Below are 461373 nucleotides of genomic sequence, written 5' to 3'. Positions count from 1 at the left end.
GCACGTATTGGTTATTACGCTCAGGATCACGCGGATGATTTTGCCAATGACCTGACCGTATTTGACTGGATGAGTCAGTGGAAACAGCCTGGCGATGATGAGCAGACCATTCGCGGTATTCTGGGTCGTCTGCTGTTTTCTCAGGATGATATTAAGAAGCCGGCGAAAGTGCTTTCGGGTGGTGAGAAGGGCCGTATGTTGTTCGGTAAGCTGATGATGGAAAAACCGAACATCCTGATTATGGATGAGCCGACCAACCATCTTGATATGGAGTCGATTGAATCACTCAATATGGCGCTGGAGATGTATGAAGGCACGCTGGTGTTTGTTTCACACGACCGTGAATTTGTCAGCTCGCTGGCAACCCGCGTCATTGAGTTGAAAGCAGACAAGGTGGTGGACTTCACCGGTAATTACGAAGATTACCTGCGGAGTCAGGGTATCGTCTGATAAAAACGGGGTGGCGCAGGCCACCCCGTTTTTTTTGTGCCGATGACTGGCTTATTATTTTTGAGGCGGGTGGTTCGGCTTGTTCTGTTGTTCAGCATAAGCTCAGGGAGCATACGCCTTTCACAAAAACGTAAACCCCGCCATCTCTGTCCCGTGATGCTTTGCTACAGGCGTATGCTTACTTCACTTTGAGTTTTGAGCTGTTTGCAAAATGATTCCCGCAGAGGGTTAAGCTCCACGACCACACACTTCACAATGCGCGTCCTGCGCGACTTTCATGCTGCGGAACTCCGCGCTCATCGCATCGTACATCAGCAACCGGCTGGTGGCGGGTGTGCCAAAGGCAGTCAGTACTTTAATCGCTTCCATCGCCTGCATCGCACCAATGACGCCGACCAGTGGGGCCATGACGCCAGCTTCCACGCAACTCAGCGTCTGTGCGCCAAACAGGCGGCTGATACAGCGATAGCAGGGTGTGCCAGATTGCCAGGTGAATACGCTGATCTGGCCTTCCATCCGAATTGCGGCGCCTGAGACCAGCGGCACGCGCTGCTGCCGACAGAGGCGGTTGAGCTGCTCACGCACCGAAACGTTGTCGGTGCAGTCCAGCACGACCTGCTGCCGGGCAATCAGCGCCAGCAGCGCTGTATCGTCCAGCTGTCCGTTGATCGGATGCAACTGGCAGCGCGGATTGATGGCGGCCAGGCTTTGTGCGGCGGAGTCCACTTTGGCGCGGCCAATATCCGCGTCATGGTGAAGAATCTGCCGTTGCAGGTTAGAGTGCGACACGGTATCGAAATCGAGCAGCGTCATGTTACCGACGCCGGCAGACGCCAGGTAGGGCGCAGCCGCGCAGCCGAGTCCGCCCAGTCCCACGACCAGCGCATGGCTCGCTTTGAGCCGCTCCTGACCGTCGAAATCAAAGCCGCGCAGGACAATCTGCCGGTTGTAGCGCAGCATCTCCTCATCGCTTAATTCAGGCAGCATTTATGCCTCCAGCAGGGTGTTGAACGGTTCTACCTCAACCCATTCGCCCGGCTCAACGTTACCGCGATCCCGCTCCAGTACAATGAAGCAGTTTGCCTGGGCAAAAGAGCTGAAGACGTGTGAACCCTGCATTCCGGTCGTCTCTACCTCAAGATCACCCTGGGCGTTCTGACGCAGGATGCCGCGCTGGAAGTCGAGACGCCCCGGCGATTTTTTCAGTCGCGAGGCGCAGCGCACTTTCTGACGGGGTGGCAAGGCGGATTTTTGCTGGCCAGTGAGGGTGGCAAGCAGAGGCTGAACAAGCTGATAGAAGGTGACGACGGCGGAGACCGGATTACCTGGCAGACCACAGAACCAGCTACTGTTGAGGCGGCCAAAAGCAAACGGCTTGCCGGGCTTCATCGCCAGCTTCCAGAAGCTGATGACGCCAAGCTCTTCCAGCATATTTTTGGTGAAGTCCGCTTCGCCCACCGAGACGCCGCCGGTGCTGATCACCACATCGGCCTGCCGATCGGCTTCCTCAAAGGCAGCGCGAAGAGCAGCAGGATCATCTTTGATGATGCCAAGGTCGATGACCTCACAGCCGAGCTTATGAAGCATCAGCGACACGGCAAAACGGTTGGTGTCGTAAATCTGGCCCTCTGCCAGCGGCTCACCGACCGGCTGGAGTTCATCACCGGTGGAGAAGATAGCGACCCGCAGTTTTCGCAGCACGCTGACCTGCGCGATACCCAGCGAAGCCAGCAGTGGCAGCTCGGCGGCACCCAGACGCGTTCCCGCTTCCAGCACCACATGACCCGGCTGAATATCGTCGCCGGTCAGGCGAATGTTTTGTCCGGGACGCACGGGCGCGGTAATCACAATTGCCTCGCCCTGAGACTCGGTCTGCTCCTGCATCACCACCGCTTCACAACCTGTGGGCACCGGCGCACCGGTCATGATGCGGATCACGCTGCCCTGCGGCCACTCACCGCTGAACGGCGCGCCCGCAAAGGCTTTGCCCGCCACGGGTAACGGCTGGCCGCTGCTGACATCGGCCAGCCTGACGGCGTAGCCATCCATCGCGGAGTTATCAAAGGGCGGCACCGCAATCGGCGAGGTCACTGCTTTTGCCGTGATGCGACCGACTGCATCGGCCAGCGGCACGCTCAGTGAATCGGTCACGGGCGTCAGCTGTGACAGCATTTTTTGTTGCGCCTCCTCAAGGGAGATCAAACCTGCAGTAAAACTTTCCATAAATAGTCCAGCCTGGTTAACTCAGATGCTGCCTATTATGGGTCGGATTAGCTGCTGAGTCACATCGGTGTCGGCATAGCGCGCCAGTTGCTATGGCAAAAAGGAAATAGAGTGGTAAGAAAAGGTTATAACCACAGGAACAGTTTCCGCTTTACAACACTTAGCAGGCTTTCTATAGTCAAAAATCACCCAAAATGGGTGAAAACCATTTTAAATCAGTGTTTTTCGTCCTGATGCAACTACAGGGTAGAGCGTTATGGTCAATGCAGTGATCGCCATTCACGGCGGCGCAGGTGCGATTTCGCGCGCAGCAATGAGCGCCGAAAAGGAACAATGCTATCGCCAGGCGCTACACGATATTCTCACTCAGGGTCAGCAGATACTGGCTCAGGGTGGCAGTGCACTGGATGCGGTGACCGAGGCCGTGCGACTGCTGGAGGAGTGTCCGCTGTTCAACGCCGGTAAAGGTGCAGTGTTCACCCATCAGGGCACCCATGAACTCGATGCCTGCATTATGGATGGCCGTACGCTGGATGTGGGTGCGGTCGCGGGCGTGACGCAGGTTCGCAATCCGGTGCTGGCGGCACGTGCCGTGCTGGAAAAGAGCGAACATGTGCTGTTTATCGGCGAGGGCGCAGAGCAGTTTGCCGTAGCGAACGGACTGGAAACGGTCGCGCCTGATTACTTCTCAACGCCGGAACGCTGGGAGCAGTTGCAGCGCGCGCTCAACAGCGATACAGCGGTTCTGGACCATGATGGCGCTGCGCATAGCGACGATCCACTGGACCCGGACCGTAAGTTCGGCACGGTAGGCGCTGTCGCGCTGGATCTGGCGGGCAACCTGGCTGCTGCCACCTCAACGGGCGGTATGACCAACAAGCAGGCCGGGCGTGTCGGCGACTCGCCGCTGCCGGGTGCGGGCTGCTACGCCAGTAACGACAGCGTGGCAGTCTCCTGCACCGGCACCGGGGAAGTCTTTATGCGCACGCTGGCGGCCTACGATGTGGCTGCGCAGATGCGCTACGCCGGACGTTCGCTGCAGCAGGCTACAGTTAACGTCATTCATGACAGCGTGCTGGAACTGGGCGGCAGCGGCGGGCTGATTGCGGTCGATCGCGCGGGCAACGTGGCGCTGCCGTTTAACAGCGAAGGTATGTACCGGGGCGTCGCGCGCGTCGGTGAGGCGGCGGAAGTCGCTATCTATCGCGAAAGTTAAGGAGCAGAGATGAGCGACAGGCAAACGTTACCACCTCTTGCCCCTGAGCAGGTACTGGCGGTGCGCGATCTCAATGTGCGTTTTCAGCACGAAGACACCGTCACCGACGCCGTGCGTCATTTGTCACTCGATCTGTTTCGCGGCGAAACGCTGGCGCTGGTGGGCGAGTCAGGTTCCGGGAAATCGGTCACCTCACTGGCACTGATGCGGCTGATTGAGCAGACGGGCGGAATCGTCAGCGGCGAGGTGCAGTTGCGCCGTCGCAATGGCGACGTGCTGGATCTGATGCGCGCTTCAAAAGGTCAGATGCGCCGGGTGCGCGGTGCGGATATGGCGATGATTTTTCAGGAGCCGATGACCTCGCTGAATCCGGTCTTCTCCGTCGGCGAGCAGATTGCCGAATCCATTCGTCTGCACCAGGGCCTGGGCCACGCCGGTGCGCTGGCCGAGGCACGCCGGATGCTGGACCTGGTGCGGATTCCCGATGCGCACAATGTCTTGTCCCGCTTTCCGCACCAGTTGTCGGGCGGGATGCGTCAGCGCGTGATGATCGCGATGGCGCTCTGCTGCAAACCGGCGTTACTGATTGCCGATGAGCCGACCACCGCGCTCGACGTCACTATTCAGGCACAGATTCTGCAGCTCATCCGCGTGCTACAAAAAGAGATGCAGATGGGGGTGATTTTTATCACTCACGATATGGGCGTGGTCGCCGAAATGGCCGATCGGGTTCAGGTGATGTATCGCGGCGAAGTGGTGGAAAATGCCCCGGTCGCCGAACTGTTCAGCGCACCTCAGCAGCCCTATACCCAGGCGCTGCTGGCGGCGGTGCCAAAACTCGGCGCGATGCAGGGCCAGCCTTTACCCGCCAAATTTCCCTTGCTGCACAGTGATGCCGTTGATGATGTGCCGCAGGATACGGTACGCCGCCTGCAGCCGCCGATTCTTCAGGTGCGCGATCTGGTCACCCGCTTTGATATTCGCGGTGGTCTGCTGAATCGGGTTAAAAGCCGGGTTCATGCCGTCGAAAAAGTCAGTTTTGATCTCTATGCCGGTGAGACGCTGGCGCTGGTGGGCGAGTCTGGCTGTGGTAAATCGACCACCGGCCGCTCGCTGCTGAAGCTGGTGGCCAGTCAGGGCGGCACATTGACATTTGACGGCCAGCGAATAGACCACCTTTCGGGTGCCGCACTGGCCCATCTGCGCCGCGACATTCAGTTTATCTTCCAGGATCCCTATGCCTCGCTCGATCCCCGGCTGACGGTCGGCTTCTCTATTATGGAGCCGCTGCTGGTCCACAAGGCAATGCCGCGTCGCGAGGCAGAGCAGCGGGTTGCCTGGTTGCTGGATAAAGTGGGGCTGCTGCCGGAGCATGCTCAGCGTTATCCGCATGAGTTTTCTGGCGGGCAGCGTCAGCGTATCTGCATTGCCCGCGCGCTGGCGCTGAACCCTAAAGTGGTGATTGCCGATGAGTCCGTCTCGGCGCTGGATGTGTCGGTTCAGGCGCAGATTATCAATCTGATGCTCGACCTGCAGCGCGAGTTTGGCATCGCCTTTCTGTTTATTTCTCACGATATGGCGGTGGTGGAGCGTATCAGCCACCGCGTGGCAGTGATGTATCTCGGTCAGATTGTCGAGATGGGGCCGCGTCAGGCGGTGTTTGAACAGCCTCAACATCCCTATACCCGAAAACTCATGGCAGCAGTGCCGGTCGCCGATCCGGCTCACCGGCGTCGCGAACGTGCTTTACTGGTCGATGAGATCCCCAGCCCGATTCATGCGTTAGGGGATGAACCTGAAGTGGCGCCGCTGATGGAGGTGGCCCCGGGCCATTTCGTCGCCCGCCACGTGATCAGTGCGACCTGAACAGTGACAATGTCGCCCCGGCGACCACCCCGACAGGGATTACAGGAGAACAAGATGCAGATGACGATGCGTAAAGGGTTACTGGCAGCTGGCGTGTTAAGCAGCGCAATAACATTGCCCGCGTGGGCAGCACAGGATGCGGTGATTGCTGTCGCGTCCAACTTCACCACGCTCGATCCTTATGATGCCAATGACACGCTGTCTCAGGCGGTCGCAAAATCCTTCTATCAGGGCCTGTTTGGCTTCGATAAGGACATGAAACTCACCAACGTGCTGGCGGAGAGCTACCAGGCCAGCGCCGACGGCCTGACGTATACCATCAAGCTGCGTCCCGGGGTTAAATTTCAGGATGGCACAGACTTCAATGCGGAAGCGGTCAAGGTCAACCTCGATCGCGCCAGCAACCCGGATAACCATCTCAAGCGCTACAACCTGTTTAAACGCATCGCCAGCACCGAAGTGGTGGATCCAGCCACCGTGAAAGTGACGCTGAAAGAGCCGTTCTCGGCCTTTATCAACAATCTGGCCCATCCGGCGGCGGCGATGATTTCACCCACCGCGCTGAAAAAATATGGCAAAGAGATCGGTTTCCATCCGGTGGGAACGGGCCCGTTTGTGTTTGAAACCTGGAACCAGACTGATTTTGTGAAGGTGAAGAAGTGGGACGGCTACTGGAAGCCGGGTTATCCGAAGCTGGACAGCATCACCTGGCGCCCGGTGGTGGACAACAACACCCGAGCGGCGATGCTGCAGACCGGCGAAGCGAACTTTGCGTTCCCGGTGCCTTATGAGCAGGTAAAGTTGCTGGAAAAAAACAGCAAGCTGGACGTGGTGACCTCGCCTTCCATTATGCAGCGTTACATCAGCCTCAACGTCACGCAGAAGCCGTTCGACAACCCGAAGGTACGTGAGGCACTGGAATATGCCATCAACCGTCAGGCGCTGGCGAAAGTGGCCTTCTCCGGTTACGCCACGCCCGCTACCGGCATTGTGCCTTCCGCGGTCGACTTTGCGCAGACCTATCCGGCCATCAGCTACGATCCAGCCAAAGCCCGGGCGCTGCTGAAAGAGGCGGGTTACCCGAACGGATTTGAAACCACGCTCTGGTCGTCACATAACCACAGCACCGCGCAGAAAGTGTTGCAGTTCACTCAGCAGCAGCTGGCGCAGGTTGGCGTGAAGGTCAAAGTCACGGCAATGGATGCGGGCCAGCGTGCTGCAGAAGTAGAAGGCAAAGGCCAGAAGGAAAGCGGCGTACGGATGTTCTACACCGGCTGGTCCGCCTCAACGGGTGAAGCAGACTGGGCGCTGACGCCACTGTTTGCTACCGCAGCCTGGCCACCGGCGATCTTCAATACAGCGTTTTACAGCAACCCTAAGGTCGATAAAGATCTGGCCGATGCGCTGAAAACCACTGACCGTGCAGAGAAAGCGCGTCTCTATAAAGATGCACAGGACACCATCTGGCAGGACCATCCGTGGATCCCGCTGGTGGTTGAGCAGCTGGTTTCTGCCCATAGCAAAAACCTCAGCGGTTTTTATGTGATGCCCGATACCTCATTCAATTTTGATGAGGCCACTCTGAAGTAACGGAGCCGGCCAGCCCGCGTGGCTGGCCGCAGCTGCAGGATGTTGCATGTTTAACTATTTTCTCAAAAGACTCTTTGGGCTGATCCCGACGCTGCTGATAGTGGCGGTGCTGGTGTTCCTGTTTGTTCATATGCTGCCGGGCGATCCCGCACGCCTGATTGCCGGGCCGGAAGCCGATGCCTCCGTGGTGGCGCTGGTGCGTCAGGAACTGGGGCTGGATCAGCCGCTGCCGCAACAGTTCTGGCACTTTATGCTGAATGCGCTGCAGGGCGATTTTGGTCAGTCGATGGTCTCAAAGCGGCCGGTCGCGGATGAGATCGCCTCGCGCTTTATGCCGACCCTGTGGCTGACGCTGGTCAGCATGATCTGGGCGGTGATTTTTGGCATGACCATTGGCATTGTTTCGGCTGTCTGGCGCAACCGCTGGCCTGACAGGCTGGGGATGACGCTGGCGGTGTCGGGCATTTCGTTTCCCGCCTTTGCGCTGGGCATGCTGCTGATGCAGGTCTTCTCGGTAGAGCTGGGCTGGCTGCCAACCGTCGGTGCCGACAGCTGGAAACATTATATTCTGCCCTCGATCACGTTAGGTGCAGCAGTGGCGGCGGTAATGGCGCGCTTTACCCGGGCCTCGTTCGTGGAGGTGATGCAGGAAGATTACATGCGCACCGCCCGGGCCAAAGGCGTGCGCGAGTCGCTGGTGGTGGTGAAACATGGCCTGCGCAACGCGATGATCCCGGTGGTCACGATGATGGGGCTGCAGTTTGGCTTTCTGCTGGGGGGATCGATCGTCGTCGAGGTGGTGTTTAACTGGCCGGGACTGGGCCGTCTGCTGGTCGACTCGGTGGCGATGCGCGACTATCCGGTTATTCAGGCAGAAGTACTGCTGTTTTCACTGGAGTTTATTCTGATCAATCTGTTTGTCGACATGCTCTATGCGGTGATCAATCCCGCTATTCGCTTTAAGGAGTCGCGATGAAAAACTGGCGACGTGAGGCGGCACTGAAAACGATGCCGTTGATTACGGAGAATCGGGTTCGTACGCCTTGGCGAGAGTTCTGGCGGCGTTTCCGGCATCAGCCGGTGGCGTTGATGGCCGGGGCTTTTGTGCTGCTGCTGATTGTGCTGGCGGTGATTGCTCCGTGGATTGCGCCGTTCGACGCAGAGAACTACTTCGATTATGACCGGCTCAACGAAGGCCCCTCGCTGCTGCACTTCTTTGGCGTCGATTCGCTGGGGCGCGACATCTTCAGCCGGGTGCTGGTCGGCACGCGTATATCCCTGATTGCCGGTTTCTTCTCGGTGGTGATCGGCGCACTGATTGGTACTTTCTTTGGTCTGTTAGCGGGTTATTACGAAGGCTGGTGGGATCGCATCACGATGCGCATCTGTGACGTGCTGTTTGCCTTCCCTGGCATTCTGCTGGCGATTGCGGTCGTGGCGATCATGGGCAGCGGCATGAGCAACGTGATAGTGGCGGTGGCGATCTTCAGTATTCCGGCTTTTGCCCGCCTGGTGCGCGGTAATACGCTGGTGCTGAAGCATCAGACTTTTATAGAGTCGGCACGCAGTATCGGAGCCTCTGACTGGACGATCCTGATGCGGCATATCCTGCCGGGCACGGTCTCGCCGATTGTGGTCTATTTCACCATGCGGGTCGGTACCTCCATCATCACCGCCGCCAGCCTGTCGTTTCTGGGGCTGGGCGCACAGCCGCCTACACCGGAGTGGGGCGCGATGCTGAATGAGGCGCGGGCCGACATGGTGATTGCGCCTCACGTGGCCATTTTCCCCAGTCTGGCCATTTTTCTCACTGTTCTGGCATTTAATTTGCTCGGGGACGGGCTACGTGACGCGCTTGATCCTAAACTAAAGAGATGAAACCTTTCGATTATGATCAGGACTTCAGCACTATCAACTTCCGCCAGCATCCCGAGCTTTATCAGGTCGGGCGAGGCGAGCAGGGTGTGCTGATGGTCGAGCCGTATAAGAGCGAAATTCTGCCGCACTGGCGTTTTCGTACCGTTCCCATTGCCGAAGAGTCTGCTGAGAAAATCATGGCGCTGTTTGAGGATTACCGGCGTCAGGACGATTTTGTCGGCATGGATATGGCGCGCAAGTTTATCCAGATGGGATATACCCGCGCGCGCCGTTACAGCAACCACAAAGGTGGCCGCAAGTATGATGCTGACGGCAAAGAGTTTCCGCGCGGCGTCAACGAGGAAAAGGCCGCGGCGGCGGCCATCTTCAAGGGCTACTGGGACAAGCTGCGTGAAGATGAGGACTATCTGCGACGCAAAAAGGCGCATCAGCAGCAGTATGGTTAAAGATTAAATCCTTTTCGCCCGGCAGCAGATCAGTCTGCTGCCGTTAATACATCAATCAGCCTCTCCCGCCACACCACCCCTTCCATTCACAGACTGCAAAATCCGCATCGCTGATGGCCAGGCGGCGTAAAGTAGTGAAAAAACGCGTAAAAGCCGTTGTACGGCACCAGCGAAAAAACGCGCTATTTACAGCCTGCATTTTCCAGTAACTCACCGTCCTGTAAAAAGAAATGGTTTTTCCAGTAAGCGAGGGGGCAGATAAGCGAAACGCTGACAGTGGCCCTTGTTTACAACATCCAATAAAACGCGGGTTGATATTCACTTGTTTTCATTAATAATAAACCAGCAAACCCCACTGAGGGGGCTATGCCCCTCAGGTAATGAAATGGATAATGTGAGAGCTAAATAATGAAAGAGATCATCAACGGATTTCTGAATTTCCAGCAGAATGTGTTTCCTGAAAGGAAGGATCTTTTCAAAAGCCTGGCGTCAAATCAAAATCCGAAAGCGCTGTTCATCTCCTGTTCAGACAGCCGTCTGGTGCCTGAGCTGGTAACGCAGCAGGAGCCAGGAGAGCTGTTCGTTATCCGCAATGCGGGCAATATCGTTCCTTCATTCGGCCCCGAGCCAGGCGGTGTCTCAGCCACGATCGAATATGCGGTCGTTGCGCTGGGTGTCTCCGACATCATCATCTGTGGTCACTCCAACTGTGGTGCGATGAACGCCATCGCTTCCTGCGCCTGCATGGACACTATGCCTGCGGTTGAGCACTGGCTGCGCTATGCCGATGCGGCAAAAGCAGTGGTCGAGCAGCGTGAGTATGACTCACCCGAGAAGAAGCTTAACGAGATGGTCAAAGAGAACGTCATCGCTCAGCTTAACAACATGAAGACTCATCCGTCTGTCTCCGTTGCCCTGCGTAATGGCAAGCTACGCCTGCACGGCTGGGTTTACGATATCGAAAGCGGCACCATCATGGCGCTGACCCAGGGTGGCAAGCAGTTTATTACCCTGTCGGATAATCCGGATACCTGCTTCGAGTAATACTTTTCACCCGCTGCGTCCTGCGGCGGGTTTTCCTGTTTAATCTTTTGTAAATCCTCAGGTTCACCCCGCGACGGATGACTACGCTTAAGGTCACGCTATCCCGTCAGGAGAACCCTATGTCCCGTTTATCGACTGCCTTACTGCTGAGCAGCGCACTATTTTGTGCCTCGCCGCTGTTTGCCGCCGACGTAAAGGTTGAGGTGTTGCAGGATAAGTTACAACATCCATGGTCCATCGCCTTCCTGCCCGACAACGAAACGTTGCTGATTACCGAACGCAGCGGACAGCTGCGCAGCTGGAGCCCGGAAAGCGGTCTGTCGCAGCCAATCAAAGGGGTGCCGAAAGTCTGGGCAGAACGGCAGAGTGGCTTGCTGGACGTGGTGCTGGCACCCGATTTCGCGACCAGTCGTCGCGTCTGGCTCAGCTATACCGAGGCGAACAGCAGTGGCAAAGCGGGGGCAGTCGTGGGCGTTGGCACGCTGAGCCAGGATAACCGGCAGCTCAGCGATTTCCGCGAGGTGATTCAGCAGACGCCGATGCTCTCCAGTGGCAACAATATTGGCACCCGGCTGGCGTTTGATACCCAGGGTTATCTCTGGATTGCATTCGGCGATAATTTTGTCAGCAGCGCGGCGCAGGACCTCGATAAGCTGCAGGGCAAACTGCTGCGACTCAACGCTGATGGCAGCGTGCCGGACGATAATCCGTTTGTGAAAAAGCCCGGCGCCCGGCCAGAAATCTGGGCCTATGGTCTGCGTAACCCGCAGGGTCTGGCACTTAACCCCTGGACCGGCATGATATGGGAAAATGAGCATGGCCCGCGCGGCGGCGATGAAGTGAATATTATGGCACGGGGCAGGAACTACGGCTGGCCGCTGGCGACGTACGGCATTGACTACAGCGGCGATAAAGTGCCGGAGTCAAAGGGCACCCATGTCGCGGGCACCGAACAACCGCTTTACCACTGGACGGTTTCCCCGGCCATCAGCGGTATGGCGTTTTATAACAGCGCCCGTTTTCCCCAGTGGAAAAACTCGCTGTTTATCGGTGCACTGAAAGAAAAAAACCTGATTCGTCTGAGTATCAACGGCGAAAAAGTGGTGGAGGAGCAGCGCCTGCTGGGGGATCAGAATGCGCGGATTCGCGATGTCCGGCAGGGCCCGGATGGTTATCTCTATGTGCTGACCGATGAGGCTAATGGCAAGCTGCTGAAAGTGGGGTTAGCGCAGGACGCTGGTGCGTCCCGCGGCTAATAGCCTGTCCCACAGCCTGTTTTATTCGTCAGATTGGACCCGGGCAGTGCTCACCCTCTTCAGGTAAGACGCGCACGTTCCGGTTGTTTCGCGCTGCCCCTGTCCAGGCTGCCTGTAATCATTACGCCTGATTGACCCGACTCTGAATCAGCGAGCCCAGTGATAAACCTGCCAGCCGCGGTTTAACGCTTCCTGGTGCAGTTGTTCATCCGGATTGATGACATGAGCATGATCGGCCTGTTCCAGCAGGGGCAGGTCGTTCATTGAGTCACTGTAGGCCCAGGTGCGGTCAAAGCTCTCCGCCTGCTGCAGCGCTTTCCAGTCGCCCAGTCGGGTCACTTTGCCCTCTTTGTAAGTCATGGTGCCGTAAGTGTTGCCGCTGTAGCGCTCGTCCACGATTTCAACGCCAATCGCCAGCGCGCCGCAGGCTCCCAGCTTCTCGGCAATCGGCACCACCAGATGCTCGCCGCTGGCAGAAATGATCATCACTCTGTCGCCACGCGCCCGATGCCACTCAATTCGCTCGCGGGCGGCCGGGTAGACGCGAGGCAGGATGTCGCGCTGGATGAAACGACGCACCCAGCCTTCAACGGTCAGTGTCGCCATACCCGCCAGTGGGGAGAGCGTTTTATTCATATATTCTTCAATCGACAGCGTACCGGCATAGTACTGATTCATTAATGCCTGTTCCTGATCAATCAGTTCACTGGGAGCGAATCCCTGGGATACCAGCCAGCGCAGCCACAGGCTGGTGCTGTCTTCACAAATGAGGGTTTCATCAAGATCAAAAAGGGCTAAGTCCATGGTCGGTCTCCTCGGCTGACTGGCTTTCAGGTTAACTGATATTTGTGACGGGCTTAACTCTTCTGCAAAAAATCGGAATTTAACTCGGTTTTTATCGCGACAGAATTCCGGAAAACCGGCACGCGCGCGGCGCTTATGCCAGGGTTACTCTACTAAAATCTAAAAATCTTTACGATTCGGCGGTTTTTTTCGCTGCCATCAACGGTTAGCGTTTGAGTGAGAATTTTCTGCCCCTGGAATTTCGATTTAACAAGGACAATCCGGCCAAGCCCATGACAAACACTCGCTTCTCATCTCACCTGCGGCACCTTGCTGCTACCTCATTACTGATTCTTGCCCCCATCAGCGTTTTTGCTGAGCAGGCTCCCGCCGCGCCCGGCATTGATGCTAAAGCGTGGATCCTGATCGACTACGCCAGCGGTAAAGTGCTAACCGAGTCCAGTGCCGATCAGCGTCTCGATCCTGCCAGTCTGACGAAAATGATGACCAGTTACGTGGTTGGCCAGGCGATCAAAGCGGGCAAAATAAAACCGGATGACCTGGTGACCGTCGGACAGGATGCCTGGGCGACCGGCAACCCTAAACTGCGCGGTTCTTCTCTGATGTTCCTCAAGCCGGGCGATCGCATTCCGGTGCATGAGCTGAACAAAGGTATCGTGATCCAGTCCGGTAATGACGCCTGTATCGCGCTGGCAGATTATGTGGCGGGCAGTCAGGACTCGTTTATTGGCCTGATGAACAACTACGTAAAAGCGCTGGGACTGCAGAACACCCACTTTATGACGGTGCATGGTCTGGATGCAGAAGGGCAGTACAGCACGGCGCGGGATATGGCCCTGATTGCTCAGGCGCTGATCCGCGATGTGCCAGAAGAGTACGCGCTGAATAAAGAGAAAGAGTTTACCTTTAACAATATTCGTCAGATCAACCGCAACCGTCTGCTGTGGAGCACCAACCTCAAGGTGGATGGCGTCAAAACCGGCCACACCTCCGGCGCGGGCAATAACCTGGTGGCTTCCGCGACCGAAGGCGATATGCGCCTGATCTCGGTGGTGCTTGGCACCGCCAGCGATGCGATTCGTTTCCGCGAAAGTGAAAAGCTGCTGACGTGGGGCTTCCGTTTCTATGAAACGGTAACGCCGATAAAAGCGGATGCACCGTTTGCGCAGCAGCGGGTCTGGTTTGGTGACAAGAGTCAGGTAAATCTGGGCGTGGCGAAAGATGCCGCGCTGACCATCCCGAAAGGGCAGATGAAGAACCTGAAGGCGAGTTTCAAGCTCACTGCACCGCAGCTGGAAGCCCCGCTGAAGAAGAATCAGGTGGTCGGCACCATTGATTTCCAGCTGGACGGCAAAATGATTGAGCAGCGTCCGCTGGTGGTGTTGCAGGATGTGCCGGAAGGCGGCTTCTTCAGCCGGATGATTGATTTTGTGATGATGAAGTTCAACGGCTGGTTCGGGAAATGGCTGTCGTAAGCGCCCAGGGCCGCTGAGACGTCTCTGAGACGAGTGCTGTTTCCCGATAATAATCTGGCAGCAATGCGTTCGCTCAGCACGCAGGGAACGGGGTCAACGGGGTCAGAAGAGGAAAGCCCCGCGCCTGGGACAAAAACGCCGGGAGCGTTTTAGAACAACGCAACGCGTTGGCCCGTCAACGGGTGCACCTCATGGAGGAGGTGCGTAATCGCGCGGGCCGGGCGTGCCGTGGATGGCGGTTTTTACGTCTTTCCGATCTGACTCTGTTCTCTGAGCAGGCTCGATCTCACCGCCAGATGAAGCACAATTCCGACAATCCAGGGCGCGCAATCGCGGCCCTTCCTTAATTCTGCGTCCAGCCCTTACGAATCGGTACGGCAAACAGCGCCCGATAGAGCGGATTGATCACCGCCAGCATCCGCTCACCATAGAACTGCCACGCCAGATGCGACGCCAGACAACTCAGCAGACCCACCAGGAACCCACCCAGCATATCCATCGGCCAGTGAACGCCCAGGTAAACCCGCGACCAGGCGATAGCGCAACCCGCCACCATCAGCACCACACCCGACCAGAGGCGATGCCAGAAGATAAAGGCCAGTGCAAAGGTGAATATCGTCGTGCCGTGATCGCTGGGATAGGAGTCATCGGCGGCGTGATGCAGGAACTGATAACCGTAACCAATGGCGAAAGGGCGGGGATGCGGTAACAGATGGCCCACACACCAGGAGATCGCCAGGGCATAAATCAGCGCCATGCCGGTTTTCAGTACCAGCGCCCGCTGTGAAGAAACCTGATCGCGCGGTCCCCAGAGCCACATCGCCACAATTAAAAGCGGCACGATGGCGATCAGATCTTTGGCAATAAAGGTCGCCATGTGCAGTAACCAGACGGGAGAAGCCGGTGTGGCATTGATGGCAGTAAACAGTAAATGGTTCAGCTCTTCCATTTCGGGATAAATTCCTCAGCAGACAACCCGGTTAACGGCAGCGGGCGACATTCTGCCAGCCCGGCCCGATAACAGCGGTAATAAACAGGGTTAGCGACAGCGCGCCCACCCAAATAGGTCAGCACAAATTGCTAACTTAACAGCCATCTATCCTGCTTTTAAGAGGACAATTCGTCTACGGAAAGGCTCTGAATTTGATAAGGAGTTGCACAACTGTTTAAGTTTTATGACCGTTTCAGGCGTGGTTCTGGCGGTGGGAGTTTGGCTGCGGGAAAAAAGGCATAAAAAAACCCACCGGGAAAAAGACCAGCGGGCTCCACAATTTGGGGATTTCAAAGAAAAGCAGTGGCACTTATTATGACTGCCGCTTAACTATAAAGTTCTGGACGCAGGCAAAATAATTTTATAAGGGCAATATTGGCCAGATGATGACGATCAGCGTTCCCGCCAGCGTCAGCAAAACGTTAGCAATGGCATAGGTTCCGGCATAGCCCAGTGCAGGAATATTGCTGCGTGCGGTATCACTGATAATCTCCATGGCCGGTGCGCAGGTACGCGCGCCCATGATGGCACCAAACAGCAGGGCGCGGTTCATCCGCAACACATAGGCCCCAAACAAATAGCAGATGATGACCGGAATCAGACTCACCAGGAGGCCGCACAGTAGCATCATGGCACCGTCACTGCTCAGACCGTGATTGATGCCGCTACCCGCACTTAATCCCACGCCCGCCATAAATACCATCAGCCCAAACTCTTTCACCATGGTGAGCGCGCCCTGTGGAATATAACCAAAAGTTGGGTGGTTGGCGCGGAGGAAGCCGAGCATGATACCGGCGAACAGCAGACCCGCCGCGTTGCCGATACCAAAACTGAAATTGCTGAACTGAAAGGTGATCAGACCAATCATCAGACCCACGATAAAGAAGGCGCAGAAAGCTAAGAGATCGGTCATCTGGCTGTGAATCGCGATAAAACCAATGCGATCCGCCACGCTTTTAACCCGTCGTGCTTCGCCGCTGACCTGCAGCACATCGCCTTTATTCAGCATGATGCTGTCGTCGATCGGCATCTCAATCTGGCTGCGTATTACCCGGTTCAGGAAGCAGCCGTGATCGGTGAGGTTTAACTTGCTCAGGCGTTTGTTCACCGCGTTGTGGTTCTTCACCACAATTTCTTCAGTGACAATGCGCATATCCAGCAGATCGCGGTCAAACACCTCTTTGCCGTTGCGGAAGCTGGGATCAAGCCGGGCGTGTGCGTCGGGATAGCCGACCAGCGAGATATCATCACCGAGTTGCAGCACCGCATCCCCATCGGGACTGGCGAGGATACCGTTGCGGCGAATGCGTTCAATATAGCAACCGGTCTGACGATAGATGCCCAGTTCGCGCAGGTTTTTGCCGCCGCTCCATGCCACCAGTTCCGCACCCACGCGATAGGCGCGGATCACCGGCAGGAAGACTTTGCGCTGGCTGTCGGCATCAAGGCCGCGTTCACGGGCGATTTGCTGGGCGCAGGTGGGCAGATCCTGGTGTTGCAGACGGGGCAGGTAGCGTGCGCCAAAAATCAGGCTGACCAGGCCAATCAGATAGGTCACGGCATAACCGAGACTCAGCTGGTCCTGCATCAGTGCGAGCTGCTTTGGATCGGTGATGCTTTGCCGCAGGGTATCACCTGCACCGACCAGCACTGGCGTTGAAGTCATCGATCCAGCCAGCATGCCAGCGGTAAGACCAATATCCCAGCCAAAGAGTTTGCCCAGCCCCAGCGCCAGCAGTAGCGCGCTGACCACCATGACGATGGCGAGCATGAAATAGTTTTTACCGTCGCGAAAGAATATGGAAAAGAAGTTGGGACCCGCTTCGACACCGACACAAAAAATAAACAGCATAAAGCCCAGGCTCAATGCATCGGTATTGATGGTGAAATGTTGCTGGCCTAATAAGAGCGAAACAACTAATACGCCAATTGAATTTCCCAGCTGAACTGAGCCAAGACGCAACTTACCCAGACAGAGGCCGAGCGCTAAAACAACAAATAATAACAAAATGTCATTTCCGCTTAACAATCCTGCGACGTTAATATTCAATGTTTAACTTCTTGTTTACATGTAAGCTATTGAAGAGTGGCCTGTTTTTCGCTATCGTGAGCAAGCCGTTGAGGATCTGTTGTATCAACACTGCAAATAGAACCTTTACCGCGGCGCTATTCTAATCAGAAAATTCTTTCACAGCCATTGGCTGTTTTCATTCGTTGCCACAGCGAACTGTTTCTTTTTATTTCCACCTGAACGCATCAGGGATATCAGCAGGTTATTGTCGGGGTTACTTTTAATCAGTGGGGTGGTATGCCGCAGCGTTCTTATCTCTGGACGACCCGCCTGTGCGGCGTGGTGTTGTATAGTCTGGTGTTTGTTTTTACCTGTCGTTTCTGGCAGGTCGGTCCCGGCCCGCTTCGTGGTCAGCCTGAATTACTGCTCTTTATGTTGCCCGGTGTTGTGATGGCATTAATGCAGGTGGAAAGCCCGTTAAAAAGTACGCTGCTAATGGGGCTCTGGGGAACGTTACTGGCAGCACTGCTGTTAAATAACAGCCTGTTTATCCACAGCAATGGCTTCTTTTTAGTCGCCTGGAGCCTCAGTGCGCTGTTCTGGGCAGGCTGCGGAGCATTGCTGGTGCGTTTGATGCAGATTGTGATGGCATCAATTCATTAAATGGTGTCGGATAACTGTCGTCAGGCAGAGAGCAAAAAGGCGAGGCAGGGAATCCTGTCTCGCCTTTTTCATTCCGGCTATCCGCGCTTACGCAACAAATCCCAGATTCTCTTTAGTCCAGGCAGCAAACTCGGTGTAGCCACCAATATGTTTTTCGTCCACGAAAATCTGTGGCACGGTGCTGACAGGTTTACCGGCGCTTGCTTCCAGATCAGCTTTAGTAATGCCTTCTGCATTAATATCGACGTACTGGTAGCTAAAATCATCGCGCTCAGTGGTCAGTTTGTCGGCCAGCTCATGGGCACGGACACAGTAGGGACAGCCCGGACGACCAAAAATTACAGCAATCATTGAGAACTCCTTGCAGCGACTATTGTGTGATGTATATCACACAATGAAACAGAGAATGGCAACCATGATGCCCGCTCGTATCGCTTAAGGAAAGCAGGATTTGCCTGTTAGTCTGATGCACGCACGCTATTGCTGCCCATTCAGGAAGCGTCTGAAATAAGGGCTTTTTCGCGACAGCGGCTCATGTATCCCGCGCAATTTTGGGGTTGTTGACCATAATTGACGCTCAGTAAGCTGCTAAGGCAGGAGGATGTGATGCAGAGTGTGGCCAGATTACCCCGGTTTGTGGTGGTGCTGGAGGCGGCGGGTGGCCTGTTGATTTTAGGCGCGCTGCTGCTGATCAACCACTGGCTTCCGCTGCCAGGCCTGGCTGACGTGAAAACGCTGGCCACTGTGCTGTTCATCGCTGGCGTGGTGCTGATGCTGCCTGCTGCCTGGCTATTAATGTGGCGCACCGCGAAAGCGATCGCGCCACAGCTCTTCAATCAGATTGATAAAAAAAGATAATGTTGCTGGAGACTTTATGACACCGACCATTGATTTACTGTGCAGCCACCGTTCGATCCGCGCCTTTACTGACCAGCCGGTCAGCGAAGCCCAGCGTGAAGCGATTATTAATGCGGCCCAATCGGCGTCCACATCCAGCTTTTTACAGTGTTCTTCTATTATCCGTATCACCGACAAGGCGCTGCGTGACAAGCTGGTGACGCTGACAGGTGGACAGACGTGGGTCGCGGATGCGCCTGAGTTCTGGGTTTTCTGCGCTGACTTTAATCGCCACCTGCAGATTTGCCCGGATGCGCAACTGGGCCGTGCCGAGCAGTTGCTGCTGGGTTGCGTCGACACCGCGCTAATGGGACAGAATGCCATGGTCGCAGCGGAATCGCTGGATCTGGGCGGCGTCTTTATCGGCGGGATTCGTAACAGCATTGCGGAAGTAACTGAACTGCTGGGCCTGCCGAAATTTGTTCTGCCCCTGTTTGGCTTCTGCCTGGGCCATCCGGAGTCAAAGCCAGACGTCAAACCGCGTATGCCACATGCGATGCTGGTGCATGAGAATCGCTATCAGCCGCTGGATCCTGCGGTATTGGCAGAATACGATAGCCGCACGGAACTCTATTATCAGCACCGTGACAGCAACCAGCGTAGCGAAAACTGGAGCGACCTGATTCAGCGGCTGATTATTAAAGAGACGCGTCCGTTTATGCTTGACTATCTGCATCAGCAGGGCTGGGCCACGCGTTAATTTCAGCAAACGAGAGCAGCGATGAAGATAGCTATCCTGTCACGTGATGAGACGCTTTACTCCAGCCGACGATTGCGTGACGAGGCTGCCGCACGCGGCCATGTGATACAAATCATCGATCCGCTCTCCTGCTATATGAACATCAATTCCGCTTCACCGGCGGTTCACTATTGTGGTGAACCGCTGGGCCATTTCGATGCTGTTATTCCCCGCATCGGCAACGCCATAACCTTCTATGGCACGGCAGTGCTGCGGCAGTTTGAGATGTGCGGCAGCTATCCCCTGAATGAATCGGCCGCCATTACCCGCACGCGGGACAAATTGCGCTCGCTGCAACTGCTGGCACGTGAGGGCATTGACATGCCGGTCACCGGTTTTGCCTCCTCGCCCGATGACACCGATGATCTGATCGCGATGGTGGGCGGCGCGCCGCTGGTGGTTAAGCTGGTAGAAGGCACTCAGGGTATTGGTGTGGTGCTGGCGGAAACGCGGCAGGCGGCGGAAAGCGTCATCGATGCCTTTCGCGGGCTGAATGCCCATATTCTGGTGCAGGAATTTATTAAAGAAGCGCAGGGGCGTGATATTCGCTGTCTGGTAATCGGTAATCAGGTGGTGGCCGCAATTGAGCGGGTAGCGAAAGAGGGCGATTTCCGCTCCAACCTGCATCGCGGCGGCAAAGCTTATCCGGTAGAGATCACGCCACAGGAGCGGCAGATCGCCGTGAAAGCAGCCGCGACTCTGGGGCTGGAAGTGGCGGGTGTCGATATTTTGCGCGCCCATCGCGGTCCACTGGTAATGGAAGTAAACGCCTCACCCGGCCTGGAAGGCATCGAAACCATTAGTGACCTTAACATCGCCGCGCTTATGATTGAGCGGATTGAGCAGCAGGCCATCCCCGGGCTCCGTCCTAAAACCGCTGGCTGACACGCGCTTTTCAGCGGTTTTCATGGCATCGTCGCCCATTTTTCCGTAAGCTAAGTCGCCTGTTTATCACCCTACTGGGATTTTACGATGGATTCTCTTGTCGTTCCGGATATCGACCTGCTGCGTCGCTGGCTGGATCAGCAAAATATCACCTGGTTCGAATGCGATGCCTGTCAGGCACTTCATCTGCCGCACATGCAAAACTTCGATGGGGTGTTTGACGCCAAAATCGATCTGGTCGACAACGTCATTCTGTTTTCGGCGCTGGCTGAAGTGAAGCCAACGGCGCTGATTCCACTGGTTGGCGATTTGTCGCAAATCAATGCCAGTTCACTGACGGTGAAAGCATTTATCGACATTCAGGATGATAATCTGCCGAAGCTTATTGTCTGTCAGTCACTGATCACGACCGCCGGATTAACCTTTGGTCAGTTCTCCCACTTTATGAAACAGAGTGAAGAGCAGATCTCCATGGTGATCCTGGAAGCCTTTGCTAACAATCTGCTGATTGTGGGCGAAGAAGAAGAGCACGTTCCGGTGACCAGCGTCCATTCTGTGCTGCACTAAGCCCGACATGGTCGCCCACTAAGCCGTCCCCGCGACGGCTTTTTTATGCCCGCCATCCACAGCCGCGATAATTTTTTATTCTGCACTTTGCCCTTTAACGCCAGATATTTGTCGTGGTTTATGCCATCAAAGCCGAACCTCATAGCTTAAACATGCATAAAATATCGGTTTCAGGCGTTTTTTACGCTGGGGTCTGGTGCAGTCTGACCAGGGGGGCTATGCTTGCGGAGCTGTAACAGGCGCGTAACTGTGCTTCAGCTATAGGTTTTTACTATTAAACTCCCGCTGAATAATGATTCATTGTGTCACGGACGTTTTGTCCGGAACGCAATGCAGGGATCTCTGGTTTGCAGCGTTGTAATGACCCGCTCATGAGGATGGAAAAATATGTTCAACTCACGTCAGAAATGGCTGTCAGCTGTGGTAGCTGCTGCGCTGATGGCCGCGTCGGCCAGCAGCATGGCGGAAGATAAAACGCTGCACGTCTACAACTGGTCCGATTATATTTCGCCAGATACCGTGCCGAACTTTGAAAAGCAGTCCGGCATCAAAGTGGTCTACGATGTGTTTGACTCCAACGAAGTACTGGAAGGCAAATTGATGGCGGGCAGCACTGGCTACGATGTCGTGGTGCCATCCTCCAGCTTCCTGGCGCGTCAGCTGCAGTCAGGTGTCTTCCAGCCGCTGGATAAAAGCAAACTGCCAAACTACAAAAACCTCGATCCGGCGCTGATGGAAAAAGTGGCGCAGCACGATCCGGGTAACAAATATGCCATTCCTTATCTATGGGGCACCACCGGTATCGGCTACAACATCGACAAAGTCAAAGCCGCACTGGGCGCCGATGCACCGGTTAACAGCTGGGATCTGGTGCTGAAGCCAGAAAACCTGGAGAAGCTGAAAAGCTGTGGCGTCTCCTTCCTGGATGCGCCGGAAGAGATTTTCGCGACGGTCCTCAACTATCTGGGCAAAGATCCGAATACCTCTGATGCCAAAGAGTATTCCGGCGCGGCCACTGACCTGCTGCTGAAACTGCGTCCGAATATCCGTTACTTCCATTCGTCGCAGTACATCAACGATCTGGCCAACGGCAACATTTGCGTCGCCATCGGCTGGTCAGGCGATATTCTGCAGGCGAAAAACCGTGCCGATGCCGCGAAAAACGGCGTGCATCTGGGCTACAGCGTACCGAAAGAGGGCGCACTGGCCTTCTTCGATATGATGGCGATCCCGAAAGATGCGAAAAACCTCGACGGTGCTTACGCCTGGCTGAACTACATCATGGATCCGAAAGTGATCGCCGATGTCTCCAACAAAATGAACTACGCCAACGGCAACAAAGCGTCGCTGCCGCTGATCAATGCCGACGTTCGCAACAACCCGGGTATCTTCCCGACGCCAGAAGCGATGTCGAAATTGTTCGTGCTGAAAGTCCAGGATCCGAAACTGGATCGTGTGCGTACGCGCGCATGGACTAAAGTAAAAAGTGGTAAGTAGTTCGTCCTTAACGGATTGACCTGTCACGCATCAGCAACAGAGGCGCAATCCTGGCCTCTGTTGTGCCATTTTTAGCGGCAAATTTTGTCGCCATGTTCCGCCTGGCTCCGGAGAGAACCCTTTGTGAACGATGCTATTCCCCGTCCTCAAAATAAAACCGCAAAGGCATTAACGCCGCTGCTGGAAATTCGCAATCTGACCAAATCGTTTGACGGCCAGCATGCCGTGGATGATGTCAGTCTGACTATTTATAAAGGTGAAATCTTTGCCCTGCTGGGTGCCTCGGGCTGTGGAAAGTCCACGCTGCTGCGCATGCTGGCCGGTTTTGAGCCGCCAACCAGCGGCCAGATTGTGCTGGACGGACAGGATCTGTCGCACGTTGCTCCCTATCAGCGCCCGATTAACATGATGTTCCAGTCCTACGCGCTGTTTCCGCACATGACGGTGGAGCAGAATATCGCCTTTGGTCTGAAGCAGGACCGGCTGCCAAAAGGGGAGATCAACAGTCGGGTCGCCGAAATGCTGGCGCTGGTGCACATGCAGGAATTCGCGAAACGTAAACCGCATCAGCTCTCCGGTGGTCAGCGTCAGCGCGTGGCGCTGGCTCGCAGCCTGGCGAAACGGCCAAAACTGCTGCTGCTCGATGAGCCGATGGGCGCTCTGGACAAGAAACTGCGCGACAGGATGCAGCTGGAAGTGGTCGATATTCTGGAGCGCGTTGGCGCGACCTGCGTGATGGTGACGCACGACCAGGAAGAGGCGATGACCATGGCGGGCCGCATTGCGATTATGAATCGCGGCAAGTTCGTGCAGATTGGCGAACCGGAGGAGATCTACGAGCATCCGACCAGCCGCTACAGCGCGGAGTTTATCGGATCGGTTAACGTCTTCGAAGGCTTACTCCGTGAACGTCAGGCAGATGGCCTTGTGATCGACAGTCCTGGCCTGATGCATCCGCTTAAAGTCGATTCCGATGTCTCGGTTGTCGATAACGTGCCGGTACATGTTGCGCTGCGCCCGGAAAAAGTGATGCTGTGTGATGATGTGCCCGCCGACGGCTATAACTTTGCGGTGGGTGAAGTGGTTCACATCGCCTATCTCGGCGACCTCTCTATCTTCCATGTCCGTCTGCACAGCGGACAGATGATCAGCGCACAGTTGCAAAACGCGCATCGCTACCGCAAAGGGTTGCCGACCTGGGGTGATGAAGTTCGCCTCTGCTGGGAAAGCGACAGCTGCGTGGTGTTGACGGTTTAAGGAGCGGCTATGAGCCAGATTTTCCAACGCGCCAAAGCGCCCGCCCGACTGGTCGGCACGCCGCTGCAACGCTGGGCCACGCGGATAAAAATGCAGCATGGCCGCAAGCTGGTCATCGCACTGCCTTATGTCTGGCTGGTGCTGTTATTCCTGCTGCCGTTTCTGACGGTGCTGAAGATAAGCTTCGCGGACATTGCGCGGGCGATTCCCCCTTACACCGAGCTGGTAAGCTGGGCGGATGACCAGTTCAGTATTGTGCTCAATTTCGGCAACTACCTGACGCTGACCGACGATCCGCTCTACATCGACGCCTATCTGCAGTCGCTGAAAGTGGCCGCGATCTCGACAGTAATCTGTCTGCTGATTGGTTATCCGCTCGCCTGGGCCGTGGCGCACAGCAAGCCGTCGATGCGCACCATTCTGCTGCTGCTGGTGATCCTGCCGTCGTGGACCTCGTTCCTGGTGCGCGTCTACGCCTGGATGGGATTGCTGAACAACAACGGCATTCTGAACCGCTTTCTGCTGTGGCTGGGTGTGATCGATCATCCGCTGGTGATTCTCTACACCAACACCGCCGTGTATATCGGTATCGTCTACTGTTATCTGCCGTTTATGGTGCTGCCGATCTACACCGCGCTGACCCGAATCGACTACTCGCTGGTGGAAGCCTCACTGGATCTGGGTGCGCGTCCGCTGAAGACCTTTTTCAGTGTGATTGTGCCGCTTACTAAAGGCGGTATTATCGCCGGTTCAATGCTGGTGTTTATCCCGGCGGTAGGGGAGTACGTGATTCCTGAACTGCTGGGTGGCCCGGACAGCATTATGATTGGCCGTATCCTGTGGCAGGAGTTCTTCAACAACCGCGACTGGCCGGTGGCCTCCGCGCTGGCGGTGATTATTCTGCTGATTCTGATTCTGCCGATCATCTGGTTCCATAAGCATCAAAACCGTGAAATGGGAGAGAAGGCATGAATAATTTGCCAACCATCCGCTCGCCCTGGCGTACCGGCATTCTGGTCTGCTGCTTCCTGTTCCTCTATGCGCCGATGCTGCTGCTGGTGGTTTACTCCTTCAACCGCTCCCCGCTGGTGACGGTGTGGGAGAGCTTCTCGTTCCACTGGTACAGGGTGCTATTCCAGGACAGCGCGATGATCGACGCGGTGCTGCTGAGTCTGAGCATTGCCGGGCTGTCGGCCACCATGGCGGTGGTGCTGGGCACGCTGGCGGCGGTGATCGTTGTGCGCTTTGGTCGCTTCCGCGGACAAAACGGTTTTGCTTTTATGCTGACCGCGCCGCTGGTGATGCCCGATGTCATCACCGGGCTGTCGCTGCTGCTGCTGTTCGTCGCGATGGGCAACGCCTTTGGCTGGCCGAGCGAACGCGGCATGCTGACCATCTGGCTGGCACACGTCACCTTCTGTACCGCCTATGTGGCGGTGGTGATTAACTCGCGTCTGCGTGAGCTGGACCGCTCAATCGAAGAGGCCGCGATGGACTTAGGCGCTACGCCGCTGAAGGTCTTTTTCGTGATTACCGTGCCAATGATTGCGCCGGCTATTATCACCGGCTGGCTGCTGGCGTTTACCCTGTCGCTCGACGATCTGGTGATCGCCAGCTTTGTGACCGGGCCTGGGGCCACCACGTTGCCGATGGCGATCTTCGCCACCGTGCGACGGGGTGTTAACCCGGAAATCAATGCGCTGGCTTCGTTGATCCTGTTTGTGGTCGGTATCGTCGGTTTTATCGCCTGGCGATTCATGGCGCACGAAGAAAAACAGCGTTTAAGCGATATTCAGAAAGCTAAACGTGGCTGAAATCCCTAACCTTTGCCACTATATGAGCGGGCCGGTTTAACCGGCCCGTTTTTCGATCAGGTGGAGTCACGGACTATGTCAGAAATCTTCAAAAGCAGCGCTACGCTCTCAGGCGCACCGGTTCCGGTGACGGTTGCGGGCATTGCTATTATCGCCACCCGCTGCCTGAGCGTTCTGATGCTGGCAAACGAACTGGGTTACAGTGAACTCGCCAACTTTGTTCATCGCAGCGCGCAGTCCTGGGACGCGACACTCATCTTTATCGCCAGCCAGCTGATCTTTCTGTTCGAACTACGCTGCGCCTTTACCCTGATGCGCGGCAGTAATCGTGGACGCTGGGGCTATGTGGCGACGCAGGGGGTTGTGCTGATCTATATGCTGTTCGCCTCGCTGGGCGGGATCTACCCGGAAATTTTCAGCATTGATGGCGACAATAACGTCCAGATTATCCACCATACGCTGTCGCAGAAAATCCCCGATCTGCTGGTGCTGATGCTGCTGTTTCTGCCTGCCAGCAGCCGCGCTTTTTTCAGAAAGCGATGATACAATCGCGCTCCGCCCGACCCGATCGTTAAGGCTTTACCATGCACTGCGCGCTTTATGACGCTAACCGTTGCCGCTCCTGTCAGTGGCTGGAAAAACCCTATCCCACTCAGCTGAGCGACAAACAGTCGATGCTGGAACAGTTACTGTCTGAGCAGCCGGTTGCGTCCTGGTTGCCGCCGGTTACCTCACCCCAGCAGGCATTCCGTAACAAAGCCAAAATGGTAGTCAGCGGCAGTGTGGAGCGTCCGGTGCTGGGGTTAATTCATCGTGATGGCGAGGCTGTCGATCTGTGCGACTGCCCGCTCTATCCCGCCAGCTTCCAGCCGGTGTTTACGGCGCTTAAGCCCTTTATCGCCCGTGCCGGGCTGACCCCCTATAACGTGGCACGCAAACGCGGTGAGCTTAAATTCCTGCTGATCACCGAAAGTCAGCAGGGCGGCATTATGCTCCGTTTTGTCCTGCGCTCAACTGCCAAGCTGGAACAGCTGCGTGCCGCATTGCCGTGGCTGCAACAACAGCTGCCGCAGCTGGCGGTCATCTCTGCCAATATTCAGCCGGTGCATATGGCGATTCTGGAGGGGGAAGAGGAGATTGCGCTGACGCCCGCGCAGTCGCTGGCAGAGAACTTCAACGGCGTGCCGCTGTGGATCCGTCCGCAGAGTTTCTTCCAGACCAACCCGCAGGTTGCCAGCGCGCTCTATGCCACCGCGCGCGACTGGGTACGTGCGCTGCCGGTGAACAGCATGTGGGATCTCTTCTGTGGCGTGGGCGGTTTTGGCCTGCACTGCGCGACACCGGAGATGGAACTGACGGGTATTGAGATTAGCGCCGAGGCGATTAAATGCGCCCGACGTTCTGCTGAGATGCTGGGGCTGGAAAAAGTGCAGTTTGCGGCGCTGGATTCCACGGCATTTGCGTCCGGGCGCGACGCGGTGCCACAGCTGGTGCTGGTGAATCCGCCGCGTCGGGGGATAGGTGAAGCGTTGTGTGATTATCTCAGCCAGATGGCCCCGGATTATCTGCTCTATTCAAGCTGTAATCCGCAGACCATGGCGCAGGATATTGCCCGACTGAGCGCGTATGAGGTCACGAAGGTACAGCTGTTCGATATGTTCCCGCACACCGCCCATTTTGAAGTGCTGACGCTGTTAACCCGCCGTCACCACTGAGTCCGGTGACGTGACCGGAATTATTCCGGGAACCATTTCTGATTAAGCTGCTGCCAGCTGCCGTTGGCTTTCAGTTCGGTCAGCGCCTGATTGAACCGATCGCGCAGCGCGGTATTGCCTTTCCGCACCGCAATGCCCAGGCCGGTGCCAAAGTAGTCTGTATCTGTCACATGTTCACCGACCGTGGCGAGATCCGGATTAGTCTTCAGCCACTGATTTACCACTGCACTGTCGCCGAACACGCCATCCAGCCGGCCATTCTTCATATCCAGAATCGCATTCTGATAGCTGTCATACGCCACCGCTTTCACTTCCGGATGCTTATCCTGAAGGTACTTCTGGTGAGTGGTGCCGTTTTCAACACCGATGCGTTTGTCTTTCAAATCACTGACGCTGCTGAACTTGCCTTTCTGCGCGATGACAATGGCGGAGTTAGCGTAATAGGGCTGGGTAAAGTCGACCTGCTTGCTACGCTCAGCGGTGATATCCATGCCGGAAATGACCGCATCATAGCGGCGGAATTTCAGTGACGGAATCAGGCTGTCGAAGGCATTGTTGGTAAAGGTGCATTCCGCTTTCATCTGCTGACACAGCGCTTTGGCCAGGTCGATATCAAACCCCACCAGATTATTTTCCCGATCCAGCGTTTCAAACGGCGGATAGGTCGCTGAGGCGGCGAAGCGAATCTTTTCTGCTGCCTGGGCTGTCATCGTGAGTGACGCCAGCGCAGCGGCAATAATCCATTTTTTCATTTTATAATTCCTGTGATGTGGTCAGTCAGAGAAGGCGATACCCTGCCATAAAATGAATTTTTATGCAATTTTTGTGGTTTTTCAGGCGAGAAGGGCGAGGAGCCTCGCCCTGAATTCAGTTACGTCGTTCAAAGGCCAGAGCGCGTTTTTCGATCAGTCGCATCATCAGCGTCAGTAAACCATTAACGCAGAGATAAATCAGACCTGCCGCGGCATAGACCGTGATGTCGTAGGTGCGTCCATAAAGCAACTGGCCGTGACCCATGACTTCCATCAGAGTGATGGTGTAGGCCAGCGAGGTGCCTTTAAACACCAGCACCACTTCATTCGAGTAGGAGGAGAGGGCGCGTTTAAATGCATACGGCAGCAGAATACGCAGGGTGTCTTTACGGCTCATGCCAAGCGCCGCGCACGATTGCCACTGTCCGGAAGGAATCGCCCGGACCGCACCGTAAAACAGCTGCGTGGTATAAGCCGCGCTGTTCAGCGACAGTGCCAGCATCGCGCATAACCACGGCTGCGACAGGAGATGCCACAGCCAGGGGATCTGCTGGATCGACGGAAACTGTCCCGGACCGTAGTAGATCAGAAAGATCTGCACCAGCAGCGGCGTACCGGTAAACAGCGTAATAAAACCTTTCACCAGCGGATTAAACACCGGTGTTTTCAGCGACAGTACCACGGTGAAGAGCAGCGCAAGCAGTAGCGCCACCACCAGCGAGGCCGCCGTCAGCGTCAGACTGGTGTGCAGCCCTTTCAGGAGTTCAGGCAGATAGGCCAGCATTAGCTGTTCCCCCGTTCAAAGCGGGTCGTGCGCAGTTCGATGCGGCGTAACACCGCCTGGCTGAACAGCGTAATCACTAAGTAGATCGCGGCCGCCACCAGGAACCAGGTAAACGGCTCCTGCGTTCGGGTGGCAATACTTTTGGTCTGCAGCATCAGATCGTTAACGCTGATCAGCGAGACCAGCGCGGTATCTTTCAGGAGCACCAGCCACTGATTGCCCAGACCGGGCAGAGCGTGACGCCACATCTGCGGCATAATCAGCCGGAGAAAAATAGCCGACTTTTTCATGCCCAGCGCCTGTCCCGATTCCCACTGACCGACAGGCACCGCTTTGAGCGCGCCGCGCAGCGTCTGTGAGGCGTAGGCGGCATAGAGCATCGCCAGCGCAATGACGCCACACAGGAAAGGACTGACATCAAAGTTCTCAATCTGCATCTGAACCGGCAGCGTAAACAGCCCGAAGTTCAGCGTGAAACCATCAGAGAGGGTGAGCAGCAGCTGTGAGGCACCAAAATAGATAAACAGCACCACCAGAATTTCCGGCAGGCCACGGATCAGCGTCACCATGCCGGTGCCAATCCACGCCAGCGGTCTCAGACGCAGTGACTCCCAGCCAGCGAAAATCATCGCCAGCACCAGGCCAGCGATGAGAGCACAAACAGCAAGGCCGACGGTCATACCGGCGGCGCTTGCGAGGGTCATCATTTCATTCATCAGAGATTACTGCTGGAACCATTTGCTGTAGATGGTTTTATAGGTGCCATCCGCTTTGATCTTATCCAGCGCGCCATTGAATCTGGTCTGCAGATCGGTGTTACCGGTACGTACCGCAATGCCCAGGCCAGTACCAAAGTAGGCTTTGTCCGTGACTTTGTCGCCGACGGCAGCCAGTGCAGCATTCTGCTTCAGCCACTCGTTGACCACGGCGGTGTCACCAAATACGGCATCAATACGGCCATTTTTCAGGTCCAGCACTGCGTTCTGATAGCTGTCGTAAGGAACGATGGTGATGTCGCTGTGTTTATCTGTCAGGTATTTCTGATGAGTGGTGCCGTTCTGGACACCAACACGCTTGCCTTTCAGCGCGTCAACGCTGGCAACTTTGCCTTTCTGGGCTACAAACAGCGCCGAGTTATCGTAGTAAGGTTTGGTGAACAGGACCTGTTTTTCACGATCCGGCGTGATATCCATGCCCGCCATCACCGCATCAAAGCGACGGAATTTCAGGCTCGGGATCAGGCTGTCGAACGCCTGATTGGTGAAAGTGCAGGTCGCGTCAATCTCTTTACACAGCGCGTTAGCCAGATCGACGTCAAAGCCCTGAATTTTGTTGTCCGCATCCACAAACTCAAAAGGAGGATAAGAGGCTTCGGTCGCAAAACGAATTGTCTGTGCCGCGGTAGCGCTCAGGCTAAAACCGGCAAGCAGTGCAGCAAGTACCATTTTTTTCATTTTTAAGCATCCTGACTTAGTGCGAAAGATAGTGAGCAAACGCCTCGGTTTGCGGCTGTGTAAAGCGGCTGGCATCACCCTGTTCCACAATGCGACCGTTCTCCATGTACACAACGCGGCTGGCTGTTTTACGTGCCACTTCCACTTCATGGGTCACAATCACCTGGGTAATGCGGGTCTGCGCCAGTTCGCGAATAATACTGACAATCTGTGCGGTAATTTCAGGGTCCAGCGCGGCCGTCGGCTCATCGAACAGCAGGACCTGCGGTTCCATCATCAGTGCGCGGGCAATCGCCACACGCTGCTGCTGACCACCGGAGAGGTGCAGCGGGAAGCGATCGCTGTAAGGCGTGAGGCGCAGCCGGTCAAGCAACTTATCGGCACGGGCACGCGCATCGCTTTTGCTGAGGCCCAGAACCCGGCAGGGCGCTTCAATCAGATTCTGCAACACGGTCAGATGCGGCCAGAGATTATATTGCTGGAACACCATACCGACGTTCTGACGCAGTTCGCGAATCGCGGCATCAGACGGTTTCTGAGTGAAGTCGAACTGATTGCCGGCAATCTGCAACTGACCTGAACGAGGCTGCTCCAGCAGGTTAAGCACCCGCAGCAGTGAACTCTTGCCTGCACCGCTGGGACCCAGCAGTACCAGGGTCTCGCCTTGCGGACACTCAAGGTTGATGTCGAACAGCGCCTGATGAGCACCGTAGAAGCAGTTTATTGCGTTTAGTTGAATACTCATGCGCCAGATTTGAATAGCTATTAGTGTCGCGGATTTTAACGTCACCAGAATAGTTATGCAAATAAGGTGGGTTAAAATTTGTAAAACAACAGGTAAACGGCCAAAGCTTAGCAGAATATCATGCGGTGTCTTGCGTCATTCGGAAGCCGTGGGCATGCTGCGGCAATAAAAAAAGCGCAGTCACCTGAGGTGGCTGCGCTTCTCATAACCGTTAAAATTTCAGGTTATTTTTTTGACTTTTCAAGCATCTGGCTCAGGCTTCCACCCTCGGCATGCATCGGGTTAGCCATGTAGCGCACGTCGTCGACGACCCAGCAGGTGCCCTGATGAATCATCAGCACTTCATCCTGCCATTGCTTACCGTCACGGCTGAGTTCGACCCGCAGCGGGATATTGCGTGCATCACGGTTTGGAATCGAGGAGGCATCGGCCACGCTGGCGGCCGTTGGGCCCTGTGAGAGGCTGGAGAAGAGATCGCCGTTGCGCCACTGTGCACCGGCATTGCTGCCGCTGGCCGCCAGCAGTGAGTGGTAAAGCGCATCACTCAGGTAAGGGCGATATTTTGCCAGTGTGTTACTGTCAGGCAGACCCTGCGTGGGCTTTTCGACACGCAGGTCGTAAAACTTCTGGGCTACCTGGTCAGGACCGCCTTCGATGCACGGGGCAGTACGCGGGCCATTATCCTTAATAACTGGCTCAACGGTGGTACAGGCGCTGAGCAGCAGGGCCGCCGGGATCATTAGCGCAAACGCGTTGTTTCTCATCTCGATTTCCTTATGGTTCTCTGGCAAGGTGCCCTTTTTAGCATAGAGTATAGCCGTGCTTTTTAGTCGAAAGAGCCTTAGTCCGGTTTTCACCAGGGAGAATGCAATGAAATTTTCAACAACCCCAACGCTGGAAGGTTACAGCATCAGCAACTATTGCGGCGTCGTCACCGGTGAGGCGATTCTGGGTGCCAACATCTTCCGTGATTTTTTCGCGGGCATTCGTGATGTGGTCGGTGGCCGTTCCGGCGCGTATGAGAAAGAGCTGCGCAAAGCGCGTGAGATCGCGTTTGAAGAGCTGGAGGAGCAGGCAAAAGCGCTGGGTGCCAATGCGGTGGTCGGTATCGACATTGATTATGAAACGGTCGGCAAAGATGGCAGCATGCTGATGGTCAGCGTCAGCGGCACGGCGGTGATCATTCGTTGAAACGCGGGCTACTGATGCTGATGGCGCTGCTGCTGGCGGGTTGCCACTCTGGAATGGAATCCCGTGACGGCTACTGGGCCGATTTACGGCATCCGGCGCAGGGTGCGCGACCGCGGGTTAAAGTGATTGTGATTCACTACACCGCCGAAGATTTTTCTTCGTCGCTGGCAACACTCACCGATCGGGAGGTCAGCGCCCACTATCTGATCCCCCGCCAGCCGCCAGAGCGCGCCGGTAAAGGCGTTATCTGGCAGCTGGTGCCGGAGCAGCAGCTCGCCTGGCATGCCGGACCCAGTTTCTGGCGTGGAGCCAGCCGCATCAATGACACCTCTATTGGCATCGAGCTGGTGAACCGGGGTTACCGGCGCACCCAGAACGGTCTTGAATGGCAGCCCTTTACCGCCGCGCAGATCATTACGCTGGAGGCACTGGTACGAGATATTGCCCGGCGTTACGGCATCCCACCCGAAAATATTGTCGGTCACAGCGATATCGCACCGCAGCGCAAGCAGGATCCAGGGCCGCTATTTCCGTGGCAACAGCTGGCGCAGCACGGACTCGGTGCATGGCCTGATGCCGGACGGGTGCAGTTTTATTTAGCGGGTCAGGATCCATACGCACGGGTACCCGTGCAGCCACTCATGGAAAGTCTGCAACGCTTCGGCTATGCGGTAACTGCGGGGATGAGTGCGCGTGAGCAGCAGAAAGTGATTGCCGCGTTTCAGATGCATTTCCGGCCTGCGGATTATCGCGGTCAGCCCGATGCCGAAACTGCCGCGATAGCTGCCGCGCTACTGGAGAAGTATGGCGCGGCGGAATAGCGGATTACTGCTGCAGAAACGCTTTCCAGTGGGCGACAACCTGCTCCAGTGCCGCACGATCAGCATCCAGATGGGTGACCAGTCGGGTACGTGTCCCCACGCTGATTAATACGTCGCGCGCTTTCATCCATTCACCTAATGGTTTGACCTGAGCGTCCGGCACCGCCACAAAGAGCATGTTGGTCTTTTGATCGATAACGCTGACGCCCAGCTCATGCAGCTGCTGTCCGAGCCAGGCCGCATTGTCATGATCCTCCTGCAGTCGCGTCACGTTGTGTTCTAGCGCATAGAGACCTGCCGCCGCCAGAATACCGGCCTGACGCATGCCGCCACCGGTCATTTTACGCCAGCGACGGGCACGCTCAATCAGCGCGGCATCGCCACACAGCAGCGAACCAACGGGTGTTCCAAGCCCCTTAGAAAGACAAATGGTCAGGGTGTCGCAGTAGCGGGCAATCGCCGCCAGAGTGGTCTTCTGCGCCACCACCGCATTGAAAATACGAGCGCCATCGATGTGCAGCGCCAGCTTATGCTCACGGGTAAAAGTCCACGCCTGTTCCAGATAGCCTGTCGGCAGCACCTTGCCGTGATGGGTATTCTCCAGACTCAGCAAACGAGTGCGGGCAAAGTGAATGTCGTCCGGCTTGATGGCGGCGGCTACCACATCCAGCGGCAGGGTGCCATCGTCGGCGGCCAGCACCGGCTGCGGCTGAATACTGCCCAGCACCGCCGCGCCACCCGCCTCATACTTGTAGTTGTGCGCCTGCTGACCGACGATATATTCATCGCCGCGTTCGCAGTGGCTGAGCAACGCCACCAGGTTCGCCTGGGTGCCGGTAGGGAAAAACAGGGCAGCTGCTTTGCCGCTCAGTCGTGCCGCTTCCGCCTCCAGTGCATTCACGGTGGGATCGTCACGGTAGACGTCATCACCGGTTTCGGCAGACATCATCGCGTTTAACATGGCGGCGCTGGGTCGGGTCACGGTATCACTGCGTAAATCGATCACCTTATGCTCCTGAACGTGGCGGAAGAGAAAAAAAAGGCGGGCATCGCGCCCGCCTGGATGGAACCTCTGTTTTACCGCAGCCAGTTGGTTTTCGCCAGTTCTACTACCTCATCACCCCGACCATTCATGATGGCGCGCAGCATGTAGAGACTGAAGCCCTTGGCCTGCTCCATTTTGATCTGCGGCGGCATTGCCAGCTCCTCTTTGGCAGTAATGACATCCACCAGTACCGGACCATCATGGGCAAACGCCTGCTCCAGCGCGCCATTAAGGTCCGATGCCTTTTCCACCCGGATGCCACGAATGCCGCAGGCCTGGGCGATAGCGGCAAAGTCAGGATTCTCCAGCTCGGTGCCATCGGTGAGATAGCCACCCGCTTTCATCTCCATCGCCACAAAGCCGAGTACGCTGTTATTGAAGATCACCAGTTTCACCGGCATTTTCAGCTGCGCCAGCGAGATAAAATCACCCATCAGCATGCTGAAACCGCCGTCGCCGCACAGCGCGACAACCTGACGATTGCGATCGATCGACTGCGCGCCCAGCGCCTGTGGCATCGCGTTCGCCATTGAGCCGTGGTTAAACGAACCCAGCAGGCGACGTCGGCCGTTCATCTTCAGATAGCGCGCGGCCCACACGGTCGGGGTTCCGACATCGCAGGTGAAAATAGCGTCATCACTGGCGTAGTGGCTGATCTGCTGTGCCAGATATTGCGGATGAATCGGCTGCCTGTCATTGGGCTGCGCCAGTTCGTCGAGACTTTTACGCGCCTCGCCATAGTGTTTAACCGCACTGTCGAGATGCCGGCGATCGCTTTTGGGCGTCAGTTGCGGCAACAGCGCCTGCAGCGTGCTTTTCACATCGCCGACATAGGCCTGATCGACGTGGCAGTGTGAGCCGAGGCTGCCCGGATTGATGTCGATCTGAATGATCTTAGCGTTTTCCGGATAGAAGGCGCGATAGGGGAACTGGGTGCCAAGTAACACCAGCGTCCCGGCATTCATCATGGCGTGGAAACCGGATGAGAACCCAATCAGGCCGGTCATGCCGACGTCATAAGGGTTGTCATATTCGATATGTTCTTTGCCGCGCAGCGCATGAACGATAGGCGCTTTCAGCGCTTCTGCCAGCGCCACCACTTCCTGATGCGCACCTGCACAGCCACTGCCGCACAACAGTGTAATGTCAGTGGCTTCGTTCAGCGTCTGTGCCAGCCGGGCCAGTTCGTCGGGCTGTGGCACGACCTGCGGTAACTGCGGCGGATACCACTCCGCGCTGGCGCTTTCTGGCGCAAGTTGCAGCGCGACATCTCCCGGCAGTACCACTACTGAGACGCCACGATTCAGAATCGCTTTGCGCATTGCGATGCCCAGCACCTGCGGTAACTGCTCAGGATTCGAGACCAGCTCACAGTAGTGACTGCATTCGCGGAACAGCTCCTGCGGATGGGTTTCCTGGAAATATCCGCTGCCGATTTCACTGGAGGGAATATGCGCTGCAATCGCCAGAACCGGGACGCGGTTGCGATGGCAATCGAACAAACCGTTGATGAGATGTAAATTGCCTGGTCCGCAGGAGCCGGCGCAGACCGCCAGTTCGCCGCTAATATGGGCTTCAGCACCCGCTGCGAAGGCGGCGACTTCTTCGTGGCGCGTCGGCATCCATTCGATAGTGCCCATGCGATTAAGGCTATCGCTCAGGCCATTAAGGGAATCCCCGGTGACGCCCCAGATGCGTTTAACGCCCGCGCTTTCCAGCGTTTTGGCGACCAGCGCCGCCACGGTTTGTTTCATGCTCTTCTCCTATGTCGGCCCGCCCTGAAGAGTGACGTGACCAGAACCGAAAAAAGAAGCGTAGACGAAACGGCAGAAAAGCAGGCGTGAAAAAATGCGCTGGCAGAGCTCAGCGCATCTCAGACCGGATTCAGGCAGAGAAGAGGGCAATCAGAATCGGGGCCAGCAGGCTCATGACAAAGCCATGCACAATAGCGGCCGGGACAATCTCGTTGCCGCCCGCCCGCTGCAGCACCGGCAGGGTGAAGTCCATTGAGGTGGCACCGCACAGCCCCAGAGCGCTGGAGCGATGGCGGCCAATCAGCGCCGGGATCAGCATGATTGCGACCAGTTCACGCACCAGATCGTTGAAGAAGGCGGCGCTGCCGATGACCGGACCAAAAGCTTCGGTCATCAGAATGCCGGAGAGCGAGTACCAGCCAAAGCCACTTGCCAGCGCCAGACCGGTTTTCAGCGGTACGCCCAGCAGTAACGCCGCTATCATGCCGCCGATCAGCGCGCTGACCAGCACGACGCTGGCGACCAGCATGCCGCGTCGGTTCAGGATAATCTGCCGCAGCGTCATGCCACTGCCGCGCAGCTGAATGCCCACCAGAAACAGCAGAAAGATCAGCGCATATTCGCTGGCCGTCGAAGCGTGGTGCAGCAGGGGCCACTGAGTCAGGCCAAGCACAAAACCGATGACAACCACGCCACACAGCTTCAGTGAGTCCAGCGCCATATGCAGCCGCGACGGCAGTTTCTCCTGTCGATGCGCATGCTGCCAGGGTGCATATTTTTCCAGCCCGCGCAGCGCCAGCAGGTTGCACAGCAGAATGCAGAACGCCGCCACCAGCGCGGTGTGAAAGACCGCCAGTAGATTGCTGCTCAGATTGTCGAGAAACGCCAGGCTGATGCCCATAAAGAACAGAATGACGTAAACCATCCAGCCCAGCAGCTGATTCACGCGTCGCAGAGTGGCACTTTTACGGAACGGTAACAGCCAGCCAGCAATCAGCGGCAGCAAAATAATCAGGAGTCCGGAGTACATGTCATTGCCATCCATGGGATAAAGAGGCCACACGCTAGCGAAAAAGCGTAACGGAGTAAACCCTGAGAAAGCGGCTTGACCGGCTGGCTGGCGGCAACCATGCTGTTTATAAACTGAGGATGGACGCCTATGATTCTGGAACATATCGACATTCGCGGTTTCCGCGGCATCAATAAGCTCTCACTGCCTTTAACCCAGACCAATCTGCTGATTGGTGAAAATGCCTGGGGCAAATCCAGCTTGCTGGATGCCCTGAGCCTGCTGCTTTCGCCCTGTGAGCCGGTCTATGTTTTTAACCAGGCTGATTTCCATTTCACACCGGGCGATGTGACCGATTCAATGCGGCGTCTTTCGGTGGTGTTCCACTTTCGTGATGACGGCAGCGACCCGGATGCGGTGCTCTCCACCTTCTGGCAGCGTGATGCGCAGGGCCAGCGTCGGCTCTATTACAGTGTCAGTGCCACCTGGCGTGACAGCGGTATCGAAACCCGTCGCCGTTTTATTGACGTGAATGCTCAACTGTTACCTGAGCAGAACTGTGTGGCGGCAATAGACCTGTTGCTGAAACGCTATCCGGTATTGCGGTTGCGCGATGCGCGTTTTAGTAAACGGACGCGGAACAGCGTGCCGGTGGCACCCCCGCATCCTGAACTGCTGGTTAGTATGGAGACGCTGGCACGCGATCTGGAGCGACATCCGCAGCAGCTCAGCGATGAGGTACTGCGACAGGGGCTGAAAACTATGCAGCAACTGATGCAGCACTACTTTCTGGTGCAGCCGCCCAGCGCGGGTGGCGAGGCCCGGTCGCGGGAACCGCAGACGCGCGATGGGGGGCAGGGATGGCGGGCGCTGGATCACCTGAATCAATTGATTGCCGGAACCGACTCACGCAGCCGTCAGCTTATCCTGCTGCAGATGTTTACTCTGCTGATTGAGGCACGAGGCGAGGTTCCGCTGGCCGCGGTTGCCCGGCCACTGCTGCTGATTGAAGATCCGGAAACCCGCCTGCATCCGATTATGCTGTCAGTGGCCTGGAACCTGCTGAAGCTGTTGCCGCTGCAAAAAATCGCCACCACAAACTCTTCTGAGCTGCTGTCACAGGTGCCGGTGGAAAACGTCTGTCGGCTGGTGCGGGAACCCTCGCGTGTGGCGGCCTGGCGCATCGGTCCGGAGGGGCTGAGTGCCGAAGAGAGTCGTCGCATTGGCTTCCATATTCGCGTCAACCGGCCTGCGGCCCTGTTCGCCCGTTGCTGGCTGCTGGTGGAGGGAGAAACCGAAGTCTGGATTATGAATGAGCTGGCGCAGCAGTGCGGTTATAACTTCGCGGCGGAAGGGGTGAAGGTGATTGAATTTGCGCAATCGGGTTTAAAGCCGCTGTTGAAGTTTGCCCGACGCATGGGCATCGCCTGGCACGTGCTGACTGACGGCGATCAGGCGGGTAATAAATATGCCAGCACGGCACGTACACAGTTACAGCCGGGTGATCCTGAGCCGCGTTTTCTGACGCAGTTACCGGCGCTGGATATGGAGAATTTTCTCTATCAGCACGGTTTTCAGGATGTCTATCATCAGATGGCGCACCTGCCGTTAAACGTTCCGATGAGTTCCAGGCGTATTATTACCAAAGCGATTCACCAGAGCTCTAAGCCAGAACTGGCGATCGCAGTGGCTACGTCGGCGGCGGAACGCGGGCCGGAGGCTATTCCGCCGTTAATGCGGCAGATGTTTGCGCGGGTGATTGGACTGGCACAGGGCCAGGCGGACTAAGGTCTGTTGGATAGGAAAATGCCAGCGGCACTGGCTGGCATTTTTGGGTCACTGTTCAGAGGTGGGTTCCGTGTCAGGCTACAGCCTGCACCTCAACCGGTACGATGAGGCTGGCATGGTTGCCTTTCGGACCTTCATGCACATCGAACTGAACCTGCTGGCCTGCCTTCAGCGTTCGGTAGCCTTCCATCTGAATAGTGGAGTAATGTGCAAAAATATCTTCGCCACCGCCAACCGGACAGATAAAGCCAAAGCCTTTGGAATTATTGAACCATTTTACTGTGCCCGTCTCCATGCTTTTACTTCCCTCGCAAGACATTTTATAAGTAGGTGAGGTCTTTTAAGCTGTGAGTCGGATTGATTAAAACTCAATCAGCCTGTGCAGGTAGAATGTAGAGAAAGCGCCGCTGGCGTCAAGCAAACCACCGGGTCAGATGGGGAAAAAATCATCAAAATTTGAAGCAGTTAACGCTATTGCAAATTTTGTGATACAGGTCGCGCAAGGAAATTGGTGAATAAATTTTCAGCAGCGGCCAGCAGCTTGACAGGCATGTTAAACTCTCAACATGTAGCCACCAAAAGGCTAAAAGCAAAATCTCAACGGAACACTATGGCAAACACAAACGACTGGCTTAACTTTGAACATCTGGCCGAAGATAAAGTACGTGAAGGGTTAAAGCCGCCTTCTATGTATAAAGTCATTCTGAATAATGACGATTATACACCTATGGAATTTGTTATTGACGTTGTACAAAAGTTCTTTTCTTATGATGTTGAACGTGCAACGCAGCTGATGTTGAAAGTTCACTATCACGGCAAGGCGATCTGTGGTGTATTTACTGCAGAAGTCGCCGAAACGAAAGCGGCCCAGGTGAACAATTATGCGCGGGAAAACCATCATCCGTTGCTGTGTACGCTGGAAAAAGCCTGAACCCGTCTCCATATAGGAAACAGGTCAGGGCGATAATTGGGGGAGGTGCCTAATGCTCAATCAAGAACTGGAACTCAGTTTAAATATGGCTTTCGCCAGAGCGCGTGAGCACCGTCATGAGTTTATGACCGTCGAGCATCTGTTACTGGCGTTGCTCAGTAACCCGTCGGCCAGAGAGGCACTGGAAGCCTGTACGGTGGACATGGTGGCTCTACGGCAGGAACTCGAAGCCTTCATAGAACAAACCACGCCGGTGCTGCCCGCCAGCGAAGAGGAGCGTGATACACAACCGACGCTCAGCTTCCAGCGCGTCCTGCAGCGTGCGGTTTTCCATGTCCAGTCATCCGGTCGCAGTGAAGTCACCGGCGCGAATGTGCTGGTCGCCATCTTCAGCGAGCAGGAGTCTCAGGCGGCTTATCTGTTACGCAAACATGAAGTCAGCCGCCTTGATGTGGTGAATTTCATCTCTCACGGTACGCGCAAAGACGAGCCGGGCCAGGCGCCAGGCGCTGAAAATCCGGTTAACGAAGAGCAAGCAGGCGGGGAGGAGCGTATGGAAAACTTCACCACCAATCTAAATCAGCTTGCTCGCGTCGGTGGTATCGATCCACTGATTGGTCGCGATAAAGAGCTGGAACGAACCATTCAGGTACTGTGCCGACGCCGTAAAAACAACCCGCTGCTGGTGGGTGAATCGGGTGTAGGTAAAACCGCCATTGCTGAAGGTCTCGCCTGGCGTATCGAGCAGGGCGACGTACCGGAAGTGATGAAAGATTGCACGATTTACTCACTGGATATCGGTTCACTGCTGGCGGGCACCAAATACCGTGGTGACTTTGAAAAACGTTTCAAAGCGCTGCTGAAGCAGCTGGAGTCAGACGAACACAGCATTCTGTTTATCGATGAAATCCATACTATCATCGGTGCGGGTGCCGCGTCGGGTGGCCAGGTTGATGCGGCTAACCTGATTAAACCCCTGCTCTCTGGTGGCAGGATCCGCGTCATGGGTTCAACGACCTATCAGGAATTCAGCAACATCTTCGAAAAAGATCGTGCTCTGGCGCGTCGCTTCCAGAAGATCGATATCACGGAGCCTTCTGTTGAAGAGACCGTGCAGATCCTGGCTGGCCTGAAAACCAAGTACGAAGCGCATCACGATGTGCGTTATACCGCGAAGGCGGTGCGCGCAGCCGTGGAACTGGCGGTGAAATATATCAACGACCGTCATCTGCCTGACAAGGCAATTGATGTGATTGACGAAGCGGGTGCGCGTGCGCGCCTGATGCCAGCCAGTAAGCGCAAGAAAACCATCAATGTCTCTGACATTGAAACCGTCGTGGCCCGTATTGCTCGTATTCCTGAGCAAAGCGTGTCAGCAACCGACCGCGATACGTTGCGAAATCTCGGCGATCGTCTGAAGATGCTGGTATTTGGGCAGGATAAGGCCATTGAGGTGCTGACTGAGGCGATCAAAATGAGTCGCGCCGGTCTGGGCCAGGATCGCAAGCCGGTAGGTTCCTTCCTGTTTGCAGGACCAACGGGTGTCGGTAAAACAGAAGTGACTGTGCAGCTGGCGAAAGCCCTGGGAATTGAGCTGCTGCGCTTTGATATGTCCGAGTATATGGAGCGTCATACGGTCAGTCGTTTGATTGGTGCGCCTCCAGGTTACGTCGGCTTTGATCAGGGCGGCCTGCTGACGGATGCGGTGATTAAGCATCCTCATGCGGTGGTGTTGCTGGATGAGATTGAGAAAGCGCATCCGGATGTCTTTAACCTGCTGCTGCAGGTGATGGACAACGGCATGCTGACTGACAACAACGGTCGTAAAGCGGACTTCCGCAACGTGGTGCTGGTGATGACCACCAACGCCGGTGTGCGCGAGACAGAACGTAAGTCGATTGGCCTGATTCATCAGGATAACAGCACCGATGCGATGGAAGAGATCAAAAAGATCTTTACGCCAGAGTTTCGTAACCGTCTCGACAACATCATCTGGTTCAGTCACCTGTCACCAGAGGTCATTCATCAGGTGGTCGACAAGTTTATTGTCGAGTTGCAGGCGCAGCTGGATGCTAAAGGTGTGTCACTGGAAGTCAGTGATGAAGCGCGCGACTGGCTGGCTGAGAAGGGCTATGACAAAGCGATGGGCGCTCGTCCGATGGCGCGCACCGTGCAGGACAGCCTGAAGAAACCGTTAGCCAATGAACTGCTGTTTGGTTCGCTGGTGGATGGCGGTTCGGTGTCAGTGGCGCTGGATCGTGAAAAAGGTGAACTGACCTATCACTTCCTGAGTGCCGAAAAACGCAAGACTGAAGGCACTGTGCATTAACAGCTCGTTGCAGATGTGAAAAAGGCCGGATATAAATATCCGGCCTTTTTTTCGCTTTAAAATGCAGAGCGATAAGATTACTGCAAATTAGCGACTACGGAAGACAATGCGGCCTTTGCTCAGGTCGTACGGGGTCAACTCAACGGTCACTTTGTCACCCGTCAGGATGCGGATGTAGTTTTTGCGCATTTTACCGGAGATGTGAGCAGTAACCACGTGTCCGTTCTCAAGTTCTACGCGGAACATGGTGTTAGGTAACGTATCCAGTACGGTACCTTGCATTTCAATATTGTCTTCTTTGGCCATCGAATCCTCTGGGTGTACTACCTTTCAGTTGAACCGGCAAGATAATGCCCAATTCAACGATTTATGTAAAGAACCGTCGGCGATTTTGCCAACGCTTTGCCGGGGTGCACGTCACTCGCGCGCATCCGGTAAAATTAGGGTGTTTATGGTGGCGTCTGCGGGGGATTAGCGGGCTAAGAATCTGTATCAACCGGTTACACGCGCACGATTGAAAACAGTTCCGAGAGTGCGTTGAGATTCCCAGCCTGGCAATTCCGGCTCGTTATTGCGAAGCGCGGACGACATACCAAACTCGACTATTATACCACTTATACGCCTTTATGTGTGCAAAACATCTTTGTACCGCTAAAAAAGCGTTTGTGTCTGCCAGCAGCCATCGCTGACTGGCTGGCTCGCAAGGCTTTGTACATATTGCAGATAGTCCGTGCGCGGGATCTCCTGCGCGCCTAAAGACGCTGTATGGGGGTTAAGTACCTGACAATCTAGCAGACGGCCCTGATGTCGGATGAAATGCTGACAAAATACCCAAAGTGCGGTTTTGGAGGCATTCTGCTGACGGCTGAACATTGATTCACCGCAAAAGATTTGCCCCATCGCCAGCCCATACATCCCACCCACCAGCTGATGCTCGTCCCACACCTCAATGGAGTGAGCGTGGCCCAGCTCATACAAACGCAACCAGGCACGTTTCATCTCAAAAGTGATCCAGGTGCCTTCCTCGCGACCTGTGGCACAGCCCTCAATCACCTCATCAAACGATTCATTCATTGTTACCCGATAGGGCGAACGGCTGTGGAAACGTTTCATGCTGCGGCTGAGGTGAAACTGCTCGGGCAACAGAACTGCACGGGGATCGGGCGACCACCAGAGAATCGGATCGCCAGGTGAAAACCACGGAAAGATGCCGCGCTGATAGGCGTTAAGCAGCCGGGCAGGGGAGAGATCCCCACCCATGGCCAGCAGGCCGTTTGGCTCACGCAGCGCCATCTCAGGTGGGGGAAATTGCAGAGATTCCCGTGACAGTTGTACCAGTCTCATCGCGTTAAGTTACTCATCAGCATTTCGCTAAGACTATAACGCAATACGTTGCCGGAAACGCCAGTAGCGACCCGCTTTTGAGATTAATTCCGCATGGCTACCCTGTTCAACAATGGCACCATTATCCATCACGCAGATGCGATCCATCTGCTCCAGGCCGCTGAGGCGATGAGTGACCATGATGACGGTCTTTCCGGCGATCAGCCGCTGCAGCAGGGCAAGGATATGTTGCTCGGTGGTGGCATCCAGCCCTTCGGTAGGTTCATCCAGCAGCCAGAGATCGCCGTTATGCAGTAACGCACGCGCCAGCGCCAGACGACGCAGTTCGCCACCCGATAACGGGCGACCCCCTTCTCCCATCCAGGCGTTTAAACCTTCCTGGTTTTCAAGCAGGCGCTGCAGGCCGACGTCGTTCAGCACGCGGCATAACTGCTCATCGCTGGCACCGGGGCAAGCCAGCAGTAAGTTATCGCGCAGACTCTGACTGAAGAGGTGAACACGCTGAGTCACTACGCTGATGCGCTGGCGCAATGCGGGCTCTGACCATGTGATGACTGGCAGAGCATTCAGGCTGATAACGCCGCGCTGGCTCTCCCAGCCACGCGTTAACAGTGCCAGCAGTGTTGATTTCCCGCAGCCGGTCGGTCCCAGCAGCGCAATGTGTTCACCGGCCGCTACCTTAAGCGTACAGCCGTTCAGCACCTTATCCGAACGGTCAGGGTAGCTGAAGTCGAGCTGATCGATATCGACCGAGAGAGGTCCTGGCCGGGCATCTGACTGTGCCGGGAAAGCGATCGCGGGAGACTGATCGATAATGTCATTGACCCGCTGAGCGGCGTTTATCACCTGTGACATGGGCAGGAAGGCTCCTGCTACCGGTGCCAGTGCCTCGAAGGCAGCCAGGGCGCAAAACACCACCAGGGCAATCAGCGAACCGGGCAACTGCTGTTCACTAATGGTTGCGGCACTGAGCCAGAGCAGAAGTGTGACCGTTGCACCGCTGACCAACAGTAGCAGGCTTTGTGCCGTGGCCTGCAAACGCTGTTGCTGGTTCTGTGCCTGTTGCCAGCGCTGTTCATCTTCATCAAGTTGCTGACGCCAGCCCTGTGAGGCACCGTATAAAGTCAGTTCAGCCTGAGCCGCCAGCCACAGCATCAGCTGTAAGCGCCAGCGGGCGCGGCTCTGAGCAATAGCGACACCTGCCGGTGAACCGAGACGATAAAAAAGGGCGGGCATCAGGACCAGTGTACACAGCATGATGCCACCCAGCGTCAGTGCCAGCTGAAGATCAATAAAACTCATCCCGATGGTGACCACGATAATCACGACCAATGCGCCCATCAGCGGCGAGATAACGCGCAGATAGAGATGATCCAGCGTGTCGACATCAGCCACGAAGCGGTTGAGCAGGTCCGCCTGTCGGAACCGCGAAAGCTGGCCCGGTGAAAGAGCCATCAGGCGGCTGAACGTGTGGACCCGCAGATGCTGAAGCACCCTGAACGTCGCATCGTGGCTGACCAGCCGTTCAGCATAGCGTGCGGCGGTGCGGATAATGGCTGCCCCCCGAACGCCTGCCGCAGGCAACATGTAGTTAAAGGTATAGAGACCAGCAACACCTGCCACTGACGAGGCGGCCAGAAACCAGCCTGATAGCGTCAGCAGGCCGATGCTGGCCAGCAGGGTGACAATCGCCAGCAGGATGCCCAGCGCCAGGCGAAAAGGGTGGCGCAGCCAGAGACGAAGAAAAGGACGCAAGGCGGACATCAGCGGATCTCCTGTTGACGATGCTTCAGCATCTCACTAAAGGCACCTGGCTGTTGTGACAGCTGCTGCCAGTTACCCTGTTGCACCAGCTTACCCGCTTCCATCACCCAAAGGGTCTGCCAGCGACTCAGCGTATCGATCTGATGAGTAATCATCAGCGTGGTCTGCCGCGCTGCCGCCTCATTCAGCGCCAGCATCACATGACGTTCGCTGAGTGCATCCAGGCTGGCTGCCGGTTCATCGAGCAGCAAAAAATGTGAGGGTTTATAGAGGGCACGTGCGACCGCGATCCGCTGCGCCTGGCCCACCGACAGCTTATTACCGCCATCGCCAGGCTGGGTCTCAATGCCCTGAGGCAGACGCGGCAGGAACTCGTTGATGCCACATGATTCCAGCAGCGCTGCAAAGCGATCGCCATCCCAGGCGGCATTCATCACGATGTTGTCGCGCAATGTGTTGGCCGGTAACTGAGGATTCTGTCCTACCCAACTCAGTTGCTGATGCCAGTCGCTCCGGTGTATATCGCGCAGTTCAACGCCATTGGCTTTCAGCGAGCCCTGATAAGGCAGAAACCCGAGCAGAGCATTCATCAGGGCCGTTTTACCCGCCCCGCTTTGACCGACCAGTGCAATCTGCTCACCCGCGGCAACAGTAAAAGTGAGCGGGCCGCACAGCACCTGTCCATCGGGTGCGCAGACACACAGATCATCAGCGATTAGCGCGATTGCGCGATCCGTAGTGAAAGGGCGCTGGCCTTTCTGCGGTGCAGCGTCGGGCGTCGCCTGCATAAAGGCTTCAAGCGCATCGGCACCGCCCACCGCCTGAGCTTTGGCGTGATAAAACGCACCGAGATCGCGCAGTGGCTGGAAAAATTCCGGGGCGAGGATCAGCACCAGGAAGCCGGCAAACAGCGTTACGCCCCGGCCATAATCGCCGAAATGTAATTCGCCCAGATAGGAGAAGCCAAAATAGACTGCCACCACGGCGATCGCTAACGAGGCAAAAAACTCAAGTACGGCGGAGGAGAGAAAGGCTAAGCGCAGCACTTCCATGGTGCGCTGGCGAAAATCGGTGGTGGCAGCGGCAACGGCCTGCTGCTCTGCTTCACCACGATGAAACAGCCTCAACGTCTCTCTGCCGCGCAGACGGTCAAGAAAGTTACCGCTCAGACGGGCCAGCACCAGGAAGTTTCTGCGGTTGGCCTCGGCCGCACCCATTCCGACGAGCGCCATAAACAGCGGAATTAACGGTGCGGTGGCAAAGAGGATCAGACCTGCCGTCCAGTTCAGCGGAAAAATAGTCAGCAGAATGCAGCAGGGGATCAGTGCCGCCAGCGTCATCTGTGGCAGATAGCGGGCGTAATACTCCTGCATCTCTTCAATCTGCTCCAGCAGCAGGGTTGCCCAGCTACCGGCTGGCTTTCCCTGAATCCACGCCGGGCCCAGATCAGATAAACGGTCCAGAACTCGCTGACGTAAAGCCTGGCGAATCGCCTGCCCGGCTCGATAGCCGGTGAGTTCCCGGGCGTAGTTAATCAGGGCACGGAACACAAAACAGAGCAGTAATAGCAGAATGCTGATCGTCAGGGTTTCACGTGGTTGCTGCTCAATAATCAGCGCCTGGAGCAGCGAGGCCAGTAAACCGGCCTGGGCAATGATCAGCAGTGCACTCGCCATGCCCAGCAGCGTGTTGAGTCGCAACCAGCGACCGGCGAAATGACGTTGCTGACGAAGCCAGCGGGTAAGATGCTGCTGCCGCGATTTGTCCATGCGAGACCATGATAAATGTCGATGATGGGGGAAAATGGAAAGACATTTCCATCTCTTCAGGCGCAAGAATCTAGCATGACAGCAATAAAAAAGGCGACGGAAAAACCGTCGCCTGGAACATTTAAGATCAGAGGGTTAACAACTTACTGATCGTTTTTAACTAACCCGTCAAGAAAACGCTCAGCATCTAACGCGGCCATGCAACCGGTGCCCGCAGAGGTGATTGCCTGACGATAGATATGGTCCATCACATCACCCGCTGCAAAGACGCCAGGGATGCTGGTCTGCGTAGCGTTGCCATGCAAGCCGGACTGAACTTTGATGTATCCGTTCTCCAGCGCCAGCTGACCTTCAAAGATGGCCGTGTTCGGGCTATGTCCGATAGCAACAAACAATCCTGCCACTTCCAGCGCTTCTGTCTCATCACTGTTCTGTGTTGAACGCAGCGTCAGACCGGTCACGCCCATCTGATCGCCCACCACTTCTTCCAGCGTGCGATGGGTGTGCAGCACGATATTGCCGTTACGCACTTTTTCCATCAGGCGGTCGATCAGGATTTTTTCAGCGCGGAAGCTGTCACGACGGTGAATCAGATGCACTTCAGCCGCAATGTTGGCCAGATAGAGCGCTTCTTCAACGGCCGTGTTGCCACCGCCAATCACCGCGACTTTCTGATTACGATAGAAGAAGCCGTCACAGGTTGCGCAGGCAGAGACGCCTTTACCTTTAAATGCCTCTTCAGAAGGCAGGCCCAGGTAACGCGCTGATGCACCTGTAGCAATGATCAGCGCATCCGCAGTGTATTCGCCGCTGTCGCCCGTGAGGCGGAACGGACGGTTCTGCAGATCGACGGTGTGAATATGGTCGAAAATGATCTCAGTATTAAATTTTTCGGCATGCTCATGCATGCGCTCCATCAGCGATGGACCTGTCAGATCATGCGGGTCGCCCGGCCAGTTCTCTACTTCAGTAGTGGTGGTCAGCTGTCCGCCTTTTTCCAGACCGGTGATTAGCACCGGGTTCAGGTTGGCGCGTGCAGCATAAACGGCTGCGGTATAACCCGCTGGGCCGGAGCCCAGAATGAGTAACTTACTGTGTTTGCCCGTACTCATGCGTTCCTCAGTTTCATTCGGCTGACATAACCTGCGATTGTAGGGAATATCCGGCGACAATGACAAGGCTTAGCCAATTTTGTTAACGATAGCTGCAAACGGCGTAGACGATGAGCGGCGGTTTTGCCTGGTCAATGCGCCAAAAGGGGGCAAAACTCGGGTTGAAGCAGTGCAATAGTGGAAAAATACTCATTTAAAAACAGATACCCAGCGGTCTGTCTGGCATCTTGTCCTGAATTTGGTGATTTTACTTTGACAATCGCCTGCGCTTTTGCGAAAACATTATCAGAAGCGAATAACATTTATCGGAACAAAACAGATTTTCCTCGCCTGTTTTGCACTTAACGCCGAATAAAAGCAGCCTGATATGGATAATGACGCATGATGTGGACAGACACCATACGTCATATCGATAGGTGTCAGATCACAGGCTCTGTTAGCTCACTTCAGAAATGCCCCGAACAATGAGCGTTTTCAGGGCGTGGCAGGTAAAGGGAAGGAATTAAGAGAGACAATAATAATGGTAGACAATAAGAAACGCCCCGGGAAAGACCTCGACAGAATTGACAGGAACATTCTGAATGAACTTCAGAAAGATGGTCGCATTTCAAACGTAGAGCTTTCCAAACGCGTAGGCTTATCGCCTACGCCATGTCTTGAGCGCGTGCGTCGTCTCGAACGTCAGGGATTTATTCTTGGCTATACCGCGCAGTTGAACCCGCACTATCTGGATGCGTCTCTGCTGGTATTTGTTGAGATTACTCTGAATCGTGGTGCGCCGGATGTGTTTGAGCAATTTAACGCCGCTGTGCAAAAACTTGAGGAAACTCAAGAGTGTCACCTCGTTTCCGGCGATTTCGACTACCTGCTGAAAACGCGCGTACCTGATATGTCTGCCTATCGTAAGCTCCTGGGTGAAACCCTGTTGCGCCTGCCGGGCGTAAACGACACGCGAACTTATGTGGTGATGGAAGAGGTCAAACAGAGCAATCGACTGGTGATCAAAACTCGCTGATGCGGGGCAGGTGCAAAACCTGTGAGATTTCGGTACACTCCTGTGAATTCATACAGGATCAGCGTCGGGCTTGCCCGACGCTGTTGCTTCTTACTTTACAGGCACCTGGAGAGTCCTCTTGAGCCAGGAATATACAGAAGATAAAGACGTTTCGTTACAATCGCTGAGCAGTGGACGTCGTCTGCTTGAAGCGTTGCTTATTCTGGTGGCGCTGTTTGCCATCTACCTGATGGTTTCACTGGTCAGTTTTAACCCTTCCGACCCAAGCTGGTCGCAAACGGCCTGGCATGAACCTATCCATAATATCGGCGGCAGCGTTGGTGCCTGGCTGGCTGACACCTTACTCTTCATCTTTGGTGTGATGGCGTACGCCATTCCTCCCGTCATCCTGGGTCTGTGCTGGATTGCTTTCCGTCAGCGCGACAGCCAGGACTACTTTGACTACTTTGCCGTTGGGCTACGCTTAATTGGCGTCCTTGCGCTGGTGGTGACGACCTGTGGTATGGCGGCGCTGAACGCCGATGATATCTGGTACTTCGCGTCGGGTGGCGTGATTGGCAGCCTGGTGAGTAATGCAATTGCCCCCTGGTTCAGTCCGGCTGGCGGCACGCTGATGCTGCTTTGCGTCTGGGCGGCGGGCATTACCCTTTACACGGGCTGGTCATGGCTCACCATCGCAGAAAGAATTGGTGGCGTGGTGATGGGTGTGCTGACGTTTGCCAGCAACCGCTCACGTCACGATGAACCCTGGCAGGAAGAGGATGATGAGCAGGACGCACGTGAATACGCGGATGTCCCTGAGCTGCATGCGGCCGATCACGATGATGATGTGCTGCTTTCAGCCCCACGTGCAACCCCTGAGTCTGCGCCGTCACAGCCCGATCCGTTACTGGCTAAAGCGGCAGCTGCAACCAGTGCGGCGGTAGCGGCAACTGCGGAAGCCGCAGAGGTGACTCTCGCTCCGGTAACACCTGCTCCTGCCGCTGTTGCAGCGTCTGCTGTTCCTGCGTTTACGGCTTCTGCTCCTGCAGCAATGCCTGCATCGCCGACGGCACAACCTGCAACTGCGGCCGAACAGAGCGCGCCCGCATCCTATGGTGCAGCGACTGCTCCGACTCCGGCTCAGAGTGCTTCTGCCCCTGTGACCTCATCACCGCGTTATCACTTTGAAATGCCGGACGACGCGCCGGTTGCGCCGTCGTTTAGTGCTTACGACGAGGACGAACCTAAAATGGGGAACTGGCGTGACACGCCAGCAGTCCCTGCGGCTCCTGCAGCTGCGGCCGCCGTTGCTGCAACGGCAGCTCAGGCGACAACGCGTACAGCACCCGTGTTCGATTTAGCGCCTGAAACTTCTCTCAACCCGCAGGTTAAACAGGGTATCGGTCCGGCACTGCCGCGTCCGAATCCGGTAAAATTGCCTACACGACGTGAGCTGGCCTCTTATGGCATTAAGTTGCCTTCTCAGCGCATGGCTGAAGAGAAAGCCAAAACGGAAGGAAGTGAAACGGTTCCGGCTGGATCGGTTTCCACTGCACCTGATACTGAAGAAGCGCTGCAACAGGCTGAACTGCGTCAGGCTTTCCAGTCTGAACAGCAGCAGCGCTATGGCACCAGCTGGCGGCAGGACGAGGAAGATGAGCAGGATGCGCAGCAGCAGGATGCCCTGGCGCGTCAGTTCGCCGATCAGCAGCAGCAGCGCTATGAGCCGGAAGTCAGAAAAGAGCCAGTATTTAATATTGATACCGCCTCTGCATTTGATTTTTCACCGATGAAAGATCTGGTGGATGACGGTCCGTCTGAGCCGCTGTTTACCATTGCTGCGACGCCAGAGCCGGAAGCCCCTGCGGTTTCACACGAACCGTGGCAGCAGGTAAGTGAGGTTTCACAACCGCAGGCACCTGCTCAGGTGCCTGCGCCTGCCAGTTTTGCGCCGGCAGAGCCTGCCTACAGTGCACCTTCAGCACCAGCCGAACCGGTTTATGCTGCGCCTGCAGCGCCCGCTTATGGCTCGCCAGCTGCAGCACCGGTTCAGCCGGTGGAAGAAGCGAAACCTTCACTGCACGACAGCCTGATTCATCCGTTCCTGATGCGTCATGAGCAGCCGCTGGAGAAGCCCTCCACGCCACTGCCTTCGCTGGATCTGTTGACCGCGCCTCCTGTCGAGGAAGAGCCGGTTGATATGTTCTCGCTGGAGCAGACAGCCCGTCTGGTTGAATCGCGTCTGGGCGATTATCGTGTCAAAGCTGAGGTGGTTGGCATCTCGCCTGGCCCGGTTATCACCCGTTTTGAACTCGATCTGGCGCCAGGTGTGAAAGCAGCGCGCATCTCTAACCTGTCGCGCGATTTAGCGCGTTCACTGTCCACGGTCGCGGTGCGTGTGGTAGAAGTCATTCCCGGCAAGCCTTATGTGGGTCTGGAACTGCCTAATAAACATCGTCAGACTGTCTATCTGCGTGAAGTGCTGGACTGTCCTAAATTCCGCGACAATCCATCACCGCTGGCTGTGGTGCTGGGTAAAGACATTGCGGGTCAGCCGGTGGTGGCCGATCTGGCGAAAATGCCACACTTACTGGTTGCCGGTACCACCGGTTCCGGTAAATCCGTGGGCGTGAACGCCATGATTATCAGCATGCTCTATAAGGCGACGCCGGAAGAAGTCCGCTTTATCATGATCGACCCGAAAATGCTGGAGCTGTCGGTCTATGAAGGTATTCCGCACCTGCTGACTGAAGTCGTCACAGACATGAAAGATGCGGCCAATGCGCTGCGCTGGAGCGTCGGTGAAATGGAACGTCGCTATAAGCTGATGTCGGCGCTGGGCGTGCGTAATCTGGCCGGTTACAACGAAAAAGTGGAACAGGCTGAAGCGATGGGGCGTCCTATTCCGGATCCATTCTGGAAGCCGGGCGACAGCATGGATATGACGCCGCCGGTCCTGGAAAAACTGCCTTATATCGTCGTGATGGTCGATGAGTTTGCCGACCTGATCATGGCAGTAGGTAAAAAGGTGGAAGAGCTGATTGCGCGCCTGGCACAGAAAGCCCGTGCTGCGGGTATCCATCTGGTGCTGGCCACACAGCGTCCATCGGTAGACGTGATTACCGGTCTGATCAAAGCAAACATCCCGACGCGTATCGCCTTTACCGTTTCGAGCAAGATTGACTCCCGTACTATTCTCGATCAGGGCGGCGCAGAGTCACTGTTGGGTATGGGTGACATGCTCTACATGCCGCCAAACTCCTCATTGCCGATTCGTGTTCACGGCGCATTTGTTCGTGACCAGGAAGTCCATGCCGTGGTTCAGGACTGGAAGGCACGTGGGCGTCCGCAATATATCGACAGCATTACGGCGGGCGAAGAGAGCGAAAATGCCGGTGGCATTGACAGTGATGAAGAGCTTGATCCGCTGTTCGATCAGGCAGTCGGCTTTGTGGTTGATAAACGTCGTGCGTCAATTTCAGGCGTTCAGCGTCAGTTCCGCATCGGTTATAACCGTGCGGCACGTATCATTGAGCAGATGGAAGCGCAGGGTATCGTTTCTGCACCAGGCCACAATGGTAACCGTGAAGTGCTGTCGCCGCCGCCACACGATATGTAGCGGTTAAATGTTTTGAAACATTACTCACTGAGCCAGTTCCGACTGGCTCATTGTTTTTATACGGTTAAGCCCCATATCTGAATCAGCTTTCGGTTTTTTCCTCTGTTCTGATGGCGGAGCGGCGACCAGGCTTAATGCAGTTATCCATGGGAACGTTTAAATAAGGAATTGAAGCAGATGAAATTACGCATAATCGCTCTGGGCCTGTTGGCCACCTTTTCTTCAGCCAGCATATTGGCTGATGCTTCCAGTGATCTGCAACAGCGCCTGAACAAGGTCAGCAGCTTCCACGCCAGCTTCACCCAAAAAGTGACCGACAGCAGCGGCGCGAATGTGCAGGACGGCGAAGGTGAATTGTGGGTAAAACGTCCCAGCCTGTTTAACTGGCATATGACCGCGCCGGACGAAAGCATTATCATTTCCGACGGTAAATCGCTGTGGTTCTACAATCCGTTTGTTGAGCAGGCGACAGTAAGCCTTTTGCAGAATGCGACCAGCAACACGCCGTTTATGCTGATTGCCCGTAACCAGTCAAACGACTGGAAGCAGTACAACATCAAACAGCAGGGTGACAATTTCGAACTGACACCGAAAAACAGTGACGGCAACCTGAAACAGTTCACTATCCAGGTGACGTCCAGCGGAACCATTAATCGCTTCAGTGCTATCGAGCAGGATGGTCAGCGCAGCGATTACCAGCTGAAAAGCCAGCAGAATGGCGCTATCAGTCCGGATAAATTCACGTTCACACCGCCAAAAGGCGTGACGGTGGACGACCAACGTCAGTGAGGTCACGGTGAGTAACCTGTCCCTGGATTTTTCCACCGAGAATTTCAAACCTCTGGCCGCGCGTATGCGGCCAGAAACATTGAAACAGTATATTGGTCAGCAGCATTTGCTGGGCGCGGGCAAACCTCTGCCACGCGCGATTGAAGCAGGGCACCTGCATTCAATGATCCTGTGGGGACCGCCTGGGACTGGCAAGACTACGCTGGCTGAGATCATCGCCCATTACGGTAATGCCGATGTCGAGCGTATCTCAGCTGTTACCTCAGGCGTCAAAGAGATCCGTGAGGCGATTGAGCGCGCCAGACAGAATAAAAACGCCGGGCGGCGTACGATCCTGTTTGTGGATGAGGTCCATCGGTTTAACAAGAGCCAGCAGGATGCTTTTCTTCCCCATATTGAAGATGGCACCATTACTTTTATTGGTGCGACCACCGAAAACCCCTCTTTTGAACTTAACTCCGCCTTGCTGTCCCGCGCCCGCGTTTACCTGCTGAAGTCACTCACGCTCGAAGATATAGAGCAGGTGCTGGATCAGGCGATGCAGGATAACGCGCGGGGTTATGGCGACAGTGACATTGTGCTGCCAGATAACACCCGCAGGATGATTGCTGAACTGGTTAATGGTGATGCACGCCGGGCACTGAATACGCTGGAAATGATGGCGGATATGGCCGAAATCACCGACTCGGGTCAGCGTGAACTGACGCCGCAGTTACTTAACGAAGTCTCGGGTGAGCGATCCGCGCGTTTTGATAATAAAGGCGATCGTTTTTACGATCTGATTTCGGCTTTGCACAAATCAGTACGTGGCTCCGCGCCCGATGCGGCGCTCTACTGGTATGCGCGCATCATCACTGCGGGCGGCGATCCGCTCTATGTGGCACGCCGGTTGCTGGCTATCGCCTCGGAAGATGTCGGCAATGCCGATCCGCGTGGTATGCAGGTGGCGATTGCAGCCTGGGATTGCTTCACGCGCGTCGGTCCGGCAGAAGGGGAACGCGCCATCGCTCAGGCCATTGTTTATCTGGCCTGTGCGCCGAAAAGTAATGCGGTCTACAACGCGTTTAAAGCCGCGATGCGTGATGCACGCGACCATCCCGATTACGATGTGCCGGAACATCTGCGCAACGCGCCGACTAAGCTGATGAAAGAGATGGGGCTGGGCAAAGAGTATCGTTATGCCCATGACGAAACCAATGCCTATGCCGCCGGTGAAGTCTATTTTCCCAGGGAACTGGCCAGCACGCGCTATTACACGCCAACCCAACGCGGGCTTGAGGGTAAGATTGGTGAAAAGCTAAGCTGGCTGGCTGAGCAGGATCAAAATAGCCCGACAAAACGCTACCGCTGAAACAGACCTTACGGTAATGTGGGCAATGTTTTCAACGCATTCCGCAGGAATGCGTCCCTTCTTTCAACCAACTTTTTATACACAGGATAAGCATGCTCGATCCCAATCTGCTGCGTAACGAGCCAGACGCAGTCGCAGAAAAACTGGCACGCCGGGGATACAAACTGGATGTGGAAACGCTGCGTTCGCTTGAAGAGCGTCGCAAAGTATTGCAGGTAGAAACAGAAAATCTGCAGGCAGAGCGTAACTCCCGATCCAAATCCATCGGTCAGGCCAAAGCACGTGGGGAAGACATCGAGCCGCTGCGTCAGGAAGTGAATGCGCTGGGCGAACGCCTGGATGCCGCAAAAGCAGAACTGGATGAACTGCAGAATCAAATCCGTGACTTCGCGCTGGCACTGCCGAACATTCCGGCAGACGAAGTGCCGCTGGGCAAAGATGACAGCGAAAACCAGGAAGTGAGCCGCTGGGGTACTCCACGCGAGTTCAGTTTCCAGGTTAAAGATCACGTTGAGCTGGGTGAAGCGGCGAAAGGCCTGGATTTTGCGGCTGCCGTGAAGCTAACCGGTTCGCGCTTTGTGGTCATGCAGGGTCAAATTGCGCGCCTGCACCGTGCACTGAGTCAGTTTATGATTGACCTGCACACTGAGCAGCATGGCTACCTTGAAACCTACGTGCCTTACCTTGTTAACCACGAAACGCTTTACGGTACCGGACAGTTGCCTAAGTTTGGCGAAGACCTGTTCCACACCCGTCCGCTGGAAGAAGAGTCAGACAGCAGTAACTATGCACTGATCCCTACCGCGGAAGTACCGCTGACCAACCTGGTGCGCGACGAGATCCTCGAAGAGGATACCCTGCCGGTTAAACTGACCGCGCATACACCGTGCTTCCGTTCTGAGGCGGGGTCCTATGGCCGTGACACACGCGGCCTGATCCGTATGCACCAGTTCGACAAAGTTGAAATGGTGCAGATAGTGACCCCGGAACAGTCAATGGAAGCGCTGGAAGAGCTGACCGGTCACGCTGAAAAAGTTCTGCAGCTGCTGAACCTGCCATACCGCAAGGTTTTACTCTGTACCGGCGATATGGGCTTCGGATCGACTAAAACTTACGATCTGGAAGTCTGGTTACCGGCGCAGAACACCTACCGCGAGATCTCATCCTGTTCCAACATGGGTGATTTCCAGGCGCGTCGTATGCAGGCGCGTTGCCGTAACAAACAGGATAAGAAGCCGCGTCTGGTTCATACCCTGAATGGCTCAGGTCTGGCCGTCGGCCGTACCCTGGTGGCGGTGCTGGAAAACTATCAACAGGAAGGTGGTCGCATCGCTGTGCCGGAAGTTTTACGTCCATACATGAATGGCGTCGAAGTTATAGGCTAAATGATTCTGCTTCTCTGAACCCGGCCATGGCCGGGTTTTTTTATGCCTTCTGTCTGCAAAAAGTGATGCATTACATCCTGATTTAATCACAAATAAACGTTATCGATATCAGACGTACTGGAATGCTTAAAAACCTATTTTTTCATAGAGATAGCATTTGGTGGTCTGCCGCTTAACACGATTGTAACCCACTGAAGATTAGTAAATTAAATTGTCGGACAGCAAAATGTGCTGCCGTCAAATTGCCCCCATTGACTTTAAAAAAGCTAATGGCAAACTGCGCGCAATTTCCTTCATTTTGCTCTGGTTTCTATCCCCTATGTCAATCTGGTCACGCCCTGTGATATTGCTGCTTTGCGGCCTGATGTTAATGACTGTCGCAATTGCCGTGCTGAATACGCTCGTTCCACTGTGGCTGACGCATGACTTACTGACCACCTGGCAGGTGGGCATTGTAAGTTCCTCCTATTACACCGGTAATCTGGCAGGAACCCTGCTGGCTGGCTGGTTAATCCGGCAGTACGGCTTTAACCGTAGCTACTACCTGGCGACCGTGATGTTTGCCGTCGCAACTCTGGGTCTGGCGATGATGTCGGGTTTCTGGGCATGGAGTTCAATGCGTTTCATCGCCGGTGTCGGCTGTGCGCTGATGTGGGTGGTGGTTGAGAGCGCACTTCTGTGCAGCGGTACGGTACGTAATCGGGGACAGTTGCTCGCGGCCTATATGGTTGTTTATTACATCGGCACCGTGACCGGCCAGTTATTGGTCAGCAAGGTGTCTACGGAATTACTCAGCGTGATTCCGTGGGTAACGTCACTGGTCTTCTGCGCCGTGCTGCCACTGGTCTTTACCCGCGTCTCCGCCAGTGGTGAAGCGACAGAAGCCGCTCCGGCCCGCATCTGGCCGATGCTGCGTCGTCGTAGTTCGCGCCTGGGCATTAATGGCTGCATCATCTCTGGCATCCTTCTGGGCTCGCTTTATGGCCTGATGCCGCTTTACCTGTCACATCAGGGAATGAGTGATGCCAATGTCGGTTACTGGATGGCGTTGCTGGTCAGCGCAGGCATTGTGGGCCAGTGGCCCATTGGCCGTCTGGCCGACCGTTTTGGTCGCATGCTGGTGCTGCGGGTCCAGGTCTTTGTGGTTATCCTGGGTGCGATGGCCATGTTAACCAATGCCGCTATGGCTCCGGCGCTGTTTGTGCTGGGACTGGCGGGCTTCACACTCTATCCGGTGGCAATGTCCTGGGCTTGTGAGACGGTCGCACACCATGAACTGGTGGCGATGAATCAGGCGCTGCTGATGAGTTATACCGTGGGCAGTCTGGCTGGACCGGCAATGACCTCTGTGCTGATGCAGAATTATTCTGACCAGCTTTTGTTCGTGATGATCGCGGCTGTGGCGCTGGTTTATCTGGTTATGCTGCTGCGCAAAGCGAATCATCAGGCTACGCCAGTGGCACATGCCTGATCGCTGAACAGCAAAAAAAAGGGAGCGCTAAGCTCCCTTTTTTGTGGCCGGTTATCTAGTACATCACTTCGTGGCCGTAGCTGGCGAGAATGTTTTTCACGCGCTCCATCGTCTCTTTACTCGGCGGTTTAACCCCATCCAGCTTGTACTCTTCACCCATCGCAATCCATTTATGCTTACCCAGTTCGTGATAAGGCAGCAACTCAATCTTCTCTACGTTCTCCATGTCACGCGTGAATTCACCCAGGCGATGCGCGGTGTCATCATCGTCGGAATAGCCCGGTACGACGACGAAACGGATCCACGTTCTCTTGCCTTTTTTCTGCAGATAGCGGGCAAAGTCCAGGGTACGGTGATTAGAGACCCCTACCAGAATCTGATGCACATCGTCATTCATCTGTTTCAGGTCGAGCATCACTAAGTCAGTAACGTCGAGCAGTTCATCGATCACCGGATCATAGCGGCGTACGAAGCCGTTGGTGTCGAGACAGGTATGAATGCCTTCCGCCTTGCAGGCGCGGAACCAGTCGCGCACAAACTCAGCCTGAAGAATTGCTTCACCGCCTGAGGCAGTGACACCGCCGCCAGAAGCATTCATAAAATGGCGATAGGAAAGCACATCTGCCATCAGCGCTTCGACGGTGATCTCTTTGCCACCATGGGTATCCCAGGTGTCGCGGTTGTGACAGTAGAGGCAGCGCATCAGGCAGCCCTGGAAGAAGGTGATGAAACGGATGCCGGGACCATCAACGGTGCCGCAGGATTCAAATGAGTGGATACGACCATTAACTGACATTGCGATGTTTTCTCCAGTGAGTCTGCCGGGACAGACGGCGCAATCTCTGTTGCGCTCAGGGCAGGAAATCGATTCTGGTGGGAACCTTGATGGAGATAACCACCAGAATAGACTCTTGAGAAAAAGGCTCCGCGAGGAGCCTTTTTATATTGGTTCTGGCCGTGATTACAGTGACTGTGTGAAGGTACGGGTAATCACATCCTGCTGCTGCTCTTTAGTCAGTGAGTTAAAGCGCACAGCATAACCGGAAACACGAATGGTCAGCTGCGGATACTTCTCTGGATGCTCCATCGCGTCCAGCAGCATTTCGCGGTTCATGACGTTGACATTCAGGTGCTGGCCGCCTTCGATGCTGGCCTCATGATGGAAGTAACCATCCATCAGACCGGCAAGGTTGGTTTTACGCACGTTATCATCTTTACCCAGCGCGTTTGGCACGATTGAGAAGGTATAGGAGATACCATCTTTCGCATAGGCAAACGGCAGTTTCGCGACGGAAGTCAGGGAGGCAACAGCACCTTTCTGGTCACGACCATGCATTGGGTTAGCGCCTGGTCCAAACGGTGCACCAGCGCGACGGCCATCCGGTGTATTACCCGTTTTCTTACCATATACCACGTTTGAGGTGATGGTCAGAACAGACTGAGTCGGCACGGCATTGCGATAGGTGGTCAGCTGCTGAATTTTCTTCATGAAGCGTTCAACCAGATCGCAGGCCAGGTCATCAACGCGGGAGTCGTTGTTACCGAACTGTGGGTATTCGCCTTCAATGTCGAAGTCGATCGCCAGACCATCTTCGTCACGAATCGGTTTCACTTTGGCATATTTAATCGCAGACAGTGAATCCGCAGCAACGGAGAGCCCGGCGATACCACACGCCATGGTGCGATAGACATCACGATCATGCAGGGCCATCAGCGCTGCTTCGTAGCTGTACTTATCATGCATGTAGTGAATGATGTTCAGAGAAGTCACGTACTGTTTTGCCAGCCAGTCCATGAAGTGATCCATACGCTCCATGACGGTGTCGAAGTCCAGCACGGCGTCACTGATTTTGTCGCCTTTCGGTCCAACCTGCATTTTCAGTTTTTCATCCACGCCGCCGTTGATTGCGTAGAGCAGGGTTTTCGCCAGGTTGGCACGTGCACCAAAGAACTGCATTTGTTTGCCGACAATCATCGGGCTCACGCAGCAGGCGATGGCATAGTCATCATTGTCGAAATCAGGACGCATCAGGTCATCGTTCTCATACTGCAGAGATGAGGTATCGATAGAGACTTTAGCGGCATATTTTTTGAAATTAATCGGCAATTTTTCTGACCACAGAATGGTCATGTTCGGCTCAGGTGAAGGACCCATGGTGTACAGGGTATTCAGGAAGCGGAAGGTACTTTTTGAAACCAGAGTACGGCCATCAACGCCCATACCGGCCAGTGATTCGGTTGCCCAGATTGGGTCACCTGAGAACAACTCATCATATTCAGGGGTACGCAGGAAGCGAACCATACGCAGTTTCATGACCAGATGGTCAATCAGTTCCTGTGCCTGTTCTTCAGTCAGTTTACCGGCTTTAAGGTCACGCTCGATGTAAACATCAAGGAAGGTTGAGACGCGGCCAAAGGACATGGCAGCACCGTTTTGTGATTTAACGGCAGCAAGATAGCCATAGTAAGTCCACTGCACGGCTTCAACGGCATTGGTTGCCGGGCCTGAAATGTCGTGGCCATATTTTGCGGCCATCTCTTTTATCTGCGCCAGCGCACGATGCTGATCTGAGATCTCTTCACGCAGACGAATAGTCGCTTCCAGATTCACGCCATTCTCTAAATCGTTCTGCAGAGACGCGAACTGAGAGAATTTATCCGCCATCAGGAAATCGATGCCGTAAAGAGCCACGCGACGATAGTCACCGATGATGCGGCCACGGCCATACGCATCTGGCAAACCGGTCAGGATACCTGATTTACGGCAGCGCATGATGTCCGGGGTGTAAACGTCGAACACACCCTGGTTATGTGTTTTACGGTATTCGGTGAAGATTTTTTTCAGTGAAGGATCGAGTTCACGGCCATAAACTTTGCATGAACCTTCAACCATTTTGATGCCGCCAAAAGGAATCAGCGCGCGTTTTAATGGGGCCTCCGTCTGCAGGCCAACAATTTTTTCCAGTGGCTTGATGATGTAGCCCGCATCATGCGAGGTAATGGTTGAGGCAAGATCGGTGTCGAAGTCAACTGGCGCGTGGGTGCGGTTTTCAATTTTGATGCCTTCCAGCACGCTTTCCCACAGTTTAGTGGTCGCTTCAGTTGCGCCCGCCAGGAACGACTCATCACCTTCATAAGGGGTGTAGTTTTTCTGAATGAAGTCGCGCACATTGACGCTATTCTGCCATTCGCCTTCAGCAAATCCTTCCCATGCTGAAGCCAGTTTTGCATTAAGTTCGGTCATAATATACCTGCCTTATATGAAGAGACTTTACGGTCGGGCACAGTCAACGTCCTGTGCCGTCAAAAATGTGTTTAATGAACCTGGTCACCTTTACGGAGATAGATAACCCAGTAGGTCAACCCAACCAGAATACCGCCGCCAATGATGTTGCCGATGGTCACAGGAATCAGATTATCGAGAATAAAGTTACTGACGGTAAGCGAGTGAAACTGTGCAGCCGTGGTGCCTGCAGCCTGCCAGAATTCAGGTGCCGCGAAGTCGCGGATGACAATGGCATAAGGAATCAGGAACATATTGGCGATGCTGTGCTCGAAACCGCTGGCGACAAACATCCCAACAGGCAGAATCATCACTACCAGCTTATCGGTCAGGGTACGGCCGGAGTAACTCATCCAGACGGCGAGGCAGACCAGCAGATTTGCCAGGGTACCCAGACAAACCGCTTCGATGAAGGTGTGATGCATCTTGTGATCGGCGGTTTCCAGGACATTCAGTCCCCAGGCACTATTCGCGACCATATGTTGCCCGGCAAACCACATCAGAGCGACAAAGAAAAGGGCGCCTGCAAGGTTACCGGCGTAGACGTTAATCCAGTTGCGTGCCAGTTGTCCCCAGCTGATGCGACCACTGGCTTTGGCAACGACGATTAATACCGTAGAGGTAAAGAGGTCAGCGCCACACACCACGACCAGCATTAAGCCAAGTGAGAAACAAATACCGCCAATCAGTTTGGCTATGCCATAGGGCATCGCGCCGCTACCGGTAGTCGCTGTAATATAAAAAACAAATGCGATGGAGATAAATACGCCAGCGTTTATTGCCAGAAAGAAAGTGGTGAAGGGATGTTTGGTGGCTTTATAGATACCGGCATCTTCGGCGACTTTCGCCATTGCGGCGGGCAATAAAAGATTAAAAGGGTTGTCAGTTTTCACACTAACTTACTCCAGAAGTTGTCTGAAAAAATACTAACAAAGGAGTATAGGTCAGTAATTGATGTGGATCATGTTTGCCGAGAGGGCAGCAATCCTGTCGAAGGAAAATAAGGGATTAATGAGTTAACGCAATGAATTTAAAGGTTTAAATAAATTTTAAAAATACAAAAATTTTTTAATTTAAAGCAGGGCGCACTTTTTATAATCTTTATTTTGTTATTAACTAATGGCTTAAATGTTAATTAAATTGATGCAATGTAAAGGGAGTGGGGTTAAATGCCGCTAATGTTTCATGGGAAAAGTGTAGAAAAATGGCACCCGATCAACATGGTGCCATTTTTAACCCTCTTTTTCTGGACTGACGCGTTATAACTTACGCATTTTTCCAGTAGAGGCGTTTAGCTGTTTGCAGTTTTTCGTAAGCAGCAAGCAGGGACTGGTGGGCCGGAAATGCCTGCAGCTCATCATCAATAGTCTGAAGTCCGTTAAACGGATGTTCACCACTGATGGCAGCTGAAGCCGCTTCCATCGCGCGCTCACCATACATACGCAGGAAAGCATGGTGATACTGCAACGGATCGCGTTCATCTTCCATGGCCAGTAACAGCAGAGTCTGCAGGCAACGGTAGTAATTAGCCCGCTCTGGCGTAAAGATTGAGCTGTTAAATTCCATTGTCCACTCTGTCCAGATCAGAGCCTGATCCAGATCGCCGCCTGCCAGTGCCAGCATCGCTTTTAATTCGCCAACACGCAGTGTGTACCAGCCGTTGTCTTTACCGGTCGCCAGACCCAGCAGTTCACGAACGCGCGTGAAGTCATCAAAGCCTTCATCATCAAGCTGGCCAATCAGGTCCAGATACTCTTCCGGATTCCAGTTGCTGTCAGGCAGGGCCAGCAGAGTTTCACGAATGCCCGCGCCCATGCTGTTATTCGCCAGGAAGAGATCTTCCGCCGGATAGATATCAGACATGCCAGGAACAATGATGCGGCAGGCATAGACACCCAGATGCTCGTAGTCAGCAATGTAAACTTCCTGATCTTCCTGGGCTAAAATGGCCATCAGCGAGGCAAATTCCTGTTCGGTGCTGCCCGCGAATGACCAGTCGACAAAGGGATAATCCGCCGTCTCTTTAAACAGATCCCAGGAGATCAGACCGCTTGAATCAATGAAGTGTGTTTCAAGGTTGGCATGCTCAGCCACTTCTTCGTCATCAAAGGTCGGTGGGGTAAAGACGTCCAGATCTTTGAGGCTTCGGCCCTGCAGTAACTCGGTGACGGTACGCTCCAGCGCCACACCGAAATCAGGGTGCGCACCAAAGGAGGCAAAACAGGTTCCGTTGGTCGGGTTAAACAGCACCACACAGATAACCGGATATTTGCCGCCCAGCGAGGCGTCATAAGCGAAAATCGGGAAGCCTTCCGCCTCAAGGCGAGCAATTGCCTCAATCACTTCAGGATAACGCTGCATCACCTCTTCAGGAATTGCTGGAAGGCTGATCGCTTCAGCAATGATGCGGTTCTTAATGTAGCGCTCAAACACTTCGGACAGTCCCTGAACACGCGCTTCATTCGCAGTGTTACCTGCGGACATGCCATTTGAGACATAGAGGTTGCCGATAATGTTCATCGGGATATAAACAGTTTGCTGATCGGACTGACGGGTAAATGGCAGGGCGCAGATGCCGCGCTCAGCGTTGCCAGACTGCAGATCAATCAGGCCGGAAGCCGTCAGGGCATTATCGGGATCGTAAAACGCGTTCAGGCGCGCATCCAGAATGCCTTCAGGTAAGGAATCATCCTCAGGTAATGCAAACCATTTTTCATTGGGATAGTGAACAAAGTCGCCGTTTGCAATCTTTTTACCCAGCCAGAAGTCAGCAAAAAAGTAATTAGTTGAGAGACGCTCAAAATACTCACCCAGCGCAGAGGCCAGCGCCGCTTTCTTACTGGCGCCCTTGCCGTTGGTGAAACAGAGCGGGCAATCGCGGTCGCGGATGTGTACTGACCAGACATGGGGAACAGGATTCAGCCAGGAAGCTTCTTCGATATTAAAGCCAAGGTCCTGCAACCTGGTCTGGAAACGCGCAATGGAGTCTTCCAGTGCGGCATCTTTGCCCGGGATAAATGTTTGCGTCATAGTGCCGCTCTCTCAGTTGTCATAGGGTGCGTAAAGCGCGCAATGATACGGATTTTGGTAACAGACCGCTATCAGGGCGGGACATTTTTACCCGCTTAGTTTTCATCAATTCCACTTTAAGGCCAAACGCGGATTAATGGTGCTGGATTAAGCCTCACAAAATTCCGTAATGGTTTGCATTGGTAACATAACCTCCGGCGGGCCTGATTCAGAAAATGTGACCGCGGCCCGATTTGTGATTGCAGCTATCAGAATGCAGTGATAAAACCGGATGATTATTCATAACCGTTCGATATGACAGTGGTGAGGGGAAATGACGCAAGTTTATAATTTTAGCTCTGGCCCGGCGATGTTACCGGTTGAAGTGCTTCGTCGTGCAGAACAGGAGCTGACGAACTGGCGCGGTCTGGGTACCTCTGTAATGGAGATCAGTCACCGCAGTAAAGAGTTTATTCAGGTGGCTGAAGAAGCGGAGCAGGACTTCCGTGATCTGCTAAAAATACCGGCCAATTACAAAGTTTTATTCTGTCATGGCGGGGCGCGCGCGCAGTTCGCTGCTGTGCCGGGTAATCTGCTGGGTCAGGCGACCAGTGCCGATTATGTCGATGGCGGCTACTGGGCACAGAGTGCAATCAAAGAAGCAGAAAAGTATTGTTCTCCCCGCACGCTGGATGTCAAAACCACACGCGACGGTAAACGAGCCATCCTCCCGATGAGTGAATGGCAGGTGAGTGAAGCGTCCGCTTACCTGCACTTCTGCCCGAATGAAACCATTGATGGTATCGCTATTGATGAACAGCCTGACTTCGGCAACAAAACCGTTGTTGCTGATTTCTCATCGACCATCCTGTCACGCCCGATCGATGTCAGTCGCTATGGTGTAATTTATGCGGGTGCGCAGAAAAATGTCGGCCCGGCCGGATTAACACTGGTTGTCGTTCGCGAAGATCTGCTGGGTCAGGCGCATGCTTCTGTGCCTTCCATACTCGATTACAAAGTGCTGGCCGATAACGATTCGATGTTTAACACTCCGCCGACGTTTGCGTGGTATCTCTCAGGGCTGGTGTTTAAATGGCTGAAAGAGAAGGGCGGCGTTGCTGAAATTGATCGTATCAATCAGGCAAAATCTGACCTGCTTTATGGCGTCATCGATCACAGTGACTTCTATCGCAATGATGTGGCGACCGAAAACCGCTCACGCATGAATATTCCTTTCCAGCTGGCAGATGCGTCACTGGATGCGCTGTTCCTGGAAGAGTCATTTAAGGCGGGATTACATGCACTTAAAGGACATCGTGTAGTAGGCGGGATGCGCGCTTCAATTTATAATGCGATGCCGCTGGAAGGTGTTAAGACTCTGACCGATTTCATGGTCGATTTTGAACGCCGTCACGGCTGATTGCTAAAATATCAGCATTGATGCTGATGCCAGACCTCGTCATACGGCGAGGTCGCTGTATTTTTTGAGGATTTCGTTTCACATGCAGGACTCCCTGACTCTCCAACCGATTGCGCGCGTCGATGGCACCGTAAATCTGCCTGGCTCAAAGAGCGTTTCTAATCGCGCATTGCTGCTGGCTGCTCTGGCTAAAGGCACTACCCGTCTCACTAACCTACTCGACAGCGATGATGTGAAACACATGCTGAATGCGCTGACCGCGCTGGGCGTAAGTTATACGCTTTCCAGCAATCGTACCGTGTGTGAAGTGACGGGAAATGCCGGGCCATTGCACACATCTCAACCGCTGTCACTGTTTTTGGGCAATGCCGGAACCGCAATGCGTCCGCTGGCCGCAGCACTTTGTCTGGGCGAGCACGATATCGAACTGACTGGCGAACCCCGCATGAAAGAGCGTCCAATCGGTCATCTGGTTGACGCGCTTCGTCAGGGTGGAGCAACCATTGAGTACCTGGAAAACGAAAATTACCCACCGCTGCGTTTACGCGGGGGTTTTACTGGCGGTGAAGTCAGTGTGGATGGCAGTGTCTCCAGCCAGTTCCTGACGGCACTGCTGATGACCGCGCCGCTGGCACAGCACAATACCTGCATCACTATCAAAGGTGATTTGGTTTCCAAACCTTATATTGATATCACCCTGAATCTGATGCGGTGCTTTGGCGTCGAAGTTGAAAATCAGAACTATCAGCGCTTCCTGATCAAGGGACAACAACAGTATCAGTCACCAGGCGACTACCTGGTTGAAGGGGATGCTTCTTCCGCTTCTTATTTCCTGGCTGCTGCTGCCATTAAAGGTGGAACGGTTCGGGTCACCGGTATCGGACGTCAGAGCGTGCAGGGTGACATCCGTTTCGCTGACGTGCTGGAAAAGATGGGCGCGTCGATTGAGTGGGGCGATGATTATATTGCCTGCACGGCCGGAAAACTGCAGGCCATCGATATGGATATGAACCATATTCCGGATGCCGCAATGACCATCGCAACCACCGCCTTGTTTGCTGAAGGCACTACCCAGTTACGCAATATTTATAACTGGCGGGTAAAAGAGACCGATCGTCTGAGCGCAATGGCTACAGAACTGCGTAAAGTGGGTGCAGAAGTCGAAGAAGGTCATGACTACATTCGTATTACACCGCCAGCGACGCTGATTCATGCAGAAATTGGTACCTACAATGACCATCGCATGGCGATGTGTTTTTCGTTAGTTGCCCTTTCCGATACACCAGTGACCATTCTTGATCCCGGCTGTACGGCAAAAACCTTCCCGGACTATTTCGTTCAACTGGCTAAAATCAGCCAGAGTGCGTGATATCTCCCGTTCCGGTGCAATTCTGCACCGGATCTCCCCCTGATTTAATCTGGCTGTAATAGCCCAGAGATCCTCTGAATTAACTGATATTACGAAACCGGTTAGTGCGAAAGGGTAACCAAGCCGCGCTATGCAGCGTATAATGCTAGTCATTAATGGTGACCGAAAGGTCAGGAAGCACGCAGCAACAGGAGGGAATAATGACGGTAACTGCCCCGGTCATAACTATTGATGGGCCAAGTGGAGCGGGAAAAGGAACCCTGTGCAAAGCGATGGCAGAATCGCTGCAGTGGCATCTGCTGGACTCCGGTGCTATTTATCGCGTGCTGGCGTTAGCCGCGTTGCATCATCAGGTCGACATTGAATCTGAAGAGGCACTGGTGCCGATTGCTGCACACCTCGATGTGCGCTTTGTGTCACAAAACGGTGAAATGCAGGTCATACTTGAAGGTGAAGATGTCACTGGTGAAATCCGTACTCAGGAGGTCAGCAACACCGCATCACGTGTCGCCGCATTTCCCCGTGTACGCGAAGCGCTATTGCGCCGCCAGCGCGGTTTCCGCGAGATGCCAGGTCTGATTGCTGATGGACGTGATATGGGCACCGTAGTTTTTCCGGATGCACCTGTGAAAATTTTCCTTGATGCCAGCCCTGAAGAGCGTGCCCAGCGCCGTATGCTACAGTTGCAGGACAGTGGCTTTAATGTTAACTTTGACCGCCTTTTAGCCGAGATAAAAGAACGCGACGACCGCGATCGTAACCGCGCAATCGCACCTTTAGTAGCTGCTGGCGATGCATTGGTTCTGGACTCTACTGAGATGTCTATCGATCAAGTCATTGAAAAAGCGCTACACTATGCCCGCGAGAAGCTGGGCATCCCGGCTTAACTGAATTTATCACCCTGTACCATGGATCAGGTGCCGGGCATGTGAAACAACCCCATCCGACATGAAGTCAGATGGACGTTAAATTGAAGAATCCTGAAGATTATCAATATGACTGAATCTTTTGCTCAACTATTTGAAGAATCCTTAAAAACAATCGAAACCCGCCCGGGTTCTATCGTTCGTGGCATCGTCGTTTCTATCGACAAAGATGTCGTTCTGGTTGATGCGGGTCTGAAATCTGAATCTGCAATCCCTGCAGAGCAGTTCAAGAACGCAGCCGGCGAACTGGAAATCCAGGTAGGCGACGAAGTTGATGTTGCTCTGGATGCAGTGGAAGACGGCTTCGGTGAAACCCTGCTGTCACGTGAGAAAGCTAAGCGCCATGAAGCATGGATCACGCTGGAGAAAGCTTACGAAGACGCTGAAACTGTTACCGGTGTTATCAACGGCAAAGTTAAAGGCGGCTTCACAGTTGAGCTGAACGGTATCCGTGCGTTCCTGCCAGGTTCACTGGTAGATGTGCGTCCGGTGCGCGATACGCTGCACCTGGAAGGCAAAGAGCTTGAATTCAAAGTGATCAAGCTGGATCAGAAACGCAATAACGTCGTGGTTTCACGTCGTGCGGTTATCGAATCCGAAAACAGCGCAGAGCGTGATCAGCTGCTGGAAAACCTGCAGGAAGGCATGGAAGTTAAAGGTATCGTTAAGAACCTTACTGACTACGGTGCATTCGTTGATCTGGGCGGCGTTGATGGCCTGCTGCACATCACTGACATGGCGTGGAAGCGTGTTAAGCATCCAAGCGAAATCGTCAATGTGGGCGATGAAATCAACGTTAAAGTGCTGAAGTTCGACCGCGAGCGTACCCGTGTTTCTCTGGGTCTGAAGCAGCTGGGCGAAGATCCATGGGTTGCTATCGCTAAGCGCTATCCGGAAGGCACTCGCCTGACCGGTCGTGTTACCAACCTGACTGATTACGGCTGCTTCGTGGAAATCGAAGAAGGCGTTGAAGGTCTGGTACACGTGTCTGAAATGGACTGGACTAACAAAAACATCCACCCGTCTAAAGTTGTTAACGTAGGCGATGTGGTTGAAGTTATGGTTCTGGACATTGACGAAGAGCGTCGTCGTATCTCCCTGGGTCTGAAGCAGTGTAAATCTAACCCATGGCAGCTGTTCGCTGAGACGCACAACAAAGGCGATCGTGTTGAAGGTAAAATCAAGTCAATCACTGACTTCGGTATCTTCATCGGCCTGGACGGCGGCATCGACGGTCTGGTTCACCTGTCTGACATCTCTTGGAACGCGACTGGCGAAGAAGCCGTTCGTGAGTACAAAAAAGGCGACGAAATCGCTGCCGTTGTACTGCAGGTTGATGCAGAGCGCGAGCGTATCTCTCTGGGCGTTAAACAGCTGGCAGAAGATCCGTTCAACAACTACATCACTTTGAATAAGAAAGGTGCCATCGTCACCGGTAAAGTGACTGCAGTTGATGCTAAAGGTGCTACAGTTGAATTAGCAGATGGCGTTGAGGGTTACCTGCGCGCTTCTGAAGCTTCACTGGACCGCATTGAAGATGCAACTCTGGTTCTGAACGTTGGCGACGACGTTGAAGCTAAGTTCACCGGCGTTGATCGTAAAAACCGTGTCGTAAGCCTGTCTGTCCGTGCGAAAGACCAGGCTGATGAGAAAGAAGCTATCAATACTGTTAACACCAAACAGGAAGAAGGCAATTTCTCTAGCGCTATGGCTGAAGCGTTCAAAGCGGCTAAAGGCGAGTAATCGACCTGAAGCATCGGGTGGGCAACCACCCGGTTTCGGTAAAAGCTGTCATACATTCCTATAGGGATAAACCGGAGGTTACATGACCAAGTCAGAACTGATCGAAAGACTGGCGGGACAGCATACTCATATACCGGCGAAAGTCGTTGAGGATGCAGTAAAAGAGATGCTGGAGCACATGGCCACTACGCTGGCACAGGGCGAACGCATCGAAATCCGGGGATTCGGCAGCTTTTCTTTGCATTATCGCGCTCCGCGTACTGGACGTAACCCTAAAACGGGTGACAAAGTGGATCTGGAAGGTAAATACGTTCCCCACTTTAAGCCAGGCAAAGAGCTTCGTGATCGCGCAAATATCTACGGCTGAGCCGATACCGAACCAGATAAACGACATCTCCGGATGTCGTTTTTTTTTGCCTGCTATTCAGGTTGAGAGCGGATATCCAGATTGCAGTGATCAACACTGCAATGCCGCGCTCTCATTGTGAGACTGCTCCAGCTTCGCTCATCCTCCGCTGTTACTTTCTTCCCAATTACCCAGAATAATCGAACTATATCAATGGATACGATTATGCTGACATGGACTGTACTGGCGCGACTGGCGATCGTTGCAACATTACCGCTACTGCTAATGGCGCGGCTGCCATCAGGAGAGGCGATTCTGCTCCTGGTCTTCGTGGGTCTGGCTCTGCTGCATTGCGCTTATCCGCCTTTTCGTCTGACTGGTATCACTCTGCTGTTTCTGGCATGGGCTTGTAACGACGCGCGTCTGATGGTGCGGGATATCGAACAGCTCTCCGCACAGCCCGCCACCTTTACCCTTCAGATTGATGAACTGCGAAAAGAGCAGAAGCAAATCCGGGTTCGTCTGCTGGAAGAGCGGGGCCGGATGATATTTCCGCCTCGCTTTGCCTGGATCTGGTTCGACACCGACCCGGATATTTACTGCCCAGGACAGCGCTGGACCATGCAGCTTCGTCTGCGGCCCGTACATGCCCGCCTTAATGAGGGCGACTTCGATGCGCAGCGTTTTGCACTGGCTACCAACACGCCGCTTCAGGGCAGAATCCTTAAACAGAATGCCGTCAGCGATCGCTGTGATGGCCGCTGGCAATTTATTTTATGGCACCGCGACAGAACCCGTGAAATGCCTTCTCGTGCCACACTGGAGGCACTGGCTTTTGGCATCAGGGATGAGATGAGCCAGCAGACACGTCAGTTACTGCGGGATACCGGCACCGCACATCTTATGGCGATATCGGGGATGCATATCGCCCTGGCCGCCAGCACCGGCTGGATGATGGCGCGAGGAGTACAATTTATCCTGCCAGCCCGCTATATCGGCTATCTTTTTCCCCTCATCGTGAGCTGGCTGTTTGCTGCAGTTTATACCTGGCTCTCCGGGGCCCAGCCTCCCGCAGCCCGTTCACTGCTGGCCCTGACGCTATGGGCAATAACCCGGTTTGCGGGTGTTCAGTTAAATAGCTGGCAGGTCTGGACGTTCTGTATTGCGTTGCTGTTGGTGACGGATCCGCTGACTGTGCTCTCTGACAGTTTCTGGCTCTCGGTTCTGGCTGTCGGGATGCTACTGGTCTGGTACCACTGGTTTCCGCTGCCTGCACGGTTCCGTCAACAATGGCGCTGGATTCCGATACAACTACTGCATTTGCAGGCGGGCATGATGATTTTGATGGTGCCGATGCAGGTGGCGATATTCAATGGGATCAGCCTGACCGCGCTGGTGGCCAATATTGTCGCTATCCCGATCGTCTCGTTTATCACTATGCCGTTAGTGACACTCGCCATGCTGCTACCAGTGGCCCATATATCCGGCTTCTTCTGGGGCGCGGCCGATCTCACGTTACGTGCTCTGTTTCACTGTCTGAGGTTATTGCCGCCGGGCTGGTGGCCATTGAGTGGCACAACCTGGTTTACGGTAATTGTATGGGGCGGTCTGATTCTCTGGCGTGCGCAGCTCTTTTTCTCTCTGCCATTAAGCAGCTGCGCGCTAGCGCTGGCGATGATACTGAGCCGCCAGCCAGAACAGGACCAGGGCTGGCGCATTGATATGCTGGATATCGGGCATGGACTGAGCCTGGTGATCAGTCAGGACAATGAGGCAGTGATGTATGACACAGGACCGCGCTGGCAGAACGACAATGCGGGTAGTCGGGTGATCATTCCATGGCTGGAGCGCAGGCACCTGCGGCTAAAACAGGTCATCCTCAGTCATAAACATCTTGATCATACTGGCGGGCTGGAGGCGGTCATGCAACGCTGGCCAGCGGCTGAAATCAGAAGCGCACAGGCAGATGAGGCGCATTTACCCTGTGTCCGTGGCACGCAGTGGCGCTGGCGGCGGCTCCACTTTCGGGTTGTCTGGCCGCTGACGGCACCTTTACCGGGGGGTAATAATGACTCCTGTGTGGTGATTGTTGATGATGGACAGGTCCGGCTGATGTTAACCGGTGATATTGAGGCAAAAGCGGAGCGCCAACTGGTAGCACTCGAGAAGCAGGGCCTGAAGGTCGATATTCTGCAGGTACCGCACCACGGCAGCCGGACTTCGTCGACCTCCCTGCTGCTGCGAAAAACAGAAGGGCACACTGCCATTGCCTCTCTGGCACGCTACAATGCCTGGCGAATGCCCGCGAAAAATGTGCTGGAAAACTATCGAACAGCCGGATTTCAGTGGCTGGATACGGGCCAGTCAGGACAAATCAGTATCAGAATAGAGCAGGGTAAAGTACAGATTTCTACCCTGCGGGAACAATTAATGCCCCGTTGGTACCATCAGTGGTTTGGCGTCAAAGGCGAATCCAGGTAGAATGGCCGGCTATTTCCAACAGCGTGAATAAATAATGCATCAAGATAAAGATCTCTCTACGTGGCAGACGTTTCGCCGACTCTGGCCGATGATCGCGCCTAATAAAGCGGGATTAATTGCGGCCTCAGTTGCCCTGATTATTAATGCTGCGGGCGACGCCTTAATGCTCTCACTGTTGAAACCGTTACTGGATGATGGTTTTGGTAAAGCTGACAGATCGGTGATGCTGTGGCTGCCGTTAGTGGTTATTGGCCTGATGCTGGTACGCGGCGTCACCAGTTATATCTCCAGCTACTGCATCTCGTGGGTCTCTGGCAACGTCGTGATGAATATCCGCCGTCGTCTGTTCAGCCATATGATGGGTATGCCGGTTTCGTTTTTCGATCAGCAGTCAACCGGCACCCTGTTGTCACGTATTACTTACGATTCTGAGCAGGTCGCCTCCTCTTCTTCGGGCGCGCTGGTCACCGTAGTACGTGAAGGGGCTTCCATTATTGGCCTGTTTATCATGATGTTCTACTACAGCTGGCAGCTGTCGCTGATCCTGATTGTACTGGCTCCTATCGTCTCATTTGCGATTCGTACCGTCTCTAAGCGTTTCCGCACCATCAGTAAAAGTATGCAGAACACTATGGGGCAGGTGACAACCAGCGCCGAGCAGATGCTGAAAGGGCACAAAGAAGTGCTGATTTTTGGTGGACAGGACATTGAATCAGAGCGCTTTTCCCGCGTCAGTAATCGGATGCGTCAGCAGGGAATGAAACTGGTTTCTGCGTCCTCCATTTCCGATCCCATTATTCAGCTTATCGCGTCGCTGGCCCTGGCTTTTGTGCTCTATGCCGCCAGCTTCCCCAGCGTCATGGATACCCTGACAGCCGGTACCATCACCGTCGTCTTCTCCTCAATGATTGCCCTGATGCGCCCGCTTAAGTCTCTGACTAACGTCAATGCCCAGTTCCAGCGTGGCATGGCAGCCTGTCAGACACTGTTCTCTATTCTGGATAGTGAGCAGGAAGTGGATAACGGTACTCGCGAAATCACCCGTGCTAAAGGGGACATTCAATTCCGTGATGTGACCTTTACCTACCCAGGTCGTGAAATTCCCGCACTGCGTAATATCAATCTGTCACTGCCCGCAGGAAAAACGGTGGCGCTGGTGGGCCGTTCCGGTTCAGGTAAGTCTACGATGGCAAGCCTGCTGACCCGCTTTTATGACATCCAGCAGGGCGAAATCCTGCTGGACGGTCATGATCTGCGTGAATACAGCCTGCGCTCGCTGCGTAATCAGGTGGCGCTGGTCTCACAGAATGTGCATCTTTTCAACGACACCATTGCCAATAACATCGCTTATGCTCGCAGTGAGCAATATAGCCGTGCAGAGATCGAGCAGGCGGCCACCATGGCGCATGCCATGGACTTTATCAATAAAATGGATAAAGGCCTGGATACGGTAATTGGCGAGAATGGCGTGCTGCTATCTGGCGGCCAGCGTCAGCGTATCGCCATTGCCCGTGCATTATTGCGCGATTGCCCGATTCTGATCCTCGATGAAGCGACCTCTGCGCTGGATACCGAGTCAGAACGCGCCATTCAGTCAGCACTGGATGAGTTGCAGAAGAACCGTACCTCTCTGGTGATTGCGCACCGCCTCTCTACCATCGAGAAAGCGGATGAGATCGTCGTGATTGAAGATGGTCAGATTGTTGAACGCGGTACGCACCAGGTGTTGTTAGCAGAACGCGGCGCCTATGCACAGCTGCACAAGATGCAATTCGGCCAATGATTGAACGTATCTGGAGTGGTCGCTCACTGTTATGGCTACTGCTGTGGCCTTTCAGCCTGCTATATGGTGCGATCACGGCCCTGATACGTTTCAGTTACAGGCGCGGCTGGCGTAAAAGCTGGCGTGCGCCTCTGCCGGTCGTGGTGGTCGGTAACCTGACTGCCGGTGGCAATGGAAAGACGCCGGTTGTCATCTGGCTGGTTGAGGCGTTGCAGCAGCGCGGCCTGCGCGCTGGCGTTGTCTCCAGAGGGTATGGCGGCAAGGCCGACCATTATCCCTTACTGGTTACGGCGCAGACCAGCACGGAACAGGCTGGTGATGAGCCGGTTCTGATCGCCCAGCGGACCGGCGCTCCGGTTGCGGTCGCGCCTGAACGGCGACGGGCGATTGAGGCGTTACTGCAACATGGTACGCTGGATGTGATCATCACTGATGATGGCCTGCAACATTACGCCCTGCAGCGCGATCGCGAGATCGTGGTGGTTGATGGCGTGCGTCGTTTTGGTAATGGCTGGTGGTTGCCTGCGGGTCCGATGCGCGAACGGGCCAGTCGACTGACGCAGGTCGATGCCGTCATCATCAACGGCGGCGAAGCGCAACCCGACGAGATTGCCATGCAGCTTAAGCCTGGGCTGGCCACTCATCTCCTGACCGGGGAAACCTGTTCAGCTGATAAGCTGGGTGCGGTAGTAGCCATGGCCGGTATTGGTCATCCTCCTCGTTTTTTTACCACGCTGAAACAGCAGGGCATTACGCCGGTCGCAGAGATCGCTTTTGCCGATCATCACGCCTACAGCAAGGATGAGCTGGCCCGATTAGTTCAGCCGGGGCAGCAATTGCTGATGACCGAAAAAGACGCGGTGAAATGCCGTCACTTTGCTCAGCCTGACTGGTGGTATCTGCCGGTCGATGCCCATTTAACCGGTAAAGCCGTAACGCCTTTACTGGCCGATATAGAACAACTCTGCCGCCGCACTCTCTGATACCCGCAGCCATTCAGGTAAAACCTGATAAGGAAGAGGATGAACAGCCTGCATTCACTTTCGTTACAGCAAGCCCGTCACCTTCATCTCGCCGCGCAGGGCCTGCTGCGTGCTCCAGCAAAGCGCGCGGTTTATCAGGATCTGATTAGCAGCATCTCCCGCATGTCGCTGCTGCAAATTGATACCATTCATGTTGTAGCTCGCAGTCCCTATCTGGTGCTGTTCAGTCGCCTGGGAAACTATCCTCAGGCATGGCTGGAACAGGCGCTGGCCCAGGGTGAACTCTTTGAGTACTGGGCGCACGAAGCCTGCTTTATTCCCCGCGCCGATTACAGACTTCTTCGTCATCGCATGCTGTCGCCGGAACGTCTGGGCTGGAAATACAACGCGCAATGGGTTGCTGATCACCAGCAGGCGATTGCCGAATTACTGCAGCAGATTCGGGAAAAGGGCCCGGTGCGCGCCGCCGATTTTACGCATGCCGATAACCCCAAATCAGGCTGGTGGGCATGGAAACCGCACAAACGTCATCTGGAAAATCTGTTCAGTGCCGGTGAGCTGATGGTAACAGAACGCCGCAATTTTCAGCGCGTCTATGACCTGCGCAGTCGAGTCATGCCTGACTGGCAGGATGAGGTACATGGCATCAGCGAAGCGGAGGCAATCCGTCAGATGCTGATGAACAGCGCCCGCAGCTTAGGGATTTTCCGCGCGGCCTGGCTGCCGGATTACTATCGCCTGAAGCGGGCACCTGTCAACGATTTTATCGCTGATGCCCAGGCTGCGGGTGATCTTGTCGCCGTCGATACAGAGGAGCTGGGTGAGATGTGGCTGCATCGTGACTACCTGCCATTACTGGAGACCCCGCTGCAGGCGACGCACAGTGCACTCCTGTCCCCGTTTGATCCGGTAGTCTGGGATCGCAAACGTGCACTTGAGCTGTTCAACTTTGACTATCGTATCGAGTGCTACACCCCCGAGGAGAAGCGCAAATTTGGCTATTTTGTTTTGCCCATCCTCCATCGCGGTCAGATAAAAGGGCGGCTTGATGCCCGCATGCTGCGTCAGGCAAAACAGCTGGAAATTAAAAAACTCTGGCTGGAAGAGCAGACTCGCGTCACGGCGCGCTTTGTCGTGGATGTCCGGCGTGCGATTGAACGCTTTGCAGCCTGGCAGGGAGCAGAAAGCGTCGCCATCCTGCAGGCACCTGATGCACTCAAAGATCACTGGCCAGCCCTGTGGACGCTGGATTAATCAATTTTGCGGTAGCTGCTGCGGGATGGCGTTTTACTCCATCCCGCATGCGCCGCGCTATGGTATGCTTGAATCCTTAAGCATTCGGTCCCTGATGGAGGACATATGGATCATCGTTTACTCGAAATCGTTGCCTGCCCGGTGTGCAATGGCAAACTTTACTTCAACAATGCGCAGCAGGAGCTGATCTGCAAACCTGATGGCCTGGCCTTCCCTGTTCGTGACGGCATTCCGGTGCTGCTGGAAACGGAAGCCCGCACGCTGTCAGTTGAAGAGATTCATCCATGAGTTTCACTGCCATCATTCCTGCGCGCTATGCGTCAACCCGCTTACCCGGCAAGCCGCTGCTCGATATTCACGGTAAACCGATGGTCGTGCATGTGATGGAGCGCGCCCGTGAGTCGGGTGCCAGTCGGGTTATTGTTGCCACCGATCATCCCGACGTGGCGCAGGCGGTGGAAGCGGCAGGCGGCGAAGTCTGCATGACTCGCGCCGATCACCAGTCCGGCACCGAACGGCTGGCGGAAGTGATCGAAAAATATCAGTTTGCTGATGACGAAATTATCGTCAACGTGCAGGGCGATGAGCCGATGATTCCGGCAGAGATTGTGCGTCAGGTGGCGACCAATCTGGCGGGTTCTGCGGCCGGCATGGCGACGCTGGCGGTGCCAATTACCGATGCGGAAGAAGCATTCAATCCGAATGCGGTCAAAGTCGTCATGGATGTGAATGGCTACGCGCTCTATTTCTCACGGGCCACCATTCCGTGGGATCGTGAACGCTATGCCGCCTCGCGCGAGCAGATCGGTGACACGCTGCTGCGCCACATTGGCATCTACGCCTATCGTGCCGGTTTCATTCGCCGCTATGTTGCCTGGGCGCCTTGCCCTCTGGAACAGATTGAGCTGCTGGAGCAACTGCGCGTTTTATGGTACGGCGAAAAAATTCATGTCGCCGTGGCGAAAACCATCCCCAGTGTGGGTGTGGACACGCCAGACGACTTGCAACGTGTTCGTCTTGCCATGCAGGCCTGACAAATGGGGAGCCTGTCTCCCCGTTTCAGCACAACGTTATTGATCCGCCGCTAAACTTATCTCCAACACTTCCTTCAGGATATTGTGATACTCATCTGAGGAGGATGCCGCATGGAACAGCTTAAATCAGAACTCGCGCTGGCGCTGGGTGAAACCATCAGCCGCCTCGAAATGATCAGTGAACATCCACCCACCCGTCTTTATGCGTTATACGATCGGGAGGGTCTTCCTATGCCGGTGGTGGCTAAATATTTTCGTCATCAGGGCCGGGCGGCAATGGAAGCCAGAAAGCTGGCATTGCTGGGGCAGGCCGGACTGGTCGCCGTGCCAGCGGTCTATGGTCTGGTGTTGAGCCAGCAGCCGCCCGCGCATGAAATGCTCTTACTGGCGCGACTGAATGGCGTGACGGCGGAAGCCCCTGCGCGGGATGCTCAGCGCTGGCAACAGTTTTGCGAACAGGTGGTCGAGGGACTGCTGTCCTGGCATCGGCTCGACAGTCACGGTCTGGTCGGAACGGTAGACAGCACGCAGCAAAACCGCTGGCCCGCCTGGTATACCCAACGGGTTGAGGTGCTGTGGGCGACCCTGAGCTATCTGCGTCCGCCCGCCTTTACGCTGGAAGATCGCCAGATTCTGTTCCGCTGCCGCGCGCGACTGGCGCATCTGTTTCGCGGCTTCGATGATCCCTGTGTGATGGTTCACGGTAACGTGCGGCTGCAGAGCATGCTGAAAAACAGCCGCAGTGATCAGTTAATCGCGATGACGCAGCCGGGTACGATTCTCTGGGCACCCCGTGAATATGACCTGATCCATCTGGATGCGTCGCCCGCCGAAACGGCGCTGCTGCACCATTACCTGCAACGGGCGCCGGTTTCAGAGGGTTTTATCTGGCGTCGGTGGGTTTATCAACTGTGGGACTGCATCGAAAATCTGATTCAGACCGGCACGTTTAATCGTGCGCGTTTTGACCACGCACGCGCGCAACTACTTCCCTGGCTCGGCTGAGTCTTCCTCGCCTTTCAGCCGCTGCAATACCGTGCCCAGCGTCTCATATACTGCCCGTTCACTGTGACTCAGCCAGATCGATGAAGGTATCGCCCGTTCCCAGCCATTCAATGGTGAGGTAATCGCCAGCTGATTGGCTGGCGCGGCAATCGGCTCCAACCCGACCGCGTGGAAAAAGCGAATTGCCCGTGGCATATGATTCGCTGAGGTGACCAGCAGCAACGGATGCTTGCCCACCACGGTTTTTACCGCCTGCGCTTCATCCGCCGTGTCACGTGGCTGGTCGAGAATCTGAATATATTCACGCGGCACGCCGAGACTCTCTGCTACCTGTGCCGCCACCCAGGCACTACTCTTCGGATTTGTACCGCCTGCTGCGCCGGTAAAAATCAACGTCGACTGCGGATTTCGCTGCCACTGACGAACACCTTCTGCCACGCGTGGCAAACTATTATTCAGCAGGTTCGAGCTGGGTGCCCATGCCGGATTAAAGGTGTAGCCTCCGCCCAGCACAACAATGTAGTCCACTTTTTCTGAGCCGTTCCAGGTTGGATAGCGGCTTTCCAGCGGCAAAAGCAGACGATCGGCCAGGGGTTGCAGGCTCAGCAGTAGCAATAACAGCCAGCTGACGGAGATCACGGTTTTGCCGCTTTTCTGCCAGCCAGTAAACCAAACCAGTAAAATGCCAAGCGCCATCAGCAAAAGCAGAAACGGCAGGGGTAAAAGCAGTCCGCCAATGACTTTTTTCAGGGTAAATAACATCAAAAAAGAGTCCTGTTGTCCGAAAATAGAGCACCCGGAAGGGAAGATGGGGATGAAAGGTTCATTCTTCTGGTGCCTGTGACAAAATAGCATAAGTCTCACCGCAGCATACCGGAGCGCATGCCATGCAGGATCGTAACTTTGACGATCTCGCGGATAAATTTTCGCAAAATATTTACGGCACCACCAAAGGGAAGATACGCCAGGCCATCCTCTGGGATGAGCTGGAGAAGATACTGCCCGGACTACCGTCACATCCGTTGTCAGTGCTGGACGCTGGCGGCGGTGTCGGCCAGATCTCCAGCGGGCTTGCTGCGCAGGGCCATCAGGTTCTGCTGTGCGATCTCTCTGGTGAGATGCTGCGTCGTGCCGGGGAGAATGCGGCGGCGCAGGGTGTGAGCCACAACATGCAATTCAGACAAATCAGCGCTCAGCAGGTGGGCGAACATTTGGATAAGCCGGTGGATCTGGTATTGTTCCACGCGGTGCTTGAGTGGGTCGCTGAACCGGAGAAGGTGCTCAAAGCGCTGTTCGATCTGCTGCGTCCAGGGGGCGTCATGTCGCTGATGTTTTACAATCTGCACGGCCTGACATTGCGCACCTTGACGCTGGGTAACTTCGGCTATCTGCGTACCAACCTGACCAAACGCAAAAAGCGAACGTTGTCGCCTGACTATCCACGCGATCCCGAGCAGGTTTATCGCTGGCTGGAAGAGTGTGGCTTTGTAATTGAGCAGCGTGCCGGGATCCGGGTATTCAGTGACTACATGAAGCCCAGGGACGAGCCAAAGAGCGACGACGAAATTATTGAGATGGAGCGGCGTTACTGCCGTCAGGAACCCTTTTTGAGCTTAGGGCGTTACATCCACGTGACCGCGCGTAAACCCGGGCAGAAGGACGAATTATGAGTGAATTTTCCCAGACGGTACCTGAACTGGTATCCTGGGCGCGCAAAAATGACTTTTCCCTTGCGCTGCCGGTGGAACGTCTGGCTTTTTTGCTGGCAATCGCCACCCTTAACGGTGAGCGGATGGATGGCGAAATGAGCGAAGGCGATCTGATTGATGCTTTCCGTCACGTCAGTAAAGCTTTCGAACAAACCCATGAAACCGTGCTGGTTCGTGCCAACAACGCCATCAACGATATGGTGCGACAGCGGCTGCTTAATCGCTTTACCAGCGAACTCACCGAAGGCAACGCCATCTATCGCCTGACACCGCTGGCGATCGGCATCACCGACTATTACATCCGTCAGCGTGAGTTTTCGACGCTGCGTCTGTCGATGCAGCTGTCGATTGTGGCCAATGAGCTGAAGCGGGCAGCCGATGCCGCGCAGGAAAACGGCGATGAGTTCCACTGGCACCGCAATGTTTTTGCGCCGCTGAAATACTCAGTAGCGGAGATCTTCGACAGCATCGATATGACCCAACGCCTGATGGATGAACAGCAGCAGGCGGTTAAAAACGACATCGCCGAACTGCTGAACAAAGACTGGCGCGCGGCTATCTCCAGCTGTGAAATGCTGCTTTCCGAAACGTCAGGAACGCTGCGTGAACTGCAGGATACGCTTGAAGCTGCAGGCGACAAGCTTCAGGAAAACCTGCTTCGGATTCAGGACGCCACGCTGGACAGCCCGGATCTGGGCTTCGTCGATAAGCTGGTGTTTGATCTGCAAAGCAAACTCGACCGTATTACCAGCTGGGGCCAGCAGGCGATTGACCTGTGGATCGGCTATGACCGCCATGTTCATAAATTTATTCGTACCGCCATCGATATGGATAAGAACCGTGTCTTTGCGCAGCGCCTGCGGGTATCGGTACAGAATTACTTCGACGCGCCCTGGGCGCTGACCTACGCCAACGCCGACCGCCTGTATGACATGCGCGATGAAGCGCTGACGCTGCGAAATGACGAAGTGATGGGTGAACTGCCGCCGGAGATGGAATACGAAGAGATCAACGAAATCCGCGAACAGCTGGCAGCGATGATTGAAGAAGCGCTGCAGGTCTACAAATCGCAACAAAAACCGCTCAACCTCGCGTCAGTGATGCGCGACTACCTGGCCCAGTATCCACGCGCCCGCCATTTCGACCTTGCGCGCATTGTGGTGGATCAGGCGGTGCGTCTTGGCGTGGCGGAAGCTGATTTAGCCGGTTTGCCTGTGGAATGGCAAGCCATCAATGATTACGGAGCCAAGGTGCAGGCACATGTCATCGACAAATATTGAACAAGTGATGCCGGTTAAGCTGGCACAGGCACTGGCCAACCCGATTTTTCCCGCGCTGGACAGCCAGTTACGCGCAGGACGCCATATCGGTATCGAAGAGCTGGATAATCACGCTTTTCTGATGGATTACCAGTCGTTTCTCGAAGAGTTCTACAGCCGCTATAACGTTGAGTTAATTCGTGCGCCGGAAGGCTTTTTCTATCTGCGTCCGCGTTCAACCACGCTGATCCCGCGTTCCGTGCTCTCTGAGCTGGACATGATGGTCGGGAAGATCCTCTGCTATCTCTATCTCAGCCCGGAACGTCTGGCTAATGAAGGGATCTTCACCCAACAGGAGCTGTATGACGAGCTGCTGTCGCTGGCCGACGAGAACCGTCTGCTTAAGCTGGTCAACCAGCGTTCAACTGGCTCAGATCTGGATCGCACCAAACTGCAGGAGAAAGTGCGCGCCTCGCTAAGCCGCCTGCGCCGTCTTGGCATGGTGTGGTTTTACGGCAATGACAGCAGCAAATTCCGCATTACGGAGTCAGTTTTCCGCTTTGGTGCTGACGTGCGCAGCGGTGATGATGCCCGTGAAGCGCAGCTTCGCCTGATTCGTGATGGCGAAGCCATGCTACTGGAAAACGCGACAGCACCGGTCGACACCGATGACGGTGAAGGACAGGAAGGCGACGCGAGTGAGAACGCAGAGGAAGAACAGGCATGATTGAGCGCGGAAAGTTTCGTTCGCTTACGCTGATCAACTGGAACGGCTTTTTTGCCCGTACCTTTGATCTTGATGAATTAGTGACCACGCTGTCAGGCGGTAACGGTGCGGGTAAGTCCACCACCATGGCGGCATTTGTCACCGCGCTGATCCCCGATTTAACGCTGCTGCACTTCCGTAATACCACCGAAGCGGGCGCGACGTCGGGATCACGTGACAAAGGTCTGCACGGTAAACTGCGTGCGGGCGTCTGCTACTCCATGCTGGATGTGGTGAACTCACGCCATCAGCGTGTGGTGGTCGGTGTGCGTCTGCAACAGGTCGCCGGACGCGATAAAAAGGTCGATATCAAGCCTTTCAGTATCCATGGCCTGCCAACTGACACCAACCCGACTGATATGCTGACGGAAGTGCTTAACAGCCGTCAGGCACGCGTTCTGCCGCTTAACGAGGTGAAAGAGCGGGTTGAGGCCCAGGAAGGCGTGCAGTTCCGCGCCTATAACTCGGTTATCGATTATCACGCCATGATGTTTGATCTCGGTGTGGTGCCGCGTCGTCTGCGCTCTGCCAGCGATCGCAGCAAGTTTTATCGCCTGATTGAAGCCTCGCTCTATGGGGGGATCTCCAGTGCTATCACCCGATCGCTGCGTGATTACCTGCTGCCTGAAAACAGTGGCGTGCGCAAAGCGTTCCAGGATATGGAAGCCGCGCTGCGCGAGAACCGCATGACACTTGAGGCGATCCGCGTAACTCAGTCTGACCGCGATCTCTTTAAACATCTGATCTCAGAGGCGACCAGCTACGTATCGGCTGACTATATGCGTCACGCCAACGAGCGTCGGGGACATCTCGACAGTGCCTTACAGCTGCGCAGCGAGCTGTTCAGCAGCCGTAAGCAGCTCGCCACCGAGCAGTATCGTCATGTGGAGATGGCACGCGAACTGGCTGAGCACAGTGGCGCAGAGAACGATCTCGAAGTGGATTATCAGGCTGCCAGCGACCACCTGAACCTGGTGCAGACGGCGATGCGTCAGCAGGAGAAGATTGAGCGCTACGACGCAGATATAGAAGATCTGACGCTGCGTCTGGAAGAGCAGACCGAAGTGGTCGCCGAAGCACGTGAAATTCAGGAAGAGAATGAAGCGCGTGCCGAAGCGGCTGAGCTGGAAGTCGATGAGCTGAAAAGTCAGCTGGCCGATTTCCAGCAGGCGCTGGACGTGCAGCAAACCCGCGCCATCCAGTATCAGCAGGCCTTGCAGGCGCTGGAACGTGCCCGCACGCTTTGCCAGCTGCCGGATCTGAGTATCGACAATGCCGCTGACTGGCAGGAAAGCTTCCAGGCAAAAGAGGAAGAGGCGACAGAACGCCTGCTGCGTCTGGAACAGAAGCTGAGCGTGGCGGAAGCGGCACACAGTCAGTTCGAACAGGCGCTGGCGCTGGTGACCAGCATTGCCGGTGACGTGACCCGTCAGGATGCCTGGCAAACCGGCCGCGAGTTGCTGCGTGATGCCAGCAATCAGCGGCATCATGCCGAACAGCTCTCCTCGCTGCGTCTGCGTCTCAACGAGCTGGAGCAGCGCCTGCGCGAGCAGCATGAGGCGGAGCGTCTGCTGGCCGATTTCTGCAAGCGTCAGGGGCAGCATTACGAAGCGGATGCGCTGGCGGGCTTGCAGCAGGAGCTTGAAGCACAGATTGAACAGCTGAACAGCAGTGTTTCGGACGCCGGTGAGCAGCGCATGATGATGCGTCAGGAGCTGGAACAGCTGCGTGAACGTATCACCAGCCTGACCGCCCGCGCGCCACACTGGCTGGCGGCGCAGGAGATTCTGACGCAGCTCAGCGAACAGACTGGCCAGGCGCTGAACAGCAGCCAGGACGTTACTGAATATATGCAGCAACTGCTGGAGCGTGAGCGTGAAACCACCGTCGAACGCGACGAAGTGGCCGCACAAAAACGTGATATTGAGCGGCAGATTGAACGTCTCAGCCAGCCAGGCGGTGCGGAAGATGCGCGCCTGATCCAGCTGGCGGAACGTTTTGGCGGCGTATTACTCTCTGAAATTTATGATGATGTGACGCTGGATGATGCGCCGTATTTCTCTGCGCTTTACGGCCCATCGCGCCATGCCATTGTGGTGCCGGATCTTTCGCGCGTTCGTGAATTGCTGGATGGCCTGGAAGATTGTCCGGAAGATCTCTACCTGATCGAGGGTGATCCGCAGTCGTTCGATGACAGCGTCTTTGCCGTGGATGAGCTGCAGAATGCGGTGGTAGTGAAGGTGGCTGAGCGTCAGTGGCGCTACTCCCGCTTCCCGAAAATCCCGCTGTTTGGTCGTGCGGCACGTGAGAATCAGCTGGAGCAACTGCACCTTGAGCGTGACAGACTGGCCGAACGTTATGCCACACTGTCGTTCGACGTGCAGAAAACTCAGCGTCTGCATCAGTCATTCAGCCGTTTTATCGGCACTCATCTTGCCGTGGCCTTTGACGCCGACCCGGAAGCGCAGATCCGTCAACTGGGCGCGCGCCGGGGTGAACTGGAGCGGGCACTAAATCAGCACGAAAGCAATAACCAGCAGCAACGTCAGCAGTATGAGCTGGCGAAAGAGGGCGTATCACAGCTAAACCGGCTGCTGCCACGCGTCAACCTGCTGCTGGACGATACGCTGGGCGATCGCTGCGAAGAGATCCGCGAGCAGGTTGATGCAGCACAGGAGGCGGCGCGCTTCCTGCATCAGCATGGCGCTAAGCTGGCGAAACTGGAACCGATCATCGCAGTATTGCAGAGCGATCCGGAACAGCACGAGCAGTTACAGGCGGATTATCAGCAGGCGCAGCAGCAGCAGCGCAACGCGCGTCAACAGGCCTTTGCGCTGACAGAAGTGGTACAGCGTCGCGCCCACTTCAGCTATGAAGACTCGGCCAGCATGCTCAACGGCAATAACGATCTGAGCGATAAGCTGCGTCAGCGTCTGGAGCAGGCTGAAGGTGAACGTAGCCGCAGTCGGGATCGCCTGCGTGAACATCAGGCGCAGCTGACGCAATACTCGCAGGTGCTGGCCTCGCTGAAAAGCGCCTGGGACGCTAAGCGTGACATGCTGAAAGAGCTGCAGCAGGAGATGCAGGACATTGGCGTCCAGGCTGACAGCAACGCAGAAGCCCGCGCGCGCGTTCGCCGTGACGAGCTTTACACCGCATTGAGCCACAACCGCGCCCGCCGCAATCAGCTGGAAAAACAGCTCACCTTCTGCGAAGCGGAGATGGATAACCTGCAGAAGCGCCTGCGTCAGCTGGAGCGTAACTATCATCAGGTGCGTGAGCAGGTGGTCAGCGCCAAAGCGGGCTGGTGTACCGTCCTGCGCCTGGTGAAAGAGAATGGCGTCGAGCGTCGTCTGCATCGTCGTGAACTGGCCTATCTGAGCGGCGACGAACTGCGTTCTATGTCGGATAAAGCGCTGGGTGCGCTGCGTCTGGCGGTGGCGGACAATGAACATCTGCGCGACGTGCTGCGGTTGTCGGAAGATCCAAAACGTCCGGAACGTAAAATTCAGTTCTTTATTGCGGTCTATCAGCATCTTCGCGAGCGTATTCGTCAGGATATTATTCGTACTGACGATCCGGTCGAAGCGATTGAGCAGATGGAAATCGAACTGAATCGTCTGACAGAAGAGCTGACGGCGCGTGAGCAGATGCTGGCGATCAGTTCACGCAGTGCAGCGAACATTATCCGTAAAACTATTCAGCGTGAACAGAACCGCATCCGCCAGCTCAACCAGGGTCTGCAGACCGTTAGCTTTGGTCAGGTGCGCAGCGTGCGGCTCAACGTCAACGTGCGTGAAACCCATGCTATGCTGCTGGATACGCTGTCGGAAGAGCATGAGCAGCATCAGGATCTGTTTAACAGCAATCGCCTGACCTTCTCGGAGGCGCTGGCGAAACTTTATCAGCGTCTTAATCCGCACATCGATATGGGTCAGCGTACGCCGCAGACTATCGGTGAGGAGCTGCTGGACTACCGCAACTATCTGGAGATGGAAGTGGAAGTTAACCGGGGTTCCGATGGCTGGCTGCGTGCAGAGAGTGGCGCACTGTCAACCGGTGAAGCGATCGGTACCGGTATGTCCATTCTGGTGATGGTGGTGCAGAGCTGGGAAGAGGAATCCCGTCGTCTGCGTGGCAAAGATATTTCGCCATGCCGACTGCTGTTCCTTGATGAAGCGGCCCGTCTGGATGCCCGCTCCATCGCCACCCTGTTTGAACTGTGCGAGCGACTGGAGATGCAGCTGGTGATTGCCGCACCGGAGAACATCAGTCCGGAAAAAGGCACGACCTACAAACTGGTGCGTAAGGTGTTCAATAACACTGAGCATGTGCATGTGGTTGGCCTGCGTGGTTTTGCTGCCGATCCTTCGCCGGTGAGAGCAGGAAGCGAAGCGGATGCGCTACCCGATTTAACCGCTGAAAAATCGCAGGCGGAAACGTAGTCAAAAACTGAACCATTCGTTAATCTGATAACGGCATTTGTCGCATGAGGCAAATGCCGTTTTTGTTTGTATACTCACACTATGAGTCACGGCGCGATCGCAGCGGATACAGGGAACGCTGCGAAGTTGAAAAACAAGGGGGCAGGGATGTTGCGGTTAAAAAAATTAAATCATCATCGCGTTGTATCATTGTTAGCGCTGGCGCTAACCGTTGTTCCATTTACGCTACCGCAGGCCGCTGTCATCGCCGCTTTGCCTGGAACAACGCAGGCGGCCATCTCCGTATCCGAAAGTCAGCAACGCATCCGCCAGGCTTTTTCCAGTGCCGATCAGCCTTTCTATCTGGGGCCGCTGGCGACACTTTACGCCTCCCGTCATATGCAGCCGCTCTGGCAGGATGCTCAGGCGGTACAGAAGTTTCAGCAGCAGCTGGCTGAGGTGGCGCTTTCTGGCGTCCAGCCACAGTTCACGCGCTGGATAGAGCGTCTGACCAATCCGGCCATTACCGGCTTTGCCAGGGATGTGGCGCTGTCCGATGCGATGCTGGGCTATCTGCAATTTGTGTCGAATGTGCCGACTCAGGGTGAAACCTGGCTCTACAGCAATGTTCCCTACCGGCTGACACAGCCGTCGGTGGCGGTAGTGAATCAGTGGCAGAACGCGGTGAATGCGGGATCGGATGACACCTTTATTGCGTCATTGCAGCCGCAGCACCCGCAGTATCAGCCGATGCACACCGCGTTGAAAACCCTGCTGAGCGATAAGCAGCCCTGGCCGCAGTTGAAAAGCAGTGAAACACTGCGTCCGGGACAGGTCAGTGACGATGTTCCTGCGTTGCGTGAAATTCTGCAGCGCAGCGGCATGCTCACCGCGCAGGTTAACGCGCCTGCACCGGATGACGATGCGGTGCCGGTGGCGCCCTCGCCGGTGACTCACAGCGATCAGCCGGTCGTGGTCAGTCCTTCTGCCGCGCCAACAGGCGATCTGCCCGCGCCTCCGCTGCAATCGCCGGGTAACGTCCAGAGTCAGACGCTGGACGGGAATAGCGCCAATGTCTATGACGAGACGCTGGTGGCGGGGGTGAAGCGTTTCCAGCAGTGGCAGGGACTGGATGGCGACGGGGCTATTGGTGCCCGAACACGCCAGTGGCTTAACGTCTCGCCACAGATGCGCGCTTCGCTGCTGGCGCTGAACATTCAGCGACTGCGCCTGCTGCCGGACGATATGCACAATGGCATTATGGTGAACATCGCCAACTACTCGCTGATTTACTACAACAACGGCAACAAGATCCTCTCATCCAGGGTCATCGTCGGTCGTCCTGACCGTAAAACGCCGTTGATGCGCAGCGCGCTGAACAATGTGGTGCTGAACCCGCCGTGGAATGTGCCAACGACGCTGGTGCGCAAAGATATCATTCCCAAAGTGAAGCAGGACCCGACCTACCTCTACAAGCATGGCTATACCCTGCTGTCGGGCTGGAGTGCTGACGCTGAAGTGATTGATCCCAGCATGATCGACTGGCGCATGATTACCGCCTCATCATTCCCTTATCGCCTGATTCAGGCTCCAGGGGTGGCGAATGCGCTGGGCCGCTATAAATTTAATATGCCAAGCTCCGATGCAATCTACCTGCATGACACGCCAAACCATAACCTGTTCCAGCGTGATATCCGCGCGCTCAGCTCAGGCTGTGTGCGCGTCAATAAAGCGTCTGAACTGGCGGGTCTGTTACTGCAGGATGCGGGCTGGAATGACTCCCGTATTTCCAGCACGCTGAAAGAGGGTGACACCCGTTATGTGCCGATTCGTCATCGTATTCCGGTCAATCTCTATTACCTGACGGCATGGGTCGCAGATGATGGCAAACCGCAGTTCCGTACAGATATTTACAATTATGATGACACCGCGCGTTCGGGGAGTCAGGCACTCAGTCGTGCTGAGCAATTGCTGCTCTAGTGATTGATTTTAAATCGTTAGCGGCGTGTCGTTAATTAACAAAAATCTTATCAAATGGCGATTCCTGCGGGGATCGCCTCGCAAACTACGGGCTGATGGGTTGACGCTTCTTTGAGAGAAAGTTATGGTTCGGCCTGTGCGCTTTTTGCACATTTCTATGGCTTCACTCTCAGGTAAATCGTTACATGTCTACTATTGATTCTTTTCGTCGCAAACTACTGCTGTGCGGTAGCGCCGCCGCCGGACTGGCATTATTGCCAGCTTCTGCAAGGGCCTCGCTCTCAACGTCTCGTCCGCGTGTATTGATGCTCAACAATCTTCACACCGGTGAAACCCTTAAAACTGAGTTTTTTAATGGTAAGAGTTACGACAAGGATGAGTTGTCACGATTAAATCACTTTTTCCGCGACTACCGCGCCAATAAAGTGAAAAGCATCGATCCGCACCTGTTTGACCAAATCTTCCGCCTGCAGGCGCTGCTGGGCATGCGTAAACCGATCCAGCTGGTTTCCGGCTACCGTTCACTGGCAACCAACAACATGTTACGTGAGAGCGGTCCCGGTGTGGCAAAGCACAGCTATCACACCAAAGGCCAGGCGATGGATTTTCATATCGAAGGCATTTCATTAGCCAATGTACGCAAAGCGGCGTTATCTCTGCGTGCAGGTGGTGTAGGATATTATCCCCGCAGTAACTTTGTACATATTGATACCGGGCCGATCAGGCACTGGTAACGACACCGGCAACGCTGCGTGAGCCGGTCATGGAGCGTTATGAATTACCACATTATTCCTGTTACCGCGTTTGCCCAGAACTGCTCGGTTATCTGGTGCGAGTCCACTCGTGAAGCCGCGCTGGTCGATCCTGGCGGCGATGCCGATCTGATTAAACAAACGCTGGAACAGCTCAGACTTAAACCTGCTCAGATTCTGCTGACACATGGACATCTTGATCACGTCGGAGCGGCCGTCGAACTGGCTGGGTTCTATCAGATTCCGATTGTCGGCCCGCAAAAGCGTGATGCTTTCTGGCTGGAAGCGCTGCCTACCCAGAGCCGGATGTTTGGCCTCGAAGAGTGCGCACCTTTTACTCCCGATCGCTGGCTGGAAGAGGGCGAGAGTGTGCAGGTAGGATTGACCACGCTCGAAGTGCTGCATTGCCCAGGACATTCACCTGGCCATGTGGTTTTCTTTGATCGTCCAGGACGATTACTAATCTCAGGTGACGTGATTTTTAATGGTGGGGTGGGACGTACTGATTTCCCACAAGGCGATCATCAGCAGTTAATTGATGCTATCCGGACGAAATTACTGCCGCTGGGCGATGATGTGACGTTTCTTCCCGGTCACGGCCCGATCTCAACGCTGGGACAGGAACGCATCAGTAACCCTTTCCTGCAATAAACAGTCCGCAATTTTCTGCAATAAAAAATGGGCCCTCAGGCCCATTTTTGTTTTATCGTCTGCGTCACAGCACGGCGACAATCGCTTCGCACAGCGCCGACATATTGTCTGGCGTCATGCCTGCCACATTCACGCGGCCTGAGTTGACGGCATAGACGCCGAACTCTTCACGCAGGCGAATCACCTGGTCTTTGGTTAAGCCACTAAATGAGAACATGCCGTTCTGCTTAATAATAAAGCTGAAGTCACGCTGTGCGCCTTTCTCTGCCAGGGTATTCACAAACAGCTGACGCATGCGCTGAATGCGCTGACGCATGTCCGACAACTCCTGCTCCCAGATCGTACGCAGCGTCTCGTTGCCCAGAATGGTGGCGACGATGGCCGCACCATGGGCAGGCGGATTGGAGTAGTTCGCGCGAATGGTGTACTTCACCTGGCTGAACGCGGTCTCTGCCACGCTGGCTTCCGCCGCCACCACGGTGATTGCACCGACACGTTCGTTATACAGACCAAAGTTCTTGGAGTAAGAGCTGGCAACGATCAGTTCCTGATGCGAGGCGGCAAAAATGCGCAGGCCTTCTGCATCTTCATCCAGACCACGAGCAAAGCCCTGATAGGCGAAGTCAAACAACGGCAGCCAGCCATTGGCCTGTGACAGCTGCGCCAGTTGTTGCCACTGCTCAGCGGTCGGGTCGATACCGGTCGGGTTATGGCAGCAGCCATGGAACAGGACCACGTCGCCAGGTTGAACCTGCTGCAATGACGCCAGCATCCCTTCAAAATCCAGCGTATGGTTTGCCGCGTCATAATAGTGGTATTCACAGACTTCAAGACCGGCAGCATTGAATACGTTGTTGTGATTCGGCCAGCTCGGATTGCTGATCCAGACCCGCTTGACGGAGGTTTGTGTGGCGAGGAAATCTGCTGCTACACGTAACGCGCCGGTTCCACCCGGCGTCTGAGCGGTACGTGCGCGGCCTGCAGTGATCAACGGGATTTGATTGCCGAACAGCAGGGCCTGGGTGCAGCGGGCAAAATCTGCCAGACCATCAATGCTGAGATAGTTTTTCGTGGTTTCGTTTTCCAGCAGGTATTGCTCAGCTTTTTTAACACTGGTCAGCACCGGGGTCTTGCCGGTTTCGTCTTTGTAGACGCCGATACCCAGATTGATTTTTTCAGGGCGGTCATCAGCACGAAACAGATCGGCCAGCCCAAGAATAGGATCGGCGGGTGCAGCAGAGATCGATTCAAACATGTGTCAGGTCCATTAGCGTGAACTTTAGCGGAAAGAGCTGTCAGGTTAACGTCCGGTCAGGCAAATGCCAACCGTTTGCGAGACAAAATCCTACATTTTGCGGCGCTGATTACGCGACGGAGGATTGCAGAGGTTAAAGCGGGGTAACAGGGCGGGAAAAAACACCGTTAACGGAATAACAGCCATAAAAAAACGGGGCCGTGGCCCCGTTTTTCAACATGTTTTAAGCGGAATCAGAACTGGTAAACAATACCAACACCAACTACGTCGTCTGTGTTCAGATTCAGACGGTTGTTGTCATCCAGCTGGTTGATTTTGTAATCAACATAGGTAGACATATTTTTGTTGAAGTAGTAAGTCGCGCCCACGTCGATGTATTTAACCAGGTCAGCATCGCCCACGCCTTCAATATCCTTGCCTTTAGACTGAACGTAGGCAAGAGATGGACGCAGACCGAAGTCGAACTGATACTGTGCAACCAGCTCAATGTTCTGTGCTTTGTTAGCAAAGCCAGTGACAGAGAACGCGTTACCGTTAGCCAAAGTACCGGTAGCAGTAACTGGTGTTGAGTTACGTGTCTCACCGTACATTGCAGCCAGGTAAACGTTGTTTGCATCATATTTCAGAGCAGTTGCCCAGTTTTCAGCACGTTTCCCCGCGCCCTGACCGGTTACAGTGGTAACCGCAGCACCGCCGCCATTCGCTGCGCTAGGAGTAACAGTAGTCTGTGCACCTGCTGCCTGTGCATTAGTACGGTCGCTGCTGCTATATGCTGCAGCAAAGCCTACGCCAATTGGAGAAACGTAGCTGGTTGACACACCGTAGCCGTCACCGTTGGAGCGACGCAGGCCGTCGGTACCTGTGCGCTCGTTTTTACCCTGATACTGAAGAGCAAAGTCCCAGCCATCAACCAGGCCGAAGAAGTTGGTGTTACGGTAAGTCAGCAGGCCGGTGCTACGACCGTTCATGAAGTTATCTGAGTATCCTGAATCGCCACCGAACTCTGGCAGCATATCGGTCCAGCCGATTGCATCATAAACCACACCGTAGTTACGGCCGTAGTCGATTGAACCCGCATCGCCAAATTTCAGGCCAGCAAAGCCCAGACGGGTTTTGTTGCCATTCTGTGCGTCAGAACCTTCAGAGTTGTTTGCCTGAATGTTGTATTCCCACTGACCGTAACCGGTCAGCTGGTCATTGATCTGGGTTTCGCCTTTGAAGCCGAAGCGAGCATAAGACTGATCACCGTCGTTATCTGCATCGTCAGAGAAGTAGTGCAGGCCGACAGCTTTACCGTACAGGTCCAGTTTGTTGCCGTCTTTGTTATAGATTTCTGCAGCATTTGCTGCACCGGCGGCTAACAGAGCAGGGATAACCACTGCAAGAATATTGCGCTTCATCATTATTCATTACCCTCATTGGAGTTATTTGTACACCTGCCACTGCCGTCAGGAAATCTTTACGGGAACCCTGAACGAAGTTTGGTGTCTTCCTGTGTCTGCACGCATCTTTCCATCCCACCCGCCGTAATTCTAGCGCTTAAATGCTACTAAACTCGTAATCTTGTTTCAGCAGGAAAATTTGTATTACAAAATGTAAAAAATACGGAACTTTGTGAGACAACTCAAAATTTACAAAAATAAAAAAAGGCCGGCAGTGCCGACCTCGTTATATATATGAATTTCTTATATTTAATGCCGAAATCAGAAACTCGCGTTGCGTGGGGTGCGTGGGAAGGGGATAACATCTCTTACATTTTGTACGCCAGTGACATAGGCGATTAAACGTTCAAAGCCCAAACCAAATCCAGAATGTGGCACGGTACCGTAGCGGCGCAGATCACGATACCACCAGTAATCTTCTTTATTCAGACCCATCTCTTCGAGTCGTGCATCCAGCACATCCAGACGCTCTTCACGCTGTGAACCACCGATGATCTCACCAATACCAGGCGCCAGAACATCCATCGCTGCTACGGTTTTGCCATCGTCGTTCAGGCGCATATAGAACGCTTTGATGTCTTTCGGATAGTTTTTCACCACAACCGGCGCTTTGAAGTGTTTCTCTGCCAGGTAGCGTTCATGCTCAGAGGAGAGGTCAATACCCCACGAGACCGGGTTCTCGAAGGTCTGACCGCAATTCATCAGGATTTCAACCGCGTCGGTGTAGTCGACCTGGGCAAAATCAGTCGTGATGAAACGCTGCAGGCGTTCTACGGCCTCTTTATCCACGCGCTCAGCGAAGAAAGCCATATCATCGGCACGCTCTTCCAGCACGGCGTTGAACACATACTTCAGCATCGCTTCGGCCAGTGCGGCGGCATCATCCAGTGAGGCAAACGCAATTTCCGGCTCCAGCATCCAGAATTCCGCCAGGTGACGGCTGGTGTTGGAGTTCTCTGCGCGGAACGTCGGGCCGAAGGTGTAGATCTTCGACAGGGCGCTGGCATAGGTTTCGCCGTTTAGCTGTCCGGAAACGGTCAGGAAGGCCTCTTTACCAAAGAAATCTTCACCGAAGTCAACTTTGCCCTGGTCGTTACGCGGCAGGTTTTCCAGATCCAGCGTCGAGACACGGAACATCTCACCGGCACCTTCGGTATCGGAAGCGGTAATCAGCGGGGTGGAAACCCAGAAATAGCCATTTTCATGGAAGAAGCGATGCAGCGCCTGCGCCAGGGTATGGCGAACGCGGGCAACCGCGCCAATCAGGTTGGTGCGTGGACGCAGGTGAGCCACTTCACGCAGATACTCAATACTGTGGCGTTTCGCCGCCATCGGGTAGCTATCCGGATCTTCCACCCAGCCTACGACTTCCAGACTGGTCGCCTGAATCTCAAACGCCTGGCCCTGACCGGGTGATGCCACCACTTTACCGGTGACAATAACGGAACAGCCCGTGGTCAGACGCAGCACTTCATCCTGATAATTATTCAGAGAATTATTGACGACAGCCTGAACGGGATTAAAGCAGGAGCCGTCATAGACAGCGATGAAGGAAAGACCGGCTTTGGAATCTCTTCGGGTACGCACCCAACCACGTACGGTGACTTCACTGTCAACCGCGACGCGACCGTGCAGTACGTCCGCTACAGGCACTACGCTCATAAATATCTCTCTATATAGAAGAAGTGAGTTAAAAGTTGCCCCATCCGGGGTTTTGCTATGTTACTTGCGAGTCTTCAGGAAACAAGCAAAATTCAGGGGGAAGGCTGATTTATTACAGCAGAGGCGGGGCGCATCAACGCCCCGATTAGAAGAGGATTAACTCGCTTTTTTCACCAGCGGCAAATCAAAGGCTTTCCGCAGGGCTCTGACAAAGGCTTTATCCTGGCAGATGGTCTTGCCGGGGCTGTCCGAGAGTTTTGCCACCGGCTTGCCGTTACACTGCACCAGCTTGATCACGATGTTCAGTGGCGTCACGCCCGGAATGTCGCAGGTCAGACGGGTACCAATGCCGAACACGACATTCGTCCTCTGGCCAAAGTGGCGATAGAGCGCCAGGGCTTTGTCAAGATTCAGGTTGTCAGAAAAGACCAGGTGTTTGCTTTGTGGATCGATATCCAGCTTCTGATAGTGAGCCAGCGCTTTCTCGCCCCATTCAACCGGATCGCCCGAGTCGTGGCGCAGTCCCTGGTAGCGGCGGGCAAACACCGGACCAAAATCGCGCAGGAACGCATCCATGGCGATGCAATCGGTCAGCGCGATGCCGAGCTGATCGTCATACTCGTCCAGCCAGGCCTGCAGCGCAGCGCGCTGGCTGTTGGCGAGGACCGGGCTGATCTGCTGGAAGGCCTGGAACCACTCATGCGCCTGGGTACCCACCGGCGTCAGTGACAGACGGCGCGCCAGATCATAGTTACTGGTACCAATCAGCCATGGGAAATCCTGTTTCAGCGTTGAGACGATCGACTGCTGCACATCCTGTGAATAGCGACGGCGGGTGCCGAAATCCATCAGGCGGAAGCGTGACATATCAAGGTCAGCCACCTGCGTTTTAAAGTCGCCAAGTTTCTGATGTAAATGGTCAACAGCCTGCTGGGTGGTGACCTGCGGCGTACGATGACGATGGACAATCTCGCTGATCAGCGCCAGCAGCGGCACCTCCCACATAATGACTTCACGCCACGGCCCCTGAATACGGATATCCAGCTTGCCGTGGTGATTGCGCACCTCAACCTGGTCCGGATTATAGCGGAACTGGCGTAACCAGCTGAGATAATCCTGCTGGAAGAAGGGAAGGTGAGACAGCCAGGTCGCTTCATCATCAGTCAGCGCCAGGTGTTGCATTGCGGTTATCGCGTCACGAATTTCGTCAGCGTAGAGACCCAGCAGTTCGTCGCCGCGGCAGCGAAACTCCGCCGCCACCGTTATGTCATGATAACGGTGGAAAACGGCCTGCTGCATATGGAGCTTATAGGCATCCGTATCCAGCAGCGAGGTCAGTATCGGGGAAGCATGTCCTGTCATGGCGCGTTTCAGCATCCTGTTCGGTGGCGCAGAGCCCGGTGTTGTACACAGTCATAAAGACGCGAAAGTATAATTCACTATCTGAACCCGATCACAGCATATTTCAGTCGGGTGGGTCGAGGCCAATCTGTGCCTTTGTTAACAAACTGTAGCCATTTCACCCTTTAGGTGCATTGTGCGTGGCAAGCTTGTTGTAACAAGCTTAGACTTTGCCGGTAAACTTATAACAACGCGAGACGCAATATGACGCAACAGCCCCAAATCAAGTATCGCCACGACTACCGTGCCCCCGATTACACCATCACCGATATCGATTTAACCTTTGAACTGGATGCGTCGACCACCCGTGTCACGGCTATCAGTCAGGTTAAACGGCTGGGCGACAGCCAGGCTGAGCTGCGACTGGACGGCGAAGCGTTAACGCTGATTACGCTGGAGGTCGACGGGCAACCCTGGACGGCCTACCGTGAAGAAGAAGGCGCACTGGTGATCAGCCAGCTTCCGGACAGCTTCACCCTGAAAATCATTAATGATATTCACCCGGATCAGAACACTGCGCTGGAAGGGCTGTACAAATCGGGCGAGGCGCTCTGCACCCAATGTGAGGCTGAAGGCTTCCGTCATATTACCTGGTACCTCGATCGCCCGGACGTCCTGGCGCGTTTTACCACGACCATTTATGCCGACGGTGAGCGCTATCCGTTCCTGCTCTCCAACGGTAACCGGATTGACAGCGGCCGGGATGAGAAGGGTCGCAGCTGGGTAAAGTGGGAAGATCCGTTCCCAAAACCCTGCTATCTGTTTGCGCTGGTGGCAGGCGATTTCGACGTGCTGCGCGACAGCTTCACCACCCGTTCAGGCCGTGCTGTGGCGCTGGAGATCTTCGTCGATCGCGGAAACCTCGACCGTGCCGACTGGGCGATGACCTCGCTGAAAAACAGCATGAAGTGGGATGAAGAGCGTTTCGGCCTGGAATATGACCTCGACATCTTTATGATCGTGGCGGTGGACTTCTTCAACATGGGCGCGATGGAGAACAAAGGCCTTAATGTCTTCAACGCCAAATATGTGCTGGCGAAAGCGGAAACGGCGACCGATAAAGATTACCTCGGCATTGAAGCCGTCATCGGCCACGAATATTTCCACAACTGGACCGGTAACCGCGTGACCTGTCGCGACTGGTTCCAGCTCAGCCTGAAAGAGGGACTGACGGTGTTCCGCGATCAGGAGTTCAGCTCCGATCTGGGTTCACGTGCGGTGAACCGCATTGATAATGTGCGCATCGTGCGCGGTGCGCAGTTCGCCGAAGATGCCAGTCCGATGGCACACCCGATCCGTCCGGATCAGGTCATCGAGATGAACAACTTCTACACTCTGACCGTGTATGAAAAAGGATCAGAAGTGATCCGTATGATGCACACCCTGCTGGGTGAAGAGAATTTCCAGAAGGGCATGAAGCTCTACTTTGATCGCCACGACGGCAGCGCCGCGACCTGTGACGATTTTGTGCAGGCAATGGAAGATGCCTCAAATGTCGATCTGTCGCAGTTCCGCCGCTGGTACAGCCAGTCCGGTACGCCGGTACTGACGGTTCGCGACGATTACAATCCGGAGCTGGAGCAGTACACGCTGCACGTCACGCAACACACACCAGCCACGGCCGATCAGAAAGAAAAGCTGCCACTGCATATCCCTCTGGATATTGAGCTCTATGACGGCGAAGGCAAGGTGATCCCGCTCCAGAACAACGGCCATCCGGTGCATCATGTGCTGAATGTCACCGAGGAGTTCCAGACCTTTATCTTCGATAATGTCTACTTCCAGCCGGTGCCGTCGCTGCTGCGTGAATTTTCTGCCCCGGTGAAGCTCGACTACAAATGGAGCGATGCGCAGCTTACCTTCCTGATGCGGCATGCACGCAACGATTTCTCCCGCTGGGATGCAGCTCAGAGCCTGCTGGCGACATACATCCGTCTGAACGTCGCACGCTATCAGCAGGGCCAGCATCTGTCGCTGCCACTGCATGTCGCCGACGCCTTCCGCGCGGTGCTGCTTGACACCGACTGCGATCCGGCTCTGACTGCGCTGATTCTGACGCTGCCGTCAGAAAATGAGATTGCCGAGCTGTTTGATGTTATTGATCCGCAGGCGATTGCACTGGTACGCGACGCACTGCAACGCACGCTGGCACGCGAACTGGCTGATGAGTTTTTTGCAATCTATAACGCCAATCAGCAGCGTGAATATCGCGTGGAGCATGATGCGATTGGTCAGCGCAGCCTGAAAAATATCTGCCTGACCTATCTCGCCTTCAGCGATGCACAGCTGGCGGACAAACTGGTACAGACGCAGTATCACCAGGCAACCAATATGACGGATGCGCTGGCAGCACTTTCCGCTGCTGTCGCGGCACAGTTACCGTGCCGTGATGCGCTGCTGGCGGCCTACGATGAGCGCTGGCATCAGGATGGTCTGGTGATGGACAAATGGTTTGTGCTGCAGGCCACCAGTCCGGCTGCCAACGTGATGCGCAATGTACGTCGGCTTCTGACTCATCGCTCCTTCACCATGAGTAACCCAAACCGCGTGCGCTCGCTGGTGGGGGCTTTTGCCTCGGCTAACCCGGCTGCGTTCCATGCTCAGGATGGTAGTGGTTACAAGTTCCTGGTGGAGATGCTCACTGACCTCAATACCCGGAATCCGCAGGTTGCGGCAAGAATGGTAGAGCCGCTGATTCGTCTGAAACGTTACGACGAAGGCCGTCAGGCGATGATGCGCCAGGCGCTGGAACAACTGCTGGAGCTGGATAAGCTCTCAGGCGATCTCTACGAGAAAATCACAAAGGCGCTGAGCGCCTGATAAGCACAAGGCGGAGCGTCTGAGACGGCCTCCGCCTTTTTTCAGCGCTGCTGTGCATAACGAACCGGCTGCGGTCGTTCCGTGCGCTGCATCACCCGATCCAGGACTTGCGCTTCCAGCTCTGCCAGCCGCGCCGATCCCCGACGCCGTGGACGCGGCAAATCCACCAGCAGATCCAGACCGATCTCACCCTCCTCGATCAACAACACGCGATCCGCCATAGCCACCGCTTCACTGACATCATGCGTGACCAGCAACACGGTAAAGTGATGCTGCTGCCACAGTGACTCAATCAATCCCTGCATTTCAATGCGGGTCAGGGCATCCAGCGCCCCCAGCGGTTCATCCAGCAACAGTAAACCGGGCCGATGGATCAGCGCCCTGGCCAGCGCCACGCGCTGTTTCTGGCCGCCAGAGAGTGCGGCCGGCCACTCATTGGCCCGATCGGCCAGTCCTACCGCCGCCAGGGCATCCATTGCCGCACTGCGCCATTCGCGCCCGCGCAGGCCCAGACCGACGTTATCGATCACTTTTTTCCACGGCAGCAGTCGCGCATCCTGAAACATCAGGCGGGTATCTTCGCGCGCCGACTGCAGTGGGGCATTGCCTGCCAGCAGTTCACCACTGGTACTCTGTTCAAGTCCGGCAAGCAGACGAAGCAGGGTGCTTTTGCCACAACCGCTGCGACCCACTACCGCCACAAACTGTCCGGAAGGAATATGCAGGTCGATCTTATTGAGAATGGTGCGACTGCCATACTGTTTACTGACGCCGTTAACGCCAACCGGGGTGCCGGTGTTAAGGCGGGCCGGTGAGAAAGTCTGGCTCATGCGTTCTCCTCCTTCAGTTGATAAGCGGGATGCCAGCGCAGCCAGACACGTTCCAGTAATAACGCGGCGACATCCGCCAGTTTGCCGAGCAGGGCGTAAAGAATGATGGCGACGACGACCACATCGGTCTGCAGAAATTCACGCGCATTCATCGCCAGATAACCAATGCCAGAACTGGCGGAGATGGTCTCGGCGACAATCAGCGTCAGCCACATCAGACCCAGCGCAAAACGCACGCCGACCATGATATTGGGCAGCGCACCGGGCAGGATCACCTGGATAAACAGACTCCAGCCGGAGAGGCCATAGCTGCGCGCCATCTCAACCAGCCCGCGATCGATGTTGCGAATGCCGTGATAGGTGTTCAGGTAGATCGGGAACATCGTGCCCAGCGCCACCAGAAAGATTTTGGCGGACTCATCAATGCCGAACCAGAGGATCACCAGCGGGATCAGCGCCAGATGCGGCACATTACGCAGCATCTGAAGCGAGGTATCCAGCAACCGCTCACCGGTTTTTGAGGTGCCAGTGATTAAGCCCAGTAACAGGCCGATCGAACCGCCGATACTGAAGCCAGTCAGCGCCCGCCAGCTGCTGATCGCCAGGTGCTGCCAGAGTTCACCACTGGCGGTCAGCTGCCAGAAGGTGGTCACAATTTTCTCCGGCGCGGGCAGAATGCGGTTCGATAACCAGCCGGTCTGCGAGGCAATCTGCCACACCACGACAAGCAGCGCCGGCAGCAGCCATGGCAGCAACGTATCAGCAAGGCGTTTTCGGGTTCTGGCCATCTTGCTCTCCTCAGCCCCGGGCGACTTTTTTCTCAGGGGTGAAATCATTGGCGACCGCTTCACCATGCGCCTGAACCACGCGCGGCTGTGGCACCAGGGGAACCTGCAGATCCAGATGCGGGAACAGCAGTTCGCCAACGCGATACGCCTCTTCCAGATGCGGATAACCCGACAGGATAAAGGTCTCGATGCCCAGCGCCTCATACTCTCTGATACGTGCGGCGACAGTCGGACCATCGCCGACCAGCGCTGTACCGGCTCCGCTACGCACCAGGCCCACGCCTGCCCACAGGTTCGGGCTGATTTCGAGCTTGTCGCGGCGACCACCGTGAAGTGCGGCCATACGGCGCTGGCCCACAGAATCTGCCCGCTGGAACGCCGCCTGCGCTTTCGCGATAGTGGCGTCATCGACATTGGCAATCAGCCGGTCGGCGGCCTGCCAAGCCTCTTCATTCGTTTCACGCACAATGACGTGCAGACGGATGCCGAAGCGCACGGTGCGTCCCTGAGCGGCGGCTTTCGCGCGCACCTGCTCAATTTTCTCTTTGACCTGTTCAGGCGGCTCACCCCAGGTGAGATAAACGTCGACCTGTTCGGCCGCCAGCTCCTGAGCCGGTTCAGAAGAGCCACCGAACCAGAGTGGAGGACGAGGCTGCTGCACCGGTTTAAACATCAGACGCGCGCCGCGAACCTTCACGTGCTTGCCTTCATAATCGACGGTTTCGCCTTCCAGCACCCGACGCCAGATGCGGGTGAACTCGGCAGATTCTGCGTAACGTTCACGGTGATCCAGGAACACACCGTCGCCGGCCAGCTCTTCCGGATCGCCGCCGGTCACCAGATTGAACAGCGCGCGACCATTGGAAAGGCGATCCAGCGTGGCCGCCTGACGTGCCGCCTGAGTCGGTGAAATCACGCCGGGACGCAGCGCTACCAGGAAGCGCAAGCGTTGAGTTACCGGAATCAGCGAGGCGGCAACCAGCCAGGCATCTTCGCAGGAGCGTCCGGTGGGGATCAGTACGCCACCGAAGCCGAGACGGTCAGCGGCCTGTGCAACCTGTTGCAGATAGGCGTGATCAACAGGTCGCGCCCCTTCGGCTGTACCAAGATAGTGGCCGTCGCCATGCGTCGGCAGGAACCAGAAAATGGATACGCTCATTGCTACTCCTTATTGCGTTACGGTATGAGGTTGCCAGATGCGATCCTGAATGGTCACTTTGACTGGCAGCAGATGATTGGCAAAGAACAGGTCAGCAGTGCGCTGCTGAGCAGCTGCCGTTTCGGCACTGACCGGCGAAATTCGGGTTGGTGGTCGATGGCTGAGATAGCTGGCGATAACCGGCTCAGGCAGGCCCATCGCCTGCGCCAGAAGCGTAATGCTCTGCTGACGCTGGCTGATAGTCAGCGCGTCGGCTGTGCTGAAAGTGTCGAGCACCTGCTGGATAAACGTGCCATGGGCTTCGGCATAGCTGCGGGTCGCTAAATAGAACGAGCCGGTCAGATTCAGTGCGCTGCCATCAATCAGCAGGCGCGAATTACCCTGAAGCAGTACCGAGGAATAGTAGGGGTCCCAGATTGCCCATGCATCAACGTCACCCTGCTGGAAGGCGGCGCGCGCATCCGCGGGCGTCAGATAGACCGGCGTGATGTCTTTAAAAGTCAGACCCGCCTGCTGTAAGGCGCGCAGCAGTAAGTTGTGAGAGCTGGAGCCTTTCTGGAAAGCGACTTTCTTGCCTTTCAGATCCGCTACCTTTTTCAGAGGGCTGCTTTTCGGCACCAGAATCACCTCTGCTTTGGGTTTAGGTGGCTCCGAGCCGACATAAAGCAGATCCGCGCCAGCGGCCTGAGCAAACAGCGGCGGAAGGTCACCGGTACTGCCGAGGTCGATACTGTGTATATTCAGCGCTTCCAGCATTTGCGGGCCTGCCGGGAACTCGATCCACTTAATCTGAGTATGGGGAAAACGCTTCTCCAGTAACTGATGTGACTTTGCCAGCACCATGCTCACGGAACCCTTCTGATAGCCGATACGGATCTCGGGCGGATCCGATTCGGCGGCCTGAACCTGAAGACCAACCAGTAAAAGTCCTGCCACCAGCCACTTTCCAAATATTTGCTTCATCGAACTCTTCCTTATACCGCTTGTGCAACGGGGAGATGGTGACGGGTCAGTGCCAGCCAGAAAGCAGCGACGGCTTCGTCCAGACGCTGTGACAGGGAATCCTGTAAGAGAGGCTGACGATCGTAATGGGTAATCTGGCTGTCTTCGGCATAAACGCCATGCAGGATCTCCTGCGCTTTCAGGGCGTTAAGGACTGGCTTCAGGGCGTAGTCCAATGCCAGCATGTGACCGGCGCTGCCGCCGCTGGCCAGTGGCAGCACGACTTTATGCTCAAGAGCGCGTTCTGGCAGCAGATCGAGCAGGGTCTTCAGCGCGCCTGAAAACGACGCTTTATAAATAGGTGTCGCCACGATAAGGCCATCAGCCGAGGCCAGGTCTTCACGCAGGGCCAGGAGTGCAGGCGCATCAAAACGCGCATTGATCAGGTCGTCAGGCTGAAAGTTGTGAATATTCCAGGGAATGACTTCAATGCCTCGTGCCTCCAGCTTGTGCTGACATAGCGTCAGCAATGAGGTGGAGCGGGAGGGAAATCGTGGGCTGCCTGCCAGCGTAATAACTCGCATCATCACTCCTTATAACTAAAAGTTATTGATTATCTAATCTTGAGAACTAATGCCTTCATACTGTCAGAGCAGGGGAGTGGGCTTAAATGATTTATCCGGCAAAGTAAGGGTGAAAACTGCAAATAGAAGCCGTAGCGGAAGAAGGCAACCTGGCTGCTTCCGAAAATTCTTAAATTAGGGTTTCGCAGCAGAACAATTCATTAAGGGCTGTAATACGAGATCGTTAGATTTGGGGGAGTGGGGAGAAGAATTTCCATTCGTCTTATTGCTTAATCAATCTTCCTGAGAATGGCGCAGCCTTAAAGCGAAACGGCTGACGTAGCAGCGCGTCAAAGCGCCATAGAATCAGCTTATCTGCGGCGGAATCTGCCAGTAATTAGGATTAATTGCAGAAGGCAAACTGTAAGGAAAATGAAGTAATGGTGACGTTATTCACCGTTACAGATGTTTTCTTACACATTCCGGAATCTGGTTACGTCTCCTTAGCCGGGCTATTTTAAATCGATCATCAACGGTTTTAACATTAACGCGGTCTATAGATGCACTTTGATTAACAGTGATTCTCAAATGAAACGTTAAGATAATTTTTACGACTGGTCTTTTTTCGCATTACCGGTTTAAGATAATCAGGCTAAATGAAAGCCATCATAATATTAGCGCTTCACTCTTTTCGACGCTTCGCCTCTGGTCAGGACCTGCATCTGGCGGGTGACTCGTATTGTCTTTTTTTCTAATAGCAGAGAATTGTCTATGTCTGACACTTTATTATCAGTGATTATTCCAACTTACAATGTTGAAAAATATATTGTGGAATGCGTCGATTCATTATTACGTCAGGTTAAATCACCCAATGAAATACTCATTGTGAATGATGGTTCCACCGATGGAACATTAGCCTTACTTGAACAGAATTATGCGCATCTTTCTCAGGTGAAAATAATTACCACTGAAAATGGTGGTGCCGGTCATGCACGGGATGTGGGTATTGCGCAGGCGCAGGGCCAGTTTCTCTTTTTCTGTGACCCGGACGACGTCGTAGTTGATGGGCTGGTGGCTGAACTGGCCATGGTGGCGGAAAAGCACCCTGAAACGGACCTGTTCTGTTTTAAATCGTGTGTTTACCGTGATGGTCAGATTGACATCACATCGCCAAAAGTCAGACATGAACTCTTTGGCCAGCAAAAATCACAGGAAGTCTTGTTAAGCCTGCTGCGCAACGGCAGCTATACGTCGGCGGCCTGGAGCTATGTCGTCAGCAAACGCGTTATTGAGCAGCATAAATTACGCTTTGTTAAACGCGTTCATGAAGACCATAATTTTACGCTTTCCTGTTTTATGAAAAGTCAGCAGGCCTGGGTCAGTCGTCAGGTCTATTATAAACAGCGTATTCGCAACGGCTCACTGACAAACAGTACCAAAAGTAATGAGTTTTTCCATCAGCGCTATGACGCTTTTATGCACGCCTACAATACATTAACCGGTTCTATGGTTAAATCAGCGTGGCGCGACACACTGGAAAAAGCCTACTTAGTCCACTCTTTTCGTCTGATGATCTATTTATCACTCTATAACCGTACCGCTGTGCCGGAATATGTGCTTAATGCTATTCGCTTTATGGGGCGTAATGTAAAAAAAGAAAGCTTTAAAGAATGGTTATTATTTAATCGCCCTGAGCTGTTTATTGCGCTGCAGCATTACAAGGTTAAAAAAGAGCTGAAAAACGCGGCCTGATTCTGAAAAACAGCCTGATTCTGAAAAGTGTGTAGTGATATTGTTTATGCCTTAGCGAAATGAGAAGGTGAGACATGCAATGTGTATAAGGTTGTTGCGTCATGGCAAAAGTTCTTGATAAAAGTCTGATTATTAATATTTTCTCGCTGCTGGCATACCGCGGCGCATCGTTTTTGTTCCCGCTGGCTACGTTGCCCTACCTTGCCCGAGTGCTGGGCGTAGAGCAGATGGGTACGCTGGCGCTGGCGATCGCCTGTGTGCTCTATTGCAGTACCATCTCCGACTGGGGATTCAATGTTTTTACCACCAAAGATATTGCTCACCATCGTGATGACAAAGAGCGCGTCAGTCAGCTGTTCTGGTCAACATTTAACGCCAAGCTGATGCTGCTGGTGGTGACCAGCGGCACACTGCTGACAGCGACCTGGTTCAATCCCGCCTGGCATCCGTTGTTCTTTATTATCCTGGCGAACTGCACCACGCTGATAGGCTCGTTGTTTTCATTCGGCTGGCTGATGCAGGGCTTTGAGAAGTTGGGTAAGACGGCGATGATTGCCACGTTCGGAAACTTCTGTGCGATTCCACTGACCTTTTTGCTGGTGAAATCCCCGCAGGATACCTGGCTGGCGGCGCTGATCCCGGGTACTGTCTCCATCATCAGCGCGGCGATTACGCTGAAGTTCGTGCTGGAGATGAAGGTCATTGGACGCTACCGTTTTGAACCGCGTGAAATCAAACAGCGCATTACCGACAGCATGGATGTGTTTATCGCCATCGCGGGTGCCAATCTGTTTAACAGCGTTAACGTCGTGATCCTTGCCTCCTTTACTTCCACCTATATGGTCGGAATCTATAATGGTGCGGATCGTCTGCGTAAAGCGGCTAACTCAGTGCCAGAACAGATTGGCAGTGCCTTCTTCCCACGCGTCAGTCACCTGTTTGGTCGGGATAAACGTGCTGCGATTGCGGCGACGCGTAAAAGCCTGCTGCTGTCGTTTTCCCTGAGTCTGTCAATTGTAATCTTCACGTGGTTCTTTGCTGACCTGGTGGTTTCAATCCTGCTGGGTAAAGACTTTATTCCGTCGGCGGATGTGCTGCGTGTGTTTGTACTCTGTTTCCTGTTTGGCAACATTGCCTATCCGGCTGGATTGCAGATTCTGATCCCACATGGTTTAGCGCGTCAGCGTATGTGGGTGATGATGGCCGCGGGTGTGATTAACGTACCGCTGTGCTGTTTCCTGGCGTGGAAGTTTGGCGCAATCGGTGCCGCATGGTCGATGGTTGGTGCTGAAGCGTTTGTTTGCATTGGTATTTTTGGCATCATGCAGCGTCACGGCATCCTGCGTGACTACCTGTTTCCATCCCGGGTAGAAAATCATCCCGTAAACGATTCCGCAGCGTAAGATCAAAGCATTTTCAGTTAACTTTACGCATCCCCGCAGTTCGATTTACTTTTGCGCCAGAGCACTTTACCATTCTGGCGCACATTTTCCCGTGCACCGACTTCCACGATCGCTTCCGTCCTTCAGGAGAGTGCATGTTTTATCCTATCGTCCGACCGGCGCTGTTTAAACTCGACCCCGAACGCGCACACGAACTCACCTTTCAGCAACTGCGTTTTATGAATGGCACCCCACTGGAGATGTTTTATCGCCAGAATCTGCCGTCGCGTCCGGTCACCTGTATGGGACTGACCTTTAAGAATGCCCTTGGCCTGGCTGCGGGTCTGGATAAGAACGCAGAGTGCATTGATGCGTTTGCGGCGATGGGCTTTGGTTTTGTTGAAGTCGGCACCGTCACGCCGCGCGCTCAGTCAGGAAACGATAAGCCGCGCATGTTTCGTCTGGTGGAAGCGGGCGGAATTATCAATCGGATGGGATTTAATAATCTGGGTGTTGATCACCTGGTTGAGAACGTGAAGAAAGCGCGTTTTAACGGCGTGCTCGGGATCAATATCGGAAAAAATAAAGATACACCAGTCGAGCAGGGCAAAGATGATTATCTGATCTGCATGGAGAAGGTCTATGCCCACGCCGGTTATATTGCCATCAATATTTCTTCACCTAATACCCCCGGTTTGCGTTCGCTGCAATATGGTGAGGCGCTGGATGATCTGCTCTCTTCGATCAAACTGAAACAAAAAGAGCTGGAACAGCGTCATCTTAAATATGTTCCGCTGGCCGTAAAAATTGCGCCCGATCTCTCTGAAGAAGAGTTAATTCAGGTCGCAGATAGTTTAATTCGCCATCAAATTGATGGCGTCATTGCCAGTAATACTACGCTTGATCGTTCGCTGGTGAGCGGTCTTAAGCATGCTGAAGAAGTGGGTGGATTAAGTGGCCGGCCAGTGCAGTCTCGCAGCACGGCGGTTATCCAGCGCCTTTCTCAGGAACTGCAGGGGCGCCTGCCCATTATTGGCGTTGGCGGCATCGATTCTCTGACGGCAGCGCGTGAAAAAATCGCCGCAGGGGCAACACTGGTTCAGATTTATTCAGGCTTTATTTATCAGGGACCAGGATTAATTAAAGATATCGTCACGCATCTCTAAGACAATTCTCACAATGATTGGCCGGGGGGTTTATTTATCCCCTCGGCTCGTTTATATTTTGTCCTGTTACACGCTTTTTCAGCTTTTCCTTATGTTTCTTTTTTCGCTGAATTCTGCGTGATTTTTGGCGAGGTGGTAAATACAGGGCACACGATGAACATTAAACCCGATGATAACTGGCGTTGGTATTTTGACAGCAGCCACGACCGAATGATGCTCGACCTGGCAGACGGTATGCTTTTTCGTTCCCGTTATAATCGCAAAATGCTCACGCCGGATGCTTTTACTGAATCGGGTTTTTGTGTCGACGATGCGGCACTTTATTACACCTTTGAAGAAACCTGCCGTCATTGCAAACTCAGTGGCAGCCAGCGTGCTGAACTGGTGTTGAACGCGCTGATTGCTGCCCGCTTCCTCAAGCCCCTGATGCCGAAAAGCTGGCATTTCACCTCGTATGCCCCGTCGATGCAGCCCCGTCCTGGCGAAATGGTACAGGTGACGCTGGCCGAAGAGGGAACGCTGGCACGTCTGCTGGTGGTTGAGAGTGGTGATAATGCGGCGCTCTGCCTGCTGGCGCAGCCAGGATTAACGCTGGCCGGAAAAAACATGGTGCTCGGCGATGCCATCAAGGTGATGAACGATCGCCTGCAGCCCTGGCATCAGGACGTCGCGCCGCGTTACGCCCGCGCCGTCTGATCACGTCAGTTCAGCTCGATATCGCCTGCCGGAATACAGCTACAGCTTAGCAGTGTGCCGTCCTGACGCAGGGCACTCTGTTTCAGTGCCTTCACTTCACCTGAAACCAGATTAAGCTTGCAGCTGCCACACAGACCTGCCCGACAGGAGTAAGGAATGCGGAAGCCCTGCATCTCCAGCTGATCCAGTAACACCTGCTGATTATCTCCGGTAAACGTCTGACCCTGAAACGTGATGTTCACGACGTCAGGGGTCTGCTGCACGGGTTTCAACGTTTCGACCACTGCACCAGCACCATAGTGGCGCGGTGCATGACGTTTCAGGACAACCATTTCATCCCCGGTTCTCACCACGCCACTGTTACGCGCCACCAGGTTAAGACCGAAATCGATATCACCACTGCCATCCTGGGCGGTGCGGAAAGTCTGCAGCGTCGCCAGCGGATGACCGGTGGGATGCTTAATGCCGGTCTCAGTGCTGACCGTGGTGAGCACGCAGCGACTGCATGGCTTAGGCACCTCAAATACCACGTCGCCAATCTGAATCTCCGCCCAGCTATCTTCATCCCATGCTGGAGCACCACTGACGACCAGATTCGGACGAAACTGTTCGGCCCGGACGCTGGCCGGGCAGCGCTGTTGCAGATCATGCAGCGACGCGTTGTTGATCAGCAAAAATGGAAAGCCATCGGCGAAGCTCAGCGGAACATGATCAAACTTTTTGACGCGGCGGCTGGGTTGCGGCCCGACCCAGCGCAGCTGAACGTCACGCGGGAAGAACTGGCTCAGCCATTGATTAATCGCAAGCGGCGCTATACGCGCGGTAAAATGATTGCCCCAGACTTCAGTAGGGTGATCCTGCTCATCGAAATCGCTGAAGCGGATCAGTGACTGACTGCCATCCGGGGCCGCCAGCAGCAGGCCATCCGGCAGAATAGCAGGCGTGAAGCGCACCATCTCCGGGTATTGCCGGGCGGTAATAAAGGTGCCATCAGGTTCGGTCACCATGAACAGACGATCAAACGCCAGTCCGCTGTCAGTGACCAGCGCGTGTGACAAAGCTAATCCCCGCATCGACTTCACAGGATGAATAAATAAGCGGGAAAGCGTGAACATGGTGTTCTCCTTGAACCCGACGCGCGACACAAAAGAAGCTAACTTTATGACATAGGTCTCCGATTCGCTATAATGCGCGACAATTTTCTCAAGAGTTAAAAAGTGACGATATGAATTCTCTGTTTGCCAGCACGGCGCGTGGGCTCGAAGAGCTGTTAAAAAGTGAGCTGGACGCGCTGGGCGCGCAGGATTTACAAGTGGTGCAGGGAGGCGTTCACTACCAGGCCGACGATCGCGCCATGTACCAAAGCCTGATGTGGAGTCGTTTAGCATCACGCATCCTGTTGCCGCTGGGAGAGTTTGGCGTCTACAGCGATCTTGATCTCTATCTGGGTGTGCAGAGCGTGGACTGGCCGTCGATGTTCGGCAGTGACAAAACCTTTGTCGTGCATTTCAGCGGTACCAACGATTCGATTCGTAATAGCCAGTTTGGCGCGCTGAAAGTGAAAGATGCCATCGTGGACAGCTTTACCCGTCAGAACCTCGAACGGCCAAATGTCGATCGCGAGCAGGCGGATATTCGTGTCAACGTCTGGTTGAATGACGATCGCGCCAGCATTGCGCTGGATCTCAGCGGCACCTCGCTGCATCAACGCGGTTATCGCCAGCAGACCGGTCAGGCACCGCTAAAAGAGACGCTGGCAGCGGCGATTGTGCTGCGTTCAGGCTGGGAGCCGACCACGCCGCTGATCGACCCGATGTGTGGTTCCGGTACGCTGCTGATTGAAGCTGCGCTGATCGCCTGCGATCGTGCTCCGGGTCTGCTGCGTAAACACTGGGGCTTCACCGCATGGAACCAGTTTAATGCTGCGCTGTGGCAGGATGTGAAAGCCGAGGCGCAGGACCGTGCCCGTGCCGGCACGGCCGCCACCCAGGCGCGCTTCTTTGGCTATGACAACAACGGTCGGGTGCTGGAGTGGGCACAGGCGAATGCCCGTCGTGCGGGCGTCTTCGAACTCTTTACCTTTGCTCAGCAGGATCTGCTGAAGCTGACGAATCCGGTCGATCCGGCGGTTCACGGCACGGTGCTGAGCAATCCTCCTTACGGTGAACGTCTGGAGAGCGAACCAGCGCTGATTGCGCTGCACAGCCAGCTTGGACGTCTGATGAAGCAGCATTTTGGCGGCTGGAACCTGTCGCTGTTCAGCGCCTCTCCAGAGCTGCTGAGCTGCCTGCAACTGCGTGCCGATCGCCAGTTCAAAGCGAAGAACGGTCCGCTGGATTGCGTGCAAAAAAACTATCAGCTGGCGGTTAACAGCCATGAAAGCGCCGGACAGATCGCGGAAGATTACGCGAACCGTTTGCGTAAAAACGTGAAGAAACTGGAGAAGTGGGCAAGACAGGAAGGCATTGAATGCTACCGCATTTATGACGCTGATCTGCCAGACTACAACGTCGCTGTCGATCGCTATGGCGACTGGGTGATTATCCAGGAGTACGCGCCACCGAAAACTATCGATCCGAATAAAGCGCGTCAGCGTCTGTTCGATGTGATTAGTGCGACCCTGAGCGTACTGGAACTGCCTGCCGACCGTCTGATTATGAAAACGCGCGAGCGCCAGAAAGGCAAAGCGCAGTATCAGAAGCTCAGCGAGAAGGGCGACTATTTCGAAGTTAAAGAGTTTAATGCGCATTTTTGGGTAAATCTGACCGACTATCTCGATACCGGCCTGTTCCTGGATCACCGCATTGCCCGTAAAATGCTTGGCCAGATGAGTCAGGGCAAAGATTTCCTGAACCTGTTTGCTTATACCGGCACCGCCAGTGTGCATGCCGGTCTGGGTGGGGCGCGTTCAACCACCACGGTAGATATGTCGCGTACCTATCTGGAGTGGGCGGAGCGTAACCTGCGTCTTAACGGACTGACCGGGCGTCAGCACCGTCTGATGCAGGCGGACTGCCTGAGCTGGCTGAATGAGAGTGACGAGAACTTTGACCTGATCTTTATCGATCCGCCAACCTTCTCCAACTCAAAACGTATGGAAGAGAGCTTTGACGTTCAGCGCGATCATATGATGCTGATGCGTAACCTGAAGCGCCTGCTGCGTCGCGGCGGCACCATCATGTTCTCCAATAACAAACGCGGTTTCAAAATGGACATGGATGGCCTGAAAGCACTGGGCCTGCAGGCGCAGGATATTACCCAGAAAACGCAGTCGCAGGACTTCGCGCGTAACCGTCAAATTCACAACTGCTGGCTGATCACTCACGCCGGTAAGGAATAAGATTACATGTCATTAATCAGTATCCACGGCGCTTATCTCTCTTTCAGCGATGCGCCGCTGTTAGACAATACCGAACTGCACATCGAAGAGAACGAACGCGTCTGTCTGGTGGGCCGTAACGGTGCAGGTAAATCCACGTTGATGAAAATCATCAATGGCGAACAGCCGCTGGATGATGGCCGCATTATCTATGAAACCGATCTGGTCGTGGCGCGTCTGCAACAGGATCCACCACGCAATATCACCGGTTCGGTTTATGACTTCGTGGCCGAGGGCGTTGAAGAGCAGGCAGAACATCTGAAAGCCTATCACGCTATTTCCCATGTGGTGATGGACGATCCCAGCGATAAAAACCTCAATGAGATGGCGCGTCTGCAGACCATTCTCGACCATCAGAACCTGTGGCAGCTGGAAAGCCGCATCCATGATGTGCTGGAGCAGATTGGTCTGCAGCCCGATACCGAGCTGTCGTCACTCTCTGGCGGCTGGCTGCGTAAAGCGGCGCTGGGCCGTGCGCTGGTGAGTAATCCGCGCGTCCTGATGCTGGATGAGCCAACCAACCACCTTGATATCGAAACGATCGACTGGCTGGAAACGTTCCTGAAGAACTTCACTGGCAGCATCATCTTTATTTCCCATGACCGTTCGTTTATCCGCAACATGGCGACGCGCATTGTCGATCTTGATCGGGGCAAGCTGGTCTCCTGGCCGGGCAACTACGATCTCTATCTGGAAGGCAAAGAAGAAGCGTTGCGCGTTGAAGAGATGCAGAATGCTGAATTCGACCGCAAGCTGGCGCAGGAAGAAGTGTGGATCCGTCAGGGCATTAAAGCCCGTCGTACCCGTAACGAAGGCCGTGTGCGAGCACTGAAAGCGCTGCGTCGCGAACATTCAGAGCGTCGCGAAGTGATGGGCAAAGCCAACATGCAGGTGGGCGAAGCCTCCCGTTCCGGCAAGATTGTGTTTGAGCTGGAAAATGTCGACTACGCGGTCGATGGCAAAGTGCTGGTGAAAGATTTTTCTACCCAGGTTCAGCGTGGCGACAAAATTGCGCTGATCGGGCCGAACGGCTGCGGTAAAACCACCTTACTGCGGCTGATGCTGCAGCAGCTTAAAGCCGATCATGGCCGCGTGCATTCCGGCACCAAGCTGGAAGTGGCCTACTTTGACCAGCATCGCGCTGAACTTGATCCGGATCGCACCGTGATGGACAATCTTGCCGAAGGCAAGCAGGAAGTGCTGGTTAACGGCAAACCGCGCCACGTGCTGGGCTATCTGCAGGACTTCCTGTTCCATCCAAAACGTGCGATGACGCCGGTGCGTGCCCTTTCCGGTGGTGAACGTAACCGCCTGCTGCTGGCACGCCTGTTCCTGCGTCCCAGCAACCTGATGATTCTGGATGAACCAACCAACGACCTCGACGTCGAAACGCTTGAACTGCTGGAAGAGCTGATTGATGGTTATCAGGGCACCGTCTTACTGGTGAGCCACGATCGTCAGTTCGTCGACAATACCGTCACTGAGTGCTGGATTTTTGAAGGTAACGGCGAGATCGGTACTTTTGTGGGGGGTTATCACGATGCTCAGCAGCAACGCGCCGCCTACCGGCAGCACAGAGCTGCCGCCCCCGCCAAAGTGACCGGTAACACCGCTAAGCCAGTTGCAGAGAAGGGTGATGCGAAGCGTAACGTAAATAAGCTCAGCTACAATCTGGCGCGTGAGCTGGAACAACTGCCGCAAAAACTGGAGCAGCTTGAAGCACGCATCGGTGAGCTGCAGGCGAAGATGAGTCACCCGGACTTCTTCAGTCAGGCACACGATCAGACGCAACCGGTGCTGGATAATCTGGCGCAGGCTGAGCAGGAGCTGGAAACGGCTTTTGCGCGCTGGGAAGAGCTTGAGTCACTGAAAAACGGCGCGTAGGGCAGGGCTAACGGATGTGTTCAGCAGTGAAAAGTAACGCGTGGATGCTTTGTCCACAATGCGATTTAATGATTAAGCTGCCGGACATTCCTGTGGGCAGCCGTGCGTCATGCCCGCGCTGCCACACCTCCCTGACGGCCAACTGGCACGAACCGCGTAAACGGCCGACCGGCTATGCGCTGGCAGCACTGTTTATGCTGCTGCTGGCGAATCTGTTTCCTTTTGTCTCAATGAAGGTTGCGGGGCTGACAAGCCAGATTACGCTGGCGCAGATCCCTCAGGTCATGGTGACAGAAGATTACAGCAGTCTGGCGACGCTGTTCCTGCTGTTTGTGCAGGCGGTGCCAGCCTTCTGCATGATTACCATTATCCTGCTGGTCAATCCGGTTCCTTTACCCACCCTCCTCAAAGTCGTTCTTGCACGCATCCTGTTTCAGCTGCGTAACTGGGGCATGGCAGAAATTTTTATGGCTGGCGTGCTGGTCAGCTTCGTCAAGCTGATGGCCTATGGCGAGATCGGCCTTGAGACCAGCTTCTGGCCGTGGGTGCTGTTCTGCCTGCTGCAGTTGCGGGCCTTTCAGTGCGTTGACCGGCGTAGCTTGTGGGACAGTTTGTCACCCCGACCCGCGATGCCCCATCCGCCCGAAGTGGGTATCAGTGGTTTAGAGCAGGGCCTGCGATCCTGTCCCTGCTGTACCGCTATTCTTCCTGAAGCTGAGCATACCTGTCCGCGCTGCGGCGTCACGGCGCAGGCACGGCGTAAGCACAGCCTGCAGTGGACGCTGGCGCTGTTGTTCACCTCAATACTGCTTTATATCCCGGCCAACCTGTTGCCGATCATGGTAACAGAAACCCTCGGTACAGCTTATCCCTCCAATATTATGGCGGGGGTGATTGTACTGTGGGCGGATGGTTCTTATCCGGTGGCACTGGTGATTTTTATCGCCAGCATAATGGTGCCGACATTGAAAATGCTGGCGATTGGCTGGCTCTGCTGGGATGCCAGTGGACGCGGAAAGCGTGACAGCCACAGGATGCACAAACTTTATGAAGTGGTCGAATTTGTTGGCCGCTGGTCAATGATCGATGTGTTTGTGATTGCCGTGCTCTCTGCGCTGGTGCGCATGGGGCAATTGATGAATGTTTATCCCGCGTGGGGGGCAGTACTGTTTGCGATGGTGGTGATTATCACCATGATCGCTGCCATGGCCTTCGACCCGCGATTAACCTGGGATCGTGTACGCGAAAACAATATGAAGGAGTCGCGCCTTGACGGAAACTAACCACGGCCATGCAAAGGTGGAACAGATTAAGCGCTGGTCGCCGGTCTGGATTGTCCCCATCGTTACGCTGTTAATTGGCGGATGGATCCTCTTCTATCACTTCAGCCATCAGGGGCCGGAAGTTACCCTCATCACCGAAAACGCCGAAGGCATTGTTGCGGGTAAAACCACAATTAAAAGCCGCAGTGTGGATGTCGGTGTGGTGGAAAGCGCGGTATTAAGCGACGATCTTCACCATGTGGAAATCAAAGCGCGCCTCAATTCAGGCATGGAAAAACTGCTGCACAGCGACAGCGTTTTCTGGGTTGTGAAACCGCAGATTGGTCGTGAAGGGGTCAGTGGTCTTGGGACGCTGTTGTCAGGTGCCTATATCGAATTGCAGCCTGGCACTAAAAAACAGCCACCCGAGCAGTTTCAGCTGCTGGATGCTCCGCCATTAGCGCCGCCCGATGCCAAAGGTATTCGCATCGTGCTGGACAGCAAGAAAGCGGGTCAGCTTAATCCAGGTGATCCGGTGCTGTTCCGTGGCTATCGCGTCGGTACAGTCGAGACCAGTGTGTTTGATACTGACAAACGTATGATGACCTATCAGCTATTTGTCGCTGCGCCTTACGATCGCCTGGTGACCACTAACGTGCGCTTCTGGAAGGACAGCGGTATCGCTGTGGATATGTCCGCCTCTGGCATGCGGGTGGAGATGGGTTCGCTGACCACGCTGTTCAGTGGCGGCGTCAGTTTTGACGTACCCGATGGCTGGGATCTGGGTCAGCCTGCGCAGAACAAGTCTGATTATCATCTGTTTGACGATCAGCGCAGTATTCAGGATTCACTCTATACCAACCATATCGATTACCTGATGTTCTTCTCAGACTCGATTCGTGGTCTGCAGGCGGGCGCGCCGGTTGAGTTCCGTGGCATTCGTCTGGGAACCGTATCAGAAGCACCATTGATGAAAGCCGGTCTGGTTCAGGCACTGAATAATGATTACCGCGTGCCGGTGCTGATTCGCATTGAGCCGGATCGCTTTACCAGCCGACTGGGTGAGAAATTCGACCTTGAGCAGCATCTTCAGGATGGTAAAAAGCGTGGCCTGCGTGCAACGCTGAAAACCGGTAGCCTGTTGTCGGGGGCGCTCTATGTCGATCTCGACTTCTATGACAATGCGCCGACATACAAAGGCCCGCAGAAAGTCGCTGGCTATGAAGTTATCCCAACGGTCAGCGGTGGCCTGAGTCAGATTCAGCAGAAGCTGATGGCGGCGCTGGATAAGATCAACAGTCTGCCATTGAATGGTATGGTCAATGAAGCGACAGGTACGCTGAAAGAGAGCCAGAAAACGATGCGTGATCTGCAGCGCACTATCGACAACATCAATAAAGTCACCGGCAGTCCGGCTATGAAAACTCTGCCGGACGACTTGCAGCAGACATTGCGCGAGCTGAATCGCAGTATGAAAGGCCTGCAGCCAGGTTCGCCAGCCTACACCAAAGTGGTAGGTGATATGCAGCGACTGGATCAGGTGCTGCGTGAACTCCAGCCGGTGCTGAGAACGCTGAACAACAAAAGTAATGCGCTGGTATTTGAGGTGAAACCGGGACAGGATCCCCAGCCGAAGAGGGCGAAACAGTGAAAAAAGGATTGATACTTAGTGCCGCGCTGGTCTTGAGTGCGTGCAGCAGCAGCGTTGACAATACCTGGTATCAGCTGCCCTCAGGGGCGGCTTCCATGCAGGTCAGCAGCGGCCAGCTGAATGAAGCGCAACCGATGTTGTGGGTGCAGCAGGTGACGGTTCCGGACTATCTGGCAGGCAATGGGCTGGTTTACCAGACCAGCGATGTCAAATATGTCATCGCCGCGAATAATCTCTGGGCCAGCCCGCTGGACCAGCAGCTGCAGCAGACGCTGATTACCAATCTGAGCAAGGCGCTGCCAGGTCGGCTGGTGGCAGGATCGCCTTTAGGCGCGCAGCATGACACGCTGAACGTGACCGTCACAGGCTTCCAGGGACGCTATGATGGCAAAGCGGTCGTTAGTGGTGAATGGACACTGGAACATCAGGGCCGGCTGACCAAACAGGCGTTTAACCTGGTACTGCCGCAGACCGAAGATGGCTACGATGCGATGGTCAGAACGCTGTCGGCGGGCTGGCAGCAGACAGCGCAGAAGATTGCCAATAGTGTGGTTGCGTTAAATTAAGATTGATGTGAATAAATAAGCTAAGCCCCTGACTGAATGTTGTGTTTTTCCGACATGGGTCAGGGGCTTTTTTATTAGCTTAATCAGAAAGATAGTGTTGTTGCATGCATCACAAAACGTCGTGTTTTTTACCGATTAAGGTCACATTTATGACACTGGCATGAAGATTGGGCATTGATCTTTGGGTAAGCAGGAGGTAGAACATAAGGGTGGTTGAACATTAATTCACCACTTTTCTTTCCACCAGATTCCACAGACCTTACATGAGGGACACGGAGTATGAAGAGACAGAAACGAGACCGCCTCGAACGCGCCCATTCACGTGGTTATCAGGCAGGTATTACTGGACGCTCAAAAGAGATGTGTCCGTATCAGTTGATTGACGCTAAGTCTCACTGGTTGGGAGGTTGGCGACAAGCCATGGAGGACAGGTCGGTAGCTGCATAGCCGGATGTCACTCAAAAGGGAATATAACCTCCGCCATGCGCGGAGGTTTTTGTTTCCGGGGGGAAACGCTTAGAAAACGGCAGTATCTTTAAACAGACCGACTTTCAAATCGCTGGCGGTATAGATCAGATTACCGTCAACCAGCACTTCACCATCTGCTACGCCCATCACCAGCTTACGGTTGATCACGCGTTTGAAGTGAATGCGGTAAGTGACTTTCTTCGCTTCTGGCAGGACCTGACCGGTGAATTTCACTTCACCCACGCCCAGCGCACGGCCTTTACCTTCGCCGCCCAGCCAGCCCAGATAGAAACCGACGAGCTGCCACATGGCATCCAGGCCCAGACAGCCAGGCATCACTGGATCGCCAATAAAGTGGCAACCGAAGAACCAGAGATCGGGATTGATATCCAGCTCCGCTTCAACAAAGCCTTTGTCATATTTGCCGCCGTCTTCGGTCATTTTGACCACGCGGTCCATCATCAGCATGTTGCCAGATGGAAGCGGCGGACCATTTTCGCCAAACAGTTCACCACGACCTGACAGAATCAGATCTTCTTTGGTATAGGATTCGCGTTTATCTACCATGTTTTCAATAAGCCTTGTTTTAGTGAATCACGAATATTAGCGAACAGTTGTACGCTGAGCAAATCGGATTAACGGTGGTTGAACCAGTTAAGCCAGCGCAGCGCCCAGGGACGTTGCGGACCGTCCGGCTGGTTGAACAGGCTAATGCGTTCCTGGATGATATTCAGCAGGCAATCGCCCAGACCATCCTCGGTACTCCAGATTTTTCCAGTCAGCAGCGGCAGCGCTTCCTCGGCCTGATCAATGGCCCAGATGTGGAAGCGACCTTGCTCAACCGCAGTGACAACAGCCTGGTTCAGACTGAGATGACGCACATTACAGGCAGGAATAATCACACCCTGCTGGCCTGTCAATTCACGCTGATGACAGATATCAAAGAATCCTTCGATCTTCTCATTCAGTCCGCCTACCGGTTGTACGTTGCCGAACTGATCGACCGAGCCGGTCACCGCAATCTGCTGATTGATAGGCTGATTAGCCAGTGCGCTGATTAAGGCACAAAGTTCAGCCAGTGAAGCGCTGTCACCATCAACCTCGGAATATGATTGCTCAAACACCATTGAGGCCGAGAAGGGCAGTTGCTGATCAAGTTCCAGCTCGGCAGTCAGGTAAGCCTGCATAATCATCATGCCTTTGGCATGGATATTACCGCCCAGCTCTGCTTTACGCTCAATGTCCATGAACTCACCATCGCCGGGATGGACCACGCAGCTAATGCGCGAAGGATCACCCCAGACGCGGGGATGGCCAGGGTATTCCACCACCGAGAGACCATTAATCTGACCAACCACTTCACCTTCGGTTTCAATCAGAATCTGTCGCAGCAGAATCTCGTCACGCATCCGCTCATTGAGATAATTCTCGCGCCACAGTCGGGCTTCCAGTGCATCACGTAGCGCTTCAGCATTTAGTTCATCGCCCATCAGAGCTGATTCGCGCATCTGACGCTGCAGCCAGCGAGGACAGAGTGGCAGGGTATCCTGATCGCCGCTGTAGCGGACACCTTCTTTAATCAGCTCCGGCCAGAAGTCCTCTTCCGGGAGAGGCAGACCTGCCTGTTGCGCCAGTTCAGCATTCCAGCGACACCAGGCGAGCATGTCATCTTCATCAAGAATCTGAATGTTCTCTTCAAATTCAGTATAGATGGCCATTTCGTGAGCTTCAGGGTCGAACTCCTGAAAATCTGCCAGCGCTTCCCGGTCGCCACACAGGACCAGGTTAATGCTGAGTGGCAGCGGAGGAATAGAGACAGGCAGAGGCCGGCGTTCATCCTGAGATGTCCAGTCAACATAGCCTTGCTCAATACACTTTTTCAGGCGTAACCAGAGAATCGGCTGTGTCATCAGGCTACGCAGAGACAGTATCAGCGTGCCGCCATTAGCGCGATGGATCAGGCCCGGCTCGAGATGGATGCGATCCTTATACTGGCGCACACAGCCAAATAACTGCTCCATCTCAGTCCATTCAGTAAAGTGAATACCGCCCTGACTGGTAAACGGGCGTTGAGGATCGGAGGGGGGCTGCAGCGTGACATTGTCAGCCATGATATGGTAATCACCGCCGAACAGAGTGGTACTGTCTGTCATGACCCGTTGAGCGGCCTGGGCAATGAATGTCAGATAGTCGCGATTCTCCTGGCTACGAACCAGCAGTAACGGGAAACCTTGCGTCTGGTGGTGTAAATGCGCCAGTGCATTCAGCAACCGGGGCTGTACCGTTGCCAGAGCATCAGTTTCTTCATCAGCAATTCGGGAGAAAACGGATTGGTATTGCGCGCTATCCGGCTGTAAGGTCTGCCACGTAAGTTGGGTGCTGGTCAAAATAATCGCATTTGTCTGTATTAAGAAAAGCGAGATTATACAGGATTCACCCTTGTTAAGCACTGCCGACTTCCTGTGGGAGATGTGACGATGACAGCATGTTTTTCGTTGCTGCATCCGGGAAAAAAGCTGTTATTCTTAGTTCGTTACGTGATCACGATGAGATTCCGATGAAATATCAGCAACTCGAAAATCTTGAATGTGGATGGAAGTGGAAATACCTGGTGAAAAAACATCGGGAAGGTGAACTGATCACGCGTCACCTTGAATTAAGCGCGGCGCAGGCGGCAGTCGATAAGCTGCTGGCGATGGAAAATAATCCGGTAACGGTAAATGAATGGATTGCAGAGCATATTCATTCTGATCTGGATAACCGACTAAAGCAGACTATCCGTGCCCGGCGGAAACGCCATTTCAATGCTGAACATCAGCATACCCGGAAAAAATCTATCGACCTGGAATATCTGGTCTGGCAGCGACTGGCAGGTTTGGCACAGCGGCGCGGCTGCACGCTCTCTGAAACGATTGTTCAGCTGATAGAAGATGCAGAACGCAAAGAAAAATATGCCACGCAGATGTCGAGTCTGAAGCAGGATTTGCAGGCCATTCTGGGTAAGTCGGGTTCAGAAAGCGAATAAAAAGGCAGAGTAATAGTCTACATACTTAAGTCCGGTTTTATTACCGGCATAAAAAAACCCCGCCTTAGCGGGGTTTTTTATCACGTGTAAACTTAAGCCTGTGGCTGAGTTACAACGTCTTTGATGCCTTTAACATCGATTTCTACGCGACGGTCCGGAGACAGGCAGTCGATCAGGGCGTTACGGCCTTTCACGCTGTCACAGGTGTTGCCGGTAACTGGGTTAGATTTACCCATACCACGTGCAGAGATCTTGTTAGAAGGGATACCTTTAGAAACCAGGTAATCTACGACTGACTGAGCACGTTTCTCAGACAGTTTCTGGTTGTACTGCTCTGAACCGATGCGGTCGGTGAAGCCCAGTACGACAACGGAACCATCTTTAGGATCCATTGAGCTCAGCTGGCTGTACAGCTGATCCAGAGCCTGCTGGCCTTCTGGCTTCAGGGTAGATTTGTTAAAGGTGAACAGAACGTCAGACTTCAGAGTGAAACGCTTGGTTTCAACAACTGGCGCTGGTGCTGGAGCCGGAGCTGGAGCTGGAGCAGCGACATCATCCTGACCGAAGCGGTATGAAACGCCTACGCTCAGCATGCCGTTGTCTGGACGAGTACCAACGGTCTGTGCATCACCGATGTTGTTAACCCACTGGTAATCCAGACGGGTAGCCCAGTTTTTGGTCAGCGCATATTCAACACCAACTGCAGCCAGCGGAGAAACGCCGGTGTCGTGGTCGCTGATGCGGCCAGTAGTTGGGTTAGTCTGCGTTGCATCTGCACGCCATACCATACCGCCCAGACGAGTATACACGTCCAGGTCGTCATAGATTGGGTAGCTCAGTTTAGCAGCCAGCTGAACGCCCTGTGCTTTGAATGCGCCGTTAGTCACATTGCCTTTATTAGGCATGCGGCCCAGCCAGTCATAGCCCATCTCGAAGCCCAGGTATGGGTTTGCCTGATAACCAACGAACGCACCTGCGCCCAGCTGGCTTTCATGAGTTGGACCGTCATTGTTCTCGTAACCGTTACCGTAGTAACCAGTGTCGTGATACTGAGACCAGCCCAGTTTAGCACCGGTATACCAGGTGTTATCTTTCGGAGCGGCCTGCGCTACGGTAGCGAAGCCAGCCAGTGCCACTGCAATTGCGATAGCTGTCTTTTTCATTTTGCGCCTCGTTATCATCCAAATAGGCAATGAGCAAAAAGGTTGCTCTTGGTTTAAATCCTTCGCCGGGTCAAAACGCTCGCTTATGACTCTACCGCAAAAAACGGAGGTTATTGAGCACCCTGGCGAGCTAAAGTCTACAACGAGATTGGAAACTTACAAGTATGATATGAGGCGCTTCTGTAAAGAAACAGCGATTTATACATAATTTCTAACAATTAGAGTGGCCGTAATGTTGTGGCAATAAGGCCTAAAAACCTGCTAAACCATTGTCACAGCTCGAACTAACAGAATCAGTGGTTTAGCGGCAACAGATAAGAAAAATAGCTTGGGAAACTTCTGATTTTTACTTAATGAAACAAATCCGACTGAATTTTTATCGCACTTTGCGGTCTGAGAGGCGCTTCCGATGTCCCGCTTGCCCGCAAAATCAAACCCAACGCTTCTCCCTCAGCTGCCGCATTTTCGAGTTGACGTCTTTCATCTTCATCTAATTCGTACGGAATCCACGCCAGAACCACACTGTAATTTCCTGTACGCAACGCCTTGACCATCGCTTCAACAGCGTTCAGACGTTCAGAATCGGCGATATGCATACTTTTATCCAGTGGTAATCCCGATTCCTGCAGCCAGGCGCGATTCAGTTTATGCGCTGGGGTTAACCACAATTGCCAGCGAGACTGCTGACTAAGCTGCTGCAATAACGGCAACAGCATCATCTGCATCATACCGGGCTGCTCGCTGTAACGTAACTCAGTAATTCCACCGCCCTGAGAGGCCGGAACGGAAGAGGACGCGTAATGATGAGCATAGCGTGCATTATTAGGATGTTGTGTTCGCATAAGTTAATCACCAGCAGTGGACTGTATGAATATACAGTACTGTCATCCTGGATAAAGATCAACCCAAATTTCTGAAAACGTCTCGCAAAAACGCGACAAGATTAGTGGAAGCACTATTTATTCATTGAACCCACAGACACTTTTTTCTATCTTCTAATTACCTGATACCCAAGGTAATTTACGAGATATTTCTTACATGGAGGTGGTGCAATGAAAAAGGTGAATCCGGTCGTAGAGCGCTCAAGAGCGCACCTGGCCCCGTTGGGAACCATAGAGTCCCGCACCCAGTTTGGGGGATATGCGCTGGCTGTTGAAAGTGTGGTTTTTGCCTTAATAAATAAAGATGAACTCTACCTGCGCGCCAGTGAACCTTTGCGGGAATACATTACCGAACGTCCACTACAACCCCTGATTTTTCGCAAGAGAGGCAAACTGGTGAGCCTCAACTATTATCGGGTCGATGAGGCATTATGGTGCGATTCTGATCATCTGCTGGCGCTCTCAGCCGCCTCTTTAGAAACGGCGCAACTGGAGTTACAGGACAGACAATCCTCTCCGCGGTTGAAAGATCTGCCAAATCTCAGCGTACGAATGGAGATGATGCTGTACGAGGCTGGCGTCATGAGCGTCAATCATCTCTTTCAAATGGGGGCTAAACAGTGCTGGCTGAAGCTGAAAGCAATCAACCAGCACGTGGGGTTTCAGACATTACTTGCGCTGCAGGGAGCGATTACGGGCCATCATGCCGCCGCGCTACCGCTGGCTACCCGGGCTGAGCTGAATGCGTGGTTCCAGCGCACGCTTTTATCTAACCCAGACCCGAGAGGCGGCGAGGGTTAATCAGTAATGAGCGTGCGGCGCAGGCGAGCCACATCCGGCATTAAGGCTACCAGCAGACCAAGTTGCTGGAGCACCAGCGGCGCACGCGTATCCGCATCAGCTGCCAGCTGGCTGATACGCTGGGCCAGCAGCTGGCGCATTGTCTCTACATGTTCATCGCTGACTACGTCAGTCTGGAGCACATCCTCAACGTAGCAAACCGTATCATCCAGCAAGGCCAGCAGTTCCGGCGCGGTAATTTTATCGCGGTGCGCACCCAGCGCAGAAATGTAACTCAGGAAAGAGTGGTTAGAGCAAAGTAGTTGAAAAGCCGACTCACGTAGCTGCTGGCTGGTACGACTTTCACTGCTCATATTTGAAACCACCGAAGCCAGCTCAGCATCTGCATTGTGCGCATCACGGCGGGCAATACGATAGGCGAGCCTGTTGTCCTTGCCCTGATGATATTGCTCCATGATCGCATCCAGATAGCGGCAGTTCGCTTTCAGGGTGCGTTCTGCCACCGCAGGTAACTGACGAAAGCGCCAGTCAGGCCAGATGAACGCGACAGCCAGCCAGGCCAGACCACAGCCGAGTAAGGTATCGACTACCCGCGGTAAGGCGACTTCAAAGCCTTCCCCTAACAGGTTAAAGCAGAGCAGCACCAGCAGGGTGATAAATAACGTGGCCTGCGCATACTGTACCTGCCTGAAAGCGAAGAACAGCACGCCAGTAATCACAATCAGGATTAACTGACCTTCTATGGAGGGCACCAGCCATAACACCGGCAGACCAATCGCTATCCCTGCCAGCGTTCCGCCGATGCGCAAGGCCAGTCGTCGTTGCGTTGCGTTGTAGTTAGGCTGGCAGACAAACAGGCTTGTCAGCAGAATCCAGTATCCCCGCTGCAGCCCGGTGAGCTGAATGAAACCATAGCCCACACAGAGCACCACCGACATGCGGACCGCATGCCTGAACAGTGCCGAAGACGGAGAGAGATGACGACTGAAGCGCAACCGGATATCACTCCAGCCACTTAATCCTTCGCGTGACAGTAGATTATCACTGTGCTGAGGATCTTCACCGGCCAGCGTCTGTTCGGATTCGATAGAGGCGAGCTGAGCGTCAATGGCACGCAGATTACGCAGCAGCCAGAATAGCGCACGGGTATGCGTCGCCTCAGGTTCATGCTGATCCAGACGTTCTATCGCTTTCTGTAATCGTTCGAATGCGCGCTCAAAGCGGCTGTCATGGACCCATCTTTCACGCATCAGAATGCAGTGTGCCAGCTGACGACAGGCCTGCGCCTGCATATTCAACAGGCGCTGAAAGCGAAACAGAATTTCGTTATAGCGCCAGTCGCCGCGCAGCAGATGATATTGCAAATGGGAAGAGCTGGCCCGTTCGTGAATATCCTGCGCCACAAAGTAGTAGTGCAGGCTGCGACGGGTACCGCGTGACCCCCGATCGCCACGCAGTCGACTTTGCAGTGTGGTCTTGGTCAGGTTGAGCTGCGCCACTAACTGGCTGTTGACCATCGCCGCATCGATAAACGCGGCGTCATCCTGCTCGCCTGCATCCGGATCGAAGAGATTCGCTTTGGCATCAAGGTAACGCGCCAGCTGTGAAAAACTGCCAGCCAGCTGTTCCTGCACTGGCCGGACCGGAAACATCAGATGACCCAGCAGTGTCAGCAGGTTGTACCACAGTGCGCCGACCAGCAGCAGCATCGGCTGCATGTACCACTGGCTAAACAGCCCGATGCCCAGCATGGTGTAGACCGCAATCAGCAGCGCACCAAAGGCGATGGTAGCGTAGCGCTGGCCAAGGGCACCCAGCAGAATAAATCCCCAGGTAGAGATCGCCAGCCCGATAATAAAGGCGAACGGATAAGGAAACAGTAACTCCACGGAAACCGAGGCGATACAAAAGCAAAGCAGAGTAATCAGCAGATTCTTCAGACGACCGGCCAGGCGATCATCAAGATCGGCCAGCGCAGCCGCGACTACCCCCAGCGTTAAGGGAATGGTCCACTCAATCTGATGCAGCCACCAGGGGATGGCAGCGCAGCCACTCAGCGCAAACAAAATCCGCAGCAGGTAACGCCACGTACTATTAAACAGATATTTTCGCCAGCCTGGCACTGCATCCGACATCATATTAATAGCGGCGGGCATTAGCTTCGCGCGCGGCACGCGCCTCTTCCACTGACACCACCCGGCGTCCAACCGGCCAGAGTGCAATCGCAGCGATCTTAAAATTCGCAACCCCTACCGGAATACCGATGATGCTGATGCACTGCACGATACCCACGGAGATATGGGAAAGGCAGAGCCACCAGCCAAAGAAAATCAGCCAGAAGATGTTCAGAAAGGTTCCGCCGGTATTCAGAATATGGCTCTTACTTTCAGGACGAAGCACATCAACATGCACTGCCTCGTTGCCAAACGGCAGCAGCGAGAGTTTAGTAATTTCCCAGCAGGAGCGCGTCAGCGGCAGGGTAAAAATCAGCACGACGCTGATTAATGTGGCAAACAGCCAGCTCAGGGTGGTGAAAAAGCCGCCCAGAACAAAATTCAGAATATTTAAAACGGTGCGCATAATCTTCTTTTCCTTTTGCATTCCGCAAGATGTGACACCAAGTTTAGCCTGTTTTAAGGCTGGAGCGCCAAGGGTCTGACAGGTAAACTCCCCATAATCCTGTTATCTGACGTTGGTGTCGGCGTGGAACTGAAAGCAACCTCGATGGGCAAACGGCTTGCCCAGCATCCTTATAATCGTGTCCGCCTGATGGCGGCGGGCGTCGAAGTCAGTGGCGATAAGCATGAATATCTGATCCCTTTCAACCAGCTACTGGATATTGCCTGCAAACGCGGGCTTGTCTGGGGTGAGCTGGAATTTTTGCTGGACGATGAAAAAGTGGTCCGGCTGCACGGAACGGAATGGCAGGAGACGCAGCGTTTTCACCACTATCTGATGCAGGCCTGGCAGAACTGGAGTCTTGAGATGAGCACGGTCTGCCGCGATGTGCTCCAGTCGCTACGTGATGAAATTGAGGCGTTTGGCGCACAGGATCGCTGGCTCAACCGCCACGAGTTACAGGCGCTGAAAACAAAAATTCTCAAACAGTTCGATGCGTTGCCGATGCCGCTCATCCGCTTAAAAGATTTTCCTGACTGTCGCGAAAACCGGGCGTTTTGTCAGCGCTGGCTGGATCAGGGTGAAGTAGCCTTGCGGCAGCGAAACCGCGACTGGACTGCCGCTATGTTGACCCGCTATCAGGCGTTCTTCGCCAGCGTTGAGAGCACGCCGCTCAATCAGTCACAGTGTGAGGCGGTGGTCAATGGCGAGGATTCTCTGCTGGTTCTGGCCGGAGCAGGCAGTGGTAAAACCTCTGTGCTGGTGGCCCGTGCAGGCTGGTTAATGCAGCGCAAGCTGGCCAGCGCCGATCAAATCCTGTTGCTGGCATTTGGCCGCCAGGCTGCCGAAGAGATGAACGATCGTATCCAGTCACGCCTCTCCACCGGTGATATTCAGGCACGGACCTTCCATTCTCTGGCGCTGCATATTATCCGCGAAGGCAGTAACAAGCAGCCGGTTATCAGCAAACTGGAGAGCGATGCTGATGCGCGTCGCACTTTACTGATCCAGACGTGGCGGCAGCAATGCCATGAGAAAAAGGCGATGGCAAATGGCTGGCGTCAGTGGCTGCGTGACGAACTGGAGTGGGAGCTACCGGAAGGACCATTCTGGGAGGACGACAGGCTGGCAAATCGGCTGGCGTCACGACTGGAGCGCTGGATCGGCCTGATGCGCATGCACGGCGGCGCGCAGGCGGCCATGATCGCGGATGTGCCAGAAGAGAGGCGGGATCTCTTCAGTAAACGCATTAAATTGATGGCACCGTTACTGAAAGCCTGGAAGAGCGCGATGAAAGAGGAGGGCGCGGTCGACTTTTCGGGTCTGATTCACCAGGCCATCGCCATTCTGGAAAAAGGGCGCTTTATCAGCCCGTGGAAACACATACTGGTAGATGAGTTCCAGGATATCTCGCCTCAGCGTGCCGCGTTGCTCAGTGCACTACGGCAGCAGAATAAGCGCACCGCGCTGTTTGCCGTGGGCGATGACTGGCAGGCTATCTATCGCTTCAGCGGTGCAGAGATGACGCTGACTACTGCATTTCATCACTATTTTGGTGAGGGTGACCGTTGCGTGCTCGACACCACCTATCGCTTTAACGATCGCATCGGCGATATTGCCAACCGGTTTATCCAGCAGAATCCGCAGCAGCTGGCAAAACCACTGAACAGCGTCACTAAAGGTAATAAAAAGTCGATTGCGTTGCTGGCGGAGGATCAGCTGGAAGGCCTGCTGAATAAACTCAGCGGTTACGCGAAACCGGATGAGCGAATTCTGCTGCTGGCGCGCTATCACTTTCTGCGACCGGATTTACTGGATAAAGCCCGAACCCGCTGGCCGAAGCTCAACCTGGAATTTATGACGATCCATGCCAGCAAAGGTCAGCAGGCAGATTATGTCATTTTGCTGGGATTGCAGCAGGGGAAAGAGGGCTTCCCGGCCGACGTCCGCGAGTCGATTATTGAACAGGGCCTGTTACCGCAACCGGAAGCGTTCCCGGATGCAGAAGAGCGCCGTCTGGCTTATGTGGCGCTGACGCGCGCGCGCCAGCAGGTCTTTCTGATGTTTGATAAGGCATCGCCATCACCGTTTGTCGATCACTTCCGCCAAATGGGTGTGCCGGTGCTGCGTAAAGCCTGAGTTACTTCAGACGATCGGCCAGATAGCGCTGATAGTCGGGGATCATAATCTCCACGCTTTGTGCAAAAAGGGGCGACTGAATAATAAAATCCGCTGTGGAGCGGTTCGTGGCGACCGGGATATTCCAGACGGTCGCCAGACGCAGTAGCGCTTTGACATCCGGATCGTGTGGCACGGCGTTAAGCGGATCCCAGAAAAAAATCAGTGCATCAATTTTCCCTTCCGAAATTAGCGCACCGACCTGCTGATCGCCGCCCATCGGGCCACTCAGCATGGCTGTCACATTCAGACCCGTATCGCGATTAATCAGATTCCCGGTGGTCCCGGTTGCGTAGAGGATATGAGATTCCAGCGCGGGCTGGTTCTGTTTCACCCAGTCAAGCAGGGCGGCTTTGCAATGGTCATGGGCGACCAGCGCGATATGCTTTATTGTGCCAAGGGTACGAACAGTCTGTTCCATAAAGGCGTCCTGATAAGGCTCGTGCGCAAAAGAGATAGCACGAGTTTACCTCTGGCCTTTCGATTCTATCAACTCGTACGTAGCATTTTGACCAGGGTCAGAAATTGCTGGCGCGTGGCTTCATCGAAGCGGTGAAACCAGCGATGCAGCGAGGGCAGTTCGGCTTGGCTGGTCCAGTCAAGATCGGCGGTCAGTTGCACGGAAGAGGGGGGTGCAGAAGCCAGATTTGCAAACCGGGGCACAGAGGCGACCTGACGAGTGCGGTTATAATTCAGCATCGCTTTTTCCATATCTGCGGTTTGGGTGGCTGGCAGGTGGTCGCGCACGCTGGTTATCTCCGTGCCTTTTTCATCCACCAGCTGAAAGTTCAGGCTGCGATCAAAATGATAACGCTCGCGTTTTGTCTCCAGCGCAGGTAACCGGATGGTGATGGTTTTAGTGACTGCCGTGAAGGTGACAATCATCGGCAGCGACTGATAAGAGATGACTTTCTCCTTCAGACCGCTGTGCTGCTGCTCTACCCGAAACAGAAACTGATGCTGGCCACGGTCCAGCTCTAAGCTGTCGGCTCCTTTGAGGAGCGAGCCTGAAATTTTTCGACCATCCAGCACCAGCAGATCGATCTGTGGATCGAGCTTCAATGTGATGGCAGAACAGGACGCCGAAACGAGGAGAGTCAATAACCCCGTTACAGCCAGCGACAACTTCATTTCTACTCCGGTAACTGATGACACAAAGGATGATGTGTAGCAAATTCTTACATTATGGCAGCTTATTTACATTTAAACACATTTATTCGTGCGCGGGCTCAATTAATTGCAATCAGGACTCATCCGCTAAAGTGCGCACCAATCTACACTCAACACTGGCCTGAAAGGAGGTAAACATGAACGACCAGACAATTCGTGACGTGCTGACGCGAACTCAACGTATCGCCTTAGTCGGGGCAAGTGATCGGCCCGAACGGCCGAGTTACGGTGTAATGAAGTATCTGCTTGATCAGGGCTATGAAGTCATCCCGGTTAGCCCAAAACTGGCCGGTAAAACGCTGCTGGGACAACAGGGTTATGCCAGCCTGGCGGATGTACCGGGTGAGATTGATATGGTGGATGTCTTCCGCAATTCTGAAGCGGCATGGGGCGTGGCACAGGAAGCAATCGCCGTGGGGGCAAAAACACTCTGGCTGCAACTGGGTGTGATTAATGAGCAGGCGGCGGTGCTGGCTCAGGATGCGGGAATGACGGTGATTATGGATCGCTGCCCGAAGATTGAAATTCCGCGTCTTGGGATAACGCGGTAAAAAATTAGCGTGGCGGCAGAGCGTGCCGCCACAGATTAATGTCGCAGATGCGGCGCCTGTAATTGCTGGCGTACTGATGCCGCCAGTTCATCCATTGAAGGCTGCTCAGGGTGTTCAATGCTGGTTTCACCGGAAAGCTGGATCTCTGCGACATAGGTGTGAACCTGATCGCCTTCCTCATCTTCCATCACCACATGATACCAGGGCGCGGTACGCATTTTCTCTTCCGCACCAACATCTTCAATTGCAGGCTCATCTAACGAGTATTCAGGATCGACATCGACGATCACGCCCAGTACGCCGGACAGACGATGACGAACCTGCTGACCAATACCAAATTTACTGGCAATCATTTTACTGACAATCATAATGACCTCCGAAAAAAAGCTCTTCTGTCAATATGGGGGCAGGAGCCGTTTTTTCAAGTCACATCACGCGGCAGGCGAAACCTTTCAGGTAGAGACCTTCCGGATAGCTGGCGATGACTGGATGATCGGCTGCCTGACGGAACTGCTCAATAAACTGCACTTCGCGGCCCGCATCCAGCGCGGCATCGGCGATGATCTTCTGAAACAGATCGGTGGCCATCAGACCTGAGCAGGAGTAAGTCATTAAAACGCCACCCGGATTCAATAATTGAATAGCGAGCATATTAATGTCTTTATAGCCACGACAGGCACCCATCAACTGGCTTTTGTTTTCGACGAATTTCGGCGGATCCATGATGATCAGATCAAATTTCTCACCACTGTCACGATAACGGCGCAGCAGTTTGAAAACATCATCACGCTCAAAGCGCGCACGGGAGAGATCCAGCTCATTCAGTTCAACGTTCTGACGGGCAACGTCCAGCGCTTCCTGTGAGGTATCGACGCTGATCACTTCTTTACAGCCGCCCATCAGTGCAGAAACTGCGAACCCGCCGGTATAAGAGAAGCAGTTAAGGACGCGTGCATCCTGAGCGTAGCGACGCGTAGCGAGACGGCTGTCACGCTGATCAAGGTAATAGCCGGTTTTGTGGCCGCCCTGAATATCAACCAGTAACTTCATGCCATGTTCTGTAATTGGCAATAGCGGCGGTGGCAGTTCACCGGTGACGATGCCTTGTGTCAGCTCCAGGCCTTCTTTTTTACGAACGGCGACGTCAGAACGGTCATAGATGGCGCAGCCGGGGAAACACTGTTGCAGGGCAGTGATAATCGCCGCGCGCTGATATTCCGCGCCAGCCGAGAGCAACTGCATCACTAAAAAGTTGCCAAAACGATCAATGGTGACGCCCGGCAAATTATCAGATTCACCGGCGATCAGGCGATAACTGTCCAGACTATCACGGGCCGCCAGCCATTTGCGCCACTGCTGTGCCTGTTCAAAACGGCGGACAAAGAAGGCGATATCGATGGATTCATCGGCCTGCCAGCTCCAGACACGGGCGCGAATCTGCGACTCAGGTGAATAAGCGGCGCGAGCCAGCCATTTACCGTTGCTGTCACAAACGTCAATGGTTTCACCCAGTTGCGCTTTACCTTCCAGCCGCGCAACGGCACCTGAAAAGACCCATGGATGACGACGGAGCAGGGACTTTTCACGTCCCTTTGCGAGAATCAATCTGACTGTCATAGTTTGCTATGCTTACCTGAAAAAATGAGGCGCCATTGTCCGGTGGATAACGGGAAATTGCAACGAACAGCAGCAGGAGAGAATAATGTCAGCAGCCTGTTTTAAAGCATGGGTTCATGGCCACGTCCAGGGCGTCGGGTTTCGTTACAGCACCCAGGCAGAAGCCAGGGCGCTTGGCGTGCAGGGTTACGCGAAAAATCTGGATGACGGCAGTGTCGAGGTGCTGGCCTGGGGAGAGGCTGAGCAGGTCGAGGCGCTAATCGCCTGGCTTAAAGCAGGCGGGCCACGCAGTGCGCGCGTTGATAAGGTGCTGGTGGAGCCGCACCAGCCCGCAGAAACGCCCCGTGATTTCAGAACGGGCTAATTACAGACATTTCGCCGGTTTAGGCAGACCGGCGATTTTCGTTGCCTGTTTAGCCGGCCCCTCAGGAAAAAGGCGGAACAGGTAGCGGCTGTTACCTTTCTCTTCCCCATACTTTTGCGCCATCGCCTTTACCAGCATCCGCACGGCGGGTGAGGTGTTAAATTCCAGATAAAATGCGCGCACAAAATGGACCACTTCCCAGTGTGCCTCAGTCAGGGTGAGGCCCTCCAGTCCGGCAATATGTGCCGCCAGCGCTTCACTCCAGTCGTCGATACTCTTCAGATAGCCTTCGGCATCGACGGCGATTTCGTTACCGTTAAAATTCACATGATGTCCCCTTTATAAATGACGGGCAGTTTAGCAAACATGGCGGGCAGTAAAAGCAAAAACCCCGCCGAAGCGGGGTCTTACAGATCGACAGTCACTGCCAGTTAGTTACTGCGGGCAAAACCCAGCAGGCTCAGCAGGCTGACGAAGATGTTGTACAACGAAACATAGAGGCTGACCGTCGCCCGGATGTAGTTGGTTTCGCCACCGTGAATGATGTTGCTGGTTTCCCACAAAATCGCACCAGCTGAAAACAAAATGAAGAGGGCGCTGATGGCCAGATGCAATGCAGGCAGCTGCAGGAAGAGGTTGGCGACCACAGCAACCAGCAACACGACGAAACCTGCCATCATCATGCCGCCGAGGAAGGACATATCACGACGGGTGGTCAGCACGTAAGCTGAACAGCAGAAGAACACCAGCGCTGTGCCGCCCAGCGCCAGCGCTATCACGTCACCCATGCCTGCGGTTAAGAAGGAACTCAGGATAGGCCCCAGGCAATATCCCAGAAAGCCGGTAAAAGCAAAAGCAGCCAGGATGCCCATCGGGCTGTTAGCCAGACGGTAGGTTAAAAACATCAGGCCATAGAAGCCGACCAGCATCAGGATTAACCCCGGCGCAGGCAGGGCCAGCAGGGTGCTGGCTGTCGCCGTAACGGCCGAGAAGGCCAGGGTCAGTCCAAGAAGAAAATAGGTATTGCGCAGAACTCTGTGCGTTGACAGCAATGAGGACTGCGATGAGGTGACAATTCTTTCCATGTTGCGCTCCTTTAAGCAGAACACCAAATATGTGCCGAGAATACGCAGGCCATTAAAGAGGGAAAAGGCGTTTTACCCTTCTTTACGCGTTAATCTGCTAATTGTTTGAGCAGAGTGGCGATTTTGACATCAAAAAATCACAATCTGGCTGTTTTTCAGGCAAATAGACAGATAGGTGCTTTACATCCCTAAACGGGGTGTTTATAGTGCGCGTCATTGCGGAGGGGTGGCCGAGCGGCTTAAGGCAGCGGTCTTGAAAACCGCCGATGGGAAACCATCCGAGAGTTCGAATCTCTCCTCCTCCGCCACTTTATTTGCCATGAGCAATAAAGCGGTAGGAATCAATAATTTTGCCGATGCAGTACAGTTTCAAAACGGAGGGGTGGCCGAGCGGCTTAAGGCAGCGGTCTTGAAAACCGCCGATGGGAAACCATCCGAGAGTTCGAATCTCTCCTCCTCCGCCACATTTTACAGGCCAGCACTCAGTGCTGGCCTGTTTCGTTTCTGCCCTCTCTGTTTCTTCTTCCTGTCCGAAAAAAGCGTGCCTCTCTCTGTGACGTGTGGCTGCGCATTCATCTCTCCGGTGCATCTCTGCTATAGTCCACTCACTGTTTTTGCAAACATCTGGCGCATTTCTGAGGCGAGCTGAGTTACACTGTTGATTACATCGCTCTGAGGCGAGCTAATCGGTTGATAGCCAGAGTGTTTCTTTACTGAATGAATGGAATAGGCACAATGATCAAGAAACTGAGTCTTTGCGCATTGTCAGTGCTCGCTGCATTGCCGGTCGGAACGGTAGCATTTGCTGCTGAGGGTGATATGCAGCTGCAACAGGTGCTGATGTTAAGTCGTCACAATCTGCGTGCGCCGCTGGCTGATAATGGCAGCGTGCTGGCGCAGTCGACCAAAAAGAGCTGGCCGCAGTGGGATGTTCCCGGCGGACAGCTGACCACCAAAGGTGGTGTGCTGGAAGTCTACATGGGTAACTACACCCGTCAGTGGCTGGCACAGCAGGGCCTTGTGAAGAACGGCAGCTGTCCTGACAGCAATAACGTCTTTGTATACGCGAACAGCCTGCAGCGCACTGTGGCCACCGCCCAGTTCTTTGTCAATGGCGCCTTCCCTGGCTGTGACGTCGCGGTCACTCATCAGGATGAAATGGGCTCCATGGATCCTATCTTCAATCCGGTTATCACAGACGGCACCGATGCATTCAATAAGAAAGCACTGGCCGCGATGGCTGCCGCGAATGAAAAACTGTCGCTGAAGCCTGCCTTCCAGCGCCTCGAAAAGATTGTTGACTACAAAGCATCGCCTGCCTGCAACAACAAAAAGCAGTGTGACCTCAGTAGTGGCCAGAACACCTTCAGCGCTGAAAACGGTAAAGAGCCGACTGTCAGTGGCCCGCTGAAAGTGGGTAACTCTCTGATGGATGCCTTCACCCTGCAATATTACGAAGGTTTCCCGCTGGATCAGGTTGCGTGGGGCCAGATCAAAACGCCTGAACAGTGGAAAGAGCTGTCTGCGATCAAAAATGGTTATCAGGATGCGCTGTTCACCAGCCCGGACGTTTCACGCGAAGTGGCGGCTCCACTGGTGGATTATATCCGCAGTCAGTTAGTGGATCAGGACAAAGCCAACGCGCCGAAAATTACGCTGATGGTCGGCCATGACTCGAACATCGCCTCACTGCTGAGCGCGCTGCAGGTCAAGCCTTATGAACTGCCTGATACTTACGAAAAAACGCCGATTGGCGGTCAGGTGGTTTTCGAACGCTGGCATGATGCGAAAAATGATAAAGACCTGCTCAAAGTCGAGTATGTCTATCAGACCGCCGATCAGCTGCGCAACGCGGACGTGCTAAGCCTGAAGAACCCACCGAAGCGCGTGACGCTGCAACTGGCAGGGTGTGAGACCGATGCCAACGGCTATTGCAGCTGGGATCAGTTTTCACAGGCACTAAATGCTGCGCTGCAGGGTACGCCAATGCAGCCAGCGGCGGCCCCACAACCCGCAGCACAGTCTGACGACGACAGCGCAAAAGCCGCAGCAACGAATGACGCTGCTGCTGATAAAGCTGAAGCGGATAAAGCGACCGCAGCCAAAGCGAAAGCCGACAAAGCTGCCGCTGAGAAGTCTGAAGCAGATAAAGCCGCCGCTGCTGAGAAAGCAAAAGCGGATAAAGCCGCTGCTGAGAAGGCAAAAGCAGACAAAGCGGCAGCGGATAAAGCCGCCGCTGCTGAGAAAGCAAAGGCGGATAAAGCGGCAGCCGATAAAGCCGCTGCTGAGAAAGAGAAGGAAGACAAAGCAGCCTCAGCCAGTGATGCGAAAACTGACCAGGCTAACGCTGCGAATAAGCCTGTTGCTGCGCACAATGACGAATCAAAGTCAGCGGCTGCGGCAACGCAGTAATCGCGCTATCCGGCCGATAATAAAAAACCCCGTCGAGACGGGGTTTTTTTATGGCTGAAGGGCGATTAACCCGCGACAACCACCAGTTTCTGGTTAGCAAACTCTTTGATACCCAGATCAGAAAGCTCACGACCATAGCCTGAACGTTTCACACCACCAAAAGGCAGTTCCGCTGAGGTGTCGCTCTGCGAGTTGATAAATACCATGCCGGTTTCAATGGCGGACGCCAGTTTACGACCGCGCGCCGTATCCCGCGTCCAGACTGAGCCACCCAGACCGTAGTGTGAGTCGTTTGCCAGTGCCACAGCCGCGTTATCATCACCCACGACATAAACCTGCGCTACAGGGCCGAAGAACTCCTGATAATAGGCAGGGTTGTCCGGGGTAATGCCAGTAAGAATGGTGGGCTGATAGAAGCAACCTGCGCCTTCAACCGCTTTACCGCCTGTCACCAGTTTTGCCCCATTTGCCACGGCTTCGTCGACCTGTTTCACCAGGCGGTCACGCGCGTCAGCGGAAGAGAGCGGGCCAAGGCTGGTCTTCTCATCCAGGGGATCGCCCAGTGTGGCAGAACTCAGCGCAGCGCTGAACTGGCTGATAAAGCGATCGGCAATCTTCTCATGCAGGATGAAACGTTTTGCGGCGGTACAGACCTGACCGCAGTTGCTGAGGCGCGCCTGCACGCCCTGACGGACGGCTTCGTCGAGATCGGCGTCATCCAGCACCACAAACACGTCATTGCCGCCCAGTTCCAGCGTCGATTTCTTCAGATGCTTACCGGCCTGCTCAGCCACGGCGCTACCTGCGCGCTCGGAACCGGTCAGGGCGACACCCTGCACCCGATCATCAGCAATCAGATCGGCGACCTGATCGGTGGAGATGAACAGGTTAGTCCAGGCACCTTCAGGCGCACCTGCTTCACGAACCAGCTTTTCAAAGACATCGGCACAGTGCGGCACAATGTTGGCATGTTTCGCCAGCACCGGGTTACCCAGTGCCAGGTTCGGCGCCAGCACGCGCATCAGCTGATAATAAGGGAAGTTCCACGGCTCGACGGCGACTAACACGCCAATCGGGTGATACTCGACCCAGGCTTCGCCCAGCTCGCTGGGATAGGACTGCGGCTGCAGAATACGTTCCGCATTTTCAGCGTAGTAGCGGGCAATCTGCGAACAGATTTTCACTTCGCCACGGCTTTGACCAATCAGTTTACCCATCTCTTTACTGGCGATGGTGGCCAGCTCTTCCGCGCGGCTATCAATCAGGTCAGCCAGTTTTTTCAGCACCTGCAGACGCGGCTGAATATCACCTTTGCTCCATGAAGAATGGAAAAGGCGATCGGCCACTTCGAGGGCATGGCTGACGGCGGCTTCATCGTGTGACAGCCAGCTTTTCAGCAACTGGTTGTTTGCGGGATTAATGCTTTGATAGGAAGACATAGGTACTCCTTGGTGATCTAAAAAATTGAGGGCGGGAAAGTCCCGCCCCTGAATCAGACGTTCTTGCGTTCTACGGGCTTGTCATCCCAGGTCAGGAGATCTTTATCGGTTTTTTCAAAGGCACGAATCAGCACGTCATCGCTGCCTTGCTGACGCCAGATCTCTTCTGCCAGTCTCTCATCGTAATTCGCCACTTCGAAAATGGCCTCGGCAATTTCAGGGGAGGTATGACGCAGACTTGCCCATTCGCCAACGTGATGTGCTTTCGATTGTTCAGTAGACATACTTTTCTCCTTTGATTAAATCAGTCCTGCAGTTTGACGGTGAGTCCGGCAACATGTTCACCCTGGAAACGGGCAATGTTGAGTTCCGCTTCTGTCGGCTGACGGGAACCGTCGCCGCCTGCCAGCGTGGTCGCACCATAAGGTGTGCCACCGCGAACCTGTGAGATATCGAACAGCTCTTTGGTTCCATAGCCGATAGGGACAATCACCATGCCGTGATGCGCCAGGGTGGTCCAGACTGACGTAATAGTCTGTTCCTGACCGCCGCCAGTGCCAGTTGAAGTAAAGACGCTGGCGACTTTGCCAAACAGTGCGCCTGATGCCCAGAGACCGCCTGTGCGATCCCAGAATGTCCGCATTTGTCCGGCCATGTTGCCAAAGCGGGTCGGAGTGCCAACGATAATCGCGTCATAGTGCGGCAGCACGTCAGGCGTGGCTTCTGCCGCCTGCTGATCAGTTTTGCCGCCCACCTGTGCAAAGCGATCGGCCTCCATCGTTTCTGGTACCCGCAGAATATCCACTTCCGCGCCGGGAACCCGACGAGCGCCTTCTGCAACCGCGTTCGCCATTGTTTCAATATGTCCGTACATCGAATAGTAGAGCACCAGAATCTTAGCCATAGATCTCTCCAGGTGGTTTTGACGTCCAGAAAAAGTATAGAAGAGCTTTCGTTTTACGCAGGTGATGCTGAAGCCGCAGTGAAGATGTCGGGCAATAAATCTGCAGCTAATCGGTTGTATGCCGACTAAATGTTCGTTCTTTAATCAAATTGCTGGTGATAACTCTGTTGCGAAATGTGACTGGCGGAGGAGTTAAAGCAGAATCTGGCTATTATTTAATCAAGGGCTGAGTTCACGTTTCGGACCCTGAATCCTTTTTTTGATTCTTATTTATCGCACTACGCGACAGGAGCAAATCATGACAACGCATCGTGGAGGTTCAGGCAATTTTGCTGAGAATCGTGAGCGTGCCGCAGAAGCGGGACGTAAAGGCGGAAAAAACAGCGGCGGTAATTTCAAAAATGACCCGCAGCGTGCCGCGCGTGCCGGTGAAAAGGGCGGACGCAGCAGTCCTAAAAAAGCGGACGCATAACTCCGTATTGCCGCCGGTTCAGACCGGCGGTGAGCATCATTGCTTTTCTACCTCGCTCTCCCCACAATATCGTCCGAATCCATCATCAGGTGAATTATGTCGGACACACCCCGCGGTTTAACCCTGCGCCTGACGCGGCAGGAGCTGGTATTACTTTTTATCACTATGATCTGGGGCGGCACCTTTCTGGTCGTGCATCGTGCGATGCAGTACTCCGGTCCTTTCTTCTTTGTCGGCCTGCGTTTTGCCACCGCCGCGCTACTGCTGGCACTGTTTTTCCGCCGTTATCTGGCTGGAATGACCTGGCTGGAGGTGAAAGCAGGCGTGCTGATTGGCCTGTCGATCGCCGGAGGTTATGGCCTTCAGACCTGGGGAATGCAGACCATCTCCAGCAGTCAGTCCGCTTTTCTCACTGCCCTCTATGTTCCGGTGGTGCCGTTGCTGCAGTGGCTATTTTTACGCCGTCCGCCGGGAGTCATGTCATGGCTGGGGATTGTGCTGGCGTTTACCGGCTTGCTACTGGTGGCCAGCCCGCAGGATGGCCGCATCAGGCTTAATGCCGGTGAAATAGCGACGCTTCTTAGCACGCTGGCGATTGCCGCCGAGATCATCTTAATCAGCCGCTATGCCGGTCAGGTCGATGTACGCCGCGTGACGTTGATCCAGCTGGCAGTGGCGTCGCTGTGTGCCTTTGGGCTGATGATCCCTGATGGGGAGACGGTGCCTGCGATCTCAACGCCGTTGCTACTCAGCGCGCTGGGATTGGGTGCGGCCAGTGCGCTGATTCAGGTCACCATGAACTGGGCGCAACGCAGCGTTTCGCCAACCCGTGCCACGGTAATTTATGCCGGAGAGCCAGTATGGGCTGGGGTAGTAGGACGTATTGCGGGTGAGCGTCTGCCTGCGCTGGCGTTGCTGGGTGGGGCGCTGATCGTCTGCGGGGTTATCGTCAGTGAGCTGCGACTGAAACGAAAAAAAACGGTGCAGCCTGCTGCCACACCGCTGGAGTAGTTAACCCTGCTGCCGCGCCAGCGGCTTATCCTGCTGCGCCGCGCTGCGTCGGCGCAGAATGGCATTAAGGATAATCGCGCCAAAGGTAGCTGTACCGATCCCGCCCAGCGTGAAAGAGCCGATTTTCAGCGCGAAATCCCCTGCACCGAGAACCAGTGTGGTAGCAACCATAATCAGGTTGCTGTTCTGACCTAAATCGACATGGTTCTGCACCCAGATGCGTGCGCCTGCCACTGCAATCAGTCCGAACACCACAATGGATGCGCCGCCAATAACCGGGGCCGGAATGGTGTGGATTAGTGCACCAAACTTCGGCGAAAAACCGGCGAGGATAGCGACGATGGCCGCGGCAACAAACGCCAGGGTGGAATAGACTTTCGTCACGGCCATCACGCCAATATTCTCGGCATAGGTCGTTACGCCACTGCCGCCGATCGAGCCAGAAAGGATGGTGGCCAGGCCATCGCCGACAAAAGCCCGTCCCATGTAAGGATCGAGATTCCGGCCCGTCATGCCCGCTACCGCTTTCAGATGTCCGAGGTTTTCAGCCACCAGAATGATCGCGACCGGTGCGATCAGCACCATTGCCTGCAGATCAAAGGTCGGTGCGGTGGTGTGCGGCAGACCAAACCAGGCAGCCTGTGACAGCATCGTAAAATCGACCGGCTTGCCCAATCCGAGACCGTTGGTCAGAATCGCATAGATTGCCCACGCCAGAATCAGACCGACCAGTATCAGCAGACGCTGAATCATTCCGTGGGTAAACACCGCCACCAGACCGATACAGAGCACGGTCATCACCGCGACCCAGCTGTCGAATGAAGAGGCGGAGACGCTGTGAACCGCGACTGGAGCCAGATTCAGCCCGATCGCCATCACCACCGCGCCAGTCACCACCGGCGGCATCAGGTTTTCGATCCAGCGCGTCCCTGACTTCATCACCACCAGCCCAATCAGCGTGTAAAGAACGCCACAGGCGATGACGCCGCCCAGTGCCACGCTGAGGTTGGGATTCAGTCCCTGACCACTGAAGCCGGTTACCGCAATCACCACCCCCACAAAGGCAGCGCTCGACCCAAGGTAGCTGGGCACACGTCCGCCGGTAATAAAGAAGAACAGCAGCGTGCCAATACCCGAAACCAGAATGGCCAGATTGGGATCCAACCCCATCAGCAGCGGCATCAGCACCGTTGCGCCAAACATCGCCACCGCATGCTGTAAACCCAGCACCAGCGTTTGTCCCAGAGGCAGTGTCTCATCCGGGGCGATAATACCGTTTTCTGTTAGTGCCGACTTCTTCTGCCATTGCGGAAACCAGGATCGTGCCATCGTCTACTCCAGAGCGCTATGAATGCCGGTGAGTTACAGGGAAGTGTTAACAGGCATCCTGCCGCATCAGGGGATGGTATCCCCGGTCAAACCAGGCCAGGCCATGGGTGTCGTCATTGCGCACTAAACCCACAACCTCACAGAACAGCGTGTCATGCGTGCCGACACTGACAATCTGTGTAATGCGACAGTCAAAAGAGGCGACTGCGCCGCTCAGCACCGGCGAGCCGGTCACGGCCGTCGACCACTCAGCGGCAATAAAACGGTCAGCCATGGGTGTTTTTCCGCCAAACAGATTGGAGAGCGTTTCGTGTCCTGCCGCCAGCGTATTGACGCAGAGCTGCATGTTTTCGCGGAACACCGGGTACACCGATGCAGCGCGGTTCAGGCAGACCAGCAGCGTCGGTGGCGAATCGGTGACGCTACACACCGCAGAGGCGGTAAAGCCAGCGCGTCCGGCCGGTCCTTCTGTAGTGATGATGTTGACCGCAGCACCCAGCAGCGACATCGCATTACGAAACTCAGTTTTCTCAACGACTGGGGTAAGGGTTTCCAGGCTCATCGTGTTCTCCGCGAAAGGGTTAGCCGGCGACGCGCTGCAGGGGCTGCACGTCATCAGTCTGATCCAGCCACTGCAGTAGCAGGGCATTAAAGTTTTCAGGGTCGGTGACGCTCATGGCGTGGCCGCCCCAGGCCATCATCTGTTCAGTGGCGTTAGGCAGCGCCGCGGCCAGCCCGGTTGAGCAGCTCCACGGCACCAGCAGATCGTCCTGACTGGCAATCACCAGCACCGGTTGCGGAATGGCAGACGCCCGTGCGCTGAAGTCGGCGCTCATCAGGGCATGCAGCCGTCGCATCAGGTTTTCCATCCCCTGAAAATGCGTGACGTGATGGCTATCTTCCTGCTCCAGACGCGTCTGATGCCTGGCCATCCACTCAGCAGGATAGAGAAACAGCGGCTGAGCGCGGACGAAAGCTTCGACGCCGACATTGAGCAGCAGATCCTGCCGCACCTGGAAACAGCGGCGGGTATGCGGATGCAGCGTCAGCCAGCCGTTGATTACTACGATCCGTTCGATCCGGTCCGGATAATCCAGCGCCAGCTGCATTCCCACCAGACCGCCCAGCGCGTGGCCAATCAGGCTGAAGCGCAGGATGCCGTGTTGCGCCAGCGCGTTGGCCAGCTCAGCCGCCATCATAGCCATGTTGTAGCCTTCCGGTAAGCTGTCCGCGCTGCGACCGGTGCCGCGCTGGTCATAGAGCACGACCCGATAGCGTGCCGTCAGGGCCGCCAGCTGCGGCTGCCAGAAACCCGCCACGCCGCCCAGACCGGAAGAGAGCACCAGTGTCGGTGCCTCGGGATTTTGCAGGCCCAGAATATCCAGCTGCATCAGACCTCCGGCTTGCCGATGTGCGCCACGCTGGCGATCTCAATCAGCGCGTCAGGCTTGACCAGCCCGCACTGGATGCAGAAACGGGCAGGCTTTTCACCGGGGAAGTATTCGGCATAAACCTGATTCACCGCGGCGTAGTTCGACCAGTCGGTGATGAAGATCGAGTTAAATGTCACATCGGCCATGCTGCCACCGGCGGTCTCAATGACCTTTTTAATGGTTTCCAGTACGTGGCGGGTCTGCGCGGCGGCATCACCCACATGCACCACATTATTGTCACCATCAAATGGCAGCGTACCCGAGACATAGACCACCCCATCCGCCAGCGTGCCGGGGACAAACGGGGCGATGGGTGTGGTGGTGCCCGGCGGAACAATAATACTTTTCGGCATTGCGACCTCCTCTTAGTGGATTAGCGGGTATTCAGACTTTCGCAGAAGGTATCAACATCCGAGACCCAGCCAAAAAAGGTTTCGATGTTGAACAGCGCCGCCTGCTGAGCAAAGGGCGGACCAGCCTGATATGTGGCGTCTTCCAGCACGACCCCGAAGTACTCCAGGAAGAAGCCGTCGCGCAAGGTCGATTCCACACAGACGTTGGTGGCGATGCCGGTAAAAATCAGATGTCGGATACCGCGACTGCGCAGCATGCTGTCGAGCGGGGTGTTATAGAAGCCGCTGTAACGTGATTTTGGCAGCACAATGTCACCCGCTTGTGGCACCAGTTCATCGACCAGCGCATAATCCCAGCCGCCTTTCGACAGCAGCGAGCCCTGCAGTTCAGGCCGCTTGCGCATGGTTTTCAGCGCATTCGACTTGTGGAAGTTGGGGGAACCCGCGTCACCGGCTTCAACATAGTCACTGTCCCAGCCGTTCTGAAACCAGATGATCTGAACACCTGCCGCACGGGCCGCCGTCACCGCCTGATGGATCTTCTCAATCACCGGTTTCGTAGTGGAAACATCGAAGCCCGCCAGATCGAGGTAGCCGCCTTCAGTGGCATAGGCATTCTGCATATCGACGACAATCAGCGCCGTCTGGCCGGGTGGAAAGGCAATCGGCTCTGGCCGCGCAGGCAGTTCAACCTGCAGAGCATCCGGGGTGTGGGCACAATAAACGGTACTCATTATGCCACCTCCTGGTGTGCGTCGGGCAGGGCGCTGCGACAGGCCATCAGCGGCTGAATGTGCTGACCGAAGTTCTCAATACCTTGCAGGAAATCATCAAAGGTCAGCAGCACGCCGTGAGTGCCTTCAACCTGCGCCACTTCATCCAGCATCCGCGCTACGTTTGCGTACGACCCTACCAGCGTGCCCATATTGATGTTGACGGCCGAGGTCGGATCCGCCATCTGGCGCACATTGGTGTCACTGCCTGATTTGGTGTCCTGCTGACTCTGTGTGGTGAGCCAGGAGAGCGCCTCTTCGTCCGCACCGGCTTTGTAGTGTTCCCACTTAGCCCGCGCTTCTTCATCTGTTTCAGCGGCAATGATCATAAACAGCACATAGGAGCCGACATCACGGCCCGCTTTTTCAGCGGCCTGCTTCATGCGAATTGAGGTCGGGCTGAACGCAGAAGGCGTGTTTACCCCTTTGCCGAAGCAGAAGTTGTAATCGGCGTGCTGGGCGGAGAAGGCCATACCGGCATCACTCTGTCCGGCGCAAATCACTTTCATCGGGCGCTGTGGTTGCGGACTGACGCGGCAGTCATTCATGGTGAAGAACTCACCTTTGAAGTCCGATTTTCCGGTGCCCCACAGGTCACGCAGCACGGTAACGTATTCGGTCAGATAAGCGTAACGGCTGCCGAAGTACTCATCACCTGGCCACATCCCCATCTGTTCATATTCTGGTTTCTGCCAGCCAGTCACCAGGTTAACGCCGAAGCGACCACCTGAAATGGAATCGATAGTGGATGCCATGCGCGCCACAATTGCCGGTGGCAGTGTCAGAGTGGCTGCGGTGGCATAAATCTCAATACGTGATGTGACGGCAGCCAGTCCCGCCATCAGGGTGAATGACTCCAGGTTATGATCCCAGAATTCTGTTTTTCCGCCGAAGCCGCGCAGTTTGATCATCGAGAGCGCAAAGTCGAAGTGGTAATGCTCTGCTTTCAGCACGATGGCTTTGTTCAGTTCAAAGGTTGGCATGTACTGCGGCGCATTGGACGAAATCAGCCAGCCATTGTTACCAATCGGAATAAAGACGCCTATCTTCATGTGAAACCTCGTTGCGATGGGGGAAAGGTGTTTCACGCGCTGCACTGCATCCTGCTACGTCCCTGTAGGCTGCGCTCAGTCACAATTCTGCAATCTGTGTGCCACATTTTTTATTCTTTTGAATAACAATGAGTTAGATTTAACCCAAAAGAGGTAAGTGGAGTAACGGGTCCATTTCGGACCATCTGGTCAAAATTCGCTGCACGTTTTGCATGCAGGGTGAGCAAAAAAGGTGCAGGACGCGGATTGGGCAGCGATGAATCCCTTTGCTATGATGCGCTGACACCAGATGGATGAGGTAAATGTGTGAATACCGATGAAAAAAAGCCAACGCGTCGTTCGCGTGCGGTCGCAGCGAAGCGGGCCGCCATACTGGATGCGGCATTAACCTTCTTCTCACAGTTTGGCATTCACGGTACCAGCCTCGATAAGGTGGCTGAGCTGGCCGATGTCTCTAAAACCAATCTGCTCTACTATTTCCCCTCTAAAGAAGTGCTCTATGTGGCGGTGCTCAAACAGATCCTGGATGTCTGGCTGGCTCCGTTGCGCGCGCTGGCGCACGATCAGGATCCGCTGGTTGCGATCCGACGCTACATCCGGCTGAAACTGGAGGTGTCGCGCGATCATCCTCAGGCTTCCCGACTGTTCTGTCTGGAGATGCTGCAGGGGGCGCCGTTGCTGAAAGGGGAGCTGGCGGGCGATCTCAAGCAACTGGTGGATGACAAGGCGGCAATTATTGAACGCTGGATTGATGAAGGACAACTGGCCGGCGTACAGCCACAGCATTTGATCTTTATGCTCTGGGCCACCACGCAGCACTACGCCGATTTTGCTACTCAGGTTGAGGCGGTCACCGGCCAGACACTCAGCGATCCGGCGTTTTTCGACCAGGCCGTTGATAACGTTCAGCGCATGATCATAGAAGGGATTCGCGTACGCTAAATCAGGCCACATACACCGTTCGGTGACGGAGTTAATCAATGGATTCTGTTTCGCAGTTCGTTCTGGGTGCTTCGGTCAGTGTCGCCGTGATGGGACGTCGGGTACCGGTCTGGCAGGCCGCGCTGGTGGGCGGTATCTGCGGCACCTTACCCGATCTCGATGTGTTTATTGACCATGGCGATGCGATACGCAACATGACGCTGCATCGCACGGAAACGCATGCGCTGCTCTGGCTCACGCTGGCATCGCCACTGATTGCCTGGCTTGTCGCGGGATGGTTTCGTCAGCGGGTGAAGTGGCCGCACTGGTGGCCCGCGATCTGGCTGGCGCTGATTACCCATCCGCTGCTCGATTTGATGACGGTGTATGGCACCCAGCTTGGTCTGCCGATCACTGATCATCCCTATGCCATTGGCAGTATTTATATCGTCGATCCCCTCTATACGCTGCCGCTGCTTATAGGGTTGTGCGTCGCGCTCTGGCGTCGTGGTGGTAAAGGACTGCGCGGAAACCGACTCGGACTGATGCTGAGTACATTGTATCTCGTCTGGAGCGTGATGATTCAGGGCATCGCAGGCTGGCAGATTCGTGATTCGCTGACACAGCAGGGGATTGCTGCAAATAAAGTGCTGGTGACGCCGACTGCCTTTAACACGCTGGTCTGGCGCAGCGTAATTATGACGCAGGATCGCTACGGCGAAGCTTACTGGTCGCTGTTATCACCCTCGCATCCGTTGCAGGTCACCTGGTATCCGCGACATCCCGAACTGTTCGACGCCTTCCGGGGTAGCTGGGCCGCAGAACGTGTTGCCTGGTTCAGCCACGGCTTTTATGCCCTGCGTGAGCAGGATGGGCAGACGACGATTGCCGATCTGCGCATGGGCGAAGGCGATAATTATACGTTCACCTTTGATCTGGGCACGCCTCTGCAGCCTGATCCACGGCCAGAGCGCTTACCTTATGAACGCCCCTCGTTGTCGGCTATTTTCTCTGCGTTGGGCGAGCGTCTGTAAAAAAAGCCCGGTCAACTGACCGGGCTTTTTTCCTGCTGTTACCGATTAGCGGCCGCGACGATTACGCAGCAGCCAGCCCACACCCAGCAGGGCAAACCAGAGAGGCGTCACCATCAGCGCCTGGCGCGTATCTTCCTGCAGCGTCAGCAGCACCAGCACAAAGGCAAAGAAGGCCATACAGACCCAGCACATGAACTTGCCCAGCGGCATCTTAAATGCTGATTCAGCATGGCGCTGTGGATGCTTTTTACGATACGCCAGATAACTGCACAGAATGATGGTCCAGACGAACATAAACAGAATGGCCGAAACGGTGGTCACCAGCGTAAAGACCTTCATCACATCCGGAATCAGGTAGATTAACGCTACGCCAATCAGCAGACACAGGCAGGAGAAGAACAGGCCAGTGGTTGGGACCGCACGCGCAGAGAGCCGGCCAAAGGCGCGACTGGCCACACCCTGCTGCGACAGGCCATAGAGCATACGGCTGGTGGAAAAGATGCCGCTGTTGGCTGAGGAGGCGGCAGAGGTCAGCACCACAAAGTTAACGATACTCGCGGCAGCAGGCAGACCAATCAGTACGAACATCTCAACAAACGGACTGCGATCGGCCATCACCTGGGTCCACGGCGTTACCGCCATAATCACCATCAGTGCCAGCACGTAGAACATAATCACACGTAGCGGAATCGCGTTGATCGCGCGCGGTAAGACTTTATGCGGATTATGGGTTTCAGCGGCTGCCGTACCCACCAGTTCAATACCGACAAAAGCAAACACCGCGATCTGGAACCCGGCAAAGAAGCCGCTAAGACCTTTAGGGAACATCCCGCCATGATCCCAGATGTTGCTGAGTGCTGCCGTGCCGCCACCGGGTGAAGGATAGTGAATCGACACCAGCACAATGCCGGTCACGATCAGCGCCACAATAGCGACGATTTTAATAATCGCGAACCAGAACTCCATCTCGCCAAACAGCTTGACGGTGGCAATGTTGAGTGCCAGAAAAACGACCACGCAGAGCAGGGCGCTCATCCATATCGAGAAGCCTGGGAACCAGAGCTGGAAATAGGCGCTGATGGCCACTACGTCGGCGATGCCGGTTACCACCCAGCAGAACCAGTAAGTCCAGCCGGTAAAATACCCAGCCCAGGGGCCAAGCAGATCGGCGGCAAAATCGCTGAAGGATTTGTACTCAAGGTTAGAGAGCAGCAACTCCCCCATCGCACGCATCACAAAGAACAGCATAAAGCCGATGATCATATAGACGAAGATGATCGAGGGGCCAGCCAGGCTGATGGTTTTACCGGAGCCCATAAACAGACCGGTGCCGATAGCACCGCCAATGGCGATGAGCTGGATGTGGCGATTATGCAGATTGCGCTGGAGCTTATCGGGCGCGTCGGGGGCATGTGCGGTTTCTTTAGATTGATCAACCATAGAATTGTCTTTCCTGTCTTGATGTTGTGTCAGCTCTGCTGGCTGTTAGTAAAGGCGTCTGCTCAAGGGCAAGTCGGATAAGATAGAGGAAGTCACCCCAAAGCCGGTAACAGTTTTTTACCTGATGTGACCCGGGTCCTGCGCAGACGTGACAGCGGCAGGTTATTCTGGTCAATCCTCCGTCAAACTGAGTAATGATTCATCACGTTGTGTCAGGCCAACGGCGTGAAGGGCAATGAGCTTCTACACTTTTCGTTTGCTAATCATCATGCTGCAAAGGGGACTATGCGCACGCTTATCCTGTTTCTGCTGTTAATCGCGCTGGGATGGGTCAGCTTACCCTGGCTGAAGCAGCATCTGCCGCCGCAGTTCAATCCTTTTACACCGCTCTCTGTGACCGATCCGCCGGGCTGGATCACGCAGATCAAGATGAAAAGGTTAAGCGATCCCGAGGTGTGTCTGGCGGTGATGCGCCGTGCTCAACAGGCAGGCTGGGTCAGTTTCAGCGAACGTCCCGCCGTTACGGGGAACTGTCCGCTCAATCATCCGCTTCGGATTCAGAAATTTGGGCCGGTCAGCCTCAGCAGCAGCTTTCTCGCCAGCTGTCCGATGGCAGTCGCCAGCACCATGTATGCGCTACGCAGTCGTGAACAGACTGCCAGAGATATGCACAGCCCACTGGTACGAATTACCCATGTCGGCAGCTATGCCTGTCGTAACATTTATCACCGCACACAGGGGCGGCTTAGTGAACATGCTACTGCTGATGCCTGGGATGTAACAGGCTTTCAGTTGGCTGATGGACAGCGGCTTGAAGTCAGTCGTCACTGGCAAAAGCCGGAAGAAAAAGCGGCCATGCTTCATACGCTGTGGCGCGGCGGCTGTGACGTATTCGGTAATGCACTGGGTCCGGATTACAATGCCGCGCACGCTTCACATTTTCATCTGGGTATGCGAGGAGCAGGCTATTGCCGATAAATCATCGGGCAGGATTAATACCGTGTTTGGTTAAGAGATGTTCAGAGGGTGACAGCAAATTCATTCCAGCGATCCTCGCTGAACCGGATCCATCGCTGCAAGAGTCTGTCAGCGCATGAGCACACTGATAAAGGACCTTAATTTAGTGCCAGGTATTTTAATAAAATAACGTCAGCGGAATAAACCACGTGTGCAAATTCTCAGCATTACCTGCGCCAGTTCGGCAGGCGTTATAATGAAATTCCTTCACGATCTCTCTGGAAGAGATAAGCCAAATTAATCGTATAAATAATGAAGGAACCGTTAAGAAAAAGAAGCGGGCTACACCGTCATTTATTTCTCAGGTAATGTAGTTGCGTGACTATCGGTGAGGTGATTTAACTGGCTATAATAGTGTGAGCATTCATCATGCTTTCGCTATATATAGCCTTTTCCGCCATGCCTTGCGGTAAGGCAGACGAGATCAGTGTCACAGTTGTGCTGTGCTTGCATCAGATTAGCCTTAATCAGATAAGTGGATATATCCCTGCAATCAGCGAATCGTTTAGCATCGTAACCTCATAGCGTGACTTAGCAGAATGCCTTTATTCAACAGGGCATCTTCACGCTTCCATGACACCCCGTAGTAACAGAGGCTGAACTGACGCAGGAGTGGCAGGACGTGGGGTGTGAGCCGGTGATTTGTTACGAGAAGGGGCACCACGATTTCGGTGTCGGCTGGCCATACCTGGACTTATGGCGACAATAACAAAGCGACTCTTATTTCCTGATAAAAATTATGTCAGCTAAAAAGAGCTGCTGCCTCACTCACCCGTTCACAATTAATGCCTTGTTTACTCGTTATTTACTCAACAGGAAACAGCGCTTTTGAATATTTTCAGCAGAAATTCCGTGCATAAAATAAAATCATACCTAATGGCGGGGATTGAAATTCTATCAGAAAAATCTTATTCTATCGGGGTGATTGAAAATGCTGGGATCGGCCTCATATTGAACAGGCAGAGACACTTTTTCACTCCGCTCCAACGGTGAAAGGTTAAATATGCTGCACCTTTACGAAAGATTCAGGCCCTGCGATAAATTAAGTTTCTTCTGTTAATTTATTTATCCGATGAATCCGAATGAATAATACCGTAAGAGCGAGTGAAATTAATACTGAGGCAATATGAGTACTGAAAATTATTTCGCCTGGCGAAGTGAGGTGAAAGAACAATTTCAGGCATTAACGGCTGCTTCTGAATTGAAGCCGTTACTGCAGCAATTTACTGAATCGTTTGGTTTCGATTATTTTGCCTTTTTGATTCAGCATCCGGTGCCTTTTAATCGACCACGTATTCATTTACATAGCACCTATCCCAAATTATGGGTTAAACGTTATGAGAAGCAGAATTATTACGCTGTCGATCCGGTGCTCATAGTGTGTCAGCGACCGGGCAAGGGGGTAGCGTGGACGGATGATCTGTTCGCAAACGCCAGCAATTTTTGGCGTGAGGCGAGAGAATATGGGCTACAGAGCGGATTTTCTTGCTCTGCAATGGCACCAAATCGCGTCCTTGGTATATTATCTATATCGTCGCAACAGCCCACTTCTGCCCGGCTCTGCCTTTCTGAGCTGGAGGTAAAACTACAGCTTTTAGCGGAACTAAGTCTGGATACGCTGGAACGCTTTAGCGATGATGCAATGATGGTACTAAAAAAAGAGTTTAGTCAGCGCGAGCTGGAAATTCTGAAATGGACAGCTGAGGGGAAAACAGCAGCCGAAATTTCACTAATTTTATCTATCTCTGAACATACCGTTAACTTTCACCAAAAGAATATACAAAAGCGTTTCAATGTTTCCAATAAAACGCAGATTGCCTGCTACGCAGCCGCAATCGGACTGATTTGAACATAAACAACTGCTACATATGGCAGTTCCTTTGTAAGGGTCTGTTGTCTACCCTGCGCCGGGACTTTGCCAGGCTGGCGCAAAGAAATCATTGCAAACATGGGGATGTCAGAGGCGCATGATGAAAATAGTGCAAACGCAATTAAAGGATATGCCATCCTCTTTGCTTGCCGAACTCGGCAGCTACCGTTACAGCGTTTTTGCGCGCGGTGAAGGGTGGTCAATACCGCCACGCCTGAGCACGCCGGGCCAGGAATATGATCGCTACGATCGTTCAGATGTTACCTGGCTTATTGCATGGAATGCGCGTGAGGGTATCAGTGGTTGCGCGCGTCTGATGCCCTGGTTCGGTCCTGAGCAGAGCGAAGGCATCGTGTTGCCGTTCAGCCATGAGAAAGTGTGGGAAATGTCGCGCTTCTCGGCCCGGCTTGAGGTCGATGCTGAACTGCCGCTTAATATTCTCTGGCATGCTGTGCAACTGGCAGAACTGAACGGCATTGAGTACATCATCAGTTCGGCAACGCCAATGCTGGAGAAGATGTTCGAACAACATGGGGTGGTCTATGAACCCCTGACGCCGGGACTTATTCTGTCAGAAGATAATCTGTTTGCGATCCGCATTCCGGTCGTTCAGCCGGCGCTGGCAGAGAAGTATCGGGGAACACGGCGCTTTAGTCCTGAAGAGGTGCTGCCAACGCTGGGCGTTTCGGTTAACTGGCAGGCACACAGTTAGCGGATTTGCCCCCGCAGCTGGGGGCAAAAAAAACTTACTGACGATAGGCTGTTTTAATCTGTTTGATGGTGTTGCTGAATACTTCCGCCTGAGGCTTGTCGCCAAGCGTCTGTACATAGCGTTCCATATTGATAATCACTTTGCCGGCATCAGCCTGGCCCATACCTTTCAGGATCAGGGTAATCATCATCTTCAGACCCGCGATTTCATCCGCTAATTTCCGGGCTTCCTGCGAAGTTGCAAAATCTTCGTCGCTCATGCATTTCTCCTTGGTGAATGACAACGTGTCGGCAATCTGTCCGAACAGCAGTGCGTGAGTATATCACAGGGTCGATAAGTTGCTGAGTAGCCGGTTCGCTTCCTCAGTAATAGCGGGTTTATCCAGCACAACTAATCAATCGCTGAAAGTAATCACAGCGTTTACTGGACACGGGAATCCATCAGCCTGCAGCGGCGCGTATCCGAAGATCAGGATGTTAATGCCATGAAATAGTGAGAGTTTAATGATTATTAAACGGCGCTGTTCGTTATCAGAAATGTCTGTTATTGCTGGCTGGGTAAGGCTAAAAGCAATGATATAAAGGCGGGACAGTTTTGCTTTGTTGATGTGCTTTTAAAGTAAAAACGGGTATGATTACCGCTTGCAATCGTTAACTGCTTCCTCTTTTTTTAGCCTCTGGAGTTTCCCCGTTGATCAGTGTGCTTCTTGTTGATGACCATGAACTTGTCCGTGCCGGAATCCGTCGCATCCTTGAGGATGTCAAAGGTCTGGCCGTGGTCGGAGAGGTCAACTGTGGCGAAGATGCGGCTAAGTGGTGTCGTGCCAACCAGGTTGATGTAATCCTTATGGATATGAATATGCCTGGGATCGGCGGACTGGAAGCGACGCGCAAAATCGTGCGTTACAACCCCGATATCAAAATCATCATGCTAACCATTCACACGGAAAATCCGCTGCCTGCTAAAGTGATGCAGGCGGGAGCAGCAGGCTACCTCAGTAAAGGCGCTGCGCCACAGGAGGTGATCAATGCGATTCGCTCGGTCAATGCCGGTCAGCGCTACATCGCATCCGATATCGCTCAGCAGATGGCACTGAGCCAGATTGAGCCGCAAAAAGCGGAATCTCCCTTTAGCTGTTTGTCGGAAAGGGAATTGCAGATTATGCTGATGATAACCCGGGGACAAAAGGTGACGGAAATTTCCGAGCAGTTAAATCTCAGTCCTAAAACCGTTAACAGTTATCGCTACCGGATGTTCAGCAAGCTGAATATCAGTGGCGACGTAGAGTTAACGCATCTGGCCATTCGACATGGCCTCTATAATGCGGAGCCGTTAATCAGTAGTGAATGACGTTTTTGATTCTAAAGCCTTTCTGAGTACGGTAACCAGCAAACCCGGTGTTTACCGCATGTATGACGCCTCAGGCACCGTCATCTATGTGGGCAAAGCCAAAGACCTGAAGAAGCGTCTGACCAGCTACTTCCGCGTTCAGGTCGGCAGCCGCAAAACCGAAGCGCTGGTCAGCAATATCCAGCACATCGATGTCACCGTTACCCATACCGAAACCGAAGCGCTGCTGCTTGAGCATAACTACATCAAGCTCTATCAGCCGCGTTACAACGTACTGTTGCGCGACGATAAATCGTACCCCTATATATTTCTCAGCAGCGATACCCATCCGCGGCTCGCGATGCACCGTGGTGCAAAGCATGCCAAAGGCGAATACTTTGGTCCGTTCCCGAACGGCTATGCGGTGCGTGAAACGTTAGGGCTGCTGCAAAAAGTCTTTCCTATCCGCCAGTGCGAAAACAGCGTCTACCGCAATCGCTCACGTCCCTGTCTGCAATATCAGATTGGCCGCTGTCTGGGACCCTGTGTGGCGGGGCTGGTCAGTGAGGAAGAGTATGCCCAGCAGACCGACTACGTGCGCCTGTTCCTGGCCGGTAAAGACGATCAGGTCCTGAACCAGCTGGTGAAACGCATGGAAGAGGCGAGCACTGGCCTGCGTTTCGAAGAGGCGGCACGCCTGCGCGATCAAATTCAGGCCGTGCGACGCATCACGGAAAAACAGTTTGTCTCGAATCAGGGCGATGACCTTGATGTGATGGGTGTCGCTTATGAAGCGGGTATGGCCTGTCTACACGTGCTGTTTATCCGTCAGGGCAAAGTGCTGGGCAGCCGCAGTTACTTCCCGAAAGTGCCGGTGGATACCGATCTGGCTGAGGTCGTGCAGACCTTCGTCGGGCAGTTCTACCTGCAGGGCAGTGAGGCACGCACGTTGCCAGGCGACATCCTGCTGGACTTTAACCTGCCGGAGCGCGAACTGCTGGCGGAGTCGCTCAGCGAACTGGCGGGACGCCGGGTGACGATTCAGAGCAAGCCGCGCGGCGATCGTGCCCGTTATCTTAAGCTGGCACGCACCAACGCCGCTACAGCGTTGACCACGCGTCTGGCACAGCACTCCACGATTCATCAGCGACTGATGGCGCTGGCGGAGTTTCTTGATCTCGACAAGATTAAACGCATGGAGTGCTTCGATATCAGCCATACCATGGGTGAGCAGACCATCGCCTCCTGCGTAGTGTTTGACCAGAATGGTCCGCTGCGTGCCGATTATCGCCGCTACAACATCACTGGGATTACACCGGGTGATGACTACGCCGCCATGAACCAGGTGTTGCGCCGCCGGTATGGTAAAGCGATTGAAGAAGATAAGATTCCGGATGTGATTCTGATCGATGGTGGTAAAGGCCAGCTCTCGCAGGCCATACAGGTCTTCGCAGAGCTGGATGTGCCGTGGGATAAAAACCAGCCCATCTTACTCGGCGTCGCCAAAGGCAGCGATCGTAAAGCCGGGCTGGAAACGCTGTTCTTTGAAGCGGAAGGCGAGGGCGTTTCACTGCCGTCTGATGCGCCTGCGCTGCATGTCATTCAGCACATTCGTGATGATGCTCACAATCATGCCATTTCGGGTCACCGAAAAAAACGCGCCAAAGTAAAGAATACCAGTGCGCTGGAAAGCATCGAAGGCGTGGGGCCGAAACGGCGTCAGCAACTGCTTAAGTACATGGGGGGCCTGCAACCGCTGATGAATGCGTCGGTGGAGGAGATCGCCAATGTACCCGGTATCTCACATGCTCTGGCAGAAAAAATATACTACTCGTTGAAACACTAGCATTGAAACAGGGGGGGCAATGTAGGAACATAGGCTAAATTCTACCTATATCCAGACAGTTACCGGCATATGCAATTAAACATCCCGACGTGTCTCACCCTGTTTCGAGTCGTGCTCATCCCGTTCTTTGTGCTGGCTTTCTATCTGCCGTTCACCTGGGCGCCGCTGGCTACCGCACTGATTTTCATCTTTGCTGCTGTAACAGACTGGTTTGATGGCTTTCTGGCGCGCCGCTGGAAGCAGACGACGCGCTTTGGGGCGTTTCTCGACCCGGTAGCCGATAAAGTGCTGGTCGCGATCGCGCTGGTGCTTGTGGCAGAACATTTCCACGCCTGGTGGATTACGCTGCCTGCGGCGACCATGATTGCCCGCGAGATCATTATCTCTGCGTTGCGTGAATGGATGGCGGAAATCGGCAAGCGCAGTAGCGTATCGGTTTCATGGATTGGTAAAGTGAAAACGACGGCACAAATGCTGTCTCTTTTTGCACTGTTATGGCGTCCGGATGCTACCGTCGTAGCGATTGGCGTGGTGGCGTTGTACATTGCAGCCGTACTGACGTTCTGGTCGATGTTTCAGTATTTAAGCGCCGCACGCGGCGATCTGCTCGAACCGTGATCGATACGATTTAAAAAGCAGCAAACGGACGCGCTGTGAGGATAATTTTATTGACTCATTGCGTCATCTAAGTAGAATGCATCGCATCGAACGGCGGCCAGGCTGCCAGAAGATAAGTAAAATCAGCAGGTTCGATAAATTTGCTGAAAATTGCGGGAATAGCTCAGTTGGTAGAGCACGACCTTGCCAAGGTCGGGGTCGCGAGTTCGAGTCTCGTTTCCCGCTCCAGATTCGCAGGTCAGGTTATCCTGGCGGCACATCAGTTAAGGCGCGTTGGCAGAGTGGCTATGCAGCGGATTGCAAATCCGTGTACCTCGGTTCGACTCCGGGACGCGCCTCCAGTTACACCCTGCCCGGGTGGTGAAATCGGTAGACACAAGGGATTTAAAATCCCTCGGCTGTAAGGCTGTGCGGGTTCAAGTCCCGCCCCGGGCACCATATTTCTGCCGTAAACAAAAAATAAAAAGTAATATGCAGTGATGTCGTAACCGCCCATAGGCGGTTTTTTTGTGCCTGCTATCCGGCATGACCTGCACTGGATCTCCCTTCAATCATTTACCCTTCATCACGCTACAGAGCTGAACACCAGTTCATCATCTGTGTCACTGACCAGAACCATTCGCTGCGCCTCACCACTGGAGGAGACAAACGTCACTTCATGTCCGATGTTGATAGCGTCAAAGGCGTCGGTGGGCTGTGACTGCTTCCGAATCTCCAGTAGCATCCTTGATGAATAGGGTTTGTCACTGACCGTATCAATATGATAATTGGCGGTAAAATTTAGTTCGGGTTGATCAACCACGTAAAATTGTCCTGAAGGCATAGTCTTGACCTCTGCGTAATGTTGGCCATAAGTCCCGGCCAAAACAGGCTACCTGAAATTTAAGGTTAGCTGAATAATCAATGTCGACAGGCGAGGGCACCTCTTTTTTGGTTTTATACGACGGTTGCTAAAAATAGCTGCCGCTTGCGCTTGCCTGATTAGAGTGTGGGACTACTCTTGTTCACACTGCGTGACTTTTCCAGGCACGCTATTCGGGCATGGTATAAAGGTATTACTGCGACTCTTTATGGGTTGACGATGCGGGTTCAAATCCTGCTGCCCGGTCCATCTTCTGTCTCCTGTCCTGTTAATGCCTGTTTCATCCCTGCAGTTCTGCCAATACAAGCCCAGTTACATCTGATTTCACTCATTTTTGCGGCCTGTGTCGAACACTGTAACCTGTTGAAACACGGCGGTTTACCGTAAAGTGGTGGGCATTATTTGTCGTCGCAGAGAATTTCGCACCCATGCTCACACCTTCTACGCCTGACTTAACGCCATCGGCTCTTCCTCCGGTTATCGGCGTTGTCGCCAGCCAGTTGCTCAATCCCTATCAGCAGAAAGTGCTGGACGAGGTCACGCGCCAGCTTAACGCGCACGGTGTTATCACTGTTCTGCTGAATGCAGAAGCGGATACGGCGCTGACAGCACTCCTCCGGCAGGCATCCCCGCTAGCGCTACGTGGTTTACTGCTCTTACCCGGTAACAGGGTAACTGATGCCTGTGATCTGCCGGTACTTGATATTAAGGCAGAGCCTGCACTGCAGGCAGATGCGCTGCGAGCGGGTGAGGTGACAGCAGAGTTACTGATCGCGCAGGGACACCAGACGTTTGGCTTTATGCAAAGTCAGCCCGGTGAAAGCGCGCAAAAGCAGGGTTACAGCACCACGTTACAGGCGGCGGGCAAGGCGTTGAACGTCGAGCTGACTGCAGAGGGGGACGATCGTGACGGCGCCTATCAGGTGATGATGCACTATCTGAAAAAGACCCGAGCCGCGGAGCGTATTCAGGCACTTTTCTGTGAAAGCGATTTGCTGGCCTTTGGCGCGATGCAGGCGATGCGTGATTTTGGTCAGGGTGCCCATCTGGCGGTGGCAGGATTTGGAGACAGTGAAGAGGCGCGTAGCTCTACCTGGCATCTTACCAGCTGGTCATCTGATATCAGTCAGATTCTGGGCAACGCGATAAATCGCTGGCTGGGGCAACCGGCAGAAATCAGCAGAGGGCAGGGGCAGTTGCAGCGGCGTCACTCCCATTTTGGTAAAATTCTTCCCGGTGAGATGTCAGCCTGCGGCTGCGCCTTTCGGCATTAGCCAGCCTGCCCCGCAGACTGGCTGAATAAGGTTACGCTTGTGGTTGTCCTGCCGGACCCATGCCGCCCGGTGCGCCAACCGGTTGCTGCCCACTCGGTGGCGGCGGAGCGGCTTTGCCTGGGTGAGGCGGCGGTGGGGCGTCTCTTTCTGGTGGTGGTGGTGCACAGGCGGTAAGTGTGGCAAGAACAGCCAGCGTTGATAACAGGTAAGCAATACGTTTCATCGTAATTCCCTGATCAGTTAAGCGGAAGGTTGAGTATAGAGAATCACCACAAAATCGCCCGGATAAGGCTAAACACCCGGTGAGAATAATAAATGAGTGGTGATTATATGAGACGCCTCGCAACTCGCGCATGCTGGCAATGCGTTTAGGGCAGGAGCAGGCTAAAGTAGCGCTTCATTTAAGAGGAGTTGTTATGAATGGCATTATGAAGTTCGTCCGCGGATGGCTGGTGTTCTCTGTACTGTGGGGCGTATTCATGTGGTTTATGTCATGGCATCAGCAGGGCAAAGAGCCTGGTCTGGCGATTCTGACAAGTCTCTACGCCGGTTTAATCTATCAGGCGTTGATTACTATGGTTGGCCGCTATCGGGCGCGGCGGCAACAGGCTGAGTAAAGTCTGCTGCCGGAGAGGCAGCAGAACGGCGTTGTTTAACCGAAATTACCGGTCAGGCGCTGATGGAAGTCAGTGCTGCGCGGATCCAGCCCCTCAATCGTTACTTCTGTACCATAACGCTGATAGCGATATTCAATACCATCCAGCGCTGCGACGCTGGATGCATCCCAGATCTGCGCGTGCGTTAAGTCGATAGTCACTTTTTTCGGATCGTGCGCATAATCAAAATGCTCAAACAGATCGTTGCTGCTGGCAAAGAACAGCGGACCGCGTACCTCATAGCGTACCGACTCACCATCTTCACTCAGCTGACGTTCCGCATGTATCACGTGCGCAATACGGCGGGCAAACAGCAGCATCGCCAGGATGACCCCAGCGAGCACGCCCAGTGCCAGATTTCCTGTCCAGACCGTCACTGCCACCGTCAGCACCATAATCAGCGTCTCTGACCACGGCATACGTTTCAGTGTCGCAGGCTGCAGGCTATGCCAGTTAACGGTTTTAACCGCCACCACCATCATGATCCCGGCCAGCACCACCATCGGGATTTGCGCCATAATCCGGCTCAGTCCGGTCACCAGTAACAGCAGTACCAGACCGGCGGCCACGGTTGAAACGCGGCTGCGTGCCCGGCCCAGCTCAACATTCACGATGGTCTGACCGATCATCGCGCACCCGGCGATACCACCATAAAATCCCGCCAGAATATTTGCTACGCCTAAGCCCCAGGATTCACGACGCTTACTGGAAGGGGTATCGGTCAGATCATCGACCAGTTTGGCGGTCAGCAGCGACTCCATCAGCCCGACAAAGGCGATACTCAGCGCGGTGGGCCAGATAATCTGCAGAGTCTGCAGATTAAGCGGCACCAGCAGACTGTTAAAACCGGGCAGGCCGGGACTCATCGGCCCCTCATCGCCCACGTTCGGCATGCGATAGCCCATTAACAGCGCGACGCCTGTCACCACCACAATGGCAACCAGCGGGGAAGGAACACTTTTTAACAGACGTGGTAACAGCAGCACGATTGCCAGGGTCACGGCAAAGAAAATCCACACCAGTGATGACTGGCCCCAGACGTGCGGCACCTGAGCAAAGAAAATCAGCACGCCCAGCGCATTCACAAATCCCAGCATCACCGAGCGCGGGATGTAGCGCATCATGCGAGCCAGACCGGCCACGCCAAACAGAATCTGAATCACGCCGCCCATTACTACCGCGGGCAGAATATATTCCACGCCGTGCAGATGGACCATTGGCCCGATTACCAGTGCCACGGAACCCGCCGCCGCCGTCACCATCGCCGGACGACCGCCCAGTATCGACAGGGTCAGGCAGAGCACCACCGAGGCGACGAGACTGACTTTAGGGTCGACACCGGCAATAACGGAAAAGGAGATCACTTCAGGGATTAATGCCAGTGCGGTAATTACTCCGGCCAGGCATTCGCGGGTCAATAGCGCAGGTGAACGCAGAACGCGCCCCACACTGATATCGCCCGCCACAACGTCGGTTGCGGCAACATCATTGGTTTGAGTCATAAAGGTTTGCAGGCTCTTTGATTGTTTTGCTCCCGCGCGAGGGGCGGGTAGATTTTGATAATGGTGAGGGGCAGATAGTACCGGGCGACAGGCGAAGATGCCAGAAAAAGGGGAACTCCCTCCATGGAGTCCGACTTACAGTGAGAAATCGTCCGGGGTTTTATGGACCACCAGTTCGAGCAGCTGTCGGTAGTTATCAAGCATCTCCCTGTCACTTTCCAGTTCCAGGCGATGAATAAGTTTAGAAATAATGGCTTTATTATTGACTGGCATGCCTGACTGCAGGATTTCTGCAACAAGGATACCCAGCATTTCCATCTCGCTGGCTGGCTTATTGGCCGCAGGGTTAAAATAATCAGCAATTTCCTGATTGGTCCGGGGAAGAATATATTGCATGTGTAAGCCCTTCAGAACAGCCCGATTCCGGTTCGGATGTCAGGACAAAAGCGATCAAAAAAACCACCGCATGGACAGATGCGATGGTACCAGTGTCACAAATTGAGCAAACAAAAAATAACCTCTGAAGGTGGAAATCCACTGACACCTTCAGAGGCGACGCAAGTGCATCATTCGTTACAGAGTCGCATTACAACTCGTGGCAGTAAACTTATACAATGAAAGCCGATCTGTACAACCAGAATCATTGGCAAATTGTGCTATTTTAAACTTATCAGCAGGTTATAAGGATTATTCCGAAGCAAAAATTGTACAAATAACCTGTACAAGCTGCGCGGGGGGCGATCTGAGTGGGGAAGGCCGGGAAGCCGTGGCCAGCTTCCCGCAAACAAATCAGCTGAATAATGCCAGTTTTGCCGTCAGCTTACGCAGGGCTTTTTTATCACCGACGATGGCGATTCCCAGCAGGCGCCACTGCTGACGCGGCTGTTGCCGTAGCACGGCGCTAAGCGCCTGATAATCAGTGGTAGACTGCCCCTCTTCAGGAAACAGCACCAGATCATATTCAGCCTGTTCACACTGCTCCCGCAATGCACTGAGCTGTTCGTCGGTTGCGGATAACACCGGAATACCGGTGGTGATCAAACCGGGACAAGGGCGGCTCTCTGCATCCTCCAGGTTGTCGCCAACCAGCGCGGGATGACGTTGTCCCAGGGTTAAGGCCATCACCGCGGCGGCATTAGTGGCTTTGCCTGGCGGCAGCGTGGCATTCAGTATCATCACACATCGTGGGTCTTGCATTGCGCTTCTCCTGACTTGAAAAGCGCATTGTGACAAGTGGCTTAATCCGGGTCTGGAAGATTTGTGCAGGCGTGCTGATAACGTGCGGGAGAGAGCTGGCAGGCGCGTTTAAACCAGCGGCCAAGGTGACTCTGATCGGCGAAGCCCAGCGCGGCAGCGACATCGGCGACGGGCTGGCCCTGCGCCAGCTGACGACGTGCCTGGCTCAGCCGCCATTGCACCAGCCAGGCGTGGGGCGGTAAACCCCAGTGCGTCTGGAACAGGCGTGATAACCGGAAGCGATCCACCTGCAGCTGCTGCGCCATCTGCACCAGGCCGGGATTGTCGGCATGATGGGCAATCAGCCAGTCACGCGCCTGCAAAGCCAGCCGGACATCTTTATCCATAGGCTGCTCGGGCAGTGACCATTGCTGGTGCGGATTAAGCTGACCGAACATCCGGTCCATCGCCGCCTCTTTGATGATTGCAGGATGGTTGTGCCACAGCGCATCAAACGCGTGCCAGACGGCATACGCCAGCGGGCGGTCGTCGCGCAGCGTGTCGGCAAAGCGTAACTCGTGTGGTATGGAGCCATTCGCCTGTTCTGGGGCAAGGTGCTGCGCAATCTGCTGCGGTGAAAGATAGAGCATCCGGTAGGTGAAACCGCTGTCGTTGACAGCATCACCATCATGCAGCTCCTCCGGCTCAAGCATAAAAACTGTGCCGGGACGGCTCTGATGCTGTTTGCGCCGCGAATGAAACTGCTGTACACCTTGCTCGGTTACGCCAATCAGATAACTGTCGTGCCAGTGGGGATCATAAGCATGGCCGGTAAAGTGGGCGCGCAGGGCCTCGATACCGCTGACGGCATCACGGCGCAGATCAACCCAGTTTGTTGCTGCCTGTTTCATGTTCTCTGGCTCCCGGTTGCGGCCTCTGGACATTCTGCCGCGATCCACTAATTTTTAACAGGCCGGACGCTTTTCATTCGTGTTTCGCTTTGCGTATAATAACGCTTCCAATCCATTAGAACTCTCACTATTAGGCTGCTAACATTTGTCTGAGCATACGCGTACCTTTACCCACTTACTGCACCTGACGGCACATGCCTGGCGCCTGGCGGTAGATCGCCACCTTAAAGATAGCGGCTTAAGCATGAGCAGCTGGATGGCCATCGGGCTGATTGCGAGTGAACCGCAACGCATGACGCAGACTGAGCTGGCGCAGCTGCTGGGGCTGGAAGATGCCAGCATGGTGCCGCTGGTGGATCGGCTGGTGAAACAGTCACTGCTTACGCGGGTACAGCCGCCTGAAGATCGGCGTAAACGTCACCTGGTATTGACTGATAAAGGCAACGAAGCGTTCGCCAAAGTGAAAACCGAGGCTGATGCACTTCGTACTGAAATGCTGGCCGATATTGATCCTCAGGATCTGGCCGTAACTGAGCGCGTACTGCAACAACTGCTGAGCCGCATGGGAAGTATGTAGCAGTGGCAAAGCGAAATCCCTACGCTGCACGCGAGTGGTTGCCGCACGAAAAACCGATGATGCCGGGCTCGCCTTCGACACCGCTGCATTCGATGCCGAAACGCGTGGCCTTTGGTCTGATCGGTTTACTTATTTCGCTAACCGGTGCGCTAAGTAACGCACTGGTCACCGCGAATCTGGTAAACCTGCAAGGCACCTTTGGGGCCTGGTCGAATGAAATTGCGTGGCTGCCTGCGGTCTACGTGATGGGAAACATCTCTATTAACCTGCTGCTGGTGAAGTTTCGGCAGCAGTTTGGTCTGCGTGTCTTTACCGAGGCCTTTCTGGTGCTCTATGTACTGGTGGCGTTCTTTCATCTGTTCGCCAACGACCTTAGTTCGGCGATCATTGTGCGCACCGCCCACGGAATGGTGGCTGCGGCACTCAGCTCACTGGGTATCTTCTATCAGGTTCAGGCCTGGCCTGCGAAACATCGCCTGAAAGCGCTGGTAATTGGCCTGACAGTGTCGCAACTGGCTATTCCACTGGCGCGCTTATTCTCGTCAGAATTGTTGCAGCTCAACGAGTGGCGTGGCCTCTATCTGTTTGAACTTGGTCTGGCGCTGATTGCACTCGGTGGGGTGCTGATGCTGAAACTCCCGCCTGGCGACCGCTTCAAAGCCTTTGAAAAAATGGATTTTCTTACCTTTATCCTGCTGGCACCCGGCATGGCATTGCTGTGCGCCGTGCTGACGCTTGGCCGTATTGAGTGGTGGTTCACCACGCCGTGGTTGGGTATTTGTACCGCGATTGCTCTGACGCTGATTGTCACGGCGATCGTCATCGAACATAACCGGCGCAATCCGCTGATCAACACTCGCTGGCTGAGCAGCGGCATGATGCTGCGGCTTGGCATTGTGATGATCATGATCCGTATCGTACTGGCGGAACAGAATACCGGTGCAATTGGCTTTCTGCAGCAGATTGGCCTGCAGAACGATCAAATGCGCGGCCTGGCGCTGGCGATCATGGCTGGGGTTATCGCAGGCATCGCCGCCAGTGCACTGACCATCAAGCCTAATCACCTTAACTGGCCGATTGTCGCCTCGCTGGTCGTGATGATTATCGCCTCGCTGATGGATGCGCAATCCAGTCCGCTGACCCGCGGCCCCGAGATGTATTTCAGTCAGTTTTTGCTGGGCTTCAGCAGTGCCTTTTTCATGGCACCTGCAATGTTAATGGGCATTGGCAGCGTGGTGACTCAGCCGAAAAACCTGGTGAGCTTTGTGGTGCTATTTGGCATGAGTCAGAACCTGGGCGGGCTGATCGGCTCGGCGATTCTTGGCACGTTTCAGGTCTGGCGGGAAAAATATCACTCCAGTCTGCTGGGCGATCAACTCTCCCTGCTCGATCCCAACGTCACCGAACGGCTCAGCCAGTACAATGCGCTGTTTAATTCGCTGGTCGGTGACGACGTTCTGCGCGGCGCGCAGAGCACCAGCCAGTTACAGACGGTCGCCACGCTGCAGGCCAACGTGCTCGCCTATAACGACACCTATCTGTTAACCGCCGCGCTGGCACTGGTCACATTGATGTGGGTGATGTGGCGTTTAACCCGGCGTCGTTACCTGGACTGGCGTCAGGCACAATTTAACCTGCGTGAGCAGCAACAGCTGGCCGCGTTACAGGAATCAACGGAGAAACAATGAGTCAGCAGGATGAGCTTCAGGCGGCAGAACGCGAACGCGCAAATCGCCGCCGTATTCTTTCTATCGCCGCAGGCAGCGGCATTGTGGTGATTGGCGTACTGGTCATCCTCTATGCCTGGCAACTCTGGCCGTTTACCAGTGCAATACAAAGTACCGAAAATGCCTATGTGCGCGGCCAGGTGACCTTTATCAGCCCGCAGGTCAATGGCTATCTCACCTCGGTAGAGGTGATCGATCTGCAGCCGGTGAAAAAAGGGCAGCTGCTGATGACGATTGACGACCGTATCTATCGCCAGCGGGTCCATCAGGCGCAGGCGCAGCTGGCCATGAAGCAGGCGGCACTGAACAATAACCTGCAGCAGCGGCGCAGCGCACAGGCAACTATCGAGAGCAATAAAGCGGCGCTGGAGAATGCCAAAGCCCAGGCGCTGAAAAGTGGCTTCGATCTGAAACGCGTTGAAAATCTCACCGCGGACGGATCGCTGTCTGTGCGCGAGCGTGATGCCGCCCGTGCCGCCAACGCACAGGCGCAGGCGCAGGTGCGTCAGGCTGCCGCACAAATCGCCGTCGCCGAGCAGAATCTGCAGACTGTCATCGTTAACCGTGACGCGCTGGAGGGCGATGTTGAGAGCGCCCGCGCCGCACTGGAGCTGGCGGAGATTGACCTGGCTAATACCCGGATCACTGCGCCTGACGATGGTCAGCTCGGTCAGCTGTCGGTTCGAACCGGAGCCTATGTCACGGCCGGTACGCGTCTGACCTCGGTAGTACCGAATCACAAATGGATCATCGCGAACCTCAAAGAGACCCAACTGGCCCATATCCGTCCCGGCCTGCCGGTGACGATTCGGGTTGATGCGCTGGATGGCAAACGCTTTAACGGTCAGGTGGAATTTATCTCTCCGGCTGCAGGCTCGGAGTTCAGCGCCATCTCTCCCGACAACGCGACCGGAAACTTCGTTAAAATTGCACAGCGCATTCCTGTTCGTATCCGCATCGACGATCAGGATATGCATCAGCTGCGTCCAGGTATGTCGGTTGAAGTCAATATCGACACCGCCGCCCAGCCGGATGGTGAGGATGGGCGATGATGCGGCGCGGCTTACTGGTAAGCGCGCTCACGCTGGCACTGACCGGCTGCGCCACGCAGGTTGAAAAGGCACCGGCCTCTCTGCCGATCCCCGAGGCCTGGCGCACGAGTGTCGGGCCAACAGCTGCGCCGGAAGCGGAGTGGTGGCGCGCGTTTCATGATGAATATCTCAATCGGCTGGTAACACAGGCGCTGCGTAATAATCCCGATATCCTCACTGCGCGATCCCGGGTTGAGCAGTATCGCGCCCAGCTGCGCGCCGCACAGGGCGATAACTTTCCAGCGCTGAGCGCTGGCGTTGCCGCGACCCGTGAACGTACGCTCTCGTCAGTGACCGGGCAGCCGTATGAAACCGATGTTTTCCAGGGCTTATTAAAGGCGAACTATGAGGTTGATCTCTGGGGCGCGCGCAGCAGCAGCATCTCGGCATCGCAGGCGAGCTTAGCGGCACAGCAGGCCGCCGCGTCTGCCGCTGAGCTGACCATCGCCAGTTCAGTAGCGTCGGGTTATCTCAATTTGTGCGCACTGGATGAGCAACTGCGGGTGACGGAAGCGACGCTGGCGACCCGCAACAACTCTCTGAAGCTGGCACAGCGTCAGTTCGAAACGGGCTACACCTCGAGGCTGGAGTGGATGCAGGCCGCCTCGGAATATCAATCGGCTAAAGCGCAGATGCCGCAGTTGCAGCATCAGATCACTCAGCAGGAAAATGCGCTGAGCATTCTGGTGGGCATGAACCCGCGTAGCATTGCCCGTCGTCAGCAGTTCGATCAGATTTTACCGCAGCAGATGCCGTCGCTGTTGCCATCAGAACTGCTTAATCGCCGTCCGGATATTATGCAGGCTCAGCGTCAATTACTGGCTGCAGATGCCAGCCTGGCCTCATCGCGGGCTAAGCTGCTGCCGGGGCTGAACCTCACCGCCACCGGCACCCTGCAGAGTTCGGTGCTGCACCAGTTAGCGGACGATCCGTTCCGGCTCTGGAGCGTGGGTGGCAGCATCCTGGCGCCGCTGCTGAACCGTGAAGCGCTGACGGCGCAGGTTGATGTCTCAATGGCAACGCGCAATCAGGCGTTGTACGGTTATGAAAAAGTGGTTCGCAACGCTTTCTCGGAAGTTAACGATGCAATAGACGCCATCCGGCAGCGTGAGGCACAGCTTCAGGAGCTGCAAAAGCAGGAAGATTATGTGAAAGAAGCGCTGCGCATTGCCCGCAATCGCTATCAGAACGGCTACGCCTCCTATCTGGATGAACTGGATGCGCAGCGAACCCTGTTTTCAACCCAGCTGAACCGGGTGACTGTCAAAAATAACCTGCTACAGGCACAGATCGATCTCTACCGCGCGCTGGGCGGTGGCTGGACATCAGCTTCCGCACCCTGATTGCCCGGGCCGATCCAGCCGCAACCAGAGTTTCTGCGGCCGGGATCGGCCTCTGCGCTGTCGCTTCGACTGCGCATATTGCCCCGCTTTAATTCCCCAAATAACCCCTCAAAACCCATTCATACTTCTGCTTACCTGTCTTTACATTCGATGGTATCATGCGCGGGTTTTAAACCAGTCAGACGGAAAAGCGCACATAAAGTTAAAAAATTGCCAGACGAGTTATCCGCTTAATCCACTGATATTAATCATAAAAGAAGGGATTCATCATGAATAAAAAGACCATTTTCACGCTGGCCGTCGTTGCTGCGTTATTAACCGGCTGCGCGCGCACTGCGCCGATTCACAACGTGAATCAGACCCTCACCCAGCGCTACACCGACAACCAGATGAAACTGGCAATCATTGAAGCAGGTATCAGCCGTAAATGGGTAATGACTCCCGTTTCACCTGGTGTAATCAATGGCCGTCTTGCGCAGCGTGATGTCGTGGCGAATATCCGCATCACCTATACCAGCCAGAATTACCGCATCGATTATGTCAGCAGTGAAAACCTGAAAGCGGAAGAGGGTGAGATTCATAATAACTACAACCGCTGGATCACCAATCTCGACCAGGATATTCAGTTACGACTGTCGGCCCTTGCCGCTCAGTAATGCGTGTGCTGTCGCAATGATTTGCCGACAGACGATCTGAGCATAAAGATCTGCGGCATCCGGCCGACAAATCAGATGAGCTGCTATTGCTGAATCACTGAAGAAACCACTACCGTGAACGCCCGATACGGATCGGCAGAGGTTTCCCGGTACGCACTTTTTTTGCAGAGGGCAGGGGTGACGATCTGATGAACGCCGGCTCCACACGTATGACGAAAAGAGTGTTGAGATGAAACTCGCTTACTCACTGGTCGACTGGCAGGCTCTGGCTCCGGGATTACACGGCGGCGAGGCATGGCAGGACTGGGCGCAAAAGGGCTTTGCCATCGACCCCACAGAGGCGATGGCAAAGCCGCAATTTTTACCGATGATGACGGCGCGTCGTCTGAGCGGCGGCAGTCGTGCGGCGGTTGAGTGCGGGCTGGCGCTGCTGGCGCGACAACAGGTAGACGCTATTGTCTTTACCAGCCGTCACGGTGAGCTGGAGCGTAATCTGCGAATTCTCCATACGCTGGCGGATCACCAGTCGATGTCACCCACAGATTTTGCCATGTCGGTTCACAACTCGGCGGTTGGCAGCCTGACGATTGCGGCCAAAGCACCGCTGGTCTCCACGTCAATTGCGGCAGGCATTGATTCTTTTCAGCAGGGATTAATTGAAGTCAGCGCCCTGCATCAGGCGGGCTATCAGCAGGTGCTGCTGGTCGATTTTGACGGCATCGTCCCTGACTATTATTTACCGTGGCTGGCGGAACAGCGCGTGAATTTCTCCTATGCGGTGGCGCTGCTGCTGCGTGCGGGTGAACAACTCCACTGCACTGGCCGCACTGGCGGAGAGGAGAAGGCTGAAACACGTCTGCCTCAGAGTCTGCGCTTTCTGCAGCAGTGGCTGGCGGCGTCCCCCACCTTCAGCCTGGCAGGCGAACGCCTGACATGGCACTGGGAGAGAAATCATGGCTGATTGTTCGCAACCGGCGCAGTTCGCGGGGCGCCGCGTTAACTATTACTGGCGGCTGGTGATGACGGCGGTGAGTTTTACGCTGTTTGGCCTTGGCGGGCTGCTGTTATCACTGGTTGGTTTCAACCTGCTGCTGCTGGTACAGCGCGATTCGCTGCGTCGCCGCCTGCTGGCCCGACGTGCCATTGCCTTTAGTTTCCGCTGCTTCCTGCGTTTCTGCCGGATGTTCGGCGTCTATGACTACCGTATTGAAGGCGCTGAGCTGCTGCAACAGGATCGCGGATGCCTGATTGTCGCCAATCATCCATCCCTGATCGACTACGTGATGATCGCCTCGGTACTGCCGGAGATGGATTGCCTGGTGAAAGCCGATCTGCAGAAAAACCCTTTTATGCGTGGAGTGATCCGCGCCGCCGACTATCTGATCAACAGTGAAGCGGAGACGCTGCTGCCGGACAGTCAGCAGCGACTGGCGCGCGGCGACAATATATTGATCTTTCCGGAAGGCACCCGTACCCGCTACGGTCAGCCGCTGACTTTGCAGCGCGGAGCCGCCAATATTGCGGTGCGCGCCGGATGCGATCTGCGCGTGGTTCACATCACCTGCACTCAGCGTATGCTCGATAAACAGAGTCGCTGGTATGAGATTCCGCCGGTTAAACCGCTATTTACCGTGCGAGTACAAGCGCGAATCGACAGTCAGTCGTTTTGTGAAAGCAATCCCGATGCGCAGCCGCTGGCCGCGCGTCGCCTGACTCGCCATTTAGAGCAGGCGCTGGTCCCCCAGAACAGGTAAGACGAAAACAGGTATGGATTCATTAATTAACGATATCAAACAGATGATTATCGACACGCTGAACCTTGAAGATCTCAGCCCCGATGATATTGAAACCGACGCTGCGCTGTTTGGCGACGGGCTGGGGCTGGACTCAATTGATGCACTGGAACTGGGCCTGGCAGTGAAAAATCGCTACGGCGTCGCGCTCTCTGCGGAGAGTGAAACCCTGCGAGCGCACTTCTTTTCTGTTGCGACGCTGGCCGCGTTCGTCAACCAACAGCGCAGCTGAAAGCGGAGACAACCTTATGATGAACAAAGAAGAGATTTATCAGGAAGTGGCTTCGCTGCTCACCAGCCTGTTTGAAATTGCGCCTGAGGATATCCATCCCGAGGCACGTCTGTACGAAGATCTCGAGCTCGACAGCATTGATGCCGTTGATATGGTGGTTCATCTGCAAAAGCGTACCGGCCGTAAAATTAAGCCGGAAACTTTCCGCGCGGTGCGTACCGTGCAGGATGTGGTGGATGCCGTGGAACAACTGATGCGCGAAGACGCCTGATCTGTCGTGCCTGCTGCCACTCTTCGCCTGCTCAATCTGCTGACACTGCTGGTCTGGCCGCTGCTGGTCTGGCTGGCACTCACCCAGCCGCACTGGCAGGGACTCTTCTGGCTGCTGGCGCTGCTATTTGGCCTGCGCTGGCTGCAACTGCGTCGTCAGAGAAATGCCATGGGTGCGGTCATGGGCTGGCTGGCGCTGCTCGGCGCGCTGCTTTGTATCAGCAGCCAGCTGCTACGCGCTCAGCATCTGCTGCTCTGGTATCCGGTGGCGGTCAATCTGGCGATGCTGCTGGTGTTTGGTGCCTCACTCTGGAGTGCGATGCCGCTGGTGGAACGTATCGCCCGACTACGTGAGCCGGAACTCCCTGCCGCCGCTGTGCCTTATACCCGACGCGTCACCCAGATCTGGTGCCTGTTTTTTATCGGCAACGGCAGCATGGCGCTCTATACCTGTCTGCATGGCGATCTGCGGCTCTGGACGCTATGGAACGGCGGCATCAGCTACCTGCTCATCGGTGTGCTGATGGGAGCAGAATGGTGGGTACGTCAACGCGTGAGGCGAAAAGCATGAGGGTCGCTGACTGGCTGGCGGGAGACGATCGCGAGGTCGCCTGGCGAGGCGATCAACCGCTGATGCTCAGCGGGATGCATCGTCAGGTACTGGCGCTCACGCATCGCTTAACCGCGCAGCCGGGCACACACTGGGCGCTCTGTTTTGATGACAGCTACCGTTTCTGTGTGGCGCTGCTGGCGTGCTGGTATGCCGGTAAAACGCCGGTGATGCCGGGTCACAGCCGCGCAGCTCTGCTGGATGAGATGCAGGAGCAACTGGATGGCGTGCTGTGCGACATGCCGCTGGGGGTCAGTCTGCCGCTGCTGATGTGTGACGACGCTGAAGCGCAGGGGCAGTTACCGCCGCTGCCGGAGAGTGCAGCGCTGGTGCTCTTTACCTCGGGATCGACGGGCGTGCCGCGTCAGGTGGTAAAGCCGCTGGCGGTGATGGAGCAGGAGACCCGCTGGCTCAGCACTCTGTGGGGTGAGTCGCTGCGGGGATGCCGGGTCATCGCTTCGGTCAGCCATCAGCATCTTTATGGTTTATCGTTTCGACTTTTCCTGCCGATGACGCTCGGGTTGCCGTTTTCTGCCCAGCCGCTGTTTTACGGTGAACAACTGGTTCAGCTTCCGCGTGACTGTCACTATGCTTTTATCAGCAGCCCGGCCTTTTTATCGCGGCTGGACAGCACGCTTGATGCGCCCGCCTGTGAACTGATTGTCTCTGCCGGTGGCACACTGCGCGTGTCAGATGCAGAACAGGTCCGACAGCGCTTTGGCTGTCAGGTCAGTGAAATTTATGGCAGCACCGAAACCGGCATTCTGGCCTGGCGTCGGTGCGATCGTCCCGACGCGCCGTGGCGCAGCTTCCCGGAAGTCAGGCTGGAGCAGGTGACGCCCGATCGCTGGCAGGTCTGGTCACCGCTGATTGGGGATAATAATGGCCTGACGCTGGACGATCGGCTGAATATGCAACCGGACGGCGGATTTCAGCTGGCAGGACGTCACGACCGCATCGTGAAAATCGGTGATAAGCGCATCTCATTAAGTGAGATAGAACGCCGTCTGACCGATCTGCCAGAAATTGAAGATGCCGTGGCGCTGATAGTCACGCATCATGATCGTCAGGCGATTGGCGTCGTGCTATCACTGAACAGCACACTGGATGAGGCGGCTCTGCATCAGCGCAGGCAGCAGTGGAAACGCCAGCTACAGCGCTGGCTCGAACCGCTGGCGATGCCGCGCTACTGGCGGATTGTCGCCACTATTCCGGTCACCACTCAAAGTAAACGCGCCTGGCCGCTAATAGAGGAACTTTTTCATGTTGCCGATTGAACACAGCCGGGAACGGCAGGCTGACAGCGTGACGCTGACCCTGCAGGTTGAGGCCGGACTGTTCTGGTTCCAGGGGCACTTTCCGGCGCTGCCGATTCTGCCCGGAGTGGCGCAGCTCGACTGGGTGATGCACTACGGGGTGTCACTGCTCGCGCCCGGTAAACAGTTTGTCGCCATTGAAAACATCAAATTTCAGCAGCCGGTGTTACCCGACTCACTAATACAATTACATATTGACTGGGACGCTGAAAAATCGCGTCTGAGTTTCCGCTATAGCCTGCTGAGTGACGACGGCGAGCAGAGTGCCAGCAGCGGGAAGATCACGCTGTGTTAAGCGCTGCGTTCTCACCCTGCGTGGTGATCCCCTGCTACAACCACGGCGCGATGATGGCGTCGGTGCTGGCGCGGCTGGCACCCTTTAACCTGCCAGTGATCGTGGTGGATGACGGCAGTGATGCGGCGACTCAGCTTCAGCTGGCGACGTTACATGCCCCGCAGCTCAGCCTGCTGCGTCTCGACAGTAATCAGGGTAAAGGTGCGGCGGTGATCCACGGTTTGCGGGCCGCTGCGGCGCGCGGCTTTACCCATGCGGTGCAGCTCGACGCGGATGGCCAGCATCAGGCAGAGGATCTGCCGCTGATGCTGGCGGAAGCGGAGCGCTATCCCGATGCGCTGATCTCCGGCCAGCCGCTGTATGACGACTCAATCCCCAAATCACGTCTTTATGGTCGCTACATCACCCACTTCTGGGTCTGGATCGAAACGCTGTCGCTGTCGATCCGCGACAGCATGTGTGGTTTCCGCGTCTATCCGCTGGCTGCGACGCTGGCACTATGCGATCGCCGGGCTATCGGCCAGCGCATGGATTTCGACACTGAAATTATGGTGCGGCTTTACTGGCAGGGAATGCGCAGTCGCTTTATCCCGACCCGTGTCACCTATCCGGCCAGCGGGTTGTCGCACTTTGATGCGCTCTACGACAACCTGCGCATCTCCTGGATGCATACCCGGCTGTTCTTCGGCATGCTGCCGCGCATCCCGCGTCTGCTGGCAATGCGTAAATCGCCAGCGCACTGGTCTGTGGAATCGGAGCGGCGCGGACAGTGGGGATTACGTTTTATGCTGGCAGTCTATCGCTATGGCGGGCGGCTGCCCTTTACACTGCTGCTCTGGCCGGTCGTCGCGGTCTACTGGCTGAGCGGTCAACGCGCGCGAAGCGCTTCCCGGCAATGGCTGGCGCAGGTCACCGTTGCCGCACAGCAGCGGCAGGTTGCGTTACCGCCACGGCTTAACAGCTACCGCCATTTTCTGCGCTTCGCCGGGGCGATGCTGGATAAAGTCGCCAGCTGGCGCGGGGATTTGCAGTGGGGACGGGATATTGATTTCGCGCCGGGCGCAGAAGCGATCATCCGCGCACCCACACCCCAGGGCAAGCTGATCCTCGCTTCCCACCTTGGTGACATTGAAGCCTGTCGCGCGATGGCACAGCAGGTCAGCGGACTGGTGATTAACGCGCTGGTGTTTACCGACAATGCCCGACGTTTTCGGGCAGTACTGGAAACCATCGCCCCGCAGGCGGGAGTGAATCTGATGCCGGTCAGCGATATCGGGCCGGAGACGGCGATCCTGCTGCAACAGAAGCTGGATGCGGGGGAATGGGTGGCGATTGTCGGGGATCGTACCGCGGTGAATCCACAACGCGGCGGCGAGCGTCGGGTTATCTGGAGCGATTTTCTGGGCCGGGCCGCACCGTTTCCGCAGGGGCCATTTGTGCTGGCGGCCGCGTTGCGCTGTCCGGTGCTGCTGATGTTCGCGCTGCAGCAACGGGGTAAACTGCGTATCCACTGTGAGCCGTTTGCCGATCCGCTGCTGCTGCCTCGTGCGCAACGTCAGCAGGCGCTGCAACAGGCGGTCGATCGCTATGCGCAGCGACTGGCCCACTACGCACTGCTGGCTCCGCTGGACTGGTTCAACTTTTTCGATTTCTGGACGCTGCCTGATCAACAGGCGCACCACAAGGAGTCTGACCATGACTGAACATCATGCTGAAGTCGTGCTGACCGTCTCATTCAACGACTGCGATCCCATGGGCGTAGTCTGGCACGGTAATTATTTCCGCTTTTTCGAAGTCGCGCGTGAAGCCCTGCTGCGCAGCATTAACTACAGTTATGCCGAGATGGCCGCCAGCGGCTACGTCTGGCCGGTGGTCGACACCCGGGTCAAATACCGTCAGCCACTGCGCTGCGAAGAGACGATCCGCGTCAGCGCACGGATTACTGAATATGAGAACCGCCTGCGCATCGACTATGAAGTACGAAATGCGGCTGATCAGATCACCACTAAAGCGCATACGCTGCAGGTGGCCGTAGAGCAGGGGAGTCAGGCACTGTGCTTTGTTTCGCCCGACATTTTACTGGAACGCTTAGGAGTGAAAGGATGCTGAAAATAGTGCTTACCGGCCTGCTGCTGTGGGCGAGTGCCGCCAGCGCGGTTACGCTGGATCAGTTGCAGCAGCGTTTTGCCAGTCAGCCTGTGATCCGGGCAGACTTTACTCAGACGCGCACCATTTCTGGTATGCATCAGCCGCTGGTGTCGCACGGGCAGATGCTGATCGCCCGCGAGCAGGGGTTATGGTGGCATCAGCAGACGCCATTTGTGATGACGCTATTGCTGGATGATAAGCGCATGGTGCAGAGCCTCAACGGGCAGAAGCCTCAGGTGATCACCGCCGACAGCAATCCGCAGATGTTCCAGTTCAACCACTTGTTGCGGGCGCTGTTCCAGGCCGATCAGAAAGTATTGAACGAAAACTTTAGCGTGGCCTTCAGCGATCGCGGCAACGGCGCCTGGACGCTCGATCTGACGCCCAAAGCCGCGCCGCTCAACAAAATTTTCAACCGTATCTCACTGGCGGGTAGCGCCTTTCTGGATAGCATCAACCTGGACGATAAGCAGGGCGATAAGACCCAGATTCAGCTCAGCAACACCCGTACTGAACCGCCGCAGTTAAGCGATGAGGAGCAGGCGCGTTTTGCCGGGCCGTAACGATCGGCTGCTGGCTATTCTGTGGCTGGCCCTCTGTCTGTTGCTGGCGGCAGCGCTCGCCTTTCTGCTGCCGCGCAGCCAGCTTAACAGCAGCGTGCTGGCACTGCTGCCGCAGCAGAATCTGGGCGCGGCGCCGCCTGCGCTGCAGCAGGGCTTCATGCAGCGCCTGGATCGCCAGATGGTGTGGCTGGTTTCGCCCGGTGAGCAGGACGATCCGCAGGTCGCGGCCTGGTGGCTGGCTCAACTGCGCGCGCTGCCGGAACTGAAACAGGTGCAGGGCGCTCTTGATGCGCAACAGCAGCAACAGTGGGGCCGCTTTGCCTGGCAACATCGTAACGGCCTGATTGATGACGCGACGCGCAGCCGGTTGCAGAATGGCGGTGGGGCGCAGGCCGACTGGCTGCTGGCACAGCTCTTTTCAGCCTTCTCGGGCGTCAGCAGCAAAGAGTTGCAGGGCGATCCTTTGATGCTGGTGCGCGGTTCACAGCTGGCGCTGGCCCAGAACGCCGGGCGCATGACGCTGCATGATGGCTGGCTGACGGTAAAAGATGAGCAGGGTAAACAGTGGTATTTTCTGCATGGCGAACTGGCGAATAACGCCTTTAGTATGCAGCAAAGTCATGCACTGGTGACCCGGCTCGGTGCGCTGGAACAGCAGCTTAAAGGCCACTGGCCACAGGCGAAACTCCTGACGCGAGGCACAGTCCTGTTCAGCGACAACGCCAGCCAGCGCGCGCAGCATGATGTCAAAACGCTGGGCAGTATGACGCTGGGGGGCGTCGTCCTGCTGGTACTTCTGGTCTTTCGTTCACTGCGTCCGCTCTTGCTGACGGTGACCTCTGTGGCAATCGGCGCGATGGCGGGCACGGTGATGACGCTGCTTTGCTTCGGCGAATTGCATCTGATGACGCTGGTGATGAGCCTGAGTATTGTTGGCATCTCGGCGGATTACACGCTCTATTACCTCACCGAGCGTATGGTTCACGGCGATCAGCAAACCCCGTGGCAGAGCCTGCGAAAAGTCCGCGGCACGCTGCTGCTGGCGCTCGCGACCACGGCCATTGCCTGGCTGCTGATGCTGCTGGCGCCGTTTCCGGGGCTGCGTCAGCTGGCGGTGTTTGCCGCCAGCGGCTTAACCGCCTCCTGCCTGACGGTGATTCTGATCACGCCGTGGCTGGTACGCGGATTACCGGTGCGACCGGTGCCGCTGATGGTGCCACTGGCGCGCTGGCTTGCTGCCTGGCGCCGTCAGCGCGCGCTGCGCGTTGGATTACCCATCGCGATGGCGATTTTTGCCCTGACCGGTATTGCCCAGCTGAAGATAGATGATGACATCGCGCATCTGCAAAGTGCGCCTGCGCAGCTGCTGGAACAGGATCGCCAGCTCGCGGCGCTGACCGGCCAGCGTGCCGATCAGACCTGGTTTGTTGTCTGGGGCGATGACGCGCAGCAGACACTGCAGCGGCTGGAAAAACTGGCCCCGGATCTGCACCATGCGCAACAGCAGGGCTGGCTGCAGCGCTATCGTCTGTTGCCTCTTCAGTCGCTGGCTCAGCAACAGCAGGATCTCCAGCTGTTGAAGCAGGCTGCCCCGACGATTAGAGCGCGACTGCAGCAGGCGGGGATTGCGCTGGCCGCGCCGGATCTGACCCCGATGCCGGTGACGCCGGATGACTGGCTGGCGAGTCCGCTGAGTGAAGGCTGGCGTCTGCTGTGGCTGACGCTGCCGGATGGGCAGAGCGGCGTTTTGATCCCCACCAGCGGCGTAAAAGACAGTGCCGCGCTCGCGGCGCTGGCTAAGCAGCATCCGGGCGTCAGCTGGATTGACCGTAAATCCCGTTACGATTCGCTGTTCAGTTTCTGGCGCACCCTTCTCGGCGGTTTACTGACACTGGCGCTGCTGCTGATTACCCTGAGTTTTGTGCTGCGGCTGGGGCTAAAAGCGGGTTTACGCAGCGCGCTGCCGTCAGTTCTGTCGCTGGCGATGGCGCTGGCAACGCTGGGCTGGATCGGCGCGTCTCTGAACCTGTTTGCGCTGCTGGCGCTGATTCTGGTGCTGGGCATCGGCATTAACTACACGCTATTTTTCAGCAACCCACAGGGTACGCCATTGACCTCATTGCTGGCGGTCTCGCTGGCGATGATCACCACCTTACTGACGCTGGGGATGCTGGTATTTAGCAGCACCAGCGCGATTGCCAGTTTTGGCACCGTATTATGCAGCGGCATCTTCAGCGCTTTCCTGCTGTCACCGCTGGCGATGCGACCCACCCGATCAAGGAGTAAACGATGATCCGCGCTGCCTTTATTCTGCTCACAGCTCTGCTGCTCAGCGCCTGTGCCGATCATGCACCTGACAGCAGCCATCCTGCTGCCTGGCTGAAACCGGGCGTGAAGGTGACGCTGCCGCCACCAGGCATTCGTCCCGCCTTCCAGCAGCAGCAGCTACTGACCGGGCAGGTAAAAGGCCAGAGTCAGTCACTGCTGGTGCTGCTCAGCGCCGATGAACAGCAGATTGATCTGGCGGGACTCTCTTCGGTGGGTATCCGCCTGTTCAGCCTGCGCTACGATGCCCGCGGTATTCACACCCAGCAGCTGATGCCACTGCCGCAGATGCCCCCCGCCAGTCAGGTGCTGGCAGACATCATGCTCAGCTACTGGCCGCTGGATGTGTGGCAAAAGCAGCTACCGCCGGGCTGGACGCTGCAGGATCAGGGGTTAAAGCGACGGCTACTTGATGCCGATAAGCAGCTGGTGACCGAAATTGATTATCTGCAACGTGGTAATCAGCGACAGCCGATCAGCATTCAGCAGCATGCCTTTGGCTATCAGATCCGCATTCAACATCTGGACGCCTCATGATTTACATCTCTGCCATCGGCATGCTGAATGCCCTGGGTAATAACAGTCAGCAGATTGCAGACAGCCTGAAAAAGGGTGAGGCACCCGGTATGCAGCTGCGCCATGGCTGGCTGAGCGGTGATCGCGCCTGCTGGCTGGGCAGGGTTGAGGCTGAACTGCCGGCGATTCCTGCTGCGCTGAGCGCGCACAATACCCGCAATAACCAACTGCTGCTGGCCGCGCTGGTGCAGATTCGTCCGGTACTTGATGCGGCGATTGCCTGTTATGGTGCCAGCAGAGTGGCGATTGTGCTGGGCACCAGTACCTCGGGCGTGGATGAGGGCGATCAGCAGATTTGTGGCAATCAGCCCGATTATCACTACCAGATGCAGGAGTTGGGCGATCCATCACGTTTCCTGGCTCACTATCTGCAGCTGGCTGGTCCAGCCTATACCATTTCTACCGCCTGCTCCTCCAGCGCCCGCGCCATAATCAGCGGTGAGCGACTGATTGCGGCGGGGCTGGCGGATGTCGCACTGGTGGGCGGTGCGGACTCCCTGAGCCGGATGCCCATTAACGGCTTCGACAGCCTGGAATCGCTTTCTGAACGTCGCTGCGCGCCATTCAGCCGGGATCGGGACGGTATCTCAATTGGTGAAGGCGCGGCGCTGATGCTGCTGACGCGCGAACCGCAGCCGCTGGCGCTGCTGGGCGCGGGCGAATCATCTGATGCCTGGCACATGTCAGCTCCCCATCCGCAGGGTGAGGGCGCTGAACGTGCGATGCGCATGGCGCTGCAGCAGGCGAATCTGTTGCCGCAGCAGGTCGGATATATCAATCTCCACGGCACAGCGACGCCGCTGAACGACCAGATGGAAGCCGCTGTCATTGAGCGCCTGTTTGGCAATGCGGTTCCGTGCAGCTCGACCAAACATCTTACCGGCCATACGCTCGGCGCGGCAGGGGTGTGCGAGGCCGCGCTCAGCGCGCTAATCCTGCTACACAATCTGCCGCTGCCCGCGCAGGATTTCAGTGAGACGGAGCAGGATGGCACGCTGCCGGATTGCGGATTGCTGTTACAGCCGCAGGCACTGCAGCGGCCGGTCATCGCCTCGAATTCATTCGCCTTTGGCGGCAATAACACCTGTCTGATTCTGGGACGCCTTGATGGACATTAATTCTCCCGCGGCACACTGGCTGCCGCACGCTGCACCGATGCTGCTGCTTGATCAGTTGATCGCCGTTGATGAAGACCAGGTTCACTGTCAGGTGTCGACCTGTGCCGGTGGCGTACTGGCTCCGTTTCTTACATCACAGGGCGAAGTGCCTGCCTGGTTTGGCGTCGAAATGATGGCGCAGACCGTGGGCGTCTGGTCGGGCTGGCATGCAAAGCAGGGCGGCGCCACCCTGATCCCGCCCGGTATGCTGCTGGGCGGACGCGGCTGGCGAGCTGAGCGGCCGTGCTTTCCGGCCAATGTCACGCTGGATATCCGGATGACGCTGCTGATGCGGGATGACCGCATGGGCAGCTTTGAGGGCGACATTCGTTATGGCACACAACGGCTTGCCAGCGGTCGTCTGAACACGTATCAACCTAATGAAGCAGAGTTACAGCAATTAATGTCACAAGGAAATCAGCCATGACAGATTCGGTATTAGTGACGGGCGCCAGCAAAGGCATCGGCCGCGCGATTGCGCTGCGTCTCGCCCAGGATGGCTATCAGGTTATCGTTCATTTTAACCGCGACCGTGCAGGCGCTGAGCAGTGCCTGCAGCAGATCGAATCCGCAGGCGGCACGGGCCGTGTGCTGGGATTTGATGTAGCTGACCGGGTGGCAACCCGCGCCGCGCTGGAAGCGGACATTGAGCAACACGGCGCCTATTATGGCCTGGTGAGTAATGCCGGTATCACCCGTGATGCGGCGTTTCCCGCCCTGACGGATGAGGAGTGGGACAGCGTGATCCACACCAATCTCGACAGTTTTTATAATGTGATCCAGCCCTGCGTGATGCCGATGATCGGCCTGCGGCGCGGTGGCCGTATTATTACGCTCTCATCGGTTTCCGGAATAATGGGTAATCGCGGTCAGGTCAACTACAGCGCGGCGAAAGCGGGCATTATCGGGGCCACGAAAGCACTGGCGATTGAGCTGGCTAAACGCAAAATCACCGTTAACTGCATCGCGCCGGGTCTGATCGATACCGGCATGGAGGGAATGGAACCTCGGGTGATTGAGGAAGCAATGAAGATCGTGCCGATGAAGCGCATGGGCGCGGCTGAAGAAGTCGCCGGGCTGGCGAGCTATCTGATGTCCGATATCGCCGGTTACGTGACGCGTCAGGTGATTTCGATTAATGGAGGCATGCTGTGATCCAGCGGGTAGTCGTAACCGGTATGGGTGGTGTCACCGCTTTTGGTGAGTCCTGGGCGGAGGTGTCGGCGCGGATCCGTGCAGGCCGCAATGCAGTGCGTTTCATGCCCGAATGGCAGATCTACGACGGGCTGCATACCCTGCTCGGCGCACCCGTGGATAACTTTGAACTGCCTGCGCACTACACCCGCAAGCGTATCCGCGCCATGGGCCGCGTTTCGCTGCTGGCGACGCGTGCAACCGAGCTGGCGCTGACCCAGGCGGGCCTGATTGACCATCCGGTGCTGACCAGCGGGGAAACGGGTATCGCCTACGGTTCGTCGACCGGCAGTACCGGGCCGGTCAGCGAGTTCGCCACCATGCTGACGGAAAAGCACACTAACAATATTACCGGCACCACCTACGTGCAGATGATGCCGCATACGACGGCCGTCAATGCCGGGCTGTTTTTCGGCCTGCGCGGCCGGGTGATCCCGACCTCCAGCGCCTGTACGTCCGGCAGCCAGGCGATTGGCTATGCCTGGGAAGCAATTCGTCACGGTTATCAGACGGTGATGGTTGCTGGTGGTGCGGAGGAGCTTTGTCCGTCGGAAGCGGCAGTGTTCGACACCCTGTTTGCCACCAGCCAGCGTAATGACGCACCGCACACCACGCCTGCACCCTTTGATCAGCAGCGCGATGGCCTGGTGATTGGCGAAGGCGCCGGCACGTTGATCCTGGAGTCGCTGGACCATGCCCTGGCGCGCGGCGCCACGATTTACGCGGAGCTCACCGGTTTCCATACCAACTGCGATGCCGCGCATATCACGCAGCCGCAGCGGGAAACCATGCAGATCTGCATCGAGCGGGCGTTGCTAAGCGCGGGTATTACGGCCGCAGACGTTGGTTATGTGAATGCGCACGGCACCGCCACGGAACGGGGTGACATGGCCGAAAGTCTGGCAACGGCGGCGGTGTTTGGCGAAACAACGCCGATCTCCTCGCTGAAGTCCTATTTTGGCCATACGCTGGGGGCCTGTGGAGCACTGGAAGCCTGGATGAGTATTGAGATGATGCGGGAAGGGTGGTTTGCGCCAACCCTTAACCTGACACAACCTGCCGCCGACGGTGGTCAGCTGGATTACATCATGGGTGAGCCGCGAAAGCTGGAGACCGACTATATCCAGAGCAACAACTTTGCCTTCGGTGGGATAAACACCTCACTGATCTTCAGGCGCTGGCGCGGCGTCTGACATCATGCCCGTGCTGCGCAGGCACGGGCCAGTTTATTTTTTGGACGAAAGAACCGGACGATAAACAGCCTTTCATTTACACTGTCATTCACCGCATCACACCCGGCGGTCCCTATTTTTTACAGGATAGTTATGTCTTTGCCCTCGCCACCCGACGATCACGATGAGCCGATTCGCCAGTCACTTGACGATGCGCACTTTGCGATAGTGGTACTTGTGGTGACCTCAGTAACGCTTATAATCTTTGTCCTGATGATTACGCTCTGGATGAGCTGACACGCACAGGGATTCAACGGATTGAATAAGGAGAAGGCGATGGACTCCGGAGATGACAAGTTAATCGCAATTATCGGTTTGCTGGCCGCCTGTCTGATCGGCGTCACCTTCCTGTTTACCATGGTGTGGCTGACCGATGTTCGTCATCCTGCCGAGCCTTCTCTCGACGTTCGCTCCTGTTACCCGAAAAAGCCCCCCTCTCAACACGTCTGATCACGCGTTACGTGTGGCGAACTTAATTTGCTGACTGCGCAACACCAGCGCCAGGGACTCATGCAGGTTACGGTTGCCATTGGGATCGGCTAATCCCAGTAGCGGACCCGGTGAACGCCTGTCATCCGCCCAGGCGGGATACTCCACCACTGGATAGAGCGAAATGCCCTCTATCGCAATGCCCTGATCCAGCGCTACCGCCACGTTTTCACTGATCTCCTGCAGCCAGGGCGCGCGTGCGTCGCCCTCTGCGCCGGTTTCGGCAATCAGCATCGGCCGCTGGTAGCGCTGCCAGCACTGTGCCAGCAAAATGTGCAGCGGAACGCGCGCCGGATCCTCAAGGGACATCGGTTGATCGGGGAAAAACCAGTGGTTGTCGGGATAGTAGTTCAGGCCGAGGATATCCAGGCAATCTTCACTGCCGCCTAACTCTTTATCGACGCGACCGGCAAGCATATCCCAGGCCTCGAACTGCGCCTGATGCTGCGCATCGGCATAGGGTTTGCTGTCCGGGTTATCGGGATGATGCGCAATCTGTACCAGCGGGTCGGTCAGGACAAAGCGCGCCTCCGGATAAACGTCACGAATGGCATGAATCGCCGCCAGCGAGGCACGGACAAGCTGGCGCTTCAGCTCTTTACCGCGATTCGCCGCGTGGGGATTGAACCAGGCGACATCAGCGCCGGCCCATGACCAGAAAGAGATTTGATTCACCGGCGTGAAGAAGGGGCGTTCAATGCCCTCATCGCGCATCAGTTGTGCCATAGCACGGGCGAAACGACTAAAATGTTCAACAAATTCGGCTTTCCAGATATTAAGATGATCAGGATAACCAAAGTGCGCCAGCTCCCAGATGATCTCAATCTCCTGACGTCGCGCGGCTTCTACCATCGGCAGAAAGCTTTGCCAGTCATACTGGCCGGGGATCTTTTCAATCAGATGCCAGCGGGCACCGTCGCGGGCGGTAAGCAGGTGCTGCTCAGCCAGCGCGGCATAATCTTTTTCCAGTAGCATGTCGTGTCCACTGCTGAAGACCATATCGAGCCGTTTACCCGGTGTACGGCAGGCGGTGGAGCAGGGGAAACTGCCCTGGAAAAAGCTGCGAAACAGGCTGGGATGGTAGCGCTGGCGGGTATCTGTAGGGGGTTGATGAGACATATTCCTCTCCTGCCGGGCTAATGCCGGTCACAGATCGTCCGGTTAAGTCTAGACTAAAAAACGCCCGTGACCGTTCACTCAATCGGAACAGTGGTATGGCGCCTGAGGTCGGGCCGGGGAATAATAAAAATAACTGCATTTTACAGGGAATTGTCATGACCGAAGCGTTTGAGCTCTCCCCGTCACTGGAACGGTCCAGCTGGCTGAAAACCCAACTGGAGCCAGAGTGTCTGCGTCATCCCGGGCTGAGCGGTGTTCATCAGCTAAGCGACGGGCTGGATGCCTTTGCTGCCCGCTATCTGCTGATACAAAAAGCAGAGCGTTCACTCGATATTCAGTACTACATCTGGCAAAACGATCTCTCTGGCCGGTTGCTGTTTAGCGCCGTACTGGAGGCGGCTCGTCGCGGCGTGAAGGTGCGGCTGCTGCTGGATGACAATAATACACCGGGTCTGGACGATACGCTGGCCCAGCTCAACCGCCATCCCAACATCGAGGTACGGCTGTTTAATCCGTTTTCGTTTCGCACTCTGCGCGCGTTGGGGTATCTCACCGATTTTGCCCGTCTGAACCGTCGCATGCATAACAAGAGCTTTACGGTGGATGGTGTCACAACCGTGGTAGGGGGACGCAATATCGGCGACGAATATTTCGGAACCGGCAATGAACCGCTGTTTGCCGATCTCGACGTAATGGCGGTTGGTCCGGTGGTGAAAGAGGTCGCAGAGGATTTTGAGCGCTACTGGCGGAGCAAGCCAGTATCAAAGCTGCAGCAGGTACTGGATGAAGATGAACCAGAAGAGGATAGCGTGAGTCTGCCGCCTGAATGGCGTCACAGTGAGCCGGTGCAGCGTTACCTTCAGCGGCTGGAAAATTCCTCACTGCTGCAGGAGCTGGAAGAGGGCACGCTGGACCTGACCTGGGCAAAAGCGCGGCTGCTGAGCGACGATCCGCGTAAAGGGCTGGGTAAAGCGCGCGCCAAAAGCCTGCTGCCACAACGGATGCTGGAAGTGATTGGCACCCCGCAGGAGCAGTTCGATATTATCTCTGCCTACTTTGTGCCGACGCGTGCAGGCGTGGCTCAACTGCTGGCGCTGAAGCGCAAAGGGGTAAAAATTGCCATTCTGACCAACTCGCTGGCGGCCAACGATGTGTCGATCGTGCATGCCGGTTACGCCAAGTGGCGCAAAAAACTGCTGCGTCATGGCATCGCCCTCTATGAGCTGAAACCGCAGACGGGCGTACCTGATGCCCCGCACGACCGGGGATTAACCGGTAACTCCGGCTCCAGCCTGCATGCCAAAACCTTCTCGGTGGATCAACAGACGCTGTTTATCGGCTCATTTAACTTCGATCCCCGTTCAGCGGTGCTGAATACCGAGATGGGGCTGGTCATTGAGAGTGCGGCACTTGCCGCAGAGACGCATCAGCGCTTCAGCCAGTCAATGCGTGATCGGGCCTGGACGTTACGGCTGGATAAGTGGGGAAGGGTAAACTGGCTGGAATATCCGGATGAGCCGCAGCAGATTGTGCATAAACACGAGCCGGGCTGCTCCTGGTGGCAGCGCCTGCAGGTAAGGCTGGTGTGGCGACTGCCGATTGAGTGGCTGCTGTAAGCTGGGCTGTTCAACGTAGTGGGCTCCAAAACCACAGATTGCTTATCACAGACAATTTCTGGACGTAAAGCGAAGGGTACCGGCTCCCTGAGCCTGCTCGCTGTACGCAAGGCGATGAGAGTTTGCTCCCATCGCCTTGTGTTTATTCGCTGTCTTCAGGCAATACCATCAATGCCCTTTTCCGGCCTGCCTGCGCTCAAACTTACCCGAGAACAGGAACCGCAGCAGCGGAATGCGCAGGTGAATCTCGTAAAGCAGAAACGCGATGCCAAACACCATCAGCAGGCCGACGAAGAAACCCAGCGTATTGTTTTCAATCCGTGGCGTGACATAAATGCCATACAGCAGCGTCAGCGGATGGTGCACCAGATAGATAAACAGTGACGCATTGACCAGATACATGATGCGCGGCGAATGCGCGTTCAGCAGTTTGTGACCAAAGCAGAAGCAAACGTTCAGCATGCAGAGGCCCATCAGCGTCGTGATGATCGCATCCAGCTCATACAACCAGCCATCGCCACTGCTCAGACGCTGATTAGTACAGTAGGCGACAAACATCACTACCGCGCCGATCCACATCACCGGATTAAACCGCACAAACAGCAGTTTCAGCGGCTGATGCTTCCACGCCAGGGCGCCCAGCATAAAGAACGGCAGATAAAAGAGCGTCTGCATTACAACGATGTTGAACAAGCCATCCATCAGCCAGTCAGGCTGGAAAATAAACACCAGACGGCGGAACACACACCACACCAGCGCCCACGCCAGCACGCCAGCAGCCAGTGCACTCCAGCCAACCCGCGTGTAATCAATGGTGCGATGCTGATCGCGCAACCAGCGGAATGTCACCATGCCCAGCGTGGTCAGCATCACCAGCACTACCAGGAACCACAGGTGCGAAATCAGCTCCCACATCAGATTATTAAACTTCTGATAGGGCGTGAAGCGGGGCCAGTCAGCCAGCTTATCTGTCCACTCTTTCAGCATGAAAAATTGCGGCAGCGTGAGCAGGGGAATGGCGGTGAGTAAGGGGATCCCCACGCGCTCCAGACGCACTTTCAGAAAGCGGCGTGGCTGATAGCGCAGATACAGCATGTAGGAGAAGTATCCGGAGATGACAAAAAACACCTGCATACGAAACGCATGAATAAAATCATTCAGCAGCGTCAGCCATAACGACGCCTCGTGACTATTGACAGCCCATTTCTGCGCGGAGTAGATGAGGGAAACGTGAAACGGCACCCCCAGTAACATCAGATACGCGCGGATGGAATCGAGGAAGTATTCACGTTCAGGTTTTACAGTACTCATAAAGTTCCAGTTCGTTAGTACGTTTGACCGGTTTCACCCTGAAACCGGATTATGCTCTGTGAAAATTCTACCTGGGATAAACCAGGTATACTATCAGTGGAATCCGTAGTGTCTAATTGTCCTAAAAGTAGCGTAAGGCCAGACGAAATGCGGGAACAATGTTGCGCATAAGCTGTCGGAAAACCGAATAATCCTTTAAGATAAACGGGTTTGATTTAAGCACACGAAAGGGGGGGATGTGCCGACTAAAGAAAAAAATAAAGCCGGACTGCTGAAGGTACGCTGGATTGGTACTGCAGTTCTGCTGGCGTTGTACGCCAATAACAGTTGGGCGTTTAACATCGATGATGTAGCCAAACAAGCCAAAGCGTTGGCAGGGAAAAGCTTCGAAGCGCCTAAAAGCAATTTACCCTCTCAATTTCGTGAAATGAAATTTGCTGATTATCAGCAGATCCAGTTTAACCACGATAAAGCGTATTGGGGCAAACTGCGCACGCCATTCAAGCTGGAGTTCTATCATCAGGGCATGTATTTCGATACCCCGGTGCAGATCAACGAAGTGACTGGCAGTGCAGTACGCGAGATTAAATACAACCCCGATTATTTTAATTTCGGTAATGTAAAACATGACGCGGAAGCGGTTAAAAACCTCGGATTTGCGGGTTTCAAAGTGCTTTACCCACTTAACAACAAGGGTAAAAACGATGAGATCGCCAGTTTCCTGGGCGCGAGCTATTTCCGTGTCATCGGTGGCGGTCAGGTTTATGGCCTGTCAGCGCGTGGACTGGCCATTGATACCGCTTTGCCGTCCGGTGAAGAGTTCCCGCGCTTCAAAGAGTTCTGGATTCAGCGTCCTAAACCTCAGGACAAACAGCTGGTGATCTACGCACTGCTTGATTCGCCGCGTGCGGCGGGTGCATATCGCTTTGTGCTGCATCCAGGTGAAGCGTCGACAGTTGATGTGCAGTCTAAAGTTTACCTGCGTGATAACGTCGGTAAACTGGGTATTGCACCGCTGACCAGTATGTTCCTGTTTGGTCAGAACCAGCCCTCGACGGTAAATAACTTCCGTCCGGCACTGCACGACTCTGACGGTCTCTCTATCCACAATGGTAACGGGGAGTGGATTTGGCGTCCGCTGAATAACCCGCGTCATCTGGCGGTGAGCACCTTTACCATTGAGAATCCAAAAGGTTTTGGTCTGCTGCAGCGTGGGCGTGACTTTGACAACTATCAGGATCTCGACGACCGCTACGATCTGCGTCCAAGCGGCTGGGTTGAACCCATTGGCGACTGGGGTAAAGGCCGGGTTGAACTGGTTGAAATCCCGACGGCAGATGAAACCAACGACAACATCGTTGCGTTCTGGACGCCGGAGACGCTGCCAGAGCCTGGCAAAGAGATGAACTTCAAATATCGTCTGCACTTCTCGCGTGACGAAAATCAGCTGCACTCCGATGATACCGCCTGGGTCAAAAATACCCTGCGTTCAGCGGGTGACGTGAAGCAGTCTAATCTGGTGCGTCAGCCGGATGGCACCGTGGCTTTCACCATCGACTTCGTGGGTAAAGACATGAGCAAGATGGCGGAAAACAGTCAGGTGGCACCTCAGGTCAGCGTCGGTAAAAATGCTGATGTGGTTGAGCAGAGCGTACGTTATAACCCGGTCACCAAAGGCTGGCGTCTGGTGTTGCGTCTGCGTGTGAAAGATGCCAAGCAGTCCACAGAAATGCGTGCGGCCTTGGTTAGCGGCGACAAGACATTGACGGAAACCTGGAGCTATCAGTTACCTGCCAATGAATAAATCGACTTTTACACCTCAACGTTATGTGGAATCTCTGCCGCTGGATGCGGCAGGGAAGGCTCGCCTGAGCGTCTCATTGCAGAATGCCGGCGAGTTCCACTTCATCCATGATGCGCTGGGCAGGGATGTCGCAGCCAGTGATCGTCCCGATGATGCGCCGTTAAAATCGGTCTCATCGCGGGTTGAAATGGCCTGGCCCGATTCGCTGGCCGACGGTCAGCAGTTGGGTAAAGATTATCTTGACCGCACCACGCTGAAAGCGATGCCGAAGGTCAAACGCTCACTGATGTTCCCGGAAGCGTGGCGTACTAACCCGGTCGCCCGTGCCTGGGACTCACTGCGTGGACACAAAACGATTCCGCGTTATACCAACGCGGAAGAGCGGCGTGCCGAGGAGAAGTGGCGTCATGTCGGTTCAATTCGCCGCTACATTCTGCTGATCCTGACCATTTTCCAGACTGTGGTCGCTACCTGGTACATGAAGAGCATTCTGCCTTATCAGGGCTGGACGCTTCTGGACCCGATGGAGATGATCAATCAGAACTGGCAGCAGTCGGTGATGCAGATTCTGCCTTATCTGTTGCAGACGGGTATTCTGTTCCTGTTCGCCATACTCTTCTGCTGGGTCTCTGCCGGTTTCTGGACAGCCCTGATGGGCTTCCTGCAACTGCTGATTGGACGTGACAAATACAGTATCTCTTACTCAACCGTGGGAGATGAGCCGCTTAACCCGGCACATCGTACTGCGCTGATTATGCCGATCTGTAATGAAGACGTTGAGCGTGTTTACGCCGGTCTGCGTGCGACATGGGAATCCGTGGTTCGCACAGGTAACGCTGAACACTTTGACGTTTACATCCTCAGCGACAGTTACGATGCGGATATCGCCATTGCCGAGCAGAAAGCCTGGATGGAACTGGTGCGGGATGTCGGTGGGGCAGGCAAGATTTTCTATCGCCGTCGTCGCCGTCGTGTGAAGCGTAAAAGCGGCAACATCGATGACTTCTGTCGTCGCTGGGGCAGCAACTATAGCTACATGGTCGTGCTGGATGCCGATAGCGTCATGAGCGGGGAGTGTCTCACCGGTCTGGTGCGGATGATGGATGCTAACCCGAATGCCGGGATCATCCAGTCGTCGCCGAAAGCATCGGGTATGGATACGCTCTATGCGCGCTGTCAGCAATTTGCGACCCGCGTCTACGGCCCGCTGTTTACAGCCGGCCTGCACTTCTGGCAGTTGGGCGAGTCTCACTACTGGGGACATAACGCGATTATCCGTGTGAAACCCTTTATCGAGCACTGTGCGCTGGCACCGTTACCGGGCGAAGGCTCCTTTGCCGGTTCAATCATGTCGCATGACTTCGTAGAAGCTGCGTTGATGCGTCGTGCTGGCTGGGGCGTCTGGATTGCTTATGACCTGCCGGGTTCCTATGAAGAGCTGCCACCAAACCTGCTGGATGAGCTGAAGCGTGACCGTCGCTGGTGTCACGGTAACCTGATGAACTTCCGCCTGTTCCTGGTAAAAGGAATGCATCCGGTTCACCGTGCGGTGTTCCTGACCGGTGTTATGTCTTACCTGTCGGCTCCGCTGTGGTTTATGTTCCTGGCCCTTTCCACTGCCTTACAGGTGGTGCATACGCTGATGGAACCGACCTACTTCCTGCAACCAAGGCAGCTGTTCCCGGTCTGGCCGCAGTGGCGTCCGGAGCTGGCGATCGCGCTGTTCTCGACCACCATGGTCCTGCTGTTCCTGCCGAAGATGCTGAGTGTCGTGTTGATCTGGTTTAAAGGATCGAAGGCTTATGGGGGTCCTTTGCGCCTGCTGGCCTCACTGGTTCTGGAAACGCTGTTCTCGGTGCTGCTGGCACCGGTGCGTATGCTGTTCCATACGGTGTTCGTCGTCAGCGCCTTCCTCGGATGGGAAGTGGTGTGGAACTCACCGCAGCGTGATGACGATGCCACTCCGTGGGGCGAGGCGTTTAAACGTCACGGTTCGCAGATGGCATTAGGTCTGGTGTGGGCGACAGGAATGGGACTGCTGGATCTTAACTTCCTGTGGTGGCTGGCTCCGATCGTCTTCTCACTGATCCTGTCGCCGTTCGTTTCGGTGATGTCGAGCCGCTCAACACTGGGTATTAAGAGCAAGAAAGCCAAACTGTTCCTGATCCCGGAAGAGTATTCGCCGCCGCAGGAGCTGGTGGATACCGATCGCTATGTGCTGCTGAACCGTGAACGTGCGCTGGAAAATGGCTTTATGCATGCCCTGTTCCATCCTGCCTTTAACGCGCTTGCAACCGCACTGGCGACATCGCGCCACAGGCAAAGTCAGCTACTGGACTATGCACGTGACCGCCGCGTGGACCAGGCGCTGAGCGATTCGCCGGATAAACTGGGCCGCGAACAGCGTCTGCAGTTGATCAGCGATCCGGTGGTGCTGGCCCGTGTTCATACCCGACTCTGGGAAAATGCGGACAAGTATCATCAGTGGGTAGAGAGTTATCAGAAACTTAACCTCAACCCCAACGCGCTGGCAAAAAACGCGTAATCTGAAAAAGCGGCAGCGATGCCGCTTTTTTTATGGGATTAAAACAGCGATTCGCTGATAAATTGTTAGCTGGCAGTCACCGCGGGCAGCGCGTGACGTTCTCAACGGCTGTTCATGGCGGGTATCAGTGGTGAAAGCGTTTTTAAAGGCGGGTGTTGTCGCAACAGCGGTGCTCTGTTTAAGCGGATGCGGCAGTATCATCAGTCGGACCTTCCCCGGGCAGGGGCACGGTAACCAGTATTACCCGGGCGTACAGTGGGATGTACGCGACAGCGGGTGGCGGGTCTTAACGATCCTCGATTTGCCGCTGTCGCTGGTGGTTGACACCCTGTTATTACCGGTGGATGCCAGTCACGGTCCTTACGAGTAACTGCGATCGGAGTCGCTGTTATCATCTTCCCACTCTTGCGCTGCGGCCTCACCTTCTTCGGTGTCCAGCGGCGGCTCAAGCTGGAACTCGCCGTCATCCCACTCATGCAGAGTGTTTTCCGCTAACCACTCCTGACGCAGTTCAACTTCGTCGAAATCAGCATCAAAAATGGCCTGTGCGGCTTCACCGCTGCGGAACGGCAGACACTCGCCTGCTTCACCTTCATCGGCCATGAACTCAGCCTGCCACATAATATCGCCATCCTGCATCACATACTTCTGCAGGCCAAACTGGCTGATCGATGCTTCGTCTTCATCTACCTCAGGGTGATTAGCCAGATACTCTTCACGTGCAGCATCAATCGCTTCCTCTAACGTACTGTACATGCTCATCGATCTTCTCCTTACCGGGTTCATTAACTGCAAATTCATTGGATTTCAGTGAAGGATAGACGAAATTCAGGGGAGGGAAAGGGCGTGCCAGTGTAACTGGCGGGAAATAAACCATTTCCCGCCAGTCAGGGTCAGATCATCTTTTGCGGGAAGTGCAGCACGGGTTGCACAGAGTCATGAATCACGGGGGCTGAGTAGCGGATACAACATTTTATACAGGGTTTAACTTTTTTAAAATTAATTCTGGCGATAGAGAGAGCCTGACTCAGGTTATATAAAGTGCCGATGAATATGACCTCTTCTTTGTCAGGCATACGTTTGCACCCCTTACGATGAAGAAAATGATAATTGTCCTGATCGGTACCAATAGTGACGTAATAGTAGAGACCTTTGTTCATATTAATTGTCCCATTAGAGGTTTGCTGTGTTGTCTTTTTATAATTTTGGTCGGAGACGTTAGACGTCTGACTGTCATGGGAGAAATTACCGATAAGCGTAAATGACTTCAAATGCCATAACGGTCTATCGGGTTGTTAAAAAGATGTAAATTGGAATATAAGCTAAATCCGCAAGGCAATAGCTTGTAATCTAAGTTAATTTTAATCGATTCATAAGCGCTAAGACACCATTAAGACTGGCTAAATAGGATTAGGCCTGGCTTAAAGAATAATCAGCGCCATCACTTATTTAACAGAACACACTGCACTATTAATTAATAAAAACAGAAACAGGCTGAATAGCGCTTTGTGACCTTTAAATTGATTAGCGGAGTTAATTTTAAATAGAGAGGCGTTATATTATTATTTTAGGATTTCATTAATTACTGGACCTGCGGTTTCGCTTAAAGGATAACGTAGCGATGAGCGACGTATTTATTTAGCAGGAAATGGCGTAAAACGCGCTAAATGCCTGACCGACATTTAGCGCGAACACATTAGTAGCGGGACGGTTCGCCTTCGGGGCGGGTTTTGAAGCGGCGGTGAAGCCACATGTACTGTTCAGGTGCCAGCAGCACACCCTCTTCAACCACCTGATTCATTCTGGCTGCGGTGGCGACATCACTTTCCAGCGTAAATTCGCCGCTGATGTCGGGCAGTATCATCAGTTCATAACCCCGACCGCCAGGCAGACGACGCGGCACGAAAGGAATGACAGCCGGTTTACCGGTGCGGATCAGCAGATGAGTTCCCACCGTGGTTGCTGCTTTTTGCATGGCAAAGAAGGGCACAAAGACGCTGCTACGCGGGCCATAATCGTGATCGGGTGCATACCAGATAATGTCACCCTGCTTCAGTGCCCGGATCATGCCTTTAAGATCTTTACGGTCCAGCATGCTTTTGTTGGATCGCATCCGGCCTTTAACCTGCAGCCAGTCGATCAGTTTATTGTCATTAGGACGATAGACACCAATGCCTGGGTTATGGATACCAAACATGCGCGCACCAATTTCCAGTGTCAGGAAGTGCATGCCGATGAGCAGCACGCCACGCTGACTGTCCCGCGCCTGCTGAATATGTTCCAGCCCGGAAGGCTTATGCCATTTATTGATGCGCCAGTCAGGCCAGAACCACGCCATACCGGTCTCAATCAATCCCATGCCAACCGATTCGAAATTGTGTTTAACCATCGCTTCGCGTTCATTTACTGGCATATCCGGGAAACTTAATTCCAGATTACGCCGCGCAACACTGACGCGGTGCTTCATAAAGCGCATTCCAATTCGACCAATATTGCAGCCGAGAACATAGAGCAGGGGATAGGGAAGTAGCACCAAAAGATAAAGAAAAGCGACACCCAGCCAGGTCAGCCAATAGCGCGGGTGAAGCAGTTCTCGTGAAAACTGAGGCAACTGGGTCATGTGAAAGTAATTTTTCCTGCGTCGCGCACCGTGCGGTGCTGATATCTCATTGTATTACCCCATTGTGCCAGTTTTTACCGTACGTATAAATATTACTAACAGAGCATGCTGCTGTTAACGCAACAGATAGCGCCGGAAAAAACAGCAGTTAATGTTCAATTCTGACACTGGTCTTTGCATCCCGGTGAAATCAGGTATCATGTGCCCGCTAAATTTCTCCTATTGATAACAGGAAAGAACACCATGCCAGTGTTACATAACCTCGTTTCCAATAAAGAGCTGAAGGCGCGCATGCTGGCTGAAACTGAGCCGCGCACCACTGTCTCTTTTTATAAATATTTCCAGATTGCCGATCCCAAAGCATTCCGTGACGCGCTTTACCTTGGCCTGACGGCACTTAAGGTGTTTGGCCGCGTCTATGTGGCGCACGAAGGTATCAATGCGCAGATTAGCGTGCCAGCCAGCCAGTATGAAACGATGAAAGCGTGGCTGTATGGCTTTGATTCGGCGCTGAACAACCTGCGGATGAATATTGCGCTGGATGATGATGGAAAATCGTTCTGGGTATTGCGTCTGAAAGTGCGCGACCGCATTGTGGCGGACGGCATTGAAGACAACAGTTTTGATGCCAGCGATGTGGGCCAGTATCTGAAAGCGGCAGAAGTTAACGCCATGCTGGACGATCCTGATGCCCTGTTTGTGGATATGCGCAACCACTACGAATATGAAGTGGGTCGCTTTGATAATGCGCTGGAAGTGCCTGCTGACACCTTCCGTGATCAACTGCCAATGGCAGTTGATATGCTGCAGGACAAGAAAGATAAAAAGATCGTGATGTACTGCACCGGCGGGATTCGCTGTGAAAAAGCCAGCGCCTGGATGCGGCATAATGGCTTTGAGGATGTCTATCACATCGAAGGCGGCATCATCGAATATGCCCGACGCGCCCGTGAGCAGGGATTACCGGTACGCTTTAAAGGCAAAAACTTTGTGTTTGATGAGCGGATGGGTGAAAGGATTTCTGACGACGTACTGTCGAACTGTCATCAGTGCGGTGAACCCTGTGATACCCACGTCAATTGCGTCAATGACGGCTGTCATCTGCTGTTTATTCAGTGCAAAAACTGCGCAGAGAAGTTTGAAAACTGCTGCAGCCCGATTTGTCAGGAAGAGGCAAAACTCTCTCCGGAAGAGCAACGTGCTCGCCGGGCGGGACGTGAGAATGGCAACAAGATCTTTAACAAGTCGCGTGGCCTGTTAAACATGACCATTCCCTCGCCAGTCAGGAAATAAGCGTGGCCGCCTGAAGTCAGCTTCAGGCGGCGTGTTTTTTTACTGACGCACGCCTTCAACCGAGATCATCAGCTGCACCTTCTGCGAAGCGGGCCCCAGATCTTTAGTGATGTTGAAATCTTTCAGTGCAATTTCCCCTTCGGCTTCAAAGCCAGCGCGGTAACCGCCCCACGGATCTTTACCTTCACCCAGCATTTTCGCCTCCAGCGTCACCGGTCTGGTCACGCCATTCAGCGTAAGGTCGCCAGTAATCTTCAGCTCATCACCCTCTTTTTTTACCTCTTTGGATTTGAACGTGGCCTGCGGGTTTTTGCTGGTATTCAGGAAGTCAGCGCTGCGCAGGTGCTTGTCACGTTCCGCGTGATTGGTATCGACGCTACTGGTGTTAATGGTGACGTCGACTTTATCTGCCGCAGGGTTCTTCTCATCAAAGGTGAAGCTGCCATCGAAATCCCTAAAGGTGCCGTAAAGCCAGCTGTAACCCAGATGCTGAATACGGAACTGAATAAAGGCATGCTGGCCCTCTTTATCGATTTTGTAGTCTGCAGCATTGGCGGTCATCGAACCGAGCAGCAGGCTGGCAGCGCTCATCGCCAGCAGCGTCTTCTTAAACATATTATTTATCCTTTTCAGAGGGAGAAGAGATGCGTAAACCTGACATCCGTTTTAGGGTGCTATCACGATCGATAAAATGATGTTTTACCGCAGCCAGACCATGCAGCACTGACAGGACCACAACCGTCCAGGCCAGCCAGAGGTGAATGTTGCCTGCAAGGTCAGCCTGCTCGCCTGCGCCGCTAAACAGCGCGGGCAGGGTAAACCAGTTAAATACCGTGATCGGTTTGCCATCGGCGGTGGAGATTAAATAGCCACTGATCAGAATGGCCAGCAGCAGGGTGTACAGCAACAGGTGGGCTACCACTGAACTGATGCGTACCAGTGGGGAATAACTGCTAAGCGATTTGGGTGGCGGTGAAATAACACGCCACACCAGACGAACAATCAGCGTCAGCAGCAGAATCACGCCTATGCTTTTATGAATCTCCGGCGCGTCGTGATACCAGCTATCGTAGTAGCTCAGTCCCACCATCCATAATCCCAGCGCAAACATGGCATAGATTGCCAGCGCCATTGACCAGTGCAGCAACACGGCAACCAGTCCAAACTGATAAGGTGAATTGCGTAATAACATAATGGGTTTTTCATTAAGAAATAATCTGAAATAAGCATCCACATTATGAAATATAAAAGCAATCGTCCTTACGCTTCTATAAATTTCTGTTACTGATGTGAAAAGGTTGAATAAAAATGACCAGAGATACGCAATATTATTGAATAAGTTTTTTTTGGCGGGAGGATGGTCAACGCAAAAAGGCGGGAATTAACGATAAGAGCGAAATAACGCAGGGCTTTTATGTCAGCAATCTTCAGTTTCCGTCAATTAATGTCATTCGGGTGGCAGTAGCCTGATGCCACCCGTTTTCAGAATCAGAAGCGTGAAAGGCTGAAAGGTGCCAGATCAAATGAGAACGGTTTTTTCTGGGCAAACTCTGCAGCCAGTTCGCCTAATACGCTGGCAAATTTAAACCCGTGCCCGCTGAGGCCGGTAATTAATAAGCGATCAGGTTCACCCGGCAGGGTATCAATAATAAAGTCTTCATCCGGGCTGAAATCGTAGCTGCAGGCTTCGCCATGCAGACAGACACCCACGCCAGGTAAAAACTGACGGAGGAAACCAAAGGCTTCACTGCCATCGGCGGCTACCGCGCCAAAAGGTTTACGATCCTCAGGCTGCTGCATCAGTTGACCGCCATCATGACGGCCCACTTTCAGTGCGTTGTTATCCGCCGGGAAGCCATAAAACTGGCTGCCATCCGCCATTTCCACGGTAAAGCCGGGAAATTTATTGTTTTCGCTGTAGCGGCCATCGGCCTGATACCAGGCAAACACTTTGCGGGTCGGTGCCACCGGCAGGCCAGGCACTAATTTGCCAACCCAGGTTCCGGCACTGACCAGCATTTTGCGGCCCCGGTAGATACCATCCAGGGTAGTGACCTGCTGCAGATCGCCATCACGACCCAGTTCAGAGACCGGGCAGTTAAACAGCTGCGCACAGCCCGCCTGTTCCGCCAGCTGAATCCAGCTGCGAACAGCCTGCTCACACTTCAGATAGCCGGAATCAGGCTCAAAGACGCCAAGATAGCCGTCAGGCACGTTGATTTGCGGCCAGCGCTTGCGTACTTCATCGGGCTGCATCACCTCGACGTTGAGCTGCCAGCGGGAGGCGCTGTCGATTACGTTCTGGATAAAGGACGACTGAACAGGCGCAAGGTTAAGTACGCCACTGCGATGCATGATGCGCTCACCGGCACGCTGTTCCAGCTCATCCCACAGCGTCTGCGCCCGCAGGACCAGGGGAACATAGCGTTCGCCTTCACCGTAGGCGTGACGAATCAGACGGCTCTCGCCATGATGCGTGCCCTGATTGTGGGGAGGATGGGCGCTGTCGATCATAAGGACTGACAAACCAGCCTGGGTGGCATAGTAGCCTGCCGCCGCGCCCACTGAGCCGCTGCCGACAACGATAAGATCATAAATCATGGTAACTACGCTCTAAAGGGACAGATAATCAAAAGCATACCAGAAACAGAAACGAAAAAGGCACCCCTGAGGGCGCCTCTTGAATGCGGCAGAAATTAATGCTTTTTGAGGAGTCGTTCTATCTGCTCGGCTGATTCTATCTTGGCGATACCCGCTTCGAGAATCGAGATAAATTGCCTTGCCACATCCGTTGTCAGCCAGTAAGTCGGGCCAACATCCGCTTCTTCTTCTTTTTGATCCTGCGACGACAGCGAGTGCAGGCGGATCATCATGGCGTCATAGCTATCAACGGTACTGATATCCCAGCCCACCAGCGGATGAGTCTGAATAACGTCTTTTCTTCTGTCCATTATAACCTCCTTATTACTCGTTAAACGAAGTGCATGGTGAGGTTCAATGCGGCTTTTTTATTCCAATAGCAAAACTATTATAACAGTAAACCAGGGAATCATTGCTTTAAAAAGGCCGTGAGTCAGCTTCTCACAGAATATTTACGTTTGAAAGGCGGGGAGGAAAAAATAAAATGCCTGGCAGGCAGGCATTTTAATCACTATTCAATGGGCAGGCAAATAGCGGGTTAAGCCGCATCAGCATGCTTACAATGTCGGGGTTTCAGGTACGATACCGCCGCCGCGTTTCTGCAGGGTTTCTGCGAGACGGGCAAAGTGTTGCTGAAGCTGTTCATCATGGTTTTGATTTTGGGCTTCCAGCGACAGATTGTGCACCAGCAGCTGGCTGGCACGATCGTCAAGACAGAAAATCAGACTGGAAAAAGCATTTTCCAGCACCGTCAAACGACGCTGTTGATCACCAATCAGTGCTAACAACTCACCAAAGGTCATCGCCTCTTCCGGTTTATCAGTAGTCATGGTGCGCACCTCCTGTTATGCGTGACGAGCGCAAGGATAGGGCATTGATCATTAAGAGTCTAGATGCAGAGAGAGGGAAGTGCGAGAGGGGAGAAAAGATAAAAAAACCGGGTGGCGACACCCGGAAAAAAAGCACAGTGGCGGTTAATCAGTAATGAACCAGTCATCAGCACTTTCCCACGTCTGTTGCAGGATTTCGCTGATCTGGTCGCGCGTCTCTTTTCCACCGCCCAGCACGCTGAGATTATTGGCACTGGCATAACGAACCTTGACGTGATTAGTCGAGTCAGGGAACTGTTCATCAATGCGGCGCGATAATTCATCGCTTAACGCTTCAATCGCGCCAGCAGGAAGAGGTCGGGTATTGGATACGGTAATTTCAACGCGCATAATAGCCTCCGGTTAAGATACTGTATATATTTACAGTATTGGCGCGCCGGAGGCAAGTAAAATTATGCGATGCGCCAGTTCAGTGTTTCACCCGCCAGGAACGGCACCAGGGCGTGGCTGCCGAGCGCGATTGATTCAGGCACCTGCCAGGGCTCACGGACCAGCGTAATTGTCCCTTCATTCAGCGGCAGGCCGTAAAAACGCGGGCCATTCTCAGAACAGAACGCTTCGAAATGTTCCAGTGCGTTCAGCTCTTCAAAAACGGTGGCGTAGGCGGGCAACGATGTCGGCGCATTAAAAACGCCCGCACAGCCGCAGCTGGCTTCTTTGAGATGACGCAGATGCGGCGCGGTGTCGGTGCCGAGGAAGAAGCGTGGATTACCGCCTGCTACCACTTTGCGCAGCGCCTCCTGATGCACGTTGCGCTTAAGGATAGGCAGGCAGTAGAGGTGCGGACGAATACCGCCCACCAGCATGTGGTTACGGTTAAACATCAGATGCTGCGGTGTAATCGTTGCGCCCAGCGTCTCATCGGCATCAGCGACATAGTCAGCGGCGTCCTGAGTGGTGATATGCTCCATCACCACCTTCAGTGCCGGAAACTGGCTGCGCAGCGGCACCATGACGGTTTCAATAAACCGCGCTTCGCGGTCAAAGATGTCGATATGTGCATCGGTGACTTCGCCGTGGATCAGCAGCGGCATACCGAGTTTTTGCATCCGCTCCAGCACGCGGGCAATCGACGCGATATGGGTCACGCCATGGCTGGAGTTAGTGGTGGCGTGCGCTGGGTAGAGTTTAGCCGCGGTAAACAGACCCGTGGTGAAACCGCGCTCAAGCTCATCAGGATCCAGCGAGTCAGTCAGATAGCAGGTCATCAGCGGCGTAAAGGCGTGATCGGCGGGCAGCGCCGCCAGGATGCGGTCGCGGTACGCTTCACCTGCCGCCACGCTGGTCACCGGCGGCACCAGGTTAGGCATCACAATGGCACGACCATTCACCGCGCTGGTATAGGGCAGGACCGTGTTGAGCATCTCATCGTCACGCAGATGAATATGCCAGTCGTCAGGGCGACGCAGGGTTAGTTTCTGAGGTTGTGCTGTCATCAGTGAAGCTCCGGCAGAAGGGAAACAAAAGGCATGTTTTGGCCGGGGTCTAAGCATAAGGATTCAGGCAACCGTTTGCACCTGCTTTTTATGCTGACAAAGAAAATCCGCGCCAGGTGGCGCGGAGATCGGGGTTACTGCGTAAAGGGGATGACGAGTTCGCCGGGTTTCACTTCCAGCCCTTTGGCAAACTTCTTCGCCAGCGACTCGCCTTTACTGCGGTCAGCACTCAGGACGTATGCCGGAGTCTGATCGAAATAGCCTTTCAGCGACTGATTCAGGTAAGGCGTCAGCGTCTTCATGATTGAGGCCATTTTTTCCGGGGCAACCTGCGCATCAATAATCTCCAGATCGCGCAGATAGATAGCGCCCTGCTGCTGATCATAGACCGGCTGAGCACGCATTTTCAGTTGCATATCCGCCTGCTGAGGGCCAAACAGTGAAGTCACGTTGATTTTAGCGCTGCCGGAGAGCGTTACTTTACCCGGATCTTCACGGCCAATCTGACTGGTCAGGTTGTTCAGCACGATGTGTGCGTTAACCAGTCCGGAGACGCCAATATCTTTCTCGTAGTTGTTATGCTTCTGCAGGGCCTGATTCACTTCCTGTTCGCTGATCGTGTACTGCGTCAGTTGATTACAGCCACTCACCAACAGCACAACCAACAGGGCCGTCAGCCCGAAAAATGCCTTTTTCATTGTTTTTATCCTGAATATCAGAGCCAGTAAACAGGCCATAGCCTGCCTGAATGCGTGGCGGGTGTCATCAGGAAAGAGATGAGAAACGCCGCAGCGTCTCTCATCGCGGCAGGGTTAGTGGGCCATCGAGGAGAGCAGATTCACCTGTGTTTGTTTGGCCATATTATCGCGGTAGTCAGCAACCCGTGCAGGCCAGTCGATACCGGCCACCAGCGTCAGTGAACGTAGCAGGGGAAAGAGATTAAAATCATCTTCTGACAGCTCACCGTTCACCGCATTGGGCTGTTCGATTAAATTGTCCAGCTTACGCAGGTCCTGGCTGACATTTTTAATCAGCCCGGCCGAGTGACTTTTCAGCGCGTCAAAATCACCGATGCTTGCCTGCTTTTTGGTACGGAAATAGTTACGCGCCTCCGGGGTGGCGAATTCGGCAAACGCGGCATCTGCAATACGCGGCAGCAGCAGCTTATTAACGTAGCTGTTCATGTGACGCAGCCAGTCGCCAATCGCCGGGTTCAGCGCGCCGGTGATCAGCGGTTCACGATCCTGCTGATCGATATAATGCACAATCTCCATGCTTTCAGGCATCGCGCTGCCATCCTGCTTCTGCAGAATCGGTGCCATTTTCTGACCAATCAGTCTTTTCGGCGTCTCTTCATCGTCGTTGAGCATTACCACCAGCTCAACCGGCTTGTTTTTCAGGCCAAAAATCATTCGCGCTTTAACACAGAAAGGGCAGTGGTCATAGATATAGAGCTTCATCCTGATCTCCCGGGTTTAGAGGTTTACTGTTTAACAGAGTGAATAAATTCATCCTGTTTTCGGGCTCATAAAAAGTATGGAAGAGATTACCCCACAGGGCAAACCGGCCTGCCTGATGTGTGACAGGATGGGTGGCTGAAGCAGACAGCTCCTTTTGTTAAGCGCTGTGATAACAGAGCAAAATCAATCTCTTTATGGCGAAACCGCTGTAACGTTTTACCGCAGCACAGGCGGCGGTTATAGTGAAAGCCGGGTAATGACGGCTCAGCTCTATCAGCCATTGATTTCAGGAGTCAGGATGTTTGGCTATCGTTCTGCCGCGCCCAGGGTGCGACTCACCACCGATCGTCTGGTGGTCCGTCTGGTTCACGAACGTGATGCCTGGCGAATGGCAGATTACTATTCGGAAAACCGCCTGTTTTTAAAACCCTGGGAACCGGTGCGCGATGACAGCCACTGCTACCCGTCGGGCTGGCAGGCACGGCTCGGGCTGATTTCCGACATGCATAAACAGGGAACGGCCTTCTATTTTATTCTCATGGACAGCGATGAAACCGAAGTGCGGGGCGTGGCGAACTTCAGCAACGTGCTGCGTGGATCGTTTCACGCCTGTTACCTCGGCTATTCACTGGGTGAAAAGTGGCAGGGACAGGGTCTGATGTTTGAAGCGTTGCAGGCGGCTATCCGCTATATGCAGCGCCAGCAGCATATTCACCGCATCATGGCGAACTACATGCCGCATAACCAGCGCAGCGGCGATCTGCTGGCGCGACTCGGGTTTGAGAAAGAGGGTTACGCCAAAGACTATCTGCTCATCGACGGGCGCTGGCAGGATCACGTGCTGACAGCCTTAACCCTGCGGGAATGGACGCCTGATCGGCGTGGATAAAAATGAGGATGCGAGCATGAAGAGGGTTTTATCGGCGCAGGCAATGCGCGTGCTGGGCTGCCTGCTGGAGAAGCAGGTGACGACGCCGGAACAGTATCCGCTGTCACTAAACGGTGTCGTGGTAGCCTGTAACCAGAAATCGAACCGCGAACCGGTGATGGAACTGAGTGAAAGCGAGGTACAGAATCAGCTCGACCTGCTGGAAAAACGGCATCTCATCACCGCCAGCAGCGCCGCCGGACAGCGGGTGGTGAAATATGAGCAGCGTTTCTGTAACTCCGCGTTTGGCACGCTACAGCTCAACAGCGCAGAATTTGCCGTGCTGACCCTGCTGCTATTGCGCGGCCCCCAGACGCCGGGCGAGTTACGCACCCGCAGCGGTCGTCTGCACGAGTTCAGTGACGTCAGCGAAGTTGAGCAGACACTGGAAGGCCTGATGCAGCGCGACGACAGCGCTCAGGTGATCCGTCTGGCGCGTGAGCCTGGCAAGCGTGAAAGCCGCTTTATACATCTGCTGGGTGATGAAAGTGATCAGCCGCAGGCCGCTGACGCGCCGGAAGAGCAGGGCGATCTGGCGGCACGCGTTGCCACCCTGGAGCAGCAGGTCACCGAGCTTCAGGCCCAACTCACCCAACTACTGCAATCGGAGAGCTGAGATGACAATACGTATTGGCGTGGTGGGATTAGGGGGGATCGCCCAGAAAGCCTGGCTGCCGGTGCTGTCGGCGGCGACAGACTGGACGCTGGTGGGCGCATTTTCTCCGAACCAGACCAAAGCGCGTCCGATCTGTGACCACTATCGCATGCAATGTTTTAGTTCGCTGAATGATCTGGCGGCTGCCTGTGACGCGATCTTTGTGCATAGCAGCACCGCCACGCACTATGAAGTGGTCAGGGCGCTGCTGCTGGCAGGAAAAGATGTCTGCGTCGATAAGCCGCTGGCCGAAACCCTGGAGCAGGCTGAAGCGCTGGTGGCGCTGGCGGAAAAACGGCAGCGTAAACTGATGGTGGCCTTTAACCGCCGGTTCGCCCCACGCTATCAGCAGCTGCGGGTGGAGATGGCTGACGCCGCCTCTCTGCGGATTGAAAAGCACCGTAGCGACAGCGTCGGCCCCCAGGATCTCCGTTTTACCCTGCTCGACGACTATCTGCATGTGGTGGACACCGCACTCTGGCTGGGCGGTAAGCCGTTGCGCCAGGTTCAGGGACGCATCGACACCAACGAACAGGGCCAGATGCTTTATGCCGAGCACCATTTCAGCATTGAAGGATTAACGATCACCACCAGCATGCATCGGCGCGCAGGTAGTCAGCGCGAGCGGATCAGCGCGGTGTGCAATGGTAAGTGCATTGACATCAGTGAGATGCGCGACTGGCAGGAAGAAAGCAGCGGTGGCCTGCTGATCACGCCACCACCCGCCTGGCAGAGCCATCTGACCCAGCGAGGTTTCACTGGTGCAGCCCGCCATTTTATCGACTGCGTACAAAATCAGACGAAGCCTGAAACCAGCGGTGAGCAGGCACTGATGGCGCAGCGTGTGGTGGAAAAACTGTGGCGTGAGGCGACACGCGAATAACGCCTTGTAACACTCCGTGCTGGTCATTTCCCTCCGTGGCAGTAGACTGTCGCCGGGCATCCTCAGGGGCCCGCGCTAATTCTCCTTTTTTGCCGATTCTTTTCAGGATGCGCCGTCAATTATGAATTTGTTGAAATCGCTGGCAGCGGTCAGTTCAATGACCCTGTTTTCCCGCGTTCTGGGCTTTGCCCGTGATGCCATCGTGGCGCGGGTGTTTGGCGCCGGAATGGCGACCGATGCGTTCTTTGTTGCGTTTAAACTTCCCAATCTGCTGCGGCGTATTTTTGCTGAGGGCGCATTTTCTCAGGCCTTCGTGCCGATTCTGGCTGAATACAAAAGTAAGCAGGGCGAAGAGGCGACCAGGCTCTTCCTGGCTTACGTCTCGGGCCTGCTGACGCTGGCGCTGGCGCTGGTCACTGTGGCGGGCATGATCGCTGCGCCTTGGGTCATCATGGTTACGGCTCCCGGCTTTGCCGACAGTCCCGATAAGTTCGCGCTGACCAGCTCACTGCTGCGGGTGACCTTCCCCTACATTATGCTGATTTCGCTGGCGTCGCTGGCGGGTGCAGTGCTGAACACCTGGAACCGCTTCTCGGTGCCGGCCTTTGCGCCAACCCTGCTGAACGTTAGCATGATTGGCTTTGCGCTGTTTGCCGCGCCACACTTCCATCCACCGGTTATGGCGCTGGCCTGGGCTGTGGTGGCGGGTGGCGTGTTGCAACTCGGCTATCAGCTGCCACACCTGAAGAAGCTCGGGATGCTGGTGCTGCCGCGTCTGAATCTGCGTGACGCGGGCGTCTGGCGGGTTATGCGTCAGATGGGGCCCGCCATTCTGGGTGTCTCGGTCAGCCAGATCTCGCTAATCATCAACACCATCTTCGCCTCGTTCCTGGTTTCAGGTTCAGTTTCCTGGATGTACTACGCCGACCGCCTGATGGAGTTCCCTTCCGGCGTGCTGGGCGTGGCACTGGGCACCATTCTCCTGCCGTCGCTGGCCAAAAGCTTCGCCAGCGGCAACCATGATGAATATTCACGACTGATGGACTGGGGTCTGCGCCTTTGCTTCCTGCTGGCGCTGCCAAGTGCTGTTGCGCTGGGGATGCTCTCCGGCCCGCTGACTGTGGCGCTGTTCCAGTACGGTAAATTCAATGCTTTCGATGCCCTGATGACGCAACGCGCCCTGATTGCCTACTCCGTCGGACTGATGGGGCTGATCGTGGTCAAGGTGCTGGCACCGGGCTTCTATTCCCGCCAGGACATCAAAACCCCGGTTAAGATCGCGATTATCACGCTGATCATGACGCAGTTAATGAACCTGGCGTTCATTGGCCCGCTAAAACATGCCGGTCTGTCACTGTCGATTGGCCTGGCGGCCTGCCTGAATGCGGGGCTACTCTACTGGCAACTGCGTAAGCAGAAGATCTTTATGCCACAGCCGGGCTGGAGTAGCTTCCTGATCCGCCTGCTGATCGCGGTGGTGGTGATGGCCGGCGCGCTGTTTGCGATGCTGCAGTGGATGCCCGCATGGGAGCAGGGAACTATGCTGTGGCGACTGCTGCGTCTGGCGGCGGTCTGTGCCGTGGGCGGCGGGGCTTATTTCCTGGCGCTGGGGCTGCTGGGCTTCCGGCTGCGCGACTATGCACGGCGCACGACTGTGTAAGTCAGGGCCTTAAATCAGACAAAAAAAATCCCGCACAAGGCGGGATTTTTTTACGCTACTTTCTGGCTCAGGCTTTACGGCTTAACGTTGCCTGACCTTTACCCATGCCATCCGGGCCATAAAAGGCCTGGGTCTGATGTGGCTTCAGCACTTCAAGCGCATTCTCGGTGTAGCGAATCTGATGTTGCAGCAGCATGCCATTATGGACATTGGCATCCTGCAGGCGACGGGAGTGCTGCTGGATACTTTCCCAGCGGCGCGCCATGTCGTTCTGCCCACGATAAGGTGCCGATGTCGCATGACTCTGTTCAGCGGTGCGGCGCATCTCATCCAGATAGTTCAGCGTGCTGAGCAGCGCGCTTTTGTCTTCGGTGATACGCTGCAGCAGGTTACTGTTAATGTTTCCGGCAGCCAGTTGCTGCTGCTCTTCTTCCAGCACGGCTGACAGCGACGCCAGCACGTCCTGCATCTTATCTAATGTGGTCTGCAAATTACTCATGGGAATTAATTACCCTCTAAATACGCCTTGGTGTCGGCAATCAGCGCATCGGCGATTTTGCCGGTATCCATCTTCAGTTCGCCATTACGAATGGCGGTTTTCAATTGTTCAACGCGCTCGACGTTAATATCTTTGCTGCTCGGTTGCATCAGCTGCGACTGCGCGCTGCTCAGGCTCACCTGGGCTGCTGCAGGGGTCGTGGCTGCTGCCACCGGACTGGCGCTCTGGCGCACTTTGCTGTTACCGGACTCACTGCTATCGCGGCTCTGTACGGTGCTGGCGGGTTTCAGAGGTTGCGTTCTGTCAATGCTCATGTTCAAGCTCCTGTACGGTCAGGGGGAAGTCTGCCACCTGAATCAGAATAGCGTTATCGCTTCGTTGATTCTTCTATCGGCAGCACTAAGGGCATCTTTAACACTTTACAGCGTTATAAGAATATTCCCATCTTCTCGTACTTTACCGCTGACAACCTGGCCATTTCCCATCCTGACCCGGACCGACTGAGATCGGGCGGCGTTATTCAGCGCTTTGCCCTCACCGCTGGCGTCAAATCCATCGCCACTGGCAATCACCATCACATTCTGTCCCGCCTTGACCCGCCATGGCTGACGCAGCGTAGACGGATTAATTGGCTGTCCGGGCTGGATATCGCGCAGTACCACCGCATCTGCGACCGAGTCAGCATTCAGCAGGGCGCGGGCGGGAAGGGTATCCAGGCGGCCGGTCTGCAGAGTGAAATCACTCTCGCTGACGCTACTGCCCTGGCTCAGCAACCGGTTCGCCACCAGATAAGAACCGGTGACCTGAACCTGAACCTGGATATAACGGCGATTCTCATCGCAGTTTGCCGCCACGCTCATATTGCCCCACAACCGGCTGTTGCCGGGCAGAGTGAACGTTGGCGTTTCACAGACTGGCCACTGCTCTTTTGGCGTGCGAACCACTACGACCATGCCACCAGCATGCTGGGCGTCACGCGCTTTAAAAAATTGATTAAGTTGTGCATTGAGATCCCCGGCAGAAGCGGGCAGGGCGATCACGACCAGCAGACTGGTCAACAGGGTCAGATATCGACGCATTGTGCATTTCCTCACTGATGATGGCGACGAGTGTACCCCTTAAGAAAAATCCTTAATTGTCAAAATAGCGGTCATTTGAGGCCCTATTCAGACGATGACGCCTTGCTTTTTCAAATTAAGCTGAGAACTCAAAATTCTCATACGCGGAGGAAACATGCTCGACAAACTGGATGCGGCGCTGAAATTTGGTACGGAGGCCCTCAACCTGCGTGCTCAACGTCAGGAGATCCTGGCGTCAAATATTGCCAACGCCGATACCCCTGGTTATCAGGCCCGGGATATCGACTTTGCCAGCGAGCTGAGTCGGGTGATGTCCAATGGCCGTGCGGAAGGCAGCAGCATGGCGTTAAAAGTCACGTCAGCTCGCCACATTGAAGCACAGACAAACGGCGCGCCATCAATGGATATGCTTTATCGCATTCCCGATCAGCCTTCTGCCGACGGCAATACCGTAGATATGGACCGTGAGCGTACGCAGTTCGCGGATAACAGCCTGAAATATCAAACCGACCTCACCCTCATCAGTAGCCAGATCAAAGGCATGATGAGCGTGTTACAAGGGCAATAATTATGGCCTTGCTGAATATTTTTGACATTGCCGGCTCAGCGATGACCGCGCAATCACAGCGATTAAACGTCAGTGCCAGTAACCTGGCGAACGCCGACAGCGTCACCGGCCCCGATGGTAAGCCTTATGTGGCCAAGCAGGTGGTCTTCCAGACCGATGCAGCGCCAGGCTCCGCCACCGGTGGCGTGAAAGTGGCACGCGTCGTGGATGACCCCACGCCAGCGAAGCTGGTCTATGACCCAGGTAATCCGATGGCAGATGCCAAAGGCTACGTGAAGATGCCGAACGTGGATGTGGTTTCTGAAAGCGTCAACACCATGTCGGCGTCACGCAGTTACCAGGCCAACGTCGAAGTGCTCAACACCGTGAAGTCGATGATGATGAAAACCCTGACCCTCGGGCAATAACGGAGAAAATTTATGGCTATCGCGGTAGGCGTTAACGAAAGGCTGGACCCCACGGTCCTCAGCTCTTCCAACACCAGTGGCACCGGCAACAATGCGCAGGATCTGCAGAACCAGTTCCTGACCATGCTGGTGACGCAGTTAAAGAACCAGGATCCAACCAATCCAATGGATAACAGCCAGCTCACCACGCAGCTGGCACAGATCAATACCCTGAGCGGCATTGAAAAACTGAACACCACGCTGGGATCGATCTCCGGCCAGATCACCACCAGCCAGTCGCTGCAGAGCTCCACGCTGATTGGGCATGGCGTGATGGTCAATGGCGGACAGATTCTGGTCGGCAAGGGCACCACAACGCCATTTGGCGTTGAGCTTGCCTCTGCCTCAACCGGCGCATCGGCCACCATTACAGATGCCAATGGCTCGGTAATCAACACCGTCGATCTGGGCGCGCTCAGCGCTGGCGTGCACACCTTCTCGTGGGACGGCAAGCTGACTGATGGCTCTGTCGCGCCGGATGGTAAATACAGCGTTGCGATTGCTGCAAGCAATGGCAACACACAGCTGGTGGCACAACCGCTTAACTACGCCTACGTCAATGGGGTGAGTACAGCGAACAACACCACAAAACTGGATCTCGGCACTATGGGCTCCGCCACCCTTGACGACGTACGTCAGATTCTCTGATTAACCTGTAGACAGGAAACAAATAAATGTCATTTTCCCAAGCGGTCAGCGGCCTTGGTGCTGCTTCAAGTAACCTTGATGTCATCGGTAACAACATTGCTAACTCCGCAACAGCGGGCTTTAAATCCAGCACCATCGCGTTTGCCGATATGTTTGCCGGTTCTAACGTCGGCCTCGGCACCAAAGTGGCTGCGGTAATCCAGAACTTTAACGACGGTGCAACCACTACCACCAGCCGTGGCCTGGACGTTGCGCTGAGCGGTAACGGTTTCTTCCGTATGACCGACAGCAGCGGCGGCGTTTTCTATTCACGTAATGGTCAGTTAACGCTGGATGCCAACCGTAACCTGGTCAACACCCAGGGTCTGAACGTGACCGGCTATCCGGCCAGCGGTTCACCGGCCACTATCCAGTCCGGTGCTAACCCGGTAGCGCTGCGTATTCCTACCGAGCAGATGTCAGCCCGTGCTACCACCACCGCTGGTCTGGTTGCCAACCTGAACTCAACGGCTCCAACGCCAACTGTGGCCACCTTCTCGACGGCAAACGCAGACAGCTACAACAAGAAAACCACGGTAACCGTGTTCGACTCGCAGGGTAATGACCATGCGCTCGACATGTATTTCGCAAAAGACACCACCAGCAACAGCTGGACCGTGCGGTCCATTGATGGCGCTACCGGCACCTCCGCAGGTGACTTCCGAATGGCGTTTGACACCAGCGGTAAGCTGACCAGCGTCTCTAAACTGGATGCCAGCGGCGCGGTTGTCAGCAGCACGACGGATGGTACCGTCGGCCTGACGCTGAACGTGGGCGGCGCCAATGGCGCGGTTGCGAATCAGCCTATCAACCTGAGCATGCTGGGCAGCCTGCAGCAGAACACCGGCGCCATCACCTTTGACAGTGCAACGCAGGATGGCTATGCACCAGGCGATCTGACCAGCTACACAATCAATAATGACGGCACCATCACTGGCAGCTACTCAAACCAGAAAACCCAGTTGCTGGGTCAGATTGTCCTGGCGAGCTTCTCTAACCCGGAAGGTCTGCAGTCACAGGGTGACAACGTCTGGCAGGCGTCAAGCGCATCCGGTCAGGCAGCAGTCGGTCTGGCTAACACCGGCACCTTTGGTTCACTGACGGCCGGCGCACTGGAATCTTCCAACGTCGACATGAGTAAAGAGCTGGTAAACATGATCGTGGCGCAGCGTAACTATCAGGCGAATGCGCAGACCATCAAAACTCAGGACCAGATTCTCAACACGCTGGTTAACTTACGTTAATTCGCTAACAGGATTGCCATATGGATCACGCGATATATACCGCGATGGGCGCGGCCAGCCAGACGCTGGATCAGCAGGCGGTTACCGCCAGCAACCTCGCCAACGCCTCTACACCGGGTTTTCGTGCGCAGCTGAATGCGCTGCGTGCGGTGCCGGTGAGTGGCTGGTCACTGCCGACCCGCACGCTGGTCGCCGCCTCTACACCGGGCGCCGATATGAGTCAGGGCGCGATGGATTACACCGAGCGTCCGCTCGATGTGGCGGTGCAGCAGGATGGCTGGCTGGCAGTACGTACCGCTGACGGCAGCGAAGCCTATACCCGTAACGGCAATATGCAAATCAGTCCGACCGGTACGCTGACGGTTCAGGGCAATCCTGTGATGGGCGATGGCGGTCCGATTGTGATCCCGCAGGGCACGGAAATCACCATTGCTGCGGACGGCTCGATCACCGGGCTGAATGCCGGTGATTCACCGAACGCTACGGTTCAGCTGGGCAAGCTGAAGCTGGTCAGGGCCACCGGGCAGGAACTGCAGCGCAGTGATGACGGCATGTTCCGTCCTACTGCGTCGACGCAGGCGACCCGCGGTGCCGCGCTGCAGGCCGATGCCACCATGCAGGTGATGCCTGGCGTGCTGGAAGGCAGCAACGTCAAACCGGTAGAAACCATGGTCGATATGATCGCCAACGCCCGACGTTTTGAGATGCAGATGAAAGTCATCACCAACGTCGACGAAAATGAACAAAAAGCCAACCAGCTCCTGAGCATGAGCTAAGGCACGAGGATAACAACATGATTCGTTCTTTATGGATCGCTAAGACCGGTCTTGATGCGCAGCAGATGAACATGGACGTCATTGCCAACAACCTGGCAAACGTCAGCACCAACGGCTTTAAGCGTTCACGTGCTGTGTTCGAAGACCTGATGTACCAGACCATGCGCCAGCCGGGCACCCAGTCATCAGAACAGACGACGCTGCCATCCGGTTTGCAGATCGGTACCGGTGTTCGTCCGGTGACGACTGAGCGTCTGCATACTCAGGGCAACCTGTCGCAGACCAGCAACTCAAAAGATATCGCCATTAACGGCCAGGGTTATTTCCAGATTCAGATGCCGGATGGCACCTCTGGCTATACCCGTGACGGCGCGTTTCAGGTTGATCAGAACGGCCAGCTGGTAACCAACTCCGGTTTCCCGGTGCAGCCAGGCATTACTATTCCGGCCAACGCCACCAGCATTACGGTGTCGCGTGATGGTGTGGTCAGCGTGACGCAGCAGGGTCAGGCTCAGGCCTCGCAGGTAGGTCAGTTAACCCTGAGCACCTTTATGAATGACGCCGGTCTCGATAGCGTGGGTGAAAACCTCTACAAGGAAACGCAGGCATCGGGCGCACCCACGGACAGCACTCCAGGCCAGAACGGCGCGGGTCTGCTCTATCAGGGTTATACCGAAACCTCGAACGTGAACGTGGCGGAAGAGCTGGTCTCCATGATCCAGACGCAGCGCGCCTACGAAATCAACAGCAAGGCGATCAGTACCTCTGATCAGATGCTGGCGAAATTAACGCAGCTTTAATCCCGAACAGGGCCAGCGCTTGCTGGTCTGAAACAAAGACATTAATAAGGTCGTGACGCCGTGGCGAAGCAACAGATTCTCAAGCCTGGACATTGGTTAGTTGCCTCGTTGCTGCTAACTCTTAACGGATGTGCCCTGGTCCCGCGTACCCCGCTGGTCGAAGGTGCAACTACAGCGCAACCTATGCCGTCCGCGCCACCGGTGGTCAACGGCTCTATATTCCAGGGCGTCGCGCCGCTTAACTACGGCTATCAGCCGCTGTTCGAAGATCGTCGTCCACGCAACATTGGCGATACCCTGACTATCACGCTGCAGGAAAACGTCAGTGCCAGCAAAAGCTCCTCAGCTAATGCCAGCCGTGATGGCAGCAACAGCCTAGGGATAAGCGGGGTGCCGACCGGTCTGGCAGGCCTGGTAGGTGCAGGTGGCGAAAAAGCCAATCTCAGCGCCGAAGGCAAAAACGATTTCGCAGGTAAAGGCGGCGCATCCGCCAATAACACCTTTACCGGCACCATTACCGTCACCGTGGACCAGGTATTGTCAAATGGCAACCTGCACGTGGTGGGTGAAAAACAGATTGCCATTAATCAGGGCACGGAGTTCATTCGCTTCTCGGGCGTGGTCAACCCACGCACCATCAGCGCCAGCAACGCCGTGTTATCTACCGCTGTCGCCGATGCACGTATTGAGTACGTCGGAAATGGTTACATCAATGAGGCGCAGACCATGGGTTGGTTCCAGCGTTTCTTCCTGAACATCTCCCCGATGTAAGAGGTTTGAATGAAAAAGTTAACGCTGTTACGCGCCGGGCTGGCGCTGCTGCTGGGCTTCAGCCTGATGGCAAAAGCCGATTTGATTCGTGATTTAACCACGGTACAGGGCGTACGTGATAACCAGTTGCTGGGTTACGGCCTGGTCGTGGGGCTGGATGGTACGGGTGACCAGACCACTCAGACGCCATTTACTACCCAGACAGTGAGCAACATGCTGTCACAGCTTGGTATCACGGTTCCCACCGGAACCAACATGCAGCTGAAAAACGTGGCGGCCGTCATGGTCACCGCAAAACTGCCGTCGTTTGCCCGCCAGGGTCAGACCCTGGACGTGGTGGTCTCATCGCTGGGTAACGCCAAAAGTCTGCGCGGCGGTACGCTGTTAATGACGCCGATGAAAGGCGTCGATAACCAGGTCTATGCGCTGGCACAGGGTAATATCCTGGTCGGTGGTGCGGGTGCCTCAGCGGGCGGCAGCAGTGTCCAGGTTAACCAGCTGAACGGTGGCCGCATTACCAGCGGTGCAACCGTTGAACGTGAACTGCAGAGCAACTTTGGTTCGCAGAACACCATTAACCTGCAGCTTAACAGCGAAGATTTCTCGATGGCACAGCGTATTGCGGATGCAATCAACGCCCGAGGCGGTTACGGCGCAGCACAGCCGCTGGATGCCCGTACCGTACAGATCCGCGTGTCACCCAATAATGGTGCGCAGGTACGTCTGCTGGCTGAGATCCAGAACATTGATGTCTCGATCCCGGTTGAAGATGCCAAAGTGATCATTAACTCCCGAACCGGTTCGGTCGTTATGAACCGCGAAGTAACGCTGAATCAGTGTGCTGTGGCCCAGGGCAACCTGTCGGTGACAGTTAACCAGCAGCAGAACGTCAGTCAGCCTGACACACCACTGGCCGGTGGTCAGACGGTGGCAACGACGCAGACACAGATCGATCTGCGTCAGACCGGCGGTGCGCTGCAGCGCGTCAATGCCAGCGCTAACCTGAACAACGTGGTTCGTGCGCTGAATGCGCTGGGTGCGTCACCTATCGAACTGATGTCAATTCTGCAGTCGATGCAGAGTGCCGGCTGTCTGCGTGCCAAACTGGAAATTATCTGATGGCTGATATGCAATCTCTGACAAGTTCGGCTTTTGATAGCCGCTCTCTGAATGAACTGAAACGCCAGGCCAGCAGCGATCCGAAAGGACAGGCGTTGCAGGTCGCGCGTCAGGTTGAAGGGATGTTTGTACAGATGATGCTAAAGAGTATGCGTGAGGCGTTGCCGCAGGACGGCATTATGGGCAACGAACAGACCAAACTCTTTACGTCTATGTATGACCAGCAGATTGCACAGGAGATGGGTAAGCGCGGTCTCGGCCTGGCGGAAACCATCGTCAAACAGATGCAGCCCGCCACCGCGCCGGACGAAAAAGCCGGTACGGTGCCGATGAAGCTGGATAACAGCTTTATTCTCAGCACCAGCGGAGCAAAACCCATGGCCGCGGAGCAGCTGGAGCAGATTGTGCGTAAGGCGATGCCGCGTCTGCCGCCGGTCGCATCACCAACGGGCCTGCCCAGCGACAGCCGCGAATTTATCGCGCAGCTGACGCAACCGGCGCAGGCTGCCAGCCAGCAAAGTGGTATTCCTCATCATCTGATTCTGGCGCAGGCTGCGCTGGAATCGGGCTGGGGCCAGCGTCAGATCCTGACCCGCGACGGCAAACCGAGCTACAACGTGTTCGGGATTAAAGCCAGCGGCGACTGGAAAGGTGATACCACCGATATCATGACCACGGAATATGAGCAGGGCGAAGCGAAGAAAGTCCATGCCAGCTTCCGCGTCTATAACTCCTATTTCGAGGCGCTGACTGACTACGTCAAACTCCTTACCAAAAACCCACGCTATGCGGCGGTAACCAACGCCACATCCGCAGAGCAGGGTGCGCAGGCATTGCAGGCGGCAGGTTACGCGACCGACCCGAAATATGCGCAAAAGCTGGTGGGAATGATTCAGCAGTTTAAAAGTATGGGCGACAAAGTCGTCAAAGCGTACAGCCAGGATATGGGCGACCTGTTCTGATCTTTGCGCCTCAAGTTTCACTTAAGCAAGCCGATAACATCCCTATAGCCAGAAGCGTTTTCGCCTGCTGGCGCCCACTTTGATGTCTGCCAGCCCGGTTGACGGGGAACGTAAGGAACCGAGATGTCCAGCATAATTAACTCCGCGATGAGCGGATTGAGTGCCGCGCAGGCCGCTCTGAGCACCACCAGTAACAACATTTCCAATTACACCGTGGCGGGCTATTCACGTCAGACCACGGTACTGGCGCAGGCGAGCAGTACCCTGCAGGGCAATAGCTATTATGGTAACGGCGTGAATATCACCGGTGTACAACGTGAATATGATGCATTTATTGCCACGCAGTTACGCGGTTCAAGCGCGAACTACAGCGCGGTAAACACTCAGCACAGTCAGATTTCTAACATTGATGATCTGTTGTCGACGTCGACGACCAGCCTGTCGACCTCGCTGCAAGGGTTCTTTACCAACCTGCAGAACGTGGTCAGCAACGCCAACGATCCGTCAGCGCGTCAGTCAATGCTCAGTAATGCCCAGGGTCTGGTCAGTCAGTTCCAGACATCGGCGCAATATCTGAACAATATGCAGAACAGCGTCAATGCTGACGTCGGTTCCAGCGTCAAGCAGGTCAACACCATTACCAGCCAGATTGCCGATCTTAACAAGCAGATTGGCAAACTGAGTACCGCCAACGGTGCCGCACCTAACGATCTGCTCGATAAGCGCGATCAGCTGGTGAATACCCTGAATAACGTGGTTGGCGTGACGGTCTCGCAGCAGGATGGCGGCTACACGGTCTCGATGGCGAATGGCCTGACGCTGGTAAACGGCGACAAATCTCACGATCTGGTGGCGATGCCTTCCAGCAGCGATCCGACACGTACCACTATCGGCTATGTCGATAAGCAGGCGGGCAACGTCGAGATCCCGGAAAAGCTGATCACCACCGGTTCACTGGGCGGTCTGCTGGCATTCCGTACTCAGGATCTGGATCTTGCGCAGAACCAGCTGGGTCAGTTAGCAGCTGCGTTTACCACCAGCTTTAACGATGTTCATAAGCAGGGTTTTGACAGCAAGGGCAATCAGGGCGTCGATTTCTTCAAAATCGGCAGTCCGCTGGTCGTGAGCAACAACAAAAACAGCACCGCCGCCTCCGTCACTGCGGAGTGGACCGATACCAGCGCGCTGAAAGCCACCAACTATAACGTCAGCTTTGACGGCACTAACTGGAGCGCCACGCGTGCCTCAGACAGCACTGCCGTGACCATCACGCAGGGTACCGATACCAGCGGCAACACTACGCTGAGCTTTGATGGTCTGAAGCTGACTGTCGCCGGCACGCCTGCACCCGCCGCCAAAGACAGTTTCCTGGTGAAGCCGGTGCAGAACGTGGTTAACGATATGTCTGTCGCGATCACCAGTGAATCTCAGGTGGCTGCAGCAAGTGCCGTTGGCGGTGAGAGTGATAACCGCAATGCGCAAAAACTGCTGGGCCTGCAGGATGCGAAGCTGGTCGGCGGCAACGCCACGCTGTCACAGGCTTACGCTACCCTCGTCAGTAGCGTGGGTAACAAAACCAGTTCACTGGCAACCACCAGCGATACACAGAAAAGCGTGGTCAGTCAGCTGACTGACCGCCAGCAATCGGTCTCAGGCGTAAACCTCGATGAGGAGTACGCTAACCTGACTAAATATCAGCAATATTACATGGCCAATGCGCAGGTGCTGCAGACTGCCAGCACTGTGTTTAATGCATTGATCAATATTCGCTAAGGGCAGGAGATAACATGCGAATCAGTACAAATATGATTTTTGAGCAGCAGGTGCGTGGCATCACTGACTCACAGGCCTCCTGGCTGAAATCAGGCGAGGAGCTCTCCAGCGGCCGCCGTGTTAATAATCCTTCGGACGATCCGATTGCGGCGTCCCGTGCTGTGGTGTTGTCACAAACCCAGCAGCAGGGCAAACAGTTTGCGCTGGCGCGGACTTTTGCCGAACAGGGGTTGTCACTGGAAGATAATACGCTGAAGGGCGTAACCAATGGGATCATTGCGGCGCAGGGCCTGATCGTCTACGGTTCAACCGGAACGCTGAGCGACGATGACCGTGGTTCGATAGCCACCCAGCTGGAGGGCATTCGCGCCCAGTTGCTGAACCAGGCCAACAGCAAAGATGCCAATGGACGCTACATTTTTGCCGGTTATAAAACTGATAGCGCGCCGTTTGTTGATACGGCAGGCGCCGGCGTCAGTTACACAGGCGGTACTGAGGCGATCACTCAGAAGGTCGATACCAGTCGTACCATGACCGTGGCGCATACTGGTGACAGCATCTTTATGTCGATCACGGGTAATGCCACCAAAGAGCCGGACGGCAGCGCCAGCGAAACCAATGTGTTTACGATGCTGGATAGTGCCATTGCGGCACTGAAAGTACCACAGGATAACGCAGATGCCGCAACCAAACAGACATTCCAGAATGCGATGGATAAAACCAACCGTGGTCTGGGTAATGCACTGAATAATGTTTCAAAAGTGGTTTCTGAAATTGGTACTCAGCTTGGCGAGATCGATACGCTAAATGCGCAGGGCGATGACCGTAGTGTGATCTACAACTCGCAGATGAGTGATCTGGTTAACGTGGATTTAACTGAAGCGGCGTCCAGCTATACCATGAAGCAGACAGCACTTCAGGCGTCTTACAAGACCTTTACTGATATGTCCAAGATGTCACTTTTCAAGATGAATTCGTAGTCTGACCTGAAATTTTAGGCGTACTTTAACCGGATGCGCTTACTTTTTCCCACCCTCCCGATAAAGGAGGGTGGGATTTTTTTGCCTGCGATTCAGCTGCCAGCGGGAACAGCAGGTATTCAAAACGGGTTAATTTAACGCGGCTGACGGGCAGAATTGCAGCCATAAAAAACCCCGGCTCAGAGGCCGGGGTTCAGTTCACAACAGCTTATGCGTTACGGCTTGGTCGCCGGGGCAGTGGCCTGATGGGTAGCGCTATGACCACCCGCAGAGCCGCGACCATCAAACTCATACGGTGCACGCACCCATTCACTCTGCGGAGCAGGCTCTGACTGCCAGACTGGCGCAGGTGCTTTAGTCATCGGCGCAGACGCAAAGTGCTTCCAGCGTGTACCGTCATTTGGCACTGCTGCAGCAGGGACTGATGCTACAGGCTGGGCCACCGTCACCGGTGCTGCAGGCGCGATATCACGTGCGGCAACCGGAGCATGAGGTTCACGCACTGGCGCGGTTTCAGCTTCTGCTGCAACCGGTGCTTTCAGTACTTCTTCAACTTCTGCTGCGATCTCTTCGCTGACATCCGTAGCTGACTGCTCAGCAACCTCTGCAGGCTGTGCAGTCTCAACAGCAGGCTGTACAACTTCAGGCTGTGCAACGTCTGCAGGCTGAACAGTCTCAACTGCAGGGGTCACAGCGGGTGCTTCAGCGACGGGCTCAGCAGGCACGGCTTCAGCGGCCACAGCTTCTGCTTTCGCTTCATCGGCAGCCGGAACAACAGAAGGCTGCTCGTCAACCGGGGCATCGATAGCGCGGGTGTCATCAGTATTAACAACTGGCACTGGCGTTTCTGCCTGTGGCTCAGCCTGCTGTACCGGTACTTCCTGAGCAACAGATTCAACGGCGGCTGCAACCGGCAGCGCACGGGTGGCCTCTGTTGTCTCTTCTGCGTTGTACGCAGGTGTCTCATGCGTCACATTCTGAACCTGCTCTTCGCTGGCCTGACTTACCGGATAGCGAATCCAGACTTTACCGGATGCCATCTCTGGTGAGGCAGCGGCAGCCGCCAGAGGCATCGCTGACTGAGTCGGGTAACGCTCATCACGGTAACGACGACGACGCTGGCCGCTGACGCGCAGATGACGCGGCGAACGACGTGAGCGACGCGGCATATTGGCATTATCACGGTTGTCGTTGTCATCCTGCTCGTCACTCTGCGAAGCCTGGAACTCAGGCTGAGGCTGTGCAACGTCAACAGGCTGTGCCTGATGCACTTCAGCAGGCTGGGCAAAGTCACTGGCTTCGGCTGGCATAGGTGGACGGTTATCATCAACACGCACCTTCTGGTTCAGCTGGCGCGGCTTACGACGCGGCATAACCTGCACGCGCTCATCATCCTGCACCTCGGCCACGTCCAGAACTTCAGCAACCACTTCCGGCTGCTCAGCCACTTTGGCCGCTTCTTCACTGGCGCGTTTCTCTTCCTGACGACGACGCTGACGCTCAGCACGCTGTTCACGGCGCTGTTGCTGCTGCTCATCGCGCTGCTGGCGCGCTTCTTCGCTCAGTGCCGGGCGCTCTTCGCGAACGTCACCTGGCTGAGAATCACGCTTGTTACGACGGTTGTTATTGCCCTCGCGCGGCTCGCGATTTTCACGTGGCTCGCGGCTTTCACGCGGTTCACGGCTTTCGCGCGGCTCACGACTTTCGCGTGGTTCACGGCCTTCACGCGACTGCGCGTTTTCACCATTACGCGGTGTACGTTCACGACGATTGTTGTTACGACGGTTGTTATTGTTGCTGCGGCGCTCGCCACGGCCGTTGTTGCTTTCCTGCTCGCTTTCAGCCGCTTTTTGCGGTTCAGCAACCTCAGCAACCTCAGCGGCCACTGGCGCGGCAGCAGGAGCTTCATCGCCTGCGAACATTTTTTTCAGTCCGCCAAGCAAACGTCCGAAGAAACCGGTGCTGACGGTAGCAGGCGCAGCCACTGCTTTTGCCGCTGGCTGGGCTTCAGCGCGCTGTGCTTCTGGCTCAACTTCAACCGGTGCCGGAGGCGCATCAGGCATGACAAACGCGGCCAGAGCAGGCTGCTCAGGGCGACGGCGTTCAGCATGTTCTTCTTCTGATGGCATGGCCATTTCGGCTTCATGCAGCTTCGGCAGATGATAGCTCAGGGTCTGCGTCTCTTCGCCAGTGCGTACGCGCAGCACGGAATAGTGCGGGGTCTGCATCTTGTCATCAGGCACAATGATTGCCCGCACGCCGCCCTGGCGTTTTTCAATCGCATTGACCGCCTCACGCTTCTCATTCAGCAGGTAAGAAGCAACCTGAACCGGAACAATGGCGTGAACCTCTTTAGTGTTGTCTTTCAGCGCTTCTTCTTCAATCAGACGCAGAATTGACAGCGCCAGCGACTCGTTATCACGTATGGTACCGGTGCCGCTACAGCGTGGGCAGACGTGATGACTGGATTCACCTAATGACGGGCTCAGGCGCTGACGGGACATTTCCAGCAGGCCGAAACGTGAAATGTGGCTGATTTGAATGCGGGCGCGGTCCTGACGGACAGCTTCGCGCAGACGGTTCTCAACCGCACGCTGATGGCGTACCGGCGTCATATCAATGTAATCGATAACGATCAGGCCGCCCAGGTCACGCAGGCGCAGCTGACGAGCAATCTCATCGGCTGCTTCAAGGTTAGTGTTGAAGGCTGTCTCTTCGATGTCACCGCCGCGCGTTGCGCGTGCTGAGTTGATATCGATAGCGGTCAGCGCTTCGGTACTGTCGATCACAATTGAGCCACCAGATGGCAGGCGGACTTCACGCTGGAAAGCGGATTCAATTTGCGATTCGATCTGATAGTGGCTGAACAGCGGGATTTCACCGGTGTAGAGCTTAATTTTGCTGCTGAAATCAGGACGGCCCAGCGCCGCGATATGCTGACGCGCCAGTTCCAGAACTTTCGGGTTATCGATAAGGATTTCACCGATGTCCTGGCGCAGATAGTCGCGGAAGGCACGCACAATGACGTTACTTTCCTGATGGATCAGGAATGGGGCAGGGCGGTTCTCAGCGGCTTTCTTGATCGCTTCCCAGTGCTTCAGACGGAAGCTTAGATCCCACTGCAGCGATTCGGCGGATTTACCGACGCCCGCGGTGCGGACAATCAGTCCCATGCCTTCTGGCAAATCCAGCGCCGACAGCGCTTCTTTCAGTTCGGTACGATCGTCACCTTCGATGCGGCGAGAAATACCGCCTGCACGTGGGTTATTCGGCATCAGCACAAGATAGCTGCCCGCCAGAGAGATAAAGGTAGTGAGCGCAGCGCCTTTGTTGCCGCGTTCTTCTTTATCAATCTGAACAATAACTTCCTGACCTTCACGCAACACTTCTTTGATATTCGGACGACCATGCGCGTTGTAGCTGGAAGGGAAGTATTCGCGGGAGATTTCTTTTAAAGGGAGGAAACCGTGACGCTCTGCGCCGTAATCGACAAACGCAGCTTCAAGGCTGGGTTCAATGCGAGTGATTTTTCCTTTGTAGATGTTGGCTTTCTTCTGTTCGTGTCCAGGACTTTCAATATCCAGATCGTACAGACGTTGACCGTCAACCAGGGCAACGCGCAACTCTTCCTGCTGAGTTGCGTTTATTAACATTCTTTTCATCGTGACTTACTCGTTATTCTTTCATGAGTGATTACAGCTGCGGGCATAGTTACCCTGGACGAGTATCAACCGATGGCCCCGTGACTTAGTGCAATGTCGTCAGCCTCACGGTTGTCGACCGCGCGAGGGGCGCAAATAGCGTCGGTGGCCTGTTTTTCATAAGGGAAAACAGCACCAGATAGCGGAAATGCCTGAGAGAATAAAGAAAACCCGTGCATTCCAGCATGTTGTCCAGGCCGCAACCCGCAGCCCGCTAAGTGCCTGATTTCGCATTACGTCTTACGCCATTGCTGCGTGTCTGCTCAATCCGGCAAAATGACAATTTCGCTCGTTTTCTGCCCTGAAATGCTTCAGGTAAGAAACTCAAACATTATTCCATTGCTAACCTTCATATAGCAAGGCGACTTTAGCCAGCATGTGAAGTTTCCTTACATTTAAATCGCTAATATGTCGGACAAAGCAGCACTTTGCTGGAAAAGCCAGCAGAGAGGCGACCTGCCATCACATCAACTCCTGAGTTAAGCACAGAAAAAGGGGTGGCGCTATCAGGGGACACTATTTAGAATCGCCGCCATGAAAACAGAGAATCCCGGCGTACATTTTGTCGCCATCACGGCTGAAAATGCCGGCCAACGCATTGATAACTTTTTGCGCACCCAACTCAAGGGTGTGCCGAAGAGCATGATTTATCGCATCGTACGCAAAGGCGAGGTGCGGGTTAATAAGAAACGTGTTAAGCCAGAGTACAAGCTGGAAGAGGGCGATGAGGTGCGCATTCCGCCGGTTCGGGTAGCGGAACGCGATGAAGATGCGGTTTCCCCCAAACTGGCAAAAGTCGCTTCACTGGCTGATGCCATCCTCTTTGAGGATGAGTCGTTGCTCGTCATGAACAAGCCTTCCGGTACTGCTGTACATGGCGGTAGCGGACTTAGCTTCGGTGTCATTGAAGGATTACGTGCCCTGCGACCTGAAGCGCGCTTTCTGGAGCTGGTACATCGCCTGGATCGTGACACTTCCGGCATTCTGCTGGTCGCTAAAAAACGCTCGGCGCTGCGTTCCCTGCATGAGCAACTGCGTGAAAAGGGGATGCAAAAAGATTATCTGGCCCTCGTGCGCGGCAACTGGCCGTCGCATCTGAAAGTGGTTCAGGCGCCACTGCTGAAAAATATCCTGCAGAGCGGCGAGCGAATAGTGCGTGTCAGCAGCGAAGGCAAAGCGTCTGAAACCCGCTTTAAAGTGGAAGAGCGGTTCGAGTTTGCCACGCTGGTGAAAGCGAGTCCGGTCACTGGACGCACCCACCAGATTCGCGTGCATACGCTGCATGCCGGGCATCCCATCGCCTTCGACGATCGTTATGGTGCGCGTGACTTTGACAGTCAACTGGCGTCAACCGGCTTAAGACGTCTGTTCCTGCACGCAGCGGCGCTGACCTTTACCCATCCCGGCACCGGCGAAATGATGCGGGTCGAAGCGCCACTGGATGATGGCCTGAAGCAGTGTCTGAATAAACTGCGTCAGATGAAAGCGTAATCGTTCTCCGGCATCAGTTTGTCAAAGGATTGATGCCGGCCTGCTGCAACATTTCATTCAGCGCAATCAGCGGCAGTCCGACCAGCGTATTAGGATCGCGACCTTCCAGTCGATCAAACAAACAAATCCCCAAACCTTCACTTTTAAAACTTCCTGCACACTGCAATGGCTGCTCCTTTTCGACATACCCGGCAATTTCAGCGTCTGTTAGCATGCGGAAATGAACCACAAAGGGCTCACAGCATTGCAGCAGTTGGTTATTGTCCGGATGGAAAAGGGCCAGGCCAGTATAAAAGGTAATGGCCTTACCGCTGGCGGCACGCAGTTGTGCCCGCGCATTCTCAGCGGTATGAGGTTTACCGGTGATCTGGTCGTCCAGCACACAGACCTGATCAGAGCCGATTATCCAGTGCCCGGGATACATTTTTGCCAGTGCCTGCGCTTTTGCTACGGCAAGGCGGGTTACCAGCGCTTCGGCTGTTTCACCCTGCTGCGGTGTCTCATCCACCTCAGGCGCAGCGGTAATAAATGGCAGGCCGAGCTTATGCAGTAATGCCTGCCGGAATGGCGAAGTTGAAGCTAAAAGAATTGATGGTGTCATTTTTTTTCAATAGTGATAGCGAATTGGTGACAGTCATTTTAAACTGTGCGCCGCACTGGATGCGAATAGTGGTTGAAAGATGCTGTTTAACGGCCTTTTTCTTTGACTCTATGACATTACAAAGTTAATATGCGCGCCCTATGCAAAAGGTAAAATTACCCCTAACGCTGGACCCTGTCCGTACCGCTCAGAAGCGCCTTGATTATCAGGGTGTCTACACATCTGTTCAGGTGGAGCGTGTGGCCGAGTCGGTCGTTAGTGTGGACAGTGATGTGGATTGTGCCATGTCGTTTGCGGTTGATAATCAACGTCTGGCGGTACTGACGGGTTCTGCTGAAGTACACGTGACGTTGCGTTGCCAGCGCTGCAACCAGACCTTTCCCCATCACGTAAAAGTAAGTTACTGCTTCAGCCCTGTCTCTTCTGAAGAGCAGGCCGAGGCATTACCGGAAGCGTACGAGCCGGTCGATGTCAACGAGTTTGGTGAGATCGATTTGCTGGCAGTTGTGGAGGATGAACTGATTCTCGCACTGCCGGTCGTTCCGGTGCACGATTCTGAACACTGTGAAGTGTCCGAGGCGGACATGGTCTTTGGCAAACTGCCTCCTGAGGCGGAGAAACCAAATCCATTTGCCGTATTAGCCAGTTTAAAGCGTAAGTAATAGGAGTAAGGTCCATGGCCGTACAACAGAATAAACCCACCCGTTCTAAGCGTGGTATGCGTCGTTCGCACGATGCGCTGACCACTGCTGCTCTGTCAGTAGATAAAGTTTCTGGCGAAACGCATCTGCGTCACCATATCACTGCGGACGGTTACTACCGCGGTCGCAAGGTTATCGTTAAGTAAGTTTCTTGCTTAGCAAGGCGATACCTTGACACGTTTGACCCTGGCGATTGATGCCATGGGCGGGGACTTCGGTCCCTGCGTGACAGTGCCTGCAGCATTGCAGGCACTGGCCTCTCATTCGGAATTATTCCTTCTTCTGGTCGGACATCCCGACACTCTCATGCCATTGCTTGCCAAAGCGGATTCCTCCCTGACGGGGCGTTTGCAGGTGATCCCTGCCGAATCGGTTATTGCAAGTGATGCGCGGCCCGCTCAGGCCATCCGGAACAGTCGCGGCAGCTCAATGCGAGTGGCGCTGGAGATGGTTAAAGAGGGACGTGCTCAGGCCTGCATCAGCGCCGGAAATACCGGTGCGCTAATGGGGCTGTCTACACTCTTATTAAAACCGCTGGATGGGATTAAACGTCCGGCGCTAATGTCCGTTTTACCGCATCAGCAGCAGGGTAAAACCGTGGTGCTGGATCTGGGCGCGAATGTTGACTCAGACAGTGCGATGCTGGTGCAGTTTGCTGTGATGGGGTCGGTGATGGCTGAGCATGTGCTTGGTATTCCACGGCCCCGTGTCGCGTTGCTCAACATTGGTCATGAAGAGACCAAAGGGCTGGAAACCATCCGCGATGCCGCGGTAGTGCTGCGAGAATCATCGCAAATCAACTATATTGGTTACCTCGAAGGTAACGAACTGCTCACCGGTAAAACGGATGTAATGGTCTGTGACGGTTTTGTCGGAAACGTCACGCTGAAGACCATGGAAGGCGTGGTAAGAATGTTTCTTTCTCTGCTTAAGTCATCAGGGGAAGGTAAAAAAAGGTCATGGTGGCTTCAGTTGCTGGGACGCTTAATCCAGAAACGTCTGGCGAAGCGCTTCGGGCAACTCAACCCTGACCAATACAATGGCGCTTGTCTGTTAGGATTGCGCGGAACAGTGATCAAGAGTCACGGCGCAGCAAATCAACACGCCTTCGCCGTGGCCATAGAACAGGCAGAGCAGGCGGTGAGGCAGCAAATTCCCGAGCGAATTGCTGCGCGCCTTGATGCTGTATTAGCCAGGAGTGACAAAGCCTAGATGTATACCAAAATTATCGGTACGGGCAGTTATCTGCCCAGCCAGGTTCGCACCAATGCCGATCTGGAAAAAATGGTGGAGACGTCGGACGAGTGGATTGTTACCCGTACCGGCATCCGTGAGCGCCGCATTGCAGCGCCAGACGAAACCGTTGCCACTATGGGATTCAGCGCAGCACAACGCGCCCTTGAAATGGCTGGCATTGACGCGAACGAGATTGGGCTGATTATCGTCGCCACAACCTCTTCCAGCCATGCCTTCCCAAGCTCCGCCTGCATGATCCAGCAAATGCTGGAGATCAAAGACTGCGCGGCGTTTGACCTCGCTGCCGCCTGTGCAGGTTTCACCTATGCCCTGAGCGTGGCCGATCAATACATCAAAAATGGCGCGGTTAAGCATGCTCTGGTGATTGGCGCTGATGTCCTGGCGCGCGCACTGGATCCGGAAGATCGCGGCACTATTATCCTGTTTGGTGATGGCGCTGGTGCGGTTGTACTGGGTCAGAGCGAAGAGCAGGGGATTATCTCTACCCATCTTCATGCTGACGGTCGCTACGCCCAGTTGCTGACGCTGCCTTATCAGGATCGTGCCCATCAGGATCAGCCTGCCTATGTCACCATGGCTGGCAACGAAGTCTTCAAGGTCGCTGTCACCGAGCTGGCTCACATCGTTGATGAAACGCTGCAGGCCAATAATCTCGATCGCGAAATGCTGGATTGGCTGGTGCCGCATCAGGCTAACCTGCGCATCATCAGCGCCACCGCGAAAAAACTCGGCATGACCATGGATAAAGTGGTCGTCACGCTGGATCGTCATGGCAATACCTCTGCCGCATCGGTGCCAAGCGCACTGGATGAAGCGGTTCGTGATGGCCGCATCAAACCCGGACACCTTATTTTGCTGGAAGCCTTTGGTGGCGGGTTCACCTGGGGTTCTGCGCTGGTTCGCTTTTGATTGACAGGAACGAAAGATGACGCAAATTGCATTTGTTTTTCCAGGTCAGGGTTCACAGACTGTGGGCATGCTGACTGAATTAGCAGCGACCTATCCGCTGGTTGAAGAGACCTTCCGTGAAGCCTCTGATGCGCTGGGGTATGATCTGTGGCAGTTAGTGAGCCAGGGTCCGGCTGAAGAACTGAACAAAACCTGGCAGACTCAGCCTGCGCTGCTAGCTGCTTCAGTCGCCATCTACCGTGTCTGGCAGCAGCAGGGCGGCGAAAAGCCTGTCCTGATGGCCGGTCACAGTCTGGGTGAATATTCAGCGCTGGTTTGCGCAGGTGTGCTTAACTTTGCTGATGCAGTAAAGCTGGTAGAACTGCGTGGCAAACTGATGCAGGAAGCCGTGCCAGAAGGTACCGGCGCGATGCAGGCGATTATTGGCCTGGACGACGCGGCTATTCGCAAAGCCTGTGAAGAGAGCGCGCAGGGCCAGGTAGTGTCACCGGTTAACTTCAACTCGCCGGGCCAGGTGGTCATTGCGGGTAACAAAGAAGCCGTTGAGCGTGCAGGTGCTGCCTGTAAAGCCGCGGGCGCTAAGCGTGCTCTGCCACTGCCGGTCAGCGTGCCCTCTCACTGCGCGCTGATGAAGCCTGCTGCCGATAAACTGGCGGTTGCGCTGGAAAACATTACGTTTAATGCACCTGCGGTGCCTGTGATTAACAACGTCGATGTGAAAGCTGAGACCGACGCTGTGGCTATCCGCCATGCGCTGGTTCGTCAGCTCTACAGTCCGGTTCGCTGGACCGAGAGCGTGGAAGCGATGGCTGCACAGGGCGTGACGCAGCTCCTGGAGATGGGTCCAGGCAAAGTCCTGACCGGACTGGCGAAACGTATTGTCGATAGCCTCACTGCGGCTGCCGTTAACGATACGGCATCCCTGACGGCTGCACTCGGTAAGGAATAAGAGGAAAATGATGAGCTTTGAAGGTAAAGTTGCGCTGGTTACCGGCGCGAGTCGCGGCATTGGTCGTGCGATTGCAGAAACCCTGGCGGCACGTGGTGCCAAAGTGGTCGGAACTGCAACCAGCCAGAGTGGCGCCGACGCCATCAGTGCTTACCTTGGCGACAAGGGCAAAGGCCTGTTACTGAACGTGACTGACGCTGACTCCATCAGCAGCGTTTTAGAGAATATTCGCGCTGAATTTGGCGAAGTGGATATTTTAGTCAATAATGCAGGCATTACGCGTGATAATCTTCTCATGCGCATGAAGGACGATGAGTGGGCGGATATCCTGGATACCAACCTCACATCGGTATTCCGCCTTTCTAAGGCGGTCCTGCGTGCCATGATGAAAAAGCGCGTGGGCCGTATCATCACCATTGGTTCCGTTGTTGGAACCATGGGTAATGCGGGCCAGGCAAACTACGCGGCAGCAAAAGCGGGTTTGATTGGTTTTAGCAAATCACTGGCGCGCGAAATCGCGTCACGTGGCATTACCGTCAACGTCGTGGCTCCAGGCTTTATCGAGACTGACATGACGCGGGCACTGAACGAAGATCAACGTTCCGGTATTTTGGCGGAAGTGCCTGCGGGTCGCTTAGGCGATGCTCAGGAAATCGCCAATGCTGTTGCATTTTTAGCCTCTGACGAAGCAGCCTACATCACGGGTGAAACGCTGCACGTCAATGGCGGAATGTACATGGTTTGATAAATCACGAAATCATTTGCTTTATTTGCGGTTAAAACCGCAAAATAACGCAAAATCGTGGTTCGACCAGCCGGGATTTTGTTGCATCTTTTTCACCATTTTATACACTACGAAAACCATCGCGAAAGCGAGTTTTGATAGGAAATTAAATAGTATGAGCGATATCGAACAACGCGTTAAGAAAATCATCAGTGAGCAGCTGGGTGTGAAAGAGGAAGAAGTCACCAACTCTGCATCTTTCGTAGAAGACCTGGGTGCCGATTCTCTTGATACCGTTGAGCTGGTGATGGCTCTGGAAGAAGAGTTTGATACTGAGATTCCAGACGAAGAAGCTGAGAAAATCACTACCGTTCAGGCAGCGATCGACTATATCAATAGCCATAAAGGCTAATGAATATCTTCAGGCGGTCGCTCGACCGCCTGATTTTTTTGTTTGTCCCACATAGTTCCCTATTTCCCCTCCCTGGAGGACGAACGTGTCTAAGCGTCGTGTAGTTGTGACTGGTCTTGGCATGTTGTCTCCTGTCGGCAATACCGTAGAGTCTACCTGGAGTGCTCTCCTTGCCGGTCAGAGCGGCATTACCCTGATCGACCATTTTGATACCAGTGCTTATGCAACACGTTTTGCAGGTCTGGTAAGAGATTTTAATTGTGATGACTACATCTCGCGTAAAGATCAGCGCAAGATGGATGCCTTCATCCAATACGGCATTGTGGCCGGTATGCAGGCCATGCAGGACAGTGGTCTGGTTATTACTGACGAAAATGCAGGCCGTATGGGCGCAGCAATTGGCTCCGGCATCGGTGGTTTAGGTCTGATTGAAGAGAATCATACTTCACTGGTCAACGGTGGCCCGCGCAAAATCAGCCCGTTCTTTGTGCCTTCAACCATCGTTAACATGGTGGCGGGTCATCTCAGCATCATGTATGGCCTGAAAGGTCCAAGCATCTCTATCGCGACAGCCTGTACCTCTGGTGTGCACAACATCGGTCACGCCGCACGTATCATCGCTTATAACGATGCTGACGTGATGCTGGCAGGCGGCACAGAGAAAGCCAGTACGCCATTAGGCGTCGGTGGTTTTGGTGCAGCACGCGCTCTCTCAACCCGCAACGAAAATCCGCAAGCGGCCAGCCGCCCATGGGATAAAGATCGTGACGGTTTTGTGCTGGGTGACGGCGCGGGCATTGTCGTACTCGAAGAGTACGAACATGCGAAGAAACGTGGTGCGAAAATCTACGCTGAAATTGTAGGTTTTGGTATGAGCAGTGATGCTTACCACATGACTTCACCACCAGAAGATGGTTCAGGTGCGGCGGCTGCAATGATCAATGCGCTGCGTGATGCTCAGCTTACGCCAGAGCAGATCGGCTATGTCAACGCGCACGGTACCTCCACGCCAGCCGGTGATAAAGCGGAAGCGCAGGCGGTGAAATCGGTCTTTGGGGCAGCAGCCAGCAGCGTAATGGTCAGCTCAACCAAATCAATGACCGGACACTTACTGGGTGCCGCAGGCGCTGTTGAATCGATTTACTCGATTCTGGCGCTGCGCGACCAGGCCGTTCCACCGACCATCAACCTGGACAATCCGGATGAGGGCTGCGATCTCGACTTTGTGCCTCACACCGCGCGTCAGGTTCCTGGACTGGAGTATACGCTGTGTAACTCCTTTGGTTTCGGCGGAACCAATGGTTCGTTGATCTTCCGTAAAGTGTAATCGTTGTAGATTGCTAAAAAGGCCCGCAATGCGGGCCTTTTTTTATCCTGTAAAATGCGCTGAAATCACGTGTCCTGCTCAGGAGAGAACGATGTGGATTAACGGGTTAAAACAATCGACGCTGACCGCCAGCGACCGGGGTCTGCAGTTCGGGGATGGCTGTTTTACGACCGCCGCCGTGCGTCAGGGCAAAATTGTGATGCTGGAAAGCCACATCCAGCGCCTTAAAGAGGGCTGTGAGCGGTTATGGATCGGTGGTGTCGACTGGCATCAGCTTGAGGCAGAGATGAAACAGGCTGCGTATGAACAAAACCAGGCGGTGCTGAAAGTCATCATCAGTGCGGGCAGCGGCGGACGAGGTTACAGCCGACGCGGCTGTGGTGAACCTGCGCGCATCGTCTCGCTGGCACCCTGGCCGCTACACTATGCCGATTTACAGCAGCAGGGTGTTTCACTCCGGCTCAGCCCTATCCGGCTGGTGCGGAACGCACAGTTTGCCGGTATCAAGCACCTTAACCGCCTGGAGCAGGTGATGATTCGGGCTCATCTTGACCAGACAGACGCCGACGAGGCGCTGGTGCTTGACACTGAAGGTTGGGTGGTGGAATGCTGTGCGGCCAATTTATTCTGGCGTAAAGGGACGCAGATTTTCACGCCTGATCTCTCGGTATCGGGTGTGGATGGCATTATGCGGCGGAGTCTTATGGCGCAACTTGTTGCCGCTGGTCAGGCTTGCCAGGTAGTGAAAAGCGAACCGGCGAAGCTGATGAACGCCGATGAAGTGGTGATATGTAACGCGCTGATGCCGGTTCTGCCGGTCCGACAGATAGAAGCGGTGCAGTTTACTGAGCGCTCGCTATTTAATCAGTTGCAGGCAAGCTGTGAAAAGATAATGGATGCATCATGATTCGAAGTAAAAAAATTCTCGTCAGCCTGCTGGCGATCGTGGGTCTTGCGGCTGTGCTGAGTTACTGGCAGGTTAAGAAGTTTGCGGCGACCCCGTTAGCCATTAAGCAGGAAACCATCTACACGCTGCCCGCCGGAACGGGCCGGGTCGCGCTTGAAGCGCAGCTGGAAGAGAAAAAAATTATTCCACGCAGCCTCTGGTTTGGTGCATTGCTGCGTCTGGAGCCGGAACTGGCGACCTTTAAGGCGGGCACTTATCGCCTTGAGCCGACCATGACCGTACGCTCGCTGCTACAGCTGCTGGCAAGCGGAAAAGAGGCGCAGTTCCCGGTGCGGTTTGTGGAAGGTCAGCGGCTGAAAGAGTGGCTGAGTGAGCTGCGTAACGCGCCCTATATCCGGCACACCCTGAAAGACGATCAGTTCGCCACACTTGCCAGCGCACTGAAAGTGGAACCAGAACAGCTGGAGGGCAACTTCTTCCCGGACACCTATCTCTACACGGCGAATACCACGGATTTGGAGCTGCTGCAGCGTGCCCATGAGCGCATGAAAAAGACCATTGATGAGGTGTGGCAAGGACGGGCGGATAATCTGCCTTATAAAACGCCACAGGATCTGGTGACGATGGCTTCGATCATTGAGAAAGAGACCGGCGTCAGTGAAGAGCGCGCGCGTGTAGCCTCGGTGTTTATTAATCGCCTGCGAACCGGCATGCGCTTACAGACCGATCCCACGGTTATCTATGGCATGGGCGACAGCTATCACGGCACGCTGACCCGCAAAGATCTTGAGACCGCCAGCGCCTATAATACGTATATCATCAACGGCCTGCCGCCTGGCCCGATCGCCATGCCGGGCAAAGCCTCATTGCAGGCCGCGGCGCATCCCGAGAAAACTAACTATCTCTACTTTGTTGCAGACGGCAAGGGCGGGCATACGTTTACTACCAATCTTGCCAGCCATAACAAAGCGGTGCAGGTCTACCGGCAGACGCTGAAGGAAAAAAATGAACAGTAAGTTTATCGTCATTGAAGGCCTGGAAGGCGCCGGAAAGACCACTGCACGTGACGCCATCGTCGCCACGTTGCGCGCCCGTGGTATCACCGACCTGGTCTTTACCCGTGAGCCAGGTGGTACGCCGCTGGCAGAACAGCTGCGGGTCCTGGTCAAGCAGGGGATTGAGGGTGAGCAGGTTACGGATAAAGCTGAACTGCTGATGCTCTATGCGGCGCGGGTTCAGCTGGTGGAGACGGTGATCAAACCGGCGCTGGCTCGCGGAGCCTGGGTGATTGGCGATCGTCACGATCTCTCCTCCCAGGCTTATCAGGGCGGCGGCCGGGGACTCGACAGCGAACTGATGCAGACGCTGCGTGATGCTGTTTTAGGCGATTTCCGTCCCGATCTGACGCTCTATCTTGATGTGACTCCTGACATTGGTCTGCAGCGTGCCCGTGCGCGTGGTGAGCTGGATCGTATTGAGCAGGAGTCATTGCGCTTTTTTGAACGCACCCGCGCGCGCTATCTGGCGCTGGCCGCAGAAGACTCCACTATCCTCACCATTGATGCGACTCAATCTCTGACAGAAGTGACGGCGTCACTTCAGATGACGCTGGATAGCTGGCTGGCGGAGCAGGTGTGATGAACTGGTATCCGTGGCTGAATCAGCCTTACCGTCAGGTGATTAGCCAGCACCAGGAGAATCGCGCGCATCATGCGCTGATGATCCAGGCAATGGCAGGCATGGGCGATGAGGCGCTGGTCTGGGGAATGAGCCGCTGGCTGATGTGCCAGCAGCGAGATGGCCTGAAGAGTTGCGGAGAGTGCCACGGTTGCCAGCTGATGCAGGCCAGCACCCATCCTGACTGGTATCGCCTTGAAGCTGAGAAAGGCAAAAGTACCCTGGGCATTGATGCGGTGCGTCAGGTAACAGAAAAAATGTATCACTTTGGTCAGCAGGGCGGCGCGAAAGTCGTCTGGCTGCCGGATGCCGCACAGCTTTCGGAAGCGGCAGCCAATGCACTGCTGAAAACACTGGAAGAGCCGCCAGCCAACAGCTGGTTTTTCCTCAGCAGCCGTGATCCCTCACGTCTGCTGGCCACGCTACGCAGCCGCTGCATGACGCTGCATCTGACGCCACCGGACGAAGGACAAAGTCTGCTCTGGCTGAAGAAGCAGTCTTCGCACAATGAGCAGATGCTGCTGGCGGCGTTGCGCCTGAGTGCGGGCGCACCCGGAGCGGCACTGAGCCTGCTGGAAACCGGGCCGTGGCAGGCTCGTCAGAAACTCTGTGATGCGCTGCCCGCTGCGTTACAGCAGGACATCCTGCAACTGCTGCCTGCGCTGAACGCGGACGATGCAGCCACGCGTATCGGCTGGCTGCTCTCTTTACTGCTGGATGCGATGAAATGGCAGCAAAACGCAGGTCAGTGGCTGAGTAATATCGATCGTCAGGATGTGGTGCAGTTGCTGGCCGGATACTTTTCAGCCAGCGCCCTCAACAGCAGTACCCAGGAATGGATGCGCTGTCGTGAGCAGTTACTGCATGTGGCGTCTGTGAATCGCGAACTATTGCTGACCGATCAGCTTTTGAACTGGGCGGACAAAAAGAAGCCTGCGCTGGTCGGCTAAACCTATCTGAGAGTAATTATGTTTATTGTGGATTCCCATTGCCATCTCGATGGCCTGGATTATGAAAAGAATCATCGTGACCTTGATGATGTTATCGCCAAAGCGGCGGCACGTGATGTGAAGTTTATGCTGGCTATCGCCACCACGCTGCCGGGTTTTCACACGCTGAAAAGCCTGGTTGGCGATCGAAAAAATATTGCGCTCTCCTGCGGTGTGCATCCTCTGAATCAGGAGGAGGCCTATGACGTAGAAGAGTTTCGTCGGCTCTCTGCGGATCCACAGGTAGTGGCACTGGGTGAAACCGGACTGGATTATCACTATCAGCCAGAGACCAAAGATCAGCAGCAGCGCTCGTTTCGGGAACATATCCGCACCGGTATCGCGCTGAACAAACCGATCATTGTTCACACGCGTGATGCACGTGAAGATACGCTGGCGATCCTGCGTGAAGAGCAGGTTGAGCGTTGCGGCGGCGTGCTGCACTGCTTCACTGAAGATCAGCCCACAGCAGCGAAACTGCTGGATATGGGCTTCTACATCTCTTTTTCCGGTATCGTGACCTTCCGCAATGCCGAACAGTTACGCGAAGCCGCACGTTATGTGCCTCTGGACAGGATGCTGGTAGAGACAGATTCCCCTTATCTGGCGCCAGTGCCGTATCGTGGTAAAGAGAATCAGCCCGCTTATACCCGCGATGTGGCCGAATATCTGGCCGTATTGAAAGGTGTGGATATGGAAACCCTGGCCGCCACCACTACGCAAAACTTCTCTACGTTGTTTCATATCCCTATGAGCAAATTGGGCGTCTGATTAGCTTTTATTTTAGCCCCTGTAATTAATCTGTAACCTGCCTACATGACTCTGTTTTTTCAGGCAGGGTCAGCTTTTTATCGCTGATTAATCGTGCGTGTCAGTGAGAAATTTCGTAAAGTGCGCGGCTGTGATTGCCGAAACGTGATAGCCGTCAAAGTAACAAACCGGGATTTATTTTACCCTTCGTAATAAATCAAAAGGCGGTCACCGCCAGCCCGGCAAAGAATCCTCCCTCTTTGCCACGCGCATTGCGCAAATATGCACTCATACTCAGGAGCTTCACGCTATGTTCAAAAATGCTTTTGCCAACCTCCAAAAGGTCGGTAAATCGCTGATGCTGCCGGTATCGGTTCTGCCGATTGCCGGTATTTTGTTAGGAGTCGGTTCAGCCAATTTCAGCTGGTTACCTGCAGTGGTTTCGCATGTGATGGCAGAAGCGGGTGGATCGGTGTTCGCCAACATGCCGCTGATTTTCGCTATCGGTGTGGCGCTGGGCTTTACCAATAACGATGGCGTTTCGGCGCTGGCAGCGGTTGTTGCCTATGGCATTATGGTGAAAACCATGGCGGTTGTTGCACCACTGGTGCTGCATCTGCCTGCGGCGGAAATCGAGGCGAAACACCTTGCCGACACCGGGGTTCTGGGCGGTATTATCGCCGGTTCCATCGCCGCTTACATGTTCAACCGCTTCTACCGCATCAAGCTGCCAGAATATCTGGGCTTCTTTGCCGGTAAACGCTTTGTCCCGATTATCTCTGGCCTGGCGGCGATTGTACTGGGCGTGCTGCTCTCCTTTATCTGGCCACCTGTCGGTGCCGCGATTCAGGAGTTCTCACAGTGGGCTGCCTATCAGAACCCGGTGGTTGCCTTTGGTATCTATGGCGTCGTTGAGCGCTCGCTGGTGCCATTTGGTCTGCATCACATCTGGAACGTTCCTTTCCAGATGCAGATTGGTGAATACACTAATGCGGCGGGTCAGGTGTTCCACGGCGACATCCCGCGCTACATGGCAGGTGACCCGACCGCAGGTAAACTTTCTGGCGGCTTCCTGTTCAAAATGTACGGCCTTCCAGCGGCAGCGATTGCTATCTGGCATTCAGCTAAACCTGAAAACCGTGCCAAAGTTGGCGGCATCATGATCTCTGCTGCGCTGACCTCATTCCTGACCGGCATCACCGAACCGATTGAATTCTCATTCATGTTCGTCGCGCCGATCCTGTATGTGATCCATGCGCTGCTGGCGGGTCTGGCATTCCCAATCTGTATCCTGCTCGGCATGCGTGATGGCACCAGCTTCTCACACGGTCTGATCGACTTTATCGTGCTGAGTGGTAACAGCAGCAAAATCTGGCTGTTCCCGATTATTGGTATTATTTACGGTCTGATTTACTACACCGTATTCCGCGTACTGATCGCTAAACTGGATCTGAAAACGCCTGGCCGTGAAGAGAGCAGCAGCAGCGAGCAATCTACTGCGACCGGAACTGAGATGGCGGGCAAACTGGTTGCCGCGTTTGGTGGTAAAGAGAACATCACTAACCTGGATGCCTGTATCACCCGTTTACGTGTCAGCGTTGCCGATGTGGCGAAAGTGGATCAGTCTGAACTGAAAAACCTCGGCGCCCGTGGCGTGGTGGTTGCCGGTTCCGGTGTGCAGGCCATCTTCGGAACCAAATCCGATAACCTGAAAACCGATATGGATGATTACATCCGCAGCATGTAATGATGTACTGAAATGAAAAAGCCCCGCTAAGCGGGGCTTTTTTTTGGCCAGGATTCAGAGGTAAACACGTAGATACTCGGTCAGGCAGAGCAGGGCCATTGCCTGACCGTAGGGCATAGAGGTCAGGGGAACCGTGCGGTAATAGTCCAGGTCACTGCCCATTGCAGTACCAAAGGAGACCTGTTTCAACTCGCCATCTTCATCAATGTTGGCAATCACGCCACGCAGCGCTTTTTCAGCCACCTCACGATACTCAGCGGGCAGATAACGCTTGCGCACGCCTTTAAGAATGCCATAAGCAAATCCGGCAGTGGCCGAGGCTTCCGGGTAGCTCTGCGGATCATCGAGCAGGGTGTGCCACAATCCGCTGCTGTGCTGGCAGGCCTTCAGCGCTTTGACCTGGCTCTCCAGCACCTGCTGCAGGAAGCGGCGCGTAGCATGATGTTCTGGCCAGTTCATCATCTCAAGGAAGTCTGGAATGACAATCGTCACCCAGCTGTTACCGCGCGCCCAACGCGCATCAGCAAAGTTATGGCGGCCGTCGAAGTTCCAGCCGTGGAACCACAAGCCAGTCTTACGATCCATCAGATATTGGGTATGCAGCAGAAACTGGTAGCTCGCTTCCTCAATCCACTCATCACGTTTCAGCAACTGGCCAATTTTAGCCAGCGCCATTACGCTCATCATCAGCGTATCGTCCCAGAGCTGCTGGGTGTTCTCATTGTTATAAACAATGTGCTGCAGGCCGCCCTGTTCGGTCCGTGGCATCTCATACATTACCCATTCTGCCCAGCGCTCCAGCACCGGCACCCAGGCCGGATTTCTGGTCTCTTCGTAACGATAAGCCAGCGTCAGGAAAGGACACACCGTATTCACATTTTTGGTCGGCGAGCCTTCCGCCAGACGCTGAGTGAACCACTCATCAATGATCGCCAGCGTCTGCTGGTCACCGGTTTGCTGATAGTAGTGCAGCATGCCATACAGACCGATGCCGTGTGTCCACTCCCAACCCGCCCAGCCTTTAGTATCAATCACCCGGCCATCGTCCAGCCGCAATAAAAATTCGCCTGTCTCGTCGGTGATGTTAACCAGATTTTGTGTCAGCTTTCGAATCAGCTGTACCAGTTCGCTGCGTGGCAGCAGATGCTCAGGTTGGCACAATAATTTGCTGTGTTTAACGGGAAATACAGTCATGGTTTATTCCTGTCGTTTTAAGGTCGGGTTTAAAGAAGGTGTTACAGCCGGATGCGCGGTGAGTTTTGCTGGCGCTGGCTTATTGCGGTTAAGGAAGCCAATGTTGTTGTTGCCCCACAGATTCTCGTAAGGCATGCCTGCCAGTGTTTCAACAATGTCACGCGCTTCCGGAGTGATGTTTTCAGGCACAATGCGGCCTGCTTCGCGCATTCTGAGCGTCTCCTGACGCAGCACGGTGTGAGTCTGCAGATTCAGCTTAAAGCGCAATGACACGATAAAGCCGCAAGCCAGCACGACCACGGTACCGACGCTCAGAATCGCCAGAATAGTGTGGCTGACGCCAGGAACCTGAGTGGCCTGGCCAGAGACAAACCCGGAGAGCTGCAGCACGATGCCGACCAGCATGACTGCGCCAGCCTGCGACGCCTTACGCGTCAGCGTCATGATGCCAGCAAAAATTCCTTCACGGCGCTGACCGGTGATCACCTCATCCACATCGGCGATATAGGTGTAGGTGTTCCATGGCACATAGTTGATGCCGCCACGTCCCAGTCCTGCGACGGCAGAGATCACCAGCAGCAGTGACATATTGTCGTTCATACCGGCATACCACAATCCGGCATAGGAGAGTGCCGCAAAGCCGAACAGGATAGCGACCAGACGGTAGGCGGGTGCAGGTCCCATGCGGATGCACAGAGGAATCATCGCCATTACAGCAATAAACTGTAACACCGCCATCGTGCCCATCAGGCTGGAGGCGACCTGCGCGCTCTGCATCAGCACAAACACCACATACCAGGTGAAGACGGCGTTAAACACATCCTGAGCGATGTAGCCGCCGAGATACATGCCAAGATGCTGGCGGAAGATACGGATGCGTAAGGTTGAGGCCAGTTCGACATAGAGTCGTTTAAGATTCTGCATCAGCGTCAGCTGCTGCTTCTCCTGCTCAGCGCGGCGTGATTCGGCAGAAAAATCATCGGGGTGACGCTCCCAGGTAAAGCACCACACCAGCGTCAGCACCAGCGCGCAGATCACCGAGAAGACCAGGCTGGCGTAGAAAAAGGAGAGGGGATTATCTTTGCCCAGCATACCCAGCATACCCAGCAGAATACCGGGCAGAAACGCTGCCAGAATGGCCGACAGCTGTGCCAGACCAATACGCGCACCCGAGAAGCGGGTCTTCTGTTTGAAATCGTCGGTCATTTCCGGCACCAGCGTCTCATAAGGCACCAGAATCATGGTGTAGACGATATCAAACAGCAGATAAGTGCAGAGATACCACCAGAAACTCATATCGCTGACCCACATCAGGCTATAACTGAATACACAGGGTATGCCGAGCAGGATAAAAAATTTGCGGCGGCCAAAACGTTTGCCCAGCCAGGTTGAACCGAAGTTATCGGTGAGAAAGCCCATCAGCGGGCTGACCACGGCATCCAGCACGCGGGCAGCGGCGAAAATCAGCGTGGCCTGAATCGGGGTTAATCCACAAAAGGTGGTGTAAAAATAGAGCAACCAGGCGGCAGTCAACGCCGTGGTGCCTGCTCCAAGAAAATCTCCGGATCCATAGGCCAGATAGTGGCCAAGTCCAATTTTACGTGAGCGCATGTCTGATGCTCCTTGATGTTATATGGCGGTTTATCCCTGGTGATGCCGGACATCTCACCCGGACTGATTAGCAAAGTAGAGCTGACGCGGCGGCTAAACCTTCGCAATCTGGCAAGCGCTCGCGCTGAAGTGGCAATCAGACAAAGAAAAGGGTGGCAGAATTCTAATTTATAAAACAGCGTTTCATTTTTCTGTGATGGCAGCTGCTTTACTGGCATTCAGGCTGGCGTTTCAGGCAGGGGAATGAGGGGCTGCTGCAAAGGCAGGCGAACAATGCAAGAAAAGTGGTCCTGAGGTTGAAAGAAAACAAATTTCTCCCGCATACTGATTGATTACGACACAGGCTAAAGGAAGTGCACCATGGCTGAAGAAACCATTTTTAGTAAAATTATCCGCCGCGAAATCCCCGCTGATGTGGTTTATCAGGACGAGCTTGTCACGGCTTTCCGCGACATTTCGCCAAAAGCGCCGACCCATATTTTAATTGTGCCGAATGTCCTGATCCCAACGGTTAACGACGCGGAAGCGGCGCATGAGCACGCGCTGGGGCGCATGTTTACTACTGCGGCGAAAATCGCCCGTCAGGAAGGTATTGATCAAAATGGTTATCGTCTGATTGTGAACTGCAATCAACATGGTGGTCAGGAGGTTTATCACATTCATATGCATCTGCTGGGCGGTGAACCGCTGGGTCCGATGCTCTCTAACTGATAACGGAAACGTGCTATGCGATCCTGGCTGACTGGCCTGCCGATCCTGCTCTGCCTGACGGCTTGTAGCAGTGATAAACCAATGATCAATACCTCACAGTCACTGGTGATGGAGTCATCTGTGCTTTCGGCAGGGATCATTACCGATGAGCCGACGCTGGGTGAGAATGATGGGCTGAAGCGTGCGACCAGCGTGCTCTATAATCAGCGCGAAACCCCGGTTGTTGTGCATTATCGCTACTACTGGTATGACGACAAAGGGCTGGAAATCTCTCCGCAGGAACCGGCCCAGACTGTCACCGTTCCGGCGCAGGGCAGTATTATCGCCGCCTCGCAAATGGGTAACCTGACTGCCAGCAAGGTTCGTCTTTATCTCTATCTTTAAGGATTTTCATCGTGATACGCAGTATTAATCGTACCGGAACGCTCCTGATGGCGCTCATCCTGACCGGTTGTGTCGTGAAACAGCAGCAGCAGCCTGCACCCGTTGAGCCGACCCAGCCTGCAGAGCCAACTCAGCCTGTTCCTCAACCTGAACCCGTGCCGCAACCGCAGCCTGTGCCGCAGCCACCGAAGCTGGTCACTATAAACTGGGATGCCAGCGTTCAGCCGCTGGTGGCGCAGATGTTACAGGCTGCCAGCGCCGAGCCGGGCAGTGTGTTGCTGGTGGATCGAATCAAAAACAGCACCAATGGCTCGCTGCAAAGCGACAAAGCCACGGCCGCTATCCAGAATGCCCTGGATAACAACGGTAAATTCACCCTGGTCTCTGCCGATCAACTGGCGCAGGCTAAACAGGCACTGGGATTATCGCCGGATGACAGCCTGAATTCGCGCAGTAAAGCGATCGGCCTGGCGCGCAACGTTAACGCCCAGTATGTGCTCTACAGCAATGCGCGTGGTGATGTTAAAGCACCGACCCTGCAGATGCAGCTGATGCTGGTTCAGACCGGCGAGATCATCTGGTCCGGCAACGGCGTTGCACAGAATTAATCCGGCTTTCCAGCGGTTAATTCAGCAGGTCACTGGCGAACCATCAAGGGCATCCATAATACCGCTGGCCGGTCTGACCGGGCACAGCCAGAAGATTGTCAGCCCGCGCGGTACCTTTATCGCGCGGGCGGCTCCGCAACCGGCCATTCCGTTCGTGGATCGGCAGCGTGAATTCCGTCTGTTACAGAAATTGCGCAACAGCGGACTGGCTCCGCAGCCCGTGGCGGTCCATCGTCAGGGGATCATCCTAAGCTGGTGTGCTGGCGATACGCTGGATGAATCCCGCTTCAGCCAGCAGCGTCCGCAGATCGTGGCGCTGCTGCAGCAGCTTCATCAGCAGCCGCTGACCGGCTATCGACTGGCGGTGTTGCCGCTGTTATGGCGTTACTGGCAGCTTACGCCACAACGACATCATCGCTGGCTGCGGGCGCTCCGGCGTCTGACGCAGCAGGGTGAACCCCGGCCGCTGAGGCTGGCACCGCTGCACATGGATCTGCATGCCGGGAATGTTATACAAGGTCCCGCCGGTCTGCGTCTTATCGACTGGGAATATGCCGCCGATGGCGACGTCGCGCTGGAGCTGGCGGTCGTCTGTGCCAGCGATCCGCAGCACGAGGCCGACTGGCTGGCAGAGTATGCCGCAGCAATGCAGCTGCCGCTTCCCGCGCTTGGGCAGCAGGTCAGACGCTGGCAGCCCTGGCTGCGTTTGCTGATGGCCAGCTGGTATCAGCTGCGCGCCAGTCAGAGTCAGGATGAAACATTACACCAGCTGGCCCGACAGAGCTGGGAACAGATTTAATCGCGTTATGCAGTTGCTTAACGCTACAGGATTCAGGTTATGAGATCACATTTACCCGGCCCTCTGATGCTTGACGTTGAGGGCTATGAACTGGATGGCGAAGAGCGCGACATCCTGAAGCACCCGCTTGTGGGCGGCTTAATTCTATTTGCCCGAAATTATCACGACCCGGCTCAGCTGGCCGAGCTGGTGCGGCAGATCCGTGCCGCTTCTCACGCCCGACTGGTGGTTGCGGTGGATCAGGAAGGCGGTCGCGTGCAGCGTTTTCGTGACGGCTTCACTCAATTGCCTGCCATGCAATCCTTTGCCGCGCTTCACGATGCCGAAACCGCAGGTGAGATGGCACAGCAGGCAGGCTGGCAGATGGCGGCCGAGATGATCGCGATGGATATTGATATCAGCTTTGCGCCGGTACTCGACATTGGTCATATCAGCGCCGCAATTGGCGACCGCTCTTTCCATGCCGATCCAGCCATCGCCCTTGCCGTTGCGCGCCGTTTTATTGCAGGGATGCATGAGGTGGGCATGAAGACCACCGGCAAACACTTCCCGGGGCATGGTGCGGTCAGCGCCGATTCGCATAAAGAGACGCCACGCGATCCGCGCGACGAAAAAACGCTGCGTGAGCATGACATGGCGATCTTCAGCAAGCTGATTACCGAGCAGGCGCTGGATGCAATTATGCCTGCACACGTCATTTACACCGACGTTGATCCGCTGCCCGCCAGTGGTTCGCCCTACTGGTTGAAAACCGTACTACGTGATCAGCTGAAATTTGACGGCGTGATTTTCTCCGACGATCTGTCGATGGAGGGCGCCGCCGTGATGGGAAGTTATCCTGAGCGGGCGCAGCAGTCCCTTTCTGCCGGTTGTGACATGATTCTGGTCTGCAATCAGCGTCAGGGTGCCATCAGTGTGCTCGATAACCTGATCCCGGTCGGGTCAGAGAAGGTGACGCAGTTGTATCATCAGGGCAGGTTTACCCGCGATGAACTTCAGGCTACGCATCGCTGGAAAAATAATGCCCAGCAACTGAGTGCGCTTCAGGAACGCTGGCTGGCTCACAAGGCGACGTGGTAAGCAGTCACTGCCCGGCGCTATCTCAACCCTGAGGATTATCATGATCATCTATCTGCACGGTTTTGATTCCAACAGTCCGGGCAATCACGAAAAGGTGCTGCAACTGCAGTTTATCGATCCTGATGTCAGGTTGATCAGTTACAGCACCCGTCATCCTAAACATGACATGCAGTTTCTGCTGAAAGAGACCGACAAGATGCTGACGCTATCTGACGACGACCGCCCGCTGATTTGTGGCGTCGGACTGGGTGGCTTCTGGTCAGAGCGCATCGGATTTTTATGCGGCATCCGGCAGGCCATCTTTAATCCTAACCTCTTTCCGCAGGAGAATATGGAAGGGAAGATCGATCGGCCGGAGGAGTATCATGACATCGCCACCAAATGCGTCAGCGATTTTCGCGAACGCAATCGCGACCGCTGTCTGACCTTTCTCTCCCGTCATGATGAGGCGCAGGACAGCCAGCATATCGCCGCTCAACTCCATCCGTTTTATGAAATCGTCTGGGATGAGACAGAAGGTCACAAATTCAAAAATATATCCCCACATCTTCAGCGGATAAAAGCTTTTAAAACATTAAGTTAAACCCAACAGGCACCGCAAGGTGCCTGTTTTCGTTACGTAATTATCTGAGTTTTATTTCTCCGCTTTGATGTATATCAATATTCTTATGTTCTCCTCTTCCCGCCATGCTATTCTGCCCGCAGATTGCGATTTTAACTTCGCCAACCCTATGTTTCTTAAGGTTTAATTTAACCTTTGGTTAACTTTTGGTTCACAATTTGAGGGGGTCTTTGTTGACTACGTCTGTTAAGAGAATTGTTATTGTCGGAGGGGGAGCGGGCGGCCTGGAAATGGCAACGCAGCTGGGCCATAAACTGGGTCGTAAAAAGAAGGCCGAGATTATCCTGGTTGATCGTAACCACAGTCATTTGTGGAAGCCGCTGCTGCACGAAGTGGCCACGGGTTCAATGGATGAAGGTATTGATGCGCTGAGCTATCTGGCTCATGCCCGCAACCACGGTTTCGAGTTCCAGCTTGGTTCACTGACCGATATCGATCGCAGCCGCAAAGTCATTCGCCTGGCCGAAGTGCTGAACGCACAGGGCGAAGTGCTGGTGCCACAGCGTGAAGTGGCCTACGACCAGCTGGTCATGGCGCTGGGCAGCACCTCAAACGATTTCGGCACGCCAGGCATTAAAGATCACTGCATTTTCCTGGATAATCCGCAACAGGCGCGTCGTTTCCACAACGAAATGCTTAACCTGTTCCTGAAATTCTCCGCCAGCGAAGGCAAGGTCGAGAAAGTTAACATTGCCATCGTCGGCGGCGGTGCAACCGGCGTTGAGCTGTCAGCGGAGTTGCACAACGCGGTGAAACAGCTGCACAGCTATGGATTCAAAGGCCTGGGACGCGAAGCGCTGAACGTGACGCTGGTAGAAGCTGGTGAACGTATTCTGCCTGCACTGCCACCGCGTATCTCTGCTGCGGCGCATCAGGAGCTGACCAAACTGGGCGTGCGTGTTCTGACACAAACCATGGTGACCAGCGCTGAGCCGAAGGGCCTGCATACCAAAGGTGGCGAGTTTATCGAAGCCGATCTGATGGTCTGGGCTGCAGGCATTAAAGCCCCTGACTTCCTGAAAGAGATTGGCGGACTGGAAACCAACCGCATCAATCAGCTGGTGGTAAAAGAGACACTGCAGACCACGCTGGACGATGACATCTACGCGATTGGCGACTGTGCCTCCTGCGCCCTGCCTGGCGGTGGCTTTGTTCCGCCACGCGCCCAGTCGGCACACCAGATGGCCTCACGCGCCATGGATAACATCCTGGCGCAGCGTCACGGTAAACCGCTGAAAGCCTATGTCTATAAAGATCATGGCTCGCTGGTGTCGCTCTCCCGCTTCAGTACCGTCGGCAGCCTGATGGGTAACCTGATGCGCGGCTCGATGATGGTGGAAGGACGCATTGCACGCGTTGTCTACATCTCACTCTATCGTATGCACCAGGTCGCACTCCACGGCTACTTTAAAACCGGCCTGATGATGCTGGTCGGCAGCATCAACCGGGTTCTTCGCCCGCGGCTTAAGCTGCACTAAGTAACCGCGATAAACCTGGTTAAGGCTAAGCCTCCTCGATTCTGAGGGGGCTTTTTTTATGTCCCTGAAAGGCACCGAAACAGAAGCAAGCGCAGGATAGTGCGGTATCGACTCAAACAAAATAAATTCATAATTTTTAATTAAGTAAAAAATATGATCATGGCAGGGAATAAGCAGGGTGGTGCCTGAAATTAGTGCCGTTCATATCAATAGGATTAACGGAAGAATATTTGCTGTAGCCAGAAAACTGTTCAGGCAACGAGTCAGACTACTTTAGTTCCGTTGTTAGCCTGGTTGCAGGTCTGGTCTCGGTTGGTTAAGGGCTGGCTAATCCCTTGTTATTGATTGGCTAAAAATATCCGTATCGGCACCATTAGTTAATCCCGGCGATTCACCTGATAAATAACACCTGAAATACAGTTAAATATTGGTACTTTTTAAATCGCGTACCCCACTGGATTTTGTAAGTATGGTGTGATTTTTACTGTAATTTTTCTTGTGCTTCCTGATTCCGGCGGCATAATGTGCGCATGAAAGTAGTTATATACATTTTGTTACACCTTAACCACATGGATCGGTTATGCAGCCCCAAAAAAATGGAGTTTTAACAACGTTGGCACCTTTGCTTTGCGTTCTGCTGGTTAACACCCTGCCAATTTGCACTGCGCAGGCAGCAACGGGTGATGAGCAGTTGCAACATCAGCAGGAGCAACAAAAAGCGCGTCAGCAGCGGCTAATGCCACCGGTGCCTGATGTGCGACTCTCAGAAACGGTTCCGGCACCTTCCCACCTCAAGTTCCCGCAGGAAACACCCTGTTTTGTTATTCAGCAGGTCAGCCTTTCCGGCCAGGAGGCGCTGCCGCACTGGGTGCCTCTGCAGCGTCTGGCTACTCAGGCTAATGGCCAGTGTCTCGGCGTAAAAGGCATCAGCCAGTTAATGAGCACGCTGCAAAACCGGCTGATCAATCATGGCTGGGTCACCACGCGCGTGCTGGCTCCGCAACAGGATCTGCGTCAGGGCGTTCTGCACCTGCTGATCGTGCCTGGTAAAATCCGCAATGTGGAACTGTCACCTTCCTCATCCCGCTACGTCAGTCTGTGGCCGACATTGCCAGCCCATGCCGGCAATCTGCTTGATCTGCGTGATATTGAACAGGGGCTGGAAAACCTGCAACGTCTGCCGACGGTGGAGGCGCATATGGCGCTCCATCCTGGCCTCAATCCGGGTGAAAGTGACATCGTGATTGAACGCACGCAGCGCCGTTTCTGGCGACTCGGCGCATGGCTGGATGATTCCGGCACCGAGAGTACCGGGCGCTATCAGAGCGGGATTATGCTGGCGCTGGATAACCCGACCTCCCTCAGCGATCTCTTCTATCTGACCGCCAGCCGCGACCTGGGATTTGCGAGCAGAAAAAGCAGCAAAAGCCTGTCGGGACACTACTCGGTGCCCCTGGGTTACTGGCTGGTTGGCCTTACCGCCAGCGACTACGATTATCATCAGACCGTCGCCGGTTACAGCCGCGATTTTCTCTACGCCGGTAAGAGCCGCTCGCTGGATGTGCAGGCGAGCCGGGTGATTTACCGCAATGCAGCCGCTAAAACCACTGTCAGCGCCGATGTGCTGGTCAAAGAGTCGCGTAACTTTATCAACGACACCGAAATCACCAGCCAGCAGCGACGTACCAGCGCATGGCGACTCGGCCTGTCGCACCGGCACTATATTGGTTCGGCCACGCTGGACGCCGGTGTCAGCTATCAGCGGGGCACGCGCTGGTTCGGTGCGCTGCCAGCCTGGGAGGAGTCGTATCAGGATTCCACCTATGCCACCGCGCTTTCTAAAATTCTGACCTGGCAGGCGGGACTTACCACGCCCTTCACGCTGGGAAATCAGCGATTAAGTTACAACATACAATACCGTCGCCAGATGAGTAACACCCCGTTGACACCGCAGGATGAGTTCGCCATTGGCAACCGCTGGACCGTGCGCGGTTTTGATGGTGAACGCACCCTTAGCGCCAGCCGGGGCTGGACCGTTCAGAACACGCTGGCGTGGCAGACGCCGCTGCCCGCTCAGGAACTCTATCTGGGTGCAGACTATGGCGAGGTGGGCGGCAACAGCGTCTCTCAGGGCGGGCCGCTGGGACGTCATCTGGCGGGCGGCGTCATCGGGCTACGCGGTGCCATCACGCCCGCCAGCCTGAGTTACGATTTTTTTGCCGGTATTCCTCTGTCGAAACCGGACGGCTTTAAAACCGATCCGGCTACTTTTGGTTTCAGCGTGAACTGGAACTACTAAACCTTTTATCGATATTGCTGACAATGGACTGTGCGCATTATGAATAAACTTTGCTATCGACTTATCTTCAACCGGGTTCGCGGCATGTTAATGGTGGTGTCTGACATCACCCGCAGCGGCTATTCGCGCGTTGCCCGCTGCCCGAAACGTACCTCAGACACTGAGGCAAGGGTGCGGATCTCTCCGCTCAGTTTTGCACTCTGGCTGGCGGCGGGTGTGGTCAGTCTGCCGGTGCAGGCCGGTATTGTGGCAGACAGCAGCGCGCCGGGCAGCCAGAAGCCTACCGTTATGGCGACGGCCAACGGTCTGCCGCAAATCAACATTCAGACGCCCAACAGCCAGGGTGTTTCCCGCAATCAGTACAGCCAGCTCGACGTCGACGCGCGCGGCGCAATCCTGAACAACAGTCATCAGAATACCGCCACTCAACTGGGTGGGATGGTGGCGGCTAACCCGTGGCTGTCAAAGCAGGAAGCGACGGTCATCCTCAACGAAGTGAACAGTCGTAATCCCAGCCAGCTGAACGGGTTTATCGAAGTGGCGGGTAAACGGGCTGCCGTCGTCATCGCTAACCCCTCAGGCATTACCTGTAACGGCTGCGGATTTATCAACGCCAGCCGCAACACGCTAACTACCGGACAGGCGCTGATTGAAAACGGTCAGCTCAAAGGCTTCGATGTGAATGGCGGACGCATCAATATCGAAGGTCAGGGCCTGAATGACAGTGATGCGGACTACACCCAGATTATTGCGCAGTCGGTCGCGGTTAACGCAAAAGTTCATGCCCGTGAACTGAATGTGGTTACAGGCAGGAACCAGGTGGCAGCTGAAGGCAACGTCACCACAGTAAAAGCGGATAATGGGACGACACGGCCTGAGTTTGCACTCGACGTCGCGGCGATTGGCGGTATGTATGCCCATAAAATTACCCTGACCGGCACTGAAAAAGGGGTTGGCGTGCGGAATGCCGGTGAGCTGGGTGCCAGCGCCGGTGAGCTGCACCTGAGCGTGGATGGCAGACTGGAAAACAGCGGTACGCTGCAAAGCCAGGCCGCACTGCAGATAGCCAGCACGGGTGACCAGGATAACCGCGGCAACATCGTATCACAGCAGGATGTCACGCTGACGTCCAGCGGCACGCTGCGCAACAGCGGGCTGGTGAGCGCGGGCCGTAACGCGACGCTCTCCGCCAGCACCCTTCAGAGCTCCGCTGAAAGCACGCTTGCGGCAGGCGTTGATGGCAACGATACCCTGAGCCAGCCCGGCAGTTTACTGCTGACCAGCCAGGGCGAGCTTAAAGCGCAGGGTAAAAACCTGGCGCACGACCAGATTCAGGCGCGGGGCAGCCGGGTCGATGTTAGCGGGAGTCAGACTTCCGCCTATGTCATCGCACTGACTTCTACGCAGGCAGATATCAGCACCAAAGGCGCAACGGTAGCGGGCCGCACGCTGGGAATCCAGGCCGCGACAGCGCTTAACAATGACGACGGCAAACTGGCCGCTGGCAGCCTGGCGATAACGGCACAAAACGTCAGTAACAATCGCGGTCTGCTGCGTCAGCAAAACCGCGAAGCCCTGACGATCGCCACCGGTTCATTGCTCAACAATCAGGGCACGCTGAGCAATGAAGGTGATACCCGGCTACAGGCTCAGCACATTGAAAACCGCGGCGGACTCATCGCAGGTAACGGCGATTCGCTGCAACTCGATACGCCATGCCTCGATAATCAGGGCGGCACGGTGCAGCTGGCGGGCAATAATGGCGCGCTGAACCTCAATGCGACCCGGCTGGACGGGAATCAGGGCAATCTGCTGTCAGCGGGTGCGTTAACGCTCAGCGGCGACCGTCTTGACCTCTCAGAAGGGCATACCCAGGCAGAGGCGCTGACGCTAACAGCGGGTACGCTGGATCACCGGCAGGGTCTGCTGTCGCAGCGCGGCACTGGTGAGATGACCATTGCGGTTTCAGGTGATGCAGACAATCACGGTGGACGGATAGAGAGCGGCGGTAACCTTAATCTCGCCTCAGGCAGCCTGGATAACAGTAGTGGCACGTTGCTGGCGGCGGGCATCGGCGATCTGCAACTGCAGGTTCAGGAGACCCTGACGAACGCGCAGGGTGCAATGCAGGCCAGCCGCAATCTGCAACTCACCGGCGCACGTCTTAACAATCAGCAGGGTCTTATCGCCTCAACCGGCGGTGACGCTATGCTGAAGACCCGTGAGACTATTGATAACACCCAGGGTCGCATCGACGCGGGCCAGCAGGTCACCCTGCGCAGTCAGGCGCTGGAGAATCAGCGTGGAAGCGTACTCGGTCACGGCGTAGCCATCGACACGCAGCAGGGTGAACTGAACAATACCAGCGGCAATCTGGTAGCGGCTACCGATCTCAGCATTTCCAGTGGCAAAACAGACAATCATACCGGCCTGATCCAGTCAGGCGGTGACCTTGCGCTCGACACCCACGGGCAGGCGCTGAATAATCGTGACAGTGGCAAAACAGGAATCATCAGCGGTGGCGCATTACGCCTGAACAGTGGCGACCTGGATAACCAGAACGGCGTCATCGCCGCTGCCTCGGCAACCAACATCAATAGCGGCCCGCTGACCAACATTGACGGCATCCTGATGTCGGATGGCGCGCTGACGCTGAAGACGGGTGCGCTCGACAATCAGCGAGGCTTATTACAATCGGGTCAGGCGCTGTCACTGGATACGCATGGCGCGCAGCTAATCACTAGCGACAGCGGCGATCGCGGCGGCATTGTGGCACGTGGCGATCTGCAACTCTCCACCGGAACGATTGCGGGCAACCAGGGAATTATTCAGGGACAGAACCTGCTGATCGATACCCAGGGTCAGGCTGCTGATTTCAGGTCGGGTCTGATCAGTGCCAGAGGAAATCTGGAACTGAACAGCGGCGCGCTGGATAACCGCGGCGGGCGACTGCAGTCTGCCGGAGATATGCAGCTGAATACGCACGGAGAGGCACTGAACAACGCGGCATCAGGTGCCGTTGCTGCGGGCGCGAATCTGCATGTCAGCAGTGGTGATATCGACAACAGCAGCGGCTCGCTGGTCTCGGCGGGTAATCTGCAGCTCAACAGCGGAGCACTGAACAACGCTGATGGAATTATTAATGCCGATCATGAGCTGACGCTGGAAAGCAATCGCATTGATAACCAGCGCGGCCTGCTTCAGTCAGGTGAGGCGCTTTCAGTCAACACCCAGGGCGGCGAACTCATTAACCGCGACAGCGGTGAGCACGGCGGACTCGTTGCAGGCGGCGATCTGCGCCTTTCCAGCGGCCAGATCGATGGCCGTAATGGCGTGATGCTGGGACAGAATATCCTTATCGACACCCACCAACAGACCTTTGATCATCAGCAGGGTCAGCTGGGCGCTAAAGGCACGCTGCAACTGGATAGCGGGCTGCTCAACAACCGTGCAGGCAGGATTGAGTCGGGTGGCGATCTTAATCTGGATACCCACGGCAACAATCTGATTAACCGCGACAGTGGAACCGCAGGTGGCCTGTTCAGCGCCGGCATCCTGAAGCTCTATAGCGGCACGCTGGATAACCTGCGCGGCTTTATCACCGGTTTTACCGGCGCGCAGGTTGTGACGGGCGATATCAACAACCAGTCCGGCACGCTGTCGGGCGGTAAAGGACGACTCGATCTCACCAGCGGCGAGCTACAAAATCAGGGCGGTCTGTTACAGGCCGGTAACGACATGATGCTGGATACCCAGGGCCATGCTTTGATCAATCGCGACAGCAGTAGCCAGCGCGGCATCGTTGCCCTGAACAGTCTGGATCTGCGCAGCGGCGCGATTGATAACCAGACCGGCTTTATTGCCGCCGGACAGCAGGCATCGCTCAGTGCCAGCCAACTCAACAACAGTCAGGGGCAGGTTGCAGGCAATAGCGGACTGACGTTCAACGGCCAGGCGCTGAACAACAGCGACGGGAAACTGCAGTCGGCGGGGGATATCATCCTTAACACGACAGGCCAGACGCTGACTAACCAGCGCGGACTGATCGCCAGTGCCGGCAACCTTCATATCGACAGTGGTTCGGTGGATAATCAGCAGGGGCAGATGCAGGGCGGCAACGATCTGACACTCAATGCGGGACAGAATGCACTGCTTAATCAGACGGGCAGACTCCTTTCGGCAGGCACGCTGTCGCTGACGGCGGGTCAGTTGGTCAACAATGACGGCCTGGTACAAAGCGTTGGCAACGGCGCACTGTCGCTGAGCCAGCAGCTGGATAACCGCAGCGGGCTGATTCAGGGCGGCCAGCAGATGACGATCTCCACGCCATCGCTAATCAACCGCGATACCCGACAGAACGGCAAAGGGATTGAAGCGGGCAGTTTAACCCTCGAAACCGTCTCGCTGGACAACAACCAGGGCGCACTGCGCGCAAAACAGCGGCTGGCACTCACCGTGCAACAGGCGCTGAATAACGTTAGCGGGCTGATCTCATCAGCAGATACGCTGATTATTCAGGACAGGTCGCAGGCCCAGGCGCTCTCCATCAACAATCAGAAGGGCACGCTGATTGCTGATAAAGAGGCACAGATCAGCGCGGCTGCGCTGAGTGGTGACGGGCAGGTGTTGTCGCAGGGTAATCTCGGCATCACGCTGTCGGGTGATTTCCATAACCTCTCAGAGGTTAAAGCCAACGGCACGCTACGCCTGGCGGCGGGCGGCAACGTCACCAATGATGGCACCCTCGCGGGTCAGCAGGCGTTATTCCTCACTGCACACAACATCAACAATCAGAAAAACGGCGAGATCAGCGGCGGGGAGACCCACATCACGGCAGCGGATACCCTCAATAATCGTGGTCTGATTGACGGTGGCCTGACACATCTGGTGGCGGGTGTCCTGAATAACAGCGGCACCGGCCGTATATTCGGCGATCATGTCGCCATTGCGGCCGTGCTGCTCAACAACCTCAGCGAAGGCGGCAAAGCGGCGGTGATTGCTGCACGTCAGCGAATGGATATTGCGGCGGGCACCCTGAACAACCGCGACCATGCGCTGATCTACAGTGATGGTGATCTGCATATTGGCGGCCAGCTGGATGCGAACTATCAGGCCACAGGACAGGGGCAGCAGCTCAACAATGATGGTGCAACGATTGAGGCCGGACAGGATGCCACGATCAGTATGGCGGAAATTAATAACACCAACCGCCACCTGACCACGCAGGTCGTTAAAACCGAAGATAGCCAGCACCATGACGCAGTACTCAGAGGCCACACCGACCGTTTTGACTGGGCCAAAGTAGACATTAGCAAAAAAAATAAATATGGCGTACACACGGCAAAAATGCCGGACGGCACCAGCGGCAGCGAGTTTTATGAGTATGACTACCGGCGGATAGTGAAGGAAACCCAGATCAAAGAGAGCGATCCGGGCAAAATCCTGTCGGGTGGTAATATGACCTTTAGCGCCGGCCGCCTCAACAACCATGACAGCCAGATTGTCGCGGGTGCCGTGCTGGGCGGTAAGATAGGCGAGCTGAATAATCAGGCGACGAAAGGAACGCGTGTCACCACGGACGACGGGAAATCAGTGCGCTGGTATGCGAAGAAGAAGAAAAAGAAATTTGGCGGAACCGAAACCTCCCAGGGCAAGGATCGGAAAACCTATCGCCCGGCACACGTGACGGAGACCATCGATCTGCAGACCCTTAGCTGGCAGGCGAACGCCGCACCGCAGGGCAAGGGCTACCAGACCGGCAACCGGCAGCAGCAGGGCGTCACTGCGCAGGCTGCCAGCATTGGCAAGCCTGCCGTCCAGCAGGCGGTGACGGCCGTGGCGCTGAACGCCACGGATAGCGGCAGTACATTGTTGCCAGCCGGATTACGCTATGACAGTGCGCTGACGCTGGACAAGCTTGGAAGCCTCAAAGACCGGCCACTGCTGTTACCTGCCGGACAGCAGTTCTCGCTGACGCTGCCCGCCACGGTGGTCGACGGACAGACCATTACACCCGTGATCCGCACCGTCTCACCGGATATCCGTCTGCCGGATAACAGCCTTTATCAGTTGCAGCCCGGCAGCGACAGTCACTACCTGGTCGAGACCGATCCACGCTTTGTCAATCAGAAGCAGTGGCTCAGCAGCGACTATATGCAGAACGCTCTGATCAGCGACAGCAGCCTGATCCTGAAACGACTGGGCGATGGTTATTACGAACAGCGTCTGGTGCGCGATCAGATTATTCAGATGACCGGCAATCGCTATATCAGCGGGTATAGCAGCGATGAAGATCAGTATCGCGGGCTAATGAATAATGGGGTAGCCTTTGCCAAAGCGTACCAGCTGGTTCCGGGCGTGGCACTGACTCCGGCTCAGATGGCACTGCTCACCAGCGATATCGTCTGGCTGGTGAATCGGACCGTTACGCTGCCGGATGGCACACAGCAGACGGTGCTGGTGCCGCAAATGTATGCGAAGGTGAAGCAGGGTGACTTAACCGGCGACGGCGCGTTGATCGGGGGCGGTAGCGTGGCGCTGGCGGCCCGCAACGACATCACCAACAGCGGCACCATCAAGGGGCGCGACGTGACGCAACTGACGGCACAGTCGCTGACCAACAGCGGCTACATCAGCGGCAACACGGTGAATCTCACCGCACGGCAGGATATCACTAACCTCGGCGGTACAATTCGCGGCGGCAGTCAGGTTACGCTGCTGGCGGGGCGCGACATCACCAGCCAGTCCACGCTGCGCGGCGACGGCACTGACCGCTGGATCGATCGTCCGGCCGGTATCTACGTGCAGGGCACCGATGGTGCCCTGACGCTGAGCGCGCTGAACAACATTAATCTGGCCGCCAGCGATATCGGCAACACCGGAAAGAAGAGCACAACGACGATCCATGCGGGCAATGACCTGACGCTCGGCACTCTCAGTACGCAGCACAGTGAAAACGACAGCTGGAACAGCGATAACTACCGTCGCCTGTCACAGCAGAGCGATGCCGGGACGCGTATCACCGCCGGTGGCGCGCTGGAGCTGAGTGCCGGACAGGATATCCGCGCCACCGCCGCGGACGTCACGGCGGGCGGCGCATTGACTGCCATTGCGGGACGCGACATCGTGCTCAGCGCGGGCAACAGCCGGACCGATCTCACCGAACACAGTAAGCAGACCAGCAAAGGGCTGCTGTCGGGCAGCAGCCTGGAAACCCACGACGAGCTGCACAGCAGCGAGGCGCTCGGCACCACGCTGAGCGGCGACAGCGTCCGGCTTCAGGCGGGCCGCGACGTTGCCGTGACCGGCAGCAACGTCGCCGGCACGCAGGACGTGGCGCTGACCGCGGGCCGCGATCTCAGCATCACAACCGCCACAGAAACGAATACTGAGGTGCATCAGCGCGAGGAGAAAAAATCGGGCCTGATGGGCACCGGCGGCATCGGCTTCACCGTGGGTCAGGCGATGCAGAAGAGCAGCACCGACGCCAGCGGCGCACTCAGCCGCGGCAGCACGGTGGGCAGCAGCGACGGCAGCGTGACCCTCAGCGCCGGTAACCAGCTTACCGTGCACGGCAGCGACGTGATCGCCGGTAAAGATCTCTCCCTGAGCGGCAGCGACGTCACTGTCAGCGCGGCCGAAAACAGCCATACCGCGCTGACGAAGACCGAGCAGAAACAGAGCGGCCTGACGCTGGCGCTGTCCGGCACGGTGGGCGCGGCGCTGAACACGGCGGTGCAGACCGCCCGCACCGCCGATGAGAGCGGCGATGACCGGCTGAAGGCGCTGCAGGGCACCAAAGCGGCGCTGACGGCGGCCCAGGCCGCGCAGGCTTACCAGATGGACGGCGCGCAGACCGACGCGGCGAACGCCAGAAACGCCGCCGCGGGCCTGAAGCCGGGCGACAAAGGCTATGACGAAGGCTCCACCAGCTCGGTCGGCATCAGCCTCTCTTACGGCAGCCAGTCATCGAAAAGCGAGACCCGCAGCGAAAGCCGCGAGGCGCAGGGCAGCACGCTGGGCGCGGGCGGTAACCTGGCCATCACCGCCACCGGCGCACAGCCGGGCAGCGCGGGCGACATCCGCGTGCAGGGCAGCCAGCTTCAGGCGGGCGGTGACCTTGGGCTGACGGCGAAAAACGACATCAGCCTGCTGTCGGCGCAGAACAGCGAACGTACCGACAGCACCAACAGCAGCAAGGGCGGCAGCCTGGGTATCGGCCTGACCGCCGGATCGGGCGGTTACGGCATCAGCATCTCGGCCAGCGTCAACGCGGGCAAGGGGCGCGAGAACGGCAACGGGCTGACCCACACCGAGACCACGCTGACGGCGGGCAACGGGCTGAGCCTGAATGCCGGGCGCGACACCACGCTGACGGGAGCGCAGATGCGCGGCGACAGCGTGAAGGTCGACACGGGCCGCAACCTGACGCTGACCTCGGAACAGGACAGCGACCGCTACGACAGTAAGCAGCAGAACGCCAGCGCGGGCGGCAGCTTCACCTTCGGCTCGATGACCGGATCGGCGAGCGTCAACCTCAGCCAGGACAAAATGCACAGCAACTGGCAGAGCGTGGCGGAGCAGACCGGCCTCTTTGCCGGGAAGGGCGGCTTTGACGTGACGGCGGGTGAGCACACCCGGCTGAACGGCGCGGTCATCAGCTCGACGGCGACCGCGGATAAAAACCGGCTCGACACCGGCACGCTGGGCTTCAGCAACATTGAGAACCACGCGGACTACAAAACCGAGCACCAGAGCGTGGGGATGAGCACCGGCGGCAGCATCGGCGGCCAGTTTGCCGGGAACATGGCGAACGGCCTGCTGGCGGGGCTGAACGGCAGCGGCAGCGCGTCGTCGGTGACGAAGGCGGCGGTGAGCGACGGCACGATTGTTATCCGCGATAAGGCGAAACAGACGCAGGACGTGTCGGACCTGAGCCGCATTGCTGAGGGTGCGAATCCGGGGCTGGATAAAATCTTCGATAAGGAGAAAGGGCAGCGGCGGATAGAGACGGCGCAGCTGCTGGCGGAAATCGGCAGCCAGGCGGGGGATATCGCGCGGACGCAGGGCGAGATAGCGGCGACGCGGAAGGCGACGGACGCGATTAAAAACGTCTCAGCAGACGAACTGGCGGCAGCGAAAACGGAGTGGCAGAAGGCGAATCCGGGTCAGGTTCCGACGCAGGGCGATATCGTTCAGCAGGCTTACCAGACGCTGTATAACCGAGAGATGCTGGCTACAGGCCTGGGAACCGGCGGCGCGTGGCAGCAGGGTATCAGTGCGGCGACCGCGGCGATACAGGGCCTGGCGGGGGGTAACCTGGCCCAGGCGTTGAGCGGTGCGGCCGCGCCGTACCTGGCGGAGCAGATTCATAAGCTGACGACGAAAGGCCCGGACGGAAAGGACGTGGTGAACGTTCAGGCGAACCTGATAGCACACGCGGTGGTGGGTGCGGTGACGGCGTACGCGTCGGGCAATCCGGCACTGGCGGGCGCTTCTGGCGCGGTAATGGGTGAGTACATCGCGCAGCAGATGTATCCCGGGGTTAAGCGTGAGGACCTGAGCGAGGAGCAGCGCCAGACCATCAGCGCGCTGGGCACGCTGGCGGCGGGCCTGGCGGGCGGCATTACCGGAGACAGTACGGGCGGTGCGGTGGCGGGCGCGCAGGCGGGTAAAAATGCGGTTGAGAATAATGCGCTGCACGCTGACGATGAGAAGCAGCGACAGGATGCGAAATGGTCGCTGCCGTATCTTCAAGGAGAAAAGAAACAGCAGGCAGAACAGTTAGTCAGTGACCTTGATGCGAAAGATAAGGCATTCGATGCAGCATTAGACTCAGCCTGTAAAGGACTGTCTCCCGAAGCATGCCGGGGAATGCGGCAGGAACTGGCAGTGATGGCGAAAAGCTATGACGAGCAACTCGACGGCCAGTATATCGGCAATATGGGCAGCATTTATAAGGAAGGAAAAGATCAGGTCGACGCCCTGATATGGCGGTATGCCACGGCGGACGCGAAAGCGGAGCGTGAGGCAAACGTCAGCCGTATCGCTGAAAACTGGGGCGTGAGTAAGGAAACAGCAGACGGCCTCTATACCGCGATGACTGGCGTTCATACCATGGCAGCGATTGGTGGCGCGGTTTATGGGATGAAGGAGATTACAGAGAAAACAGCCCAAACCGGATTGCCCCCAGGAAAAATAAATCCACCTCAAAATTCAGTGCAAAGTGAAGCAGTAAGTATTGGGACAAAGATAGATAGCAGCTTAGCTTTAGCTCCTAAAGATACGCTCCCTGATTTTATATCTTCTACTTTTAAATCAAGTAATTATGAGACAGTGATTACTAAAAAACCTGTAACACTTTATAGGAAATTTGGCGGAACGGAGGAGCAGGCAAAACTGGATGGTGGGTATGCAACAACGGTTCAGAATATGGGTAGGAATGAAACGGCTGTTTATAAAAAGTGGAGTACTACACAGTTTGAAGCGCAGATAGAAGTACCTGAAAACACTAAATTGAATATAGGGTTCGTTGGTGAACAACCTCCATTAAGCAATGTTCCAAAATATTCTGGAGGCGCAGATCAAATTTTGCTGCCAAGAAACTACCCCTCGGATTGGATAAAATCTGTTCGGGATGGAAAAACAGGGAAAGTTTATACTTATGATGAATTTAAAAAGACTTTTCCAGAACAACTATCAAGAGGGAAATAAATTGCTTACTGATAAAGATATGAGTGATATCGAGAGGTTAATCACACTGCTAAAACAGGTTGTTAATTATTTGATTAACGATGGGAGTGAAGAGGTTTTTTATTCCTCTATAGAGAAATCACTTAACATTTTAATAAATAAAGAAAAATCAGGATTTCATAATGTAAGTAGTTATATTATGAGTGATTTTAGGATGATGGGAGATAGAGGCCAGTATGGGGGGGAAATCGATGCTATCACGAATGAAATATGCCGAATACTTAAGTCAAACGCTCTGTTTAATAAATTTTAAAATAATATTGTTTTAAAAAGCGGCATGGCATATCGCTAGTGGGCCTAATCAAGTTCGGGTAAATCGAGCACAAAAAATGCTACATCAGCGGCAACACCGTTAATCTCACCGCCCGCCAGGATATCACTAACCTCGGCGGTACAATTCGCGGCGACAGTCAGCTTACGCTGCTGGCGGAAATCGACAGCCAGGCGGGGGATATCGCGCGGACGCAGGGCGAGATAGCGGCGACGCGGAAGGCGACGGACGCGATTAAAAACGTCTCAGCAGACGAACTGGCGGCAGCGAAAACGGAGTGGCAGAAGGCGAATCCGGGTCAGGTTCCGACGCAGGGCGATATCGTTCAGCAGGCTTACCAGACGCTGTATAACCGAGAGATGCTGGCTACAGGCCTGGGAACCGGCGGCGCGTGGCAGCAGGGTATCAGTGCGGCGACCGCGGCGATAAAGGGCCTGGCGGGGGATAACCTGGCCCAGGCGGTGAGCGGGGCGGCCGCGCCGTACCTGGCGGAGCACATTCATAAGCTGACGACGACGAAAGGCCCGGACGGAAAGGACGTGGTGAACGTTCAGGCGAACCTGATAGCACACGCGGTGGTGGGTGCGGTGACGGCGTACGCGTCGGGCAATCCGGCACTGGCGGGCGCCTCGGGCGCGGCGATGGGCGAGTACATCGCGCAGCAGATGTATCCCGGGGTTAAGCGTGAGGACCTGAGCGAGGAGCAGCGCCAGACCATCAGCGCGCTGGCGGCGGGCCTGGCGGGCGGCATTACCGGAGACAGTACGGGCGGTGCGGTGGCGGGCGCGCAGGCGGGTAAAAATGCGGTTGAGAATAACTGGCTGAGCGTTCAGGAAGCCGACAGAAAGAGACAGCTGGAGACGAAGCGCGACTACCTGAAACAGGAACTGACATCGGCTGAAACGAAAGAACTGGCAAATATTAATCAGTCAGATAAAGCGCGTAATAAAGCAATAAAATCGGTCTGCACTGATGGCAATAAAGGTGGATCAGCCTGTGGTGCTCTGATTGGCCCGGCACAGGATGCACTGAAGAAGTACGGTGAAAATGCCACCTACTCATTACTGTACAAAGATTTATACCCACAGGATGTGAAAAATCTGGAAGGTGTTTTGCAGGGACTGGATGCAGGCAGCATTAGCCGCGACCAAGCCATCACAGCAATAGCAAAGGCCTCCGGTGTAAGCTGGGAAACAGCAGCAGGCCGTTATGATACAGCAATGCAAACTCAGGAGCTGACTGCCGCTCTGGCTGGTGCTTATGGGCTGAAGAGTGTAATTAAGGAACCGGCAAAAGAGAGTTCAGCTAAACAACAATCTCAGCCTTCAACGGGAAGAACAGCAGAGCCAAATAGAATTGCTGCTGACGAGGAAGCTTCAGGATGGTCGCAGTACGATAAATACCGTAATGAAAGTGGAGACTGGAACTGGCCTGCAAAGTTAGGTTTTGCCGAAGAACCAGTTAAAACAACGCTTCCTGTAGGTACTCGTTTGGATAGGTATGGAGAACCAAGTGGGTCTTTTCTGGCACCTAAGGGAACTCCTTATGAACAGCGCGCTCTTGCTCCTGGAGCGGGCGCAGAAAAATATTATGAATATGAGGTCATTAAAACTTTGCCAGTCATACAAGGAAAAATAGCCCCTGCTTTCGGTGAGGCTGGAGGAGGCATTCAGATTCTGCCTAATATGCAAGAGCGTGTGAATGTTGAATGGCTTCTGAAAAATGAATATATCCGTGAGGTTCACTAATATGCTAAGTATTGAAGAATTGCAAAAGAAAGTTGACGAACTGATTTTTAAAGCAGGCCTGCCAAGGCTTTCAGTTAATCTTTGTACAGCTCCTATTGGTGATGGAACTCCTTATATTTCATTTGAGAACGAAAAGTATAATTACATTTGTTCCGAAAGAGGATATGAGTTTTCCAGAAAGGTTACAGATTCAACAGATGAGCTACTTTATTGGATTATGTCAGAGCTTGCTTATAAGATCGCTTTTCAATATGAATTAGAAAATCGTATTGGTGGTAGAGATGGAAGGCGTATTGCTTTTCCAAATTATATTGAGCTAATGACGAAAATTAATTCGTCATGGAAATCAAAAGCAGAAGATGAAATTGAAAAAACTCTTGCTGCCAGTCCTTACGACGATAGCCTCTACTAATACTTTTAATTCAATTAATCCCGGCTACCGAGCCGGGATGTCTTTACTTGTCGATTACACCCTAGCCAGTCGGATGATCAACTGTCCCGGCCCGGTGATCACTTCAATCTTCTGCCCGGTCGTAAATCCCAGCGCCTCCAGCCATGGGCCTTTAATAGTGAGCTGTGGCAGCGGGTTCGGCTGGCCCCTGTTAGGCTGATATCCGACTTTATAATAATGCGCGGCGGTTGCGGCCGTGCGGGTTCCTGACTTATGATGCGTGTCAGCCATAATTAACTCCCATAGAGTTAGTTGTGGTCAGCAGGCTGTTGGTGTTCCAGCACCTTCAGCCCGTGCTAAAAATCTCTCGTTACATGTTTCCTGTTTCATTTCACCTATCCCTTCTTGCTGTGACCTTCTGTAATAACTTTACTGGCGGACTTTCATGTTGCGATTAATCGTTAGCCCACATCAAATCCCTTATCTGGATTACGGCCAATCTGTCTGCCGATAGCGATGATGGAATTGCGAAATGACACAGCTTTGATGTGACAGCGGGTGAGCACACATAATAGAACGGTGCGGTGATAGCCTCCATTGCCATCGCGGATAAAACCGTTCCGACACCAGAACGCGGGACTTCAGGAACATCGGGAACCGTGCGCACTAAACAATAGAGCACCCGAGCGTGGGAATGAGCATTAGCAGTGATTTTGAGGGCAACCCTTTTCAATAATTGCAGGTGCGACTTTGATGATTGCTCTTTTGTATCCGGGGGCAATTAAAATAGATCTGTAACTCAGTGTCGAAATATGCAGGCAAGTTGATAATCTGTGTTAACAGTCTGTATAAGCCGTATGCTTTTCTTAATGTAAAAATAGTGATTTTTTTCGGTGATTTTCCTTTTTTGTGGCAATGAGGTCTTGATAGCTCTGATTATTTTTGGTCTAATAATTCCATTAATATTGCTTAACAAATGAAGTACGCATTGATTCAAGTGGAGAATTCCATACTTAACACAAATTAAATGGCTGAAATACCATTTTCAAAGAGTGGAATTCAAACGCCAGATTTTTACAGACCAGCCTGTTTTAAAAACATCCGGGTATAAACAGATGCACTCCAGCCAATCTGAGCATCAGGCGCGGAGCGCTACAGGAAATTCCTGTCCGATACAGGCGGATAGATAAAGCGATAACCAGTCCGTCGGGTATGGGTGATTCAGGGAACGAAGTCCTGCGATTAACGCAGGTAAATAATGTTAAATTATGAAAAGGAATTAATCAGATGACATCTAAATTAACGATGCTGGCATTGCTGTGTGGCGGTTTGCTCGTGGGCAGCAATGCACTGGCTGATAATCACACTGTCTCTATCGGCTATGCTTAAAGTAAAGTTGAAGACTTCAAAAACATTCGCGGTGTCAATGTCCAGTATCGCTATGAATGGGATTCTCCTCTCAGTGTTATTGGTTCATTCAGCTACATGAAAGGCGATGAAAGTTTTTCTGAGCGCGAAGATTTTTATGGCGATGTCAGTGGATATGATGGAAAAACCAAAGTGAAATATTACTCATTGATGGCTGGTCCGGCCTATCGCATCAATGACTATGTCAGCTTCTATGGATTGGTTGGTATTGCCCATACCAAAGTGGATGAGAACATGACTTATTTTGACGCCTTTTCCGAAGAATATAGCGAAAATAAAACCTCTTTTGCCTATGGCGCAGGTATTGTCGTGAATCCAGTCAGCAATCTCTCTGTGAGCGCGGGCTATGAAGGTACTCGCGTGAAATATAACGACGATGTTGCCATCAATGGTTTCAACATCAGTATCGGCTACCGTTTCTGATCAAACGCTAAAATTCGCAACCCTGATTATCTGGTCAGGGTTGTTTAATTTCGGGTTTTGATAAGAGTGATAGTCTCTACGCTGAATCTGCTTTATACCTACTGCTCGTCTGTAAACGATAACGCAACAGGCTGTTCGAAACACTAAATTATTTACGTTATCCACTTGATTTTATTGCTTTTACATTTGCCATTGCAATGCGATTAATATGACGCTCACACCTCAGAACTCTCCTAAAAACTGGTCCTGATAGCAAAGTAACCAATTTCCTCCATTTATCTGATGTTGCATTTTCGGTCCATCTGTAAAACTTCATCTCAACAAACACGGCGCGTCGCGCACGCCGGTTATACCTCAGTTAACGAGGATGCTTTAACAGCAGGATTGCGCGGTAACACTTTTCAGGAGGAACTTCCTGTGAATAAATCAATGTTAGCGGGTATCGGTATTGGTGTGGCAGCAGCACTGGGTGTTGCAGCCGTAGCAGGCATGAACGTGTTTGATCGCGGTCCTCAATATGCACAGGTACTGTCAGCAACGCCAATCAAAGAGAGCATTAAACAGCCACGTCAGGAGTGCCGTAATGTCACTCTGACTCACCGTCGGGCCGTACAGGATGAAAACCGTCTTGCTGGCTCTGTTTTAGGTGCAGTGGCAGGTGGCGTGCTGGGTCACCAGTTTGGTGGCGGTCGCGGCAGGGATGTGGCGACAGTAGCCGGTGCGGTAGCGGGTGGTTATGCCGGTAATCAGGTCCAGGGCGGACTGCAGGATCGGGATACCTACACCACAACCGAACAGCGCTGCAAAACAGTTTATGACAAACAAGAGAAAAAACTGGGCTATGACGTGACCTATAAAATAGGCGATCAGCAGGGTAAAATCCGTATGGAAAATGACCCCGGCACGCGTATTCCACTGGACCGCAATGGTCAGCTGGTTCTCAACGGCGACCAGGCGTAATTGGGCAAAGCTTTGCCGCACTCGCGGCCACACAGCACAACGTAATACTGAAGTAATGAAAAAGGCGCATCTTATGGATGCGCCTTTTTTTATCGCCATTTCCCGCGCTTAACCGATTAGCTCAGCAGTGCGCGGGCAGGGACGTTACGCCTGATGTTCAGCCAGTTGTGAAACAAAGCCCTGCACCCACTCCATCCGTACCTTTCTTTCCGACAGTTCACGGGTAAAACGCAAGCGTGTCGGGCCATCCAGCTTCCACTGCTGAGGCTCTTTCTGCAGCAGACCTATCAGCCATGCTGGATCCACCTTGTTCTTCGGCGCGAAATCGAAATAACCGCCTTTGTCACTGGCTTCGATCTTACGCAGGCCGACAGCACGGGCCTTAAGCCGGATAATCGCCACATCCAGCAGGTTACGCGCCGGATCGGGCAGCAGACCGAAGCGGTCAATCATCTCAACCTTCAGCTCCTGCAACTCCTCTTCAGCCTCGGCGCTGGCGATACGTTTATAGAGAGAAAGACGGGTGCTGACATCCGGGATAAAAGTCTCGGGCAGCAAAGCAGGCATCCGCAGTTCAACTTCAGTCTGGTTGCTGGTGAGATCTTCCAGTGACGGCTCGCGACCTTCTTTCAGCGCATCGACCGCATTCTCCAGCAGCTCCATATAGAGTGTGAAGCCCAGCGTCTCCATCTGTCCGCTCTGCTCATCACCCAGCAGTTCGCCAGCACCGCGAATCTCCAGGTCGTGCGTAGCCAGCGCAAAACCGGCTCCCAGATCTTCCAGTGAGGCGATCGCCTCCAGACGCTTATGTGCATCGGCGGTCATCGATTTTGGATGAGGCGTTAACAGCCAGGCATAAGCCTGATGATGCGAACGCCCAACGCGACCACGCAGCTGATGCAGCTGTGCCAGACCAAAGTGATCGGCCCGCTCAATGATGATGGTGTTGGCGGTCGGAATGTCGATCCCGGTTTCGATAATGGTGGTACAGACCAGCACGTTAAAACGCTGATGATGGAAATCGTTCATCACCCGTTCCAGATCGCGCTCACGCATCTGGCCATGACCAATCGCCACCCGCGCTTCCGGCACCAGTTCGCTGAGACGCTGCGCCGCTTTCTCAATATTTTCAACGTCGTTGTAGAGGTAATAGACCTGGCCGCCACGCAGAACCTCACGCAGGATCGCTTCGCGGATCACCAGATCGTCAAATTCACGCACAAAGGTTTTCACCGCTAAGCGGCGGGCAGGTGGTGTGGCGATAATCGAGAGATCGCGCATGCCGCTCATGGCCATATTCAGGGTACGCGGAATCGGCGTGGCGGTCAGGGTGAGAATGTCCACATCGGCACGCATCGCCTTAATGCGCTCTTTGTGACGTACCCCGAAGCGGTGCTCTTCATCAACAATCAGCAAACCGAGATCGTGCCATTTGAGGTCGCTCATCAGCAGCTTATGGGTGCCGATTAAAATGTCGATCTTGCCGTCGCTGGCCTGTTCCAATACCTGCGTCTGTTCTTTGGCGGTACGGAAACGGGACAGCATCTCAATGCGAACCGGCCAGTTAGCGAAGCGATCGCGGAAGTTATCGTAGTGCTGCTGTGCCAGCAGCGTGGTCGGCACCAGCACGGCCACCTGTTTATGGTTCTCAATCGCCAGAAACGCCGCGCGCATCGCCACTTCTGTTTTACCGAAGCCGACGTCGCCGCATACCAGACGGTCCATTGCCAGCGGCTGGCACATATCACTCAGCACCGCATTGATCGCCTGCGCCTGGTCCGGTGTGGTTTCAAACGGGAAGCTTTCACAGAAGAGCTGATACTGCTCGCGATTATGCTTAAAGGCAAAGCCGGTTTTGGCGGCGCGCTGGGCGTAGATATCCAGCAGTTCAGCCGCCACATCACGCACTTTCTCCGCCGCTTTCTGCCGTGCGCGTGACCAGGCATCGCTGCCCAGTTTGTGTAGCGGGGCGTTATCGTCCGCGCCACCCGCATAGCGGCTGATCAGATGCAGCGATGAAACCGGCACATAGAGTTTTGCGTCATTGGCGTAGGAGAGCATCAGGTATTCCGCCTCAATGCCGCCCGCTTCCAGCGTAGTCAGGCCGATATAGCGACCGACACCGTGCTCCAGATGCACTACCGGCTGGCCGGGACTCAGTTCCGCCAGGTTACGGATCAGGATGTCCGGATTGATGGTACGGCGGGTATCCTGACGGCGACGGCTGACGCGTTCGCCCAGCAGATCGCTTTCGCAAATCAGCGCCCGGTTGCCCAGGATATCAATGAAGCCGCGCTCGCTGGCACCAATCATCAGACTAAAACGATCGTCGACGGTTTCATCAAGTCGATGCACAGGCTGAGGACGCAGTTTAATGCGGGCCAGCAACTCCTGCAGGGTCTCACGGCGACCTTCACTTTCTACTGAAAACACCACCGCACCGCTGAAGGTCTCAATAAACTGACGCAGATGATCGAGCGGCGCCTTTGCCTGCGCCTGTACGGCCAGATCGGGCAGCGGGGTATATCCGAGGTTGGTATTTGCTGCTTTGGCGGGCAGCACCTCATTGGTCATCTGAATGCGCGGCCAGGCTTTGAGTTCACCCATTAACGCATCAGGACGCAGCCACAGCGTGACCGGCTCCAGCAGCGGGCGCATCGGGTCAACGCGGCGGTTCTCATAGCGCGCTTCAGCATCGTGCCAGAACCGACTGGCGCTGCCTTCCAGATCGCCGCAGTTCACAATCAGGGTATTATCCGGCAGATAGCTGAACAGGCTGGGTAACGGCTGTTCAAAAAACAGCGGCTGCCAGTATTCAATGCCCGCAGGCAGCGTGCCTTTACTGACCTGCTGATAGACATGCTCCGACTCGCGGCGCACATCAAAAATTTCGCGCCAGCGGCTGCGGAACAGCTCGATAGCGGCTTTGTCGCTGGGGAACTCATGCGCAGGCAGCAGGTTAATCTCCGGTACCGCTTCCAGCGTGCGCTGACTGTCGACGTCGAACAGGCGCAGGCTGTCGATCTCATCATCGAAAAAGTCGATGCGGTAGGGCTGATCGCTGCCCATCGGGAACAGGTCGAGCAGGGCGCCGCGCGTAGCGTATTCACCGTGCTCCATCACCTGATCGACATGGCGATAACCAGCCTGCTCAAGCTGATCACGCAGGCGGTCGCGTGACAGTTTTTGCCCCTGCTTCATCACCAGCGCATGGCCGTGCAGGAAACTGTGCGGGCAGACGCGCTGCATCAGGGTATTGACCGGCATGATCAGCATACCGCGCTGCATCACCGGCAGCTGGTAGAGCGTCGACAGGCGCGCAGAGATAATATCCTGATGCGGCGAGAAGCTGTCGTAAGGCAGCGTTTCCCAGTCGGCGAGGTGTGCCACCGGCAGATCGGTAAACTGGCGAATCTCATCCAGCAGGCGCAGGGCGGTTTGCGTATCGGGGGTAATCATCAATACCGGACCAGCATGGCGCTCGGTAATGCTGGCACACTCCACCGCGTGCGCAGCGCCGATTAACTGGCCGAGCTGACGGTGATCGCCGGATTTAACGGGCAGGGTATAACGAGTCTGTTCGGGCATGGGATCTCGGGGTTGCTCCATTTTTCCAGGACGTAATCATTCCATATTATGTCAGGGGGATCACCTTTGCGGCACAATTTTCCTGCCGCGCCGCGCTGAACCGAAGGATCAGTCAGCCATTACCCGGCGTCTGGGGTAATGCAGCGGATAGAGAGAGAATAGACGGAGTCTGAGGAGGGATCAGAAAAAACCGCCGTCGCCATGCAGCGACGGGGTTAAACGGGCATTTTATTTTATGGATTGCTGTGTGTAATGCATACGTGGGCGGTCGATATTTGCCCAGGATAACTCCTGTTCAGGATGGTAGCTGAGGTTGCCGTCGTCCCACTTCACGTAGTAGCCGGCTGGTGCGTCTCCCTGCTCAAAGACGTTAATGATTTCGCCTCTGATCTCCCCGGATTTATGTTTAACAATGCTGCCCTTGGGAAATTTCAACATGGTCGCAACCTCTACTGCACGGTGAACAATTACCCTTTACTCTTTTACTGATTATAGTCTACCCGCTCTGGCGCTGGATAATCAGCCAATAAGCGGCGCCTTTATCGGCTATTCCGCGGCTTTGGCGTTGAAGGTGACGCATCCGGATGCAACTTTGCTGCCGACTCAGAGGGTTAGAGGTTTCATAAAGCCAGCCGGTCCTTTATCATCCCACTACCTATTTTCAGGCAACGGCTTACTGGATTCCATGTATCAACCTGTCGCGCTATTTATCGGTCTGCGTTATATGCGCGGACGAGCATCGGATCGCTTCGGTCGCTTTGTCTCCTGGCTCTCAACGATTGGCATTACGCTCGGCGTGCTGGCGATGGTCACTGTGTTATCGGTGATGAACGGTTTTGAGCGTGAACTCGAAGGCAATATTCTTGGCCTGATGCCTCAGGCGCTGATTACCAGCGACAAAGGCAGTCTCAATCCGCAACAGCAACCCGCCGCCTCGCTGAATTTGCAGGGCGTTCACCGCATCGCACCGCTGACCACCGCCAATGTGGTGCTACAAAGCCCGCGCAGCGTCTCCGTTGGCGTGATGCTGGGCATTAATCCGGATGAAAAAGATCCGCTGACGCCATTCCTGGTCAATACCCAGCAGAGCGTGCTGCAGGCCGGGCAGTACAATGTGATCCTTGGCGAACAGCTGGCGTCACAGCTTGGTGTAAAACGTGGCGATCAGCTGCGCCTGATGGTGCCGTCTGTCAGTCAGTTCACACCAATGGGACGTGTGCCGAGCCAGCGTCTGTTTACCGTGGCGGGCACCTATGCCGCCAACAGCGAAGTCGATGGTTATCAGATTCTGGTCAATCTGCAGGATGCGTCGCGCGTCATGCGCTATCCGGCCGGAAATATTACTGGCTGGCGACTGTGGCTGGACAAACCGCTGTCGGTTGACAGTCTGAGCCAGCAGGCACTGCCCGCAGGCATGGTCTGGAAAGACTGGCGTGAGCGCAAAGGCGATCTCTTCCAGGCCGTGCGCATGGAGAAGAATATGATGGGCCTGCTGTTGAGCCTGATCATCGCCGTGGCCGCTTTTAACATCATCACTTCGTTAGGCCTGCTCATCATGGAGAAACAGGGCGAAGTGGCGATCCTGCAAACCCAGGGCCTGACGCGGCGGCAAATAGTGGCGGTGTTTATGGTGCAGGGTGCCAGTGCCGGGATTATCGGCACGCTGCTCGGCACGCTGCTCGGTGTTTTGCTCGCCAGCCAGCTCAATAACTTAATGCCGGTCATTGGCCTCTTCCTTGATGGTGCCGCATTACCGGTTGATATTAATGTATGGCAGGTGGTCACCATCGCACTCAGCGCAATGATTGTGGCGCTGTTGTCTACGCTCTATCCTTCGTGGCGCGCTGCCGCCGTTCAACCTGCTGAGGCTTTACGTTATGAGTAACACTCCTTTGTTGCAGTGCCGCGACCTGTGCAAACGCTATCAGGAAGGCAGCGTGCAGACCGATGTGCTCCGCAATGTGGCTTTCAGCCTCCAGCCTGGTGAACTGACAGCGATTGTCGGCAGCTCCGGCTCCGGTAAAAGTACGCTGCTGCATCTGCTGGGCGGCCTGGATGCGCCGACGTCGGGCGACGTGGTGTTTGATGGTCAGTCACTGAATGCGATGTCCTCATCGGCTAAAGCCGAGCTGCGTAACCGCGAGCTGGGCTTTATCTATCAGTTCCACCATCTGCTGCCGGACTTCAGCGCGCTGGAGAACGTGGCGATGCCGCTGCTGATTGGTAAAACCGCCAAAGCAGAAGCGCAGGATCGCGCCCGTGAGATGCTGGCTGCGGTCGGGCTGGACCATCGTGCCGCACACCGGCCGTCTGAGCTGTCAGGTGGTGAACGCCAGCGTGTGGCAATCGCCCGTGCGCTGGTGAACCGTCCACGTCTGGTGATGGCGGATGAGCCAACCGGTAACCTGGATGCCCGCAACGCCGACGCCATTTTTGAATTACTGGGCGAACTGAATGTTCGTCAGGGCACCGCGTTTCTGGTGGTGACTCACGATCTGATGCTGGCAAAACGCATGACCCGCCAGATGGAGATGCGTGATGGTCAGTTAAGCGATCAGCTCACGATGGCAGGAGCGCTGTAATGGGTTCGTCGTTATCCCTGTTGCTGGGCCTGCGCTTTAGCCGTGGTCGCCGTCGTGGCGGCATGGTGTCGCTGATTTCGGTAATCTCCACCATTGGGATTGCGCTGGGCGTGGCGGTGCTGATTATCGGTCTGAGCGCCATGAACGGTTTTGAGCGTGAGCTGAACAACCGCATTCTGGCGGTGGTGCCGCACGGTGAGATCGAGGCGGTCAATCAGCCGTTCCAGCACTGGCAGTCGATGATTGCCCCGATTGAAAAGGTGCCCGGCATTGCGGCGGCGGCACCGTATGTTAATTTCACCGGCTTGATTGAGAGTGGCGCCCGACTGGAAGCGTTACAAGTGAAAGGCGTTGATCCGGCACAGGAGCCGCGCCTGAGCGCACTGCCACAGTTTGTGGCCGATAACGCCTGGTCCTCTTTTGCCGCCGGCAAGCAGCAGATCATTCTGGGCGGTGGCATTGCGAAATCGCTCAACGTGAAGCAGGGCGACTGGATCACCATCATGATCCCTAACAATGAGGGTGATAACAAACTGCTGCAGCCAAAACGTATCCGGCTGCAGGTCAGCGGTATCCTGCAACTGAGCGGCATGCTCGATCACAGTCTGGCGCTGGTGCCGCTGGCCGATGCACAGCACTATCTGGAGATGGGAGACAGCGTCTCCGGCATCGCCCTGAAGATGACCGACCCGTTCCAGGCGGTAAAACTGGTGCGTGATGCCGGTGAAGCGACCCGTTCTTACGTCTACATCAAGAGCTGGATCGGCACCTATGGCTACATGTACCGGGACATTCAGATGATCCGCGCCATCATGTATCTGGCGATGGTACTGGTGATTGGCGTCGCCTGCTTTAACATCGTCTCTACGCTGGTCATGGCGGTAAAAGATAAGAGCAGCGACATTGCGGTGCTGCGGACCCTCGGCGCGAAAGACCGGCTGATCCGCGCCATTTTTATCTGGTACGGTTTACTGGCCGGACTGCTGGGCAGCGTTAGCGGTGTGGTCGTGGGCGTGCTGGTGGCGCTGAATCTGACCTCACTGGTGCGCGGACTGGAGTCGATTACCGGCCATCATCTGCTGTCGGGCGATATCTACTTTATTGATTTCCTGCCATCGGAACTGCACTGGATTGATGTGTTCTCTGTACTGATTACCGCGATTCTGCTGAGTCTGCTGGCGAGCTGGTATCCCGCCAGACGTGCCAGCCGCATTGACCCGGCTCGGGTATTAAGCGGTCAGTGATAAAATGCGGCGCGAATCCTTTTCGCGCCGCATCTGTTTAGGACCTTTGCTGTTGGGCGCAGCCCTCAGCAACCGTTACTATCGGGTGATTGTTAACCCGGAATCTGTTAAGAGCGGCTCACCGCAGCTGCTACGCCAGGAGATTTTATGCGTACACCACGTCGCCGCATACGACTTGCCCGCCTGAAGAAAACCCGGAGAAAAGTGCATCAGCGCTTTCGCCAGCGCATTTTTGAGCGCGATCGTCAGGCCGAACTGGCCGCCCATCCTCAGCCGCATGTTGTGGTACTGACCGGTGCAGGTATCTCAGCGGAGTCCGGCATCCGGACTTTCCGCGCAGCAGACGGCCTGTGGGAAGAGCACCATGTGGAAGATGTTGCGACGCCGGAAGGCTTTCAGCGCGATCCCGCGCTGGTGCAGCGTTTCTACAATGCGCGACGGCAGCAACTGCAGGAGGCAGAGATTCAGCCCAATGCCGCCCATCTGGCGCTGGCTGAGCTGGAGCAGGTGTTAGGCGACAACTTTTTGCTGGTCACGCAAAACATCGACAATCTGCATGAGCGTGCCGGCAACAGCCGGGTGCTGCATATGCACGGTGAGCTGTTAAAAGTGCGTTGTGTCACCAGCGGTCAGGTGATTGAGTGGACCGGCGATATCACGCCGGACGATCGCTGCACCTGTTGCCAGTTCCCCTCTGCGCTGCGGCCGCACGTGGTGTGGTTTGGTGAGATGCCGCTGGGCATGGAGCAGATTTATCAGGCGCTGGAACAGGCCGATTACTTTATCGCTATTGGTACCTCAGGCCATGTCTATCCGGCCGCAGGTTTTGTTCATGAAGCCAAACTGCAGGGCGCACACACCGTTGAGCTGAACCTGGAGCCGAGCCAGGTGGGCAACGAATTTGCCGAGCGGCATTACGGCCTCGCGAGCGAAGTGGTGCCGGAGTTCGTGCATAAGCTGCTGCGCAGTCTTTATAAGTAAGCAGGGGCGGCTATTGCCGCCCCTGTTTTTTTGGCCGCCATGTTGGGAAGGTCATCAACATGGCGGGATTTGCCGCTACAATCTCGTCATCAGGCGTTTTTTTCGGGCTTATTGCTTTCCCAAAGGTCATCGACAGCGCTAACCTGTCTGCGAATGATTTTACGCAACGTTGTGACCGTCGGGTCTGTGAATAATACCGGACGGCACTTATAAAGGATGGGCTATGGAACAGTTACTTGAGCGCTTTTTGAGTTATGTGGCAGTTGAGACACAGGCTAAGCCGCAGGCGCGCCAGGTGCCCAGCAGTGAAGGGCAGTGGACGCTGGCGCGTCAGCTGCAGGAAGAGCTGCTGGCACTGGGTTTTGTCGATGTCACCTTAAGCGATCACTGCTGCGTCATGGGCACGCTGCCCGCCAATGTTGACTGGCCGACGCCGGTCATCGGTTTTATCTCCCACATGGATACGTCGCCTGACTTTACGGCGAAGCATGTCAATCCACAGATCATCGAAAATTATCGCGGCGGAGACATTGCGCTGGGTAACGGCAATGAAATTCTTTCACCGGTGATGTTCCCGGTGCTGCACAAGCTGATCGGTCATACGCTGATTACCACCGATGGCAAAACCCTGCTGGGCGCAGATGACAAAGCGGGCATTGCCGAGATCATGACGGCGATGGCGCAACTCGCACACAGCGATACGCCGCACGGTGCGATCCGTGTCGCCTTTACGCCGGATGAAGAGATCGGTCGCGGTACCTCACACTTCGATGTGGAAGCGTTCGCCGCTGACTGGGCTTACACTATTGATGGCAGCGATCTGGGCGAGTTCGAGTATGAGAACTTTAATGCCGCCTCGGCCACTGTCAAAATTGTCGGTAACAATGTGCACCCAGGCTCCGCGAAAGGCGTTATGGTTAACGCGCTGGAGCTGGCCAATCAGTTCCATGCCGCTGTTCCGGCTGGCGAAAAACCGCAGTTCACCGACGGCTATCAGGGTTTTTACCATCTGCACCAGATTAAAGGCAGCGTAGAACACGCCGAGATGCTCTATATCATTCGTGACTTCGAAACAGCGAGTTTTGAACAGCGTAAACAGACGCTGCTGCAGATTGCGGCGGAGATTAACAAAACTCTGCACCCTGACTGCTCGGTCACCGTTGAGATCACTAACAGCTATCGCAACATGCGTGAAAAGGTTGAGCCGTTCCCTCACATCATTGACCTGGCTTTACAGGCGATGCGTGACTGTGACATTGAACCGGTGGTGAAACCGATTCGCGGTGGCACAGATGGCTCGTCGCTGTCGTGGAAAGGATTACCTTGCCCGAACATCTTCACCGGTGGCTATAACTATCACGGCAAGCATGAATTCGCGTCGCTGAATATCATGGCGAAGTCGGTGGACGTCATTGTGCGTCTGTCAGAGCTGGCGGCGCAGAAGAAGAGTTAAATAAAAAGGCTCTCTGCCACAAGGGTCAGAGAGCCTGATTCAGCAGCAACGCAGGATTGCGCTCTGCCCGTTATTCGTCGTCGCCGAAGAACCAATACCCGGCATTCACCAGACCGGCAATCTGAGCCAGTACGGCCGGATCATCCAGCGCATCACCCAGATCCTCCAGCGTGATGCGATAGTGATTCGCCAGGACCGCCATCACATCAGGGCGTGAACACTCAACCCGCTCACCGTTGATGTAGACTGCATCGCCAATGGTCAGAACACGCAGGCCACCCAACCGGCTCAGGACATCACCCTGTTGCAGCGCATCATAAATTTCATCCGGCTGATAAGGCGGTTCCGGCGGCGCAACGTCAAGTTCGTGACGTGACTGTGAAATAAATTCGCCAAACCACTGCTCAAATTGCGCCGGCTGATTGACAACGTCCAGCATCAGCTGACGCACGCCTTCAATTTCCTGCGGCAGAATCTGCGACGGGCAATCACGTGAAGGCACATCCGGATCGCTGAAGCGCAGGCTGCCCAGCTCATTGGCCAGAGCGTAATCCGCAAAACCGCTGATTAACTCGCGACCGCTGGGGGCTCGGAAACCGACAGAATAGTTCAGGGCATTTTCCAGCGAATAACCTTCATGCGGGAATCCTGGCGGGATGTAGAGAATATCACCCGGCTCCAGCTCTTCATCGATGATGGCGTCGAAGGGTTCAACCTGCAGCAGGTCCGGATGCGGGCAATGCTGCTTCAGCGGCACTTTCTCACCCACGCGCCAGCGACGACGACCAGTACCCTGAATGATAAAGACATCATACTGATCAAAATGGGGACCTACGCCGCCGCCAGGTACGGCAAACGACACCATCAGGTCATCGACACGCCAGTCAGGCAGGAAACGGAAAGGGCGCATCAGCGCGGCAGAGGGTTCATGCCAGTGATTGACCGCCTGGACCAGTAGCGACCAGTTGTTCTCTCCCAGATGATCATAGCTCTCGAACGGGCCGTGGCTGACCTGCCATTTGCCATCCTGATGACTGACCAGGCGGCTATCCACCTCGTTCTCCATCGCCAGTCCGGCGAGTTCATCGGGTGAAAGTGGGTCGACAAAGTTTTTAAAACCACGCTTCAGCACCACCGGGCGTTTCTGCCAGTAACGCTGAATAAAATCGGGCCAGTTAATATCGAGCTGATAGTCCATAAAAGGGTTCCGCTTAGGGCTGTAAATGCCAGCAAGTATAACAGCCCTGAGGGTTTTCTACTCGCGGTGATGTTCGGGTTCCTGACGCTGGAAGACCACTTCCATGCGTGTTCCGCCCAGCGTGCTGCTGGAGGCGATCACGTTGCCCTCATATTGCTCAAGAATATCGCGCACCACCGCCAGGCCCAGTCCCTGACCGGGACGCAGCGTATCGGCGCGCTGACCCCGGACAAACACTAAATCGCGCTTGCTCTCAGGAATGCCTGGGCCATCGTCGTCAATATAGAGATGGAGTGCATTTTCACTCTGAAAAGCGCTGATTTCGATAAACTCCAGACAGTACTTGCAGGCGTTATCCAGCACGTTGCCCAGCACTTCCATAAAGTCATTCTGGTCGCCAATAAAGGATAACTCCGGTGAGATATCCAGCGTAATCGCCACGCCTTTGCGCTGATAGACTTTATTCAGTGCCGAACAGAGCTTGTCGAGCAGACCGGAAACGGAATGGACATCGCGCTGCAGTGGATTGTGATCGGCCTGCATGCTGGCACGATGCAGATAATAACCGACCTGCTGCGAGATACGGCTTATCTGCTCCAGCATGACCGGCTCAGCCTGTTCCACCGTCAGCTCTTTGCCGTTACGCAGCGAGCGCAGGGTGCTCTGCAGCACGGCCAGCGGCGTTTTCAGACTGTGGGTCAGGTCAGAAAGGGTGGTGCGATAGCGGGTATAACGCTGCCGCTCATTGGTCAGCAACAGATTGAGGTTGCGCACCAGACTGCGCAGTTCCTGCGGCGGATTATCCGCCAGATTCTCGCGCTGGCTGGTCTCCAGTTCGCGCACCTGCTGTGTCAGCGCGCCTATTGGCCGCAGACTCCAGTGCGCCGCCAGCCACAGCAATGGAATGATGAGTATCAGGTTGGCCGCCAGCACGTAGCTGAACCATGACCAGACCACATCAGAATGCTGCAACTCCTGCGGGATCGAGTCGACCACCACAATGGTGAGCGCAGGCAGATTGGTGGTGGCATCGTAGCGGTTAACGGCAATCGAGTGGGTAAAGGTGTCGTTGCTGTCCGTGTCCCAGTCGTTGAGCCGCTGCTTAGCATTAACGTTATTGCCCATCGCCACCATACTGGTGCGGTTGCTGGTATCAATCTCGTAGAAGTCAGGCTTCAGTAGCCACTCGCGGCGGATTTTTTTGCGGATATCCGGGACGTCGCGTTGCTGCCACAACAGCTTGCCGTGCTCATCGTAAATGAATACCAGCGTCGGGAAGTTAAGCGTCATTCGTTCCGGCTGGGCGATGGTGAGCGTGTTGTCATGCCATTGCGCCAGCGTAAAGAACAGATTGCTCTCGCCACGCATCACGCGGTAGGTGTTTTTATCGAAACTCACCACATAGCCAATCACCGCGACCATGCCGTAAGAGAGTGAGAGGAACAGAACTATCGCTGCGGAGGCCAGCAGAAAGCGGGCGCGCAGCGAAATCGGGCGATAATGATTAAACCAGGACATGATCAGAGATCAAAGCGGTAACCCTGGCCACGCACGGTGGCGATCACATCGGTAGGGTGCAACGCCAGAATCTTTTTGCGCAGACGGCCCATCAGAACGTCGATGGTGTGGCTTTCACGCAGTTCAGCGTCAGGATAGAGCTGCAGCATCAGCGAGTCTTTACTTACTACTTTGCCCGCGTTACGAATCAGCGTCTCGACAATGGTGTACTCAAAGGCGGTCAGCTTCACTGGCTCTTCATTGACCGTCAGTTCACGGCGGGAGAGATCCACCTGAAACGGTGCCATGTCGATGATTTGCGACGCATGACCACTGTTACGGCGCATCAGCGCCTGCAGGCGTGCCGCGACCTCTTCAATGTGAAACGGCTTGGTGACATAGTCATCTGCCCCGGCTTCCAGTGCTTCCACTTTCGCCTGCCAGCCTTCACGGGCGGTCAGTACCAGAATCGGCTGACGCACGGCATCACTGCGCCAGCGGCGAATCAGCGACATGCCATCTTCATCCGGCAGACCGAGATCCACCAGCGCGATATCGGGCAGATGTTCGCGAAGAAAATAGTCGGCTTCTTTGGCGTCTTCGGCGGCATCGACCTGATGGCCCATGTCACGTAACTGGACGGCGAGATGATGGCGCAGCAGGGCATTGTCTTCAACAACCAGAACACGCATAGAAATTCCTTACACTCTGTTTGAGTCAACCTGCAGAAAGTATACGCGAAATGAATTAAACAAGATGTTAACGCAGACCGGACGGGACCGGTCTGCGGCGGGCATTATTTCAGATCGTCAACCATCTGGATAGCGCGACCAATATAGTTTGCAGGCGTCATCTGTTTCAGACGCACTTTTTCCTCTTCCGGCAGCGCCAGGCTGTCGATAAAGGCCTGCATACCGGCAGCGTCCACGCGTTTGCCGCGCGTCAGCTCTTTCAGCTTCTCATATGGCTTCTCAATGCCATAACGGCGCATTACCGTCTGGATCGGTTCCGCCAGCACTTCCCAGTTGTGATCCAGCTCATCCAGCAGACGATCGCGGTTCACTTCCAGCTTGGAGATGCCTTTCAGCGTCGCCTGATAGGCGATCAGCGCATAACCGACGCCGACGCCGAGGTTACGCAGCACGGTTGAGTCGGTCAGGTCACGCTGCCAGCGTGAAACCGGCAGCTTGCTGGCCAGATGCTGCATCACCGCATTCGCCAGACCCAGATTACCTTCCGAGTTTTCGAAGTCGATCGGGTTCACCTTGTGCGGCATGGTGGATGAGCCGATTTCGCCCGCAATGGTTTTCTGTTTGAAATGGTTCAGCGCCACATAGCCCCAGATATCACGATCGAAATCGATCAGGATGGTGTTAAAGCGGGCGATACAGTCGAACATTTCAGCGATGTAGTCGTGCGGCTCAATCTGCGTGGTGTACGGGTTCCAGGTGATCCCCAGCGAAGTAACAAAGTTCTCGCTCAGCGCGTGCCAGTCCACTTCGGGATAGGCGGCAATGTGGGCATTGTAGTTACCGACCGCGCCATTGATTTTACCCAGCACCTCAATTTGTTTCAGCTGACGTAACTGACGCTCCAGACGATAAGCCACGTTCGCCATCTCTTTACCCATCGTCGATGGCGTTGCCGGCTGGCCATGGGTGCGGGAGAGCAGCGGAATATCACGGTATTCGCTGGCAAGACCTTTAACAGCGCTGATCAGTTGCGCCCAGTAAGGCAGGATCACGTCACGGCGGGCCGTTTCCAGCATCAGGGCGTGCGAAAGGTTGTTAATATCTTCAGAGGTACAGGCGAAGTGGATAAATTCAGAAACAGCATGCAGGGCATTAAGATCGGCGACTTTCTCTTTCAGGAAATACTCAACCGCTTTGACATCATGGTTGGTGGTGCGCTCAATGGTTTTGATGCGTGCTGCATCTTCTTCTGAAAAACCGGCGACGATTGCATCAAGGAAAGCGTTTGCGTCGGCATCAAATGCAGGAACTTCCTTGATCTCTGCGGTCGCGGCCAGTTTTTGTAACCAGCGAACTTCAACCTCAACACGGAATTTCAGCAAACCGAATTCGCTGAAAATCGCACGCAGCGGGCTGACTTTATCGCCGTAACGACCATCGACAGGTGAGACGGCGGTCAGAGAGGATAATTCCATCAGTGCAACTCCTGATTCATGTAGCAGTGTTTTGCCGCACCGACTTAGTAAGTCAGTGGCAGCCGGGATAAGAGGGTTTTCGCTTCACGCAGCAAACGCTGACGCGAGAACATCAGTTGCAATCGGCCACCGCCGACCTGCTGCCACAATACGGCAGCACGGATACCGGCTAACAGGGTGGCGCGCACTTTACTCTGAACCTGCGTATTCTGCAGCACCGCAGGTGAACCGGTAACCTGAATACGCGGGCCAAGCGGGCTGATCACATCCACATAGATGGCGGCCATCGCACTGAGAATAGTGTCGGACTCCAGCTCATAATGCGCCAGCTGGCGATCCAGCTGAGAGATGCGCTGTGCCAGTTTCGCCATAGCGGATTTACTGGCGCTGAGCTTGCGCTCCAGCACCATCATGCTCAGGGTATAACGCGTCAGTTCAGCGCCTGCGCCCTGGCGACTGCTGCTGTTCAGCACTGCCATCAGGGTTTCAAGTCCGAGGCGCAGGTTGGCTTCATTGTTGCCAAATACCGCCAGCGTGGAACCAGGATTGAGGTCCAGTACGCTGCGCAGCGACACGGTCAGCGCTTCTGGCTGGCAGTGGCCCTGCTGAGCCAGCTGCTGCACCAGATGGGCGGACTGACAAATGCCCGCCAGCGCCAGCGTGATTTCCTGATAATTTTTCGCCACGGTTACTCCTGTTTACGCGTCATCAACGCGGGCTAAGCCCGCTTACTCTGCCACTAACGGCAGGCGCTGTTCGATAATACCGCCACCCAGGCAGACGTCGCCAAGGTAAAATACCGCAGACTGACCCGGCGTAACCGCAGCAACGGGTTCGTCGAAGCGCACTTCAATCCGATCGTCGCCGTGTGGAATAATCTCACAGGGAATATCGGTCTGACGATAGCGGGTTTTCACGGTGCAGCGAAGCGGCCCGGCAACAGGCGTGCGATCAACCCAGTGCAGCTGCTGCGCAATCAGGCCAACAGACATCAGACGCGGATGATCGCCGCCCTGGGCGACAATCAGGCGGTTCCGAGCCACATCTTTATCAACCACATACCAGGGATCATCTTTGCTCTCTTTCAGGCCGCCAATACCCAGGCCTTTACGCTGTCCCAGAGTATGGTACATCAGCCCCTGATGTTCACCGACGATCTGGCCTTCCGTGGTTTCAATCTCGCCCGGCTGGGCCGGAAGATAGCGCGCCAGGAAGTCGCGGAATTTGCGTTCGCCGATAAAGCAGATGCCGGTCGAATCTTTCTTCTTCGCGGTGATCAGGTCCAGCTGTTCGGCAATGCGGCGCACTTCCGGTTTTTCCAGCTCGCCGACCGGAAACAGACTTTGGGCAATCTGCTGGTGGCTGAGGGTATAGAGGAAGTAGCTCTGATCTTTGTTGCCATCCAGACCGCGTAATAGCTGGCTCTGGCCGTCCACGTCATGGCGACGCACGTAGTGGCCTGTGGCGATGAAATCTGCGCCCAGGTCCTCTGCGGCGAACTCCAGGAACGCTTTGAATTTGATCTCTTTGTTGCAGAGGATGTCGGGGTTAGGCGTGCGGCCTGCTTTGTACTCTTCGAGGAAATGCTCAAAGACGTTATCCCAGTATTCAGCTGCAAAGTTAACTTTGTGCAGCTTCATACCCAGCTTGTCGCACACCGCTTGCGCATCCGCCAGATCGTCCGCGGCGGTACAATACTCCTCGCCATCGTCCTCCTCCCAGTTCTTCATGAACAGGCCTTCAACCTGGTAACCCTGCTGCTGCAGTAACCAGGCGGAAACGGAAGAATCGACGCCGCCGGACATACCGACGATCACTTTTTTCTGGCTGTTGTCAGACATGACACGCTCGCATTACGATAAAAAAACAGGCGGCGCATTCTATCATGCAGAAGGCAGGCGCGCACCCTCGTGAAACGGCCACTGGAACGGGCTGACCAGATGTAAGGGGTAGCGCGTGCCCTGTTGCCACAGCCGTACGCTTTCCGCAACCAGCGGCGAACGCAGGTTAGACGCAGTGAGAATCTGCGCTGGCGGTAGCCACCAGCAACAAGCGATGTCGCTGTCCTGCGGCTGAGTGGGCGCTTTTTCCGCCAGATCAACGCCAAACAGAAAACGCACAAAAGGCGTACTGTCGGGGGCGATCCACTGGTTTATCCCGATGAAATAGTGCATCGAAGCCGCAATACCGGTCTCTTCATAGAGTTCGCGTTCAGCAGCTTCCAGCAGTGTTTCATCCGCTTCGAGATGTCCGGCAGGCTGGTTCCAGGTGGCTCGACCGTTGATCGTCTCTTCCACCACCAGCAATTCACTTTCGGCCTGAACCAGGCAGGCGACAGTAACATGAGGTTTAAACATCTCTTCTCCGCAATTGTTAACCTGAGGTTATAAAAAACACGTTCTCAGGGAATGCTATCACTGACGTCGCGCCACACACCGGAAGCCAGATCGTCGAGCGTATAGCGTCCCATGGCGTAGCGGATTAATCGTAAAGTAGGGAAGCCGATATGAGCGGTCATCCGGCGCACCTGACGATTACGTCCTTCATACAGCGTCACTTTCAGCCACTGCGTCGGGATATTTTTACGCTCGCGGATCGGCGGCTGACGTGGCCAAAGCCACTGAGGCTCAGCCACTTTCTCTATGCCCGCGGGCAGGGTCAACCCATCTTTCAGATTAACCCCATCCCGCAGAGGCTGCAGATCCGCCTCCTGTGGTTCGCCTTCCACCTGCACATAATAGATCTTGCCGGTCCGTTTGCCGGGCTGAGTCAGCGCGGCCTGCAGGGCGCCGTCGTTGGTCAGCACCATCAAACCTTCGCTGTCGCGATCAAGTCGGCCTGCGGCATAGACCTCTGCGACGCTGACAAAATCCTTCAGTGTGCGGCGGCCCGCTTCATCGGTGAACTGTGGCAGGACGTCGAACGGTTTGTTAAACAAAATCACACGGCGCGGAGTCACAGGGCGGGCAGGGCCACGCCGTGCATCACGCGTCGGGCGGCTGAATCGTTTATCCTGGTGAATTCGTTGAGTTGTTTTTCGCATGGGCTTTGCAGTAAGAGACATTCGGCGCATTATAACGTGAAATTGCAGTGATTGGCGTGGCGGAAATATTCAAGTAGTATTGACGCGCATCTTACAAATCATTAACAAACGCCCAGGAGAGGTTAATGGAAAGCAAAGTAGTTGTTCCGGCGGAAGGTCAGAAAATCACCCTGAATCAGGGCAAGCTTACAGTGCCAAATAACCCAGTCATTCCTTACATTGAGGGTGATGGTATCGGTGTTGATGTTTCCCCGGTCATGCTGAAAGTCGTCGACGCGGCGGTGAAGAAAGCCTACAACGGCGAGCGTAAGATCTCCTGGATGGAGATTTACACCGGTGAGAAGTCAGTTGAACTCTACGGCCAGGATGTCTGGCTGCCACAGGAAACGCTCGACTTAATCAAAGAATATCGCGTGGCCATCAAAGGCCCACTGACCACCCCGGTCGGCGGCGGTATTCGTTCCCTGAACGTTGCCCTGCGTCAGGAGCTTGACCTCTACGTCTGCCTGCGTCCGGTACGTTACTACAAAGGCACGCCAAGCCCGGTTAAACGCCCTGAAGAGACCGACATGGTGATCTTCCGTGAAAACTCCGAAGATATCTATGCGGGTATCGAGTGGAAAGCGGGTTCTGCTGAAGCGGACAAAGTGATCAAGTTCTTGCGCGAAGAAATGGGCGTGAAGAAAATTCGCTTCCCTGAGCAGTGCGGTATCGGCGTTAAGCCGTGTTCAGAAGCGGGTACCAAACGTCTGGTGCGCGCGGCAGTGGAATACACCATCACTAACGATCGTGATTCACTGACCCTGGTTCACAAAGGCAACATCATGAAGTTCACCGAAGGCTCTTTCAAAGACTGGGGATACCAGTTAGTGAAAGAAGAGTTCGGCGGCGAACTGATCGACGGCGGCCCGTGGATGAAGTTCAAAAACCCGAACACCGGCAAAGAGATCATTGTTAAAGATGTGATTGCAGATGCATTCCTGCAACAGATCCTGCTGCGTCCGGCCGAATATGACGTTATCGCCTGTATGAACCTGAACGGTGACTACATCTCTGACGCCCTGGCGGCGCAGGTTGGCGGTATCGGTATCGCCCCAGGCGCTAACATCGGTGACGAATGTGCACTGTTCGAAGCGACTCACGGTACAGCACCTAAGTATGCCGGTCAGGATAAAGTGAACCCAGGTTCAGTCATCCTGTCTGCAGAAATGATGCTGCGTCACATGGAGTGGTTCGAAGCGGCAGACCTGATTGTTAAAGGTGTTGAAGGCGCTATCGCTAACAAGACCGTGACTTACGATTTCGAACGCCTGATGGATGGCGCTAAACTGCTGAAATGTTCAGAGTTTGGTGACGCGATCATCGAAAATATGTAATGTCTGTTTAAGCCCGCATCGCGTTAAACGCGATGCGGGCTTTTTTTATGTCTGCTGTTCACGCGTTTGCGTTCCCTTTGCGCCGACTCCTCACTCACTGCGTATTCAGCAGATGTATTCCCTGTAATTGCAGAAAATAATGCGTACTTAATGTATTCACACCGCATTGCAAAAGTCCTTTCCTGAACAGCATGCTAATAAATTAATTTCCACTGCATCACATTTTAATATTTCTGTAATTTGCATTAGCCGATGCCACTGTATAAAAAGAGAGAGACAGCAGATCTGTCATTCGTTCTTGTCTGAATATCGCTACTGTAATAGCTCACTCATAAGGAGTCGTTATGGACGCTAAATATACGAAAGACGCGATTTATATCTGCCGCCTGATGTTTGGTCAGGCAGCGCTGGAATTATTAGCCGATAATCAACCGGTTACTAACCGCGCACTTGAAGAAAAAATCATGGCAATGTTACCCGATGCCCAGCCTGCGCTGATTTACAACGTTGCACTTGATTTATTAAACGACACACTCTGTTAATAACCTTTGTAACAGGTGAACGCCCGGCATGGAAAGTGTTGGCCGGGCTATCTGCTTTTTACAGCTGATTCATTTTTGTAACCTGTGCCGCAAAAAGAACAGGTGGGCATGATCCTGTTGCCGCAGATGTGTACTCTTCTGCCAATAAACAGGGAGGATATTATGGATGATGACGCGCTAAATGATGCCATTGCAGCATGTCGACTGCTATTTGGGCAGGCTGTGATAGAAATTGTGACTGAAGATAAACCCATAACCCGTGAAGCCATTTCTGAAAAAATTCATCAAATGTTTATCGGCATGAACCCGGAACCGGAATCCGTGATGACCTTAGCTATTTCCCTGCTGACGAAGCGTGCTGGCTGAGAGAGGCCGAAACAGGCGGGGCGGCAGCCTCAGGCCGTCCCCGGTGGCTTTTTCTCCGCCTTTACGCTGACCAGACAGCGCCCCTTTTTTAAATCAATAGACCCGCTAATCATTCAGACAGGTTGCGGGTCATTTGTGCGGGCACCGCATTTTAACATTACCGCTAGCATTGAACCAATCTGACACCAGGCTGACTAATTTGCTGACTATACCGTTACGTTATCGTTTTCAGAACGGTAACCGGGCGAGTCTCACTTTTATTCAGCCAGTACGGCCTAGCCTGTGCGCAGAGGATGTCAGACATGCAGGTTTTAATTATTTGTCGGGATAATATTGGCGATACCTTACTGACCACGCCGCTAATTAGTGCGCTGGCGCAGTCGGGCCAGCACCAGGTCGATGTGCTGACCAACAATTACGCTGCGCCCGTATTGCAGCATAATCCCGATATCCGGCAGCTCTTCTTTTACACCAAGTTGCATCACCGTGAGTCAGGGCAGGGCCGCCTGGCGTGTGTACTCCAGCGAGTGAAGCTGATGCTGACCCTGAAAAAACAACGTTATGATGCGGTGATTCTGGCAAAAAGCCGCTGGGATCAGCATGGTCTGAAGTGGGTGAAAATTGTGCGCCCCGCCAGAGTCATTGCCCTGGGTGAACAATCGCATCCGCTGATTACCGATCTGTTACCGCCGCCCGGTCAGTCTCCGTGCCATATCAGTGAAACCCTGTTCAGCCTGGGACGGCCTTTCAATCTCAGCGCCGTCGCGCCAGGAAAACTGACGCTGCGGCCGGATACGGCCATTGCGGCCAGCCTGCGTGACACCTACTCAATCGATTCCGCCATGCCAGTCTATGCATTACAAATCAGCGCCCGTAAGCCGAGCCAGCAGTGGGAAACCACCCGATTTGCGGGGCTGATTGAAAAAATCGCGGCCCACCATGCCTGCCAGATTATGCTGCTGTGGTCACCTGGCAGCCGTGATAATCCGCGTCATCCAGGTGATGATGAAAAGGCGCGTGAAATTATGGCGCTCTGCCCGCATCTGCCTGTCAAGGCGGTAGCAACCACCAACCTGCCGCAACTGATTGCGGCCATGTCGTTGTGTCAGGGGCTGGTGAGCAGTGATGGCGGCGCAATGCATATTGGTGCCGCGCTGGGATTACCGGTGGTGGCACTGTTTGGCGACAGCGATCCGGCGTGCTGGCATCCCTGGCAGGTTAACTATCAGGTACTGCAACCAGCGTCACGTGAGGTCAACGCGCTGAGTAGTCGCGAGGTTTATGACGCCTTCGTCCACACCTTTATTCAGTGATCCTCTTCAGGCCAGCGTCCAAGGCTGGCCGCTTCACACAGCATCGCTACTGTTAGTGGACAATATGCGCCTGCGTTAAACCATCCGGCGGGTATGAAACGCCGCGTGTGCGACGCCGGGAAATAGCGATTTTCATCATAATGCTCAGAGCAGACACCGAAGCTGCTAAAAAAATCGCTCATCAGAATGGCAAATTCCACCTCACTCAATGGCAACTGCTGCAGATGAAAGCCTGCCCGATCCACTTTGCGGAACCAGCCCGGTAAGGTTGGCTGATTGTGGTATTCAATCAGCGCAATAATGGCCTGAGAAAGATCGTTCATTACCCCACCAGCTTAACCACAGCCTGCTCAACCTCATCGGCTTTGATAGTTGACATTGGATGCTGTGACGAGGTTTTATCCGGACGGTGAATAATGATGTGGCGATCGCTGTCCTGGCAGGGGCCGGTATAGCGCGGATTGGCGGTGGAGAACAGGCTGACCGTCGGCGTCTGCGCGGCCACGGCGATGTGCAGCGGACCGGTATCACCGGTGACCAGCACATCCAGCGTCTGGATCAGACTAATCAGGCCGCTGAGGTTCGTTTTTCCTGCCATCGGCGTCACGCGCGCACGGCAGTGCAGTGGCAGGCTTTCGATAAATTGTTTCTCAAGAGGCTGCTCAGCGGCTGTGCCGGTAACGATAATCTCAGTATCAGGCCAGCGCTCAAGCAACGCTGTCGCCAGCTGGCTGAACGAGGCCAGCGGCCAGCGGCGAATATCTTTTGATGCCCCTAACTGAAAACCGATACGGCGATGGTCAGCCTTTTCAGTCGGTGCGTTTTTCAGCTCTGGCAGGTGCATCCGGGTCTGCTCATTTTCTGCGCCCAGGGCTTCAATCAGTTTCAGCTTACGCTTGATGGTATGGTCGTCGAAATAGCCTGAGTAGTGATCGAGATATTTATTTAACAGAGGTGATTCGCTGCCGTAATGGTCGCGTACAATCGTCTTACTGCCGGTCAGTACTGAGCTCATAATATCGTACGGGAAATGGGCGTGTAATATCACTGACAAGTCAGGCTTATGGCGGCGCAGTTTGAAAAACAATGGCAGAAAATTCGCAATTTTGTTATCCCAGATATAAATCTTATCGAACCAGTTATAACGGCTGACCAGGTCTTTATTTTTCTTGCTGGAGACCAGAACGAATTTACTGGTGGGAAAGCGGTTTTTCAGGCTCCAGATAGCTGGCGTATTCATCAGAAAGTCGCCCAGTGCCGTGGTGGAGTAAATCACCACCGTCGCGGGTGCCAGTGTCTGCAAGGCCTGCGGTGTTGTTCTGCTGGAAAATCGAGAATAAAGCGTTAAAAGTCGGTCTATCAGATAAATCTTTTTTTTCTTCACGTCTGAATTCTCTTGAACGTATTAATAATATTTAACAAAGGGTGTTGTGAGTTATTAGAGAATATTATTACGGCTAAAGTTCATTATGGAGAATTGTTTTTTTATATCCGTAGAATATTTGTTTAAATTGTTTCCACAATTTTAATGTTGTTTATTCGGCGTATATATACAGAATTTTGTAAAGGGAGTAGGGACTTATTGAAAAGAGATGGGATGATTCTTATAAGAATAAAAAAGGGTAATTTATTTAATTGCTGAGAATATTAATAGGGTGGTAATTATTAGCGGTTTTATTTTATGTGTTCTATGTAGTAAGAAAAGAGGGTTATAAACACACCCCGGCACGCATGCCGGGGCAGGGGATTACGACTGAGGCTGACCCACCGGGCCGGAACCCAGCGTACCGCCTGGTGAAGACTGACCGCTTGGCGCATGCGGGCGGCCATCCTCTTTAATCGCGTCGCTCTTCTGCGAGCAGCCCGCCAGGGTAGTGAAAGTTGCTGCAACCAGCAGCAGAGCAGAAATCGTTTTCATAAGGTCACCTTGATGTTGTCAGAAAGAGAACGTAACTAAGCATAGAATCTCACCGCGAGCTGACCTGATAAGGCTTATCTTTCAGATGTTTCTCAGCGGACGAGGCGCATCGGGCGAAAAAAAAACGGAAGCCATTGGCTCCCGTTCTGTTGACGTTCAGCGCTATTACTTGCGGCCCAGCAGGAAGCCGATAAATACGCCAACGCCTGCAGCAACGGCCAGACCTGCAACAGGATTGGATTGAACCTGATCCTTGATACAGTCAGCAGCATCGCGGGCAGCATAGCTTGCCTGGTTGGTGTAACGGCGTGCTGCGCCTTTAGCCTGATGCTCAGATGAACCGGTTGCTGCACCCCATTGTTCCTGAACTGCGCCAGCGGCTTCTTTTACTTTATCTTCGATTTTTCCTGACATTTATTGCTCCTTGGTTTTGAGTGAGACCCTCAAAGCGTAGCAAAGATAGTGAATTCTGCTCTTCCAGAGAGGAATATCGGGCTAAAAAATCATTTCTGGCTGTTAATGGCGCGATGATTGCGGCCCCGCCATTTCCTGTCTAGCCTTTGAAATGGCGGCACAGGCAACCAAAGCCGGAGGAGAAGCGATGAAACGTGATGCACTGAGTGATGACGACTATGACGAAGTCTGTCGGGTGATTGGCGATGCAGTGATTGTGCTAATGGAACGCGGCCATGACACCCGACGTGGCGAAATCTACGACCTGCTCAAACGTACCCGACAGCAGCGTGCCCACAGTGAGCGGGATGAGCAGCGGATGCTGGATCATGCCATCCGGCTGGTCAAACACGAGGTATAGAGGAAAGAGGGCCGCGCTACTGCAGCAGCACGCCCTGAATCAGGCTGGCCTCAACAATCGTGACCTCATTGATTTTCAGCGCCTGCATATAGCCTTCCACCAGCAACAGGTTGCTGACGTCGGTGGTACGGTAGTCGCCAGACAGCTCGCTGTCGCCTTTCCAGACCTGCTGCTGCGACAGCTTGCTTAATGCCGCCAGCGTATAGCGGCTGGGTTTGCCCGGTAGCTGATTGCGAATAGAAAAACCGTGCACGCCCCCGATGCCAATCACCCGTCTGCTCGCCACATCCTGTTTAATCTGCGGGCTGACCTCATTAGCCGCGTAAAACTGCACAAAGCGCAGCACCGACTGTCGCCACGAGCCAATCGGATTGGGAGAACTGGCCTCCGGGGTGTTCTTCAGCACCGTCAGAATAAAATTTTTCAGTGTCACCGAGGCCAGTTTGCCCTGATAGATATCGGCCACCGGCTTGCCCGCCTGCTGTCGCCAGGTGGTCATCTGCATTGACCCGCCGCCAATATCCCAGACCAGCAACTGCTCATCACGAATCGACGGATCGTTCAGCGCAGCTTTAGCAGAAAGAAAACCGAGTTTCGCCTCCTGCTGCTGCGAAATAATGCTGATGTGCGCATCGCTCTGGCGCTGCAACGCGTCAATGACGGCCTGACCGTTGCTGGCGTTGCGGAACACCGCCGTGGCTACGCCGCTGATTCGCTGGGGATGAAAGCGCTGTGCGTGCTCAACTAACTGCTGGAGAGCGGCAGCGCCTTCCTGAGTGATCGCCGGATTGAGCTGGTTATCCGCAGAATGAGCCAAAGCGTCATTCCAGGCTATGGCGCGCTGATCCTGATACAGCACTTTTTCGATGCGTAGCTGACAGACGTTGACGCGGGCCACCGCTATTTTGGTCGTGCCGGAACCGATGTCCAGACCGGCGCGAATTTGCTGGCAGTGATCGGCCTGGGCCGCAGTAGTAAAAAGCAGGGAGCAGAACAGCGTGAAAACAGACAGCGCAGCAGAACGCATAGCGACTCCGGGAGCAGAGGGAATTCAGAGTGAACGGGCAGCGACGCAGGCCGGATAAACGCTCACCAGGAAATGACGCAGATGATCAAAACACCATTCGGCGTCATCCGCCTGCGGACAATAGAACTGTATGGTGATCTTTTCATAATTGCGCTGACGCTGACGCAGCGGCGACCAGCTCCAGTCCAGAACCGAACGGGCATAATTGACCAGCGTCTCCGCAGGCATCTGATGTTGCTTCTCCTGCCCGCTAAGGTAGCGGTAAAAACTCGCTTCCAGCTGCAGTGCCTCCTCGTGCCCGTGTTGCGGCAGATCGGGACGAAAAGCCACATCAACAAAGCCACAGACCGCATCGGTCTGCTGCCGCCAGTCGCAGGCCAGCGTCATAAATAGCCCCTCCTGCAAATTGATCTCCTCAACCAGCCGCCGCAGATTCGCTGAGCGGTTCAGCACCGCGATCTCTTCAAGGCGACCGGTTTCCAGCGTCAGATCAAAGCCACATGGATTTACAGAGCCGTCCGCATTGCGGGTGGCAGGGAAGGGGAAGTCGATATAACCGTTGTTATCCAGACGCTTTTCCATCGGGGAGACCTGCTGCTTGACGTTTCCTGACAATAAACCATCTGGCAGCAGGATTCATCCCTTATGGACAGGTCCAGGTGATTTGGGTGTTCTGGTAAGGATTAATCAGGCGGAACTGCTTATCTGACAAGCGCTGTGCATAGAAGCCTTCAGGTGTCACCGCAGACGGGACATATTTAAACCGATCCAGCGACTGCAGCGGACCACTCTTCACGCTGACATTATCCCGGGTGACGGTGAAGCTGTTAACCAGATCAAAAATCACGCCCTGGGTTTGCCCCATCGACTGGCCATAAATTGTCGAGACCTCACCTGGACATTCCACCCCTTTCGGGCCAGATGAACATCCAGTCAGCATCGCGATAAGGATAAAAATGCTGAATCGCATCATGATTTTTTACCTGCTTCAATCCCTGGGAGTTTTCTGGCGCAGAGTCTATCCTTCCACGCCCTCAATCCCCTAATCATAGCAGTTTCGGCTACGCTTCCGGTTTGTGATTTGTTTAAAGGTTAAGCAACAGGAATGTAAAGGGGTGACTTTGCTTATCATTAAACGTTATTCTTTGCTCCTTTGCGCACCACTTAGGCAAATTCAGGGATAAATGATGAAAGAAGAAGAAGCAAGTCTAATGATTATTCGGCATGCGATTGACCAGTTAGAAGCCGAAAAGAAGCAACAGGTGATCGCGTGTTCCGCGGATATTCGTGCAGCGATGCAGGCTTATGATACCGAGAATGCCGGGCTGGCGCTGATGTTAGTGGCCGCTGAGGTGGCCGCTGAATAATCACTATCCGGCCAGCAGGGCAGTCTGTCAGGCTGGCCGGATTACTTTATATTTTCTCAACTTTCAGCTTTTTTCGCACGGCAATTCCATCTTTTAATGGTCTTAGTTTCATTTCCCTGACGCCACGCATCTGCATTTCATGTGTTAAGCTCAAAATCCCTAATAAAATCAGCGGAGACACAGCATGAAGGCAGCGTTAATTGCCCTGGGCCTGCTGGCCTGTCACATCGCACCCGCCTGGAGCGAAACCGAATTTCAGCTTAACTGTCCAGGCCGGGCGACCATGACCGTATCACGTGCCGAATATGGTTTAACGACGCTGATGTGGCCTGACAACCACTTCCAGATTGCCGCAGGTCAGCAGCGTACCCGCCTGGAGGCGGGCGATCAGGTCGCGATTACCCGCTTTCGCAATGGCGATCAGCTGATTGTGAACCAGCGCACCCAGGCGACCTTCTTTGTCTACCGTGATAGCGATAAACTGCTGCCCTGCAGCCGCACCGAAAAACGCGATGTGGATGCATTGAGCCTGGAGCACTACGACGATCGTCAGCGTTCCGACAGTTAACCCCGGGAGCCACTATGCAACCTGAGATTACCGACAATGTTACCGCGCAGGATCTGGATGAGGTCCGTCTTGGCCTGAATGCGTATAACAGCAAATTTTTTGATGTGGATGTGATCAGGTCGATTGGGGTGTTTATTCGTGATGAGCAGGGCAGAAAGCTGGCCGGACTGACCGGCTCAACCACCGGCAGCTGGCTGCGCATTGATATGCTGTGGGTGAGTGAGGCGCTACGCGGGCAGGGTGCAGGCAGCAAACTGATGCAGGCCGCCGAGCAGGAGGCGCGGGATCGCGGCTGCCGCTATGCACAGGTCGATACCACCAGTTTTCAGGCGCGGCCGTTTTATGAAAAACGCGGCTACACCCTGCGGCTCACGCTGGCGGACTACGTGGATCATCATCAGCGGCACTATCTGACTAAACATTTGTAATCAGAATATCGGCTTCTCACGCAAATCCAGCGGATGCTGTTCTGCTTCATCAATCGCCGCCAGCCAGCTTTGCAGCGTGACTTTTTTCCAGGAGAGATGCCCGCGCGTGGTACTCATCAGCACCACGTCGGGACGCAGCGATCGATAAAACTCCAGCGTCTGGCTTAGCTCAGCCGGATTACTGTCCGGCACCAGCACCGAGATCCAGTTGTCATGAGAACGCGTCACGGCATCGCCAACAAACAGATAGGTCAGCCCCAGCGGCGAGCTATAGAGATAGCTGCAGCTGCCAGGCGTATGTCCAGGTGTTGGCAGCAGATGGAAATCTCCGAAGTGCGTTTCCTGGTGCGTAAAGGTGTCATCTGGCTCAGCAAAACGGCTGATAGGGCCCAGCGATCGGCTATGGCAATACAGCGCGCTGCTAAAGCGCTGCTGGATCACTGCCGCACCGGGTGCGGATTCGTGCCAGTGAGTCAGATAGTGGCGAATGGCACCACCGGACTCGGCAATCACTTCATGATCAAGTGGGTTTTCTATGCGGCCAATCAGCAGATTGCCGCGAGGATGACGCAGCATAAAGCCATGCATCATCAGGTCATTAACGGCATCTTCCACCGGAAATTCCGGGGTTGAGATCCACAAATCGTCATACAACGGCTTCAATGTCGATCTCCTGAAACGCTCTCTATTCCCGCAGGGCGGGATGCCCGGTCGCCTGCAAATGGGCGTTGCCCTGGTTGACCGCTAATCGTGCGCTGGCGCCCAGCGGCAGTGTGACGGTGTCCGCGGCATGACCAAAATCTAATCCACTGATCACCGGCAGACCGGTGATATCACGCACGTGCTGCCAGACGGTATTGAAGTCAAATCCATTGTCATACTCAGTCAGGGCCGTGCTGGTGAAGCTGCCGGTAACGATCGCCCGCTGGCGCGCCAGAATGCCGCTCTGCTGCAGTTGTATCAGCATGCGTTCAATGCGGAACGGATGCTCATTCACATCCTCGATTACCAGAATGCCGTTGTCGATCTGCGGCATCCACGGCGTGCCAATCAGAGAGCAGATCATCGCCAGATTTCCGCCCCACAGCGTGCCCCGCCATTCGCCCTGATCTGGCGTTTCGCTCTGCCATTTCACCTCTACTGTAGGTGATGTCAGTGCCTGCCAGAAGTGGTGAAGGGTAAATTCAGATAAGGTCGCGGCACCGAAGTTACCTGCCAGCATCGGCGCGCTAAAAGTAATCAGGCCGACCTGCGCCAGTAACGCCAGCTGAATCACGGTGAAATCGCTGTGGCCGCACAGCGCTACCGGCTGATTCAGCAGACGGCGCTGCAGGCCGATGTAGTCGATGGATTCCAGTAACCGGCTGGCTCCGTAGCCGCCACGTACCGCCAGCACCACGTCGGGCAGGGTGCTGAGGCTGGCAAGCTGGTTGATATCTGCGAGGCGCTCTGCGTCTGTGCCTGCGAAACGCTGAAAACGGCGGGTGATCACCTGCGCGTTCTCTACCTGATGGCCCGCCGCGCGCAGTCGCGCAATACCCTGCAGTGCCGCAGGCTGGTTGTGACAGTAACCGGAGGGGGAGATAAGACGAATTGAACGTGAAATCATCATACTTTCCTGCTGTGAGCGTCTGACTTACGGCGATGATGGCGAAAAGCCCCGCTGAAGTCACGGTACGCGCCGCATTTTCGTGCATTTAGGATAAACGGTAATTTTGCTCTCAGGCTGCATGGGTATGATAGCATTCGCTACCACAGCCACGAGATGAAAAATTGCTGAAAATCCGACACCTTATACTCACGGCGTTACTCCTGACCGGCTGTGCCAGCGAGCCACCGCACCAGGCCGTTAAGCAACGCAACACGCCGCTAACGCAGGCACCGCCGTCCAGCGTGAATGGTACCTGGGCAATGTTTACCGAAGATGCCGCCAGTCATTATGGCGTTGATGAGAAGTTAATCAGCGCCATTATCAGTGTCGAGTCGGGTGGAAATCCGGGCGTAGTGAGCCGTTCCAATGCGGTGGGACTGATGCAGATTAAAGCGTCGACTGCCGGACGCGAAGTCTATCGCACGCTGGGACGTCGTGGCCAGCCGTCGAATTCGGAGTTGCGCGATCCGGCCAAAAACATCGATATCGGCACCGCCTATATTCGTATTCTGCAGAATTCCGCGTTGTCGGGCATTCGTGATCCGCTGACGCTGCGCTACGCCACTATCGTCTCTTACGCCAACGGCGCAGGCGCGTTGCTGCGTACCTTCTCTGGCGATCGCGATCGGGCCATTGCGATGATCAACGCCATGTCACCGGATGAGTTCTATCAGCATGTTCAGAACAAGCATCCGGCGGCGCAGGCACCACGCTATCTGTGGAAAGTCACCACGGCTTACCGCAACATCTGATCGATGATTAATCCTGCGGCGTGAGCAGCAGCCGCGCCGTGGGATAGTCGATGATTAACACCTTGATGTAGCCACCCAGCAGCGCACCGCGAATCGCCTGCGCTTTCTCCCGTCCACCTGCCAGACCCACAACCTGCGGACACTGTTTCACCTGCGCCAGCTCCATTCCAATGACCGGATCTTCTTCGGCTTTCAGCACCGGCTGCCCGCAGGCGTCAAAATAGTGCAGGCAGATATCGCCAACCGCGCCGCGCGCCGCCAGCGTCTGCAGCATTTTGCCATCGTAGTAGTTGCCTGAATTGCGCAGCAGTGCCGACGGCTCCAGATCGCCGATGCCGACAATCGCCAGATCGACCTGTTCAAATTTACTCAGCACCTCGGCCACCTCTGCGTTGGCCGACAGGCGCTGGCGGTCGCTGACCGAATGCTCAATCGACTGCGACGGCAGAAGCCAGGCGGGGCAGTTCAGGAGCGCCGCCAGGTTCTGCGTCAGAATTGTCGCCTGCACGTTGCCGTTGGCCCCGACGCCGCCCAGCAGCTGAATCACCCCTTTGCACGCGCTGTTAAGCGGATGCAGTGCATCCACCATCGCCCGGATAGTCCCGCTCCACGACGAAATGCCAATCAGCTCATCATTACGCAGCCGGGTTTCCAGATAGTGAGCGGCCGCCGATCCAATCGCCTGCTTAATCTGCAGCGATGACGCCTGATCCGGCACATCCACCACAATCGCCTGCGGCAGGTTATAAGTCTGCTCAATCGCCTTTTCCAGCTCCGGATAGACGTTAGCCGGTGGCACCACACTGATCTTGACCACACCCTCTTTCACGCTGCGATTAAGAATGCGTGAGACAAACGACTGCGATAGGGTCAGCGACTGCGCAATCTCTGACTGCTTCAACCCTTCGACATAGTAAAGGGTGGCAATCTTCACCATCAGTCGCTGTTCATCCTGTTTTGCCATCGGTTTTTCCTTCTCTGAATCTGCCCGGTATTGTTAACCAGGAAGATCAAAATCACAACGCGGGCGAATTTGTGATCGTTTTCGCTTTTTGACGATCGCGCATTGGACGGCGCGTCAGCGCAGGCGCATAGTCATTATGCATATAAAATCGCATGTGAATATATATTCAAGCGGAGAATAATAATGACTCGTCCTCTGATTAAACTGACCCTGCTGGCTTCAATGATCGCTTTTTCTGCAACGGCGCTGGCGGCGGAGCAAGGCCTGCTGGCGATTATCACCCCATCCCATGACAACCCTTTCTTTAAAGCCGAGGCAGAAGGCGCCCTGGCCAAAGCCAAAGAGCTGGGTTACGCCACGCTGGTGGCGTCGCACGACGATGATGTTAACAAACAAAATCAGCTGATTGAGACCGCAATTGGTCGCAAAGCTAAAGCCATCATTCTGGATAACGCCGGTGCGGACGCCACCGTCGGACCGGTGCAGAAAGCCAAAGATGCCGGTATTCCTGTTTTCCTGATTGACCGGGAGATCAACAAAACCGGCATCGCCGTGGCACAGATCGTCTCCAATAATTACCAGGGCGCGCAGCTGGGCGCAGAGAAATTTGCCAAATTGCTGGGCGGCAAAGGGGACTACGTTGAACTGCTGGGCAAGGAGTCTGACACCAACGCGGGCGTGCGTTCGCAGGGCTATCACGATGTGCTGGATGACTACACCGACATGAAGATGGTGGCGCAGCAGAGCGCCAACTGGAGCCAGACTGAAGCCTTCAGCCGCATGGAAACCCTGCTGCAGAAACACCCCAACATCGTGGGTGTGATCTCCGGCAACGACACCATGGCGTTGGGCGCGGAGGCCGCGCTGAAAGCCGCCGGAAAAACATCGGTGATCGTGGTGGGCTTTGACGGCAGCGACTACACCCGCGATTCCATCCTCAACAAAGGCAACATCAAAGCGACGGTACTGCAGCCGGGCTGGGATCAGGCGCAGATGGCGGTCACGCAGGCGGATTACTACCTGAAGAACGGCAAAGCGCAGAAGCAGGAGAAGCAACTGATGGACTGCGTGCTGATTGATGAAAGCAACGCCGCGAAGCTGAAAAACTTCAATCTGGCGAAATAACCATGAAACGGATACTGGCGGTATTGACCGGGATGGCGTTACTCAGCGCCTGCACCGTGGTGGATCTGGATGCGGACGGTAACCCGATCATGCCAAAGGATCCGCACGCGAAACCCAGCTATGTCACCCAGACGCCGCAGCAGATTGCGGAGGAGACCTGGCAGCCGCGCGTGATGACCAGCGCAAACAGCCACACGCTGAGCTGGGCTGACATGGAGGCAAAAAGTCAGACGGTTAAACCCGGCGGGCGTGAAAGCGTCTTTGTACGGGCCAGCGGCACGGCCAGCGCCTTTGATGAAAGTAACCCGCGTGAACGCACGCTGACGCTGATGATCAACGGCAAGCCGGTGGCGGTCAGCGTCGGCCCGGTGCTGCGCAGTAATGCTATCCGGGATGCCGCCGGTTTCCGTTTTGAAGAGTTCACTAATCAGGTGCAATACGCTCAGCTGACCCGTGCGCTGAACCGTCATGCGGTGAAGCAGTTGCCGCCGCTGGATGCCAGCTGGGTCAATCAGCCAGTGCAGGCGCTGCTGGCCGTGAGTATCGGACAGAACAGCATTGAAGAAGTGGTAGCGGTTGAGCTGAAGCGGGGGACGCCATGATGGAGGATGAGATCATTCTGCGGGCCGAACAGATCTCAATGCTGTTTCCCGGCACGCTGGCCCTTGATCGTGTCGACTACCGGGTCTGGCGCGGCAAAGTTAACGTCATCATCGGTGAAAACGGCGCGGGCAAATCGACCCTGATGAAGATTCTGGCGGGCGTGCAGCAGCCTACCGCCGGCTCGCTGTTCCTGAATGGCGAGCCGCTGACGCTGAGCAGCACCCGCGACGCCGCCCGGCACGGCATCGGCATGGTGCATCAGGAGCTGAATCTGTTCGAAAACCTTACCGTGGCGGAGAACCTCTTTCTGGGCCGGGAGATCCAGCGTGGCCTGGCGCCGATCAATGAGGCGGAGCAGGCACGGCGCACCGCTGCACTGATGGCGCGTCTCGACCAGCCAATTTCGCCCGGTGAGCGGGTCGGCAATCTCAAAGTGGGTCAGCAGCAGCTGGTGGAGATCGCTAAAGCACTGGCAGAAGATGCAGACATCCTGATCCTTGACGAGCCGACCTCGGCGCTGAGTAAAACCGAAGTGGAGATCCTGTTCCGGGTGATCCGCGACCTGACGCAGCAGGGCGTCACCCTTATCTATATCTCCCACCGGCTGGAAGAGCTGATGGCGATTGGCGACGTAATTACCATTCTGCGCGACGGACGCTTTCAGGCGGAAGCGGCGGTCAGCACCATCGATGTGCCGTGGATCGTTCGCGAGATGCTCGGCAGTGAGCCGATCACCACCTTCCTGCCGGATAAGCGTGAGTCTGGCGCGCCGGTTCTTGAGGCGCAGCACATCACCTGCGTCAGCCCCAACGGCAATACCCTGGTCGATGACGTCAGTTTTCAGGTGCGGGCCGGGGAAATTGTCGGCATTTACGGGCTGATGGGGGCGGGCCGCACCGAGCTGTTTGAGTGTCTGCTAGGCACGCAGCGTCACTATCTGGGTAAGCTGTGGCTCGACAGTAAACCGCTGCCCACCCGCCTGCCCACCGCCGATCGCATCCGCATGGGCATGAGTCTGGTGCCCGAAGATCGTAAACGCGCCGGCATTTTTCCGGTCTCGTCGGTTGCCAGTAACCTCACTATCGCCAGCCTGTGGCGGCGACTGTCGCACCGCTTTGCCATTGCGCATCAGGCGGAGCAGCAGGCGGTAAACCAGACGGTGGGCAACCTGGCGATCAAAATCTCCTCACCGGACGTCGCCATCAGCGCGCTGAGTGGCGGCAACCAGCAGAAAGTGGTGATTGGCCGCGCGCTGCTCACCAATCCGCGTCTGCTGCTGCTGGATGAGCCCAGTCGAGGCATTGATGTCGGGGCTAAAGCCGAGGTGTTTCGCATGATGGTGGCGCTGTCGCAGCAGGGAATTGCGGTGCTGTTCTCCACCTCCGACCTCAAAGAGATTATGGCGGTAGCCGATCGCATCCTGGTGATGTCGGGCGGCAAACTTACGGCTGACCTTCCCCGCGACCAGGCGGAAGAGGCAGCGCTGGTGAAAGCAAGTGCGCAGGGGTTCTGAGCATGAAAAGCAATAACAGCGTCGCGCTGAATACACTTCCGGCGAAAGCGTTCAGTTCACGCGAAAGCATTCTGCTGCTGCTTCTGAAGCTGCGCACTTTTATTGCGCTGATTCTGATCGTCGGCTTCTTTGCCATCACGGTGCCAGACTTTCTCGCCACCGGTAGTCTGGTGATCATGGTGAAACACATCGCCATCAACGCCTTTCTGGCACTGGGCATCACCTTTGTCATTATCACCGCCGGCATTGACCTGTCGATTGGGGCGACGCTGGGGCTGTGCGGCATGATTGCCGGCTGGCTGATCACCAAAGGGATTGTGCTGCCGATGTTTGGCATCGCCATCTTCCCCAGCGTCTGGGTGATTGTGCCGGTGGTGCTGTTAATCGGGGCGCTGATTGGCGCGGGCAATGGCTGGATTATTACCCGCTACAACGTCGCCCCCTTTATCTGCACTCTGGGCACCATGTATATCCTGCGCGGCGCGGCGATGCTCACGTCGGGCGGCGAGACCTTTCCCGGTTTGCAGGGCAATCCGCTGCTGGGCAATACCGGCTTTGATCGGATTGGTGCCGGGACTTTTCTCGGGCTGCCTTACGCCATCTGGATGATGGTGGTGCTGGCGCTGGTGATCGCCTACATCGCCCGACGTCTGCCGTTTGGCCGTCAGGTTTATGCCATCGGCGACAACGAACGCGCCGCTGAACTGTCGGGCGTGAAAACCCGGCAGGTGAAGATTCTGGTCTACACCCTGTCGGGCTTCTGCGCGGCGATTGCCGGCATCGTGGTCTCCTCGCAGCTGGTCGCCAGCCATCCGGCGAACGGCACCGCGTTTGAAATGAATGCGATTGCTGCCGTGGTGCTGGGCGGCACCTCGCTGGCGGGCGGACGCGGCACGATTGTCGGCACGCTGATTGGCGCGTTCGTCATCGGCTTCCTGGCGGATGGCCTGATCATGATGGGCGTAAGTGAATTCTGGCAGATGGTCATCAAAGGCATCGTCATCATCATCGCGGTCATCATCGACCAGACCCAGAGCCGGATGCAGCAGAAGGCGGCGGTCGTGGCTCAGAAAGCATTAATTGAGGAGGGGGCGCCGGCTAAATCCTGAACGCGCTGAACCGGGCGGTTCGGACTGCTGAGCAGAGAACCGTCTGCCCGGTTTAACGGGGACGTTTCGCAAACAAATTTTTTTAACCGATGTGAATATATATTCATAATCGATTTAAAATTCAGAGGTAGCGTATGAATCCTTTCAATCTTCCGGTCGATGACCTTGAGCGCCGGGCGCGGGCTATCCGCCGCCGCATCATTCAGCTTAACGCGGGCAGTCCGGCAGGCGGTCATACCGGCGCTGATCTGTCACAGGTGGAGATCCTCACCGCGCTCTACTTTCGCATTCTGAACTGCGCGCCGGATCGCACGGATGACAATCAGCGTGACATCTACATCCAGTCGAAAGGGCACGCAGTGGGCGGCTATTACTGCGTGCTGGCAGAAGCGGGCTACTTCCCGACCGACTGGCTGGCAACCTATCAGCATGCCGACTCGCCTCTGCCCGGCCATCCGGTTCGGCAGAAAACGCCGGGCGTCGAGCTGAACACCGGCGCACTGGGTCACGGGCTGCCGGTGGCGGTGGGCATCGCTATCGCGGCGAAAAAAGATAACAGTTCGCGCCGCATCTTTGTGGTGACCGGCGATGGTGAGCTGGCGGAAGGCAGTAACTGGGAAGCGGCACTGGTCGCGGCGCATTACGGCCTCGACAACCTGATTATCATCAATGACAAGAACAAGCTGCAACTGGCGGGCGCGACCCGCGACATCATGAACACCGATCCGTTGCCGGAAAAATGGCGCGCTTTTGGACTGGAGGTCACCGAATGCAACGGCAATGCGATGGCGGACGTGGTCAGCACCATTGAAAACCTGTCGAAGAACGGTAAACCGCAGGTCATTGTCGCGCACACCGAAAAGGGATTTGGCGTCTCCTTTATCCAGAGCAAGGCAGAATGGCATCACCGGGTGCCGAAAGGCGAAGAGATCGCACAGGCACTGGAGGAACTGAAAGATGAGTAATGCACAACATTTAGCAAACGTTATGGTAACGGCTTTCATCGACGCGGTGAATCGCGGCGTGGATCTGGTGCCGGTGGTGGCCGACTCAACCTCAACCGCCAAAATTGCGCCCTTTATCAAGGCGTTCCCTGACCGGCTGATTAATGTCGGCATCGCTGAGCAGACGCTGGTGGGCACGGCGGCCGGTCTGGCGTTGGGCGGCAAAGTCGCCGTAACCTGTAACGCCGCGCCGTTTCTGGTGTCACGCGCCAACGAGCAGGTCAAAGTCGATGTCTGCTACAACAACACCAACGTCAAACTGTTCGGGCTGAATTCCGGGGCCAGCTATGGCCCGTTAGCCAGCACCCACCACAGCATTGATGACATCGCGGTGATGCGCGGTTTCGGCAATATCGAGATCTATGCGCCTTCCTGCCCGCTGGAGTGCCGCCAGATCATCGACTACGCCCTTGAGCATGTCGGGCCGGTTTATATCCGTCTGGATGGTAAAGATCTGCCGCAGCTGCACGATGAACGTTATCAGTTCAGACCGGGTGCGATCGATGTGCTGCGGGAAGGCAGTGATATCGCGCTGGTGGCGATGGGCTCAACGGTTCACGAGGTGGTTCACGCCGCAGAGCAACTGGCTGAACAGGGCATTTCAGCCGGTGTGATCGCGGTTCCATCGATTCGACCCTGTGATACCCAACAGCTGCGCAACCTGCTAAATCACTACCCAGCGGTGATTACCGTAGAAGAGCACAACATCAATGGCGGTGTCGGCAGCCTGGTGGCCGAAGTACTGGCGGAAGGCGGCTGCGGTATCCCGTTGTTACGGCTCGGCATCCCGGATGGGGAATATGCGATTGCAGGCGATCGCGCCTCGACCCGCGCCCATCATGGCATCGATGCACGCAGCGTGGTTAACCGTGCAGCGCGCCTCTGCGCAGGAGCATAAAAATGGTGGGACCTCTGATTCTGGCTATCGACGAAGGCACCACCAACGCTAAAGCGATTGCGGTTGATCGCGACGGCTGTGTGGTGGCGCGCGGCAGCCAGAGTTTAACCCTTCAACATCCGCAGCCCGGACTGGCCGAGCAGGACCCTATGGCGATCTGGCAGGCAGTAAAACAGGCGATCACCCACTGCCTGGCGGAGTGCGGCGGGGCACCTGTGGCGGCGGTAGCCATTAGTAACCAGCGCGAGTCGGTGCTGATCTGGCAGCGGCGTGATGGTCAGCCGCTGACGCCGCTGGTGAGCTGGCAGGATAGGCGCTCTGAGTCATTCTGTCGCGATCTGCGGCAGGCGGGTAAAGCGCCCCGCATCACCGGTTTGACTGGCCTGGCCGTTGACCCGATGTTTCCGGCGGCGAAGCTGACCGGCATGCTGGCCGCCATTCCGGACGGCGCGGCGCGGGCGGCGGCCGGGGAGCTGTGTATCGGAACGGTCGACAGCTGGATTAGCTGGCAGCTCAGCGCGGGCGACGTCTTTATTACCGATCATGCCAACGCCTCCCGCACGCAGCTTTACAGCCTGCACCTCAACGACTGGGATGACGAGCTGCTGGCGCTGTTTCAGCTGCCCCGCGCCGCACTGCCGCGCATCACCTCCTCAGCCAGTGAACAGGGCGTGGTCGCGGTGAGTGACATTCCCGGCTTAGCGCCAGGCACGCCGATTCTGGCGCGCATCGGCGATTCCCATGCCGCCTTGCAGGCGCAGCGGCGCGGCGAATCTGAAGTGGTGAAAGCCACCTATGGCACCGGATCTTCCCTGATGATGTCCATGGCGACGCCGCTGCTGACGGAAAATGGCCTCAGCACCACGGTAGCGTGGCACGACGGCACGCTGCGCTATGCGTTTGAAGGCAACATCACCCACACCGGGTCCGGCGCCGCGTGGCTGGGCAAACTGCTTGGCGTGCAGGATCCGCGCGAGCTGACCGCGATGGCACAGCGTTGTGATGACAATCAGGGCATCTATTTTGTTCCGGCGCTCTCTGGCCTGGGCGCACCCTGGTGGGATCTGCAGGCGCGCGGCATGGTATGCGGACTGACGGATGCCGCCACGCCCGACGTGCTGGCGCGGGTGGCGCTGGAGTCAATCGTCTGGCAAATCGCCGACGTCTTTTTTGCCATGGAGCAGGCCAGTGGTCAGCAGCTTCCGGCGCTCTGTGTGGATGGCAGCGCCACCGAAAATAGCTGGCTGATGCAGTTACAGGCGGATGTGTTACAGCGGCCGCTGCAGCGGGTGCCTACCGCCGAGGTTTCCGCGCTGGGTGCGGCACTGCTGGCAGGCAAAGTGCTGGGATGGTGGCAGCAGGGCAGTGATATGCAGGCGCTGCAGGGCGGCAGCGTCATCATGCCGCGTGAAGAGAACGCGCAGCGTTTGCAGGAAAACTATAAAGGCTGGGTCGACGCCGTTACACGCTGTCGTTATCAGCCACATTAATCCCTATCCGGAGCAGAGCCATGACAACACTTCCTCAGCAGTTAACCTTCGGTGTCATTATTGGCAACCGGGGTTTTTTCCCCAGCTATCTGGTGGGCGAGGCGCGCCAGCAGGCGGTCGCGCTGTTTGAAAAGATGAACATCAATACGGTGATGCTCGATGAAACCCAGACCCATCTGGGTGGCGTCGAAACGCGGCAGGAAGCCAAGACCTGCGCCGCGCTGTTTCGTCAGCATCGCGAGAAGATCCACGGCATTGTGGTGCTGTTGCCTAACTTTGGCGATGAAAAGGCGATTGCGGAAGCGCTGCGTCTGGCCGGGCTGAATGTCCCGGTGCTGGTGCAGGCGGAAGAGGACAACCTCGATAAAATGGGGCTGGCAACCCGGCGTGATAGCTTCTGCGGCAAAATCTCACTCTGTAACAACCTCCGGCAATATGGCATCCCGTTTACACTGACCCGCCAGCACGTCTGCGCCCTGAGCGGCGAGGTCTTTATGCAGGATCTGCAGCGGTTCAGCCAGCTCTGTCGGGTGGTGAATGCGATGCGGCGGGTGCGCGTCGGCGCGATTGGTGCGCGGCCCGCCGGATTCAACACCGTGCGCTACAGCGAAAAGCTGCTGGAGAAGATGGGCATCGCGGTGGAAACCCTCGACTTGTCTGAGATCTTTACCCGCACCAACCGGCTGCGCGATGACGATATCCGCGTAGCAGAAAAGCGTGAGATTCTGGAAGCCAACGCCGATGCCCGCGGCATTCCAGGCGACAAACTGGTGACCATGGCCAAGCTGTTTGTCGTCATCAGCGAGTGGATCAGCGACAACGATATTGATACCACGGCCATTCAGTGCTGGACCTCGCTGCAGGAGAATCTGGGGATTAACGTCTGCTCAATTATGAGCGTGATGTCGGGCCAGCTGATGCCCAGCGCCTGCGAAGTGGACGTGATGGGCGCGCTGTCGATGTATGCGCTCGCCAGCTGTTCGCTGAGTCCCGCCTCGCTGGCGGACTGGAACAACAACTTTGGCGACGAACGGGATAAATGCGTGCTGTTTCACTGCGGGAATTTTGCCAGCGCCAGTCTGGAGTCACCGACAATGGGCACAGCGGATATCATCGGCACGACCGTAGGCAAAGAGAACACCTGCGGCGCGGTGCATGGCCGGATGAAGCAGGGCGATCTGACCTATTTTCGCCTCTCAACGGACGACTTTAGCGGCGAAATCAAAGCCTATGTGGGTGAGGGGATGTCGGTTACGGATCCGCTGGATACGGTGGGCTGTCGTGCGGTGATTCAGGTACCACAACTGGAAACGCTGCTGGCGTGGATCTGCCGGAATGGCTTCGAGCATCATGTAGCGATGAACCACTCTGCCACGGCGGGTGTGTTGCAGGAGGCGTTCAGTGAGTATCTCGGCGTGAGCTGCTATCAGCATCAGTAGGCGGTAAGACTGAATGCCCGCCCTCCCGTGAACAGGAGGGCGGGCAGAAACTTAGCGCGCCATTCTGCGCACCTCGTCATCTTCATTCGGCACTGCTACCAGATCGACGGGTGGCAGATTACCGCCGCTGAACTCAACCTGACGAATCGGGAAGGCAAAGCGGATATTCCGCTCTTCCAGTGCCGCCATCAGCTGCAGGTTAATCTCCTGCTGAATATCCATGTACTTATTGTAATCCGCGTCCAGCACAAAATAGACCACTTCGAAGGTCAGTTTTGAGTCCTCAAAGGCCAGGAAATGGGCGCGGTCAAAACGGGTGGTTTCAACGCCCTGAATAATCTCTTTCACCAGCGGGCTAATCTCCCGGACCTGCTCAGAGGGTGTGGCGTAGCTGATACCAAACTTAAACACGATGCGGCGCTGCTGCATGCGCTTGTAGTTGTGGATCGTCTGCTGCAACAGAATGGTATTTGAGCAGACAATCTGCTCGCCACTCAGGCTGCGCAGTCGGGTCGTTTTCAGACCGATATGTTCGATGGAACCGGCAATGTCACCAAAGACAATAAAATCGCCATGTTCAAACGGCTTATCAAAGCCTATCGCCAGCGACGCAAACACATCGCTCAGCACGGTCTGAATCGCCAGCGCTATCGCGATACCGCCGACGCCCAGGCTGGCGACCAGTGCGGTAATGTTGATGCCCATGTTCGACAGAATGGCCAGGAACATCATGATCCAGACCACCACCCGCAGCAGAATCCCGAGGATCACTGTGGTGACCGGATTACGCACATGCAGCGGGTCGCGCAGCAGACTTTTCAGCCATAGCCGGATGCCGCAGTCGATCCACAGCGCCAGCTGCACAATCAGCGCCAGGAACCAGCCGTGCGCGATGGTTACGCTCCAGGACGCGGGCAGATCGACAAACTTCAGGGCAATCAGCAGCGAAAAGATCAGCAACAGGGTCTGGCTGGTACTGCGCAGTATCTCCACCAGAATCGCGGTGGCGCGGACATGGCGATGCTCGCTATAAAGGGCAATCCGGTTGGAGATAAAGCGAATCAGAGTACGTAATACCCAGTAAATGACCAGGGTGGAAACCACTACGATAGCGCTGTTAAGCCAGAGTTCCTGATTAAAAAAGAGGGATTGAAAACGACGTGAAGAGAGCCAGTTTTCCATTGGGGAGGGTCTCCTTGCTGGGTTCCGGTTTAAAAGAAAACAAGCAAGAAGCATAGCCTGGATGCAACCCATGTGTGTGGCGCATCCGTAAAGCCGTTACTGAAAACGGGTCGATTTATCGCGTGCCAGCCGCTCCAGGGCAAAAATAATCTGCTGAAGCTGCCGCTCCTGCGCCGGGTTCAGCGTGGCAAACCGGAAGCTCAGGCGGGGTGTGATCAGGGTTTCATTTTTGCGGGTCACGACACAGCGCTCGCCAATATTCAGTAGCTTCACCGGCACTTCAAAAATGCCATATTCGCCCAGCTCGACCCGGAACGAGTTGAAGCTGTCACCGTTCTGCAATCCTTCGGGTAACGGTTCATCCACCAGCACGCCAAGACCGCCCAGGGAGAGATCCTGTAACCGCAGGCGCGTTTTACGGCCATCCGGCCACGCGGTGTGACACCAGAACTGCGGCTCCAGCGGGGCGCAGACCCGGAAAAACTCCCGACGCTGAATCTGCCACAGCAGGTCCGGCAGCGGCGCGCTGAAAGCGGGTAAGCCTTCAAAATCTATGCGTTCCAGTGAGGTCAGGCTGAATTCCACCTTTGCACCGAAAGTTTCAGCGGTGATGCTGAGATCGTCGCTGGTCAGGGCATAGTCGTTATCCAGGTTATTACTGCCAAGATCAAACACCAGACGATCTTTATCGGCCGTCAGCATCCTGCTGATGAACTGCCCACGTGGAAACCGTACCAGCAACGGCGTCTGATGCCGCAGCAGATCTTTCATAACGCCCAGAACCGCCAGCGTGCCACGTTTTAGATATTGTTCCTGGTCGGCTTCTTTCACGTCCTGCTCCACAAGGGGGTTACTTTGTTTATGCTGTTTTTTTGTCTCGTTTCGGTTATCGGCGCGGCTAAAAAAAGCTTTAATCTGCGGCTCATAAATAATAACCGTGAGCAGGCAAGCAATTTTCAAAAAGATGACTATACTTATCGCGGTAAACCGCTTGATAAATCAGGCGTTCACGATTTAATCATAAAAAGGAAGGAGCAACAGATGGGTATTATTTCCTGGATCGTCTTTGGCTTAATCGCAGGTATTCTGGCGAAGTGGATTATGCCGGGTAAAGACGGTGGCGGTTTCATTCTGACTATCGTGCTGGGTATTATCGGTGCCGTAGTGGGTGGCTGGATCAGTACGCTGTTTGGCTTCGGCCGCGTCGATGGCTTTAACTTCGGCAGTTTTGTGGTCGCAGTGATCGGTGCCATCGTGGTGCTGTTCGTTTACCGCAAAGTACGCAGTTAACCGTAACAGTTTCAACAGAAAAGGGGACGAAGCGATTCGTCCCCTTTTTTTATCGTTTACTCTGCCATCAGAAGTCGTAACCGACTGTCGCCATCACGCTGCGCTCTGCGCCCCAGTAGCAATAGCCCGTGCCGTAGCAGCCCGCCACATAGGTACGGTCGGTCAGGTTATTGGCGTTGACCTGCACCCATGCGCCTTTCAGGCTGCTGTTCCAGACGCCGAGATCGGCCCGCACTGAGGCATCGAACAGCGTCACCGACGGCACGCGCGTGGTGTTTTCATTGTCCGCCCACTGTTTGCCGATGTAACGCACGCCCGCGCCCGCACTCAGACCGTAATCAAACTGATAGTGACCCCAGAGTGCCGCCATGCTGTTAGGGGTAACGTACGGCGTATGACCGCTGTTGCCATCCACCGAATCTTTAAAGCGCAGATGATTCAGCGTATAGCTCGCCACGGTGCTAAGACGCGGGGTTAACTGATTACGCGCTTCAAGCTCGATACCCTGTGAATGAACTTTGCCCGATGGCGTAAAGTACGGCGTCGGTGCTTCCCGGTTCGCCACATCTTTCTGCGTCAGGTCATAGACCGCCACGCTGTAGAGATCGCGGGTGCCGATCGGCTGATATTTCACGCCGGCTTCATACTGCTCGGCGGTGGTCGGCTTCAGCAGGTTATTGTTGGAATCGGTAAGCGCGGCCGGGGTAATCGCCTGGCTCCAGCTCACATAAGGCGAGATACCGTTGTCGAAGGCATAGAGCAGGGCTGCACGACCACTGATGTGATCATCCTGACGACGATCGCTGCCGCTGTTATTGGCGACGATGCGGTCATAACGGCCGGAGAGATCAAGATGCCAGCGATCCAGCTTCATCTCATCCTGCAGATAGAGGCCGGTCTGGTAGTAGCGGCGGGTACTATCTGCCCAGGCGTGGTCAGGCATCTCACCCACCTGCTCGCCGGTCACGGCATTAAGCTGGTTAGCTGAACCGCTGGCCTCACTAATCTCATTTTTGTAACGATGATACTCGGCACCCAGCGTCACGCGGTGCTCCAGTTCGCCCGTGTTGAACTCTGCCGTTAAACGGTTATCGGTGGACCATGCAGAGAGCGACGAGCGTTCGCCAGAGTAGTAGCGGTTCAGCAGATCGGGATTATTTTCATCCCAGCCAATCTGATAGACCTGATCGAGATCGACATTTGAGTGGCTGTAGCTGCCGGTCGAGGAGAACGACCAGACGTCGTTAAAACGATGGGCGAAATCGAAGCTGTAGATCTGTTCGTGCCGCTTGAACTGATCGAGATCGCTGTTGCCCTCATAAAAGCCGTTGCTCAGCTTGTAGCCGTTGTGTTCGGTGAGGCTGCCGTCTCCCGGTACAGAACCGTGATAGCCGCCTGAGGGATCTTTCTGCAGATAGGCTTTCAGGATCAGATGAGTATCTTCATCCGGCTGCCACATCAGCTGCGGCATCAGCGCATATTTCTCTTCGCGGGTGTGATCGTACTGGGTATCGCTGTTGCGGGTTACGCCGGTCAGGCGAAACGCCCACTGATCGTTGATCGCATTGGTATAGTCAAACATCGTGCCGGTGGTGGCGTTGCTGCCTGCCTGCAGCTGGATGTGACCCTCTTCCGCGAACTGAGGACGCTTGGTCACCATGTTCACCAGCCCACCCGGCACCGTCTGGCCATAAAGCGCAGAAGAGGGGCCTTTGATGACGTCGATGCGCTCAAGGAAGGCGTTATCTACCTGCAATGCGTTGAAACTGCCGCCATCGCTCATCAGCCGCATACCGTCGAGGAAGGTGTTATCGACATCGCCGCCGTGGAAGCCACGCAGAGCAATAGTGTCATAACGGGTCGCCGCACCGCCGAAGTTGGTGAAGACACCGGAGCTGTAGCCCAGCGCCTGGTTCAGGGTCAGTGCACCCTGATCCTGCATCTGCTGGCGGGTGACCACGGATATCGATTGCGGTGTGGTAATCAGCGGACGATCGCTTTTGGTTGCGCCCTGGCTGGTGGTCGCCAGATAGCCCTGGGTCGGCGAGGTCGAATCTTCCTGCGGCTGGGCAGTGACCACCATATCGGCAGCATAACTCAAAGCAGGCGCGGTCAGCGCCAGGATGCAGAGGCGAATATGACCTTTCAGCGACAATGACAGTTTCATCAAAATTCCTTTCTTGGCAAAGGTTCAGGCAGGTGAATAAAATTATTGATAGGCAATCTCATTATCATAATGAGAACTATTACCCTTTGTAAATTGGCTGCAATTTTGCCTGTTGATGTAAGAAGGTCAAGTAAAATTCGCTGAAATGCGGTGCGGATACCTCCGGCGGGGCCAGAGGTATCCAGAGTGGATCAGTTTTGCGAGGCAGACGCCTGAGGAATATCGTGGGCGCTGTTACAGGTTTTATCTTTCGGGCAGTACTTATCCAGCAGTTTCAGCGTGACGCCGTTGGTCCAGCCAAAGCCATCCTGTAGCGGATACTCACCGCCGCCACCGCCGCCGAGATTTTTGCCGTCAACGACATATTTCTCAACCAGCTTATGCTCACGGTCATAGGTGTTCTGGACGTTTTGCAGGAAGCGTAAGCCGACCTCTTTCGCCAGTTTCGGCTGGTTGTAGTGCTCCAGACCCTCCACGGCAACCCACTGCAGCGGTGCCCAGCCATTCGGCGCGTCCCACTGCTGACCGTTGTTCACGGTAGTGGTCACCAGACCGCCGGGTTTCAGCAGCTGTTTTTCCACTGCGCTGGCGGTGCTTTCAGCCTGTTTGTCACTGGCGACCTGCAGATAGAGCGGGAACAGGGCCGCAGCCGTCAGCTGCGGATGGACCTGTTTTTTCTGCCAGTCATAATCGGCATACCAGTTCTGTTTGCTGTCCCACAGATAGCGGTTGATTGCGGCCTGGCGCTTCTCCGCGCGATCGGCAAACTGCTTCGCCAGATCGCTCTGCTTGTTCATCTGGTAGCCTTTTGACAGTGTCTGCTCCAGATGGAACATCAGGCTGTTAAGGTCAACCGGGGCCAGCTGTGTGGTGCGAATTGTCGACAGGTTATGCGCATCGGTAAACCAGCGCGAACTGAAATCCCAGCCTGATGCTGCACCGGAACGCAGCTCGCGATAGAGTTCCGCTTTATTGCGCTGCGGCGCTTTCTGCGCGGTAGCTATGTCATCCATCCAGGATTCGGTGCGTGGCACGTCGCGCGCATCCCAGTAGCGGTTGAGCAGGGTGCCATCCGTCAGCTTTATGACCCGCTTACTGGCCGCGCCTGACACCACTTTATCGCTATCCGCCATCCAGTAGTCATACTCTTTCTGCAGCTGCGGCAGGTAGCGAACATAGGCTTTGCCGTCATCGTGTGTCGCCAGCAGATCAACCATCAGGCTGAAGAACGGTGGCTGTGAACGACTCAGGTAGTAGCTGCGGTTGCCGTTGGGGATGTGGCCATAACGGTCGAGGAGTGAGGCGAAGTTATCCGTCATATCCTGCACTTTGTCCCAGTGTCCGCTCTCGGCCAGCCCCAGCATGGTGAAGTAGCTGTCCCAGTAATAGACTTCGCGGAAACGCCCGCCCGGCACCACGTAGGGCTTAGGCAACGGCAGCAGGGAATCATACTGACCGGCGCTGCTGGTGGTGCGCGTCAGTACCGGCCACAGGCCATCAATGTGTTCACGCAGGTTTTGTCCGGCAGGCGGCACATATTTATCACCGGCAGTGGGCAGGGTGAAGTTGGTATCAACAAAATGCTTAAGATCGAAGTTGCGCTGTTTCTTCTGCATCTGCCAGTCGGCAAGAATCGACGCGGGATCGAATTTCGGCACCGCATCCGCAAAGGTCTTTTGATCGGGATAGAACTTCGCCTGTTGCACGGCGTTAAATAGCGGCCCTAAACGCACATCCGGCGGCTGCGGCTGATTATTCAGCATGCGGCTGTTGTCGTCGGCATGGGTGGTGAAAGCGGGAACGCTCAGCAGCAACGTGAGCAGAAAGGGCGCATAACGCTGACGCCGTGAGTCGGCGCTTACCTCAATTTTTGTCATCGGTTTTTCTCCTTGTCCGAAATGCGGCCGCGCGTAACGCATTGACCACAGGTCCAACTTTAGACCTTATCTGACCACTTCACCCTGAAGCGAGCCGGAAATGTGAAGCCACGGGAATTATTTCTAGGGAAAAAACCGCATTATCACGCCGGTTTTTTCTTGCTCTCACCCCGCTTTTCCCCGACGCTGAAAGAAAAAAGGAGAGCAGGATGGAGATCATCTGGTATCACCCGTCGCAGTCTGCAGCGGCCTGGATTAACGGTTTACAACAGCGTCTGCCCCAGGCGCGGGTTCGGGCCTGGCAGCCAGGCGATAAGGGGCCGGCTGATTACGCGCTGGTCCGCTCACCGCCCACAGAGATGCTGCAGGGACGCGCCACACTGCGCGGCGTCTTTGCGCTGGGCGCAGGCGTTGACGAGATTCTGAAACAGCTGCAGCAGCATCCGGAGATGCTGCCAGACACCGTGCCGCTTTACCGGCTGGAAGATACCGGGATGGCACGGCAGATGCAGGAGTATGCGGTGCATAGCGTGCTGAGCTGGTTCCGTCGTTTTGACGACTACCGTCTCCAGCAGCAGCAGCAGTGCTGGCAGCCACTGCCGGGTTACACGCGCGAAAACTTCACCATCGGCATTCTGGGCGCGGGCGTGCTGGGACAGAGCGTAGCGGAGAGCCTGAAACCCTGGGGATTCCCGTTACGCGTCTGGAGCCGCTCACCGAAAGCGATCGATGGCGTGACCAGCTTTGCCGGTCGCGATGCCTTGCCTGCCTTTCTGCAGGAGACGCGCGTGGTGATCAACCTGTTGCCGAGCACACCCGAGACCATAAATCTTATCGATCACGACTTTTTACAGCAGTTGCCGCATGGCGCGTTCTTCCTCAACATCGCGCGTGGCGCGCAGGTGGTGGAAGACGATCTGCTGGCCGCGCTTAATAGCGGTCAGCTGAAAGCGGCGGCGCTGGATGTCTTTCAGGTTGAACCGCTGCCGGAGGCGCATCCACTCTGGTCACATCCGCGTGTCACGATCACCCCCCATAATGCGGCGGTAACGTTGATCGACGAAGCTATCGACTACATCGCCCGCGCCATCAATCAGGATCAGGCAGGCGAGCCGCCGCAGGGCAGGGTGGATCGTCAGCGCGGCTATTAATGAACCGGCCCTGTCAGGGGCACTCAGCAGGAGAAGAGGATGTATCCGGTAGATCTGCATATGCACACCATCGCCAGCACGCATGCTTACAGCACGTTGCACGATTACGTGACTCAGGCGAAGCAAACCGGCCTGAAACTGTTCGCCATTACCGATCACGGCCCCGACATGGCCGATGCGCCGCACTACTGGCACTTTATTAATATGCGCGTCTGGCCGCGTGTCATTGACGGCGTAGGGATTCTGCGCGGCATAGAAGCCAATATCAAAAACCAGCAGGGCGAGATCGACTGTTCCGGCCCGATGCTCGATGCGCTGGATTTGATCGTCGCCGGTTTTCACGAGCCGGTTTATGCGCCGCGCGACAGAAAACATCACACTGACGCGATGATCGCCGCCATGGCAGGTGGGCTGGTTCATATCATCAGCCATCCGGGCAACCCGAAATTCCCGGTCGATATCCCGGCGATTGCCGAGGCCGCCGCGCACTACAACGTGGCGCTGGAACTGAATAACTCCTCCTTTACGCACTCGCGTCCGGGCAGTGAACCGAACTGCCGGGCTATCGCCGCCGCTGTGCGTGATGCCGGAGGACGACTGGCGTTTGGCTCCGATTCCCACACGGCATTTACGCTCGGCCACTTCGATCACTGCCTGCGGATTGCCCGCGAGGTAGATTTTCCCGAGGATCGGGTGTTAAATGTCACGCCGCGTCGCCTGCTCGACTTTCTGGAAATGCGTAGCGGCAAACATATTGCTGAACTGGCTACGTTCTGACAAAAAAATAAACGTTCTTTAACGACGATATTGCTGAAAGAATTAGAGAGGAGTTGCAGAGTTCAGATCAAGAACTCTGCAAGTTTAAGCTATTTTAGAACTTGTGGGGAAAAAGTGGTGGTGTTCTATTAGTAAAGATAATGTACAATAAAGTATTACTTTAGCTTTTATAGTAAATCTGAAGGCAATGTAACTGTTTAAGAGGTTTTTTATTACAAGCTATAATATGGCAAAGCCAATTTTATTGTCTTTACATTGACAATCTAGTCCCTCTAAGCAATCGCAAAGTCTTATTACTTCATGATGACCCTTCCAACTTTCGGCGTACTCAACCATTTTTTCAATGCTTTTTTGCGTACAGTTTTTATGAAAGCCAACACACCAGAACGATCTGGTGTCATAATTGCAGCTTTTAATGGAGTTTATTTTTTTGATGTCTTTGTTGAACCCATTAATCAATGCCTGTGGGTTGGTGGAGCATTTAATCTCTATGAAAATAAAAGAATTTTTCTTTGTGTGCTTCTTTCGTATAGCAAAGTCGACAAACATATTCAATCGTTCTTTCATTTTCCTATTATCAGGGATAGCTTTCACTTCACGATCGACTGTAAAATTTTTTAACGATGAAATGTAAAATTCTAACTCTAACTGAAACCATTTTTCCCAATCATTTCTTTTAGTTCGACATATGGATAAAAGTTTTTTACGAATGCTGTCATCCAGTAAAAATCCTTCCATGATTTCTTTTACTGTATTAAAATCTGAATTGAGAGTCATAGTCCTTTCCATAACTAATGTGTGTTTAGTGTTTATTATCGGAAGGAAATCAGAATACTTTAATAGAAAAATGACTTCACATACTTAATGAGTGAGAGGCAGAAGGATTTAAATGATGGCAAAGTAATGCCCCAATTAATATTACGCATTAAGTATACGGTTTGTCGTTTTAATATTTTCATATTATTTTCGATAATGAATAAAAGATAGCCATTATGATAAATCTTGATCTATTAGAAGGACACAGCATTGTAGCGTTAATCTCATCAAAAGTGGTGTATAAGAAGAATTATGCCTCAATCGATGTCAAATTAATATGCCGATCCCAACACCTAACGTACGGAAAAATTAGGGTTTCTTAACAACGCAAATTTCCGGTTGATATCCTAATAATCGCGGCTGCAGTAAACGACTTAGGCAGGAGGACGACTGGCGTTTGGTTCCGATTCCCACACGGCATTTACGCTCGGCCATTTCGATCACTGCCTGCGGATTGCCCGCGAGGTGGATTTTCCCGAGGATCGGGTGTTAAATGTCACGCCGCGTCGCCTGCTCGACTTTCTGGAAATGCGTAGCGGCAAACATATTGCTGAACTGGCTGACTTTTAATTTATTTTGCCTCAAGGAAATCTGACTCATGAATGAGTTTTCCATTCTGTGCCGCGTAATCGGCTCACTGTTTAATCGTCAGCCGCAGGACCCGCTGCTGGTGCCGCTTTTCACGCTGCTGCGTGAAGGTAAACTGCAATCGCAGTGGCCGCTGGAACAGGATGAACTGCTGACGCGTCTGCAGCAGAACAGCGACCCGCAGGCGCTGGCCGCCGATTACAACGCGCTGTTTGTTGGCAGCGATTGTAATGTGCCGCCTTACGCTTCACAGTGGCCGGAAGGAAAAACTGAAGCTGAAGTGCGTGCCTTCTTAACGTCGCGTGGCATGCCGCTGAGCGATGCGCCTGCTGACCATTTTGGTGTGCTGCTGCTGGCCGCATCATGGCTGGAAGATCAGTCTGCGGAAGATGAGAGCGCAGCGCAGATGGCGCTGTTTGAAGAGTACCTGCTACCGTGGTGCGGAACGTTCCTGGGCAAAGTGGAAGCGCATGCGACCACCGCGTTTTATCGCACCCTGGCGATGCTGAGCCGTGAAGCCATTCAGGCGATGTACAACGAACTGCTGGACAGCAGCGAAGAAACGCCCGAAGCCTGATTTACCATGTCGCCGGGTGTGTACCCGGCGTAAAGCCTGGCGTCGCAAAAATTTGCGGAGTGCCGGGCAGCCAGGACGCCGCCTTGAGCCTTACCCCAAATCCCCACGGCGTTAACTCGTAGCAGGGCTGGTTATCTTTAACCTGCGGCACAATGCCCGAACCCGCGAGCTGGCCCGTGAGGTGCTGCTGCAACAGCCACGCGGTACGTGCCAGCGACAGCCGGACCTGGCAACCGTGGCCCTCAGTAACGCGTCGCCGCAATCCCTCGAGTACCGCCGCCGCCAGCAGATAGCCGCTGGCATGATCCAGCGCCTGGACCGGCAGCGGAACCGGCTTATCGCTCTGCTGCCACTGCATGCCCCGCTCAGCAATCCCGCATCCCATCTGCACCAGACTGTCGAATCCCCGACGGTTGCGCCACGGTCCCTGCCAGCCCCAGGCATTCAGACCAGCATCGACCAGGCCAGGTGAGAGTGCCTGAAGGGTCTCTGCGTCAAACCCAAGCCGTTCCAGCGCATCTGCCCGATAGCCGTGCACCAGCACGTCAGCTTCGCGCAGCAGGTGGATAAACTGCTCGCGATCGGCAGTCCGGGTCAGGTCAAGCACCGCACGGCGCTTGCCGCAGCTCATCTCTTCATCCAGCGTCGGTTCCTGCCATCCGGGAGGATCAATGCGAAGCACGCTGGCCCCCAGGCTGGCAAGAAATCGTGTGGCGACCGGCCCGGCAATAATCCGCGTCAGATCCAGCACTTTTATACCCATTAACGGACGCGCCTCGGCCAGCGGCCAGTCTGGCGCAGCTAAGGGCTGTGTAGTCTGCCAGCTGAACAGGGGTTCGCGCTGCAGGGCCTGACCCTGTGGATGCTGCTGCCAGGCGGCGGTGCTGCGCATTTCTGCGGCGCAGCCACCGGCATCAATAATCGCCTGCTCCAGTTCGCTGGCCTGCCATTGCTGCACCTGCTGCGCCAGCGCCGCGCGGTCGGCGTGCGCACCCAGCACCTGCTCCATCGCCAGCCGGTGATGCGCAGCATTGGTGTGCAGACGGATCCAGCCATCGCGACTGCGATAGTCACCGGCAAACGCATCCCACATCGCGGGCGCCGCGCGGTTCAGCGGGTGAAAGCTTTGCTGAAACCAGCGCGATGCCAGACGCACATTGACGATGATGGGGTGAGAGGGACATTCAGGTCGGGATGTGGCAATGAGTGCAGCGGCAGCCTGCGTCGCCAGACCGAGGCTGGTGGCCGCCAGTTCACTGACGGCAAAAGCAGAAGAAAAGGTGGCACGATCAACGAAGGTGGGAAGAGGCAAGGCGTCATCGCGCCCCCGCAATCCCTGCTGCATCTGCTGCCACAAAGAGGCGGCAAGCTTTGAGTCCATGTTGTGCTCCCTGAAAAAGGTCATTTCTCAAGCATAGCACGCAGAATTAACGCCGCCGCAGGCGCGGGAAACGGGCATGCATCCGCAGGTTACGCAGGTTGATCACCGCGATAGCCGTGCCGAGGATCACCAGGGATGCCCCGATAATCTTGAAGCTGTTGAGGCTGTCACCCAGCACCACAATCCCCATCAGCACCGATAAAACCGGCGTCAGCAGCGAGTAGGGCATGATCAGGTTGACGTTATATTTCTTCAGCAGCATGTACCACAGTGTATAAGCCACAATCGACGAGGCGATGGCGCTGTAGAGAATCGCAAACCAGCCGTGCCAGCCCGCATGCTGCAGGGCATAGAGCTGGTTCGACTCCATCACAAAGCTGGACGCGCCTGTGATCGGAATCGCCAGAAACGCAATCCATCCGGTCATGGTCAGCGGCTTAATCGGCGGCGACTTCTTCACAATCAGGTTACTGACGGCCCATCCGGTGGCGCTGCACAGCAGCAGGCAGAGCACCCACCATGACGGAATCGTCGGGCTGCCAGAAAGCACCACCACGCCGCTCAGCGAGATCATAATGCCCACCAGCTGCACCAGCTTCAGCTTCTCTTTCAGCACCACCATCGCCAGCAGCATGGCAATCGGCGTTCCCAGCTGCACGACAATGGCACCGGTGCCGGCATCGGTGTAGCGCAGGCCGACAAACAGCAGCGAGAAGTGCATAAAGCCGAATGTAAACGCCAGCAGTAGCAGCCAGGGCAGCTGTTGACGGTTAATCCGGCAAAACGGCACCAGCACGATAGCCACGATCACAAAACGCATAAACGTCAGAAACAGGGGCGGCAGCTCCAGCAGGCCCCATTTCACCGCCACGTTGTTGAACGCCCAGATGGAAACCACCATCAGAATCAGAAAAAAATGCCGCACAGCCACGATAATATCCTTTCGATGATTTTTGCTTAGCCCGCTAATGATGGCACGAACTGCGGCATTCCAGCCAATCGCAGCGACAAATTTTCTGCCATTACGGCGCAGCCCGATGAGACTTTCGCGCACGATGCTGGCAGACTGATTTGAAACGACTTCTTAAAGGAACCGATTCGGTATGACCCAGACGTCCGCTTTACCCCTTGCGTTGATTCAGCTTGAAGTCCCACCCGCAAACGTCGTCTCAGAGATTGGTGAACAGCCGCGCTGGTTCATTGACGCGTTAAACCTGCAACCTGATGAGTATCTGATTGTCCGGCCCCATCTGGGCGAGGCATTACCCGATTTCGATCAGATTTCAGGAGCGATCCTCAGCGGTTCCTGGGCGATGGCCACCGATCACGCTGAGTGGAGCGAACGCAGCGCCGCATGGATTCGGGCAGCGATTGATACTGATCTGCCGCTGCTGGGTGTCTGCTATGGTCATCAGCTGATGGCCTATGCGCTGGGCGGGGAAGTGGCCGATAACCCCAATGGCTGGGAGCGTGGTCTGTTACCGATACGCTGTTCAGACCAGGCGCAGCGCGATCCCCTGCTGCAGAAATTGCCACAGGATTTTAGCGTCTGGCTGTCACATCGCCAGTCGGTGATCAGTGCGCCGCCGCAGGCACAGGTACTGGCTGCTTCTGCACGCGATGGCTGTCAGATTGTACGCTATACGCCGCAGGCACTCTCCGTGCAGTTTCATCCTGAATTTACACGGCACATCATGACCGTCTGTACGCCGCAGGGCTGCACAGAGGAAGGGGCCAACGAGATAGAAGGGAAAGACTGGGCGCGTGAGTTGCTGGCGACGTTCTGGCAACAGACGCGCCCGTTAGTCGGGCGTGCTCAGGGCGCGTAGTGACGTGTGCAGCGATAGACCCAGGCGGGTGGCACGTTTTTCAGCACCCGCTGGCGTTCCCAGGTGAAGTAGCGCGACAGATCAGGCTGGGTCAGCGAGGTGTACTGAAACTGCACAAACACGCCATTCGGGCCGAGGGCGTTATAGACCGCACGCAGGATTGCCTCTCGCAATTCAGGGGGTAATGACAGCAACGGCAGGCCAGAGAAGATGACGTCATACTTCCCACTCAGGTACTCCGCAGAGCAGGTGCGCACGGTCATGCGTGGATCGTCCAGCGCGTTGAGCTTGTCTGCCAGCGTGCTGCTGATCTCAAAGGCATCCAGCGTTGCGTCGGGTGCCATCTGCGCCAGTATCTGCCGTGTCAGCACCCCATCACCTGCGCCGAGTTCGGCAATTCGTAACGTTTCAGGCCATTCCACCGACGCAATCATGGCGCGGCACAGTGCCTCTGACGAGGGTGTAATGCTGCCCATCTTGCGAGGGTTGCGGATAAACTGATGCACGAAATTGGCTTTAGCGCGCATCAGGGTAATAGCTGAAGCCAGCATGCTCATCTCCAGAATGAATTCATCCTCACGTTGACACCCTTTGTGCCGCACAAGTTTCTCCCTGACCAGTCTTTTAGGTAAAAGTCGGAATTTTCTATAAGCGCAGCGGAAACGCCTATTCCTTCGGGGCGGTCACAGTTTCTGGTTAACAGACCTGACAGGCTCTCAATGATCCTTCATGTTAATAATAAGTTTCATCATTGTTGCATTAGTCACCTGTCAGGAGAATGACCATGCGTTACGCCGCCCCCGGAGAACAGGGTTCTCTGATTACGCTACAAAAAAATTATGGCAACTTCATTAATGGTGAATTCGTCGCGCCGGTGAACGGCAACTACTTCACCAATACCTCACCGGTGAATGGTTCTGCCGCCGGTGAGTTTCCACGCTCAGACGCTGCCGATGTTGACAACGCGGTGGCCGCTGCGGCAGCGGCAGCTGATGCCTGGGGCAAGACCTCACCCCAGCAGCGCTCTCTGCTGCTATTGAAAATTGCCGATCGGCTGGAAGAGCATCTGGAGACCATGGCGGTTTATGAAACCTGGGATAACGGCAAACCCGTGCGTGAAACCCTGGCGGCCGATCTGCCGCTGGCCGTCGATCACTTCCGCTACTTTGCCGGTTGTGTCCGCGCGCAGGAGGGCAGTGCAGCAGAGATTGATGAGTTCACGGCCGCCTACCATTTCCACGAGCCGCTGGGTGTGGTGGCACAGATAATCCCCTGGAATTTCCCGCTGTTAATGGCGTCCTGGAAACTGGCACCGGCGCTGGGCGCGGGTAACTGCGTCGTGCTGAAACCGGCTGAACAGACGCCGCTGTCGATCACCCTCTTTGTCGATCTGATAAAAGATCTGCTCCCGCCGGGCGTGCTGAATGTGGTGCATGGGTTCGGTAAAGAGGCCGGTGAAGCGCTGGCCTCTCATCCCGGCATCGCCAAAGTCGCCTTTACCGGCTCTACTGCCACCGGAGGTCATATTCTGGAGCTGGCAGCGAAAAGCCTGATCCCGTCGACAGTTGAGCTGGGCGGCAAATCACCGAACATCTTCTTTGAAGACATCATGCAGGCGGAAGAGAGCTTTATTGAGAAAGCGGCGGAAGGCGTGGTGCTGGGCTTCCTGAATCAGGGCGAAATCTGTACCTGTCCGTCGCGTGCACTGGTGCAGGAGTCAATCTACGAGCCGTTCATGGCGGCTGTCATGAAGCGGGTAAAAACCATTAAACGGGGCGATCCGCTGGATACCGAGACCATGGTCGGCGCTCAGGCGTCGCAACAGCAATTCGATAAAATTCTCTCTTATCTTGAGGTTGCACGAAAAGAGGGTGCTGAAGTGCTGGTGGGCGGTGGCGTCGAGAAGCTGGATGACTCACTCAGTAGCGGTTACTACATCCAGCCAACCCTGCTGAAAGGCAACAACAGCATGCGGGTGTTCCAGGAAGAGATCTTTGGCCCGGTCATTGGCATTACAACCTTTAAAGATGAGGCGGAAGCGGTCAGCATCGCTAACGATTCTATCTATGGCCTGGGTGCAGGCGTCTGGACCCGCGATATCAACCGTGCCTATCGCGTGGGCAGGGCGATTAAAGCGGGACGCGTCTGGACGAACTGCTATCACCTCTATCCGGCGCATGCCGCATTTGGCGGCTATAAAAAATCGGGCATCGGCCGTGAGACCCACAAAATGATGCTGGATCACTATCAGCAGATCAAGAATCTGCTGGTCAGCTACAGCATTGAGCCCCTGGGCTTTTTCTAATCCTGACAAGCCGCTTACCCGCCGCGCCAGCTCAAACCACGCTCAGGCGTGGTTTTTTTGTGATCCTCTGTTGTAACCTTCTGACACAAAAACACTTATTAGTAATCACGCTTTCTAAAGAACAATTAATCAGTCCTGTCTGAACGGGCAATTCACCGATAATCGCTTCGCTTACCTCCATTCTATTCTCTTCCACGTTCACTCACTGAAATCCCATACATTAAAGAGTTAACTAATTGATAAGTATATTTTTATTTCCTGGTTTTGTGAGCGGGTAATGCATCACTGCCAGCGGCCTGACGCTTACACATCCTGAGTGCAAAAAATCAGAACCACTTTTAACATGAGTATTTTTAATGAAGGGGTGTTGTAAAATTAATCAATGTGTAAAAATACTTCATATTTTTGCAAGTTGTTGGGATTTGTCCTAACAGAGTACCTAAAAGGGTGACATATTTGGATTAACTTAATTAGTTAAGTATTTCTAAAGTAAAATCTTGTGAAAGTGGGTCTTTGAAATTTTGTCAATCTTATGTAAACTCGCAGATTATATTTACACAAGGATTGTAATTTCAGACCGGCGGGCAGGGAATACCTGACTCGTGCGGTAGCTATGAAATCTTATATTGATGTAACTTATTGAATTGGATCGCTTTAATAAGGTGTCTGGCAGATGTGTTAAGCCATTTTATTTCGTTAGCGAATAACACTGTTATTTTAAATCTGAGTCAATAAGTCTGTTTTTCGACCAGGGATGGCATAAGTAAAGCTTGGGTTTTGCCTGCCTTCTTAAATTTGCCGGGAAAATATTGATCAGGTTTTTGATCGTTTATTACCAGGTCAGATTCCTCCCGTCTCCCGCAGTCGTCTCCATTTATAAATTTTTATACTTAACCTTTTTTGATCGTTTGCCATGCCAGCACGCGACGGTTTAGCGCGGTTCGTTTAAGAATTGTTTTTTAGCATGGCACTAACTCAAATTTTTTGAAGACCTGCTCCCGATTTTCAACACTGACAACCGGCCTCTGGCCACTCTCCAGGATATGAATGGAACACAACATGAAAAAAATGGTGAAGCTCCGTATTGCGTTAGGCCTGATGTTTGTTTTCTCAGTCGCCGGTTGTAAAACACCGCCAAAAATGACCGATGACACGCTGGTCACCAGCACGGTTGACGGCGTGGCGATCAGCCACCGTTATGCCGTTAAACCGCCCGCGCAGTTCAGCCCGGTCAACGAAACTTACCGCGCGCTCTATCCCGGTTCGGTCATGAGCCAGCCAGGTTACGGCGGCAAAGTGGTGGATACCCTGAAAACCGGCGAAAGTTACACCGTGATTGGTCAGGTAGAGAACAACTGGCTGGCGTTGGGTGAACCCGCGCAGGCCGCAGCAGAAGGTAAACCGGACAACGCCACCGCTGCCGTGAAAGATGCTGCTCAGCCTGCCGCGCCGCAGGCAACCGTCCAACTGACGGGCTATGTGCCGTTCCGCGCCGTGGTGAAAAGCGAACTTTACGACCAGACCGTTAAAGCCGATCAGCCAAAACGTCGCGTGCGCAGCAGCAAGAAGAAAACCTGCGTCGCGGTCAACGGTGACAGCACCGCCTGTCAGAACAGCAGTAACGGAACCTGGATCATTAACTAATCGCACAGAGCAGGGAGGGCTTGATGATGAGAACAACACAACTGCGTCGTGGGGTGATCGTGCTGCTGGTGTGGCTGCTTGCCGCTTGCAGCAGCAACAGTACGCCGCCGGTGGCTTACTACAACCTGGACGTGCAGGGACAGAATCAGCTCAATGGCGGTGCGCCGCTGAAGGTCCGTGTGGTGTTACTGAGCTCCGATGCGGAGTTCATGTCGGCGGACTTTTACTCCCTGCAAAACCAGTCCGGAACCGTGCTGGGCAGCGCCCAGCTCAACACCCAACAGTTCTTCCTGACGCCAGGACAGCGCAGCAAAACACTGCGCATCCGGAGTCTGCCGGAGGCACGCTTTATCGGCATCATGGCGGAATATCAGTCGCTGGATGGCAAGGTCTGGCGACTGTCACTGCCGGTTCCCGAAGGCGATTCGCCGTCATTCTGGGCGTTCTGGAAACGTAACGATAGCGAGCTGAATGCCCGCATCGTGGCAGGGATTAATGGCCTTCGCGTGGAAAAACAGTGATGTCTATGAACAGAGCCGAAAAGGTAGTCTGGACCGAGGGGATGTTTCTGCGTCCTCACCATTTCCAGCAGTCAGAAAATTATCTTCTCAGCACCCTGCGTGAGTGGGGCCAGTCACAGCGCGCCTACACATGGGGCTTTTACGATCTGGAGTTCGATGAAGCGCTGCTGCGTCAGGGAAAACTGGCGCTAAGCGCGGCCAGCGGCTGTCTGCCAGACGGCACGTTTTTCTCCTTCAGCCAGCCGCAGCATGGCCCGGCGCCGCTGGATCTGCCGGCTTCTGTTGACCGGAGCAAAGTGGTGCTGGCGATACCGGCCCGGCGCAATGGCCGCGAAGCGGTCGCCTTCAAAGAGTCGCAGGATTCTCTGGCGCGCTATCTCGCCTGGGAAGCGGACGTGGAAGATGACAACGCCCAGGCAGTAGGCAGCGCCACGGTGCAGTTCGGAAAGCTGCGCCTGCGGCTGATGCTGGAACAGGATCTGACCGCTGAATGGACCGCAATGGGCGTGGCGCAGGTGATTGAAAAACGCAGCGACAACCACATCCGGCTCGACAGCGACTATATCCCGCCGATGCTGACCCTGAACAGCAGCCGTCCGCTGCAGAACATGTTTAACGATCTGCACGGGCTGATCCAGCAACGCAGCCAGCAGCTGAGTCAGCGCGCGCCTGGCACCGGTCGTTTCAACAGCGCCGATATGGTCGATTTTATGCTGCTGGCACTGCTCAATCGTCAGCTTGGCCTGCACAGCCATCTGCAACATTTGCCTCTGCTCCATCCTGAAACGCTCTACAGCCACTGGCTGCAACTGGCGGCGGAGCTCAGCACCTGGACACCCGCCCGCGCACCGGATTTACTGCCGCTCTACGATCATGACGATCTGCACAGCTGCTTCAGCCGCCTGTCGCTGCTACTGCGCCAGGGACTGTCGCAGGTGATGGAAGAGAGCGCGATTCAGCTACCGCTGATTCAGCGTTCCCACGGCCTGAATGTTGCCACCGTGCCGGAGAGCAGCATGGTGCATGAGTTTGGCTTTGTGCTGGCGGTAAAAGCCAGTGTGCCGGCTGACACGCTCAAAACCCATTTCCCTGCGCAGATGAAAGTCGCGCCGGTCAGCAAAATCCGCGATCTGGTGCAGCTGCAGCTGCCGGGTCTGGCACTTCGGGCGATGCCCGGCGCGCCGCCGCAGATACCGTGGCATGCCGGATACAGCTATTTCGAACTGGATAAGAACAGCGAGCTATGGAAAGAGATGGAGCGCTCGGGCGCTTTTGCGCTGCATCTTGCCGGTGAGTTTCCTGGCCTGAACATGGAGTTCTGGGCCATCCGCAGTCAGTCAGAATAATAAACTGAGCACGCAGCATGATGCAGGAACAACAAAAATCACACAGCGATCTTGCGCCCGATGCCAGCCACCAGAATGTGCTGGTCGCGGCGGCTAACCCCCTGATTAACGCGATTCCACAGATCCGCCATTCGGTGTCGCACGAAGACCCGGCGCAACTGCGCCAGCAACTGATCGACCAGATTCGCCGCTTCGAGCTGAGCTGCCAGCAGTCCGGTCTCGGCTACGAAGTGATCATCGGCGCGCGTTACTGCCTTTGTACCGCGCTGGATGAGGCGGCGGCGCTGACGCCGTGGGGCAGTCGCGGCGTCTGGACCAGCAACGGCTTGCTGGTGACTTTTCACAACGAAACCTGGGGTGGCGAGAAGTTTTTCCAGCTACTGGCCAAGCTGTCGCAGAACCCAAGGCGTCACATTCTGATGCTGGAGCTGATCTACTTCTGTCTGCTGCTGGGGTTCGAAGGCCGCTATCGGGTGCTGGACAATGGCCGCTCGCAGCTGGAGACCATCAAACAGCGTCTGCTGCAGATGATCAGAAGCGTGCGCGGCAGTTACGCGGCGGCGCTGTCACCGCATCCCACCGATCAGCCGGTATTGCGCAAGCTGTGGCGACCGATGATCCCGCTGTGGGCCTGCGCCGCAGTCGCCGGGCTGGCAGCCTGCCTGTTCTATATCGTGCTCAACTGGCGTCTGGGCGATTACACCTCGCCGGTGCTGGCCCGCATCTATCAGACGGCACTACCGGAAGTGAAGATCGGTAATCCTGCGCCGCCACCGCCCGCTACGCTCAACCTGCGCGCCTTCCTGAAACCGGAAATCGATGCCGGGCTGGTGGCCGTGCGTGACGAAGCGGATCGCAGCGTGGTGACACTGAAAGGGGATGGACTGTTTGCCTCGGCGGCTACCGAGGTGCGCGGACGTTATGTTGACGTGATCCAGCGCATCGCCGCCGCCATGAACAACGTCAGCGGCCAGATTCAGGTGATTGGTTACAGCGATAACGTACCGATCCGCAGCGCACGCTTCGCCTCCAACTTTGAACTCTCACTGGCGCGCGCGCGGTCGGTGCAGTCCCTGCTGCAACAGCAACTGGCTCAGCCGTCACGGGTGAAAGCGGAAGGGCGCGGCGAAAGTAATCCGCTGGTGCCGAACAACAGCGCAGAAAATCGCGCACGTAACCGTCGCGTTGAAATCACACTGCTGGTGGCGCCGGATGCGACGCATGCTGAACTCAACGGCCTGGCGAGAGGGAACTGATCCATGCTGAATATTCTGTTTGCGGTGCTGACCAGTCGCCTGGCGTGGGGCTTTGTCGGCATCACCGCGCTCTCATTTATTATCTGGGTGATTGGCCCGGTCTTCTCTATCGTTGATTCGCGTCCGCTTGAGCCAGAGCAGAACCGGATGATCAGTATCGCGCTGCTCTATCTGGTCTGGGGCCTGGGTCAGGCGATTCCGCGTATCTACAATTTCTGGCTCAACCGCAAGCTGATGTCGAGCCTGGAAACCGGCAAAAGCGATGCGCCGGAAGCCGATCGTCAGCGTCTGACCAGCGAGGAGCAGGTGCTGGCAGGGCGTTTCTCGGAAGCCACGGAGATGCTGAAAAAGGCGCATTTCCAGCGCCACAGCAGCAAGGGCACGCCGTTCTGGGCGCAGCGCTTTGGCCGCCAGTATCTCTATCAGCTGCCGTGGTACATGATCATCGGCGCACCCGGTGCCGGTAAAACCACGGCACTGGTCAACTCCGGCCTGCAGTTTCCGCTGGCGGACAAGTTCGGCAAGTCGGCGCTGCGCGGTATTGGCGGCACCCGCAATTGCGACTGGTGGTTCACCAATGACGCGGTGCTGCTCGATACCGCCGGGCGCTACAGCACTCAGGAGAGTCAGCAGGATCGCGATGCCAGCGAATGGCATCATTTCCTCGACCTGCTGCGTAAATATCGCGGACGTCAGCCGATTAACGGTGTCATCGTCACCCTGAGCGTCTCCGATCTGCTGAGCCAGTCGCCCGAGGCACTGCGCAACCAGGCGCTGGCGCTGCGTCAGCGTCTGATGGAGCTGCACGATCGTCTCGGCATCCGTTTCCCGGTCTATGTGCTGGTCACCAAAGCTGACCTGCTCAAAGGCTTCCGCAGCTACTTCGCCTCGCTGGACAAAGCTCAGCGCGAACAAATCTGGGGATTCACCTTTCCATGGGCGAAGGCATCCGCCGCCGATTTCGAGCTGAACAGCCAGTTCCAGCAGGAGTATTCACTGCTGCAACAGCGACTCGATGCCGGACTGGCCGATCGTCTGCTGACGGAGAGTGACGCCCAGGCTCGGGCCGAAAGTTATCTCTTCCCGCAGGAGTTTGCGGCGTTACGTCCGTTACTGGCAGACGCGCTCGATACGCTGTTTGCCCGCTCCGATTTTGAAACCCAGTTCGCACCACGCGGCATCTACTTTGCCAGTGGCACCCAGGAAGGGCTGCCGTTTGACCGGGTGATGGGCGAGCTGAACCGCGCACTGAATCTGCCGGGTCAGCAGGCGGGCGAGTCGGGAGGCTGGGATCAGGTCAATAAAGAGTCACCGATTCCGCAGAACAAAGGCCAGAGCTTCTTCCTGAAAGGGGTGCTGGAAAATGTGATTTTCCAGGAGTCGGGTCTGGCAGGCAGCAATCGCTGGTGGGAGCTGCGCAATCGCGCCGGATTTTGGTCGGGGTATCTGGCGCTGCTGGTGCTGTTACTGGTGGCAGGCGGACTGTGGCTTACCAGCTACAGCAAGAACAAAGCCTATCTTCAGGAGATGGCCGCTAAAGGGCCGCAGGTTGAGCAACTCGGCGATCAGCTTCAGCAGCAGGTCAATGGCGATCTCTTTGCGCTGGTGCCGTATCTCAACACCCTGCTGCATCTGCCGGAAAGCGCCGACTTCTCGCTGGACTCTCCACCGCTGACGCGCCGTATGGGGCTATATCGTGGTACTGAGGTCAGCGATGCGACCCGTGCACTCTATGACAAAGCACTGAAACAGCTGCTGTTGCCGCAGGTGGCGCAGAACATCACCCGCTGGCTGCGCAATGACACGGGCAGCGACGCTGACTACAGCTATGAAGCGCTTAAGGCGTATCAGATGCTCTATCAGCCGAAGCACTACGATGGCAAATTCCTGCAGGCCTGGCTGATGCTGAATCTCTCGCGTGAGCTGCCGCAGAACGTTACACAGCAACAGGTGAAACAGCTGGCGTGGCATCTGCAACAGTTGCTGGAGACGCAGATTCACTCCTCGCCGTATGCGAAGGATGACGCGCTGGTAAAGCGCGAGCAGGCGCTGATTAATCAGATGCCGCTGTCACAGCGGGTCTATGGGCGGCTGAAGCGCCTGCTTTCACGCAGCGACAGCCTGCAGCCGGTGACGCTGGCGGCGCTGGGCGGCCCTCAGAGCGAGCTGGTGTTTTCCCGCAAAAGCGGTAAATCGGTGAATGACGGTGTGTCCGGTCTCTATACCCCGGATGGCTACTGGCAGCATGTGGATAAGCAGATTGCCCCGGTGACGCAGGCACTCTATCAGGATGACCTCTGGGTACTTGGCGGTGCTGCGCCGCAACAGAAAAGTGAGCAGACCGATCTCGCGGTGCGCCAGCTCTATGTGCAGGACTATATCCGCCAGTGGGAGCAGTTTCTGAGCGATATCCAGCTTAACAGCAGCGCTGATCTTTCCCAACGTATCAACACCGCGCGTCTGCTGTCGGGCAACCACTCGCCGCTGCGCCAGCTGGTGATTAATCTCAGTAACCTGCTGACACTGAACCGGGCACAACCCGACGAGAAAACCGCGCAGGCGGCAAAACCGTCGGATAACAGCGCCACCCGCACCCTTGAAGCGCTGTTTACCTCGCCCGACGCGGCGGCGGCGCGTGGACAGGCGGCAGCGCAGGTGTCTCCGGAACAGGCGGTTGCCGTGCATTTTGCGCCCGTGCTTGAGCTGGCGCAGCCGTTGCAGCAGGGCAGCAAGGTGCTGGCGGTGGATGATTTCCTGCACCAGATTGACGATCTCTATCGCTACCTCACGGCGGTGCAGGATGCCGCCAACAGCGGGATGCCGCCACCGGCCAGCGATGCGATCAGTCGCCTTCAGGCCAGCGCCGGACGTCTGCCCGGTTCGCTGCAGAATATGGTTTCCAGCATGGCGGTCGGGGCCAGCAGCGATGCACAGCGACGCGATATGGATAACGTCCGTAAACGCATCACGATGGAAGTGGGCAGCTTCTGTCGTCAGGCGATCGCCGGTCGTTATCCGCTGGTTCGCTCCGCGCGCAGTGAAGTCACCCCAGACGATCTGGCCCGGATGTTTGCGCCCGGCAGCGGCATGATGGACAGCTTCTTCCGCGACAACCTGGCCAGCAAAGTCGATACCACCAACACGGCATGGCGCTTTACGCCGGGTATTGACGGTAAAACGCTGCCGGGCGGCGAAGCGCTGCTTCGTCCTTTCCAGCAGGCACAGTCGATTCGCGATGCGTTCTTTGCCAACGGCGCAACCACGCCAGGCTTCCGCGTCACGCTGCGCACCGTAAAAATGGACAACGACATTCTTAATCTGACGCTGGATGTGGATGGACAGCAATTACGTTACAGCCACGGGCCGCAGGCAGTGCAGATGGTCAGCTGGCCTGGCCCTGGCGGCACCAGCCAGGTGCGGATGCAGCTGGGCCTGACCAACGGCACTACGTCGACGCTGGTCACCAGCGGCCCCTGGGCGCTCAATCGCTTCTTTGACCGCGCCCGGGTTACCGCTGCAGGCGGCCTGACCCGCGAAGCTACGTTCAGCGTGGAAGGTCATCAGGTCACGCTGTCGTTTACCCCAGGCAGCATTCGTAACCCGTTCCAGCTTCCCGGCTTTAGCTGCCCCTGAAACAGGACCCGACAATGACTCATTACGCTGCACCCTGCTGGTACGGCAAATTGCCCAGCGCAGGTGACTTTGTGAAGCGCCGCTTTCCTGACGTGCTCTATCGCCAATGGTCCAGCTGGTTTCAGGTGGGCCTGCATCACTGGCAGAGCAGCCAGGAGAGTGAAAACGCCCCGTCGCGCCCGTTCCTCAACGCGCCGGTCTGGAATTTTGTGGTACCGCCGATGCTGGGCAGTCAGCTGATCCAGATGGGCTGCCTGATCGCCGCACGTGACAGCGTAGGACGTAACTATCCGCTCTGCGCGCTGCGCCACTTTACCCCCGCCGAGTGGTCGCCCGCGCTGCTGGCCCGCTCCGGCGAGTGGTATCAGCAGGTGGGTAATACGCTGCTGCGGGTAGTGCAGGGCGGTGGGTCACCGGAGCAGCTGGATCAGGCGCTGATCAGCATTCCGCAGCCGCAACCGCCACAGGAAGCGGGTGACGCGTCGGATATTCTCAACGTCATCGGGCATGGCGACACGCCCTCGACGCTGAACTGGGCGTTACCGGGCGAGAACTTTGACCCGCAGTTCTACACCAGTTTCTGGTGGACTAATCAAAGCGACGGTTTCCCGCTTTATACCCAGGTCCACAGCGGTAACTTCACCGCGCAGCTCTTTTCATTGCTGTTTGATCCGGCCGGTGGGGCAAAGCCGGGACGAAACGGACTTTATCCCCCGATGTTTGAATCCTGAGGCGACACGCATGACGATGAACACTGAGGCTTTGCTGGCTCCGGTCAGTGAGGAAAATCCCGGCGGCGATAACCTGGAGTACGACGCTGATTTTCAGGCAATGGAGCAGGCCAGCGCCGGTAAAGCGGAACAGCAGTTCGGCGACACCATTATTCCTGCCGAACCCGCCGACTGGAACAAAGTCGAAAAGCTGGCGATAGCTTTGCTGGTCCGCAGCAAAGATTTACGCGTGATGCTGGCGCTGACGCATGCCTGGACGGAGCTGAAAGGGCTGCCGGGCTATGCCCAGGGACTGAAGCTGATTGAACAGGCGCTGCTGCTCTACTGGGAGCCGCTGTGGCCCCGCCTGGAAGAGTATGGCGAGCAGGATCCCTTCTACCGTATCAATGCTCTGGCGTTGCTGGGTGACAAGACTGATCTCAGCGGCGCGGTGCGTCAGTGCTGGCTGCTGCGCTATCCCTCTGACGGTATCTCGCTGCGCGATGCCGCCGCCCTGTGCGACGGCAGCAAAACCGAAGTAGCAGATTACCCAGGCGGCCTGCCGCGTCTGATCGACGAACTGGCGCGCGGCGACCAGCCCGGCATTGAGGCCGTGCTGCAGATTCATGAGCGGCTGCAGACCATCTGCGAAACTGTGGCCGAACGGCTGGGCGACGCTGCGGTGCCGGAACTGGCACTGCTGCGCAGGCAGATTGCGCTGATCGCCGAACGCTGCCAGGCCACCGACATCAGCCAGCTGATTCCCACCGCAGTGGCGGAACAGCCCGCAGAAGCCGCTGCACCGGCGGCGACCGCAGCGACGCCGCTCGCGGCGGCGGACTGGCGCACGGTGCAGCTTACTTCCCGCGCCGACGCGCAGCTGATGCTGGAAAAAGTGAAGCTCTACTTCACCCAGCATGAGCCGAGTCATCCGGCCCCGCTGATGATTGACCGGGTGCAGCGCTTAATCGAGCGCGACTTCCTGGAGATCATCCGCGAACTGGCACCCGATGGCGTTCATCAGCTGGAAACTATTTTCGGACGTCGCGACTAAGCAGGCGTGACCCACTCACACAGCGGGACCTGCGCGCCTGCTGTGACACATTATCCGCGCATCATTGATGGAGAAAACCATGGCAACAAGCAAATCCAGTGGGCAGAAGTTCATTGCCCGCAATCGCGCGCCTCGCGTTCAGATTGAATATGACGTGGAAATTTATGGCGCGGAACGCAAAATCCAGCTGCCGTTTGTGATGGGCGTGCTGGCCGATCTGGTGGGTAAACCGCTGGAGCCTCAGCCGGGCATCGACGAACGCAAATTCCTTGAGATCGACATCGACAACTTCGATGAGCGCATGAAAGCGCTGAAGCCGCGCGCCGCGTTCCAGGTGGATAACACCCTGAATGGCGAAGGCAAGTTAAACATCGATCTCACTTTTGACAGCATGGATGACTTCTCGCCGGATGCGGTGGCCCGTAACGTTGAGCCGCTGAGCAAGCTGCTGGAAGCGCGTACCCAGCTGGCGAACCTGCTGACCTACATGGACGGCAAAAACGGTGCGGAAGAGCTGATTGGTAAGGTGCTGCAGGATCCGACACTGCTGCAGGCCCTGACCCATCTGCCAAAGCAGGATGAGGCCACTGAAGGTAAGGAGCCACAGGCATGACGCAGACTTCACAACAACCGCAGTCGCAGGGCGCAGCCAGTTTCAGTCAGGATGAGTTCAGCGCGTTGCTGAATAAAGAGTTCCGGCCAAAAAGCGATCAGGCACGCGCGGCGGTAGAAAGCGCAGTGAAAACCCTGGCGCAGCAGGCGCTGGAGAACACCGTCACCGTCTCCAGCGATGCCTATCGCACCATTCAGGCGCTGATTGCTGAGATCGACGAAAAGCTGTCACAGCAGGTGAACCAGATTATTCACCATCCGGAGTTTCAGTCGCTGGAAAGCGCCTGGCGCGGTCTGAGCTATCTGGTGAACAACACTGAAACTGACGAGATGCTGAAAATCCGCTTTATGAGCATCTCCAAGCAGGAGCTGGGCCGTACTCTGAAGCGTTACAAGGGTGCCGGCTGGGATCAAAGCCCGCTGTTCAAAAAGATTTATGAGCAGGAGTATGGTCAGTTCGGCGGCGAGCCGTTTGGCTGCCTGGTGGGCGACTACTACTTTGATCACAGCCCGCAGGATGTTGAGCTGCTGGGTGAGATGGCGCGTATCGGTTCGGCTGCGCACTGTCCGTTTATTACCGGCACCGCGCCGGAAGTGATGCAGATGGAGTCCTGGCAGGAGCTGGCGAATCCACGCGATTTGACCAAGATTTTCCAGAACACCGAATATGCAGCCTGGCGCAGCCTGCGTGAATCGGAAGATGCGCGCTATCTGGGTCTGGTGATGCCGCGTTTCCTGGCGCGTCTGCCTTATGGCATCCGCACCAATCCGGTCGACAGCTTCGATTTTGAAGAGCAGACCGACGGTTCCGATCACGGCAACTACACGTGGAGCAATGCCGCCTACGCGATGGCCGCCAACATCAACCGCTCCTTTAAAGAGTATGGCTGGTGCACGGCGATCCGCGGCGTGGAGTCGGGCGGAGCAGTGGAAAATCTGCCGTGCCACACCTTCCCGAGTGACGACGGCGGCGTGGACATGAAGTGTCCGACCGAAATCGCCATCAGCGATCGTCGCGAAGCCGAACTGGCGAAAAACGGCTTCATGCCGCTGGTGCATCGCAAAAACTCTGACTTCGCCGCCTTTATTGGTGCGCAGTCACTGCAGAAGCCGATGGAGTATCACGACGCGGATGCCACCGCCAATGCGCGTCTGGCCGCGCGTCTGCCTTACCTGTTCGCCTGCTGCCGCTTCGCGCATTACCTGAAGTGCATCGTGCGTGACAAGATCGGCTCTTTCCGTGAGCGCGATGAGATGGAACGCTGGCTGAACGACTGGGTGATGAACTACGTCGATGGCGATCCGGCTAACTCCTCGCAGGAGACCAAGTCCCGCAAGCCGCTGGCCGCTGCCGAGGTGAATGTGGAAGAGCAGGAAGATAACCCAGGCTATTACGCTGCGAAATTCTTCCTGCGTCCGCACTACCAGCTGGAAGGTCTGACCGTTTCGCTGCGTCTGGTTTCTAAGCTGCCCTCACTGAAGAATGACAATGCGTAAGGGCTGAGTCGCAAGGTTTTCAGGCGCGAGAGGGTTTTGCGCCTGATGCCTGACAGAAAGGTTGCTGAGATAAATGTCAGGGAGCATGACGGCATGGTTAAAAAGTTAGTCCTGTATTTATTCCATTACCTGCTGATTTTTATTTCTTCCCTGATTTTATTTAGCTGTGCAGGTTATTACCTTTTCTTCTGTGACTGGAATGTCACGATGATGCAGAAAATAACTAACGGCGTCCTGATTATTATGTCAGTGACTGCATCGTTAGGTTTTTACTGGGCGGCGAAAAAGCTAAGAGACATCTATTGAGTGTTTGCTTCATTTTCTCCTGGATGTCTTGGCAGTAACCTGCTTTTCGATATGAAAACTGAATGTATAAATTGCCCGGCTTAATGCCGGGTAATTCGGTATCTGAAATGTCGTTTATGACGATATTTCAGAAGCAAGGCAAAGGTAAAATATGGACTGTTTTATTCAGCCCCATGCTTTTCTTTTTGCCATATCCTTGCTTTTTTTGAAAGCAATAATCTCAACCAATAAAGAGTGAAAGATAATGGCTATTGATATGTATCTGAAGGTAGATGGCATTACGGGTGAATCTAAAGATTCAAACCACACGGGTTGGATCGATATTGATTCCTTTTCCTGGGGTGCCAGCCAGCCAGGCAATATGAGCGTGGGTGGTGGTGGTGGTGCAGGTAAAGTTAATTTCAACGACCTGCACATCAACGCTAAAATCGATAAGGCTGTCACCGCGCTGCTCAAGAACTGCGCCAGCGGTAAGCACGTTTCGAAAGTCGAAGTGTCCGTTTGCAAAGCGGGTGGAACACAAATCGAATACACCCGCATCACGCTGGAGGATGTGCTGGTAACTAACGTTCAGTTTGTGGGTTCCGAGCACGACGATACCCTGGGCGTAACCTATGCCTTCCAGGCCTCTAAAGTAAAACAGCAGTACTGGGAGCAGAGCTCTTCCGGTGGTAAAGGCGCAGAAACCAGCGCTGGCTGGGATATTAAAGGCAACAAAGAAGCGTAAGAAGCGATACGCCTCCGGCCAGGAGGCGTATCTTTCCTGGCCAGAGAAGTCAGCGTCTTCATGCGCCTTCTCCAGCCGGTTTACAAGGACTCTCTGAATCAACAATATTGTACGGAGATAGTAAATGAGTATTTCTGGCTCGGTTGGTGTCGGTGGACGTAATCAATACGGTGACGTGAAGACAGTACAGCAGTTGTTACAGCGCAATGGATATCCACAACTTCGTGCCGATGGCCGCATGGGACCGAAAACCATTGAGGCGATTAAGCAGTTCCAATCCCGTTTTATGTCTCGCCCGGATGGTGTTGTCGATATCCATGGCAAGACGTGGAGCAGCCTGATGCGCGGAAACGTGTCAGGTAATGCGCCACCAAGGCCAGCAGCGCCTCCAGTTAATAACCCGTCAACCGGGCCGCTGGTGGTGAGTGCCGGACAGGTGACCTTTGATGCTGAAGGGGATGACTCTCCGACCAGCCGCTATTTTAGCCGTCATATTCACTGGCCAGAAAAAATGGAATCAGGTGTCACGTTGGGTCGCGGTTACGATCTGGGATCGCGTTCTGAGGCAAGTATCTCTGCACAACTGCAGGCCGCTGGCGTTCCGGTAAGTCAGGCCACCATGATCGCCAAAGGTGCGGGTCTTAAAGGCGATCAGGCTCGTCAGTTTGTCCGTAACAACCAGACCGCAATCGGTACAATCAGCCATCAGCAGCAAATCAATTTATTTGAAGCGATTTATCCGGGCTACGTCGAACGTGCACGGAAGAACTACGACAATTATACTAATAATCAGTCGGGTAAAGTGGCATGGGAAAACCTCCATCCTGCTATCAGAGACATCATGGTGGACTTTGTTTATCAGGGCTGGACGAAAGGCCCACGTCCCATGATGGCGGGCATGACCAATGACTTTGATACACTGATTCATTATATTGAAAATACGCCGGCTATCAGAGAAGGTGAGACTGGCAGGCGCCGTGCAAATTATCTTCGTAAAAATCGTTAACAGGAGTGAGTATGAAGTTAGTACATGGATTGGCTTTAGCGGTTTTCTCTTTTGGCATTAGCGCTTCAGCATTCGCTGAAGATACTTGTGCAAAACAGCCTTCAGATGGTGCGCTGTATCAGTGTACTGTTCAGCAGAAGAAGATGGCAGAAGATGAGTTGAACAAAGAGTATCAGGCGGCTAAAAAGCGAATTGTACAGATGTACGGCACGCAGAAAAAACTGGCTGATGACTATGTCGCAACGCTGGTAGATACCCAGCGTAACTGGTTGAAATATCGTGATGGTCAGTGCAAGCTGGAAGCCTTTGCCGCTGAAGAAGGCAGCAATGCGAATGCGGTCGCAACTAACCTCTGCGTGACCCGTATTGACAAGGAACGTACTGATATTCTGAAGCAATTGCCCTATTAATTACGTCGTCGTGCTCAGGTTCTAAAAGGCTGGGCACGACATTCTCTATAAGATGAATCATCAACGCACTGTTATTTCTATTTTTCAATTCCATAATTCTGCTGATGCCATTAAAATGTCTGCGGGCACTAACTTATATTTATGATATAAATTTCTGTCGATGCTTTGTAGTTTACCTGTCAACCAGTTTACTCCAGTCGAGTCTTTTGCAAGTCAACCAGATGATGAATATAAAAATTTTTTTTATTATGGTAGCGCTAGTGATTTTACCTTCATTAGCGTTGGCGAAATCAGTTTCACATTTTGAAGGTAAAAAGTTTAAAGCGGAAATTATATATGGCTGTGAAGAAGGTAATCTGACCTGTGATAAAGTTTCGCTTAAGTCGAGAAGTCTGAAAGATAATTCATCTATATCTCTTAAGGGTGAGACGATTAATAAAAACTGCCCTGACGTTTGCGACTTCGAGGGGTATAACTTCACTAACGGGAAGTATAATTATTCGTTTTATCCCAGTCTTAAAGGCGAGAGTCTCTGGGATTATATTATTACATTTAAGGGTAAAGTTATTGCTCAGGATGCTGGCGTGATGAAATAGAGCTGTATATAAAAACGGGGCATATTGATGCCTCCCGTTTTAATCAGGAGAAGGGACATTATGACAGGGAAATATTTTAATGAAATCTTATTTTTTTATGCTGCTGTGTGTCACCGTTGTTTATGTTTCTCCCGTCTATGCGATGAATGCTTGTTCAATGGGCAATAACGGTCAGGAAGTTTATTCATGTGCACAAAAAAACAGGAATGAAACTGAGGTTGATTTAAATAAAGAATACAAGCTTGCTAAAAACAGAATTGAAACGCTTTTCAAAGGTGACAATAAAGAGTTAAGCCAGTATATGGATACGTTGACTGAAGCTCAACGAGCCTGGCTGAAGTACCGTGAGAATGATTGTAAACTGGCTTCTTATGCTGCAGATAAAGGAAGTGATTTAAGTAATTCGTATATTAATATGTGTGCTTCTGAACTTAACGAACAAAGAATTAAAAAGATGAGATTAATACCTTAATCATTGATGGTAAAAAAAGATGTTATCAGAGTTGAAACTTTTACTTTGTGAAAAATAAAATTTGCATTATATGATTTATTAATCACTCCCTTTTGTTAAATAAATTAAATTCACAGACAGCTATTTAATAAACCCATCCCCCAAATTAAAACTTCCCGCTCTCTATACCCCGCGTCTTTCCCCGAGAGGTGCGCGGTATAGATGCCGAACCGCTAACCGCAGGAATCCGTTATGCGCTTTACGATAATAACGACTAAACCGGGCCAACAGCCGCCTCAGACTCATTGTGATTTCTTCCCGCCCGGCGGCACCATTGGTCGCGGCGTGGATAACAATCTGGTACTGCCGGATGACGATCGCACACTCTCACGCCTGCAGGCGATTGTGCACATCACGGCTAACGGCGAATGTCGCCTGACCAACCGTGGCAATGTGACGCGCGTGCTGCTCAACGATATCCCGCTGGAACGTGGTCGGCAGGTTGAGCTGCAGGATGGGGATATTCTCGGCATTGATGATTATCAGCTGCTGGTCAGCGACCTCAACAGCGATCATCAGCCGCAGATGGAAAGAGCTGTTCCGCGTCCAGAACCGGTTCAGCCCGTCGAACCCGTTCGCGAACCTGCCGCCGAAAAAGCCAGCACCGCCGCCATTCCCAGCGAAATCTGGGACAGCCTGGCGAAAGAGTTTTCGATTTCAGACGATCTTTCTAAACGCAAAGCAGTGCCGGAGATGCCGGATGCCCATCCGCTGACCGCACCTGCTTTGCCAGACCGAAATCCGGAAGATCCCCTGTCACAGCTGATTAATGATGCGCCGCTGGACTATGGCCAGCAGCCGAAAAGCCGCAGCCTGTTTGACGACGGCGATGCGCTGTTCGCGCAGCAGAGTATTTTTGACGATCGGACGCCGAGCACGCTTTCCGCTCAGCAGAACACTGCGCCGAAGCAGGCTGAAGCGCCCGCCGCTGAACTGGATCCGCTGAGTCTGTTTGACGGCGAAAGCAATGCGGATGTGCGCAATCATGACGATCCGTTAGGACTGATGATGGGCAATGCGGTGCCACTGGCACAGCCGGAGCCAGCGAAACCCGCGACCTTGCATGTACCGCCTAAGCAAGAGGCAAAGCCTGAGTCGGCTGCTCCACCTGCACACGAGCAGGTCTCCGTCAGTCTGAACGAAATGGAAAACTCACCGCTGTTCAGCGGCATCGACTTACCTGTTGATGACCAGCCTCACAGCGAAGCCCAACGGCATGCGCCGCAGGCTGATGAAGCGGAGTCCGGCCAGCCTGACGCGGTGAATCCGCAGAACGACTACGGCGGAATTACGCTGCCCACGCCGCAGGCGGTGCAGCGCACACCATCGCCGACGCCAAAAGGGCGGCTGCGCATCGATCCGGTTGCTTCCGGTCGCCACCATGCCGCCGCTGCGCACGCGACTGCAGCTAGCGAGAGCAGTAGCGATGCCCTGAAAGGCGAACTGCTGGATGCGCTGCTCGAAGGCATGGGCCTGCGTGATTTGCAGCCGACGCCTCAGTTTGACCGCGAGCAGATGCTGCAATTTGGTCAGATGCTCAGCATGTTCTCGCAGGGCACAGTGGCACTGCTGTCGTCGCGTTCGATCCTCAAGCGCGGCGTCAAGGCTGACATGACGGTGATCCTCGATGACGCCAACAACCCGTTCAAGCTGCTGCCGTCGGGTAAAACCGTCCTGATGCAGATGTTCGGTAGCCGGATGCCGGGCTTTATGCCGCCGCGTCAGGCGGTGCGTGATGCGCTGATCGATTTGCAGGCGCACCAGCTGGGCATGATCGCCGGTATCCGCGCCATCATCGCCTCAATGCTGCAATCCTTTAACCCGGAGCAGCTGGAAGAAGAGGCGCGTCAGGCAGGATCCGTTTCACGTATCGGTCTGCCGGGCAGCCGCAAAGCGGCACTGTGGGAGCATTTTGTTGAGCGCTACGGCGAGACAGCAGGCGAGATCGAAGACGATTTCCACACCCTGTTTGGCGAAGCGTTTCTGCACGCCTACGACCTGGAAGTCAATCAGTACAAAGACTCACAAACCCACACGGATGACGCATGAATATCACTATTGCCTCGACGTCCAATCAGGGCGATCGCGCCAGTAATCAGGATCAGATCGGTGATGTCATCGGTAAGCGTTCAGCCTGCTTTGTCGTCTGCGACGGTGTGGCTGGGTTTCCTGGTGGTGATAAGGCGGCCGCCATCGCCCGCAGCAGCCTGCTGCAGGCATTTGATGGCGACGCGCATCTCAATGCGCAGTCGATTCGTAATTACGTTAATCACGCGAATCACGCCATCCGGCAGCAGCAAAAAGCCAGCAGTGAACACAGCCGGATGGGTACCACGCTGGTCAGCCTGTTCATAGACCGCGACTACCATCTGGCCTGCTGGGCCCATGCCGGTGACAGCCGCCTCTATCTGTTTCGTCGCGGCTATCTCTATCTCGTCACCACCGACCACAGCCTGGTGCAGCAGATGAAAGATGCCGGACATCGCACCGAAGGCATCAACAGCAATCTGCTCTATTTTGCGCTGGGAATGGGCGATGAGCAGCGCGACGCCAGCTACAGCGATGTGGTCGGGATTGAAGATGGCGATGCCTTTTTACTCTGCACCGATGGTTTCTGGCACGGCGTGACGCTGGAACAGATGCAGCAGTCACTGCACATGGTGAACACACCGGAAGAGTGGCTGACGCTGATGCAGCAAATCATCAAAAACGATCAGTCGGATCAGGGACAGCAGGATAATTTCAGTGCGCTGGCCGTCTGGATTGGATCGCCTCAGGACACCACCTTGCTGCACTCGCTCTCTGAAGCGGCGCAGTTCTTCCCTCTGCGAGATTGAGAACGCCAACATGAAATATGGATTACTGGGTCTGGCTGCGATGCTGCTTAGCATGCAGGTTTATGCTGAAAACTATCGCATCGTACAGTCCCCGGCACAGAAACTGGATGTCTGGATTGATGACGTCAAAAACAATCAGCTGTCGAGCTGGTGTAACAGCACTGTTAACCTGCGCATCGTCACGCTGGGTGAGAAAAATCCCACCGTCTTAAAAGAGTTCTTGCCCCGGGTGGCCGGATTAATGGCGACGCAGTGTAAACCGCTGCAGCAGCTGCACTGGCAACTGACCGATCCAGAGGGCATTGCAATCGCCACCGGCAGCGCCGCCCGCGCGCAGCAGTGGAAAACCGTGGTGACACCACCCGCACCTCAGCAACAGCAACAGCCAGCCACGGCGGCCATACCCATTGACGCGCTGCGTAATGCCGCCCAGGCGGATACCTCACCGTGGCTGCAATTCAGTCTGCTCGATGGCTGCCATTTCCGGACCTGGTGGCAGCATCCGGCACAGGGCAGCGCGCTGTTTGTTCCGGCAAAACAGGGGCTGGTCTGCGGTTCTGACGGCTGGCTCAGCGGACAAAGCCGCCTGACGCAGCAGGGTAACGGCGCGCCGGCAGCCGTCGGCGTGACTTTCCTGCAGGGCTTCCCGGTAATGGGACTGAGCAGTCAGTCATCCACGGCCGAACTCCACATCACCACGGTCAATAGTGAGCGCATGGTGCTGAGCAACGAAAAATCCCCGGACAGCTGGCTGGTTCTGCCGTTCAGCAACCGCTTTAACGGCTGGCAGGCAACGCGTCAGGTGGTGGTGCAGATGCCCGCCAGCGAAGCGGCTGATGAGAGTGCGCTGCAGGCGCGTCTGCAGGAAGTCCGCAAAGTCTGGTCACCGTGGGTGAGCGGTGATGCCACGCTGAGCGTAAAGCTGGTGGAAAAACTGCACCCTGAACTGAAAGATCCCGCCGCCGCGGCCTATCGCACCCTTAACTGACGCAAAAGGAGTTTGCATGGAATCCTTACAACACCTTCTGGCTAACGCCACGCTCAGCGAGACGCTGGCTGATGTCACCCGTCAGATTCAGGCGAATCCGGCGAACGCCGACCTGCGGGCTGCCTTTGTGCAACTGCTCTGCCTGTCAGGCAACTGGACGCGCGCGCAGACACAGCTGCAATCCTGGCTGGCGTTAAGTCCGCAGGCGCAACCGACCGTCACTCTGTTGCAGCAGGCGATTGCCGGTGAACTGCAGCGTGATGCAGTACTGCGTGGCGAGGCCGACCCGGTGCTGCCGGGCAGTGCCTGGCACTGGTGCGACACGCTGCTGGCCGCCTTACAGGCCGAAACGGCAGGCGATGTCGCGCGCGGCAGCGCACTGCGGGCAGAGGCACTCAACCTCGCCGCCGCCAATCCTGGCACCGCGACCCAGCAGGATCAGCCGACCGCATTCAGCTGGCTGATGGATGGCGACAGCCGTTTCGGGCCGGTGTGTGAAGTGATCAATCAGGGTCGTTATTACTGGATCCCGTTTGCCGCTATTCGTGAGATGCAGTTCCAGGCGCCGGCCAGCGTCACTGATCTGGTGTGGCGTCATACGCGGGTGCAGCTGGTGGATGGCAGCGAGCAGGTGTGTCAGATCCCGGCGCGCTATCCGCTGCGGGCAGAATCAGACGAGCGTTTTCTGCGCGCCAGCGTCACCGAATGGCAGCCGCTGGGCGACGACCCGGATCAGTTTATCGGCCAGGGGCAAAAAATGTGGATCAGCGACAGAGCGGAATTCTCGCTGCTGAGCCTGCAGCAGGTCACGTTCGACAACACCGAGTCTGCCGATGAGTCATGATTCAGGCGCGCACAATGATGGCTATGCCCAGCTGCATGGCGGCTTTCACGCGCGCAAAAAGCGCGATGCGTTAACCGCCCGCGACAAGCTGCAATCTTCATTGCTGGATCGCCTGACCGACAACGCGCCGGACAAGCAGCAGGAGGCGGAGAACAGCATGCTGATCAGCCACAGCACGCTGCGCCGCCACGTCCTGCGCGATCTGCAGTGGCTCTTCAACACCATTAATAACGAAGCGCAGCAGGATCTGGACGGTTTCGATCAGGTGCAGCGCTCGGTCTGGAATTTCGGCGTTGCGCCGCTGGCCGGGCAGAACGTCTCCGATATCGAATGGCAGGATATGCAGCGCAAAATGACCAACGCCATTCTGCACTTCGAGCCGCGCATTCTGCCGCAGGGGCTGCAGGTGCGCTGTGTCAGCGATCTCGGCTCGCTCAGCCTGCACAACGTACTGTCGATTGAGATCAAAGGGCGGCTCTGGTGCGTACCTTATCCGCTGGCGTTTCTGTTCCGCACTCAGGTTGATCTGGAGAGCGGCCATTTCGAACTTCAGGATGCAGGGTAATCATGGACAGCAATCTGCTCGACTACTACAACCGTGAACTGGCCTACCTGCGCGAGATGGGGGCAGAGTTCGCGACGCGTTACCCGAAAGTGGCGGGACGTCTCGGCATGCATGGCATCGACGTGGCAGATCCTTATGTAGAACGGCTAATGGAGGGATTCGCCTTCCTGACGTCGCGCGTGCAGCTGAAGATGGATGCGGAGTTTCCGCGCTTCTCGCAGCGTCTGCTGGAGATGATTGCGCCATCCTATCTTTCGCCAACGCCGTCAATGGCCATCGCACAGCTGACGCCGGACAGCCGCAAGGGTGACATGACTCAGGGCTTCCGCGTGCCGCGTGGCACCATGATGGAGAGCCAGAATCTGAAAAAAACCGGGGTGACCTGTAGCTACTCCACCGCACATGATGTGGTGCTGCATCCGCTGCGGATCAGCGAAGCCAGCCTCGGCGGCGTGCCGGGCGATCTGCCCTCAGGTGAGCTGAAACTCACGGGCCTGGGCGCCGCGAGTGCGCTGCGCATCCGCATCACGTGTGAAGGGATCTCCTCCCTGAGTCAGCTCAACGTGGACGACCTGATGCTGTTCCTCAGTGGCCCGGATATTCAGGCACTGAAGCTGCTGGAGCTGCTGATGCAGCACAGGGTAGGCATCGTCCTGCAGTCGGTAGAGAAACGGCCGCTGCGTCAGGTGCTGACAGATGACGCGCTGCAGCAGGAGGGTTTCGCGCCGGAGCAGGCATTGTTGCCGGACGATCTGCGTAACTTCGACGGGTATCGTCTGTTGCAGGAATATTTCGCCTTTCCGGCACGTTTCCAGTTTATCAGCCTGAACCAGCTCGGCCCGTTTCTGCGCCGCTGCGACAACGCCACGGCATTCGACATTATCATCCTGCTCGACAAAGCGGACAGCGCGCTGGAAAGCGTGGTCGATCACAGCCATCTGGCGCTGCACTGCACGCCGGTCATTAACCTGTTTCCGAAAACCGCTGAGCGTCTGAAGGTCAGCGACAGCCAGCATGAATATCATCTGGTGGTGGATAACATCCGGCCACTGGATTATGAAGTGCATTCGGTTCAGCGGTTGTTCGCCACCGTAGAGGGGAAGCGGGAAGAGCAGGTCTTCCGTCCGTTCTGGAGCACCTTCAGCGGTGACCAGGGTGACTATGGCGCCTACTTCTCGCTGCGCCGTGAACAGCGCACCCTGTCAGAGCAGGCCCAGCGTTACGGTACGCGCACCGGCTACATCGGTTCCGAAGTTTTTCTGTCGCTGGTGGATGAGCATCACGCGCCGTGGCGCGATGAGGTGCGCTATCTCTCTGCTGAGGTGATGTGTACCAGTCGCGATCTGCCGCTGATGCTGCAGCAGGATCAGGGCAACTTCGTGATGCCGGACTCCATTCCGGTGTCGGAGCTGAAACTGTGCAAAGGACCGACACCGCCGCGCCCGGCGCTGGCGGAAGGCCTTTCAGCGTGGCGGCTGATCAGCCATCTGCAGATGAACTACCTCAGCCTGATGGACAGCAGCGACGGAGAAGGTGCGGCCGCGCTGCGCCAGCTGCTGAGCCTCTACGCCAACCTCGCTGAAGCGCCGGTTGCCCGCCAGATTGACGGCATCCGCCACTGTACGCTCAGCGCGGTCAACCGCCGCGTGCCGGAGCCAGGCCCGGTGGTGTTTGCGCGCGGCGTCAGCATTACGCTGGAGGTGGATGAGCAGGCGTTTTCGGGTGCCAGCCCGTGGCTGTTCGGTAGCGTGCTGGAGCGGGTCTGTGGCCGACTGGTGGCGCTGAACAGCTTCACGGAGTTCACCCTGAACAGTCAGCAGCGCGGGGAAGTCGGCTACTGGCCGCCGCGCATGGGCCGGAAAGCGCTGATATGAGTGGCGAAAAGGTGATTACGCTGCCACGGCTCACCCGACTGCCGGATAATTTCTGGCAAAAAGTGATGGCCGCGCCGTGGCGCTACGATCTGTTCCAGCTGCTGCGGCGGCTGGATGCGCAGGGTGGCCAGCGCTATCCACTGGGCCGTGCGCCGCTGCCGAAGTTTGAATCGGTACGCATTGGTCAGACGCCGTCACTGGCGTTTGCCCCTGCCACCGTCGCCAGCGTCACGCCACGTGACGAGGCGGGAAGACATGAGCTGTCGATCTTCAGCTTTGGCCTGTTTGGCCCTAATGGTCCACTGCCCACTCATCTGACCGAATATGTGCACGAACGCATCGTGCATCATCAGGATCACAGCCTGTCCGCGTTTGCTGACCTGTTTCACCACCGCGCCACGCTGCTGTTTTATCGCGCCTGGGCGGATGCGCAGCCGACCGTGTCGCTGGATCGCCCCGACGACAGTCGCTTCCTGAACTATCTTGCCTGTCTGGCCGGCATCGGTTTACCCGCCCAGCAGCAGGCCAGCTCGCTGAGTCTTCATGCCCGGCTGATGCTGGTGGGCCATCTCAGCCGTCACGGTCACGATGCCGAAGGGCTGGTGCGCATCCTGCGCCACTACTTTGGCGTACCGGTCCGGCTCACGCAGAACCTGCCGCACTGGCTGACGCTGGACAGTCGCGATCAGGCCCGGCTGGGCGCGGGACGTCACATGCCCCGGCTGGGCGCCTCCGCGTTTCTCGGCGTGGCGGTACGCGATGTGCAGCACCGTTTTCGCCTGCACCTGGGCCCGCTCAGCGCTGCGCAGTATGCCCGTTTTCTGCCGGATGCACCTGGCGCGCAGGAAGTGCGCGACTGGGTACGCCACTACCTGGGCATCGAAATGCAGTGGGATCTCAGCCTGATCCTCGCTGCTGACGAGGTGCAGGGCGTGGCGCTGGGCGGCAGTGCCCGACTCGGCTACACCAGCTGGCTGGGGCAGATGCCGCAGCCGCACGATCGTGAAGATTTTATGTTTGAGGTTGAGGCAGCTTCACGCTAGCCCAGCCGCTTTCCCTGTTACACAGCCTGCGTCTTTCATTGAAGAGAGCCCCCCTATGTCAGAAATCAGCCGTGCCGTGCTATTCGGCAAACTGGATACGCTGTTATTTACCTCGCTGGAAAGCGCCACCGCCTTTTGCAAACTGCGCGGCAATCCCTATGTTGAGCTGGTGCACTGGCTGCATCAGCTGATGCAGCAGCAGGATGGCGACTTACAGCAGGTCATCACACATTTTTCACTGGATGAAAAGGCCCTGACTCAGGACATCGTTGCCGCGCTGGATCGCCTGCCGCGCGGTGCCAGTGCGGTCTCCGACCTCTCCGAGCATATCGACAGCGCCGTGGAGCGGGCGTGGGTCTACGCCTCGCTGAAATATGGCGCGACCCGCATTCGCGGCGGCCATCTGCTGATCGGCATGCTGAAAACCTTCAACCTGGCCAGCGTACTGAAAGGCATCTCCGGCCAGTTCAGCCGCGTCAACGCCGATGCGCTGCTGGCGGAGTTCGACACGCTACTCAGTAACAGCAAAGAAGCGCAGCAGGCGATGAGCGCACCGGCGGACGCGGCGGGCGCACCGCCTGCGGCCGGTGGCACGACGCTGGAACAGTATGGACAGGACCTGACCGCGCGCGCCCGTGAAGGCCGCATCGATCCGGTGACCGGACGTGACGATGAGATCCGCCAGATGGTCGATATCCTGATGCGTCGTCGTCAGAATAACCCGCTGCTGACCGGTGAAGCGGGCGTCGGCAAAACCGCGGTGGTCGAAGGCCTCGCACTGCGTATTGCCGCGGGTGATGTCCCTGCGCCGCTGCGCGATGTGCAACTCTGGCTGCTGGATATCGGCCTGCTGCAGGCCGGTGCCGGAATGAAAGGGGAGTTCGAAGCGCGGCTGCAGGCGCTGATCAATGAAGTGCAGTCCAGCCCGACGCCGATTGTGCTGTTCGTCGACGAGATTCACACTCTGGTCGGCGCGGGCGGTCAGCAGGGTACCGGCGATGCCGCTAACCTGCTGAAGCCGGCACTGGCGCGCGGCCAGCTTCGCACCATTGGCGCGACCACCTGGGCCGAATACAAAAAGTACATCGAGAAAGATCCGGCGCTGACCCGCCGCTTCCAGACCGTGCAGGTGCAGGAGCCGGATGAAGCCAAAGCGATTCTGATGCTGCGCAGCACCGTCAGCGCGCTGGAGAAACATCATCGGGTACTGCTGCTGGATGATGCGGTCACTGCGGCGGTGAAACTATCCCATCGCTACATTCCGGCGCGTCAGCTGCCCGATAAAGCGGTGGCACTGCTGGATACTGCCTGCGCCCGCGTAGCGGTCAGCCAGGGCGCACAGCCTGCGGCGCTGGAAGATTGCCTGCACCGTCTGGCCGCGCTGGAGATTGAAGCGGAAATCATTGAGCGTGAAATCCGCGTCGGTCTTGGCGATGTGACGCGTCAGCAGGCGATTGCCGCAGAGCGCACTGTCCTGGAAGCTGAACGCGATGCGCTGCAACAGCGCTGGCTGCAGGAACGCGAACTGGTCGAGACGCTGATCACGCTGCGCGCCCGCTGTGTGACTGAAGAAGATCCGGCGCTGCGTGAACAGCGCGATGCGACGCAGCAGCAACTCACGGCGCTGCAGGGCGACTCGCCGCTGCTGTTTGCCGCCGTCGATGCGGGCGTGGTGGCTGCCGTGGTTTCGGACTGGACCGGCATTCCGCTGGGCCGGATGGTGAAGAATGAGATCGACGCCGTTCTGAATCTGGCTGACACACTTAACCAGCGCGTCATCGGCCAGCGTCACGGTCTGGAGCTGATCGCGAAGCGGGTTCGCACTACGCGCGCGCGTCTGGATAACCCTAACAAGCCCGCAGGCGTCTTTATGCTGTGCGGTCCGTCCGGTGTCGGTAAAACCGAGACCGCGCTGGCGCTGGCCGAGTCGCTGTATGGCGGCGAGCAGAACATCATCACCATCAACATGAGTGAGTTCCAGGAGGCGCACACCGTCTCGACGCTGAAAGGCGCACCGCCGGGCTACGTCGGTTACGGCGAGGGCGGCGTGCTGACCGAAGCCGTTCGCCGTCGTCCCTACAGCGTGGTGCTGCTGGATGAGATTGAAAAAGCTCATCCGGATGTGCATGAGCTGTTCTTCCAGGTATTTGATAAAGGCTGGATGGAGGATGGCGAAGGCCGCCACATCGACTTCCGCAACACCATCATCATTCTGACCTCAAATGTCGGCACGCAGCTTATCAGCGCGATGTGTGCCGATCCTGAGCTGATGCCCGATCCCGACGCCCTGAGCACCGCGCTGCGTAAGCCGCTGCTGGAGGTATTCCCGCCTGCGCTGCTGGGCCGTCTGCTGGTGGTGCCGTATTACCCGCTCAGCGACGCGATGCTGGCAGAGATTGTGCGGCTGCAGCTGGCGCGCATTGTGCGCCGTCTGGCCGACAACCACGGCATTGAAGCGCAGATCGACGAGTCGGTGGTCAGCCAGATCGTTCAGCGCTGCACCGAGGTGGAGTCGGGCGGTCGCATGGTAGATGCCATCCTCACCAACACGCTGTTGCCGCAGATGAGCCAGATATTGCTGAGTGCCCACGCCCGCGATGAACGCTATCGCCGCGTTGAAGTGCGTTGTGAGCAGGGCGAATTTGTCTGCCAGTTCACAGTTTAATCCTGGCTATCAGAGAGCTTTTGAATATGTCGGAACATGATCAACCCCTGAATGTCCCCAACGCCCTGCCGCTGGGTTACCGCTTCAATGAATTTGAAATCAAAGAGGTCATCGGCGGTGGCGGCTTTGGTATCGTCTATCGCGCCTGGGATCACCAGCTGGAACGTGATATCGCCATCAAAGAGTTCATGCCCGCCTCGCTGGCGGTGCGCAGCGATGACCTCAATCTGGTGCTGCGCAGTGAGCGGTTCAGCAAAACCTTTCACGCCGGACTGAACAGCTTTATTCAGGAGGCGCGTCTGCTGGCGCGCTTTAATCATCCGAACCTGCTGCACGTGCTGCGTTTCTGGGTGCAGAATGACACCGCTTATATGGGCACGGTGTTCTATAGCGGCACCACGCTCTCGAACTTCAGCGAACGGAATCCGCAGTCGGTGAATGAGGCCTGGATTCGTCGCATGCTGCCACCGCTGCTGGGTGCGATCAAAACCATCCATGAAGCGGGTTACCTGCACCGTGATATCTCGCTGGATAACATCCAGATTCAGAGCAGCGGCGAGCCGATTCTGCTGGACTTCGGGTCGGCGCGTAAAACCATCGGCAACCTGTCGGATGAGAGCGAGACCATGCTGCGTCCCGGCTATGCGCCGATTGAGCAGTACAGCGATAACGACGAGAGCGAGCAGGGCGCATGGACCGATATCTACGCGCTGGGCGCGGTGCTGCATACGCTGATCACCGGTGCGCCACCTCCGGTGAGCGTGGTGCGCAGCATCGAAGATAACTACCAGCCGCTGATGCAGCGTCGTCAGGCGGGCTACTCGACGGCGCTGCTCAGCGCCATCGATCGCGCGCTGGCGCTGAAACCGGAAGATCGTCCGCAGAGCATTGATGATTTTGCTGTGCTGATGGCGCTGCCGGAACGTGAACCGGAACCGCTGCTCAGTGCAAAAATGAGCGGGCCAGGCACGATGCTGGTGCCGATCGAAGAAGAAGAGGAGGTCGTCAAACCCGCCTCGCCGCTGAAAGCGCTGCTGGGACACCGCTTTGCACTGCCGGGCCTGGTGGCTGCGGGCGTGCTGGTCGGGCTGTGCGCCGGTCTGCTGATGTCACGCGGTAATGAACAGACGGATTCGGCTGAGGTCGCGCAGAACAGCGCGCCTGCCGTCACCGTCGCGCCTGCCGTCACCGTCGCGCCTGCCGTCACCGTCGCGCCGGTTAACCAACCAGTTGCTGCGCCACCGACGCAGCCTGAGACCCCGCCGGATACCGTTGCCAGCGCCCCGGCTCAGACTGCTGAGCCTGCGCAGACCGCCGCACGTGAACCCGATCCTCAACCGGCACCGCCACCCGCGCCGGTCGCCCAGGTTTATATCCGTCTGCAGCAGGGTGAACGCGTTCAGGTGAACGGTCAGCCGCAGGCGCTGGTCCCGGCGGTGAATGGCTTCGCGACGCTGCAGCTGGCCCCGGGTAACTACACCTTTGCCATCAGCGGCCAGAGTGGCACCCGCCAGCAGACGCTGAACATCAGCGAAGAAGGCGTCTGGTTGCTCGATCCACACAGTTAATAGTCAGGGATTACTTATGTTCTCACGCATTACTGCACAGCTGCCGGCGGACGGCCTGCTGTTCCACACGCTCACGGGCACCGAGACGCTGTCCCGTCCCTTTGTGCTCACCGCCGAACTGCTGGCCACCGACGCACGCATCGACCGTCACGCCCTGCTGGGCAAGCCGGTGACCTTTACGCTGCCGACCGACGGCCTGATGAACGCGCTGAGTCCGCGCTACCTCAACGGCAAAATCACCCGCGTGGCGGTGCGCAGTCAGGAGCTGAGCGGCACCCGCTACGCGGTCTATCAGCTGACGGTGGAGCCGGACCTGTGGCCGATGCGGCGCGACCGCAACCTGCGCATCTTCCAGAGCCAGACGGTGCCGCAGATTGTGCAGACGCTGCTGAAGGAGTACGGGGTCAGCGTGGAGACGCGCCTGGCGGGCAGCTACCGGGTGTGGGAGTACTGCGTGCAGTATCAGGAGAGCAGCCTGGACTTTATCAGCCGCCTGATGGAGCTGGAGGGGATTTACTACTTCTTCCGCCACGAGGCGGACAGGCACACGCTGGTGCTGTGCGACGCGCCGGACCAGCATCAGGCGTTTCCGGGCTATGAGACCATCGCCTATCATGTCACCCCGTCGGGTGGCGTGGTCACGGAAGAGGGCATCAGCCAGTGGTCGCTGGCGGAGAGCGTGACGCCGGGCATCTACAGCACCGACGACTACGACTTCCGCAAGCCGAACGCGTGGATGCTGCAGGCGCGGCAGAACCCGGCGTCGCCGGTGCCGGGGTCGGTGGACGTCTACGACTGGCCGGGCCACTTTGTCGACCACAGCCACGGCGAGTCCTACGCGCGCATCCGTCAGGAGGTGTGGCAGGCCGAGCACCACAGCGTCAGCGGGTCGGGCACCGCCACCGGCATCGCGCCGGGCTTTACCTTCGCCATCATCAACGCGCCGCACTTCAGCGACAACGGCGAATACCTGGTCACTTCGGCAACCTATGACTTCGCCGAGAACAGCTACGCCAGCGGCGACACCGGCGACAGCCGGCACAACATTCACTTCACGGTGCTGCCGTCGTCGGTGACGTACCGCACGCCGCCGGAGACGCCGTGGCCGAAAACGCACGGCCCGCAGACGGCAAAGGTGGTGGGGCCGAAAGGCGAGTCCATCTGGACCGACCGCTACGGCCGGGTGAAGGTGAAGTTTCACTGGGACCGTCTGGCGAAGGGCGACGACACGAGTTCGTGCTGGGTGCGCGTCTCCAGCGCCTGGGCCGGCCAGGGGTTCGGCGGGGTGCAGATCCCGCGTGTCAACGACGAAGTGGTGGTGGACTTCATCAACGGCGATCCGGACCGTCCGCTGATCATCGGCCGGGTGTATAACGAGGCGAGCATGCCGCCGTGGGCGCTGCCGGCGGCGGCGACGCAGATGGGCTTTTTAAGCCGGTCGAAGGATGGTAACAGCGATACTGCTAATGCGTTGCGTTTTGAAGACAAAGCAGGACATGAGCAGATTTGGATCCACGCCGAAAAAAATATGGATACGGAAGTGGAAAGCTGTGAGACGCACCATGTCGGTGTGGATCGGCAGAAAACCATAGGCCGTGACGAAAAGGTCACGATAAAGCGCAATCGTCAGGCCGACGTGGGTGAACATGCGGTGAGCAATACGGGCATCCAGCACGTTATTAATGTTGGCGAAGGCGAAACGGTGCTGACCATGGATAAAGAGGGCAATGCGCTGCTTGAAGCCAATACCAGCATCAAATTAAAGGTGAAAGAGAATTACATCCTGATCACCCCTGACGCTATTCAAATCAAGGTGAAAACAGGAAGTATCCATGCTGAGAGCGAGTTGCAGGCACTGTTTAAGGGCAATGAGTTGACCACTTTAGGTACCGGTAAAAATGCTGAATTAAAGGCGAATGACAAGGTAAGCATTACCGGCACGAACATCACCGACATCAAAGGCGCGGTCGTCAATATTAACAGTTAATCGCTTATTGGAAGGAACATCAGTATGGGTATGCCTGCGGCCAGAGCTTCTGTGGATAAAGCGGCTCACGATGGCCCCATTCAATGCGGCAGTCCTGACGTTATCATTGGCGGATTTCCCGCTGCGCGAAAAGGTGATGAATTTTCGTGTAAGCAACACGGTAGCGGTATTATCGTCAGCGGCTCCGGCAGCGTATTCGTTAACGGTATGGCGCTGGCCCGTCAGGGTGATAAGACGCAGTGCCATGCAGGTGGGGCGTCGACTCCCGCGAAATGTAAACCTGCACCGCCTCAATACTGGGGAGGCTCGCTGGCGAAGAAAGCTGGTGATGATGGGATGTTGCATGGCGAGCACTACGATGCGCGAATTTTAGGGGCGTATGCCAGCCTGAAAGACAGCACCAATGATGGCAGTTATGACACTGTGTCGGCAGGGTTTTCGCTTGAAAACCTCACATTAGCGAATATGAAAAGTGACGCACTTTTGAAAGGTGAGTTGCGGAATAAAATAGCGGATGCCAATGCAACTGGCTCACTTTACACCGGTGATAGCGGAATCTATGGCATTAATGGCAAAGCCGCAGCGGCGGGTATGCAATATGGCGCGACGGGCTCAATAGGAACAGAGAACACATTGTATGCCATCGCTACCGGCGATGTGACGCTTGGCACTGCTGATGCAAAAGCGGTTGTAGAAGTATATACCGGCAATAAAGGAAGATATGGGTTCAGCGTTGAGGGGGGCGCAGGTGCAGCGGCAGTGAAAGAGAGCGTTACGGGGAAAGTTAGCCTGTACGGTATTGTAGTAGCTGATGCTAAAGGCGGAGTACATTTAGGCGCAGTAGGTGCAGCAGGAGGTTTAACTGCCTATGCGGATGAAACCGATTACTCAGCTACAGTAAAGCTCTCAGGTAGGTTAGCTTTTATACTGGGGATAACAGGCGATATTAATGTAAAAATTGCATTAAAACCCCTCCGCGACCTGTTTTTTGGTGAAAGGGATAGTACAGAAAAATCTGGAAGCAATGGTGGTGCAGATGGTGCTATCATCAACGGTTGCGCAACGGTTTTAGTTGGCGGTTAAATAAAGATAGGGTTGATTCTAACATGAAATTTATAGCGTTTTTATTTTTCTGGATTGTAACGGTTTATTATGTCTGGAACGGAAAGGATTTTTATAATAAAAAAGAATGGGCAGGATTTGGTAAGAAGTTTGTAGGTGTGCTGGTTGGTATTGTAGTACTTGCCTTTGCGCTCAAAGGATTAGTGTTAGCTATTCCCGGGTTTAGTAATGATCTTGCTGGAGATTTAATGGAAGAAATAGGCATTTCTTTTATATTTATCCTTGGCATAAAGTTTATGATTATCATGATTTGCACTTTATTTAGTGGGATTGTGGGTTTTCAAAAAAAATATAATGCTGATAATTATGCCCGAATTTCACCTGCTGCCAGTAAGTTAGTGCCTGGCATGCTCATCTTTGCAAAATGCGTGGTTTCTCTTGGCTCTATAGTGATTTATTACGGCATCTGGCTAGCGAATTAAATTAAGAAGGGAAACAGGCTATGAATTTTGAAACGGACTATACTTTTCCCCTTACGCCGGGTTTCTCTAAAGAAGAAATCGAACAACGCTTCTGGAAATGCCTTTATACATCGGCCAGAGAAGAAATGCTGCATTACTGGGTTGTGCTTCCTAAAAGCCTCAAACCTGCGGAACTGGAGCCGGTTGCGTTCCCTGATGTCGGTTTAACCAATATCGGTCGCTACTTAACCACGGATGACTCACCTTATCTGGAAGTTTGGGCCGCGTATGAACGCTGCCAGTGGGAGATGAATGCGTCTGACTGGCTGTTTAAAAAACTCGCCATGATGGGCGAAAAAATTCTGCACCGCCGTCTTGTCGGTAAAGCCTCGGAAAATGGTATTTTTGCAGATGTATTGACCCTAAAAACGCACGCTTCCGGTGACGAAGTGATCTCACGATACACTGTTCAAAAAGATTACAATCGAGAGAGCGGCGGTGGAAACTACCTCTTATTAAAAGCGTCCTGTGCAGCACGCGACTATCCTTCGCTTGCCAATGAAATCTATTTTACAGTGGTTAACTGGAATCTGCTGCATCGCAGTAACTTGGCCATGGCGGAGTTGCTGACCTCGGTTAACCTGGATGGGGAAAACGCTTTTAAAATACCGGTGTCCTGGCATGCCAGCGTTATTGCTGAGAACAGACTTATCGTCGATCACACTATAGATGGTGTGAATTACGGGGTCATTAATTTTTGCTTTTATTCCGGTACCGTATGCCATTCCGCAGAGGATGCTTTTGAAAAGTCGACGCAACGTTTCCGGGAGCATGAGCATTCGGTCACGCTGGTGGCAAACGAGTTGGAACCCATTCCTAATGATATCAATGCTGCGCTGGGATCATTATCGACCTGTACAGGTGAGCTCTACAGCGACGAAGAGAAAATGCGCGCCTTTTATCAGAGTTACATATTCAATTGTTCAGGCTTGTGGTGCTACGTTGAATTGGTAGGGCAGCACAGAAATGATAAAAGTTATCACTTCGAAGCGAATAAACGCTGCGTAGAAATTATTCTGGCGACCCTGAATATCAACGTGAAATAATAGTAATCCTGCCAGTTAGACATCTTTAGCTGGCATTCCGTCTCGTAGCAATGAGTATTAAGGCACCTGTTTTTAACTCGTCATGTGATCCGCTGCAATAATAAAAGACGCTTGTCTGACCCTCTGGTATTGCCTGACCTCGGGCAATACCCGGGTTAATTCACCGATTACCATCTGTCCGGGAAATCACTATGTTTGATCGTATCACCGTCCTTCTGCCGGCGGACGGCCTGCTGTTCCACACGCTCACGGGCACCGAGACGCTGTCCCGTCCGTTTGTGCTCACCGCCGAACTGCTGGCCACCGACGCACGCATCGACCGTCACGCCCTGCTGGGCAAGCCGGTGACCTTTACGCTGCCGACCGACGGCCTGATGAACGCGCTGAGCCCGCGCTACCTCAACGGAAAAATTACCCGCGTGGCGGTGCGCAGCCAGGAGCTGAGCGGCACCCGCTACGCGGTCTACCAGCTGACGGTGGAGCCGGACCTGTGGCCGATGCGGCGCGACCGCAACCTGCGCATCTTCCAGAGCCAGACGGTACCGCAGATAGTGCAGACGCTGCTGAAGGAGTACGGGGTTAACGTGGAGACGCGCCTGGCGGGCAGCTACCGGGTGTGGGAGTACTGCGTGCAGTATCAGGAGAGCAGCCTGGACTTTATCAGCCGCCTGATGGAGCTGGAGGGGATTTACTACTTCTTCCGCCACGAGGCGGACAGGCACACGCTGGTGCTGTGCGACGCGCCGGACCAGCATCAGGCGTTTCCGGGCTATGAGACCATCGCCTATCACGTCACCCCGTCGGGCGGCGTGGTAACGGAAGAGGGCATCAGCCAGTGGTCGCTGGCGGAGAGCGTGACGCCGGGCATCTACAGCACCGACGACTACGACTTCCGCAAGCCGAACGCGTGGATGCTGCAGGCGCGGCAGAACCCGGCGTCGCCGGTGCCGGGCTCGGTGGACGTCTACGACTGGCCGGGCCACTTTGTCGACCACAGCCACGGCGAGTCTTACGCGCGCATCCGTCAGGAGGTGTGGCAGGCCGAGCACCACAGCGTCAGCGGGTCGGGCACCGCCACCGGCATCGCGCCGGGCTTCACCTTCGCCATCATCAACGCGCCGCACTTCAGCGACAACGGCGAGTATCTGGTGACCTCGGCGACCTATGACTTCGCCGAGAACAGCTACGCCAGCGGCGACACCGGCGACAGCCGGCACAACATCAGCTTCACGGTGCTGCCGTCGTCGGTGACGTACCGCACGCCGCCGGAGACGCCGTGGCCGAAAACGCACGGCCCGCAGACGGCGAAGGTGGTGGGGCCGAAAGGCGAGTCGATCTGGACCGACCGCTACGGCCGGGTAAAGGTGAAGTTTCACTGGGACCGTCTGGCGAAGGGCGACGACACCAGCTCCTGCTGGGTACGCGTCTCCAGCGCCTGGGCGGGTCAGGGATTCGGCGGGGTGCAGATCCCGCGGGTCAACGACGAAGTGGTGGTGGACTTCATCAACGGCGATCCGGACCGTCCGCTGATTATCGGCCGCGTGTACAACGAGGCGAGCATGCCGCCGTGGGCGCTGCCGGCAGCGGCGACGCAGATGGGCTTTTTAAGCCGGTCGAAGGATGGCACGGCGGATACGGCGAACGCGCTGAGGTTTGAGGATAAGGCGGGTGAGGAACACCTGTGGATTCAGGCACAGAAGAACATGGATACGCATGTTAAAAATGATGAATCACACAGTGTTCTGAACAATCGCATGGTTTCAGTGGGTGCTAATAATGAGACCAGGATAGAAGGCGACCATACTCTCGGCACTCAGGGAAATAGTAAAACGCTGACAACGGGCAATCGTACTGAACAGGCCTTTGCTTCTTACACAATTGCAGCCGGAGATACCTTAAGGATCGAGTGTGGTCTGAGCGCGATTGAGTTAACTAAAGAAGGTGCGATTAATTTTATTGGTAAAAATTTTAACATTACCGTTGATGGTAATGGAGAGATTAATACCAAAGGTGGTGAGTTACATTTAAATCCGGAAGGAGGAAGCGCTGCAATAATTGCACCGGGTAGTGGACATAAAAATAAAATAAAAAGTGAAATTGAAAACTACTTTTCTTCATCAGCAAAAAATACTAAAGGATAAAAATGGCCACCTATACTCTTCAGGAAGCTTCAATTGAACTGCCCGACATATTTAAAGACAGGACAATGAATCTTTTTACGCTCAGCGAAAATAATGCGAGTGAGTTTACGTTCGTAGTGTCTCGTGCATCTGCTTTTCATGACGATACAGTGCAAAAAGTGGCCGCTAGAATTATCAATGAGATGAGTGTCACTGTTCCCGCTTTTGTAAACGTAACATCACAACTGATCGAGATAGATAATCTGCCTGCAGTTGAGCTTTTTTATCATTTTGAAAATGATGGCGCTGAGATCTGGCAAAAACAATCGATTGTTTTATTTGATGATGACGCCGGGGGTAAAAAGATTGTTTGTTATATTGGAACATGCCCAGGACGTTTTAATGATTATTATAGTAAGCAATATCATGAGATTATTAACAGTATAAAATTTAATTCTCGTGATTCTGATGATGAGCCGGTACCCGTGGCAACTGATGCGACGGGGATTTTCTTTTCTTTTGATAACGATACTAAAGTGCTTACCGCACATGAAACTGTGACATTACTTTATCAGAATGTTGATTTGAAAAGAGCTCTGAATGGCAGTTATTTGTTCTTTGACTCAGCGGGAAGCCCATTACATATCGCCGCCTTAAATAATGAAGAGCCGTTGCGCTATGCACTATGGACATCATCACACAGAAAAAACTCATCTGTAAGAGATATTCTTGGCATGGCAAAAGCCTTTAAAGGACCAGCAGATCTCGCCAGCGAATCACAAATCCTTGCGTTTCTTCAGAGACATGAGGATGTATAAATCATGGCTGACTTCAATGCTGCCAGAGAGCAGGACGAGATAGCCCACACAGCCTCTAAAGGCTGGATGGTCGCCGGGTTAATTGGCGGCGCGATATTAGGTGCAGCAGCCGTTGTTGTTACCGGTGGAGCGGCTCTGGTTGTTGTATCCGCAGCAGCAGCCGGTGCTTGTGCTGCTGGAGGTGTGGGTGAAGTGCTTGGCAGCATGTCATGGGCTCCGCGACATAACACAGGCAAACTGTTATCCGGATCGCCGAATGTTTTCACTAACAGCAGAGCAGCAATACGGGCACATTTGTCCAAAGGCGACTGCGATGAGCACAGCGGCTCATCGCAACGGGTTGCTGAAGGTTCGGACAAAGTTTTTATTAACAACTTTCCTGCCGCCCGTATCGGAGACCGTTTGACCTGCAGCGCTGAGATATCTGGCGGTTCAACCAATGTCTTTATTGGCGGAGGCAAACTTCAGACTGACGACATCAACCCCGAAGTCCCCGGCTGGGTAAATTGGCTGATGATGGGAGTAGGCACTGCTGCCGTTGCGGTCCTGGCTTCACCTGCTATAGCCCTGCTAGGATTAGCAGGCGCAATGGGTGGTGGTTACGCTGGCAGCTGGGTCGGTGGCAGACTTTTCGGTGAAGGCTCTGACGGTCAAAAATGGTCTATGCTGGCAGGCAGTTTTGCCGGTGGGGCATTGGGTGGTAAAGGGGGTATGAAGTTTGACGGTTGGCGTGGTCGTAATAATATTAATGCTAACAAAATTCCGTTAAATGATGAAAAAATCGCCGAAATACAAAGTATCGAAAAAACATTTAGGCCAGACCCCGAAACATATTTACCTAAGGATTATATTGATTCTCATGCAAAATCCTTTGAAAATGGCGCATCTAGAATAGTCACTAGAAAAAGTTTTGAAGATTATGGTATTGGTAAACCTGATCCAGGGAGGACGGAATTTGTTCTAACCAAGGAGCGCGCTGGACAAATGATTTCTGAATCAAAAGGAGATGTAGGAGTGATTGCAGATAAATTAGGCATCCCACAGGAACAATTGAAAAACGATAGTCTTGTTTTGATTGAATTTGAACCTACAGAGTTGTACTCTCCAAAAATGCCTACTGGTAATGAATGGGGAGCTAATAAGCAATGGATTCCGGGTGGCAAACTACCACAAGGTGATCTTGAGGCTGTAGTAAAAACCGAAGGAATGGTTAAAGGCAGAGATTATACCGTGACCGATTTATTAACAGGAGAGAAATTATAATGAGTAAAAATAAAATAGCAATGAATCCTTGGGATTTTACTCTGTATGAGTGTGACGATAGCTCATATGTAATGAAGGTTATGTTTAGTGAAGGTGATTACAAAGTTGATGTCGAAAGGTTCTTCATTGTAACTCCATATATTGATATCCGTTCTATCGATATTGAAATGTTAAAAGATCTATCAAAAAAAATAAGAGAAGCCCCAGAACAGTACGTAATAAATGAAATTAGCAAGGAGAATTTTGAATTAATATAGTTTTAGTTTTTTCTATTTGGTGAATAAAAAGGTCTGTCTTTAGCTTACTTTATACATTCCGTTTGTAATAAGGTTGGCTTGGTGATTTTTAATTCAAGATCTGCCTTTGCTCTCAAACAAGAAGAGTGCATATTAGGTTTATGATGAAGAAAGAAAAATATACTGCTTTAGACTACATCAATGATGCTATTGATATCACTAATCAAAGAGCCATGGAAAAACCGGATTTTACAGTTTTTCAGGTTGCTCTGAAACAGCTTATGTACGTAAAAAAAATATTAACTGGTGAAGAAAAAGATAAAAGTGTCCTGCATAGCATGAATCTGGGGAGTTTGGCTTCCAAAGAGTTTGATACAACTGACCCAGAGCTTGCCAAACATCTTTCAAACGCAAATTATATTGCATCTCAAATAGGCGCGGGACTCAAAGTCATTCTTCCTCATCAAATCGATCCTGAATATGAAAAACGGAAAAAAATATATACAAAAGTACAGTAATAGATAAATATTGAGGCTTTAATGTATAAAGAATAACCCAAATAAAGTTCCCTGGTGGTAAATCACCAACTGGTGATTATGAAACTGTTATTTCCATGAAAAATTTAGATAAAGAGATAGACTATCAAGTTTATGACTTAAAGAAGGGGCGATTTATTATTGAAGCTAAGATTGTTAAGTCACGTCAAGGTGACTTTAATTTACTGCGTTCGGATAGTAAATGGTTTATAGGTGTTCTTATTCCAAATTTCTATCCAAACTCGCATTTTGACATTAGTAAGGTGTTTGTATTAGATGAAAATGATCTTCTTCATAGAGATGACTTTGACTATCTAATCAGTTTGGCCGAGACTATTCGTAAGGATTGGACCAAGTTCTTTGATAGAGAGGTTAAAGATATTAAGGTTGTGAAGTGATTTATTATAAGTGAATAAAAATAATTCCCTCTCACTAGAAAAAGATTTTTTTAGAGAGTTAATCCTATCACTTTTTATATTAAGTTACTATAGTGTAGGGTTTTGGGTAGACACTGTATTTAAATATAGGGTGATGCCTCTAATTGGTTTAATCTGATGTATAATGCACGCTTTTAAGATTCTCATGGCCAGCGTTAACGTTCATTGCCTCCATTGTCAGTCTGCTCACGTTTACCGCCATGGTCAGAACCCTAAAGGCTATGACAGATTTCGCAGCCGTCACTGCCACCGCATGTTTCAACTCACTTACGCTTATGAAGCCCGTAAGCCGTGCATTAATGAACAGATCACTGAAATGGCCTTCATCAATGGTGCCTGGGTTCGTGATACCGCCAGAACACTGAACATTGGCATTAACACCGTCATCCGGAGTTTAAAAAAATTAGGCCAAAGCGGTTAACCTCTTCACCCGTCGCCCATGCTGATGTGGCGCTTATCTGCGAACTTTATGAGCAGTGTAGCTTTGTTGGCAGTAAAGCCCGGCAGCATTGTTCTTTTTTTCGTGTGTTTTGATTTTCGCTAACATGCATAATGAAATAATCAAGAAGTAGTTAGTCAGTGAAATAAATGGGGATGTTAAATGTGCATGCCTCACGATGGTTTGTAATGTATATTATATTTCCTTATTTTAATTTAAAATTATTTAAAAAATAATTTCCTCTTTGTATTTCCTGGTTGATATCCAAAATACATATTGACTGAAAAAATATTATATTGATCATGTTCATAAATGTTTATTTTTTAATCGGGGTTTTGTTTTGAAAAATAATTTCGCCCTGATATCCATTACTTCTAATCAGAAGATGCTTTAAATAAAAAAATCATTTCCCTTCCACTTTTACTGACCCGCGTCATCGTCAGTTCTGTCTGTACGGAAAAAACCATGTTCTCACGCATTACTGCTCAGCTGCCGGCGGACGGCCTGCTGTTCCATACGCTCACCGGCACCGAGACGCTGTCCCGTCCCTTTGTGCTCACCGCCGAACTGCTGGCCACCGACGCGCGCATCGATCGCCACGCCCTGCTGGGCAAGCCGGTGACCTTTACGCTGCCGACCGACGGCCTGATGAACGCGCTGAGCCCGCGCTACCTCAACGGCAAAATCACCCGGGTGGCGGTGCGCAGCCAGGAGCTGAGCGGCACCCGCTACGCGGTCTACCAGCTGACGGTGGAGCCGGACCTGTGGCCGATGCGGCGCGACCGCAACCTGCGCATCTTCCAGAGCCAGACGGTGCCGCAGATAGTGCAGACGCTGCTGAAGGAGTACGGGGTCAGCGTGGAGACGCGCCTGGCGGGCAGCTACCGGGTGTGGGAGTACTGCGTGCAGTATCAGGAGAGCAGCCTGGACTTTATCAGCCGCCTGATGGAGCTGGAGGGGATTTACTACTTCTTCCGCCACGAGGCGGACAAACATACGCTGGTGCTGTGCGACGCGCCGGACCAGCATCAGGCGTTTCCGGGCTATGAGACCATCGCCTATCACGTCACCCCGTCGGGCGGCGTGGTGACGGAAGAGGGCATCAGCCAGTGGTCGCTGGCGGAGAGCGTGACGCCGGGCATCTACAGCACCGACGACTACGACTTCCGCAAGCCGAACGCGTGGATGCTGCAGGCGCGGCAGAACCCGGCGTCGCCGGTGCCGGGCTCGGTGGACGTCTACGACTGGCCGGGCCACTTTGTCGACCACAGCCACGGCGAGTCCTACGCGCGCATCCGTCAGGAGGTGTGGCAGGCCGAGCACCACAGCGTCAGCGGGTCGGGCACCGCCACCGGCATCGCGCCGGGCTTCACCTTCGCCATCATCAACGCGCCGCACTTCAGCGACAACGGCGAGTATCTGGTGACCTCGGCCACCTATGACTTCGCCGAGAACAGCTACGCCAGCGGCGACACCGGCGACAGCCGTCACAACATCAGCTTCACGGTGCTGCCGTCGTCGGTGACGTACCGCACGCCGCCGGAGACGCCGTGGCCGAAAACGCACGGCCCGCAGACCGCGAAGGTGGTGGGGCCGAAAGGCGAGTCGATCTGGACCGACCGCTACGGCCGGGTAAAGGTGAAGTTTCACTGGGACCGTCTGGCGAAGGGCGACGACACCAGCTCCTGCTGGGTACGCGTCTCCAGCGCCTGGGCGGGTCAGGGATTCGGCGGGGTGCAGATCCCGCGGGTCAACGACGAAGTGGTGGTGGACTTCATCAACGGCGATCCGGACCGTCCGCTGATTATCGGCCGCGTGTACAACGAGGCGAGCATGCCGCCGTGGGCGCTGCCGGCAGCGGCGACGCAGATGGGCTTTTTAAGCCGGTCGAAGGATGGCACGGCGGATACGGCGAACGCGCTGAGGTTTGAGGATAAGGCGGGTGAGGAACACCTGTGGATCCAGGCGCAAAAGAACATGGATACGCATGTTAAAAATGATTCCAGCCATTCAGTCGCCAACAATCATAGCCATTATGCGGGCGGCAATGAGCTCTACCGTATCGAAACCAATCGCGTCCACGGTGTAAAAGGGGGGGAAGAGAGGCTGACCGGTAAGGGCAAACTCGATGCGGTGGTCGATACCTATGTAGTGGGTTCAGGGACTAAACTCCGCCTGGAATGTGGCGAGAGTGCAATCGAACTTAATGCGAATGGCCAGATTAACATTGTGGGTAAGGGCTTCAATATTTTCGTGCAGGGCGATGGTCATATCACCACCTCTGGCGGCAAACTGAACCTGAACACAGATGGTGCGAAGCCAGGCACTAGCGCACCGGGCTCCAGTCATAAACAGAACATCAGTCAGGCGGTGGAGAATCTTTTCCCACCGAAGCAGAAAGGCCAGGCCGCGCCCGCTGCACCAAAGGCTGCGGCGGCACCGGCGAAAGGGGTGGCAACACCAAAAAATGGTGACAATTTTTCAACCATTTCTCCAATAATATTAAGACATGAAGGGGGCTATTCAAATCGCGCATCTGATAAAGGCGGTCCAACAAACCATGGGATTGCCTGGAATACATGGAAAAAATATTCAAAAGAGGATCTGGGTGTTGAGCCGACGCTAGAAAATCTTAAAAAAATCACTCCAGAACAGGCTGAGATTATTTACAAGAAAAGATATTGGGACCCAAGTGGTTTTAATGACATAAAAGATCCTAAGTTAGCTTTGATGTCCTATGACTGGAGCATTACATCTGGTGGGGCAGGAAAACAGATTCAAAAACTCTTAAATAGTCAATATGGAAAAAGTTTAAATGTTGATGGTGTCATTGGACCTGATACAATTTCAGCTATGAATAGTGTCGAAGATTCAGGTAAACTAACCGATAGCATTGCTGAAATCAGAAAGCAATATTATACTAACCTCACTATATCTGATCCTAAAAACTTACCCAATCTTACCGGCTGGATTAATAGGGTTAATGATTGTCTGGATTTTAAAGGTTAATTAAATGAACAAAGTTGGATTTAGCTTAGCGGTGTTGTTGTCAATCTCTTCATCATCCTTGTTTGCTTCAGACGATTTTACCGGTCAATGGAGTGGGCAAGAAAAAAATGATAACGGATCATTATACTCAACGTTAACATTAAAGTTAAAACAGAAAAATAATAACATAATGGGTAGCTATTGCTATGTTACCAGAAGCGGTAACAAAATAGATTGTCCTGATAATGAACAAAAAAATCTCAAAGGTGTTGCAAACGGAAATAATGCTTTGGTTGATTTTAATTCTGCTTTTGGTGGGGTAAAAGGTAAAGCAAGTTTAGAAATTAAAGATAATAAAGTTATATGGAAGTTAATTAAAGATCCTGAGAATGGTGAGTTCTATGCGCCTAAAAATTACACGCTCGATAAAGAAGTAAATCAGGAAAATTTAAAATCAGATATGAAAGTTTTTTCGACATCTGATTTCACCATTACTTTAGTGAATGGTTGCGGAGGGTTTTATACTGTATGTGATAAAGTTAAATACTTTGGCCTGAGAAATAAAGATGGAAAGCAAATTATTCTTGAAGGTAAAACCACACAGCCTGTTAATTTAAATAAAGCCGACGGAATGGTTTTTAAAAATAACGATGTAGATTATATTGTGCGCTTTAATCCGCTTGCGTTAAAGGTAATGCAGGGGAATAAAAAACTTGTAGAGCAAAGCGGTAAGTGGGAATGATAATTTTTATTTTTCAAATACGAAGGTTTTCCTGCGGCTCGAACAATATGTATAAAGTTAATTAATAATATGATATTTCTCGGGGAGGTGGTGTTTTATCTCCTCCCCGCACGTAGAATTTAACTTTGAATTTATATTCAGTAAGTTAAATTGCAATTTATTAGTGAGTAAACGAAAATTATTTCTTATTTTTTTGCTAAACTCGATAAAATTTAATGATTGTAGTTTTTTTGATAGTCTTATATTTGTGCTTGTCCTCATTTTTTATCTTGCATTGCAAGGGCCGAACCCAGCACGAACTTATCCTTTCCAACTCTTAATGATAGCGACTTTTCCGTTCTGCTAAATAGCTATGCTTTCAATCCCGGTGAGACCGGAAGCAACTAAAATTTCGTACGCGCAGGCAAGGCCCTGAGTTCAGCTATGGCCTGAGTCGACCTTTTCAGCGCAGGTGTGAATTATGACAAGTAAATATATTGTTCAATCACTACGGTTAAAAACGGTGTTTAATATAACTGGTGGAATCATTCTTCTACCGTTTTGACAAAGCGCTATACCAATGAAGCTGCTGAATTTTTGAATTTTTCAGGTGAATAAAGTGAGTTTATTTATTAAGTTGTTTTTTCTGGTTGTTTTTACAAGTGGCTCAATAGGTGTTGCAGCAGCATCGGATACCCAGCCGGCTTTCTCTCAATATAATAGTCTGAACAATGTTTCAACTATTTTTAATGACCAGAAAGCCGTTTCCAGTTTAAAGTCTGTGCTAGGTAGTGAGTACAATAACTTCAGCCAGAATTTTGATGTTTTTGGCGAACCTCATAAAACAGAGAGTGGTGGCATATTCGTTGAGGGCTGGTTAAAAGATCTTTACCTTGAGCAGGCTTCAGCATTTGTTATACAGCCTGACGGAAAAGTCTATGCTGCATGGATGCTGCCTGAGGATGATAAAATACATTATGTAAGTAATGATCGTGCAAGTAATAATATGCAGGATGATATTGCACGGTGGGTAAAACGCTTTGATAAAGATAAGTCAACCACTCCCGATAAGAACCAAAAAGACAGTCAAAAAGATAGCGAGAAAGTTTTTGAGACGGCAAAATTCAAAATAAAAATAACCTCGCTTTGTGCTACTGGTTCGGAGTGTAATGACGTTAGTTATGAGGGTGTAAGAAAATCAGATGGTGCAGTTGTCAGATTAAAAGGTAAAGCCACGAGAAGTGATTGTGGTCAAGCATCCTGCGCGGTGCTGAGTTATAAATTCCGCAATCATGATGCAACCTATATTATTAACAATGTAATTAGTAACCTTACGGTTGTCGTTAATAATAAAATCGTGCTGTCTGAAGACGGAAAGTGGAAGAATGATTCCGAGTAATTAAATCACTATTTGATGGTGCGTCATGTTGGCGCGCCATCAAACACGATGCTTGCAGATTCTATGCAAATGGAGTTTTTTAAAATGGCATATCTTAATAATAAACGTAATTTTCGATTGGGTGTGCTGCTTTCATTTATTTTTTCTTTTCATTCTCACTGTGTAATGGCTGGTAACTCCAGTACTCAACTAAAAAACTCTGACTTTCATGTAATAATAAATCATCACGGTTTAACTTTAGGTGACGATTGGAGCAGTGAAATTCAGAGACAGGTGGGCGCGCAGATAAGCAAAAACTTTGTTGGCGACGTGCCCGCCGGTGACACCAGCTATAAGTACTACCAGCATAAATATGAGGGTTTTGAAATCTACACTGCCAACCTGTTCTGGCAAAAAAAACAGCGTGATATCGATAGCTACCTCATTGCACAGATCACCATCAATACTCCTGCAATCAAAACAGCCAGAGGCGTAGAAATCGGTGACAGTCAGGATGTGCTGGTCAGTAAATATGGTCAGGGCACAGTGGATGATAGTGATAACCAGCACTGGTTATATTATGACGCTGATCACAAACGCATGTTGTTTCAGTTAGAGCATAAAAAAGTCAGTCATATTATGATGACGATTAATACGGATGATTGAAAGGAGTTCTGCGTGATATGTCGCGCGGAGAATTATGTTATATCTCTGATGTGATCATTATTGTTAAAAATGACAGGGTTGTTATGGTTAAATTTTTATCATTAATAGCATTTTCATTGCCTCTGACCGTGTTAGCCAATAACGCATGCCACATGTTGAGTGATGCTGCCATCGTAAAAGGTGTTCGTTTCGACAATACAGATAATGTCTACAAGGTTGGCGGGTCAGGACGGCTGCAGTTTTATTCTGCGCCTGATAGCCGCTGTGTAGAGAAAGATGTTTTTGTGGTGCCTGGCAATGAATTATATGCTTACGTCGAGTATGGGAAGTATTACAGCGTAATGTATGTGGCCAATGACGGAAACCAGGTTAATGGCTGGGTCGAAAAATTCCGATTAGTTGAAACACATACTGGTATCGCCCCCGATTATGATGAAAATAAATAGTTAATTCCTCTGCCGTTAATAACATCCCGTTTTTACTTCCCCCATATGGATATCTATTATGAATTACCAATTCAATGAGGGCGCCTTTGCGCTTTTTCCTGCTGCCTGGCAGGACACCACCATGAATATTCTCCGCGACGAAGCCAGTGGACTGGCATGGGTTGTCAGCCGTGGTGTTATTTCTGAGGGCAGTGATGCGGAAAAAGAATTCCAGCGTCAGTGGGACACGTTGCGGAGTCAGATGGGTCACATCCAGCAGAGTGAATTTGTACACGTGATGGCGGGTGTGGATAACACCTTACACGCAACTGAAGTGGAAACTATGTTTGACCGTAACGGGCAGGCGGTGTGGCAGAAACAGCTGGCTACGCAGGTGCCTGACTCGAACACCTTAATGATTTTTACGCTCTCCGCGATGCGCCCATTCAATGAAGAAGACGGACAGCGCTGGAGTGCTTTTAAACAAAGCCTGACTCTGAACACGCCACGGAAAGCATAACCTATGGATAACCCTGCGGCCCGCGTGGGCGATGAGATCATTCACTCCAGCATTTTTGCTGATATCACCAGCATTGTGGCGGAAGGTGCGGCGTATGCCGTCATTGGTGCCGCGGTTGGTGCTGCTATCGTCTCGGCAGCACCCCTGCTGGGTACAGGGGCGGCAGCGGCGAGTGTAGCTGCCGTGGGTAACAGTTGCCTGCTCAGCGGTATTCTTGGCGGTATACTGGCCAATGCCGTGGGTCTGTCACAGGAGATCAGCAAAGCGGCCGATGGGCTGGGAAACATGATATTCCCGCCGTCACCCGCCGGTGTGATCGCCAGCGGATCAGAGAATGTGCACATTAATGGTCTTTTAGCCGTGCGCGCGGCCGGGATGCTCACGCCCGGCGAGACACCGCCACCGGAACCACAATCACCGAAGAGCTTCGCGGATTATGGCGGCATGCTGCTCTCTGCGGTGGGTCAGTTTGGCAGTGCAATGTGGCAACCTACGGTCGCCTCCGCCGATGCGGGTACCTCTCCGCTGGAGCAGGACAAAGTGGCCTGTGAAAAACACAGTGCACCGCAATATCTGGCTCAGGGATCGAAAAGTGTCTTTATCAATGGCCAGCCTGCGGTGCGCGCAAAGGATAAAACCACCTGTGATGCCACCGTGAGTGACGATGTGTCCCCCAATGTCATCATTGGTGGTGAAACCGTCACGGTCAGAGAGATCAAAAGTGGCAAGGTGCCAGGCCTGGCCGTGATGATGATCGGCCTTTCCCTCCTTCGTGGTCGCCCTGGTCAGATCCTCAAAAACATGCCCTGCGCGCTGGCCGGTGCCGTGGGCGGTATGGCAGCGGACATGGCCATCAACGCGGCTTTCTCGTCGCTGTTCCCGGTTCATGCGGCGACCGGCGTCAAAGTTCTGAATGATGATGCCGAGCGCGATTTTTCCCTTCCCGGACGTTTCCCGCTTAGTTTTCAGCGCAGCTATAACAGCCTGACTCAGCGTGCTGGCCTGTTTGGTCAGGGCTGGGCGACGGTGTTTGACAGTTACCTGACGCTGGAAGGGGATCGGGCGACCTGGTTTGATGACAACGGGCGCGAGCTGAGCTTTGACGTTCCTGGTGAAAAAGAGGTGTTCTACAGCATCAGCGAAGGGTTGATAGTGCGGCGCAACGAGTCAGGCGATATCGCCATTGCCGATGACGACGGTGCGGTATGGCGTCTATACCGACGCACGGCCGCTGATCCGCAGGTGCTGCGTCTGGCTTCACTCAGCGATGAGTACGGTAATGCGCTGGAGATGGGCTGGGATGAACAGGCTCGTCTGGTGCGTATTCATGACGCGCCGCTGGCGATTGACGTTACGCTGCACTACGACGACAAACAGCACGCGCGGCGCCCGACATCAGCCAGCCATTTTGATGGCGATCAGCACTGGTCTCTGGCGCGCTGGACATACACTGAGCAGGGCCAGCTTGCCAGCGTTACTGATGCCGCTGGCGTTGTGTCGCGGCGTTTCCGGTACAACGACGACGGGTTAATGGTCTGGCATCAGCTGCCCGGCGGGCTGGAAAGCGAATATCGCTGGCAGAAGCTGGATCACTGGCGCGTAGTTGAGAACCGCACCAATACCGGTGACGGCTGCCACATGCATTACGATCTCGAGGCGGGCATCACGCGGGTGTCGACCTATGACGGTCAGCAGCGCGAACATCACTGGAATGCTGCGGGCCTCATCACCTGTTTTATCGACGAGCGGGGCGAGAAGTGGCGTTATGAGTGGGATGAAAACGAACTCCTGACGCGCCGCATCGATCCGCTGGGCAACGCGGTGAGTTTCACCTATGACGATCTGGGCAACCGCGTTGAAGAGAAAGATGCTGACGGCGGTGTACAGGCGGTGCAATGGCTGTCACACCGTTCGCTGCCCACGTTTGTTGCCGGAGCAGACGGTTCCACCACGAAATACTATTACGATCCCCATCACGGCCTTGAACGCGTTGTTGATGCGCTCGGGCAAAGCACGATCTATAAGCGGGACGAATCTGGGCTGGTTGTCGAGGAGATCGACGCAGCGGGTAACAGCTACCGCCGGGAGTTTAACGACGCCGGCCAGGTTATCCGTGAAACCGACTGTTCAGGACTGACCACGCGCTACCGTTATCATCCGCTGGGCTGGCTCAGCTCAGTCACCGCGCCGGATGGTGAAGAAACCCGTTATCACTATGACGCAGCAGGCCGTCCTCTTCAGCTGGAACGCGCAGAGGGATGGGAAGAGCGGTTGCACTGGAGTGAGAACGGACTGCCGCTGGGCTATGAGTCGGCTGATGGCAAACGCAGTGAATTCCGTTACGACAACGTCGGGCGACTGATCGCCAGCCGCAATGCGCAGGGCGAGACGGTTCAGCGACGCTGGGACAGCCGTGGCCGGTTGACGGCGCTGCAAAACGAAAACGGTGAGCAGTACCAGTTCGAGTGGGGTGCGGATTCTCTATTGCTGGCTCAGGTCGGGCTGGATGGCGTTGCGACGCGATACGACTATGACGCGGCGGGCCGCACGGTATCACGTACCTTTGCCGCTGGGCATCCTCAGTCCATCACCCATCGCTACCACTGGAGCCGAGCGGGACAACTGCTGGCGCGGACCACGACGGAAGGCCAGACGCGCTATCACTACAGCGGTGGCGGTCAGCTGGGTAAAGTGTCGCAGCATCTGCCGCTTTCAGACACCGAGTGGAGCCAGCAGGCCGAGCAGGAGATCACCTTTAAATATGATGCACTGGGCCGCATCGTTGCTGAACAGGGAGAGCAGGGCGAACTGGCATGGGATTATGACGCGCTGGGTAACTGCACAGCCTTAACCCTGCCGGATGGTCGCAATCTCAAGCAGCTTTACTACGGCAGCGGTCATTTACTGAGCATCGCGTTAGACAACCTGCCGGTCACCGAGTTTACCCGTGACACGCTGCACCGGGAACTGAGCCGGACGCAGGGCGGCCTGACCATGCGCAGTGAGTATGATCGGTTAGGCAGGCTGCGCCGCCGTGACGTGTTCAGGGGAGACGCGCAGCGTCCTGCGCCGCGCGTCTGGTCCCGTCGCCGCGACTTCGATTACGGCAACAACCTGATCCGCGAAGAGCGCGACGATAATCCGTTCAGCCAGACATTATGGAACTACGATAACGCCGGCCGGCTGTTGTCACAGGACGGCGCACAGCCGGGCAATGAGCAGTGGCGCTGGGATGGCGCAGGCAACCCGCTGGATCGCCATAGTGCCGCGCACGTGATGCATAACCGTGTCACAGAACTGAACGGTATCCGCTGGCAATATGATATTCATGGCCGTACCACTGAGAAAGATGACGGGCATACCCGCTGGCGATATCGCTACGATGGTGAGCATCGCCTGACGGACGTCATCAGTGAGCCGCGGGACCGTAATAAGCCGCGCACTAAGGTGAGTTTCCGCTACGATCCGCTTGGGCGCCGCATCAGTAAAACCAGCCAGCCGCTGTTACAGGGAAGATCGTCGGGCAACGCCGTCACGACGCGCTTTGTGTGGGAAGGTTACCGCCTGCTGCAGGAAATCCACGACGGTATTCCGCTGACCTACGTTTACAGCGACAGCCAGAGCTATGAACCGCTGGCCCGTATTGATGGCGTGGAAAGTCCGGAGATTTACTGGTTCCATAATGCGGCCAACGGGATGCCGGAGCTGCTGACTGACGGTGAAGGGCAAAAAGCCTGGGAAGGGATCAACAGCCCGTGGGGCAAGCTGCTGCGTGAATCCAGCCAGCGGATGCCGGTCGTTCAGCAGAACCTGCGTATGCAGGGCCAGTACCTGGACCGGGAAACCGGACTGCACTACAATCTGTTTCGGTATTATGACCCGGACAGCGGACGGTTCACCCAGCAGGACCCGATAGGGCTGGCGGGCGGGATCAACCTTTACCAGTATGCCCCGAATGCGTTAGGGTGGGTGGATCCGTGGGGTTTGAGTAGGTGTAAAAACGAATGGAATGATTTCCAGAAAAAGTCGAATAACAAACAATTCACTTCAAGGAAACAAGCATCCCAAGCATATGCTTTATGGAAAAAACAAGACTGGGCGGCATTAGAACAATTTATGGGTGAAGGTGCCTGGCCTCCTAACCGCGGTTTTGTAAAAGCCACAAAAACAACTCTTGAACCCGGCACATTAGTGGATAGGTACGGTGGTTGGGTTGATGAAAAAGGGTTCCATGATGGTGGTAGCTTTATTTCTCCTGTAGGCTCTTCATTTGAGGGCAGAGCTCTACAATCAAGTACGCTAAATAAACCCTATTCGGTTTATGAAGTAATTAAACCATTGCCAGTTGATACTGGGCCAGCTATTCCTTGGTTTGGACAGCCGGGTTATGGAACTCAACATGAGACCTTTTTTAACATTGATAAATTAGTCGAAAATGGCTTTTTGAGGAAGGTATGAAAATAGTTAATTATCAGAAAGAAAGTAGATTAATTCATGATGGTTTTGAAGATGCTTTCTTGAAGAACAATAAGGAAATAAAATGTCCTTGCTGTGATGGTATAATTTATTTTGGATTATACAACTCAGAAGATTTAGATGTGTTTGATGAAAGAAAAAGAAAAAATATAGTCGGTGGTATTAAAGGACTGAAATTGATTGAAGGCGAAATTAAAGAATATAGATATAAAAATAGCCCACTGAGAGTCTTGAAAACAAAATGCTCAAATGGGCTGCACAACATATTAGTTGTTTTTACTTACAAGGAAATACAACCTGCTCGATATGAATCTTATCTTGTAGGTTTGTTTGATGATGAAAGCTTTAAAGATTAGTGTTATGACATTTGGGTTTAGTTAGGATCTGATGATTTCTTTAAATGATATTTTTTATAATATAGAATATTTTTCTTGACAAGTAAGGTTTAGCAGCATAAATAAAATTACGACCGAGCTGAGGGGTATCCGCTGGCGCTACAGTTACGATGGTGAGCATCGTCTTACGGATGTCATCAGCGAGCCGCGTGACCGTAATAAGCCGCGCACTAAGGTGAGTTTCCGCTACGATCCGCTTGGGCGCCGCATCAGTAAAACCAGCCAGCCGCTGTTACAGGGAAGATCGTCGGGCAACGCCGTCACGACGCGCTTTGTGTGGGAAGGTTACCGCCTGCTGCAGGAAATCCACGACGGTATTCCGCTGACCTACGTTTACAGCGACAGCCAGAGCTATGAACCGCTGGCCCGTATTGATGGCGTGGAAAGTCCGGAGATTTACTGGTTCCATAATGCGGCCAACGGGATGCCGGAGCTGCTGACCGACAGGGAAGGGCAAAAGGCCTGGGAAGGGATTAACAGCCCGTGGGGCAAGCTGCTGCGCGAGTCCAGCCAGCGTGTTCCTGTGGTGGAGCAGAACCTGCGTATGCAGGGCCAGTACCTGGACCGGGAAACCGGACTGCACTACAATCTGTTTCGTTATTATGATCCGGACAGCGGACGGTTTACTCAGCAGGACCCGATAGGGCTGGCGGGCGGGATCAACCTTTACCAGTATGCGCCGAATGCGCTGGGTTGGGTGGATCCGTGGGGGTTGATGAAGTGTAAGAACCCTGCGAAAGAAGCGACGAAGTGGCAGGGGCCAAGTAATAAAGATTATCCTGGCATCGATGTTTATGAGAATACGGTTATAAAAAAAGGGACGATTCTTTATGCTCTTCATCCTAATGGAGACCGGTTACCTGCTTATACAGTAAGCCATCCTACAGTCAGACAGTATAAAGGTGATCCACTTGGTTATCATAAAGCTTTGCAAGTTATGCTAGACCCAGCCTTTACAATGCGTTCAAAGGTGAGAGCTTACTACGTTACCGAAGATATACATGTAGCCAGAGGACGTGCTGAAGCTAATGCTCAGTATGGTCGAGGAGGAGGGCTACAGTTTTATATACCGGAAGAGGCTCGGCTTAAACTGAAACCTGGAAAAGTAATTGATATATGAAAAAAATGATTTTAGAAGAGAATGGTGCTTTGCTTGTGGATGGAAGTAAAATAGAACTTTCTTCTTACGAACAATTTATTAATTCTTCGTTTTTTAAATCTTCTGATGACCTTATAACTGTAGGTGAGTATTATTTTTCAGCAAAAAATGTCATATGGCATAATGAACCGTTCCATGTACAATTTAGGCCCGCTATTTTTTCTGTTAATAAGAGCGTGTTCCTAATCAGTAAAACTGGTGAGTTTTATAAAAATATTAACGATTGGGAAAAAAGAGCAAATGTAAACGTTTTAATTTCTGAAGAGAAAAGATTGTATGAGTGGATGATGGAAAAGTATCCAAGTAATTATAGGGGTGAATTAAAAGATCCTCCATATGGTCATGTTTGGGGGTTTTCATGGGGTGAGATAACGGTACAGTCTAATGAAAAATCATTTACGTGCGGGATATATATTGAGTGGATATAAATTTAAAACTAACCAACCTGTCATTATATTAATATGTTGTGCTGCTGCAGAAAATTATAATGAAGGTTGTTAATATTCAACTATTAACATTGGTAAGTATTATTACTGTCTGCAGGCACTGCGATATTGAAGGCCGAACAGTTGATAAATATGATGGACATACCTACTACCTACATTGCTACCATGGTGAGCGTCGCCTAAAGAAATTTATTTATTCTTCCAATTGATCTTAAAACTTTTCCGATGAAGTGTAGCTAGGTTGTTATATTTTCTTAGTGAAGGGTTTATTAGAATAACTATTTATCTCTTTTAATTAAAAATAACGTTTTTAGCTTATTTTATGGTTATCGATATGTAATCTGTTGCGGTAATGACCGGCTCTCTATTCCGATTTTCAATGTTTAAAAACTCTATCTTCATATGTTCGAACTTATAAGGAGATAAAATGAACCTGCCAGGAATGAATCCCGAAAATAACTTACCGGGTTATGACATCGCGAGAATGACCGGTTATGGGGCACCTGATTTTGATTTCAAAGCGCTGGGTGCAGCAATGGATTGTACCCGGGAGTTTTATCAGGCTGGCATTATCTATGCAGATGGCGCGCAGCGTTATCTTGTCCGGCCTGGTCAGCGTCATCCTAATGGTCAAAGTGGTATCGTCACACATCTTATTGTGACCAAAACGCCTAAGCAAGCCACCGCGTCTGATACGGGCAAGTCACTGAGTGAAGCAGTCAGCGCGACCTCAATGGGCACGGAGATTGCCTCGACCGTGCTTTCCTGTGGTGCAATGATTATCACCGCTGGCGTGGCGGTTATCGGTGCTTCAGCAACGCCTATAACGGCTGGCAGTAGCGGCGTGCTTGTTGCTATTGGTTATGCTGGCGCTGCCGCAACTGGCGTGCAGTGTATTAACGGTATTTACCGGGTTTATGATCTCGTCGAAAACGCGGGTGAAAACGTTGCGTGGCTGGACTCTCAGGAGTGGTACGTTGCCACTTCAACGTCTCTTGACCTTATTTCACTTGCCAGTGTGGGCGGTGCATTAAAAGAAGCTCTGGCAACATGGCGAGCGATGAAATCGGTCTCTTCTTTAAAAGCCACGGAGTGGCTCAGGAACTATCCAAGGCAGGACCGGGCGCGCCTTACTGAATTAATCATTAAGGCGCAAAACCCGGGTATAACTAATAAAGAGCTTAAAGCCGCCATCCGTGCAGGACTCTATCCAAAACGTTTTCCTGTAGAACCGGTGCAAAAAGAACTTGTTAAGCAACTCGCACAGGTCGTCACGAGCGCAGCGGCTGTGGCTGGCAGTGCTGTCAGTGGTATCATTGCTGCTCCAGGTAACGTGCCGCGCACCGGACGCTACATCGTGGGAACAATCCAGTCACTGGCGGTAATTTAATGCAATTTTTATCATGGCTTGTAGGGCGCAATATCACTGAACTCCTGCAACAGGGGCGCGAAATAGATCAGGCAATCGCACGGCAGGATGATTCCATACTTGCCCGTTCCACTTCAGAGCTTGAACGCTATTTTAAACAGCCTTCTGAATCGCTGCCCCGGCAAAACGGCTTCCCGGTTGCAATAGTGCTGATGCTGCTGCTGGTTGCATTTGCATTTAATCTGCTGACATTTCTGCACGCGTTACCTCCTCTGAGTCCACAGATACATGCGTTGAGTTTTTTTGTTCCCTCAATTGTTGTTATTGGCGCGATGCTTACGGCCAGTTACCTGCTTGCGCGGGGCCATACAGCGGGCGTGGCGGGACTGGCATACGTCTGTGCAATGTTGCTTATATCGACTGTTTTACTCCTGAGCTACAGAGTTGTTACGGCTAGCCACTCGGGCCTGTGGCTGATTCTGGCACTCGCTGCTTTGGTGGGGGCTCGCTGGGTACTGAATGGGAAGGGTTTTGTCCTGTTTGCCATTTACTGCCGGACACAACGCCTTGCCAGCGTCGCCCGGCAGCGTCGCATGAAATAACCCCTACGGATCTGTAATGCTGTTATCGCGGAATACCCATTCCGCGACTCTCTTCTATTTTTCTCTCAACACAATCTTTTTCCTATGACCCACCCCTTGCTTGAACCCATTCCCTGTGCCAAACCCCCTGAAAAATCCACCCATCATCACTATTCCCTCTGACTATAACCTGCCGTTATACCCTCCTGCTAAACAAGCATTCGTCACCTTTCTGAACGCATGAAATAGTGGTTTCAGAACCTGATCTTTTGGCTGAAACGAGAGACACCATGCTAATCCCACAACCCTATTTACTCTTTCTTGGCGATGTTACCGATCCCCTCGCGGCAAAAACGGCGCGCGGCGTTCATATCTGGCGGCCGGAGCAGTGCGTTGGCGAAATTAAACTGCCGGGCTGCACGGTCAGTCTGGGTCTGGATGAACTGGATATTCCCGGCGCTATAGCACGTGGCGCGAAAACGCTGGTACTGGGTACGGCGAATGCAGGCGGCTATCTGCCAGCGCACTGGCTGGAAACGGTGAAAAGCGCCATCCAGGCAGGCATGAATGTGGCCAGTGGTCTGCACCATCGGCTGGTGGATGAGCCTGAACTGGTGACGCTTGCGCAGGCTTCTGGCGTTGAGCTGTTTGACCTGCGTCATATGCGTCCAGCGCTTAATGTTGGCAGCGGTAAGAAGCGTTCAGGTAAGCGGATACTGACGGTGGGTACGGACTGCTCAGTGGGCAAGATGTACACCTCACTGGCGCTGGAAGCGGCGATGCGTGCGCGTGGCATGAAAGCCGATTTTCGTGCCACGGGGCAGACCGGCATTCTGGTCGCAGGGGAGGGCATCGCTGTGGATGCGGTTATCGCTGATTTTATTGCCGGTGCCGCAGAAGCGCTGTCACCGGCAAATGACGAGGACCACTGGGACATCGTTGAAGGTCAGGGCTCGCTGTTCCATCCCTCCTATGCGGGCGTGAGTATGGGGCTGATGCACGGTGCCCAACCGCACTGGCTGGTGATGTGTCACGAAATGGGACGTCCTCATATGCGTCATTTGCCACACCAGCCCATGGTCAGCCTGCAGGCGTGCGTTGAAGCCAATCTGCGTGCCGCCCAGGTGACCAGTGAGTCCGTTCAGCTGGCTGGCTTTGCTATCAACACCTCCAATTACAGTGAAGAAGAGGCGCTGGCTTATTGCGCCGAAATCAGCGCTGAGTTCGGCTTACCGGCCACGGATCCGGTGCGTTTTGGTATTGATGAGATCGCCGCACTGCTTCAGGAGCGTGGCTGAAATGCGACAGTTGCAGATTGAGGTGGTGGAGCTGCCGCTGGCCCGCCCCTTTGCTATTGCACGCGGTACCCGAACCGCCGCGACGGTCATCCGGGTCACGCTGGAGCAGGAAGGGTTCATTGGGCAGGGCGAATGTACCCCGACGGCGCGTTACGATGAGTCGCCGGATGGCGTTCAGGCCATGCTCGAAGCCGTTCGTGCTGACGTGGAGTCGGGCCTGAGCCGTCATGATCTGCAACAGCGGTTACCCGCCGGTTCAGCGCGCAATGTGCTGGACTGTGCGCTGTGGCGACTTGATGCCGCCCGGGCGAATCAGACGCTGTGGCAAATGAGTTCGTGCTCTCAGCCTGAGTCAGTCATTACGGCAGAAACCCTTAGCCTGGATACGCAGGAAAATATGGCTCTCGCAGCGGCGGATGCCGTGTCACGGGGCGCCATCCTGCTCAAAATTAAGCTCGACCGCAGTGAGATTCTGGAAAAAGTGGCGGCGATTCGTGCAGCGGCACCACATGCCACGCTCATTATCGACGCCAATGAAGCCTGGTCGGGGCTGGAACTGGAAAGCCTGCTGGTGGCACTGAAGGCCTTCAATATTGCGATGGTTGAGCAACCCCTTCCCGCCAGACAGGATCATGACCTGCAACGTTTTAAGCATCCCATACCGGTCTGTGCCGATGAAAGCTGCCATACGCGGGCGGATATTGCCGGATTACGCGATCGTTACGACATGATCAACATCAAGCTGGATAAGTGCGGTGGCCTGACGGAAGCGCTGGCGATGGCGGATGAAGCCCGGGCGCTGAATATGCGCATCATGGTCGGTTGCATGCTGGGCTCGTCACTGGCCATGGAAGCGGCATTGCCCGTCGCGGTTAACGCAGAGTTCGTCGATCTGGATGGCCCCATCTGGCTTGCCGCCGACAGTTCTCCTTTTTTGAGCTACTCCGAAGGCCGCATCTGGCTATAACTCTGCGAGGCGACGATGACGGACACAGAACGTACTTCCCCTGCAACCCGAGCTGCCTTGCCATCCCCCGTGCTGGCGATTCAGGATCTTAGCGTCTCATTCCATGGGCGCAGCGGTGAAAATCAGGCACTCAAAGGCATCAGTTTTGCCATTCATCCGGGTGAAATTGTCGCTGTCGTGGGCGAAAGCGGCTCCGGTAAATCGGTCACGTCACTGGCTGTGATGGGCCTGCTGGCAAATAACGGCCATGTCGATCGCGGCAGTATGCAGTTTTGCGACCGGAGCGGAAACGTGCATGCGTTAGAAACGCTGGATGACGCTCAGCGCCGCACACTGCGTGGCCGTGAAATGGCGATGATCTTTCAGGAGCCCATGACGTCGCTGAATCCGGTGCTGCGCGTTGATGATCAGCTTACGGAGGCATTACGCGATCATCATCTGTGTGACAAAAAGCAGGCCCATGCGCGCGTGCGTGAACTGCTGCGACAGGTGCGGATCGCCGATGTGGATCGCGTTATGAAAAGCTATCCGCACTCGCTGTCAGGCGGCATGCGGCAGCGTGTGATGATTGCGCAGGCCCTTGCCTGTGATCCGCAACTCCTGATTGCTGATGAGCCGACCACGGCGCTGGATGTCACCGTGCAGGCGCGCATTCTTCATATTCTGCGTGACCTGCAACGCGAGAAACAGATGGCGGTGCTGTTTATCACCCATGATATGGGCGTGGTAGCGGAAATCGCCGATCGCGTGGTGGTCATGCTGCGTGGCGAAGTGGTCGAGCAGGGAACCGTGTCTGAGATTTTTGCCGCCCCGCAGCACGCTTATACCCAGGCGTTACTGGCGGCAGTGCCAAAACTCGGCGATATGCGGGAACACGCGTGGCCGCAACGCTTTCCTCTGCCGGGTGCGCGCGAGGCTGTGCAAAGCGAACAGCAAACCGCTCGCTATGACGTTGCGCCACTGCTGGATGTGCGTGGGTTGAAAGTCTATTACCCGATCCGCAGCGGCATCTTATCGGGCCTTACGCATCATGTGCATGCGGTGGAGCAGATTGATTTCAGTCTGTGGCCGGGTGAAACCCTGGCCATCGTGGGTGAAAGCGGCTGCGGCAAATCGACCACCGGACGGGCGCTGATGCGCCTCATCAACAGTGACGCTGAAAGTATTCACTTTGAAGGAAAGGAAATATCCGATCTGAAAGAGGCGGCGTTCCAGCCGCTGCGCCGTGAAATCCAGATGGTGTTTCAGGATCCCTATGCCTCACTGAATCCCCGCCTGACCGTGGGGTTCACCATTGCCGAGCCGTTACTGTTACATGGCATGGTCTCTTCTCTGGAACAGGCTACCCCACAGATTGATGCGCTGCTGAAGAGCGTCGGTCTCCTGCCAGAGCACGCGCGTCGTTATCCGCACGAATTTTCAGGCGGTCAGCGTCAGCGTATTGCCATTGCCCGCGCTATGGCGCTGAAACCGAAAGTGATTATTGCGGATGAAGCGGTATCGGCCCTGGATGTCTCAATTCAGGCTCAGGTGGTGAACCTGATGATGGACCTGCAGCAGCAAACGGGCGTGGCATGGATTTTCATCTCTCACGATATGGCGGTCGTCGAGCGTATTGCGAATCGCGTCGCGGTGATGTACCTCGGCCAGATTGTGGAGTTGGGTCCGCGCCAGTCGGTCTTTAATCAGCCGCAACATCCTTATACCCAGCGTCTGCTGGCCTCCGTGCCGGTCGCTGATCCCGAGAACCGTCAGCCCCGTCTTTTCGACGACAGCGAAATTCCCTCGCCGTTGCGTAAGGTGGGCGAAACGGTCACTAAACCCCGTTATCGCCAGGTTGCGCCCCATCACTGGGTCGCTGATGGCATTGCATTGTAATTATCCTCAACGACCAGGAGAATCTATGAAAACGCTGTTTCGCCGTACTTCGCTAGCCCTCGCATTGACGACGACGCTGGTCATGACTGCGCAGGCACAGGATCTGCGCATTTCAATGTATGCCGATATCACGGGGCTGGATCCACATGACACCTCGGATAATGTCAGCTACTCGGTGCAGAGCGGCATCTTTGAACGCCTGTTCCAGTTTGATCCTCAGATGAAACTGCAGCCCTGGCTGGCGACAGGGTATACCGCCAATGACAGTGCCACCGAATTTACGCTGACGCTGCGCAAAGGTGTTACTTTCCAGGACGGTACCCCGTTTGATGCCGATGCCGTCAAAGCGAACCTTGATCGTCTGGCAGATCAGAAAAAAGGGCTGAAACGTAATAGCCTCTACAAAATGATCGATAAGGTCACGGTGCTGGCACCCGACCAGGTAAAAATCGATCTGAATCAGTCGTTCGGAGCCTTTATCAACACGCTGGCGCATCCTTCGGCGGTGATGTGGAGTCCATCCATTCTTAAGCAATACCCGGACGAAGCGCAGTTGCGACTGCATCCGGTCGGTACCGGTCCGTTTAAATTTGTTAACTGGACACCGGGCAAAGCGGTCACGCTGGCTAAGTATGACGGTTACTGGCAGAAGGGATGGCCTAAAGTTGACCATGTCATCTTCTCGCCGAGTCCGGAAGATGCGACACGCGTCGCCGCATTAAAATCGGGGCAGGTGGATGCCATCTGGCCACTGCCTTCAGACCTGATCGCCGCCGTAAAACAGGACAGCCATCTCTCCATTCAGCGCGATCCGAGCATTTATCTCTATTACATGGCGATCAACACGCAGCACAAGCCGCTGGACGATGTTCGGGTGCGTCAGGCCATCAACTATGCGATTGACCGTAATCTGTGGCTGAAAGTGGCGTTTGCCGGTCTGGGTAAACCGGCCACATCCGCTATACCGGAAGGCGTACAGTTCTATCAGAAACAGGGCGATCCTGAGTACAGTTATGCGCCGGACAAGGCCAAAGCGTTGCTGAAAGCGGCGGGCTATCCGAATGGTCTGGATCTTAAGCTCTGGGTGACCAATGCCACGGCCAGCGTCCGTGCCGCTCAGGTGCTGAAAGCACAACTGGCCACGGCAGGCATTCGGGCCACGGTGACGCCGATGGATTCCGGCACGCGCAACGCTAAGTTGTGGGGTGTACAGGACCCGAAAAAGGCGGAGTTTGACCTCTATTATGGCGGCTGGTCGACCTCAACAGGCGATGCCGACTGGGCGCTGCGTCCGCTGTTTGCCACCGAATCCTGGGTGCCGACCTCCTATAACGTCTCCTACTTCAGCAACCCTGACGCAGACAAAGCGATCGCAGCCGGGCTGGCGACGGCCGATCCGGCAAAGCGCGGCATTGCCTATGCACAGGCGCAAAAAGTGTTATGGAAAGAAGCACCGGTGGCGTTCCTTGGCACGCCAGACAATCTGGTGGGCAAGCGCAACACCCTGAGCGGCGTTTCGATGCTGCCTGATGGCAATTTCCTGTTCACTCAGGCGTCCTTTAAATAAGACGGTTTCTTCTCTCGTCACCACTCCTGAACGGGTCGGGGACGTGAGGAGGCCAGTCACACCTCATTTGAGGGAATGGCATGTTTGCATACATCATTCGCCGATTACTGGAGATGATCCCGGTTTTGCTGGTGGTCTCGTTGCTGGTATTCGGTTTTATCAAGCTCATGCCGGGCGACCCGGCGCGCGCTTATGCCGGACCGGATGCCCCCATCGAGGCCATCGAGGCGGCGCGTCAGCATCTCGGGCTTAACGATCCGCTGCCGCAGCAGTATCTCCACTGGATCGGCAGCCTGTTACAGGGCGATCTGGGCATCACCTATCGCACTCAGCAACCGGTGCGGGAGGTGATCCGACAGGGCTTTATGCCGACGCTGTGGCTCGCCTTAGCGGGTTTTACCTGGTCCGTTATTCTCGGGTTGTTATTCGGCGTGATGGCGGCCCTGAAACGGGGACGATGGCAGGACTGGACGCTGATGAGCGTGGCGGTAGCCGGCATTTCGATGCCCGCCTTCTGGCTGGGACTGTTGCTTATTCAGTTCGTCGCGATGCCTTTTGGGCTGTTCTCGGTCAGCGGCTTTAACCAGGCCAGCGATATTGTCCTGCCCGCCATTACGCTGGGTTCGTCGGTGGCGGCGGTCATGGCGCGCTTTACCCGTTCGGCTTTCCTGGAGGTGGCGCAGGAAGATTACGTGCGTACCGCCAAAGCCAAAGGGCTGCGTAACCGCCTGGTGACGTGGAAACATGTGATGCGCAATGCGCTCATTCCGGTGATTACCATGCTGGGTCTGCAGTTCGGTTTTCTGCTGGGCGGATCCATCGTGGTGGAGAGTGTTTTCAACTGGCCAGGGTTAGGCTGGTTATTGATAGAGTCGATCAAAGCGCAGGATCAGCCGGTAATTCAGGCGCTGGTGATGCTGTTCGTGTTTGAATTTATTGTGATTAATCTGCTGGTCGATCTGCTTTACGCGGTGGTCAATCCGGCCATTCGTCTGCGACAGGAGCCGAAATGAGTAGTCAATCGCTGACTGACAACCCGCCTCAGATTATTCGTTCGCCGTGGTGTGATTTCCTGCATGCCTTTGTGCGTAACCCGCTGGCACTGGTCTCAGGTGGCTTTGTGCTGTTATTGATTGTGGTGGCGGTCTTTGCGCCCTGGCTGGCGCCCTGGGATCCTATGGCGCCGGACTGGATGGCGTTATCGTCACCGCCAACGGCGGCACACTGGATGGGGACCGACGAACTGGGGCGCGACCTGCTCAGTCGCATTATCTATGGCGCGCGTATCTCGCTCTATATCGGCGTGCTGTCGGTGACGATCGGTATGCTGGTCGGAGTCATGCTCGGATTACTGGCGGGCTATTACGGCGGTTGGGTTGATATGTTGATCATGCGCGGTGCCGACGTCTTATTCGCGTTTCCCGGCATGTTGCTGGCCATTGCGGTGGTGGCGCTGCTGGGGACGGGCCTGAACAATGTCATTATCGCGGTCGCGGTATTCAGTGTGCCGGTATTTGCCCGCATCGTGCGGGCGTCGACGCTCTCTCTGAAGCAGGCGGCCTATGTTGAAGCCGTTCGCTGTGCCGGTGCGCCAGACCGCGTGATTATTCTGCGGCATATTCTGCCCGGCACGCTCTCCAGCGTGATTGTCTACTTCACCATGCGCATTGGTACCAGTATTCTGACCGCGGCGGGCCTGAGTTTTATCGGACTGGGTCCGGAACCGGACGTGCCGGAATGGGGCAATATTCTGGCGATGAGTCGCAGCATGATGATGGCCGGATCCTGGCACATGAGCGTATTTCCTGGGCTGGCGATCTTTATCACCGTGCTGGCATTCAATCTGCTTGGCGACGCGTTGCGTGACACGCTCGATCCCAAACTCAAGGGCTGACGATGGATTATCAACAATTGCAGCGTGACCTGCTGCTGGATCGCTGGCGTGACCTGCGTCAGCTTGGGCAGCCGCGAAGCGCCTGCGGACCCACTAATCGCATCAGCGATGTTGCGGGCGTGCGTGTCGGACACTACACACTGAATGAAGGCGAAAAGCAGACTGGCGTCACCGCCGTCGTACCGCCGGGCGACAATCTGTTTCTCACGCCGCTGCCGTGTGGGGCTGAAGTGCTGAACGGCTTTGCGAAACCCGTCGGACTGGTTCAGATAGAGGAACTTGGCGTGCTTCAGACGCCGATTCTGCTCAGTAACACGCTGGCGGTTGGCACGCTGTTTACCGCGCTGGTGCGGGATGCCATTCGTCGTAACCCCGAACTGGGACGAACGTTGCCCACGGTCAACCCGCTGGTGCTGGAGTGCAACGACGGCTGGCTGAATGATATCCAGGCGCTGGCCATCAGTGAGGAGATGGCTAAGGCGGCGCTGCTGACGGCCTCCGCCGACTTCTCGCGTGGCAGCGTCGGCGCAGGACGTGGGATGAGCTGTTTCAGCCTGAAAGGGGGCATCGGAACCGCCTCACGGGTTATTCCTTCACTCAACGCCACGCTTGGCGTGCTGGTACTGGCCAATTTCGGCGCGCTGGAGGCATTAACGCTCGATGGCGTCCGGGCCGGCGGGATGATTGCGCCGCTGCTGGCCGGTGAGACGCCGCAGCGTGATGCCGGTTCTGTCATCATCATCATGGCAACGGATGCCCCGCTGGACGCACGTCAGCTAAAGCGCATCGCGAAGCGAGCCGGTGCCGGTCTGGGACGGCTGGGCAGTTACTGGGGCCATGGCTCGGGCGATATTGCGGTGGCGTTTTCAACGCAACCGCAACCGCTGCCGCCACCGGACGACTCGCTGGAGCCACTGCTTGCTGCCGCGGCAGATGCAACAGAACAGGCTGTACTGGATGCCTTGTTGAGCGCAGAGGCTGTTACCGGCTTTCGCGGTCATCATCGCCCCTCACTGACTCAGATTCTGGATAGATTAACCTCATGAAAATTTTTATTTCGGCCGACATTGAAGGTATCGCGGGAGTCATGCGCCCGGAGCAATGTACACCCGGCCACCCGGAACATCAGCTGGCCCGTGGTCTGATGGAGCAGGAGGTGAATGCCGCGATTGAAGGCGCTTTCGCCGGCGGGGCAACGGAAGTGGTGGTTGCAGACAGCCATGCGCAGATGACCAATTTGCGTGCGGAAAATATCGATCCCCGCGCCCGACTGGTGCAGGGAAAACCCCGCTGCCTGTCGATGGTGGAGGGGATAGAACAGCAGACGTTCGACGGGCTATTTCTGGTGGGATTTCACAGCGCAGCAGGTGAGTCCGGCGTCCTGGCGCATACCATTAATGGTCGGGCATTCTGGCGTATCCATATCAATGGTCTGGTGATGGGCGAAACCGATATTTATGCGGCCGCCGCGGCTGAACACGGCACGCCATTGCTGCTGGTCACCGGCGACGATCAGTTACAGAACTGGATAGCGAAACATTACTCAGCGGTCGATTACGTCTGTGTAAAACGCGCCATTTCGCATACCTGCGCGGAATCGATCAGCCCTGAAGCGGCCCAGCGTGCGATCGCAGCCGCAGCAAGCGCCGCACTGCAGCATCGCCCTCAGGTGAGCACAACCCGGCTGACAGCCCCTTACGCTATGCAGCTTCAGGCCACGAAACCGGTGCTGGCCGATCTGTTCAGTCTCATCCCCGGCGTCACGCGCCTGGATGCCGTTACCGTGGCGTATCAGGCGGAGAAGATGGAGACGTTAATCAGCTTACTCAGTGCATTCTCCTATCTGGCGAGTACGCAGTCGTAGCGACATTATTCCGGAGCTGCACCGGTTTGCGGTACAGTTTTTGCAGCAGGATAATGATTGTTCTCCCTCCGCCGGTGCAGCCTGTCGGAGAAGCTTCCGTGTACGCCATTCCATCCAGGGTAAATCATCATGCGGCTCCGCCATATTGAGGTCTTTCAGGCTATCGTACAGACCGGCAGCATCAGCGCAGCGGCGCGCCTGCTGAATGTGTCGCAGCCGAATATCAGCCGTGTGCTGAATCACGCTGAACAGCAGCTGGGATTTGCGCTGTTTGAGCGACGGCTACAGGGAATGAGTGTAACGGCAGAAGGGCGACGTCTGCTGCCTGAAATAGAGGATCTCTGCCAGCGTCTGCAATCCATTACCCAGCTCACCGAACAGCTGCGGCGTGGCGAAGGGCAATTAGTTCGCGTTGGAGCAGCTCACGCTTTTGGTCAGATGGTAATGGCTCCCGCCCTGGTCACCTGGCGGCAACAGATGGCCTCCGTCAGTGTGGAACTGGTTACCGAGCACTTCAGTACCTTATGCCAGATGATTCTGGATAATCAGCTCGATTTCGCGCTGGTCTTTGGTCAGCAGGTCGATGCGGATCTCCTGGCTGAGCCTCTGTTCCAGTCCTCCATGGTGGCGCTGCTACCCCTCACTCATCCCCGGCATGAACCTGTTACGCTGGCGTGGTTGTGCAACAATAATCTACTGATGATGCAGGCGCAGGATCCGCTTGGACGCGTACTTCACCGTGCGCTGCGCGATAAGAAACTCAATCCTGCCGTGTCGTTGTCGATTAAAACCTATTCGGTCATTGCGGATATGGTGCTGGCAGGTGGCGGCACGGGCATTGTGGATCTCTTCACCGCCTGCCGCTATGCCGAACAGTTAAAATTGCTGCCCATAGCGCAGCCCCTGCCGTTTGAAGTGATGCTGATCAGCCGCCGTGACCAGCCCCAGTCGCAGTCCACTCTGCAACTTAAGCAGGTCATTCGTAACAGGCTGTGGGAGATTGCCCGGCAGTGTGAAGCGCAGTTTATCCGTTGCTGAACAGGTGCCGTTTCAGGTCATGATTGCGGCATGGGTGAAATGTGCCGACAGACACTCTTGATACGGCGTTAAAATGAAAAATCCACGCCATGGCGTGGATTTTTGGGGAGTCTGCCAGATTTCATGGGCTTAATGAAACCGGATGAGACAACCAGCAAATCAGACGTTGAACAGGAAGTTCATCACATCGCCATCTTTCACGATGTACTCTTTACCTTCTGAACGCATCTTGCCGGCTTCTTTCGCACCTTGCTCGCCCTTATAGGCAATAAAGTCATCAAACGCGATGGTCTGGGCGCGGATAAAACCTTTCTCGAAGTCGGTGTGGATTTTACCGGCTGCCTGTGGGGCTGTCGCGCCAACAGGAATAGTCCATGCACGCACTTCTTTCACGCCAGCGGTGAAATAGGTCTGCAGGTTCAGCAGCGAGTAACCGGCGCGGATAACGCGGTTCAGGCCCGGCTCTTCCAGTCCCAGTTCGGCCATGAACTCGTCACGGTCTTCATCTTCCAGCTCGGCGATATCTGACTCAACGGCGGCGCAGACGGGCACCACGACTGAACCTTCTGCTTCAGCAATAGCACGCACCTGATCCAGGTAAGGGTTGTTCTCAAAACCATCTTCATTGACGTTAGCAATGTACATCGTTGGTTTCAGGGTCAGGAAGCTCAGATAGCGGATGGCCGCTTTGTCGTCTGCATCCAGATCCAGTGAACGCAGCATGCCCGCTTCAGAGAGATGCGGCAGGCACTTCTCCAGTGCAGCCAGCTCGGCCTTGGCATCTTTATCACCGCCTTTGGCTTTTTTCTGCACACGCTGAATCGCACGTTCACAGGTTTCAAGATCGGACAGCGCCAGCTCGGTGTTGATCACATCAATATCTTCAGCCGGGTTCACTTTACCCGCCACGTGGATGATGTTGTCGTTTTCAAAGCAGCGCACCACGTGGCCGATGGCTTCGGTTTCGCGGATGTTAGTCAGGAACTGGTTGCCCAGGCCTTCACCTTTAGACGCGCCTTTGACCAGACCCGCGATATCGACGAATTCCATGGTAGTCGGCACCACGCGCTGCGGCTTAACAATCTCAGAAAGCTGGTCGAGACGCAGGTCAGGCATCGGCACCACGCCGGTGTTTGGCTCAATGGTGCAGAAGGGGAAGTTAGCCGCTTCGATACCCGCTTTAGTCAGCGCGTTAAACAGAGTGGATTTACCGACGTTCGGCAGGCCCACGATACCGCATTTGAATCCCATGGTTTGATACCCTTTATAACTGGATGGACAGTGAGCCAGAAGGCGGACTGTCGGAGACGGATTGAAAAATTTCGCGCATTATACACGGAATCACGACGATTCGGGCGTTTAAGCAGGCTTGAAGGCGTGCAGCCGGTTCATCGCCTTGATGCGATCCTCTTTGAGCCACAGTTCAGTACAGCGCGCCGCTTCATCAATGGCATCATCAATCAGCTTCTGCTCACTGGCGGGCGGCTTGCCCAGCACAAATCCCGTCACCTTGTTGCGGTCGCCGGGGTGACCGATACCGATGCGCAGCCGATGGAAATTGTTGTTGTTGCCGAGTTTGCTGATGATGTCTTTCAGCCCGTTATGGCCGCCATGGCCGCCGCCTTGCTTGAACTTCGCCACGCCGGGGGGAAGATCAAGTTCATCGTGCGCCACCAGAATTTCTTCCGGCGTAATGCGATAAAAGGTCGCCATCGCCGCCACCGCTTTACCGCTCAGGTTCATAAAGGTGGTCGGGACCAGCAGGCGCACATCCTCTCCGGCTATCGCCAGGCGGGCAGTGTAGCCATAGAATTTGCCTTCCTCTTTCAGTGACTGATTGTGGCGCTCAGCCAGTAAATCCAGATACCAGGCACCCGCATTGTGGCGCGTGGCGGCATATTCAGCGCCCGGATTGGCAAGGCCCACAATCAGTTTAATGCTGCTCACAATGATTATCCTGCTGTTATCGCGAAAGGGCGTTAGTTTACTTCGCCACACTCAGGATGACAAAGCCGAAGCATTGAAATGGTTCAGAACCGTGATTAATCATTTTCTATCTGAATCAACAGACTGCAATCAGGACCAGCGGATTCTTTATGACTGATGTGTGATCCAGTCCGCAACGTTGCCTCTATCCATTGCCTAAACTTATGGCACTTAACATTGTGTGCGGTTATTGACTCATAAGGATGGAGGTGCAGCATGAAACATCATCACTGCCGCGTAGCGGGTAACAGCTTGATGGTACTGGGATTAGTCACAATGGTACTGGGCGTCGGTTTTTCAATTATTAATCAGCTTCCCTCCCTCCACATGCCGCAGCTTCTGGCGCAGGGTGCGATGCTAGGCATCTTTATCGGTGCGCTGCTGTGGCTGGTGGGGGCGGGTCTTAGTGGGCGTGAAAAAGTGGAAGATCGTTATTACTGGCATCGTCGCTATGATAATCGCTGCCGGCGGACGCCCAATTCACACCATTAACTGAGTACGGCAGTGACCGGATGCTGCGCTGTGCGGTTCCGGCCGCTGGCCTTAGCGTGGTAGAGCGCCGCATCCGCCAGTGCCAGTAAATCTTCAAAGTCCTGCTGGTGGTGGGTCACAGTCGCAAACCCAATGCTGACTGAATAGGTAATCGCATTGGGTTGTGACGCGCAGACCGCCAGTCGGATCGCTTCACACCAGGCTCTCGTTTCCTTTGCGCCTGCCGGAATTATCGCCGCAAACTCTTCTCCACCCAGTCGCGCAAAGCGCCCCTCCGCCGCTATCAGTTCTCTGACAATGCTGCAAAAGTGAATTAAAATCTGGTCTCCCTGATGATGACCATACCGATCATTAATGCTTTTAAAATGATCAAGATCGAAGAGTATCGCGCTGTAGGGCTTGTTCTGACGGCGGCAACGCGCCGCAATTTTCCCGGCTTCGTTAAACAGGGCACGACGATTCCAGACGCTAGTCAACGGATCGTGCAGGGAGGCATGTTTTAAGCTGACCTGCATCCGTTCATTCACCATGGCCAGAATAGTAAACGTCAGTCCGATGACAAACAGAATCGACTCAAGGATGACGTAAACCGAGAAGCTGGAGCCGCCAATCGCACCGGGCTGCGCACTGGGAATCGCCGGGTCCAGAAACAGGCGTGCCAGATGAAACAACAGATGGATCCACAACAGTAACTGCGCAGGCCAGAAAGTGGCTTTCAGCATGTCACGTGCCAGCCAGACCAGTTGGATCAGCGCAGCGGTATAGACGACACAGGCGATGCACAGCACCAGTACCCGTTTGGGTAAGCTGTAATAGAACACCGGAAAGCAACAGAGGAGTGCCCAGAGCAGAGCGCCCAACAGCCAGTGAATGCCGATGGGTTTGCCGCACAAGCGTCGGAACGCATTTAACAATCCACCATACGCCAGCATCACCAGCACATTACCCACCGCAACAGGCAGAAAATGCAGACCACTGCTGCGCAGGCTGCTCAAGAATACGGAAATCAGGGTAAAAACCAGTGACAGGCAGGTAAAACCCAGAACCCGGTCATACTGCGATCCAATCCAGGCAAAAACCATAATGATGCTCAGAAACCCCAGCACATAAAGCTCGCAAATAAATAAGGTATAAATATCGAGGTTCATGAGGGCCGGGTTCTGATGAAAATTGCGTTGCAAATTACCACTTAATGGCACCGGGCAGAAGCGGGGAACGCAGCGTTTTAGCAAAAGAGTAAGTGGCGTTGAAAATAGGGGATTGCAGGGGAATTTATCGCGGAAATCTCAGAAAAAGAAGCGCGTTAATCGGGCGACTGGCAGACATAAAAAAACCGGGCACAGGGCCCGGTTCCGCGAAGATTAATGCTCGAACATCGCCGAGATCGATTCTTCGTTACTGATGCGGCGAATTGCTTCGGCCAGCATGCCAGATAAGGTCAGCGTGCGCACATTCGGCAGTGACTTAATCTCGTCAGAGAGTGGGATGGTATCGCAGACGATCACCTGGTCGAGGACGGATTTACGCAGGTTTTCAACCGCATTGCCGGAGAAGATCGGGTGCGTCGCGTAAGCGAACACGCGCTTGGCACCGCGTTCTTTCAGCGCTTCAGCCGCTTTGCACAGCGTGCCGCCGGTGTCGATCATGTCGTCGACCAGCACGCAGTCGCGGCCAGCAACGTCACCAATGATATGCATCACCTGAGAAACGTTCGCGCGAGGGCGGCGTTTATCGATGATAGCCATATCGGTGTCGTTCAGCAGTTTAGCGATAGCACGGGCACGTACTACGCCACCAATATCGGGAGAAACAACAATCGGGTTTTCCAGACCGATCTGCATCATATCTTCCAGCAGGATCGGACTGCCAAATACGTTATCAACCGGGACGTCGAAGAAGCCCTGGATCTGCTCGGCGTGCAGGTCAACCGTAAGAACACGGTCAACTCCGACGCTGGAAAGGAAGTCTGCCACTACTTTAGCGGTGATAGGCACACGCGCGGAACGCACGCGGCGATCCTGACGGGCATAACCAAAGTAGGGAATGACTGCGGTAATACGACCAGCAGAAGCACGACGCAGCGCGTCGACCATCACAACCAGTTCCATCAGATTATCATTGGTGGGAGCACAGGTGGACTGGATGATGAAAATATCACCACCGCGTACATTTTCGTTAATCTGTACGCTCACTTCACCATCACTGAAACGGCCTACTGCGGCGTCTCCCAGGCTGGTGTAAAGGCGGTTGGCAATACGTTGTGCTAGTTCCGGGGTGGCGTTACCAGCAAATAGCTTCATATCAGGCACGAGAAGAACCTCAGGCTTTGCGTCCAGAGAATGAACGGCATGACGGTAACCGGCGCGTACGGTCATGTTCGTTCACACGGGTGTGTTGATGCAAAAGGCGCAGTGTCTGGAACGGGGTGACACTGTCACGCATTTGCTAATCGCCTCGCAGGGCACGCTGTAGCGGCGAAACATTTACGCCCCGCGCTACAAATCCGCGCACCCCATTCGGGGCAAGCTCCAGCACCTGACGGGCAGCAGACTCGGTGTCGAATTCAGCAAACACACAAGCGCCCGTGCCAGTCAGGCGTGACGGCGCGTATTCTAGCAGCCAGGAAACAAGCTCATCAACCTCACGAAAACGTTTTCTTACCACTGCTTCACAATCATTGGTGAAGGGTGCAGCTAAAAGCGTCGATAAACTGCGCGATGGGGTATCACGCGTCAGTTCGGGGTCGTTGAATACCACTGGTGTACTGATGTTCACGCCGGGATGAGCGACAAGATACCACTTTTCTTCGGGCTCTGCGGGCTGAAGTTGTTCACCGACTCCCTGCGCAAAGGCCGCGAAGCCCTGAACGAACACCGGTACGTCTGCACCCAGCTTCACGCCAATCGCCGCCAGCGCATCCGGTGTGAAGCCGGTTTGCCACAGGTGATTCAGCGCCACCAGCACGGTGGCGGCATCAGAGGAGCCGCCGCCGAGACCGCCGCCCATAGGCAGGCGTTTCTCGATGGCAATCTGCGCGCCTGCGCGAGCAGACAGGCATTTTTTGTCCTGTGCCGCCTGCTTCAGCATGTTCGCGGCACGCACAATCAGGTTGTCCGCATCGGCAACGCCTGGCACCGGCGTTAACAGCTGAATCGAATCGCTGTCATCAACGGTAATCTGCAACTGGTCACCGTAATCCAGAAACTGAAACAGCGTCTGCAGGTTGTGATAGCCGTCGGGACGACGGCCGGTGATGTAGAGAAAAAGATTCAGTTTTGCCGGGGCAGGCCAGTGGGTGATCATTGAACGGTCCAGCCGTCCATACGCAGTTTAATCCGCTGATCACCCTCTTTCAGCTCCAGGCTGGAGGGCAGCGGCGGGGTGACCTTGCTGTCGTAGCCTGCGATAGAAACCTGCCAGTTCTGGCCGTCGCGGCTGTAGTTCAGGCTGCTCAGCTGATAGCTATCGTTAAGCTGATAATCTGTGGCATCGCCAGGCAGACCCATCATCCACTGACGCAGGTTGGCCAGCGGAATGTTCATGCCAGTCAGCTGTGAAATCATCTTCTGCGCATCGTTGCTGACGTAGCGCTTGCCTTTGTTATCGACAATCTGCACCACAGAGCCCTGCGCATCGAGCTGCAGTTCGGTGCTGCCCAGCGGGTTAGTCAGCAACAGGCGATAGCGATCCGGCGCGGTCTGCTGCCAGTTAAAGCGGGCATAGACTTTCTGTTTGTCAGAAAGGTAGGCAAAGGCGCCGCGGGTCTGATAGTGCGTGACCTTTGAGACCGCCTGCTGATGCTGTTGCCACTGTGGCGCGGTAACGCTGGGGCCCGGGCCTTGCGGTTTGTTGACGCTACAGGCCGCCAGCAGGACGCTGGCAAGGGGCAAAAGGCGCAACAGATTGCGTGGTGAATTAAGCATCAAGTGGTCATCTCCTCGGACACATTTATTATTCGTAACGGATAACGCTAACCGTCACGGTTTTAACCGTCAATGCTGTTATGCAGCAAATTGAGCACGATCGGGTTAATCTTATTACAGTCATAGCCTTTGTATGGCTTTTCTTGATCTGCCGCATCTTGTAGAATGCGCCTCACAAAACCCTGACATTATTGGGACATCCCAACCAAAACCGCCATGACGCTGCTCGCTCTCGGAATCAATCACAAGACAGCCCCCATTGCTCTGCGCGAACGCGTCTCGTTCGGGCCGGAGACGCTTGAGCAGGCGCTAAACAGCCTGTTATCACAGCCAATGGTGCAGAGCGGCGTGGTGTTGTCCACCTGTAACCGGACTGAACTCTACCTGAGTGTAGAGCAGCAGGCCGACTTACAGGCGCGTCTGGTGAGCTGGTTATGCAATTATCATCAGCTGGATGAAGAGGATGTACGCAACAGCCTGTACTGGCATCAGGATAACGAGGCGGTCAGCCACCTGATGCGCGTCGCCAGCGGACTCGATTCACTGGTGCTGGGCGAACCGCAGATCCTCGGTCAGGTGAAAAAAGCGTTTGCTGATTCCTCACGCGGTCATGCGCTGAGCAGTGAACTGGAACGCATGTTCCAGAAAACCTTCTCTGTTGCCAAGCGCGTGCGCACGGAAACCGATATCGGGGCCAACGCGGTCTCGGTGGCGTTTGCTGCCTGTACGCTGGCCCGTCAAATCTTCGAATCTCTCTCCTCCGTCAATGTGCTACTGGTTGGCGCAGGTGAAACCATTGAGCTGGTCGCGCGTCATCTGCGTGAACATCAGGTCAAAAATCTGATCATCGCTAACCGAACCCGCGAGCGCGCCGAAACGCTGGCGGCGGAAGTGGGTGCCGAAGTGATCACGCTGGCGGAGATTGATGCCCGTCTGGCAGAAGCCGACATTATTATCTCGTCAACCTCCAGTCCGCTGCCGATTATCGGCAAGGGGATGATGGAGCGCGCCCTGAAAGCGCGCCGCAACAAACCTATGTTGCTGGTGGATATTGCCGTACCGCGCGACGTAGAGCCGGAAGTGGGCGACCTGCCTAACGCCTATCTCTACAGCGTGGATGACCTGCAGGCGATCATCGAGCAGAACCTGGCGCAGCGCAAAGCGGCCGCGGTTCAGGCCGAAAGCATCGTGGTGCAGGAAAGCAGTGAATTCATGGCGTGGCTGCGCTCGCAGGGCGCGGTGAATACGATCCGTGAATATCGTTCTCAGGCGGAAGAGATCCGCGCTGAGCTGGAAGGCCGTGCGCTGCAGGCGCTGCAACAGGGTGCCGACCCGCAGAAAGTCATGCAGGAACTGGCGCACAAGCTGACCAACCGTTTAATACACGCTCCAACCAAATCACTTCAGCAGGCCGCCCGCGATGGCGATAATGAACGCCTGCAGATTTTACGCGACAGCCTGGGTCTCGATTAGGCACACCGCTGTCGCCACCTGTTACGGGAATCCCACATTTAAATGAAAACCTCTATAGTTGCCAAACTGGAAGCCCTGCAGGAGCGCCACGAAGAAGTGGAAGCGATGCTGGGCGATGCTGGCGTCATCGCCGATCAGGAGCGTTTCCGTGCGCTGTCACGCGAATATGCGCAACTGACCGACGTGACCCGTTGCTTCCGCGACTGGCAGCAGGTGCAGGAAGATATCGAAACGGCGCAGCAGATGCTCGACGATCCTGAAATGCGTGATATGGCACAGGAAGAGTTGCAGGAAGCGCGTGAGAAGAGTGAGGTACTGGAGCAGCAGTTGCAGGTTCTGTTACTGCCGAAAGATCCCGATGATGAGCGCGCCTGCTTTATCGAAGTGCGCGCCGGAACCGGCGGCGATGAAGCCGCGATCTTCGCCGGCGATCTGTTCCGCATGTACAGCCGCTATGCCGAAGCGCGTCGCTGGCGCGTGGAGATTATCAGCGCCAACGAAGGCGAGCATGGCGGTTACAAAGAAGTCATTGCCCGCGTAACCGGCGAAGGTGCCTATGGACGCCTGAAGTTTGAGTCAGGCGGCCACCGCGTTCAGCGTGTACCAGAGACCGAATCGCAGGGTCGTATTCATACCTCAGCCTGTACCGTAGCCGTGATGCCGGAAATCCCGGAAGCGGAACTGCCAGAAATCAACGCAGGTGACCTGAAGATTGATACCTTCCGCTCATCCGGGGCAGGCGGTCAGCACGTCAACACCACCGACTCCGCGATTCGTATTACTCACCTGCCAACCGGCATCGTGGTGGAGTGTCAGGACGAGCGTTCACAGCATAAAAACAAAGCCAAAGCACTGGCGGTGCTGGGTTCGCGTATTCACGCGGCAGAGATGGCCCGCCGTCACGCCGCTGAAGCCAGTACCCGTCGCAATCTGCTGGGCAGTGGCGATCGTTCTGACCGTAACCGTACCTATAACTTTCCGCAGGGCCGCGTGACCGACCACCGTATCAACCTGACAATCTACCGTCTGGATGAAGTGATGGAAGGTAAAATCGACAGCCTGATCGAGCCGATTGTGCAGGAGTACCAGGCGGATCAGCTGGCGGCGCTGGCTGGTCAGGATTAATGGATATTCGTCACTGGCTGAAACAGGCGGTCGCTACGCTGTGCGGTGGTGACAGTCCGAAGCGTGACGCAGAGATCCTGTTAGGTTTCGTGACCGGCAAATCGCGCAGCTGGTTGATTGCCTTTGATGAAACGGTGCTCAGCGATGCGCAGCTCGAACAGCTTGATAGCCTGCTGGCGCGCCGGGCCCGGGGTGAGCCGGTGGCCCATCTGGTGGGTGAACGCGAGTTCTGGTCGCTGCCTTTGCGCGTCAGTGATGCCACGCTGATCCCGCGGCCCGATACCGAATTGCTGGTCGAGCAGGCGCTGGCGCACCTGCCCGCGGCACCCTCGACCATTCTGGATATGGGCACCGGCACCGGGGCGATTGCGCTGGCGCTGGCCAGCGAGCGGCCCGACTGTCATGTGACCGGCGTGGACCGCATCGAGGCCGCCGTTGAGCTGGCGAGCAGCAATGCCCAGCAGCTCAGTCTCACCAACACTACCTTTCTGCTCAGTCACTGGTTCCAGTCACTCACGCCGCAGCGCTTTACCCTCATCGTCAGCAACCCACCCTATATTGATGCCAGCGACAGTCACTTGGCGCAGGGTGACGTGCGTTTCGAGCCCCGTAGCGCGCTGGTGGCCGATGAAGCGGGACTGGCGGATCTGCGCACGCTGATTGAGCAGGCGCCCGCATGGCTGCTGCCGGAAGGCTGGCTGCTGCTTGAGCATGGCTGGCAGCAGGGTGAGGCGGTGGCCGATTTGTTGCGGCAAAATGGCTATCACGCCGTCGAAACGGTCAATGATTACGGCGGCAATCCGCGTGTGACCTTAGGTCAGTTCCCCTCATAAAAGCGCTTTAAAAAGGATTGATGATGTTCGTCTTTTATCCCCTGATTAAAAATCTGCACATCTTAACGGTCGTGCTGACCGTAACACTGTTCCTGCTGCGCTTTTACTGGCTGCGCTGTGGATCGGCGATGATGACGAAACGCTGGGTCCGCATTCTGCCGCACGTTAATGACACGCTGTTACTGGTGACCGGCGTCTCGCTGGTGATGATTACTCACTTCTATCCCTTCACGCCGCAAGGAAGCTGGCTGACGGAGAAGCTTTTAGCGGTTATCATCTACATCGCCTTAGGATTTGTGGCATTGAGTCGCCGTCCACGCACTGATCGCACCCGCTGGATCGCTTTTCTGGTGGCGTTAATCGCCCTGGTGACCATCATTAAGCTGGCGCTGACCAAAATGCCGTTATGGGGATAGTATGACCTCGACCGAACAATTAGATTTCAGCCAGACACCGCTGTGTGAAGCGGTGATTGGTGCCACACTTGCCATCCGCGCTGATTTCCCGGCGTTGTCGGTGGAAACGCAACTTGCGGCGTTAGTCGCCGAAGCGCGTGACTATGTGAGTCACTCTGAAGATGCTGACATGCAGCTGGAAAAGCTGCTGGAGCTGTTTTATCGCCAGTGGGGATTTTGCGGCGCCAGCGGCGTCTATAAACTTTCTGATGCGCTGTGGATCGACAATGTCCTGAAGACACGTCAGGGCACGGCCGTGTCACTGGGCATTATCCTGCTGCACATCGCCGCCGAGCTGGAACTGCCGCTGATGCCGGTGATCTTTCCGACGCAGCTGATTCTGCGTGCCGACTGGATTGATGGCGATAAGTGGATGATCAACCCGTTCAACGGAGAAACCCTTGATCGGCACACACTGGAAGTGTGGCTCAAAGGCAACATCAGCCCGACCGCGCGTCTGTATGATGATGACCTGGACGAAGCGAAAACCGTCACCGTGATGCGCAAGATGCTCGATACGCTGAAAGCGGCGTTGATGGAAGAGCAGAAAATGGAACTGGCGCTGAACGTCAGTCAGGTGCTGTTGCGTATCGATCCTGATGATCCCTATGAAATTCGCGATCGCGGTTTGATCTACGCGCAGCTGGAGTGCGAACATATCGCCCTGAATGATTTAACTTACTTCGTTGAGCAGTGTCCTGAAGACCCGGTCAGCGAAATGATCAAAGTTCAGATTCACGCAATCGAACAAAAACAGGTCACGCTGCACTAAGCGGACCCACTGAAAAGGAAAGGGCATGACACAGAAAGTCGTGAGTATTGGCGATATCAACGTCGCAAACGATCTGCCATTTGTGCTGTTTGGCGGGATGAACGTGCTGGAGTCACGTGACCTGGCAATGCGCATCTGCGAACACTACGTCACCGTCACCACTAAACTCGGTATTCCTTACGTGTTTAAGGCGTCGTTTGATAAAGCGAACCGTTCCTCGATTCACTCCTATCGTGGCCCTGGCCTGGAAGAGGGGATGAAGATTTTCCAGGAGCTGAAGCAGGCTTTCGGCGTGAAGATCATTACCGATGTTCATGAAGCATCACAGGCTCAGCCGGTTTCTGAAGTGGTTGATGTGATCCAGCTGCCGGCCTTCCTGGCGCGACAGACTGACCTGGTGGAAGCGATGGCTAAAACCGGCGCGGTTATCAACGTTAAGAAGCCACAGTTCGTCAGCCCGGGTCAGATGGGCAACATTGTTGATAAGTTCGCTGAAGGCGGCAATGAGCAGGTTATCCTGTGCGATCGCGGCAGCAACTTTGGCTATGACAATCTGGTTGTCGATATGCTCGGCTTTAACGTGATGAAGAAAGTCACCAAAAATAGCCCGGTGATTTTCGATGTGACCCATGCGCTGCAGACGCGCGATCCGTTTGGCGCAGCATCAGGCGGTCGTCGTGCGCAGGTGGCTGAGCTGGCAAGAGCCGGTATGGCCGTCGGTATTGCCGGTCTGTTTATCGAAGCGCACCCGGATCCAGAACACGCCCTGTGTGACGGCCCATCCGCGTTGCCACTGGATAAACTGGAGCCGTTCCTGGCACAGATGAAGGCGATTGACGATCTGGTGAAAAGCTTCCCGGAACTCGATACCAGCAAATAAGTTTGCTGCAAAAAAAAGAGCGATTAATCGCTCTTTTTTTTCGCCTGAAATCCAGTGACGTTACAGCATGATGGTCATCAGATACCCGATAAACAACGCCAGATGGGCGGCACCGTTGAGTACATTGGTGCGTCCGGTCGAGAAGGAGAGCTGACAGAGAATCAGTGACGCCATCATAATCACCATCTGTGGCGGCTCCAGACCGAATATCAGCTCCTGTCCGGTCAGGGTGGCGATAATGGTTACCGCCGGTACCGTCAGGGAGATGGTCGCCAGCACCGAACCAAAAAACAGGTTCATAGCGCGCTGAACCTGGTTCATCAGCACGGCTCGAATCGCGCCCAGGCCTTCCGGTGAGAGAATCAGCAGAGCGACCAGGAAGCCGGTGAACTGTGCCGGTGCATTCAGGTCCGTCAACAGACTTTCCAGCGTATTGGCGTTCATTTTGGTCACGGCAATGACCGCAATCAGATGCACGATCAGCCAGATAGAGTGCCAGAGGCTGCTGTGCGCCGAAGGTTTGCCATGATGCGGATCCCCGTCGTCACTCTCATCTTCATGCTCATAAACAAACAGGCTCTGGTGCGTTTTGGTCTGGATCAGCAGGAAAACGCCATACATTGCGGCTGAAATCGCTGCGATAAGCAGTGCCTGGGTGACAGAGAAATTACCGCCCGGTAACGCGTTGGGAAACACCAGCACCAGAATCGCGAGGGGAAAGATAGCGATCAGATATTGCTTCACGCCCGCCAGATTAACGTACTGCGTCGCAAATTTATTACCGCCCAGCAGCAGCGCAAAGCCGACCAGCCCGCCGGTCACAATCATGACAATCGAATAAAGCGTATCGCGCATAAGGCCGGGTGCGGCATCGCCGGTCGCCATCAGTGCCGAAATCAGGCTCACTTCCAGAATGACGACGGACAGGCTAAGAATCAGGGAGCCATAGGGTTCGCCCAGCCGGTGGGCCAGCACGTCTGCATGCCGGACAACGCTAAAGGCACTGCTAAGAATGGCAACCAGCGCCACTAAGTTGATACCGACGACTATCGGAAATGAGGTATTTGCACCAAAAAAATAGAGTATCCCCAGCGTGACAAGGGGAAGTATCAGCGAGAATTCCTTGTGACGTGTTTTTTCATGTGAAGGCATTCACCATCCTCTCTGGTTAATGATTATCCGGACACAGCGAGTGCTGCTGTTAGAAATATAATCAGTTTTAGGGCAGGGCGCAGTTTATCTTTTCACCGGCCTGAACGGGAAAAATTTACTGGGTTTTACTTAATTTCTATAAAGTATCGAAATGCAATTAACCTTGTGTTATCTGAAATATTTCAATATTAATCAGCCGATAACAAATGTGTATTATCCATCTAAATCTGCATTGATCGTCAAAAAAATGACTTAACATTATAACTTATATGACCTGGTTTATGTTTTTAATCTGAATGGTCGTTAAATCACTGTTTGTGTTTTTTCTGTGCTGCGCCAGGCTTAACAGGTGTCCCTGAACTGAGGAGTAGGTATGCCTTACGCTAAACGAACCGACTTACCCGATAATGTAAAACACGTGTTGCCCGCGCATGCGCAGGATATCTATCAGCAGGCATTTAACAGTGCGTGGGATCAGTATAAAAAGGCCGAAGATCGCCGTGGCGATGAGTCGCGTGAAGAGGTGGCGCACAAAGTCGCCTGGTCAGCCGTGAAAAAAGAGTATGAAAAAGGCGATGATGATAAATGGCATCCTAAAAAATAATGTCACTGCTAGCCTGTTCATGACAAAGGGCCAGGATTATCTGGCCCTTTTTTTCGTCTTCGCTATAGGGTTTATCTGGTTTTTTTTAAGCTGGGACCAGAATCACGCTTGTCACCCCGCGCATAAATAGATTAATGTCATTTTAATGAACGAAACGCAGTGCCGTTTTGGAGATCATGTTACTGGAGCCATTCTGCAGGACGCTGTTGACGTTGAGGAGGTCGCATTGCTTACCCGGGAATTTCTATTAAAAGCGGATTGTAAAACGTCGTTCGGGGATATCGATGAGACGCTACTCTGGAGTTGCGAGCAGCGCGCGGCCTCACTGGCAGCCACCCTGGCCTGCCGTCCCGATCACAGCCCGGTATGGATCTTCGGATATGGCTCGCTGATGTGGAACCCGATTTTTGAGGCGGATGAAGTTGCATCCGGTTCGCTGGAGGGCTGGCACCGTGCTTTCTGCCTGCGGCTGATTGCCGGACGTGGTACCGCCACGCATCCCGGCCGCATGCTGGCGCTGAAGCAGGGTGGCCGCACCACCGGACTGGCGTTTCGCCTGCCGGAAGAGCGTTTGCATGAAGAGCTGGCACTGCTCTGGAAGCGTGAGATGATCACCGGCTGTTATTTACCGACATGGTGTGAGTTACAACTGGAGGATGGCCGCAGCGTGACTGCACTGACCTTTATTATGGACCCGCGTCATCCGCTCTATGAATCGGACTCCTGCCCGGAGGCGATTGCACCCCTTATCGCCGCGGCCAGTGGCCCGCTGGGTTCGAATGCGCAGTATCTGTTTGCGCTGGAAGAGGAACTGACCCGACGCGGCATGGAGGAGGAGAGTCTGAGCAGGCTGGCGCATCAGGTGCGCACCCTACAGCAATCCTTTCTGAAGCAGGCCTGAGGCGGGTCAGCCGCTTAAAAGCAGCATAGAAAAGGGCGCGACACTGTCGCGCCCTTTTATGATCCCGTGATTATTTACCCGGATTAATCAGCCAGGTGCCCGGCTTATCAATGGTCAGGGATTGGGTATGCGTCTCGCTGCCATTCTTCACGTCGATTTTGTATTGTCCTGCTGCCAGATTCAGCGCGGCAAATCCGCTGCTGCCCGGTTTCACTTCGACCGGCTGTCCGTTAAGCAATACGCTTTCACCGCTTTCGAGCTTAAGATAAACCGTCGCCAGCGCAGCCGGAACGGCGGCGGCTGATGGAGTCGACGCGGGCGCAGGCGTCATGGCTGAGCGATTACTTACCACCTCCGGCGTCGTACTGTGGCGATTAGCCAGCCAGACCGTGACGATGACCGCCACGATAGCCACTGCTGCCAGGCCCAGCAGGCCAGGAGACAGCCGGCGCACGGTGCGTGGCGTGACCGGCTCAGCAGACGCGGCGGCATGATTCATGGCCATCACGACAGGCGGAGCCGTCTCGGGCCCCTCTTCTATTGGCAGAGCAGGCGGTTCGCCCGGCACCGGGAAGCTGTTCACTACCGCTTCCACATCACTGACCGGCAGATCGATCAGCGCCGCAAAGGCGTCAATCGTTTGCGGACGATCGCCTGGTTTCATCGCCAGCGCGCAGTCAATAGCATGCAGCAGCGGCAGCGAATAACCTTCAGGCTGGCGTTCCACCAGCGGCTGATAATTATCTTCAATGCAGCGCACCACGCTCACTGGCGGGGGATTACCGGTAATCAGGCTATGCAGCACCGCGCCAAGGGCGTAGATATCGGTCCAGGGGCCCTGTTCAACTTCACCTTCTTCACTGTATTGCTCAATCGGCGCAAAGCCCGGTTTCAGCATGATTTCCGTTTCGTCAGAAAGGTTGCCGATCTCCTTTCGCGCCGAGCCGAAGTCCAGCAGCACCGGCAGCTGATTCTCCTGAAGCTGAATGTTATCGAGAGAGATATCGCGATGCAGATAGCCAGCCTGATGAATGGTGCTGATGGCACCCAGCAGTGGCGGCAACAGGCGGCGTATCCAGGCTTCACAGATCGACGCCGGGCTGGTGACCTGCCACTCTTTCAGCGTCATGCCGCTGTAGTAGAGCGTGCCCATGTAGGCCGTGCCGTTCTGCTCCCAGAAGCGCAGCACGTGCAGCAATCCCGGGTGGTTAAAGCGGGCCAGCAGTCGCGCTTCCTGAATAAAGCTGTTCAGCCCGGCATTAAAGAGCTTCTGGAAACGCTCACCGCGCAGTTCCAGCGTCAAATCCGGGGCACGAACAGCCAGCGATACGGGCATATACTCTTTAATAGCGATAGTGCGTTCTAACTGGTGATCCCACGCGCGATAGACGATGCCGAAGCCGCCGCCCCCGATCACTTCCTTGATCTCAAACTCATTGAAACGGTAGCCGTCTGGCAGGGCATTGGGAACAGTTTTCGGATTATCATTTGCCGACATAGTGAACTCTCTGTACACGGCCTGATCGTCAGGCTGCGCGGTAATTAATTGATGTTACGCCAGGCACCAATGGCAGGATCAGCCAAATCCGCGTGCAGGGTGTCGATGAGTAACACATTCACTTTTTGCTGTGGCATGAAATAGGGCGCCCACTGGCTGCGCAAGGTATCGACTCGCGATTTCACAGCGTCAGCATCCTGCTGCGCCGCATTCTTATCCATTTTAATCAACAGGGCACCATTGAAGCGCCAGACATGTTGCCGGGCATCAAAGGGCAACACCAGCCAGCTCTCTGGCGTATCCGGGCGTGTCACAATCATGCGCTGATTATTCGCGGCGATGACTTCCAGCTTGCTGTCCGGGATCGCCAGATTGGCGATGGGATAGCCCTGATAGAACGTGACCGCGACGGGCGTGGAATGTTCTGGCGTCGCCAGTGTCAGTTCACTCCTGCCTTCTGCCCAGCCGTCAGGCGAGCAGTGCTGCTTGCTGACATCCGGGATAAACAGGGTCTGGGCATTCTCATCCCAGGCGGTGCGGAAATGACAGCCGCTGGGGAGATCAAAATGTTGCAGCGGCGTGCTGTTGGCGGGCCGTGACAGGTCAAGCGGTGCGGCATTGCTGTCACTGGCGCTGGCTGTGGCATCGGCCATCACGATAGGGCGCCAGTTCTGCAACTTGCTGGCGCTGCCGCTGGCCAGTACGCCACCCTCTTTGTTGGTCATCTGCCAGGGCAGTTCGTCCAGTAATCCGCACTGATTAGCAAGCAGGGTGCCGACGCGGGGTAAAAAGGTGGTCAGCACCGACGAATCCTTACTTTTACCGGAGACGATGCGCAACGGCAGCGTCTCTTTACACCAGTCGTCAGGCGCTTTGCTCACCACATTATCGATATAGACCTCCAGCGCCAGGCTGGGGGAGTAGACCACCCGATAATTTTCAGCCTGGGCGTTAAAGGCAATCAGCAGAGTGATGATGCCGGGCAACCACAGTTTCATAAGGATCCTTGGAATCAAAAACGAGGCGGCAGAAAGCGCGCCGAATCAGCCAGTGAATAGAGCAATGTTGCCTCTTCCGGTTCACCAATCCAGACCGCCAGTGCGCTGAGATTATCTTTCTTCACGTTGCGGCTTACCGCCTGTTCCATCAGAGCCAGCCACTCTTCGCAGGCATTCACCATACGCAGCGCCTGTTCCATTTCATCACTGGTCAGATTCAGCCAGAAGCCATCGGTGCAGACCAGAAATGCGTCGCCATCTTCCAGCCCAATCTCCTGCGAAAAGCTCACCAGACGAGACGGTTCAGCGCCGAGCGCATTATAGAGTAAATTACTGTTAATGCCGGTATTTTCATAGCCCGCATCTTTGAGTTGCTGGGCCAGACTGTGATCCCGGGTCACCTCATGAAGCACGCCACGGCGGAAGTGGTAAACCCGGCTGTCACCAGCATGCGCCCACCATGCACGCTGTTTCTGACGGTCAATAAACAGCGCCGCCAGGGTCGTGCTCATGCGTGAATATTTCGGATTTTTACCCTGTGCCGCCTGCAACGCTAAGCGGCACTGTTCGATGGCCTGACGCGTCATTTCTGGCGTAAAATCGTCGTGCGCCTGAATCTGGCTCAGCAGGGTATCCCGCACCAGCTGTGCTGCCATCTCGCCGCCAGGCAAACCGGCCACGCCATCGCAGACCACAAAACAGGCTTTACGCTCATCCAGCTCAGCGCCGGTGCGATCCTGATTCTCATCGCGTAGCCCCTGCTGGCAGCGGCTGGCAAAAACGATTTTCATGCTTCATCTACCCGCGTCTGAGAGTCTTTATACTGATTCACTTCCATGTCATACGCGTGCAGAAAGGCCTCGCCAAACAGCGTGTGGAAATCGTCTTCGATCTCTCCGGCGGTACGCTGGTAATTACGCATGAAGTAGTCCCACAGTGCCGCTTTCTTCGCGGTGGAAAAGGGCAGCTTTGATACCAGACCATCGGCGCGCGCCTGTTCTTCCAGCCGCTGCGGATTAAAAGATTGCAGCATCGCCGCGATAATGGCGCGAATACCGGCAATCATGCCCAGCTGGTGGGCCTGCAGATCGACCAGCGCATCGCGTACCGCCTGTTCCGGCGGCATAAAACCGGGCATCTGACTCTGATACATCTGCATCAGCACGGTTTTGCCGGAGGGCAGTATCTTGAACGGGTTATTGGCCTCGTTCAGGATCATCGTCATGTCCGCTTTTACGCCACGCTTGAGAATGGACCGCGACGAGAGCAGCGCCACGGTGCCCTGAGAAAAGAGGCTCAGCATCCGGCCGGTAATACGCATCTGCTCTTCATCAACCGGGGTGGCGTGGCCGTTGCTCAGTCCCATACCGTCCAGCAGCGCGGCGATCAGCCGATCCTGATCCATCGGCTGTGACACCTGCGCCCGACGCGGCGCATTGTCCTGCGGGTCGATCGCCAGCCGCGCATCGTTGTGGCGCTCGTGGCGGGTGGGGGTAACCTCATTGACCAGCAGTCGCTCATCAATCTCATGATGTTCGTGAATGCCCAGTGGATTCGCAGGCTCGACGCTGTCGCCAGCGAACAGGGCCAGGGGATCGGTCCGGGCGTTATTGCAGGTGGGGTCACGCACTTCCAGCGCATAGTCGCCGATGCGCAACGCATCGCCATGCTTCAGCAGCACCTGCATGCCGCGACCCAGGGAAATGCCGTTATGTTCTACCGGCGTCACGCTGCCCTGATTGGTCAGACGGCACTCTCCGTCATGCGACAGGTGAACCAGTGCCTGCAGACGCGAAATGGCACGCGTCTCATCTGGCAACACCAGGTCGTTGTCCTGACTGCGGCCAATCGTGCCGCCAGGCGGTTGAAACGCCACGCTTTTGACCGGAACATCCGTAGTGCTTTGCACAATGGTAAATTGCATGAGTTATCCCAGATTAAACGGCAAACGCATCCGGCCTCATTCGAACATCGGAGGATAGAGGCCATTACGTCCCGGCTGTGAACCTGCCGCCGGGTTAAACAGTAACGAAAACAGCTGCGCGGTAAGGTTGCCGCTGTGCTTGTGGGTCGCATGGACAAACCCATCGCTGCGGTTACTCCACCAGTAGCTCATATGCTGCTGAGGATCGAAACGTTCAGCCACTTCATGCCAGCTCAGCGTGCAGGGAAGATCCTGAAAGCCGAGCACATCCATAATGGCAGAGGGCCTCCGGGCGGGCACCAGCAGCGGAGGTAATGCCTGAATCTGCTGTTCTAACTGCTCGCCGTTGAGCGGGTTCTGAACGGCCCGTAACAGTGTTGCGCCCAGATCCTGAAACCAGTCGCCGGAGATGGTCAGCTGGGCCGGATGCCACTGCCTGAGCGGAAAGCTGTGCAGTGCCAGCAGCGGCCAGGCGCGTCCGACGCGGTCGCAGGAGGGCAGTAAACAGCCCATCTGTATCTGTGGCCGGGTCGCGGTTACCGGCAGGACAAAATTCCACACCGGCGCGTGAAGAAAGTTCGCGCTGTAGGACCAGGCCTGCTGATGCCAGTGCATTAATCCCTGCTGGAACCAGTGGTTCCACGGGCTAATCTGTTGCTCGCTTAGTCGATGGTGCAGAAAATCACCGGTCGACGGCAGCTTGCCATACCAGCCGGGGGCCGTGTAAGCAGCCATGTTCACCTCACCATTACTCGCTATGTGAGTTTGACCGCGGGGCCGGATGCACAGGCGTTACCGCCAGTACGCCACTCGCCTCGCCCGCAATGTTCAGATTATCCGCCAGCTTGCGCATCATCAGTGCATTATCCCGTGCATAAGGCGACGACTGAATCTGCTGATCCAGCAACTGGCTCAGGTGCCAGTCAAGCTGCTGCAAATCGCGGGCACTGACCGTATCAGGCAGTGAGCGCTGTAAATTTTGCAGCAGCCAGGCCCGTAAAAACTCGCCGTCATAATTACGCGGTTGATAGAGCATCTGATAGGCACGCAGCGCATTGCGGCTGTAGGCGTTATCATTACCCGGATCGTTGCGCAGAATGTTGGTGATCTGCTGCGCCACGCGCGGCAGCAACAAAGACTTAAGCGCATTTTGATAAAGCACCCAGGCGGCATCGCTGACCTGGCTGCCGCGGTATAAGCCAGCCCGCATAGTAAGCGGCGGATTATCGAGAGAAAAACGTTCCGAGAGCGGCAGCTTCACAAGGTTATTCAGAAAGGGTAGCAGATCAAAAATATTATCAGCAGGCTGATGAATCACCTGCAGACTTTGCTCACGAATCGCGGGTACCCGCGCAGCAACCTGTTGCAGATAATGTTGATTCTGGTAGTAGCTCAGTCCCCACAGGCTGGAGGCGATCAGCAGCGCACCGGCCAGCACACCATAGCCAATCCAGTGGAACAGCTGATTACGGTACTCCCAGCGGCGATTACTGCCCGCCAGACCGCTCTCTTTGAAGATCAGGTCGCTGAGCAGGTCGCGAATAAAGAAGCTCTGGCCTTTGTTGCCGGGAATCGGACTATTGCGGTTAACGCTGTCCCAGGCCGCGATCGAGTGATCGCCCGCCTGACGTAACTGCAGTTTGCGGCTCAGTTCACCCATCACGCGATCAAACGGCAGACCTTCCTGAGTACCACTGGTGAAAAACAGGCCGCGCGGGCTCCAGGCGACCGCATCCTGATGATCGGAAAAGACGATATCCAGATATTCGTTCAGCAACGGGCGCAGCGAGGCGAACTCCTGCGGGAAGAGGAAACATTCCGCGCGTTCGTTCAGGTCGCGTTCCTGGGTCATCTGTGCGGCCAGGTGCTGCTGGAGATCCTCTTCCAGCCGCTCAAATTGCTGGCCAAAATGGTGGTGCCAGTCGTCTTTGTGCGGCTTGCCCAAATCCCAGTTAAAGGTGAAGCCCCAGATGGCATCACGCCGTGCTTTATCCATGGAGCCGAAGTAGCTCATAAAGCCTTTCAGCAGATCGGTTTTAGTCACCATCACATAGACCGGAAAGTGAATGCCGGTTTGCTGATGCAGTTCCGCCATACGCTCACGGAGCGCGCTGGCCTGAGCGAAACGCGCCTCGGCCGAATCACTCAGCAGATCAGCGACGCTGATCGTCATGATCACGCCGTTAATCGGCTGGCGGGTGCGATAGCGTTTCAGCAGATTAATAAAGCTGTGCCACTCACCAGCATCGCGCACACGCTGGCTTTCCTGCAGCGCATAACGCCCGGCTGTATCGATCAGCACCGCGCTGTCAGTGAACCACCAGTCGCAGTTACGGGTGCCGCCGACGCCACGAATGGCCTGTTTGCCCAGCGTATCGGTCAGAGGAAACTCAAGGCCCGCATTAAACAGCGCGGTAGTTTTACCGGCCCCGGGCGCACCCATCACCAGATACCATGGCAGTTGATAGAGGTAATTGGCGTTAAAGCGTGACAACAGACTGCCGTTGTGACGACGACCAAACTGTGTGCGTTTCAGCTGCATTGCGGCTTCGCTGAAGCGCTGGTTGAGCCGTTCTTCGGTCACCTGACGTTCCGCTGAATCCTCGCTGCCCGCCAGCTCGAGCTGGGTCAGTAAGCGGCTGTTAAACCAGGCACGATAAAGAGACGGGATCAGCTGGAACAGAATCCAGAGAAAATAGAGGGCGCTGACGGTGAGCTGGCGAGGCAGAACCGGTTCCAGCGGACGTGACTCGCCCCATGACCAGAACGGGCCCAGCATCCAGACCAGACAGCTCAGCGCCGTAACGCCGATAAAACTCCACAGCAGGCGGTGCGTTAGCAGCAGACGAAGGGAGGCGCGCATCATTGTGCTCCTTGATGATTACTGAGCGTTTCAGGTGCGGCAAACAGCGTGATTTCTATGCGGCGGTTGCGGGTCCGGTTTTCGCTGCTGTCGTTGGGCAGCAGCGGGTCGCTGTCGCCACGGCCTTCAGAGCGAACCGTGTGACCACCATTCAGCTGAATCTGTAACAGCTGGGTGATCGCGCGGGCGCGGGCAAAGGAGAACTCATAGCTGGAGGCAAAGCGGCTGTTATCCACCGGGTGATCGTCGGTGAACACCGAAACCAGAATAGTGCCTTTAACATCTTTCATGGCAGTTGAGACGCGAGCCAGCAGCGCGCGGCCCACCGGATTGATCACTGTGCCTTGCTCAGCAAACAGTTTGTCCGCCGGAATAATCACTTTACTGCCAAAGGCGCCATCGCTGACTTCGAGTTGTCCGGCGGCGATGACATCATTCAGGCGCTGACGGAGATCGAGCAGCGCCTGCGGCGAAGAGGGGCGGCGGCCCGCAGTAATCTGCGGCAGCGGCGTCTGATAGAGGGCGCGCAGCAGCGGTTCGGCAGCATTGCCAAGCCGCCAGTTCAGGCTGCTGTAGATCAGGCAGCCGATCAACGCGACCAGCATGGCACAGGCCCAGAGCGGCACCATCGGGCGGGCGAGGGTGCTCACCAGCGGATGCACCTCCACCAGTGGAGGTTGTGGTGTCTGGCGCTGAGCGCGCGTTTCGTCAATCAGAGTTTTCAGGCGTTTACGGATACCGTCGCACTGGGCGCGGCCGTTTTCACTGCCGCGATAGCGGCCTTCATAACCCAGCAGCAGGCAGTATTGCACCACCTCCAGTAGCCAGAGGTGCTGTTGCGGGCTTTGTGAAATGCGCGACAGCAGCTGAAAGAATTTTTCGCCGCCCCAGCTTTCATTGTGGAAGGTGACCAGCATGCCGTTACCAGACCAGACTCCGCGCGTGCCCCAGGGGGTTTGCGCTGCCGCTTCATCCAGTGCGCTGCAGATGCAGTAACGCGCCCCGATAATCATCTCAAACGGCAGCCCTGCCTGTTTACAGCGTTGTTCAAACTGGCGAATTTCATCAATAAGAGACTGGCGCAGACCCGCAGGGTCATCGTGGGTGGCTGCCTGACGAATTTGCACCACCGCGTTCAGCAGTGGCGCCGCAGCCTGAAGTAATAGATTCTCATTGCCTGAGGGGGTCGCCTCACGCGCAGGGGATTCCACAGTCATTAATTAGTGATCTTCCAGCCAATGGCTAATCCCTGTACCCGCAGCCCGGGACGGTGCTGCGGGCAATATGCGCCGGATTTCATATTCAGTCTAAGATCCAGGTCGCGGTATCGTTAGTCCGACAGGCTTTGCTGGCACCGCCGACGGCCACGCAGACCTGTTTGGTTTTGCGGGGACGGGGACGGTCGCTCTGCACCGTCGCATCGTAACGATCGCTCGCCACACCCGCTTTCAACGGCACATAACCGATCAGTGGGCCGTCAGCCTGATCAGCAATCGCCAGCCAGCTGTGTTCCACATTACCTAATACTTCAAACGGTTTACCCGTTTCGAGATAGCGAACCACTTTGCCGCCGTAGTCAGGCGAGGTCATGACGGAGGCGCCATAGAGCGCGCGCCAGGTCTGATTGACCGGCTCAAATTCTGTCGGTGCCGCGACAGCGTGTCGATGGACCAGTTTGACGCCGTTAATTTCGCTGGTGACCAGCGTATCGTCAGTGACGGGCGGCGGCGGGGCCTTACAGCCTGCCAGGGTAAGAACCGCCAGCAGTGTTAACGCAAGACTCTTTTTCACCATGTTCCTCGTGATCTCATCAAAGTATCTGCATGTTGCCGGGCCCGATGCCTGGAGGCGCGGTTTGTCGCGCTGCATCGTGCCGAAATTCTGTTTTTCAAAAAAAGGTCAGTTTACATCAGGATAGTAACGTATTCAGTCTACCTAAGACTTTTGAGAATTCAAACCATTGCACCTGCTGCCAATGCGTGATAGCGGGCGCTTTACGGGCGGGTTTCGGTGTCAGAAAAGCGCCAGCGAATGTGATAGTTAAAGCGAACTGAATTATCGCAGAGACAAACTGATTGAGAACAGTGCCGCGCATTCTGCCATGCAATGAATCCGATTGGAAACTATTAAGATTTCCTTATAACTTGTTGCCAGAAAAAATTATCAGTTTGCGTTAAGAATCTTATCAAAATTCAGAATTTACGCCGGGTTCTGACCCTCATTTTTCCGGAAAGCGGCACGCCTTTTGCTACTAAAAAGTTTTAACTCCACGGAGGTGAGCAATGAGTGATGCCCTGACCTGGCTACAGGCATCGCGTGACAGCGATATTGCCAGCCTGCAACGGCTGCTTAAGACGGGCGAGCTGATGGCTGCCATCAGTGAACTGGTTCATCGGCTGCAGCGTGAACGTGGTGCAAACAACCTCTGGATCTGCTCGGGCGGCGCACTGTTCAGTGCTGAGCGTCTCGCCCGACAGCAGGAGGTCTGTGAGGGCCTGAAGCACTTTTATCAGGCGCTCCCGCCCGCCGTGGCACAGCCTGGCTATAGCCGCTTCTGTAACCTGATTGCTGCCACTCTGCAGTCGCTGGCGGGGCTGCCCGCACTGCGTCAGCAAATCAGCCAGCGTGAGTTGGATCAGGCTGCGGCGATGGCCGCCTTCAATCAGGTGATCCGTACCTTACTCAATCTGGTGTTTGAGGCGGCCGACACCGCCAGCTATCCCGGCATTTCCCGCGCGCTTATCGCCCTGTTCAGCTTTATGCAGGGCAAAGAACTGGCTGGTCAGGAGCGGGCTATCGGCTCCGCTGGCTTTGCGGCGGGGCAGTTCACATCTGACCAGCGCAGCCAGATGGTGGCCCTGATCGCGGCCCAGGAGCAGAGCTTTACCACCTTCCGGGAGTTTGCTGACAGCGCCGCCTGTGAATGCTGGCGGCCGCTGGCTCAGCCCGGTCGGGACATCGAACGTCTGCGGCGCATCGCCTGCACTGGCGGACGGTATGATGAGACCGGCGCGCTGCACTGGTTTTCCCTGCTCTCTGAGCGGCTGGACCAGATGAAAACGCTGGAGGATGCCCTCACGGCCACGCTGATGCAGCGCTGCCGTGAGGCGATAGATCAGGCGCAGCGGCATGCCGCACGCCCGGTCATCCAGGGCGACAGCAACTTCTCGCTCTACGTCTCCGGGGCTGACTGGCTGCCCGGCGCCGCTGCACTCAACAGTGACGGCCTGGCCCCGCAGCTCGGGCGTTCGGTACTGTCACTGATTGGTGAGCAGTCACAGCGTCTGCAACAGCAGGCGGATGAACTGGCGTCAATGCGGGCCTCACTCGACGAGCGGCGGGTGGTTGATCAGGCCAAGCACTGGCTGATGCAGCAGCAGGGGTTCAGCGAAGAAGCCGCCTGGCAGGCGCTGCGCAAAAGCGCGATGAATCAGAATAAGCGGGTACTGGAAATCGCGCAGGCGGTGCTGGCGGTGGCGAAAACGCTGAGCAGCTAACCCGGATGAGGTAGCTGCACAGACTTTGTGCGTGATCTGCGTCAAAAACGTGCAAATTTGTTTAAATTTTAACCATTACAATGTTGCCATCCAGCATTCGCGCGGTGTCGGCGATCTGGCACACCCTTTGCTTTAACCCTACAGAGAGTACGCATTGCTCCCGCCAATGGCGGTGGGGTCAGTGCTTTGGATAAAGGCGTCCATCCGCAGGCTTCGGCTTGTCGGAGGACGCCTTTTTTTATTTCTGTTCAGGGGCAACATGATGAGCAAAACGCCATTTTCACTGACACGACGTCAGGCGCTGATCTCCGGTGCTGCGCTGGGTGCGGCCTGGATCGTTCCGGGATTACGAAATGCAGTCTGGGCCGCAGGTTCTGATGCGCCAGAAATGGCGCAGGTACGGGTGGGCTTTATTCCGCTTACCGACTGTGCGCCCGTGGTCATGGCGTCGGTAAAAGGCTTCGATAAGAAGTACGGTCTGACGCTTGCGGTCAGCAAAGAGGCGAGCTGGGCAGCAGTGCGTGACAAGCTGACCTCCGGCGAACTGGATGCGGCGCATGTGCTCTACGGCATGATCTACGCGCTGCAGCTGGGCGTGGCGGGACCGCAGCACGACATGGCGAACCTGATGACGCTCAACCACAACGGCCAGGCGATCACCCTGTCGAACCAGCTGAAAGCCAGTGGCGTCACCGATGCGGCCAGCCTGAAAAAAACCGTTGATGGCAGCCCCAAAGGCAGCCTGACTTTCGCGCATACCTTTCCCACCAGTACGCACGCTATGTGGCTCTATTACTGGCTGGCCAATGCCGGCATTCATCCGTTTAACGATGTGCGCACCGTGGTCGTGCCGCCGCCGCAGATGGTGATGAACATGAAGATTGGCAACATGAGCGGCTTCTGCGTCGGTGAGCCCTGGAACCAGCGCGCCATCAGCGACAACATCGGCTTTACCGCCGCCACCAGCCAGCAGATCTGGCCAGAACATCCGGAAAAAGTGCTCGGTACCCGCGCGCAGTGGGTGAAAGACAATCCCAACACAGCCCGCGCGCTGACCGCCGCCGTGCTGGAGGCCGCGCGCTGGATAGACGCCTCAGACGTTAACCGCCGTGAAACCGCGCAGGTGTTAGCCGGGCGCGCCTGGATCAATACCAGAGTGGAGACGCTACAGGGGCGAATGCTCGGTCAGTATCAGAACGGGCTGGGGCAGTCATGGCAGGACGCGCATCCGATGCGCTTCTTCGACAACGGCAACGTCAGTTTTCCCTGGCTCTCAGATGGCATGTGGTTCCTGACGCAGATGAAACGCTGGGGGCTGCTCGCCAGCGATCCCGATTACCTCGCCGTGGCCCGCCAGATCAATCGCATTGATATCTATAAACAGGCCGCCAGCGCAGTCGGGCAGATTGCACTGCCCGCCAGCGAGATGCGCAGCAGTACCCTGATCGACGGCAAAGTCTGGGATGGCAGCAATCCTGCCGCCTACGCCGCCAGTTTCGCTATCAAACGCTAAGAGAGGTTGTTATGAGAACTGACGCGCGCGCGCTGGCTCAGCCAGAGCAAACCCCCGGCAGTGCCACCGTGATTCCGTTACAGGTCACCCCGAAAGCCGCCGTTCGTCCGGCACGGCTGCGTCCGTTCTTGCAGCGCTGCATTCCGGCTGCGGGTGGCCTGCTGTTGATGTTGCTGGTGTGGCAGATCGCCGCCTTGTCCGAACCCTCGTTTCCTTCGCCTTACGCGACCTGGCAGGCCGCACAGATTCTGTTCGCTGACCCGTTCTACAGCAATGGCCCCAACGATCAGGGCATCGGCTGGAATGTGATGGCCTCGCTGCAGCGCGTCGCCATCGGCTTTGGCCTCGCCGCGCTGGTGGGCATTCCGGCGGGTTTTCTGCTGGGGCGCTTCACCTTTATGACGCGGATGTTCAATCCGATTATTGCCCTGCTGCGCCCGGTCAGCCCACTGGCCTGGCTGCCGATTGGACTGTTGCTGTTTCAGCGCGCCGAGCCGGCCGCCAGCTGGACCATTTTTATCTGTTCCATCTGGCCGATGATCATCAACACCGCCGAAGGAGTGCAGCGCATTCCACAGGATTACCTCAACGTCGCGCGGGTGTTACAGCTCTCCGAATGGACGGTGATGCGCCGGATTCTGCTGCCCGCCGTGCTGCCTGCGGTGCTCACCGGGGTACGTCTCTCTATCGGCATCGCGTGGCTGGTGATTGTTGCCGCCGAAATGCTGACCGGCGGGCTGGGGATCGGCTTCTGGATCTGGAATGAGTGGAACAACCTCAATGTGGCAAACATTCTGATCGCCATTCTGATTATCGGTGTGGTCGGGCTGCTGCTGGAGCAGGGCCTGATGCTGCTGGTGCGTCGTTTCAGCTGGGAAAAATAAGGAGAACATCATGCAGCAACACATTATTCGCGTTCAGCAGGTGAGCCAGCGTTTCAACACTGCCAGCGGCGAGTTCCTGGCACTGGACAGCGTCAGCTTTGATATCCACGAAGGGGAAACCCTGAGCCTGATTGGCCATTCCGGCTGCGGCAAATCGACGCTGCTGAACCTGATTGCCGGATTAACCCGTCCCAGCAGCGGCGTGCTGCTGTGTGATAACCGTGAGATTACCGGACCGGGCCCGGAGCGCGCGGTGGTGTTTCAGAACCATTCACTGCTGCCGTGGCTGACGGCATTTCAGAACGTCGAACTGGCGGTTCAGCAGGTATTTAAAGGACGTTTCAGCAAAGCGGAAATGCGCGACTGGATCGAGCACAACCTTAATCGGGTGCAGATGAGCCACGCCATGCACAAGCGGCCTGGCGAAATCTCTGGTGGCATGAAGCAGCGCGTCGGCATTGCGCGTGCCCTGGCGATGAAGCCGCGTGTGCTGCTGCTGGATGAGCCGTTTGGCGCGCTGGATGCGTTAACCCGCGCCCACCTGCAGGACAGCGTAATGCGCATTCAGCAGGAGCTGAATACCACCATTGTCCTGATCACCCATGACGTGGATGAAGCGGTGCTGCTGTCCGACCGGGTGCTGATGATGACCAACGGCCCGGCAGCGCAGGTCGGCGAAATCCTCACGGTCGATCTGCCGCGTCCGCGCTCGCGGGTCGCGCTGGCAGATGAGCCGCGCTACCACCAGCTGCGCCAGAAAGTGCTGCATTTTCTCTATGAAAAACAGACCACGGCGGCATAAGGAGCAGACCATGAGGCAACGGTTGCTGGTGATAGGCAATGGCATGGCGGGGATGCAGATGGTAGAGAGCCTGCTGCAACGTGCACCGCTGCGTTACGCCATCACGGTCATTGGCTGCGAGCCCCACGGCAACTACAACCGCGTGCTGCTGTCGCCGGTGCTGGCGGGTGAAAAGTCCTTCAGTGACACCCTGATCCACGATCGCGACTGGTATCAGCGGCACGGCGTCACGCTGCTGACTGGCGAAACCGTACTGCAGGTCGATCTGGCTGCGCGGACGGTGCAGACCGATCGGCGCCAGCTCGGCTGGGATCGGCTGGTGTTTGCCACCGGTTCACAACCCCGTCTGCCCGCAATTCCTGGTATCGATGCGGAAAGCGTACTGGGCTTTCGCAGCATCGCTGATGTCCGGCGACTGCTGGCGGGCCAGGGCCCGGTGGTGATACTGGGCGGGGGGTTTCTCGGCATTGAAGCGGCAGCAGCACTCCGCGCCCGTGGCCGTGAAGTCACGCTGGTCCACCACAAACCCTGGCTGCTGGATCGCCAGCTGGATGCAAAAGCGGGCGAGCTATTGCTGACGGCATTGGCACAGCGCGGCATCCGCTGTGAACTGAACAGCGGACTCACGGCGATTGATGAGGAGGGCGTAGTGCTGATTTGCGGGCGTCACTGCACCGCTGCGCAGGTGGTAATCGCCATCGGGGTGCAGCCGGAGGTAGCGCTGGCGCAGGCCGCAGGGCTGCCATGTCAGCGCGGCATTCTGGTGGATGGTCAGCTGCGCAGCGTCATTCCCGATGTTTACGCGGTGGGTGAGTGCTGTGAAATCGCGGGCGAAACCTTTGGTCTGGTCGCGCCCTGCCTGGCGCAGGCTCAGATTCTGGCGGCGCAACTGGCTGGATCGCCACTGGCGGATTTTATCAGCCAGCCGCTGGCGACGCGCCTTAAGGTCAGCGGCATTTCGCTGTTCAGTGCCGGTGATGTCAGTGAGGCACCGTCCATCAGCAGTTTTGATCCCCTCTCCTGCGATTACCGCCGCCTTTTTCTCCGTCAGGGCCGCCTCTGTGGCGTGCTGCTCTCTGGTGACACCCGGCAGGGCGCTGCACTGCTGGAACGCCTGCAGCGCGCTGAACCTGTCACGCTTGATGCCCTGTTCGATCACGATCAACCTGAACCGCAGCCACAGGCTGCAGAGAGTCCTGAGATGAGTAAACCGGTATTAGCCGTGATTGGTCACGGCATGGTCAGTCACCACTTTCTTGAACAGCTGGTTGCCCGCGAAATGCATCAGCACTATCACATTGTGGTTTACGGTGAGGAGCGCCAGCAGGCTTACGATCGGGTGCATCTGTCGGACTATTTCAACGGCAAAACGGCTGACGATCTGTCGATGGTCGGCGCGGACTTCTTTGCGCTGCACGGTATCGAACTGCGCAGCGGCTGTCGTGTCGTGTCGATCGACCGCCAGCAGCGCAGCCTGCGTGACAACGCGGGCAATGAGCTGGCGTGGGATAAGCTGGTGCTGGCGACCGGCTCACGCGCTTTTGTCCCGCCAGTGCCGGGCCACGACGGCGAACGCTGCTTTGTCTATCGCACACTGGATGATCTCGATGCCGTTTCCGCCTGCGCCCGCCTTAGTCAGCGCGGCATCGTCATTGGCGGCGGTCTGCTGGGTCTGGAGGCGGCGAATGCGCTGCGGCAGCTTGGACTGGAGACGCATGTGGTGGAGTTCGCGCCGCGTCTGATGGCGGTGCAGCTCGATGAGGGCGGGGCGCTGATGCTGCGTCAGAAGATCGACGCGCTGGGCGTGACAGTTCACACCTCAAAACAGACCGAACGAATCGAACGTCAGCCCGATGGCAGCGTAATGCTGTGTTTTGCTGACGGCAGCCGTTTACCCGGCGATCTGGTGCTGTTCTCTGCCGGTATCCGGCCGCGCGATGAGCTGGCGCGTGAGGCGGGCCTGACGCTGGGACCGCGTGGCGGCATCGAAATTAACGATCGCTGTCAGACCAGCGATGACGACGTGTTTGCCATTGGGGAATGCGCACTGTGGAACGGCCAGATCTTTGGTCTGGTCGCACCGGGGTATCAGATGGCGCGGGTACTGGCCGGCCATCTGGCGGCTGAACCCGCCGCCTTCAGCGGCGCGGACATGAGCACCAAACTGAAACTGCTGGGCGTGGAGGTCGCCTCCTTTGGTGACGCGCATGGCCGCACGCCGGGCAGCCAGCACTATCACTGGACCGACGGGCCAAAAGGCATCTACAAGAAAATCGTGGTCTCTGCGGAGGGCACCCGGCTGCTGGGCGGCGTGCTGGTCGGCGACAGCAATGATTACGCCACGCTGCTGCAGATGATGCTCAACGACCTGCCGCTGCCTGCTGCGCCCGAAAGCCTGATCCTGCCTGCGCTGGCGGGTGCGCCGAAAGCACCGGGCGTCGCGGCATTGCCGGACAGCGCCCAGGTCTGTTCCTGCCACAACGTCAGCAAGGGTGATATCTGTGAGGCGGTGAAAGGCGGATGCAGTGAGATGAGCAGCATTAAGAGCTGCACCAAAGCGGCGACCGGCTGCGGCGGCTGCGCGGCGCTGGTGAAGCAGGTGATGGAGTTTCAGCTGGAAAATCTCGGCGTTGAGGTGAAAAAAGATGTCTGCGACCACTTCAGTTATTCGCGGCAGGAGCTGTATCACCTGGTCCGGGCTGGCGAGTTCAGGACTTTTGAGGCGCTGCTGGCAGCGCACGGACGGGGGCAGGGCTGCGAGATCTGCAAGCCGCTGGTGGCGTCACTGCTCGCCTCCTGCTGGAATGATTATTTGCTGAAACCGGCGCATCTGCCGCTGCAGGACACCAACGACCGCTACTTTGCCAACATCCAGAAAGATGGCACCTATTCGGTCGTGCCGCGCGTCCCGGCGGGTGAAATCACGCCGCAGGGGCTGATCGCCATTGGCGAGGTGGCCGCGCGTTACGATCTCTACACCAAAATCACCGGCGGTCAGCGTATCGATCTGTTTGGCGCGCGGCTCGATCAACTACCCGATATCTGGCAGACGCTGCTCGCTGCCGGTTTCGAAACCGGTCATGCCTACGGCAAGTCACTGCGCACGGTGAAATCCTGTGTGGGATCAACCTGGTGTCGCTACGGCGTGCAGGATTCCACCGCTTTCGCCATCGCGCTGGAGAATCGCTACAAGGGGCTGCGCGCGCCGCATAAGATCAAGATGGCCGTTTCGGGCTGTACCCGCGAATGTGCGGAGGCGCAGAGCAAAGATATCGGTGTGATCGCCACCGAAAAGGGCTGGAACCTCTACGTCTGCGGCAATGGCGGCATGAAGCCGCGCCACGCCGACCTGTTCGCCAGCGATCTCGATGACGCTACGCTGCTGCGTTATGTCGATCGCCTGCTGATGTTCTATATCCGCACCGCCGATCGCCTGCAGCGTACCAGCGTCTGGATGGACAACCTGGAAGGCGGTCTGGATTACCTGCGGCAGGTGGTGATTGAGGATAGCCTCGGGCTGGGTGCGACGCTGGAGCAGGAGATGCAGCGGGTGGTGGAGGCATACCAGTGTGAGTGGCAGACCACCCTGGCGGACCCGTCGCGGCTTGCGCTGTTTACGCCGACGGTCAACAGCGACCAGCCTGATGAATCGCTGCACTACAGCCGGGTACGCGGTCAGCGCCAGCCTGAGTCTGTGGCCGCGCGTCCGCTGCTGCAGCTGCCCGCCGAGCCGTGGAGTGCGATCTGCGCCCTGGACGCGATTCCGCCGGAGGCCGGGATCGGGGCGCGACTCGGCAGTGAGCGTGTTGCGCTGTTTCGCTTTGGTGATGCGCTCTTTGCGCTGGAAGATCGCGAACCCGGCAGCGACGCCAGCGTGCTGTCGCGCGGGATTCTGGGCGATGTCGGCGGCGAGCCAGTGGTGATCTCTCCGCTCTACAAGCAGCGGATACGGCTGCGTGACGGGCAGAGCCTGGATAACCCGCAGCATCAGCTGCGCTGCTGGCCGGTGAAGCTGGAAGCGGGGCAGATCTGGCTGGCAAACCGTCCGCTTAACCAGCTGGCGCAGGCATCATGAACAGCACCTGTCCCTATTGCGGCGTCGGCTGTGGCGTCTGCGTCACGCCGCAGGGACCTCATCAGGCAATCGTCGTCGGCGATCCGCAGCATCCTGCCAATGCGGGCCGGTTGTGCGTTAAGGGTGCGGCGCTGGGTGAGACGCTGACCCCGCAGGGGCGTCTGCTGACCGCCGAAGTTAACGGCCAGCAGGTCAGCCTTGACGACGCGCTGGATGCGGCGGCGGCGGGATTGCGTGCGGTGATCGATCAATATGGTCCGCAGGCCGTGGCATTTTATGGCTCCGGGCAGCTGCTGACTGAGGATTACTACGTCGCCAATAAGCTGATGAAGGGTTACATCGGCGCTGCCAATATCGATACCAATTCGCGGCTCTGCATGGCGTCGGCGGTGGTTGGCTACAAGCGGGCGCTGGGGGCCGATGCGGTGCCCTGCTGTTATGAGGATCTGGAGCAGGCCGATCTGGTGTTGCTGGTGGGCTCTAACGCCGCCTGGGCGCATCCGGTGGTCTGGCAGCGACTGATGCAGGCGAAGCTGCAACGGCCAGCGATGCGCATTGTGGTGATTGATCCGCGCCGCACGGCGAGCTGCGATCAGGCCGATCTGCATCTGCCGCTGCGTCCCGGCAGCGATGCGGCGTTGTTTTCCGGCCTGCTGCACTGGCTGGCGCAGCAGGATAGCCTTGATAGCAGCATGTTGCCGCATCTGAATGGCGTGGATGAAACGCTGGCTGCGGCTGCGCAGTGGGATGTGGCGCGCGTAGCAGAGTCCTGTGATTTGACTGAGCAGCAGGTGACGCACTTTTTTCAGCTGTTCAGCCAGCACGATCGGGTGCTGACGCTGTGGTGCATGGGGATCAATCAGTCCGCCACAGGCAGCGACAATAACCAGGCGATGCTTAATCTGCATCTGCTGACCGGTAAAATTGGCCGCGCGGGCTGCGGGCCTTTTTCGCTGACCGGACAGCCGAATGCCATGGGCGGTCGCGAGGTGGGTGGTCTGGCGAATCAGCTGGCGGCGCACATGGGTTTTACGGAAGCGGATTGCGATCGGGTGCAGCGTTTCTGGCGCAGCCCGTCGATGGCCCGCCAGCCGGGGCTGACCGCGCTCGATCTCTTCAGAGCCATTGCCGAGGGCGAGGTGAAAGCCGTGTGGATTATGGGCACCAATCCGGCGGTGTCGATGCCGGAGGGCAACCGCGTGGCGCAGGCGCTGGCGGCCTGTCCGCTGGTCATTGTGTCGGATGTGATAGCGCAGACCGATACCAGTGCCTTTGCCAATATTCTGCTGCCTGCTCAGGGATGGGGCGAGAAGAATGGCACCGTAACGAATTCAGAGCGGCGTATTTCGCGCCAGCGCGCCTTTGCTGCCGCGCCCGGTGATGCCCGGCCTGACTGGTGGCTACTGGCGCAGGTGGCGCAGCGATTAGGGTTCAGCGAGGGGTTCAACTGGCAACATCCGTCGGAGGTTTTCCGCGAGCATGCGGCGCTGTCGGGCTTTGAAAATCGGGGAGAGCGGGCGTTTGATATCAGTGGGCTGGCGCAGCTGAACCAGGCCGAATGGGATGCACTGCGTCCGGTTCAGTGGCCAGTGAACAGTCATTTTCCGCAGGGCTGTGCCCGGTTGTTTGGCGATCGCCGCTTCTTTCATCCGGACGGTAAAGCCCGCCTGCTTGTCCCGGCCACGCCTCTCTTAGCGCGGCGAGATTCTGCTTATCCGCTGCTGATGAATAGCGGTCGGGTGCGGGATCAGTGGCATACCATGACGCGCACCGGGCTGGTGCCGCGTCTGATGCAGCATTGCGATGAGCCCTTTGTGGCGCTGCATCCTGCTGACGCCGCGCAGTATGGCGTGACGGCGGGCAGTCTGGCGCGGGTGCAGTCGGTAATGGGCTGGATCAGCGTCCGGGTGCGTATAGATTCGGGGATACGGCGCGGCGAGCTGTTTGTGCCGATGCACTGGAACCGGCAGTTCAGTCAGCAGAGTCATGTCGGCATGCTGGTCGCCGCCCGGGCCTGTCCGTTTTCGGGGCAGCCTGCGCTGAAGCAGACGCCGGTAAGGATTCTGCCGCTGGCAGTGAGCTGGCAGGGCTGGCTCTGGCAGCGTGGGATTACCCAGCCCGCGGGATTGCGTTACTGGTCGCGCGCGCCCTTTCCGGCGGTGCAGCGGTATGCGCTGGCAGGCGTGGGATCGCCACAAGCGTGGTTGACCGGGCAGGTTGATTTGTCAGGCTGTGACGTGCAGGTCGCCACCAGTAGCGGCGCTGATTACCGGTTGCTGGCCTGGCGTGACGGTGCGTTGCAGGTGGCGTTTTATGCCGGTAGCACGTTGCCGTCGCTGGATAGTGCGTTTGTCGCGGCGGCGTTTACGGATGCGCCGCAGGAGGCTGCCGGGCGGCATAGTGTGCTGGCGGGTCAGGCGGCGCAGCACAGCGCGGCGGGCCGGATTATCTGTAGCTGTATGTCGGTGGGTGAGCAGACGATTTTGCAGGCGATGGCGCAGGGGTGTCGGAGCACTCAGGCGTTGGGTGAGAAGCTGAAATGCGGCACGCAGTGCGGCTCCTGTATTCCGGAGCTGAAGCAGTTGTTGCTGTCCGATGTGGTTGTGGAGGAATGATGACGCGAGCAATTGATTCTCTGGATAAGTTACTGGCTCCGGTCGATCCGGCAAAGCCGCAGGGTGCAGTATGGCTGGTGGGTGCAGGCCCTGGTGATGTTGAGTTGCTGACGGTGAAGGCATTGCGATTACTGCAACGGGCTGAGGTGGTGGTGTATGACCGGCTGGTAAGTGAAGCGGTGATGGCGGAGGTGCCGGAGAGTGCGTTATGCATTGATGTGGGTAAGCAGCCTGGACAGCATGGGCTGAAGCAGGCGCAGATTAATAAGTTGCTGGTGGATCTGGCACGCAGCGGGCGCAATGTGATCCGCCTGAAGGGAGGCGATCCGTTTATTTTTGGTCGCGGTGGCGAGGAGATGGTGAGCCTGCAGGCGGCCGGGATTCGCTGTGAGGTGGTGCCGGGGATTACGGCGGCGGTAGGCTGTGCGGCCGCCAGCGGGATTCCGTTGACGCATCGGGATTGTGCACAGTCGTTGCGGTTGATTACCGGGCATGGCCGGAGGGGTGAGCCGCAGCTGGATGCGGCTGCGCTGTCGGCGGTGAATCAGACGCTGGTGTTTTATATGGGGTTGAGCTGGAGTGCGTCCATTAGTGCGCAGTTGCAGGCGCAGGGGCGCGATCCGGAGACGCCGGTGGCGATTATTGAGAAGGGCACCCGACCGGATCAGCGGGTGTTGATTACCACACTGGGCGGGCTGGCGGAGACGGTCGCGCGGGATCAGCCGGTGTCGCCGTCGCTGCTGGTGGTGGGTGAGGTGGTGCGGTTTTATCGGGCGGATTTGCAGGTGCGGAGTGGGAAACCGGTGAGCCGGTGCGCCGTGCAGGAAAGGTCTGCCTGAGCGCAAAGGAACCTCGCATCCTGCGAATTGGGCTCGCCATCCCTGGCTCGCACACGTTGCTCTTCAGGCAGGCCATTCCTGCACGGTTGGTAATGGTGCGGCTTTTGCAGGAGCAGGCCCGGCAGTTTACTTTAATCCTGTGGCTGTCTGATGACGGCGTGTAGCTGAAGCGATGGTGTTGCGATGGGCATTACATCGCCCGCTTCAGCGGCAGCGGGGCCACCAGCACTTTCACGCCTAAGGCTTCAAAGGCGTTGACCTGCGCAGGGCTGATGCCGCTGTCGGTGATCAGGTAGTGGATGTTGCTCCAGTCACAGGGCAGCGCGAACATGGAAACCTTGTCGATTTTGCTGGAGTCCGCCACCACGTAAACCGTGCTGGCGGATTTGATCATCGCCAGTTTTACTTTGATGTCAGTTTCGCTGGGGAAACTCAGACCCAGACGCGGCGAGATGCAGGCGGTCGCCAGGAAGAGTTTTTCGGCCAGCACATTTTCGAAAAAGCCGGCCGCTTTCTCGCCAGAGGTAGAAAGTGTCGGAAATTTAAAGGTGCCGCCGGTCAGCAGGATGTTGATCCCCGGTTCGCCGCCCAGTTTCAGGGCGATATTGACGGCCGTGGTCACCACTGACAGACGTCGGATATGGCTGATGGCATCGGTAATCGCGGTGGTCGTGGTGCCGGAATCGAAAATCACCGTGTCGCCATTTTCGATATGCTGCGCCGCCAGCCGGCCAATTGCCTCTTTCTCTTCCAGATGGGTCTGCCGCTCCAGCAGCATTGCGCCGGTATTCTGCTTCCCCGTCATCAGCGTCGCACCACCGTGGTAGCGCTGTACAAAACCCTGTTTTTGCAGCATGCGCAGGTCGCTGCGTAATGTGGCTTCGGTCAGTCCAAAAGTCTCTGTCAGCGCTTTGACTGTGACCGTGCCATCCTCACGGATCATCTCCAGAATTTTTTCGCGGCGTTGCTGCATGTCAGCGAACTGCTCACTTTTGCTTTTCAATCGAAATGCTCCCTTTTCCAATAACCTGAGAGGTCGGCCAAACAAGGTCTTTGTGGCTGAGTTTAACGCGCCATTTTTATGAATGCGAGATGGGCTGTTATGCCTTTGGTTTTCGAACGAAAATAAATAATCCGCAGGTTATTGAATCTATCAGGCTTTCCCTGTAACAGCAGAGCGGCTTTATTTAGGGTCTGGAAGCCAGATCACGTCTTTTCAATCAGATAAGCCGCTTAAGGCGGCAGATGGTCGAAATTTGATCTGCCCCACACATCGTTTCTTTTCGATAGCTTATATTTTTGTTCGAAAATGAGTGAATCATTCGTAGCAGCAAAAATTCAGGGGGAGAGTGGGATGAGTGGTGAATATGACGTAAACCTGCGCTACGGCGTGGATACGGCAATGAGTCTGGCCGATAAAGTGGCCGTGGTGACCGGTGGACTGGGCGGCATCGCCATGGCAACCAATGGCATGTTGCTGGAGAAGGGCGCGCGTCTGGCACTGCTCTATCCGCCGTTTGAAGCGGACAAGGTCGCCAGCCTTCAGGCAGACTTCGCGGCCGATCGGGTGCAGTTTGTCTGCTGTGACGTCACCGATCCCGCGTCGGTGGAAGAGGCGTTTGACGCAGTGGTTTCCCACTATGGCCGCATCGATATCCTGGTGAACTGCGCGGGCTACGTGATGCTGCAACCCGTGATTGAAACCGATTTTGCCGAGTGGCAGAAGCAGATTGCGGTGAATCTCACCGGACCTTTCCTTTGCTCGCAGGCGGCTGCAAAGCTGATGATTTGTGCCGGAGCGGGCGGCAAGATTATTAATATCGCCTCACAGGCGGCGTCCATCGCTATCGACAACCATGTCGCCTATACCTCTGCCAAAGCGGGTCTGCTGGGCATGACCAAAGTCATGGCCAAAGAGTTTGCCCCGCATCGCATCAACGTAAATACCCTGTCGCCCACCGTGGTGCTGACGCCGATGGGCGAGAAAGCCTGGCGTGGCGAGAAGGGTGAGCAGATGAAAAAACTGATACCGCTGGGCCGCTTTGCCTATACCGATGAGATCGCCGCCGCCGTGCTGTTCTTCGCCAGCAACGGCAGCGACATGATCACCGGCGCAGATTTAATGATCGATGGTGGCTTCACCATCTGGTAAGGCCAGCCCAACACCCGGGACTTCATACCCTGCCATAACGATAAGAGAGAACATCATGAAAAACCGTACCCTGCTGTGTACTGCCGTGGCTGCCTGTCTGGTTTCGCAGGCGGCATTTGCCGCCGAGAAGGGCACCATTATGATTCTGGTTAACTCGCTCGATAATCCCTACTACGCCTCCGAAGCCAAAGGCGCCAATCTCAAAGCACAGGAACTGGGTTACAAAACCACGGTACTGTCGCACGGCGAAGATGTGAAGAAGCAGAGCGAACTGATTGATGCCGCAATCGGTAAGAAAGTGCAGGGTATCGTGCTGGATAACGCCGACTCGACCGCCAGCGTGGCGGCGATAAAAAAAGCCAAAGATGCCGGGATCCCGGTGGTGCTGATCAACCGCGAAATCCCGGTGGATGACGTGGCGCTGGCGCAGATTACCCACAATAACTTCCAGGCGGGTTCAGACGTCGCCAACGTCTTTGTCGAGAAGATGGGCGAAAAGGGCAAATACGCCGAGCTCGCCTGTAATCTGGCCGACAACAACTGCGTGACCCGCTCTAAATCGTTCCATCAGGTGCTGGATCAATATCCCGATATGCAGAGCGTGGCGCGTCAGGATGCCAAAGGCACTCTGATCGACGGTAAGCGCATTATGGACAGCATCCTGCAGGCGCATCCTGATGTGAAAGGGGTGATCTGCGGTAACGGCCCGGTCGCGCTGGGCGCGATTGCAGCGCTGAAGGCGGCGGGTCGCAACGATGTGATTGTGGTGGGCATTGATGGCAGCAACGACGAACGCGATGCGGTGAAAGCGGGCACGCTGAAAGCTACGGTGATGCTGCAGGCGCAGGCCATTGCCGCCGAAGGGGTAACCGATCTCGATAACTTCATCCAGAAAGGCGTCAAACCGGCAAAACAGCGCGTGATGTTCCGCGGCATTCTGATTACCCCGGAAAACGCCAAAGGCGTACAGGACTTTAACTACAAGTCGTAATTAACCGCTTTCGCGCCTGCGCAAGCGGGCGCCAGGGAGAAGAAGATGTCCCGAAGAGTCTGGCTGATGCTGGTGGTCATGCTGTCAGGTGGCTGCAAAATCGTGTCGCAGCAGGAGCTGGCTGCCCTTAAAAACCCCCCTAATCCGAAGATGGCGAACCTCGACCAGGTGTGGCAGCAGAAGCTGGTGCCGCAGGTCCAGGCAGAAGCTAAACCGCTGGCGACATTAATGAAGTCGCTGCAGTCTGCCAAAGACTTTGACAGCGCCTGTCAGACGTACGGTTATCGCAGTCAGGCTGAGAATCCCTGTGTCTTCAGCGTCTCTGTTCGCGGCGAGGTGACCGCCGTGAATACCACATCACGCAGCGGAAAGATGACCGTAAAGGATGAATCAAGTGACAGTGTCACAATCCAGGTCGGGCCAATTATTCGCGGCACCGCGCTGCGGGATGCTTACAAAGGGGCGAGCTATCAGGACTTCAATGATCAGGTGATGTTTGGTGATTACGGCAAAGCGATTAACCAGCACGCCGCCACGCTGATGAAGCAGTTCGCGCCGAAGGTGGGTGACAAAGTGAGGGTCAGCGGCGTGTTCAGCAGCTGGGATATTCCGCAACAGCTGCCGGATATCACCGCGGCCGCCATTACCCGGCAATAAGGAGCGGCAGATGCAAAATCCTCAACCGCAAGCGTCCGGCGACATCATTATTGAAACGCGCAACGTTTCGCGTCTCTATCCCGGTGTGACCGCGCTCGATCAGGTCAGTTATCGGGTTTACCGCAACAAGGTTAATGTCCTGATCGGGGAGAACGGTGCCGGTAAATCCACCATGATGAAGATGCTGGCGGGGGTGGAAACACCGTCGTCGGGCGAGATTCTGCTGGATGGCAAGGTGGTGTCGCTGAACTCCACGCATCAGGCGGAGAAGCAGGGGATCAGTATCATTTTTCAGGAGCTGAATCTCTTTCCCAATATGAACGTGATGGACAACATTTTTATCGCTAACGAGTTTTTCCAGCGCGGTGTGATCAACGAAAAGTATCAGTATGCGCTGGCGAAGTCGCTGCTGGATCGTCTGCAGCTGGATGTCGATCCCTATGCCCCGCTGGGCGAGCTGGGGATTGGTCATCAGCAACTGGTGGAGATCGCCCGTGCGCTGTCGAAAGATACACGGGTGTTGATCATGGATGAGCCGACCAGCGCCCTGAGCCAGTCGGAAGTCAAAGTGCTGTTCAGTGTCATTGATCAGCTGAAGCGGCGAGGCGTCACCATCATCTACATCTCTCACCGGCTGGAAGAGCTGATGGAGATTGGTGATCACATCACCATTTTTCGCGATGGCCGTTTTATCAGTGAACGCGAAGTGCGCGACGCCAGCGTGCCGTGGATTATCGCCCAGATGGTGGGCGATAAGAAAAAACAGTTCGACTATCAGCCTGCGTCACAAGGGGAAACGGTGCTGGAGGTTGAGGGCCTGACCGCGCTGCATCAGAACGGGGGTTACAAGCTCAATGAGGTCAGTTTTACCCTGCGTAAAGGCGAAGTGATCGGCATTTATGGGCTGCTGGGTGCCGGACGCACCGAGCTGTTTAAGGGACTGATTGGCCTGATGCCCTGTCAATCTGGCCGCGTACGGCTGGCCGGTAAGGATCTGGCGAAACGCAGCTTCCAGCAGCGGCTGAAAAGTGGCATCGCGCTGGTGCCTGAAGATCGCAAAGGTGAAGGGGTGATTGAACTGATGTCAGTGACGGCCAATATGACGCTCTCTGACTTCAGTCTGCGCGGTTTTCGTCGTGCGCTGGGGCTGCTGAATCCGGGCCGGGAACGGCAGCGGGTGAATGAGATGATTGGCCATCTGGCAATCAAAGTCAGCGATCCCGATCTGCCGGTGACGGCGCTGAGCGGCGGTAATCAGCAGAAGGTGGTGCTGGGTAAAGCGCTGATGACCGGACCACAGGTCGTGTTGCTGGATGAGCCAACACGCGGTATCGACGTGGGGGCTAAAACCGACGTCTATCACCTGATTGGTAATCTGGCGCAGCAGGGGCTGGCAGTGATGTTCTCCTCCTCCGAACTGGATGAGGTCATGGCGCTGGCGGACCGCATTTTAGTGATGGCCGATGGCCGGATTACGGCCGATCTGCCGCGTGCAGCGGCGACGCGAGAACACCTGATCGCGGCATCAACCCCACAGGATTAAGCGTCTGGCCCCCTGGGCTACTTTATTTGTCAGTCTGAACCCTGGGCAGTGCTCGCCATCCTCACGTACTGCATGTACGCCGGGTTGTTCCGCGCTGTCCATGTCCGGATTGCCTGCAACAATTACGCCTGCTGGTCCAGGCGCTAAGCTGGCCGGAGAATGTCATGAACCAAAAATATCTGCTCTATATGTATCTGCTCAAGGCGCGCACCTTTATTGCGTTGCTGATTGTGGTTGGCTTTTTCAGCGTGATGGTGCCGAACTTTCTGACGCCCTCTAACCTGCTGATCATGACGCAGCACGTGGCGATTACCGGGCTGCTGGCGATTGGTATGACGCTGGTGATCCTCACCGGCGGAATCGATCTTTCGGTAGGCGCGGTCGCCGGAATTTGCGGCATGGTCGCGGGCGCGCTGCTGACCAATGGCATCCCGTTGTGGGGCGGCAATACGCTATTTCTCAACGTCCCCGAAGTGATTCTGGTGGTGGCCATTTTTGGCGTACTGGTGGGGCTGATTAATGGCACGGTGATCACCCGACTCGGCGTGGCCCCCTTTATCTGCACCCTGGGGATGATGTATGTGGCGCGCGGTGCGGCGCTGCTGTTCAACGACGGCGGCACCTACGCTAACCTGGTGGGTGTGCCCGCGCTCGGCAACACCGGTTTTGCCCTGCTTGGCTCGGGCACCGTGCTGGGCGTTTATCTGCCTATCTGGCTGATGCTCTGCTTTTTACTGCTCGGCCTCTACCTGACGCGCAAAACCCCGCTGGGACGTTATATCTATGCCATTGGCGGCAATGAGTCCGCCGCGCGTCTGGCGGGCGTGCCGATTATCAAAGTGAAAATCTTCGTCTACGCCTTTTCTGGCCTTTGCGCCGGTCTGGTCGGGCTGGTGGTCGCCTCGCAGTTACAGACTGCACATCCGATGACCGGCAACATGTTTGAGATGGACGCCATTGGTGCCACGGTGCTGGGCGGCACGGCGCTGGCAGGCGGACGTGGACGCGTTTCTGGCTCGATTATTGGCGCTTTCGTTATCGTCTTCCTGGCGGATGGCATGGTGATGATGGGGGTCAGCGATTTCTGGCAGATGGTCATTAAAGGGCTGGTGATTGTCACTGCGGTGGTGATCGACCAGTTCCAGCAACGTCTGCAAAGCAAAGTGGTGCTGCTGCGTCGCCATGAAAAAAAGCAGCAGGCAGCACCTCTCACTGATGTTCGTCACAGTTAACAGGAGCAATTATGAGCCGCGAACAACGTGGAAAAACAGTGGTGATTACCGGTGCCTGTCGGGGCATTGGTGCCGGGATTGCGGCGCGCTTCGCACGCGACGGCGCCAGACTGGTGATGGTGTCGAATGCTGACCGGGTCTTCACGACGGCCGACCAGCTGCAGCAGCAGTACGGCAGTGAGATCCTGGCGCTGCAGGTCGATGTCACGGATGAAGCCGCAGTGCAGCAGCTCTATCAGCAGGCTTTTGAGCGCTTTGGTCAGATTGACGTCTCGATACAGAATGCGGGTGTGATCACCATCGACCGTTTTGACACGATGTCGAAGAGCGACTTTGAGCGGATTCTGGCGGTTAATACGACCGGCGTCTGGCTCTGCTGCCGTGAAGCGGCAAAATATATGGTGAAGCAGCACAGCGGCAGCCTGATCAACACGTCATCGGGGCAGGGACGGCAGGGCTTTATCTACACGCCGCACTATGCCGCCAGCAAAATGGGCGTGATTGGCATTACGCAGAGTCTGGCGCTGGAGCTGGCACCGTGGAACATCACGGTCAACGCTTTCTGTCCCGGCATCATCGAAAGTGAGATGTGGGATTACAACGATCGCGTCTGGGGTGAGATCCTCAGTAACGAGGAGAAAACCTACGGCAAAGGTGAGCTGATGGCAGAGTGGGTGCAAAACATTCCACTGAAGCGTGCGGGTCGGCCGGAGGATGTCGCCGGACTTGTGGCGTTTCTGGCCTCAGACGATGCGCGCTACATCACCGGGCAGACCATCAATGTGGATGGCGGGTTGATCTTCTCCTGACAGAAGCCTTTTTGCGTCGGGCCTGCTGTTATAGCAGGCCTTTTTCTGGCCCGGATTTTTCTGGGATATGCACAATTTGCCGCTGCTGTCCTGCATCGCCGTCACAATATGTTAAGGTAAGTGCTGATGATTTGTCTTTAATCGCAGCAACGAACTAATCAACATACCGGGTGACATGATACGGAAAACAGGGGTTCTCTCTTTAATTGCGCTGTCGCTGACTGCCACGCAGAGCGCCCGCGCCTTCCAGACCGAAACGGCGGTGTCTGAGACGCCATTCGACGATCCGGCGCGCTACAGTGAATCGCTGCCGACGCTCGGCGGTGTCAGCGATCAGGATGAAGAGTGGAGCAAAAAGCTGGCAGCCGTAGCCAAAAGTATTGGTGAGGCCAGTAACAACAGCGACAGTAATGTGACGTTTGGCCAGCAGGCGGGCGTCTGGGCCTTCAATCATCTGCGTGATGAAGTGGCCGGTCGGGTTGAGAGTGAAGGGCAGTCACTGCTGTCGCCTTATGGCAACGCGCAGCTGGACCTGAAAGTCGATATGAACGGGAACTTCGCGGGCACGGGTGGCGATCTCTTCAGCGCCCTGGCCGATGAAAACAGCCTGCTCACCTTCAGTCAGCTTGGCCTGCACGATACCGATGATGGTCTGGTTGGCAATGCGGGACTGGGACAACGCTGGGACGCGGGTAACTGGCTGCTGGGCTATAACGGTTTTATCGACCGCACATTCAGCAGCGGCCTGCAGCGCGCCTCTGTAGGTACGGAGGCGTGGAGCGATTCGTTGCGTTTTTCTGCCAACTATTATCAGCCGCTTTCCGACTGGAAAAATCTGAATGACTCCCAGCAGCAGCGCATGGCGCGCGGCTATGACATCACCAGCCAGAGCTATCTGCCTTTTTATCGTCAGCTTGGCGTCTCGGTGAGCTATCAGCAATATCTGGGTGAGAATGTCGATCTGTTTAACAGTGGCAACCGTTATCACAACCCCTCCGCGATGTCGTTTGGCCTCTCCTACACGCCAGTGCCGCTGGTCACCTTATCCGCCACGCACAAAACCAGTAGCGCCGGTGAAAGCCAGGATCAGCTGGGGCTGAAACTCAATTATCGCTTCGGCGTGGCGCTGAGCCGTCAGCTTGATGCCGGTAATGTTGCTGAGGCGCGCTCCCTGCGCGGCAGCCGTTATGATACCGTGACCCGCAGTGATACGCCGGTGCTCTCATTCCGTCAGCGCAAAACGCTCTCCGTATTTCTGGCGACCCCGCCCTGGCAGCTGAGCAGTGGCGAGAGTCTGCCGCTGAAGCTGCAGGTGCGCGCCAGCAATGACATCAAAGCGGTGAGCTGGCAGGGCGATACGCAGGCGCTGAGCCTGACGCCCCCGGCCAATAATGCCGATCCGCAGGGCTGGAGTGTGATTTTACCGCAGTGGGATCCGGCACCGGAAGCCAGCAACGAATATCGCCTCTCTGTGACTCTGGAGGACAGCAGGCAGCAGCGTGTGACCTCTAACTGGATCACCCTGAAAGTAGAGCCGCCGATGGCGATGGACGCGACCCCGCAGAACGATCGCTATGATCTGATGGCACCTGCTGGCACGGCGCTCTAGCGGGCAAATCTGTCGTGATAATGGGCAAACGTGGGGGAGTGTTACAGCGGTAATATTGTGTTGCAATCATCAACCGTAACTATCACAGCGATGCATAATGGCCGACGCATCAAAGCCGATAACTATAGCAATTCCTACTCCTTCTGGTTTTGCTGATGCGCATGAATTTACTGAAATATCTCCTCCCTTCTTTTCTTATTCAGTGTGGCCTGCATTCTGCCGCGTCGTTCCGTTCGCTGGCACGCACTATGGCCGTTATTGAATTCACGCCTGCCGGCATAATTAAGGAAGCCAGCCCGCTATTTCTGTCGACCATCGGATACCGGTCAGACGAAATCGTGGGTCAGCATCACAGCATGTTCTGTCCAGCCGCGCTGGTGAATTCGCCAGAATATCAACGCTTCTGGCAGCGTCTGGCGGCAGGCGAAAGTTTCAGTGATAAATTTCTTCGGCTGGCGAAAGGTATGCGGCCGGTCTGGCTGGAGGCAAGCTATATTCCGGTCACTGACCGACGCGGCAGAGTCTACAAAATTATTAAAATCGCCGCTGATATTACGGAGCGGATGCACGCATCCCTGGAACAGGCGTCGATCATTAATGCGATCAGCCGCTCTATGGCGATGATCGCCTTTAGCCCTGACGGGCAGGTGCTGGAGGCAAATGAAAACTTTCTTCAGGCTACAGGCTATCAGGCTGCTGAGGTTATAGGGCAGCATCACCGGCTTTTCTGTTCAGAAGCGCTCTCTCAGAGCGAGGAGTACCGTCAGTTCTGGGCAAGGCTGAATCAGGGCGAATTCTTCTCGGGTCAGTTTCCGCGCCTTAACCGGCGTGGCGAGCCTCTCTGGCTCAGGGCAACTTACAATCCTGTTTTTAACAGTGACGGTCAGCTTACCAAAATCGTTAAATTTGCCACTGATGTGACGGAACAGGTGCTGCGTAATCAACAGGAATATGATGCGGCGTTAAAGGCCTGGAACATGGCCGTTCAGACGCGGGGAAGCGCACAGGCAGGCGCGGATGTTATCGACAACAGTATTCAGATGATCAACCGGATTGCTGAAGAGATGAACGGCGTTTCGACGGTTGTCACACGCCTTAACAGCCAGTCTGACAGCATTGACGGCATGGTTGAAACCATCAGGCGTTTTGCCATGCAGACACGGCTTATTGCACTGAATGCTGCCATTGAGGCCGCACGGGCAGGCACGTCAGGCCGGAGTTTTGCGGTCGTGGCGGCAGAAGTCCGTAGCCTGGCCGCCAGCGTCAGTAGTGCGACTGAGGAGATCGAACAGGTGGTCGCAGGAAATAATCAGCTGGCCAGAGAGGTGCTCCGCGGCATTGAAAGCTCGCTGGCGAATACGGGCCAGGGGGTGATGCTGATGCGTGAAGCCGGAGAAGTAATTGCCAGCATTCAGAAAGATTCAGAGCGGGTAGAAACCGCCGTCAGAGAGGTTGCCCGGGCGGCACATGGCGAATAAGAATAGCCGTTAAACTGTTCAGATAAACAGGGCCGCTGGATGCGTAGCCCTGACAGATAAGAATGAGAGGCCAGAAAGGCCGCTCATTGAGCATAGGGTAACCCGCCCGGAATGCGCGGCAGCGGGCAGGGCGACCCGAAGCCTTAGTGCTGCACGCGATGAAACCGTCAGTTAATCATGTTCGTCACAATGCGAACGGCCCTGGCGTAGACCTCTCTCTGACCGTTGACCGACCGCGCCTGCTGATGCTGAAGAAACGTGATTATTTCCTGTATGCCTGCCGTCTTGCCTGACTTCAGCAGACTGGATACAGCATGGCCTACCACGGCATGGACGTCATCCATATCCGCCGGTTTATCGGTACTCAAAAGAAACTCCAGCGGTGACAGTCTGGCTGAACAGCGCATGAAGGAACTCGCTGACTATTCAGCCTGTCCACACGTTTATCTACAACCCGTTTCATGGCAGGGCCCTAAGCAGTTTTTCACGCAGCGTGGCTACCTGAGCCGTCAGTTCGCCCAGCTCATTACAGTCGGTATCCATCACCGAGACCATATCAGCCGGGACGCCCGCCGCCGCGATTTTAAGCGCGTGACCCTGTTCCGTCAGAGAGATGAACACCCGGCGCTCATCATTTCCGGTGTCACGCTGACGGCAGATAATGCCTGCGCTCTCCAGTCGCTTCAGAAGCTGGCTGAGCGTGCCGGAATCGAGCCGGACACGTGCACCAATATCAGAGACGGTCAGGTAATCTTTTTCCCACAGCACCAGCAGCACCAGATACTGCGGATAGGTCAGTCCCAGCGGTTTCAGCCGTGATTGATAGAGCTTTGTCATGGCAAGTGAGGCGGAATAGAGCGCAAAACAGAGAAACTGGTCGATGGTTTCAGGCGCTGCACTGGCGGGAGGCGTATCAGAGATCCCCGCAGTTTCATCATTCATATTGTTAACTCATTCTGAGTCCGGGGGGACAGCCAGACTACAGGTGGTTTGCCAGCCGTGAAGTCTCGCTAAGTGTCTCGGGGAGATGGCCATTGCGGCAGCATCTCTTTTCTGGTGTCAGACACCAGACCTTTAAGCGCTATCGCGGCCGCGTGAAAAGCCCTGATCTGCGCCTCCGATTGCAAGGTGACACAGTATTGAGTCAAACTAAATTGAAGTCAATATAACCGGCCGCAACCCTTGCGTGCATTGTGCACAAGCGTGCAACACAGACTGCAAAATTTCAGCGTTTAACCCAGGCTGGTTTCATCACACCACACCCGTTATCGACCTGTGATGACAGCCGTCCCCGCGGTGCGGTGTGCCCCCGGAAAGGCCTACACCGTAAAGGTCTCAACCATGCCGCGCAGGTCGCGCGCCTGGCCCAGCAGTGACTGTGATGCAGAAGAGGACTCCTCTACCAGCGCGGCGTTGTTTTGGGTGACGCCATCCATCTGACTCACCGCAATACTGACCTGGGAGATGCCCTGCATCTGTTCACCGGAAGAGAGGGCGAGGTTGTCCATGGCATCGGCCAGTTCACCCACGCGACTGACAATCTTCAGGATGCGCTCACCCGTTCCGGATGCCACCGTCACACCCTCCTCGACCTGGGTTACGGCCTGCTCAATCAGCTGCTTGATATCGCGCGCTGCGGTGGCACTGCGCTGGGCCAGCGATCGGACTTCCCCCGCGACCACGGCAAAGCCGCGGCCATCTTCACCGGCGCGCGCCGCTTCGACGGCGGCGTTGAGCGCCAGAATATTGGTCTGGAAAGCAATGCCTTCGATCACCGACGTGATGTCGCGCACCTTAACGGCACTCAGAGAAATGTCATGCATCGTTTCCGACAGGCGGTGAACATCTGCTTCACCTGCATGGGCCAGCGTGGCGGCCTCGCGCGCTGAGCCCGCCGTCTGCTGCGCGCCTGCTGCGTTGCTTTTCACCGTGGCGGTGAGCTGTTCCATGCTGGCGGCGGTTTCCTGCAGCGCAGCAGCCTGCTGCTCAGTCCGGGATGACAGCTCGGTGTTGCCCTGCGAAATCTCATCGGCCGCCAGCGCGACGGAGGCAGAGGCGTCCTTGATTTGCGTCACAAGCCCGCGCAGGTTGGTCTGCATACCGCTTAACGAGGCAAGCAGGCTGGTGCTGTCACCCCGACGCAGCGTGACCGGCGACGTCAGATCGCCCGCGGCAATCGCCGCAGCCAGTGTCTGAGCCTGGCCTGGTTCCCCACCCAGCTGACGCATCAGAATCCGCGCAATCAATACACAGGTGATGACCGCCGCCAGCATGGAGAGCGCCGCCAGAATAATCAGTATCCAGGTGGTGCGAGTGATCGCACTGGCGTTGTCTGTAACGGCATTCCGATTGTTACGCATCTCAAGCTCGGTCAGATCGTTGATTGCCTTTAGCAGACTCTGCTGAGCGGGGCGTGCGACGGTTAACAGATAGCCAGTGACCTCCTGTTGACGATTTTCCAGCCCCAGTTTCCCTGCGGTCATCAGGGTGGAGAGGGCGGCCTCTTCAGTGGACATGATTCGGCTCATCGCCTCCTGTCCATCCTCACCGCCATCCGCCTGCATCATGCGCGAAAGTTCTTCGCGGTTGCGGATATAAAGTGCCCGCTGTTTTTGCAGACGTTCCCACTCTGGCTTCATCGCGATCGGATCGGTCATCAGGGCAAGGTTACGCACCGCAATGGCCATATCCCGCACGCCGCCTCGCATATCCAGTACAGTCTGGTACTTATTCAGCCGGACATTGACCACCTCGTCCATACTGTTGCGGGCGCTATTCAGCGCATGAATCGCAGTACCCACACAGATAACAAACAGGAGAATAAGCAAGCCAAAACCTGCGCCAAGGCGCGTTGAAATTTTCATCGTTCTTTCCGGGAAAGTCTATTGAGTACCACGATATCGGCAGGCGAAAAGGATTCTGGAGGGTTACAGTTAATTTAATAGCGCACGATTTAATTTTGCATAATAAAAATCACACTCATTTTCATCGTTTTAGGTCAGTAAAGGATGGGCGATGGTGGGGCTGGAATTCCCTTCAATAGACTGATTATCCGACTTTTATCGTCTGGAGATCGTGACCCTTTTGGCGCTTCACTGAGCCAGCCAGAACAGCTGAAATGCACAAAATTAACTGGACGGGCCTGTTAATTTTGCCCGCGCTGCCGATAGAACACTTAGCGGAATGATGATGGAACCGACATAAGCGCGGCTCCGCCAGTCGTTAGCCTTGCTGCCGAAAGGCGGCTGAGAACGCGCGAATGCTATGAGTAGAAATACCACGGGGTGATTATTGTCGGCAGCTTTGCTGACAGGCTATAAGCAGTACACCCCGGTTTTTACTGACAATTAAAACAACAGTCTGACCTTGCCATCACCGGGAACTAACGCATGCGCCTGAAACTTTTCTGGCTCGCAATGCTGAATATTGCGACCATCATTTTACTTTCCACGCTGTGGGAATGCGGGCTGGAGGCGCAGATCTCCAGCCTGCTGGGTCTGAGCTACGATACTAATTTTGAAACCAGCGAGCGGCTGAGGTTTATCCTGACCTCCTCCTCATTTGCTGGACTGGCCATGATTATTCCGGCGCTGCTTATTGCGGGCCTGATCCGTAAAATCCTGGCCGCGGAAAAAAATGCGCTCAGGTTAGCCGGAACCGATGCCCTGACGGGCGTCATGAACCGTCGCGCGTTTAGTGCACACATTGCTGCGCTTGATGCCAGCGGTACGCCCTTTACCCTGACGCTGCTCGATATCAATGACTTTAAAAGTATCAATGACCTGAATGGTCATCGTCAGGGTGATACCACGCTGGTCGCACTGGCCGATCTGCTGACCGCCACGGCGGGCAGCGGGAGTCAGGTATTTCGGATCGGCGGGGATGAATTTGCCATTGTTGCCGACACTTCACAGGCTGAACAGGCGCTGGCCGCCGCCGAAATTTTCTGCCAGCATGCGGCATCTATCCGGACGGGGCCACACACCTTCCTGAGTCTTTCTGCTGGCATTGCCAGCTCAGCCTGCACCGGCCAGGCTGATGTCGTGCGGGCGGCAGACCTGGCGTTGTACGAGGCGAAGCAGGATAAGTGCTCTTATCTGGCCCGATTCTCACCGGACATGGAGCTGCGCTTTCGCCAGCGGGAAAGACTGGAGCAGGAGGTCGTTGCCGCGGTAAGCGGTCATGCCATCGTTCCCTTTCTGCAGCCACTGGTATCACTGCGCACCGGGAATATTACCGGCTTTGAGATACTGGCGCGCTGGATCACGGCGTCGGGCCAGACAGTCTCACCCGCTGAATTTCTGCCGGTAGTAGAGCGGCTGGGGTTGATGGACAGCATGACCGTGGCGCTGCTGCAGGATGCCGTCAGTGCCACCCGGGCATGGCCAGCCGGGCTCTGCCTGTCGCTGAACATTACCCCAGAGCAGCTGCTGAGACCGGCGCTGACCACCTGTTTATCCGGGATTATGCAGCAAGCCGGGCCGGTCATGCTGGAACTTGAAATCACCGAACAGAACGTCATGGCGATTTCTGATGACGCCCGCGAGGCGATTCGTCTGCTGAAAGCGTCAGGCATCGGGGTGGTGCTGGATGATTTCGGAACGGGCTATTCAAACCTGTCGGCATTGCTGGGGTTGGGTATTACTAAAATCAAGATTGATCAGTCGTTTATCGCCGGGATCGTAACCGGAGTGGAGCAGCGAAAAGTGGTGGAAACGCTGCTGGCGCTCTGTCAGGGACTGAATGTGGTGATTACGGCAGAGGGCATAGAAGATGTCGCCACGCTAAGGTGGCTGAGAAAGCGCGGCTGTGATTACGGACAGGGCTATCTCTTTAGCCGTCCGATACCTGCCGGGCAGGCTACGACGCTGCTGGCATCCGCCAATGTAGAAGAGTTGATGCAGGAAGAGGCGGTGGCCGTCAGCTTAGTCAGGGCGCTCGGCTAAAAGCCGCGTGGCATTGTCTGTGGCCTGGCATGAGGCAATAAGCGGGCCAGGCGAAAAGTGCCGGGCCCGCTGTCTCATCAGAACTGATAAATCAGACCCAGCGCGGTAATATCGTCGGTCGCCAGACCGAGCGGATTGTTGTCTTTCAACAGGTTGATACGGTATTCACCGTACACCGACATGTTCTTATTGAAGTAGTAGGTGGCACCCACGGCGGTGTATTTAATGATGTCGGCATCGCCGATATTTTCAATCTCTTTGCCCTTTGATGAGACGTAACCCACGGACGGTCGGAAGCCGTTCAGGAACTGATACTGTGCCACGGCTTCAACGTTCTGCGCTTTGTTAGCGAAGCCGCCCACAATCGGCGTGGCGTTCAGGGTTTCTCCGTACATCGCGGCCAGATAAACCTGGTTCGCATCATATTTGACCGACGTCGCCCAGTGCTGGGCTTTCTCGCCTTCACCGCGAGCGGCCGCGTTTTGCGCCGTGGTGCGATCCAGGCTGGCAAACGCGCCAGCGAAGCTCAGGCCGAAGTCGAAGTCATAAGAGGCGGAGAGGGCGAAACCATCGCCATTGCCGCGACGCACACCGTCGATATTACTGCTGCGATCGTTTTTGCCCTGATACTGCGCGGCAAGGTTTAATCCATCGACCAGGCCAAAGAAATTGCTGTTTCGCCAGGTCAGCACGCCGGTTGAGCGGCCTGAGAGGAAGGCGTCGGTATAACCGGAGTCACCGCCAAAGAACGGCAGCATATCGGTGTAGCTCAGTGCGTCATACACCAGGCCATAGTTACGGCCATAATCCAGCGAACCCGCCTTACCAAATTTCAGGCCGGCATAGCCCAGACGGGTACGGTTAGTGGCCTGTGCGTCACTCCCTTCGGAGTTGTGAAGGCTGTACTGATACTGCCAGAAACCGTAGCCGGTGAGCTGGTCAGTAATCTTAGTCTCGCCTTTGAAACCAAAGCGGGCATAAGAAGAGGTGTCACCATTGTTTTTTTCGTCGTCAGAAAAGAGGTGTGACACGTTAATCTTGCCAACCAGATCCAGCTTATTGCCATCCTTGTTATAAACTTCTGCGGCCTGCGTCGAGGAGAGGCCAATCAGTAACGGCATCACAGCCGCCAGTAAAGTGCGCTTCATCATTTAATTATTACCCTGTATTCATTAATTATTATTCCCCTGTTTTCGGGGTGAAAAGAAAATGACACAAAAAGATAAATTTACAAAGTGGAATATAAGTAACAAATTGTGATTTTTATATTCAGCTGGCTGATAAGCATCAAAAAAGCAGATTGAATAACGGCGTAATAAGATTTTATTCTGGTTTAAATGTAAAATATTTCTATTTTTTCTATAATTATCAATGCAGTTAAATAATCTCAGGCGATAAGTAAAAGTTTTCACTGTACGATTTTAAATCAATCTACTCGCGGATTTAATTATGGCTCATCGGCTGTAAACCGTAAAAAATAATGTTTTTTCTCTAACCATTAGCATGCATATTAATATTTGTTCATTTTTTCATGAATAATATTATCGGTTCAAATAATCACGTCTGAAATAACCCAGTCCGGCATGGTTAAATAATGATCTTTTAGGCGAAAATTTAACCGCAGTAAGACGTGCGGAGTCGTACGACTGCCGCCAGACAGAAAGGTAAAGCGTGTTAACGCTTGTTAGCCAGTTTTCCTTTTTTCAGCTGACTCACCGATCAGGCACTGCACCAGCGTGAGGCAAACTGCGCGAAAACAGGGCGTCAGATGGGCTTTTCTGGAGAGATAGTTTATCAGCGATCACAAAAGCGATATTTCATCCCGCGAATGCATAATTCCGCTATTTAAAACCCCGTTTTGCCGGTGCAATCAGACAATTATTCACTATGTATGCAAATTAAGTGAATATTGTCAGCGTGTAACCTATTGATATTTCGTTATGAAGATCATTTTATGCATTAATTCTCTGGCTGGCACGTTAACTGCACTCTACAGTAGGGCTGCATTACAACATCCTTTAACAATTTTAAAACATAAGCTTTACCTGGCCGGTAAAGAAAAGCAGGAGAGTGGGTTATGGCACTGCACGTTTCACGTCACGATTTCGATCAATGGATGATGCCGGTTTATGCACCTGCGACCTTTATACCGGTTCGCGCGGAAGGCTCTACTGTATGGGATCAAAACGGCAAAGATTATATCGACTTTGCTGGTGGCATTGCCGTCAATGCGTTAGGGCATGCGCATCCGGCGTTACAACAGGCGTTGCAGGACCAGGCCGCACGTTTATGGCACACCGGTAATGGCTACACCAATGAACCCATCCTGCGACTGGCAAAGCAGTTGATTGACGCGACCTTTGCTGACCGGGTGTTCTTCTGTAACTCCGGTGCAGAAGCGAACGAAGCGGCACTGAAACTGGCGCGTAAAGTCGCGCATGACCGTGTCGGCCCACATAAAAGTGGCATTGTGGCGTTTAAGAATGCATTTCACGGCCGCACCCTGTTTACCGTATCAGCCGGTGGTCAGCCCGCTTACTCAAAAGATTTTGCACCGCTGCCGCCCGAAATCCAGCATGCGCCATTTAACGATCTGGCTGCGGCGGCTGAACTGATTAATGACCACACCTGCGCGGTTATTGTTGAACCGATTCAGGGTGAGGGCGGCGTGCTGCCTGCCGATCCGGCGTTTCTGCGTGGACTGCGTGAACTCTGTGATAAGCATCAGGCCGTGCTGATTTTTGATGAAGTGCAGAGCGGCGTTGGCCGCACCGGCTCGCTTTACGCCTATATGCATTATGGTGTCACGCCGGATGTCCTCACCAGCGCCAAAGCGCTGGGCGGCGGTTTCCCCATTGGGGCGATGCTGACCCGCGAAGATCTGGCGATGGTGATGGGCGTGGGCACTCACGGCACGACTTACGGCGGCAATCCGCTGGCGGGTGCGGTGGCCGGTAAAGTGATGGAACTGATCAATCAGCCTGAAATGATGACCGGTGTTACGCAGCGTCACGAGTGGATTGTTGCGGCTCTGGATGAGATCAACCAGCGTCTGCATCTGTTTAAAGAAGTGCGCGGTCTGGGCCTGCTGATTGGTGCAGTACTGAGCGACAACTTTGCCGGTAAAGCCAAAGAGATTAACCTGGCCGCCGCGGAGATGGGTGTGATGGTGCTGATTGCCGGTGCCAATGTCGTGCGTTTTGCCCCGGCACTGAATATCAGTGAGCAGGAAGTCAGGCTGGGTATGGCACGCTTTGCTGAGGTGTGTGAACGCCTGGTACGAGGGTCTGCATCATGATGGTCATCCGTCCGGTTGAACGCGATGACTTAAGCCAGCTGATGGCTCTGGCCGGCAAAACCGGAGGCGGGCTGACCTCGCTGCCCGTTGATAGCGCCACGTTACAGGCGCGTATCGATCGATCGCTGCAGACCTGGGAGGATGCGCTGCCCCGCGCTGAACAGGGCTATGTCTTTGTGCTGGCAGACAGTGAAGATAACCGTGCTGTCGGCATCTGCGCCATTGAGGTGGCAGTCGGCCTGCAGGATCCCTGGTACAATTTCCGCGTCGGTACACAGGTGCACGCCTCGAAAGAGCTGAATGTCTACGCCGCGCTGCCAACCCTGTCGCTAAGTAATGATCACACCGGCAGCAGTGAGCTCTGCACGCTGTTTCTCGATCCCGACTACCGTGACGGCAAAAATGGCTATCTGCTTTCGAAGTCCCGCTTCCTGTTTATGGCTAATTTCCGCGAGCGCTTCACCGACCGGGTGGTGGCTGAGATGCGTGGTATCAGCGATGAGCATGGGCATTCGCCATTCTGGGAGAGCGTGGGCAGTCGCTTCTTCTCAATGGAATTCAGCAAAGCCGATTTTCTTAGCGGCACTGGCCAGAAATCCTTTATTGCTGAACTGATGCCGAAGCATCCGCTCTATATCGACTACCTGACGCCAGAGGCGCAGGCGGTCATCGGACAGGTGCACCCACAAACGGCTCCTGCCCGTGCTGTGCTGGAAGCCGAAGGCTTCCGTTACCTCAACTATGTTGACATTTTTGATGGCGGCCCGACGCTGGAGTGCGATATCAATCACATCCGCGCCATACGTAAAAGCCGTCTGCGCAGCGCAGAAAGGGGTCAAAATCCGGCGGATGCGCCGCTCTGCCTGGTTGCCAATAACAATTACCGCCAGTTCCGTGTGGTGCTGATCCCGGCCAATGCCGACAGCGACAGCGTGCAACTTACGGATGAACAGATGCGGGCGCTCCACTGTCAGCCGGGCGACAGCCTGCGCGTAGTGACGCTCTGCAAAGAGGAGAAAACAGCATGACGCACCTGATAAAGGGAGAATGGCTGGAAGGTGACGCAGAAGTCCTGACTAAAGCGGATCCGGTCAGCGGTGAAACGTTATGGCAGGGCCAGGCGGCATCAGTAGCACAGGTCACGGCCGCTTGTGACGCAGCGCGCGCGGCCTTTCCGGGCTGGGCCAGATGCCCGCTGGCGGAGCGGCAGGTCATCATTGAAAAATTTGCGGCCGGACTTGAGGCCCACAAGACGGAACTGGCAGAAACTATTGCCCGTGAAACCGGCAAGCCACGCTGGGAAGCCCTGACCGAAGTCGGTGCGATGATCAATAAAATTGGCTTTTCGGTGAAGGCGTACCATAGCCGCACCGGTGAGCAGCATGAGGGCGAAAGCTCGCTGCGCCATCGCCCGCATGGCGTGCTGGCGGTATTTGGTCCCTATAATTTCCCCGGCCATCTGCCAAACGGCCATATCGTTCCGGCGCTGCTGGCGGGCAACTGCGTGGTCTTTAAACCCAGTGAACTGACGCCGCTAACCGCCGAGAAAACGGTTGAAATCTGGCTGGCTGCGGGCCTGCCTGCTGGTGTGCTGGCGCTGTTACAGGGCGGACGTGAAACCGGCCAGGCGCTGGCTAATTGTAGCCAGATCGATGGCCTGCTGTTTACCGGCAGTGCCCATACCGGCTATCAGTTGCATCGCCAGTTTGCCGGTCAGCCTGAGAAGATGCTGGCGCTGGAAATGGGCGGTAACAACGCTCTGATTGTGGAAGATCCGGCTGACCTGGATGCGGCCGTTAACATTACATTGCAGTCAGCCTTTATTACCGCCGGTCAGCGCTGCACCTGCGCCCGGCGTCTGCTGGTCAAACGTGGAGGGGTGGGCGATGCATTTCTGCAGCGGCTGGCAGAGGTCGCTGGACGACTGCAACCGGCCGCCTGGAATGCTGAGCCTCAACCCTTTATGGGTAGCGTGATTTCTACGGGCGCGGCAGAGAAGATCATGAGTGAGTGGCAACAGCGGGTTGATGCGGGTGGCGAGGTGCTGCTGGCGATGCGCTGGCCGGATCGTCACAGCGCCATTCTTACACCGGGCATTATCGATTTAACCGGTGTGCCGGGTATCCCGGATGAAGAGGTCTTTGGCCCGCTACTCGGCGTAATCCGCTATGACACCTTTGACGAGGCGATTGCGCTGGCGAACCAGACCCGTTACGGCCTGTCGTGCGGTTTAATCTCGCCTTCACGTCAGCAGTTCGATCAGCTGCTGCTTGAAGCCCGTGCCGGTATCGTCAACTGGAACAAACCGCTGACCGGTGCGGCCAGTACCGCGCCGTTTGGTGGCATCGGGGCTTCGGGCAACCATCGTGCCAGCGCCTGGTATGCGGCGGACTACTGTGCCTGGCCGATGGCCTCACTGGAGACGCCGGACCTGACGCTGCCCGCCACGTTGTCGCCGGGACTTGATTTCTCCGCGTCGGAGAAGAGCGCATGAAGGCAACTGAAGCCAACTTTGATGGGCTGGTGGGATTAACGCACCACTATGCCGGGCTGTCTTTTGGAAACGAAGCCTCGACACGCAACCAGCTGCAGCCGTCGAATCCCCGTCTGGCGGCAAAGCAGGGGTTGCTGAAGATGAAAGCGCTGGCCGATATGGGCTACGTACAGGGAGTGATCCCGCCGCACGAGCGGCCGAATATTGCGGCGCTGCGTCAGCTCGGCTTCAGCGGCAGCGATGAGCAGGTGCTGGCGGCGGCCGGGAAAACCGCACCGGGATTACTCTCCGCCGCCAGCTCTGCGTCGGCGATGTGGGTTGCCAATGCCGCGACGGTTTCTCCGTCCGCAGACAGTCTGGATGGCCGTGTTCACCTGACGGTGGCAAACCTGAACAACAAATTCCACCGGGCGATGGAAGCGCCAGAAACCGCGTGGCTGCTGCGTTCCATCTTCCGCGACGATCGCCATTTTGCCGTGCACGATGCGCTGCCGCAGGTGGCGATGTTTGGTGATGAAGGGGCGGCTAACCATAACCGTCTCGGCGGTGACTATGGCGAACGCGGCGTGCAGCTGTTTGTCTATGGTCGCGACAACAGCCATGAGGGCAAAGCGCCGCAGCGTTATCCGGCGCGTCAGACCCGCGAGGCCAGCGAGGCGGTAGCCCGTCTGCATCAGCTCTCACCCGAAAGCATACTGTTCGCTCAGCAGAATCCTGCGGTGATCGATCAGGGCGTGTTTCATAACGATGTGATTGCGGTCAGCAACCAGCAGATGCTGTTCTGCCATCAGCACGCCTTTGTTGATCAGCCTGAACTGCTCGCGCAGCTTCGGGCGCGCGTCCCCGGTTTTGTCGCACTGGAAGTGCCGGCAGACCGGGTCTCGGTGAAAGATGCGGTAGAGACTTATCTGTTTAACAGCCAGCTGCTGAGCCGGCCTGACGGCACGATGATGCTGGTGCTGCCGGAGGAGTCACGCCAGCATCCGGGAGTCTGGCGTTTCCTGTGTGAACAGGTCGAGGCTGATACACCACTAAAAGCCCTGAAGGTATTTGATCTGCGCGAAAGCATGTATAACGGAGGGGGTCCAGCCTGCCTGCGTTTGCGGGTAGTGCTGACGCCAGAGGAGCAGCAGGCAGTGAATCCGGCGGTGCTGATGAACGATAAGCTCTTCAGCACACTGAATAACTGGGTTGACCGTCATTACCGCGATCGCCTGACGCAGGCCGATCTGGTCGACCCACAGTTGCTGCGTGAGGGACGCGACGCGCTGGATGAACTGACGAAGCTGCTAGACTTAGGAAATGTATACGCATTTCAGCAGTGAAGCAGGGGGACAGCACAGTCTGCCATCTGCTCAGGGCGCAAAGGAGGAATGATGCAGGACTTTTTACAGCAAACGCTTTCCGGCGAGGTGCCGCATAAGCGTAGTGGTGAAACGGCGCATCTTCGCTGGCAGTGGTTGTATCACGGCATACTGTTGATGGAGCCGACGGTGCCGGTTAAACAGGCGCTGGTGCTTTCTGCCGGGATCCACGGCAATGAAACGGCCCCGGTAGAGATTGTGAACCAGCTGATTAACCCGCTGTTACGGGGTGAAAAGCCGTTACAGCAGCGCATGCTGGTGATTCTGGGTAATCCCTCAGCGCTGCGTGCCGGTAAGCGCTATGTGCGTTATGACATTAACCGGCTTTTTGGCGGACGCTGGCAGCAGATTGATGATGGTGATGAGGCCCGCCGCGTGCTGCGGCTGGAGCAGGCGCTGGAAACCTTCTGGCAGCTGGGCGAGTGCGATGAGACGCGCTGGCATCTCGACATGCATACCGCCATTCGCGGTTCGTATCATCCTCAGTTCGGCGTGATGCCACAGAACGAGCGCCCCTGGCCGCCTGCGTTTCTTGAGTGGCTGGCCGCTGCGGGGCTGGAAGCGCTGGTGTTTCATCGCTCGCCGGGTGGCACCTTCACGCATTTCAGCTGCGAGCACTTCGGTGCGGCCAGCTGTACCCTCGAACTGGGCAAAGCGCTGCCGTTTGGCGAGAACGATCTCACTCAGTTCAGCGCAGCGCAGCAGGCGCTGGCGTCATTACTCTATGGCGAAACGATGCCTGCCGCGACGGTGAAACCGCGCCACTATCGGGTTGCGCAGCAGATCACCCGACTGAGTGAGCACTTTACGCTCCATATGTCGTCGGAAACGCTGAACTTTACCGCGTTCCCGCAGGGAACGTTGCTGGCGGAGGATGGCGATACGCGTTATTACGTGCAGCAGGCGCGGGAATATGTGCTGTTCCCCAACCCCAACGTGGCCGCCGGGCTGCGTGCCGGACTGATGCTGATTGAAGAGGGTGAACAGACCCAGGCGCTACCGGTCTGATGCCTGCATTTACCGGCGCAGGCCATCGGCGCTAAAAAATCGACAGGAAAAGCGGGATATCGTCTTCCGCTTTCCTGTCGTAACCCTTACAATCCTCCATGATTTCTGCCAGATTCGCTTTAAATTCATAAACTTTTTCAATTCCTCACGCCTTTCTTCTTATTCTCTTCATGATTGCCCGTTTTTTATCTTTTATGCTTTCACGGCTTTACTCAGGCTCTGAGTAGTTGACGTTCAGCGTCGTATGCTTGTTTCCGAAGACGCGACAGAGTGCTGTCGTCATTATCATGAATTATAAGGACACTATTATGCGCAAACTGACTTCCCTTTTACTGGCTTCTTCGCTGGCGTTTGGTGCAGCCAGCGCCGTCCATGCAGCAGCAGATAACCTGACCCCACCGCCAGCGGGCAGCGAAAAGGCGATGCACAAACCGCCAATGCGCCACGGCATGGATATGATGTTTAAAGGTCTGAACCTGACCGAAGCGCAGAAAACCCAGATGCGCGACATCATGAAAGAGAGCCATAAAGATATGAAACGTCCGTCACTGGACGAGCGCCGTGCGGCTCACAGCATTATTGCGTCTGATAGCTTTGACCAGAGCAAAGCCGAGGCGCAGGCAGATAAGATGTCCGCCAATGCGAAAGAGCATGCGCTGAAGATGCTGGAAACCCAGAACAAGCTTTATAACGTGCTGACGCCGGAGCAGAAGAAACAGTACAACGCGAACTTTGAAAAGCGTCTGACTGAGAAAGGCCCGCACGAGGATAAGATGGCACCGCCAGCAGAATCCGCTGAATAACATTCGTTAAGCGAACGGTCTGAGACCGCCGACGCTGTCCACTGAGAGTGAGTGGGCAGCGTCGGCGGTTTTTTTACAGGGGGAGAATAGGGTAGACACCCGACAGAATCGGGCGGCAGAGGATTTTGTAGCCGTCGTGATCAAAACCCCCTTTGGGCCGCTGCAATTTTCTGGCCTCATCCATGCTGCTGACCGAACCGAGATAGAACCAGTGGTCGATGACATGGATTTGCGTCATCTCTTTGCCTTCCTCCACCAGACCTACGGCACCCTGCCACGGCCAGCAGAAAACCCGCACATTTTCCAGCGCTTCCAGCAGTCGATCCTGATGATCGCTGACCGGCTCTTTACCGCAGCAGGCTCCTGCACAGCGGCGCAGAGCCGAACGGAAGCAGCCGCGTCCCGCACTCAGCGCTTCCAGACCCAGTAGCCCATGACAGAGCTGATACTCATCCGCCAGTTGCTTAAGCCGTTCCAGCGCCGCAAAGCGACTGCGATAGAGCCCAAAGAGGTTGGGTGACTGGCTGAAATCGAGATCTTTTGCGTAAACCACAGTCGGTTTGCCGTCGGTAATCTGTAGCGAACAGAGCTGGCGGTTTTTGCGCAGTCGCTTGTTGAAAAGCGGCTGCTGGGTTTTGATCATCTGCGCTTCCAGCAGCAGCGCACCGAGATCGCCTGCGGTAGGGATCCAGCTGACGCGCCGTGACTGGCGCAGCATTTTCGCCTCGTCCGGGGTGCGGAAATGGGACATCACCCGCGAACGCAGATTGACACTTTTACCGATGTAAAGCGGCAGTGACTCACTTTCGCCATGAAAGGTATAGACGCCAGGATGATTCGGCAGGCCTTCCAGCCATTCACGCAAGTGTTCGGGATATTGATAAATTGTATTCGCGTCGGGTTCGGGGCGAAGAATGGCAGCACGTCTGACCAAAATGGACTCCACTTACTGGTTGTCCATACAGCATAACAGGCAGGTGAAATGATCGCCAGCCGTCTGATTACAGTCGTCGTGTCGCCAGCCAGCAGATCAGCGACCCCAGGGTGATCATCGCCACACCCTGCCAGAAGGCAAGCGGAGGCGTCAGGCCGAGCCACAGCGATCCCAGCAGGGCCGACAGCACTGGCGTGAAGTAGGAAGCGGTGGCCAGCAGCGTCAGATTGCCCTGTTGAATCCCATGATTCCAGGCGGAATAGGCGATAGCGGTCGAGAGGCCGACAAACAGTACCTCCATCATCGGCACCAGATCGAACGTTAGCGGCACAGGACGATCGCCGAAGGCATATTTCAGCCACAGCGCCAGCGCGGTGAGGATAAAAAACAGCGTAACGCCGTTCGAACCCCGGGCAAAACGGCGGGTAAGGTTGTTGTAGACCGCCCAGGTCAGGGCGGCAATAAAGGCGAGTGCATAGGCAACAGGGTTGCGCAGCATATTCTGCCACAGCAGCGCGGGCGAGCTGCTGCCACTGCCTTTCATCACCCAGACGATCCCCAGGAGTGACAGCAGCAGTCCGGGCCAGAGCCAGACGCGGAAGCGCTGCTGATTAAACGGAATGGCCAGCACGATGGTCAGGCAGGGCCAGAGATAGTTGATCATCCCCAGCTCCAGCGACTGGCTGCGATCGCTGGCCAGCCCGATAGCCAGCGCCAGACAGATTTCATAACCGACAAAAAGCGCACCGCCCAGCCACAGGTAGAGGGCGGGCAGCGCGCCAGGTCTGGGCAGGCCACGAGTCAGGCAAAGCAGGATCGCCGTGGTGGTGTAGATCAGCGCCGCGCCGCCGGTGGCGCCAAAGGCTTCACTGACGCTGCGCAGCAGACCCACAGTGGTGCTCCAGAGCAGAATGGCGATAAGCCCGATGAGGGTGGGGCGCGAAACGGTGGCAGGCATGCAGCGATCAAAATAATGAATGAGTGAAGCCTCCCTTGCCAGGGCAAAGGAGGCGCAGGATTACTTCCAGAAGTCGTCGAATACCGTGATCGGCGGGCGACGTTTGTGCTCAGTTTTCAGGTACCAGCCTTCGATGATGCGGGCGCTGTCAGGATTGATGCTTTTGCCTTCCAGGTAGTCATCAATCATCTCGTAGGTGACGCCCAGCGCCACTTCATCCTGCAGGCCTGGACGATCATCTTCCAGATCGGCAGTCGGTTTCTTCAGATAGAGATGTTCCGGGCAGCCAAGATGCTTCAGCAGCTGTTTACCCTGACGCTTGTTCAGGCGGAAAAGGGGGTTAATGTCAGTACCGCCATCGCCATATTTGGTGAAGAATCCGGTGACCGCTTCAGCGGCGTGGTCGGTGCCGACTACCACCCCTTTGGTCATACCGGCGATGCTGTATTGCGCTTTCATGCGCTCGCGCGCTTTTTCATTGCCGCGCACGAAATCGGACAGGGTAATACCCGCCTCCTGCAGCGCGCGTTCACTGGCCAGCACGGACTCTTTAATGTTCACCGCCAGCGAACGGTCGGGTTTGATAAAGGCCAGTGCATCCTGACAATCCTGCTCATCTGCCTGCACACCATATGGCAGACGTACAGCAATAAAGGTGTAGTCGTTATCGCCGCTCTCCTGACGCAGTTCGCTGATCGCCGTTTGCGCCAGCTTGCCCGCCAGGGTTGAATCCTGACCGCCGCTAATCCCCAGCACCAGCGTTTTCAGTCCGCTGTGACGTTTCAGATAGGCTTTAAGAAAATCGACGCTGACGCGCACTTCCTGATCGGCGTCGATAGCGGGCTTGACACCCAGTGCTTCAATAATTTCCTGCTGCAGTGACATGAACTTCTCCTCAGGTCAGTGGCCAGTCGGCTCAATGCGAACGTGTTAGTAAAGCTAACGTGCCTTCGTGAAAACAACAAGCTTAAGCGGCAACTGATTGCGGCTAAAGGTTGCGAAATCAGTGAGTTTATAACTGCGGCAGCGGTTTTTTCGCCAGCACGTTAAACATCATAATCGCCATCATAAAGCAGCCAAAAATGGTGGCACACATGCTGAGCACCGAGGTGCCGCCAATGCCGGTGACTGGCACAGTAATCGCACCCAGCGTGAACATGGTGACGCCAATGACCGCCGAGGCGCTGCCTGCGCGATGGCCCTGACTCTGCATCGCCAGCGATGAGGCGGTGGTAGCGATGACCCCATTGCTGGCGATGGTAAAGAACAACGCCACCAACAGCAGCGCTAACGGTGCGTGAAGCAGCGCGGTCAGCAGCAGCAGGCTGGAGGCAACAAACGCCAGCGTCAATCCGCCTTTCAGCACCCGATATTCGCCCCACAACGGACAGAGGCGGGCGCTGGTCTGCGAAGCAATGATCAGGCCAAACCCGTTGGCCGCAAAGCAGAAGCTAAAGGCCTGGGGCGACAGGCCATAGAGTTGTTGCAGCACGAACGGCGAGGCGCCGATATAGGCGAACATGCCGGACATCATAAAGCCCTGGGTCAGACAGAAGCCCATAAAGGGGCGATGAGTAACCACCTGGCCAAGGGCCGCGTAAGCGGAAAACAGGGATCCCTTGCTGCGGCGTTCTTCGGGCAGGGTTTCATGCAGCTTCCAGCGCGCCAGCAGGATCAGCAGAATAGCAATGCCGCCCAGCACCATGAAGATGCCGCGCCAGTCGACTATCGTCATCAGCACGCCGCCCAGTACCGGCGCGCCAATCGGTGCCAGACCGTTGACCAGCATCAGCAGTGCGAAGAAACGTGTCAGCTCATGGCCGCTGTACATATCGCGTGCAATCGCCCGTGACAGTACCGCGCCGCCCGCACCGGCTAACCCTTCAAACAGCCGTGCCACCAGCAGCTGGTGGATATCCTGCGCCAGCGCACAACCCATCGACGCGATAAACAGTAACACCAGTGACAGAGTCAGCGGGCGCAGTCGGCCAGACTTATCGCTCATCGGGCCAAACAGCAGCTGGCCAAAGCCCAGACCCAGCAGACCAGCGGTCAGACTCAGCTGCGCGGTCGCGGTTTCGGTGCGTAGATCCTGCGCCATCTGCGGCAGAGCAGGCAGATAGAGGTCGATGCAGAGCGGGCCAAGTGCGGCCAAAAGGCCCAGCGTAATGGCATAAACCAGGCGGTTGGAGTGAGCAGGGGTCATTGTTCCTCAGGATAGTCAGCGGTGGGGTGAACAGAAAGCGGGCAAGAGAACAGGGGCAGGCAACGCGACCGCCACACTTATCTGCACCTGTGCCGATAGAGTGGGGATAGCTGAAATCGTCTCGCTTTCGTAGCCTGCTTCGGCAGGAAGTATACGGCGGCGCTGACAGTAAAACAGCCATCTTTACGAAATGCTGACATTTGCCATGCCACTAATTGTTCCTCATAAACTTGATAAATCAGCATTTATGTTCCAGGCTTGTTTCCACATGGACAATCAATGAGGAACAACAAGATGAATAAAGTGATGGGATGTATCGCTGCGGCGCTGACGCTGGCTGCACTGTCTGGTTGTACGACTTACGATCGTGCGGAAAGCTACGTGACTAAGCCAGTGGTAAAGGATGTTAAAAAGGGTATGACCCGTGATCAGGTTCGTCAGATCGCCGGTACGCCTTCTACTGAAATCACTATGGTTCACGCGCGCGGCACCTGCCAGACTTATGTTCTGGGTCAGCGCGATGGTAAAGCTCAGACTTACTTCGTGAGCTACAACGACACCGGCCGTGTGATGAACTATGGCTTCCAGAGCTGTGCGGAATATGACACCGATCCGCAGGTTCAGCAGCAGTAATCGCCACCCTGAATAGTAAACGGCCCGTCATGATGACGGGCCGTTTTTCGTTGTGGCGCTGACTACAATCCTGCCGGGCGTGGCACCTCAACATAATTGCCGTCTATCTGCCGCTGGTAGAAGTGACCCGCCTGCACATAGAAGCGTTTGCCGTTAAAGTCGAGTACCCGCATTTCACTGCTGACCTGCGACTCTGCAGGCGGCTCTACCATGACATACTCCTCACCGTGCCGCTGATAATAACTGCCGTTTAGCAGGTAGTAAGTCAGGCCGCCTATCAGTACCGCAGTAGCGGCCTCAGGCAAAAAACGTATCGGCCCAGGTCGGTCCCAGTGAGGGCCGGGTCCGCCATGTCGGCCCCATCCCGGGCCCCAGTCGCCAGGATGGGCGAAAGCCAGAGCGGGTGTCAGAAGTGTCAGCGTCAGAAGCGAGGCGATTATCTTTTTCATCCGGTGTTCTCCTCCTAAGACTGGGTGCAGAATTCGCCTTTTATTGGGCAAAGACAAGCACTAAAGCGCGGATTTTTCCTCTGTTTACCATGCTTAACGCTTTCTTAACGGCATCGCCATCAATGGGGGAGATTGTGGAGAAGAGAGACAGAAAAAAACCTGGCGCGGGCGCGCCAGGTTTAAGGCAGATTAACGGTGCGCCAGCTCGGCGTTGTCGTCACTTTCCAGTACGCGTTTATCGGTCATTCCTAACCAGCGGCTGGTCAGGGAACCTGCAGTCATTGAACCATTGACGTTCAGTGCGGTACGCCCCATATCAATCAGCGGCTCAATCGAGATCAGCAGCGCCACCAGGGTCACCGGCAAGCCCATCGCAGGCAGGACAATCAGTGCAGCAAAGGTGGCACCACCGCCGACACCGGCAACGCCTGCTGAGCTCAGCGTGACTATCCCAACCAGCGTCGCAATCCACAACGGGTCAAACGGATTGATCCCAACCGTTGGCGCAACCATTACGGCCAGCATGGTCGGGTAGAGACCGGCACAGCCGTTCTGACCGATTGTGGCACCAAAGGATGCCGCGAAGCTGGCAATCGACTCAGGCACGCCAAGACGTCGGGTCTGGGTCTCAACGCTCAGCGGGATGCTGGCGGCGCTTGAGCGACTGGTGAACGCGAAAGTGATTACCGGCCACACTTTGCGGAAGAAGCGCATCGGATTGATACCATTGACCGACAGCAGCAGGGCATGAACACCAAACATGATGGCCAGGCCAAGGTAAGAGGCGATCACAAAGCTGCCCAGCTTGATAATGTCCTGCAGGTTAGAACCTGCAACCACTTTGGTCATCAGCGCCAGCACACCATACGGCGTGAGCTTCATGACTAAACGCACCAGCTTCATGACCCAGGACTGCAGCGTGTCGATCGCTACCAGCACGCGCTGGCCTTTAACTTCATCATCTTTCAGCAACTGCAGCGCAGCCACACCCAGGAAAGCGGCAAAGATGACGACGCTGATGATCGAGGTCGGACTGGCTCCGGTCAGATCGGCAAACGGGTTTTTCGGGATAAAGGAGAGCACCAGCTGCGGCACAGTCAGGTCAGCGACTTTGCCGACGTAGTTGCTCTGGATCGCACTGAGACGTGCGGTCTCCTGCACGCCCTGCACCAGACCTTCCGCGCTCAGACCAAACAGGCCGGTGACGAAGACGCCGACCAGCGCCGAGATCGCGGTGGTAAACAGCAGAACGCCGATAGTCAGTACGCTGATTTTTCCCAGCGAAGAGGCGTTATGCAGACGGGCGACCGCACTCAGAATGGAAACGAACACCAGCGGCATGACTACCATCTGCAGCAATTGAACATAGCCATTACCGACGATGTTAAACCAGCTGATCGACTCTTTAACCACTGCGCTGTTTTCGCCATAGATCAACTGCAATGCCAGGCCGAACAGTACGCCGATCAGCAGACCGGTCAGCACTTTTTTCGACAGGCTCCAGTTCTGACGGCTGAAGCGGGAGAGTAATACCAGCAGCACCACAAAGGCTACGATATTAAGCGTAAGAGGAAGGTCCATGCTGAAACTCCAGAGTAATGCGGCCTTCCGTCACGGGAAGGCCGCATAATGTTAATCACGAATTAAGACAGCATGAATGGTAACAGCAGGTGCAGAGGGTGCCTTATATCCAAATGGCATGGTTTATAACTTAATGGCTTTTTTCGCGCTTTTATTGCGCAGTATGACTGGAAATTAATCGCCCAACGCCATTTTGTAGCGTATCGAACAGCTGGGATGGCCAGCCGTTTGCACCAAAAGATGGCATCCCCACCGGAAACCACAGCGCATAGCCCACCAGTCCCAGACACAATGCCCGCTCCAGCTGATTGCCCTTCTGGCTGCGCAGAATCGGCAGGCGGAAGCGCCAGCGGCAGGGCCACAGCAGTGGAACCCCGGCGGGCGTCAGCATATCGGCCACTATATGGCTAAGGTACCCCAGCGTCAGCCCCTGAAGAACATCGGCCGGTATCGGTGACGACTGAGGCAGGTTAATCTGAAAAAGCCATAATCCGGCGGCAATCGCCAGCAAACTGTGGGTAAATCCCCTGTGGCCGAACGCGCGTGCAATAGGATGAGAGAGCCAGCTGAGTCGCTGTCCCAGCAGAGATTTAGGGTGATCGATATCGGGTAGCAGACAAGTCAGCAGTGCTGAGGGAACAAGATGCCACCAGTCGGCCTGAGCCAGCACAGGTGTCAGCTCAGCACGCTTGGAAAAAATAGCGCTGGCAATGGCAAAAATGATGTGGCCTTCGCCTGTCATGATAGAACCTGGTTACAAAGAAACTGTCGATGCATCCAGTATAGGGATTTATCCAGTAAATGAGAACATGTGACGCTGTAACGAAGCATGAATATTATTAATAAGGCGGACAGCGATGAAACACTGTCCGCCCGAAAGACTAACGCGCCAGCCACCCACCATCGACTGCCAGGGTGTAACCATTAACGTAATCAGAAGCAGCAGAGGCAAGGAAGACCACCGGGCCCATCATGTCATCAGGCACGCCCCAGCGTCCGGCCGGAATGCGGCCCAGGATCTCTTCGCTGCGGGACTCATCATTTCTCAGCTGCTCGGTATTGTTGGTTGCCATGTAGCCGGGTGCGATGGCATTGACGTTAATGCCATGCTTTGCCCACTCGTTCGCCATGAGACGGGTCAGTCCCATTACGGCACTTTTTGAAGCGGTATAAGAGGGCACCCGAATTCCGCCCTGGAAAGAGAGCATGGAGGCGATATTGATAATCTTGCCGCCGCGACCCTGCGCGATAAACTGACGGGCAACCTGCTGCGACAGGAAAAACAGGCTCTTGCTGTTGATGTTCATCACATCATCCCAGTCCTGCTCGCTGAAATTCAGTGCGTCTTCACGCCGGATAATGCCGGCATTGTTGATCAGAATGTCAATTTTGCCTGCCACCGCAACCGCCTGTTCAACCACAGAGGCCACCACACTGGTCTGCATCAGGTCGGCCTGCACCGGCCAGAAGCGGCGACCCAGCGCCTCGACTTTGCCCTGGGTATCATCCGGGCCATCACGGTTAACGCCGACGATATCACAGCCCGCCTGCGCCAGACCCAGCGCCATACCTTGCCCCAGACCGGTGTTACAGCCGGTCACCAGGGCCACTTTACCTTCCAGGTTAAACGTGTTCAGTACCATGGTATTTCTCCTCTGTTCAGCGAAGCTCGCTGATTTTGACGTGGTCCATGTCATCAAAGACCTGATTTTCACCCACCATGCCCCAGATAAAGGTGTAACGCTGGGTGCCAACACCGGCATGAATAGACCAGCTGGGCGATATCACCGCCTGCTCGTTGTGTACCAGCAGATGGCGGGTTTGCTGCGGTTGCCCCATCATGTGGAAGACGGCGCTCTCTTCGCTCATATCGAAATAGAAGTAGACTTCCATGCGACGTTCGTGGGTGTGGCAGGGCATGGTGTTCCACAGGCTGCCTTCATCCAGTTTGGTTAAGCCCATGGTGAGCTGGCAGGTCGGCAGCACGTCCGGCACGATGAATTTGTTAATGGTGCGGCGGTTGGAGGTCGCGGCATCACCCAGCGTTGCGGTGGCCGCCTCCTGCAGCGTAATTTTCTTGTCCGGGAAGGTGCTGTGCGCGGGCGCACTGTTGTAATAAAATTTGGCGGGCTGAGACGGATTCAGGCTGCGGAACAGCAGGTTACGCGCACCTTTGCCAATGTAGAGCGCCTCTTCCTGACCGATTTCCCACGCTTTACCGTCAACCTCTACCAGCCCCGGGCCGCCAATATTGATCATGCCCAGCTCACGTCGTTCAAGGAAATAGCTGACGCCCAGCTGTTTTCCCATCTCATCACCGATCGTGACCGGCTTGTTCACCGGCATGACGCCGCCAATGATGATGCGGTCGATATGGCTGTAGGTCAGGGTGTAGTCGTCGGCAGTGAAAATCTTCTCAATCAGAAACTCGCGACGCAGTGCGTCAGTGTCGAGTTGTTTTGCATGATCGCTGTGAATACTTTGGCGAATGTCCATCTCAGGCCTCTCTGCAGGTCAGGTTATTCATGCCCCGAAAGGGGACGGTTTGGGCATCTTAGGCAGAGCGGCATGGGAATTCAATAAAAATGAAACGTTGTTTTATTTTATTGCGAGTGGGATCAACTGAGAGGGGTAACGGGCAAAAAAAAGCCCGCGCCAGGCGGGCTGTTGATTATCCCTGCAGATGCTGCAGACGGAGCTGTGTAAGATTGTCCAGCCGGACATCTGCCAGCGCCCAGCGCGGATCGTCACGGTGCTCAGCGGCGGGCACCACGATCGATCGCATACGCGCGGCTTTGGTGGCGATCATGCCGTTAAACGAATCTTCCAGCGTGACGCAGTTGAGCGCATCGATCGCAAGGCTTTCGGCGGCGTTGAGATAGACCTGCGGATGGGGTTTACTGAAGGGCAGTGCTTCTGCGGAAGACAGAACATCGAAATAGTGGCGCAGATTGAAGATCTCCAGTACCTGTTCCAGCATCCGTAGCGGCGATGCCGAGGCAAGGCCAATTTTCAGTCCCTGATCCCGGCACAATTGCAGTGCCGTTTCGACGCCCGGCAACAGGGGCCGTGTCTGATCCACCAGCGTCATGGCACGCGCGATGATACGCTCGGTGACCTCCTGTTGAGAGGGGCCTTGCCACGGCAGTATTTCGTACCACATCCGCACCGTCTGGTCGATGCGCAGACCCAGGGTATCGGGCATTTCACTGCGACGTGACAGGTCAACATCCAGCGTTGAAAAGATATCCAGCTCAGCCTGATCCCACAGCGGCTCAGAATCAATCAGTAAGCCATCCATATCAAACAGGGCGGCGAGGACAGGGCGGTGATAGGGCATCAGAAGTCTCCTTTTAAAGTCGGCTTTACCTTAGCATCATTCTCTGCGGGCGCACTCTCTGCCCGATCGGCCACGCTTTATTTGGGAAATTTCACCTTTGGCAGGTAGACTGACGGCAAATTGGATTCCGGGTTCAGGAGATATTATGACCTATCAACAGGCTGGCCGTATCGCCATCCTTAAGCGAGTGGCGGGCTGGGTGCTCTTTTTAGTGGCGCTGATGTCGACCATTATTTCTGTTCTGAGCTTTATGTTTAAGCACAGCGAAAAGCAGCCAGGCATTGACGCCGTTATGCTCGATTTCGTCCATGTTATCGTTGATATGCTGCGTTTTAACACGCCGTTCCTGAATGTCTTCTGGCATAACTCGCCGGTACCGGAATTTAACGGTCAGATGAACCTGGGCTTCTGGCTGATCTATATTCTGATTTTTGTCGGCCTGGCGCTGGAGTCATCAGGCGCGCGGATGGGACGTCAGGCGCGTCATGTCAAAGAGGGCATCGAGGATCAGATGATTCTTGAGCAGGCAAAAGGCCCTGAAGGGCGCACGCGTCAACAACTGGAAGAGAAGGTGCGCGTTCCTCGCCACACCATTTTCCTGCAGATCTTCCCACTCTATGTGCTGCCGGTAGTGATTGCGATAGCCGGTTATTTCGCGCTGTCGCTGTTGGGCTTTATCTGACACACCCTCCCGGTCAGTCAGTCAGTCAGTCAGGCCGGTCTGGCCTGACTGTTGCCCAATGCATCTTCATCCAGCAACTGGCCAATGGCGAACTGTGCATCGCCAGGCCAGTGGCCGCCAAACACGTTAGCGCGGTTTAGCAAATAGTAGAGCTGGTAGACAGGCAGGCGCTGCGAAAACCCATCCGGCAAGGGCCACACCGACTGATAGCCGTCGTAAATCTGACGAGGCAGGTCGGGGTACCAACTCAGCATCGCTAAATCACACTCGCGGTCGCCCCAGTAGCAGGCAGGATCGAACAGCCACGGGCCACTGTCACTGCTTGCGCAGTTAGCAGGCCAGAGATCGCCATGCAGCAGCGACGGTTGCGGATGATGTGACGCGAGCACCCGCTGCACGGAAGCAATAATCAGTTCAGTATCACCATACTGAATGCCTTTTTCCGCCGCCAGCTGCAATTGCCAGCCAATACGCTGTTCGGCAAAAAACACCGACCAGCGTCGCAGCCAGCTGTTGGGCTGGGGCGTAGTGGTGATGTTGTTGTCGAAATCAAGGCCAAACTGCGTCTGCTCGCTCCACTGGTGCAGGTGCGCCAGCTGTTGACCCAGCTGATACGCGCTCTGCTCATCAAGCGGCTGTGGCCGGATGTACTCCAGCAGCAGAAAGCTCTCTTCACGATGATGACCCACACCATAGACTCTGGGCACCCGAACTGTGCCGGTGCGCGCCAGCAACGCTAACTGATCCGCTTCCCAGGTAAAGAGCGAGAGCATTTCACGGCTATTACTTTTGACGAAGACGTCGTGGTCACCGTAGCGGATATGCCAGGTAGGGTGGATATCACCCCCTGCAAGGGCGTGACGTTGGGTAATTTCGGCGTTGCCTAACTGCTCGCTTAACAGACGACTAATGGCTGACCACATAGGGCTATCCTCGTTATTCGCTGCGTAAGTCAGATTGTGATGCCTAAATATTCACCAAAACCCGCGCGATTGCACCTCTTATTCTGGCGCGGAGGTCGCGGGGCGATGATTGACGGCGTCGCGCAGATACTCCTCAAAGGTTGTAACCGTCACCTCAGGTTTCTGACCCAGCGCGCTTTCACCGGCCGCAGTGACCTGCTGTCGCAGATTTTCCGCATCCAGCGTGCTGACAATGCCATAGCTGTTCGTACCCAGTTCATGAGGATGGCCCTCGTCATCCGTCAGCGTGGTACTCAAACCGGCGGCGGTCATCGCGCTGGTCAGCTCCAGGATGTCACTTAATCCCGACTCCTGATAATGAAAGGTCACAATATAGCGGGTTAAATCATTGCTGCTCATGCGGTACCTCCGGGGGAAAGGAAACTGAACTGAGCGTAGACCATGGTGAAAAATCAGGCGAATTATGAAGGAGATGCTGTGTTTATGACGTGACGCATAGCGTAAATCTCTGTAAGGAGCCAGCGGCATGTCGTAAAAATCTTCTGCCGTTGCGTCTGGCTTTTCAGGCGGGCAGCACTATAATGCGCGACGTTAATAAGATGAGTCCCAATTAACAGGGGTTGTCAGGGCAATTCCAGGCATTTTGTGTAAGTTAATAATTTTTTACAAAACTTACCGTAAATTGCATTGAATGCCCGGCAAAACGCTTCAGACTCTCCGTTTTTTAAACAGTCGCACGGATCACATTTAATGAAAGCCTATAACAAGCTGTCTGCTGTTCTTTTGCTCTCCGCCGGAGCTTTTTGTCACCAGGCACTGGCCGATAACGCCGTATTTACATCAATGGATGATCCTTCTACCGCTAAAAAGCCATTTGAAGGTTCTGCTGCTGCGGGATACCTGGCGCAAACCGGTAACACCACCAGTTCATCAATGACGGCTCAGACCAATATGACCTGGTATCAGTCATCTATGGCATACAGCTTGTGGGGTAACGCAGCTAACACCTCATCTAACGATGAGCGCTCGTCAGAGACGTACAACATCGGTGGTCGTTCACGTTATAACCTGAATTCGTATGACTACCTGTTTGGACAGGCGAGCTGGTTAAGCGATCGATTCAACGGTTATGATTCACGCGATGTCCTGACTGCCGGTTATGGTCGTCAGATTCTGAATGGCCCGGTACACTCGCTGCGTGCGGAAGTAGGTCCGGGTGTACGTTATGACGATTATCACGCTGGCGGCCATCAGACCAAGGCGCTGGGCTATGGCGCAGTCAGCTATCAGTGGCAGCTGACCGATACCACCAAATTCATTCAGGGCGTCTCTGTGCTGAGCAGCTTCGGAGAAGACACCACAGTGAACTCCGAAACCGGTCTGCAGGTGGCGATCAACAGCCATTTCGCGCTGAAGCTGGCTTACAACGTCAGCTGGAACAACCATCCGGCAGAATCTGCGCCGGATCGTACCGATACCAAAACCTCAATCATGCTCTCTTACGCGATGTAAGCGCATTTTTGCCTGCAGTCTTGAGAGCGGCCTGACAACTGTGTCAGGCCGCTTTTTTTTGTTCTCTCCATGGCTTAGCGAAAAGGGCATGGGTTTTTCTCGCTGCGGAAAACTGCTATCATCTGCTCCGCACTGCAATCCTGGTGACATTCCGACAATGTGGGTCTGATATCACGCCAGGTCACTAATTTTACATTACGTTGCATGTAAGCTTTCGTGTGGCTTACCACTGCAAATAAGGATATGAAATGCCTGTAATTACGCTTCCTGATGGCAGCCAGCGCGTGTTTGACCGCCCTGTCAGTGTCATGGATATTGCACTCGACATCGGCCCGGGTCTGGCGAAAGCCTGTATCGCTGGCCGCGTCAACGGTGAACTGGTTGATGCTGTTGATCCCATTACTGAAGATGCCGCCGTCGCGATTATTACCGCTAAAGATGAAGCGGGTCTGGAAATCATCCGTCACTCCTGTGCGCACCTGTTAGGGCATGCGATTAAACAGTTGTGGCCGGATACCAAAATGGCGATTGGCCCGGTCATTGATAATGGCTTCTATTATGATGTCGACATCGATCGTACCCTGACCCAGGAAGATATCGACCTGCTGGAAAAACGCATGCATCAGTTGGCTGAAACCAACTACGATGTGGTGAAGAAGAAGGTCAGCTGGCAGGAAGCCCGCGACGTATTTGCGGCGCGTGGCGAGATTTACAAAACCACCATTCTTGATGAAAACATCAGCCATGATGATAAGCCTGGCCTGTATCATCACGAAGAATATGTCGACATGTGCCGCGGTCCGCACGTGCCGAACATGCGGTTCTGCCATCATTTTAAACTGCAGAAAATCTCCGGTGCCTACTGGCGCGGCGACAGCAACAATAAAATGCTGCAGCGTATTTATGGCACCGCATGGGCAGACAAAAAGCAGCTGGCAGCCTATCTGCAACGTCTGGAAGAGGCGGCGAAGCGTGACCATCGTAAGATCGGTAAGCAGCTGGATCTCTACCACATGCAGGAAGAAGCACCAGGCATGGTCTTCTGGCATAATGATGGCTGGACCATCTTCCGCGAGCTGGAAGTGTTTGTCCGTAGCAAATTAAAAGAGTACCAGTACCAGGAAGTTAAGGGTCCATTTATGATGGATCGCGTCCTGTGGGAAAAAACCGGGCACTGGGAAAACTATAAAGAAGCCATGTTCACCACCTCATCTGAGAACCGTGAATATTGCATCAAACCAATGAACTGTCCTGGGCATGTTCAGATCTTTAATCAGGGTCTGAAATCTTATCGTGACCTGCCGCTGCGTATGGCAGAGTTTGGTAGCTGTCACCGTAATGAGCCATCAGGTGCGCTACACGGTCTGATGCGCGTACGTGGCTTTACCCAGGATGATGCACACGTCTTCTGCACAGAAGAGCAGGTACGTGACGAAGTGAACAGCTGTATCCGCATGGTTTATGACATGTACAGCACCTTCGGCTTTGAAAAGATTGTGGTGAAGTTATCCACCCGTCCTGAGAAGCGCATTGGGACAGACGATATGTGGGATCGTGCCGAGGAAGATCTGGCTGCCGCGCTGAACGAAAACAATATTGAGTTTGAGTTCCAGCCAGGCGAAGGCGCATTCTACGGTCCTAAAATTGAGTTCACTTTGTACGATTGTCTTGATCGCGCCTGGCAGTGCGGAACAGTTCAGCTAGACTTCTCCCTGCCAAAACGCCTTGAAGCAACCTATGTGGGTGAAAACAATGATCGTCAGACGCCAGTGATGATTCACCGTGCGATTCTGGGATCAATGGAGCGTTTCATCGGTATTCTTACCGAAGAATTTGCCGGTTTCTTCCCAACCTGGCTGGCACCGCTGCAAGTCGTGGTAATGAATATTACCGATGGACAAGCAGAATATGTTGAGTCTTTGACGCGTAAGCTGCAGAATGCTGGCATTCGTGTGAAGGCAGACTTGAGAAATGAGAAGATAGGCTTTAAAATCCGCGAGCACACATTACGTCGCGTCCCTTATATGTTGGTCTGCGGTGATAAAGAGGTGGAAGCTGGCAAAGTGGCCGTTCGCACCCGCCGTGGTAAAGACCTTGGGTCGATGGATGTCGATGTGTTTGTTGAGAAACTTCAGCAAGAGATTCGCAGCCGAAATCTTCAACAATTGGAGGAATAAAGTATTAAAGGCGGAAAACGAGTACTACCTACGCGTCCGAACAAAATTAACAGTGAAATCCGTGCTACCGAAGTGCGCTTAACAGGCATGGATGGCGAGCCGATTGGCATTGTCACATTACGCGAAGCTTTGGAAAAAGCCGAGGAAGCGGGCGGCGACTTAGTCGAAATCAGCCCGAATGCCGAACCGCCGGTCTGCCGCATCATGGATTACGGCAAGTTCCTCTATGAAAAAAGCAAATCTTCTAAGGAACAGAAGAAGAAGCAAAAAGTTATTCAGGTTAAGGAAATCAAATTCCGTCCTGGAACCGATGATGGCGACTATCAGGTCAAACTACGCAACCTGATTCGCTTTCTGGAAGAAGGCGATAAAGCCAAAATCACGCTCCGCTTCCGCGGTCGTGAAATGGCGCACCAGCAGATCGGTATGGAAGTGCTTAACCGCGTCCGTAAAGACCTGTGTGAAGATCTGGATTTGGCCATTGTCGAATCCTTCCCTTCGAAGATCGAAGGCCGCCAGATGATCATGGTGCTCGCTCCTAAGAAGAAACAGTAGGCTTTCAAGTAGCATTTACCGCGCAGCGTTCGCGCTGTGCGGTTAACTGTTCGCCTGTCTGGGTCATGTTATTAACAATGCGAAGTGGATATTTTTAAAATGCCAAAGATTAAAACTGTACGTGGCGCGGCCAAGCGCTTCCGGAAGACCGCTTCTGGCGGCTTCAAGCGTAAACACGCAAACCTGCGTCATATTCTGACTAAAAAATCTACTAAGCGTAAACGTCACCTGCGTCCGAAAGGCATGGTGTCTAAAGGCGATCTGGGTCTGGTAATTGCCTGCCTGCCGTACGCATAAGTAAATTTTTTTCATTAATTCAGAATATTAAACAGGAGAGCTAAATGGCTCGTGTAAAACGTGGTGTAGTTGCTCGCGCACGTCACAAAAAAATCTTAAAACAAGCTAAAGGCTATTACGGTGCACGTTCACGTGTTTACCGTGTTGCCTTCCAGGCTGTTATCAAAGCTGGTCAGTATGCTTACCGTGACCGTCGTCAACGTAAGCGTCAGTTCCGTCAGCTGTGGATCGCGCGTATCAACGCAGCGGCTCGTCAGAACGGCATGTCTTACAGCCGTTTCATCAATGGTCTGAAAAAAGCAGCCATTGAGATTGACCGTAAGATCCTGGCCGACATCGCAGTATTCGACAAAGTGACATTCTCTGCACTGGTCGAAAAAGCGAAATCAGCCCTGGCGTAAGTCAGATGGAAAAGGGAGCTTGCTCCCTTTTTTATTGCCTGTAACTTACGCAAAAGATTGACTTTTTCGTCGCTGAGCATTTCAATAGTACCCCCTGTATAGCATGACAAGGTAACCGCAAGCATGAATGCTGCTATTTTCCGTTTCTTTTTTTACTTTAGCGCCTGACATTCGGGGGCTTTTGCGCATAAGAGAAGAAACGAAAAATCGCGCTGAAAGCCTCCCTCGTGGAGGCTTTTTTGTTTCTGGCGTAAGTATATTGGACCGGCAGGTCCCAACGAGAACTGACCAGCCTGACTGGAAAAAGAGGAAACTATGTCCCAACTCGCAGAACTGGTGGCCAGCGCCACAGCGGCTATCGACGGGGCGACGGATATCGCCGCCCTTGACGCGGTGCGCGTCGAATACCTGGGAAAGAAAGGACATCTGACACTGCAGATGACGACGTTGCGCGAGCTGCCAGCAGAAGAACGTCCTGCAGCGGGTGCGATAATCAACGAAGCCAAACAGCAGGTCACCGAGCGCCTGAATGCGCGTAAAGATGCTCTGGAATCCGCAGTGCTGAATGCCCGTCTGGCGGAGGAGACCATCGATGTCTCGCTGCCGGGCCGTCGCATTGAGAATGGGGGGCTGCATCCGGTGACCCGCACTATGGATCGCATTGAGACCTTCTTTGGTGAGTTAGGCTTTGGCGTCGTCACCGGACCAGAAATTGAAGATGATTATCATAACTTCGATGCGCTGAACATTCCTGCCCATCACCCGGCGCGTGCCGATCATGACACCTTCTGGTTCGATGCTACGCGTTTACTGCGAACGCAGACCTCGGGCGTACAGATCCGTACCATGAAGGCTCAACAGCCGCCCATCCGCATTATTGCGCCGGGCCGCGTTTACCGTAACGATTACGATCAGACTCACACCCCAATGTTCCATCAGATGGAAGGGCTGATTGTTGATAAAAACATCAGCTTCACCAATCTGAAAGGCACGCTGCACGATTTCCTGAACAACTTCTTCGAAGAAGATTTGCAGATTCGTTTCCGTCCTTCTTATTTCCCGTTCACTGAGCCATCCGCAGAGGTGGACGTCATGGGTAAAAACGGCAAGTGGCTGGAAGTGCTGGGTTGCGGCATGGTCCACCCTAACGTGCTGCGCAATGTCGGTATCGACCCGGAAGTTTACTCCGGCTTCGCCTTTGGTATGGGCATGGAGCGTCTGACCATGTTGCGCTACGGCGTGACCGATCTGCGTGCTTTCTTCGAAAATGATTTACGTTTCCTCAAACAATTTAAGTAAGGGCAGGATATCCAATGAAATTCAGTGAACTCTGGTTACGCGAATGGGTAAATCCAGCCCTGGACAGCGCCGCGTTGTCTGAACAAATCACCATGGCCGGTCTGGAAGTTGACGGCGTTGATCCGGTTGCCGGCGCATTCCACGGCGTCGTAGTCGGTGAAGTGGTGGAGTGCGGCCAGCACCCGAATGCCGACAAGCTACGCGTGACCAAAATCAACGTGGGCGGCGATCGCCTGCTGGATATCGTCTGTGGCGCGCCGAACTGCCGTCAGGGGCTGAAAGTCGCCGTCGCGACTGTGGGCGCCGTGCTGCCAGGTGATTTCAAAATCAAAGCGGCCAAACTGCGTGGCGAGCCATCTGAAGGCATGCTCTGCTCGTTCTCCGAGCTGGGTATTTCCGACGACCACAACGGCATCATTGAACTGCCCGCCGATGCGCCGGTGGGTACTGACATCCGCACTTACCTGCAACTTGACGACAACACTATTGAAATCAGCGTCACGCCTAACCGTGCCGACTGCCTGGGTCTGATCGGTATCGCCCGTGATGTCGCCGTGCTGAACGGTTTACCGCTGAACGTGCCAGAGATGCAACCTGTCGCGGCTACGCTGAATGAAACATTCCCGATTCAGGTTGATGCAACTGAAGCCTGTCCGCGCTATCTGGGCCGTGTAGTGAAGGGGATTAACGTCGCGGCGGCTACGCCACTGTGGATGAAAGAGAAGCTGCGTCGCTGTGGCATTCGCTCAATCGATCCGGTGGTGGATATCACCAACTACGTCCTGCTGGAACTGGGCCAGCCGATGCACGCCTTCGACCTCGACCGCATTGACGGCGGTATCGTGGTTCGCTTGGCGAAAGAGGGCGAAAAGCTGACGCTGCTGGATGGCACTGAAGCCAGCCTGCAGAGTGACACCTTAGTCATCGCCGATCATCAGAAAGCGCTGGCCATGGCCGGTATCTTTGGTGGCGAACATTCGGGCGTGAACGGCGAAACGCAGAACATCCTTTTCGAGTGCGCTTACTTCGATCCGCTCTCTATCACCGGCCGCGCCCGTCGTCACGGTCTGCATACCGATGCGTCACATCGCTACGAGCGTGGCGTTGATCCGGCGCTGCAACATACCGCGCTGGAGCGTGCTACCCAGCTGCTGCTGTCAATCTGCGGCGGTGAAGCGGGCCCGATCATCGATCAGACCCATCAGGCAGCCCTGCCGGTACCGGCGACCATTATGCTGCGTCGTGAAAAGCTGGACCGTCTGATTGGTCACGTGATTGCGGATGAGCAGGTCACTGATATTCTGACCCGTCTCGGCTGCGAAGTGACTGTGGGTGAAGGGCAGTGGCAGGCTGTCGCTCCGGCCTGGCGCTTCGATATGGCGATTGAAGAAGATCTGGTTGAAGAAGTGGCCCGTATCTACGGCTATAACAATATTCCGGATGTGCCGGTGCAGGCTGGTCTGGTTATGACTCAGCATCGCGAAGCAAATCTGTCGCTGAAACGCGCTAAAAACCTGCTGGTGGACAAAGGTTATCAGGAAGCGATTACCTATAGCTTCGTCGATCCGAAAATCCAGCAGTTACTGCATCCAGGTGAAGAGGCGCTGCTACTGCCAAGCCCGATTTCCAGCGATATGTCGACGATGCGTCTGTCACTCTGGACGGGTTTGCTCAGCGCGGTGGTCTACAACCAGAACCGTCAGCAGAGTCGCGTGCGTCTGTTTGAGAGCGGCTTACGCTTTGTGCCGGATACGCAGGCGGATTTAGGTATCCGTCAGGAGCTTATGCTGGCTGGCGTCATCAGCGGTAACCGCGTTGAAGAGCACTGGGATCTGGCGCGTCAGACAGTTGACTTCTATGATTTGAAAGGCGATTTAGAGTCGCTGCTCGATTTAACCGGCAAACTGGATGACATCAGCTTCCGGGCTGAAGTGAATCCGGCGTTGCATCCAGGACAGAGCGCGGCGATTTATTTGCATGATGAACATATCGGATTTATCGGCGTGGTTCATCCTGAGCTGGAACGTAAGCTTGATCTCAATGGCCGCACCTTAGTCTTTGAACTGCTTTGGAATAAGGTCGCAGACCGCGTCCTGCCTGACGCGCGCGAGATTTCTCGCTTCCCGGCGAACCGTCGTGACATTGCCGTTGTGGTGGCTGAAAACGTGCCTGCAGCAGATATCATCGCGGAGTGTAAGAAAGTTGGCGTAAATCAGGTAGTTGGCGTAAACTTGTTTGACGTGTACCGCGGTAAGGGCGTTTCTGAGGGCTACAAGAGCCTCGCAATCAGCCTGATTTTGCAGGATACCAGCCGGACACTCGAAGAAGAGGAGATTGCCGCGACCGTTGGCAAATGCGTTGCGGCATTAAAAGAGCGATTCCAGGCAACCTTGAGGGATTGAACCTATGGCGCTTACAAAAGCTGAGATGTCAGAGTACCTGTTTGAGAAACTCGGGCTGAGCAAACGCGATGCCAAAGAGTTAGTAGAGCTGTTTTTCGAAGAGGTACGTCGCGCTTTGGAGAATGGAGAACAGGTAAAACTGTCTGGGTTTGGTAATTTTGACCTGCGTGACAAAAACCAGCGTCCTGGCAGAAACCCGAAAACGGGTGAAGATATTCCGATTACTGCGCGTCGCGTAGTAACGTTCCGCCCAGGACAGAAGCTGAAAAGCCGCGTAGAGAACGCTACACCCAAAGAGACTGACTGAATTTCAGCGTTTCAAAAAGGCCGCGAAAGCGGCCTTTTTTCATGGTTTCAGCATGCATCATCTCCGCTCCCGCTCCCGCGCCCGTTAATGTCCACGTCAGCCCGGCGCAACCCGCTTTATCCGCCTTTCTTTTTTCTGCAATCCCTCTACAATCAAATCACTGTTTTCTCAGCTAATCCTGCTTATGTCTCTGCTCGACACTTTCGCGCGCCAGTCCGATCGGCGCGGCCAGAAATGGCTGATTGCGCTGGCTCTTACGCTTGCTGTACTGCTCTGTGTCAGCCTTTGTGCCGGAGACAGCTGGATTTCGCCTTCAGCATGGTTCACCGAGAGCGGCAGACTCTTCGTCTGGCAGTTGCGGCTGCCCCG

Annotated in this window: 423 protein-coding genes, 6 tRNA genes, 4 pseudogenes and 1 other annotated feature (2 of these 434 running past the window's edge); of the genes and pseudogenes, 285 read left to right on the top strand and 148 right to left on the bottom strand. The window is 55.2% G+C overall.

What is annotated here, in order from left to right; all coding sequences use genetic code 11:
• On the top strand, positions 1 to 450 hold the 3' end of the coding sequence (locus HZZ01_RS08095) for an ABC-F family ATPase (protein ID WP_033782451.1). 1143 nt of this gene lie to the left of the window's left edge; 450 of the gene's 1593 nt are visible here — the last part of the coding sequence; its start codon lies off the left edge, out of view; its stop codon occupies positions 448 to 450.
• A gap of 228 nt (positions 451 to 678) precedes the next feature.
• Here HZZ01_RS08095 and moeB read toward each other — a convergent pair whose 3' ends face one another.
• Positions 679 to 1437, bottom strand: a complete 759-nt coding sequence (gene moeB / locus HZZ01_RS08090) for a molybdopterin-synthase adenylyltransferase MoeB (protein ID WP_179896303.1) — start codon at positions 1435 to 1437, stop codon at positions 679 to 681.
• Positions 1438 to 2673 carry a molybdopterin molybdotransferase MoeA gene (gene moeA / locus HZZ01_RS08085; protein ID WP_179896301.1) on the bottom strand — a complete coding sequence of 412 codons (1236 nt, stop codon included), beginning with the start codon at positions 2671 to 2673 and terminating at the stop codon, positions 1438 to 1440.
• 256 nt (positions 2674 to 2929) lie between these two features.
• Here moeA and HZZ01_RS08080 point away from each other — a divergent pair, with 256 nt between their 5' ends.
• The 8 genes from HZZ01_RS08080 to HZZ01_RS08045 all read left to right on the top strand — a co-directional run bounded on the left by HZZ01_RS08080 (position 2930) and on the right by HZZ01_RS08045 (position 11969).
• The gene (locus HZZ01_RS08080) at positions 2930 to 3889 is read left to right on the top strand and encodes an isoaspartyl peptidase/L-asparaginase family protein (protein WP_179896299.1); all 960 of its coding nucleotides are present in this window, start codon (positions 2930 to 2932) and stop codon (positions 3887 to 3889) included.
• A 9-nt stretch (positions 3890 to 3898) separates the two neighbouring features.
• Positions 3899 to 5755: a dipeptide ABC transporter ATP-binding protein gene (locus HZZ01_RS08075; RefSeq protein ID WP_179896297.1), complete on the top strand. Its 1857-nt coding sequence runs from the start codon at positions 3899 to 3901 to the stop codon at positions 5753 to 5755.
• Positions 5756 to 5809: 54 nt separating this feature from the next.
• Positions 5810 to 7345 carry a glutathione ABC transporter substrate-binding protein GsiB gene (gene gsiB, locus HZZ01_RS08070; protein WP_179896295.1) on the top strand — a complete coding sequence of 512 codons (1536 nt, stop codon included), beginning with the start codon at positions 5810 to 5812 and terminating at the stop codon, positions 7343 to 7345.
• 46 nt (positions 7346 to 7391) lie between these two features.
• A complete protein-coding gene (gene gsiC / locus HZZ01_RS08065; protein WP_179896293.1) occupies positions 7392 to 8321 on the top strand; it encodes a glutathione ABC transporter permease GsiC in 930 nt (309 codons plus the stop codon).
• Positions 8318 to 9223: a glutathione ABC transporter permease GsiD gene (gsiD, locus tag HZZ01_RS08060; protein WP_179896292.1), complete on the top strand. Its 906-nt coding sequence runs from the start codon at positions 8318 to 8320 to the stop codon at positions 9221 to 9223. Before gsiC ends, gsiD begins: the two co-directional genes overlap by 4 nt.
• Positions 9220 to 9669, top strand: a complete 450-nt coding sequence (locus HZZ01_RS08055) for a DUF4385 domain-containing protein (RefSeq protein ID WP_179896290.1) — start codon at positions 9220 to 9222, stop codon at positions 9667 to 9669. The genes gsiD and HZZ01_RS08055 overlap by 4 nt, the downstream gene beginning before the upstream one ends.
• A 408-nt stretch (positions 9670 to 10077) precedes the next feature.
• The gene (locus HZZ01_RS08050) at positions 10078 to 10713 is read left to right on the top strand and encodes a carbonic anhydrase (RefSeq protein WP_128085280.1); all 636 of its coding nucleotides are present in this window, start codon (positions 10078 to 10080) and stop codon (positions 10711 to 10713) included.
• Between the two features lie 119 nt (positions 10714 to 10832).
• Positions 10833 to 11969 (top strand): PQQ-dependent sugar dehydrogenase, encoded by a 1137-nt coding sequence (locus tag HZZ01_RS08045; protein WP_179896288.1) that lies wholly within the window; start codon positions 10833 to 10835, stop codon positions 11967 to 11969.
• A 147-nt stretch (positions 11970 to 12116) separates the two neighbouring features.
• Here the strand turns inward: HZZ01_RS08045 and HZZ01_RS08040 are convergent, their stop codons facing one another.
• Positions 12117 to 12773, bottom strand: coding sequence for an HAD family phosphatase (locus HZZ01_RS08040; RefSeq protein ID WP_179896286.1), 657 nt, complete (start codon positions 12771 to 12773; stop codon positions 12117 to 12119).
• A 272-nt stretch (positions 12774 to 13045) separates the two neighbouring features.
• Between HZZ01_RS08040 and HZZ01_RS08035 the strand changes: the two genes are divergently transcribed.
• Positions 13046 to 14248, top strand: coding sequence for a serine hydrolase (locus HZZ01_RS08035; protein ID WP_179896285.1), 1203 nt, complete (start codon positions 13046 to 13048; stop codon positions 14246 to 14248).
• Positions 14249 to 14591: 343 nt separating this feature from the next.
• Here HZZ01_RS08035 and ybjG read toward each other — a convergent pair whose 3' ends face one another.
• Together ybjG and HZZ01_RS08025 are read right to left on the bottom strand one after the other, a co-directional pair.
• A complete protein-coding gene (gene ybjG, locus HZZ01_RS08030) occupies positions 14592 to 15197 on the bottom strand; it encodes an undecaprenyl-diphosphate phosphatase (RefSeq protein ID WP_179896283.1) in 606 nt (201 codons plus the stop codon).
• Positions 15198 to 15600: 403 nt separating this feature from the next.
• Complete coding sequence (locus HZZ01_RS08025; RefSeq protein WP_179896281.1) at positions 15601 to 17289, bottom strand: aspartate:alanine antiporter; 1689 nt, start codon at positions 17287 to 17289, stop codon at positions 15601 to 15603.
• 258 nt (positions 17290 to 17547) lie between these two features.
• Here HZZ01_RS08025 and ybjM point away from each other — a divergent pair, with 258 nt between their 5' ends.
• Complete coding sequence (gene ybjM, locus HZZ01_RS08020) at positions 17548 to 17913, top strand: inner membrane protein YbjM (protein ID WP_179896280.1); 366 nt, start codon at positions 17548 to 17550, stop codon at positions 17911 to 17913.
• Between the two features lie 87 nt (positions 17914 to 18000).
• On the opposite strand, the gene HZZ01_RS08015 is transcribed toward ybjM, so the two are convergent.
• Complete coding sequence (locus HZZ01_RS08015; protein WP_179896278.1) at positions 18001 to 18264, bottom strand: GrxA family glutaredoxin; 264 nt, start codon at positions 18262 to 18264, stop codon at positions 18001 to 18003.
• Positions 18265 to 18519: 255 nt separating this feature from the next.
• Between HZZ01_RS08015 and HZZ01_RS08010 the strand changes: the two genes are divergently transcribed.
• The 10 genes from HZZ01_RS08010 to rlmC all read left to right on the top strand — a co-directional run bounded on the left by HZZ01_RS08010 (position 18520) and on the right by rlmC (position 27284).
• Positions 18520 to 18771: a DUF1418 family protein gene (locus HZZ01_RS08010; protein WP_179896277.1), complete on the top strand. Its 252-nt coding sequence runs from the start codon at positions 18520 to 18522 to the stop codon at positions 18769 to 18771.
• 16 nt (positions 18772 to 18787) lie between these two features.
• Complete coding sequence (gene nfsA / locus HZZ01_RS08005) at positions 18788 to 19510, top strand: oxygen-insensitive NADPH nitroreductase (protein ID WP_179896275.1); 723 nt, start codon at positions 18788 to 18790, stop codon at positions 19508 to 19510.
• Between the two features lie 21 nt (positions 19511 to 19531).
• Entirely contained in the window at positions 19532 to 20434 is a 903-nt protein-coding gene (gene rimK, locus HZZ01_RS08000) for a 30S ribosomal protein S6--L-glutamate ligase (protein ID WP_179896273.1), read from the top strand.
• Positions 20435 to 20521: 87 nt separating this feature from the next.
• Positions 20522 to 21001 (top strand): YbjN domain-containing protein, encoded by a 480-nt coding sequence (locus HZZ01_RS07995; protein WP_136197187.1) that lies wholly within the window; start codon positions 20522 to 20524, stop codon positions 20999 to 21001.
• 387 nt (positions 21002 to 21388) lie between these two features.
• Positions 21389 to 22498 carry a spermidine/putrescine ABC transporter substrate-binding protein PotF gene (gene potF / locus HZZ01_RS07990; protein WP_010669743.1) on the top strand — a complete coding sequence of 370 codons (1110 nt, stop codon included), beginning with the start codon at positions 21389 to 21391 and terminating at the stop codon, positions 22496 to 22498.
• Between the two features lie 123 nt (positions 22499 to 22621).
• Positions 22622 to 23755 (top strand): putrescine ABC transporter ATP-binding subunit PotG, encoded by a 1134-nt coding sequence (gene potG, locus HZZ01_RS07985; RefSeq protein ID WP_179896271.1) that lies wholly within the window; start codon positions 22622 to 22624, stop codon positions 23753 to 23755.
• Between the two features lie 9 nt (positions 23756 to 23764).
• Complete coding sequence (potH, locus tag HZZ01_RS07980; RefSeq protein WP_179896270.1) at positions 23765 to 24727, top strand: putrescine ABC transporter permease PotH; 963 nt, start codon at positions 23765 to 23767, stop codon at positions 24725 to 24727.
• Entirely contained in the window at positions 24724 to 25569 is an 846-nt protein-coding gene (gene potI, locus HZZ01_RS07975) for a putrescine ABC transporter permease PotI (protein WP_179896268.1), read from the top strand. Before potH ends, potI begins: the two co-directional genes overlap by 4 nt.
• A gap of 75 nt (positions 25570 to 25644) precedes the next feature.
• The gene (locus HZZ01_RS07970; RefSeq protein WP_179896266.1) at positions 25645 to 26112 is read left to right on the top strand and encodes a YbjO family protein; all 468 of its coding nucleotides are present in this window, start codon (positions 25645 to 25647) and stop codon (positions 26110 to 26112) included.
• A 41-nt stretch (positions 26113 to 26153) separates the two neighbouring features.
• Complete coding sequence (gene rlmC, locus HZZ01_RS07965; RefSeq protein ID WP_179896265.1) at positions 26154 to 27284, top strand: 23S rRNA (uracil(747)-C(5))-methyltransferase RlmC; 1131 nt, start codon at positions 26154 to 26156, stop codon at positions 27282 to 27284.
• 20 nt (positions 27285 to 27304) lie between these two features.
• Here the strand turns inward: rlmC and artJ (HZZ01_RS07960) are convergent, their stop codons facing one another.
• From artJ (HZZ01_RS07960) to HZZ01_RS07935, 6 genes are all read right to left on the bottom strand, one after another.
• Positions 27305 to 28036, bottom strand: a complete 732-nt coding sequence (gene artJ, locus HZZ01_RS07960) for an arginine ABC transporter substrate-binding protein (RefSeq protein WP_179896263.1) — start codon at positions 28034 to 28036, stop codon at positions 27305 to 27307.
• 115 nt (positions 28037 to 28151) lie between these two features.
• A complete protein-coding gene (gene artM, locus HZZ01_RS07955) occupies positions 28152 to 28820 on the bottom strand; it encodes an arginine ABC transporter permease ArtM (RefSeq protein WP_179896261.1) in 669 nt (222 codons plus the stop codon).
• The gene (gene artQ, locus HZZ01_RS07950; protein ID WP_179896259.1) at positions 28820 to 29536 is read right to left on the bottom strand and encodes an arginine ABC transporter permease ArtQ; all 717 of its coding nucleotides are present in this window, start codon (positions 29534 to 29536) and stop codon (positions 28820 to 28822) included. Before artQ ends, artM begins: the two co-directional genes overlap by 1 nt.
• Before the next feature lie 6 nt (positions 29537 to 29542).
• Complete coding sequence (gene artJ, locus HZZ01_RS07945; RefSeq protein ID WP_179896258.1) at positions 29543 to 30274, bottom strand: arginine ABC transporter substrate-binding protein; 732 nt, start codon at positions 30272 to 30274, stop codon at positions 29543 to 29545.
• Between the two features lie 16 nt (positions 30275 to 30290).
• On the bottom strand, positions 30291 to 31019 hold the full coding sequence (gene artP, locus HZZ01_RS07940; RefSeq protein ID WP_090962649.1) for an arginine ABC transporter ATP-binding protein ArtP: 729 nt from the start codon (positions 31017 to 31019) through the stop codon (positions 30291 to 30293).
• 224 nt (positions 31020 to 31243) lie between these two features.
• The gene (locus tag HZZ01_RS07935) at positions 31244 to 31783 is read right to left on the bottom strand and encodes a lipoprotein (RefSeq protein ID WP_179896256.1); all 540 of its coding nucleotides are present in this window, start codon (positions 31781 to 31783) and stop codon (positions 31244 to 31246) included.
• Between the two features lie 106 nt (positions 31784 to 31889).
• Between HZZ01_RS07935 and HZZ01_RS07930 the strand changes: the two genes are divergently transcribed.
• Both HZZ01_RS07930 and HZZ01_RS07925 read left to right on the top strand, forming a co-directional pair.
• On the top strand, positions 31890 to 32210 hold the full coding sequence (locus tag HZZ01_RS07930; RefSeq protein WP_179896254.1) for a heavy metal-binding domain-containing protein: 321 nt from the start codon (positions 31890 to 31892) through the stop codon (positions 32208 to 32210).
• Positions 32207 to 33031: an N-acetylmuramoyl-L-alanine amidase gene (locus HZZ01_RS07925; protein ID WP_179896253.1), complete on the top strand. Its 825-nt coding sequence runs from the start codon at positions 32207 to 32209 to the stop codon at positions 33029 to 33031. The genes HZZ01_RS07930 and HZZ01_RS07925 overlap by 4 nt, the downstream gene beginning before the upstream one ends.
• A gap of 4 nt (positions 33032 to 33035) precedes the next feature.
• On the opposite strand, the gene ltaE is transcribed toward HZZ01_RS07925, so the two are convergent.
• The 3 genes from ltaE to HZZ01_RS07910 all read right to left on the bottom strand — a co-directional run bounded on the left by ltaE (position 33036) and on the right by HZZ01_RS07910 (position 36860).
• A complete protein-coding gene (gene ltaE / locus HZZ01_RS07920) occupies positions 33036 to 34037 on the bottom strand; it encodes a low-specificity L-threonine aldolase (protein WP_179896251.1) in 1002 nt (333 codons plus the stop codon).
• 71 nt (positions 34038 to 34108) lie between these two features.
• Positions 34109 to 35830 (bottom strand): ubiquinone-dependent pyruvate dehydrogenase, encoded by a 1722-nt coding sequence (gene poxB, locus HZZ01_RS07915; protein ID WP_179896249.1) that lies wholly within the window; start codon positions 35828 to 35830, stop codon positions 34109 to 34111.
• A gap of 130 nt (positions 35831 to 35960) precedes the next feature.
• A complete protein-coding gene (locus HZZ01_RS07910; RefSeq protein WP_179896247.1) occupies positions 35961 to 36860 on the bottom strand; it encodes a lysine exporter LysO family protein in 900 nt (299 codons plus the stop codon).
• Positions 36861 to 36989: 129 nt separating this feature from the next.
• Here HZZ01_RS07910 and HZZ01_RS07905 point away from each other — a divergent pair, with 129 nt between their 5' ends.
• Entirely contained in the window at positions 36990 to 38627 is a 1638-nt protein-coding gene (locus HZZ01_RS07905; RefSeq protein WP_179896245.1) for an ATP-dependent endonuclease, read from the top strand.
• Positions 38628 to 38700: 73 nt separating this feature from the next.
• On the opposite strand, the gene cspD is transcribed toward HZZ01_RS07905, so the two are convergent.
• The gene (cspD, locus tag HZZ01_RS07900) at positions 38701 to 38922 is read right to left on the bottom strand and encodes a cold shock-like protein CspD (RefSeq protein WP_179896244.1); all 222 of its coding nucleotides are present in this window, start codon (positions 38920 to 38922) and stop codon (positions 38701 to 38703) included.
• 315 nt (positions 38923 to 39237) lie between these two features.
• Here cspD and clpS point away from each other — a divergent pair, with 315 nt between their 5' ends.
• Together clpS and clpA are read left to right on the top strand one after the other, a co-directional pair.
• Positions 39238 to 39558, top strand: a complete 321-nt coding sequence (clpS, locus tag HZZ01_RS07895) for an ATP-dependent Clp protease adapter ClpS (protein WP_003849318.1) — start codon at positions 39238 to 39240, stop codon at positions 39556 to 39558.
• Positions 39559 to 39610: 52 nt separating this feature from the next.
• On the top strand, positions 39611 to 41887 hold the full coding sequence (clpA, locus tag HZZ01_RS07890; protein ID WP_179896242.1) for an ATP-dependent Clp protease ATP-binding subunit ClpA: 2277 nt from the start codon (positions 39611 to 39613) through the stop codon (positions 41885 to 41887).
• Between the two features lie 87 nt (positions 41888 to 41974).
• On the opposite strand, the gene infA is transcribed toward clpA, so the two are convergent.
• The 5 genes from infA to trxB form a co-directional block, all read right to left on the bottom strand.
• Positions 41975 to 42193: a translation initiation factor IF-1 gene (infA, locus tag HZZ01_RS07885; protein WP_002211347.1), complete on the bottom strand. Its 219-nt coding sequence runs from the start codon at positions 42191 to 42193 to the stop codon at positions 41975 to 41977.
• Positions 42194 to 42538: 345 nt separating this feature from the next.
• Positions 42539 to 43231 (bottom strand): leucyl/phenylalanyl-tRNA--protein transferase, encoded by a 693-nt coding sequence (aat, locus tag HZZ01_RS07880; RefSeq protein WP_179896240.1) that lies wholly within the window; start codon positions 43229 to 43231, stop codon positions 42539 to 42541.
• 33 nt (positions 43232 to 43264) lie between these two features.
• A complete protein-coding gene (cydC, locus tag HZZ01_RS07875) occupies positions 43265 to 44995 on the bottom strand; it encodes a cysteine/glutathione ABC transporter ATP-binding protein/permease CydC (RefSeq protein ID WP_179896238.1) in 1731 nt (576 codons plus the stop codon).
• Positions 44995 to 46764, bottom strand: a complete 1770-nt coding sequence (gene cydD, locus HZZ01_RS07870; RefSeq protein WP_179896237.1) for a cysteine/glutathione ABC transporter permease/ATP-binding protein CydD — start codon at positions 46762 to 46764, stop codon at positions 44995 to 44997. The genes cydC and cydD overlap by 1 nt, the downstream gene beginning before the upstream one ends.
• A gap of 143 nt (positions 46765 to 46907) precedes the next feature.
• Positions 46908 to 47876, bottom strand: coding sequence for a thioredoxin-disulfide reductase (gene trxB / locus HZZ01_RS07865; protein ID WP_179896235.1), 969 nt, complete (start codon positions 47874 to 47876; stop codon positions 46908 to 46910).
• A gap of 520 nt (positions 47877 to 48396) precedes the next feature.
• On the opposite strand from trxB, the gene lrp reads away from it, so the two are divergent.
• The 6 genes from lrp (at position 48397) to HZZ01_RS07835 (ending at position 57488) form a co-directional block, all read left to right on the top strand.
• Entirely contained in the window at positions 48397 to 48891 is a 495-nt protein-coding gene (gene lrp, locus HZZ01_RS07860) for a leucine-responsive transcriptional regulator Lrp (protein ID WP_006118610.1), read from the top strand.
• A gap of 118 nt (positions 48892 to 49009) precedes the next feature.
• Entirely contained in the window at positions 49010 to 52492 is a 3483-nt protein-coding gene (locus HZZ01_RS07855; RefSeq protein ID WP_179896233.1) for a DNA translocase FtsK 4TM domain-containing protein, read from the top strand.
• 177 nt (positions 52493 to 52669) lie between these two features.
• Complete coding sequence (gene lolA, locus HZZ01_RS07850) at positions 52670 to 53281, top strand: outer membrane lipoprotein chaperone LolA (protein ID WP_179896232.1); 612 nt, start codon at positions 52670 to 52672, stop codon at positions 53279 to 53281.
• A gap of 7 nt (positions 53282 to 53288) precedes the next feature.
• Positions 53289 to 54632 carry a replication-associated recombination protein A gene (locus HZZ01_RS07845; RefSeq protein WP_179896230.1) on the top strand — a complete coding sequence of 448 codons (1344 nt, stop codon included), beginning with the start codon at positions 53289 to 53291 and terminating at the stop codon, positions 54630 to 54632.
• A 92-nt stretch (positions 54633 to 54724) separates the two neighbouring features.
• Positions 54725 to 56017, top strand: coding sequence for a serine--tRNA ligase (serS, locus tag HZZ01_RS07840; protein ID WP_179896228.1), 1293 nt, complete (start codon positions 54725 to 54727; stop codon positions 56015 to 56017).
• Between the two features lie 319 nt (positions 56018 to 56336).
• Positions 56337 to 57488, top strand: coding sequence for an MFS transporter (locus HZZ01_RS07835; RefSeq protein ID WP_179896226.1), 1152 nt, complete (start codon positions 56337 to 56339; stop codon positions 57486 to 57488).
• Positions 57489 to 57543: 55 nt separating this feature from the next.
• On the opposite strand, the gene pflA is transcribed toward HZZ01_RS07835, so the two are convergent.
• From pflA to ycaO, 4 genes are all read right to left on the bottom strand, one after another.
• Positions 57544 to 58284, bottom strand: a complete 741-nt coding sequence (gene pflA / locus HZZ01_RS07830; RefSeq protein ID WP_090962597.1) for a pyruvate formate lyase 1-activating protein — start codon at positions 58282 to 58284, stop codon at positions 57544 to 57546.
• A 165-nt stretch (positions 58285 to 58449) separates the two neighbouring features.
• Positions 58450 to 60732 (bottom strand): formate C-acetyltransferase, encoded by a 2283-nt coding sequence (gene pflB, locus HZZ01_RS07825; protein WP_179896225.1) that lies wholly within the window; start codon positions 60730 to 60732, stop codon positions 58450 to 58452.
• Between the two features lie 71 nt (positions 60733 to 60803).
• Complete coding sequence (gene focA, locus HZZ01_RS07820; RefSeq protein WP_179896223.1) at positions 60804 to 61664, bottom strand: formate transporter FocA; 861 nt, start codon at positions 61662 to 61664, stop codon at positions 60804 to 60806.
• 373 nt (positions 61665 to 62037) lie between these two features.
• A complete protein-coding gene (ycaO, locus tag HZZ01_RS07815; RefSeq protein WP_179896222.1) occupies positions 62038 to 63801 on the bottom strand; it encodes a 30S ribosomal protein S12 methylthiotransferase accessory factor YcaO in 1764 nt (587 codons plus the stop codon).
• Between the two features lie 313 nt (positions 63802 to 64114).
• Here ycaO and serC point away from each other — a divergent pair, with 313 nt between their 5' ends.
• The 12 genes from serC to HZZ01_RS07755 all read left to right on the top strand — a co-directional run bounded on the left by serC (position 64115) and on the right by HZZ01_RS07755 (position 78124).
• Positions 64115 to 65200, top strand: a complete 1086-nt coding sequence (serC, locus tag HZZ01_RS07810) for a 3-phosphoserine/phosphohydroxythreonine transaminase (RefSeq protein ID WP_179896221.1) — start codon at positions 64115 to 64117, stop codon at positions 65198 to 65200.
• 82 nt (positions 65201 to 65282) lie between these two features.
• Positions 65283 to 66569, top strand: a complete 1287-nt coding sequence (gene aroA / locus HZZ01_RS07805; RefSeq protein WP_179896220.1) for a 3-phosphoshikimate 1-carboxyvinyltransferase — start codon at positions 65283 to 65285, stop codon at positions 66567 to 66569.
• 200 nt (positions 66570 to 66769) lie between these two features.
• A complete protein-coding gene (gene cmk / locus HZZ01_RS07800) occupies positions 66770 to 67456 on the top strand; it encodes a (d)CMP kinase (protein ID WP_179896219.1) in 687 nt (228 codons plus the stop codon).
• A gap of 108 nt (positions 67457 to 67564) precedes the next feature.
• A complete protein-coding gene (gene rpsA / locus HZZ01_RS07795) occupies positions 67565 to 69238 on the top strand; it encodes a 30S ribosomal protein S1 (protein ID WP_179896218.1) in 1674 nt (557 codons plus the stop codon).
• Positions 69239 to 69320: 82 nt separating this feature from the next.
• Positions 69321 to 69605, top strand: coding sequence for an integration host factor subunit beta (ihfB, locus tag HZZ01_RS07790; RefSeq protein WP_003849360.1), 285 nt, complete (start codon positions 69321 to 69323; stop codon positions 69603 to 69605).
• A 204-nt stretch (positions 69606 to 69809) separates the two neighbouring features.
• Entirely contained in the window at positions 69810 to 72065 is a 2256-nt protein-coding gene (locus tag HZZ01_RS07785; RefSeq protein ID WP_179896217.1) for a DNA internalization-related competence protein ComEC/Rec2, read from the top strand.
• Positions 72066 to 72099: 34 nt separating this feature from the next.
• The gene (msbA, locus tag HZZ01_RS07780) at positions 72100 to 73848 is read left to right on the top strand and encodes a lipid A ABC transporter ATP-binding protein/permease MsbA (protein WP_179896216.1); all 1749 of its coding nucleotides are present in this window, start codon (positions 72100 to 72102) and stop codon (positions 73846 to 73848) included.
• Positions 73845 to 74831: a tetraacyldisaccharide 4'-kinase gene (gene lpxK / locus HZZ01_RS07775; protein WP_179896214.1), complete on the top strand. Its 987-nt coding sequence runs from the start codon at positions 73845 to 73847 to the stop codon at positions 74829 to 74831. Before msbA ends, lpxK begins: the two co-directional genes overlap by 4 nt.
• A gap of 39 nt (positions 74832 to 74870) precedes the next feature.
• Positions 74871 to 76085: a winged helix-turn-helix domain-containing protein gene (locus HZZ01_RS07770; RefSeq protein WP_179896212.1), complete on the top strand. Its 1215-nt coding sequence runs from the start codon at positions 74871 to 74873 to the stop codon at positions 76083 to 76085.
• Positions 76086 to 76190: 105 nt separating this feature from the next.
• Positions 76191 to 76373 carry a Trm112 family protein gene (locus HZZ01_RS07765; RefSeq protein WP_003849374.1) on the top strand — a complete coding sequence of 61 codons (183 nt, stop codon included), beginning with the start codon at positions 76191 to 76193 and terminating at the stop codon, positions 76371 to 76373.
• Positions 76370 to 77119, top strand: coding sequence for a 3-deoxy-manno-octulosonate cytidylyltransferase (kdsB, locus tag HZZ01_RS07760; protein ID WP_179896211.1), 750 nt, complete (start codon positions 76370 to 76372; stop codon positions 77117 to 77119). The genes HZZ01_RS07765 and kdsB overlap by 4 nt, the downstream gene beginning before the upstream one ends.
• Positions 77120 to 77230: 111 nt before the next feature.
• Positions 77231 to 78124 carry a phosphotransferase gene (locus tag HZZ01_RS07755; protein ID WP_179896210.1) on the top strand — a complete coding sequence of 298 codons (894 nt, stop codon included), beginning with the start codon at positions 77231 to 77233 and terminating at the stop codon, positions 78122 to 78124.
• Here HZZ01_RS07755 and elyC read toward each other — a convergent pair.
• Complete coding sequence (elyC, locus tag HZZ01_RS07750; protein WP_179897129.1) at positions 78104 to 78886, bottom strand: envelope biogenesis factor ElyC; 783 nt, start codon at positions 78884 to 78886, stop codon at positions 78104 to 78106. The genes HZZ01_RS07755 and elyC overlap by 21 nt on opposite strands.
• A 125-nt stretch (positions 78887 to 79011) precedes the next feature.
• Here elyC and cmoM point away from each other — a divergent pair, with 125 nt between their 5' ends.
• The 7 genes from cmoM (at position 79012) to HZZ01_RS07715 (ending at position 89665) form a co-directional block, all read left to right on the top strand.
• The gene (cmoM, locus tag HZZ01_RS07745; RefSeq protein WP_179896209.1) at positions 79012 to 79794 is read left to right on the top strand and encodes a tRNA uridine 5-oxyacetic acid(34) methyltransferase CmoM; all 783 of its coding nucleotides are present in this window, start codon (positions 79012 to 79014) and stop codon (positions 79792 to 79794) included.
• Entirely contained in the window at positions 79791 to 81113 is a 1323-nt protein-coding gene (gene mukF / locus HZZ01_RS07740) for a chromosome partition protein MukF (RefSeq protein WP_003849384.1), read from the top strand. The genes cmoM and mukF overlap by 4 nt, the downstream gene beginning before the upstream one ends.
• Positions 81094 to 81819, top strand: coding sequence for a chromosome partition protein MukE (gene mukE / locus HZZ01_RS07735; RefSeq protein ID WP_179896208.1), 726 nt, complete (start codon positions 81094 to 81096; stop codon positions 81817 to 81819). The genes mukF and mukE overlap by 20 nt, the downstream gene beginning before the upstream one ends.
• Entirely contained in the window at positions 81816 to 86303 is a 4488-nt protein-coding gene (mukB, locus tag HZZ01_RS07730) for a chromosome partition protein MukB (protein WP_179896207.1), read from the top strand. The genes mukE and mukB overlap by 4 nt, the downstream gene beginning before the upstream one ends.
• A gap of 147 nt (positions 86304 to 86450) precedes the next feature.
• A complete protein-coding gene (ldtD, locus tag HZZ01_RS07725; protein WP_179896206.1) occupies positions 86451 to 88262 on the top strand; it encodes a L,D-transpeptidase in 1812 nt (603 codons plus the stop codon).
• 185 nt (positions 88263 to 88447) lie between these two features.
• Entirely contained in the window at positions 88448 to 88996 is a 549-nt protein-coding gene (locus HZZ01_RS07720) for a YcbK family protein (RefSeq protein WP_013357329.1), read from the top strand.
• 39 nt (positions 88997 to 89035) lie between these two features.
• Positions 89036 to 89665 carry an MBL fold metallo-hydrolase gene (locus tag HZZ01_RS07715; protein ID WP_179896205.1) on the top strand — a complete coding sequence of 210 codons (630 nt, stop codon included), beginning with the start codon at positions 89036 to 89038 and terminating at the stop codon, positions 89663 to 89665.
• A gap of 64 nt (positions 89666 to 89729) precedes the next feature.
• On the opposite strand, the gene HZZ01_RS07710 is transcribed toward HZZ01_RS07715, so the two are convergent.
• From HZZ01_RS07710 to pncB, 4 genes are all read right to left on the bottom strand, one after another.
• The gene (locus HZZ01_RS07710) at positions 89730 to 90920 is read right to left on the bottom strand and encodes an amino acid aminotransferase (protein ID WP_179896203.1); all 1191 of its coding nucleotides are present in this window, start codon (positions 90918 to 90920) and stop codon (positions 89730 to 89732) included.
• A 233-nt stretch (positions 90921 to 91153) separates the two neighbouring features.
• The gene (gene ompF / locus HZZ01_RS07705; protein WP_292990624.1) at positions 91154 to 92323 is read right to left on the bottom strand and encodes a porin OmpF; all 1170 of its coding nucleotides are present in this window, start codon (positions 92321 to 92323) and stop codon (positions 91154 to 91156) included.
• A gap of 300 nt (positions 92324 to 92623) precedes the next feature.
• Entirely contained in the window at positions 92624 to 94024 is a 1401-nt protein-coding gene (gene asnS, locus HZZ01_RS07700; RefSeq protein WP_179896201.1) for an asparagine--tRNA ligase, read from the bottom strand.
• Between the two features lie 156 nt (positions 94025 to 94180).
• Complete coding sequence (pncB, locus tag HZZ01_RS07695; RefSeq protein ID WP_179896200.1) at positions 94181 to 95386, bottom strand: nicotinate phosphoribosyltransferase; 1206 nt, start codon at positions 95384 to 95386, stop codon at positions 94181 to 94183.
• 243 nt (positions 95387 to 95629) lie between these two features.
• On the opposite strand from pncB, the gene pepN reads away from it, so the two are divergent.
• Positions 95630 to 98245, top strand: coding sequence for an aminopeptidase N (pepN, locus tag HZZ01_RS07690; protein WP_179896198.1), 2616 nt, complete (start codon positions 95630 to 95632; stop codon positions 98243 to 98245).
• A gap of 41 nt (positions 98246 to 98286) precedes the next feature.
• Here the strand turns inward: pepN and ssuB are convergent, their stop codons facing one another.
• The 5 genes from ssuB to ssuE are packed head-to-tail and all read right to left on the bottom strand — an operon-like array spanning position 98287 to position 102548.
• Complete coding sequence (gene ssuB / locus HZZ01_RS07685) at positions 98287 to 99075, bottom strand: aliphatic sulfonates ABC transporter ATP-binding protein (protein WP_179896196.1); 789 nt, start codon at positions 99073 to 99075, stop codon at positions 98287 to 98289.
• A complete protein-coding gene (ssuC, locus tag HZZ01_RS07680) occupies positions 99072 to 99863 on the bottom strand; it encodes an aliphatic sulfonate ABC transporter permease SsuC (protein WP_179896195.1) in 792 nt (263 codons plus the stop codon). The genes ssuB and ssuC overlap by 4 nt, the downstream gene beginning before the upstream one ends.
• Positions 99864 to 99873: 10 nt before the next feature.
• Positions 99874 to 101022, bottom strand: a complete 1149-nt coding sequence (ssuD, locus tag HZZ01_RS07675) for an FMNH2-dependent alkanesulfonate monooxygenase (protein ID WP_179896193.1) — start codon at positions 101020 to 101022, stop codon at positions 99874 to 99876.
• Between the two features lie 9 nt (positions 101023 to 101031).
• Complete coding sequence (locus tag HZZ01_RS07670; RefSeq protein WP_179896191.1) at positions 101032 to 101985, bottom strand: sulfonate ABC transporter substrate-binding protein; 954 nt, start codon at positions 101983 to 101985, stop codon at positions 101032 to 101034.
• A gap of 11 nt (positions 101986 to 101996) precedes the next feature.
• Positions 101997 to 102548, bottom strand: a complete 552-nt coding sequence (gene ssuE, locus HZZ01_RS07665; RefSeq protein ID WP_179897126.1) for an NADPH-dependent FMN reductase — start codon at positions 102546 to 102548, stop codon at positions 101997 to 101999.
• Positions 102549 to 103298: 750 nt separating this feature from the next.
• Here ssuE and HZZ01_RS07660 point away from each other — a divergent pair.
• From HZZ01_RS07660 to HZZ01_RS07645, 4 genes are all read left to right on the top strand, one after another.
• Positions 103299 to 104279, top strand: a complete 981-nt coding sequence (locus HZZ01_RS07660) for a glycosyltransferase family 2 protein (protein WP_179897124.1) — start codon at positions 103299 to 103301, stop codon at positions 104277 to 104279.
• Between the two features lie 101 nt (positions 104280 to 104380).
• Complete coding sequence (locus HZZ01_RS07655; protein ID WP_179896190.1) at positions 104381 to 105682, top strand: flippase; 1302 nt, start codon at positions 104381 to 104383, stop codon at positions 105680 to 105682.
• A 134-nt stretch (positions 105683 to 105816) separates the two neighbouring features.
• Positions 105817 to 106827: a quinone-dependent dihydroorotate dehydrogenase gene (gene pyrD, locus HZZ01_RS07650; protein ID WP_179896188.1), complete on the top strand. Its 1011-nt coding sequence runs from the start codon at positions 105817 to 105819 to the stop codon at positions 106825 to 106827.
• A 153-nt stretch (positions 106828 to 106980) separates the two neighbouring features.
• On the top strand, positions 106981 to 107523 hold the full coding sequence (locus tag HZZ01_RS07645) for a cell division protein ZapC (RefSeq protein ID WP_179896187.1): 543 nt from the start codon (positions 106981 to 106983) through the stop codon (positions 107521 to 107523).
• Positions 107524 to 107528: 5 nt separating this feature from the next.
• Here the strand turns inward: HZZ01_RS07645 and HZZ01_RS07640 are convergent, their stop codons facing one another.
• Positions 107529 to 108638 carry a YcbX family protein gene (locus HZZ01_RS07640; RefSeq protein ID WP_179896185.1) on the bottom strand — a complete coding sequence of 370 codons (1110 nt, stop codon included), beginning with the start codon at positions 108636 to 108638 and terminating at the stop codon, positions 107529 to 107531.
• 110 nt (positions 108639 to 108748) lie between these two features.
• Between HZZ01_RS07640 and rlmKL the strand changes: the two genes are divergently transcribed.
• The 6 genes from rlmKL (at position 108749) to rmf (ending at position 116712) form a co-directional block, all read left to right on the top strand.
• Positions 108749 to 110863, top strand: a complete 2115-nt coding sequence (gene rlmKL / locus HZZ01_RS07635; RefSeq protein WP_179896184.1) for a bifunctional 23S rRNA (guanine(2069)-N(7))-methyltransferase RlmK/23S rRNA (guanine(2445)-N(2))-methyltransferase RlmL — start codon at positions 108749 to 108751, stop codon at positions 110861 to 110863.
• 6 nt (positions 110864 to 110869) lie between these two features.
• The gene (locus HZZ01_RS07630; protein ID WP_179896182.1) at positions 110870 to 112786 is read left to right on the top strand and encodes an ABC transporter ATP-binding protein; all 1917 of its coding nucleotides are present in this window, start codon (positions 110870 to 110872) and stop codon (positions 112784 to 112786) included.
• A 14-nt stretch (positions 112787 to 112800) separates the two neighbouring features.
• Positions 112801 to 114069 (top strand): membrane integrity-associated transporter subunit PqiA, encoded by a 1269-nt coding sequence (gene pqiA / locus HZZ01_RS07625; protein WP_179896180.1) that lies wholly within the window; start codon positions 112801 to 112803, stop codon positions 114067 to 114069.
• Positions 114056 to 115699, top strand: coding sequence for an intermembrane transport protein PqiB (pqiB, locus tag HZZ01_RS07620; protein WP_179896178.1), 1644 nt, complete (start codon positions 114056 to 114058; stop codon positions 115697 to 115699). The genes pqiA and pqiB overlap by 14 nt, the downstream gene beginning before the upstream one ends.
• A complete protein-coding gene (pqiC, locus tag HZZ01_RS07615) occupies positions 115696 to 116265 on the top strand; it encodes a membrane integrity-associated transporter subunit PqiC (protein ID WP_179896177.1) in 570 nt (189 codons plus the stop codon). The genes pqiB and pqiC overlap by 4 nt, the downstream gene beginning before the upstream one ends.
• Positions 116266 to 116544: 279 nt before the next feature.
• Positions 116545 to 116712, top strand: coding sequence for a ribosome modulation factor (gene rmf / locus HZZ01_RS07610; protein WP_008925875.1), 168 nt, complete (start codon positions 116545 to 116547; stop codon positions 116710 to 116712).
• Between the two features lie 69 nt (positions 116713 to 116781).
• On the opposite strand, the gene fabA is transcribed toward rmf, so the two are convergent.
• The gene (fabA, locus tag HZZ01_RS07605) at positions 116782 to 117300 is read right to left on the bottom strand and encodes a bifunctional 3-hydroxydecanoyl-ACP dehydratase/trans-2-decenoyl-ACP isomerase (RefSeq protein ID WP_179896175.1); all 519 of its coding nucleotides are present in this window, start codon (positions 117298 to 117300) and stop codon (positions 116782 to 116784) included.
• A gap of 68 nt (positions 117301 to 117368) precedes the next feature.
• Positions 117369 to 119237: a Lon protease family protein gene (locus HZZ01_RS07600; RefSeq protein WP_179896173.1), complete on the bottom strand. Its 1869-nt coding sequence runs from the start codon at positions 119235 to 119237 to the stop codon at positions 117369 to 117371.
• 53 nt (positions 119238 to 119290) lie between these two features.
• Between HZZ01_RS07600 and matP the strand changes: the two genes are divergently transcribed.
• On the top strand, positions 119291 to 119758 hold the full coding sequence (gene matP, locus HZZ01_RS07595) for a macrodomain Ter protein MatP (protein WP_143813132.1): 468 nt from the start codon (positions 119291 to 119293) through the stop codon (positions 119756 to 119758).
• Between the two features lie 92 nt (positions 119759 to 119850).
• Here the strand turns inward: matP and ompA are convergent, their stop codons facing one another.
• Both ompA and sulA read right to left on the bottom strand, forming a co-directional pair.
• A complete protein-coding gene (ompA, locus tag HZZ01_RS07590) occupies positions 119851 to 120921 on the bottom strand; it encodes a porin OmpA (RefSeq protein WP_179896171.1) in 1071 nt (356 codons plus the stop codon).
• A gap of 350 nt (positions 120922 to 121271) precedes the next feature.
• A complete protein-coding gene (gene sulA / locus HZZ01_RS07585; RefSeq protein ID WP_179896169.1) occupies positions 121272 to 121763 on the bottom strand; it encodes an SOS-induced cell division inhibitor SulA in 492 nt (163 codons plus the stop codon).
• Positions 121764 to 121973: 210 nt separating this feature from the next.
• Between sulA and HZZ01_RS07580 the strand changes: the two genes are divergently transcribed.
• Positions 121974 to 122603 carry a TfoX/Sxy family DNA transformation protein gene (locus HZZ01_RS07580; protein ID WP_179896168.1) on the top strand — a complete coding sequence of 210 codons (630 nt, stop codon included), beginning with the start codon at positions 121974 to 121976 and terminating at the stop codon, positions 122601 to 122603.
• On the opposite strand, the gene yccS is transcribed toward HZZ01_RS07580, so the two are convergent.
• Together yccS and HZZ01_RS07570 are read right to left on the bottom strand one after the other, a co-directional pair.
• Entirely contained in the window at positions 122600 to 124759 is a 2160-nt protein-coding gene (yccS, locus tag HZZ01_RS07575; RefSeq protein ID WP_179896166.1) for a YccS family putative transporter, read from the bottom strand. The genes HZZ01_RS07580 and yccS overlap by 4 nt on opposite strands.
• The gene (locus HZZ01_RS07570; protein ID WP_179896164.1) at positions 124743 to 125183 is read right to left on the bottom strand and encodes a YccF domain-containing protein; all 441 of its coding nucleotides are present in this window, start codon (positions 125181 to 125183) and stop codon (positions 124743 to 124745) included. Before HZZ01_RS07570 ends, yccS begins: the two co-directional genes overlap by 17 nt.
• A 123-nt stretch (positions 125184 to 125306) precedes the next feature.
• Here HZZ01_RS07570 and helD point away from each other — a divergent pair, with 123 nt between their 5' ends.
• Positions 125307 to 127361, top strand: coding sequence for a DNA helicase IV (gene helD, locus HZZ01_RS07565; RefSeq protein WP_179896162.1), 2055 nt, complete (start codon positions 125307 to 125309; stop codon positions 127359 to 127361).
• A 1-nt stretch (position 127362) separates the two neighbouring features.
• Here the strand turns inward: helD and mgsA are convergent, their stop codons facing one another.
• Both mgsA and HZZ01_RS07555 read right to left on the bottom strand, forming a co-directional pair.
• Positions 127363 to 127821 (bottom strand): methylglyoxal synthase, encoded by a 459-nt coding sequence (gene mgsA / locus HZZ01_RS07560; protein WP_090962438.1) that lies wholly within the window; start codon positions 127819 to 127821, stop codon positions 127363 to 127365.
• A 68-nt stretch (positions 127822 to 127889) separates the two neighbouring features.
• Entirely contained in the window at positions 127890 to 128531 is a 642-nt protein-coding gene (locus tag HZZ01_RS07555) for a DUF2057 family protein (RefSeq protein ID WP_179896161.1), read from the bottom strand.
• A gap of 176 nt (positions 128532 to 128707) precedes the next feature.
• On the opposite strand from HZZ01_RS07555, the gene HZZ01_RS07550 reads away from it, so the two are divergent.
• Positions 128708 to 129121 (top strand): CoA-binding protein, encoded by a 414-nt coding sequence (locus HZZ01_RS07550; RefSeq protein ID WP_179896159.1) that lies wholly within the window; start codon positions 128708 to 128710, stop codon positions 129119 to 129121.
• Positions 129122 to 129156: 35 nt separating this feature from the next.
• On the opposite strand, the gene hspQ is transcribed toward HZZ01_RS07550, so the two are convergent.
• Entirely contained in the window at positions 129157 to 129474 is a 318-nt protein-coding gene (hspQ, locus tag HZZ01_RS07545; protein ID WP_179897122.1) for a heat shock protein HspQ, read from the bottom strand.
• A gap of 73 nt (positions 129475 to 129547) precedes the next feature.
• A complete protein-coding gene (gene rlmI / locus HZZ01_RS07540) occupies positions 129548 to 130738 on the bottom strand; it encodes a 23S rRNA (cytosine(1962)-C(5))-methyltransferase RlmI (protein ID WP_179896158.1) in 1191 nt (396 codons plus the stop codon).
• Positions 130739 to 130823: 85 nt separating this feature from the next.
• Between rlmI and yccX the strand changes: the two genes are divergently transcribed.
• On the top strand, positions 130824 to 131102 hold the full coding sequence (yccX, locus tag HZZ01_RS07535; RefSeq protein WP_179896156.1) for an acylphosphatase: 279 nt from the start codon (positions 130824 to 130826) through the stop codon (positions 131100 to 131102).
• On the opposite strand, the gene HZZ01_RS07530 is transcribed toward yccX, so the two are convergent.
• Both HZZ01_RS07530 and yccA read right to left on the bottom strand, forming a co-directional pair.
• On the bottom strand, positions 131103 to 131429 hold the full coding sequence (locus HZZ01_RS07530) for a TusE/DsrC/DsvC family sulfur relay protein (protein WP_179896154.1): 327 nt from the start codon (positions 131427 to 131429) through the stop codon (positions 131103 to 131105).
• Between the two features lie 104 nt (positions 131430 to 131533).
• Positions 131534 to 132187, bottom strand: a complete 654-nt coding sequence (gene yccA, locus HZZ01_RS07525) for an FtsH protease modulator YccA (protein ID WP_179896152.1) — start codon at positions 132185 to 132187, stop codon at positions 131534 to 131536.
• A gap of 220 nt (positions 132188 to 132407) precedes the next feature.
• On the opposite strand from yccA, the gene HZZ01_RS07520 reads away from it, so the two are divergent.
• The 3 genes from HZZ01_RS07520 (at position 132408) to agp (ending at position 134599) form a co-directional block, all read left to right on the top strand.
• Positions 132408 to 132495: transfer RNA gene (locus HZZ01_RS07520), tRNA-Ser, on the top strand.
• Positions 132496 to 132563: 68 nt separating this feature from the next.
• Positions 132564 to 132651 (top strand) — tRNA-Ser (locus HZZ01_RS07515).
• 271 nt (positions 132652 to 132922) lie between these two features.
• Positions 132923 to 134599: a bifunctional glucose-1-phosphatase/inositol phosphatase gene (agp, locus tag HZZ01_RS07510; RefSeq protein ID WP_179896150.1), complete on the top strand. Its 1677-nt coding sequence runs from the start codon at positions 132923 to 132925 to the stop codon at positions 134597 to 134599.
• A 65-nt stretch (positions 134600 to 134664) separates the two neighbouring features.
• Here agp and HZZ01_RS07505 read toward each other — a convergent pair whose 3' ends face one another.
• The 3 genes from HZZ01_RS07505 to wrbA are packed head-to-tail and all read right to left on the bottom strand — an operon-like array spanning position 134665 to position 136942.
• The gene (locus HZZ01_RS07505; RefSeq protein ID WP_179896148.1) at positions 134665 to 136038 is read right to left on the bottom strand and encodes an NAD-dependent succinate-semialdehyde dehydrogenase; all 1374 of its coding nucleotides are present in this window, start codon (positions 136036 to 136038) and stop codon (positions 134665 to 134667) included.
• Positions 136039 to 136091: 53 nt separating this feature from the next.
• Positions 136092 to 136322 carry a YccJ family protein gene (locus tag HZZ01_RS07500; RefSeq protein ID WP_003850006.1) on the bottom strand — a complete coding sequence of 77 codons (231 nt, stop codon included), beginning with the start codon at positions 136320 to 136322 and terminating at the stop codon, positions 136092 to 136094.
• Positions 136323 to 136342: 20 nt separating this feature from the next.
• Positions 136343 to 136942, bottom strand: a complete 600-nt coding sequence (gene wrbA / locus HZZ01_RS07495; protein ID WP_179896147.1) for an NAD(P)H:quinone oxidoreductase — start codon at positions 136940 to 136942, stop codon at positions 136343 to 136345.
• 298 nt (positions 136943 to 137240) lie between these two features.
• Between wrbA and HZZ01_RS07490 the strand changes: the two genes are divergently transcribed.
• Both HZZ01_RS07490 and HZZ01_RS07485 read left to right on the top strand, forming a co-directional pair.
• Positions 137241 to 137414, top strand: coding sequence for a general stress protein (locus tag HZZ01_RS07490; protein WP_013357370.1), 174 nt, complete (start codon positions 137241 to 137243; stop codon positions 137412 to 137414).
• Positions 137415 to 137510: 96 nt separating this feature from the next.
• Entirely contained in the window at positions 137511 to 138425 is a 915-nt protein-coding gene (locus tag HZZ01_RS07485) for a DMT family transporter (protein ID WP_179896145.1), read from the top strand.
• On the opposite strand, the gene rutG is transcribed toward HZZ01_RS07485, so the two are convergent.
• Genes rutG through rutA form a run of 6 tightly spaced genes read right to left on the bottom strand, consistent with a single transcriptional unit; the run spans position 138426 to position 143365 of the window.
• On the bottom strand, positions 138426 to 139754 hold the full coding sequence (gene rutG, locus HZZ01_RS07480; protein WP_179896143.1) for a pyrimidine utilization transport protein G: 1329 nt from the start codon (positions 139752 to 139754) through the stop codon (positions 138426 to 138428). It abuts the gene before it with no gap.
• A gap of 46 nt (positions 139755 to 139800) precedes the next feature.
• Positions 139801 to 140316, bottom strand: coding sequence for an NADH-dependent FMN reductase RutF (gene rutF / locus HZZ01_RS07475; RefSeq protein ID WP_179896142.1), 516 nt, complete (start codon positions 140314 to 140316; stop codon positions 139801 to 139803).
• Positions 140317 to 140335: 19 nt separating this feature from the next.
• Positions 140336 to 141145 (bottom strand): pyrimidine utilization protein D, encoded by an 810-nt coding sequence (gene rutD, locus HZZ01_RS07470; protein ID WP_179896140.1) that lies wholly within the window; start codon positions 141143 to 141145, stop codon positions 140336 to 140338.
• Complete coding sequence (gene rutC / locus HZZ01_RS07465; RefSeq protein WP_090962411.1) at positions 141145 to 141540, bottom strand: pyrimidine utilization protein C; 396 nt, start codon at positions 141538 to 141540, stop codon at positions 141145 to 141147. Before rutC ends, rutD begins: the two co-directional genes overlap by 1 nt.
• A 20-nt stretch (positions 141541 to 141560) precedes the next feature.
• Positions 141561 to 142274, bottom strand: coding sequence for a pyrimidine utilization protein B (gene rutB / locus HZZ01_RS07460; protein ID WP_179896138.1), 714 nt, complete (start codon positions 142272 to 142274; stop codon positions 141561 to 141563).
• Positions 142274 to 143365 carry a pyrimidine utilization protein A gene (gene rutA / locus HZZ01_RS07455; RefSeq protein WP_179896137.1) on the bottom strand — a complete coding sequence of 364 codons (1092 nt, stop codon included), beginning with the start codon at positions 143363 to 143365 and terminating at the stop codon, positions 142274 to 142276. Before rutA ends, rutB begins: the two co-directional genes overlap by 1 nt.
• A 306-nt stretch (positions 143366 to 143671) precedes the next feature.
• Here rutA and rutR point away from each other — a divergent pair, with 306 nt between their 5' ends.
• Positions 143672 to 144307 (top strand): HTH-type transcriptional regulator RutR, encoded by a 636-nt coding sequence (gene rutR, locus HZZ01_RS07450; protein WP_179896136.1) that lies wholly within the window; start codon positions 143672 to 143674, stop codon positions 144305 to 144307.
• A 38-nt stretch (positions 144308 to 144345) separates the two neighbouring features.
• Positions 144346 to 145320 carry a metal-dependent hydrolase gene (locus tag HZZ01_RS07445; RefSeq protein ID WP_179896135.1) on the top strand — a complete coding sequence of 325 codons (975 nt, stop codon included), beginning with the start codon at positions 144346 to 144348 and terminating at the stop codon, positions 145318 to 145320.
• Positions 145321 to 145365: 45 nt separating this feature from the next.
• On the opposite strand, the gene cycA is transcribed toward HZZ01_RS07445, so the two are convergent.
• Positions 145366 to 146760: a D-serine/D-alanine/glycine transporter gene (gene cycA, locus HZZ01_RS07440; protein ID WP_179896134.1), complete on the bottom strand. Its 1395-nt coding sequence runs from the start codon at positions 146758 to 146760 to the stop codon at positions 145366 to 145368.
• 285 nt (positions 146761 to 147045) lie between these two features.
• Between cycA and HZZ01_RS07435 the strand changes: the two genes are divergently transcribed.
• The 3 genes from HZZ01_RS07435 to HZZ01_RS07425 all read left to right on the top strand — a co-directional run bounded on the left by HZZ01_RS07435 (position 147046) and on the right by HZZ01_RS07425 (position 150359).
• On the top strand, positions 147046 to 147738 hold the full coding sequence (locus HZZ01_RS07435; RefSeq protein WP_179896133.1) for an extensin family protein: 693 nt from the start codon (positions 147046 to 147048) through the stop codon (positions 147736 to 147738).
• A 1165-nt stretch (positions 147739 to 148903) separates the two neighbouring features.
• On the top strand, positions 148904 to 149626 hold the full coding sequence (sdiA, locus tag HZZ01_RS07430) for a transcriptional regulator SdiA (protein WP_179896132.1): 723 nt from the start codon (positions 148904 to 148906) through the stop codon (positions 149624 to 149626).
• Between the two features lie 121 nt (positions 149627 to 149747).
• Entirely contained in the window at positions 149748 to 150359 is a 612-nt protein-coding gene (locus HZZ01_RS07425; RefSeq protein WP_179897120.1) for an acyl-homoserine-lactone synthase, read from the top strand.
• Positions 150360 to 150393: 34 nt separating this feature from the next.
• Here HZZ01_RS07425 and HZZ01_RS07420 read toward each other — a convergent pair whose 3' ends face one another.
• Positions 150394 to 150618 (bottom strand): DUF2594 family protein, encoded by a 225-nt coding sequence (locus HZZ01_RS07420; RefSeq protein WP_003849983.1) that lies wholly within the window; start codon positions 150616 to 150618, stop codon positions 150394 to 150396.
• A gap of 431 nt (positions 150619 to 151049) precedes the next feature.
• Between HZZ01_RS07420 and uvrY the strand changes: the two genes are divergently transcribed.
• The 6 genes from uvrY to HZZ01_RS07390 all read left to right on the top strand — a co-directional run bounded on the left by uvrY (position 151050) and on the right by HZZ01_RS07390 (position 154590).
• A complete protein-coding gene (gene uvrY, locus HZZ01_RS07415; protein ID WP_010246608.1) occupies positions 151050 to 151709 on the top strand; it encodes a UvrY/SirA/GacA family response regulator transcription factor in 660 nt (219 codons plus the stop codon).
• Positions 151702 to 153534, top strand: coding sequence for an excinuclease ABC subunit UvrC (uvrC, locus tag HZZ01_RS07410; RefSeq protein ID WP_179896131.1), 1833 nt, complete (start codon positions 151702 to 151704; stop codon positions 153532 to 153534). The genes uvrY and uvrC overlap by 8 nt, the downstream gene beginning before the upstream one ends.
• 69 nt (positions 153535 to 153603) lie before the next feature.
• Positions 153604 to 154152: a CDP-diacylglycerol--glycerol-3-phosphate 3-phosphatidyltransferase gene (gene pgsA, locus HZZ01_RS07405; RefSeq protein WP_090962392.1), complete on the top strand. Its 549-nt coding sequence runs from the start codon at positions 153604 to 153606 to the stop codon at positions 154150 to 154152.
• Between the two features lie 152 nt (positions 154153 to 154304).
• Positions 154305 to 154380: transfer RNA gene (locus HZZ01_RS07400), tRNA-Gly, on the top strand.
• A gap of 39 nt (positions 154381 to 154419) precedes the next feature.
• Positions 154420 to 154493: transfer RNA gene (locus tag HZZ01_RS07395), tRNA-Cys, on the top strand.
• A 10-nt stretch (positions 154494 to 154503) separates the two neighbouring features.
• Positions 154504 to 154590: transfer RNA gene (locus HZZ01_RS07390), tRNA-Leu, on the top strand.
• Between the two features lie 127 nt (positions 154591 to 154717).
• On the opposite strand, the gene HZZ01_RS07385 is transcribed toward HZZ01_RS07390, so the two are convergent.
• A complete protein-coding gene (locus tag HZZ01_RS07385) occupies positions 154718 to 154954 on the bottom strand; it encodes a hypothetical protein (protein WP_292990795.1) in 237 nt (78 codons plus the stop codon).
• 233 nt (positions 154955 to 155187) lie between these two features.
• Between HZZ01_RS07385 and HZZ01_RS07380 the strand changes: the two genes are divergently transcribed.
• Positions 155188 to 155263 (top strand) — tRNA-OTHER (locus HZZ01_RS07380).
• A 179-nt stretch (positions 155264 to 155442) separates the two neighbouring features.
• Positions 155443 to 156288, top strand: coding sequence for a substrate-binding domain-containing protein (locus HZZ01_RS07375; protein ID WP_179896129.1), 846 nt, complete (start codon positions 155443 to 155445; stop codon positions 156286 to 156288).
• A 31-nt stretch (positions 156289 to 156319) separates the two neighbouring features.
• Here the strand turns inward: HZZ01_RS07375 and HZZ01_RS07370 are convergent, their stop codons facing one another.
• Positions 156320 to 156511 (bottom strand): hypothetical protein, encoded by a 192-nt coding sequence (locus tag HZZ01_RS07370; protein ID WP_179896128.1) that lies wholly within the window; start codon positions 156509 to 156511, stop codon positions 156320 to 156322.
• Positions 156512 to 156704: 193 nt separating this feature from the next.
• Between HZZ01_RS07370 and HZZ01_RS07365 the strand changes: the two genes are divergently transcribed.
• Complete coding sequence (locus HZZ01_RS07365; protein ID WP_003849972.1) at positions 156705 to 156905, top strand: DUF6404 family protein; 201 nt, start codon at positions 156705 to 156707, stop codon at positions 156903 to 156905.
• A 35-nt stretch (positions 156906 to 156940) separates the two neighbouring features.
• Here HZZ01_RS07365 and HZZ01_RS07360 read toward each other — a convergent pair whose 3' ends face one another.
• The 4 genes from HZZ01_RS07360 to HZZ01_RS07345 all read right to left on the bottom strand — a co-directional run bounded on the left by HZZ01_RS07360 (position 156941) and on the right by HZZ01_RS07345 (position 160533).
• Positions 156941 to 158446 (bottom strand): SulP family inorganic anion transporter, encoded by a 1506-nt coding sequence (locus HZZ01_RS07360; protein WP_179896127.1) that lies wholly within the window; start codon positions 158444 to 158446, stop codon positions 156941 to 156943.
• 135 nt (positions 158447 to 158581) lie between these two features.
• A complete protein-coding gene (locus tag HZZ01_RS07355) occupies positions 158582 to 158842 on the bottom strand; it encodes a biofilm/acid-resistance regulator YmgB/AriR (protein ID WP_179896126.1) in 261 nt (86 codons plus the stop codon).
• Between the two features lie 393 nt (positions 158843 to 159235).
• A complete protein-coding gene (locus HZZ01_RS07350; protein WP_179896125.1) occupies positions 159236 to 159643 on the bottom strand; it encodes a DUF2000 domain-containing protein in 408 nt (135 codons plus the stop codon).
• A gap of 41 nt (positions 159644 to 159684) precedes the next feature.
• Entirely contained in the window at positions 159685 to 160533 is an 849-nt protein-coding gene (locus tag HZZ01_RS07345; protein WP_179896124.1) for an AraC family transcriptional regulator, read from the bottom strand.
• A 145-nt stretch (positions 160534 to 160678) separates the two neighbouring features.
• On the opposite strand from HZZ01_RS07345, the gene HZZ01_RS07340 reads away from it, so the two are divergent.
• The 23 genes from HZZ01_RS07340 to HZZ01_RS07230 all read left to right on the top strand — a co-directional run bounded on the left by HZZ01_RS07340 (position 160679) and on the right by HZZ01_RS07230 (position 180088).
• Entirely contained in the window at positions 160679 to 161110 is a 432-nt protein-coding gene (locus HZZ01_RS07340; RefSeq protein WP_179896122.1) for a MarR family winged helix-turn-helix transcriptional regulator, read from the top strand.
• Between the two features lie 2 nt (positions 161111 to 161112).
• Positions 161113 to 162798: an MFS transporter gene (locus HZZ01_RS07335; RefSeq protein WP_179896121.1), complete on the top strand. Its 1686-nt coding sequence runs from the start codon at positions 161113 to 161115 to the stop codon at positions 162796 to 162798.
• Complete coding sequence (locus tag HZZ01_RS07330; protein WP_179896120.1) at positions 162795 to 163889, top strand: HlyD family secretion protein; 1095 nt, start codon at positions 162795 to 162797, stop codon at positions 163887 to 163889. The genes HZZ01_RS07335 and HZZ01_RS07330 overlap by 4 nt, the downstream gene beginning before the upstream one ends.
• Positions 163889 to 165271 carry an efflux transporter outer membrane subunit gene (locus HZZ01_RS07325; RefSeq protein WP_179897118.1) on the top strand — a complete coding sequence of 461 codons (1383 nt, stop codon included), beginning with the start codon at positions 163889 to 163891 and terminating at the stop codon, positions 165269 to 165271. Before HZZ01_RS07330 ends, HZZ01_RS07325 begins: the two co-directional genes overlap by 1 nt.
• 269 nt (positions 165272 to 165540) lie before the next feature.
• Positions 165541 to 165927, top strand: a complete 387-nt coding sequence (locus HZZ01_RS07320; protein ID WP_179896119.1) for a hypothetical protein — start codon at positions 165541 to 165543, stop codon at positions 165925 to 165927.
• Positions 165928 to 166156: 229 nt separating this feature from the next.
• Positions 166157 to 166888, top strand: a complete 732-nt coding sequence (locus tag HZZ01_RS07315) for a beta-ketoacyl synthase chain length factor (RefSeq protein ID WP_179896118.1) — start codon at positions 166157 to 166159, stop codon at positions 166886 to 166888.
• The gene (locus HZZ01_RS07310) at positions 166881 to 167681 is read left to right on the top strand and encodes a 1-acyl-sn-glycerol-3-phosphate acyltransferase (RefSeq protein WP_179896117.1); all 801 of its coding nucleotides are present in this window, start codon (positions 166881 to 166883) and stop codon (positions 167679 to 167681) included. The genes HZZ01_RS07315 and HZZ01_RS07310 overlap by 8 nt, the downstream gene beginning before the upstream one ends.
• 13 nt (positions 167682 to 167694) lie before the next feature.
• Positions 167695 to 167952 carry a phosphopantetheine-binding protein gene (locus HZZ01_RS07305; RefSeq protein WP_179896116.1) on the top strand — a complete coding sequence of 86 codons (258 nt, stop codon included), beginning with the start codon at positions 167695 to 167697 and terminating at the stop codon, positions 167950 to 167952.
• A gap of 16 nt (positions 167953 to 167968) precedes the next feature.
• Positions 167969 to 168223 carry an acyl carrier protein gene (locus tag HZZ01_RS07300; RefSeq protein ID WP_136198985.1) on the top strand — a complete coding sequence of 85 codons (255 nt, stop codon included), beginning with the start codon at positions 167969 to 167971 and terminating at the stop codon, positions 168221 to 168223.
• Between the two features lie 6 nt (positions 168224 to 168229).
• The gene (locus tag HZZ01_RS07295) at positions 168230 to 168793 is read left to right on the top strand and encodes a hypothetical protein (RefSeq protein ID WP_179896115.1); all 564 of its coding nucleotides are present in this window, start codon (positions 168230 to 168232) and stop codon (positions 168791 to 168793) included.
• Positions 168790 to 170109, top strand: coding sequence for an AMP-binding protein (locus HZZ01_RS07290; protein WP_179896114.1), 1320 nt, complete (start codon positions 168790 to 168792; stop codon positions 170107 to 170109). Before HZZ01_RS07295 ends, HZZ01_RS07290 begins: the two co-directional genes overlap by 4 nt.
• Entirely contained in the window at positions 170096 to 170443 is a 348-nt protein-coding gene (locus HZZ01_RS07285) for a 3-hydroxyacyl-ACP dehydratase FabZ family protein (protein WP_179896113.1), read from the top strand. Before HZZ01_RS07290 ends, HZZ01_RS07285 begins: the two co-directional genes overlap by 14 nt.
• On the top strand, positions 170437 to 172146 hold the full coding sequence (locus HZZ01_RS07280) for a glycosyltransferase (RefSeq protein WP_179896112.1): 1710 nt from the start codon (positions 170437 to 170439) through the stop codon (positions 172144 to 172146). The genes HZZ01_RS07285 and HZZ01_RS07280 overlap by 7 nt, the downstream gene beginning before the upstream one ends.
• Positions 172139 to 172552: a thioesterase family protein gene (locus HZZ01_RS07275; protein ID WP_179896111.1), complete on the top strand. Its 414-nt coding sequence runs from the start codon at positions 172139 to 172141 to the stop codon at positions 172550 to 172552. The genes HZZ01_RS07280 and HZZ01_RS07275 overlap by 8 nt, the downstream gene beginning before the upstream one ends.
• Positions 172546 to 173154, top strand: a complete 609-nt coding sequence (locus tag HZZ01_RS07270) for an outer membrane lipoprotein carrier protein LolA (RefSeq protein ID WP_179896110.1) — start codon at positions 172546 to 172548, stop codon at positions 173152 to 173154. The genes HZZ01_RS07275 and HZZ01_RS07270 overlap by 7 nt, the downstream gene beginning before the upstream one ends.
• Positions 173141 to 175447, top strand: coding sequence for an MMPL family transporter (locus HZZ01_RS07265; RefSeq protein ID WP_179896109.1), 2307 nt, complete (start codon positions 173141 to 173143; stop codon positions 175445 to 175447). Before HZZ01_RS07270 ends, HZZ01_RS07265 begins: the two co-directional genes overlap by 14 nt.
• On the top strand, positions 175444 to 176016 hold the full coding sequence (locus HZZ01_RS07260) for a DUF3261 domain-containing protein (protein WP_179896108.1): 573 nt from the start codon (positions 175444 to 175446) through the stop codon (positions 176014 to 176016). The genes HZZ01_RS07265 and HZZ01_RS07260 overlap by 4 nt, the downstream gene beginning before the upstream one ends.
• Positions 176013 to 177173, top strand: a complete 1161-nt coding sequence (locus HZZ01_RS07255; RefSeq protein ID WP_179896107.1) for a beta-ketoacyl-[acyl-carrier-protein] synthase family protein — start codon at positions 176013 to 176015, stop codon at positions 177171 to 177173. The genes HZZ01_RS07260 and HZZ01_RS07255 overlap by 4 nt, the downstream gene beginning before the upstream one ends.
• A complete protein-coding gene (locus HZZ01_RS07250; protein ID WP_179896106.1) occupies positions 177163 to 177639 on the top strand; it encodes a 3-hydroxy-fatty acyl-ACP dehydratase in 477 nt (158 codons plus the stop codon). Before HZZ01_RS07255 ends, HZZ01_RS07250 begins: the two co-directional genes overlap by 11 nt.
• Positions 177636 to 178367 (top strand): 3-ketoacyl-ACP reductase FabG2, encoded by a 732-nt coding sequence (locus tag HZZ01_RS07245; RefSeq protein WP_179896105.1) that lies wholly within the window; start codon positions 177636 to 177638, stop codon positions 178365 to 178367. Before HZZ01_RS07250 ends, HZZ01_RS07245 begins: the two co-directional genes overlap by 4 nt.
• Positions 178364 to 179599, top strand: coding sequence for a beta-ketoacyl-ACP synthase (locus HZZ01_RS07240; protein ID WP_179896104.1), 1236 nt, complete (start codon positions 178364 to 178366; stop codon positions 179597 to 179599). Before HZZ01_RS07245 ends, HZZ01_RS07240 begins: the two co-directional genes overlap by 4 nt.
• Before the next feature lie 132 nt (positions 179600 to 179731).
• A complete protein-coding gene (locus tag HZZ01_RS07235) occupies positions 179732 to 179875 on the top strand; it encodes a hypothetical protein (RefSeq protein WP_179896103.1) in 144 nt (47 codons plus the stop codon).
• Between the two features lie 39 nt (positions 179876 to 179914).
• Entirely contained in the window at positions 179915 to 180088 is a 174-nt protein-coding gene (locus HZZ01_RS07230) for a hypothetical protein (RefSeq protein WP_179896102.1), read from the top strand.
• Here HZZ01_RS07230 and HZZ01_RS07225 read toward each other — a convergent pair whose 3' ends face one another.
• Positions 180089 to 181246 carry a beta-glucosidase gene (locus HZZ01_RS07225; protein ID WP_179896101.1) on the bottom strand — a complete coding sequence of 386 codons (1158 nt, stop codon included), beginning with the start codon at positions 181244 to 181246 and terminating at the stop codon, positions 180089 to 180091. It abuts the gene before it with no gap.
• A gap of 155 nt (positions 181247 to 181401) precedes the next feature.
• On the opposite strand from HZZ01_RS07225, the gene HZZ01_RS07220 reads away from it, so the two are divergent.
• A complete protein-coding gene (locus tag HZZ01_RS07220; RefSeq protein WP_179896100.1) occupies positions 181402 to 182862 on the top strand; it encodes a phospholipase D family protein in 1461 nt (486 codons plus the stop codon).
• Positions 182863 to 183030: 168 nt separating this feature from the next.
• Here HZZ01_RS07220 and mdoC read toward each other — a convergent pair whose 3' ends face one another.
• Entirely contained in the window at positions 183031 to 184173 is a 1143-nt protein-coding gene (gene mdoC / locus HZZ01_RS07215; RefSeq protein WP_179896099.1) for a glucans biosynthesis protein MdoC, read from the bottom strand.
• A 268-nt stretch (positions 184174 to 184441) separates the two neighbouring features.
• Here mdoC and HZZ01_RS07210 point away from each other — a divergent pair, with 268 nt between their 5' ends.
• The 3 genes from HZZ01_RS07210 to HZZ01_RS07200 all read left to right on the top strand — a co-directional run bounded on the left by HZZ01_RS07210 (position 184442) and on the right by HZZ01_RS07200 (position 188892).
• Positions 184442 to 185977, top strand: a complete 1536-nt coding sequence (locus HZZ01_RS07210) for a glucan biosynthesis protein G (protein ID WP_179897116.1) — start codon at positions 184442 to 184444, stop codon at positions 185975 to 185977.
• On the top strand, positions 185970 to 188522 hold the full coding sequence (gene mdoH / locus HZZ01_RS07205; protein ID WP_179896098.1) for a glucans biosynthesis glucosyltransferase MdoH: 2553 nt from the start codon (positions 185970 to 185972) through the stop codon (positions 188520 to 188522). Before HZZ01_RS07210 ends, mdoH begins: the two co-directional genes overlap by 8 nt.
• A gap of 130 nt (positions 188523 to 188652) precedes the next feature.
• Positions 188653 to 188892 (top strand): YceK/YidQ family lipoprotein, encoded by a 240-nt coding sequence (locus HZZ01_RS07200; RefSeq protein ID WP_179896097.1) that lies wholly within the window; start codon positions 188653 to 188655, stop codon positions 188890 to 188892.
• Here HZZ01_RS07200 and HZZ01_RS07195 read toward each other — a convergent pair.
• The 3 genes from HZZ01_RS07195 to HZZ01_RS07190 all read right to left on the bottom strand — a co-directional run bounded on the left by HZZ01_RS07195 (position 188883) and on the right by HZZ01_RS07190 (position 191142).
• Positions 188883 to 189284: a MysB family protein gene (locus tag HZZ01_RS07195; protein ID WP_179896096.1), complete on the bottom strand. Its 402-nt coding sequence runs from the start codon at positions 189282 to 189284 to the stop codon at positions 188883 to 188885. The two genes, HZZ01_RS07200 and HZZ01_RS07195, sit on opposite strands and share 10 nt — an antisense overlap.
• Positions 189285 to 189415: 131 nt before the next feature.
• Positions 189416 to 189682, bottom strand: a complete 267-nt coding sequence (locus HZZ01_RS20950) for a hypothetical protein (RefSeq protein ID WP_255434135.1) — start codon at positions 189680 to 189682, stop codon at positions 189416 to 189418.
• 536 nt (positions 189683 to 190218) lie between these two features.
• Positions 190219 to 191142 carry a Kdo(2)-lipid IV(A) acyltransferase gene (locus tag HZZ01_RS07190; RefSeq protein WP_179896095.1) on the bottom strand — a complete coding sequence of 308 codons (924 nt, stop codon included), beginning with the start codon at positions 191140 to 191142 and terminating at the stop codon, positions 190219 to 190221.
• Positions 191143 to 191385: 243 nt separating this feature from the next.
• On the opposite strand from HZZ01_RS07190, the gene HZZ01_RS07185 reads away from it, so the two are divergent.
• Positions 191386 to 192435, top strand: a complete 1050-nt coding sequence (locus HZZ01_RS07185; RefSeq protein ID WP_179896094.1) for a rhodanese-related sulfurtransferase — start codon at positions 191386 to 191388, stop codon at positions 192433 to 192435.
• A 39-nt stretch (positions 192436 to 192474) separates the two neighbouring features.
• Here the strand turns inward: HZZ01_RS07185 and HZZ01_RS07180 are convergent, their stop codons facing one another.
• The 9 genes from HZZ01_RS07180 to grxB all read right to left on the bottom strand — a co-directional run bounded on the left by HZZ01_RS07180 (position 192475) and on the right by grxB (position 198861).
• The gene (locus tag HZZ01_RS07180; protein WP_179896093.1) at positions 192475 to 193050 is read right to left on the bottom strand and encodes a YceI family protein; all 576 of its coding nucleotides are present in this window, start codon (positions 193048 to 193050) and stop codon (positions 192475 to 192477) included.
• A 1-nt stretch (position 193051) separates the two neighbouring features.
• Positions 193052 to 193627 carry a cytochrome b gene (locus HZZ01_RS07175; RefSeq protein WP_179896092.1) on the bottom strand — a complete coding sequence of 192 codons (576 nt, stop codon included), beginning with the start codon at positions 193625 to 193627 and terminating at the stop codon, positions 193052 to 193054.
• 296 nt (positions 193628 to 193923) lie between these two features.
• Positions 193924 to 195036, bottom strand: coding sequence for an N-methyl-L-tryptophan oxidase (solA, locus tag HZZ01_RS07170; RefSeq protein WP_179896091.1), 1113 nt, complete (start codon positions 195034 to 195036; stop codon positions 193924 to 193926).
• Positions 195037 to 195131: 95 nt separating this feature from the next.
• Complete coding sequence (gene bssS / locus HZZ01_RS07165; protein ID WP_010246399.1) at positions 195132 to 195386, bottom strand: biofilm formation regulator BssS; 255 nt, start codon at positions 195384 to 195386, stop codon at positions 195132 to 195134.
• Positions 195387 to 195632: 246 nt separating this feature from the next.
• The gene (locus HZZ01_RS07160) at positions 195633 to 195905 is read right to left on the bottom strand and encodes a hypothetical protein (RefSeq protein WP_090962284.1); all 273 of its coding nucleotides are present in this window, start codon (positions 195903 to 195905) and stop codon (positions 195633 to 195635) included.
• 144 nt (positions 195906 to 196049) lie between these two features.
• Positions 196050 to 196295 (bottom strand): DNA damage-inducible protein I, encoded by a 246-nt coding sequence (dinI, locus tag HZZ01_RS07155; RefSeq protein ID WP_003849907.1) that lies wholly within the window; start codon positions 196293 to 196295, stop codon positions 196050 to 196052.
• 62 nt (positions 196296 to 196357) lie between these two features.
• Positions 196358 to 197401: a dihydroorotase gene (pyrC, locus tag HZZ01_RS07150; RefSeq protein WP_179896090.1), complete on the bottom strand. Its 1044-nt coding sequence runs from the start codon at positions 197399 to 197401 to the stop codon at positions 196358 to 196360.
• A 134-nt stretch (positions 197402 to 197535) separates the two neighbouring features.
• Positions 197536 to 198099, bottom strand: coding sequence for a lipoprotein (locus HZZ01_RS07145; RefSeq protein ID WP_179896089.1), 564 nt, complete (start codon positions 198097 to 198099; stop codon positions 197536 to 197538).
• 114 nt (positions 198100 to 198213) lie between these two features.
• The gene (gene grxB / locus HZZ01_RS07140; protein ID WP_179896088.1) at positions 198214 to 198861 is read right to left on the bottom strand and encodes a glutaredoxin 2; all 648 of its coding nucleotides are present in this window, start codon (positions 198859 to 198861) and stop codon (positions 198214 to 198216) included.
• A gap of 298 nt (positions 198862 to 199159) precedes the next feature.
• Between grxB and rimJ the strand changes: the two genes are divergently transcribed.
• From rimJ to murJ, 4 genes are all read left to right on the top strand, one after another.
• Positions 199160 to 199750, top strand: a complete 591-nt coding sequence (rimJ, locus tag HZZ01_RS07135) for a ribosomal protein S5-alanine N-acetyltransferase (protein WP_179896087.1) — start codon at positions 199160 to 199162, stop codon at positions 199748 to 199750.
• A gap of 16 nt (positions 199751 to 199766) precedes the next feature.
• Positions 199767 to 200405 (top strand): YceH family protein, encoded by a 639-nt coding sequence (locus tag HZZ01_RS07130; protein ID WP_179896086.1) that lies wholly within the window; start codon positions 199767 to 199769, stop codon positions 200403 to 200405.
• A 1-nt stretch (position 200406) separates the two neighbouring features.
• Complete coding sequence (locus HZZ01_RS07125; RefSeq protein WP_179896085.1) at positions 200407 to 201327, top strand: Gfo/Idh/MocA family protein; 921 nt, start codon at positions 200407 to 200409, stop codon at positions 201325 to 201327.
• Between the two features lie 121 nt (positions 201328 to 201448).
• Entirely contained in the window at positions 201449 to 202987 is a 1539-nt protein-coding gene (murJ, locus tag HZZ01_RS07120; RefSeq protein ID WP_179896084.1) for a murein biosynthesis integral membrane protein MurJ, read from the top strand.
• 67 nt (positions 202988 to 203054) lie between these two features.
• On the opposite strand, the gene flgN is transcribed toward murJ, so the two are convergent.
• From flgN to flgA, 3 genes are all read right to left on the bottom strand, one after another.
• Entirely contained in the window at positions 203055 to 203486 is a 432-nt protein-coding gene (gene flgN / locus HZZ01_RS07115) for a flagellar export chaperone FlgN (RefSeq protein ID WP_179896083.1), read from the bottom strand.
• Positions 203487 to 203491: 5 nt separating this feature from the next.
• Positions 203492 to 203800, bottom strand: a complete 309-nt coding sequence (gene flgM / locus HZZ01_RS07110; protein WP_090962252.1) for a flagellar biosynthesis anti-sigma factor FlgM — start codon at positions 203798 to 203800, stop codon at positions 203492 to 203494.
• Between the two features lie 105 nt (positions 203801 to 203905).
• Positions 203906 to 204565, bottom strand: a complete 660-nt coding sequence (gene flgA, locus HZZ01_RS07105; protein ID WP_179896082.1) for a flagellar basal body P-ring formation chaperone FlgA — start codon at positions 204563 to 204565, stop codon at positions 203906 to 203908.
• Positions 204566 to 204719: 154 nt separating this feature from the next.
• On the opposite strand from flgA, the gene flgB reads away from it, so the two are divergent.
• From flgB to flgL, 11 genes are all read left to right on the top strand, one after another.
• The gene (gene flgB, locus HZZ01_RS07100) at positions 204720 to 205133 is read left to right on the top strand and encodes a flagellar basal body rod protein FlgB (RefSeq protein WP_003849889.1); all 414 of its coding nucleotides are present in this window, start codon (positions 204720 to 204722) and stop codon (positions 205131 to 205133) included.
• A gap of 2 nt (positions 205134 to 205135) precedes the next feature.
• A complete protein-coding gene (gene flgC / locus HZZ01_RS07095; protein WP_010246371.1) occupies positions 205136 to 205540 on the top strand; it encodes a flagellar basal body rod protein FlgC in 405 nt (134 codons plus the stop codon).
• Positions 205541 to 205552: 12 nt separating this feature from the next.
• Positions 205553 to 206227, top strand: a complete 675-nt coding sequence (gene flgD / locus HZZ01_RS07090) for a flagellar hook assembly protein FlgD (protein WP_179896081.1) — start codon at positions 205553 to 205555, stop codon at positions 206225 to 206227.
• 26 nt (positions 206228 to 206253) lie between these two features.
• Complete coding sequence (gene flgE, locus HZZ01_RS07085) at positions 206254 to 207510, top strand: flagellar hook protein FlgE (RefSeq protein WP_179896080.1); 1257 nt, start codon at positions 206254 to 206256, stop codon at positions 207508 to 207510.
• A gap of 20 nt (positions 207511 to 207530) precedes the next feature.
• Complete coding sequence (locus HZZ01_RS07080) at positions 207531 to 208286, top strand: flagellar basal body rod protein FlgF (RefSeq protein WP_179896079.1); 756 nt, start codon at positions 207531 to 207533, stop codon at positions 208284 to 208286.
• A gap of 17 nt (positions 208287 to 208303) precedes the next feature.
• A complete protein-coding gene (gene flgG, locus HZZ01_RS07075; RefSeq protein ID WP_179896078.1) occupies positions 208304 to 209086 on the top strand; it encodes a flagellar basal-body rod protein FlgG in 783 nt (260 codons plus the stop codon).
• A 60-nt stretch (positions 209087 to 209146) separates the two neighbouring features.
• Entirely contained in the window at positions 209147 to 209857 is a 711-nt protein-coding gene (locus HZZ01_RS07070) for a flagellar basal body L-ring protein FlgH (RefSeq protein ID WP_179896077.1), read from the top strand.
• A gap of 9 nt (positions 209858 to 209866) precedes the next feature.
• The gene (locus tag HZZ01_RS07065) at positions 209867 to 210976 is read left to right on the top strand and encodes a flagellar basal body P-ring protein FlgI (RefSeq protein ID WP_179896076.1); all 1110 of its coding nucleotides are present in this window, start codon (positions 209867 to 209869) and stop codon (positions 210974 to 210976) included.
• Positions 210976 to 211938 carry a flagellar assembly peptidoglycan hydrolase FlgJ gene (gene flgJ / locus HZZ01_RS07060; protein WP_179896075.1) on the top strand — a complete coding sequence of 321 codons (963 nt, stop codon included), beginning with the start codon at positions 210976 to 210978 and terminating at the stop codon, positions 211936 to 211938. The genes HZZ01_RS07065 and flgJ overlap by 1 nt, the downstream gene beginning before the upstream one ends.
• Before the next feature lie 123 nt (positions 211939 to 212061).
• On the top strand, positions 212062 to 213711 hold the full coding sequence (gene flgK, locus HZZ01_RS07055; RefSeq protein WP_179896074.1) for a flagellar hook-associated protein FlgK: 1650 nt from the start codon (positions 212062 to 212064) through the stop codon (positions 213709 to 213711).
• A 14-nt stretch (positions 213712 to 213725) separates the two neighbouring features.
• Positions 213726 to 214691, top strand: coding sequence for a flagellar hook-associated protein FlgL (gene flgL / locus HZZ01_RS07050; protein ID WP_179896073.1), 966 nt, complete (start codon positions 213726 to 213728; stop codon positions 214689 to 214691).
• 25 nt (positions 214692 to 214716) lie between these two features.
• Here the strand turns inward: flgL and HZZ01_RS07045 are convergent, their stop codons facing one another.
• Positions 214717 to 214857, bottom strand: a complete 141-nt coding sequence (locus HZZ01_RS07045) for a hypothetical protein (protein ID WP_179896072.1) — start codon at positions 214855 to 214857, stop codon at positions 214717 to 214719.
• Positions 214858 to 214906: 49 nt separating this feature from the next.
• Positions 214907 to 218353: a ribonuclease E gene (gene rne / locus HZZ01_RS07040; RefSeq protein WP_179896071.1), complete on the bottom strand. Its 3447-nt coding sequence runs from the start codon at positions 218351 to 218353 to the stop codon at positions 214907 to 214909.
• 573 nt (positions 218354 to 218926) lie between these two features.
• On the opposite strand from rne, the gene rluC reads away from it, so the two are divergent.
• The gene (gene rluC / locus HZZ01_RS07035) at positions 218927 to 219883 is read left to right on the top strand and encodes a 23S rRNA pseudouridine(955/2504/2580) synthase RluC (protein ID WP_179896070.1); all 957 of its coding nucleotides are present in this window, start codon (positions 218927 to 218929) and stop codon (positions 219881 to 219883) included.
• Positions 219884 to 219896: 13 nt separating this feature from the next.
• Here the strand turns inward: rluC and HZZ01_RS07030 are convergent, their stop codons facing one another.
• Entirely contained in the window at positions 219897 to 220484 is a 588-nt protein-coding gene (locus HZZ01_RS07030) for a nucleoside triphosphate pyrophosphatase (RefSeq protein ID WP_179896069.1), read from the bottom strand.
• 140 nt (positions 220485 to 220624) lie between these two features.
• Here HZZ01_RS07030 and yceD point away from each other — a divergent pair, with 140 nt between their 5' ends.
• The 14 genes from yceD to ptsG all read left to right on the top strand — a co-directional run bounded on the left by yceD (position 220625) and on the right by ptsG (position 232833).
• Entirely contained in the window at positions 220625 to 221146 is a 522-nt protein-coding gene (gene yceD, locus HZZ01_RS07025) for a 23S rRNA accumulation protein YceD (protein WP_179896068.1), read from the top strand.
• A gap of 14 nt (positions 221147 to 221160) precedes the next feature.
• Positions 221161 to 221331, top strand: a complete 171-nt coding sequence (gene rpmF, locus HZZ01_RS07020; protein ID WP_003849870.1) for a 50S ribosomal protein L32 — start codon at positions 221161 to 221163, stop codon at positions 221329 to 221331.
• 25 nt (positions 221332 to 221356) lie between these two features.
• On the top strand, positions 221357 to 222397 hold the full coding sequence (gene plsX / locus HZZ01_RS07015) for a phosphate acyltransferase PlsX (protein WP_179896067.1): 1041 nt from the start codon (positions 221357 to 221359) through the stop codon (positions 222395 to 222397).
• Positions 222398 to 223351 (top strand): beta-ketoacyl-ACP synthase III, encoded by a 954-nt coding sequence (locus tag HZZ01_RS07010; RefSeq protein WP_090962220.1) that lies wholly within the window; start codon positions 222398 to 222400, stop codon positions 223349 to 223351.
• 16 nt (positions 223352 to 223367) lie between these two features.
• Positions 223368 to 224300: an ACP S-malonyltransferase gene (gene fabD / locus HZZ01_RS07005; RefSeq protein ID WP_179896066.1), complete on the top strand. Its 933-nt coding sequence runs from the start codon at positions 223368 to 223370 to the stop codon at positions 224298 to 224300.
• Between the two features lie 10 nt (positions 224301 to 224310).
• A complete protein-coding gene (gene fabG, locus HZZ01_RS07000; RefSeq protein WP_090962216.1) occupies positions 224311 to 225045 on the top strand; it encodes a 3-oxoacyl-ACP reductase FabG in 735 nt (244 codons plus the stop codon).
• Between the two features lie 154 nt (positions 225046 to 225199).
• Complete coding sequence (gene acpP, locus HZZ01_RS06995; protein ID WP_003849865.1) at positions 225200 to 225436, top strand: acyl carrier protein; 237 nt, start codon at positions 225200 to 225202, stop codon at positions 225434 to 225436.
• Positions 225437 to 225521: 85 nt separating this feature from the next.
• Positions 225522 to 226763, top strand: a complete 1242-nt coding sequence (fabF, locus tag HZZ01_RS06990; RefSeq protein ID WP_090962214.1) for a beta-ketoacyl-ACP synthase II — start codon at positions 225522 to 225524, stop codon at positions 226761 to 226763.
• 91 nt (positions 226764 to 226854) lie between these two features.
• Positions 226855 to 227670, top strand: coding sequence for an aminodeoxychorismate lyase (pabC, locus tag HZZ01_RS06985; protein ID WP_179896065.1), 816 nt, complete (start codon positions 226855 to 226857; stop codon positions 227668 to 227670).
• Positions 227667 to 228686, top strand: coding sequence for a cell division protein YceG (yceG, locus tag HZZ01_RS06980; RefSeq protein WP_179896064.1), 1020 nt, complete (start codon positions 227667 to 227669; stop codon positions 228684 to 228686). The genes pabC and yceG overlap by 4 nt, the downstream gene beginning before the upstream one ends.
• Positions 228676 to 229308 (top strand): dTMP kinase, encoded by a 633-nt coding sequence (gene tmk, locus HZZ01_RS06975; protein WP_179896063.1) that lies wholly within the window; start codon positions 228676 to 228678, stop codon positions 229306 to 229308. Before yceG ends, tmk begins: the two co-directional genes overlap by 11 nt.
• Entirely contained in the window at positions 229308 to 230297 is a 990-nt protein-coding gene (holB, locus tag HZZ01_RS06970) for a DNA polymerase III subunit delta' (protein WP_179896062.1), read from the top strand. The genes tmk and holB overlap by 1 nt, the downstream gene beginning before the upstream one ends.
• Before the next feature lie 18 nt (positions 230298 to 230315).
• Positions 230316 to 231107: a metal-dependent hydrolase gene (locus tag HZZ01_RS06965; RefSeq protein WP_179896061.1), complete on the top strand. Its 792-nt coding sequence runs from the start codon at positions 230316 to 230318 to the stop codon at positions 231105 to 231107.
• Positions 231108 to 231396: 289 nt separating this feature from the next.
• A complete protein-coding gene (gene ptsG / locus HZZ01_RS06960; protein ID WP_179896060.1) occupies positions 231397 to 232833 on the top strand; it encodes a PTS glucose transporter subunit IIBC in 1437 nt (478 codons plus the stop codon).
• 54 nt (positions 232834 to 232887) lie between these two features.
• On the opposite strand, the gene HZZ01_RS06955 is transcribed toward ptsG, so the two are convergent.
• Both HZZ01_RS06955 and HZZ01_RS06950 read right to left on the bottom strand, forming a co-directional pair.
• Complete coding sequence (locus HZZ01_RS06955; RefSeq protein WP_179896059.1) at positions 232888 to 234027, bottom strand: glycoside hydrolase family 105 protein; 1140 nt, start codon at positions 234025 to 234027, stop codon at positions 232888 to 232890.
• Between the two features lie 3 nt (positions 234028 to 234030).
• Positions 234031 to 235638, bottom strand: coding sequence for an MFS transporter (locus HZZ01_RS06950; protein WP_179896058.1), 1608 nt, complete (start codon positions 235636 to 235638; stop codon positions 234031 to 234033).
• Positions 235639 to 235998: 360 nt separating this feature from the next.
• On the opposite strand from HZZ01_RS06950, the gene hinT reads away from it, so the two are divergent.
• The 12 genes from hinT (at position 235999) to HZZ01_RS06890 (ending at position 256802) form a co-directional block, all read left to right on the top strand.
• Positions 235999 to 236349, top strand: a complete 351-nt coding sequence (hinT, locus tag HZZ01_RS06945; protein WP_159226308.1) for a purine nucleoside phosphoramidase — start codon at positions 235999 to 236001, stop codon at positions 236347 to 236349.
• A gap of 15 nt (positions 236350 to 236364) precedes the next feature.
• The gene (locus HZZ01_RS06940) at positions 236365 to 236733 is read left to right on the top strand and encodes a YcfL family protein (RefSeq protein ID WP_179896057.1); all 369 of its coding nucleotides are present in this window, start codon (positions 236365 to 236367) and stop codon (positions 236731 to 236733) included.
• A gap of 11 nt (positions 236734 to 236744) precedes the next feature.
• Positions 236745 to 237341, top strand: coding sequence for a penicillin-binding protein activator LpoB (gene lpoB / locus HZZ01_RS06935; protein WP_179896056.1), 597 nt, complete (start codon positions 236745 to 236747; stop codon positions 237339 to 237341).
• Positions 237328 to 238140 (top strand): thiamine kinase, encoded by an 813-nt coding sequence (gene thiK / locus HZZ01_RS06930; protein ID WP_179896055.1) that lies wholly within the window; start codon positions 237328 to 237330, stop codon positions 238138 to 238140. Before lpoB ends, thiK begins: the two co-directional genes overlap by 14 nt.
• Before the next feature lie 39 nt (positions 238141 to 238179).
• Entirely contained in the window at positions 238180 to 239220 is a 1041-nt protein-coding gene (gene nagZ / locus HZZ01_RS06925) for a beta-N-acetylhexosaminidase (protein WP_179896054.1), read from the top strand.
• A 40-nt stretch (positions 239221 to 239260) separates the two neighbouring features.
• The gene (ycfP, locus tag HZZ01_RS06920; RefSeq protein ID WP_179896053.1) at positions 239261 to 239803 is read left to right on the top strand and encodes an alpha/beta hydrolase YcfP; all 543 of its coding nucleotides are present in this window, start codon (positions 239261 to 239263) and stop codon (positions 239801 to 239803) included.
• Positions 239804 to 240015: 212 nt separating this feature from the next.
• On the top strand, positions 240016 to 241320 hold the full coding sequence (locus tag HZZ01_RS06915) for an NAD(P)/FAD-dependent oxidoreductase (RefSeq protein ID WP_179896052.1): 1305 nt from the start codon (positions 240016 to 240018) through the stop codon (positions 241318 to 241320).
• Between the two features lie 580 nt (positions 241321 to 241900).
• Positions 241901 to 243619, top strand: coding sequence for a ShlB/FhaC/HecB family hemolysin secretion/activation protein (locus tag HZZ01_RS06910; protein WP_179896051.1), 1719 nt, complete (start codon positions 241901 to 241903; stop codon positions 243617 to 243619).
• Between the two features lie 39 nt (positions 243620 to 243658).
• On the top strand, positions 243659 to 254332 hold the full coding sequence (locus HZZ01_RS06905) for a hemagglutinin repeat-containing protein (RefSeq protein WP_179896050.1): 10674 nt from the start codon (positions 243659 to 243661) through the stop codon (positions 254330 to 254332).
• Positions 254283 to 254624, top strand: coding sequence for a hypothetical protein (locus tag HZZ01_RS06900; protein ID WP_179894974.1), 342 nt, complete (start codon positions 254283 to 254285; stop codon positions 254622 to 254624). Before HZZ01_RS06905 ends, HZZ01_RS06900 begins: the two co-directional genes overlap by 50 nt.
• A 377-nt stretch (positions 254625 to 255001) precedes the next feature.
• Positions 255002 to 256390: a glycohydrolase toxin TNT-related protein gene (locus HZZ01_RS06895; RefSeq protein WP_179896049.1), complete on the top strand. Its 1389-nt coding sequence runs from the start codon at positions 255002 to 255004 to the stop codon at positions 256388 to 256390.
• 1 nt (position 256391) lies between these two features.
• The gene (locus tag HZZ01_RS06890) at positions 256392 to 256802 is read left to right on the top strand and encodes an Imm63 family immunity protein (protein ID WP_255434133.1); all 411 of its coding nucleotides are present in this window, start codon (positions 256392 to 256394) and stop codon (positions 256800 to 256802) included.
• Positions 256803 to 256856: 54 nt separating this feature from the next.
• Here the strand turns inward: HZZ01_RS06890 and HZZ01_RS06885 are convergent, their stop codons facing one another.
• Positions 256857 to 257072 carry a SymE family type I addiction module toxin gene (locus HZZ01_RS06885; protein ID WP_179896047.1) on the bottom strand — a complete coding sequence of 72 codons (216 nt, stop codon included), beginning with the start codon at positions 257070 to 257072 and terminating at the stop codon, positions 256857 to 256859.
• 996 nt (positions 257073 to 258068) lie between these two features.
• Between HZZ01_RS06885 and HZZ01_RS06880 the strand changes: the two are divergent.
• Positions 258069 to 258632: pseudogene (locus HZZ01_RS06880) on the top strand (Ail/Lom family outer membrane beta-barrel protein).
• A 417-nt stretch (positions 258633 to 259049) separates the two neighbouring features.
• On the top strand, positions 259050 to 259592 hold the full coding sequence (locus HZZ01_RS06875) for a glycine zipper 2TM domain-containing protein (protein WP_003849847.1): 543 nt from the start codon (positions 259050 to 259052) through the stop codon (positions 259590 to 259592).
• Between the two features lie 144 nt (positions 259593 to 259736).
• On the opposite strand, the gene mfd is transcribed toward HZZ01_RS06875, so the two are convergent.
• Together mfd and HZZ01_RS06865 are read right to left on the bottom strand one after the other, a co-directional pair.
• The gene (gene mfd, locus HZZ01_RS06870) at positions 259737 to 263180 is read right to left on the bottom strand and encodes a transcription-repair coupling factor (RefSeq protein WP_179896046.1); all 3444 of its coding nucleotides are present in this window, start codon (positions 263178 to 263180) and stop codon (positions 259737 to 259739) included.
• Positions 263181 to 263408: 228 nt separating this feature from the next.
• Positions 263409 to 263618, bottom strand: coding sequence for a hypothetical protein (locus tag HZZ01_RS06865; RefSeq protein WP_090962155.1), 210 nt, complete (start codon positions 263616 to 263618; stop codon positions 263409 to 263411).
• 247 nt (positions 263619 to 263865) lie between these two features.
• On the opposite strand from HZZ01_RS06865, the gene lolC reads away from it, so the two are divergent.
• From lolC to pepT, 5 genes are all read left to right on the top strand, one after another.
• The gene (gene lolC, locus HZZ01_RS06860) at positions 263866 to 265065 is read left to right on the top strand and encodes a lipoprotein-releasing ABC transporter permease subunit LolC (RefSeq protein ID WP_179896045.1); all 1200 of its coding nucleotides are present in this window, start codon (positions 263866 to 263868) and stop codon (positions 265063 to 265065) included.
• The gene (lolD, locus tag HZZ01_RS06855; protein ID WP_179896044.1) at positions 265058 to 265762 is read left to right on the top strand and encodes a lipoprotein-releasing ABC transporter ATP-binding protein LolD; all 705 of its coding nucleotides are present in this window, start codon (positions 265058 to 265060) and stop codon (positions 265760 to 265762) included. Before lolC ends, lolD begins: the two co-directional genes overlap by 8 nt.
• Complete coding sequence (gene lolE, locus HZZ01_RS06850) at positions 265762 to 267006, top strand: lipoprotein-releasing ABC transporter permease subunit LolE (protein WP_179896043.1); 1245 nt, start codon at positions 265762 to 265764, stop codon at positions 267004 to 267006. Before lolD ends, lolE begins: the two co-directional genes overlap by 1 nt.
• A 147-nt stretch (positions 267007 to 267153) precedes the next feature.
• Positions 267154 to 267987: a Sir2 family NAD+-dependent deacetylase gene (gene cobB, locus HZZ01_RS06845; protein ID WP_179896042.1), complete on the top strand. Its 834-nt coding sequence runs from the start codon at positions 267154 to 267156 to the stop codon at positions 267985 to 267987.
• Positions 267988 to 268210: 223 nt separating this feature from the next.
• On the top strand, positions 268211 to 269440 hold the full coding sequence (gene pepT / locus HZZ01_RS06840) for a peptidase T (RefSeq protein ID WP_179896041.1): 1230 nt from the start codon (positions 268211 to 268213) through the stop codon (positions 269438 to 269440).
• A gap of 70 nt (positions 269441 to 269510) precedes the next feature.
• On the opposite strand, the gene HZZ01_RS06835 is transcribed toward pepT, so the two are convergent.
• The 8 genes from HZZ01_RS06835 to rluE form a co-directional block, all read right to left on the bottom strand.
• Positions 269511 to 270638 (bottom strand): cupin domain-containing protein, encoded by a 1128-nt coding sequence (locus tag HZZ01_RS06835; protein WP_179896040.1) that lies wholly within the window; start codon positions 270636 to 270638, stop codon positions 269511 to 269513.
• A gap of 57 nt (positions 270639 to 270695) precedes the next feature.
• On the bottom strand, positions 270696 to 272156 hold the full coding sequence (phoQ, locus tag HZZ01_RS06830) for a two-component system sensor histidine kinase PhoQ (protein WP_179896039.1): 1461 nt from the start codon (positions 272154 to 272156) through the stop codon (positions 270696 to 270698).
• A gap of 2 nt (positions 272157 to 272158) precedes the next feature.
• A complete protein-coding gene (gene phoP, locus HZZ01_RS06825) occupies positions 272159 to 272827 on the bottom strand; it encodes a two-component system response regulator PhoP (protein ID WP_003849836.1) in 669 nt (222 codons plus the stop codon).
• A gap of 104 nt (positions 272828 to 272931) precedes the next feature.
• On the bottom strand, positions 272932 to 274302 hold the full coding sequence (gene purB / locus HZZ01_RS06820; protein WP_179896038.1) for an adenylosuccinate lyase: 1371 nt from the start codon (positions 274300 to 274302) through the stop codon (positions 272932 to 272934).
• 44 nt (positions 274303 to 274346) lie between these two features.
• Positions 274347 to 274988 (bottom strand): high frequency lysogenization protein HflD, encoded by a 642-nt coding sequence (hflD, locus tag HZZ01_RS06815; RefSeq protein WP_179896037.1) that lies wholly within the window; start codon positions 274986 to 274988, stop codon positions 274347 to 274349.
• Between the two features lie 42 nt (positions 274989 to 275030).
• Positions 275031 to 276143: a tRNA 2-thiouridine(34) synthase MnmA gene (gene mnmA / locus HZZ01_RS06810; protein WP_179896036.1), complete on the bottom strand. Its 1113-nt coding sequence runs from the start codon at positions 276141 to 276143 to the stop codon at positions 275031 to 275033.
• Positions 276144 to 276185: 42 nt separating this feature from the next.
• Entirely contained in the window at positions 276186 to 276659 is a 474-nt protein-coding gene (locus tag HZZ01_RS06805) for an NUDIX domain-containing protein (protein WP_179896035.1), read from the bottom strand.
• 44 nt (positions 276660 to 276703) lie between these two features.
• Positions 276704 to 277366: a 23S rRNA pseudouridine(2457) synthase RluE gene (gene rluE, locus HZZ01_RS06800; protein WP_179896034.1), complete on the bottom strand. Its 663-nt coding sequence runs from the start codon at positions 277364 to 277366 to the stop codon at positions 276704 to 276706.
• A 104-nt stretch (positions 277367 to 277470) separates the two neighbouring features.
• Between rluE and icd the strand changes: the two genes are divergently transcribed.
• From icd to HZZ01_RS06780, 4 genes are all read left to right on the top strand, one after another.
• Complete coding sequence (gene icd, locus HZZ01_RS06795; RefSeq protein WP_008925947.1) at positions 277471 to 278721, top strand: NADP-dependent isocitrate dehydrogenase; 1251 nt, start codon at positions 277471 to 277473, stop codon at positions 278719 to 278721.
• A 344-nt stretch (positions 278722 to 279065) separates the two neighbouring features.
• On the top strand, positions 279066 to 279263 hold the full coding sequence (locus HZZ01_RS06790) for a hypothetical protein (RefSeq protein ID WP_179896033.1): 198 nt from the start codon (positions 279066 to 279068) through the stop codon (positions 279261 to 279263).
• Between the two features lie 162 nt (positions 279264 to 279425).
• Complete coding sequence (locus tag HZZ01_RS06785; RefSeq protein ID WP_179896032.1) at positions 279426 to 279629, top strand: hypothetical protein; 204 nt, start codon at positions 279426 to 279428, stop codon at positions 279627 to 279629.
• 302 nt (positions 279630 to 279931) lie between these two features.
• Entirely contained in the window at positions 279932 to 280942 is a 1011-nt protein-coding gene (locus HZZ01_RS06780) for a glycosyltransferase family 9 protein (RefSeq protein WP_179896031.1), read from the top strand.
• Here the strand turns inward: HZZ01_RS06780 and HZZ01_RS06775 are convergent.
• From HZZ01_RS06775 to HZZ01_RS06760, 4 genes are all read right to left on the bottom strand, one after another.
• Positions 280936 to 281265: a DUF1493 family protein gene (locus tag HZZ01_RS06775; RefSeq protein ID WP_179896030.1), complete on the bottom strand. Its 330-nt coding sequence runs from the start codon at positions 281263 to 281265 to the stop codon at positions 280936 to 280938. The genes HZZ01_RS06780 and HZZ01_RS06775 overlap by 7 nt on opposite strands.
• Positions 281265 to 282326, bottom strand: coding sequence for a glycosyltransferase family 9 protein (locus HZZ01_RS06770; protein WP_179896029.1), 1062 nt, complete (start codon positions 282324 to 282326; stop codon positions 281265 to 281267). The genes HZZ01_RS06775 and HZZ01_RS06770 overlap by 1 nt, the downstream gene beginning before the upstream one ends.
• 363 nt (positions 282327 to 282689) lie before the next feature.
• Positions 282690 to 282860 (bottom strand): hypothetical protein, encoded by a 171-nt coding sequence (locus HZZ01_RS06765; RefSeq protein WP_179896028.1) that lies wholly within the window; start codon positions 282858 to 282860, stop codon positions 282690 to 282692.
• Between the two features lie 165 nt (positions 282861 to 283025).
• Positions 283026 to 283274 carry a YqjD family protein gene (locus tag HZZ01_RS06760; RefSeq protein WP_010246235.1) on the bottom strand — a complete coding sequence of 83 codons (249 nt, stop codon included), beginning with the start codon at positions 283272 to 283274 and terminating at the stop codon, positions 283026 to 283028.
• A 187-nt stretch (positions 283275 to 283461) separates the two neighbouring features.
• Between HZZ01_RS06760 and HZZ01_RS06755 the strand changes: the two genes are divergently transcribed.
• Positions 283462 to 283674, top strand: a complete 213-nt coding sequence (locus HZZ01_RS06755; RefSeq protein WP_179896027.1) for a DUF2767 family protein — start codon at positions 283462 to 283464, stop codon at positions 283672 to 283674.
• A gap of 16 nt (positions 283675 to 283690) precedes the next feature.
• Here HZZ01_RS06755 and HZZ01_RS06750 read toward each other — a convergent pair whose 3' ends face one another.
• The 3 genes from HZZ01_RS06750 to HZZ01_RS06740 form a co-directional block, all read right to left on the bottom strand.
• Positions 283691 to 284701 carry a Ppx/GppA phosphatase family protein gene (locus tag HZZ01_RS06750; protein WP_179896026.1) on the bottom strand — a complete coding sequence of 337 codons (1011 nt, stop codon included), beginning with the start codon at positions 284699 to 284701 and terminating at the stop codon, positions 283691 to 283693.
• A gap of 24 nt (positions 284702 to 284725) precedes the next feature.
• Entirely contained in the window at positions 284726 to 285283 is a 558-nt protein-coding gene (locus tag HZZ01_RS06745) for a hypothetical protein (RefSeq protein ID WP_179896025.1), read from the bottom strand.
• A gap of 61 nt (positions 285284 to 285344) precedes the next feature.
• Positions 285345 to 285674: a hypothetical protein gene (locus HZZ01_RS06740; RefSeq protein WP_179896024.1), complete on the bottom strand. Its 330-nt coding sequence runs from the start codon at positions 285672 to 285674 to the stop codon at positions 285345 to 285347.
• 214 nt (positions 285675 to 285888) lie between these two features.
• Here HZZ01_RS06740 and HZZ01_RS06735 point away from each other — a divergent pair, with 214 nt between their 5' ends.
• From HZZ01_RS06735 to HZZ01_RS06725, 3 genes are all read left to right on the top strand, one after another.
• The gene (locus HZZ01_RS06735; RefSeq protein WP_179897114.1) at positions 285889 to 286068 is read left to right on the top strand and encodes a hypothetical protein; all 180 of its coding nucleotides are present in this window, start codon (positions 285889 to 285891) and stop codon (positions 286066 to 286068) included.
• 184 nt (positions 286069 to 286252) lie between these two features.
• Positions 286253 to 286636 (top strand): hypothetical protein, encoded by a 384-nt coding sequence (locus tag HZZ01_RS06730; protein WP_179896023.1) that lies wholly within the window; start codon positions 286253 to 286255, stop codon positions 286634 to 286636.
• Positions 286637 to 286650: 14 nt separating this feature from the next.
• Entirely contained in the window at positions 286651 to 287064 is a 414-nt protein-coding gene (locus HZZ01_RS06725) for an N-acetyltransferase (protein WP_179896022.1), read from the top strand.
• On the opposite strand, the gene HZZ01_RS06720 is transcribed toward HZZ01_RS06725, so the two are convergent.
• On the bottom strand, positions 287065 to 287727 hold the full coding sequence (locus HZZ01_RS06720) for an MBL fold metallo-hydrolase (RefSeq protein WP_179896021.1): 663 nt from the start codon (positions 287725 to 287727) through the stop codon (positions 287065 to 287067).
• Between the two features lie 22 nt (positions 287728 to 287749).
• On the bottom strand, positions 287750 to 288673 hold the full coding sequence (gene ldcA / locus HZZ01_RS06715) for a muramoyltetrapeptide carboxypeptidase (protein WP_179897112.1): 924 nt from the start codon (positions 288671 to 288673) through the stop codon (positions 287750 to 287752).
• A gap of 164 nt (positions 288674 to 288837) precedes the next feature.
• On the opposite strand from ldcA, the gene emtA reads away from it, so the two are divergent.
• Positions 288838 to 289467: a membrane-bound lytic murein transglycosylase EmtA gene (gene emtA / locus HZZ01_RS06710; RefSeq protein ID WP_179896020.1), complete on the top strand. Its 630-nt coding sequence runs from the start codon at positions 288838 to 288840 to the stop codon at positions 289465 to 289467.
• Positions 289468 to 289474: 7 nt separating this feature from the next.
• On the opposite strand, the gene HZZ01_RS06705 is transcribed toward emtA, so the two are convergent.
• Complete coding sequence (locus tag HZZ01_RS06705) at positions 289475 to 290431, bottom strand: sugar-binding transcriptional regulator (RefSeq protein WP_179896019.1); 957 nt, start codon at positions 290429 to 290431, stop codon at positions 289475 to 289477.
• Positions 290432 to 290614: 183 nt separating this feature from the next.
• Between HZZ01_RS06705 and HZZ01_RS06700 the strand changes: the two genes are divergently transcribed.
• The 8 genes from HZZ01_RS06700 to HZZ01_RS06665 all read left to right on the top strand — a co-directional run bounded on the left by HZZ01_RS06700 (position 290615) and on the right by HZZ01_RS06665 (position 299612).
• On the top strand, positions 290615 to 291556 hold the full coding sequence (locus HZZ01_RS06700) for a D-ribose ABC transporter substrate-binding protein (protein WP_179896018.1): 942 nt from the start codon (positions 290615 to 290617) through the stop codon (positions 291554 to 291556).
• A 2-nt stretch (positions 291557 to 291558) separates the two neighbouring features.
• Positions 291559 to 292158 carry a DUF2291 family protein gene (locus HZZ01_RS06695; RefSeq protein ID WP_179896017.1) on the top strand — a complete coding sequence of 200 codons (600 nt, stop codon included), beginning with the start codon at positions 291559 to 291561 and terminating at the stop codon, positions 292156 to 292158.
• Entirely contained in the window at positions 292158 to 293672 is a 1515-nt protein-coding gene (locus tag HZZ01_RS06690; protein WP_179897110.1) for a sugar ABC transporter ATP-binding protein, read from the top strand. Before HZZ01_RS06695 ends, HZZ01_RS06690 begins: the two co-directional genes overlap by 1 nt.
• Before the next feature lie 2 nt (positions 293673 to 293674).
• Positions 293675 to 294781 (top strand): ABC transporter permease, encoded by a 1107-nt coding sequence (locus HZZ01_RS06685; protein WP_003851388.1) that lies wholly within the window; start codon positions 293675 to 293677, stop codon positions 294779 to 294781.
• Positions 294782 to 294915: 134 nt separating this feature from the next.
• Entirely contained in the window at positions 294916 to 295746 is an 831-nt protein-coding gene (locus tag HZZ01_RS06680) for a transketolase (RefSeq protein ID WP_179896016.1), read from the top strand.
• Positions 295739 to 296683, top strand: coding sequence for a transketolase family protein (locus HZZ01_RS06675; protein WP_179896015.1), 945 nt, complete (start codon positions 295739 to 295741; stop codon positions 296681 to 296683). The genes HZZ01_RS06680 and HZZ01_RS06675 overlap by 8 nt, the downstream gene beginning before the upstream one ends.
• 2 nt (positions 296684 to 296685) lie before the next feature.
• Positions 296686 to 298173 carry an FGGY family carbohydrate kinase gene (locus HZZ01_RS06670; protein ID WP_179896014.1) on the top strand — a complete coding sequence of 496 codons (1488 nt, stop codon included), beginning with the start codon at positions 296686 to 296688 and terminating at the stop codon, positions 298171 to 298173.
• 20 nt (positions 298174 to 298193) lie between these two features.
• Complete coding sequence (locus HZZ01_RS06665; protein WP_179896013.1) at positions 298194 to 299612, top strand: L-fucose/L-arabinose isomerase family protein; 1419 nt, start codon at positions 298194 to 298196, stop codon at positions 299610 to 299612.
• A gap of 51 nt (positions 299613 to 299663) precedes the next feature.
• On the opposite strand, the gene HZZ01_RS06660 is transcribed toward HZZ01_RS06665, so the two are convergent.
• Together HZZ01_RS06660 and HZZ01_RS06655 are read right to left on the bottom strand one after the other, a co-directional pair.
• Complete coding sequence (locus tag HZZ01_RS06660) at positions 299664 to 300794, bottom strand: mechanosensitive ion channel family protein (RefSeq protein WP_179896012.1); 1131 nt, start codon at positions 300792 to 300794, stop codon at positions 299664 to 299666.
• 96 nt (positions 300795 to 300890) lie between these two features.
• Positions 300891 to 301625: a flagellar brake protein gene (locus HZZ01_RS06655; RefSeq protein ID WP_179896011.1), complete on the bottom strand. Its 735-nt coding sequence runs from the start codon at positions 301623 to 301625 to the stop codon at positions 300891 to 300893.
• A 210-nt stretch (positions 301626 to 301835) separates the two neighbouring features.
• Between HZZ01_RS06655 and HZZ01_RS06650 the strand changes: the two genes are divergently transcribed.
• Complete coding sequence (locus HZZ01_RS06650) at positions 301836 to 302084, top strand: GlsB/YeaQ/YmgE family stress response membrane protein (RefSeq protein ID WP_013357556.1); 249 nt, start codon at positions 301836 to 301838, stop codon at positions 302082 to 302084.
• A gap of 67 nt (positions 302085 to 302151) precedes the next feature.
• Here the strand turns inward: HZZ01_RS06650 and HZZ01_RS06645 are convergent, their stop codons facing one another.
• Together HZZ01_RS06645 and treA are read right to left on the bottom strand one after the other, a co-directional pair.
• Positions 302152 to 304251, bottom strand: a complete 2100-nt coding sequence (locus HZZ01_RS06645) for a TonB-dependent siderophore receptor (protein WP_179896010.1) — start codon at positions 304249 to 304251, stop codon at positions 302152 to 302154.
• Positions 304252 to 304442: 191 nt separating this feature from the next.
• Positions 304443 to 306128 (bottom strand): alpha,alpha-trehalase TreA, encoded by a 1686-nt coding sequence (gene treA, locus HZZ01_RS06640; RefSeq protein WP_179896009.1) that lies wholly within the window; start codon positions 306126 to 306128, stop codon positions 304443 to 304445.
• A 209-nt stretch (positions 306129 to 306337) separates the two neighbouring features.
• On the opposite strand from treA, the gene ghrA reads away from it, so the two are divergent.
• Together ghrA and HZZ01_RS06630 are read left to right on the top strand one after the other, a co-directional pair.
• Entirely contained in the window at positions 306338 to 307279 is a 942-nt protein-coding gene (ghrA, locus tag HZZ01_RS06635) for a glyoxylate/hydroxypyruvate reductase GhrA (protein ID WP_179896008.1), read from the top strand.
• Positions 307280 to 307318: 39 nt separating this feature from the next.
• A complete protein-coding gene (locus HZZ01_RS06630; RefSeq protein WP_179896007.1) occupies positions 307319 to 308056 on the top strand; it encodes a phosphatase in 738 nt (245 codons plus the stop codon).
• A 219-nt stretch (positions 308057 to 308275) separates the two neighbouring features.
• Here HZZ01_RS06630 and HZZ01_RS06625 read toward each other — a convergent pair whose 3' ends face one another.
• On the bottom strand, positions 308276 to 308833 hold the full coding sequence (locus HZZ01_RS06625; RefSeq protein ID WP_179896006.1) for a hypothetical protein: 558 nt from the start codon (positions 308831 to 308833) through the stop codon (positions 308276 to 308278).
• Positions 308834 to 309250: 417 nt separating this feature from the next.
• On the opposite strand from HZZ01_RS06625, the pseudogene HZZ01_RS06620 reads away from it, so the two are divergent.
• Together HZZ01_RS06620 and HZZ01_RS06615 are read left to right on the top strand one after the other, a co-directional pair.
• Positions 309251 to 309442: pseudogene (locus HZZ01_RS06620) on the top strand (phosphatase); the annotation flags it as partial.
• A gap of 28 nt (positions 309443 to 309470) precedes the next feature.
• Positions 309471 to 310037, top strand: a complete 567-nt coding sequence (locus HZZ01_RS06615) for a molecular chaperone (protein WP_179896005.1) — start codon at positions 309471 to 309473, stop codon at positions 310035 to 310037.
• A gap of 1 nt (position 310038) precedes the next feature.
• On the opposite strand, the gene HZZ01_RS06610 is transcribed toward HZZ01_RS06615, so the two are convergent.
• Both HZZ01_RS06610 and HZZ01_RS06605 read right to left on the bottom strand, forming a co-directional pair.
• Positions 310039 to 311418, bottom strand: a complete 1380-nt coding sequence (locus HZZ01_RS06610; protein WP_179896004.1) for a CoA transferase — start codon at positions 311416 to 311418, stop codon at positions 310039 to 310041.
• A gap of 46 nt (positions 311419 to 311464) precedes the next feature.
• The gene (locus tag HZZ01_RS06605) at positions 311465 to 312349 is read right to left on the bottom strand and encodes a DMT family transporter (protein WP_179896003.1); all 885 of its coding nucleotides are present in this window, start codon (positions 312347 to 312349) and stop codon (positions 311465 to 311467) included.
• Between the two features lie 172 nt (positions 312350 to 312521).
• Here HZZ01_RS06605 and HZZ01_RS06600 point away from each other — a divergent pair, with 172 nt between their 5' ends.
• On the top strand, positions 312522 to 313247 hold the full coding sequence (locus HZZ01_RS06600; protein WP_179896002.1) for a glutamine amidotransferase: 726 nt from the start codon (positions 312522 to 312524) through the stop codon (positions 313245 to 313247).
• On the opposite strand, the gene HZZ01_RS06595 is transcribed toward HZZ01_RS06600, so the two are convergent.
• Positions 313235 to 313798 (bottom strand): class I SAM-dependent methyltransferase, encoded by a 564-nt coding sequence (locus tag HZZ01_RS06595; protein WP_179896001.1) that lies wholly within the window; start codon positions 313796 to 313798, stop codon positions 313235 to 313237. The two genes, HZZ01_RS06600 and HZZ01_RS06595, sit on opposite strands and share 13 nt — an antisense overlap.
• Before the next feature lie 233 nt (positions 313799 to 314031).
• Here HZZ01_RS06595 and HZZ01_RS06590 point away from each other — a divergent pair, with 233 nt between their 5' ends.
• The 56 genes and pseudogenes from HZZ01_RS06590 to HZZ01_RS06315 all read left to right on the top strand — a co-directional run bounded on the left by HZZ01_RS06590 (position 314032) and on the right by HZZ01_RS06315 (position 379860).
• Positions 314032 to 315552, top strand: a complete 1521-nt coding sequence (locus HZZ01_RS06590; RefSeq protein ID WP_179896000.1) for an aldehyde dehydrogenase family protein — start codon at positions 314032 to 314034, stop codon at positions 315550 to 315552.
• Between the two features lie 1047 nt (positions 315553 to 316599).
• Positions 316600 to 317196 (top strand): SH3 domain-containing protein, encoded by a 597-nt coding sequence (locus tag HZZ01_RS06585; RefSeq protein ID WP_179895999.1) that lies wholly within the window; start codon positions 316600 to 316602, stop codon positions 317194 to 317196.
• A 23-nt stretch (positions 317197 to 317219) separates the two neighbouring features.
• On the top strand, positions 317220 to 317717 hold the full coding sequence (gene tssJ, locus HZZ01_RS06580) for a type VI secretion system lipoprotein TssJ (protein ID WP_179895998.1): 498 nt from the start codon (positions 317220 to 317222) through the stop codon (positions 317715 to 317717).
• 5 nt (positions 317718 to 317722) lie between these two features.
• Positions 317723 to 319063 (top strand): type VI secretion system baseplate subunit TssK, encoded by a 1341-nt coding sequence (tssK, locus tag HZZ01_RS06575; RefSeq protein ID WP_179897105.1) that lies wholly within the window; start codon positions 317723 to 317725, stop codon positions 319061 to 319063.
• Between the two features lie 17 nt (positions 319064 to 319080).
• Positions 319081 to 320319: a DotU family type VI secretion system protein gene (locus HZZ01_RS06570; RefSeq protein WP_370463420.1), complete on the top strand. Its 1239-nt coding sequence runs from the start codon at positions 319081 to 319083 to the stop codon at positions 320317 to 320319.
• Between the two features lie 3 nt (positions 320320 to 320322).
• A complete protein-coding gene (gene tssM, locus HZZ01_RS06565; protein ID WP_179895997.1) occupies positions 320323 to 323952 on the top strand; it encodes a type VI secretion system membrane subunit TssM in 3630 nt (1209 codons plus the stop codon).
• Between the two features lie 14 nt (positions 323953 to 323966).
• A complete protein-coding gene (gene tagF / locus HZZ01_RS06560) occupies positions 323967 to 324683 on the top strand; it encodes a type VI secretion system-associated protein TagF (protein WP_090962038.1) in 717 nt (238 codons plus the stop codon).
• A 16-nt stretch (positions 324684 to 324699) separates the two neighbouring features.
• Complete coding sequence (tssA, locus tag HZZ01_RS06555) at positions 324700 to 325716, top strand: type VI secretion system protein TssA (protein WP_179897096.1); 1017 nt, start codon at positions 324700 to 324702, stop codon at positions 325714 to 325716.
• A 79-nt stretch (positions 325717 to 325795) separates the two neighbouring features.
• Positions 325796 to 326329 (top strand): type VI secretion system contractile sheath small subunit, encoded by a 534-nt coding sequence (gene tssB, locus HZZ01_RS06550; RefSeq protein ID WP_008925979.1) that lies wholly within the window; start codon positions 325796 to 325798, stop codon positions 326327 to 326329.
• Positions 326326 to 327825 carry a type VI secretion system contractile sheath large subunit gene (tssC, locus tag HZZ01_RS06545; RefSeq protein ID WP_003853307.1) on the top strand — a complete coding sequence of 500 codons (1500 nt, stop codon included), beginning with the start codon at positions 326326 to 326328 and terminating at the stop codon, positions 327823 to 327825. The genes tssB and tssC overlap by 4 nt, the downstream gene beginning before the upstream one ends.
• Positions 327826 to 328375: 550 nt before the next feature.
• A complete protein-coding gene (locus tag HZZ01_RS06540; RefSeq protein ID WP_179895996.1) occupies positions 328376 to 328858 on the top strand; it encodes a type VI secretion system tube protein Hcp in 483 nt (160 codons plus the stop codon).
• A 124-nt stretch (positions 328859 to 328982) separates the two neighbouring features.
• Positions 328983 to 329864, top strand: coding sequence for a peptidoglycan-binding protein (locus HZZ01_RS06535; protein ID WP_179895995.1), 882 nt, complete (start codon positions 328983 to 328985; stop codon positions 329862 to 329864).
• 11 nt (positions 329865 to 329875) lie between these two features.
• The gene (locus HZZ01_RS06530) at positions 329876 to 330274 is read left to right on the top strand and encodes a lysozyme inhibitor LprI family protein (protein ID WP_179895994.1); all 399 of its coding nucleotides are present in this window, start codon (positions 329876 to 329878) and stop codon (positions 330272 to 330274) included.
• Positions 330275 to 330495: 221 nt separating this feature from the next.
• Positions 330496 to 330870, top strand: a complete 375-nt coding sequence (locus HZZ01_RS06525; RefSeq protein WP_179895993.1) for a hypothetical protein — start codon at positions 330496 to 330498, stop codon at positions 330868 to 330870.
• Between the two features lie 79 nt (positions 330871 to 330949).
• On the top strand, positions 330950 to 331342 hold the full coding sequence (locus tag HZZ01_RS06520; RefSeq protein WP_179895992.1) for a lysozyme inhibitor LprI family protein: 393 nt from the start codon (positions 330950 to 330952) through the stop codon (positions 331340 to 331342).
• Positions 331343 to 331573: 231 nt separating this feature from the next.
• Positions 331574 to 333430 (top strand): type VI secretion system-associated FHA domain protein TagH, encoded by a 1857-nt coding sequence (tagH, locus tag HZZ01_RS06515; RefSeq protein ID WP_179895991.1) that lies wholly within the window; start codon positions 331574 to 331576, stop codon positions 333428 to 333430.
• Positions 333427 to 334218: a PP2C family serine/threonine-protein phosphatase gene (locus HZZ01_RS06510; protein WP_179895990.1), complete on the top strand. Its 792-nt coding sequence runs from the start codon at positions 333427 to 333429 to the stop codon at positions 334216 to 334218. Before tagH (HZZ01_RS06515) ends, HZZ01_RS06510 begins: the two co-directional genes overlap by 4 nt.
• A gap of 10 nt (positions 334219 to 334228) precedes the next feature.
• A complete protein-coding gene (locus HZZ01_RS06505; protein ID WP_179895989.1) occupies positions 334229 to 335206 on the top strand; it encodes a hypothetical protein in 978 nt (325 codons plus the stop codon).
• Between the two features lie 16 nt (positions 335207 to 335222).
• The gene (locus HZZ01_RS06500) at positions 335223 to 336050 is read left to right on the top strand and encodes a type VI secretion system accessory protein TagJ (protein ID WP_179895988.1); all 828 of its coding nucleotides are present in this window, start codon (positions 335223 to 335225) and stop codon (positions 336048 to 336050) included.
• Positions 336040 to 336615 carry a type VI secretion system baseplate subunit TssE gene (gene tssE, locus HZZ01_RS06495; protein WP_179895987.1) on the top strand — a complete coding sequence of 192 codons (576 nt, stop codon included), beginning with the start codon at positions 336040 to 336042 and terminating at the stop codon, positions 336613 to 336615. Before HZZ01_RS06500 ends, tssE begins: the two co-directional genes overlap by 11 nt.
• Before the next feature lie 2 nt (positions 336616 to 336617).
• On the top strand, positions 336618 to 338489 hold the full coding sequence (gene tssF, locus HZZ01_RS06490) for a type VI secretion system baseplate subunit TssF (RefSeq protein WP_179895986.1): 1872 nt from the start codon (positions 336618 to 336620) through the stop codon (positions 338487 to 338489).
• A complete protein-coding gene (tssG, locus tag HZZ01_RS06485) occupies positions 338486 to 339532 on the top strand; it encodes a type VI secretion system baseplate subunit TssG (protein ID WP_179895985.1) in 1047 nt (348 codons plus the stop codon). The genes tssF and tssG overlap by 4 nt, the downstream gene beginning before the upstream one ends.
• Positions 339533 to 339587: 55 nt before the next feature.
• A complete protein-coding gene (tssH, locus tag HZZ01_RS06480; RefSeq protein ID WP_179895984.1) occupies positions 339588 to 342197 on the top strand; it encodes a type VI secretion system ATPase TssH in 2610 nt (869 codons plus the stop codon).
• A gap of 26 nt (positions 342198 to 342223) precedes the next feature.
• On the top strand, positions 342224 to 343765 hold the full coding sequence (locus tag HZZ01_RS06475) for a protein kinase (protein ID WP_179895983.1): 1542 nt from the start codon (positions 342224 to 342226) through the stop codon (positions 343763 to 343765).
• Positions 343766 to 343781: 16 nt separating this feature from the next.
• On the top strand, positions 343782 to 345752 hold the full coding sequence (locus HZZ01_RS06470) for a type VI secretion system Vgr family protein (protein WP_179895982.1): 1971 nt from the start codon (positions 343782 to 343784) through the stop codon (positions 345750 to 345752).
• A 24-nt stretch (positions 345753 to 345776) separates the two neighbouring features.
• Positions 345777 to 346835, top strand: coding sequence for a PAAR domain-containing protein (locus HZZ01_RS06465; RefSeq protein ID WP_179895981.1), 1059 nt, complete (start codon positions 345777 to 345779; stop codon positions 346833 to 346835).
• A 23-nt stretch (positions 346836 to 346858) separates the two neighbouring features.
• Positions 346859 to 347296 carry a hypothetical protein gene (locus tag HZZ01_RS06460; protein WP_033757379.1) on the top strand — a complete coding sequence of 146 codons (438 nt, stop codon included), beginning with the start codon at positions 346859 to 346861 and terminating at the stop codon, positions 347294 to 347296.
• 20 nt (positions 347297 to 347316) lie between these two features.
• Positions 347317 to 348381 carry a hypothetical protein gene (locus tag HZZ01_RS06455; RefSeq protein ID WP_179895980.1) on the top strand — a complete coding sequence of 355 codons (1065 nt, stop codon included), beginning with the start codon at positions 347317 to 347319 and terminating at the stop codon, positions 348379 to 348381.
• A 191-nt stretch (positions 348382 to 348572) separates the two neighbouring features.
• Positions 348573 to 350522: a type VI secretion system Vgr family protein gene (locus HZZ01_RS06450; RefSeq protein WP_179895979.1), complete on the top strand. Its 1950-nt coding sequence runs from the start codon at positions 348573 to 348575 to the stop codon at positions 350520 to 350522.
• Between the two features lie 2 nt (positions 350523 to 350524).
• Positions 350525 to 351319, top strand: coding sequence for a DcrB-related protein (locus tag HZZ01_RS06445; RefSeq protein WP_179895978.1), 795 nt, complete (start codon positions 350525 to 350527; stop codon positions 351317 to 351319).
• Positions 351320 to 351322: 3 nt separating this feature from the next.
• On the top strand, positions 351323 to 352582 hold the full coding sequence (locus HZZ01_RS06440; RefSeq protein ID WP_179895977.1) for a PAAR domain-containing protein: 1260 nt from the start codon (positions 351323 to 351325) through the stop codon (positions 352580 to 352582).
• On the top strand, positions 352582 to 352839 hold the full coding sequence (locus tag HZZ01_RS06435) for a hypothetical protein (RefSeq protein ID WP_105100181.1): 258 nt from the start codon (positions 352582 to 352584) through the stop codon (positions 352837 to 352839). Before HZZ01_RS06440 ends, HZZ01_RS06435 begins: the two co-directional genes overlap by 1 nt.
• A 140-nt stretch (positions 352840 to 352979) precedes the next feature.
• Complete coding sequence (locus HZZ01_RS06430) at positions 352980 to 353336, top strand: immunity protein Tsi6 family protein (RefSeq protein ID WP_179895976.1); 357 nt, start codon at positions 352980 to 352982, stop codon at positions 353334 to 353336.
• Positions 353337 to 353431: 95 nt separating this feature from the next.
• Complete coding sequence (locus HZZ01_RS06425) at positions 353432 to 353752, top strand: hypothetical protein (RefSeq protein WP_179895975.1); 321 nt, start codon at positions 353432 to 353434, stop codon at positions 353750 to 353752.
• A 184-nt stretch (positions 353753 to 353936) separates the two neighbouring features.
• A pseudogene (locus HZZ01_RS06420) lies at positions 353937 to 354301 on the top strand (IS1-like element transposase); the annotation flags it as partial.
• 394 nt (positions 354302 to 354695) lie between these two features.
• The gene (tssI, locus tag HZZ01_RS06415; RefSeq protein WP_179895974.1) at positions 354696 to 357239 is read left to right on the top strand and encodes a type VI secretion system tip protein TssI/VgrG; all 2544 of its coding nucleotides are present in this window, start codon (positions 354696 to 354698) and stop codon (positions 357237 to 357239) included.
• Positions 357240 to 357243: 4 nt separating this feature from the next.
• Positions 357244 to 357960 (top strand): hypothetical protein, encoded by a 717-nt coding sequence (locus HZZ01_RS20945; protein WP_255434130.1) that lies wholly within the window; start codon positions 357244 to 357246, stop codon positions 357958 to 357960.
• Positions 357961 to 358558: 598 nt separating this feature from the next.
• On the top strand, positions 358559 to 359338 hold the full coding sequence (locus HZZ01_RS06405; RefSeq protein WP_179895973.1) for a hypothetical protein: 780 nt from the start codon (positions 358559 to 358561) through the stop codon (positions 359336 to 359338).
• A gap of 15 nt (positions 359339 to 359353) precedes the next feature.
• The gene (locus tag HZZ01_RS06400; RefSeq protein ID WP_255434129.1) at positions 359354 to 359983 is read left to right on the top strand and encodes a hypothetical protein; all 630 of its coding nucleotides are present in this window, start codon (positions 359354 to 359356) and stop codon (positions 359981 to 359983) included.
• 17 nt (positions 359984 to 360000) lie between these two features.
• Complete coding sequence (locus tag HZZ01_RS06395; RefSeq protein ID WP_255434128.1) at positions 360001 to 360429, top strand: hypothetical protein; 429 nt, start codon at positions 360001 to 360003, stop codon at positions 360427 to 360429.
• Between the two features lie 58 nt (positions 360430 to 360487).
• Positions 360488 to 360928, top strand: a complete 441-nt coding sequence (locus tag HZZ01_RS06390) for a DcrB-related protein (protein ID WP_179895972.1) — start codon at positions 360488 to 360490, stop codon at positions 360926 to 360928.
• A 3-nt stretch (positions 360929 to 360931) separates the two neighbouring features.
• Entirely contained in the window at positions 360932 to 365386 is a 4455-nt protein-coding gene (locus HZZ01_RS06385) for a glycohydrolase toxin TNT-related protein (protein WP_179895971.1), read from the top strand.
• On the top strand, positions 365383 to 365760 hold the full coding sequence (locus HZZ01_RS06380; RefSeq protein WP_179895970.1) for a hypothetical protein: 378 nt from the start codon (positions 365383 to 365385) through the stop codon (positions 365758 to 365760). The genes HZZ01_RS06385 and HZZ01_RS06380 overlap by 4 nt, the downstream gene beginning before the upstream one ends.
• A gap of 130 nt (positions 365761 to 365890) precedes the next feature.
• Positions 365891 to 366919, top strand: a pseudogene (locus tag HZZ01_RS06375) (RHS repeat domain-containing protein); the annotation flags it as partial.
• A complete protein-coding gene (locus HZZ01_RS06370) occupies positions 366916 to 367386 on the top strand; it encodes a hypothetical protein (RefSeq protein WP_179895969.1) in 471 nt (156 codons plus the stop codon). The pseudogene HZZ01_RS06375 and the gene HZZ01_RS06370, both read left to right, overlap by 4 nt.
• 445 nt (positions 367387 to 367831) lie before the next feature.
• The gene (locus tag HZZ01_RS06365) at positions 367832 to 368794 is read left to right on the top strand and encodes a hypothetical protein (RefSeq protein ID WP_179895968.1); all 963 of its coding nucleotides are present in this window, start codon (positions 367832 to 367834) and stop codon (positions 368792 to 368794) included.
• Entirely contained in the window at positions 368794 to 369375 is a 582-nt protein-coding gene (locus HZZ01_RS06360; RefSeq protein ID WP_179895967.1) for a hypothetical protein, read from the top strand. Before HZZ01_RS06365 ends, HZZ01_RS06360 begins: the two co-directional genes overlap by 1 nt.
• Before the next feature lie 269 nt (positions 369376 to 369644).
• Positions 369645 to 370652, top strand: coding sequence for an N-acetyltransferase DgcN (dgcN, locus tag HZZ01_RS06355; RefSeq protein WP_179895966.1), 1008 nt, complete (start codon positions 369645 to 369647; stop codon positions 370650 to 370652).
• Between the two features lies 1 nt (position 370653).
• Positions 370654 to 371619, top strand: coding sequence for an N-acetyl-D-Glu racemase DgcA (gene dgcA, locus HZZ01_RS06350; protein WP_179895965.1), 966 nt, complete (start codon positions 370654 to 370656; stop codon positions 371617 to 371619).
• A gap of 15 nt (positions 371620 to 371634) precedes the next feature.
• Positions 371635 to 373497: an ABC transporter ATP-binding protein gene (locus tag HZZ01_RS06345; RefSeq protein ID WP_179895964.1), complete on the top strand. Its 1863-nt coding sequence runs from the start codon at positions 371635 to 371637 to the stop codon at positions 373495 to 373497.
• Between the two features lie 25 nt (positions 373498 to 373522).
• Positions 373523 to 375064, top strand: coding sequence for a glutathione ABC transporter substrate-binding protein (locus HZZ01_RS06340; protein WP_179895963.1), 1542 nt, complete (start codon positions 373523 to 373525; stop codon positions 375062 to 375064).
• An 80-nt stretch (positions 375065 to 375144) separates the two neighbouring features.
• The gene (locus HZZ01_RS06335; protein WP_179895962.1) at positions 375145 to 376077 is read left to right on the top strand and encodes an ABC transporter permease; all 933 of its coding nucleotides are present in this window, start codon (positions 375145 to 375147) and stop codon (positions 376075 to 376077) included.
• Positions 376074 to 376958, top strand: a complete 885-nt coding sequence (locus tag HZZ01_RS06330) for an ABC transporter permease subunit (protein ID WP_179895961.1) — start codon at positions 376074 to 376076, stop codon at positions 376956 to 376958. Before HZZ01_RS06335 ends, HZZ01_RS06330 begins: the two co-directional genes overlap by 4 nt.
• Before the next feature lie 2 nt (positions 376959 to 376960).
• Entirely contained in the window at positions 376961 to 378004 is a 1044-nt protein-coding gene (locus tag HZZ01_RS06325) for a P1 family peptidase (protein ID WP_179895960.1), read from the top strand.
• Positions 378001 to 378822 carry a M55 family metallopeptidase gene (locus HZZ01_RS06320; protein ID WP_179895959.1) on the top strand — a complete coding sequence of 274 codons (822 nt, stop codon included), beginning with the start codon at positions 378001 to 378003 and terminating at the stop codon, positions 378820 to 378822. Before HZZ01_RS06325 ends, HZZ01_RS06320 begins: the two co-directional genes overlap by 4 nt.
• Positions 378823 to 378951: 129 nt before the next feature.
• A complete protein-coding gene (locus tag HZZ01_RS06315) occupies positions 378952 to 379860 on the top strand; it encodes a LysR family transcriptional regulator (RefSeq protein WP_179895958.1) in 909 nt (302 codons plus the stop codon).
• 159 nt (positions 379861 to 380019) lie between these two features.
• On the opposite strand, the gene ychF is transcribed toward HZZ01_RS06315, so the two are convergent.
• Both ychF and pth read right to left on the bottom strand, forming a co-directional pair.
• On the bottom strand, positions 380020 to 381111 hold the full coding sequence (ychF, locus tag HZZ01_RS06310; RefSeq protein WP_136197908.1) for a redox-regulated ATPase YchF: 1092 nt from the start codon (positions 381109 to 381111) through the stop codon (positions 380020 to 380022).
• 108 nt (positions 381112 to 381219) lie between these two features.
• Positions 381220 to 381807 (bottom strand): aminoacyl-tRNA hydrolase, encoded by a 588-nt coding sequence (pth, locus tag HZZ01_RS06305; RefSeq protein ID WP_179895957.1) that lies wholly within the window; start codon positions 381805 to 381807, stop codon positions 381220 to 381222.
• Between the two features lie 255 nt (positions 381808 to 382062).
• On the opposite strand from pth, the gene ychH reads away from it, so the two are divergent.
• Positions 382063 to 382338 carry a stress-induced protein YchH gene (gene ychH, locus HZZ01_RS06300; protein WP_179895956.1) on the top strand — a complete coding sequence of 92 codons (276 nt, stop codon included), beginning with the start codon at positions 382063 to 382065 and terminating at the stop codon, positions 382336 to 382338.
• Here the strand turns inward: ychH and HZZ01_RS06295 are convergent.
• From HZZ01_RS06295 to lolB, 4 genes are all read right to left on the bottom strand, one after another.
• Positions 382335 to 383486: a GGDEF domain-containing protein gene (locus HZZ01_RS06295; RefSeq protein WP_179895955.1), complete on the bottom strand. Its 1152-nt coding sequence runs from the start codon at positions 383484 to 383486 to the stop codon at positions 382335 to 382337. The two genes, ychH and HZZ01_RS06295, sit on opposite strands and share 4 nt — an antisense overlap.
• A gap of 213 nt (positions 383487 to 383699) precedes the next feature.
• Entirely contained in the window at positions 383700 to 384647 is a 948-nt protein-coding gene (gene prs, locus HZZ01_RS06290; RefSeq protein WP_003850825.1) for a ribose-phosphate diphosphokinase, read from the bottom strand.
• 136 nt (positions 384648 to 384783) lie between these two features.
• Positions 384784 to 385641: a 4-(cytidine 5'-diphospho)-2-C-methyl-D-erythritol kinase gene (ispE, locus tag HZZ01_RS06285; RefSeq protein ID WP_179895954.1), complete on the bottom strand. Its 858-nt coding sequence runs from the start codon at positions 385639 to 385641 to the stop codon at positions 384784 to 384786.
• Positions 385638 to 386261, bottom strand: coding sequence for a lipoprotein insertase outer membrane protein LolB (gene lolB / locus HZZ01_RS06280; protein WP_150015460.1), 624 nt, complete (start codon positions 386259 to 386261; stop codon positions 385638 to 385640). Before lolB ends, ispE begins: the two co-directional genes overlap by 4 nt.
• 216 nt (positions 386262 to 386477) lie before the next feature.
• On the opposite strand from lolB, the gene hemA reads away from it, so the two are divergent.
• The 6 genes from hemA to kdsA are packed head-to-tail and all read left to right on the top strand — an operon-like array spanning position 386478 to position 391799.
• Complete coding sequence (gene hemA / locus HZZ01_RS06275) at positions 386478 to 387734, top strand: glutamyl-tRNA reductase (protein WP_179895953.1); 1257 nt, start codon at positions 386478 to 386480, stop codon at positions 387732 to 387734.
• 42 nt (positions 387735 to 387776) lie between these two features.
• The gene (prfA, locus tag HZZ01_RS06270; RefSeq protein ID WP_179895952.1) at positions 387777 to 388859 is read left to right on the top strand and encodes a peptide chain release factor 1; all 1083 of its coding nucleotides are present in this window, start codon (positions 387777 to 387779) and stop codon (positions 388857 to 388859) included.
• Positions 388859 to 389692, top strand: a complete 834-nt coding sequence (prmC, locus tag HZZ01_RS06265; protein ID WP_179895951.1) for a peptide chain release factor N(5)-glutamine methyltransferase — start codon at positions 388859 to 388861, stop codon at positions 389690 to 389692. Before prfA ends, prmC begins: the two co-directional genes overlap by 1 nt.
• Before the next feature lie 23 nt (positions 389693 to 389715).
• Entirely contained in the window at positions 389716 to 390108 is a 393-nt protein-coding gene (locus tag HZZ01_RS06260; protein WP_179897083.1) for a SirB2 family protein, read from the top strand.
• Between the two features lies 1 nt (position 390109).
• Complete coding sequence (gene sirB1, locus HZZ01_RS06255; protein ID WP_179895950.1) at positions 390110 to 390919, top strand: invasion regulator SirB1; 810 nt, start codon at positions 390110 to 390112, stop codon at positions 390917 to 390919.
• Positions 390920 to 390944: 25 nt separating this feature from the next.
• Positions 390945 to 391799, top strand: a complete 855-nt coding sequence (kdsA, locus tag HZZ01_RS06250) for a 3-deoxy-8-phosphooctulonate synthase (RefSeq protein WP_179895949.1) — start codon at positions 390945 to 390947, stop codon at positions 391797 to 391799.
• Between the two features lie 60 nt (positions 391800 to 391859).
• On the opposite strand, the gene chaA is transcribed toward kdsA, so the two are convergent.
• The gene (gene chaA / locus HZZ01_RS06245; RefSeq protein ID WP_179895948.1) at positions 391860 to 392951 is read right to left on the bottom strand and encodes a sodium-potassium/proton antiporter ChaA; all 1092 of its coding nucleotides are present in this window, start codon (positions 392949 to 392951) and stop codon (positions 391860 to 391862) included.
• 373 nt (positions 392952 to 393324) lie between these two features.
• On the opposite strand from chaA, the gene chaB reads away from it, so the two are divergent.
• Positions 393325 to 393555: a putative cation transport regulator ChaB gene (gene chaB / locus HZZ01_RS06240; protein WP_179895947.1), complete on the top strand. Its 231-nt coding sequence runs from the start codon at positions 393325 to 393327 to the stop codon at positions 393553 to 393555.
• A gap of 226 nt (positions 393556 to 393781) precedes the next feature.
• Positions 393782 to 394456: a gamma-glutamylcyclotransferase gene (locus HZZ01_RS06235; protein ID WP_179895946.1), complete on the top strand. Its 675-nt coding sequence runs from the start codon at positions 393782 to 393784 to the stop codon at positions 394454 to 394456.
• A gap of 70 nt (positions 394457 to 394526) precedes the next feature.
• Here HZZ01_RS06235 and HZZ01_RS06230 read toward each other — a convergent pair whose 3' ends face one another.
• The 8 genes from HZZ01_RS06230 to HZZ01_RS06195 form a co-directional block, all read right to left on the bottom strand.
• On the bottom strand, positions 394527 to 395954 hold the full coding sequence (locus HZZ01_RS06230) for a serine/threonine-protein kinase (RefSeq protein WP_179895945.1): 1428 nt from the start codon (positions 395952 to 395954) through the stop codon (positions 394527 to 394529).
• A 44-nt stretch (positions 395955 to 395998) separates the two neighbouring features.
• Positions 395999 to 396952, bottom strand: coding sequence for a hypothetical protein (locus tag HZZ01_RS06225; protein ID WP_179895944.1), 954 nt, complete (start codon positions 396950 to 396952; stop codon positions 395999 to 396001).
• A 14-nt stretch (positions 396953 to 396966) separates the two neighbouring features.
• Complete coding sequence (locus tag HZZ01_RS06220) at positions 396967 to 397743, bottom strand: PP2C family serine/threonine-protein phosphatase (RefSeq protein WP_179895943.1); 777 nt, start codon at positions 397741 to 397743, stop codon at positions 396967 to 396969.
• Positions 397740 to 398876: a type VI secretion system-associated FHA domain protein TagH gene (tagH, locus tag HZZ01_RS06215; protein ID WP_179895942.1), complete on the bottom strand. Its 1137-nt coding sequence runs from the start codon at positions 398874 to 398876 to the stop codon at positions 397740 to 397742. Before tagH (HZZ01_RS06215) ends, HZZ01_RS06220 begins: the two co-directional genes overlap by 4 nt.
• A 36-nt stretch (positions 398877 to 398912) precedes the next feature.
• Positions 398913 to 399611: a type VI secretion system-associated protein TagF gene (tagF, locus tag HZZ01_RS06210; protein WP_179895941.1), complete on the bottom strand. Its 699-nt coding sequence runs from the start codon at positions 399609 to 399611 to the stop codon at positions 398913 to 398915.
• Positions 399612 to 399624: 13 nt separating this feature from the next.
• Positions 399625 to 401739 carry a type VI secretion system membrane subunit TssM gene (gene tssM, locus HZZ01_RS06205; RefSeq protein ID WP_179897081.1) on the bottom strand — a complete coding sequence of 705 codons (2115 nt, stop codon included), beginning with the start codon at positions 401737 to 401739 and terminating at the stop codon, positions 399625 to 399627.
• The gene (icmH, locus tag HZZ01_RS06200) at positions 401739 to 402956 is read right to left on the bottom strand and encodes a type IVB secretion system protein IcmH/DotU (protein ID WP_179895940.1); all 1218 of its coding nucleotides are present in this window, start codon (positions 402954 to 402956) and stop codon (positions 401739 to 401741) included. The genes tssM (HZZ01_RS06205) and icmH overlap by 1 nt, the downstream gene beginning before the upstream one ends.
• An 85-nt stretch (positions 402957 to 403041) precedes the next feature.
• A complete protein-coding gene (locus HZZ01_RS06195; RefSeq protein WP_179895939.1) occupies positions 403042 to 403533 on the bottom strand; it encodes an SH3 domain-containing protein in 492 nt (163 codons plus the stop codon).
• 488 nt (positions 403534 to 404021) lie between these two features.
• Between HZZ01_RS06195 and HZZ01_RS06190 the strand changes: the two genes are divergently transcribed.
• The 7 genes from HZZ01_RS06190 to cobA all read left to right on the top strand — a co-directional run bounded on the left by HZZ01_RS06190 (position 404022) and on the right by cobA (position 415964).
• Entirely contained in the window at positions 404022 to 405236 is a 1215-nt protein-coding gene (locus tag HZZ01_RS06190) for a nitrate regulatory protein (protein ID WP_179895938.1), read from the top strand.
• A gap of 262 nt (positions 405237 to 405498) precedes the next feature.
• Complete coding sequence (locus HZZ01_RS06185; protein ID WP_179897079.1) at positions 405499 to 406749, top strand: CmpA/NrtA family ABC transporter substrate-binding protein; 1251 nt, start codon at positions 405499 to 405501, stop codon at positions 406747 to 406749.
• Positions 406750 to 406760: 11 nt separating this feature from the next.
• Positions 406761 to 407633: a nitrate ABC transporter permease gene (gene ntrB / locus HZZ01_RS06180; RefSeq protein WP_179895937.1), complete on the top strand. Its 873-nt coding sequence runs from the start codon at positions 406761 to 406763 to the stop codon at positions 407631 to 407633.
• Between the two features lie 10 nt (positions 407634 to 407643).
• Positions 407644 to 408435: an ABC transporter ATP-binding protein gene (locus tag HZZ01_RS06175; protein ID WP_179895936.1), complete on the top strand. Its 792-nt coding sequence runs from the start codon at positions 407644 to 407646 to the stop codon at positions 408433 to 408435.
• A 10-nt stretch (positions 408436 to 408445) separates the two neighbouring features.
• Complete coding sequence (gene nirB / locus HZZ01_RS06170; RefSeq protein ID WP_179895935.1) at positions 408446 to 412510, top strand: nitrite reductase large subunit NirB; 4065 nt, start codon at positions 408446 to 408448, stop codon at positions 412508 to 412510.
• Entirely contained in the window at positions 412507 to 415125 is a 2619-nt protein-coding gene (locus HZZ01_RS06165) for a nitrate reductase (RefSeq protein WP_179895934.1), read from the top strand. Before nirB ends, HZZ01_RS06165 begins: the two co-directional genes overlap by 4 nt.
• Complete coding sequence (cobA, locus tag HZZ01_RS06160) at positions 415125 to 415964, top strand: uroporphyrinogen-III C-methyltransferase (protein ID WP_179897077.1); 840 nt, start codon at positions 415125 to 415127, stop codon at positions 415962 to 415964. Before HZZ01_RS06165 ends, cobA begins: the two co-directional genes overlap by 1 nt.
• Positions 415965 to 416154: 190 nt before the next feature.
• Here cobA and HZZ01_RS06155 read toward each other — a convergent pair whose 3' ends face one another.
• Positions 416155 to 416967, bottom strand: coding sequence for a DeoR/GlpR family DNA-binding transcription regulator (locus HZZ01_RS06155; RefSeq protein ID WP_179895933.1), 813 nt, complete (start codon positions 416965 to 416967; stop codon positions 416155 to 416157).
• Positions 416968 to 417318: 351 nt separating this feature from the next.
• Here HZZ01_RS06155 and HZZ01_RS06150 point away from each other — a divergent pair, with 351 nt between their 5' ends.
• From HZZ01_RS06150 to HZZ01_RS06115, 8 genes are all read left to right on the top strand, one after another.
• Positions 417319 to 418116, top strand: coding sequence for a GolD/DthD family dehydrogenase (locus HZZ01_RS06150; RefSeq protein WP_179895932.1), 798 nt, complete (start codon positions 417319 to 417321; stop codon positions 418114 to 418116).
• Between the two features lie 55 nt (positions 418117 to 418171).
• Positions 418172 to 419107 carry a D-ribose ABC transporter substrate-binding protein gene (locus HZZ01_RS06145; RefSeq protein ID WP_179895931.1) on the top strand — a complete coding sequence of 312 codons (936 nt, stop codon included), beginning with the start codon at positions 418172 to 418174 and terminating at the stop codon, positions 419105 to 419107.
• Between the two features lie 45 nt (positions 419108 to 419152).
• Positions 419153 to 419764, top strand: coding sequence for a DUF2291 family protein (locus HZZ01_RS06140; protein ID WP_179895930.1), 612 nt, complete (start codon positions 419153 to 419155; stop codon positions 419762 to 419764).
• Positions 419765 to 419774: 10 nt separating this feature from the next.
• Positions 419775 to 421307: a sugar ABC transporter ATP-binding protein gene (locus HZZ01_RS06135; RefSeq protein WP_179895929.1), complete on the top strand. Its 1533-nt coding sequence runs from the start codon at positions 419775 to 419777 to the stop codon at positions 421305 to 421307.
• A gap of 164 nt (positions 421308 to 421471) precedes the next feature.
• Complete coding sequence (locus HZZ01_RS06130; RefSeq protein ID WP_179895928.1) at positions 421472 to 422539, top strand: ABC transporter permease; 1068 nt, start codon at positions 421472 to 421474, stop codon at positions 422537 to 422539.
• 11 nt (positions 422540 to 422550) lie between these two features.
• Entirely contained in the window at positions 422551 to 423348 is a 798-nt protein-coding gene (locus tag HZZ01_RS06125; protein ID WP_179895927.1) for a glucose 1-dehydrogenase, read from the top strand.
• A 175-nt stretch (positions 423349 to 423523) separates the two neighbouring features.
• Positions 423524 to 424957 (top strand): YchO/YchP family invasin, encoded by a 1434-nt coding sequence (locus tag HZZ01_RS06120; RefSeq protein ID WP_179895926.1) that lies wholly within the window; start codon positions 423524 to 423526, stop codon positions 424955 to 424957.
• Between the two features lie 161 nt (positions 424958 to 425118).
• On the top strand, positions 425119 to 426435 hold the full coding sequence (locus HZZ01_RS06115; RefSeq protein ID WP_370463440.1) for a methyl-accepting chemotaxis protein: 1317 nt from the start codon (positions 425119 to 425121) through the stop codon (positions 426433 to 426435).
• Positions 426436 to 426602: 167 nt separating this feature from the next.
• On the opposite strand, the gene HZZ01_RS06110 is transcribed toward HZZ01_RS06115, so the two are convergent.
• The 3 genes from HZZ01_RS06110 to HZZ01_RS06100 form a co-directional block, all read right to left on the bottom strand.
• Positions 426603 to 426803: a hypothetical protein gene (locus HZZ01_RS06110; RefSeq protein ID WP_255434124.1), complete on the bottom strand. Its 201-nt coding sequence runs from the start codon at positions 426801 to 426803 to the stop codon at positions 426603 to 426605.
• Positions 426804 to 426894: 91 nt separating this feature from the next.
• Positions 426895 to 427377 carry a MarR family winged helix-turn-helix transcriptional regulator gene (locus HZZ01_RS06105; RefSeq protein ID WP_179895923.1) on the bottom strand — a complete coding sequence of 161 codons (483 nt, stop codon included), beginning with the start codon at positions 427375 to 427377 and terminating at the stop codon, positions 426895 to 426897.
• A 377-nt stretch (positions 427378 to 427754) separates the two neighbouring features.
• On the bottom strand, positions 427755 to 429299 hold the full coding sequence (locus HZZ01_RS06100) for a methyl-accepting chemotaxis protein (RefSeq protein ID WP_179895922.1): 1545 nt from the start codon (positions 429297 to 429299) through the stop codon (positions 427755 to 427757).
• A 525-nt stretch (positions 429300 to 429824) separates the two neighbouring features.
• Between HZZ01_RS06100 and HZZ01_RS06095 the strand changes: the two genes are divergently transcribed.
• A complete protein-coding gene (locus tag HZZ01_RS06095; protein WP_179895921.1) occupies positions 429825 to 431381 on the top strand; it encodes a bifunctional diguanylate cyclase/phosphodiesterase in 1557 nt (518 codons plus the stop codon).
• 77 nt (positions 431382 to 431458) lie between these two features.
• Here HZZ01_RS06095 and HZZ01_RS06090 read toward each other — a convergent pair whose 3' ends face one another.
• Entirely contained in the window at positions 431459 to 432532 is a 1074-nt protein-coding gene (locus HZZ01_RS06090; RefSeq protein ID WP_304622167.1) for a porin, read from the bottom strand.
• A gap of 926 nt (positions 432533 to 433458) precedes the next feature.
• Between HZZ01_RS06090 and HZZ01_RS06085 the strand changes: the two genes are divergently transcribed.
• The 6 genes from HZZ01_RS06085 to spy all read left to right on the top strand — a co-directional run bounded on the left by HZZ01_RS06085 (position 433459) and on the right by spy (position 440348).
• The gene (locus tag HZZ01_RS06085; protein WP_179895920.1) at positions 433459 to 434679 is read left to right on the top strand and encodes an aspartate aminotransferase family protein; all 1221 of its coding nucleotides are present in this window, start codon (positions 433459 to 433461) and stop codon (positions 434677 to 434679) included.
• On the top strand, positions 434676 to 435707 hold the full coding sequence (gene astA / locus HZZ01_RS06080) for an arginine N-succinyltransferase (protein WP_179895919.1): 1032 nt from the start codon (positions 434676 to 434678) through the stop codon (positions 435705 to 435707). The genes HZZ01_RS06085 and astA overlap by 4 nt, the downstream gene beginning before the upstream one ends.
• A complete protein-coding gene (gene astD, locus HZZ01_RS06075) occupies positions 435704 to 437173 on the top strand; it encodes a succinylglutamate-semialdehyde dehydrogenase (RefSeq protein WP_179895918.1) in 1470 nt (489 codons plus the stop codon). The genes astA and astD overlap by 4 nt, the downstream gene beginning before the upstream one ends.
• Complete coding sequence (astB, locus tag HZZ01_RS06070; RefSeq protein WP_179895917.1) at positions 437170 to 438498, top strand: N-succinylarginine dihydrolase; 1329 nt, start codon at positions 437170 to 437172, stop codon at positions 438496 to 438498. The genes astD and astB overlap by 4 nt, the downstream gene beginning before the upstream one ends.
• Before the next feature lie 51 nt (positions 438499 to 438549).
• Positions 438550 to 439545, top strand: a complete 996-nt coding sequence (astE, locus tag HZZ01_RS06065) for a succinylglutamate desuccinylase (protein WP_179897073.1) — start codon at positions 438550 to 438552, stop codon at positions 439543 to 439545.
• Between the two features lie 308 nt (positions 439546 to 439853).
• Positions 439854 to 440348: an ATP-independent periplasmic protein-refolding chaperone Spy gene (spy, locus tag HZZ01_RS06060; protein WP_179895916.1), complete on the top strand. Its 495-nt coding sequence runs from the start codon at positions 439854 to 439856 to the stop codon at positions 440346 to 440348.
• A 73-nt stretch (positions 440349 to 440421) separates the two neighbouring features.
• On the opposite strand, the gene cho is transcribed toward spy, so the two are convergent.
• From cho to HZZ01_RS06040, 4 genes are all read right to left on the bottom strand, one after another.
• Complete coding sequence (gene cho, locus HZZ01_RS06055) at positions 440422 to 441282, bottom strand: excinuclease Cho (protein WP_179895915.1); 861 nt, start codon at positions 441280 to 441282, stop codon at positions 440422 to 440424.
• Positions 441283 to 441349: 67 nt separating this feature from the next.
• The gene (gene yddG / locus HZZ01_RS06050; RefSeq protein WP_179895914.1) at positions 441350 to 442240 is read right to left on the bottom strand and encodes an aromatic amino acid DMT transporter YddG; all 891 of its coding nucleotides are present in this window, start codon (positions 442238 to 442240) and stop codon (positions 441350 to 441352) included.
• A 60-nt stretch (positions 442241 to 442300) separates the two neighbouring features.
• Entirely contained in the window at positions 442301 to 443125 is an 825-nt protein-coding gene (gene nadE, locus HZZ01_RS06045) for an ammonia-dependent NAD(+) synthetase (protein WP_179895913.1), read from the bottom strand.
• 127 nt (positions 443126 to 443252) lie between these two features.
• On the bottom strand, positions 443253 to 444446 hold the full coding sequence (locus HZZ01_RS06040) for a multidrug effflux MFS transporter (RefSeq protein WP_179895912.1): 1194 nt from the start codon (positions 444444 to 444446) through the stop codon (positions 443253 to 443255).
• Positions 444447 to 444740: 294 nt separating this feature from the next.
• On the opposite strand from HZZ01_RS06040, the gene osmE reads away from it, so the two are divergent.
• Complete coding sequence (osmE, locus tag HZZ01_RS06035) at positions 444741 to 445079, top strand: osmotically-inducible lipoprotein OsmE (RefSeq protein WP_179895911.1); 339 nt, start codon at positions 444741 to 444743, stop codon at positions 445077 to 445079.
• 62 nt (positions 445080 to 445141) lie between these two features.
• On the opposite strand, the gene HZZ01_RS06030 is transcribed toward osmE, so the two are convergent.
• From HZZ01_RS06030 to hxpB, 6 genes are all read right to left on the bottom strand, one after another.
• The gene (locus tag HZZ01_RS06030) at positions 445142 to 445528 is read right to left on the bottom strand and encodes a DUF6515 family protein (protein ID WP_179895910.1); all 387 of its coding nucleotides are present in this window, start codon (positions 445526 to 445528) and stop codon (positions 445142 to 445144) included.
• 189 nt (positions 445529 to 445717) lie between these two features.
• Positions 445718 to 447109: an L-cystine transporter gene (locus tag HZZ01_RS06025; RefSeq protein WP_179895909.1), complete on the bottom strand. Its 1392-nt coding sequence runs from the start codon at positions 447107 to 447109 to the stop codon at positions 445718 to 445720.
• A 151-nt stretch (positions 447110 to 447260) separates the two neighbouring features.
• Positions 447261 to 447851, bottom strand: coding sequence for a metal-dependent hydrolase (locus HZZ01_RS06020; protein ID WP_179895908.1), 591 nt, complete (start codon positions 447849 to 447851; stop codon positions 447261 to 447263).
• A 139-nt stretch (positions 447852 to 447990) separates the two neighbouring features.
• The gene (kduD, locus tag HZZ01_RS06015) at positions 447991 to 448752 is read right to left on the bottom strand and encodes a 2-dehydro-3-deoxy-D-gluconate 5-dehydrogenase KduD (RefSeq protein WP_179895907.1); all 762 of its coding nucleotides are present in this window, start codon (positions 448750 to 448752) and stop codon (positions 447991 to 447993) included.
• Positions 448753 to 448768: 16 nt separating this feature from the next.
• A complete protein-coding gene (gene kduI, locus HZZ01_RS06010; protein WP_179895906.1) occupies positions 448769 to 449605 on the bottom strand; it encodes a 5-dehydro-4-deoxy-D-glucuronate isomerase in 837 nt (278 codons plus the stop codon).
• A gap of 175 nt (positions 449606 to 449780) precedes the next feature.
• Positions 449781 to 450449, bottom strand: coding sequence for a hexitol phosphatase HxpB (hxpB, locus tag HZZ01_RS06005; protein WP_179895905.1), 669 nt, complete (start codon positions 450447 to 450449; stop codon positions 449781 to 449783).
• Between the two features lie 145 nt (positions 450450 to 450594).
• Here hxpB and HZZ01_RS06000 point away from each other — a divergent pair, with 145 nt between their 5' ends.
• Positions 450595 to 451131 carry a YniB family protein gene (locus HZZ01_RS06000; RefSeq protein ID WP_003848337.1) on the top strand — a complete coding sequence of 179 codons (537 nt, stop codon included), beginning with the start codon at positions 450595 to 450597 and terminating at the stop codon, positions 451129 to 451131.
• A gap of 29 nt (positions 451132 to 451160) precedes the next feature.
• Here HZZ01_RS06000 and HZZ01_RS05995 read toward each other — a convergent pair whose 3' ends face one another.
• Both HZZ01_RS05995 and ghoS read right to left on the bottom strand, forming a co-directional pair.
• The gene (locus HZZ01_RS05995) at positions 451161 to 452054 is read right to left on the bottom strand and encodes a fructosamine kinase family protein (RefSeq protein WP_179895904.1); all 894 of its coding nucleotides are present in this window, start codon (positions 452052 to 452054) and stop codon (positions 451161 to 451163) included.
• Between the two features lie 78 nt (positions 452055 to 452132).
• The gene (ghoS, locus tag HZZ01_RS05990; protein ID WP_179895903.1) at positions 452133 to 452453 is read right to left on the bottom strand and encodes a type V toxin-antitoxin system endoribonuclease antitoxin GhoS; all 321 of its coding nucleotides are present in this window, start codon (positions 452451 to 452453) and stop codon (positions 452133 to 452135) included.
• A 351-nt stretch (positions 452454 to 452804) separates the two neighbouring features.
• Here ghoS and HZZ01_RS05985 point away from each other — a divergent pair, with 351 nt between their 5' ends.
• The 10 genes from HZZ01_RS05985 to btuC form a co-directional block, all read left to right on the top strand.
• Positions 452805 to 453566 carry a YdiY family protein gene (locus HZZ01_RS05985; RefSeq protein ID WP_179895902.1) on the top strand — a complete coding sequence of 254 codons (762 nt, stop codon included), beginning with the start codon at positions 452805 to 452807 and terminating at the stop codon, positions 453564 to 453566.
• Between the two features lie 248 nt (positions 453567 to 453814).
• Positions 453815 to 455743, top strand: a complete 1929-nt coding sequence (gene thrS / locus HZZ01_RS05980) for a threonine--tRNA ligase (protein WP_179895901.1) — start codon at positions 453815 to 453817, stop codon at positions 455741 to 455743.
• Between the two features lie 3 nt (positions 455744 to 455746).
• Complete coding sequence (gene infC, locus HZZ01_RS05975) at positions 455747 to 456298, top strand: translation initiation factor IF-3 (RefSeq protein WP_029519030.1); 552 nt, start codon at positions 455747 to 455749, stop codon at positions 456296 to 456298.
• A 99-nt stretch (positions 456299 to 456397) separates the two neighbouring features.
• Positions 456398 to 456595 (top strand): 50S ribosomal protein L35, encoded by a 198-nt coding sequence (gene rpmI / locus HZZ01_RS05970; RefSeq protein ID WP_010245683.1) that lies wholly within the window; start codon positions 456398 to 456400, stop codon positions 456593 to 456595.
• A gap of 44 nt (positions 456596 to 456639) precedes the next feature.
• Positions 456640 to 456996 (top strand): 50S ribosomal protein L20, encoded by a 357-nt coding sequence (gene rplT, locus HZZ01_RS05965; RefSeq protein WP_098050756.1) that lies wholly within the window; start codon positions 456640 to 456642, stop codon positions 456994 to 456996.
• Between the two features lie 118 nt (positions 456997 to 457114).
• Positions 457115 to 457240, top strand: a sequence feature (Phe leader region).
• Positions 457120 to 457164, top strand: a complete 45-nt coding sequence (gene pheM, locus HZZ01_RS05960) for a pheST operon leader peptide PheM (RefSeq protein WP_106120997.1) — start codon at positions 457120 to 457122, stop codon at positions 457162 to 457164. Its footprint overlaps the feature before it by 45 nt.
• 71 nt (positions 457241 to 457311) lie before the next feature.
• Positions 457312 to 458295 (top strand): phenylalanine--tRNA ligase subunit alpha, encoded by a 984-nt coding sequence (gene pheS / locus HZZ01_RS05955; protein ID WP_179895900.1) that lies wholly within the window; start codon positions 457312 to 457314, stop codon positions 458293 to 458295.
• Between the two features lie 14 nt (positions 458296 to 458309).
• On the top strand, positions 458310 to 460697 hold the full coding sequence (gene pheT / locus HZZ01_RS05950; RefSeq protein WP_179895899.1) for a phenylalanine--tRNA ligase subunit beta: 2388 nt from the start codon (positions 458310 to 458312) through the stop codon (positions 460695 to 460697).
• 4 nt (positions 460698 to 460701) lie between these two features.
• Positions 460702 to 461004, top strand: coding sequence for an integration host factor subunit alpha (gene ihfA, locus HZZ01_RS05945; RefSeq protein ID WP_003853259.1), 303 nt, complete (start codon positions 460702 to 460704; stop codon positions 461002 to 461004).
• A gap of 184 nt (positions 461005 to 461188) precedes the next feature.
• Positions 461189 to 461373, top strand: partial view of a vitamin B12 ABC transporter permease BtuC gene (gene btuC, locus HZZ01_RS05940; RefSeq protein WP_179895898.1) — the beginning only. It continues 799 nt past the right edge of the window; 185 of the gene's 984 nt are visible here — the first part of the coding sequence; the start codon lies at positions 461189 to 461191; its stop codon lies beyond the right edge, outside the window.

It is taken from the genome of Pantoea sp. WMus005 (genome assembly GCF_013415305.1).
Taxonomy (GTDB): domain Bacteria; phylum Pseudomonadota; class Gammaproteobacteria; order Enterobacterales; family Enterobacteriaceae; genus Pantoea; species Pantoea rara.
Note: the sequence above shows the minus strand (reverse complement) of the source record. Positions and strands in the feature narration are given on the sequence as shown.

Bases quoted from the DNA above. Each gene is read 5' to 3' on its own strand.
- HZZ01_RS06185 (WP_179897079.1), top strand. From the start codon at position 405,499: ATGAGCAAAACGCCATTTTCACTGACACGACGTCAGGCGCTGATCTCC.
- clpA (WP_179896242.1), top strand. From the start codon at position 39,611: ATGCTCAATCAAGAACTGGAACTCAGTTTAAATATGGCTTTCGCCAGA.
- HZZ01_RS07660 (WP_179897124.1), top strand. From the start codon at position 103,299: ATGTCTGACACTTTATTATCAGTGATTATTCCAACTTACAATGTTGAA.
- HZZ01_RS07160 (WP_090962284.1), bottom strand. From the start codon at position 195,905: ATGACTACTGATAAACCGGAAGAGGCGATGACCTTTGGTGAGTTGTTA.
- HZZ01_RS07190 (WP_179896095.1), bottom strand. From the start codon at position 191,142: ATGACCCAGTTGCCTCAGTTTTCACGAGAACTGCTTCACCCGCGCTAT.
- gsiD (WP_179896292.1), top strand. From the start codon at position 8,318: ATGAAAAACTGGCGACGTGAGGCGGCACTGAAAACGATGCCGTTGATT.
- tssI (WP_179895974.1), top strand. From the start codon at position 354,696: ATGTTCTCACGCATTACTGCTCAGCTGCCGGCGGACGGCCTGCTGTTC.
- HZZ01_RS06470 (WP_179895982.1), top strand. From the start codon at position 343,782: ATGTTCTCACGCATTACTGCACAGCTGCCGGCGGACGGCCTGCTGTTC.
- HZZ01_RS07425 (WP_179897120.1), top strand. From the start codon at position 149,748: ATGAAAATAGTGCAAACGCAATTAAAGGATATGCCATCCTCTTTGCTT.
- ychF (WP_136197908.1), bottom strand. From the start codon at position 381,111: ATGGGATTCAAATGCGGTATCGTGGGCCTGCCGAACGTCGGTAAATCC.
- HZZ01_RS06465 (WP_179895981.1), top strand. From the start codon at position 345,777: ATGGGTATGCCTGCGGCCAGAGCTTCTGTGGATAAAGCGGCTCACGAT.
- msbA (WP_179896216.1), top strand. From the start codon at position 72,100: ATGCATCAAGATAAAGATCTCTCTACGTGGCAGACGTTTCGCCGACTC.
- HZZ01_RS06450 (WP_179895979.1), top strand. From the start codon at position 348,573: ATGTTTGATCGTATCACCGTCCTTCTGCCGGCGGACGGCCTGCTGTTC.
- flgK (WP_179896074.1), top strand. From the start codon at position 212,062: ATGTCCAGCATAATTAACTCCGCGATGAGCGGATTGAGTGCCGCGCAG.
- ycaO (WP_179896222.1), bottom strand. From the start codon at position 63,801: ATGACGCAAACATTTATCCCGGGCAAAGATGCCGCACTGGAAGACTCC.
- HZZ01_RS06095 (WP_179895921.1), top strand. From the start codon at position 429,825: ATGCGCCTGAAACTTTTCTGGCTCGCAATGCTGAATATTGCGACCATC.
- HZZ01_RS07365 (WP_003849972.1), top strand. From the start codon at position 156,705: ATGAATGGCATTATGAAGTTCGTCCGCGGATGGCTGGTGTTCTCTGTA.
- HZZ01_RS07485 (WP_179896145.1), top strand. From the start codon at position 137,511: ATGTCGGACACACCCCGCGGTTTAACCCTGCGCCTGACGCGGCAGGAG.
- HZZ01_RS06295 (WP_179895955.1), bottom strand. From the start codon at position 383,486: ATGAACCTCGATATTTATACCTTATTTATTTGCGAGCTTTATGTGCTG.
- HZZ01_RS07935 (WP_179896256.1), bottom strand. From the start codon at position 31,783: ATGAGAAACAACGCGTTTGCGCTAATGATCCCGGCGGCCCTGCTGCTC.
- rlmI (WP_179896158.1), bottom strand. From the start codon at position 130,738: ATGACAGTCAGATTGATTCTCGCAAAGGGACGTGAAAAGTCCCTGCTC.
- ompA (WP_179896171.1), bottom strand. From the start codon at position 120,921: ATGAAAAAGACAGCTATCGCAATTGCAGTGGCACTGGCTGGCTTCGCT.
- HZZ01_RS06510 (WP_179895990.1), top strand. From the start codon at position 333,427: ATGAATATCACTATTGCCTCGACGTCCAATCAGGGCGATCGCGCCAGT.
- HZZ01_RS06735 (WP_179897114.1), top strand. From the start codon at position 285,889: ATGAAAGAAGAAGAAGCAAGTCTAATGATTATTCGGCATGCGATTGAC.
- HZZ01_RS07490 (WP_013357370.1), top strand. From the start codon at position 137,241: ATGACAACGCATCGTGGAGGTTCAGGCAATTTTGCTGAGAATCGTGAG.
- artJ (WP_179896263.1), bottom strand. From the start codon at position 28,036: ATGAAAAAATGGATTATTGCCGCTGCGCTGGCGTCACTCACGATGACA.
- rutC (WP_090962411.1), bottom strand. From the start codon at position 141,540: ATGCCGAAAAGTATTATTGTTCCGCCGGGCACCACCACACCCATCGCC.
- poxB (WP_179896249.1), bottom strand. From the start codon at position 35,830: ATGAAACAAACCGTGGCGGCGCTGGTCGCCAAAACGCTGGAAAGCGCG.
- pheS (WP_179895900.1), top strand. From the start codon at position 457,312: ATGTCCCAACTCGCAGAACTGGTGGCCAGCGCCACAGCGGCTATCGAC.
- HZZ01_RS06365 (WP_179895968.1), top strand. From the start codon at position 367,832: ATGAACCTGCCAGGAATGAATCCCGAAAATAACTTACCGGGTTATGAC.
- elyC (WP_179897129.1), bottom strand. From the start codon at position 78,886: ATGTTATTTACCCTGAAAAAAGTCATTGGCGGACTGCTTTTACCCCTG.
- nagZ (WP_179896054.1), top strand. From the start codon at position 238,180: ATGAGATCACATTTACCCGGCCCTCTGATGCTTGACGTTGAGGGCTAT.
- yddG (WP_179895914.1), bottom strand. From the start codon at position 442,240: ATGCCTGCCACCGTTTCGCGCCCCACCCTCATCGGGCTTATCGCCATT.
- HZZ01_RS06890 (WP_255434133.1), top strand. From the start codon at position 256,392: ATGCTAAGTATTGAAGAATTGCAAAAGAAAGTTGACGAACTGATTTTT.
- potH (WP_179896270.1), top strand. From the start codon at position 23,765: ATGAGCCAGATTTTCCAACGCGCCAAAGCGCCCGCCCGACTGGTCGGC.
- HZZ01_RS07765 (WP_003849374.1), top strand. From the start codon at position 76,191: ATGGATCATCGTTTACTCGAAATCGTTGCCTGCCCGGTGTGCAATGGC.
- HZZ01_RS06360 (WP_179895967.1), top strand. From the start codon at position 368,794: ATGCAATTTTTATCATGGCTTGTAGGGCGCAATATCACTGAACTCCTG.
- HZZ01_RS07655 (WP_179896190.1), top strand. From the start codon at position 104,381: ATGGCAAAAGTTCTTGATAAAAGTCTGATTATTAATATTTTCTCGCTG.
- HZZ01_RS06425 (WP_179895975.1), top strand. From the start codon at position 353,432: ATGAAAAATTTAGATAAAGAGATAGACTATCAAGTTTATGACTTAAAG.
- HZZ01_RS07570 (WP_179896164.1), bottom strand. From the start codon at position 125,183: ATGCGCACCGTTTTAAATATTCTGAATTTTGTTCTGGGCGGCTTTTTC.
- HZZ01_RS07290 (WP_179896114.1), top strand. From the start codon at position 168,790: ATGAGGGTCGCTGACTGGCTGGCGGGAGACGATCGCGAGGTCGCCTGG.
- HZZ01_RS06780 (WP_179896031.1), top strand. From the start codon at position 279,932: ATGCAGGTTTTAATTATTTGTCGGGATAATATTGGCGATACCTTACTG.
- hspQ (WP_179897122.1), bottom strand. From the start codon at position 129,474: ATGATTGCCAGTAAATTTGGTATTGGTCAGCAGGTTCGTCATCGTCTG.
- phoQ (WP_179896039.1), bottom strand. From the start codon at position 272,156: ATGTCCTGGTTTAATCATTATCGCCCGATTTCGCTGCGCGCCCGCTTT.
- ldcA (WP_179897112.1), bottom strand. From the start codon at position 288,673: ATGATTTCACGTTCAATTCGTCTTATCTCCCCCTCCGGTTACTGTCAC.
- HZZ01_RS06370 (WP_179895969.1), top strand. From the start codon at position 366,916: ATGAAAAAAATGATTTTAGAAGAGAATGGTGCTTTGCTTGTGGATGGA.
- chaA (WP_179895948.1), bottom strand. From the start codon at position 392,951: ATGCCTTCACATGAAAAAACACGTCACAAGGAATTCTCGCTGATACTT.
- pqiA (WP_179896180.1), top strand. From the start codon at position 112,801: ATGTGTTCAGCAGTGAAAAGTAACGCGTGGATGCTTTGTCCACAATGC.
- HZZ01_RS07330 (WP_179896120.1), top strand. From the start codon at position 162,795: ATGAGTCAGCAGGATGAGCTTCAGGCGGCAGAACGCGAACGCGCAAAT.
- HZZ01_RS06745 (WP_179896025.1), bottom strand. From the start codon at position 285,283: ATGGAAAAGCGTCTGGATAACAACGGTTATATCGACTTCCCCTTCCCT.
- aroA (WP_179896220.1), top strand. From the start codon at position 65,283: ATGCAGGACTCCCTGACTCTCCAACCGATTGCGCGCGTCGATGGCACC.
- flgE (WP_179896080.1), top strand. From the start codon at position 206,254: ATGTCATTTTCCCAAGCGGTCAGCGGCCTTGGTGCTGCTTCAAGTAAC.
- yccA (WP_179896152.1), bottom strand. From the start codon at position 132,187: ATGGAAAGAATTGTCACCTCATCGCAGTCCTCATTGCTGTCAACGCAC.
- pepT (WP_179896041.1), top strand. From the start codon at position 268,211: ATGGAACAGTTACTTGAGCGCTTTTTGAGTTATGTGGCAGTTGAGACA.
- HZZ01_RS06500 (WP_179895988.1), top strand. From the start codon at position 335,223: ATGGAATCCTTACAACACCTTCTGGCTAACGCCACGCTCAGCGAGACG.
- HZZ01_RS06775 (WP_179896030.1), bottom strand. From the start codon at position 281,265: ATGAACGATCTTTCTCAGGCCATTATTGCGCTGATTGAATACCACAAT.
- HZZ01_RS06680 (WP_179896016.1), top strand. From the start codon at position 294,916: ATGAATCCTTTCAATCTTCCGGTCGATGACCTTGAGCGCCGGGCGCGG.
- HZZ01_RS07355 (WP_179896126.1), bottom strand. From the start codon at position 158,842: ATGCAATATATTCTTCCCCGGACCAATCAGGAAATTGCTGATTATTTT.
- nadE (WP_179895913.1), bottom strand. From the start codon at position 443,125: ATGTCACTGCAGCAGGAAATTATTGAAGCACTGGGTGTCAAGCCCGCT.
- tmk (WP_179896063.1), top strand. From the start codon at position 228,676: ATGAACAGTAAGTTTATCGTCATTGAAGGCCTGGAAGGCGCCGGAAAG.
- ompF (WP_292990624.1), bottom strand. From the start codon at position 92,323: ATGATGAAGCGCAATATTCTTGCAGTGGTTATCCCTGCTCTGTTAGCC.
- HZZ01_RS07255 (WP_179896107.1), top strand. From the start codon at position 176,013: ATGATTTACATCTCTGCCATCGGCATGCTGAATGCCCTGGGTAATAAC.
- HZZ01_RS06505 (WP_179895989.1), top strand. From the start codon at position 334,229: ATGAAATATGGATTACTGGGTCTGGCTGCGATGCTGCTTAGCATGCAG.
- HZZ01_RS06750 (WP_179896026.1), bottom strand. From the start codon at position 284,701: ATGCGTTCTGCTGCGCTGTCTGTTTTCACGCTGTTCTGCTCCCTGCTT.
- HZZ01_RS07225 (WP_179896101.1), bottom strand. From the start codon at position 181,246: ATGTCTCATCAACCCCCTACAGATACCCGCCAGCGCTACCATCCCAGC.
- astA (WP_179895919.1), top strand. From the start codon at position 434,676: ATGATGGTCATCCGTCCGGTTGAACGCGATGACTTAAGCCAGCTGATG.
- HZZ01_RS07305 (WP_179896116.1), top strand. From the start codon at position 167,695: ATGGATTCATTAATTAACGATATCAAACAGATGATTATCGACACGCTG.
- HZZ01_RS07640 (WP_179896185.1), bottom strand. From the start codon at position 108,638: ATGTTCACGCTTTCCCGCTTATTTATTCATCCTGTGAAGTCGATGCGG.
- HZZ01_RS08040 (WP_179896286.1), bottom strand. From the start codon at position 12,773: ATGGACTTAGCCCTTTTTGATCTTGATGAAACCCTCATTTGTGAAGAC.
- HZZ01_RS06955 (WP_179896059.1), bottom strand. From the start codon at position 234,027: ATGACTGTATTTCCCGTTAAACACAGCAAATTATTGTGCCAACCTGAG.
- HZZ01_RS07505 (WP_179896148.1), bottom strand. From the start codon at position 136,038: ATGTCTTCCTATCAAAGCATTAATCCCGCAAACAACCAGTTGCTGAAA.
- ispE (WP_179895954.1), bottom strand. From the start codon at position 385,641: ATGATCACCCACTGGCCTGCCCCGGCAAAACTGAATCTTTTTCTCTAC.
- flgD (WP_179896081.1), top strand. From the start codon at position 205,553: ATGGCTATCGCGGTAGGCGTTAACGAAAGGCTGGACCCCACGGTCCTC.
- HZZ01_RS06150 (WP_179895932.1), top strand. From the start codon at position 417,319: ATGAGTGGTGAATATGACGTAAACCTGCGCTACGGCGTGGATACGGCA.
- rimJ (WP_179896087.1), top strand. From the start codon at position 199,160: ATGTTTGGCTATCGTTCTGCCGCGCCCAGGGTGCGACTCACCACCGAT.
- HZZ01_RS06120 (WP_179895926.1), top strand. From the start codon at position 423,524: ATGATACGGAAAACAGGGGTTCTCTCTTTAATTGCGCTGTCGCTGACT.
- HZZ01_RS07325 (WP_179897118.1), top strand. From the start codon at position 163,889: ATGCGGCGCGGCTTACTGGTAAGCGCGCTCACGCTGGCACTGACCGGC.
- HZZ01_RS07235 (WP_179896103.1), top strand. From the start codon at position 179,732: ATGTCTTTGCCCTCGCCACCCGACGATCACGATGAGCCGATTCGCCAG.
- cmk (WP_179896219.1), top strand. From the start codon at position 66,770: ATGACGGTAACTGCCCCGGTCATAACTATTGATGGGCCAAGTGGAGCG.
- HZZ01_RS06675 (WP_179896015.1), top strand. From the start codon at position 295,739: ATGAGTAATGCACAACATTTAGCAAACGTTATGGTAACGGCTTTCATC.
- HZZ01_RS07970 (WP_179896266.1), top strand. From the start codon at position 25,645: ATGTCAGAAATCTTCAAAAGCAGCGCTACGCTCTCAGGCGCACCGGTT.
- HZZ01_RS07285 (WP_179896113.1), top strand. From the start codon at position 170,096: ATGTTGCCGATTGAACACAGCCGGGAACGGCAGGCTGACAGCGTGACG.
- HZZ01_RS07030 (WP_179896069.1), bottom strand. From the start codon at position 220,484: ATGACACCATCAATTCTTTTAGCTTCAACTTCGCCATTCCGGCAGGCA.
- tssF (WP_179895986.1), top strand. From the start codon at position 336,618: ATGGACAGCAATCTGCTCGACTACTACAACCGTGAACTGGCCTACCTG.
- spy (WP_179895916.1), top strand. From the start codon at position 439,854: ATGCGCAAACTGACTTCCCTTTTACTGGCTTCTTCGCTGGCGTTTGGT.
- potI (WP_179896268.1), top strand. From the start codon at position 24,724: ATGAATAATTTGCCAACCATCCGCTCGCCCTGGCGTACCGGCATTCTG.
- HZZ01_RS07275 (WP_179896111.1), top strand. From the start codon at position 172,139: ATGACTGAACATCATGCTGAAGTCGTGCTGACCGTCTCATTCAACGAC.
- HZZ01_RS06020 (WP_179895908.1), bottom strand. From the start codon at position 447,851: ATGACAGGCGAAGGCCACATCATTTTTGCCATTGCCAGCGCTATTTTT.
- tssC (WP_003853307.1), top strand. From the start codon at position 326,326: ATGACGCAGACTTCACAACAACCGCAGTCGCAGGGCGCAGCCAGTTTC.
- HZZ01_RS06645 (WP_179896010.1), bottom strand. From the start codon at position 304,251: ATGAAACTGTCATTGTCGCTGAAAGGTCATATTCGCCTCTGCATCCTG.
- HZZ01_RS06040 (WP_179895912.1), bottom strand. From the start codon at position 444,446: ATGACCCCTGCTCACTCCAACCGCCTGGTTTATGCCATTACGCTGGGC.
- nirB (WP_179895935.1), top strand. From the start codon at position 408,446: ATGAGGCAACGGTTGCTGGTGATAGGCAATGGCATGGCGGGGATGCAG.
- HZZ01_RS06320 (WP_179895959.1), top strand. From the start codon at position 378,001: ATGAAAATTTTTATTTCGGCCGACATTGAAGGTATCGCGGGAGTCATG.
- HZZ01_RS06590 (WP_179896000.1), top strand. From the start codon at position 314,032: ATGCGTTACGCCGCCCCCGGAGAACAGGGTTCTCTGATTACGCTACAA.
- HZZ01_RS06895 (WP_179896049.1), top strand. From the start codon at position 255,002: ATGCTGGCTACAGGCCTGGGAACCGGCGGCGCGTGGCAGCAGGGTATC.
- HZZ01_RS06535 (WP_179895995.1), top strand. From the start codon at position 328,983: ATGAGTATTTCTGGCTCGGTTGGTGTCGGTGGACGTAATCAATACGGT.
- HZZ01_RS07130 (WP_179896086.1), top strand. From the start codon at position 199,767: ATGAAGAGGGTTTTATCGGCGCAGGCAATGCGCGTGCTGGGCTGCCTG.
- HZZ01_RS06730 (WP_179896023.1), top strand. From the start codon at position 286,253: ATGAAGGCAGCGTTAATTGCCCTGGGCCTGCTGGCCTGTCACATCGCA.
- HZZ01_RS07550 (WP_179896159.1), top strand. From the start codon at position 128,708: ATGAACGACCAGACAATTCGTGACGTGCTGACGCGAACTCAACGTATC.
- ybjG (WP_179896283.1), bottom strand. From the start codon at position 15,197: ATGGAAGAGCTGAACCATTTACTGTTTACTGCCATCAATGCCACACCG.
- purB (WP_179896038.1), bottom strand. From the start codon at position 274,302: ATGGAATTATCCTCTCTGACCGCCGTCTCACCTGTCGATGGTCGTTAC.
- HZZ01_RS07175 (WP_179896092.1), bottom strand. From the start codon at position 193,627: ATGTTATTACGCAATTCACCTTATCAGTTTGGACTGGTTGCCGTGTTG.
- HZZ01_RS07125 (WP_179896085.1), top strand. From the start codon at position 200,407: ATGACAATACGTATTGGCGTGGTGGGATTAGGGGGGATCGCCCAGAAA.
- HZZ01_RS07420 (WP_003849983.1), bottom strand. From the start codon at position 150,618: ATGAGCGACGAAGATTTTGCAACTTCGCAGGAAGCCCGGAAATTAGCG.
- ybjM (WP_179896280.1), top strand. From the start codon at position 17,548: ATGCCGCAGCGTTCTTATCTCTGGACGACCCGCCTGTGCGGCGTGGTG.
- flgC (WP_010246371.1), top strand. From the start codon at position 205,136: ATGGCCTTGCTGAATATTTTTGACATTGCCGGCTCAGCGATGACCGCG.
- rpmF (WP_003849870.1), top strand. From the start codon at position 221,161: ATGGCCGTACAACAGAATAAACCCACCCGTTCTAAGCGTGGTATGCGT.
- HZZ01_RS06125 (WP_179895927.1), top strand. From the start codon at position 422,551: ATGAGCCGCGAACAACGTGGAAAAACAGTGGTGATTACCGGTGCCTGT.
- rplT (WP_098050756.1), top strand. From the start codon at position 456,640: ATGGCTCGTGTAAAACGTGGTGTAGTTGCTCGCGCACGTCACAAAAAA.
- ssuC (WP_179896195.1), bottom strand. From the start codon at position 99,863: ATGGCCAGAACCCGAAAACGCCTTGCTGATACGTTGCTGCCATGGCTG.
- HZZ01_RS06630 (WP_179896007.1), top strand. From the start codon at position 307,319: ATGTATCCGGTAGATCTGCATATGCACACCATCGCCAGCACGCATGCT.
- serS (WP_179896228.1), top strand. From the start codon at position 54,725: ATGCTCGATCCCAATCTGCTGCGTAACGAGCCAGACGCAGTCGCAGAA.
- ldtD (WP_179896206.1), top strand. From the start codon at position 86,451: ATGTTGCGGTTAAAAAAATTAAATCATCATCGCGTTGTATCATTGTTA.
- HZZ01_RS07185 (WP_179896094.1), top strand. From the start codon at position 191,386: ATGCCAGTGTTACATAACCTCGTTTCCAATAAAGAGCTGAAGGCGCGC.
- lolC (WP_179896045.1), top strand. From the start codon at position 263,866: ATGTATCAACCTGTCGCGCTATTTATCGGTCTGCGTTATATGCGCGGA.
- HZZ01_RS06740 (WP_179896024.1), bottom strand. From the start codon at position 285,674: ATGATGCGATTCAGCATTTTTATCCTTATCGCGATGCTGACTGGATGT.
- HZZ01_RS07905 (WP_179896245.1), top strand. From the start codon at position 36,990: ATGATTCTGGAACATATCGACATTCGCGGTTTCCGCGGCATCAATAAG.
- ssuE (WP_179897126.1), bottom strand. From the start codon at position 102,548: ATGCGAGTTATTACGCTGGCAGGCAGCCCACGATTTCCCTCCCGCTCC.
- ghrA (WP_179896008.1), top strand. From the start codon at position 306,338: ATGGAGATCATCTGGTATCACCCGTCGCAGTCTGCAGCGGCCTGGATT.
- solA (WP_179896091.1), bottom strand. From the start codon at position 195,036: ATGATTTATGATCTTATCGTTGTCGGCAGCGGCTCAGTGGGCGCGGCG.
- HZZ01_RS06520 (WP_179895992.1), top strand. From the start codon at position 330,950: ATGAAATCTTATTTTTTTATGCTGCTGTGTGTCACCGTTGTTTATGTT.
- HZZ01_RS06585 (WP_179895999.1), top strand. From the start codon at position 316,600: ATGGAACACAACATGAAAAAAATGGTGAAGCTCCGTATTGCGTTAGGC.
- artM (WP_179896261.1), bottom strand. From the start codon at position 28,820: ATGCTGGCCTATCTGCCTGAACTCCTGAAAGGGCTGCACACCAGTCTG.
- HZZ01_RS06965 (WP_179896061.1), top strand. From the start codon at position 230,316: ATGTTTATTGTGGATTCCCATTGCCATCTCGATGGCCTGGATTATGAA.
- yceD (WP_179896068.1), top strand. From the start codon at position 220,625: ATGCAAAAGGTAAAATTACCCCTAACGCTGGACCCTGTCCGTACCGCT.
- HZZ01_RS07500 (WP_003850006.1), bottom strand. From the start codon at position 136,322: ATGTCTACTGAACAATCGAAAGCACATCACGTTGGCGAATGGGCAAGT.
- kduI (WP_179895906.1), bottom strand. From the start codon at position 449,605: ATGGACATTCGCCAAAGTATTCACAGCGATCATGCAAAACAACTCGAC.
- osmE (WP_179895911.1), top strand. From the start codon at position 444,741: ATGAATAAAGTGATGGGATGTATCGCTGCGGCGCTGACGCTGGCTGCA.
- HZZ01_RS06385 (WP_179895971.1), top strand. From the start codon at position 360,932: ATGGATAACCCTGCGGCCCGCGTGGGCGATGAGATCATTCACTCCAGC.
- cobA (WP_179897077.1), top strand. From the start codon at position 415,125: ATGACGCGAGCAATTGATTCTCTGGATAAGTTACTGGCTCCGGTCGAT.
- tssM (WP_179895997.1), top strand. From the start codon at position 320,323: ATGCTGAATATTCTGTTTGCGGTGCTGACCAGTCGCCTGGCGTGGGGC.
- sulA (WP_179896169.1), bottom strand. From the start codon at position 121,763: ATGCGAACACAACATCCTAATAATGCACGCTATGCTCATCATTACGCG.
- rne (WP_179896071.1), bottom strand. From the start codon at position 218,353: ATGAAAAGAATGTTAATAAACGCAACTCAGCAGGAAGAGTTGCGCGTT.
- HZZ01_RS07645 (WP_179896187.1), top strand. From the start codon at position 106,981: ATGAACATTAAACCCGATGATAACTGGCGTTGGTATTTTGACAGCAGC.
- HZZ01_RS07065 (WP_179896076.1), top strand. From the start codon at position 209,867: ATGAAAAAGTTAACGCTGTTACGCGCCGGGCTGGCGCTGCTGCTGGGC.
- HZZ01_RS06705 (WP_179896019.1), bottom strand. From the start codon at position 290,431: ATGGCAAAACAGGATGAACAGCGACTGATGGTGAAGATTGCCACCCTT.
- HZZ01_RS07435 (WP_179896133.1), top strand. From the start codon at position 147,046: ATGCGCACGCTTATCCTGTTTCTGCTGTTAATCGCGCTGGGATGGGTC.
- ntrB (WP_179895937.1), top strand. From the start codon at position 406,761: ATGAGAACTGACGCGCGCGCGCTGGCTCAGCCAGAGCAAACCCCCGGC.
- lolA (WP_179896232.1), top strand. From the start codon at position 52,670: ATGAAATTACGCATAATCGCTCTGGGCCTGTTGGCCACCTTTTCTTCA.
- HZZ01_RS06670 (WP_179896014.1), top strand. From the start codon at position 296,686: ATGGTGGGACCTCTGATTCTGGCTATCGACGAAGGCACCACCAACGCT.
- HZZ01_RS07080 (WP_179896079.1), top strand. From the start codon at position 207,531: ATGGATCACGCGATATATACCGCGATGGGCGCGGCCAGCCAGACGCTG.
- kdsA (WP_179895949.1), top strand. From the start codon at position 390,945: ATGACACAGAAAGTCGTGAGTATTGGCGATATCAACGTCGCAAACGAT.
- mukE (WP_179896208.1), top strand. From the start codon at position 81,094: ATGTCATCGACAAATATTGAACAAGTGATGCCGGTTAAGCTGGCACAG.
- HZZ01_RS07930 (WP_179896254.1), top strand. From the start codon at position 31,890: ATGAAATTTTCAACAACCCCAACGCTGGAAGGTTACAGCATCAGCAAC.
- HZZ01_RS07195 (WP_179896096.1), bottom strand. From the start codon at position 189,284: ATGAGCATGTACAGTACGTTAGAGGAAGCGATTGATGCTGCACGTGAA.
- HZZ01_RS07260 (WP_179896108.1), top strand. From the start codon at position 175,444: ATGATCCGCGCTGCCTTTATTCTGCTCACAGCTCTGCTGCTCAGCGCC.
- mdoC (WP_179896099.1), bottom strand. From the start codon at position 184,173: ATGAGTACTGTAAAACCTGAACGTGAATACTTCCTCGATTCCATCCGC.
- gsiC (WP_179896293.1), top strand. From the start codon at position 7,392: ATGTTTAACTATTTTCTCAAAAGACTCTTTGGGCTGATCCCGACGCTG.
- HZZ01_RS06395 (WP_255434128.1), top strand. From the start codon at position 360,001: ATGTCGCGCGGAGAATTATGTTATATCTCTGATGTGATCATTATTGTT.
- HZZ01_RS07375 (WP_179896129.1), top strand. From the start codon at position 155,443: ATGCTCACACCTTCTACGCCTGACTTAACGCCATCGGCTCTTCCTCCG.
- cydD (WP_179896237.1), bottom strand. From the start codon at position 46,764: ATGGACAAATCGCGGCAGCAGCATCTTACCCGCTGGCTTCGTCAGCAA.
- HZZ01_RS06430 (WP_179895976.1), top strand. From the start codon at position 352,980: ATGATGAAGAAAGAAAAATATACTGCTTTAGACTACATCAATGATGCT.
- lrp (WP_006118610.1), top strand. From the start codon at position 48,397: ATGGTAGACAATAAGAAACGCCCCGGGAAAGACCTCGACAGAATTGAC.
- artJ (WP_179896258.1), bottom strand. From the start codon at position 30,274: ATGAAAAAAATGGTACTTGCTGCACTGCTTGCCGGTTTTAGCCTGAGC.
- holB (WP_179896062.1), top strand. From the start codon at position 229,308: ATGAACTGGTATCCGTGGCTGAATCAGCCTTACCGTCAGGTGATTAGC.
- pgsA (WP_090962392.1), top strand. From the start codon at position 153,604: ATGCAATTAAACATCCCGACGTGTCTCACCCTGTTTCGAGTCGTGCTC.
- HZZ01_RS07715 (WP_179896205.1), top strand. From the start codon at position 89,036: ATGAATTACCACATTATTCCTGTTACCGCGTTTGCCCAGAACTGCTCG.
- HZZ01_RS06765 (WP_179896028.1), bottom strand. From the start codon at position 282,860: ATGAAAACGATTTCTGCTCTGCTGCTGGTTGCAGCAACTTTCACTACC.
- sdiA (WP_179896132.1), top strand. From the start codon at position 148,904: ATGAGTACTGAAAATTATTTCGCCTGGCGAAGTGAGGTGAAAGAACAA.
- HZZ01_RS07300 (WP_136198985.1), top strand. From the start codon at position 167,969: ATGATGAACAAAGAAGAGATTTATCAGGAAGTGGCTTCGCTGCTCACC.
- HZZ01_RS05985 (WP_179895902.1), top strand. From the start codon at position 452,805: ATGAAAGCCTATAACAAGCTGTCTGCTGTTCTTTTGCTCTCCGCCGGA.
- HZZ01_RS08010 (WP_179896277.1), top strand. From the start codon at position 18,520: ATGCAGAGTGTGGCCAGATTACCCCGGTTTGTGGTGGTGCTGGAGGCG.
- HZZ01_RS06610 (WP_179896004.1), bottom strand. From the start codon at position 311,418: ATGGACTCAAAGCTTGCCGCCTCTTTGTGGCAGCAGATGCAGCAGGGA.
- HZZ01_RS06525 (WP_179895993.1), top strand. From the start codon at position 330,496: ATGATGAATATAAAAATTTTTTTTATTATGGTAGCGCTAGTGATTTTA.
- thrS (WP_179895901.1), top strand. From the start codon at position 453,815: ATGCCTGTAATTACGCTTCCTGATGGCAGCCAGCGCGTGTTTGACCGC.
- cydC (WP_179896238.1), bottom strand. From the start codon at position 44,995: ATGTCCGCCTTGCGTCCTTTTCTTCGTCTCTGGCTGCGCCACCCTTTT.
- ychH (WP_179895956.1), top strand. From the start codon at position 382,063: ATGAAACATCATCACTGCCGCGTAGCGGGTAACAGCTTGATGGTACTG.
- HZZ01_RS08080 (WP_179896299.1), top strand. From the start codon at position 2,930: ATGGTCAATGCAGTGATCGCCATTCACGGCGGCGCAGGTGCGATTTCG.
- HZZ01_RS06805 (WP_179896035.1), bottom strand. From the start codon at position 276,659: ATGTTTAAACCTCATGTTACTGTCGCCTGCCTGGTTCAGGCCGAAAGT.
- HZZ01_RS06380 (WP_179895970.1), top strand. From the start codon at position 365,383: ATGAAAATAGTTAATTATCAGAAAGAAAGTAGATTAATTCATGATGGT.
- HZZ01_RS06325 (WP_179895960.1), top strand. From the start codon at position 376,961: ATGGATTATCAACAATTGCAGCGTGACCTGCTGCTGGATCGCTGGCGT.
- HZZ01_RS07710 (WP_179896203.1), bottom strand. From the start codon at position 90,920: ATGTTTGAATCGATCTCTGCTGCACCCGCCGATCCTATTCTTGGGCTG.
- astB (WP_179895917.1), top strand. From the start codon at position 437,170: ATGAAGGCAACTGAAGCCAACTTTGATGGGCTGGTGGGATTAACGCAC.
- HZZ01_RS07230 (WP_179896102.1), top strand. From the start codon at position 179,915: ATGGACTCCGGAGATGACAAGTTAATCGCAATTATCGGTTTGCTGGCC.
- pyrD (WP_179896188.1), top strand. From the start codon at position 105,817: ATGTTTTATCCTATCGTCCGACCGGCGCTGTTTAAACTCGACCCCGAA.
- HZZ01_RS07600 (WP_179896173.1), bottom strand. From the start codon at position 119,237: ATGCAGCAACGAAAAACATGCTGTCATCGTCACATCTCCCACAGGAAG.
- flgJ (WP_179896075.1), top strand. From the start codon at position 210,976: ATGGCTGATATGCAATCTCTGACAAGTTCGGCTTTTGATAGCCGCTCT.
- rluE (WP_179896034.1), bottom strand. From the start codon at position 277,366: ATGTCTCTTACTGCAAAGCCCATGCGAAAAACAACTCAACGAATTCAC.
- artQ (WP_179896259.1), bottom strand. From the start codon at position 29,536: ATGAATGAAATGATGACCCTCGCAAGCGCCGCCGGTATGACCGTCGGC.
- prmC (WP_179895951.1), top strand. From the start codon at position 388,859: ATGGATATTCGTCACTGGCTGAAACAGGCGGTCGCTACGCTGTGCGGT.
- rutA (WP_179896137.1), bottom strand. From the start codon at position 143,365: ATGAAGATAGGCGTCTTTATTCCGATTGGTAACAATGGCTGGCTGATT.
- phoP (WP_003849836.1), bottom strand. From the start codon at position 272,827: ATGCGTGTTCTGGTTGTTGAAGACAATGCCCTGCTGCGCCATCATCTC.
- HZZ01_RS06390 (WP_179895972.1), top strand. From the start codon at position 360,488: ATGAATTACCAATTCAATGAGGGCGCCTTTGCGCTTTTTCCTGCTGCC.
- mukF (WP_003849384.1), top strand. From the start codon at position 79,791: ATGAGTGAATTTTCCCAGACGGTACCTGAACTGGTATCCTGGGCGCGC.
- rmf (WP_008925875.1), top strand. From the start codon at position 116,545: ATGAAGAGACAGAAACGAGACCGCCTCGAACGCGCCCATTCACGTGGT.
- dgcA (WP_179895965.1), top strand. From the start codon at position 370,654: ATGCGACAGTTGCAGATTGAGGTGGTGGAGCTGCCGCTGGCCCGCCCC.
- HZZ01_RS07145 (WP_179896089.1), bottom strand. From the start codon at position 198,099: ATGAAAAAGGCATTTTTCGGGCTGACGGCCCTGTTGGTTGTGCTGTTG.
- lolE (WP_179896043.1), top strand. From the start codon at position 265,762: ATGGGTTCGTCGTTATCCCTGTTGCTGGGCCTGCGCTTTAGCCGTGGT.
- aat (WP_179896240.1), bottom strand. From the start codon at position 43,231: ATGAGACTGGTACAACTGTCACGGGAATCTCTGCAATTTCCCCCACCT.
- HZZ01_RS06025 (WP_179895909.1), bottom strand. From the start codon at position 447,109: ATGGACCTTCCTCTTACGCTTAATATCGTAGCCTTTGTGGTGCTGCTG.
- HZZ01_RS06130 (WP_179895928.1), top strand. From the start codon at position 421,472: ATGAACCAAAAATATCTGCTCTATATGTATCTGCTCAAGGCGCGCACC.
- HZZ01_RS20945 (WP_255434130.1), top strand. From the start codon at position 357,244: ATGAACAAAGTTGGATTTAGCTTAGCGGTGTTGTTGTCAATCTCTTCA.
- HZZ01_RS06435 (WP_105100181.1), top strand. From the start codon at position 352,582: ATGAGTAAAAATAAAATAGCAATGAATCCTTGGGATTTTACTCTGTAT.
- HZZ01_RS07180 (WP_179896093.1), bottom strand. From the start codon at position 193,050: ATGTTTAAGAAGACGCTGCTGGCGATGAGCGCTGCCAGCCTGCTGCTC.
- tagH (WP_179895991.1), top strand. From the start codon at position 331,574: ATGCGCTTTACGATAATAACGACTAAACCGGGCCAACAGCCGCCTCAG.
- HZZ01_RS06570 (WP_370463420.1), top strand. From the start codon at position 319,081: ATGATGCAGGAACAACAAAAATCACACAGCGATCTTGCGCCCGATGCC.
- HZZ01_RS06940 (WP_179896057.1), top strand. From the start codon at position 236,365: ATGCGATCCTGGCTGACTGGCCTGCCGATCCTGCTCTGCCTGACGGCT.
- HZZ01_RS06615 (WP_179896005.1), top strand. From the start codon at position 309,471: ATGAATGAGTTTTCCATTCTGTGCCGCGTAATCGGCTCACTGTTTAAT.
- HZZ01_RS07720 (WP_013357329.1), top strand. From the start codon at position 88,448: ATGTCTACTATTGATTCTTTTCGTCGCAAACTACTGCTGTGCGGTAGC.
- HZZ01_RS06230 (WP_179895945.1), bottom strand. From the start codon at position 395,954: ATGTCGGCAAATGATAATCCGAAAACTGTTCCCAATGCCCTGCCAGAC.
- HZZ01_RS06595 (WP_179896001.1), bottom strand. From the start codon at position 313,798: ATGCTGGCTTCAGCTATTACCCTGATGCGCGCTAAAGCCAATTTCGTG.
- HZZ01_RS06400 (WP_255434129.1), top strand. From the start codon at position 359,354: ATGGTGCGTCATGTTGGCGCGCCATCAAACACGATGCTTGCAGATTCT.
- HZZ01_RS06665 (WP_179896013.1), top strand. From the start codon at position 298,194: ATGACAACACTTCCTCAGCAGTTAACCTTCGGTGTCATTATTGGCAAC.
- tssG (WP_179895985.1), top strand. From the start codon at position 338,486: ATGAGTGGCGAAAAGGTGATTACGCTGCCACGGCTCACCCGACTGCCG.
- HZZ01_RS06460 (WP_033757379.1), top strand. From the start codon at position 346,859: ATGAAATTTATAGCGTTTTTATTTTTCTGGATTGTAACGGTTTATTAT.
- HZZ01_RS06530 (WP_179895994.1), top strand. From the start codon at position 329,876: ATGAAGTTAGTACATGGATTGGCTTTAGCGGTTTTCTCTTTTGGCATT.
- HZZ01_RS08035 (WP_179896285.1), top strand. From the start codon at position 13,046: ATGACAAACACTCGCTTCTCATCTCACCTGCGGCACCTTGCTGCTACC.
- HZZ01_RS06090 (WP_304622167.1), bottom strand. From the start codon at position 432,532: ATGATGAAGCGCACTTTACTGGCGGCTGTGATGCCGTTACTGATTGGC.
- moeA (WP_179896301.1), bottom strand. From the start codon at position 2,673: ATGGAAAGTTTTACTGCAGGTTTGATCTCCCTTGAGGAGGCGCAACAA.
- HZZ01_RS06445 (WP_179895978.1), top strand. From the start codon at position 350,525: ATGGCCACCTATACTCTTCAGGAAGCTTCAATTGAACTGCCCGACATA.
- icd (WP_008925947.1), top strand. From the start codon at position 277,471: ATGGAAAGCAAAGTAGTTGTTCCGGCGGAAGGTCAGAAAATCACCCTG.
- murJ (WP_179896084.1), top strand. From the start codon at position 201,449: ATGAATTTGTTGAAATCGCTGGCAGCGGTCAGTTCAATGACCCTGTTT.
- HZZ01_RS06335 (WP_179895962.1), top strand. From the start codon at position 375,145: ATGTTTGCATACATCATTCGCCGATTACTGGAGATGATCCCGGTTTTG.
- artP (WP_090962649.1), bottom strand. From the start codon at position 31,019: ATGAGTATTCAACTAAACGCAATAAACTGCTTCTACGGTGCTCATCAG.
- ycfP (WP_179896053.1), top strand. From the start codon at position 239,261: ATGATCATCTATCTGCACGGTTTTGATTCCAACAGTCCGGGCAATCAC.
- tagF (WP_090962038.1), top strand. From the start codon at position 323,967: ATGACTCATTACGCTGCACCCTGCTGGTACGGCAAATTGCCCAGCGCA.
- HZZ01_RS07245 (WP_179896105.1), top strand. From the start codon at position 177,636: ATGACAGATTCGGTATTAGTGACGGGCGCCAGCAAAGGCATCGGCCGC.
- pheT (WP_179895899.1), top strand. From the start codon at position 458,310: ATGAAATTCAGTGAACTCTGGTTACGCGAATGGGTAAATCCAGCCCTG.
- fabD (WP_179896066.1), top strand. From the start codon at position 223,368: ATGACGCAAATTGCATTTGTTTTTCCAGGTCAGGGTTCACAGACTGTG.
- HZZ01_RS08050 (WP_128085280.1), top strand. From the start codon at position 10,078: ATGAAAGAGATCATCAACGGATTTCTGAATTTCCAGCAGAATGTGTTT.
- pabC (WP_179896065.1), top strand. From the start codon at position 226,855: ATGTGGATTAACGGGTTAAAACAATCGACGCTGACCGCCAGCGACCGG.
- icmH (WP_179895940.1), bottom strand. From the start codon at position 402,956: ATGACTGTGGAATCCCCTGCGCGTGAGGCGACCCCCTCAGGCAATGAG.
- tssJ (WP_179895998.1), top strand. From the start codon at position 317,220: ATGATGAGAACAACACAACTGCGTCGTGGGGTGATCGTGCTGCTGGTG.
- ssuD (WP_179896193.1), bottom strand. From the start codon at position 101,022: ATGAGCGTATCCATTTTCTGGTTCCTGCCGACGCATGGCGACGGCCAC.
- cycA (WP_179896134.1), bottom strand. From the start codon at position 146,760: ATGGTTGATCAATCTAAAGAAACCGCACATGCCCCCGACGCGCCCGAT.
- cspD (WP_179896244.1), bottom strand. From the start codon at position 38,922: ATGGAGACGGGCACAGTAAAATGGTTCAATAATTCCAAAGGCTTTGGC.
- tssE (WP_179895987.1), top strand. From the start codon at position 336,040: ATGAGTCATGATTCAGGCGCGCACAATGATGGCTATGCCCAGCTGCAT.
- mnmA (WP_179896036.1), bottom strand. From the start codon at position 276,143: ATGTCTGACAACAGCCAGAAAAAAGTGATCGTCGGTATGTCCGGCGGC.
- mfd (WP_179896046.1), bottom strand. From the start codon at position 263,180: ATGCCCGAACAGACTCGTTATACCCTGCCCGTTAAATCCGGCGATCAC.
- HZZ01_RS06950 (WP_179896058.1), bottom strand. From the start codon at position 235,638: ATGCGCTCACGTAAAATTGGACTTGGCCACTATCTGGCCTATGGATCC.
- HZZ01_RS06135 (WP_179895929.1), top strand. From the start codon at position 419,775: ATGCAAAATCCTCAACCGCAAGCGTCCGGCGACATCATTATTGAAACG.
- hxpB (WP_179895905.1), bottom strand. From the start codon at position 450,449: ATGCCCTATCACCGCCCTGTCCTCGCCGCCCTGTTTGATATGGATGGC.
- lpxK (WP_179896214.1), top strand. From the start codon at position 73,845: ATGATTGAACGTATCTGGAGTGGTCGCTCACTGTTATGGCTACTGCTG.
- HZZ01_RS07785 (WP_179896217.1), top strand. From the start codon at position 69,810: ATGCTGACATGGACTGTACTGGCGCGACTGGCGATCGTTGCAACATTA.
- HZZ01_RS06475 (WP_179895983.1), top strand. From the start codon at position 342,224: ATGTCGGAACATGATCAACCCCTGAATGTCCCCAACGCCCTGCCGCTG.
- astE (WP_179897073.1), top strand. From the start codon at position 438,550: ATGCAGGACTTTTTACAGCAAACGCTTTCCGGCGAGGTGCCGCATAAG.
- HZZ01_RS08075 (WP_179896297.1), top strand. From the start codon at position 3,899: ATGAGCGACAGGCAAACGTTACCACCTCTTGCCCCTGAGCAGGTACTG.
- rlmKL (WP_179896184.1), top strand. From the start codon at position 108,749: ATGAATTCTCTGTTTGCCAGCACGGCGCGTGGGCTCGAAGAGCTGTTA.
- HZZ01_RS07835 (WP_179896226.1), top strand. From the start codon at position 56,337: ATGTCAATCTGGTCACGCCCTGTGATATTGCTGCTTTGCGGCCTGATG.
- nfsA (WP_179896275.1), top strand. From the start codon at position 18,788: ATGACACCGACCATTGATTTACTGTGCAGCCACCGTTCGATCCGCGCC.
- pflA (WP_090962597.1), bottom strand. From the start codon at position 58,284: ATGTCAGTTAATGGTCGTATCCACTCATTTGAATCCTGCGGCACCGTT.
- treA (WP_179896009.1), bottom strand. From the start codon at position 306,128: ATGACAAAAATTGAGGTAAGCGCCGACTCACGGCGTCAGCGTTATGCG.
- HZZ01_RS07670 (WP_179896191.1), bottom strand. From the start codon at position 101,985: ATGAAGCAAATATTTGGAAAGTGGCTGGTGGCAGGACTTTTACTGGTT.
- HZZ01_RS06115 (WP_370463440.1), top strand. From the start codon at position 425,119: ATGAATTTACTGAAATATCTCCTCCCTTCTTTTCTTATTCAGTGTGGC.
- asnS (WP_179896201.1), bottom strand. From the start codon at position 94,024: ATGAGCGTAGTGCCTGTAGCGGACGTACTGCACGGTCGCGTCGCGGTT.
- HZZ01_RS06340 (WP_179895963.1), top strand. From the start codon at position 373,523: ATGAAAACGCTGTTTCGCCGTACTTCGCTAGCCCTCGCATTGACGACG.
- flgL (WP_179896073.1), top strand. From the start codon at position 213,726: ATGCGAATCAGTACAAATATGATTTTTGAGCAGCAGGTGCGTGGCATC.
- HZZ01_RS06760 (WP_010246235.1), bottom strand. From the start codon at position 283,274: ATGTCAGGAAAAATCGAAGATAAAGTAAAAGAAGCCGCTGGCGCAGTT.
- mgsA (WP_090962438.1), bottom strand. From the start codon at position 127,821: ATGGAACAGACTGTTCGTACCCTTGGCACAATAAAGCATATCGCGCTG.
- wrbA (WP_179896147.1), bottom strand. From the start codon at position 136,942: ATGGCTAAGATTCTGGTGCTCTACTATTCGATGTACGGACATATTGAA.
- acpP (WP_003849865.1), top strand. From the start codon at position 225,200: ATGAGCGATATCGAACAACGCGTTAAGAAAATCATCAGTGAGCAGCTG.
- rutG (WP_179896143.1), bottom strand. From the start codon at position 139,754: ATGGCACGATCCTGGTTTCCGCAATGGCAGAAGAAGTCGGCACTAACA.
- HZZ01_RS07555 (WP_179896161.1), bottom strand. From the start codon at position 128,531: ATGAAGTTGTCGCTGGCTGTAACGGGGTTATTGACTCTCCTCGTTTCG.
- rluC (WP_179896070.1), top strand. From the start codon at position 218,927: ATGAAAACAGAGAATCCCGGCGTACATTTTGTCGCCATCACGGCTGAA.
- fabA (WP_179896175.1), bottom strand. From the start codon at position 117,300: ATGGTAGATAAACGCGAATCCTATACCAAAGAAGATCTGATTCTGTCA.
- mdoH (WP_179896098.1), top strand. From the start codon at position 185,970: ATGAATAAATCGACTTTTACACCTCAACGTTATGTGGAATCTCTGCCG.
- HZZ01_RS06145 (WP_179895931.1), top strand. From the start codon at position 418,172: ATGAAAAACCGTACCCTGCTGTGTACTGCCGTGGCTGCCTGTCTGGTT.
- rutB (WP_179896138.1), bottom strand. From the start codon at position 142,274: ATGAGTACCGTTTATTGTGCCCACACCCCGGATGCTCTGCAGGTTGAA.
- HZZ01_RS06790 (WP_179896033.1), top strand. From the start codon at position 279,066: ATGGACGCTAAATATACGAAAGACGCGATTTATATCTGCCGCCTGATG.
- rutD (WP_179896140.1), bottom strand. From the start codon at position 141,145: ATGCAGCTGGATATTCTGGGCCTGCAAAATCCCGAGGCACCGACACTG.
- rutF (WP_179896142.1), bottom strand. From the start codon at position 140,316: ATGAGCCTGGAAACCCTTACCCCAGTCGTTGAGAAAACTGAGTTTCGT.
- kdsB (WP_179896211.1), top strand. From the start codon at position 76,370: ATGAGTTTCACTGCCATCATTCCTGCGCGCTATGCGTCAACCCGCTTA.
- ssuB (WP_179896196.1), bottom strand. From the start codon at position 99,075: ATGAGCCAGACTTTCTCACCGGCCCGCCTTAACACCGGCACCCCGGTT.
- HZZ01_RS07580 (WP_179896168.1), top strand. From the start codon at position 121,974: ATGAAAAAGGTGAATCCGGTCGTAGAGCGCTCAAGAGCGCACCTGGCC.
- tssA (WP_179897096.1), top strand. From the start codon at position 324,700: ATGAACACTGAGGCTTTGCTGGCTCCGGTCAGTGAGGAAAATCCCGGC.
- bssS (WP_010246399.1), bottom strand. From the start codon at position 195,386: ATGGACAGAAGAAAAGACGTTATTCAGACTCATCCGCTGGTGGGCTGG.
- HZZ01_RS06330 (WP_179895961.1), top strand. From the start codon at position 376,074: ATGAGTAGTCAATCGCTGACTGACAACCCGCCTCAGATTATTCGTTCG.
- HZZ01_RS06905 (WP_179896050.1), top strand. From the start codon at position 243,659: ATGAATAAACTTTGCTATCGACTTATCTTCAACCGGGTTCGCGGCATG.
- yccS (WP_179896166.1), bottom strand. From the start codon at position 124,759: ATGCCCGCCGCTATTAATATGATGTCGGATGCAGTGCCAGGCTGGCGA.
- chaB (WP_179895947.1), top strand. From the start codon at position 393,325: ATGCCTTACGCTAAACGAACCGACTTACCCGATAATGTAAAACACGTG.
- HZZ01_RS05995 (WP_179895904.1), bottom strand. From the start codon at position 452,054: ATGTGGTCAGCCATTAGTCGTCTGTTAAGCGAGCAGTTAGGCAACGCC.
- dgcN (WP_179895966.1), top strand. From the start codon at position 369,645: ATGCTAATCCCACAACCCTATTTACTCTTTCTTGGCGATGTTACCGAT.
- HZZ01_RS06345 (WP_179895964.1), top strand. From the start codon at position 371,635: ATGACGGACACAGAACGTACTTCCCCTGCAACCCGAGCTGCCTTGCCA.
- ihfB (WP_003849360.1), top strand. From the start codon at position 69,321: ATGACCAAGTCAGAACTGATCGAAAGACTGGCGGGACAGCATACTCAT.
- HZZ01_RS06690 (WP_179897110.1), top strand. From the start codon at position 292,158: ATGGAGGATGAGATCATTCTGCGGGCCGAACAGATCTCAATGCTGTTT.
- sirB1 (WP_179895950.1), top strand. From the start codon at position 390,110: ATGACCTCGACCGAACAATTAGATTTCAGCCAGACACCGCTGTGTGAA.
- HZZ01_RS06885 (WP_179896047.1), bottom strand. From the start codon at position 257,072: ATGGCTGACACGCATCATAAGTCAGGAACCCGCACGGCCGCAACCGCC.
- moeB (WP_179896303.1), bottom strand. From the start codon at position 1,437: ATGCTGCCTGAATTAAGCGATGAGGAGATGCTGCGCTACAACCGGCAG.
- HZZ01_RS06650 (WP_013357556.1), top strand. From the start codon at position 301,836: ATGGGTATTATTTCCTGGATCGTCTTTGGCTTAATCGCAGGTATTCTG.
- trxB (WP_179896235.1), bottom strand. From the start codon at position 47,876: ATGAGTACGGGCAAACACAGTAAGTTACTCATTCTGGGCTCCGGCCCA.
- serC (WP_179896221.1), top strand. From the start codon at position 64,115: ATGACGCAAGTTTATAATTTTAGCTCTGGCCCGGCGATGTTACCGGTT.
- tssK (WP_179897105.1), top strand. From the start codon at position 317,723: ATGAACAGAGCCGAAAAGGTAGTCTGGACCGAGGGGATGTTTCTGCGT.
- HZZ01_RS06225 (WP_179895944.1), bottom strand. From the start codon at position 396,952: ATGAAACTGTGGTTGCCCGGCATCATCACTCTGCTGATTGCCTTTAAC.
- tagH (WP_179895942.1), bottom strand. From the start codon at position 398,876: ATGCAATTTACCATTGTGCAAAGCACTACGGATGTTCCGGTCAAAAGC.
- HZZ01_RS07315 (WP_179896118.1), top strand. From the start codon at position 166,157: ATGAAACTCGCTTACTCACTGGTCGACTGGCAGGCTCTGGCTCCGGGA.
- HZZ01_RS07220 (WP_179896100.1), top strand. From the start codon at position 181,402: ATGACCGAAGCGTTTGAGCTCTCCCCGTCACTGGAACGGTCCAGCTGG.
- flgB (WP_003849889.1), top strand. From the start codon at position 204,720: ATGCTCGACAAACTGGATGCGGCGCTGAAATTTGGTACGGAGGCCCTC.
- flgG (WP_179896078.1), top strand. From the start codon at position 208,304: ATGATTCGTTCTTTATGGATCGCTAAGACCGGTCTTGATGCGCAGCAG.
- tssB (WP_008925979.1), top strand. From the start codon at position 325,796: ATGGCAACAAGCAAATCCAGTGGGCAGAAGTTCATTGCCCGCAATCGC.
- rimK (WP_179896273.1), top strand. From the start codon at position 19,532: ATGAAGATAGCTATCCTGTCACGTGATGAGACGCTTTACTCCAGCCGA.
- pepN (WP_179896198.1), top strand. From the start codon at position 95,630: ATGACGCAACAGCCCCAAATCAAGTATCGCCACGACTACCGTGCCCCC.
- HZZ01_RS06140 (WP_179895930.1), top strand. From the start codon at position 419,153: ATGTCCCGAAGAGTCTGGCTGATGCTGGTGGTCATGCTGTCAGGTGGC.
- HZZ01_RS06865 (WP_090962155.1), bottom strand. From the start codon at position 263,618: ATGTTGAAATTTCCCAAGGGCAGCATTGTTAAACATAAATCCGGGGAG.
- HZZ01_RS06440 (WP_179895977.1), top strand. From the start codon at position 351,323: ATGGCTGACTTCAATGCTGCCAGAGAGCAGGACGAGATAGCCCACACA.
- hinT (WP_159226308.1), top strand. From the start codon at position 235,999: ATGGCTGAAGAAACCATTTTTAGTAAAATTATCCGCCGCGAAATCCCC.
- HZZ01_RS06165 (WP_179895934.1), top strand. From the start codon at position 412,507: ATGAACAGCACCTGTCCCTATTGCGGCGTCGGCTGTGGCGTCTGCGTC.
- HZZ01_RS07250 (WP_179896106.1), top strand. From the start codon at position 177,163: ATGGACATTAATTCTCCCGCGGCACACTGGCTGCCGCACGCTGCACCG.
- HZZ01_RS08015 (WP_179896278.1), bottom strand. From the start codon at position 18,264: ATGATTGCTGTAATTTTTGGTCGTCCGGGCTGTCCCTACTGTGTCCGT.
- tssM (WP_179897081.1), bottom strand. From the start codon at position 401,739: ATGCGCGCCTCCCTTCGTCTGCTGCTAACGCACCGCCTGCTGTGGAGT.
- kduD (WP_179895907.1), bottom strand. From the start codon at position 448,752: ATGGTACTGAACACGTTTAACCTGGAAGGTAAAGTGGCCCTGGTGACC.
- HZZ01_RS06175 (WP_179895936.1), top strand. From the start codon at position 407,644: ATGCAGCAACACATTATTCGCGTTCAGCAGGTGAGCCAGCGTTTCAAC.
- mukB (WP_179896207.1), top strand. From the start codon at position 81,816: ATGATTGAGCGCGGAAAGTTTCGTTCGCTTACGCTGATCAACTGGAAC.
- hemA (WP_179895953.1), top strand. From the start codon at position 386,478: ATGACGCTGCTCGCTCTCGGAATCAATCACAAGACAGCCCCCATTGCT.
- potF (WP_010669743.1), top strand. From the start codon at position 21,389: ATGTTCAACTCACGTCAGAAATGGCTGTCAGCTGTGGTAGCTGCTGCG.
- HZZ01_RS07345 (WP_179896124.1), bottom strand. From the start codon at position 160,533: ATGAAACAGGCAGCAACAAACTGGGTTGATCTGCGCCGTGATGCCGTC.
- pyrC (WP_179896090.1), bottom strand. From the start codon at position 197,401: ATGACAGCACAACCTCAGAAACTAACCCTGCGTCGCCCTGACGACTGG.
- HZZ01_RS07445 (WP_179896135.1), top strand. From the start codon at position 144,346: ATGGATTCTGTTTCGCAGTTCGTTCTGGGTGCTTCGGTCAGTGTCGCC.
- clpS (WP_003849318.1), top strand. From the start codon at position 39,238: ATGGCAAACACAAACGACTGGCTTAACTTTGAACATCTGGCCGAAGAT.
- HZZ01_RS07320 (WP_179896119.1), top strand. From the start codon at position 165,541: ATGAATAAAAAGACCATTTTCACGCTGGCCGTCGTTGCTGCGTTATTA.
- HZZ01_RS06030 (WP_179895910.1), bottom strand. From the start codon at position 445,528: ATGAAAAAGATAATCGCCTCGCTTCTGACGCTGACACTTCTGACACCC.
- yccX (WP_179896156.1), top strand. From the start codon at position 130,824: ATGTCAGCAGCCTGTTTTAAAGCATGGGTTCATGGCCACGTCCAGGGC.
- HZZ01_RS06085 (WP_179895920.1), top strand. From the start codon at position 433,459: ATGGCACTGCACGTTTCACGTCACGATTTCGATCAATGGATGATGCCG.
- HZZ01_RS06755 (WP_179896027.1), top strand. From the start codon at position 283,462: ATGAAACGTGATGCACTGAGTGATGACGACTATGACGAAGTCTGTCGG.
- HZZ01_RS06900 (WP_179894974.1), top strand. From the start codon at position 254,283: ATGATGAATTTAAAAAGACTTTTCCAGAACAACTATCAAGAGGGAAAT.
- cmoM (WP_179896209.1), top strand. From the start codon at position 79,012: ATGCAGGATCGTAACTTTGACGATCTCGCGGATAAATTTTCGCAAAAT.
- prfA (WP_179895952.1), top strand. From the start codon at position 387,777: ATGAAAACCTCTATAGTTGCCAAACTGGAAGCCCTGCAGGAGCGCCAC.
- HZZ01_RS06785 (WP_179896032.1), top strand. From the start codon at position 279,426: ATGGATGATGACGCGCTAAATGATGCCATTGCAGCATGTCGACTGCTA.
- HZZ01_RS06540 (WP_179895996.1), top strand. From the start codon at position 328,376: ATGGCTATTGATATGTATCTGAAGGTAGATGGCATTACGGGTGAATCT.
- HZZ01_RS06600 (WP_179896002.1), top strand. From the start codon at position 312,522: ATGACCCAGACGTCCGCTTTACCCCTTGCGTTGATTCAGCTTGAAGTC.
- HZZ01_RS06000 (WP_003848337.1), top strand. From the start codon at position 450,595: ATGACCTATCAACAGGCTGGCCGTATCGCCATCCTTAAGCGAGTGGCG.
- HZZ01_RS06685 (WP_003851388.1), top strand. From the start codon at position 293,675: ATGAAAAGCAATAACAGCGTCGCGCTGAATACACTTCCGGCGAAAGCG.
- HZZ01_RS07010 (WP_090962220.1), top strand. From the start codon at position 222,398: ATGTATACCAAAATTATCGGTACGGGCAGTTATCTGCCCAGCCAGGTT.
- lolB (WP_150015460.1), bottom strand. From the start codon at position 386,261: ATGCTTAATTCACCACGCAATCTGTTGCGCCTTTTGCCCCTTGCCAGC.
- rlmC (WP_179896265.1), top strand. From the start codon at position 26,154: ATGCACTGCGCGCTTTATGACGCTAACCGTTGCCGCTCCTGTCAGTGG.
- HZZ01_RS06220 (WP_179895943.1), bottom strand. From the start codon at position 397,743: ATGAAAATCGTTTTTGCCAGCCGCTGCCAGCAGGGGCTACGCGATGAG.
- pncB (WP_179896200.1), bottom strand. From the start codon at position 95,386: ATGACAGGACATGCTTCCCCGATACTGACCTCGCTGCTGGATACGGAT.
- HZZ01_RS06195 (WP_179895939.1), bottom strand. From the start codon at position 403,533: ATGGTGAAAAAGAGTCTTGCGTTAACACTGCTGGCGGTTCTTACCCTG.
- HZZ01_RS06455 (WP_179895980.1), top strand. From the start codon at position 347,317: ATGAATTTTGAAACGGACTATACTTTTCCCCTTACGCCGGGTTTCTCT.
- HZZ01_RS06695 (WP_179896017.1), top strand. From the start codon at position 291,559: ATGAAACGGATACTGGCGGTATTGACCGGGATGGCGTTACTCAGCGCC.
- tagF (WP_179895941.1), bottom strand. From the start codon at position 399,611: ATGGCTGCTTACACGGCCCCCGGCTGGTATGGCAAGCTGCCGTCGACC.
- astD (WP_179895918.1), top strand. From the start codon at position 435,704: ATGACGCACCTGATAAAGGGAGAATGGCTGGAAGGTGACGCAGAAGTC.
- HZZ01_RS07045 (WP_179896072.1), bottom strand. From the start codon at position 214,857: ATGGCTGCAATTCTGCCCGTCAGCCGCGTTAAATTAACCCGTTTTGAA.
- HZZ01_RS20950 (WP_255434135.1), bottom strand. From the start codon at position 189,682: ATGAACAAAGGTCTCTACTATTACGTCACTATTGGTACCGATCAGGAC.
- HZZ01_RS06700 (WP_179896018.1), top strand. From the start codon at position 290,615: ATGACTCGTCCTCTGATTAAACTGACCCTGCTGGCTTCAATGATCGCT.
- HZZ01_RS08055 (WP_179896290.1), top strand. From the start codon at position 9,220: ATGAAACCTTTCGATTATGATCAGGACTTCAGCACTATCAACTTCCGC.
- rpmI (WP_010245683.1), top strand. From the start codon at position 456,398: ATGCCAAAGATTAAAACTGTACGTGGCGCGGCCAAGCGCTTCCGGAAG.
- HZZ01_RS07310 (WP_179896117.1), top strand. From the start codon at position 166,881: ATGGCTGATTGTTCGCAACCGGCGCAGTTCGCGGGGCGCCGCGTTAAC.
- HZZ01_RS06625 (WP_179896006.1), bottom strand. From the start codon at position 308,833: ATGACTCTCAATTCAGATTTTAATACAGTAAAAGAAATCATGGAAGGA.
- pflB (WP_179896225.1), bottom strand. From the start codon at position 60,732: ATGACCGAACTTAATGCAAAACTGGCTTCAGCATGGGAAGGATTTGCT.
- yceG (WP_179896064.1), top strand. From the start codon at position 227,667: ATGATTCGAAGTAAAAAAATTCTCGTCAGCCTGCTGGCGATCGTGGGT.
- HZZ01_RS06260 (WP_179897083.1), top strand. From the start codon at position 389,716: ATGTTCGTCTTTTATCCCCTGATTAAAAATCTGCACATCTTAACGGTC.
- gsiB (WP_179896295.1), top strand. From the start codon at position 5,810: ATGCAGATGACGATGCGTAAAGGGTTACTGGCAGCTGGCGTGTTAAGC.
- grxB (WP_179896088.1), bottom strand. From the start codon at position 198,861: ATGAAGCTCTATATCTATGACCACTGCCCTTTCTGTGTTAAAGCGCGA.
- HZZ01_RS07360 (WP_179896127.1), bottom strand. From the start codon at position 158,446: ATGACTCAAACCAATGATGTTGCCGCAACCGACGTTGTGGCGGGCGAT.
- flgA (WP_179896082.1), bottom strand. From the start codon at position 204,565: ATGCGTCGATATCTGACCCTGTTGACCAGTCTGCTGGTCGTGATCGCC.
- HZZ01_RS07995 (WP_136197187.1), top strand. From the start codon at position 20,522: ATGGATTCTCTTGTCGTTCCGGATATCGACCTGCTGCGTCGCTGGCTG.
- ptsG (WP_179896060.1), top strand. From the start codon at position 231,397: ATGTTCAAAAATGCTTTTGCCAACCTCCAAAAGGTCGGTAAATCGCTG.
- HZZ01_RS07270 (WP_179896110.1), top strand. From the start codon at position 172,546: ATGCTGAAAATAGTGCTTACCGGCCTGCTGCTGTGGGCGAGTGCCGCC.
- tssH (WP_179895984.1), top strand. From the start codon at position 339,588: ATGTCAGAAATCAGCCGTGCCGTGCTATTCGGCAAACTGGATACGCTG.
- dinI (WP_003849907.1), bottom strand. From the start codon at position 196,295: ATGCGCGTTGAAATTACCGTATCCAATACCCGACCTCTTCCTGCTGGC.
- lolD (WP_179896044.1), top strand. From the start codon at position 265,058: ATGAGTAACACTCCTTTGTTGCAGTGCCGCGACCTGTGCAAACGCTAT.
- ihfA (WP_003853259.1), top strand. From the start codon at position 460,702: ATGGCGCTTACAAAAGCTGAGATGTCAGAGTACCTGTTTGAGAAACTC.
- HZZ01_RS07630 (WP_179896182.1), top strand. From the start codon at position 110,870: ATGTCATTAATCAGTATCCACGGCGCTTATCTCTCTTTCAGCGATGCG.
- HZZ01_RS06725 (WP_179896022.1), top strand. From the start codon at position 286,651: ATGCAACCTGAGATTACCGACAATGTTACCGCGCAGGATCTGGATGAG.
- HZZ01_RS06660 (WP_179896012.1), bottom strand. From the start codon at position 300,794: ATGGAAAACTGGCTCTCTTCACGTCGTTTTCAATCCCTCTTTTTTAAT.
- HZZ01_RS07350 (WP_179896125.1), bottom strand. From the start codon at position 159,643: ATGCAAGACCCACGATGTGTGATGATACTGAATGCCACGCTGCCGCCA.
- flgM (WP_090962252.1), bottom strand. From the start codon at position 203,800: ATGAGCATTGACAGAACGCAACCTCTGAAACCCGCCAGCACCGTACAG.
- HZZ01_RS08045 (WP_179896288.1), top strand. From the start codon at position 10,833: ATGTCCCGTTTATCGACTGCCTTACTGCTGAGCAGCGCACTATTTTGT.
- HZZ01_RS07755 (WP_179896210.1), top strand. From the start codon at position 77,231: ATGGAACAGCTTAAATCAGAACTCGCGCTGGCGCTGGGTGAAACCATC.
- cobB (WP_179896042.1), top strand. From the start codon at position 267,154: ATGCGTACACCACGTCGCCGCATACGACTTGCCCGCCTGAAGAAAACC.
- HZZ01_RS06910 (WP_179896051.1), top strand. From the start codon at position 241,901: ATGCAGCCCCAAAAAAATGGAGTTTTAACAACGTTGGCACCTTTGCTT.
- agp (WP_179896150.1), top strand. From the start codon at position 132,923: ATGATCAAGAAACTGAGTCTTTGCGCATTGTCAGTGCTCGCTGCATTG.
- ghoS (WP_179895903.1), bottom strand. From the start codon at position 452,453: ATGAGCAGCAATGATTTAACCCGCTATATTGTGACCTTTCATTATCAG.
- HZZ01_RS07910 (WP_179896247.1), bottom strand. From the start codon at position 36,860: ATGTACTCCGGACTCCTGATTATTTTGCTGCCGCTGATTGCTGGCTGG.
- HZZ01_RS06315 (WP_179895958.1), top strand. From the start codon at position 378,952: ATGCGGCTCCGCCATATTGAGGTCTTTCAGGCTATCGTACAGACCGGC.
- HZZ01_RS06105 (WP_179895923.1), bottom strand. From the start codon at position 427,377: ATGAATGATGAAACTGCGGGGATCTCTGATACGCCTCCCGCCAGTGCA.
- fabG (WP_090962216.1), top strand. From the start codon at position 224,311: ATGAGCTTTGAAGGTAAAGTTGCGCTGGTTACCGGCGCGAGTCGCGGC.
- matP (WP_143813132.1), top strand. From the start codon at position 119,291: ATGAAATATCAGCAACTCGAAAATCTTGAATGTGGATGGAAGTGGAAA.
- HZZ01_RS06190 (WP_179895938.1), top strand. From the start codon at position 404,022: ATGAGTGATGCCCTGACCTGGCTACAGGCATCGCGTGACAGCGATATT.
- HZZ01_RS07770 (WP_179896212.1), top strand. From the start codon at position 74,871: ATGAACAGCCTGCATTCACTTTCGTTACAGCAAGCCCGTCACCTTCAT.
- HZZ01_RS06100 (WP_179895922.1), bottom strand. From the start codon at position 429,299: ATGAAAATTTCAACGCGCCTTGGCGCAGGTTTTGGCTTGCTTATTCTC.
- HZZ01_RS07370 (WP_179896128.1), bottom strand. From the start codon at position 156,511: ATGAAACGTATTGCTTACCTGTTATCAACGCTGGCTGTTCTTGCCACA.
- HZZ01_RS06835 (WP_179896040.1), bottom strand. From the start codon at position 270,638: ATGGACTATCAGCTCGATATTAACTGGCCCGATTTTATTCAGCGTTAC.
- rpsA (WP_179896218.1), top strand. From the start codon at position 67,565: ATGACTGAATCTTTTGCTCAACTATTTGAAGAATCCTTAAAAACAATC.
- flgN (WP_179896083.1), bottom strand. From the start codon at position 203,486: ATGAGTAATTTGCAGACCACATTAGATAAGATGCAGGACGTGCTGGCG.
- infA (WP_002211347.1), bottom strand. From the start codon at position 42,193: ATGGCCAAAGAAGACAATATTGAAATGCAAGGTACCGTACTGGATACG.